Origin of the sequence: Kribbella sp. NPDC048928 (assembly GCF_043197975.1) — a bacterium.
GTDB lineage: Bacteria > Actinomycetota > Actinomycetes > Propionibacteriales > Kribbellaceae > Kribbella.
Window position 1 is genome coordinate 113,996 of record NZ_JBICUC010000006.1, and the last position, 369,613, is coordinate 483,608.

The 369,613-nt window shown below is 68.8% G+C and carries 332 protein-coding genes, 2 tRNA genes, 1 pseudogene and 2 riboswitches (1 of these 337 only partly in view); of the genes and pseudogenes, 208 read left to right on the forward strand and 127 right to left on the reverse strand.

From position 1 onward, the window contains the following. The 3 genes in view from ACGFI6_RS25805 to ACGFI6_RS25815 are tightly spaced (at most 40 nt apart) and all read right to left on the reverse strand, a layout consistent with a single transcriptional unit that may run on beyond the window. On the reverse strand, nucleotides 1-716 hold the 5' portion of the coding sequence (locus tag ACGFI6_RS25805) for a hypothetical protein (protein ID WP_393122743.1). 190 nt of this gene lie to the left of the window's left edge; 716 of the gene's 906 nt are visible here — the first part of the coding sequence; it begins with the start codon at nucleotides 714-716; its stop codon lies beyond the left edge, outside the window. A gap of 40 nt (nucleotides 717-756) precedes the next feature. Further along, on the reverse strand, nucleotides 757-3,564 hold the full coding sequence (locus tag ACGFI6_RS25810; RefSeq protein ID WP_393122745.1) for a BTAD domain-containing putative transcriptional regulator: 2,808 nt from the start codon (nucleotides 3,562-3,564) through the stop codon (nucleotides 757-759). A gap of 17 nt (nucleotides 3,565-3,581) precedes the next feature. Next, on the reverse strand, nucleotides 3,582-4,607 hold the full coding sequence (locus ACGFI6_RS25815; protein WP_393122746.1) for an adenosine deaminase: 1,026 nt from the start codon (nucleotides 4,605-4,607) through the stop codon (nucleotides 3,582-3,584). A 230-nt stretch (nucleotides 4,608-4,837) separates the two neighbouring features. On the opposite strand from ACGFI6_RS25815, the gene ACGFI6_RS25820 reads away from it, so the two are divergent. From ACGFI6_RS25820 to ACGFI6_RS25890, 15 genes are all read left to right on the forward strand, one after another. Continuing rightward, entirely contained in the window at nucleotides 4,838-5,722 is an 885-nt protein-coding gene (locus ACGFI6_RS25820; protein ID WP_393122748.1) for an L-threonylcarbamoyladenylate synthase, read from the forward strand. Next, on the forward strand, nucleotides 5,722-6,840 hold the full coding sequence (locus tag ACGFI6_RS25825) for a glycosyltransferase family 4 protein (RefSeq protein WP_393122750.1): 1,119 nt from the start codon (nucleotides 5,722-5,724) through the stop codon (nucleotides 6,838-6,840). The genes ACGFI6_RS25820 and ACGFI6_RS25825 overlap by 1 nt, the downstream gene beginning before the upstream one ends. A gap of 204 nt (nucleotides 6,841-7,044) precedes the next feature. Beyond that, nucleotides 7,045-7,521 carry a hypothetical protein gene (locus ACGFI6_RS25830; protein WP_393122752.1) on the forward strand — a complete coding sequence of 159 codons (477 nt, stop codon included), beginning with the start codon at nucleotides 7,045-7,047 and terminating at the stop codon, nucleotides 7,519-7,521. A 123-nt stretch (nucleotides 7,522-7,644) separates the two neighbouring features. After that, nucleotides 7,645-7,860, forward strand: coding sequence for a hypothetical protein (locus ACGFI6_RS25835; RefSeq protein WP_393122754.1), 216 nt, complete (start codon nucleotides 7,645-7,647; stop codon nucleotides 7,858-7,860). 118 nt (nucleotides 7,861-7,978) lie between these two features. Next, the gene (atpB, locus tag ACGFI6_RS25840; RefSeq protein WP_393122756.1) at nucleotides 7,979-8,761 is read left to right on the forward strand and encodes a F0F1 ATP synthase subunit A; all 783 of its coding nucleotides are present in this window, start codon (nucleotides 7,979-7,981) and stop codon (nucleotides 8,759-8,761) included. 97 nt (nucleotides 8,762-8,858) lie between these two features. Beyond that, nucleotides 8,859-9,068: an ATP synthase F0 subunit C gene (gene atpE, locus ACGFI6_RS25845; RefSeq protein ID WP_393122758.1), complete on the forward strand. Its 210-nt coding sequence runs from the start codon at nucleotides 8,859-8,861 to the stop codon at nucleotides 9,066-9,068. A gap of 33 nt (nucleotides 9,069-9,101) precedes the next feature. Next, nucleotides 9,102-9,665 (forward strand): F0F1 ATP synthase subunit B, encoded by a 564-nt coding sequence (locus ACGFI6_RS25850; protein ID WP_393122760.1) that lies wholly within the window; start codon nucleotides 9,102-9,104, stop codon nucleotides 9,663-9,665. Next, complete coding sequence (locus ACGFI6_RS25855; protein WP_393122762.1) at nucleotides 9,665-10,462, forward strand: F0F1 ATP synthase subunit delta; 798 nt, start codon at nucleotides 9,665-9,667, stop codon at nucleotides 10,460-10,462. Before ACGFI6_RS25850 ends, ACGFI6_RS25855 begins: the two co-directional genes overlap by 1 nt. A gap of 91 nt (nucleotides 10,463-10,553) precedes the next feature. Beyond that, nucleotides 10,554-12,191: a F0F1 ATP synthase subunit alpha gene (gene atpA, locus ACGFI6_RS25860; protein WP_393122764.1), complete on the forward strand. Its 1,638-nt coding sequence runs from the start codon at nucleotides 10,554-10,556 to the stop codon at nucleotides 12,189-12,191. A 4-nt stretch (nucleotides 12,192-12,195) separates the two neighbouring features. Further along, the gene (locus ACGFI6_RS25865) at nucleotides 12,196-13,107 is read left to right on the forward strand and encodes a F0F1 ATP synthase subunit gamma (protein ID WP_393122766.1); all 912 of its coding nucleotides are present in this window, start codon (nucleotides 12,196-12,198) and stop codon (nucleotides 13,105-13,107) included. Between the two features lie 5 nt (nucleotides 13,108-13,112). Continuing rightward, on the forward strand, nucleotides 13,113-14,567 hold the full coding sequence (atpD, locus tag ACGFI6_RS25870) for a F0F1 ATP synthase subunit beta (protein ID WP_393122768.1): 1,455 nt from the start codon (nucleotides 13,113-13,115) through the stop codon (nucleotides 14,565-14,567). Nucleotide 14,568: 1 nt separating this feature from the next. After that, nucleotides 14,569-14,970 carry a F0F1 ATP synthase subunit epsilon gene (locus tag ACGFI6_RS25875; RefSeq protein ID WP_393122770.1) on the forward strand — a complete coding sequence of 134 codons (402 nt, stop codon included), beginning with the start codon at nucleotides 14,569-14,571 and terminating at the stop codon, nucleotides 14,968-14,970. A 62-nt stretch (nucleotides 14,971-15,032) separates the two neighbouring features. Then, entirely contained in the window at nucleotides 15,033-15,464 is a 432-nt protein-coding gene (locus ACGFI6_RS25880) for a DUF2550 domain-containing protein (protein WP_393122772.1), read from the forward strand. 969 nt (nucleotides 15,465-16,433) lie between these two features. Next, nucleotides 16,434-17,309 carry a TRM11 family SAM-dependent methyltransferase gene (locus ACGFI6_RS25885; RefSeq protein ID WP_393122774.1) on the forward strand — a complete coding sequence of 292 codons (876 nt, stop codon included), beginning with the start codon at nucleotides 16,434-16,436 and terminating at the stop codon, nucleotides 17,307-17,309. Nucleotides 17,310-17,315: 6 nt separating this feature from the next. Then, nucleotides 17,316-19,421, forward strand: a complete 2,106-nt coding sequence (locus ACGFI6_RS25890; RefSeq protein ID WP_393122776.1) for a DUF6351 family protein — start codon at nucleotides 17,316-17,318, stop codon at nucleotides 19,419-19,421. Here the strand turns inward: ACGFI6_RS25890 and ACGFI6_RS25895 are convergent. Both ACGFI6_RS25895 and ACGFI6_RS25900 read right to left on the reverse strand, forming a co-directional pair. After that, complete coding sequence (locus tag ACGFI6_RS25895; protein ID WP_393122778.1) at nucleotides 19,405-22,266, reverse strand: glycoside hydrolase family 2 TIM barrel-domain containing protein; 2,862 nt, start codon at nucleotides 22,264-22,266, stop codon at nucleotides 19,405-19,407. The genes ACGFI6_RS25890 and ACGFI6_RS25895 overlap by 17 nt on opposite strands. Further along, the gene (locus ACGFI6_RS25900) at nucleotides 22,263-24,008 is read right to left on the reverse strand and encodes a glycoside hydrolase family 127 protein (protein ID WP_393122780.1); all 1,746 of its coding nucleotides are present in this window, start codon (nucleotides 24,006-24,008) and stop codon (nucleotides 22,263-22,265) included. Before ACGFI6_RS25900 ends, ACGFI6_RS25895 begins: the two co-directional genes overlap by 4 nt. Before the next feature lie 227 nt (nucleotides 24,009-24,235). Here ACGFI6_RS25900 and ACGFI6_RS25905 point away from each other — a divergent pair, with 227 nt between their 5' ends. From ACGFI6_RS25905 to ACGFI6_RS25965, 13 genes are read left to right on the forward strand one after another with little or no spacing between them, the layout of a single operon-like run. Further along, a complete protein-coding gene (locus tag ACGFI6_RS25905; RefSeq protein WP_393122782.1) occupies nucleotides 24,236-26,611 on the forward strand; it encodes an Ig-like domain-containing protein in 2,376 nt (791 codons plus the stop codon). Nucleotides 26,612-26,631: 20 nt separating this feature from the next. After that, nucleotides 26,632-28,614: an ABC transporter substrate-binding protein gene (locus ACGFI6_RS25910; protein ID WP_393122784.1), complete on the forward strand. Its 1,983-nt coding sequence runs from the start codon at nucleotides 26,632-26,634 to the stop codon at nucleotides 28,612-28,614. Between the two features lie 3 nt (nucleotides 28,615-28,617). After that, nucleotides 28,618-29,616 carry an ABC transporter permease gene (locus tag ACGFI6_RS25915; protein ID WP_393122786.1) on the forward strand — a complete coding sequence of 333 codons (999 nt, stop codon included), beginning with the start codon at nucleotides 28,618-28,620 and terminating at the stop codon, nucleotides 29,614-29,616. Between the two features lie 6 nt (nucleotides 29,617-29,622). After that, nucleotides 29,623-30,768 (forward strand): ABC transporter permease, encoded by a 1,146-nt coding sequence (locus tag ACGFI6_RS25920; RefSeq protein ID WP_393122788.1) that lies wholly within the window; start codon nucleotides 29,623-29,625, stop codon nucleotides 30,766-30,768. 9 nt (nucleotides 30,769-30,777) lie between these two features. Next, nucleotides 30,778-31,773: an ABC transporter ATP-binding protein gene (locus tag ACGFI6_RS25925; protein ID WP_393122790.1), complete on the forward strand. Its 996-nt coding sequence runs from the start codon at nucleotides 30,778-30,780 to the stop codon at nucleotides 31,771-31,773. Continuing rightward, nucleotides 31,773-32,780, forward strand: a complete 1,008-nt coding sequence (locus tag ACGFI6_RS25930; protein WP_393122792.1) for an ABC transporter ATP-binding protein — start codon at nucleotides 31,773-31,775, stop codon at nucleotides 32,778-32,780. Before ACGFI6_RS25925 ends, ACGFI6_RS25930 begins: the two co-directional genes overlap by 1 nt. Nucleotides 32,781-32,794: 14 nt before the next feature. Then, nucleotides 32,795-34,321, forward strand: coding sequence for an ABC transporter substrate-binding protein (locus ACGFI6_RS25935; protein ID WP_393122794.1), 1,527 nt, complete (start codon nucleotides 32,795-32,797; stop codon nucleotides 34,319-34,321). Between the two features lie 7 nt (nucleotides 34,322-34,328). Continuing rightward, entirely contained in the window at nucleotides 34,329-35,396 is a 1,068-nt protein-coding gene (locus tag ACGFI6_RS25940) for an exo-alpha-sialidase (protein WP_393122796.1), read from the forward strand. Continuing rightward, nucleotides 35,393-36,799, forward strand: a complete 1,407-nt coding sequence (locus ACGFI6_RS25945; protein WP_393122798.1) for a DUF5060 domain-containing protein — start codon at nucleotides 35,393-35,395, stop codon at nucleotides 36,797-36,799. Before ACGFI6_RS25940 ends, ACGFI6_RS25945 begins: the two co-directional genes overlap by 4 nt. Then, nucleotides 36,796-37,950, forward strand: a complete 1,155-nt coding sequence (locus ACGFI6_RS25950; RefSeq protein WP_393122800.1) for a DUF5605 domain-containing protein — start codon at nucleotides 36,796-36,798, stop codon at nucleotides 37,948-37,950. The genes ACGFI6_RS25945 and ACGFI6_RS25950 overlap by 4 nt, the downstream gene beginning before the upstream one ends. Further along, nucleotides 37,950-40,016, forward strand: a complete 2,067-nt coding sequence (locus ACGFI6_RS25955; protein ID WP_393122802.1) for a hypothetical protein — start codon at nucleotides 37,950-37,952, stop codon at nucleotides 40,014-40,016. Before ACGFI6_RS25950 ends, ACGFI6_RS25955 begins: the two co-directional genes overlap by 1 nt. Then, complete coding sequence (locus ACGFI6_RS25960; protein ID WP_393122804.1) at nucleotides 40,009-41,175, forward strand: glycoside hydrolase family 28 protein; 1,167 nt, start codon at nucleotides 40,009-40,011, stop codon at nucleotides 41,173-41,175. Before ACGFI6_RS25955 ends, ACGFI6_RS25960 begins: the two co-directional genes overlap by 8 nt. Then, complete coding sequence (locus ACGFI6_RS25965) at nucleotides 41,165-43,888, forward strand: family 78 glycoside hydrolase catalytic domain (protein WP_393122806.1); 2,724 nt, start codon at nucleotides 41,165-41,167, stop codon at nucleotides 43,886-43,888. Before ACGFI6_RS25960 ends, ACGFI6_RS25965 begins: the two co-directional genes overlap by 11 nt. A gap of 79 nt (nucleotides 43,889-43,967) precedes the next feature. Here the strand turns inward: ACGFI6_RS25965 and ACGFI6_RS25970 are convergent, their stop codons facing one another. Continuing rightward, the gene (locus ACGFI6_RS25970; RefSeq protein WP_393122808.1) at nucleotides 43,968-45,026 is read right to left on the reverse strand and encodes a LacI family DNA-binding transcriptional regulator; all 1,059 of its coding nucleotides are present in this window, start codon (nucleotides 45,024-45,026) and stop codon (nucleotides 43,968-43,970) included. Nucleotides 45,027-45,206: 180 nt separating this feature from the next. On the opposite strand from ACGFI6_RS25970, the gene ACGFI6_RS25975 reads away from it, so the two are divergent. Together ACGFI6_RS25975 and ACGFI6_RS25980 are read left to right on the forward strand one after the other, a co-directional pair. Beyond that, nucleotides 45,207-47,651: a pectinesterase family protein gene (locus ACGFI6_RS25975; RefSeq protein WP_393122810.1), complete on the forward strand. Its 2,445-nt coding sequence runs from the start codon at nucleotides 45,207-45,209 to the stop codon at nucleotides 47,649-47,651. A 6-nt stretch (nucleotides 47,652-47,657) separates the two neighbouring features. Beyond that, a complete protein-coding gene (locus tag ACGFI6_RS25980; RefSeq protein ID WP_393122811.1) occupies nucleotides 47,658-48,902 on the forward strand; it encodes a hypothetical protein in 1,245 nt (414 codons plus the stop codon). A gap of 20 nt (nucleotides 48,903-48,922) precedes the next feature. Here the strand turns inward: ACGFI6_RS25980 and ACGFI6_RS25985 are convergent, their stop codons facing one another. From ACGFI6_RS25985 to ACGFI6_RS25995, 3 genes are read right to left on the reverse strand one after another with little or no spacing between them, the layout of a single operon-like run. Then, nucleotides 48,923-50,197: a glycoside hydrolase family 28 protein gene (locus ACGFI6_RS25985; protein WP_393122813.1), complete on the reverse strand. Its 1,275-nt coding sequence runs from the start codon at nucleotides 50,195-50,197 to the stop codon at nucleotides 48,923-48,925. Next, a complete protein-coding gene (locus ACGFI6_RS25990) occupies nucleotides 50,194-51,624 on the reverse strand; it encodes a glycoside hydrolase family 28 protein (RefSeq protein WP_393122815.1) in 1,431 nt (476 codons plus the stop codon). Before ACGFI6_RS25990 ends, ACGFI6_RS25985 begins: the two co-directional genes overlap by 4 nt. A gap of 11 nt (nucleotides 51,625-51,635) precedes the next feature. Continuing rightward, nucleotides 51,636-53,102, reverse strand: coding sequence for a glycoside hydrolase family 28 protein (locus tag ACGFI6_RS25995; RefSeq protein WP_393122817.1), 1,467 nt, complete (start codon nucleotides 53,100-53,102; stop codon nucleotides 51,636-51,638). Between the two features lie 156 nt (nucleotides 53,103-53,258). Here ACGFI6_RS25995 and ACGFI6_RS26000 point away from each other — a divergent pair, with 156 nt between their 5' ends. The 6 genes from ACGFI6_RS26000 (at nucleotide 53,259) to ACGFI6_RS26025 (ending at nucleotide 63,049) form a co-directional block, all read left to right on the forward strand. After that, nucleotides 53,259-54,656, forward strand: a complete 1,398-nt coding sequence (locus ACGFI6_RS26000) for a glycoside hydrolase family 28 protein (RefSeq protein WP_393122819.1) — start codon at nucleotides 53,259-53,261, stop codon at nucleotides 54,654-54,656. A 10-nt stretch (nucleotides 54,657-54,666) separates the two neighbouring features. Then, the gene (locus ACGFI6_RS26005; RefSeq protein ID WP_393122821.1) at nucleotides 54,667-55,674 is read left to right on the forward strand and encodes a LacI family DNA-binding transcriptional regulator; all 1,008 of its coding nucleotides are present in this window, start codon (nucleotides 54,667-54,669) and stop codon (nucleotides 55,672-55,674) included. A gap of 100 nt (nucleotides 55,675-55,774) precedes the next feature. Beyond that, nucleotides 55,775-57,766, forward strand: a complete 1,992-nt coding sequence (locus tag ACGFI6_RS26010) for a beta-galactosidase (RefSeq protein WP_393122822.1) — start codon at nucleotides 55,775-55,777, stop codon at nucleotides 57,764-57,766. Then, nucleotides 57,763-60,624 (forward strand): glycoside hydrolase family 2 TIM barrel-domain containing protein, encoded by a 2,862-nt coding sequence (locus ACGFI6_RS26015; RefSeq protein ID WP_393122823.1) that lies wholly within the window; start codon nucleotides 57,763-57,765, stop codon nucleotides 60,622-60,624. The genes ACGFI6_RS26010 and ACGFI6_RS26015 overlap by 4 nt, the downstream gene beginning before the upstream one ends. An 85-nt stretch (nucleotides 60,625-60,709) precedes the next feature. Then, on the forward strand, nucleotides 60,710-62,428 hold the full coding sequence (locus ACGFI6_RS26020) for a DUF222 domain-containing protein (RefSeq protein ID WP_393122825.1): 1,719 nt from the start codon (nucleotides 60,710-60,712) through the stop codon (nucleotides 62,426-62,428). Between the two features lie 480 nt (nucleotides 62,429-62,908). Continuing rightward, nucleotides 62,909-63,049 carry a hypothetical protein gene (locus tag ACGFI6_RS26025; RefSeq protein ID WP_393122827.1) on the forward strand — a complete coding sequence of 47 codons (141 nt, stop codon included), beginning with the start codon at nucleotides 62,909-62,911 and terminating at the stop codon, nucleotides 63,047-63,049. Between the two features lie 178 nt (nucleotides 63,050-63,227). On the opposite strand, the gene ACGFI6_RS26030 is transcribed toward ACGFI6_RS26025, so the two are convergent. Together ACGFI6_RS26030 and ACGFI6_RS26035 are read right to left on the reverse strand one after the other, a co-directional pair. Next, nucleotides 63,228-63,794: a DinB family protein gene (locus tag ACGFI6_RS26030; protein ID WP_393122829.1), complete on the reverse strand. Its 567-nt coding sequence runs from the start codon at nucleotides 63,792-63,794 to the stop codon at nucleotides 63,228-63,230. A 36-nt stretch (nucleotides 63,795-63,830) separates the two neighbouring features. Further along, on the reverse strand, nucleotides 63,831-64,388 hold the full coding sequence (locus tag ACGFI6_RS26035; RefSeq protein ID WP_393122830.1) for a TetR/AcrR family transcriptional regulator: 558 nt from the start codon (nucleotides 64,386-64,388) through the stop codon (nucleotides 63,831-63,833). A 140-nt stretch (nucleotides 64,389-64,528) separates the two neighbouring features. On the opposite strand from ACGFI6_RS26035, the gene ACGFI6_RS26040 reads away from it, so the two are divergent. The 3 genes from ACGFI6_RS26040 (at nucleotide 64,529) to ACGFI6_RS26050 (ending at nucleotide 66,419) form a co-directional block, all read left to right on the forward strand. Continuing rightward, entirely contained in the window at nucleotides 64,529-65,425 is an 897-nt protein-coding gene (locus ACGFI6_RS26040; RefSeq protein ID WP_393123679.1) for an SDR family oxidoreductase, read from the forward strand. A 257-nt stretch (nucleotides 65,426-65,682) separates the two neighbouring features. Beyond that, nucleotides 65,683-65,976, forward strand: coding sequence for a hypothetical protein (locus ACGFI6_RS26045; protein ID WP_393122832.1), 294 nt, complete (start codon nucleotides 65,683-65,685; stop codon nucleotides 65,974-65,976). Between the two features lie 59 nt (nucleotides 65,977-66,035). Further along, on the forward strand, nucleotides 66,036-66,419 hold the full coding sequence (locus ACGFI6_RS26050) for a hypothetical protein (RefSeq protein ID WP_393122834.1): 384 nt from the start codon (nucleotides 66,036-66,038) through the stop codon (nucleotides 66,417-66,419). 64 nt (nucleotides 66,420-66,483) lie between these two features. On the opposite strand, the gene ACGFI6_RS26055 is transcribed toward ACGFI6_RS26050, so the two are convergent. Genes ACGFI6_RS26055 through ACGFI6_RS26070 form a run of 4 tightly spaced genes read right to left on the reverse strand, consistent with a single transcriptional unit; the run spans nucleotide 66,484 to nucleotide 73,607 of the window. Then, nucleotides 66,484-69,234, reverse strand: coding sequence for a hypothetical protein (locus ACGFI6_RS26055; RefSeq protein ID WP_393122836.1), 2,751 nt, complete (start codon nucleotides 69,232-69,234; stop codon nucleotides 66,484-66,486). Next, on the reverse strand, nucleotides 69,231-71,672 hold the full coding sequence (locus ACGFI6_RS26060; RefSeq protein WP_393122838.1) for a glycoside hydrolase N-terminal domain-containing protein: 2,442 nt from the start codon (nucleotides 71,670-71,672) through the stop codon (nucleotides 69,231-69,233). The genes ACGFI6_RS26055 and ACGFI6_RS26060 overlap by 4 nt, the downstream gene beginning before the upstream one ends. Next, nucleotides 71,633-72,487, reverse strand: a complete 855-nt coding sequence (locus ACGFI6_RS26065; protein ID WP_393122840.1) for an amidohydrolase family protein — start codon at nucleotides 72,485-72,487, stop codon at nucleotides 71,633-71,635. The genes ACGFI6_RS26060 and ACGFI6_RS26065 overlap by 40 nt, the downstream gene beginning before the upstream one ends. Next, the gene (locus tag ACGFI6_RS26070) at nucleotides 72,480-73,607 is read right to left on the reverse strand and encodes an FCD domain-containing protein (RefSeq protein WP_393122842.1); all 1,128 of its coding nucleotides are present in this window, start codon (nucleotides 73,605-73,607) and stop codon (nucleotides 72,480-72,482) included. Before ACGFI6_RS26070 ends, ACGFI6_RS26065 begins: the two co-directional genes overlap by 8 nt. 177 nt (nucleotides 73,608-73,784) lie before the next feature. Here ACGFI6_RS26070 and ACGFI6_RS26075 point away from each other — a divergent pair, with 177 nt between their 5' ends. From ACGFI6_RS26075 to ACGFI6_RS26145, 15 genes are all read left to right on the forward strand, one after another. Continuing rightward, nucleotides 73,785-75,068, forward strand: coding sequence for an ABC transporter substrate-binding protein (locus ACGFI6_RS26075; protein ID WP_393122844.1), 1,284 nt, complete (start codon nucleotides 73,785-73,787; stop codon nucleotides 75,066-75,068). After that, the gene (locus ACGFI6_RS26080; protein WP_393122846.1) at nucleotides 75,065-75,958 is read left to right on the forward strand and encodes a carbohydrate ABC transporter permease; all 894 of its coding nucleotides are present in this window, start codon (nucleotides 75,065-75,067) and stop codon (nucleotides 75,956-75,958) included. Before ACGFI6_RS26075 ends, ACGFI6_RS26080 begins: the two co-directional genes overlap by 4 nt. Continuing rightward, complete coding sequence (locus ACGFI6_RS26085) at nucleotides 75,955-76,833, forward strand: carbohydrate ABC transporter permease (RefSeq protein WP_393122848.1); 879 nt, start codon at nucleotides 75,955-75,957, stop codon at nucleotides 76,831-76,833. Before ACGFI6_RS26080 ends, ACGFI6_RS26085 begins: the two co-directional genes overlap by 4 nt. Further along, nucleotides 76,830-78,764: a hypothetical protein gene (locus tag ACGFI6_RS26090; RefSeq protein WP_393122850.1), complete on the forward strand. Its 1,935-nt coding sequence runs from the start codon at nucleotides 76,830-76,832 to the stop codon at nucleotides 78,762-78,764. Before ACGFI6_RS26085 ends, ACGFI6_RS26090 begins: the two co-directional genes overlap by 4 nt. A gap of 21 nt (nucleotides 78,765-78,785) precedes the next feature. Then, the gene (locus tag ACGFI6_RS26095; protein ID WP_393122852.1) at nucleotides 78,786-79,580 is read left to right on the forward strand and encodes a hypothetical protein; all 795 of its coding nucleotides are present in this window, start codon (nucleotides 78,786-78,788) and stop codon (nucleotides 79,578-79,580) included. 26 nt (nucleotides 79,581-79,606) lie between these two features. Continuing rightward, on the forward strand, nucleotides 79,607-81,466 hold the full coding sequence (locus ACGFI6_RS26100; protein WP_393122854.1) for a right-handed parallel beta-helix repeat-containing protein: 1,860 nt from the start codon (nucleotides 79,607-79,609) through the stop codon (nucleotides 81,464-81,466). Nucleotides 81,467-81,471: 5 nt separating this feature from the next. Then, nucleotides 81,472-83,313 carry a right-handed parallel beta-helix repeat-containing protein gene (locus ACGFI6_RS26105; protein WP_393122856.1) on the forward strand — a complete coding sequence of 614 codons (1,842 nt, stop codon included), beginning with the start codon at nucleotides 81,472-81,474 and terminating at the stop codon, nucleotides 83,311-83,313. Nucleotides 83,314-83,329: 16 nt separating this feature from the next. Then, entirely contained in the window at nucleotides 83,330-84,076 is a 747-nt protein-coding gene (locus ACGFI6_RS26110; RefSeq protein WP_393122858.1) for an SDR family NAD(P)-dependent oxidoreductase, read from the forward strand. After that, nucleotides 84,073-85,260 (forward strand): CaiB/BaiF CoA transferase family protein, encoded by a 1,188-nt coding sequence (locus tag ACGFI6_RS26115; protein WP_393122860.1) that lies wholly within the window; start codon nucleotides 84,073-84,075, stop codon nucleotides 85,258-85,260. The genes ACGFI6_RS26110 and ACGFI6_RS26115 overlap by 4 nt, the downstream gene beginning before the upstream one ends. Then, on the forward strand, nucleotides 85,257-86,348 hold the full coding sequence (locus ACGFI6_RS26120; protein ID WP_393122862.1) for a hypothetical protein: 1,092 nt from the start codon (nucleotides 85,257-85,259) through the stop codon (nucleotides 86,346-86,348). Before ACGFI6_RS26115 ends, ACGFI6_RS26120 begins: the two co-directional genes overlap by 4 nt. Beyond that, the gene (locus ACGFI6_RS26125) at nucleotides 86,341-87,126 is read left to right on the forward strand and encodes an enoyl-CoA hydratase/isomerase family protein (RefSeq protein ID WP_393122864.1); all 786 of its coding nucleotides are present in this window, start codon (nucleotides 86,341-86,343) and stop codon (nucleotides 87,124-87,126) included. The genes ACGFI6_RS26120 and ACGFI6_RS26125 overlap by 8 nt, the downstream gene beginning before the upstream one ends. 5 nt (nucleotides 87,127-87,131) lie before the next feature. Beyond that, entirely contained in the window at nucleotides 87,132-88,079 is a 948-nt protein-coding gene (locus tag ACGFI6_RS26130; RefSeq protein ID WP_393122866.1) for an MBL fold metallo-hydrolase, read from the forward strand. Between the two features lie 122 nt (nucleotides 88,080-88,201). Beyond that, nucleotides 88,202-89,242, forward strand: a complete 1,041-nt coding sequence (locus ACGFI6_RS26135) for an ABC transporter permease (protein WP_393122868.1) — start codon at nucleotides 88,202-88,204, stop codon at nucleotides 89,240-89,242. Then, nucleotides 89,239-90,147, forward strand: coding sequence for a carbohydrate ABC transporter permease (locus tag ACGFI6_RS26140; RefSeq protein WP_393122869.1), 909 nt, complete (start codon nucleotides 89,239-89,241; stop codon nucleotides 90,145-90,147). The genes ACGFI6_RS26135 and ACGFI6_RS26140 overlap by 4 nt, the downstream gene beginning before the upstream one ends. After that, nucleotides 90,144-91,760, forward strand: a complete 1,617-nt coding sequence (locus tag ACGFI6_RS26145) for a hypothetical protein (protein WP_393122871.1) — start codon at nucleotides 90,144-90,146, stop codon at nucleotides 91,758-91,760. Before ACGFI6_RS26140 ends, ACGFI6_RS26145 begins: the two co-directional genes overlap by 4 nt. 45 nt (nucleotides 91,761-91,805) lie before the next feature. Here ACGFI6_RS26145 and ACGFI6_RS26150 read toward each other — a convergent pair whose 3' ends face one another. Beyond that, nucleotides 91,806-92,861 carry an SGNH/GDSL hydrolase family protein gene (locus ACGFI6_RS26150; protein ID WP_393122873.1) on the reverse strand — a complete coding sequence of 352 codons (1,056 nt, stop codon included), beginning with the start codon at nucleotides 92,859-92,861 and terminating at the stop codon, nucleotides 91,806-91,808. Nucleotides 92,862-93,391: 530 nt separating this feature from the next. Here ACGFI6_RS26150 and ACGFI6_RS26155 point away from each other — a divergent pair. Then, a complete protein-coding gene (locus tag ACGFI6_RS26155; RefSeq protein ID WP_393122875.1) occupies nucleotides 93,392-95,893 on the forward strand; it encodes a DEAD/DEAH box helicase in 2,502 nt (833 codons plus the stop codon). On the opposite strand, the gene fabV is transcribed toward ACGFI6_RS26155, so the two are convergent. Both fabV and murA read right to left on the reverse strand, forming a co-directional pair. Beyond that, complete coding sequence (gene fabV / locus ACGFI6_RS26160; protein ID WP_393122877.1) at nucleotides 95,880-97,061, reverse strand: enoyl-[acyl-carrier-protein] reductase FabV; 1,182 nt, start codon at nucleotides 97,059-97,061, stop codon at nucleotides 95,880-95,882. The two genes, ACGFI6_RS26155 and fabV, sit on opposite strands and share 14 nt — an antisense overlap. Nucleotides 97,062-97,074: 13 nt before the next feature. Next, nucleotides 97,075-98,361, reverse strand: a complete 1,287-nt coding sequence (gene murA / locus ACGFI6_RS26165; RefSeq protein WP_393122878.1) for a UDP-N-acetylglucosamine 1-carboxyvinyltransferase — start codon at nucleotides 98,359-98,361, stop codon at nucleotides 97,075-97,077. 49 nt (nucleotides 98,362-98,410) lie between these two features. On the opposite strand from murA, the gene ACGFI6_RS26170 reads away from it, so the two are divergent. Then, nucleotides 98,411-98,992, forward strand: coding sequence for a cob(I)yrinic acid a,c-diamide adenosyltransferase (locus tag ACGFI6_RS26170; protein ID WP_393122880.1), 582 nt, complete (start codon nucleotides 98,411-98,413; stop codon nucleotides 98,990-98,992). A gap of 3 nt (nucleotides 98,993-98,995) precedes the next feature. Here ACGFI6_RS26170 and sppA read toward each other — a convergent pair whose 3' ends face one another. The 4 genes from sppA to ACGFI6_RS26190 are packed head-to-tail and all read right to left on the reverse strand — an operon-like array spanning nucleotide 98,996 to nucleotide 102,604. Next, nucleotides 98,996-100,648, reverse strand: coding sequence for a signal peptide peptidase SppA (gene sppA, locus ACGFI6_RS26175; protein WP_393122882.1), 1,653 nt, complete (start codon nucleotides 100,646-100,648; stop codon nucleotides 98,996-98,998). A 31-nt stretch (nucleotides 100,649-100,679) separates the two neighbouring features. Further along, nucleotides 100,680-101,636 (reverse strand): CU044_5270 family protein, encoded by a 957-nt coding sequence (locus tag ACGFI6_RS26180; protein ID WP_393122884.1) that lies wholly within the window; start codon nucleotides 101,634-101,636, stop codon nucleotides 100,680-100,682. Then, nucleotides 101,633-102,235 carry an RNA polymerase sigma factor gene (locus ACGFI6_RS26185; protein WP_393122886.1) on the reverse strand — a complete coding sequence of 201 codons (603 nt, stop codon included), beginning with the start codon at nucleotides 102,233-102,235 and terminating at the stop codon, nucleotides 101,633-101,635. Before ACGFI6_RS26185 ends, ACGFI6_RS26180 begins: the two co-directional genes overlap by 4 nt. 36 nt (nucleotides 102,236-102,271) lie before the next feature. Continuing rightward, nucleotides 102,272-102,604 (reverse strand): hypothetical protein, encoded by a 333-nt coding sequence (locus tag ACGFI6_RS26190; protein ID WP_393123681.1) that lies wholly within the window; start codon nucleotides 102,602-102,604, stop codon nucleotides 102,272-102,274. 128 nt (nucleotides 102,605-102,732) lie between these two features. On the opposite strand from ACGFI6_RS26190, the gene ACGFI6_RS26195 reads away from it, so the two are divergent. From ACGFI6_RS26195 to ACGFI6_RS26215, 5 genes are all read left to right on the forward strand, one after another. Next, nucleotides 102,733-103,041: an STAS domain-containing protein gene (locus ACGFI6_RS26195; RefSeq protein WP_393122887.1), complete on the forward strand. Its 309-nt coding sequence runs from the start codon at nucleotides 102,733-102,735 to the stop codon at nucleotides 103,039-103,041. A gap of 75 nt (nucleotides 103,042-103,116) precedes the next feature. Next, on the forward strand, nucleotides 103,117-105,096 hold the full coding sequence (locus ACGFI6_RS26200; protein WP_393122888.1) for a protein meaA: 1,980 nt from the start codon (nucleotides 103,117-103,119) through the stop codon (nucleotides 105,094-105,096). Between the two features lie 20 nt (nucleotides 105,097-105,116). Then, on the forward strand, nucleotides 105,117-105,941 hold the full coding sequence (locus ACGFI6_RS26205; protein ID WP_393122890.1) for an aldo/keto reductase: 825 nt from the start codon (nucleotides 105,117-105,119) through the stop codon (nucleotides 105,939-105,941). Between the two features lie 4 nt (nucleotides 105,942-105,945). Continuing rightward, a complete protein-coding gene (locus tag ACGFI6_RS26210) occupies nucleotides 105,946-106,956 on the forward strand; it encodes a Dyp-type peroxidase (protein ID WP_393122892.1) in 1,011 nt (336 codons plus the stop codon). After that, on the forward strand, nucleotides 106,953-107,792 hold the full coding sequence (locus tag ACGFI6_RS26215; protein ID WP_393122894.1) for a family 1 encapsulin nanocompartment shell protein: 840 nt from the start codon (nucleotides 106,953-106,955) through the stop codon (nucleotides 107,790-107,792). The genes ACGFI6_RS26210 and ACGFI6_RS26215 overlap by 4 nt, the downstream gene beginning before the upstream one ends. Here ACGFI6_RS26215 and ACGFI6_RS26220 read toward each other — a convergent pair whose 3' ends face one another. The 5 genes from ACGFI6_RS26220 to ACGFI6_RS26240 are packed head-to-tail and all read right to left on the reverse strand — an operon-like array spanning nucleotide 107,793 to nucleotide 112,562. Then, nucleotides 107,793-109,025, reverse strand: coding sequence for an MFS transporter (locus ACGFI6_RS26220; protein WP_393122896.1), 1,233 nt, complete (start codon nucleotides 109,023-109,025; stop codon nucleotides 107,793-107,795). Further along, nucleotides 109,022-110,224, reverse strand: a complete 1,203-nt coding sequence (locus tag ACGFI6_RS26225) for an amidohydrolase (protein ID WP_393122898.1) — start codon at nucleotides 110,222-110,224, stop codon at nucleotides 109,022-109,024. Before ACGFI6_RS26225 ends, ACGFI6_RS26220 begins: the two co-directional genes overlap by 4 nt. A 43-nt stretch (nucleotides 110,225-110,267) precedes the next feature. After that, nucleotides 110,268-110,906, reverse strand: a complete 639-nt coding sequence (locus ACGFI6_RS26230; protein WP_393122900.1) for a GntR family transcriptional regulator — start codon at nucleotides 110,904-110,906, stop codon at nucleotides 110,268-110,270. 55 nt (nucleotides 110,907-110,961) lie between these two features. Next, nucleotides 110,962-111,606: a response regulator gene (locus ACGFI6_RS26235; protein WP_393122902.1), complete on the reverse strand. Its 645-nt coding sequence runs from the start codon at nucleotides 111,604-111,606 to the stop codon at nucleotides 110,962-110,964. Next, nucleotides 111,603-112,562 (reverse strand): HAMP domain-containing sensor histidine kinase, encoded by a 960-nt coding sequence (locus ACGFI6_RS26240; protein WP_393122904.1) that lies wholly within the window; start codon nucleotides 112,560-112,562, stop codon nucleotides 111,603-111,605. Before ACGFI6_RS26240 ends, ACGFI6_RS26235 begins: the two co-directional genes overlap by 4 nt. Nucleotides 112,563-112,686: 124 nt before the next feature. Here ACGFI6_RS26240 and ACGFI6_RS26245 point away from each other — a divergent pair, with 124 nt between their 5' ends. Genes ACGFI6_RS26245 through ACGFI6_RS26255 form a run of 3 tightly spaced genes read left to right on the forward strand, consistent with a single transcriptional unit; the run spans nucleotide 112,687 to nucleotide 114,087 of the window. Then, nucleotides 112,687-112,968: a TraR/DksA family transcriptional regulator gene (locus ACGFI6_RS26245; RefSeq protein WP_393122906.1), complete on the forward strand. Its 282-nt coding sequence runs from the start codon at nucleotides 112,687-112,689 to the stop codon at nucleotides 112,966-112,968. Nucleotides 112,969-112,972: 4 nt separating this feature from the next. Continuing rightward, nucleotides 112,973-113,338 carry a TraR/DksA family transcriptional regulator gene (locus tag ACGFI6_RS26250; RefSeq protein ID WP_393122908.1) on the forward strand — a complete coding sequence of 122 codons (366 nt, stop codon included), beginning with the start codon at nucleotides 112,973-112,975 and terminating at the stop codon, nucleotides 113,336-113,338. Next, nucleotides 113,335-114,087 (forward strand): rod shape-determining protein, encoded by a 753-nt coding sequence (locus ACGFI6_RS26255; protein WP_393122910.1) that lies wholly within the window; start codon nucleotides 113,335-113,337, stop codon nucleotides 114,085-114,087. The genes ACGFI6_RS26250 and ACGFI6_RS26255 overlap by 4 nt, the downstream gene beginning before the upstream one ends. Before the next feature lie 19 nt (nucleotides 114,088-114,106). Here the strand turns inward: ACGFI6_RS26255 and ACGFI6_RS26260 are convergent, their stop codons facing one another. Continuing rightward, nucleotides 114,107-115,141, reverse strand: coding sequence for a LacI family DNA-binding transcriptional regulator (locus tag ACGFI6_RS26260; RefSeq protein ID WP_393122912.1), 1,035 nt, complete (start codon nucleotides 115,139-115,141; stop codon nucleotides 114,107-114,109). A gap of 250 nt (nucleotides 115,142-115,391) precedes the next feature. Between ACGFI6_RS26260 and ACGFI6_RS26265 the strand changes: the two genes are divergently transcribed. The 7 genes from ACGFI6_RS26265 to ACGFI6_RS26295 all read left to right on the forward strand — a co-directional run bounded on the left by ACGFI6_RS26265 (nucleotide 115,392) and on the right by ACGFI6_RS26295 (nucleotide 124,273). Next, nucleotides 115,392-116,030: a nucleoside/nucleotide kinase family protein gene (locus ACGFI6_RS26265; RefSeq protein WP_393122914.1), complete on the forward strand. Its 639-nt coding sequence runs from the start codon at nucleotides 115,392-115,394 to the stop codon at nucleotides 116,028-116,030. 161 nt (nucleotides 116,031-116,191) lie between these two features. Further along, a complete protein-coding gene (locus ACGFI6_RS26270) occupies nucleotides 116,192-117,883 on the forward strand; it encodes a GH32 C-terminal domain-containing protein (RefSeq protein ID WP_393122916.1) in 1,692 nt (563 codons plus the stop codon). A 91-nt stretch (nucleotides 117,884-117,974) separates the two neighbouring features. Then, nucleotides 117,975-119,951, forward strand: coding sequence for an ABC transporter substrate-binding protein (locus ACGFI6_RS26275; protein WP_393122918.1), 1,977 nt, complete (start codon nucleotides 117,975-117,977; stop codon nucleotides 119,949-119,951). A gap of 48 nt (nucleotides 119,952-119,999) precedes the next feature. Further along, nucleotides 120,000-120,992: an ABC transporter permease gene (locus ACGFI6_RS26280; protein WP_393122919.1), complete on the forward strand. Its 993-nt coding sequence runs from the start codon at nucleotides 120,000-120,002 to the stop codon at nucleotides 120,990-120,992. Nucleotides 120,993-120,995: 3 nt separating this feature from the next. After that, on the forward strand, nucleotides 120,996-122,171 hold the full coding sequence (locus tag ACGFI6_RS26285) for an ABC transporter permease (protein ID WP_393122921.1): 1,176 nt from the start codon (nucleotides 120,996-120,998) through the stop codon (nucleotides 122,169-122,171). After that, on the forward strand, nucleotides 122,146-123,234 hold the full coding sequence (locus ACGFI6_RS26290; RefSeq protein ID WP_393122922.1) for an ABC transporter ATP-binding protein: 1,089 nt from the start codon (nucleotides 122,146-122,148) through the stop codon (nucleotides 123,232-123,234). Before ACGFI6_RS26285 ends, ACGFI6_RS26290 begins: the two co-directional genes overlap by 26 nt. Continuing rightward, entirely contained in the window at nucleotides 123,215-124,273 is a 1,059-nt protein-coding gene (locus tag ACGFI6_RS26295) for an ABC transporter ATP-binding protein (protein ID WP_393122923.1), read from the forward strand. Before ACGFI6_RS26290 ends, ACGFI6_RS26295 begins: the two co-directional genes overlap by 20 nt. Here the strand turns inward: ACGFI6_RS26295 and ACGFI6_RS26300 are convergent. Then, nucleotides 124,270-124,755: a pyridoxamine 5'-phosphate oxidase family protein gene (locus ACGFI6_RS26300; RefSeq protein WP_393122925.1), complete on the reverse strand. Its 486-nt coding sequence runs from the start codon at nucleotides 124,753-124,755 to the stop codon at nucleotides 124,270-124,272. The two genes, ACGFI6_RS26295 and ACGFI6_RS26300, sit on opposite strands and share 4 nt — an antisense overlap. Before the next feature lie 84 nt (nucleotides 124,756-124,839). On the opposite strand from ACGFI6_RS26300, the gene ACGFI6_RS26305 reads away from it, so the two are divergent. Continuing rightward, complete coding sequence (locus tag ACGFI6_RS26305) at nucleotides 124,840-126,711, forward strand: hypothetical protein (RefSeq protein ID WP_393122927.1); 1,872 nt, start codon at nucleotides 124,840-124,842, stop codon at nucleotides 126,709-126,711. A 9-nt stretch (nucleotides 126,712-126,720) separates the two neighbouring features. Here the strand turns inward: ACGFI6_RS26305 and ACGFI6_RS26310 are convergent, their stop codons facing one another. Continuing rightward, nucleotides 126,721-127,236, reverse strand: a complete 516-nt coding sequence (locus ACGFI6_RS26310; RefSeq protein WP_393122929.1) for an SDR family NAD(P)-dependent oxidoreductase — start codon at nucleotides 127,234-127,236, stop codon at nucleotides 126,721-126,723. Nucleotides 127,237-127,371: 135 nt separating this feature from the next. Here ACGFI6_RS26310 and ACGFI6_RS26315 point away from each other — a divergent pair, with 135 nt between their 5' ends. Next, nucleotides 127,372-128,391 carry a sigma-70 family RNA polymerase sigma factor gene (locus tag ACGFI6_RS26315; protein WP_393122931.1) on the forward strand — a complete coding sequence of 340 codons (1,020 nt, stop codon included), beginning with the start codon at nucleotides 127,372-127,374 and terminating at the stop codon, nucleotides 128,389-128,391. On the opposite strand, the gene ACGFI6_RS26320 is transcribed toward ACGFI6_RS26315, so the two are convergent. The 3 genes from ACGFI6_RS26320 to ACGFI6_RS26330 form a co-directional block, all read right to left on the reverse strand. Then, nucleotides 128,368-129,099 (reverse strand): isocitrate lyase/phosphoenolpyruvate mutase family protein, encoded by a 732-nt coding sequence (locus ACGFI6_RS26320; protein WP_393122933.1) that lies wholly within the window; start codon nucleotides 129,097-129,099, stop codon nucleotides 128,368-128,370. The two genes, ACGFI6_RS26315 and ACGFI6_RS26320, sit on opposite strands and share 24 nt — an antisense overlap. Next, nucleotides 129,096-129,557 (reverse strand): carboxymuconolactone decarboxylase family protein, encoded by a 462-nt coding sequence (locus ACGFI6_RS26325; RefSeq protein ID WP_393122935.1) that lies wholly within the window; start codon nucleotides 129,555-129,557, stop codon nucleotides 129,096-129,098. Before ACGFI6_RS26325 ends, ACGFI6_RS26320 begins: the two co-directional genes overlap by 4 nt. A gap of 88 nt (nucleotides 129,558-129,645) precedes the next feature. After that, nucleotides 129,646-130,095 carry a MarR family winged helix-turn-helix transcriptional regulator gene (locus ACGFI6_RS26330; RefSeq protein ID WP_393122937.1) on the reverse strand — a complete coding sequence of 150 codons (450 nt, stop codon included), beginning with the start codon at nucleotides 130,093-130,095 and terminating at the stop codon, nucleotides 129,646-129,648. A 126-nt stretch (nucleotides 130,096-130,221) separates the two neighbouring features. On the opposite strand from ACGFI6_RS26330, the gene ACGFI6_RS26335 reads away from it, so the two are divergent. The 6 genes from ACGFI6_RS26335 to ACGFI6_RS26360 are packed head-to-tail and all read left to right on the forward strand — an operon-like array spanning nucleotide 130,222 to nucleotide 135,594. Next, nucleotides 130,222-131,289: an alkene reductase gene (locus ACGFI6_RS26335; RefSeq protein WP_393122939.1), complete on the forward strand. Its 1,068-nt coding sequence runs from the start codon at nucleotides 130,222-130,224 to the stop codon at nucleotides 131,287-131,289. Nucleotides 131,290-131,291: 2 nt separating this feature from the next. Further along, a complete protein-coding gene (locus tag ACGFI6_RS26340; protein WP_393122941.1) occupies nucleotides 131,292-132,662 on the forward strand; it encodes an MFS transporter in 1,371 nt (456 codons plus the stop codon). A gap of 11 nt (nucleotides 132,663-132,673) precedes the next feature. Then, on the forward strand, nucleotides 132,674-134,041 hold the full coding sequence (locus ACGFI6_RS26345; protein ID WP_393122943.1) for a PLP-dependent aminotransferase family protein: 1,368 nt from the start codon (nucleotides 132,674-132,676) through the stop codon (nucleotides 134,039-134,041). 44 nt (nucleotides 134,042-134,085) lie between these two features. Then, nucleotides 134,086-134,436 carry an ArsR/SmtB family transcription factor gene (locus tag ACGFI6_RS26350; RefSeq protein ID WP_393122945.1) on the forward strand — a complete coding sequence of 117 codons (351 nt, stop codon included), beginning with the start codon at nucleotides 134,086-134,088 and terminating at the stop codon, nucleotides 134,434-134,436. Further along, a complete protein-coding gene (locus ACGFI6_RS26355; protein ID WP_393122946.1) occupies nucleotides 134,423-134,929 on the forward strand; it encodes an SRPBCC family protein in 507 nt (168 codons plus the stop codon). The genes ACGFI6_RS26350 and ACGFI6_RS26355 overlap by 14 nt, the downstream gene beginning before the upstream one ends. Beyond that, a complete protein-coding gene (locus tag ACGFI6_RS26360; protein ID WP_393122948.1) occupies nucleotides 134,929-135,594 on the forward strand; it encodes a dihydrofolate reductase family protein in 666 nt (221 codons plus the stop codon). The genes ACGFI6_RS26355 and ACGFI6_RS26360 overlap by 1 nt, the downstream gene beginning before the upstream one ends. A gap of 1 nt (nucleotide 135,595) precedes the next feature. Here the strand turns inward: ACGFI6_RS26360 and ACGFI6_RS26365 are convergent, their stop codons facing one another. From ACGFI6_RS26365 to ACGFI6_RS26390, 6 genes are all read right to left on the reverse strand, one after another. After that, a complete protein-coding gene (locus tag ACGFI6_RS26365; protein WP_393122950.1) occupies nucleotides 135,596-136,528 on the reverse strand; it encodes an FAD-dependent oxidoreductase in 933 nt (310 codons plus the stop codon). A gap of 33 nt (nucleotides 136,529-136,561) precedes the next feature. After that, complete coding sequence (locus ACGFI6_RS26370; RefSeq protein WP_393122951.1) at nucleotides 136,562-137,656, reverse strand: esterase-like activity of phytase family protein; 1,095 nt, start codon at nucleotides 137,654-137,656, stop codon at nucleotides 136,562-136,564. A gap of 64 nt (nucleotides 137,657-137,720) precedes the next feature. Next, the gene (locus ACGFI6_RS26375) at nucleotides 137,721-138,545 is read right to left on the reverse strand and encodes a M55 family metallopeptidase (protein ID WP_393122953.1); all 825 of its coding nucleotides are present in this window, start codon (nucleotides 138,543-138,545) and stop codon (nucleotides 137,721-137,723) included. Then, nucleotides 138,545-139,864, reverse strand: a complete 1,320-nt coding sequence (locus tag ACGFI6_RS26380; RefSeq protein ID WP_393122955.1) for an enolase C-terminal domain-like protein — start codon at nucleotides 139,862-139,864, stop codon at nucleotides 138,545-138,547. The genes ACGFI6_RS26375 and ACGFI6_RS26380 overlap by 1 nt, the downstream gene beginning before the upstream one ends. After that, nucleotides 139,861-140,775: a 5-dehydro-4-deoxyglucarate dehydratase gene (gene kdgD, locus ACGFI6_RS26385; RefSeq protein ID WP_393122957.1), complete on the reverse strand. Its 915-nt coding sequence runs from the start codon at nucleotides 140,773-140,775 to the stop codon at nucleotides 139,861-139,863. The genes ACGFI6_RS26380 and kdgD overlap by 4 nt, the downstream gene beginning before the upstream one ends. 51 nt (nucleotides 140,776-140,826) lie before the next feature. Beyond that, nucleotides 140,827-141,705, reverse strand: a complete 879-nt coding sequence (locus ACGFI6_RS26390) for a LysR substrate-binding domain-containing protein (RefSeq protein ID WP_393122959.1) — start codon at nucleotides 141,703-141,705, stop codon at nucleotides 140,827-140,829. A 112-nt stretch (nucleotides 141,706-141,817) separates the two neighbouring features. Between ACGFI6_RS26390 and ACGFI6_RS26395 the strand changes: the two genes are divergently transcribed. The 6 genes from ACGFI6_RS26395 (at nucleotide 141,818) to ACGFI6_RS26420 (ending at nucleotide 148,059) form a co-directional block, all read left to right on the forward strand. Continuing rightward, complete coding sequence (locus ACGFI6_RS26395; RefSeq protein WP_393122961.1) at nucleotides 141,818-142,816, forward strand: tripartite tricarboxylate transporter substrate binding protein; 999 nt, start codon at nucleotides 141,818-141,820, stop codon at nucleotides 142,814-142,816. After that, nucleotides 142,813-143,184, forward strand: coding sequence for a tripartite tricarboxylate transporter TctB family protein (locus ACGFI6_RS26400; protein ID WP_393123710.1), 372 nt, complete (start codon nucleotides 142,813-142,815; stop codon nucleotides 143,182-143,184). Before ACGFI6_RS26395 ends, ACGFI6_RS26400 begins: the two co-directional genes overlap by 4 nt. A 38-nt stretch (nucleotides 143,185-143,222) precedes the next feature. After that, nucleotides 143,223-143,315 carry a hypothetical protein gene (locus ACGFI6_RS26405; RefSeq protein ID WP_393123683.1) on the forward strand — a complete coding sequence of 31 codons (93 nt, stop codon included), beginning with the start codon at nucleotides 143,223-143,225 and terminating at the stop codon, nucleotides 143,313-143,315. A gap of 1 nt (nucleotide 143,316) precedes the next feature. Beyond that, a complete protein-coding gene (locus tag ACGFI6_RS26410; protein WP_393122962.1) occupies nucleotides 143,317-144,807 on the forward strand; it encodes a tripartite tricarboxylate transporter permease in 1,491 nt (496 codons plus the stop codon). Next, on the forward strand, nucleotides 144,804-146,051 hold the full coding sequence (locus tag ACGFI6_RS26415) for a glucarate dehydratase family protein (protein WP_393122964.1): 1,248 nt from the start codon (nucleotides 144,804-144,806) through the stop codon (nucleotides 146,049-146,051). Before ACGFI6_RS26410 ends, ACGFI6_RS26415 begins: the two co-directional genes overlap by 4 nt. A 142-nt stretch (nucleotides 146,052-146,193) precedes the next feature. Next, nucleotides 146,194-148,059, forward strand: a complete 1,866-nt coding sequence (locus tag ACGFI6_RS26420) for a DUF222 domain-containing protein (protein ID WP_393122966.1) — start codon at nucleotides 146,194-146,196, stop codon at nucleotides 148,057-148,059. Here ACGFI6_RS26420 and ACGFI6_RS26425 read toward each other — a convergent pair. Both ACGFI6_RS26425 and ACGFI6_RS26430 read right to left on the reverse strand, forming a co-directional pair. Next, nucleotides 148,048-148,749: a FadR/GntR family transcriptional regulator gene (locus ACGFI6_RS26425; RefSeq protein ID WP_393122968.1), complete on the reverse strand. Its 702-nt coding sequence runs from the start codon at nucleotides 148,747-148,749 to the stop codon at nucleotides 148,048-148,050. The genes ACGFI6_RS26420 and ACGFI6_RS26425 overlap by 12 nt on opposite strands. Further along, nucleotides 148,746-149,861, reverse strand: coding sequence for a mandelate racemase/muconate lactonizing enzyme family protein (locus ACGFI6_RS26430; protein ID WP_393122970.1), 1,116 nt, complete (start codon nucleotides 149,859-149,861; stop codon nucleotides 148,746-148,748). The genes ACGFI6_RS26425 and ACGFI6_RS26430 overlap by 4 nt, the downstream gene beginning before the upstream one ends. Nucleotides 149,862-149,967: 106 nt before the next feature. On the opposite strand from ACGFI6_RS26430, the gene glsA reads away from it, so the two are divergent. Further along, nucleotides 149,968-151,299, forward strand: a complete 1,332-nt coding sequence (gene glsA, locus ACGFI6_RS26435) for a glutaminase A (protein WP_393122972.1) — start codon at nucleotides 149,968-149,970, stop codon at nucleotides 151,297-151,299. A 15-nt stretch (nucleotides 151,300-151,314) separates the two neighbouring features. Here the strand turns inward: glsA and glmS are convergent, their stop codons facing one another. The 3 genes from glmS to nucS form a co-directional block, all read right to left on the reverse strand. After that, a complete protein-coding gene (glmS, locus tag ACGFI6_RS26440) occupies nucleotides 151,315-153,135 on the reverse strand; it encodes a glutamine--fructose-6-phosphate transaminase (isomerizing) (RefSeq protein WP_393122974.1) in 1,821 nt (606 codons plus the stop codon). Nucleotides 153,136-153,174: 39 nt separating this feature from the next. Beyond that, nucleotides 153,175-153,456 (reverse strand): hypothetical protein, encoded by a 282-nt coding sequence (locus tag ACGFI6_RS26445; protein ID WP_393123685.1) that lies wholly within the window; start codon nucleotides 153,454-153,456, stop codon nucleotides 153,175-153,177. A gap of 81 nt (nucleotides 153,457-153,537) precedes the next feature. Next, nucleotides 153,538-154,197, reverse strand: a complete 660-nt coding sequence (gene nucS, locus ACGFI6_RS26450) for an endonuclease NucS (RefSeq protein ID WP_393122976.1) — start codon at nucleotides 154,195-154,197, stop codon at nucleotides 153,538-153,540. Between the two features lie 72 nt (nucleotides 154,198-154,269). On the opposite strand from nucS, the gene ACGFI6_RS26455 reads away from it, so the two are divergent. The 4 genes from ACGFI6_RS26455 (at nucleotide 154,270) to ACGFI6_RS26470 (ending at nucleotide 158,273) form a co-directional block, all read left to right on the forward strand. Next, the gene (locus tag ACGFI6_RS26455) at nucleotides 154,270-154,995 is read left to right on the forward strand and encodes a hypothetical protein (RefSeq protein ID WP_393122978.1); all 726 of its coding nucleotides are present in this window, start codon (nucleotides 154,270-154,272) and stop codon (nucleotides 154,993-154,995) included. 123 nt (nucleotides 154,996-155,118) lie between these two features. Further along, the gene (locus ACGFI6_RS26460) at nucleotides 155,119-155,967 is read left to right on the forward strand and encodes a class I SAM-dependent methyltransferase (protein ID WP_393122980.1); all 849 of its coding nucleotides are present in this window, start codon (nucleotides 155,119-155,121) and stop codon (nucleotides 155,965-155,967) included. After that, nucleotides 155,964-156,419: an NUDIX domain-containing protein gene (locus tag ACGFI6_RS26465; protein ID WP_393122982.1), complete on the forward strand. Its 456-nt coding sequence runs from the start codon at nucleotides 155,964-155,966 to the stop codon at nucleotides 156,417-156,419. Before ACGFI6_RS26460 ends, ACGFI6_RS26465 begins: the two co-directional genes overlap by 4 nt. 75 nt (nucleotides 156,420-156,494) lie before the next feature. After that, nucleotides 156,495-158,273 (forward strand): 3-hydroxyacyl-CoA dehydrogenase family protein, encoded by a 1,779-nt coding sequence (locus ACGFI6_RS26470; protein WP_393122984.1) that lies wholly within the window; start codon nucleotides 156,495-156,497, stop codon nucleotides 158,271-158,273. A gap of 4 nt (nucleotides 158,274-158,277) precedes the next feature. Here the strand turns inward: ACGFI6_RS26470 and ACGFI6_RS26475 are convergent, their stop codons facing one another. Further along, nucleotides 158,278-159,057: a phytanoyl-CoA dioxygenase family protein gene (locus tag ACGFI6_RS26475; RefSeq protein ID WP_393122986.1), complete on the reverse strand. Its 780-nt coding sequence runs from the start codon at nucleotides 159,055-159,057 to the stop codon at nucleotides 158,278-158,280. A 50-nt stretch (nucleotides 159,058-159,107) separates the two neighbouring features. Between ACGFI6_RS26475 and ACGFI6_RS26480 the strand changes: the two genes are divergently transcribed. From ACGFI6_RS26480 to ACGFI6_RS26495, 4 genes are read left to right on the forward strand one after another with little or no spacing between them, the layout of a single operon-like run. Next, nucleotides 159,108-159,905, forward strand: coding sequence for a helix-turn-helix domain-containing protein (locus ACGFI6_RS26480; RefSeq protein ID WP_393122988.1), 798 nt, complete (start codon nucleotides 159,108-159,110; stop codon nucleotides 159,903-159,905). A 10-nt stretch (nucleotides 159,906-159,915) separates the two neighbouring features. After that, a complete protein-coding gene (locus ACGFI6_RS26485) occupies nucleotides 159,916-160,776 on the forward strand; it encodes an ABC transporter substrate-binding protein (RefSeq protein ID WP_393122990.1) in 861 nt (286 codons plus the stop codon). Beyond that, the gene (locus tag ACGFI6_RS26490) at nucleotides 160,773-161,624 is read left to right on the forward strand and encodes an amino acid ABC transporter permease (protein WP_393122992.1); all 852 of its coding nucleotides are present in this window, start codon (nucleotides 160,773-160,775) and stop codon (nucleotides 161,622-161,624) included. The genes ACGFI6_RS26485 and ACGFI6_RS26490 overlap by 4 nt, the downstream gene beginning before the upstream one ends. Next, on the forward strand, nucleotides 161,621-162,364 hold the full coding sequence (locus ACGFI6_RS26495) for an amino acid ABC transporter ATP-binding protein (protein WP_393122994.1): 744 nt from the start codon (nucleotides 161,621-161,623) through the stop codon (nucleotides 162,362-162,364). Before ACGFI6_RS26490 ends, ACGFI6_RS26495 begins: the two co-directional genes overlap by 4 nt. On the opposite strand, the gene ACGFI6_RS26500 is transcribed toward ACGFI6_RS26495, so the two are convergent. Next, a complete protein-coding gene (locus ACGFI6_RS26500; protein WP_393122996.1) occupies nucleotides 162,342-162,989 on the reverse strand; it encodes a response regulator in 648 nt (215 codons plus the stop codon). The genes ACGFI6_RS26495 and ACGFI6_RS26500 overlap by 23 nt on opposite strands. Continuing rightward, entirely contained in the window at nucleotides 162,941-164,239 is a 1,299-nt protein-coding gene (locus ACGFI6_RS26505) for a sensor histidine kinase (protein WP_393122998.1), read from the reverse strand. Before ACGFI6_RS26505 ends, ACGFI6_RS26500 begins: the two co-directional genes overlap by 49 nt. A 187-nt stretch (nucleotides 164,240-164,426) precedes the next feature. On the opposite strand from ACGFI6_RS26505, the gene ACGFI6_RS26510 reads away from it, so the two are divergent. The 10 genes from ACGFI6_RS26510 to ACGFI6_RS26555 all read left to right on the forward strand — a co-directional run bounded on the left by ACGFI6_RS26510 (nucleotide 164,427) and on the right by ACGFI6_RS26555 (nucleotide 173,599). After that, nucleotides 164,427-165,449, forward strand: coding sequence for a fatty acid desaturase family protein (locus ACGFI6_RS26510; protein WP_393123000.1), 1,023 nt, complete (start codon nucleotides 164,427-164,429; stop codon nucleotides 165,447-165,449). A 30-nt stretch (nucleotides 165,450-165,479) separates the two neighbouring features. Further along, on the forward strand, nucleotides 165,480-165,773 hold the full coding sequence (locus tag ACGFI6_RS26515) for a hypothetical protein (RefSeq protein WP_393123003.1): 294 nt from the start codon (nucleotides 165,480-165,482) through the stop codon (nucleotides 165,771-165,773). 13 nt (nucleotides 165,774-165,786) lie between these two features. After that, entirely contained in the window at nucleotides 165,787-166,551 is a 765-nt protein-coding gene (locus ACGFI6_RS26520) for an alpha/beta fold hydrolase (protein ID WP_393123005.1), read from the forward strand. Nucleotides 166,552-166,656: 105 nt separating this feature from the next. Next, nucleotides 166,657-167,760: an exo-beta-N-acetylmuramidase NamZ domain-containing protein gene (locus tag ACGFI6_RS26525; protein ID WP_393123007.1), complete on the forward strand. Its 1,104-nt coding sequence runs from the start codon at nucleotides 166,657-166,659 to the stop codon at nucleotides 167,758-167,760. Continuing rightward, nucleotides 167,757-168,734 (forward strand): GNAT family N-acetyltransferase, encoded by a 978-nt coding sequence (locus ACGFI6_RS26530; RefSeq protein WP_393123009.1) that lies wholly within the window; start codon nucleotides 167,757-167,759, stop codon nucleotides 168,732-168,734. The genes ACGFI6_RS26525 and ACGFI6_RS26530 overlap by 4 nt, the downstream gene beginning before the upstream one ends. A gap of 2 nt (nucleotides 168,735-168,736) precedes the next feature. Then, nucleotides 168,737-170,026 carry an extracellular solute-binding protein gene (locus ACGFI6_RS26535; RefSeq protein ID WP_393123011.1) on the forward strand — a complete coding sequence of 430 codons (1,290 nt, stop codon included), beginning with the start codon at nucleotides 168,737-168,739 and terminating at the stop codon, nucleotides 170,024-170,026. Then, the gene (locus ACGFI6_RS26540; RefSeq protein WP_393123013.1) at nucleotides 170,023-170,961 is read left to right on the forward strand and encodes a carbohydrate ABC transporter permease; all 939 of its coding nucleotides are present in this window, start codon (nucleotides 170,023-170,025) and stop codon (nucleotides 170,959-170,961) included. Before ACGFI6_RS26535 ends, ACGFI6_RS26540 begins: the two co-directional genes overlap by 4 nt. Next, nucleotides 170,958-171,836, forward strand: coding sequence for a carbohydrate ABC transporter permease (locus tag ACGFI6_RS26545; protein ID WP_393123015.1), 879 nt, complete (start codon nucleotides 170,958-170,960; stop codon nucleotides 171,834-171,836). The genes ACGFI6_RS26540 and ACGFI6_RS26545 overlap by 4 nt, the downstream gene beginning before the upstream one ends. A gap of 10 nt (nucleotides 171,837-171,846) precedes the next feature. Beyond that, a complete protein-coding gene (locus ACGFI6_RS26550) occupies nucleotides 171,847-172,593 on the forward strand; it encodes a PIG-L deacetylase family protein (protein ID WP_393123017.1) in 747 nt (248 codons plus the stop codon). 247 nt (nucleotides 172,594-172,840) lie between these two features. Continuing rightward, the gene (locus tag ACGFI6_RS26555; RefSeq protein ID WP_393123019.1) at nucleotides 172,841-173,599 is read left to right on the forward strand and encodes a carbohydrate deacetylase; all 759 of its coding nucleotides are present in this window, start codon (nucleotides 172,841-172,843) and stop codon (nucleotides 173,597-173,599) included. Between the two features lie 12 nt (nucleotides 173,600-173,611). Here ACGFI6_RS26555 and ACGFI6_RS26560 read toward each other — a convergent pair whose 3' ends face one another. Then, the gene (locus tag ACGFI6_RS26560) at nucleotides 173,612-174,736 is read right to left on the reverse strand and encodes an epoxide hydrolase family protein (RefSeq protein ID WP_393123021.1); all 1,125 of its coding nucleotides are present in this window, start codon (nucleotides 174,734-174,736) and stop codon (nucleotides 173,612-173,614) included. A gap of 96 nt (nucleotides 174,737-174,832) precedes the next feature. On the opposite strand from ACGFI6_RS26560, the gene ACGFI6_RS26565 reads away from it, so the two are divergent. Beyond that, nucleotides 174,833-175,363: a GNAT family N-acetyltransferase gene (locus tag ACGFI6_RS26565; protein ID WP_393123024.1), complete on the forward strand. Its 531-nt coding sequence runs from the start codon at nucleotides 174,833-174,835 to the stop codon at nucleotides 175,361-175,363. On the opposite strand, the gene ACGFI6_RS26570 is transcribed toward ACGFI6_RS26565, so the two are convergent. Then, nucleotides 175,344-176,084: a helix-turn-helix domain-containing protein gene (locus ACGFI6_RS26570; RefSeq protein ID WP_393123026.1), complete on the reverse strand. Its 741-nt coding sequence runs from the start codon at nucleotides 176,082-176,084 to the stop codon at nucleotides 175,344-175,346. The two genes, ACGFI6_RS26565 and ACGFI6_RS26570, sit on opposite strands and share 20 nt — an antisense overlap. A gap of 84 nt (nucleotides 176,085-176,168) precedes the next feature. Between ACGFI6_RS26570 and ACGFI6_RS26575 the strand changes: the two genes are divergently transcribed. Beyond that, a complete protein-coding gene (locus ACGFI6_RS26575) occupies nucleotides 176,169-176,930 on the forward strand; it encodes a phytanoyl-CoA dioxygenase family protein (RefSeq protein ID WP_393123029.1) in 762 nt (253 codons plus the stop codon). A gap of 67 nt (nucleotides 176,931-176,997) precedes the next feature. On the opposite strand, the gene ACGFI6_RS26580 is transcribed toward ACGFI6_RS26575, so the two are convergent. From ACGFI6_RS26580 to mce, 5 genes are all read right to left on the reverse strand, one after another. After that, nucleotides 176,998-178,293, reverse strand: a complete 1,296-nt coding sequence (locus tag ACGFI6_RS26580; protein ID WP_393123031.1) for an AI-2E family transporter — start codon at nucleotides 178,291-178,293, stop codon at nucleotides 176,998-177,000. Further along, nucleotides 178,290-180,107, reverse strand: a complete 1,818-nt coding sequence (locus ACGFI6_RS26585) for a transposase (protein ID WP_393123034.1) — start codon at nucleotides 180,105-180,107, stop codon at nucleotides 178,290-178,292. The genes ACGFI6_RS26580 and ACGFI6_RS26585 overlap by 4 nt, the downstream gene beginning before the upstream one ends. Nucleotides 180,108-180,187: 80 nt before the next feature. Next, the gene (ccrA, locus tag ACGFI6_RS26590; protein WP_393123036.1) at nucleotides 180,188-181,519 is read right to left on the reverse strand and encodes a crotonyl-CoA carboxylase/reductase; all 1,332 of its coding nucleotides are present in this window, start codon (nucleotides 181,517-181,519) and stop codon (nucleotides 180,188-180,190) included. A 159-nt stretch (nucleotides 181,520-181,678) separates the two neighbouring features. After that, nucleotides 181,679-182,587: an anti-sigma factor RsbA family regulatory protein gene (locus ACGFI6_RS26595; RefSeq protein ID WP_393123037.1), complete on the reverse strand. Its 909-nt coding sequence runs from the start codon at nucleotides 182,585-182,587 to the stop codon at nucleotides 181,679-181,681. Between the two features lie 52 nt (nucleotides 182,588-182,639). Next, nucleotides 182,640-183,071, reverse strand: a complete 432-nt coding sequence (mce, locus tag ACGFI6_RS26600; RefSeq protein ID WP_393123040.1) for a methylmalonyl-CoA epimerase — start codon at nucleotides 183,069-183,071, stop codon at nucleotides 182,640-182,642. 125 nt (nucleotides 183,072-183,196) lie between these two features. Between mce and ACGFI6_RS26605 the strand changes: the two genes are divergently transcribed. The 4 genes from ACGFI6_RS26605 (at nucleotide 183,197) to ACGFI6_RS26620 (ending at nucleotide 186,620) form a co-directional block, all read left to right on the forward strand. Further along, the gene (locus ACGFI6_RS26605) at nucleotides 183,197-184,399 is read left to right on the forward strand and encodes an acetyl-CoA C-acetyltransferase (protein ID WP_393123042.1); all 1,203 of its coding nucleotides are present in this window, start codon (nucleotides 183,197-183,199) and stop codon (nucleotides 184,397-184,399) included. After that, nucleotides 184,399-185,355 carry a methylmalonyl Co-A mutase-associated GTPase MeaB gene (gene meaB / locus ACGFI6_RS26610; protein ID WP_393123044.1) on the forward strand — a complete coding sequence of 319 codons (957 nt, stop codon included), beginning with the start codon at nucleotides 184,399-184,401 and terminating at the stop codon, nucleotides 185,353-185,355. Before ACGFI6_RS26605 ends, meaB begins: the two co-directional genes overlap by 1 nt. 297 nt (nucleotides 185,356-185,652) lie before the next feature. Further along, nucleotides 185,653-185,811, forward strand: a complete 159-nt coding sequence (locus ACGFI6_RS26615) for a hypothetical protein (RefSeq protein WP_165546737.1) — start codon at nucleotides 185,653-185,655, stop codon at nucleotides 185,809-185,811. Between the two features lie 83 nt (nucleotides 185,812-185,894). Further along, nucleotides 185,895-186,620, forward strand: a complete 726-nt coding sequence (locus tag ACGFI6_RS26620) for a PH domain-containing protein (protein ID WP_393123046.1) — start codon at nucleotides 185,895-185,897, stop codon at nucleotides 186,618-186,620. A gap of 90 nt (nucleotides 186,621-186,710) precedes the next feature. Here ACGFI6_RS26620 and ACGFI6_RS26625 read toward each other — a convergent pair whose 3' ends face one another. The 3 genes from ACGFI6_RS26625 to ACGFI6_RS26635 all read right to left on the reverse strand — a co-directional run bounded on the left by ACGFI6_RS26625 (nucleotide 186,711) and on the right by ACGFI6_RS26635 (nucleotide 189,255). Beyond that, nucleotides 186,711-187,991, reverse strand: coding sequence for an RNA polymerase sigma factor (locus ACGFI6_RS26625; protein WP_393123050.1), 1,281 nt, complete (start codon nucleotides 187,989-187,991; stop codon nucleotides 186,711-186,713). A gap of 76 nt (nucleotides 187,992-188,067) precedes the next feature. Further along, nucleotides 188,068-188,415 carry a YciI family protein gene (locus tag ACGFI6_RS26630; RefSeq protein WP_393123052.1) on the reverse strand — a complete coding sequence of 116 codons (348 nt, stop codon included), beginning with the start codon at nucleotides 188,413-188,415 and terminating at the stop codon, nucleotides 188,068-188,070. A 117-nt stretch (nucleotides 188,416-188,532) separates the two neighbouring features. Next, a complete protein-coding gene (locus ACGFI6_RS26635) occupies nucleotides 188,533-189,255 on the reverse strand; it encodes a maleylpyruvate isomerase family mycothiol-dependent enzyme (RefSeq protein WP_393123054.1) in 723 nt (240 codons plus the stop codon). 60 nt (nucleotides 189,256-189,315) lie between these two features. On the opposite strand from ACGFI6_RS26635, the gene ACGFI6_RS26640 reads away from it, so the two are divergent. The 4 genes from ACGFI6_RS26640 to ACGFI6_RS26655 all read left to right on the forward strand — a co-directional run bounded on the left by ACGFI6_RS26640 (nucleotide 189,316) and on the right by ACGFI6_RS26655 (nucleotide 194,336). Next, nucleotides 189,316-189,819 carry a MarR family winged helix-turn-helix transcriptional regulator gene (locus tag ACGFI6_RS26640; protein ID WP_393123056.1) on the forward strand — a complete coding sequence of 168 codons (504 nt, stop codon included), beginning with the start codon at nucleotides 189,316-189,318 and terminating at the stop codon, nucleotides 189,817-189,819. A gap of 151 nt (nucleotides 189,820-189,970) precedes the next feature. After that, nucleotides 189,971-191,644, forward strand: a complete 1,674-nt coding sequence (locus ACGFI6_RS26645; protein WP_393123059.1) for a methylmalonyl-CoA mutase — start codon at nucleotides 189,971-189,973, stop codon at nucleotides 191,642-191,644. Beyond that, nucleotides 191,565-193,355, forward strand: a complete 1,791-nt coding sequence (locus tag ACGFI6_RS26650) for an NAD-binding protein (protein ID WP_393123061.1) — start codon at nucleotides 191,565-191,567, stop codon at nucleotides 193,353-193,355. The genes ACGFI6_RS26645 and ACGFI6_RS26650 overlap by 80 nt, the downstream gene beginning before the upstream one ends. A gap of 54 nt (nucleotides 193,356-193,409) precedes the next feature. After that, entirely contained in the window at nucleotides 193,410-194,336 is a 927-nt protein-coding gene (locus tag ACGFI6_RS26655; RefSeq protein ID WP_393123063.1) for a tetratricopeptide repeat protein, read from the forward strand. A 24-nt stretch (nucleotides 194,337-194,360) separates the two neighbouring features. Here the strand turns inward: ACGFI6_RS26655 and ACGFI6_RS26660 are convergent, their stop codons facing one another. Further along, on the reverse strand, nucleotides 194,361-194,807 hold the full coding sequence (locus ACGFI6_RS26660) for a MarR family winged helix-turn-helix transcriptional regulator (RefSeq protein WP_393123066.1): 447 nt from the start codon (nucleotides 194,805-194,807) through the stop codon (nucleotides 194,361-194,363). A 98-nt stretch (nucleotides 194,808-194,905) separates the two neighbouring features. Here ACGFI6_RS26660 and ACGFI6_RS26665 point away from each other — a divergent pair, with 98 nt between their 5' ends. From ACGFI6_RS26665 to ACGFI6_RS26680, 4 genes are all read left to right on the forward strand, one after another. Next, a complete protein-coding gene (locus ACGFI6_RS26665) occupies nucleotides 194,906-195,985 on the forward strand; it encodes a hypothetical protein (protein ID WP_393123069.1) in 1,080 nt (359 codons plus the stop codon). A gap of 140 nt (nucleotides 195,986-196,125) precedes the next feature. Then, on the forward strand, nucleotides 196,126-197,007 hold the full coding sequence (locus ACGFI6_RS26670; protein ID WP_393123071.1) for a MurR/RpiR family transcriptional regulator: 882 nt from the start codon (nucleotides 196,126-196,128) through the stop codon (nucleotides 197,005-197,007). A 96-nt stretch (nucleotides 197,008-197,103) separates the two neighbouring features. Then, a complete protein-coding gene (locus tag ACGFI6_RS26675) occupies nucleotides 197,104-198,531 on the forward strand; it encodes a hypothetical protein (RefSeq protein ID WP_393123073.1) in 1,428 nt (475 codons plus the stop codon). A 176-nt stretch (nucleotides 198,532-198,707) separates the two neighbouring features. Beyond that, nucleotides 198,708-199,697, forward strand: coding sequence for an acyltransferase domain-containing protein (locus ACGFI6_RS26680; protein WP_393123076.1), 990 nt, complete (start codon nucleotides 198,708-198,710; stop codon nucleotides 199,695-199,697). 59 nt (nucleotides 199,698-199,756) lie between these two features. On the opposite strand, the gene ACGFI6_RS26685 is transcribed toward ACGFI6_RS26680, so the two are convergent. Together ACGFI6_RS26685 and ACGFI6_RS26690 are read right to left on the reverse strand one after the other, a co-directional pair. After that, complete coding sequence (locus ACGFI6_RS26685) at nucleotides 199,757-200,665, reverse strand: NADP-dependent oxidoreductase (RefSeq protein WP_393123078.1); 909 nt, start codon at nucleotides 200,663-200,665, stop codon at nucleotides 199,757-199,759. A 170-nt stretch (nucleotides 200,666-200,835) separates the two neighbouring features. Further along, entirely contained in the window at nucleotides 200,836-202,020 is a 1,185-nt protein-coding gene (locus ACGFI6_RS26690; RefSeq protein WP_393123081.1) for a citrate synthase, read from the reverse strand. A 73-nt stretch (nucleotides 202,021-202,093) separates the two neighbouring features. On the opposite strand from ACGFI6_RS26690, the gene ACGFI6_RS26695 reads away from it, so the two are divergent. Further along, the gene (locus ACGFI6_RS26695; RefSeq protein WP_393123083.1) at nucleotides 202,094-203,236 is read left to right on the forward strand and encodes a citrate/2-methylcitrate synthase; all 1,143 of its coding nucleotides are present in this window, start codon (nucleotides 202,094-202,096) and stop codon (nucleotides 203,234-203,236) included. A 36-nt stretch (nucleotides 203,237-203,272) separates the two neighbouring features. Here ACGFI6_RS26695 and ACGFI6_RS26700 read toward each other — a convergent pair whose 3' ends face one another. Further along, the gene (locus tag ACGFI6_RS26700) at nucleotides 203,273-204,706 is read right to left on the reverse strand and encodes a flavin-containing monooxygenase (protein WP_393123085.1); all 1,434 of its coding nucleotides are present in this window, start codon (nucleotides 204,704-204,706) and stop codon (nucleotides 203,273-203,275) included. Between the two features lie 104 nt (nucleotides 204,707-204,810). On the opposite strand from ACGFI6_RS26700, the gene ACGFI6_RS26705 reads away from it, so the two are divergent. The 3 genes from ACGFI6_RS26705 to ACGFI6_RS26715 are packed head-to-tail and all read left to right on the forward strand — an operon-like array spanning nucleotide 204,811 to nucleotide 206,610. Next, nucleotides 204,811-205,182: a YciI family protein gene (locus ACGFI6_RS26705; RefSeq protein WP_393123087.1), complete on the forward strand. Its 372-nt coding sequence runs from the start codon at nucleotides 204,811-204,813 to the stop codon at nucleotides 205,180-205,182. 10 nt (nucleotides 205,183-205,192) lie between these two features. Beyond that, the gene (locus ACGFI6_RS26710) at nucleotides 205,193-205,342 is read left to right on the forward strand and encodes a hypothetical protein (RefSeq protein ID WP_393123089.1); all 150 of its coding nucleotides are present in this window, start codon (nucleotides 205,193-205,195) and stop codon (nucleotides 205,340-205,342) included. Continuing rightward, entirely contained in the window at nucleotides 205,339-206,610 is a 1,272-nt protein-coding gene (locus ACGFI6_RS26715; RefSeq protein WP_393123091.1) for an RNA polymerase sigma factor, read from the forward strand. Before ACGFI6_RS26710 ends, ACGFI6_RS26715 begins: the two co-directional genes overlap by 4 nt. A gap of 134 nt (nucleotides 206,611-206,744) precedes the next feature. On the opposite strand, the gene ACGFI6_RS26720 is transcribed toward ACGFI6_RS26715, so the two are convergent. After that, the gene (locus ACGFI6_RS26720; protein ID WP_393123093.1) at nucleotides 206,745-207,194 is read right to left on the reverse strand and encodes a MerR family transcriptional regulator; all 450 of its coding nucleotides are present in this window, start codon (nucleotides 207,192-207,194) and stop codon (nucleotides 206,745-206,747) included. Nucleotides 207,195-207,218: 24 nt separating this feature from the next. On the opposite strand from ACGFI6_RS26720, the gene ACGFI6_RS26725 reads away from it, so the two are divergent. Next, nucleotides 207,219-208,634 carry an MFS transporter gene (locus ACGFI6_RS26725; protein ID WP_393123095.1) on the forward strand — a complete coding sequence of 472 codons (1,416 nt, stop codon included), beginning with the start codon at nucleotides 207,219-207,221 and terminating at the stop codon, nucleotides 208,632-208,634. Here ACGFI6_RS26725 and ACGFI6_RS26730 read toward each other — a convergent pair. Both ACGFI6_RS26730 and ACGFI6_RS26735 read right to left on the reverse strand, forming a co-directional pair. Continuing rightward, nucleotides 208,615-209,568, reverse strand: a complete 954-nt coding sequence (locus ACGFI6_RS26730; protein ID WP_393123098.1) for an RNA polymerase subunit sigma-70 — start codon at nucleotides 209,566-209,568, stop codon at nucleotides 208,615-208,617. The genes ACGFI6_RS26725 and ACGFI6_RS26730 overlap by 20 nt on opposite strands. Before the next feature lie 17 nt (nucleotides 209,569-209,585). Beyond that, nucleotides 209,586-210,470, reverse strand: a complete 885-nt coding sequence (locus tag ACGFI6_RS26735; RefSeq protein ID WP_393123100.1) for an alpha/beta hydrolase — start codon at nucleotides 210,468-210,470, stop codon at nucleotides 209,586-209,588. Between the two features lie 66 nt (nucleotides 210,471-210,536). Here ACGFI6_RS26735 and ACGFI6_RS26740 point away from each other — a divergent pair, with 66 nt between their 5' ends. Further along, a complete protein-coding gene (locus ACGFI6_RS26740; RefSeq protein ID WP_393123103.1) occupies nucleotides 210,537-210,926 on the forward strand; it encodes a DUF4870 domain-containing protein in 390 nt (129 codons plus the stop codon). 23 nt (nucleotides 210,927-210,949) lie between these two features. After that, nucleotides 210,950-211,762 carry an aminoglycoside phosphotransferase family protein gene (locus ACGFI6_RS26745; RefSeq protein WP_393123107.1) on the forward strand — a complete coding sequence of 271 codons (813 nt, stop codon included), beginning with the start codon at nucleotides 210,950-210,952 and terminating at the stop codon, nucleotides 211,760-211,762. Here ACGFI6_RS26745 and ACGFI6_RS26750 read toward each other — a convergent pair. From ACGFI6_RS26750 to ACGFI6_RS26790, 9 genes are all read right to left on the reverse strand, one after another. After that, complete coding sequence (locus ACGFI6_RS26750) at nucleotides 211,743-212,642, reverse strand: NUDIX domain-containing protein (RefSeq protein WP_393123109.1); 900 nt, start codon at nucleotides 212,640-212,642, stop codon at nucleotides 211,743-211,745. The two genes, ACGFI6_RS26745 and ACGFI6_RS26750, sit on opposite strands and share 20 nt — an antisense overlap. A gap of 9 nt (nucleotides 212,643-212,651) precedes the next feature. After that, on the reverse strand, nucleotides 212,652-214,880 hold the full coding sequence (gene glgB / locus ACGFI6_RS26755; RefSeq protein WP_393123111.1) for a 1,4-alpha-glucan branching protein GlgB: 2,229 nt from the start codon (nucleotides 214,878-214,880) through the stop codon (nucleotides 212,652-212,654). Nucleotides 214,881-214,892: 12 nt separating this feature from the next. Next, on the reverse strand, nucleotides 214,893-216,308 hold the full coding sequence (locus ACGFI6_RS26760; protein WP_393123114.1) for an aminoglycoside phosphotransferase: 1,416 nt from the start codon (nucleotides 216,306-216,308) through the stop codon (nucleotides 214,893-214,895). Continuing rightward, a complete protein-coding gene (treS, locus tag ACGFI6_RS26765; protein ID WP_393123116.1) occupies nucleotides 216,309-218,039 on the reverse strand; it encodes a maltose alpha-D-glucosyltransferase in 1,731 nt (576 codons plus the stop codon). Nucleotides 218,040-218,261: 222 nt separating this feature from the next. Continuing rightward, nucleotides 218,262-218,531, reverse strand: coding sequence for a hypothetical protein (locus ACGFI6_RS26770; protein ID WP_393123119.1), 270 nt, complete (start codon nucleotides 218,529-218,531; stop codon nucleotides 218,262-218,264). Between the two features lie 94 nt (nucleotides 218,532-218,625). After that, entirely contained in the window at nucleotides 218,626-218,994 is a 369-nt protein-coding gene (locus tag ACGFI6_RS26775; protein ID WP_393123120.1) for a type II toxin-antitoxin system HicA family toxin, read from the reverse strand. Then, entirely contained in the window at nucleotides 218,994-219,206 is a 213-nt protein-coding gene (locus ACGFI6_RS26780; RefSeq protein ID WP_393123122.1) for a hypothetical protein, read from the reverse strand. Before ACGFI6_RS26780 ends, ACGFI6_RS26775 begins: the two co-directional genes overlap by 1 nt. A 136-nt stretch (nucleotides 219,207-219,342) precedes the next feature. Continuing rightward, nucleotides 219,343-219,612: a hypothetical protein gene (locus ACGFI6_RS26785; protein WP_393123124.1), complete on the reverse strand. Its 270-nt coding sequence runs from the start codon at nucleotides 219,610-219,612 to the stop codon at nucleotides 219,343-219,345. Between the two features lie 463 nt (nucleotides 219,613-220,075). Continuing rightward, nucleotides 220,076-221,308, reverse strand: coding sequence for an OmpA family protein (locus ACGFI6_RS26790; protein WP_393123126.1), 1,233 nt, complete (start codon nucleotides 221,306-221,308; stop codon nucleotides 220,076-220,078). A gap of 579 nt (nucleotides 221,309-221,887) precedes the next feature. Here ACGFI6_RS26790 and ACGFI6_RS26795 point away from each other — a divergent pair. After that, nucleotides 221,888-222,439, forward strand: coding sequence for a winged helix-turn-helix domain-containing protein (locus tag ACGFI6_RS26795; RefSeq protein WP_393123128.1), 552 nt, complete (start codon nucleotides 221,888-221,890; stop codon nucleotides 222,437-222,439). Between the two features lie 52 nt (nucleotides 222,440-222,491). Here ACGFI6_RS26795 and ACGFI6_RS26800 read toward each other — a convergent pair whose 3' ends face one another. Next, nucleotides 222,492-226,895 (reverse strand): S8 family serine peptidase, encoded by a 4,404-nt coding sequence (locus ACGFI6_RS26800; RefSeq protein WP_393123130.1) that lies wholly within the window; start codon nucleotides 226,893-226,895, stop codon nucleotides 222,492-222,494. A gap of 255 nt (nucleotides 226,896-227,150) precedes the next feature. Between ACGFI6_RS26800 and ACGFI6_RS26805 the strand changes: the two genes are divergently transcribed. Genes ACGFI6_RS26805 through ACGFI6_RS26815 form a run of 3 tightly spaced genes read left to right on the forward strand, consistent with a single transcriptional unit; the run spans nucleotide 227,151 to nucleotide 229,346 of the window. Then, entirely contained in the window at nucleotides 227,151-227,768 is a 618-nt protein-coding gene (locus ACGFI6_RS26805; protein ID WP_393123132.1) for a winged helix-turn-helix domain-containing protein, read from the forward strand. Nucleotides 227,769-227,779: 11 nt separating this feature from the next. Beyond that, the gene (locus ACGFI6_RS26810; protein ID WP_393123134.1) at nucleotides 227,780-228,931 is read left to right on the forward strand and encodes a threonine synthase; all 1,152 of its coding nucleotides are present in this window, start codon (nucleotides 227,780-227,782) and stop codon (nucleotides 228,929-228,931) included. A gap of 58 nt (nucleotides 228,932-228,989) precedes the next feature. Next, a complete protein-coding gene (locus ACGFI6_RS26815; RefSeq protein ID WP_393123136.1) occupies nucleotides 228,990-229,346 on the forward strand; it encodes an ElyC/SanA/YdcF family protein in 357 nt (118 codons plus the stop codon). Between the two features lie 113 nt (nucleotides 229,347-229,459). Here ACGFI6_RS26815 and ACGFI6_RS26820 read toward each other — a convergent pair whose 3' ends face one another. Next, nucleotides 229,460-231,448: an alpha-1,4-glucan--maltose-1-phosphate maltosyltransferase gene (locus ACGFI6_RS26820; RefSeq protein ID WP_393123139.1), complete on the reverse strand. Its 1,989-nt coding sequence runs from the start codon at nucleotides 231,446-231,448 to the stop codon at nucleotides 229,460-229,462. Nucleotides 231,449-231,611: 163 nt separating this feature from the next. Between ACGFI6_RS26820 and glgP the strand changes: the two genes are divergently transcribed. Further along, the gene (glgP, locus tag ACGFI6_RS26825; RefSeq protein WP_393123141.1) at nucleotides 231,612-234,206 is read left to right on the forward strand and encodes an alpha-glucan family phosphorylase; all 2,595 of its coding nucleotides are present in this window, start codon (nucleotides 231,612-231,614) and stop codon (nucleotides 234,204-234,206) included. Nucleotides 234,207-234,455: 249 nt separating this feature from the next. Here glgP and ACGFI6_RS26830 read toward each other — a convergent pair whose 3' ends face one another. Next, a complete protein-coding gene (locus tag ACGFI6_RS26830; protein WP_393123143.1) occupies nucleotides 234,456-235,898 on the reverse strand; it encodes an MFS transporter in 1,443 nt (480 codons plus the stop codon). A 51-nt stretch (nucleotides 235,899-235,949) separates the two neighbouring features. Between ACGFI6_RS26830 and ACGFI6_RS26835 the strand changes: the two genes are divergently transcribed. After that, on the forward strand, nucleotides 235,950-236,546 hold the full coding sequence (locus tag ACGFI6_RS26835) for a TetR/AcrR family transcriptional regulator (protein WP_393123145.1): 597 nt from the start codon (nucleotides 235,950-235,952) through the stop codon (nucleotides 236,544-236,546). A gap of 13 nt (nucleotides 236,547-236,559) precedes the next feature. Here ACGFI6_RS26835 and ACGFI6_RS26840 read toward each other — a convergent pair whose 3' ends face one another. Next, the gene (locus ACGFI6_RS26840) at nucleotides 236,560-237,429 is read right to left on the reverse strand and encodes a transglutaminase domain-containing protein (protein ID WP_393123147.1); all 870 of its coding nucleotides are present in this window, start codon (nucleotides 237,427-237,429) and stop codon (nucleotides 236,560-236,562) included. Beyond that, nucleotides 237,429-238,253: a MerR family transcriptional regulator gene (locus ACGFI6_RS26845; RefSeq protein WP_393123150.1), complete on the reverse strand. Its 825-nt coding sequence runs from the start codon at nucleotides 238,251-238,253 to the stop codon at nucleotides 237,429-237,431. Before ACGFI6_RS26845 ends, ACGFI6_RS26840 begins: the two co-directional genes overlap by 1 nt. A 91-nt stretch (nucleotides 238,254-238,344) precedes the next feature. On the opposite strand from ACGFI6_RS26845, the gene ACGFI6_RS26850 reads away from it, so the two are divergent. The 4 genes from ACGFI6_RS26850 (at nucleotide 238,345) to ACGFI6_RS26865 (ending at nucleotide 241,370) form a co-directional block, all read left to right on the forward strand. Beyond that, nucleotides 238,345-239,043 (forward strand): PadR family transcriptional regulator, encoded by a 699-nt coding sequence (locus ACGFI6_RS26850; RefSeq protein WP_393123152.1) that lies wholly within the window; start codon nucleotides 238,345-238,347, stop codon nucleotides 239,041-239,043. Between the two features lie 77 nt (nucleotides 239,044-239,120). Continuing rightward, on the forward strand, nucleotides 239,121-240,422 hold the full coding sequence (locus ACGFI6_RS26855; protein WP_393123154.1) for an alpha/beta fold hydrolase: 1,302 nt from the start codon (nucleotides 239,121-239,123) through the stop codon (nucleotides 240,420-240,422). Beyond that, a complete protein-coding gene (locus ACGFI6_RS26860; protein WP_393123157.1) occupies nucleotides 240,419-240,907 on the forward strand; it encodes an RNA polymerase sigma factor in 489 nt (162 codons plus the stop codon). Before ACGFI6_RS26855 ends, ACGFI6_RS26860 begins: the two co-directional genes overlap by 4 nt. 1 nt (nucleotide 240,908) lies before the next feature. Further along, complete coding sequence (locus tag ACGFI6_RS26865; protein ID WP_393123159.1) at nucleotides 240,909-241,370, forward strand: hypothetical protein; 462 nt, start codon at nucleotides 240,909-240,911, stop codon at nucleotides 241,368-241,370. Here ACGFI6_RS26865 and ACGFI6_RS26870 read toward each other — a convergent pair. Both ACGFI6_RS26870 and glgX read right to left on the reverse strand, forming a co-directional pair. After that, nucleotides 241,360-242,100, reverse strand: a complete 741-nt coding sequence (locus ACGFI6_RS26870; RefSeq protein ID WP_393123162.1) for an SGNH/GDSL hydrolase family protein — start codon at nucleotides 242,098-242,100, stop codon at nucleotides 241,360-241,362. The genes ACGFI6_RS26865 and ACGFI6_RS26870 overlap by 11 nt on opposite strands. Before the next feature lie 73 nt (nucleotides 242,101-242,173). Beyond that, nucleotides 242,174-244,216: a glycogen debranching protein GlgX gene (glgX, locus tag ACGFI6_RS26875; RefSeq protein WP_393123687.1), complete on the reverse strand. Its 2,043-nt coding sequence runs from the start codon at nucleotides 244,214-244,216 to the stop codon at nucleotides 242,174-242,176. Nucleotides 244,217-244,402: 186 nt separating this feature from the next. Here glgX and ACGFI6_RS26880 point away from each other — a divergent pair, with 186 nt between their 5' ends. The 6 genes from ACGFI6_RS26880 to ACGFI6_RS26905 all read left to right on the forward strand — a co-directional run bounded on the left by ACGFI6_RS26880 (nucleotide 244,403) and on the right by ACGFI6_RS26905 (nucleotide 250,318). Next, a complete protein-coding gene (locus ACGFI6_RS26880; protein WP_393123165.1) occupies nucleotides 244,403-245,419 on the forward strand; it encodes a Gfo/Idh/MocA family protein in 1,017 nt (338 codons plus the stop codon). Beyond that, a complete protein-coding gene (locus tag ACGFI6_RS26885) occupies nucleotides 245,416-246,459 on the forward strand; it encodes a Gfo/Idh/MocA family protein (RefSeq protein ID WP_393123168.1) in 1,044 nt (347 codons plus the stop codon). Before ACGFI6_RS26880 ends, ACGFI6_RS26885 begins: the two co-directional genes overlap by 4 nt. A 145-nt stretch (nucleotides 246,460-246,604) precedes the next feature. Continuing rightward, nucleotides 246,605-247,384: an enoyl-CoA hydratase/isomerase family protein gene (locus ACGFI6_RS26890; RefSeq protein ID WP_393123170.1), complete on the forward strand. Its 780-nt coding sequence runs from the start codon at nucleotides 246,605-246,607 to the stop codon at nucleotides 247,382-247,384. Continuing rightward, nucleotides 247,384-248,337, forward strand: a complete 954-nt coding sequence (locus tag ACGFI6_RS26895; RefSeq protein ID WP_393123173.1) for a class I SAM-dependent methyltransferase — start codon at nucleotides 247,384-247,386, stop codon at nucleotides 248,335-248,337. Before ACGFI6_RS26890 ends, ACGFI6_RS26895 begins: the two co-directional genes overlap by 1 nt. A gap of 9 nt (nucleotides 248,338-248,346) precedes the next feature. Continuing rightward, on the forward strand, nucleotides 248,347-249,222 hold the full coding sequence (locus ACGFI6_RS26900) for an acyltransferase (RefSeq protein WP_393123176.1): 876 nt from the start codon (nucleotides 248,347-248,349) through the stop codon (nucleotides 249,220-249,222). A 1-nt stretch (nucleotide 249,223) separates the two neighbouring features. Next, nucleotides 249,224-250,318 (forward strand): hypothetical protein, encoded by a 1,095-nt coding sequence (locus tag ACGFI6_RS26905; protein ID WP_393123178.1) that lies wholly within the window; start codon nucleotides 249,224-249,226, stop codon nucleotides 250,316-250,318. Here ACGFI6_RS26905 and ACGFI6_RS26910 read toward each other — a convergent pair. Beyond that, a complete protein-coding gene (locus ACGFI6_RS26910; RefSeq protein WP_393123181.1) occupies nucleotides 250,305-251,033 on the reverse strand; it encodes a class I SAM-dependent methyltransferase in 729 nt (242 codons plus the stop codon). The genes ACGFI6_RS26905 and ACGFI6_RS26910 overlap by 14 nt on opposite strands. 139 nt (nucleotides 251,034-251,172) lie before the next feature. Between ACGFI6_RS26910 and ACGFI6_RS26915 the strand changes: the two genes are divergently transcribed. Both ACGFI6_RS26915 and ACGFI6_RS26920 read left to right on the forward strand, forming a co-directional pair. Beyond that, on the forward strand, nucleotides 251,173-251,964 hold the full coding sequence (locus ACGFI6_RS26915; protein ID WP_393123184.1) for an electron transfer flavoprotein subunit beta/FixA family protein: 792 nt from the start codon (nucleotides 251,173-251,175) through the stop codon (nucleotides 251,962-251,964). Nucleotides 251,965-251,978: 14 nt separating this feature from the next. Next, nucleotides 251,979-252,935, forward strand: a complete 957-nt coding sequence (locus ACGFI6_RS26920; protein ID WP_393123187.1) for an electron transfer flavoprotein subunit alpha/FixB family protein — start codon at nucleotides 251,979-251,981, stop codon at nucleotides 252,933-252,935. A 1,042-nt stretch (nucleotides 252,936-253,977) separates the two neighbouring features. Here the strand turns inward: ACGFI6_RS26920 and ACGFI6_RS26925 are convergent. The 11 genes from ACGFI6_RS26925 to ACGFI6_RS26975 form a co-directional block, all read right to left on the reverse strand. Beyond that, nucleotides 253,978-255,549, reverse strand: a complete 1,572-nt coding sequence (locus ACGFI6_RS26925) for a hypothetical protein (RefSeq protein ID WP_393123190.1) — start codon at nucleotides 255,547-255,549, stop codon at nucleotides 253,978-253,980. A gap of 69 nt (nucleotides 255,550-255,618) precedes the next feature. Next, complete coding sequence (locus ACGFI6_RS26930; protein WP_393123193.1) at nucleotides 255,619-257,289, reverse strand: PucR family transcriptional regulator; 1,671 nt, start codon at nucleotides 257,287-257,289, stop codon at nucleotides 255,619-255,621. A 211-nt stretch (nucleotides 257,290-257,500) separates the two neighbouring features. Further along, nucleotides 257,501-258,598, reverse strand: a complete 1,098-nt coding sequence (menC, locus tag ACGFI6_RS26935; protein ID WP_393123689.1) for an o-succinylbenzoate synthase — start codon at nucleotides 258,596-258,598, stop codon at nucleotides 257,501-257,503. Continuing rightward, the gene (locus ACGFI6_RS26940; RefSeq protein WP_393123196.1) at nucleotides 258,598-259,470 is read right to left on the reverse strand and encodes a GNAT family N-acetyltransferase; all 873 of its coding nucleotides are present in this window, start codon (nucleotides 259,468-259,470) and stop codon (nucleotides 258,598-258,600) included. The genes menC and ACGFI6_RS26940 overlap by 1 nt, the downstream gene beginning before the upstream one ends. Then, nucleotides 259,467-260,588, reverse strand: coding sequence for a M20 family metallopeptidase (locus tag ACGFI6_RS26945; RefSeq protein ID WP_393123199.1), 1,122 nt, complete (start codon nucleotides 260,586-260,588; stop codon nucleotides 259,467-259,469). Before ACGFI6_RS26945 ends, ACGFI6_RS26940 begins: the two co-directional genes overlap by 4 nt. Then, a complete protein-coding gene (locus tag ACGFI6_RS26950) occupies nucleotides 260,585-263,902 on the reverse strand; it encodes a serine hydrolase (RefSeq protein WP_393123201.1) in 3,318 nt (1,105 codons plus the stop codon). Before ACGFI6_RS26950 ends, ACGFI6_RS26945 begins: the two co-directional genes overlap by 4 nt. Continuing rightward, nucleotides 263,899-264,876 carry an ABC transporter ATP-binding protein gene (locus ACGFI6_RS26955; protein WP_393123204.1) on the reverse strand — a complete coding sequence of 326 codons (978 nt, stop codon included), beginning with the start codon at nucleotides 264,874-264,876 and terminating at the stop codon, nucleotides 263,899-263,901. Before ACGFI6_RS26955 ends, ACGFI6_RS26950 begins: the two co-directional genes overlap by 4 nt. Continuing rightward, nucleotides 264,873-266,744 carry a dipeptide/oligopeptide/nickel ABC transporter permease/ATP-binding protein gene (locus ACGFI6_RS26960; protein ID WP_393123207.1) on the reverse strand — a complete coding sequence of 624 codons (1,872 nt, stop codon included), beginning with the start codon at nucleotides 266,742-266,744 and terminating at the stop codon, nucleotides 264,873-264,875. Before ACGFI6_RS26960 ends, ACGFI6_RS26955 begins: the two co-directional genes overlap by 4 nt. Further along, complete coding sequence (locus ACGFI6_RS26965) at nucleotides 266,744-267,724, reverse strand: ABC transporter permease (RefSeq protein WP_393123210.1); 981 nt, start codon at nucleotides 267,722-267,724, stop codon at nucleotides 266,744-266,746. The genes ACGFI6_RS26960 and ACGFI6_RS26965 overlap by 1 nt, the downstream gene beginning before the upstream one ends. A 4-nt stretch (nucleotides 267,725-267,728) precedes the next feature. Then, nucleotides 267,729-269,321: an ABC transporter substrate-binding protein gene (locus ACGFI6_RS26970; protein WP_393123213.1), complete on the reverse strand. Its 1,593-nt coding sequence runs from the start codon at nucleotides 269,319-269,321 to the stop codon at nucleotides 267,729-267,731. A gap of 16 nt (nucleotides 269,322-269,337) precedes the next feature. After that, the gene (locus ACGFI6_RS26975) at nucleotides 269,338-270,711 is read right to left on the reverse strand and encodes a serine hydrolase domain-containing protein (RefSeq protein ID WP_393123216.1); all 1,374 of its coding nucleotides are present in this window, start codon (nucleotides 270,709-270,711) and stop codon (nucleotides 269,338-269,340) included. Between the two features lie 167 nt (nucleotides 270,712-270,878). Between ACGFI6_RS26975 and ACGFI6_RS26980 the strand changes: the two genes are divergently transcribed. The 4 genes from ACGFI6_RS26980 to ligA are packed head-to-tail and all read left to right on the forward strand — an operon-like array spanning nucleotide 270,879 to nucleotide 276,305. Continuing rightward, nucleotides 270,879-272,081, forward strand: a complete 1,203-nt coding sequence (locus ACGFI6_RS26980) for a cysteine desulfurase family protein (protein ID WP_393123219.1) — start codon at nucleotides 270,879-270,881, stop codon at nucleotides 272,079-272,081. Beyond that, nucleotides 272,081-273,172, forward strand: a complete 1,092-nt coding sequence (mnmA, locus tag ACGFI6_RS26985) for a tRNA 2-thiouridine(34) synthase MnmA (RefSeq protein ID WP_393123222.1) — start codon at nucleotides 272,081-272,083, stop codon at nucleotides 273,170-273,172. The genes ACGFI6_RS26980 and mnmA overlap by 1 nt, the downstream gene beginning before the upstream one ends. After that, nucleotides 273,169-274,146 (forward strand): methionine synthase vitamin-B12 independent, encoded by a 978-nt coding sequence (locus ACGFI6_RS26990; RefSeq protein WP_393123225.1) that lies wholly within the window; start codon nucleotides 273,169-273,171, stop codon nucleotides 274,144-274,146. Before mnmA ends, ACGFI6_RS26990 begins: the two co-directional genes overlap by 4 nt. 35 nt (nucleotides 274,147-274,181) lie before the next feature. Further along, nucleotides 274,182-276,305, forward strand: a complete 2,124-nt coding sequence (gene ligA / locus ACGFI6_RS26995) for an NAD-dependent DNA ligase LigA (protein WP_393123228.1) — start codon at nucleotides 274,182-274,184, stop codon at nucleotides 276,303-276,305. On the opposite strand, the gene ACGFI6_RS27000 is transcribed toward ligA, so the two are convergent. Beyond that, nucleotides 276,259-276,993, reverse strand: a complete 735-nt coding sequence (locus tag ACGFI6_RS27000; RefSeq protein WP_393123231.1) for a hypothetical protein — start codon at nucleotides 276,991-276,993, stop codon at nucleotides 276,259-276,261. The genes ligA and ACGFI6_RS27000 overlap by 47 nt on opposite strands. On the opposite strand from ACGFI6_RS27000, the gene ACGFI6_RS27005 reads away from it, so the two are divergent. Both ACGFI6_RS27005 and ACGFI6_RS27010 read left to right on the forward strand, forming a co-directional pair. Beyond that, nucleotides 276,922-277,932 (forward strand): hypothetical protein, encoded by a 1,011-nt coding sequence (locus ACGFI6_RS27005; RefSeq protein WP_393123234.1) that lies wholly within the window; start codon nucleotides 276,922-276,924, stop codon nucleotides 277,930-277,932. The two genes, ACGFI6_RS27000 and ACGFI6_RS27005, sit on opposite strands and share 72 nt — an antisense overlap. A gap of 16 nt (nucleotides 277,933-277,948) precedes the next feature. Further along, nucleotides 277,949-278,173, forward strand: coding sequence for a hypothetical protein (locus ACGFI6_RS27010; RefSeq protein WP_393123237.1), 225 nt, complete (start codon nucleotides 277,949-277,951; stop codon nucleotides 278,171-278,173). A 59-nt stretch (nucleotides 278,174-278,232) separates the two neighbouring features. Here ACGFI6_RS27010 and ACGFI6_RS27015 read toward each other — a convergent pair whose 3' ends face one another. Next, on the reverse strand, nucleotides 278,233-278,877 hold the full coding sequence (locus tag ACGFI6_RS27015) for an ACT domain-containing protein (protein WP_393123240.1): 645 nt from the start codon (nucleotides 278,875-278,877) through the stop codon (nucleotides 278,233-278,235). Nucleotides 278,878-279,078: 201 nt separating this feature from the next. Between ACGFI6_RS27015 and gatC the strand changes: the two genes are divergently transcribed. From gatC to gatB, 3 genes are read left to right on the forward strand one after another with little or no spacing between them, the layout of a single operon-like run. After that, nucleotides 279,079-279,375, forward strand: coding sequence for an Asp-tRNA(Asn)/Glu-tRNA(Gln) amidotransferase subunit GatC (gene gatC / locus ACGFI6_RS27020; RefSeq protein ID WP_393123243.1), 297 nt, complete (start codon nucleotides 279,079-279,081; stop codon nucleotides 279,373-279,375). A 1-nt stretch (nucleotide 279,376) separates the two neighbouring features. After that, nucleotides 279,377-280,882, forward strand: coding sequence for an Asp-tRNA(Asn)/Glu-tRNA(Gln) amidotransferase subunit GatA (gene gatA, locus ACGFI6_RS27025; RefSeq protein ID WP_393123246.1), 1,506 nt, complete (start codon nucleotides 279,377-279,379; stop codon nucleotides 280,880-280,882). After that, the gene (gatB, locus tag ACGFI6_RS27030) at nucleotides 280,879-282,378 is read left to right on the forward strand and encodes an Asp-tRNA(Asn)/Glu-tRNA(Gln) amidotransferase subunit GatB (protein WP_393123249.1); all 1,500 of its coding nucleotides are present in this window, start codon (nucleotides 280,879-280,881) and stop codon (nucleotides 282,376-282,378) included. The genes gatA and gatB overlap by 4 nt, the downstream gene beginning before the upstream one ends. A gap of 180 nt (nucleotides 282,379-282,558) precedes the next feature. Here the strand turns inward: gatB and ACGFI6_RS27035 are convergent, their stop codons facing one another. From ACGFI6_RS27035 to ACGFI6_RS27050, 4 genes are all read right to left on the reverse strand, one after another. Continuing rightward, nucleotides 282,559-283,092, reverse strand: coding sequence for a hypothetical protein (locus ACGFI6_RS27035; protein ID WP_393123252.1), 534 nt, complete (start codon nucleotides 283,090-283,092; stop codon nucleotides 282,559-282,561). A gap of 73 nt (nucleotides 283,093-283,165) precedes the next feature. Next, entirely contained in the window at nucleotides 283,166-284,275 is a 1,110-nt protein-coding gene (locus ACGFI6_RS27040) for a PQQ-dependent sugar dehydrogenase (protein WP_393123254.1), read from the reverse strand. Between the two features lie 54 nt (nucleotides 284,276-284,329). Beyond that, nucleotides 284,330-285,616, reverse strand: a complete 1,287-nt coding sequence (locus ACGFI6_RS27045) for a class I SAM-dependent methyltransferase (protein ID WP_393123257.1) — start codon at nucleotides 285,614-285,616, stop codon at nucleotides 284,330-284,332. After that, nucleotides 285,613-286,992 (reverse strand): FAD-binding oxidoreductase, encoded by a 1,380-nt coding sequence (locus ACGFI6_RS27050; protein ID WP_393123260.1) that lies wholly within the window; start codon nucleotides 286,990-286,992, stop codon nucleotides 285,613-285,615. The genes ACGFI6_RS27045 and ACGFI6_RS27050 overlap by 4 nt, the downstream gene beginning before the upstream one ends. A 77-nt stretch (nucleotides 286,993-287,069) precedes the next feature. On the opposite strand from ACGFI6_RS27050, the gene ACGFI6_RS27055 reads away from it, so the two are divergent. From ACGFI6_RS27055 to ACGFI6_RS27075, 5 genes are all read left to right on the forward strand, one after another. Continuing rightward, nucleotides 287,070-288,002, forward strand: coding sequence for a 2-hydroxyacid dehydrogenase (locus ACGFI6_RS27055; protein WP_393123263.1), 933 nt, complete (start codon nucleotides 287,070-287,072; stop codon nucleotides 288,000-288,002). A 10-nt stretch (nucleotides 288,003-288,012) separates the two neighbouring features. Then, nucleotides 288,013-289,107 carry a WD40/YVTN/BNR-like repeat-containing protein gene (locus tag ACGFI6_RS27060; protein WP_393123266.1) on the forward strand — a complete coding sequence of 365 codons (1,095 nt, stop codon included), beginning with the start codon at nucleotides 288,013-288,015 and terminating at the stop codon, nucleotides 289,105-289,107. Further along, on the forward strand, nucleotides 289,104-289,367 hold the full coding sequence (locus ACGFI6_RS27065) for a MoaD/ThiS family protein (protein WP_393123268.1): 264 nt from the start codon (nucleotides 289,104-289,106) through the stop codon (nucleotides 289,365-289,367). Before ACGFI6_RS27060 ends, ACGFI6_RS27065 begins: the two co-directional genes overlap by 4 nt. Nucleotides 289,368-289,449: 82 nt before the next feature. After that, the gene (locus ACGFI6_RS27070; RefSeq protein WP_393123270.1) at nucleotides 289,450-289,995 is read left to right on the forward strand and encodes an AAA family ATPase; all 546 of its coding nucleotides are present in this window, start codon (nucleotides 289,450-289,452) and stop codon (nucleotides 289,993-289,995) included. A 119-nt stretch (nucleotides 289,996-290,114) separates the two neighbouring features. After that, on the forward strand, nucleotides 290,115-292,370 hold the full coding sequence (locus ACGFI6_RS27075) for an MMPL family transporter (RefSeq protein WP_393123272.1): 2,256 nt from the start codon (nucleotides 290,115-290,117) through the stop codon (nucleotides 292,368-292,370). Here the strand turns inward: ACGFI6_RS27075 and ACGFI6_RS27080 are convergent. Both ACGFI6_RS27080 and ACGFI6_RS27085 read right to left on the reverse strand, forming a co-directional pair. After that, complete coding sequence (locus ACGFI6_RS27080; RefSeq protein ID WP_393123274.1) at nucleotides 292,367-293,245, reverse strand: 5-aminoimidazole-4-carboxamide ribonucleotide transformylase; 879 nt, start codon at nucleotides 293,243-293,245, stop codon at nucleotides 292,367-292,369. The two genes, ACGFI6_RS27075 and ACGFI6_RS27080, sit on opposite strands and share 4 nt — an antisense overlap. A gap of 18 nt (nucleotides 293,246-293,263) precedes the next feature. Then, nucleotides 293,264-293,340, reverse strand: a riboswitch (ZMP/ZTP riboswitch). A gap of 4 nt (nucleotides 293,341-293,344) precedes the next feature. After that, complete coding sequence (locus ACGFI6_RS27085; RefSeq protein WP_393123276.1) at nucleotides 293,345-294,064, reverse strand: class I SAM-dependent methyltransferase; 720 nt, start codon at nucleotides 294,062-294,064, stop codon at nucleotides 293,345-293,347. Between the two features lie 326 nt (nucleotides 294,065-294,390). On the opposite strand from ACGFI6_RS27085, the gene ACGFI6_RS27090 reads away from it, so the two are divergent. The 5 genes and pseudogenes from ACGFI6_RS27090 (at nucleotide 294,391) to serA (ending at nucleotide 300,910) form a co-directional block, all read left to right on the forward strand. Further along, entirely contained in the window at nucleotides 294,391-296,139 is a 1,749-nt protein-coding gene (locus ACGFI6_RS27090) for an acetolactate synthase large subunit (protein WP_393123278.1), read from the forward strand. Then, a pseudogene (gene ilvN, locus ACGFI6_RS27095) lies at nucleotides 296,140-296,643 on the forward strand (acetolactate synthase small subunit); the annotation flags it as partial. It lies immediately after the preceding gene. 165 nt (nucleotides 296,644-296,808) lie between these two features. Beyond that, nucleotides 296,809-297,828: a ketol-acid reductoisomerase gene (ilvC, locus tag ACGFI6_RS27100; protein ID WP_393123691.1), complete on the forward strand. Its 1,020-nt coding sequence runs from the start codon at nucleotides 296,809-296,811 to the stop codon at nucleotides 297,826-297,828. A 136-nt stretch (nucleotides 297,829-297,964) separates the two neighbouring features. Continuing rightward, the gene (locus tag ACGFI6_RS27105; RefSeq protein ID WP_393123280.1) at nucleotides 297,965-299,164 is read left to right on the forward strand and encodes a serine protease; all 1,200 of its coding nucleotides are present in this window, start codon (nucleotides 297,965-297,967) and stop codon (nucleotides 299,162-299,164) included. Nucleotides 299,165-299,302: 138 nt separating this feature from the next. Then, on the forward strand, nucleotides 299,303-300,910 hold the full coding sequence (gene serA / locus ACGFI6_RS27110) for a phosphoglycerate dehydrogenase (RefSeq protein WP_393123282.1): 1,608 nt from the start codon (nucleotides 299,303-299,305) through the stop codon (nucleotides 300,908-300,910). 110 nt (nucleotides 300,911-301,020) lie between these two features. Here the strand turns inward: serA and ACGFI6_RS27115 are convergent, their stop codons facing one another. Beyond that, a complete protein-coding gene (locus tag ACGFI6_RS27115) occupies nucleotides 301,021-301,587 on the reverse strand; it encodes an O-methyltransferase (protein ID WP_393123284.1) in 567 nt (188 codons plus the stop codon). Between the two features lie 146 nt (nucleotides 301,588-301,733). On the opposite strand from ACGFI6_RS27115, the gene ACGFI6_RS27120 reads away from it, so the two are divergent. The 3 genes from ACGFI6_RS27120 (at nucleotide 301,734) to ACGFI6_RS27130 (ending at nucleotide 304,108) form a co-directional block, all read left to right on the forward strand. After that, a complete protein-coding gene (locus ACGFI6_RS27120; protein ID WP_393123286.1) occupies nucleotides 301,734-301,892 on the forward strand; it encodes a hypothetical protein in 159 nt (52 codons plus the stop codon). Further along, on the forward strand, nucleotides 301,889-302,938 hold the full coding sequence (locus ACGFI6_RS27125) for a 3-isopropylmalate dehydrogenase (protein ID WP_393123288.1): 1,050 nt from the start codon (nucleotides 301,889-301,891) through the stop codon (nucleotides 302,936-302,938). Before ACGFI6_RS27120 ends, ACGFI6_RS27125 begins: the two co-directional genes overlap by 4 nt. An 81-nt stretch (nucleotides 302,939-303,019) precedes the next feature. After that, a complete protein-coding gene (locus ACGFI6_RS27130) occupies nucleotides 303,020-304,108 on the forward strand; it encodes a branched-chain amino acid aminotransferase (protein ID WP_393123290.1) in 1,089 nt (362 codons plus the stop codon). A 65-nt stretch (nucleotides 304,109-304,173) separates the two neighbouring features. On the opposite strand, the gene ACGFI6_RS27135 is transcribed toward ACGFI6_RS27130, so the two are convergent. Beyond that, nucleotides 304,174-304,650: a hypothetical protein gene (locus tag ACGFI6_RS27135; RefSeq protein ID WP_393123292.1), complete on the reverse strand. Its 477-nt coding sequence runs from the start codon at nucleotides 304,648-304,650 to the stop codon at nucleotides 304,174-304,176. Nucleotides 304,651-304,754: 104 nt separating this feature from the next. Between ACGFI6_RS27135 and ACGFI6_RS27140 the strand changes: the two genes are divergently transcribed. From ACGFI6_RS27140 to ACGFI6_RS27165, 6 genes are all read left to right on the forward strand, one after another. Next, complete coding sequence (locus ACGFI6_RS27140; protein ID WP_393123294.1) at nucleotides 304,755-305,153, forward strand: hypothetical protein; 399 nt, start codon at nucleotides 304,755-304,757, stop codon at nucleotides 305,151-305,153. 439 nt (nucleotides 305,154-305,592) lie between these two features. After that, nucleotides 305,593-307,182 carry a citramalate synthase gene (cimA, locus tag ACGFI6_RS27145; protein WP_393123296.1) on the forward strand — a complete coding sequence of 530 codons (1,590 nt, stop codon included), beginning with the start codon at nucleotides 305,593-305,595 and terminating at the stop codon, nucleotides 307,180-307,182. Beyond that, complete coding sequence (locus ACGFI6_RS27150) at nucleotides 307,179-307,481, forward strand: hypothetical protein (protein ID WP_393123298.1); 303 nt, start codon at nucleotides 307,179-307,181, stop codon at nucleotides 307,479-307,481. Before cimA ends, ACGFI6_RS27150 begins: the two co-directional genes overlap by 4 nt. A 46-nt stretch (nucleotides 307,482-307,527) precedes the next feature. Further along, a complete protein-coding gene (locus tag ACGFI6_RS27155; RefSeq protein ID WP_393123300.1) occupies nucleotides 307,528-307,971 on the forward strand; it encodes a MarR family winged helix-turn-helix transcriptional regulator in 444 nt (147 codons plus the stop codon). A 2-nt stretch (nucleotides 307,972-307,973) separates the two neighbouring features. Next, nucleotides 307,974-309,296: an MFS transporter gene (locus tag ACGFI6_RS27160; protein WP_393123693.1), complete on the forward strand. Its 1,323-nt coding sequence runs from the start codon at nucleotides 307,974-307,976 to the stop codon at nucleotides 309,294-309,296. Between the two features lie 14 nt (nucleotides 309,297-309,310). Next, the gene (locus ACGFI6_RS27165) at nucleotides 309,311-309,889 is read left to right on the forward strand and encodes an isochorismatase family protein (RefSeq protein WP_393123302.1); all 579 of its coding nucleotides are present in this window, start codon (nucleotides 309,311-309,313) and stop codon (nucleotides 309,887-309,889) included. Between the two features lie 3 nt (nucleotides 309,890-309,892). Here the strand turns inward: ACGFI6_RS27165 and ACGFI6_RS27170 are convergent, their stop codons facing one another. Both ACGFI6_RS27170 and ACGFI6_RS27175 read right to left on the reverse strand, forming a co-directional pair. Then, the gene (locus tag ACGFI6_RS27170; protein ID WP_393123304.1) at nucleotides 309,893-311,545 is read right to left on the reverse strand and encodes an arylsulfatase; all 1,653 of its coding nucleotides are present in this window, start codon (nucleotides 311,543-311,545) and stop codon (nucleotides 309,893-309,895) included. After that, nucleotides 311,538-312,608, reverse strand: a complete 1,071-nt coding sequence (locus ACGFI6_RS27175) for a LacI family DNA-binding transcriptional regulator (RefSeq protein WP_393123306.1) — start codon at nucleotides 312,606-312,608, stop codon at nucleotides 311,538-311,540. The genes ACGFI6_RS27170 and ACGFI6_RS27175 overlap by 8 nt, the downstream gene beginning before the upstream one ends. 107 nt (nucleotides 312,609-312,715) lie before the next feature. On the opposite strand from ACGFI6_RS27175, the gene ACGFI6_RS27180 reads away from it, so the two are divergent. Then, entirely contained in the window at nucleotides 312,716-314,335 is a 1,620-nt protein-coding gene (locus ACGFI6_RS27180) for an extracellular solute-binding protein (protein WP_393123308.1), read from the forward strand. Between the two features lie 108 nt (nucleotides 314,336-314,443). Here the strand turns inward: ACGFI6_RS27180 and ACGFI6_RS27185 are convergent, their stop codons facing one another. The 4 genes from ACGFI6_RS27185 to ACGFI6_RS27200 all read right to left on the reverse strand — a co-directional run bounded on the left by ACGFI6_RS27185 (nucleotide 314,444) and on the right by ACGFI6_RS27200 (nucleotide 320,674). Further along, a complete protein-coding gene (locus ACGFI6_RS27185) occupies nucleotides 314,444-315,532 on the reverse strand; it encodes a ribonucleotide-diphosphate reductase subunit beta (RefSeq protein ID WP_393123695.1) in 1,089 nt (362 codons plus the stop codon). Then, nucleotides 315,493-318,306, reverse strand: coding sequence for a ribonucleoside-diphosphate reductase subunit alpha (locus ACGFI6_RS27190; RefSeq protein WP_393123310.1), 2,814 nt, complete (start codon nucleotides 318,304-318,306; stop codon nucleotides 315,493-315,495). Before ACGFI6_RS27190 ends, ACGFI6_RS27185 begins: the two co-directional genes overlap by 40 nt. A 228-nt stretch (nucleotides 318,307-318,534) precedes the next feature. Further along, nucleotides 318,535-318,703: riboswitch (cobalamin riboswitch) on the reverse strand. A gap of 60 nt (nucleotides 318,704-318,763) precedes the next feature. Beyond that, on the reverse strand, nucleotides 318,764-319,339 hold the full coding sequence (locus ACGFI6_RS27195; protein ID WP_393123312.1) for a DinB family protein: 576 nt from the start codon (nucleotides 319,337-319,339) through the stop codon (nucleotides 318,764-318,766). A 69-nt stretch (nucleotides 319,340-319,408) separates the two neighbouring features. Then, on the reverse strand, nucleotides 319,409-320,674 hold the full coding sequence (locus ACGFI6_RS27200) for a Fic family protein (RefSeq protein ID WP_393123314.1): 1,266 nt from the start codon (nucleotides 320,672-320,674) through the stop codon (nucleotides 319,409-319,411). Nucleotides 320,675-320,764: 90 nt separating this feature from the next. Between ACGFI6_RS27200 and ACGFI6_RS27205 the strand changes: the two genes are divergently transcribed. Beyond that, on the forward strand, nucleotides 320,765-321,580 hold the full coding sequence (locus ACGFI6_RS27205; RefSeq protein WP_393123316.1) for a class I SAM-dependent methyltransferase: 816 nt from the start codon (nucleotides 320,765-320,767) through the stop codon (nucleotides 321,578-321,580). After that, nucleotides 321,577-322,203 carry a class I SAM-dependent methyltransferase gene (locus ACGFI6_RS27210; protein ID WP_393123318.1) on the forward strand — a complete coding sequence of 209 codons (627 nt, stop codon included), beginning with the start codon at nucleotides 321,577-321,579 and terminating at the stop codon, nucleotides 322,201-322,203. The genes ACGFI6_RS27205 and ACGFI6_RS27210 overlap by 4 nt, the downstream gene beginning before the upstream one ends. Here ACGFI6_RS27210 and ACGFI6_RS27215 read toward each other — a convergent pair. From ACGFI6_RS27215 to ACGFI6_RS27225, 3 genes are read right to left on the reverse strand one after another with little or no spacing between them, the layout of a single operon-like run. After that, nucleotides 322,190-322,384 (reverse strand): hypothetical protein, encoded by a 195-nt coding sequence (locus tag ACGFI6_RS27215; protein WP_393123320.1) that lies wholly within the window; start codon nucleotides 322,382-322,384, stop codon nucleotides 322,190-322,192. The genes ACGFI6_RS27210 and ACGFI6_RS27215 overlap by 14 nt on opposite strands. Nucleotides 322,385-322,393: 9 nt before the next feature. Next, on the reverse strand, nucleotides 322,394-323,242 hold the full coding sequence (locus tag ACGFI6_RS27220) for a 3-methyladenine DNA glycosylase (RefSeq protein WP_393123322.1): 849 nt from the start codon (nucleotides 323,240-323,242) through the stop codon (nucleotides 322,394-322,396). Next, nucleotides 323,239-323,721, reverse strand: coding sequence for a GNAT family N-acetyltransferase (locus ACGFI6_RS27225; RefSeq protein ID WP_393123324.1), 483 nt, complete (start codon nucleotides 323,719-323,721; stop codon nucleotides 323,239-323,241). The genes ACGFI6_RS27220 and ACGFI6_RS27225 overlap by 4 nt, the downstream gene beginning before the upstream one ends. Nucleotides 323,722-323,762: 41 nt before the next feature. Here ACGFI6_RS27225 and ACGFI6_RS27230 point away from each other — a divergent pair, with 41 nt between their 5' ends. The 7 genes from ACGFI6_RS27230 (at nucleotide 323,763) to ACGFI6_RS27260 (ending at nucleotide 328,713) form a co-directional block, all read left to right on the forward strand. Continuing rightward, nucleotides 323,763-324,551: a fumarylacetoacetate hydrolase family protein gene (locus tag ACGFI6_RS27230; RefSeq protein WP_393123326.1), complete on the forward strand. Its 789-nt coding sequence runs from the start codon at nucleotides 323,763-323,765 to the stop codon at nucleotides 324,549-324,551. Further along, a complete protein-coding gene (gene gltX / locus ACGFI6_RS27235; protein WP_393123328.1) occupies nucleotides 324,544-326,073 on the forward strand; it encodes a glutamate--tRNA ligase in 1,530 nt (509 codons plus the stop codon). The genes ACGFI6_RS27230 and gltX overlap by 8 nt, the downstream gene beginning before the upstream one ends. Further along, on the forward strand, nucleotides 326,070-326,975 hold the full coding sequence (locus ACGFI6_RS27240) for a CPBP family intramembrane glutamic endopeptidase (protein ID WP_393123330.1): 906 nt from the start codon (nucleotides 326,070-326,072) through the stop codon (nucleotides 326,973-326,975). Before gltX ends, ACGFI6_RS27240 begins: the two co-directional genes overlap by 4 nt. A gap of 119 nt (nucleotides 326,976-327,094) precedes the next feature. Further along, nucleotides 327,095-327,166 (forward strand) — tRNA-Gln (locus ACGFI6_RS27245). A 77-nt stretch (nucleotides 327,167-327,243) separates the two neighbouring features. Further along, nucleotides 327,244-327,319 (forward strand) — tRNA-Glu (locus ACGFI6_RS27250). 65 nt (nucleotides 327,320-327,384) lie between these two features. After that, on the forward strand, nucleotides 327,385-328,260 hold the full coding sequence (locus ACGFI6_RS27255) for a nucleoside hydrolase (protein ID WP_393123332.1): 876 nt from the start codon (nucleotides 327,385-327,387) through the stop codon (nucleotides 328,258-328,260). A gap of 75 nt (nucleotides 328,261-328,335) precedes the next feature. Next, entirely contained in the window at nucleotides 328,336-328,713 is a 378-nt protein-coding gene (locus ACGFI6_RS27260) for a VOC family protein (protein WP_393123334.1), read from the forward strand. 12 nt (nucleotides 328,714-328,725) lie between these two features. On the opposite strand, the gene ACGFI6_RS27265 is transcribed toward ACGFI6_RS27260, so the two are convergent. Together ACGFI6_RS27265 and ACGFI6_RS27270 are read right to left on the reverse strand one after the other, a co-directional pair. Further along, a complete protein-coding gene (locus ACGFI6_RS27265; RefSeq protein WP_393123336.1) occupies nucleotides 328,726-329,298 on the reverse strand; it encodes an HdeD family acid-resistance protein in 573 nt (190 codons plus the stop codon). 81 nt (nucleotides 329,299-329,379) lie between these two features. Next, on the reverse strand, nucleotides 329,380-330,099 hold the full coding sequence (locus ACGFI6_RS27270; RefSeq protein ID WP_393123338.1) for an IclR family transcriptional regulator: 720 nt from the start codon (nucleotides 330,097-330,099) through the stop codon (nucleotides 329,380-329,382). Nucleotides 330,100-330,210: 111 nt separating this feature from the next. On the opposite strand from ACGFI6_RS27270, the gene leuC reads away from it, so the two are divergent. The 4 genes from leuC to ACGFI6_RS27290 all read left to right on the forward strand — a co-directional run bounded on the left by leuC (nucleotide 330,211) and on the right by ACGFI6_RS27290 (nucleotide 334,462). Further along, on the forward strand, nucleotides 330,211-331,635 hold the full coding sequence (gene leuC, locus ACGFI6_RS27275; RefSeq protein WP_393123340.1) for a 3-isopropylmalate dehydratase large subunit: 1,425 nt from the start codon (nucleotides 330,211-330,213) through the stop codon (nucleotides 331,633-331,635). 14 nt (nucleotides 331,636-331,649) lie between these two features. Beyond that, on the forward strand, nucleotides 331,650-332,249 hold the full coding sequence (gene leuD, locus ACGFI6_RS27280; protein WP_393123343.1) for a 3-isopropylmalate dehydratase small subunit: 600 nt from the start codon (nucleotides 331,650-331,652) through the stop codon (nucleotides 332,247-332,249). A gap of 301 nt (nucleotides 332,250-332,550) precedes the next feature. Then, nucleotides 332,551-333,723, forward strand: a complete 1,173-nt coding sequence (gene corA / locus ACGFI6_RS27285; protein WP_393123345.1) for a magnesium/cobalt transporter CorA — start codon at nucleotides 332,551-332,553, stop codon at nucleotides 333,721-333,723. A 169-nt stretch (nucleotides 333,724-333,892) separates the two neighbouring features. Further along, complete coding sequence (locus ACGFI6_RS27290; RefSeq protein ID WP_393123347.1) at nucleotides 333,893-334,462, forward strand: HU family DNA-binding protein; 570 nt, start codon at nucleotides 333,893-333,895, stop codon at nucleotides 334,460-334,462. 96 nt (nucleotides 334,463-334,558) lie between these two features. Here ACGFI6_RS27290 and ACGFI6_RS27295 read toward each other — a convergent pair whose 3' ends face one another. Next, complete coding sequence (locus ACGFI6_RS27295) at nucleotides 334,559-334,765, reverse strand: hypothetical protein (protein ID WP_393123349.1); 207 nt, start codon at nucleotides 334,763-334,765, stop codon at nucleotides 334,559-334,561. Nucleotide 334,766: 1 nt separating this feature from the next. Next, nucleotides 334,767-335,438: a 2-phospho-L-lactate guanylyltransferase gene (gene cofC, locus ACGFI6_RS27300; protein ID WP_393123351.1), complete on the reverse strand. Its 672-nt coding sequence runs from the start codon at nucleotides 335,436-335,438 to the stop codon at nucleotides 334,767-334,769. A 16-nt stretch (nucleotides 335,439-335,454) separates the two neighbouring features. Here cofC and ACGFI6_RS27305 point away from each other — a divergent pair, with 16 nt between their 5' ends. Genes ACGFI6_RS27305 through ACGFI6_RS27315 form a run of 3 tightly spaced genes read left to right on the forward strand, consistent with a single transcriptional unit; the run spans nucleotide 335,455 to nucleotide 338,164 of the window. Next, nucleotides 335,455-336,249 (forward strand): lysophospholipid acyltransferase family protein, encoded by a 795-nt coding sequence (locus ACGFI6_RS27305; RefSeq protein ID WP_393123353.1) that lies wholly within the window; start codon nucleotides 335,455-335,457, stop codon nucleotides 336,247-336,249. Further along, complete coding sequence (locus ACGFI6_RS27310) at nucleotides 336,246-337,247, forward strand: NAD(P)H-dependent glycerol-3-phosphate dehydrogenase (protein WP_393123355.1); 1,002 nt, start codon at nucleotides 336,246-336,248, stop codon at nucleotides 337,245-337,247. Before ACGFI6_RS27305 ends, ACGFI6_RS27310 begins: the two co-directional genes overlap by 4 nt. Then, complete coding sequence (locus ACGFI6_RS27315; RefSeq protein ID WP_393123357.1) at nucleotides 337,244-338,164, forward strand: aminoglycoside phosphotransferase family protein; 921 nt, start codon at nucleotides 337,244-337,246, stop codon at nucleotides 338,162-338,164. Before ACGFI6_RS27310 ends, ACGFI6_RS27315 begins: the two co-directional genes overlap by 4 nt. 94 nt (nucleotides 338,165-338,258) lie before the next feature. On the opposite strand, the gene ACGFI6_RS27320 is transcribed toward ACGFI6_RS27315, so the two are convergent. Then, on the reverse strand, nucleotides 338,259-339,374 hold the full coding sequence (locus tag ACGFI6_RS27320) for an ROK family protein (protein ID WP_393123358.1): 1,116 nt from the start codon (nucleotides 339,372-339,374) through the stop codon (nucleotides 338,259-338,261). Nucleotides 339,375-339,449: 75 nt separating this feature from the next. Between ACGFI6_RS27320 and ACGFI6_RS27325 the strand changes: the two genes are divergently transcribed. Beyond that, nucleotides 339,450-340,580, forward strand: coding sequence for a Gfo/Idh/MocA family protein (locus tag ACGFI6_RS27325; protein WP_393123360.1), 1,131 nt, complete (start codon nucleotides 339,450-339,452; stop codon nucleotides 340,578-340,580). 8 nt (nucleotides 340,581-340,588) lie between these two features. Continuing rightward, complete coding sequence (locus ACGFI6_RS27330) at nucleotides 340,589-341,596, forward strand: sugar phosphate isomerase/epimerase family protein (protein WP_393123362.1); 1,008 nt, start codon at nucleotides 340,589-340,591, stop codon at nucleotides 341,594-341,596. Nucleotides 341,597-341,669: 73 nt separating this feature from the next. On the opposite strand, the gene ACGFI6_RS27335 is transcribed toward ACGFI6_RS27330, so the two are convergent. Next, nucleotides 341,670-342,866, reverse strand: coding sequence for a CynX/NimT family MFS transporter (locus tag ACGFI6_RS27335; protein WP_393123364.1), 1,197 nt, complete (start codon nucleotides 342,864-342,866; stop codon nucleotides 341,670-341,672). A gap of 67 nt (nucleotides 342,867-342,933) precedes the next feature. Between ACGFI6_RS27335 and ACGFI6_RS27340 the strand changes: the two genes are divergently transcribed. Next, entirely contained in the window at nucleotides 342,934-343,623 is a 690-nt protein-coding gene (locus tag ACGFI6_RS27340; protein WP_393123366.1) for a FadR/GntR family transcriptional regulator, read from the forward strand. Here ACGFI6_RS27340 and ACGFI6_RS27345 read toward each other — a convergent pair. Beyond that, the gene (locus tag ACGFI6_RS27345; protein WP_393123368.1) at nucleotides 343,578-344,129 is read right to left on the reverse strand and encodes a GNAT family N-acetyltransferase; all 552 of its coding nucleotides are present in this window, start codon (nucleotides 344,127-344,129) and stop codon (nucleotides 343,578-343,580) included. The genes ACGFI6_RS27340 and ACGFI6_RS27345 overlap by 46 nt on opposite strands. Before the next feature lie 12 nt (nucleotides 344,130-344,141). Beyond that, nucleotides 344,142-345,320: an MFS transporter gene (locus tag ACGFI6_RS27350; protein ID WP_393123370.1), complete on the reverse strand. Its 1,179-nt coding sequence runs from the start codon at nucleotides 345,318-345,320 to the stop codon at nucleotides 344,142-344,144. A gap of 52 nt (nucleotides 345,321-345,372) precedes the next feature. Between ACGFI6_RS27350 and ACGFI6_RS27355 the strand changes: the two genes are divergently transcribed. Next, nucleotides 345,373-346,134 carry a DeoR/GlpR family DNA-binding transcription regulator gene (locus ACGFI6_RS27355; protein ID WP_393123372.1) on the forward strand — a complete coding sequence of 254 codons (762 nt, stop codon included), beginning with the start codon at nucleotides 345,373-345,375 and terminating at the stop codon, nucleotides 346,132-346,134. After that, nucleotides 346,131-347,300, forward strand: coding sequence for an MFS transporter (locus tag ACGFI6_RS27360; RefSeq protein WP_393123374.1), 1,170 nt, complete (start codon nucleotides 346,131-346,133; stop codon nucleotides 347,298-347,300). Before ACGFI6_RS27355 ends, ACGFI6_RS27360 begins: the two co-directional genes overlap by 4 nt. Here the strand turns inward: ACGFI6_RS27360 and ACGFI6_RS27365 are convergent. Beyond that, nucleotides 347,284-348,516 carry a trans-sulfuration enzyme family protein gene (locus ACGFI6_RS27365; RefSeq protein ID WP_393123376.1) on the reverse strand — a complete coding sequence of 411 codons (1,233 nt, stop codon included), beginning with the start codon at nucleotides 348,514-348,516 and terminating at the stop codon, nucleotides 347,284-347,286. The two genes, ACGFI6_RS27360 and ACGFI6_RS27365, sit on opposite strands and share 17 nt — an antisense overlap. Nucleotides 348,517-348,598: 82 nt before the next feature. Further along, entirely contained in the window at nucleotides 348,599-349,342 is a 744-nt protein-coding gene (locus ACGFI6_RS27370) for a TetR/AcrR family transcriptional regulator (RefSeq protein WP_393123378.1), read from the reverse strand. Between the two features lie 67 nt (nucleotides 349,343-349,409). Between ACGFI6_RS27370 and ACGFI6_RS27375 the strand changes: the two genes are divergently transcribed. Genes ACGFI6_RS27375 through ACGFI6_RS27385 form a run of 3 tightly spaced genes read left to right on the forward strand, consistent with a single transcriptional unit; the run spans nucleotide 349,410 to nucleotide 353,315 of the window. After that, nucleotides 349,410-350,615, forward strand: coding sequence for a cytochrome P450 (locus ACGFI6_RS27375; protein WP_393123380.1), 1,206 nt, complete (start codon nucleotides 349,410-349,412; stop codon nucleotides 350,613-350,615). Between the two features lie 58 nt (nucleotides 350,616-350,673). After that, nucleotides 350,674-351,804 (forward strand): D-alanine--D-alanine ligase family protein, encoded by a 1,131-nt coding sequence (locus ACGFI6_RS27380; RefSeq protein ID WP_393123382.1) that lies wholly within the window; start codon nucleotides 350,674-350,676, stop codon nucleotides 351,802-351,804. A gap of 17 nt (nucleotides 351,805-351,821) precedes the next feature. Continuing rightward, the gene (locus ACGFI6_RS27385) at nucleotides 351,822-353,315 is read left to right on the forward strand and encodes a carboxylesterase/lipase family protein (protein WP_393123384.1); all 1,494 of its coding nucleotides are present in this window, start codon (nucleotides 351,822-351,824) and stop codon (nucleotides 353,313-353,315) included. On the opposite strand, the gene ACGFI6_RS27390 is transcribed toward ACGFI6_RS27385, so the two are convergent. The 4 genes from ACGFI6_RS27390 to ACGFI6_RS27405 form a co-directional block, all read right to left on the reverse strand. Beyond that, a complete protein-coding gene (locus ACGFI6_RS27390) occupies nucleotides 353,285-354,484 on the reverse strand; it encodes an RNA polymerase sigma factor (RefSeq protein WP_393123385.1) in 1,200 nt (399 codons plus the stop codon). The two genes, ACGFI6_RS27385 and ACGFI6_RS27390, sit on opposite strands and share 31 nt — an antisense overlap. Nucleotides 354,485-354,550: 66 nt before the next feature. After that, nucleotides 354,551-354,967, reverse strand: a complete 417-nt coding sequence (locus tag ACGFI6_RS27395; protein WP_393123387.1) for a YciI family protein — start codon at nucleotides 354,965-354,967, stop codon at nucleotides 354,551-354,553. A 118-nt stretch (nucleotides 354,968-355,085) separates the two neighbouring features. Continuing rightward, the gene (locus ACGFI6_RS27400; protein WP_393123389.1) at nucleotides 355,086-355,568 is read right to left on the reverse strand and encodes a DUF3515 domain-containing protein; all 483 of its coding nucleotides are present in this window, start codon (nucleotides 355,566-355,568) and stop codon (nucleotides 355,086-355,088) included. A gap of 34 nt (nucleotides 355,569-355,602) precedes the next feature. Continuing rightward, nucleotides 355,603-355,836 (reverse strand): Lrp/AsnC family transcriptional regulator, encoded by a 234-nt coding sequence (locus ACGFI6_RS27405; RefSeq protein WP_198682133.1) that lies wholly within the window; start codon nucleotides 355,834-355,836, stop codon nucleotides 355,603-355,605. A 293-nt stretch (nucleotides 355,837-356,129) separates the two neighbouring features. Here ACGFI6_RS27405 and ACGFI6_RS27410 point away from each other — a divergent pair, with 293 nt between their 5' ends. From ACGFI6_RS27410 to ACGFI6_RS27420, 3 genes are read left to right on the forward strand one after another with little or no spacing between them, the layout of a single operon-like run. Next, nucleotides 356,130-357,092 carry a thiamine-phosphate kinase gene (locus tag ACGFI6_RS27410; RefSeq protein WP_393123390.1) on the forward strand — a complete coding sequence of 321 codons (963 nt, stop codon included), beginning with the start codon at nucleotides 356,130-356,132 and terminating at the stop codon, nucleotides 357,090-357,092. 1 nt (nucleotide 357,093) lies between these two features. Continuing rightward, the gene (gene thiD, locus ACGFI6_RS27415) at nucleotides 357,094-357,900 is read left to right on the forward strand and encodes a bifunctional hydroxymethylpyrimidine kinase/phosphomethylpyrimidine kinase (protein ID WP_393123392.1); all 807 of its coding nucleotides are present in this window, start codon (nucleotides 357,094-357,096) and stop codon (nucleotides 357,898-357,900) included. Next, nucleotides 357,897-358,670 (forward strand): DinB family protein, encoded by a 774-nt coding sequence (locus ACGFI6_RS27420; RefSeq protein ID WP_393123394.1) that lies wholly within the window; start codon nucleotides 357,897-357,899, stop codon nucleotides 358,668-358,670. Before thiD ends, ACGFI6_RS27420 begins: the two co-directional genes overlap by 4 nt. Here the strand turns inward: ACGFI6_RS27420 and ACGFI6_RS27425 are convergent. Further along, nucleotides 358,667-359,824: an ROK family protein gene (locus ACGFI6_RS27425; protein WP_393123396.1), complete on the reverse strand. Its 1,158-nt coding sequence runs from the start codon at nucleotides 359,822-359,824 to the stop codon at nucleotides 358,667-358,669. The genes ACGFI6_RS27420 and ACGFI6_RS27425 overlap by 4 nt on opposite strands. A 52-nt stretch (nucleotides 359,825-359,876) precedes the next feature. On the opposite strand from ACGFI6_RS27425, the gene ACGFI6_RS27430 reads away from it, so the two are divergent. From ACGFI6_RS27430 to ACGFI6_RS27445, 4 genes are all read left to right on the forward strand, one after another. Beyond that, nucleotides 359,877-360,506 carry an HAD-IA family hydrolase gene (locus tag ACGFI6_RS27430; protein ID WP_393123398.1) on the forward strand — a complete coding sequence of 210 codons (630 nt, stop codon included), beginning with the start codon at nucleotides 359,877-359,879 and terminating at the stop codon, nucleotides 360,504-360,506. A 49-nt stretch (nucleotides 360,507-360,555) separates the two neighbouring features. Continuing rightward, nucleotides 360,556-361,782 carry an MFS transporter gene (locus tag ACGFI6_RS27435; protein ID WP_393123400.1) on the forward strand — a complete coding sequence of 409 codons (1,227 nt, stop codon included), beginning with the start codon at nucleotides 360,556-360,558 and terminating at the stop codon, nucleotides 361,780-361,782. Nucleotides 361,783-361,820: 38 nt separating this feature from the next. After that, nucleotides 361,821-362,654 carry an SMP-30/gluconolactonase/LRE family protein gene (locus tag ACGFI6_RS27440; RefSeq protein ID WP_393123402.1) on the forward strand — a complete coding sequence of 278 codons (834 nt, stop codon included), beginning with the start codon at nucleotides 361,821-361,823 and terminating at the stop codon, nucleotides 362,652-362,654. 156 nt (nucleotides 362,655-362,810) lie between these two features. Next, a complete protein-coding gene (locus tag ACGFI6_RS27445; RefSeq protein WP_393123404.1) occupies nucleotides 362,811-363,305 on the forward strand; it encodes a GNAT family N-acetyltransferase in 495 nt (164 codons plus the stop codon). Here the strand turns inward: ACGFI6_RS27445 and ACGFI6_RS27450 are convergent. Next, nucleotides 363,300-363,905: an HAD family hydrolase gene (locus ACGFI6_RS27450; RefSeq protein ID WP_393123405.1), complete on the reverse strand. Its 606-nt coding sequence runs from the start codon at nucleotides 363,903-363,905 to the stop codon at nucleotides 363,300-363,302. The genes ACGFI6_RS27445 and ACGFI6_RS27450 overlap by 6 nt on opposite strands. Nucleotides 363,906-364,028: 123 nt before the next feature. On the opposite strand from ACGFI6_RS27450, the gene ACGFI6_RS27455 reads away from it, so the two are divergent. The 5 genes from ACGFI6_RS27455 (at nucleotide 364,029) to rpmB (ending at nucleotide 369,508) form a co-directional block, all read left to right on the forward strand. Then, entirely contained in the window at nucleotides 364,029-365,306 is a 1,278-nt protein-coding gene (locus ACGFI6_RS27455) for an ABC transporter substrate-binding protein (protein WP_393123407.1), read from the forward strand. Between the two features lies 1 nt (nucleotide 365,307). Continuing rightward, entirely contained in the window at nucleotides 365,308-366,363 is a 1,056-nt protein-coding gene (locus ACGFI6_RS27460; RefSeq protein ID WP_393123409.1) for a carbohydrate ABC transporter permease, read from the forward strand. Beyond that, the gene (locus ACGFI6_RS27465; RefSeq protein WP_393123411.1) at nucleotides 366,353-367,180 is read left to right on the forward strand and encodes a carbohydrate ABC transporter permease; all 828 of its coding nucleotides are present in this window, start codon (nucleotides 366,353-366,355) and stop codon (nucleotides 367,178-367,180) included. The genes ACGFI6_RS27460 and ACGFI6_RS27465 overlap by 11 nt, the downstream gene beginning before the upstream one ends. Nucleotides 367,181-367,213: 33 nt before the next feature. After that, entirely contained in the window at nucleotides 367,214-369,202 is a 1,989-nt protein-coding gene (locus ACGFI6_RS27470; protein ID WP_393123413.1) for an aldo/keto reductase, read from the forward strand. A gap of 84 nt (nucleotides 369,203-369,286) precedes the next feature. Then, nucleotides 369,287-369,508, forward strand: coding sequence for a 50S ribosomal protein L28 (gene rpmB, locus ACGFI6_RS27475; protein ID WP_132153237.1), 222 nt, complete (start codon nucleotides 369,287-369,289; stop codon nucleotides 369,506-369,508). Nucleotides 369,509-369,613 lie beyond the last annotated feature (105 nt).

Sequence of the window (369,613 nt, forward strand, 5' to 3'; positions counted from 1 at the left end):
TTGATCGTCACCACCCCGGGATGTGCCTTCAGCGCGGCCTCGTTGCTGACGATCCGCGTCGACAGTTGGTGGAACACGAACACCTTCTCCGGTAGCCCGTTCGCCTGCACGAGGCCCGAGAGGTACGCAGCGATGCTGTCCAGCTCCTGCCCGGTCGTGTGCCCGAACACCCTGCCCGGCACCTGCGTCGGGCCGACCGCCCATTCGGGGTCGAACGCGAGCCCGATGTCCGGCTCCTTCAGCCACCGTTCCAGCCGCTTCGCCTCGGGCAGGATCTTCGCCCGGCCGGGCTGGATGTCGAGGAGCAGCAGCATCTTGTGCTTCCGCGCGACGGCGACGTACTGCTCGATCTTCGCGTCGTCGAGCCGTCCGCGGTACAGCCCGTCCTTGCCGCGTGAGCCCCTGGCGACGACGGCGATCAGCTCCAGCACCGGTTGCGGCGTCCGCCCGGCGGCATACGCGCGGGACAGCGTCTCCAGCTTGGCCGCCTTCGCGTCCAGATCCTTGTCCAGTGGCCCGAGCGCGGGAGAGCCCGGTAGACCGACGTACGCAACCAGTTGGTACTTCGGGAACAGCACGCGTCCTCCGCGTGGCAGGCCGTTCGGTGCCGGCGGAGGAGTGGGTGTGGGCGTGGTGTGGGCGGTTGTCGGAGCAGGTGGTGCAGGCGGCGTCGCCTTGTCGCTGCAGGCAGTCAGGGCCAGCAGTACGACGGCCACCGCCCCACAGACTCTGCGCACTTCACCAGCCAACCACATCTCACGTCGGCGGGTCGGTGCGCTCCAGGCCCTCGGCCGCGCGCTGGACCATCGACTCAGGGCCCTCAGCCAGTGCCAGCTCCAGTGCACGGGCGAAATGAGGACGTGCCTGGGTGAGATCCCCCTTGTGCAGCAGGGTTTCCGCGAGCCGCAGGTACGCATTCTGCTGCGACTGGTGCGAGTCACTCTCCAGCGCCAGCTCCAACGACCGACGCCCGACCGCGACAGCCTCGTCCCAGTGCTGCTGCCGCGCGTACGCCGTACCAAGGAAGGCGTACGTGTAGATGAGGCTGTAGTCGGCGCCCCGCTCCACGCCGAGGTCCCGTGCGGTCGTGAGAGCAGACACTGCCTCGTCCACGCGCTCCAGCTCGAGCAGGCACTCGCCGATCCCGTTCAGCACCTCTGCCTGTACGGCGGGCTCGCCCAGCTCCAACGACTCCTCGTACGCCGCGAGGGCCCGAGCGAACTCCCTGCGGTCGCCGTAGGTCACCCCGAGGTACGCCAGCACCCGCGCCACGATGCCGACCTCACCTGACTGCCGAGCCACGGTCAGAGCCTCATCGAGTACGGCGATGGCGTCGTCGTCCGGCTTGAGCTTCGCGAGGCTGTAGCCGATCGACGCGAGCAACTGAGCCCGCAGCAGCAGGTCGGCGTCCGCCGGCAAGGTGTCGCGGGCCTCCTGCAGGATGCGCAGACTCGCCTCCGGACCACGCCGGTACCGGCCGAGGCTGCCGATGGACAGCAGCGCCCGTGCCTTCGCCAGCGCGTTCGGTGCGGCCCGCAGCGCGAGCTCCAACGCCTCGTCCATCTCGTCGACCTGGCCGCGCTGGAAGAAGCAGGACGCGACCGCCAGGCCGAGCCGCCACCCCAGCACAGGCAGTCCGTGCGACTCAGCGAACCGGATCGTTGCCAGTACGTTCGCACCCTCGCGGTCGATCCACTCCAGCCCGTCGGCTGCCGACGCGAACTCGGGCAACCGCACAGGCACTGGCTCGGGCAGCGGCTGCAGCTGGCTGCTGAAGATCGCCGTACTCGCTGCCGCCGTCGCGTAGAGGTAGTAGTCGAGCAAGCGCCTTACGGCCTCCGGCTCGGGCTCCAGTGTCCGTGCGTACTGCCGGAGCAGGTCGTGGAACTGGAAACGTCCAGGACGTAGCTGCAGCAGCAGGTTGGCGTCGACGAGCTGCTCCAGCAGGTCCTCGGCCTCAAGAGCGTCCACGTCGGCCAGTGCGGCAACGGCGTACATCTCAATGTCCTGGCCGGTCATGGCACCGAGTAGCCGGAACAGGCGCTGCTGGTCCGCCGGCAGGTGCTCGTACGACAAGGCGAAGGCGGGGGAGACTCCACCGCCGTCCCTGCTGAGCTCAGCCAGCCGCCTGTCCTCCGCGTCGAGTCGTCTGCTGAGGTGCTCGATCGTCCAGCTAGGGCGGTGCCGGAGCCGTGAGCCAGCCACGCGGATCGCGAGCGGCAGGTGACCGCACTGGCTGACCACCTGTGCCGCGGCAGTAGGGTCAGTGGAGCGGTCCGGTCCCACGATCTCGGCCAGTAGCTCCTGTGCGTCTTCTGGCCGCAGTACGTCGAGTGCGAGACGAGCAGTGGCGTCCAGCCCGGATAGCTGCCGCCGGCTGGTCACCAGGACGCCGCACTGTGGACCACCAGCCAGCAACGGCAGCACTGCTGTGGTGTCGGGCGCGTTGTCGAGTACGACGAGCATGCGCCGCCCCGCCAGCTCAGAACGCCACAGTGCGGCCCGTTCCTCGAGGTCAGCGGGGATACGGTCGGCCGGGACGGACAGGGTGCGCAGCAAGCGATCCAGTGCATGCAGTGCCGACACAGGTGCGTTGCCGGGCGTGTAGCCGTGCAGGTCGATGAAGAGCCGCCCGTCCGGGTACACGTCCGCCAGCTGACGTGCTGCGCGTACGGCGAGCGCTGTCTTGCCCACACCGGCCATGCCGTCGATCGCCACGACCGCAGGTCCTGGAGTACGCAGCGCGTCGACCACCTGCTGCAGTACGTCGTCCCGGCCGACGAACGCGGCGCCGTCGTACGGGAGCTCATCACGTACGGCAGGACGGCCCAGCGGCTCGTCGTTGCGCAGGATGCGCTCGTGGATCGCCCGCAACGGCGGACCTGGTTCCACACCGAGCTGATCGATCAGCTCCTGCCGCGTCTGCGTGTAGGTGCCGAGCGCTTCGGAGCTGCGTCCACTCCGCCAGTACGCGAGCATCAGCTGGCCCGCGAACTGCTCCCGCAGCCGGTCCGCCTCGACCAACGCGACCAGCTCCGGGACAAGGTCGCCGTACCGGCCGCGCTCCAGGTCGGCGTCGATCCGCTCGGCCAGGATCTTCAGCCGGCGCTCCGTCAACCGGTGCCGCTCGACGCCGAGGTAGTGCCCCGGCAGCCCGCTCAACGGCTCGCCCTTGAACAGTGCAAGGGCCTGCGCGAGGTGGGCCGCGCGTACATCGAGGTTGTCAGTCGCATGCGCTGCAGAGACGAGCGCCTCGAACCGGGTGAGGTCCAGGGCTTCCGTGGCGAGCCGCAGGCTGTAGCCGTCGCGGGAGCTGATCAGAACGTCTGCGGGCAGCAGCCGCCGCAACCGGTACGCGTACGTCGGTACGATCCGGGACCCGCTCGCAGGCGGTGCGTCGTCCCACACCAGCTCGACCAACTCGTCCGCCGAGACCACCTGATTCGGGCGCAGCGCCAGCACGGCCAGGAAGGCCTGCTGGCGCAACGGACCGAGTTCGAATCCGCGGTCGCCTGCCCAGCCGCGCAGCGGACCGAGCAGGTCGAGCCGCAGGTCGTCGGTCACAAACGACAGTTTGTCAGCTACACCGCGTTCTCGCCGATGTAGGTGTCGATCTCGGACACCAGCGCGGACTTCACCGAATCCTCGGCGAACGACTCCCGGACGGCGGTCTTCGCCAGCTCGCCGACACCGGCCTCGTCCAGGTCGAGCAGGCGGGCCGCGACGGCGTACTCGTTGGTGAGATCGGTGCCGAACATCGGCGGGTCGTCGGAGTTGATCGTGACGACCAGGCCGGCGTCGACCATCGCGCGCAGCGGGTGCACGTCGTACGACTCGACCGCGCGGGTGGCGATGTTGGACGTCGGGCTGACCTCGAGCGGGATCCGGTGCTCACCCAGATAGTCGACCAGCGCCGGGTCCTGCATGGTCGACGTACCGTGGCCGATCCGCTCGGCCTTCAGTACGCGTACGGCGTCCCAGATCGTCTGCGGGCCGGTGGTCTCGCCCGCGTGCGGCAGGCTGTGCAGGCCGGCCGCGACGGCCGCGTCGAAGTGCGGCTGGAACTGCGGCCGCGGTACGCCGATCTCGGGCCCGCCGAGGCCGAACCCGATCAGGCCCTCCGGCCGGATCTTGGTGGCGATCCGCAGCGTCTCGTCGGCGGCCGGGAGGCCCGCCTCGCCGGAGATGTCGAAGATCCAGCGCAGCACCAGGCCGAACTCCTTCTCGGCCGCGACCCGGGCGTCCTCGATCGCCTCGCAGAACGCCTCGGCCGCGATCCCACGGACCACCGAGGTGTACGGCGTGACGGTGAGCTCGGCGTACCGCAGGTTCTGCTGCTCGGACATCTCGCGGGCGATCTCGTACGTGAGCAGCCGGACGTCCTCGGGCGTCTTGATCAGCTCGACGACCGACAGGTAGATGTCGATGAAGTGGGCGAAGTCGCTGAACTTGAAGTACTCCGTCAGCGCCGCCGGGTCGGCAGGCACCGGCGAGGACGGATGCCGCGCGGCGAGCTCGGCGACGATCCGCGGCGACGCGGACCCGACGTGGTGGACATGCAACTCGGCCTTCGGCATTCCGGCGAGGAACTCACGCGTCACGGTCATGGGGCCTCCCAGCCTGGACTGAGGAGCGGAGGGAGCGCAGCGACCGGAGCGACGAGGGAAGGCCGGGAGTTCCAGCCCCATGACCCGTCGCGACGGAGTCGCGACAATTCAATTCAGTCATGACGGGGATCTTAGAGAGAGCGGCGGGGCTTCGGCGCGGAAGTTGACAATCGTTTGTCAGCAACGACCCGGTTAGGGCCGGGGCCCGCGTGAGTGGCACGATTCACTCCGTGAGTGAGCGCTTCGATTTCACCGGGGACGAACTGGCACCGGCGTACCGTGCCGCGGTCGACGCCATCGAGGCCGGTGATCTGGTCGTGCTGCCGACCGACACGGTCTACGGGGTCGCCGCGGACGCCTTCAAGGCCGATGCCGTCCAGCGGCTGCTGGACGCCAAGAGCGCCGGCCGCGACATGCCGCCGCCGGTGCTGATCTCGGTGGTGGAGTCGCTGGACGCGCTCGCCACCGACGTACCGGACGCCGGCCGGAAGCTCTGCGAGGAGTTCTGGCCGGGGCCGTTGACGGTGATCTGCCACGCGCAGAGCTCGTTGATGTGGGACCTGGGTGACACCCAGGGGACGGTGTCGCTGCGGGTGCCGGACCACGAGAACACTCGCGAGCTGCTGTCGCGTACCGGGCCGCTGGCGGTCAGCTCCGCGAACAAGTCCGGTCAGGCGGCGGCGCTGGACGTGTACGACGCCGAGGACCAGCTGGGTGAGTCGGTCGCGGTGTACCTGGACGGCGGCGAGGCGGCCGGGGGAGCGTCGTCGACGATCGTCGACATCACCGGCGACACCCCGCGCGTGGTCCGCGTCGGCGCCATCTCCCTCGACCAGCTCCGGGCCGTCGTCCCCGAAGTAACCACAGACCCCGACGACCCCACCGAGGAATCCCCCGCCGAGTCGTCCACGGAGGACGAACCGGCCGAGGACAAACTGGTCGAGGGGGAACCCGCAGACGAGAAGCCCGCAGACGAGAAGCCGGTCGACGAGAAGCCGGTGGAGGACGGGTCTGCTGAGGAGAAGTCGGCGGGGGAACCAACTGACGGGGTGGTTGCGGCGTCCAAGGAGGACGGGGAGAAGAAACCCGACTCCAACGTGAGGCCTGCCGACTAGTGCGCGAGTACCTGCTGGTCCTGTTCGTGGCGATGGCCACGACCTTTCTGCTGACCGGCGTGGCCCGGCAGATCGCGCTGCGGTACGGCGCAGTCGCCAAGCCCCGGGCGCGGGACGTGCACAAGGTCCCGATCCCGTACTTCGGCGGCCTGTCGATCCTCGGCGGCCTGATCGCCGCGTACGCGGTCGCGTCGAACCTGCCGTTCCTCGGCAACAGCCTGCAGGTCGCGCACGACGCCCGCGCGATCCTGATCGGCGGCGCGGTGATCTGCGCCGTCGGCGTGGTCGACGACCTGTACGAGCTGGACGCGATCACCAAGCTCGCCGGCGAGGTGCTGGCGGTCGGCGTACTCGTTGTCCAAGGCATCCAGTTGTACTGGCTACCGCTGCCCGGCGGCGTGATCTCCCCGTCGCCCGCGCAGCTCGCCGTCCTGACCGCGGGCATCCTGCTCGTCTCCTGCAACGCGGTGAACTTCGTCGACGGCCTCGACGGACTCGCCGCCGGCGTCACCGCGATCGGCGCCACCGCGTTCTTCGCGTACTCGTACCTGCTGAACTTCCACGAGAACCTGGACCGCGCGACCACCTCGACGCTGATCACGGTCGCGCTGGCCGGCGCCTGCCTCGGCTTCCTGCCGCACAACTTCTTCCCAGCCAGGGTTTTCATGGGCGACTCCGGCGCGCTGCTGATCGGCCTGATGCTGGCCGCGTCGACGATCAGCCTCACCGGACAGATGGACCCGAACGCGGTCCCGTACGAGGTCGGCGGCTCCAGCCTGCTGCCCGCGCTCCTGCCGCTCGTACTGCCGATCGCCATCCTCGCGATCCCCGCCTTGGACCTGACGCTCGCCTACATCCGCCGTACGAAGGCCGGCCGCTCGCCGTTCGCGGCCGACAAGCAGCACCTGCACCACCGCCTCATGCAACGCGGCCACTCGCACCGCCGTGCCGTCCTCTTGATGTACCTCTGGACCGCCCTGATCGCATACGGCGTGGTGGTCCTCGGCCTCGTCCTGTACTGGTGGACCGCCCTCGTCGTGCTGGCCGTCGCGGTCACCGCGGTACTGCTCACGACCGGTCTCCCGCGGCGTTCGCGGAAACCGCTCGCCAAAGTCTGAGTACCGGCTGAGAGGGACCAGACCAGCTACCGGTGTGGCCTACCGATAAGGTGTGCCTGTACAGCGGCAGGGGCTTCGTTTTGCTGACCATGCAGACTTTGTGCTAGTTTTCACAAGCACCAGCAAATACCAGCGACACCCCTGACCCCGCCCACCCGACGCGCTGGCCGCGAGACCAGCCCGCCTGCAGGACGGAACCACCAGATGGCTTCCACGGAGCACGCAACGGGCCACAGCCCGAAACCCGCCGGACAAGCGACCAAGCACCCGGCGCTGGCCATGCTGCGCGGCGCTCTGATCGCCGCGCTCGTGGTCGGTGTGAACGCGACCGCTGTCTCGGCGGTCGCGGCCGGTCTGCCGGGCCTGCTCGGCGCGCTCCTGGGCACGCTGATGGTGGTGGTCTTCTCCGGCGCCGGCCTGTTCGCGCTGCACCTGTCCCGGCGGGCCGATCCAACGATGCAACTCGCCGTCGCGATGGCCTCCTACACCGGCCGGATCGCGATCTTCGGCGGTCTGCTGGCGCTGGCGCTGAGCTCCGACAGCCTGGCCGAGCACGTGAATCTGACCGTGCTCGGTGTGGTCGCCGTGGTGGTTGTGATGGGCTGGCTGGCCGGCGAGATCTGGTCCTGGTCCCGGCTCCGGGTGCCGATCTACGACCTCGACCACGAGGTGGCGGCATGAGCACCCTGGGTAACGGCGTGAGCGAGCGGAGCGAGTTCACCATCGAGGTCTTCCCTGCTGTGGTGGAGATTACGGATGCCGGTGTGACCGGGCGTGTCGCCAACTGGTACGTTTCGGTTGCCCATGAGCGAGCATCAGGATCCGAAGCCATCACCGACCAATTCGGGCGAAGGCTGGCGGGTCCTGTCCTACTTGATCGGCGGTGTCCTGCTGTACGGGGGCATCGGGTTCGGGTTGGATCGCCTCTTCGGCACCCAGTTCCTGGTAGTCGTCGGCATCGTCCTCGGTGCCGGGCTCACCATCTTGATGTTGCACTTCCGGTACGGGTCGCGGTCCTGACGAACGCTCCGACAGGTCCGATCCTTACCGGGTCTGACGTTGTTGACCGCCATGCCCTGAGCCGCCCTGCCCTTAGCCACAAGGCGTCCGACTTGAGCACGACGCGAGAGGAGACCCGGTGATTGCCGGCGTTTCGACCGAGTTCACCCCACCCGGTCCAGAAAGCTTCGAACTCCCGCCGATCATCGACGGGGTGCCCTGGCTGACCAAGCCGGTCCTGGTCGCCTTCTTGTCGGTCATCGTGATCGTCTGGTTCTTCTACGGAGCGTCCCGCAAGTCCGCGGTGGTGCCGAGCAAGCTGCAGTTCACCGGCGAGCTCGCCTACAACTTCGTGCGGAACTCGATCGCCCGTGACGCGATCGGCAGCGCCGAGTACATGAAGTACGTGCCGTACCTGTGCGGCCTGTTCTTCTTCGTCCTGCTGAACAACCTGGCCGGCTCGATCCCGTTGATCCAGTTCCCGACCTTCAGCCACGCCGGCTGGGCGTACGTCGCGGCCGTGATGAGCTGGGTGATCTACAACGCCGTCGGCATCAAGCGCCACGGCCTGGTCGGGTACTTCAAGCACCAGACGATGCCGGCCGGGGTGCCGATCTGGCTGATGCCGCTGATGATCCCGATCGAGTTCATCTCGAACATCCTGGTCCGGCCGATCTCGCTGAGCCTGCGGCTGTTCGCGAACATGTTCGCCGGCCACCTGCTCGCGGGCGTGTTCATCCTCGGCGGCGAGTACCTGGTCTTCGAGTCCGGCAAGATCCTGCTCAGCGGCGTCGGCGTCGTGACGCTGATCATGGCCGTTGCGATCGCCGGCCTCGAGGTGTTCGTCCAGGCCATCCAGGCGTACATCTTCGTGGTGCTGACCGCGCAGTACATCGGCAGCGCCATCTCCGACGAGCACTGATCCGCAGTACCCCAGACCTGTAGTAACGGAAATCCCGGATAGCCCCTATCCGTACCGAAAGGAAAACACCGCAATGGTGAGCAACATCGCTCTCGCAATGAGCGGAAACATCGCCGTCCTCGGTTACGGCCTTGCTGCGATCGGCCCGGGCATTGGTGTCGGGTTGATCTTCGCGGCGGTCATCAACGGCACGGCGCGGCAGCCGGAGGCCCAGAGCAAGCTGCAGTCGATCGCGTGGATCGGCTTCGGCGTCACCGAGGTGCTCGCGATCATCGGTATCGCGCTCGCCTTCGTCTTCCGCCAGTGACGACCCTTTTCCTCTGACTGACAGGATTCAGACATGACGACGCTGGTGCTACCGCTCGCGGAAGAGCCGCCGAACCCGCTGCTCCCGCACACGGCGGAGATCATCTTCGGCTTCGTGTTCCTGGTCCTGCTGGCCATCGCCTTTGCCAAGGTGGTCGTTCCGCGCTTCGAGAAGGCGTACGCCGATCGGACCGCGGCGATCGAAGGCGGGATGGACGAGGCCAAGCAGGCCCAGGCCGAGGCGAAGGCCGCACTGGAGAAGTACAACGCGCAGCTGGCCGAGGCACGGCAGGAGGCTGCGAAGATCCGCGAGGACGCCCGCGAGCAGGGTGCGGTCATCATCGCGGAGATGCGCGAGCAGGCGAACACCGAGGCCGAGCGGATCGTCACGCACGCGCGGTCGCAGATCGACGCCGAGCGCGCGCAGGCGGTCGCCTCGCTGCGCAGTGAGGTCGGCTCGATGGCCACCACGCTGGCCGGCCGGATCGTCGGCGAGTCGCTCGAGGACGAGGCCCGGCAGCGCCGGACCGTCGAGCGGTTCCTGACCGAGCTGGAGTCCTCGGAGTCCGCTCGTCAGGCTGTCGGAACGGACGGCTGATGCGCGGCGCGTCGAAGGAGTCACTCGCCCGGGCCGAGCAGGCCCTGGCGGGTGCGGCTCCGGCCGAGGGCCTGGGCAGCGAGCTGTTCTCGATCGCGAAGCTGCTGGACGGCAACGGCGCGCTCCGGCGCGCCCTGACCGACCCGGCCCAGCCGGGCGAGGCGAAGGTCGCCCTGGCCGGGCAGCTGTTCGGCGGCAAGATCTCCGCCCGGACACAGGAGATCCTGTCGGTCGCGGTGGACGGTCGCTGGGTCAGCGGCCGCGACCTCGGTGACGCCCTGGACCAGCTCAGCGTCGAGGCCGATGTGGCCTACGCCGACTCCCGTCGCAAGCTGGACGAGGTCGAGGACGAGCTGTTCCGGCTGGACCGGGTGGTCGCGGTCGAGCGCGCCCTGGCCGACAAGCTGGGCGACCGGAGGATTCCGGTCGCGCACCGCCAGGCGCTGATCCACGGACTGCTGCAGGGCAAGGCCGACGCGACCACGCTGCGGCTCGTGGAGCGGGCCGTCGACGGACGCGGCCGGCACTTCGCGGGCTCGATGCGGGCCTACCAGGTCGCCGCGGCGGCCCGGCGGAACGCCAGCATCGCGACCGTCCGGGTCGCCACCGACCTCAGCGAGGCCGAGCGCACCCGGCTTGCCGCGGCGCTCGGCCGCCAGTACGGCCGGGACATCCAGCTGAACGTCATCGTCGACCCGCAGGTGGTCGGTGGCGTCCGGGTGGACATCGGCGACGAAGTCATCGACGGAACCATCGCGGCCAGGCTCGACGACGCGCAACGGCGGATCGCGGGCTGAACGCCCCTTAACGACATACAGCGGCGCTAAGGGTCGGAACGCCTTTAGAGCCACAACAGGCCAGCAAGGGTCAAAGGAAGCAGGAAGCACAATGGCTGAGCTCACGATCAGGCCGGAGGAGATCCGGGACGCCCTGGATCGGTTCGTCACCGACTACCAACCGGCCGACACCACCGCCGAAGAGGTCGGCACCGTGGTCGACGCCGGTGACGGCATCGCGCACGTCGAGGGCCTGCCCTCGGCGAAGACCAACGAGCTGCTCGAGTTCGCGAACGGCGCCCGCGGCATCGCGCTGAACCTCGACGTCCGCACCATCGGGGTCGTCATCCTCGGTGAGTACGACGGCATCGAGGAGGGCCAGCAGGTCCGCCGGACCGGGCAGATCCTGTCCGTGCCGGTCGGTGAGGGCTACCTCGGCCGCGTGGTCGACCCGCTGGGCACGCCGATCGACGGCCTCGGCGAGATCCAGAACATCGAGGGCCAGCGCGCGCTCGAGCTCCAGGCGGCCGGCGTGATGGACCGCCAGGAGGTCCGCCAGCCGCTGCAGACCGGCATCAAGGCCATCGACGGCATGATCCCGATCGGCCGCGGCCAGCGGCAGCTGATCATCGGCGACCGCAAGACCGGCAAGACGGCGATCGCGGTCGACACGATCATCAACCAGAAGGCGAACTGGGACTCCGGCGACCCGGAAAAGCAGGTCCGCTGCATCTACGTCGCGATCGGCCAGAAGGGCTCGACGATCGCCTCCGTGCGCGGCGCTCTCGAAGAGGCCGGCGCGATGGAGTACACCACCATCGTCGCATCCCCGGCGTCCGACCCGGCCGGCTTCAAGTACGTCGCGCCGTACACCGGCTCGGCCATCGGCCAGCACTGGATGTACCAGGGCAAGCACGTCCTGATCGTCTTCGACGACCTGACCAAGCAGGCCGAGGCGTACCGCGCGATGTCGCTGCTGCTGCGCCGCCCGCCGGGCCGCGAGGCGTACCCGGGTGACGTCTTCTACCTGCACAGCCGGCTGCTCGAGCGTTGTGCGAAGCTGTCCGACCGGCTCGGCGCCGGCTCGATGACCGGCCTGCCGATCATCGAGACCAAGGCGAACGACGTCTCGGCGTTCATCCCGACGAACGTCATCTCGATCACCGACGGTCAGATCTTCCTGCAGTCCGACCTGTTCAACGCCAACATCCGGCCGGCCATCGACGTCGGTATCTCGGTCTCCCGGGTTGGTGGCGCCGCGCAGATCAAGGGCATGAAGAACGTCTCCGGTACGCTGAAGATCGACCTGGCGCAGTTCCGCGCAATGGAGGCCTTCGCGATGTTCGCGTCCGACCTGGATGCCACCTCGCGGCGCCAGCTCGACCGCGGTCAGCGCCTGGTGCAGCTGCTCCGTCAGCCGCAGTACTCGCCGTACCCGGTCGAGGACCAGATCGCCTCCATCTGGGCCGGCACCAAGGGGCACTTCGACGACGTCCCGGTGAACGACGTACTCCGCTTCGAGCGGGACTTCCTGGACTACCTGCGCCGCGAGACCAAGGTGCTCGACGCGATCCGTGAGTCCGGACTGTTCGGCGACGACGAGGCGCAGGCCGTGACCGACGCACTGAAGGCGTTCAAGCCGACGTTCCAGACCTCCGAGGGCACGCTGCTCGGCACCGAGGCCGAGGCCGAGGCGATGGACGAAGACGACGTCGAGCAGGAGCAGATCGTCAAGCAGAAGCGGGGCTGACGCGATGCCGGCCAACCTACGAGAGCTTCGCGATCGCAAGGCTTCGGTCTCCACGATCAAGAAGCTCACCCGGGCGATGGAGCTGATCGCGGCGTCCCGGATCGTCAAGGCGCAGCAACGCGCCCAGGCGGCCGGTCCGTACGCGCGTGAGCTCACTCGCGCCGTGTCGGCGGTGGCGACGTTCTCGAACGTCGACCACCCGCTGACCACCGAGAAGGAGAACCCGCGGCGCGCCGCGGTCCTGCTGATCACCTCCGACCGCGGTCAGGCCGGGGCGTACTCGTCCAACGTGATCCGTGAAGGGGAGCGGCTGAACCAGCTGCTCCGCGAGGACGAGAAGGACATCGTCCCGTTCATCAGCGGCCGCAAGGGCATCGCGTACTACACCTTCCGGCAGCGCGAGGTCGCGCAGTCGTGGGCCGGTGACTCCGACAACCCGAGCTTCGCCCGGGCCCGGGAGATCGCCGACGCGCTGATCGAGGCGTTCCTGACCCCGACCGAGGAGGGCGGCGTGGACGAGATCCACATCGTCTTCACCCGGTTCGTGTCGATGCTGACCCAGCGCGCCGACGTCATCCGGCTGCTGCCGCTGGAGGTCGTGGAAGGCGAAGAGGCGCCGGCGGCGGACGAGGTGCTGCCGCTGTACGAGTTCGAGCCGTCCGCCGAGGACGTGCTCGACGGGTTGCTGCCGAAGTACGTCGCCAGCCGGATCCACTTCTGCATGCTGCAGGCGGCGGCCTCCGAGCTGGCCAACCGGCAGCGCGCGATGAAGTCCGCGACCGACAACGCGCAGGACCTGATCGAAAGCCTCACCCGGGACCTGAACCAGGCCCGGCAGGCCCAAATTACCCAGGAAATCAGCGAGATCGTCGGTGGCGCCAGCGCGCTGGCCGACGCGAACGCCGGGAGCGAGTGAGAGAGATGACTGCCACGGTTACCGAGAAGAACAACGAGGCCGCCGCCCCGGGCGTCGGTCGCGTCGCCCGGGTGATCGGCCCGGTCGTCGACGTCGAGTTCGCGGCCGACGCGATGCCCGACATCTACAACGCCCTCCAGGTCGACATCGACCTCGGCGAGAACAGCCAGACGATCACCCTCGAGGTGGCGCTGCACGTCGGCGACAACATCGTCCGGGCGATCTCGATGAAGCCGACCGACGGTCTGGTCCGCGGCGCCGAGGTGCGCGACACCGGTGCGGCGATCTCCGTGCCCGTCGGCGACGTCACCAAGGGCCGGGTCTGGAGCGTCATCGGCAAGTGCCTGAACCAGGACGAGTCCGAGTTCGAGATCACCGAGCGCTGGCCGATCCACCGCAAGGCGCCGGCCTTCGACCAGCTCGAGTCCAAGACCGAGATGCTGGAGACCGGCATCAAGGTGCTCGACCTGCTCACCCCGTACGTCCAGGGCGGCAAGATCGGCCTGTTCGGCGGTGCGGGCGTCGGCAAGACCGTCATGATCCAGGAAATGATCTACCGGATCGCCCACAACTTCGGTGGTACGTCGGTGTTCGCCGGCGTCGGTGAGCGGACCCGTGAGGGCAACGACCTCATCAACGAGATGGAAGAGGCCGGCGTCTTCAAGGACACCGCGCTGGTGTTCGGCCAGATGGACGAGCCGCCGGGCACCCGGCTGCGCGTCGCCCTGTCGGCCCTCACGATGGCGGAATACTTCCGCGACGTGAAGGAGCAGGACGTGCTGCTCTTCATCGACAACATCTTCCGGTTCACGCAGGCCGGTTCCGAGGTCTCCACGCTGCTCGGCCGGATGCCGAGCGCCGTCGGTTACCAGCCGAACCTGGCCGACGAGATGGGCGTACTGCAGGAGCGGATCACGTCGACCCGCGGTCACTCGATCACCTCGATGCAGGCGATCTACGTGCCCGCCGACGACTACACCGACCCGGCGCCGGCCACCACGTTCGCGCACCTGGACGCGACCACCGAGCTGTCGCGTGACATCGCGTCGCGTGGTCTGTACCCGGCCGTCGACCCGCTGACCTCGACGTCGCGGATCCTCGACCCGCAGTACATCGGCCAGGCGCACTACGACGTGGCCGTCCGGGTGAAGCAGATCCTGCAGAAGAACAAGGAACTGCAGGACATCATCGCGATCCTCGGTGTCGACGAGCTCTCCGAAGAGGACAAGATCACCGTCGCCCGCGCGCGCCGGATCGAGCAGTTCCTCTCGCAGAACACGTACATGGCGGAGAAGTTCACCAACGTCCCGGGTTCGACGGTGCCGCTGAAGGACACCATCGAGTCGTTCCAGAAGATCACCGAGGGCGAGTACGACCACGTCGCCGAGCAGGCCTTCTTCAACGTCGGCTCGCTGGACGACGTCGACCGCAAGTGGGCCGAGCTGCAGAAGGAAAACTGAGATGGCCGACAACTCTGCCAAGCACCTCGAGGTCGCGCTGGTCGCGGCCGAGCGGACCGTGTGGCAGGGCCAGGCCAGGATCGTGATCGCCCGTACGACGGACGGTGACGTCGGTATCTTGCCCGGCCACGCGCCGTTGCTGGGCCTGCTGCAGGGCGGCACCGTCCAGGTGCGGACCGTCGACGACGAGTACTTCGTCGCGGCCGCGCCGGACGGCTTCATCTCGGTGGCGAACGACCGGGTCTCGATCCTGGCCGAGAACGCCGAGATGGGTCACGACATCGATCTCGAGGAGGCTCGGCGCGAGCTCGAGCAGGCGCTGGCGGCCGGCCTGGCCGACGCCGACGCCGACGAGGTGCGACTCGCGGAGGCCAGGGTACGGGCCGCCGAGCAGACATCCTGATCCAACTGCCATAATCAAATATCGTCACTGGCAGCATCCAACATTGGGGAAGGTCGGCAAGTATGGGAACAGTCCTCGATGTTGTCGGGGTCTGTTTGCTTGCCGCCGTGCTGTTCATTGTGCTTGTCGCGTTCCGCCGTCGCTGGTTGACCAGAGACGGCGGAACTTTTGATTGCAGCCTGCAGCTCGCCCAGAAGGAGCACGGCCGCGGCTGGGCCCTCGGCCTGGCCCGGTACGTCGGCGACGACCTGCAGTGGTTCCGCGTCTTCAGCCTCGCCTGGTGGCCCAAGCTGGTCGTCAACCGCCGCCGGCTCGAAGGCATCAGCACCCGTCGCCCGATGGGCAACGAGCCGCTGGTCACATACGCCGGGCACGTCATCGTCGACGCCGACCTCCGGGACCGTACCGTCCACTTCGCCATGACCGAAGAAGCCCTCACCGGCGTCCTGGCCTGGATGGAATCCGCACCCCCCAGCACCCAGACCTACCTCTGACCCACCTCGTCACAGCACCGGATATCCGCTCGGCTGGTGGCTTCTCCACTCGCGTACCGGGTGAGAACCCTCAACGCCGATGAATATCCGGCTCTCCTGTCGGATGTGTGGGTGGACCCGATGGTGGGCGGGCGTGGGATTCCGGGACGAACTGGAGGGTCAGAACAAGTAGCGGGGACCGCGGACAGGCCACGACCTGTACGAACCCTCCACTGCCTGTCCCAACCCACCGACGTCGCGCCGACCGACATGTCCTGTCGAACTGCCCACCCCGCCGGCGCCCGCACCCCTCAACGCGAGTGGATATCCGGCTGTTGTGGTGCAGGAGTGGATGGCCACGTGGCGACGGACGTGCGGCAGTCGAGTGGTTTCGTCGAGTCGTGGATCTTGGTCGTGAAATACGGGGCAAACGCAGCCTCGATCCACGACTCGGTGTTCCGGGGGCCAGCCAGACGCTACGACTCGGCGCGACCCCGGCACAGAGGGCAGGACAAGGGTGTCGTGGCTCGCGTGCTGCACCACCGAACCGAGCCCCACCCCAGCCCGCCGCACGGCTCGGAAGCGGAGTGGTCGGCACCCACACATCGGACACAAGAGCCGGATATCCGCTCGGAGTGCTCGAGCGGTGGGGCGAAAAGGGGTGGGTGGTTCGGGGTGGGTGTGTGAGGGTTGTGGCGTGCAGAGTTTCTTTTTTCGACGCGGCTGACTTCCGTCGGCCCGTCGTGTGGCGTTTGCCCTTGGTCGGCGACGCGGGAGTAGCTGGCTGGTTGCTCCCGGGTGCTTACCGGGAGATTCGGCATGCGCGCATGCGTACTTGTGCGGACTGTTGCAGGGCTGGAATGGATGGCGGCCGAGGAGGTTGCCGCCGCGGGACACCGGGTGGTCGAGGTGTCCAAACGGCAGGTGGTGGTCGAGCCTGCGTCGGGGGTCGCGGAGGTTTCGGGGGTTTCGGGGGTATGGCCGCCGCGGGTGGCTGATGATGTGTTCGAGGTGTACGGGGTTGCGCCTGATCCTGGGCGTACGCGTGCTGGGCTGTTTGCCGCGGTACGTGAAGCGGTGGAGCCGGCGGGGCGCGATGAGGCGTTCGCGGTGTCGGCGTCGTTCGTGGGGACGCGGAACTTCAACCGGTACGACGTAGAGGACCTGGTGGGGGAGCGGCTGGGTGGGCGGTACTTCTCGCGGCGGGGTGGGAGCGTACCGCCGGCTGACCGTACTGAGTGGCGGGTTGTGCTGGACGGGAAGACGTTGTGGATTGCGCGACGGCCGTACGCGGTGCCGCTGCATCGGCGAGCGTGGCGGCGGCGGACGGTGCAGGGCAGTCTGCATCCGCCGGTCGCTGCCGCGATGGCGCAGCTCGCAGAGCTTGAGCCTGGGCATGACGTACTGGACCCGTTCTGTGGCGCGGGGACGATCCTGCTGGAAGCCCACCTGTTCGAGCCCGGAGCCCAGTACGTCGGCGTGGACCGGGATCCCGACGCAATAGCAGCAGCCACAGCAAACGCCACCGCTCTACACAACAGGCGTGAGGTGGGGGACGGGCGCGGGGTGGGGGTTCGGTGGTTGGTGGGGGAGGCTGGGCGGGGTGGGGGGATGGTGGATCGGGTGGTTACCAATCCGCCTTGGGGGGTCCGGTTGGGGGTGGGCGATCTGGCTTCGTGGGCGCGGCGTTGGCGGGAACGGTTGCGGCCGGGTGGGTTGTTGGTTGCGATTTTGATGCCGGAGCAGGTGGAGCAGCTTGGTCGGGGGTGGCGGGTGCAGGCGCGGTACGACGTCGCGGTCGCCGGGCAGCATCCGGTCATCGTGGTCGCCCAGCCATCCGCGACAATTGGCTACGGAGAGACTTGAGGAGGAGTGCTGACTTCGCGACCGCGACGGATCGTTGCTGCATTGATCGCCGGTGCGCTGGTGTTCCCGCTGGTGCCGGCGGTCGCGTCGCGGCCGGTGAAGGTGCAGGTGCTGTCCGGCCGGGCGGACGCGGTGACGGGCGGTGACGCGCTGGTCCACGTCGACGTGTCGGACCCGGACGATCGCGTCCGCGTGACGCTGAACGGCGAGGACGTGTCGTCGGAGTTCACCCCCGACGACACCGGCCGTACGGGTCTGGTCAGGAACCTTCGCCTAGGCGCGAACGAGCTGCGCGCCGAGTCCGGGGGACGGCGAGCGACGCTGCAGGTACGCAACCACCCACGCGAGGGCCCGGTCTTCTCAGGTCCGCACGAGCAGCCGTACGTCTGCCAGACCGCGAAGTTCAAGCTCCCGGTGATCGGCGGCACGCTCGGCGCACCGCTGGACGCGAACTGCACGATCAAACCGCGGGTCGACTACTTCTACCGGACGACCGCGCGGAAGTGGGCGAAATGGCCGACCGGTACGCGAAGATACCCGTCCGACCTGGCCAGGACCGACGCCGGCGATCCGTTCATCGTCCGGATGGAGACCGGCAGCGCCGACCGCGCCGTGGTCCAGACCAGCATGCTGCACGACCCGCTGCACGATCCGGCGCCGACCCCGACGCACCGGTCGGCCAGCTGGAACGGCCGCGCGATCTTCACCCTCGGCGGCGGCTGCTCCGGCGGCTGGTACCGCTCCGGTACGACGACCGGCGGCGTCACCGACCCGTTCCTGCTCGGGCGTGGGTACGCGCTGATGTCGTCCTCGCTGAACGTCTACGCGCAGAACTGCAACGACCTGCTCGCGGCCGAGGCGGCGATGATGACCAAGGAGCTGTTCGTCGAGCACTACGGCCGGCCGGAGTTCACGGTCGGCTTCGGGTGCTCGGGCGGCTCGTACCAGGCGCACCAGATCACCGACAACTACCCGGGCATCTTCGACGGCATCATCGTCGGCTGCTCGTTCCCCGACGTCGGCTTCGGTACGGTGTCGTTCCTCAGCGACTCATGGCTGCTGGACTCGTACTTCACCAAGGCTGCGATCGGCTGGACGCAGGAGCAGAAGCGCAAGGTGGCCGGCTTCCGGATCTACGCGACCCTGCCGAGCATGGCGGTCAGTGCGCGCCGGATGGATCCGCGGAAGAGCTGCGGCATGGTCGCCGCGGCGCAGCGCTACGACCCGGTACGGAACCCGCGTGGCGTCCGCTGTGACGTCTTCGACCACGCGGTCAATGCCTACGGCAAGGATCCCGTGACCGGGTTCGCCCGCCGGCCGCTGGACAACGTCGGCGTGCAGTACGGGCTGCGGGCGCTCAAGTCCGGCGCGATCTCGCCCGCACAGTTCCTGGACCTGAACGACCGGATCGGCGGCTTCGACGCGGACGCGAACCTGGTTCCGCTGCGTACGGTCGCGGATCCGCAGGCGGTACGGACGGCGTACCGGACCGGGCGGCTGACCAACGGCGGTGGCGGACTCAAGGACGTACCGATCATCGACTACCGGGCGTACTCCGACGCGCTCGGCTACGGCGACATCCACGTTCGGTACCACACGTTCTCGATGCGCGCCCGGCTGCAGAAGGCGAACGGCACGGCCGCCAACCAGGTGAGCCTGCTCGAGGACACGCGGTACGGCCTGTTCAGTACGGCGAGCCCGCTGCTGCGGCATGCGGTCGACGCGATGGACGAATGGCTGACGCAACTGACGGCGGACGGCACGGCGCGGCCGCGGATGGACAAGATCATGGCCGCGCGGCCGTCGAGCCTCGAGGAAGGGTGTCGCAGCCCGAACGGTTTCATCGCGCAGCCGCTGGACCGGAACCCGGCGTCGCGCTGCGAGAAGCTGTTCCCGTCGGCGTCGTTCCCCCGCGAGGTGGCCGGCGCGGGGATCGCCGCGGACGTGATCAAGTGCGCGCTGCGACCCCCGGCACGATCGGACTACCGGGGGTTCACGGACGCGCAGTGGCGCAAGCTGCTGGCGATCTTCCCCGGCGGGGTGTGTGACTGGTCGAAGCCGGGGATCGGGCAGGAACCGCTCGAAGGGACCTGGCTCAGCTTCCCAGGCTGAAACCGAACGTGTGCTTCTGCGGCTGCAGATCGTGCGGCGGCAGGATCGGCGCTCCACTGGTCGGACTGCCGAGGCCGTGCTGCAGCGCGTCCAGCGTGATCCACACCTGGTCGCTCGCACACAGATCGGCTGGGTGCTCGGCCGAGGCCAACTGGGCTGTGGTCCAGCGTCGAACGGTCAGGGCAACGTGTGGATCGCCTGCCAGACGGAGGGATCCAGCGGCGCCGCACAGTTCGGCCCAGCGGACGTCGCCACGGGCGCCGTTCTCCTGCGGATACAGGTACGGGACCTGGAGTTCGTCGATCGTGCTGGTATAGCGGCCGATGCGCGCCGCGGAGCGCGAGTCCGGGTACGCCTGCCCCGGCCCGAGACCGAACCAGGTCATCGTGTGGAAACCAGCCGGCACTCCGAAGGTCACCCCGAGCCGCGCCCAGGGCACTGTCCACTCGCCCAGCGGCTCCACCTCGACCGCTGCCGTGAGGCGATCGCCGTCGGTCGTCCAGCGGTACGTCGTCAGCACCCGCATGTCCGTGGCAGCGGCGCCCACCATCGTGGTGACGACCAGCTCGTCGTCGCTGGGTTCGATCGCCACGGTGCGGTACCGCAGCCGGTCCAGCCCGGCGTTGGCCCACCGGCTCTTGCGGTCCAGGGTGGTCGCGTCCCACGTACGGGCATCGTGTTGAGTGGGCGCCCGCCACAGCTCGAGCGGCACATGCGTCACGTCCCACCCGTGCAGCCCGATGAGCCGCCCGGTCTGCCCATCGAACCGCCCCGCCCCAACCCGCAGCTCGCCGCCGTCCCGTTTCGTGGGTTCACCTCTCAACTGGCCCGTTACCCCGGTGGTATGCGGGGCAGGAAGGGGCAACGTCGGAGGTTCACCGCTCAAACGCGCCTGGGTGAAGGCGAGTTCGTGGCCGGCGGGGGACCACGGGGTGCCGGTGGTTTGGACTGCGCGGATCGTCAGCCAGCGTTCCCGGTTCTGGGTGGCCGGGAGGTCAGGCAGTTCGACGGTGGCGGATCCGCCGGAGGGTACGACGGGGGCGATGAGGGTGCCGCGGGCAACGACCTCGCCTTCGTCGGCGGCCTCCCAGTGCAGCGCGACGTGCGCCGTGTCGAGGACGTCGTACCGGTTGGTGACGGTGAGTACGTCGCCGGAGATCGTCAGCCGGACGGGCTCGTAGACCCGGCGCACCTCGGCCAGTACAGGCTGAGGCGTCAGGTCGGGGAAGACCAGACCGTCGAGGACGTACGTACCGTCGTGCAGCTCCTCGCCGAAGTCGCCGCCGTACCCGTACGAGCCGTCGGCGCGCAGGATCCCGTGCTCCATCCACTCCCAGAGGAATCCGCCCTGACAACGCTCGTACCGGTCGAACAGCTCCTCGTACTCCGGAAGGCCGCCGGGACCGTTGCCGCCGGCATGCGAATACTCGCAGAGCACGAACGGCATCGCTCGCCGCCGAGCATCCAGCACCGGATCGTCCAACGGCTTCTCCGCACGCTTGCCGATGGCCTCCACCTCGGCGTGCGACGCGTACATCCGGCTGTAGACATCCACGTCCGCGCAGGTGAGGTCGCCCTCGTAGTGCAGCGGCCGGGACGGATCCCGATCCCGTGTCCAGGCGGCCATCGCGGTCAAGTTCGCCCCGACGCCGGCCTCGTTGCCGAGCGACCACATCACCACGCACGCGTGGTTCTTGTCCCGTTCGACGGTTCGCCGCATCCGGTCGATCGACGCGTCCAGGAACCGCGGGTCGTCGGCCGGGTTCTCGCGCCAGTCGATCAGCATGAACCCGTGCGACTCGTAGTCGCACTCGTCCATCACCCAGAACCCGAGCTCGTCGCACAGCTCCAGCAGCCTCGAGTCCGGCGGGTAATGACTGGTCCGGATCGCATTGATGTTGTGCCGCTTCATCACCAGCAGCTCTTCGCGCATCCGCTCGTACGGTACGGCGCGGCCGAACACCGGGTCGTGCTCATGCCGGTTGACCCCGTGGAACAGCACCCGCCTGCCGTTGACCCGCAGCACGCCGTCGACGATCTCCACGGTCCGGAACCCGATCCGCAGCGACACCACCTGATCCGCCAGCTCCACGAACGCGTCGTACAGCCGAGGCACTTCGGCGGACCACGGCTCGACGTCCGGAATCGTGACCGTCTCCCCGCACGGCGCCTCGACGCCGAGCGCAGGGATCCGTACGATCGCGCCCGGTGCCGATTCGACCCGCAGCACCCCGGCACCGTCCGAATAGTCCGCGTGCACGAAGGCGTCCACCGGGCACGCGACGAGCGTGACGTCGCGGAAGATGCCCGGCAGCCACCACATGTCCTGGTCCTCGAGGTACGACCCGGACGACCACTGGTGCACCCGCACCGCCAGCACGTTGCGCCCGGGCCGTAGTACCTCGTCGACCGCGAACTCGGCCGGCAACCGCGACCCGCGCGTCACCCCGAGCTCGACCCCGTTCAGCCAGACCCGCGCACACGAGTCCACCCCGTCGAACCGCAGCACCGTCGGCCCGCTCCAGTCCGGCGGAAGCTCGAACACCAGCCGATGGTCGCCGGTCGGATTCTCGTCCGGCACATACGGCGGATCAACAGGGAACGGATACTTCTGGTTCGTGTACGCCGGATTCCCGTGCCCGTGCATCGGCCAAGAGGAAGGCACCGGCAACCAGTCCCACTCCGAGTCGTCGAAGTCCACCGCCTCGAAGCCGGTCGCAGGCACGGTCGGGGTGAACCGGAAGCGCCACTGCCCGTTCAGACTCAGCCGCGGTGCATCCGACCGTACGGCAGCCCGCGCCGGCAACATCCCGTACCCGGGCCCGGGATCCTCCCAGTACCTCATGCGTCGTCCCGGATCCACACGGTCATGGGGCCGACCTCACGGTTCGCCCAGGCGTAGTAGGGGATCGCGGTCAGCGTCCCGTCGCGGGTCGGTACGTCGACCGTCGTCACGCCGCCTAGCAGATCGGGCTGTTCGCGCTCGATCAGCTCACCCGCGACGACCGCGGTTGTATCGAGGACGGCAGATGCATCCTGCTGCTCGAAGCAGTACACGAGCGGTCCGCGTTCGATCGCGATGCAGCCGCGGACCGAGTCGATCCGCTCATCCGGTGCCGTACGGCGAGCCGTGATCGGCAGCTCCAGTACGACCTCGTCGCCCACCGACCACACGCGGCGCAGCGGCCCTTCGTGCCCGTTGATCGTCAGCCGATGACTGTCCGCCCACGCCGGGATCCGCAACCCGAGCGTCCACGGTGTGTCCGGCGCCGCCGTGATCCGCACCCGTACGGTGCCGTGCCACGGGTACTCGGTCTCCACCTCGAACCCGATCTCACCCACCCGCACGCTGGCCGGCGCGTAGAGCTGGACCTGGACTCCGTCGTCGTCCGCCGTGGCGACCAACTGGTCGAGCGACGACAGCGTGCGCATCACGTTCGGCGGGCAGCACGCGGTACCGAACCACGGCTGCCGTCCACCGACCGCGGAGCGCTGGTCGTCGGCAAGCGCATTGTCGCGCACCTTCAGCGTGTTCACGTAGAAGAAGCGATCGCCCTCGAGCGAGACGCCGGAGATCACCGCGTTGTAGAGCGTCCGCTCGATCAGGTCGGCGTACTTGCTCTCACCGGTTGCCAGCAGCAGCCGCCAGCTCCACTGCACGCTGGCGATCGCGGCACAGGTCTCGCAGTACGCGGTGTCCGGCGGCAGCTCGAACGGGTCGCCGAACGCCTCGCCGTACCAGCGGGAGCCGACACCGCCGGTGAGGTACGTCTGGCTCTCGACCATCGTCGACCAGGTCGCCTGCAGCGCGTCGAGCAGTTCGGCGTCACCGGTCTCGACGGCGACATCGGTTGCGCCCGAGGCGAGGTACAGCGCCCGGACCGCGTGCCCGGCGAGCGTACGGACGTCCCGTACCGGCAGGTGGTCCTGGAAGTACGCCGGCCCGTGGTGACCCGGGGGAGTGAGCCCCCCGTGCCCGCGCGCCTCGACGAAGTACGACGCCAGCTCGAGGTACGCCGCCGTACCGGTCTCGCGGTACAGCTCGACGAGCGCCATCTCGATCAGCGGGTGCCCGTCGACACCCTCCAGCCGGCCGGGCCCGAATGTCTTGCACAAGTGATCCGCGAACCGGCAGGCGACGTCGAGCAGCGTGCGATCCCCGGTCGCCCGCACCTGCGCGACTGCTGCCTGGAACAGGTGTCCGGCGCAGTAGAGCTCATGGCCCTTCTCCAGGTCGCCGTAGCGCTTGCCGTCGAGCGCGAGCCGCGTGTGGGTGTTCAGGTACCCGTCGGTCTCCTGCGCGGACGCGACCAGCGCACTCGCACTCGTCTGCCACTCGGACAGCTCGGCCGACGGCTCACCGGACTGCTCCCAGGCAACCGCCTCCAGCCACTTGTAGACGTCGGTGTCCGCGAACAGCTTGCCCTCGAAAGGGCCGGTGGAGCGGCGGAAGTTGCCGAGCGTTCCGACCTCCTCGAGCCGCTGCGCCGCGGCCGGAATCGTGGTCTCCCGGTTGATCTGCCGGCGGTTCGACCAGAAGCCGCCGCTGAGTTTTGTACTGCCGAGGGGAAGTGGGCGCAAAGGCATGGGGGCAAGGTAACCATCGTCGCGGACGTCAGGGCAAGAGTTCGTGCAAACGATTGCGGCGGCGAAAATCACTGCATGCAAACGATTGCAATTTTCCGGCGTCACGCCCTTGACATCGGCTCGTAACCTCCGTGACCATGAGGGCCGTCGTTCCATTCGGACTTGACTAGATATTCATTGACTGCGCAACTCAGCAGCCGCCCCCTGCCGAAAGCGAGGCATGGACGATGACCGAAACACCCCCTCCCACTGCACCCGGCTGGTCCCGGCGCGGATTCGTCGGTACGACCGCGGCCGCCATCAGCGTCGCGTCGCTCGGCATCACGCCGGCCGCCCAGGCCGTCCCGGCTGCCCAGGCCACCGCGAACGACGACCAACTGCCGGCCTTCCCCGGCGCCGAGGGCGCCGGCAAGTGGTCCAAGGGTGGCCGTGGTGGCTCCGTCTACGAGGTGACCACCCTGGCCGATTCCGGACCCGGATCGCTGCGCGACGCGGTGTCCGGCTCCGACCGGACGATCGTGTTCCGGGTCTCCGGCACGATCCAGCTGGCGTCCGGGCTGAAGATCCTCGGCAGCAACCTGACGATCGCCGGACAGACCGCGCCTGGTGGCGGGATCTGCGTGGCGGGCTACGGCACCAACGTCGCGGGCGGCGCCCACGACATCGTGCTCCGCTACCTGCGCTTCCGGCTCGGTGACGAGAACGAGATCGCGGACGACTCGTTCAACACCAACGTGCCCGGCTCGGTGAGCCCGGAGATCCGGAACCTGATCATCGACCACTGCTCGTTCAGCTGGGCGGTCGACGAGTGCCTCTCGCCGTACGGCAACTTCGACGTCACCATCCAGTGGTGCATCGTCTCCGAGGGTCTGGCGCTGTCCGCGCACCCGAAGAACCGGCACGGGTACGGCGGGATCTGGGGCGGCGAGCGGAACACGTACCACCACAACCTGATCGCGCACGAGGGTGGCCGGCAGCCGCGGTTCGGCTACACCGAGGGCATCGAGCTCGAGGTCGACCACTACAACAACGTGGTGTACGACCACGGCTACACGTCGGTGTACGGCGGCGAGTGGGCCAACGGCATCAACATCATGAACAACTTCTACAAGCCGGGCCCGACCACGCTGGATGAGGTCGCACCGGTGATCGTGAGCGCGAACCGCGGCGGCCAGTGGTACATCGCCGGCAACCAGGTCGACGGCCACCCGGACGTCACCGCGCACAACCGCAAGGGCATCCGCTACCCGATCGGCGGCATCGTCGAGCTGTCGCAGCCGCAGCCGATCCCGGGCCGCGGCGAGATCCAGGCGGCGAACAAGGCGTACGAGGCCGTGCTGGCGAACGCCGGCGCCATCCTGCCGAAGCGGGACGCGGCCGACGCCCGGGTGATCGCGGAGGTCCGCAACGGCACCGGCCGGCTGATCAACTCGCAGAAGGAGGTCGGCGGCTACCCGGAGCTGGTGCAGACCGAGGCGCCGGTCGACTCCGACCACGACGGCATCCCGGACTGGTGGGAGAAGGCCAACGGCCTCGACCCGAACGACCCGTCGGACGCGCAGAAGATCGCTCCGAACGGCTACACCTACCTGGAGAACTACCTGAACTCGCTGGTTCCGGAGCAGGTCGGCAATCCGACCGTACGGATCACCAGCCCGGCGTACGACCAGACTATCCCGGGGCGCACCGCGCCGACCGTGACGATCAAGGCGGACGCCGCGGCGGCGAAGGGCGGCCAGCTCGCCAAGGTGGAGTTCTTCGTCGGTGACCAGATCGTTGGTACGGCCGACAAGGCGCCGTACCAGGTGCAGTGGAAGAACGTTGCCGACGGCTCCTACTGGCTGACCGCGCGGGCGACCGACAAGAACGGCACGGCAACGCAGTCGAGCTCGACGCAGGTGCACGTCAACCGGCAGACCGGGACTGCGAACTGGACGTCGGCGTCGGTCGGCAAGCCGCCGCTGCCGGGCTCCGGCAACCTGGAGAACGGCATCCTGACGATCAAGGGGTCGGGCCGGATCTACGGGCGGACGAGCAACTTCCACTACGTCTACCGCAAGCTCCAGGTCGGTGGGGCGGGCGCGGTCTCGCAGGTCACCGCGCGGCTGGACAAGATCAGCAAGATCGCGAACGGGCTGACCGCGGGCCTGATGATCCGCGACTCCCTGGACCCGGCGGCGCCGTTCATGTACGGCGGTCTCGGGTTCGGCGTCGCGGGCGGCTACGGCACCGTGAACGACAACGCGAGCGCCGCGCCGACGGCCACCGACGACGGCGGCATGAAGGCGCAGGCGATCCGGATCCAGACCGACGGCACGGTGCCGAGCGTCGGCCCGTGGCCCTGGGACGACAGCTACCTGGACCCGACGAAGGTGTATTGGCTGCGGCTGCTCCGGCGTGAGCGCCCGCAGTACCGGGACGTCGAGTTCGAGGCGTTCATCTCCACGGATCAGGTCAAGTGGGACCGCTTCGGCTACGAGAAGCTCGTGATGCCGAGCCGGACCTTCTACATCGGTTTCGCCATCGACGGCGGCCGGGTCGACAACGACCTGGTCGACTACGGGACGGCGCAGTTCAGCAACATCACGCTCGAGCAGCAGTGAGGTAAATCGCCATGTCGCAAATGTCTGAACGCATGATCAACCGGCGCCGGCTGCTGCAGGGCGGTCTCGGACTGCTGACAGTCGCCACGGTCGGAGGATGCGGGTTCTTCGACACCAAGCCGGCCGGCTCCGGAGCGCAGGCCGCCACGGCCGGCGAGAAGGAGTCGCCGATGCTGAAAGCCCTGGTGGACAAGGGATCCCTGCCCGCGCTCGCGGACCGGCTCCCGAAGAACCCGGTGGTGATCAAGCCGCTCGAGGGCAAGACGCAGTACGGAGGGACCTGGCGGTCGGCGATGCTGACCCAGGAGGACACCCAGTGGCTGTGGTACGCGATGAACTACGAGCCGCTGGTGCGCTGGAAGCCGGACAAGACCGGCAAGCCCGGGTACGACGAGATGGAGTCGAACACGGCCGAGTTCACGGTCGATGCCGACAGCAAGGTGTTCACGTTCAAGCTCCGCGAGGGCCTGAAGTGGTCCGACGGCAAGCCCTGCACCGCCGACGACATGGTGTTCACGATCCTCGAGGTGCAGTGTGACGAGGGTCTGCACCCGGACGGCATCTACGACGCGTTCCTGTCGCCGGACACCAACAAGATCGCGAAGGTCGAGAAGGTCGACGACCGTACGGTGACGATCACCTACACCGCGCCGCAGCCGTCGCTGCTCGGGCAGGTCGCGGACGGCATCTTCCTGCGTGAGGGCGCGTACGGGATGCTGCTGCCGAAGCACTACTTCCAGCAGTTCCACCTGAAGTACAACAAGAACGCGAACGCGCTGGCGAAGAAGGCCGGAGTCGGCAGCTGGGTGGACCTGTTCGCGCAGAAGCAGAACCCGTGGACCAACCCGGAGCAGCCGACCCTCGCGGCCTGGAAGGTGCAGACCCCGCTCGGCAAGGGCTCCGCGGTCACGCTGACCCGGAACCCGTACTACTGGAAGGTCGACGACGCCGGCCGGCAGTTGCCGTACATCGACAACTGCCGCGTCGAGGTCGTCCAGGACGCGCAGGTCGAGCTGCTGAAGGTGATGAACGGCGAGTTCGGCATGCAGTACCGGAACTTCGGCACGCCGCAGAACAAGCCGGTCGTCGCGCAGAACCGGCAGAAGGGCAACTACAAGCTCATCGAGGTGCCCACCCAACTGACCAACACGATGGTCCTCGGCCTCAACCTGACGCACAAGGACCCGGTCAAGCGGGCGCTGTTCGCGAACAAGGAGTTCCGCGCCGGGCTGTCGCACGCGATAAACCGCAAAGAGGTCATCGACGCGGTGTACGCCGGACAGGGCGAGCCCTGGCAGGGCGCCCCGCCGAAGGACTCGCCGTACTACAACGAGCAGCTCGCGACCCAGTTCCTGGAGTTCGATGCCGCCAAGGCGAACCAGCACCTGGACGCCGCGGGCCTGACGAAGAAGTCGGCGGACGGCAAGCGGCTCGGCGCGGACGGCAAGCCGGTCTCGGTCGCCGTACTGATCAGCGAGTCGTTCCCGGACCACGTCGAGGCGGTCGAGTTCCTGAAGAAGCGCTGGGCCGCGGTCGGCATCGAGCTGCGGGCGCAGCCGGTCAGTGAGGACCTCTACAAGGAACGGGTCAAGGGCAACGACCACGACGCCGGCACCTGGACCTGCGGCACCTTCGTGCTGCCGACCGGTACCGGTGGTGACCACTACTGGGTGCCGACCAACGACGGCAGTGCACGCTACGGGATCGCCTGGGCGCAGTGGTACCAGTCGAAGGGCGAGAAGGGCACCAAGCCGCCGGCGGAGGTGCAGAAGCAGATGGAGCTGTTCACCCAGGCACGGCAGGAGCCGGACCCGGGCAAGACGCTGGAGCTCGGCAAGCAGATCCTGCAGATCGCGGCCGACCAGTTCTACTACATCGGCATCAGCTCGGTCCCGAACACCTACGGTGTGGTGAAGAACGACTTCCACAACGTGCCCACGACGATGAGCGAGTCGGTGGCCCCGGGCATCGTGCACCCCGAGCAGTTCTCGATGGAGCAGTAGCCGATGCTGCGCTTCGTCGGCCGGCGGACGGTCTGGATGCTGCTCACGCTGGTGGCGATCTCGTTCGTCACCTTCGTGGTCATCAAGCTGCCGCCGGGCGACTACACGACCACCGTGATCGCGAACGCGGAGGCCCAGGGCCGGGACATCCCGGACTCGCAGATCGCCGAGCTGAAGCGGCACTACGGCCTGGACAAGCCGTTCATGGTGCAGTACCTGACCTGGATCGGGGGCGTCGTCCTGCACGGCGACCTCGGCCAGTCGTTCGCCTGGAACCAATCGGTCTCCAGTCTGATCGGCAGCCGGGTCCTGCTCTCGATCGTGCTGTCACTGGCCAGCCTGCTGTTCGTCTGGGCGATCGCGTTCCCGATCGGCATCTACAGCGCGCTGCGGCAGTACTCCTCCGGCGACTACATCGCGTCGTTCCTGGGCTTCATCGGGATGGCCGTGCCGGAGTTCATGCTCGCGCTGGTGATGATGTACGTCGGGTTCCGGTACTTCGGGCAGAGCGTCGGCGGTTTGTTCTCACCGCAGTACGCCGACGCGGCCTGGAACCTGGGCAAGCTGCTCGACCTGCTCTCGCACCTGTGGATCCCGATCGTGGTGGTCGGCGTCGCGGGCACGGCCGGCCTGATCCGGATCACCCGGGCCAACCTGCTCGACGAGTTGCACAAGCCGTACGTCGCGACCGCGCGGGCGAAGGGTCTGCCGGAGTGGAAGCTGCTGCTCAAGTACCCGGTCCGGATGTCGCTCAGCCCGTTCTTCAGCACGGTCGGCTGGCTGCTGCCGGGCCTGATCAGCGGCGAGACCATCGTCTCGGTCGTGATGAGCCTGCCGACCAGCGGCCCGCTGCTGCTCGGCGCGGTGAAGAGCCAGGACATGTACCTGGTCGGCAGCTTCGTGCTGATCCTCAGCACGCTGACGGTGATCGGCACGATGCTCAGCGACCTCGCACTGGCCTGGTGGGATCCGCGGATCCGCACCCGGTTCCAGAAGGGATAGATCCGTATGGCCCAGCAGACCGAGGAGATCTCCCCGGAGCTCGAGCAGACTCCGCAGGAACAGGAGGTGGTGAAGAGCCTTCGCGACCACGGCGCGCTGCCGCAGTGGCGGCTGATGTGGCGGCAGTTCCGCCGGCACCGGCTGGCGCTGATCGGGCTGATCGTACTGATCCCGATCTACTTCATCGCGATCTTCGCCGGCTTCTTCGCACCGTCGAGCGCCGACACCGCACACACGTCGCTGCCGTACGCCCCGCCACAGCGGGTGCACATCGACAGCGAGCACGGGATGTTCGTGTACGGGTACTCGTCGACGCGCAACACCGAGACGTTCGAGCAGACCTTCACCGTCGACCGGTCGAAGATCGTCGACGTCGGGTGGTTCGTGCACGGCGACGAGTACTCGATCCTGGGTCCGATCAAGTCCGACATCCACCTGATCGGCCCGACCACGGCCGGCGAGCCGTTCTTCCTGGTCGGCGCCGACCAGTCCGGCCGCGACCTTCTGTCCCGGCTGATCCACGGCGCCCGGGTGTCGCTGTCGATCGGCCTGGTCGGGGTGTTCGCGAGCTTCCTGCTCGGCATGCTGATCGGCGGCATCTCCGGCTACCTGGGTGGCACCGTCGACAACATCATCCAGCGGATCATCGAGTTCATCATGTCGATCCCGACGCTGCCGTTGTGGATGGCGTTGTCGGCTGCGCTGCCCGGTGGCTGGGGACCTTTGACCAGGTACTTCGCGATCACGGTGATCCTGTCGCTGATCGGCTGGACCGGGCTGGCCCGGGACGTCCGCGGGCGGTTCCTCAGCCTGCGCGAGGAGGACTTCGTGATGGCCGCCCGCCTGGACGGGGTCGGCCGGACCGGGATCATCTTCGGCCACATGGTGCCGTCGTTCGCCAGCCACATCATCGCGTCGGTGTCGATGGCGGTGCCGCGGATGATCCTCGGCGAGACCAGCCTGTCGTTCCTCGGCCTCGGCCTGCAGCCCCCCGCGGTCAGCTGGGGTGTGCTGCTCGAGGGCGCGCAGAACGTCCGTGCGGTCGCCACCGCGCCGTGGCTGCTGACCCCGGGGCTCGCGGTCGTGGTCGTCGTACTCGCCATGAACTTCGTCGGAGACGGTCTCCGCGACGCTGCCGACCCGTACAAGTGAGGACCTGACATGCAACCTCTTCTGGAAGTGCGCGAGCTCAGGACCCACTTCGAGCTCGGCGACGGCGTCGTGAAGGCCGTCGACGGTGTCAGCCTGACGGTCCAGCGCGGCCGGACGCTGGCCGTGGTCGGCGAGTCCGGGTGTGGCAAGAGCGTCACCGCCCGGTCGATCCTGCGGCTGGTCGAGAAGCCGGCCCGGATCGTCGGCGGCGAGGTGCTGCTGTACGACGACGGTACTGACAAGGACCCGCTCGACCTGCTCGCGGCGAAGGACAAGCGGCTGCGGCAGGTGCGCTGGGCCGACATCGCGATGGTGTTCCAGGAGCCGATGGCGTCGCTTAGCCTGGTGCACACGATCGGCGACCAGATCATCGAGGCGGTCCGGCTGCACGAGAACCTCGGCAAGCAGGCCGCCCGGGAGCGCGCGATCGAGATGCTCGACCGGGTCGGTATCCCGGACCCGAAGCGCCGCGTCGACTCGTACCCGTTCCAGCTCAGCGGTGGCATGCGGCAACGCGCGATGATCGCGATGGCGCTGTCCTGCCGGCCGCGGCTGCTGATCGCGGACGAGCCGACGACGGCGCTGGACGTCACGACGCAGGCGCAGATCCTGGACCTGCTGCAGGACCTCCAGCAGGAGCTGGGGATGGCGATCATGCTGATCACCCACGACCTCGGCGTTGCGGCGCAGGTCGCCGACGAGGTTGCGGTGATGTACCTCGGCGAGGTCGTCGAGCAGGGCCCGGCGTCCGCCGTGCTGAGCAAGCCCAAACACCCTTATACGCAAGCACTTGTGCGTTCGGTGCCGCGGCTGGGCCAGAACACCCAGGACCGCCTGGTCGCGGTTCGGGGGACTGTGCCGCCCCCGTACGAACGGCCGTCGGGCTGCCGGTTCCACCCGCGCTGCGACGCGTTCATGGCCGGCAAGTGCGACACGACCGTGCCGCCCCGGGTGCGCAGCGACGAGATCGACGTGGCCTGCCTGCTGTACGGCGAGGAGAAGTGATGAACCTGCTCGAGACGAAAGACCTGACGATGCACTTCCCGCTCAGCGGGGGGCTGCTCGGGCGCAACCACGGCTACGTCAAGGCCGTCGACGGGGTCGACCTGTCGATCCGGGCCGGCCGGACGCTCGGGCTCGTCGGGGAGTCGGGCTGCGGCAAGACGACGCTCGGCCGCTGCATCGTCCGCGCGTACGAGCCGACGTCGGGCAGCATCATGTTCGACGGCGTCGACCTGGCGTCGCTGAGCGAGAAGCAGCTGAAGCCGTACCGGGCGCAGGTCCGGCTGATCTTCCAGGACCCGCACTCCTCGCTCGACCCGCGCAAGACGCTGCGCGACATCATCGCCGAGCCGCTGAAGGTCCAGGGCGCCGGTTCGCGCGACGAGATCGACGACAAGGTCGCCGCGCTGCTGCGCCGCGTCGGGCTGCGGGCCGAGTACGCGCACCGTTACCCGCACGCGTTCAGCGGCGGTGAGCGGCAGCGCGTCGTGATTGCCCGGGCGCTCGCGACCGAGCCGCGGCTGGTGGTCGCGGACGAGGCGGTCAGCGCGCTCGACGTGTCGGTCCGGGCCCAGATCCTGAACCTGCTGAAGGACCTGCAGGAGGAGTCCGGTCTCACCTATCTGTTCGTCTCCCACGACCTCGGCATCATCGAGCACGTCGCCGACGACGTCGCGGTGATGTACGTCGGCAAGCTCGTCGAGAGCGCGTCGACCGAAGAGCTCTACAGCAAACCCCTGCACCCGTACACCGAGGCGCTGCTCAGCGCCGTACCGGATCCCGATCCCGCGTCGCGCGGTCAGCGAGAGCGGATCAAGCTGCGCGGCGAGATCGCGGATCCCTCGAAGGTGCCGGCCGGCTGCCCGTTCCATCCGCGGTGCGGGTACGCCGAGGACCGGTGTGCGACCGAAGTGCCACAGCTGCGCGAGATCAGGGGCCGCAAGGTGGCCTGTCATTTCGCCGAACAGCTGGATCTGAAGGGTGTCCTCACGGCCACCACCGCCCCGTAAGAGAGGTCTAAGTCATGTCTGAATCGAACATGTCCCGTCGTGGCCTGTTACGCAACGGCGCACTGATCGGCGGCCTGGCCGCGTTCGGCGGCGCATTGCAGGCGGCCCCGGCGGCGGCAGCCGGTACGAGTTCCACCAGCGCGGTGCCCCGGGCCGGCGCGCAAGCTGCGTCATCCGGGTCAGCCGACGGCGTTGTCGACATCCCGAACAAGTACAACGTGCCGTTCTCGGTCGCGGACGACGAACTGTTCGTCTTCGCCGCGAACTTCAAGCCCTTCGAGCTCGGCGGCAACGACGACGGCCGGGAGGCGCACCGGTACTTCGACGCCGTGTTCGGCGATGCGATCCGGGCGAAGTTCCCGGACATCAAGGTGAAGTACGCGACCTGGGACTACCCGATCCGCTACGAGGACATCGCCAAGACCACCCGGGTGCCGGACCTGATCCTGGAGGACCCGCGGCTGCGGATCGACCGGGACCTCGAGCCGCTCGGCTGGACCCAGGACATCACGGCCGCCGTGCAGACGGCCGGCATCGACCTGAGCACGCTGAACGTCGGCTCGGTGGAGCAGATCAAGTCCCGCTCCGACGGCGGCCTGTACGGCGTCCCGCTGTGGATCGACGAGAGCCTGCTGTTCTACAACAAGAAGATTTTCGACAAGTTCAGGGTGAAGTACCCGACCACCGGGTCGACGTACGACGACATCTACCGGATCGCGCAGAAGCTGACCCGGCAGGACGGCCTGGACCACTACAAGGGGTACATGCAGCACCCCGACAACTACCTGGCGATGAACCAGCTCGGCCTGTACCCGTTCGTCCCGGGTTCGAGCGAGCAGCCGGCGCCGGAAGACGTCAAGGTCAGCCTGACGAGCGCGGAGTGGAAGTCCGTCGCGAACAACCTGTACCGGTTCCTGATGATCCCGCGGAACAACTTCACCACCGTGGACGACTTCTTCAAGGGCGACATGAGCTTCCCGGGCCACCTGGCGATGGCCGTGAACAGCCTGTCGAAGCTGAACGCGTACGCCCTCAGCCCGTACTACGTCGAGGAGGACGACGCCGCGGAGTTCGCGGAGTGGGCCAAGAGCGTGGACATCGGGGTCACGTCGATGCCGGTGCTGTCCCGCGGCTCGAACGCGATCTACCAGCCGGACACCCGGGCCGCGTTCATCCCGCCACAGTCCAAGCACCAGGACCAGGCGCTCGACGTGGTCAAGTACCTGGTGTCGGAGGAGATGCAGACCCGGATCTCGTCGTACGGCATGAAGGGTGTGCTGAAGACCGACGCCGTCGTGAACGCCTTCGGTACGGCGATCCCGGAGCTGGCCAAGATCGACACCTCGGCCGTGTACTGGGGCGAGAACGCGGTGATCAAGAACTACCAGAACACCGAGTACTGGGACATCCCGCTGTACAAGGTGTTCCGCCAGCATGTGCTCACCGACGGCATGGACGTCGACTCGTCGCTGCAGGTCACCGAGCAGACCGACATTCCGGACTACATCAAGGCGCAGGTCGCCCGCGGGCTCACGTGGTGATGGCACGGTGACGACAGATCCCAGGTTCGACGGCCGCATCCGTGAGGGTGCGGCCCTCCTGCCGACCATCCATCCCGGCGACAGCCACGCCGCCACGCTCGTCGAGGCGGCGAACGGCGACCTGCTCTGCGCCTGGTTCAACGGCCCGGGGGAGGGCGAACCGGACACCAACATCGTCCTGTCCCGCCTCCCCGCGGGCGCGGACACCTGGCTGGAGCCGGTGCAGCTGTCGTCGGACCCGGAACGCTCGGAACAGAACCCGCTCCTGTTCGTCACGCCCGACGGCCAGGTGTGGTTGCTGCACACGTCCAACGAACCACACGATCAGTCGACCTCGCGGGTGATCCGCCGGCGGTCGGTCGACAACGGGCAGTCGTGGGGCGAGGCCGACGTGTTGTTCGACCACCTCGGGTCGTTCATCCGCAACCCGGTTGTGGTCCTGAGCAACGGTGATTGGTTGCTACCGGCGTACGACTGCGACAAGAGCGCGGAGCGGACAGTGCTGAAGCTGAGCACCGACCGCGGCGCGACCTGGTCGACCGTCGAGGTTCCGGACGCGATCGGTCAGGTGCAGATGACCGTCGTCGAGCTGTCGCCCGGCGAACTCCTCGGGTACTTCCGCAGCCGCGCCGCCGACCGCATCCACCGGTCGGTGTCGAAAGACAACGGCCGGACCTGGACCTCGCCGGAGCGGACCTCGCTGCCGAACAACAACTCGGCTGTGCAGGTCCTGCGGCTGGACGACGGGCGGCTCGTCATGGTGTTCAACGACTCGTCCGCGGAGCGCGACCAGTTCCGCTGGGTCGACGACGGCAAGGGCGGGCTGCGGCGCAAGACGCTGCGGACCCCGTTGACGCTCGCGCTGTCCGAGGACGACGGCGCCACCTGGCCGTACTGGCGGAACCTGCAGGTGCAGGACGAGGAGTACCACAGCAACGAGCTCGGGTACTCGTACCCGACGCTGCTGCAGACCCGCGACGGGCGGCTGCACGTCGCGTATTCGTTCCTGCGGAAGACCATCAAGCACGTGACCCTGGCACCCGAGTGGATCCAGGCAGGAGATCGATTGCCATGAGTGTTGAGAAGTGGGGCCTGCACGAGCTCACCCTGTCCGGACCCGCGGAGCTGACCGGGGGCAACCCGTTCGCGGACGTGGAGTTCCAGGTCACCTACCAGTTCCGGAACCGGATGGTGACCGTCGACGGTTTCTACGACGGCGACGGCACGTACCGCGCGCGCTTCTCGCCGGACCGCGAGGGGGAGTGGTCGTACATCACGTCGAGCTCCGCCGCCGAACTCGACGGGCACCGCGGCAGCTTCACGTGTACGCCGCCGGCGGCCGGGAACCACGGTCCGGTCGAGGTGCTCGGCAGGCACCACTTCTCCTACACCGACGGCACGCGCTACGACTGCATCGGTACGACCTGTTATCACTGGACGTACGAGTCGAAGGACCTCCAGGAGCTCACGCTCGCATCGTTGCGCGAGGCCCCCTTCGACAAGGTGCGGATGTGCGTGCTGCCGACCGACGGGATGCGGCCGGAGCGGACGCCGTTCGTGGGTTCGACGCCCGGTGAGGTGGACGTCGAGCGCTACGACCCGGAGTTCTTCCGGCACTTCGAGGGCCGGGTGGCCGATCTGCTGGCGCTCGGCATCCAGGCCGACCTGATCCTGTTCCATCCCTACGACAAGGGCGTCTGGGGCTTCGGCCGGATGACTCCCGCGCAGGACGCCGCGTTCCTGCGGTACGTCGTCGCGCGGCTGGCGGCGTACCGGAACGTCTGGTGGTCGCTGTCGAACGAGTACGACTTCAACCACGACAAGACGATCGGCGACTGGGACCGGCTGCTGCAGCTGGTGCAGCGCTACGACCCGTACCAGCGGCTGCGGTCGATCCACAACGGCACGAAGATGTACGAGGTCTTCACGCCGTACGACTTCTCCAAGCCGTGGATCACGCACCAGAGCGTGCAGCACTGGGACGGCGCCGAGACCGCCACCTGGCGGGACTGCCCGAAGCCGGTGGTGATCGACGAGATCGGCTACGAAGGCAACGCCGGTCGCCGCTGGGGCAACCTGACCGCGGACGAGATGGTGCACCGGTTCTGGCAGGGCATGGCGCTCGGCGGGTACGTCGGGCACGGCGAGTCGTTCGTCGACCGCGAGACCCGCGCGTGGATCTCGGTCGGCGGCCGGCTGTACGGCGAGAGCCCGGAGCGGATCGACTTCCTGCGCGGGGTGTTCGCGGGTCTGCCGCGGCAGTCCGACGGTGACGTCGACGGCGACCGCTGCGTCCTGCACTACCTCGGTGACCGGCAGCCGGCCGCCGTCGAGCTCGACCTGCCGGACGGCACGCCGTTCCATTTCGACCTGATCGACACGCGCGCAATGACGATCACCCCCCTGGCCGAGTACTCCGGCTCCAGCCGCATCCCACTGCCCGCCACCCCGTACCTCGCCCTGAGAGGGACCCGATGACGTCAGTTGCACGCTGGGACGTGCTCGAACTACCGCTACCCGGACCGACCGGCGTGGTCTTCCAGCACGCGTCCGGTGCGAGCGCCTACGCGGAGCCCTTCCAGCAGGGAGACGGCTGGTTGGTGCGCTTCAGCCCTGAGCTGGAGGGCTCCTGGACGTACGACGGCGGTGCGGTGGAGTGCACTCCGGCGACCTCGCGAGGAGCTGTCCGTAGGGTCGGCACGACCGTGCGGTGGGCCGACGGGACGCCGTACCACCCGTTGACGACCGAGTGGTTCGGGCAGCCCGAGCAGTGGGCTGCAGCGCGTCCGGCGCTGGCCGCTTCACCGTTCAATCGCGTACGGCTGCGAGTCTCCGCGGCGCTCGAGGAGCAGGTCCGCGATCTCCTGGCGGCTGACGTGATCGCCGATGTCGTGCTGCCTGCGGACGAGGAGGTCGTGCGGGATCTGGTCAATCGGCTGGGGGCGTACCGGAATGTGACGTGGTGCCTTGAGGCGGCCGGCAACTCACGGCAGTTGGCGGAGCTGATCGCGGAGCTCGACTCGAGCCGGCACCTGATCTCGATGCACGAGGCAACCGATCCTGGGCCGCCGTGGCTCACGCACCTGAGCGTCCGGCTCGAGAACCTCCGGACGGTCTCGCCGCTGCGCCGGGACTACGCGAAGCCGGTCTTCGTCGACGCCTGCGGTCATGAAGGCGACGGGATCACTCCGGACACCAGCCTGCGTCCCGAGGAGCTGCTCACCCGCATCTGGGAGGGGACGGTACGCGGCGCGTACGTGACCCACGGCGAGTCGTACGGCGATGCACCCTGGTCGGATGGCGGCCCCAGGCCGACCGGTGTTGTCGCGCAGCGGTTGCGGCTGCTGCGGGAGGTGCTGGACGAGTTGCCCGACGGCGCCGAACCGATCGACGACTACCGCGATGCGCCGACGCTAGCGGTGCCGGGGTCGTACTACCTGCAGTACCTCGGCGAGCACCAGTTCCCGGACCGTACGTTCACCCTGCCCGCGGGCGAGTACGACGTCGACGTACTGGACGTGTGGAACCACTCGGTCCGCAGTACGAAGGAAACAGTCACCTCGGACGCGCTGATCGTCCGGTTGCCCGGCACGCAGTACCAGGCGATCCAGATCCGCCGGACGTCCTGATGCCTGTGAACAGCTCCGCGCTCACGTCGGGTCCCCGTCAGGCCGAGCTGCGTCGTACGCCGGACGGCGTTGTCCTGCAGTTCGGCCTGGTGGACGGCCCGGTGTACCTGGAGCGCCCGGTCGGGAACCTGCTCACGTACTCGGCCGGCCGCCCGTGGCAGGTGGACCCGCCGCAGCCCGACGGCTGGTGGATCTCGCGGCGAGCCGGGGAGCATCGCGCCGGGTGCCGGACCGGGCCGCTTGCCGTCGAGCTGCGGCTGGCGTTCGACGATGCGGACCGGCTGAATCTCGAGGTCCGCTGGCGCAACACCGGCCAGCGCCGGCTCGCGGACCTCGCGGTCGGGCTGCTGCTCGACCTCGGCCGCGTGCACGACAGCCAGCTGACCGTTCCGGGCCTGATCTACAACGACAACCCGTCCGCGGACCCGGCCCGCGCCGTGCCGCGCGTCGGTCACACGCCCGGCGGCGGCTTCGTCGCCGAGGAGGACCGGCTCCCCATCCCCGGTATCAACCTGGAATGGCGCACCGGGCGCGACCGCCGCTGGCTGTCAGTGCTGTCCCGCCCGCAGGCCCGGCGCGCGGCCGACAGCCAGGTCCGGTACGGCTCGCTCGGCGTGCTCCGGCAGGACGGCCCGGTGATCGCGGCGCTCAGCGGCGTACTGATGTTCGACGGCAAGCAGGACGTCCGGTACGTCAGCAAGGCCGAGACCGAGGCGACCGACGACGGGTACCTCACGCTGCTGCCCGGGGAGGTGTACACGCAGCGTCTGGTCCTGGAGTGGGGACCGCAGGAGACGCGCGGCCATGCGTTCCGTGAGCTCGTCCGTACGGGCCGCGCGCTGTTCAACTCGGCCGGTGCTCAGGCCCTGACGGTCGACGAGATGATCACGCTGAAGACGGTTGCCCTGGACAACAGGTGGTACCAGGCCAGGACCGTTGCCGGGTACACCAAGTTCAGCGACATCCCCGGCAACGGACCACGGAAGCCGACGCACTTCATGTACGGCTGGACCGGGCAGGCGCTCAAGCTCGCGTGGTGCGACGCGCAGCTCGGGTTCGGCGCGCGCGACCGGTTGCGCATCGACCGCTGCCGGGCGGCCGTCGAGTTCTATCTCTCCGGCAGCCCGACGCCGACGCCTGGTCTGCGGCACAACGCCTATCAGGTCCCGAGCCGGCGGTGGACCAGCTTCCGGACCGGCAGCAAGCCGATGGTCTCCAGCCGTGCGTACGGCGAGACGATCAGCGATCTGGCCGACATCATCATGCTCTTCCGCGACCAGGGAGAGCCTGTGCCGCCGTCCTGGCCGGCCGCGCTCGAGGAAGCCATGGCGTTCCTCCGGGGCGCGCAGCTGCCGGACGGTACGTTCCCGATCGGTTGGCGGCTCGACGGCGCCCCGGCAGCGACCACCGTGTCCGCAGCAGGGATCCCGTGTGTGCTCGCGGCCTTGAAGGCGTCCGAGATCCTCGACGACCCGGAGCTGTTGTCAGAAGCAACCACCTGGCTCTCCCGGTACTACGACCAGCACGCCCGGACGTTCGACCGCCCGTTCGCGCGCTCCACGCTGGATGCGGCCTGCGAGGACAAGGAGGCCGGCATGTACTACTTCATGGCGGCCTACGAGCTCTATCGCCGTACCAAAGACCCGCGCTACGCGGACTGGTGCGAGGTGGCGGCGGACTGGCTGCTCACCTGGGTGTACGTGTGGTCGCCGGAGCAGGACGCGGACGCGCCGCTGCACACCTCGGGGTTCAACACGATCGGCTGGCCGTCGGTCAGCGTCCAGAACCACCACCTCGACGTGTTCTTCCCGACGTACGAGCTGCTGGCCTTCGGCCTCGCGGCCGACCGCCCGGAGTACGTCGCCGCCGCCTGGACCACGCTGTACGCGATGACGCAGGGCGTTGCGGCCAACCCGGACGACTGGAACTTCCCGCTGCCCGGCGAGCAGGGCGAGGCGGTCTTCCAGACGCACTGGCAGCGGCGTGGGCACACGAACACGTGGAACCCCAGTTGGGTGATCGCTGTCCCACTGGCCAACGCGCTCCGGATCCGGGCGCATGGCTGACCGGCTGATCACGGAGTACGGCGCCGAGCCCGGCGTGGACTGCTCCGCGGCGATCGCCAAGGCGATCGATGCGGGCGGACGGGTCGTGGTACCGGCGGGGGAGTTCCTGACCGGGCCGATCCGGTTGCGCAGCAACGTCGAGCTGCACGTGTCCGCCGGCGCGACGCTCCGGTTCCGTACGGACCCGGCGGCGTTCCCGATCGTTCGTACTCGTTGGCAGGGGATCGAGTGCTTCAGCCACTCACCGTTGATCTACGCGTACGACGAGACGGACGTCGCGATCACCGGCACAGGAACGCTCGACGGCGGTGCGAGTACCACGAACTGGTGGAGCAGCACGCGTCCGCGGACCGACTGGGAGCGCCTGCTGCGGATGGTCGACGAAGACGTACCGGTGGAGCAACGGGTGTTCGAACCCGGGCACGGGTTCCGCCCGAGCTTCGTGCAGCCGTACGAGTGCCGGCGGGTCCGGATCGAGGACGTCCGGATCGTCAACGCGCCGATGTGGGTGGTGCATCCGGTGTTCTGCCGCGACGTTCTGGTGCGCGGTGTCACCGTCGACTCGCTCGGCCCGAACAACGACGGCTGCAACCCGGACTCCTGCGAGGACGTGACGATCACTGGCTGCTCGTTCACGACCGGCGACGACTGCATCGCGATCAAGTCCGGCCGGGATGCCGACGGGCGCCGGGTGGCGCGGCCGTCGCGGAACATCCTGATCGAGTCCTGCCGGTTCACCTCCGGGCACGGCGCGCTGACCATCGGCAGCGAGGCCTCCGGAGGGGTCAGCGACGTCCGCGCCCGGGACCTGCACATCACCGGAAACGGGGTTGGCAGCATCGACCACGCGATCAGAATCAAGACGAATTCGGAGCGTGGCGGTGTGATCGAACGGGTGACGGCCTCGGACATCACGGTGGACGCGGTGACGACGTCCGCCGTACTGATCACGACCCGGCATGCGGAGCCGGAACAGTTCGGCGGGTATGCGCCCGTCGTCCGCGACATCCGGATCTCCAACCTGACGGTCTACTCCGCACCGCGGACCGTCGAGATCGTCGACACCCCCCAGGCGCCGGTCGAGGGCTTCACGCTGACCTCCGACCGGACGGCCACGAGTTCTATCGACCCGAGACGGAGTGTTCCTGGTGACCACTGACTGGGTGCTGTCTGAAGCGCCGGCGGCCGCAGAGCTGAGCGGGCTGACGGCGTACGACCTGCGCTGCGAGCATCGTTCCGAACCGCTCGGCATCGGTACAGCGCGGCCGCGGCTGAGCTGGCGGCTGGCATCGCCGACCCGTGGTGATCGGCAGGACGCGTTCCGCGTGCAGGTGCTGCGGGACGGCGTACAGGTGTGGGACAGCGGGTGGCTGGTTGGGCAGGAGACGTACGTCGACCACGATGGCGCGCCGCTGACGTCGCAGACCGACTACGTGTGGCAGCTGTCGGTGCGGGACGTCGCCGGTGCGGTGTCGACAGCGGACGCAACGTTCGCGACCGGGCTCTTCCACTCCGACGAATGGGAGGCGCACTGGATCGAGCACGACTACGACACCGACCCGTACTTCGAGCCGCCGGTGGATCGCAAGGAGCCGCGAACGGTGCGGCAGGCAACGATCGCACCGCCGCGGCACTATCGACGTACGTTCGAGCTGACGCAACCGGTGCACCGGGCGCGGGTCTATGTCACGGCCCACGGGCTGTACCAGTTCAGCGCCAACGGGCAGCGGATCGGGAACGACGAGCTGACGCCGGGCTGGACCGACTATCGCGAGCGGGTTGCGTACCAGACGTACGACGTGACCGACCTGCTGCGCGAAGGCGAGAACGTGATCGGCGCCGTCCTCGGCGAGGGCTGGTGGTCCGGGTACGTCGGGTGGGACACCCGCAGCCACGCGCACCACTACGGCAAGAAGCCGCAGCTCCTGGCGCAGCTCGTGGTCGACCACCCGGACGGCTCGCGCACCGTGGTCGCGACCGACGGGCGGTGGGTCGAGCACGTCGGGCCGATCCGGTTCGCGGACCTGCTGATGGGGGAGTCGTACGACGCCCGCAACGAGCTGGGCGACTGGTCGAGTCCTGGGTACGACGCGAGCGGGTGGGCGGCCGCGGGCGATCTCGGCGGTGACGTGTCGACGGTGATCGCCGCGACGACCGAGCCGGTACGGGTGACGTCCGAGCTGCCTGCAATCGCGGTCACGGCGCTCGAACCGGGACGCTTCGTCGTCGATCTCGGGCAGAACTTTGCCGGCCGGGTGCGGTTGCGGGTCCGTGGTGCGGAGGCCGGTGACCGGATCCGGTTGCGGCACGGCGAGATGCTGGAGGCGGACGGTTCGCTCTACACCGCGAACCTGCGGACCGCCGACGCGACCGACTACTTCGTCAGTGCTGGTGCGGACGAGGAGTTCTTCGAGCCGATCTTCACCGTGCACGGCTTCCGGTACGTCGAGATCGACGGGTACCCGGGTGAGCTGACGCGTGACGATGTCGTCGGGCGGGCCCTGCATTCGGACACCCCGGTCGCGGGCCGGTTCGAGTGCTCGGATGCGGGCGTGAACCAGCTGCTCAGCAACATCCGCTGGGGTCAGCGTGGCAACTTCGTGAGCGTCCCGACGGACTGCCCGCAGCGCGACGAGCGGCTCGGATGGACGGCGGACGCGCAGATCTTCCTGCCGACCGCGGCGTACCAGGCCGACGTACTGACGTTCTTCGAGAACTGGTTCGCCGATCTCGCGGTCGCGCAGACCGCCGAGGGCGCGATCCCGGACGTCATCCCGCACGTGATCACCGGCCGGCACGGCACGCCGGCGTGGGCGGACGCGGCGACGATCGTGCCGTGGACGCTGTACCGGATCTACGGCGACGAGCGGGTGCTGCGGGCCGCGTGGCCCGTGATGCAGCGCTGGGTCGAGTACGTGCATCGCGCGAACCCGGATCTGATCTGGCGGAAGCGGACGAGCGGGCACTACGGCGACTGGCTGCAGGTCGGGGTTGTGACGGACCGGGACGTGCTCGCGACGGCGTACTTCGCGCGGAGCGTGGAGTTCACGGCTGCAGCGGCCCGGGTGCTGGGCCTCGCCGACGAGGCTGCGGCGTACGGAGAGTTGTGGGAGCGGATCCGGGACGCGTTCGTGGCGGAGTTCGTCGATGCCGAGGGCAAGGTGCGCGGCGACACCCAGACCGGGTACCTCCTGCCGCTGGCGTTCGGTCTGTTGCCGTCGTCGGCCGAACAGGTGGCGGTGAAGCATCTCGTTGCGGATCTCGAGCGCCGCGACCGGTCGCTGACGACCGGGTTCGCGGGGGTCGCGTTGTTGTGCCCGATCCTGACGAAGTACGGGTACGCCGAGCTCGCGTACGAGCTGTTGCACGACGACCGGTACCCGTCCTGGGGCTACTCGATCAAGCATGGCGCCACGACGATCTGGGAGCGCTGGGACGGCTGGACCGAGGAGAACGGGTTCGGTCCGGTGGCGATGAACTCGTTCAACCACTACTCGCTCGGCTCGGTCGGCGAGTGGCTGTACGCCGATGTCGCCGGCATCAGCCAGTCGGCCGACTCGATCGGCTTCCGCGACCTGGTGATCAAACCCCAGCCCGGCGGCCGCCTCACCTGGGCCAAGGCCTCGTACGACACCCCCACCGGCCGCGTCTCAACGTCCTGGACCCTTGCCAACGGCAACTTCACCCTGGACGTCACGATCCCACCCGGCACCACAGCCGCCATCCACATCCCCACCACAGACCCCAACTCAGTCCAAGAAGCCGGCCAAGCCCCACCCGAAGCAGCCGGCCTGACCGTCCTTGCCCCCACCCCAACCACAGCAATCCTCCGAGCCCACCCCGGCACCTACCACTTCACAGCCCGCGCATGAGCCGCCGGTGGCGGGTTGTTTCACGGATGGCCTGCTGCAACCCACCAGCCGTGACACAACCCGCCAGCGCGCGGGGAGATCAGCGGGTTCGGTGGGGGCGGCTCGTCGAGGCGCGGAGGGTTAGGGTGCCTTGGACGTGGGTGGTGGGCTGTTTGGCGCCGGGGGAGAAGCGGGCCCAGGCTTGGCGGCCGAGCTCGACCGTGGAGACTGCATACGTCGTGAGGCCGGGGTCGGTGTGCGCACTCATCGGCGCATCGTCGATGCCGGCCACCGACAGGTCGCCAGGGACCGACAGGCCGAGCTCGCGCAGGCGACTGAGGACGCCGACCGCGACGTGGTCGTTGAAGCAGATCATCGCGGTCGGGCGGTAGGTCAATGCCTCGTCCACCGCCTCCCGCCCGTCCGCGAGCGTCGACCCGCACGGCACCCGGATCACGGTCAGACCGGACGCCTCAGGAGAACGAAACCCCCGCTGACGTTGCTGATCGGACCACGCGGCCGGAGGCCCTTGCAGGTAAGCGATCCGCTTGTGCCCGAGCGACGCAAGATGCTCGCACAGCGCCCGCACGCCAAGGTGATAGTCGACAACGACCGAGCCAACCGCAGGATGCCGCAGGACCCGGTTGATCAGCACCAGCCGGCGCGCCGCCTCGGCAACCTCCCGCAGCCGCGGCGTACTCATCCGAGGTGCACACAACAACAACCCGTCGACCCACCGCGCGAGCTCGAGAGCAGATCGGTACTCCTGCTCCGGATCCTCCTCGGTCCCCGCCACGAGCGTGTGGTGCTCGTCGGCCGCTGCCTCACCGGCAACACCCTTGAGGATCTCCGCGAAGTACGGATTGCCGAGATCCGGTACGACGACGCCGACCGTACGGCTGCTCCCGCGCAGCAGCGTCTGCGCCGCCGGGTTCGGCCGGTAGCCGACGTCCTGTGCGGCGGCACGCACCCGGTCGGCGACCTCCGGCGAGACCGGCTTGCCGCCGCTCAGCACCCGCGAGACGGTCGCCGTCGACACCTCGGCCAGCCGTGCCACGTCGTGGATCGTGGCGCGGGCAGCCGTGCCGGTCCCAGCGGCCTGGGCAGTTCGGGCGGCTCTGGCGGCTCTGGCAGCATGGTCCGCAGAAGGCGTTCGCACGCGCCCATTGGACCATGACGGCGGCGCAGATCGCTGCTCCGCGGGCGATGTAAACCTTTTCCCGATTTCTCGCGACAACCTCTTGACGCAGCGGGACCGCGCTGCGATGTTAACCAGGAAAAGGATTACCTGCCCACCGCCCCGGGCTTCTGTGCGGCGGTCTGCGCGAGGAGAACCACCGTGCGAAATCGTCTCCTGAGTCTCTGTCTGGTCGTGCTCGCCGGCGCCGGCCTGCTGACCGTGTCGGCGGGCCCGGCCGCGGCCGCGAACCCGGCGACGTACGGGCCGTTCGATCCGCGGATCGAGCTCGACGGCCACTGGGGCCGCGACGACGACGTCGCGATCACGGTGAACTCGGGCTCGTCGGTCCGCCTCCGGTTCACCGGCTCGCACCTCGGCGCGTTGTTCGACACGTCGTCGATCACGGTCCCGGCCCAGCTGTACGTCTCGATCGACGGTCAGGCACCGACGCTGCAGAAGGTCGACGCGGATCACAAGGTGTTCGCCGACGACCTCGACCCGAGCGTCGCGCACACCGCGGAGATCCTGGTCAAGGACGTCGACGAGTACGAGAACCGCTGGAACGTCCCGCTGCAGACCGGTGTCGTCCTGAACAAGATCGAGCTCGCCCCGGACGCGAAGCTGATCCCGTTGCAGACCACGGCCGACCGGCGGATCGAGTTCTACGGCGACTCGATCACGCAGGGCGTGATGGCGCTCTGCCCCGAGCTCGGCACGGACTGCGCGGACGGCACCAAGGCGTACCCGCATCTGATCGGAGACGCGTTCGGCGCCGACACCAACCAGGTCGGCTTCGGCAAGCAGGGCATCCTGCAGCCGGGACACGGCAACGTCGGCACGGCCGCGGAGTCCTTCGGCTGGAACCTGGCCGGCTTCCCCGCGACGGGCTTCGACCCGGGCGCGGTCGTCGTCAACTTCGGTACGAACGACGCGGCGTACGGCAGCGCCGAGTTCACCCCGGCGTACCTGGCCTATCTGCGCCAGATCCGGACGGCGGACCCGCACGCACTGATCGTTGCCCTGCGCCCCTTCAACGGCACCCACGCGGCCGACATCAAGGCCGCGGTCGCCGCCGCCAAGGATCGCCGGATCGTGTACGTCGACACGACGGGCTGGCTCGGGCCGGACGACTTCAACGGCACCACCCACCCGAACGTGCAGGGTCATCAGGTCGCGGCCGCCAAGCTGACCGCGGTCCTCGAACACCTCACCGGCTGGCGGGCCTCCCGCGCCGGCGACACCGCCGAGCCGAGACTCGCGCCCGCCGGTCCCGCGGACGCGACCTGCTCGGACACGCCGCTCACGATGACCTTCCGCGGACCGGTCCGCCTCGGCGTCACCGGGAAGCTGCAGATCCACCGCGCGAACGGCGACGTCGTGGACACGATCAGCCTTGCGGACCTCGCGTCGTACCAGCGCACGGTCGGCGGCGCCCGGACCGACTTCGATCAGCTGCACATTTGGGCGTACCAGGCGGTCGTCGTGAACGGGCGGACCGTCACCGTCTATCCGCATCAGCGACTGGCTCCCGGGCAGGTGTACTACGTGACCGTCGACGCCGGCTTCGTGGTCGGCAACCCCGGGATCAGCAACTGGCGTTTCCGGACGCAGCGCGATCCGGGCTCCGATGGGCAGCTGACCGTGGACGGGCGTGGTGGCGCGGACTTCTGCACCGTGCAGGCGGCGATCGACTTCGTCGGCGACGGGCACAAGTCGACCATCGACGTAGGGCCCGGGCTCTACCGTGAGCTGGTCTGGGTGCCGCCGACCAAGCCAGGGCTGACGATCAGCGGCGCAGGCGCCGGCAAGACCGTCATCGGCTACCCGAACAACAACCTGCTGAACGGCGACTCCGCGATGGGGAGCGTCCCGCAGGAGCAGTCGTACTGCCAGCGGCGCGTGATCCCGCAGTCCGACCGCTTCAACTGCTGGCGCGCCGCGATGGGTGCGTTCGCGGACGACTTCACGATGACGGATCTGACCGTGCAGAACCTGACGCCGTACCGCGGGTCCCAGGCCGAGGCGTTCTTCGGGAACGGCGAGCGGATGGTGCTCGCCCGAGTCCGGATCCTCGGGTACCAGGACAGCCTGCGGCTGCAGGGCAAGGCGTTCGTGACGAACAGCTACATCGAAGGTGATGTGGACTTCGTCTGGGGGACCGGTGGCGTGTTCATGCAGGACTCGGAGCTGAAGGCGCTGCACGAGGGCTACTACAACCAGGTCCGCAACATCGACAACGGTCCCGGCAACATCTTCGTCCGGGTCCGGCTGACCCGGGCACCCGGGCTCGCCGACGACAGTGTGTTCCTCGCCCGCGCCGAGCTCGCCCGGTTCCCGACGAGTCAGGTCGTCTTCATCGACTCGGCGATGGACAGCCACGTGAAGAAGACCGGCTGGCAGATCACCAGCCCCAACGACTGCGCGGCCGCCGGCCAGATCCGGTTCTGGGAGTACCACAGCACCGACTTGGCCGGCCGCCCGCTCGACACCACCGCGCGACTGGCGTGCTCCCGGCAGCTCGGCGACGAGGAGGCCGCGCAGCTGCGCGACCCGGCCTTCGTCTTCGGCGGCTGGCACCCGGTCGTTCCCCGCCTCGAAAGGTGAACCACAATGAAGAACGTCAACCGTCGGGCCATTCTCGGAGGTGCTCTCGCCGTGACTGCCGGCAGCGCAACCGGCTGGCCGCTGAACGCGTCCGCCACCGAGGTACCTGGGCAGGTACCGGCCGGTGGTGTGCAGCCGCATCCGGTGCCCCGGCCCGTTGCGCCGGTGAACGCTGAGATCGCGGCGGCCCACGCGGCGACGTACCGGACGCTGCCGGAGGTTGTCGTCGGCGTGGACGTCGAGGATCTGATGAAGATCCACACCGCCGCCGACGCGGACGCGCTCCGTCCACAGCTTGTTGCACAGGTGTGGAAGGACACCGGCGTCCTGCCGAAGGGGCTGCCGACGGTCCAGCGGGACATCGCCGCACCGGACGCGCTGCCGGAGTTCACCGGCGTACGGCGCTACGACAAGCTCGATGTGGCGATGGAGTTCGGGTACGTCTCCACGGTCTTCCTGCTCGTACCGGAGCAGAGCACGCACCGGCGGATCGCGTACTACCACAACGGCCACGGTGAGGGGCCGGAGACGATGCAGCCGGTCACGCAGGCGCTGCTCGACCACGGGTACACCGTGCTGCTGTTCGCGATGCCGTTCTACCACTGGAACCCGAAGACCCTGCAGGACCCGGCCGATCCGACCAAGCAGCTGCAGCCGTCGCACAACGACCTGCCGCAATGGGCCTCGGACAACTACTCGCCGCTCGCCCTGTTCCTGACGCCGCTGGCCGTCGCGACGAACTACGTGCAGGCGACGTACCACCCGTCGTCCGTGCAGATGATCGGGCTCTCCGGCGGTGGCTGGGCGACCACGGTGTACCCGGCGCTGGACACGCGCATCACCCGCTCGTACCCGACTGCCGGCTCGCTGCCGTTCTTCGTCCGGCCCGGATCACCGAAGCCGAGTCCGACCCGCGGCGACTGGGAGCAGCGGCTGGACATGCAGCCCGGTTTCTACGGGCTGGCGGACTTCCCGGACTTCTACGCGCTGGCGTCCGTCGGGCGGAACCGCCGGCAGATCCAGATCCTGAACCGGTTCGACGACTGCTGCTTCAACGGCGTCGGCCACCGCTCCTACGAGGCCGCCGTCCGGCAGCGGATCGCGGTGATCGGCACCGATGCCGTCAGCAACGAGTCGAACGGCCACTGGGAGCTCCTCGAGGACGCCACCCACCAACTGCACGCCATCAGCCCGTACGCCCTGTCGGTCATCCTCTGGGACCTCGACGTCCACTGCGCCCACCTGCCGTAACTGGTCACCAGGGACGTCCATCACCTGATCTGATGGACGTCCCGGACCGGCTGGTTGTTGATGGTGACGTTGGTGAGGGTCAGGCCGGCGTGGTGGACGGTGCTGGGGGCGTCGACGGTGAAGGTGCTGTCGACGACGCGGAAGTCCTCGATGGGTGAGTGGCGGTAGCCGCGGAGCAGCAGGGCGTTGCGGGCGTGCTCCACCTGGAGCCCGCGCAGCTCGACGTTGCGGACGTACGGTGTGAGCGGGCCGGCCTCACCTTCGCCACGGAAGAAGTTGCACTGGACAACTTCCTTGGTGACGTTGGTGACCGTGACGTCGCGCAGGTAGACGTTCTCCACGAACCCGCCGCGGACCGCGTTCGTCTTGATATACAGCGCGAAGTACGGTCCGTCGATCCGGCAGTCGCGGACGTAGACGTTCCGGATGCCGCCGGTGAGGTCCGAGCCGAGCGTGATCGCGCCGTACTTGACCCGCAGCTCGCAGTCCTCGATCAGCACGTCCTCGGTCGGTACTCCGACCTGCAGCCCGTCGGCCTCGCGCCCGGACTTGAGCGCGAGGCAGTCGTCGCCGGCCGCGATCACGCACCGCTGGACGACGACCGAACGGCAGGACTCGAGGTCGATGCCGTCGTTGTTGGGGCCCTGCGAGTCGATCACCAGATCGCGGATCGTCACGTTCGTGCACAGCACCGGATGGATCTGCCAGAACGGCGAGCGGACGACGGTGACGCCTTCGATCAGTACGTTCGTGCAGTCGTAGGGCTGTACGAAGCTGGATCGCAGCCGGCGGCCGCCGACCCGATCCGCGAGCGGCACCCCGTACCAGCTCTGCTCCCGGAGCTGCTTGAACTCGTCGTCGCACTCGTGGAACCACTGCCACCAGCTGTCCCACGAGCCCTGCCCGTCGAGCGTGCCGGTGCCGGTGATCGCGATGTCCGTGCAGCCGTTGGCGTAGATCATCGGCGCGTGGTTGAGCACCTCGAGACCCTCGTACCGCGTCTCCACCAGCGGGAGGTAGTCGGCCGGGTCGGTGCTGAAGCGCAACGTGGCGCCTGCGCTGACGTGCAGTTCGACGTACGAGAGCAGCCGGATCCCGGTGGTGTGCCAGACGCCGGGCGGTACGACGACGCGCCCGCCGCCGGACTCGTGGCAGGCCTCGATGGCGGCCGCGATTCCGGGCCCGGCATTCGCCTCGACCGCGCCGTACGACGTGATCGGGAAGTCGACGGCGGGAAACGCCGGCGGCCGGACGCCGGCCCGGATCCGGTCGGCGTCCGCCCAGCCGGCGATCACAGCAGCTGCGCCGGATCCGTGATGGGCTGCCCGTTGACGGTGAAGTTGCGGAACGTCAGCTGGGTGTCCTGGATCGAGCTCGCGGCATCGATGCTCGTGTACGTGCAGTCGATCAGCCGGAAGTCCTGGATCGGCGAGCGCGGGTAACCGAAGATCGAGAACGCGTTCCGGGCGTGGCCGACGTTCACGTTCCGCAGCTCGACGTTGCGGACGTACGGCGTCAGCGGGCCGACGTCGCCCTCGCTGCGGTAGAAGTTGCAGGAGACGACTTCCTTGGTCAGGTTCGAGATCTCCAGGTCGCGCAGGTAGAGGTTCTCGGCGAAGCCGCCGCGCACCGAGTTGGTCTTGATGTACAGGCCGAAGTACAGGTTCGGGCTGCCGATCGTGCAGTTCCGGACGAACACGTTCCGGACGCCGCCGGTCATCTCGCTGCCGATCGTGATCGCGCCGTACCGGATGTTCAGCGTGCAGTCCTCGATCAGGATGTTCTCCGACGGCACGTTGATCCGCAGGCCGTCGGCGCCCTTGCCGGACTTGATCGCGATGCAGTCGTCGCCGCAGTCGAGCGTGCAGTCCTGGATGTGGACGTACTGCGAGCTCTCCGGGTCGATGCCGTCGTTGTTCGGGCCGCGGCTGTCGATGTGGACGCCGCGGATGGTGACGTAGCGGGACAGTACGGGGTGGATCTCCCAGAACGGCGAGCGGAGGATCGTCACACCCTCGATCAGTACGTTCTTGCAGGACTGGGTCTCGATGAACGCGGCGCGCAGGTGGTGCCCGTCGCCGAACACCCGCTGCTCGACCGGCACGCCGTCCTCGGTCATCTGCGTCAGCGCCTGCGCGTCAGGGCCGGACGGGGTGACCCAGGACCACCAGTCGTCCCAGGTCGCGCCGCCGTCGAGCGTGCCGCCGCCGGTGACGGCGATGTTCTCGCAGTCACGCGCGTAGATGAGCGGGGAGTAGTTCATGCACTCCTGGCCCTCGAAACGGGTCAGGACGACCGGGAGGTAGTTGGCCGGGTCGGTGCTGAACAGCAGCGTGGCGCCGGTGGAGACGTACAGGTTGACGTTCGACTTGAGGTGGATCGCGCCGGTGAGGAACGTTCCCGCCGGTACGACGACGCGACCACCACCGGAGCGGTGGCACGCGTCGATCGCCTTGGTGATCGCCTCGGTCGCGAGCGTGGTGCCGTCGGGGATCGCCCCGAACGTGGTGATGGAGAAGTCGCGCGGCTGGAAGCGCGGCGGACGGGTGTGAGCAAGAATGTCGCCCACCTTCCCCCACCCCGGCCCAGGATCGTGAACAGCCGAGCCGGCCGGTGCCTGGGTTGCGGCCGCCGCGTTGCCGGCGGTCAAGCCTCCGGCTGCACCCGCTGCGGCAGTCGCTGCACCGAGGCGGAGGAAGTTCTTGCGGCTCAGGTCATCCATGTGATGCTCCTTCAGTTGTCGACGCGGGCGCCGTTGATCCAGACCTGGTTCAGGCGCAGTCCCTCGACGTTCTCGACCACGTTCTCGTCGGTGATCGCGTCGAAGCGGCACTGGTGCAGGTGGATGTCGCGCAGCGGGTCGTCGGTGAGGCCGAGCAGGTTCAGGGCGCGTGGCGCGGACGCCACAGTGAGCTGGCTGATCGTGATGCCGTGCACGTCCGGCGGGTAGTCGCCGGTGATCACGTTCGCGTAGTTGAGCACGATCTCGACCACCGAGTCCGCGGCCTGGCCGACCTCGACCCGGCGGACGTCGATGTTGCGGATCGTCCCGCCGCGGTCCGGGTTGCTCTTGATCCGGATCGCGCGTTCGAGATGCGGGCTGCTCATCGTGCAGTCCCGGACGAAGATGTCCATCACGCCGCCGCTGGTCTCACTGCCGGCCGTGACGCCGCCGTTCCCGTCGGCCATCTCGCAGTTCCGGACCACGGCGTACCGCGACGGCACGTTCACCCGGCGGCCGTCGGCGTCCTTGCCGGACTTGAACGCGATGCAGTCGTCACCGGTGGAGATCGTGCAGTTCTCGATCAGCACGTCGGTGCAGGACTCCGCGTCGATGCCGTCGTTGTTCGGGCCGTCCGGGCTGTCGACCGTGACGCCGCGGATCGTGACGTTGCGGCAGAGCACCGGGTGGATGTTCCACATCGGCGAGTCCTTGACGGTGATGCCGTCGAGCAGGACGTTCTCGCAGCGGTTCAGCTGCAGCAGGTTCGGGCGGAGGTAGTGGCCGGCGCCGAAGACCCGCTGCTCGACCGGGACGCCGTCCGCGGCCATCTGGATCAGTACGGTCTTGTCCGGGCCCTCGTTCGGCGGTGGGCCGCCGGTCCAGTCCCACCAGTGCGTGGCGTCGGCGCGCCCGTCAAGCACGCCCTGCCCGGTGATCGCGACGTCGCGCTGGCCGTACGCGTACACGAAGGCGGAGTAGTTGTAGCACTCCGTCCCCTCGTAGCGCGTCGGCACGACCGGCAGGTACGCCGCCGGGTCCTGGCTGAACGCGAGCCGCGCGCCCTTCGCCAGGTGCAGGTCGACGCGGCTCAGCAGGTGGACAGCACCGGTGCGGTAGTCACCGGCCGGAACCAGGACGTGCCCGCCGCCTGCGCGGTGGCAGGCCTCGATCGCGGCCCGGATCGCCGTCGTGCAGTCGGTGGCGTCGTCGCCGACCGCGCCGAAGCGGGTCACGTCGAACCAGCGATCGGGGAACCGCGGCGGCCGGATCCGGCGCAGGATCGCGGCCACCTGCGCGTCCGCAGCGGGACCGCCCGGGCCGGACGAGGGGGTCGTGCCGGACGGGGCGCCCGGGTCCGGCAGGACAGGGCCGGCGGCGGCCGGGGCGGTACCGCCGCCGAGTATGGCGAGAGCTCCACCGGCGAACAGGGCTCCACCAGCGGACAGAACAGTACGGCGACGAACGGGGGCGGGCATCCGCGTCCTCCTAGCGTGCAAACGATTGCAATGATCGTGCCCGGAGAGCGTTGGTGTGTCAACGCCTGGTGGTGGGGAACTCTTGACCGGCTCGAAATCTCTTGGATACTTGCGGGCAAAGCTTTACCTCACTCGTCCCTGGAAGGGGCCTCGCCCATGCGTCCCACCCGTCGTCAACTGCTCGGCGCAAGTCTGGGCGGAGTCGTTGCTGCAGGCATCGGCCTGCCCGCGGCCGCCGACCTGAGCACCGAAGGACTGGTCAGGTCCAGAATCCGGCCGCCGAAGTTCCGCGATGCCTGGTTCCCGATCACCCGGTACGGCGCGGCGCCCGGCGGCGCGACCGACTGCACCGCGGCGATCGCGGCCGCCGTCACTGCCTGCCACGAGGCCGGCGGCGGGCACGTCGTCGTCCCGCCCGGTGTCTGGCAGACCGGTGCGATCAATCTGCTGAGCCACGTCGACCTGCACCTGGAGGAGGGTGCGACGCTGCGGTTCAGTACGGATCCGGCCGCGTACCTGCCGGTCGTCCGGACGCGTTGGCAGAGCGTCGAGGTCTACAACTACTCGTCGCTGATCCGTGCCGAGGGGCAGACCGACATCGGCATCACCGGCAAGGGGGTCCTCGACGGCGCCGGCGACAACGAGCACTGGTGGTACCTGATCGGCAGCGGCCAGTACGGCTGGCACACCGGCCTGCCCAACCAGCGCGAGGACTGGGCCGAGCTCGAACGGATGAACAACGAGCAGGTCCCGGTCGATCAGCGGGTGTTCGGCGCGGGGCACTACCTGCGCCCGAGCTTCATCCAGCCGTTCCGGTGCACCAATGTCCTGATCGAGGGCGTCACGGTGAAGGACTCGCCGATGTGGACCATCCACCCGCTCGAGTGCCGCAACGTGACCATCCAGGGCGTGACGGTGAACAACCTCGGGCCGAACGGTGACGGCTGCGACCCGGAGTCCTGTACGGACGTCCTGATCCGGGGCTGCACGTTCGCGACCCACGACGACTGCATCGCGATCAAGTCCGGCCGGGACGCCGACGGCCGCCGGCTCGGGCTGCCGTCCCGCGGCATCATCGTCGAGGACTGTACGTTCCTCAGCGGTGGCGCCGCGGTCGCTGTCGGTAGCGAGATGAGCGGCGGCATCGAGGACGTGTTCGTCCGCCGGCTGCACGCGCCGGCCGACCCGGCGGCCGACGAGGCGTACCTGCAATGGCTGCTGTGTGTGAAGTCCACGTCGACCCGCGGCGGCTATGTGCACAATGTCGATGTCCGGGACGTGGATTCGCGGGCCTGGATGTATCGTCCTTTGGAGATCACTTTCAGCTACCAGGGAGGTGGCGACCAGTCGCTGTTCCCGGACGTGCGCGGCATCCGGTTCGACGATGTCCGGGTGGCCCGGGCCGAGCGTGCGTACCGGATCGTGGGGGCGGAGACACAGCACATCCGGTCGGTGGCGATCACCAACAGCCGGTTCGACGAGGTGGCGGCGGAGGCTGTCGTACAGTACGCCGACGACGTGACGGTCCGGAACGTCCGGATCGGTACTTCTTAGGGGATTCAGAGTGGCGGAACGGATTCGGCTGATCGACGTGGCGCGCGAGGCCGGCACGTCGGTCTCGACGGTGTCGCGGGCGCTGAACGGGTCCGACCTGATCTCGCCCGAGGTGGTCGCGCACGTGCGTGCCGTGGCCGGCCAGCTCGGGTATCGCGCGGACAAGCGGGCCCAGGAGTTCAAGCTCGGCCGCCCGCTGACCGTCGGCGTCACGGTGCCCGACCTGACGAACCCGTTCTTCTCCGAGGTGCTGAAGGGCCTGAACGGCGCGGCACGCGCCGGCGGCTACCGGTTGCTGATCGGTGAGAGCAGCGAGGACCCGGCGGAGGAGCTGCGCCTGGTCGACGAGTTGGTCGACTACTCGGGTGCGCTGGTGCTGTGTAGCTCGCGCCTCACACGCGCCGGTCTGGAGAAGGCGCTCGCGCAGCCGGTTCCGGTGGTCTGCATCAACCGGAACGTGAAGAACGCGGGCGTCGTCGCGATCGACTACCGCGCAGCCTCGCGACTCCTGCTCGAGCACCTCACGGGTCTCGGCCATCGGCGCGTGCTGTACGTCGGTGGCCCGGCCACGTCCTGGTCCGACGGCGAGCGGCGCCGGACCTTGCGGCGTACGGCGCGCGCGCTGGACGTGACGCTGGACGAGATCGACGGCGGCTGGTCGGGGAACCACGGGTACGACGCCGGGCCGACCGTGCTGCACAGCCGGGCGACTGCGGTGATCACGTTCAACGACCTGGTCGGGATCGGGCTGCTCAGCTGGATGTACGACAACGACGTCGAGGTCCCGTCCGAGCTGTCCGTCGCGTCGTACGACGACATCCCGATCGCGGCGTACTCGCGGCCGCCGCTGACCTCCCTGCGCAACGAGCGGGCCAAGCTCGGCGAGCTCGCCTGGGACCAGCTGACCAAGCGCCTCGCCGGCGCGCCGTGGCCGGCCCCGGACCTGCTCGCGCCCGAGCTCATCACCCGCTCCAGCACCGGCCCCGCCCGCCGCAAGTCGCGGATCCACGCCGGCTGACACCTGCGCTCCTGCTTCCCGGCCGTTCGGGGTGCCGGTCTGCGAAATCCCCGCATGCAAACGATTGCACGGGCCGGTCGGCGTCGGTTACGGTTGCTGCATGAAGCCGCCACGTGTCGTGCTCGGGACGGCCTACTACCCGGAGTACCTGCCGCGCTCGGCCGGGGACCGGACCGCCGTCGACCTGGACCTGATGGTTGCCGCCGGCATCACCGCGATCCGCGTCGGTGAGTCGGTCTGGTCGACCTGGGAGCCGCGGGACGGCGTCTTCGACCTGGAGTGGATCCGCCCGGTGCTCGACGGCGCCCACGAGCGCGGGCTGAGCGTGATCCTCGGGACGCCGACGTACGCAGTGCCGCCCTGGCTGCAGCGGGCGCATCCGGAGATTGCCGCCGAACGGCAGACCGGCGTCAAGGTCCCGTGGGGGATCCGGCAGGAGGTGGACACCGGGCAGCCGGCGTTCCGGTTCCACGCCGAGCGTGTGGTGCGGCAGATCGTCGAGCGGTACCGGGACCACCCGGCGGTGATCGGGTACCAGGTCGACAACGAGCCTGGCGTGCTGCTTGCGCACAACTCGGCAGCGTTCGAGGCGTTCGTCGCCCGGCTGCGGCGCGAGTACGGCGATGTCGAGACGCTCAACGAGGAGTGGGGCCTGACGTACTGGTCGCACCGGTTGAGCGACTGGTCCGACCTGTGGCGCCCGGACGGCAACAGCACGCCGTCGTACGACCTGGCCTGGCGACGGTTCCAGGCGGAACGTACAACCGAGTTCATCGGCTGGCAGGCGGACCTGGTGCGGTCGCTGCGGCGGCCGGGGCAGTTCGTGACCACCTGCCTGGCATACGACCGGCCGGCGGTCGCCGACGTACCGGTCACGTCGCGGCTGGATGTTGCGGCGAGCAACATTTACCTCGACGTCCAGGACGGGCTCGCGCGACCGGCCGTTCCGTCACGGCTCGCGCCGGGGTGGATCGGGCGTAGTGTCGCGGAGCTGTTCCTGGCGGCGGATCGTGGGTACGGGTCGCGGGGCGAGCCGTTCCTGGTGACCGAGACGAACGCGGCGTCGGTCGGCGGCTCGCACCAGAACCGGCCGCCGTACGCGGGGCAGCTCCGGCAACTGGCCTGGGCGCTGGTGTCTCGCGGGGCCCGGATGGTCGAGTACTGGCACTGGCATTCGATCCATCACGGCGCGGAGACGTTCTGGGGCGGGATCCTCGGGCATGCGCTGGAGCCGGGCCGGATCTACCGCGAGATTGCGGCGATCGGGGCGGAGCTGACCGCGGCCGGATCATCGGTGGCGGAGCTGACGCCGGACGTCGATGTTGCGGTGCTGTGGTCGAACGAGAGTGACTGGGCGCTGCAGTTCCAGCCGCCGTTGGCTGCCGCCGGCGGGGCGCCGGACAAGGCCTCGTACCGGACGATCGTGGAGACGTTCTACGCCGGGATCCTGGACGCCGGGTTGCGGCCGGGAGTGGTGCCGGTCGAGCGGCTCGACGCCGCGTTGACGGCGCCTGTTGTGGTCGCGGCTGGGCTTTATGTTGCGTCGGATGCGGTGCTGGATCGGCTGGTCGAGTACGCGCGGGGCGGCGGTCATCTGATCGTTGGGCCGCGGACCGGGTATGCGGACCTTGAGGCTCGGCCGCGGGCGTTGACGGCGCCGCCGCGGCTGGCGGAGGCGGCGGGCCTCTCGTACCAGGAGTTCGAGAATCTGGAGTCGGCGATGCCGGTCGGTGGGCTGGCCGGGTGCGCGACGCGTTGGGCGGAGACGTTGATCGTCGACGACGCCGAGGTGCTCGCGACGTACCGGCATCCGAGCGGCGAGGAGCGACCGATCGTCACGACGAAACGGTGTGGGCGCGGCCGGATCACGTACGTCGGGACCGTACCGGACCCGTCGCTCGCTGCGGCGCTGTACGGGGAGTCGCAGTTGTGGGCGCCGTCGGTGACTGCGTTGTCGGCGGTGAACGGTGCGGGGGAGCGGATGTGGTTCGTACACAACTGGTCGGCGACGGCGGTGACCGTAGAGCCGGATGTGCTGGGGCGGATCGAGCTGGGACCGTGGGACGTCCGGGTACTCAAGGAGAGCCGATGAAGTACTTCGAGGACCTGACGCCGAGCACCGGGACGCGCGAGCCGCGGGCGTGGTTGCGGTCGCCGCGCCCGCGGATCAGCCTGAACGGGCTGTGGAGCTTCAAGCTCTGGGACAGTGCTCCTGCTGACGTCGTTCCTGTTGCTGACGACTGGGGTTCGATCGAGGTGCCGGGGCACTGGGTGCTGCAGGGACATGATCGGCCGCGGTACACCAACACGGCGTTCCCGTTCCCGATCGATCCGCCGTACGCGCCGGACGCGAACCCTACGGGCGATCATGTTCGTACGTTCGACGTACCGGGTGACTGGCCGCTCGAGGGCGCCGTGCTGCGGTTCGAGGGTGTGGACTCGTGCTTCAAGCTGTGGGTGAACGGGGTTGAGGTCGGCACGGCGAAGGGGAGCCGGCTGCCGAGTGAGTTCACGGTTGGGCAGTTGTTGCGGCCGGGGCGGAACACGGTGGCGGTACGGGTACACCAGTGGTCGTCGGGGTCGTACCTCGAGGACCAGGACATGTGGTGGCTCCCGGGGATCTTCCGGGACGTGACGCTGCTCGCGCGGCCGTTGATCGAGGACGTGTATGTACACGCGTCGTACGACCATCTCAGCGGTGCGGGGACGCTGCGGGTGGATACGGTGCCTGGCGCGGTGATCCGGGTGCCGGAGTTGGGGATCGTGACTGAGCCCGGTACGTCGTTGGAGGTCCCGACGGTCGAGCCGTGGTCGGCCGAGGCGCCGCGGCTGTACGACGCCACGGTCGAGGTACCGGGCGAGACCGTCGAGTTGCGGATCGGGTTCCGGACCGTGGTGATGGTGGACGGGACGTTCACCGCGAACGGGCGGCCGCTGTTCTTCCGCGGCGTGAACCGGCACGAGCATGACGAGCGGCGCGGCCGGGCTCTCTCGGTGGAGGCGATGCGGCGGGATCTCGTGTTGATGAAGCAGCACAACATCAACGCCGTACGGACCGCGCACTACCCGCCGCATCCGGCGTTCCTGGACCTGTGTGACGAGCTCGGGCTGTGGGTGATCGACGAGTGCGACATCGAGACGCACGGCTTCATCTACACCGACTGGCGCGACAATCCTGCCGACGATCCGGCGTGGGCGCCGATGATGCTGGACCGGATGCGGCGGATGGTCGAACGCGACAAGAACCACCCGAGCATCGTGATCTGGTCGCTGGCCAACGAGAGCGACCGCGGGCGGAACTTCGGCTCGTTGGCGGCGTGGGTACGGGAGCGGGACCCGTCGCGGGCGATCTTCTACGAGCGCGACCGGACGTACGAGTTCTCGGACTTCTACAGCCTGATGTACCCGCCGCTGGAGGACCTGCAGGCGATCGGCACCCGTACCGAGGACGTGCCGGCTGAGACAGAAGACGAACCTGCATTGGAGGCGCGGCGGCGGGCGTTGCCGTTCATCCTGGCCGAGTACGCGCATGCCATGGGCAACGGGCCGGGTGGGCTGGCTGACTATCAGCGGGTGCTGGAGCACTACCCGCGGCTGCAGGGCGGGTTCGTGTGGGAGTGGATCGACCACGGGCTGCTGTTGCCCGGTGCAACGGACCACGTGTACGGCGGGGACTTCGGTGAGCGGCTGCACGGTACGAACTTCTGCATCGACGGCCTGCTGTTCCCGGACCGTACGCCATCGCCCGGACTGACCGAGTACAAGAAGGTCCTGGAGCCGGTCCGCATCACCGGCCCCCTGACCATCGAAAACCACCGAACCTTCACCGGCCTAGACGACCTGGAATTCCTCTGGTCCGTAGCCGTCGACGGTCTCGAGGTGGACAGCGGCCGCCTCGAAGTGCCAGAACTTCCCCCAGGCAAGTCAACGCAGCTCCCCCTACCCACCACCACGTCATCCTCACCTGTTGAGCGGGTGCTGACTGTGCGGGCAGTGTTGGCGAAGGACGAGGCCTGGGCTCCTGCTGGGCACGAGGTCGCGTGGGCGCAGTTTGTCTTGGAAGAGGCTGCTGTAGAACCTGCTGGGGTTTCTCAGGGCGTTGTTGAGACCGGGGATGTCCTGCGTCTCGGTGGAGGTGAGTTCGACCGGCGTACTGGCCGTCTGACTCGGCTGTACGGGCAGGAGGTCGACGGACCTCAGCTGGACCTCTGGCGTGCACCCACCGACAACGACAACGGCCAGGGCGGCCGCAACGGCGTCACCCAGGAATGGCGCGCCGCCGGCCTCGACCGCCTCCTCCACCGCGTTGAGAGCGTCGACGTACTGGACGACGCCCTGCTCGTACGCACCAGAGTGGCCCCAGAGGGCCTCGGTCTCGCCGTACGCGCGACGTACCGCTGGACGGCCTGCAACGACAACCTCCAGTTGACTGTCGACGTACAGCCAGAGGGGGAGTGGGCCGGCACCGCAGTCACACCACGCTGTGGCAGTTGGCCGCGCGTCGGCGTACGGATGACGCTCCCGCAGGCGCTGGAGAACGTGCACTGGTACGGAGCCGGACCAGGCGAGGCGTACGCCGACAGCCGCGAGGCCGCGCGCATCGGGCGCTACGAACGTACGGTCGACGAACTGCAGACACCGTACGTGGTGCCCCAGGAGAACGGCTCTCGCGTTGACGTCCGCTGGGCCGAACTGAGCGATGCCGACGGCAACGGTCTCCGCGTGACCGGCGCGCCACACTTCCAACTGACGGCGCGCCGCTGGACCACCGAGGACCTGGAAGCCGCCCGCCACCGCTCGGACCTGACCCCGCGCGACCACATCTACCTGAACCTCGACCTCGCACAGAACGGCCTCGGCTCGGCATCGTGCGGCCCGCCGACGCGCGACAGCCTGCAGGTGGCCCCGTACAAGTACACCCTAAACTTCGGTCCCGTCAAACCGCGATGAGCCGAACCTGTGGATAACCAGATCCCTTGAAAACAAGGGGTTCTGGCTTTGAAAACTGTCGGAGGGTGTGGGTACCGTTGGGGGCATGGATGTTCTCGACGGACGACCGGTGTGGTCGCTGACCGATGGAGAGGTGCTGCCTGCCTTCGACTCGGTGGATGCCGAGATCATCCGGCTGCAGGGCATCCGTCTGCAGCTGATCGCACGCATCGAGGAGACCGGCTACGCCCAAGAGCTAGGCGCCCGAGACAGCGTCGAGCTACTGTCGCTCCGCTACCGCCAGGACGGCGCCGAAGCCTGGCGAGACGTCCGCCTGGCCCGCGCCCTCCCAAAGTACAACGCCGTCGGCACAGCCCTCACCGACGGCATCGAGCTCCCGGCGCAAGCCCCTGATGATCCCGAAGCCGCTGACGAGCCTGAGGGTGCCGATGTGCCGGTTGTCCGGCCGATGCGGGCCGCGCAGGCAGCGGTGATCGTGTCGGAGCTCGAGCGCGTACGTTCCCGGGTGCCGGTGGAGGACCTGGACATCGCCGAGGCGCAGCTCGTCCAACTGGCCGCCCATCTCTCACCGTCAGAGCTGAGAGCCGCAGCCAAGGAGATCTGCAACCTCCTCGACTCCGATGGCCCCGAACCCGAAGAAAACAAGGCCTACGAGCGAGAGTCGCTGACCCTCACCAACGCCGACCTGGGCGTGAAATTCAAAGGCTACCTGGCGAACGAGAACGCCGAGCTCCTCCGCGCCGTGATCCACGCCGGCGCCCGTCCCCACAAAACCACCGACGGCGAGCAAGACCCCCGCCCCCGCGAAAAGCGCCAAGCCGACGCCCTCACCACCGCCCTGACCCTAGCCGCCAACGCCTGGGACACGACGTCCGCTGGGCCAACTGCCAGCACCGAAGCAGAAGCCCAGGGAACTGGCGCGAACACCGCATCGGCCACCGAGAAGAAGCCCACCCTCGTGCCAGGCCACGGCGCCAAGGCCTGCATCACCGTCACCATCGACCTACAAGACCTCAAGGCCGCCACCGCAACCGCGACAGGCCAAACCGTCTACAGCGACGGCCTCTCCGCCGCAGCCATCAGACGCCTGGCCTGCGACGCGAAAATCATCCCCATCGTCCTCGGCTCGAACTCTGAACCCCTGGACGTAGGCCGCCAAGAACGCCTCGTCACCCGAGCAATGCGTCGCGCCCTGAACTCCCGAGACCGAGGCTGCGTAGTCTGCGGAGCCCCGCCGATAATGTGCGACGCCCACCACCTGATCTCCTGGATCGACGGCGGCGAAACGAAGCTCGACAACCTCGCCCTCCTCTGCCGCCACCACGTCGACCTACACAACGGTCGCTGGACCATAACCATCACCAACGCCAAGGTCCACGTCACCCGCCCCACCTGGGCCGACCCATCACCCCACCACCGCCCCAAACCCCCACCCCACCACCGCTCCAAGCCCCCACCCCACCCATCACCAACCGCCCCCACCACACCACCTGCCGCTCCGGCACGCCCACGCCCGCCTACCCCGACACCAGCAGACCGCCCTGCGCCGCCTGACGATCCAGCATGCCCAGCTCCCGCCGCGGACCCGCAGCCACCTTCATCGCTCCCGCCAACCGACCCGTGCGGAGGAACAATCTTGCCCACAGCAACGACATCCGATGACGTTGATCTACGCACGACAACCACCGCACGCACCTCCCGCTGGAAGGCCGACGCCGCCACGTACGCAGAAGCCGCCCGCTTCGCCGTCTGGCACCCTGCACCCACAGACATCTCCGACCCACCCTCCTTCGCAACCATCTGACTCAGTTGGGTGGGTTCAGGTGGTTTGGGGAGAAGCGTGGCTGGCATGCGGGTGTCACTGGAAGGTCTGGGCAGACTAGGTCCGCGACGGTGCGGGTGGGTTGACTACTGCCTGGGCACAGTCTGTAGCCTCGGCGCAGTCGGCGGTCTAGGCCGGCATGCCGTCATGTCGCTCTGCTGGCCCGCGTGGGCCGTCCCGAGCATTCCTCCGCCGACCCGTGCAGCACTTTCCAATCCGGGTCGCCGCGTCGGGGCCGCACTCGACCTTCCCTGCTGCACCCTCCCGTGCCGCGTGGTCCGTGTCGCGTGGTCCGTGCAGCCGCATGGGATGCTGCGCGGATGGTGCTTGAGTGTCGACGATGTCGCCGACCGGTCACGGTCTCCGCAGCACAGTTCGAGGTGTTCGAGCGAATGCACTACGTGTGCTTTCACTACGAGTTCGAACATGGTGCGTTCGACGTGGACGAGGAGTGCACAGCTGGTGGACCACGAGTACCTCGAGGCTCTTGCGGCTTGGCTCGCCGATTCGGACGGCTACTACCTCAATCGACGAACCGTACCGCCTGGCAACGGCTGGGAAGTCGTCAACGATGCTCTGAGGGCCGCGACAGTCTACGAGTGATGGTGCCTGCCACGAGGAGCGAGACGTGGCGTGCCGGAAGCCAAGCGTGCTGTCCATGACGACGGTTCCCGTCGAATGTGTGCGGATCCTGGGCCTGCTCCAGGTGCCACTGGGCGGCGCCGACCAGTCTCTTCGCCTGCCGGATCCTCAGTCTGACCGTCGCCGTCTGTTGGAGGGTTCAGGCGGTGACGTGGTGGCGGAGGTAGAGGTCGCGGAGGAGGGCTATTTCTGCGCCGTGGTGGATGACTTCTGCGGTTGTGAAGAGGATGAGCTTGGCCATCGGAGCGTCGGCGAACTCGGGAGGCTGGAGCGGGCCTTGTGGCTGGGTGAGCCCTTTGGTGCCTAGGCTGCGTACGCCCTCGATCCAGGTGTCGTGGGCGTCGTCTAGTTGGCGTAGGGCGGCGTCGGCCGTGCCTGCATATTCGTAGGTGCTGACGTCGGTCGGGCGGGCGCCGAAGTGGGTGCCGTTGGTTTCGGCGAAGCCCTCGGTGATGTGTCCTAGCCGCCAGGCGATCGTGGTGACCGGCGCCGGAACGGGCGGCGGATCGGCGTAGTCCAGCGTGAACTCACCGGCCCCGAAGGAGATCGGCGCCGCGCTGTGACCTCGGCGGCTGATCGTCCAGCAGTCGGGGACCGGCTGCCAGTAGTACTCGTCGTCTGTCAGCCCGCGGAGTCTTGGCCGCAGTTGATGCTGCCAGTGCGACTCCAGTTGATCGATGACCTCGGCGTTCCAGTCGATGTCCATCTGCGGACCGTAGCCGGAATCAGGGTGCCTGTGGGCTCACTGGTTGTGGAGGGTTTTCAGGGCTTTGAAGGTTTGGCGGAGATGGGTGTCGAGGGTTGCTTCGCCTGCGAGCCAGGATTCGGCTGCGTGGTGGAAGGCGGCCCAGCCGGTTTGGGCGGCCAGGTCGGCCAGGCGGTCTGGTACGCCGCGAGTGCGGAGTGCTTCGGCCAGGGCTTCGCTGAGGTAGGCCGCTTTGGCCAGGTCGCGTTCGCGGAGCGCTGGTGTTTTCGCGATCAGGTCCAGGCGGGGTTCGGCGTACGCGCGGTTGTCTTCCAGTACGCGGGCTGACTTCCGGAAGGCGTGCAGCAGGACCTCGTACGGGGCGAGGCCAGCGGGCGCGGTCGTGACCTCGTGGACTAGAGCGGCGCGCAGGTCCTCTTCGCCGCCGAACAGGACCTCGCGCTTGTCCGGGAAGTGGCGGAAGAAGGTGCGCTCGTTCACGCCGGCGCGGGCTGCGATCTCGGCTGTTGTGGTGCGGTCGAAACCGCGCTCCCGGTACAGGTCGAGCGCCGCCTGCTGCAGACGCCGCCGCGCTTCCGCTCCGCTCCGTGGCACGCCTGGACGATAGCACGTTACGCCAGTCCCTGGCGCTACTTGACGCCAGTAACTGGCGCTACGTAGTGTCAGTCACTGGCGCTACACGGCTCGATCATCGGAGAAGCGCCGGCTATGGCTGGAAGTGGAGAGGGTTGGTTATGCGCGTCTTTGTTACTGGCGGATCTGGGCAGACCGGGCCTGCAGTTGTCCGTGGATTGATTGCCGCCGGGCACAGCGTCACGGCGTTGGCTCGGTCGCATGCTTCGGCTGCGAAGGTCGCCAGTCTGGGGGCTGTGCCGTACCGCGGATCGCTTGATGAGTTTGACCGTTTGCGCGCGGCGGCTGAGGCGGCGGATGGCGTGTTGCATCTGGCGTACGGGGGTGACTTCTCGGATCTTGACGACATGATGCGCCGGGATGTCAATGCGATCGAAGCTCTCGGGGAGCCGCTCGAGCAGACGGGGAAGCCGCTGATCGTCACGTCCGGGACGCTGGTGATGCCGGCCGGCCGCTTGAGTACTGAGCTGGACGAGCCTGAGCTGTCGGGGCTTGCTGCGTTTCGGGTCGCGGGGGAGCGGGCTGGTTTGGCGTTTGCCGGGCGCGGGGTGCGGGCCGCTGTGGTACGTCTCGCGCCGACGGTGCACGGGCCGGACGACCACGGGTTCATCCCGATGCTCATCGCCACTGCGCGGGCGAGCGGCGTCTCGGCGTACGTCGGGGCCGGTGGCAACCGTTGGCCTGCGGTGCATCGTGCGGATGCTGCGACGTTGTTCCGGTTGGCGCTCGAGAAGGCGCCGGCGGGCAGCGTTCTGCATGGCGTGGGCGAGTCCGCCGTCACCATGCGGAGTATTGCCGAGGTCATCGCTGCCGGTCTTGGGCTTCCGACTGTTTCGCTGACCCGCGAGGAGGCCGCAGGGCATTTCGTCAGCCCGTTCATGGCGACCGTGTACGGGCATGATGCGCCGGTCTCCAGCGCTCACACTCAGGCGCTGCTCGGCTGGGCGCCCGGCAACCCTGGCCTGCTCGACGATCTCAAGAACGGCGACTATCTGTAGCCGCAGCGATCGGTTGCGTTAGCGATCTGTAAGTGGACGGTAAGTGACGCTCCTTACTGTCGGTGATCACCGCGATGCCAGCGGAGAACATCGATTGAGGAGCGACATCATGCGAATGCACAGGCTGGTCTGGTCCGCAGCGCTGATCTGCGCCGCGGTCTTCGTACCAACGGGCGCTGCGGTCGCGGCGCCGCCCGATGCTGCGGCGCCGCCGGGCGCCGCCGGGCGCTGCCGGGACGGCGGCTTCCTTTACGGCGATGAGTGCCGACTGGAAGAGCGGGTGCAACTTCAAGGTCTGCGTTCATGCGCGGTTCACGGGGCAGGGGTGGGAGGCGTACGCGGATCTGTACTCGGGCATCAGCTACGGCCACCTGGATGTCTTCGGGCCGGATCACATCACGCATCACTCCGGTAAGGACCAGCCGTGGGGGTCGACGGACCGGACGCTGACCTATCGCGGCACCGGTACGGGGCAGGTCTGTGCCGAAGGCTGGTATCGCCGGCCGGACGGCAGCTATCTCGGCCAGGGCGAGCCCTGCGTGACGTTGTGAGTCCCCGGCGGTTCTGAACCATCCCAGCGCGACCATCCACGACAGACGGAGAAAACATCATGCGTATCCGGAACATTGTTGCCATCGGCGCCACGCTGTGCGCGGCCGCCTCGGTATCGACCGGCCTGGCAGCCACCACCGCAGTTGCTCGGGTGGCGGGGTTTGAGCGGGGGTGCACGGTCGACATCTGTGTGTATGCCCGCTACAACGGTCACGGCTGGGACGCGTACGGCGCTCCCCAAGGGCGGCTGCTCAACGGCCATCTGGACATCTTCGGCCCCGACCACGTGACCCACCACTCCGGCGCCGACCGCCCGTGGGAGGCGATGGACGCGTCCCGGACCTTCCAAGGCACCGGCAGCGGCAACGTCTGCGCCGAAGCCTGGCTGAGCCACCCGGACGGCCATTACACGTCCAAGGGCCTCGCCTGCATCCGCATGTGAGCAAGGGCGCAGCACCCCGACGAAGACGCAGCACCCCAATAAAGGGGTGCTGCGCCTTCAACAATCAGCGGGGAACGGCGAAGGTTATATAGGTCGAGTTGCCCTTGTCCGGCACCCCGGAGTTCGGCCCCAGCGCCAGGGCTCCAGCAGGTACGTCGCGTTTGAAGAGGATCAAGCGCTGGTCCGTCGTCCCCACCGTCTCGCCAGTACGGGTGAACGAGGACAGCCACCCTGGCCACCACACGTTCTCACCACGTGGATCAAAGGCAACGTAGATCGTCGCAGGCCGCGTCAGCTTCAACTGCAGGTAGTCCGCCGGCGTGGTCGCCTTCGAGTCGTCGTTGGCGCCCTGGATCAGCGCCTGCCCGTTCAACTGATCAGGTAGGTCGGTGACCGTGTAGCTGCGGTCCACGTACGTCGGCGCACCGACCTGTGCCTTCACAAGGTTGTCCAGCTTGGTCGGTGCCGTGACGGAGACCAGGTCGCTCTCCAGCGGCGGCTCGCTCTTCTTGATCCCCAGCACCCGGTTCCCGACGGTCTTGACCGTAGTAGCCGGCTGCCCGGTCAGGGGAGCGTAGGTGAACGACGACAGCGGCGCAGAGACCCGCTCCAGCGTGTACGAAGTGTTCGGCGCGGTCCGCAGCGACAGCACGTCAGCTGAGCTCGGCGCAACAACCACCCGTCCGTGAGAGTCGACCACTCGCACCTCCTGCCCCGGCCAGGGGTTGCTGAGCTTCAGCGTGTCCCGGCTACCGGCCTGGATGCCGACAACGTTCGGTACGCCGTCGTGCACCTCAGTGCTGATCCGGTGCCCGCCCTCGATCTGCACCGACCCGGACACGTCCCAGTCGTGCGGCCAGGCGGCCGCGACCCGGACAACGCCGCCGGTCGACTGCACCAGGGCCTCCTGGAGACCCATGCTCAGCACCCCGCCCCACTCGTTGTAGAAGCTGTGGTTGCGGGCCGGCTCCTGGCCGGTGCGGTGCACGGTGAAGCCGTTCGGGTAGATCTGGAAGTCGGCGATGCCCTTCAGCAGCAGGTTCTTCACCTCGTCCGACAGCCCGAGGCGTGCGGCCCAGGTGCTGTCCATGCCCCAGTCCTTGTCCTGCGGGTACACACGCTCCCGGAACGTTGCCTGCATCAACGAGGAGGATGCGTCGAACACGCCCCACGGCCAGAGCGCCTCCATCTCCGGGTTCTGCGTGTTGTGTGCCTCTTCGTCGGTACCGGACCACGCCAGCACCTCCGCACCGTTGCGCTGTACGGTCCGGAACGGCGGCAGCTTGCCGACAGCAGCCCGCAACTGAGCCGCCAACGCAGTATCGCCATGCGACACAGCAAGATCAGCAACCATCGGGAAGATCACCTGCATCGCAGCCAGGTCCGGTACGGGGTCACTGGTGTCCCACTGCACCTCGAGCGCGTTGACGTGCTCCAGGTGCAAGTAGCCGTCAGCACCAGGCGTCAGCGCAGACAGGTAGAACCGCGCCACGTCCCGCATCAACGGGTAGCTCCGATTCAGCAACGCCTTGTCGCCGGTGTACCGGTACTGCTCCCAGATGTTGTTCACCAGCTCCGGCCCGCTCGTCAGGATCCGCCGTGTCCAGCTCGGCTCCTGCTTGTTGTCGCAGCCGTCACCCGTCCCGTCGTACCGCATGAACTCCGGCAGGCACAGCCCCTCGCCACCCGTCCAGTGCGTACGGGTCCACTCGCGCATCAGCTCGGCGCGGTCCAGATAGAACTTGAAGTACGGCGCGTTGAACTCGGCAATGTCCGCGCCGCGGTTGGCGGCCACGAATTCGCGCAGGTTGAAGTGCCAGTACGAGTCCTGGGCCCAGTCCGCCTGGTCCTCCGACGACGAGAACATCCGTACGACGGCACCATGTGTGCTCGGTGTGTCGCCACGCATCGATGCAGCCATCGTGTACAGCTGCAGCGTCCGCATGTTCTCGACGTACTCACCGGTCCCGTCGGCGGACGTGATCCGCATCGGAGCGGCCTTCGCCCAGAACGCGTGCCACCAGGCCAGATGCTTGCTCGGCGACTCGACCACAGCGCGCCGGGCCGCGGTGCGCAGCTCGCCACCGCGGTACGACGGCACACCGACCACGAGCCGGAAGCTGCCGTCAGCGTTCGGACGGAACGTCAGCCGCACCGTCAGCGGATCCACCACGGTCGCCGTCACGCCCTGCGCGTGGGCGGTCATGGCAGCAACCGCACCGGTGATGCTGCCGGATGCTGCGTCATGGAACGTCTCCGCCAGCGCAGCAACACCACCCGCCGCGCTCGTCGCCGGCGTACGACCGGTCCACAACTTCAGATCAGCCGTCTGCGGCTTCGACGGATCGGCTCCGGTGACCTCCAGAACGAACTGGTCGGCGTCGGCACGCACGTACGAGCGCGCCGTCATCCCACCGCCGCGCTGCACGAGCTGACCGTCGTACATCGCCAACCGACCGCTGTAGTCGTCAGCACGCATCAGCGAGTTCAGACCGGGGACAACAAGCTGCCCGGCGGACTTGAGGTCCGGGTACGTGTCGACCCGGTTCAGCTGGGCGGTGTAGCCCTTCTCGGCCCAGACGGCCGCGCCCAGTACGCCGTTGCCGACCGGCATCGCCTCGTACGGACGCCACGCCGGACCTTCCTGCACGAGGTCGGAGCGTGACACCAACCCAGCCGTGTCGCCCTGCAGCGCACCGTCGTGCCAGGCGGTCGTCTGCTCCGCGTCCGGCGTACTGCTGACGGCCGGCAGGGAGGTGGCGCCGACAGTCAGCAGCGCCGCCAGCAAGGGAATCGTCAACCGGAACGTGTTCATCCGCGCACCTCGATCAGGTAGTCGACACCGGCGCGGGTGCGGAACTCCACCACGCCGTCCTCCGGCCGGGCGAACGCCACCGGACCGGCCGACGACTTCACGTCGACCTGCACACCGGTCCGCAGCCGCAGCCGGTTGCCGAGCAGCGACCGGATCTTTGCCTTCGACAACTTCCCGTCGGCCCACGAGAATTCGAGCTCGAACCCGCCGCGGGCCCGCATGCCCCGGATCCCGCCGGTCGCAAAGGCCGTCGGCAGGGTCGGCAGCAACGCGACCTCGCCGGAGTGGCTCTGCATGAGCATCTCGGTGATGCCGGAGACGCCGCCGAAGTTCCCGTCGATCTGGAACGGCGGGTGCAGGTCGAACATGTTCGGCGCCGTCCGCCCCGGACCGATCAACTGGGTCAGGTGCGTGTACGCGTTCTCCGCCTCGAGCAGCCGCGCCTGGATATTCAGTTTCCACGCCAGCGACCAGCCGGCCGTGACAGCCGGCCCACGGAGCTCCAGGAACTTGCGGGCCGCGTCGGCGAATTCCGGCGTGCGGCGCGGAGTGATCTGATCGCTCGGGAACACCGCCCACAGCGGTGACACGTGACGGCTGCTCTCCAGCGCAGCGTCCTCCCAGTCGATCAGCCACTCCTGGAGCTGGCCGAGGTACCCGATCTGCAGCGGCGCCAGCTTGGAGCTTGCCTCCGCGGCGGCAGCCGCCATCGCCGAATCCTTGCCCAGCAGGGAAGCCGCCTGCCCGAACACCTTGAACAGGTCGCGCAGGATCTCCATGTCCATCGTCGGACCGGCGCACAGGCTCACGCCGTCACCGTCGTAGTCGTGGTGCTTGACCTCGGGGGACAGGGACGGGCTGGTCACCAGCCATCCCGTCTTCGCGTCGGTCTGCAACTGGTCGAGGAAGTACTCCACCGAACCGCGCAGCACGGGGTAGTACTTGCGCAGCATCGCCAGGTCGCCGGTGTACTCGTACCGCTCCCAGAACAGCAGCGACAGCCACGCACCGCCGGTCGGCCACAGCCCGTAGAACGCGAAGTCCACCACTGCACTGCCACGCCAGCCGTCGGTGTTGTGGTGCGCCACCCAGCCCGGAGCGTCGTACATGGCGGCCGCGGTCCGCGCACCTGACTCCGCCAGCTCGCCGATCATCTGGAACAGCGGGTCCCAGCATTCGGCCAGGTTGGCGGGGCCGGCCGGCCAGTAGTTCATCTCGGTGTTGATGTTGATCGTGAACTTCGACTGCCACTCGGGCAGCATCTTGTAGCTCCAGATGCCCTGCAGGTTCGCGGGCTGTCCGGGCGTACGGGAGCTGGAGATCAGCAGGTACCGCCCGAACTGGTAGTACAGCGCGGCCAGCTGCGGGTCGCCACCGTTGCGGAACGCCGCGATCCGCTGGTCCGTCGGCAGTGCGATCGAGTCCGACGTCCCGAGATCGACGTCGAGACGGCCGAACAGGTGCTGGTAGTCGGTCACATGTTCGTGCCGGAGTTTCCCGTACGCCGGCCGCCCGATCGCGGTCAGCGGAGCCACCGCGCGAGCAACCTGGTCTGCGCCGACATCGAGGTAGTTGCGGTAACTCGTACCGGCCGAGAAGAGCAGCGTGACCTCGTTCGCACCGGCGACCGACAGCTTGCCGTCAGCAACAGTCGTCGTGCCACCCTCGGCGAACGCCCGCAGCAGCGCCGTGAACTTCACCGAGCCGGTCAGCCCTTCGGCGTCCCCGCTGATTCCGTTGAGTGCCAGCGTGTTCTCGTCGTACGCGGCCGGTGTGGCGGCCTGTTCGGTGCTGTACGTCGCGTCGAACGTCAGCGCACCACGCTGGCTCGCCGTCAGTCGCATCACCAAGACCTGCGCCGGGTGGCTGATGAACACCTCCCGCGTGTAGCGCACCCCGGCGTGCTCGTAGCTGACCGAGCTGATCGCGGTGGTGAGGTCGAGCTCCCGTCGGTACGCCGTGACCGCGGCCGCGTCGATGCCGGGGAACGCCAGGTTCAGGTAGCCGATCGGCTGGTACTGCATCTCCTCGCTGGGACGGCCCATGAAGTGCGCGTCGGCGAGGTTCTGCGCGTCGAGGTACTGCTCCTCGGCGATCAGCCGGCGGATCTCGGGCAGCACCTCCTTGCCGCCCGGATCGGCGTAGTCGTGCGGGCCGCCGGCCCAGATCGAATCCTCGTTCAGCTGCAGTTGTTCGGTGGCGGTCCCGCCGTACACCATCGCACCGAGCCGTCCGTTGCCGAGGGCAAGCGCCTGCAGCCATTCGGTGGCGGGGGAGGTGTACCAGAGCTTCAGCGGGTTGGTGGCGCTGCCCGGTGGGGGCGCAGCGGCGGTCGCGGTCAGGTTGTCGGTGAGTGAGCCGGCGACAACTGCTGTGCCGGCGACAGCGCCGGCGGTTCTCAGAACCTGGCGCCGGGTGTATCCAGAGCTTTCGGACATGGGGCGGTCTCCCTGGGGCGGTAGATGCGCTGGGCGGTGCCACGGAACACGTCGTTGTGCGTGGCGGGTGGCAGCAGTGCGGTGGTCCGTCGGATCACCTCGGCGCGGGTACTGGCCAGCGTGCACACGGGCCAGTCCGAGCCGAACAGCAACCGTTCACTGCCGAAAAGTTCGAGGGCGACGTCGACCAGTGCGCGCAGGTCGTCGGTCGCGAGGTGGGCGGTGCCGGAGAGCTTGACGAACACGCTCGGGCACTCGGCAAGTGCCTGCATCCCGGTGCGCCACTCGTCGTCGGCGGTCGTCGGATTACCGAGATGGTCCAGGACCAGACGGGCCTCCGGTACGGCGTTGGCCAGCCGGGCGGCACCGATCAAGGCGGAAGGGCGGAGCAGCAGGTCGATTGCAAGGCCGGCGTCGGTGGCGGCCCGCACACCCTGCACGTGCGCGGGATCAGTCATCGCAGCAGGATCGGCCTGATCCACCGGCGGACTGCGCACCCCGACCAGGCGCGGATCATCAGGCACCTGGTCGGGAAAGTCGAGCAGATCGAACCACCCGACCACGCCCACCACAGCGGCGTGCCGCCGAGCCACCTCCAGCAGGTCGCCCACCTCAGCCGGATCAGCGTCCGCCTGCACCAGCACGACCCCGTCGAACGGTTCCGCAGGTAGTTCGCTCAGGGTGAAGGTGCGGCGCAGTGGGTGGCCGGGTGGGAGCCAGGGGAGGGTCCGGCGGGACAGGTCCCAGATGTGCACGTGGGCGTCGAGCAGCGCTGCGTGGGCCGGCCGCGCCTCCTCCGCGTGGGCGTCAATCATGGTGGACGGCTGGTCTGGTGATGGAGCTCTCGCCGCGGGCGTGGGCGGCGAAGAGCCGGGCCGAGTCCTCCGGATCGGTGCCGGCCAGAACCTCGATCAGGTCGACGTGGCGGCGGGCCATCAGGCCCCAGTCGCCCGCGTACATCGCGTTCGACACCACCTGCAGGCTCCACAGCGCCGGCTCCAGCGTCCGCCACACCTTCAGCAGCATGGAGTTCCCACTGGTCGCCAGTACCTGCCGGTGGAACCGCAGGTCGGACTCACGGAACGCACCGATGTCGTGGTGCTCGGCCGCCTCACTCATCCGCTGTACTTCGATCCGCAGTAGATCCAGCTCCTCAGGCGGCGCGTGCCCGGTCGCCCGGCGCGCTGCCGCCGACTCGAGCAGCACCCGGACTTCGCGGGCCTCCCGGGCCTCGACCTGCGAGATCTCCGTGACGAAGTTCCCCAGCCGCGGCCGGTACGTGACCAGGCCCTCGTGCGCCAGCCGCCGGACGGCCTCGCGGGCCGGGGTCTGGCTGGTGCCCAGCACCCGGGCGATCTCGGACTCCACCACGCGCATCCCCGGTGCCAGCTCGCCGGACAGTATCCACCCGCGGATCGCCTCGTACACGCGGTCGGACAGCAACTCCGTGTCACCGGAGAACGGCGGAGCGGCGTGGCTGGAGCCGAGCGCGATCCCGGAGCCCGAGCGATAGTGCTGAACCTCTTCCCGGCGACGGCGCGCGACCGTCGACTGCGAGACGCCGTACGCGGCCGCCAGCTCGCGCGTCGACGCCCGATGTCCGGAATCGGCCATCGATGTTCCGGCCCCGATCGCCGAGATCGCGCCGAGCTGCACCCGGTCCACCATCCGCGGCCGGCCGCTGCGCATCCCGTCGTCGAGTCCGGCCATCCCCATCCGGAGGAACCGCCGGCGCCATTTGCCGACCGTGCCGGGGGTGACCTCGAGCAGGTCCGCGACCGCCTTGTTCGAGCGTCCCTCCGCGCTGGCCAGCACGATCCGGGCCCGCAGGCGCATCGCGGGACTGGTCCGCGGCGCCCCGGCGAGCTGGCTGAGCGCGGTCCGCTCAGCCACCGACAGGGTCAGCGGCGACTTCGGTCTTCCGGCATCGGGCATGGCTGCATAGTGACCCCGTTCACAGGATTCTGCCAACCCTATCTGGTACGGACTTCTGACTCGCAGCGCCCACTATGCCGCGTAAACGTTGACACTTCGCCGTCTCGCTCTGCATTGTCACTCGATAACGACGCCCGGCCGCCCCTGAAGCCGGGACGATCCGAGGAGGACCCGGAAATGGCTCGTTCGGTACGGCTCTCACCAGCACGGCGCACACTCGGCCTGCTGACATCCGTTGTGATCCTGGTGGGCGCGGCGGGCTGCGGTGGCGGCTTCAGCGACGACAAGGGTGCTGCCGGCGGCAGCACCGGCGAAGTACGCATGCTGGTCAACATCACCCCCAACCTCACCAAGAGCTACTGGGAGGGTCTGGTCAAGCCCTTCGAGGACGCCAACCCGGGTGTCGAAGTGAAGATCGAGGCGCCGACCGGATCGGGTGTGAAGGACACGCTGCCGCAGTTGCTCGCGGCCGGCAACGCGCCGGATGTCGTCGAGACGCTGATGGCCGACAAGGTGCTGGCGCCGCAGATGATGGACCTCACCGACCAGGCCTGGACCAAGGACACTCCGCTGGTGGAGCAGGCGTCCCTGGACGGCAAGGTGTACACGGTCGGTGTCGGCCAGCAGGCGCAGTCGCTGGTGTTCTACAACAAGGACGCCTTCGCCAAGGCCGGGATCAGCGCCCCGCCGAAGGACCTCGACGAGCTGACCGCCGCCATGGGCAAGCTGAAGGCGGCCGGGTACCTGCCGCTGCAGACTGCCGGCGACTACGTGACCGGCCTGCAGTTGCTGCAACTGAGCGACCCGTCGATCGCCACCAAGTACCCGGACTGGTTCCAGCAGGTCAACTCCAAGCAGGCGAAGATCGGCGACACGATGCTGCCGCTGCTGGAGCGCTACGAGTCCTGGATCAAGAGCGGGTACGTCGACAAGAACGCGCTCGGCCTGAAGGACGTCGGCGCGCAGACCAACTTCCTGACCGGCAAGGCCGGCATGTACATCATGGGCAGCTGGTTCGTCCGGACCGCCGACGACGCGAAGCCGAAGTTCGACCTCGGCGTGTTCGCGGCGCCGACCGAGGCCGGCCAGCCGGCACCCGGTCCGCAGGGCGTCACGATGGCCGCGCCGTACATGGTGCTGAAGTCGACCAAGCAGCGTGACCTGTCGATCAAGCTGGTGCAGTTCCTGGTCAGCGACAAGACCGCCGTCCAGAGCCAGCTCTCGCAGGACGGCAACTTCCGCAAGGGCTTCACCGACAAGCTGTCGCCGCTCGGCAAGCAGGTGCAGGACATCCTCGACCAGGCGCCGAAGCAGGTTGCCCAGGGCGAGGGGTACGGCGCCAACACGCTGCCGTCCGGCTTCAACGGCGAGTGGAACAAGGCGGTCCAGAGCCTCTACACCGGCAAGAACGCGAAGGACGTCGCCACCCGCATCGACAGCTGGATGGGCTCGAAATCGTGAGAGCCCGCCAGACGACAAAGCTGACGACCAAGCTGACGACCCTCAGCATGGTCGGCCCCGCCCTGGTGCTGTTCGTGGTCATGCTGGTCGTCCCGGTCTGTCTGTCGCTCTACCTCAGCCTGACCGACTGGGACGGGTACAGCGCGAACCCGGCGTTCATCGGGCTGAAGAACTTCGTCAACCTGACGCACAGCGCTGAAGCGATCAGGGCGGGCTGGGTGACGTTGCTGATCGCCGCCGTCGGCACCGTACTGCTCAGCGTGCTCGGCCTCGGCTTCGCCCTGCTGGTGAACGGCGCCTCCCGGCTGAACGCGTTCTTCCGGATCGTGCTGTTCTACCCGCACGTGCTCAGCGCACTGGTCGTCGGCTTCCTGTGGAGCGCGGTCCTCGGTACGTCAGGTGTCGTCAACGGCTGGCTGACCTCGAAGGGTTCCGACGTACTGCCCTTCTTGTCGGACCCGAATTGGGCCCTGGTCAGTCTGATCGCCGTACTGGTGTGGGCCGGGTTCGGTGTGAACGTGGTGCTGTACCTCGCCGGCCTCCAGACGGTGTCGAAGGACCTGCTCGAGGCGGCGCGCATCGACGGCGCTTCCAAGCGTCAGACGTTCTTCAGCGTCACGCTGCCGTCGCTGGCGCCGGTCGTCACGGTGAACCTGGTGCTGTCGCTCGTGACGCTGCTGAAGACGTACGACCTGGTGGTGTCGCTGACCGGCGGTGGTCCGGCCGGCTCCACGCAGACGGCGGCGTACCTGATCCTGTGGGACTCGTTCCACAACAATGCGCTCGGCTTCGGCTCGGCGCAGAGCGTCGTACTGATGGTCGTCACCGCCGGCCTCGCACTGACGGTGGCGCGCCTGCGCGCCCGTGCTGACCAAGGAGTGAGCGCATGAGCGCTCTACGGATGCCTCGGGTGGTGACGATGCCGCTGAAACCCCTGCGGACCAAGGGCTGGGGACGGATCGCGTTCATGGTGGTGACCAGCATCCTGATGCTGGTGCCGATGTACCTGCTGATCGTGAGTGCGTTCAAGTCCCAGCAGGACATCCTGGCGCACCCGTTCTCGCTGTCGCCCGACCAGCTGACCACCGAGTACCTGCGCAAGGCCGCGACCAACCCCGACTTCAACATCCTCAAGGGGTACGCCGTCACGATCCTGTTCGTGGTGTCGGTCAACCTGCTGTCCGTGGCGCTGGCCGGTCCGGTGTCGTACGTGATCGCGCGTCGCAGTGAGCGCCGGTACCGGATGCTCCTGCTGCTGTTCGTGGCCGGCACGTTCATCCCCAGCCAGGTGCTGGTGATCCCGGTCGTCTACACGCTGAAGTTCCTCGGGCTGATGGGGACCATCCCCGGGTTCGTGCTGTTCGAGACCACGCTGACGCTGCCGTTCTCGATCTTCCTGTACGCCGGTTACATCATGACGATCCCGGCCTCACTGGACGAGGCGGCCGCGGTCGACGGCGCCGGCAAGCACCGGGTGTTCTGGTCGATCGTGTTCCCGCTGATGAAGCCGGCCGTGGTGACGATGGTCATCCTGAACACCTTCTCGGTGTGGAACGACTTCGTGAACCCACAGATCATCCTCGGCCCGGGCAGTGGTCTCTACACCGTGACGACCGGTGTGTACGCCGCGGTGAGCCAGTACTCCACCGACTACACGGTGGTGTTCCCGACGCTGCTGCTCGCAGTGGCTCCGTTGCTGGTGCTCTTCGTGCTGCTCCAGAAGCACGTGATCTCCGGCCTGACCGCGGGAGCGACCAAGGGATGACCCAGACCAATTCAGCACCGGAACCGATCATTGCCGAGACGCCCGTCGGCACGCCGCCGGCCTGGGCGATCATGCAGCGCCGGCTGTTCGACGTGATGGACGAGGGCTGGTGGCTGTTCCGCGAGCGTTACTGCCTGCCCGACGGCGGCCTGCGTTACGCCGGCCCGATGCAGAGCCGCGACGGTGCCGACGACTTCTACGAGGCGTTCGTCAACTGGCCGGTGCTGTACCAGCTGGGCGGCGCGGACGACCTGATCGACGTCTCGAAATGGCACTGGGAAGGTGTCACCCGGCAGCTCACCGACCTGGGCTTCCTGGTCGACGAGTTCGAGCGCGGGTACGACTGGTTCCACATCGGCGAGTCGATGATCTTCTTCTACTCGCTGTGCGCGGCAGACCCGACCGACGACGTGTTCCGCGAACGTGCGTACCGGTTCGCCGAGCTGTACCTGCCGAACTCGCCGACCGGCAACTACGACCCGAACACCCGTACGATCCGCGCGCCGCACAACGGTGCCGGCGGGCCGCGCTGGGGCATCAACGACGAGTGGCGCACGTTCGGCGCGAACCAGGCGAAGATGTCGGTGTTCGGCCTGCCGCTGTCCGGCGTACCGGGGATCGAGGCCTGGGACGACCTCAAGGACCCGGCGAACGCGGACCTGATGGGTGCGGAGATGATCCGCCGACTCGGTGCTGGTGACACCGCAGTCAACCTGGCCGCGACGACCCTGACCGCGAACGCGTGGCTCTACGACCACAGCGACCGGTTCTCCGCGTGGACCCTGGAGTACCTGGACGCGTGGGAGGAACGGGCCAAGGCGAACGACGGCCTGCTGCCCGACAACGTCGGCCCGAACGGCATCGTCGGCGAGCTCCATGACGGCCGCTGGTACGGCGGAAACTACGGCTGGAACTGGCCGCACGGCGTGTACAGCGTCGGTTCGGCCGCCTGCGTCGCCGCGCTGAACGGTGTCGTACTGACCGGAGACCCGAAGCGGCTGGACTTCGCCCGGAACCTGCTGGACCACCTCTACGAGCGGGGGATCAGCGGCGCCGTCGACGACACCGCGATGAGCATCCGGGACCGTTGGCAGGCGGAGCTCGGCGAGGACTGCGCCGACCCGACCCTGCTGATCCCGAACCGGCACAACGACGACGGGTGGTTCGACTACCAGCCGCCGCAGCTCGGACTGCCGATGTGGTTGTGGCAGGCCGCGTTCGAGACGACCGACCGCGACCGGCTGACCAAGCTCCGGGAGCGCAGCGGCTACGACTGGCGTACGGTCCGCGACTTCCGCAACAAGGAGGACGCCGGCCACGAGGCGCCGTGGCTCGCCTACCTGGCCGGAGACAACCCCGGCTACCCGGAGGCGATGCTCGGCGTCGCGCTGTCGCAGGTGCAACGCCGGATGGATCTGATGGCCGTCGACACCGTCGACCCGGCCGACCTGAACATCCACCACTGGCAGCGGCACAACCCGGTCGCCACCGAGGCGCTGCTGCAGCTGACCACCGGTACGCCGCAACTGCTCTACAACGGCGGCCTGCTGCCGATGCGGATCCTGTACCTCGACGCGGACCGCGGACGCCCCGGACTGCCTCCGGACGTGGCCGCCCTGGTCGACACGGTCGAACCGGACCGTACAGGCCTGCAGTTGGTGAACCTGTCCGCGACGCAGACCCGCCGGGTGATCGTGCAGGCCGGGAGCTTCGGCACCGACCGCATCGACGAGGCGACCGTGTCCACGGCGTCGGGCGAGTACCCGGGCCCGTCGCCGGCGTACACCTCGACTCCGCGCACTCCCGGCAGCCGGACGGTCGTTGTCGGCAGCAACAGACTCGAAGTGACGATGCCGCCGGGCCGGACCATCCGGCTCGACCTGCGGCTGACTCCGAACACCTACCGCGCCGCCCATCTGGCGCCGGCCTGATTCAATTTCCCGAGGAGATATATGAGCAGCACGGAACAAGCTCCGGTGACACCGGTCTGGGATCTGCCGGTGCGCGGCGAGAACCCGCCGCCATCGAACCCGGACCTGGTGTCGCGGTTGTCCGAGATCGGGTCGGCCACCGCCTGCGCCCGCTTGCACAACCAGGGCATCCGCCGGACCTTCGTGGACGGTCCGACCAGCATGTTCCCCGGCAAGAAGATCGTCGGCCGCGCGCTGACACTGCAGTTCATGCCGCAACGTGAAGACATCGCCGACGGCCAGAGCCAGGAGTACATCGAGCGCAGTACGGCGCTGTGGGCCGTGCTCGACGAGGTCCAGCCCGGCGACGTCCTGGTGGTCCAGGCCTACGGCAGCCACACCACCGGCTGCTTCGGCGACATGCTGGTCCGCTACTTCAAGCTCCGCGGCGGCGCCGGCATCGTCGTCGACGGCCGGATCCGTGACGTACCTCGAGTGGCAGAGCTCGACGTACCGATCTGGTCGACCGGAGCCACCCCCCACTACGCCTCCCAGTCCGAGCTGTTCCCGTGGGCGTACAACGTCCCGGTCGCGGTCGGCGGCGTGCTGGCGCTGCCCGGTGACCTGGTGCTCGCCGACGACGACGGTGCGGTGGTCGTACCGCAGCGGCGCGCCGAGTCGGTCATCGCGGCGGCCGCGGAGCACGACGAGTGGGAGAAGTTCAGTCGGCGCCGCATCGACGAGGGCGCCCCGCTGCGTGACTACTACCCCCTGAATCAGAAGACCCGCCTCGAGTACGAGCGCTGGCGTAGCCAGAACGGCCACGCCGGCGACTGACCTCCCGAGAGAGGACCCCGCCCAACATGTCCAGAAGAACCAGGCGAACGACGTTCAGCGTCGTCGCCGGGGTGGTCGCTGCTGCCCTGGTGACGGTCGCGGCCGTCCAGTTCAACGCCCAGCCCGCCGGTGCCGCCGATTGCAAGACCTTCTGGGTCGCGACCGACGGCGACGACGCGGCCAAGGGAACCGAGAACAGCCCGTGGAAGACAGTCACCCGGGCCCGTGACGAGATCCGCAACAAGCACCTCAACGACCATCAGAACTGCGACATCACCGTCAACCTGAAGGCCGGCAACTACCCGGTCACGTCGAGCATCGACCTCGACCAGCAGGACTCCGGCAAGAACGGCCACCGGGTCGTCTACCGCAGCGTCGACGGCCCCGGCAAGGCGAACCTGCAGGGCGCCGAGGAGCTCACCGGCTGGACGCCGTACAAGGACGGCATCTACAAGACGAGCTTCGACAAGTCCAAGCCGTTCTACACGCTGTTCGAGGACGGCAAGCGCGCCACCAATGCCCGCTACCCGAACCGCGCCACCCCCGACACCTGGGCGCCGTACATGACGTCGATCCTCTACGAAGAGGACAAGATGGACGTCCACAACTGGCTGTGGGGCAAGCCGGGCGACTGGGACCCGACCTGGGACATGAGCCAGGCCTCGGTGACGATCTGGTCCGGCGGCTCGTGGTCGTGGTTCACCGACACGATTCCGCTGCTCGACACCAACTTCAAGAAGACCCAGACCACGCTGAAGTACTTCACCCGGTTCGCGATGGTGAACAGCCGCGGCGGTTCCCGGTACTACTTCCAGAACTCGCTGAGCTTCCTCGACCAGCCGGGGGAGTACTACGTCGACTTCAAGGGCGGCGAGGTCTACTACAAGCCGATGAACGGCACCATGGACGGCGTCAAGGTGCTGCGGCCGACCGTGAAGACCGTCCTCAACCTGGCCGGCAAGTCGCCGCAGGACCGGCTGCACGACGTCACGTTCGACGGCCTCGGCGTGCAGTACTCCGACTTCGTCAGCTGGTACCGGGTCGGCTGGAACGCTCCTGGTGACTCGGGCTACGAGCACAAGTACCCGGAGTACGACCGGCAGATCGAGTTGCCCCGGGATCAGTTCGGTGCGATCACGCTGACCAACACCAGCAACATCGACCTGAGCCGAATGCACATCTCCGACACCGGCTACACAGGTGTCTTCATGCTGTACGCGAACGACCACACGAAGATCACCGACAGCCTGCTGGAGAACATCGGCAACGACGGGATCAAGGTCGAGGGCGGCTGGCCCGGCGAGGGCGATCTGACCAACCACCACACGTTCTCGAACCTGTTCATCGACCACGTCGGTGAGCTGGTCCCGGGTGACGCGGCCGGCATCGAGTTGATGACCACGGGCAGCAACACGGTGACCAACGTCGAGGTGAAGCACAGCGCCCGGTACGGGATCAGCCTGGAGTCGCGGCCGGAGGTCACGGACCCGGACCAGTACTCGTCCGGCAACACCTTCAAGTACATCAAGCTCGAAGAGATGGGCCTGGACAGCGGCGACATGGGTGCGTTCTACACCTACGGCGTCGACAACCAGGAGCCGCACCCGATCCAGAACAGCATCGACCAGATGGTGATCGGGGACGTCATCCCGGACCCGTCGATGCCGGACGCGGGCGGTACCCGCGGCGTGCACATGGACGCCGGCGGCTGCGGCTTCGCGATCAGCAACATCCAGGTCGGCAAGGTGACCGACCAGAAGTACCAGTCCTACCAGTGCAACACGGTCAGCAACGTCGACTGGGAGACCGGTTTCGACACCTCGAAGATGGAGTACGACAAGATCGGCGTACTGCCGAGCTTCCCGTACGACGTGGCCGGGCGGTAAGGCCGATGCGTGGATTCATCGGTGGTGTGGTCGCCGGCCTGGCGCTGCCCGCGCTGGTGATCGGCGGCGGGGTGGCGGCGCGAGCCGCCGCCCCGGCGGGGCAGGACAACTGCACGTCGTTCTGGGTGTCGCCGAGTGGGAGTGACGCGGCGCCCGGCACGGAGCGGAAGCCCTTCCAGTCCGTCGAGCATGCCCGCGATGTGCTGCGGGTGCGTGGACATGCCGGCTGTACGCCCGTGGTGAACCTGCGGGCCGGTACGTACCAGGTGGACAAGACGATCACGTTCGACGACCGCGATTCGAACGTGACGTACCGCAGCGTGGACGGGCCGGGCAAGGCCTTCCTCGAGGCGGGGCAGGAAGTCACCGGCTGGACGCCGTACAAGGACGGCATCTTCAAGGCGCCGGTCGACGTCAGCCAGCCGTTCTACAGCCTGTACGCGGAAGGCAAGCGCGCCACGACGGCGCGCTATCCGAACAAGGAGTCCGACGACAAATGGGCGCCGTACCTGAGGTCGACGTTGTTCGACTCGACCAAGGAGGCGGTGCACGACCAGCTCGGGTTCAACACCGGCGACATCGACCCGTCCTGGGACCTCCGGCTCGGCACCGACTGGCCGGCGCAGGTGACGGTCTGGTCGGGCGGCTCCTGGTCGTGGTTCACCGACACGATCCCGATGTTCGACATCAACTTCACCAAGAAGCGGACCACGCTGGTCTACCCGGCGCGGTACGGCTTCATCAACTCCGGCGGCGGCTCCCGGTACTACGTACAGAACTCGCTGAGCCTGCTCGACCAGGCCGGTGAGTACTACCTGGACTACCCGGCGAAGACCCTGTACTACAAGCCGTCCGGCGGCACGATGGACGGTCTGAAGGTCTATCGGCCGACGCAGACCCAGGTGGTCTCGATCGAGGGCCCGTCCGCGAACCGGCGGGTGGAGAACCTGACCCTCGACGGCCTGACGATCCAGCACACCGACTTCATGGACTGGTACCGGTACGGCTGGAACGGCACGGGCGACTCGGGCATCAAGCACAAGTACCCGAAGTACGACACCCAGATGGAGATGCCGCGCAACCAATGGGGGGCGATCACGCTCACCAACACCCGCGGCGTGAAGCTGACCAGGCTGCATCTGCAGCAGACCGGCTTCACCGCGATCGAGCTGCTGTTCGCGAACGAGAAGACCACGGTCTCGGACAGCCTGCTCGAGCACATCGGCAACGACGGCATCAAGGTCGAGGGTGGCTATCCCGGTGAGGGCGACGTTGCTCATGGCAACACCTTCACCAACAACTACATCCATCACATCGGGGAGCTGGTGCCCGGTGACTCGGCCGGTGTCGAGATCATGAACAGCGGCCACAACGAGATCAGCCACACCGTCGTCGAACACGGCGCCCGGTACGGCATCAGCATCGAGTCCCGCCCGGAGATCCCGAACGCGGACAACTACACCAGCGGCAACACGGTCTCGTACGTCCGGCTGTCGCATCTCGCACAGGACAGCGGCGACACCGGTCCGTTCTACGCGTACGGCGTCCGCAACCAGCCGCCGTACACGCCGGATGCGAAGGTCTCGCAGATGATCATCGACGACGCGAACGCCGACCCGTCGATGCCGGACTCCAAGCCGTACGGAGTGCACATGGACTTCGGCGGCTGCGCGTTCGCCTTCTCGGACATCAAGGTCACCAACACCGAGAGCGACCCGTACCACGGGCCGTCGGCCGGGCCCTGCGACACGTTCTCGAACGTGAGCTGGGAGGCCGGGTTCGACGACTCCAAGCTGCAGTACGACCAGATCGGCGTACTGCCGTCCTTCCCCTACGAGAAGCCCTGAGGGTTCTGAGAGTTCCATGGATACAGAGAGGTTCAAGGGCAGGGTCGCGCTGATCACCGGAGGTGCCTCCGGGATCGGCGCGGCCACCGCCCGCCGGATCGCCGCCGAGGGCGGCACCGTGGTGGTGACCGACCGGGACGGCGACGCCGCCGGGAAGGTTGCCGCCGGCATCGGTGGTCGTTCCTTCGAGCTGGACGTCACCGACCTGGACCGGACGCTGGCGGTGGTCGGCGCGCTGGAGCGGGTCGACGTGCTGGTCAGCGCCGCCGGGGTCGACGTGTGCGACACGGTGCCGAACACGACCCCGGAGCAGTGGCGGACGATCCTGGACGTCGACCTGACCGGCGTCTACAACTCCTGCCGGGCCGTCCTGCCGCGGTTCGCCGCGCAGGGCGGCGGCGCGATCGTGACGATCTCGTCGGCGATCGGCACGGTGGGGGAGCGGAACAGGTCGGCGTACTGCGCGGCGAAGGCCGGCGTGGAGAACCTGACCCGGGCGATGGCGCTCGACCACGGTCCGGACGGGGTCCGCGCGAACTGCGTGGCCCCCGGCCTGATCGACACGCCGCTGATCCGCAACGGCAAAGTCAGCGGCGCGGACGACCCGGGCGCGATGCAGGCGATGGTGGACCGGCACCACGCGCTCGGCCGGATCGGTCAGCCGTCCGAGGTGGCGGCCGCGATCGCGTTCCTGGCCAGCGACGACGCGTCGTTCATCACCGGTGCGATCCTGCCGGTCGACGCGGGCTGGACGGCGCAATGAACATCCTGGGCGGTTACCGGGTCCTGGACCTGTCGGTGGCGATGGCAGGCCCGCTGGCCGCGATGCGGCTCGGCGACCTCGGCGCGGACGTGGTCAAGGTCGAACCGGTGACCGGCGAATGGCAGCGGCACACGTCCGCGGGCGGTGCCGTCGGCAACGAGGTCAACGCGTCGTTCCTGTCGCTGAACCGCAACAAGCGCAGCCTGGCCGTGAACCTCAAGTCCGACGAGGGCCGCGAGCTCCTGTACGAGCTGATGCGGACAGCCGACGTGTTCCTGCAGAACTACCGCCCTGGCGTGGCTGCACGGCTGGGTGTCGACTACGAGACGCTGCGCGCCTTGAAGCCCTCGCTGGTCTACGTGTCGATTTCTGGATACGGAGAGAGTGGTCCGTACGCCGACTGGCCCGGTCAGGACCTGCTGGTGCAGGCGATGAGCGGTGCGCTGTTCAGCTCCGGTCGTCCGGACGAGCCGCCGGTCGCGGCGCCGTACTTCCTGGCTGATGCGGTGACGGCATACAGCGCGTTCGAAGGCGTACTGGCCGCTCTGCTGCACCGGGAGCGGACAGGTGAGGGGCAGCTCGTCGAGGTGAACATGCTGGACGCGGTGATCGCCCTGCAGATGCAGGAGCTGTCGGTGCACACCGTTGGCGGCGTACCGCAGACGCGTTCGGAGGAGGTCCACGCGCACAGCTACATCCGCGCGCCGTACGGCATCTTCACCACCGCGGACGGCTACATCTCACTGGCCTTTGCGAACCTGCCCGTGCTGGCGGAGGTGCTGGACGCTCCACAGTTGGCCGGGCTGGACGCCGAGCGGGACGGGTTCGCCCGCCGCGACGAGATCGCCGCGGCGGTGTCGGCGGCGCTGCGGCGCGAGTCCACCGAGCACTGGATGGTCAAGCTCCGTGAGCGCGGCGTGTGGTGCGGCCCGGTGCTGTCGTACGACGACCTGCGGACCGATCCGCAGGTGCTGCACAACGAGTCCTTCGTGACGTACGAGCACCCCACCGAGGGAACGGTCACGACGCCTGGCTTCCCGTACCGCTTCAGCCGGACACCTGCTGAGGTGTCTCGCCCTGCACCACTGGTCGGTGAGCACACCAACGAGCTGCTGGAGGAGCTCGGTCTGTCGCAGGCGAAGCAGCAGGCCCTGTTCGAGCAGGGTGCCGTGGTCGCGCCATGAAGGTGCGGTTACGCGGACTGACGTGGGACCACCCGCGGGGCTACCGGCCGTTGGAGTCGTACTCACACCCGGACGTCGAGGTGGATTGGGACCGGCAGCCGCTGTCCGGGTTCGAGTCGACGCCCCTGGCGGACCTGGCCGGTCGGTACGACCTGCTGGTGATCGACCACCCGGGGCTGGGCGCCGCGATCGAGGCTGGTGCGGTACTGCCGGTTGAGGACGTGTTCTCGGCGGACGACCTGGCGGTGTGGGAGTCCCGTGCGGTCCAGCCGACGTGGGAGAGCTACCGGGTGGAGGGGCACGGGTGGGCGGTGCCGTTGGACGCGGCTACGCAGACCTGTGCGTACCGGCCGGATCAGCTGGCCACGCCACCGGCCGCCTGGTCCGACGTACTGGACCTGTCTGGTGTGGTGCTGTGCGTAGCTGGTCCGCATGCGGGGCTGATGCTGCTCGGGCTCGCGGGAGACCGCACTGGGCAGCTCCTGCTCGACAAACAGCGTGCTGTGGAGGCGCTGGGGCTGCTGCGTGCGGTGTGGAAGCACAGCGCGCAGGAGTTCGCCGAGCTCGATCCGATCGGGATCCACGAGCTGCTGGTTGCTGGTGAAGCAGTGTGCTGTCCGTTGGTTTACAGCTACGCGTCCTACGGGCAGGCGGACGCCGGGCGACCCCGGCTGGCGTGGGCGGCGGCACCGCGGCTGCGGCCGGAGGACGTGCTCGGCTGCGGGACGCTGGGCGGGACCGGCCTTGCGGTCACACCACGCTCGTACGCCAAGGTGCTCGCGGTGACGAAGTACGTGCGTGGGCTACTCGACGTACGGACGCAACTGGACGTGGTGTCGCAGGTTGGCGGCCAGTCCGCGACTGCGGCGGTGTGGGAGTCGGCGGAGGTCGACCGTGCGTGGAGCGGGCACTACTCCGCCACCCTGGAGACCTTGCGTACGTCGTTCGTGCGGCCGCGGTTCGACGGCTGGATCGGGTTCCAGGACGAGCTGTCGGAGCGGGTGGGGGAGCTGCTCGGCAACGACGAGGACGCGGCGGCGGCGGTCGACCGGATCGAGGACGACTTTCGAAAGGTGTGCCATGGCTGACGGGATGGATGACGGCCGGATCCGCTTCGAGCAAGACGGGCACGTCGGGGTACTCACGCTGGATCGTCCCGCCAAGCTGAACTCCGCGACGCGGGCGATGAGTGCCGAGCTGCTCGAGCTCATTCCCCGCATCGACGAGGACCCGTCGATCCGTGCGGTCGTGGTGACCGGCGCGGGCGAGCGCGCATTCTCGGTTGGCAGCGACATCGGCGAGCTCGACCGGTACGACGGTCCGTGGCACTTCCGGAACCGGCGCGACTACTGCGACGCGCTGCGTTCGCTGCGGACCCCGGTGATCGCGGCCGTCAACGGTTACGCGTACGGCGGCGGGCTGGAGCTGGCGCTGTCCTGCGACATCCGGCTCGCGGCCACCACGGCGAGCTTCGCGGCGGCCGAGATCAAGCTCGGCTGGATCGGTGGCGGGGGAGTGACCGCGCTCCTGGCCGCGTCGGTGCCGGCCGGCGACGCAGCGATGATGCTGCTCACCGGCGACCCGATCGACGCCGTCGAGGCGCTCCGGATCGGCCTGGTCAGCAAGATCGTTGCTGCCGACGAGTTGTTGCCAGCCGCAACCGAGCTGGCGCGGCGGATCGCGTCCCGGCCGCCGGTCGCGGCGGCCGCCGCCAAGGCGAACCTCCGCGCCGCCTGGTCGATGGGCCTGGAGGCCGCGATCCAGTACGAGCGTGAGCTGCAGGCGGTTGCCCTGGGCACCCAGGACGCTGCCGAAGGACGCGCGGCGTTCGCGGAACGACGGACCGGAAACTTCGAGGGACGGTGAGAGACATGCCTGCTGAGATCGCACCGGGAATCCATCGGCTGGCGACCGATTACCCGCACGTGTGTGGGCTGCCGCTCTGGCTGCATGTGATTGATGCGGGCAACGAACTCGTGCTGCTCGACGCCGGCATCGCCTCCACACCGGAGTCGTCGACCGCGCCTGAGCTTTCTGCTTTGGGACTTGGGCTCTCGGACCTGACGCTGATCGTCAACAGCCACGCGCATCCCGACCACATGGGCGGCAACGCCGTACTGCGTAAACACAGTGCTGCGGCCCGGTTCGCGGCGCCGGCATTGGAGGCCGGCTGGCTCGAGGACAACGAGCGGCTGATCGACGAGCTGTGGGGCTCGGACCCGGACGCGATGGACCTGTCCGAGGACGAGCGGTCCGAGCTGTTCGGAATGCTCGACGAGCGGGTGCGGATCGACGTACTGCTCCGCGACGGCGACCGGCTGCCGGGCGAGCGGCCGCTGCAGGTGATCACGACCAGCGGCCACAGTCCCGGCCACATCGCCGTACTCGACGAGACCTCGCGGACGCTGTTCACGTTCGACGACGTGCAGGGCCGCGGGCGTCCGTACCTCGAGAGCGAGCTGTGGCTGGCGCCGCTCTACACCGACGTCACGCGATACACGACCGGACTGACCCGGCTCCTCGAGTTGGACTTCGACGTTCTGGTCCCGTCACACGGCGACGCGATGGACGCGACCGCCGGGCGCAGGCTCATCGAGGAGAGCCTCGAGTGGGTGACCGCGGTCGATGCCCTCAGCACCCGCCTGCTCCGGAACCGCGGTTCGCTGACTGTCCGTGACCTCGCCGACGCCATCGGTACCGACCTCGGGAGGTACGGCGGGATCAATCTGCAGACCGTCCGGATGGCCCGTGCACACCTCGAGCACCTGGCCCGCACCGGAGGCGCCGAAACCCGCTGGCACCACCCAGCCGGCCAGTAGCAGCCGGTTTCGGCGAGACACTCCGACCGAAGCTGCAGGACTCCCCAAGACACGACACAGTCGAACAAAGGAGAACGGAAAGCGCTCTCCGGTCGTGGGGGGCATCACCCTGGGAGTGTCCTGTGGCTCAAACAGACCAGATCCCCGGCCGGCAGTCCCCGGCTGGGAAACCGACAGGCTCCGGACCACCGGGCACGGCTACGGACAGTACGGGGAACAGTACTGGGAATGGCGCGGCCGGCCGCAGCAAGGCGCTGTCGTGGTGGGGCCGCGCCCGCCGGGACAAGATCCTGCTGCTGATGGCCCTGCCGGGGCTCCTGCTGCTCCTGCTGTTCCACTACCTGCCGCTGCTCGGGAACCTGATCGCGTTCCAGGAATACCTGCCGTTCGTCCCGCTCGGCCGCAGCGCCTGGGTCGGCTGGGACAACTTCACCGTGATCTTCAACGGCGACACGGAGTTCCTGAACGCGCTGAAGAACACGCTGCTGATCACGATCGTCCAGGTGGTCTTCGTGTTCCCGGCGCCGATCGCGCTGGCCCTGCTGCTGAACAGCCTGCTGTCCGAGCGGATCAAGCGGATCGTCCAGTCGGTGCTGTACCTGCCGCACTTCCTGTCCTGGGTGATCGTGGTCGCGATCTTCCAGCAGATGCTCGGCGGCAGCGGACTGATCAACAACTTCCTGCGTTCGCACGGCATGGGGACGATCGATTTCCTCGGCAACCCGGACGGCTTCATCGCGCTGCTCACCAGTCAGGTGATCTGGAAGGACACCGGGTGGGCCACGATCCTGTTCCTGGCCGCGCTGAGCCAGATCGATCCCGGGTTGTATGAAGCGGCCCGCGTCGACGGTGCGTCGAGATGGCGGCAACTGTGGCACGTCACCGTGCCCGGTATCCGCAGCCTGATCATCCTGCTGCTGATCCTGCGGCTCGGTGACTCGCTGAGCGTCGGGTTCGAGCAGATCATCCTGCAGCAGAACCTGGTCGGCCGGCCCGCGAGCGAGGTCCTCGACACCTACGTCTACAACAACGGCGTACTGGCCGGCCAATGGGGCGTCTCCGCCGCCGTCGGCCTGGTGAAGGGCCTGGTCGGCGTCGCCCTGGTGATCGGCGCCAACAAGGTCGCACACATCTTCGGCGAGCCGGGAGTGTACAAGAAATGAGTACAACCAACCTGAATGTGCAGCAAGGGATCGACGACGGTCCGGCGACCTCGGCGCGGGTCCTCAAAGGTGTTGTGCTGCTGGTCTGCTGCGCGGTGGTGATCATCCCGTTCCTTGGGGTGATCTCCACGAGCATTGCCAGTCAGGCGCACGTGACGAACTCCGGTGGGTTCGTGCTCTGGCCGGACGGGCTGAATCTGGACGCGTACAAGGCGATCTTCAACGGTGGTGTCGTGCAGCGCGCCTTGGTGGTCAGCGTGGTGATCGCCACCGGCGGCACGCTGATCAGCCTGGCCGGCTCCACGATGCTGGCGTACGCGCTCAGCCGGCCCGGATCGTTCGGGCAGCGGCCGATGCTGATGCTCGTGCTGTTCAGCCTGCTGTTCAGTCCGGGCCTGATCCCCAACTACCTGGTGGTGAAGGAGTTCGGGCTGCTCGACTCGCTGTTCGCGCTGATCCTGCCGACGGCGATCAGCGGCTTCAACGTGATCGTGCTGCGCTCGTTCTTCATGAGCATCCCGGACTCGGTGCTGGACTCCGCGCGGGTCGACGGCGCCGGCGACTTCCGGATCTTCTGGTCGGTCGTCCTGCCGCTGTCGAAGGCGGTGCTCGCGGTCGTCGGGCTGTTCTACGCGGTCGGGTACTGGAACGCGTTCTTCAACGCGATGCTCTACATCAACGACACCGCGAAATGGCCGTTGCAGCTGGTTCTGCGGACGTACGTCATCAACAACACCGAGCTCAGCAGCGGTGACCTCGGCGGCGCGGGATCCGATCAGCTGCCGCCGCAGGAATCGATCCAGATGGCGATCCTGGTGGTATCGCTCGTCCCGATCCTGATCGTGTACCCGTTCCTGCAACGGCACTTCGCCAAGGGCATGCTGACCGGGGCGGTGAAGGGATGACCATCAGCCGCAGAAGGCTCTTGGGCGGATCCATCGCCGCGGCCGCGACCGCCGCCGGGTTCAGCGGGTGCTCGACGGTGACCCGCTCGACCGACATCGCCGCGTTGAACAAGCCGGTCGCGCTGCCGACGTACAAACGCTTCGACGGACCGAAGCCGGACCTGCCGCGCAGCCATCCACTGATGCCGGACTGCTTCTACCGGTTCCCGGAGCATCCGACGAAGGTGACCAACGGGACCCCCGGCGACGGCCATCCGGTGACCGGGTCGACGCCGACTTCGAACCCGATCCCGCCGTCCGCGGACCGCAACCCGTACTGGCAGGAGCTGAACCGGCGGATCGGTGCGCCGCTCGAGCTGAACATCACCTCCGCGGCGGACTACCCGAACAAGTTCGCCACCGCGGTCGCCGGTGACACGCTGGGCGACCTGTTCAACGTCGACGGCGGGTTCGCGTACCTGCCGCAGTTCCTGGAGGCGCGGGCGCAGGACCTGACCGAGTTCCTGTCCGGGGACGCGATCCTGGAGTACCCGTTCCTGGCGAACGCGCCGCAGGCGTCCTGGCGGGGTTGTGTGTACTCCGGCGGGATCCGGGCCGTGCCGATCCAGCGCGGTGTGATGTCGTCGAACACGCTGCTGGCGCGGCAGGACCTGCTCGACAAGCTCGGCGTCGGGCTCGAGAACCCGACCGTCGCGGACCTGCAGAAGGTGGCGAAGGCGGTCACCGACGGGAAGAAGAACCGGTGGGGCTTCGCGGTGCCACCGACCGCCGTGGTGAGCGCGATGCTCGGCCTGCCGAACGGGTGGGAGGTGCGCGACGGCAAGCTCGTGCACAGCCGGGAGACGCCGGAGCACAAGGAGATGCTGGCGATCACCCGGCAGATGCAGAAGGACGGGGTGATCCACCCGGACGGGATCGCGAAGGCCAACCAGAAGGTCTGGTTCACGCAGGGCTCCGCGGTGATGACGCAGGACACGTACTCGTCGGTGCAGAGCTTCTACCGGCGGGCCACGGACCAGGCGTTCGACATCTCGATCCCGATCCCGATCGCCGACGGCGGCAAGGTCGGGCGGGTGCTGCTCGGGTCGCCGAACAACTCGATCGCCGCGATCCGGCCGAGTTCGCCGGAGCGGACGAAGGCGCTGCTGCGGGTGCTGAACTGGTTCGCGGCGCCGTTCGGGACCGAGGAGTACCTGTTCCGGAAGTTCGGTCTGCCCGGGCGGCACTACACACTGAACGGGACGGATCCGCAGCTGACCAAGGACGGCAGCAGCGAGGTGTGCCTCGGGGAGTTCCCGATCCAGTACCTCGCGGACGGGCCGTACCCGGCGTACTTCCCGGGGCATCCGGATGCTGTCGACACGGCGTACAACCACTTCAAGGCGGTGCTGCCGACGGCGATCCTGTCGCCGACGTACGGTCTGTACTCGCCGACCCAGTCCACCAAGGGCAAGGTCCTCGACACCCGGATGGACGCCCTCACCAAGGACATCCAACTGGGCCGCAAACCCCTGGACGCCTGGGACGAAGCCGTAGCCGACTACCGAAAGTCCGGCGCCGACGCCATCCGCAACGAACTAGAACAAGCCCTAGCAATCAAAGGCGAAAACTAACCCACCCGTGCGCACCGCCTCCCAAGGCGGTGCGCACGGCAACCGCTACTTACATCTGAGGGAATCGAGGTTGGGGGCTTTGCCCATGGCGGCGTTGCCGGCGTCGTTGGGGTGTAGGCCGTCTCCGCCGTCGTAGGCCGCCGCGAGCCGTGCGGGATCAGCCGGATCGCGGGTTGCTGCGTCGAAGTCGGCGACCCCGTCGAACTCGCGGCTCGACCGGATGAACGTGTTGACCGCCTGCCGCACCGCCTCCTTCTCCGGCGTGTAGACGAACGAGCTCCCCATCGGCGTCAACGTCCCACCCACGATGCACCGCCCGGCCGCATGCACCCGAGCGATCAGCTGCCGGTACCCGGCGGTCAACTCCTCGGTCGTAGCACCGGCATAGATGTCGTTGATCCCCTCCAGTACGAGCACAGTCCGTACGCCCGGCTTGGTCAGCACGTCCTTGTCCAGCCGAGCCAGCGCACTCGCGCCCGCACTGCCGGCCTTCGCGACTCCACCGAGCACCCGGTTCCCCGAGATCCCCTCGTTGGAGATCGCCAGCCGCCGCGGCTCCGGCAGCTGCGCGTACCGGTCGGCGAGCACGTCCGGCCACCGCCGGTTCGTGTCGATCGTCGTCCCGACCGACGACGTGATCGAATCGCCCAGCGTCGCGACCGTCTCCACCTGCTCCGGCGCATCGACGATCGCCGCGTTGACGAAGTACCACGCCGACGATTCCGTCTGGTACGTCGTACTCGACTCGTCGGCCGCGTGATCACCCGATGTCGACTTGTAGCTGTGCTGCATCGCGCGGTTGTGCGCGGTGATCACACCCGTCGTCCCGACCACATGCAGGCTCACGGTCAGACTCGTCAGCGCCGGCACCGGACCCGGCAACGGATCGCTGATCGCCATCGCGCCCGGCGGGATCGTCACCGCCGTACTCCCACCGAACGTCAACCGCCGGCTCGACCCCGGCACCACACTCGCGCCACTGTCCTGCCGCCCGACGTACACCGAGTCCGTCACCAGCGGCTGATCACCGTTGGCGTTCGAGACCCGGATCCGCAGATCCTTCCCGCCGACACTCGTCCGCAGAATGTTCCGCACGGTCATGTCGTGCAACGTCCCGCCGGCAATGTCGTCCGCCGCCCCCCACGTCGTAACCGGCCCACCACCTCCCGTCTGTTCTCCTTGAGTGGAAGCTCCGTCTTGAGTGGCAGCGCCCACCAAGCCCGCCGCACTCATGCCCGCCACACTCATCGCTGTCACCAGCAAACTCGCGCCGACCCGGCGCCCTGTCAGTCTCATGAGAATCAACTCACCTCCGAATACCCATGCATGCAATCGTTTGCAAAGATTCTGTCGCCCAACGGCCCACACCGCGAGCCGAACGGCACGTCGGTGTCTGGGCGAAGGTTGTGGCGGGTTGGACAGTTCGACAGGACGTGTCGGTCGGTGTCTGGCCGGTGGGCAGTGCACCTGAGCGTGGAACTGTGCTGCGCGTACGGTGTCCCGCGGTGCACTACCTGTCGAGATGTCGGCTGCCGGCCCGGTGGGTGTTGGTGGGCGGGAGGGTTGGGTGCAGGCCCGGCTAGTGGGGTGGGGTGGCCCGGTGGGTTGGTTGTTCGGGGACAATGGTGGGGATGACGCTTACCGAGAAGTTGCCGGGGACCACCGAGGCCGACGACCTGTTCGACGCCTTTCAGAGGTGGGTGGGGGAGCAGGGGATCTCGCTCTACCGGGCTCAGGAAGAGGCGTTGATCGAGGTGATGACAGGGTCGAATGTGATCCTGTCGACGCCGACCGGCTCCGGGAAGAGCCTGGTGGCGACCGGCGCGCACTTCGCCGCGCTGGCGAACGGGCAGCGAACGTTCTACACCGCGCCGATCAAGGCGCTGGTGTCGGAGAAGTTCTTCGCGCTCTGCGACGTGTTCGGCGCGGACAAGGTCGGCATGCTGACCGGCGACGCGGCCGTCAACCCCGGCGCCCCGATCATCTGCTGCACGGCGGAGGTGCTCGCGAACATCGCGCTCCGCGAAGGCACCGACGCCGACGTCGGTCAGGTGGTGATGGACGAGTTCCACTTCTACTCCGAGCCGGACCGCGGCTGGGCCTGGCAGGTGCCGCTGCTCGAGCTGCCGAAGGCGCAGTTCATCTTGATGTCCGCGACTCTCGGCGATGTCGAGCGCTTCAAGATCGACCTGTCCCGCAGGACCGGCCGTCCGACCGCGATCGTCGCGTCCGGCGAACGCCCGGTGCCGTTGCTGTACAAGTACGTCACCACGCCACTGCACGAGACGCTCACCGAGCTGCTGGTGACCCACCAGGCCCCGGTCTACGTCGTGCACTTCACGCAGGCGGCAGCCCTGGAGCGCGCCCAGGCGCTGACCAGCATCAACGTCTGTACGAAGGAAGAGAAAGACAAGATCAAGGAGCTGATCGGGCACTTCCGTTTCAGCCCCGGCTTCGGCAAGACGCTGCAGCGCCTGATCATGCACGGGATCGGCGTCCACCACGCCGGCATGCTGCCGAAGTACCGGCGGCTGGTCGAGCAGCTCGCCCAGGCCGGCCTCCTGAAGGTGATCTGCGGTACGGACACGCTCGGCGTCGGTATCAACGTGCCGATCCGTACTGTCCTGCTGACTGCGCTGAGCAAGTACGACGGACGCCGGCAGCGCATCCTGAAGGCCCGCGAGTTCCACCAGATCGCGGGCCGCGCCGGCCGCGCCGGGTACGACACGTCCGGCACGGTCGTGGTGCAGGCGCCGGACCACGTCGTGGAGAACGTCAAGCTGCTCGCGAAGGCCGGTGACGACCCGAAGAAGCAGCGCCGCGTCCAGCGGAAGAAGCCGCCGGAGGGTTTCGTCACCTGGGGCGAGGACACCTTCGACCGGCTGGTCGCGGCCGAGCCGGAGGCGCTGCAGTCCCGGATGCGGGTCAGCCACGCCATGCTGCTGAACGTGATCGCCCGCGACGGCGACGCGTTCACGAGCATGCGGCATCTGCTCCAGGACAACCACGAGGACTCCCGCGCCCAGCTCCGGCTGATCCGCCGCGCGATCCAGATCTACCGCACGCTGCTGACCGCGGGTGTGGTCGAGCGGCTCGACGAGCCCGACGAGAACGGCCGGACCCTGCGGCTGACCGTCGACCTGCAGAAGGACTTCTCGCTGAACCAGCCGCTGTCCACGTTCGCGCTGGCCGCGCTGGATCTGCTCGACCCCGCCGACCCGGTGTACGCGCTCGACGTGGTGTCGGTGGTCGAGGCGACGCTGGAGGACCCGCGCGCGATCCTGCTGGCGCAACTGCACCACGCCAAGGGCGAGGCCGTGCAGGGCATGAAGGCCGACGGCATCGAGTACGAGGAACGGATGGAGCTGCTCGACGAGATCAGCTGGCCGAAGCCGCTCGAAGAGTTGCTGGAGGCAACGTTCGAGATGTACCGGCAGACGCATCCGTGGATCGCCGAGGCCGGCCTGTCACCGAAGTCCGTGGTCCGGGACCTGTTCGAGCGGGCGATGACGTTCGGCGAGTACATCCAGTACTACGGGCTCGCGCGTTCGGAAGGCATCGTCCTGCGCTACCTGAGCGACGTCTACAAGGCGCTCCGGCAGACCGTGCCGCCGGACAAGGTGAACGAGGATCTCACCGACCTGATCGAGTGGCTCGGCGAGATCGTCCGGCAGACCGACTCCAGCCTGCTCGACGAGTGGGAGGAGCTCACCAATCCGAGCACCGACGAGGTGGTCGCGCCGGTGCCGGCCGGTCCGCGCCGGATCACCTTGAACAGCAGGGCCTTCCGCGTCCTGGTCCGGAACGCGATGTTCCGCCGCGTCGAGCTGCTCGCGCTGCACCGATGGGCCGAGCTCGGCCAGCTCGACAGCGAGGCCGGCTGGGATGCGGGCCGCTGGGCCGAGGCCGGTACGGCCTACTACGCCGAGCACGACGTGGTCGGTACCGGCCCCGCGGCGCGCGGGCCCGCGCTGTTCATGGTCGAGGAGCACCCGGGCTACTGGGAGGTCCAGCAGATCATCGACGACCCCGAGGGCAACCACGACTGGCGCATCACCGCATCCGTCGACCTCAACGCCTCCGACGAAGCCGCCGACCTGGTCCTGGAGCTGGCCTCCTTCAAGCCCCTGTAGTTGCCGTGGGCCAGGCGACGTCGACCTCGGTCTCGGCGGTGTAGTCCACCTCGGGTACGTCGAAGCCGTACAGCCGGCGTACCTCCGCGAGGAACCAGGCGGCGTCGGCGACCTCGCCGATGTTCTCCGCGGTGGCCGACTCCCACTGCGAGCGGACGGCGGTTTGTACTTCGTCGTTGAGCTCCCAGCGGTCGAGGCGGATGCGGCCCTCGTCGTCCAGATCGAGCGGGGCCTCGCCGGTGAGCTGGTCCCAGAGCGCTATCGACTGCTGTACCGGAGTCTGCAGACCGGCCACCTTGTGCAGGATGCTGACGTACAGACCGATGCCCGGGATCGCGGACGACGCCTGGGTGACAGCGGCGCCGTTCACCGACGTCATAGCGGTCACCCCGTCCGCGGCCAGCTTCAGCGCGGTCTGCTCGAGGTCCACCTTCGCCGCGCCGATCGAACCCTGACGGTAGAGCGGTCCGGTGAGCTCGGAGCCGATGTAGGTGAGTGCGGCCGTGCTGAAGCCCCGCTTGAGCAGCTCGCGCTCCTGCAGCGCGGTGATCCACCGGGCCCAGTCCTCGCCGCCCATCACCTTCACGGTCTGCGCGATCTCGTCGTCGGTCGCGACCTCGATCCCGACGTCCTGCAGCACCGGCGCGCCGTCGTCGAACGCGAGGCTCTTCGTGGTGTGCTCGGCACCGATCGCCTTCAGCACGGACTGGTACGTCTCGCCGTTGCTCGGGTCCGTACGGCGCGGCGCGGCGACGCTGTAGATCAGGTGGTCGATCCCGCCGAGCTGCTCCGCGACCAGGGCGAGCACCTCGTCCTTGGTGGTGTCGGCGAAGGCATCCGCGTTCACGAAGCTCCACGAGCGGCCGAGCTCGGCGGCCAGCGCGGCCGTCTCCGCGGTGCGGTACCACCCGGCAGTCGCCGTACGACGAGCCGTGGCCGCCTTCTCGAAGCAGACGCCGATGCCGTCGATCCCGTACCGCGCGAGCCCCGCGATCGTGGTCGCGAGCCCGTAGCCGGAGCTCGATCCGATCACCAGCGCCGTACGCCGCTCGGCCGACCGCGACGGGACCTCCGCCGCCATCTCCCGCACCACCCGCGCACACCCCGCCGGATGCGAATCAAGAAACAGGAACCCACGGCCGACAGGCTTCACCACGCGCTCACTCATGCGGATGACCCTATTAGCTCCAGTACATCTCCGCATCGTCCGGTTCCACCACGACGTTGGCGCCGAGGCGGCGGAGGTTGCCGGCGAAGTCGGTGTAGCCGCGGTGCACGTGGTGCGCGGCCGAGACCAGCGTCTCGCCTTCGGCGGCGAGACCGGCGAGTACGAGCGCGGCGCCGGCGCGGATATCGGAGGCGACGACCGGTGCGCCGGACAGCCGCGGTACGCCGCGGACGACCGCGTGGTGCCCGTCGGTCTGGATCTGCGCGCCCAGCCGGGTCAGCTCCTGGGCGAACGTGAAGCGGCCCTCGAACAGGTTCTCGGTCACCATCGCCGCGCCGTCGCTGAGCGCGTTCAGCGCGATCACGAACGCCTGCAGATCGGTCGCGAACCCGGGGTACGGCAGCGTCACCACATCCACCGGCTTCGGGCGGTCGTGCATCCGGACCCGGAAGCCCGGGTTCAGTACGGTGATCTCCGCGCCCGCCTTGTGCAGCTTGTCGAGCGGCAGCTCGAGATGCTCGGCGTGACCGTTTGTGATGGTGATGTCGCCCTTGGTGATGGCGGCCGCGAACGCCCAGCTGCCGGACACGATCCGGTCCGGCACCACGACGTGGTCGACCGGGTTCAGCAGGCCGTCGACGCCGGTGATCTCGATCCGCGGCGAGCCGGCGCCGTCGATCATCGCGCCCATCTCGACGAGCATCTTGGCGATGTCCTGGATCTCCGGCTCGCGGGCGGCGTTCTCGATGATCGTGGTGCCCTTCGCGAGCACCGCCGCCATCATGATCGTCTCGGTCGCGCCGACGCTCGGGAAGTCCAGCCAGACCTCGGCGCCGTGCAGACCCTGCGGGGCCTCGGCGATCACGAACCCGTGCTCGATGTGCACCTTCGCGCCCATCGACTCCAGGCCGGCGACGTGCATGTTCAGCCCGCGGGAGCCGATGTTGTCGCCGCCCGGCAGCGCCACCTCCGCCTGACCGCAGCGGGCCAGCAGCGGGCCGAGCACCGAGATCGAGGCCCGCAGCTTGCGGACCAGGTCGTAGTCGCACTGGTGCCCGATCGTGCCCGGTACGGCGATCGTCGCCAGCCGCCCCTCCGGATCCACCTTCACCGAGCAGCCGAGCGTGTCCAGCAGTTGCGCCATGAACGTGACGTCGAGAATGCCCGGCACCTGCCGCAGCGTCGTCGTACCCTCCGCCAGCAGCGCTGCCGCCATCAGCTTGAGCACACTGTTCTTCGCCCCGGCCACCTCGACAGCGCCGTCGAGCCGTGCCTCACCTGCGATCCGAAACCGTTCCACCGGTCGACTGTAGCGTTTGACGCTCCGCGGCTTTGCGTAGAGTCCTGGCATGGCTGTGAACTTGACGCGGATCTACACGCGTACCGGTGATGCCGGCGAGACCCGCCTCGGCGACAACTCCACCACCTCGAAGACCGACCCGCGGCTGGCGGCGTACGGGGAGGTCGACGAGGCGAACTCCACGATCGGCGTGGCGATCGCGGCCGGGCACCTGAACAGTGCGATCGCGGTGCTGCTGACCCGGATCCAGAACGACCTGTTCGACGTGGGCGCCGACCTGTGCAATCCGATCGCGCCCGATCCGGAGTACCCACCGCTGCGGATCACGCAGGAGTACGTCGACCGGCTCGAGGGCTGGTGCGACGAGTACAACGGCCGTTTGACCAAGCTCCGCTCGTTCATCCTGCCCGGCGGCACCGAGGGCGCCGCCTACCTGAACGTCGCCCGCACCGTCGTCCGCCGCGCCGAGCGGGCCGGCTGGGCCGCCGTCGAGGCGCACGGCCCGTCCATCAACCTGCTCGCGCTCACGTACCTGAACCGCCTGTCCGACCTGCTGTTCATCCTCGGCCGCGTCGCCAACCTGTCCTCCGGCGGCGACGTCCTCTGGGTCCCCGGCGGCGAACGCGACTAGCCGCTAGCTGATCTCCCAGTTGAAGGGCATCCGCAGCACGCCGGCCGCCGGAAGCCCCAGCGCGCTGTAGAGACCGGTGGTCAGGCCGTCGAGCGTCAACGGCGCCGCAGTGACCGCCAAATCATCGGTGGTCGTCGGGGCCTTCAGCTGACTGAGCAGGTTGCGGTGCGGTACGGCGGTCACGCCGATCTCGTCGCGGTCCAGACCGGCCCGGTTGCACGCCAGCGTCAGCGCGTGCTGGAACCCGCCCAGCTCGTCGACCAGTTTGTGGCCGTGGGCGTCGGCGCCGGTCCACACCCGCCCGCGCGCCAGCGACTCGAGCCGCTCCTCCGGCAGCCCGCGGTCCTGGGCGGCCTTGGCGACGAAGTCCTTGTAGATCCGGTCGAGCGTCTCCTCCAGCTGCGCCCACTGCTCGTCGGTGAACTCCTCCTGCGCCGAGTACATCCGCGCGTTCGTGCCCTCGGACACGGCCTCCTGCGAGATCCCGATCCGGCCGAGCGCATCCCGTACGACACCCTTGCCGGTCAGTACGCCGATCGAGCCGGTGATCGTGCCCGGCTGCGCGACGATCACGTCGGCCGGCATCGCGACGAAGTACCCACCGGAGGCGGCCACGCCCCCCATCGATGCGATCACGGGCCGCCCGGTGGAGCGCAACCGCAGCACCTCGTTGCGGATCGCGTCGGATGCGACGTACGAACCACCTGGGCTGTCGACACGCAGTACGACGGCCTTCACGCGCTCGTTGTCCGCCACAGCACGCAGTGCGGCGCCCACGGTGTCGGAGCCGGAGCCCGGACCGCCCATGGGGCTGTTGGAGTTGCGGCCGACCGAGATACCGCCGGTCACGCGTACAACCGCGACCAGCGGCTTCTGCGGCCGGGGGAGGGTCTTGCGTACCTCGTCCAGCGTCCGCGGACCACGCCGGATGTACCGCTCGGCCAGCAGTCTGTCGTCGTACTGCAGCTGCTTCTCGAGCTCGTCGTACACGTCCGACCGGTAGCCGAGCCGATCGACCAGCCCGGCGTCCAGGCCGGTCTGCGCGGGCAGCGGAGCGGTATCGACCAGCTCACGGACCCGGGTCGTGTCGAGCCGCCGGCGTACGGCTATGCCCTCGACGATCTGCTCGTACGCCGATGCCGCCAGCCGGGACGCCATCTCGCGCGCGGGTGCGGTCATCTCCCGCTCGGTGAACGTGTCGGCAGCCGTCTTGTACTCACGCCGCTTGCCGAACTGCGGGATCACCCCGGCCTTGTCGAGCGCGCCGCGGATGAACACCGCCCGTACGGAGACGCCGGTGATCGCCAGGTCGCCCGACGGCTGCACCCAGATCTCGTCGAACGCCGTCGCCAGGTAGTAGGAAACGGTGCCCTGGCCGGATTCGCCGAACGACTCGGTCCACGCGACGGCGGCCTTCCCCGACGTACGGAAGTCCGCGACCGCCTCACGCAGCTCCTGCACCTGTGCGAGGGACAGGTGCTGTCCGCCGAGGTGTGCGACCACGCCGACCACGCCGTCGTCCCGCGCTCCCTTCCGGAGGGCGCCCACCAGCTCGCGCAACGTGGGCAGGTGCCGCATGCGGAACGCCGCCACCGGCGACGCGGGCGGCGTCTCGAGCACGCCGCGGGTCAGATCCAACTCAAGCAGTGTCCCCATACCCCGACCCTAGACCCGAACCGAAGCACAGCTACTTGACGGCAGTCGAAGGTGGGACCGGTTTGTGGTCGGTCCAGCCGGACTCGAGGACGACCGTGGCCGCTGACTTCGGTCCGCTGATCGTCGAGCTCAGCAGCCGTCCGGTCGCCGGATCGATGATGTACGTGACGCCGGTGCCGGCGAGCGTGGTGCTGATGGACCCGGGCTTGGCGGTGGTGATGCTGACCTCGGTACCGGTCCGGCCGAGCGCATCCTTGGCGCCCTGCCGGACGTGCGTCCCGGGCAGCGACGCGAGCACCCGGAGCGCGGCGCCGCGGAGCTTGGGCGGTGACGGCATCTCGAACAGCAGCCGGCCGGCCGCCTCGAACACGGCGAAGTCCCGGTACGCAGGCTCGACGTCCAGCGGGGTGAGGGCAGTGTGGAGCGCCCCGGGGTGTGTCGGCAGCGCAGCGATCTGTTGCGCGCTCAGCGGCCGGTTGCCGGTCAGGTAGTACCCGGGCGGCACCTCGTCGAACGACATCTTGTTCACCACCGGTGCGGAGTCCTTGTCGCTCAGGTTCACCCATCCGAACCAGGACTCGACACCCGGCTTCATCGGCATCCAGCTCTCGGTGATGGTCCGTCGGGTGCCGTTCAGCTGCAGGCTCCGGACCCGGAAGTACTTCCCGGACACCTTCTCGTTCTTCTCCTGCCGTACCGCGGTCGCGATGAGCATCTCGGCAGCCGTCGTCAGCCGCGGCGCCGTTGTCGTCGTCGGTCCACTCGGCACAGCGCTGTCGTCACCGTCCCGCCCCACCAGCAACGCACCACCCAGCCCGGCAACGGCGACCAGCGCGGTTGCCGCGGTGATCGCAGTCCCCAGCCACCCGGTCCTTGCAAAGGAATCGCGTGGCGGCTGCGACATCCGGCGGTGCGCGTCGCGCGTCACCTCGGCCGTCGGTGGCTCCTGCTCCGGGAACGCCTTCCGCAGTACGTCGAACTCGTTCATGACGCGTCCTCCGACGGGTTGGTCACTGCGGCGCGGACAGCCCGACGGGCCCGCGACAGGCGTGAGCATACGGTCCCGTACGCGATGCCGAGCGCTGCCGCGACCTCGTCGTACGTCAACTGGCCGAGGGCGACCAGCAGCAGGACTTCACGGTCCTTCGCGTTCAGCTTCGCCAGCGCTTTGGCCAGCTCGCCGGACGCGCTCTGAGCGGTCACCTGCGCCGCGACGCGGTCGTCGTGCGATCCGGTCGGTACGGGTTCAGGCAGCTTGGCGGCGGCCCGCCACGCGCGTACTTCGTCCCGCCGATGCCGCCGGATCAGATTGGTCGCGATCCCGTACAGCCACGCTCGCACCACCCCGCTGCGCCGGTCGAACCGGTCCCGCTGCCGGAACGCGATCAGGAACGTCTCCGCGGCCAGGTCGTCCGCGACGTCCGTCCCGAGCCGCCGGGCGACGTACCCGTGCACCTGCGGGAAGTACCGGTCGAAGATCTCCGAGAACCGCTCCGGCTCCCGCAGCGACGCCTCCAGCGCGCGCGCATCGTCGCCGACGGGGACGGGGACTCGCCACGGAAAGGCGACACCGGCTTCTGACGTCATGGTGGGATGACGCCTGAGACCGCTCTCAGGTGTACATCAGGACCGGTCGAGCAGACCGCGGGCGGCCGGTTCGTCGCGCGGCCAGACGTAGATCGTCCAGCCGTCGGTGGTGCGGGCGGCGGTGGCCTTGATACCGAAGTCCTTCAGCCGGGAGACGAGCACCCGGGCCTCGTTGTGGCTCGGCACCGTCCGGATGTCGGTGAGCAGGCCGAACGAGTCCCGCTGGGCGGGGGACTGATCGACCCGGCGCACCAGGGACCCGCCCTTGGCCTTCGAGAACGCCCAGCGGCACAGCAGCACCATCACACCCGCCAGGGCGATGGCCACCACCGGGAACAGGAAGTAATCCTCGGCGAACACGCTCACCATTGTCTCGCGAATCAAAAGATCGCGAACTGTTGGCAACCTTCCGTGTCTTCGGGGAGTCTTTACGAACAACAAGCGCTGTCACGCGGCCGAAGACCTCGGGGGCCGCCGGAAGAGCGGAGGGCACGCACATGCTCGAGCCTGACAACGTGGTGCATCTGACCGGAATCCTGGACGTGCGCTCGGTGGGCGACGTCCGCCAAACGCTCAACTATGTGATCGACTCCTGCGTCGGGGACGTGATCGTCGACCTGGAAGCGGTCGATGCCGTCGACGCGACCGGCCTCGGGCTGCTCGTCGCGACCCACCGCCGGACCAGGTCCCTCGGCCGCCAACTGGTCCTCTGGCACCCGATGCCGTCGGTGGTCCGGATCCTCGCGGTCACCCGCCTGCACCGAGTCCTCAACGTCGAGAGAACCCCCCTTCCGATCAGCGCCTGACTGTGACCTAAGCCCCTGGTGACACCAGTCACGAGGAGAGGACTCACAAGGGCACACAGTCCTACTCTCGGGTACATGGCGACCGAGAAGGATCGACCCTGGGTGATGCGGACCTACGCCGGCCACTCGTCGGCGGCCGAGTCCAACGCGCTGTTCCGGCGGAACCTCGCGAAGGGCCAGACCGGGCTCTCGGTCGCCTTCGACCTGCCGACCCAGACCGGGTACGACGCGGACCATCCGTTGGCCAAGGGCGAGGTCGGGAAGGTCGGCGTACCGGTCGCGCATCTGGGTGACGTCCGCGCCCTGTTCGACCAGATCCCGCTGGCGCAGATGAACACGTCGATGACGATCAACGCGCCCGCGATGTGGCTGCTCGCGCTATACCAGGTCGCCGCGCAGGAGCAGGGCGCCCTGCCCGCCGAGCTCACCGGCACCACGCAGAACGACATCGTCAAGGAGTACCTGTCCCGCGGGACGTACGCCTTCCCGCCGGATGCGTCGCTGCGGCTGACCACCGACGTGATCGCGTACACGGTCGCGAACATGCCGAAGTGGAACCCGATCAACATCTGCAGCTATCACCTGCAGGAGGCCGGCGCGACGCCCGTGCAGGAGCTGGCGTTCGCGCTGTCGACCGCGATCGCCGTCCTGGACCGGGTGCGCGACGGCGGCCAGGTGCCCCCGGAGCGGTTCGGCGACGTGGTGCAGCGGATGTCCTTCTTCGTGAACGCCGGCGTGCGTTTCGTCGAGGAGACCTGCAAGATGCGCGCGTTCGTCCGGCTGTGGGACTCGCTGACGCTGCAGCGGTACGGCGTCACGGATGCCAAGGCGCGCCGGCTGCGGTACGGCGTCCAGGTGAACTCGCTCGGCCTGACCGAGGCGCAGCCGGAGAACAACGTGCAGCGGATCGTGCTCGAGATGCTCGGCGTGACCCTGTCCAAGAACGCGCGGGCGCGCGCGGTGCAGCTGCCCGCCTGGAACGAGGCGCTCGGGTTGCCGCGGCCGTGGGACCAGCAGTGGTCGTTGCGGATGCAGCAGGTACTGGCGTACGAGTCCGACCTGCTCGAGTACGACGACATCTTCGACGGCTCGCATGTGATCGAGGCCAAGGTCGACGAGCTGGTTGCCGGTGCGCAGGAGGAGATCGACCGCGTCCAGGCGATGGGTGGTGCGGTCGCCGCGGTCGAGAGCGGTTACCTGAAGCAGGCGCTGGTCGCGTCCCATGCCGAACGCCGGCAGCGGATCGAGTCCGGCGAGCAAGTCGTCGTCGGCGTCAACAAGTTCGAGAACACCGAGCCGTCGCCGCTGACCGCCGACCTCGACACCGCCATCCAGACGGTCGACCCGGCCGCCGAGGCCGCTGCGCTGAAGTCCCTGGAGGCCTGGCGCCGTGAGCGTGACGAGCCGGCCGTCGACGCGGCCCTGACGAAGCTGCGCGCAGCTTCGAAGACGACCGGCAACCTGATGCCTGTCACGCTCGAGTGCGCGCGGGCCGGCGTGACGACAGGGGAGTGGGCCGGCGTGCTGCGGGAGATGTACGGCGAGTACCGCGCACCGACGGGGGTCTCCGGATCGGTCGGCGTGTCCGCGGGCGGCTCGGAGATTGCTGCCGTACGGGAGAAGGTCGGCGCGACGTCAGCGGAGCTGGGCGGACGGCTGCGCCTGCTGGTCGGCAAGCCCGGTCTGGACGGGCACTCGAACGGCGCCGAGCAGGTCGCGGTCCGCGCCCGGGACGTCGGCTTCGAGGTCGTCTACCAGGGCATCCGCCTGACGCCCGAGCAGATCGTCGCGGCCGCGGTCGCCGAGGACGTGCACTGCGTCGGCCTGTCGATCCTGTCCGGCTCACACATGGAGCTCGTCCCGCAGGTGGTCGAGGGGCTGCGTGAGGCCGGCCTCGAGGACGTTCCGGTCGTCGTCGGCGGCATCGTCCCCGAGGCCGACGCGAGCGCGCTGCGCGCGGCCGGGGTGGCCGCGATCTACACCCCGAAGGACTACGACCTCACCGGCATGATGTCCGACGTCGTCGATGTCATCCGGCACGCCAACAAGTTGTAGCCCGTGGTAGAACCTGGAGCATGACGGCGAAGCAGCAGACGCGGACGCTTTCGAACGGAACCGAGCTCCCGGTGTTCGGGCTCGGGGTCTGGCAGGCCAGGGACGGCCGCGAGACCGAGCAGGCGGTGCACTGGGCGCTCGAGGCCGGGTACCGGCTGATCGACACCGCGCAGGACTACCGCAACGAGGCGAGTGTCGGGAAGGCGATCCGCGAGAGCGGTGTCCCGCGGGACGAGATCTTCCTGACCACCAAGTTCCGCCCCGACGGCAAGGACGCCCGGGTCGAGGCCGAGAAGAGCCTCGAGCGGCTCGGCGCCGACTACCTCGACCTGTACCTGGTGCACTGGCCGCAGAGCGGGCCGACCTGGGCGTGGCCGGGGATGGAGGCGGCCGTCGACGCGGGCCTCACCAAGGGCATCGGCATCTCGAACTTCAGCGCCGCCGAGCTCGCCGAGCTCGGCAAGGTCGCCCGGATCCAGCCGGTCGTGAACCAGGTGCTGTTCAGCCCGTTCGACTACCGCGCGGGGCTCGTCGAGGCCTGCGAGGCGGCGAACGTCGTCGTGCAGGCGTACAGCCCGCTCGGCACCGGCCGGCATCTCGACGGGCCGGTCGTCACCCGGATCGCGGACGCCACCGGCCACACTCCGGCGCAGGTGCTGATCCGGTGGGCGCTCCAGAAGGGCCTGTCGGTGATCCCGAAGTCGGTCCACCAGAACCGCATCGTCGAGAACGCCGGCGTCTTCGACTTCGAGCTGGACGACGCCGCGATGGCCGAGCTGGACGCGCTCGACACCACCGGCCGGACCGCGGACGCCATGTCCCGGAGCAGCAAGTGGTGGTCGTAACAGCATGATCCAGGACGTACTGCGGGAGCCCGCGAAGGCCGCGATCTTCCTGGTCGTCGACGTACGTCCCGGATCCGAGGACACCGCGCGGGACCTGCTGGCCGACCTGGCCGGACTGACCCGCGCGGTCGGCTTCCGCGCGCCCGACGACCAGCTGAGCTGTGTCGCGGGCGTCGGCGCGAGCATGTGGCGCCGGCTCTATCAGGCCCCGCCGCCGCGCGGCCTGCACCCGTTCCGCGGGCTGTCCGGCGCGCGGCACACCGCACCGGCCACGCACGGCGACCTGCTGTTCCACTTCCGCGCCCGCCGCCTCGACCTGTGCTTCGAGCTCGCCCGCCAGATCATGCGGCGGCTCGCCGGGCAGGTGGACGTGCTGGACGAGGTCCAGGGCTTCAAGTACTTCGACGAGCGGGACCTGCTCGGCTTCGTCGACGGCACTGAGAACCCGTCGGGTCCCGCCGCGGTGGCCGCGATCACGATCGGCGACGAGGACCCGGCGTACGCGGGCGGCAGCTACGTGATCGTCCAGAAGTACCTGCACGACCTCGACGCCTGGCAGGCGCTGCCGGTCGCCGAGCAGGAGCGCGTGATCGGCCGGCGGAAGCTCGACGACATCGAGCTGGCCGACGCCGACCAGCCGGCGAACTCGCACGTCGCGGTGAACACGATCGTCGACGCCGACGGCACCGAGCGGCAGATCGTCCGCGAGAACATGGCTTTCGGCTCACCGGGCGCCGCCGAGTTCGGGACGTACTTCATCGGGTACGCGGCGACGCCGGACGTGATCGAGCGGATGCTGCGCCGGATGTTCGTCGGCGAGCCGCCCGGCAACCACGACCGGATCCTCGACTTCTCGACCGCGGTCACCGGCAGCTTGTTCTTCGTGCCGCCCGCGGCCTTCCTGGAAGCACCAACCAGCAACCCGGCACCAACCAGCAACCCGGGACCGGCCGGCAGTCCGGACGGGTCCCTCGGGATCGGCAGCCTGCGAAGGGCTCAGAAGGAGTTGCCATGACGAACAACCTGCATCGCGAGCTGGCCCCGGTCTCGGACGCGGCCTGGGGCGAGATCGAGGAGGAGGCGCGGCGGACCTTCACCCGCGACATCGCCGGCCGCCGCGTCGTCGACCTGGTCGGCCCCGCCGGACCCGGCCTGTCCTCGGTCGGCACCGGCCACACCGAGCCGGTCGACGTCCTGGCCGAGGCATCGGGCCAACCGCACGATGGGACACCGGCCGGGAGCGTCCGGGCGCTCCGCCGCCAGTCGCAGCCGATCATCGAGCTGCGCGTCCCGTTCACCGTGTCCCGGCAGGCCGTCGACGACGTCGAACGTGGCGCGAAGGACTCGGACTGGCAGCCGGTGAAGGACGCCGCGAAGCAGATCGCGTACGCCGAGGACCACCTGGTCTTCCACGGCTCCGACGCGGCCGGCATCCTCGGCCTCGCCCCGAGCACCTCCAACGACGTACTGGCGCTGCCGGCCGACCCGCGCGAACTGCCGGACACCCTCGCGCAGGCACTCCGGGCGCTGCGCCTGGCCGGCGTCAACGGACCGTACAGCCTGCTGCTCTCCGCCGACCTCTACACCGCAGTCGCGGAGACCACCGACCACGGGTACCCGATCCGTGACCACTTGGCCCGGCTGATCGGCGACGGCGAGATCATCTGGGCACCCGCACTCGAGGGCGCCCTGCTGGTGTCGACGCGCGGCGGCGACTACGAGCTGCACCTCGGCCAGGACCTCTCCATCGGATACCTGTCCCACGACGCCGACACGATCCAGCTCTACCTGCAGGAGTCCCTGACGTTCCTCGCACTCACCGCAGAGGCAGGCGTGGTCCTGCGTCCCTGATCAGTCCCAGCCGTAGCGGAGCAGCGCCGGGGTCCAGAGCGTCAGGACGAGCAGAGCGACGATCAGGAGGACAGCGCTGACGAAGGTTGTGCCGCCGACGCCGTAGTGCTCGGCGAAGGCGCCGAGGGCCAGCGAGGCGAGCGGCATGATGCCGATGGCGAGCTCCTGGACGCCGAGCGCCCGGCCGTGCAGGGACTCGTCGGTGGTCATGATCAGCAGCGTCGTCTGCAGGACGCCGAACGCCGCGCTCATCACGCCGATCCCGGCCATCAGTACGAACGACACCGCGACCGTGTGCGACAACCCGAACAGCGCCCAGAGCGTGGCCCACAGCGCCGTACCGACGACGAACATGCCGCCCTTGAAGCGGAAGTCGCCGAGCCACGCGATCACCAGCGAACCCGCCAGGCCGCCGACCCCGGCGCAGGTCAGCATCCAGCCGAGACCGGCCGCGTCGAGTCCGAGCGACTCCTTCGCGAACACCGGCATGAACGACTGCGCGATCGGCCACAGCAGCGTGTTCGCCGCCAGGGTGACCAGCAGGACGGTCGACGCGAGGCGGTTCCGCGCGATCTCGCGCAGCCCGCTGGTGACCATCCGTACCGCCGAGGTGGTGTGCCCGCCGGCCACGCGGCCGTACTCGCGCAACGGCAGCAGTGCTACCAGCGAAATGGCGTACCAGATCGTCGAGACCCAGAGTGCGGCCGGCGCACCGAGGCCGGTGATCATCAGCCCGCCGAGCGCGGGCCCGATCACCTGCGTCATGTTGAGCGCCATCGAGTTCAGGGCGTTCGCGTTGCTGAGGTTCTGGCGGCCGACGAGGTCCATCACCAGGGACGCGCGGGCCGGCTGCGACGGCGACTGCGCGAGCCCGATCGCCAGCCCGCCGACGACCAGCACCCAGTACGAAGCCTTGCCGAGCGACGCCAGCGTGGCCACGGCGCTGACCGCGACCAGCGCCCACGAGGCCGCGATGATCAGCAGCCGGACCCGGTTGTGCCGGTCCGCGAACGCACCCGCGAACGGCCCGAGCAGCAACGGCGCCAGCCGTACGGCGGTGAACACCGCGACCAGGAAGTCCGAGTGCGTGGTCTCGTATGCGAGCCACCCGAGGACGAGCGTCTGCGTCCACACACCGCCGAAGAAGAACAGGTTCGAGAACCAGAACAGACGGAACGCGCGGTTGTCGCGCAGCGAGCTCAGGGTCCGCCCAGCGACTGTCGTGGTACTCAAATCTGGAGCTCGCCGTCGCGGACAACGACCTGGCCGCCGGTGATGACGACCTCGCGGCGCGGCGCGCGGACCAGTACGTCCGGTGCGTTCTCGGCGTCCAGCAGCACGATGTCCGCGCGGGCGCCCGGCGTGAGGCCGTGGTTCTCCCGGTGGACGAAGCCCGCGCCGTGCGTCGTGGCCAGCTCGACCGCGTAGGTCAGGTCCTCGTCCGTCCGCAGCCCGTGCAGCCGGGCGAATCCGCGCGCGACCTGCAGCAGGTCACCATCGCCGTACGGTGACCAGAGGTCGCGGATGCCGTCGGTACCAAGGCCGATCGGTACGCCCGCGGCCCGCATCTCGCGGAACGGCAGCGGAGCCGAGGTCGGCGGTGCGACCGTCGTCCAAGAGATGCCGGCCGCACCGAGCTGATCGACCAGTTCGGTACGCCGGGCCGGGGACAGCTCGCCGAGCGCGAACCCGTGCGACACGTTCACCTTGCCCTGCAGGCCTTCCTGCAGCGTGCGCTCGGCGATCAGCTCGTACTGGAACGCGCCCAGATCGCCGCGGTCGTGCAGGTGGATGTCGATGCCGACCCCGCGCCGGGCCGCGATCTCGAACAGCGCGTCCAGCTGGCCGACCGGGTCGCGGTCGATCGACGCCGGGTCCAGGCCGCCGATGCTGGTCGCACCCTCGGCCGCAGCCTTGTCGAGCAGGTCGAGGACGCCGGGACGGCGCAGGACGCCGTCCTGCGGGAAGGCGACGATCTCCACCTCGACCGCGCCGTTCAGGTCGGCGGCGGCCTCGAGCACACCGGCGATGCCGCGCAGTCCGACGCCGAGGTCCACGTCGACATGGGTACGGGTGGCCGTCGTACCGTGCCGGAGGAACTCGCGCAGCACGGCCTTCGCACCGGCGGCACTCGGGATGCCGTACTTGTCCCGCTCGGCGCGCTCGTGCGCGATCCGGCCCTGCGTGGCCGGCTGCCCGCCGTACGAGACCCACGGCTGCCCCCACCAGCTCTTGTCGACGTGGGCATGCGCGTTCACGAACCCGGGCAGCGCCAGCAGACCCCGCCCGTCGACCCGCTGCCCGTCGACCCGCTGCCCGTCCGTCCGGCCGGTCCCGGCGGGAGTCAGGTCCGAGATCACGCCGTCGACGATCGTGACGTCGACCGCGGCGCCGCCCCAAGGACGGACGTCAGCCAGCAGCAAGGAGGTCATGATCCAGAATGGTATACCAAAATCGGGAGCGTCCCAATCCGTCTCAGTCGGCCGCGCGAGCGGTCCGGAAGAGCTCGTGGGACCGGGCCAGATGCGCGCCGGCCAGCCGCTCGGCCAGCTCGACGTCGCGGTTGGCGATCGCGCTGAACAACTCGCTGTGCTGATCGGCGACGGCAACCAGGTCGTCGTGCTGGGTCAGCAGCCATCGCATCCGGCTGCGCAGCGGCCGCTCGACCTCGATCAGCAGCTCGTTCGACGCGAGCTCGGTGACGAGTTCGTGGAAGTCGGCCGCCTTCCGTCGCGCCACCACGGCGTTGCCGGCGCGGGCCGCGGCGAGATGCTCGTCGAGCGTTGCCCGCAGTCGATCCAGCCCTTCCCGGGTCCGCCGCTCGGCGGCCAGGCGGAAGGTCAGCGGCTCGAACGCGGTCCGTACCTCGGTCAGGTCGGCGATGTCGGAGTCGGTGAACGTCCGGACCACCGCCCACGACCGCGGCCGGAGCGTCACGAGCCCCTCGCCGACCAGCGCCTTGAGCGCCTCGCGGACGGGCACGCGGCTGACGTCCAGGGCGGCGGCCAGCTCACGCTCGACCAGTCGCTCGCCGGGCGCGCGGACGCCGTCGAGGATCTCGTCGCGTAGCTGCCGCGTGACCCGCTCGGTCTCGGACTCCCGACTCTGCACCATCGACCTCTCCGCCGTTTGGCATACCATTCTGCCGTATCGCGGGCGCAGACCGCCGTCAGGGTTCGAGCAGGCCGGCGCGGATCGCGTACCGGGTCAGGTCCAGGCGGTCCCGGAGGCCGAGCTTGGCGAGGATGTTCGAGCGGTGCCGTTCGACCGTCTTCACGCTGATCACGAGCAGCTCGGCGATCTCCTTCGAGGAGTTGCCCTCGGCAACCAGCTTGAGGATCTCCTCCTCGCGGACGGTGAGGATCTGCTGGGGGAGGTCCGCGCCCTGCCGGATGCGGTCCAGGTAGGTGCGCACCAGGCGGGTCATCGCGCCCGGGTACAGGAACGGCTCGCCGCGCATCGTCGCCCGGCAGGCCTCGACCAGGTCGCGGTCGAGCACCGACTTCAGGACGTACCCCGAGGCGCCGGCCTTGAGCGCCTGGAAGAAGTACTGCTCGTTGTCGTACATGGTCAGCATCAGCACCCGGACGTCGGGCGCGACCGCCGACAGCTCGCGGGCCGCCTGCAGCCCGGTCATCCGCGGCATCGCGATGTCGAGGATCGCCAGGTCGACCTGTTCCCGCCGGCAGATCGCGACCGCCTCGCTCCCGTCCGAGGCTTCGGCCACCACCTGCAGATCGGGCTCGCTCTCCAGGATCAGCCGCACGCCACGCCGTACCAATGCATGATCGTCAGCCAGCAAGATCCGCGTCACAGCCCTTCACCCACTCCCGTGCCGGGGATCCTGAGCGTGATCTGTGCACCGGCCTGTGGAGCGTCTCCGACGTCCAGCTGGGCGCCGATCAGCAGTGCGCGTTCACGCATGCCGCGAATGCCGGCGCCTTCGTGGGCCGGTCCCACGCCACGCCCGTCGTCCGCGATCCGCAGTACGACAGCCGCGCCCTCCCGGACCAGCGAGAGGTCGATCCGCGTCGCCCCGGCATGCCGCGCGACATTCGTCAGACTCTCCTGCGCCACCCGGTACAGCACCAGCTCGGTCTGCTCGTCCAGCACCAGCCCGCCGTCGAACCGCCGCCGGATCTCCAGCCCGGTGTGATCCGCGACCTCGTCCGCCAGCGCCGTCAGCGCACTCGTCAGCCCGAGATCCTCCAGGACGCCCGGCCGCAACCGGTGCGCGAGTCGCCGTACCTCGTCGAGACTCGCCCGCGCGGTCTCCTGCGCCTGCGCCAGCTCGTCGCGCAGCTCCGGATCCGGTGCGCGATCGCCGGCCCGCTTGAGATCCATCAGTACGGCGGTCAGCGTCTGCCCGACCTCGTCGTGCAGTTCCCGCGCGATCCGCCGCCGCTCGGACTCCTGCGCCGACAACGCCCGCGCCGCGCTGGTCGCCCGCTCCTGCTCCAACCGGTCGAGCATGTCGTTGAACGCCCGCAGCAGATCCGGTACGCCGCCGTGCCCGCGCACCGGCAGCCGTTGCCCGGGCCGCAGTACGTCGACCGTCGACATCCGCCGGTTCAAGCGCGCCAGCGGTGCGAGGCCGACCCGCAACAGCACCGCGTTCGCGACGAGCATCACGGCGAGACCGCCGATCAGTACGGCCGCCTCGGTGAACAGCACCGGCACTGACACGGTCACCGGCGCCCACAGCAGCAGCGCGGTCGCGGCCCCCAGAACGACGGCGTTGAGCGCGAAGATCCGCCAGAACAACGACACCGGTTGCACGCTCCTCTCGAGATCGACGATCCCGCCACTATGGCAGTCCGGGCGCCTTCGTACCCGCGCAAGATGGGTGTTGGTCCCGATAGGAAACCGGTGTGGCAGCGGCCATGGTGGGGGCATGAACACGCAGATCCTGCAGCAACTGGACCACGAGCGGAGCACCCGGCTGGCGCAGCTGAACGCGATGGAGGCCGACAAGCCGAACTCCAACGAGGACCTGGTGACCGCGCAGACCACCGCGATCCGCCTGGTCCTCAAAGAGATCGACGCCGCCGTCGCGCGCGTCTCGGACGGAACGTACGGCGTCTGCAGCGGCTGCAACGCCCACATCCCACGCGGCCGGCTGGAGATCCTCCCGTACGTCCGGTACTGCGTCCGCTGCCAGCAGCAGTCGATGTAGTCCCATGGCCACGAAGCGGCTCGCACCGCGCCGCGAACTCTCCCCGCTACAGCTCGCCACCCTACGAGCAGCCCTGCTCGAACAACGCAGCTTCCGCAGGCAACAACTGGTCACCCTCCACCGCCCGCCGGCACAGGCGGCACTGGATGCGGAAGTGGATGCGGAGGTGCACGTGGAGGTGCGGGATCACCTGGCGACGGCTGCGCGGGCGGTGCTGGCCGATGTCGAGGCCGCGCTGGATCGGATGCATACCGGCCACTACGGCCAGTGCCGCGCCTGCCGGCGGCCGATCGCGCTGTCCCGCCTGCGGATCTGCCCGCAGTGCCTGTACTGCGCGGAGTGCCACCGCCTCCAGGAGACGGACCGATGAAGCAGCCGCGCGGTGTGGCGATCGATCTCGGCAGCGCCCGCACCCGCGTGTGGACGCCGACCGGCCGGTTGGTGGTCGACACCAGGACCAGGCGTGGCCTGGTGTCACGAGGGAAGGTGCTCGATCGGGAGGGAGTGAGCACGCTCGTCGGCGCTGCCGTCGCGAGCCGTGAGCCGGAGCTGGCACGCGGTCCGCGGCCGATTGGTGCGCGGCCGGTTGGTGCGCGCACCGCGGTGGTGACCACGCCGGTGCTGTGCGACGACGCGCACCGGGACGACCTCCGCGCGGTGCTGCACGCGCTCGGAGTGACGACGGTCGTCCTGATCGACGCCGTGAAGGCGGCCGCGTTCGGTGCCCGGGCAGACGTCACCGAACCGCTGCTCGTCGTCGACCTCGGCGCTCAACTGACAGAGATCGCGCTGCTCGGCGGAGGCTGCGTCGTCGAGGCCCGCCGGATCCCGCTCGGCCTGGACGACGCGCGTACCGTCGTGCCGATCGTCGAGGTGGTCGCCGACACGATCCTCGAACTGTTGCGCGGTCCGTACGGCCCGCAGCTGGTCGACGCCTTGGATCGCGGCGTCCTGCTGGTCGGCGGCGGCGCACTCCGACCGGAGATCACGTACAAACTCAGCTATCGCCTGGGTGCCTCCGCCCGCCCCGCTCCGGCTCCTCACACCGCCGCAGTCCGAGGCGCCGCGACCGCCCTGCAAGCCACGCACCGCCACCCGAGCACCCCAACTCCTCACTGACGCAGCGCGCGTCGCCTGGCTACTCCACCCCGAGAGGCGTGCCAGGCAGGCAGCCGCAGGAGGTTCGGTGCATGATCGTCGGCTCGAGTTGCACGCGCCTGATGCCGGTCTGGTCGTCGGCGATTCTGGTGAGCAGGAGGTCGACCGTGGTCTCCGCGAGCGCGCGGATCGGCTGCGCGACGGCGGTCAGGCCGGGCTCGAACAGGTCGGCCCACTCGAAGTCGTCGAAGCAGACGAACGCGACGTCGGCCGGCACCCGAACGCCACGCTCCTTCAGCAGCCGGAGCGTGCCGATCGTCATCGCGTTGTTGCCGCTCACCAGCGCGGTCGGCCGGCTGCGGCGGCGTAACAGTTGGTCGGCCGCTGCGTACCCGCCGGCTCGCGTGCTCTGGCCGGAGATCATCAGCTTCTCGTCGACCTCGAGACCCGCCTGCCGATGCGCGGCGACGAAGCCCTCGATCCGTTCCTCCGTGGTCGGCAGCCCGCGCTCACCGGTGATCATGCCGATCCGGGTGTGACCGAGCTCGAGCAGATGACCGGTCAGCACGGCCAGCGCGTCGGAGCTCTTCACCGCCGCCTGGTCGCACTCGTGCTCGGGCTCGAACCGGTCGACGAGGGTCAGTGGGATCTGGTACCGCTCCGCGAGGCGGACAGCCTGGTCGGCCGACGCGCTCGGGGCGAGCACCAGCCCGTCGACCCGGCGCGCGATGAGCTCCTGAACCACCTGCTGCTCGCGCTGCGTGTTGTCGTGGGTGTCCATCAGCAGGATCGACTTGCCGTGCTCGCTCAGCAGGCTCTCGAGCTCCTGCGCGAGGGCGGAGAAGTACGGGTTCGACACCGCGGACATCGCCAGCCCGATGACGTTGCTGGAGCCGGCGCGCAGCGTCCTCGCGGCCGGGTCGAGGATGTAGTCGAGCTCCTCGATCGCGTCCCGGACCCGGTTCTCGGTGTCGGGCAGCAGCCGGCGGGTCTTGTTCAGATAGTGCGACACGGTGGCGGTGGACACCCTCGCGATCCGCGCGACGTCGGCCATCGTCGCCGGGGCGTGGACCACGTCCCCGCGGGCCCCGATCGCTCCCGTCGAGCCCTGGCGCCGGTCGCCCGGCTGAGCCGCTCTGCGCGTGATGGTGAAACCCCCTGAAGATCGTTGCCCACGTCAGGACCCCATGCTACAGTCCCCGCAATCGATTACGTAATCGATTGACCACGCGCTTTCGATCGGTCGCCGCGCCCATTCCCCGGCCCCAAGGGACGCCCCTGTGCAGACTTCCACGCCAGACTCCAGTCCCACTCAGGTGCCGGAGGTGCTCAGTTGGGGAGCTGCAGTTGCCCGGCTGGTGGAGTTTGCGGAGACCGGACGGCGGGTTGTGGTCGGTATTGCCGGCCAGCCCGGTGCCGGTAAGTCGACGTTCGCGGACTGGCTGGTCGAGCAGGCGACGGTGCCGGTAGCGCTGGTGCCGATGGACGGGTTTCATCGGACGAACGCTGAACTTGAACGGCTCGGACTGCTGTCGCGCAAGGGCGCGCCGGAGACGTTCGACCTGCCGGGCTACCTGAACCTGTTGCGGCGGCTTCGAGACGATGACGGTACGGCGGTGGTTGCGCCGGTCTTCGACCGCGTCGTCGACGAGCCGATCGAGGATGGGATCACGATCGCCCCGGCGGCCCGCGTGGTAGTTACCGAAGGCAACTACCTGCTGCACGACCAGGACGGCTGGCACCAGGTCGCCGAGCACCTGGACGAGATCTGGTGGCTCTCCTGCGCCGACGACGAACGCGGTCGCCGCCTCGTCGAACGGCACCAAGCCTTCGGACGCAGCGCCGCAGACGCAGCCGAGTTCGTCGCCCGATCCGATCAGGCCAACGCCACCCTGATAGCCGGCAACCACCACCACGCCAACTTCATCCTGCACTCCCAAACCCCCCACCCCACCCCCACCTAGCACCCCACCCCACCCCACGTCCCGCGCTCCCGCTTCGCGGCATCGAGTGGTTGGGGAGGATCTTGTGCCGAATCGGGGGGAATATCCTCCCCAACCTCGATGGGAGGGGAGGTGCCCGGCGGGGGATGGTGTGGTTGTACGAGACTGACTAGGAGACTGTTGTGTCTGAGTTGCTTGCTTCCTCGGCGGACGATGTCGCCGTCACCGGCCTCACCTCATCCGGGCCGGGGCGGTTGGTGTCGGGGCCGTTCGTCGTCTCCCGGCCGTACCTGAACTTCCGGATCCACGGCGGGGACTTCGAGTACAAGACGTGTCTGAACGTTGTGGTGGACGGGCGGATCGTTCGGATCGAGACCGGGCGGGGGACCGAGCAGCCACACGCCGCCTCGCTGGACCTGACCGAGTGGCTGGGGCAACAGGCGTACGTAGAGATTGTCGACGATGCCGGCGATCTGGGTTCGGTGTCCGTGAGCGACATCGTGCTGAGCTCGGCCCCGGCGGTCACCGGCCCGGAACTGGCTCCGCTGTACCGGGAGGCGCTCCGCCCGCAGTTCCACTTCACCGCGCGTCAGTGGGCCATGCGGCGGCTGAACCCGGCCGAGCGTGAGGAGGGCTGGCTGAACGACCTCAACGGCCTGGTCTTCCACGACGGCGAGTACCACCTGTTCGCCCAGCGCTGGAACAAGTGCTGGATCCATGCCGTCAGCAACGACCTCGTGCGCTGGACCGAACTCGAGCCCGCGTTCTTCGAGGAGTCGCTCGAGACCGGCGTCCAGTCCGGCAGCTGTGTCGTGGACGTCGACAACACCTCCGGTCTCGGCGAGCCTGGTGGTACGGCGCCGATGGTCGCCTTCTGGTCGCGCAACGACAACCGCTCGCAGTGCGTCTCGTACAGCCTCGACCGCGGCCGCACCTGGACGCACTATGCCGGCAACCCGATCATGGACCTGCCGGAGCGCGACCCGATGGTGTTCCGCGACCACCGGCGTTCGCAGTGGGTGATGGTGCTGTACGGCGACGAGCGCTACCAACTGCTGCGCTCGGACGACCTGCTGGACTGGGAGTCGCTGGGCAGCTCGATCTCGGACTCCTTCGAGTGCCCGGACTTCTTCGAGCTGACCATCGACGGCACCGACAGCACCGACGGCACCGACGAGTCGCGCTGGGTGCTCGTCCGTGGCGACGGCCGATACTCGATCGGCAGCTTCGACGGGCAGAACTTCGTCGAGGAGACGTCGCAACTGCAGGTCGACGGCGGTCCGCACTTCTATGCGACGCAGAGCTGGGCGGCCGGCACCGGCATTGCACCACGCCGCGTCCAGGTGGCGTGGATGCGCGGCGGCCGCTACCCGAACATGCCGTTCAACCAGCAGGTGAGCATCCCCTGCGACCTGACTCTGCATCGCACCGCGGACGGCCTCCGGATGTACCGCAAGCCGGTGCCCGAACTCGACAGTCTGGAACGGAACCGGCACAGCTGGCCGGCCCGCACACTGTCCCCGAGCAGCCCCTGGCGGATCGGTACGGCATGGCCGTTGCTCCGCATAACCTGCGACGTGAGCATCCCCGCGGACGGCGAACTGACGCTGGACATCTGTGGTACGCGCGTCACGGCAACCTCGGGCGACATCGCTGTGCTGGAAGGGAAACAGCCCACAATCACCACTGTCCGCAAGCTCGACATCATCGTCGACACGACCTCCGTCGAGGTCTTCGCGAACGACGGCGAGGCCGCGCTGACGGCCTGCGTACGGCCGGGTCGCTTCGAGCTGACCCTCACCGCAGCCGGCGCCGAGTGCACCGTCGACCACCTCGACGTGATCGAACTCGAATCCAGCTGGCCGCAGGCCTGACCAAGGTCTTGTAGGCCCCCGAAAGCCCGTGCTACGTTCCGGTAAATCGATTACGTAATCGATTGACTAGCCTCTGAGAGAGGTTCTGAGCATGTCTCTGACACGACGCGAGTTCGGTCTCGGTGTCCTTGCACTCGGGGGAGTGACGCTGGGCGGACTCCCGCTGGCGGGCTGCAGCCCGGCGCCGACCAATGCCGCCAAACGCCCACGTCCGGTGGAGAAGCGGACGAAGCGAGGATTCGTCGAGCCGCCGTACCTCGCCGAGCGGGTCGCCTCCGGCGCCCTCCCGCCGATCGACGAACGCCTGCCCGAGCAGTGTTTCGTCGTCGGCGCCGGCACCCTGCTGCGCGCCGCCAACGGCAGCTGGCAGGACGGGATCTACGGCGGTTCGATCGACAACTCGCCGACGTCGCCGACCGGCAACCTGAACATCGCGGCCGGCAGCACGATCCTGCGCTCGCCCGGCCAGGAGTCCGACGTCTCGGTGCCGAACGTGGTCAGCAAGTTCGCCGCGGCGAAGGACCTGCGCAGCTTCCGCTTCACGATCCGCCGCGGCCTGCGCTGGTCCGACGGCGTCAAGGTGACCACCGAGGACGTCCGTTTCCTGTTCGAGGATCTCTACCAGAATCCGCAGGCGAACGTCGCGCTGCCCACCGACCTTTACACGCAACGCAATACAACGTTGGAACCTGCCGTCCTGACGGTGGTCGACACCGAGACGTTCGTGCTGACCTTCAGCCGTCCGTACGGCCAGTTCGTCGCCGCGCTGAACAGCTGGGTCGCCGGGATCAACCTGCTCTTCGTCCCGGCGCACCACCTGAAGCAGTTCCATCCGAAGTACGCCGAGAAGGCCGCGCTGGACGCCTTGCTGAAGAAGAACAACTACAAGACCTGGCCGCAGCTGATGGCCGCGAAGAACCTGTCCGAATGGTCCGCGGGCGAGGCCGACGCGCTCGGCCTGCCGGTGCTGAACGCCTGGGTGCTGACCAAGGTCGACGGCCAGCAACGCGTCTTCGAACGCAACCCGTACTTCTGGCACGTCGACCGCAGCGGCCACCAACTCCCGTACGCCGACACCGTGGTGAACAACATCGTCGTGGACGACGACGCGCTGACCACCGCCGTGATGGACGGTCAGGTCAGTGTCGCCGCCGGGGACAACGTCACGCTGAACAAGATCCCGATCTACAAGCAGAGCGAGCGGCACGCGGGGACGCACGTGTTCACGACGGGCTCGTTCAACAACCCGGTGCTGCTGTTCCTCAACCACGACTTCAACTACGACAAGCCGCACGACCCGTGGCAGGCGCTGGTAGCCGATCCGCAGCACCGGTTCGGGCAGGCGATCGCCGCGGCGATGGACGCGAACGAGATCAACAACTCGGTGTACTTCGGGTTGCACGGGCCGCCGATGCTGAACAGCAAGCACCACGATCCCGACCTGGCCCGCCGGCTGCTCGACCAGGCCGGGATGAACCGCACCGACTCCGACGGCTTCCGCCTCGCCCCGGACGGATCACCGTTCACGTTCGCGATCACGTTCCCGGCCAGCCTCGCCCCGGACTTCGCGCCGGTCGCCGAGTTGCTGAAGGCACAGATCGGCGCCGTCGGCCTCCGGGTCGCGATCAAGGGCATCGACGGCTCGCTGTTCGGCCAGAAGGCCAACGGAAACCAGTTGATGGCCTCCCTGCACTGGAACGACGGACCCGCCTGGGCGGCCGGCATCTCGAACGACTACATGCCGGCCGACAAGGGCCCGTGGTCACCGGCGACCTGGGCGTACGTCTCCTCGCAGGGCAAGCAGGGCCGCAAACCACCGCCGTACCTGCAGCAGTTCTACGACCTGGCCAGCGCACGCACGCAGTACGTGCCCAGCTCGCCGCAAGGAAAGCTCGCCTTCCAGCGGCTGCTCGACTGGCTGACCGGCAACTACGCCTTCATCCCGACCACGGGCCCGAAGGTGAAACCCAACGTGGTGAAGACCAGCGTGCGCAACGTGCCGAAGCAGGGCGCGCCGTTCGAGCTCGACACCGTGATCAACCTCGAAGGCGTGTGGTTCGACGAATGAGCACGCCAGGTCCGCCATCGGCCACAGCCTCCCGAAAGTAGGATCCACATGCTGCGTTATCTGCTGCGCCGTGCCGCCATCATGATTCCGCTCCTGCTGCTGGTGTCGTTCCTGGCGTTCGTCGTGATCCAGTTGCCGCCCGGCGACTACGTCGACACCTACGTCCAGAACCTCAGCAACAAGGGCGGCAGCATCAACCAGGCACAGCTCGAGGCCCTCCGGGCGCAGTACGGCCTGAATCAGTCGCTGCCCGACCAGTACCTGATCTGGATCAAGGGCATCGTGCTGCACGGGAACTTCGGCAACTCGTTCGTCTACAAGCGTCCGGTCGCCGAGATCCTGATGGAACGGGTGCCGCGGACGGTCGCGATCTCGGTCGCGTCGATCCTGCTCACCTGGCTGATCGCGGTACCGATCGGGCTGCTCTCGGCCGTCCGGCAGTACTCGATCTGGGACCACCTGTTCACGCTGCTGAGCTTCATCGGGCTGGCCGTCCCGGGCTTCCTGCTGGCGCTCGTCCTGATGCTTGCCGTCTACCACCAGACCGGCTTCCTCATCACGGGGTTGTTCTCACCCGGGTACAGAGCCGCGCCCTGGTCCTGGGACAAGGTGCTCGACCTGTTGCGGAACGTCTGGCTGCCGTTGTTGGTACTGGTGATCACCAACACCGCAGGCATCGTTCGCGTACTGCGCGCGTCGCTGCTGGACGAGCTCGGCAAGCAGTACGTCGTGACCGCCCGCGCCAAGGGCCTGACCGAGTGGCGGATCCTGTTGCGCTACCCCGTACGCATCGCCATCAATCCGTTGCTGAGCACGATCGGCTGGATGCTGCCGGCCACCGTCGGCGGCGAGGTCGTGGTGTCGAAGGTGCTGAACCTGCCGACCACCGGCCCGATCCTGTTGCAGTCGATCCTGTCGCAGGACATGTACCTGACCGGCGCCCTGATCCTGATCCTGAGCGCGTTGACGGTGATCGGCACGCTGCTCTCGGACGTCGCGCTGGCGTGGGCCGACCCACGGATCCGGTATGGGAGGAGCTGACCGATGACCGCTCAAACACTTGGCTACACGACCCGTCGAGGTCAGCGTCTGCTCGAGCAACACACCTCCCGGCGGCGCCGTCGGCACGAAGCCAACGAGAAGCTGTACGAGGCGTCGCAGAGCCGGCTGGTGATCAACCGGTTCGCCCGTCATCGGCTGGCGATGGTCAGCCTGGTACTGCTCGTGTGCGTCTACCTGATCGCGCTGTTCGCCGAGTTCATCGCGCCGTACGACAAGCTGGAGCGGTTCGCCGACCAGCCGTACGCCGGCCCGACGCGGGTCCACGTGATCGATGCCGAGGGCAACTGGCATGCACCGTTCGTGTACAAGTCGTCGATCCGGATCGACCCGACGTCGTTCACCTACAAGTCAGTGCAGGACACCACGCAGCGCTACCCGGTGGAGCTGTTCAGCAAGACGGAGCCGTACAAGCTCGCCGGGCTGATCCCGCTGCACCACCGGCTGTTCGGCATCGACGGCGCGCAGCCGATCTTCCTGTTCGGGGCCGACCATCTCGGGCGGGACTCGTTCTCGCGGGCGATCTACGGCTCCCGGATCTCCTTGCTGGTCGGCTTCGGCGGCGTCCTGATCAGCTTCCTGCTCGGGATCGTCATCGGCGGCATCTCCGGGTACTTCGGCGGGGTCATCGACACGGTCTGCCAACGGCTGATCGAGCTGATCATCAGCATTCCGCTGATCCCGTTGTGGATGGCGTTGTCGGCGGCGGTTCCGCAGAGCTGGAGCGGTATCCAGACGTACTTCGCGATCACGCTGATCTTGTCGCTGGTCGGCTGGACCGGGCTGGCGCGGGTGGTCCGCGGCAAGGTGATCGCGCTCCGCGAGGAGGACTACGTCACCGCCGCCCGGGTGTCCGCGGCCGGTACCGCGTCCATCATCGGCAAGCACCTGATCCCCGGTCTGACCAGTTACCTGATCGTGCACATCACGATCGCGGTGCCGGCGATGATCCTCGGCGAGACCACGCTGAGCTTCCTCGGTCTCGGGATCTCCGCGCCGGACGTCAGCTGGGGATCGCTGCTGCAGGAGAGCCAGGACGTGACGGTCGTGTCGAACTATCCGTGGCTGCTGATGCCCGCAGCGTTCCTGGTGGTCGCAGTGATCCTGTTCAACTTCGTCGGCGATGGGATGCGAGATGCCGCAGATCCGTACCAGCACTGAGCAGCCGGGGACCGAGGCTGCGAGCACCGAAGCGAGCACCGACGTGCCGCGCCTGGCCGTTCGCGACCTGCGCTCGTACTTCTTCACCCGGGAAGGGGTCGTCAAGGCGGTCGACGGGGTCGATCTCGTGGTCGGCGATCGCGAGACCGTCGGCGTGATCGGGGAGTCGGGGTGCGGCAAGAGCATCATGGCGCACTCGCTGATGCGGCTGCTGCGGCCGCCGGGCGAGATCGTCGCGGGGGAGGTGCTGCTCAAGCGGGACGACGAGCAGACCGTCGACGTCCTCGCGCTGGAGCCGCGGTCCCCGCAGTTGCGGTCGATCCGTGGCGGCGAGATCACGATGGTCTTCCAGGAGCCGATGACCAGCTTCTCGCCGGTGCACTCGGTCGGCCGGCAGGTCGCCGAGATGATCACCACGCACAGCGCGGTCAGCCGGGCCGAGGCGCGGACCCGGGTGGTCGACCTGTTCACACGGGTCGGGATCTCGAACCCGCAGCACCGGTACGACGAGTACCCGCACCAGATGTCCGGCGGTATGCGGCAGCGCGCGATGATCGCGATGGCGCTGGCGAACTCGCCGCGGGTGATCGTCGCGGACGAGCCGACCACGGCGCTCGACGTCACGATCCAGGCGCAGATCCTGGAGCTGATGAAGGAGCTCCAGGAGGAGCGGGACATGTCGACGATCTTCATCACCCACAACATGGGACTGATCGCCGAACAGGTCGACCGCGTCTACGTGATGTACCTCGGCCGCGTGGTCGAGTCGGCCACCACCGAGCAACTGTTCGCCAACCCGCTGCACCCGTACACGCAGAAGCTGCTGCGGGCGGTTCCGCGGCCGGGGCAGACGGTGGATCGACTGGAGACGATCGAGGGTACGGTCCCGACGCCGATCGACCTGCCTCGGCAGTGCGGGTTCGCATCGCGGTGCCAGGTCGCGATCGAGGGCCGCTGCGAGTCCCACGTACCGGCGATGCAAGAGATCGAGGACGGTCATTTCGTCCGCTGCTTCCAGCACAGTGACGTCGAGGAGGACGCCCATGCCTGGGTCAACGTCTGAGTCCACCGGGCCGGAGCTTGCCACGGTCGGCAAACAGGGTGAGGGGCTGCTCGAGCTGCGCGGGCTGACCAAGGAGTTCGACGTCACCAGCACGTTCTTCCGCAAGTCCGCCGGCCGGCTGACCGCGGTGAACGAGGTCGCGCTGGAGCTCGGCCGCGGGGAGACGCTCGCACTGGTCGGCGAGTCCGGTTCGGGCAAGACCACGCTCGGCCGGATGGTGGTCCGCGCGATCGAGCCGACCCGCGGTGAGATCAAGCTTCGTACCGGGTCCGGCTGGGTCGATCTGGCGAAGTTGCGCGGCGCCGAGTTGCGCCGTACCCGCCGGCACTTCCACATGATCTTCCAGGATCCGTACTCGTCCCTCGATCCGCGGATGACCGTGTACGAGGCGGTCCGCGAACCGCTCGTCCACAACAAGGTCGCCTCCGGTCCGGAGGCCAAGGACCTGGTCGTACGGGCGTTGGAACGGGTCGGGCTGAGTGCGCAGCACCTCTCGCGGTACCCGCACGCGTTCAGTGGTGGCCAGCGGCAACGAATAGGCTTCGCGCGGTCGCTGGTGTGCGATCCGCAGCTGATCGTCTGCGACGAGCCCGTCTCGGCGCTCGACGTCTCGGTGCAGGCCCAGATCCTGAACCTGCTCAAGGATCTGCAGGCGAGCCTCGGCCTGTCCTACCTGTTCATCGCCCACGACCTGTCGGTGGTCCAGCACCTGGCCCACCGGGTGGCGGTGATGTACGCCGGCCAGCTGGTCGAGGTGGCGCCGAAGGACTCGTTGTTCGACCGGCCGCGGCACCCGTACACCGAGGCGTTGCTGTCCGCGATGCCGGTCCCCGAGCCGCACCGGGCCCGGGAGCGGATCGTCCTGCGCGGCGAGCCGGCGAACCCGGCCGACCTGCCGACGGGCTGCGTGTTCCACCCGCGCTGCCGCTACGCGACGGACATCTGCCGGGTCGAGATCCCCGTCCGCCGCGAGCTCACCCCCGGCCATACGACCGCCTGCCACCACGCCGACGAACTCCATCTCAAGGGCGTGATCTAGCGAGCCTTCGCGGCGACCAGGTCCTCGACGGCCTTCGGGATTGTGGTCTCGAAGTCGAGGAGCTTGGCCCAGGTCAGCGTGACCTTGATCAGGACCATCTCGTCGTACAGCGCCTTCACTCCCTCGACCCAGGCGGGGTACTGCTCGTCGGCCACGTTCTTGTGGCCGGCGTTCAGATAGCCCTCGGGCACGCCGGGGACGAGCTCGAGTTCGGCGGTGCCGCGGAGCAGCAGCACCTTGGGCGGGAACGCGGCGGTGTCGATGGTCAGCGCGACCTTCGGGTTCTGCTTCAGTGCGGCGACCTTGGCGGCCTTCGGGGCCGTCGCGATCACGATCTGCTCGCCCTCGATCCAGAACCCGATCGGGATCACCCGCGGGTCCCCGTCCAGGCCGTTGTAGGCGAACCGGGCCGGCTCGGAGCCGTTCAGCAACTGCTGCGCGTACGGCTTGGCGAGAATCTCGGCGATCTGCTGCTGGTTCATCTCGGTTTCCCATCTCAGGAGGTGTGTTCTCATCAGGGGGACGGAGCTGCCGCCGGGTTCTCGACATCGATAGGTTGGCCGATCGTGGAGAGTTTTGCGTTCAGCCGTGGCACGGTCGAGGTCGCCGACGACGGCGCGGTCACACAAGTCCTGCATCCGGACGGCCGCAGGGTGCTCCTTGACGACGGCGTGGTGCACGACAGCCTGCACGCTTGGGGCAAGGGGTTCGTGATCACCGACCGTGGCGCGTTCCGGTTCGACGCCCCGGCGTTCACGCGCTGGCGGAGCAGCGGGATCGACCTGATGTACCAGTTCGGTGATCTCGAGCTGCGCGTCGGCCGCCGGTTCGGCGAGCAGTGGACGGAGACATACGAGCTGCGCAACACCGGCGACACGCCCGTCGAGCTGGGGTCGGTCGCGATCAGTACGCCGTACCGCGACGTCTACACGTCCAGCCGCGAGAGCCTGACCGGGGCGGTGCACGCGCACGTGTGGACCGGCGGCGCGGACGCGTGGGTCTGGGCGACGCCGATGGACGGCAGCGGTCCGGGCCTCGGCCTGCAGTTGAAAGAGGGCGAGCTCTGGGCGTACTCCGTCGAGTCCCGCGAGCCCGGCACCAGCAGCAACATCCGCGGGCACATCTACCTGCACGTCACCGACCACGCGCGCTCGCCGCACGCGATGGGAGGTCAGCCGGCGATCACGCTCGCGCCCGGTGCGACGTACCGCTGGACCTGGCAGCTGGCCTGGTACGACGACCTGCCCGCGTTCCACGCCGACCGCGAACCCCTGATCGACGCGCCACGGCTGGCAGCGGAGGTGGGGGAGACCCTGGAGTTGATCGGCGCAGCCGCACCGAGCGAGATACGAAGCGACGTGCCGGGTGTTCGACATGTCGACTCAACCGACGGCAGGTCCCGGATCGCTGTGCTGTTCCACGAGCCGTTGCGAGTGATCGCGGAGCGCCGGGTGCGGTTCGTCCTCGATCACCAGCGACGGCCGGAGCTGGCCGATAGCCGCAAGTACGCCTTCGTGCCGTACGACAACGACAGCGGTCTGACCGTCCTCTCGAGCGCGTGGCGCGACTGGTCGGACGCCCGTGAGCGCGTCGGGATGGCGCTGCTCCTGCAGGAGGTTCGTGATCGCGGCTGGGGTGACCGCGCGGAGCTGGACGAGGCGCTGTCCGGGTACGAGCAGTTCGTCCGCGAGCACCTGCTCGACGCCGAGGGCACGATCCAGGACGACAGCGTCCACCAGAACGCCGTACGCCTCTACAACTTCCCGTGGTTCGCGCGCTTCCTGCTCGGTCAGGGCGACCGCGCCGGCGCGACCCGCATCCTGAACCGTTACTACGAGCTCGGTGGCGACCACTTCCTCGCCTTCGACCTCGGCCCGCTGCTGAGCGAGCTCGGCCTGCACGACCAGCTCGTACGGCACGCGCAGACCTTCATCGCGTACGGGGATGAGCTGCCGCCGCACGAGGTGAACTACGAGCAGTCGATGGTTGCGCCGCTGCTCGAACTGCTGGCGGCGGCGTACCAGACCGGGGAGATCGATGGCGCCGAGCTGACGCGACGCCTGCCGTGGTTGACCGCGTTCGCTGCCGATCAACCTGACGTACGGCTGCGGCATGTTCCGATCCGGCACTGGGACGGGTACTGGTTCGGCCGGTTGCGGCTGTGGGGCGACGTGTTCCCGCACTACTGGTCGGCGTTGAGCGCCGTCGTATACGCCGCGTGGCCGCGAGAACTGGTCAGCGCCGAGCAGGCCGACTGGCTCGACCGCGCCGATGAGGCGATCCTGCGGGCGAACCTGGTCAGCTTCGCGTCCGACGGGTCGGCGACGTGTGCGTTCGTGTACCCGAGCTGCGTCAACGGGCAGCCCGCCCACCTCGCCGACCCCCTCGCGAACGACCAGGACTGGGCCCTCGTCTACGCGCTCCGCCGACTCAGCTGACCCACAAGGTCAGCTGACGAAGGCGGCGTTCTGGCGTTCCATCGCCTTGACTGCGCCCTCCCGCCATGCCGGGCCCAGGGCCGCCGACATCGGATCCGGGAAGATCTCCTCGTCCCCGGCCACGACCCCGTCGAAGATCGCCTGCGCGACCGACTCCGGGGGCGCCTTCTCCACCGGAAGGTCGCGGGACATCTCGGTGTCGACCGGCCCGGTCAGGACCGCGTGCACCTGGACACCCTGCGGCGCGAGCAAGGCCCGCTGCGACTGCGTGAGCGAGAACGCGGCCGCCTTCGAGATCGAGTACGCCGGAATCATCGGCAGCGCGGCGAGCGCCGCCACGGACAGCACGTTCACGATGCTGCCCTTCGCGGCGATCAGCTGCGGCAGGAGCGCCGTACTGACGGCGTACGACCCGAAGAGGTTGACAGCCAGGTGCTGCTCGAGCACCGTCCGGTCGCCGAGGGTGTCGTAGGCGGCCAGCCCGGCGTTGTTCACCAGGACGTCCAGGGACTCGACGGGTTGCATGATGTTCTCCGTTCGTGTGGTTGCACAGAGAACAGACCGTGGACAGCCCCGGAACTGGTCGTCCGCGGACCGATCAGTTCGCGCCTGCGGCGGTGTCACAACCAGTGCGAGGAGAATCGACGACGGAGGTGAGCCATGCCGGACGAACTGCTGCAGCGTGCGCGCGAGGGTGACCGCGAGGCGTTCGCGGCGCTGGTCGAGCCGTACCGCGGGGAGCTGCAACTGCACTGCTACCGGATGCTCGGGTCGCTGCAGGACGCCGAGGACGCACTGCAGGAAACGTTGCTCTCGGCATGGATCGGGCTGAGCGGGTTCGAGGGTAGATCGTCGGTGCGGACCTGGCTGTACCGGATCACCACCAACCGCTGCCTGAACGTCCTGCGCTCCTCGTCGCGGCGCCCGGTGCCGGCCGTACCGCTGCCGGTCCCGGCGCCGGAGCCGACCCGGTCGGGCGAGGTGCTGTGGCTACAGCCGTACCCAGACGTACTGCTCGACGGCCTGCCGGATCAGCTCCCCGGACCGGAGTCGCGGTACGAGTCACGTGAGGCGATCTCGCTCGCCTTCGTGACCGCCGTACAACTGCTCCCGCCGAATCAGCGCGCGGTCCTGCTGCTCCGCGACGTACTGGGCTATCGGGCGAGCGAGACCGCCGAGCTGCTCGGACTCACCGAGGCAGCGGTCAACAGTGCGCTGGCGCGCGCCCGGGTCACGATGGACACTAAGGCGCCCGACCGGCCGGTGGCGGCCGACGCCGAGGAGCGGGCGCTGACCGACCGGTTCGTCGAGGCGTTCACCTCCCAGGACGTGGAGGCGCTGGTGGCGTTGATGACCAGCGACGCGTGGGTACGGATGCCGCCGCTGCCGTTCGAGTACCACGGGACCGAGGCCGCGCACCGGTTCTTCAGCGCGCTCTTCTTCAAGGACCTCGGTGCGCAGCACCGGGAGATCGCGGCGCTGGTGCCGGTCCGCGCGAACCGGCAGCCCGCCTGGGGCGAGTACGTGCGCGACCCGGTCACCGGCGGCCTGCACCTGATCGGGGTGCTGGTGATCGGCATCGCCGGCGACCGGATCCACGAGATCACCCACTTCGAGACCACGGTCGCGTCGTACTTCGGTCTGCCCCGGACCCTCTCAGGCGGTGAGCTTGGGAAGTAGGTCGCGCAGCTGGTCCATCAGGTAGGCGTGCACGCTGGTCCCGTACGAGATCCGCGTCGCACCTGCCGCGGCCAGCTCGGCCGCTGCCGGACCGGCGACCATCGCGTGCCCGTTGATCGGCCCGCCGACGGCCTCGGCCACCAGCTTGAGCTGGTCGAGCGGGGCGAGGATCGGGTACACGCAGTCCGCCCCGGCGCGCCGGTACTCGCGTCCCCGCCGTACGGCTTCGTCGACCGCCCCGTCCATCGTCTCGTCGAGCTGGAGGACGAACGTGTCGACGCGTGCGTTGATGACCAGCTCGGCACCTGCCGCCGCGCGTACCTCGGCCAGGTAGTCGGCCTGCTGCGCGACGTCGATCAGCTCGCCGCCGACCGAGTCCTCCAGGTTGCAGCCGACCACGCCGGCCTCCAGCAACCGCTCGGCGAACTCCTTCGGCGCCAGGCCGTACCCCGCCTCCATGTCGGCCGTGACCGGTACGTCGACCGCGCGGGCGATCCGCCCGACCGCGGCGAACATCGTCGCCGGCGGGGTCAGCTGCCCGTCGTCGTACCCGAGGACGCGGGCGACCGCCCCGCTGCTGGTGGCAACCGCCGCGAAGCCCGCATCGGCGACCAGCCGTGCACTCACCGGGTCCCAGGCGTTCGGAAGGACCAGGGGAGTGCCGCCGGGACGGACGTGGTGCAGTGCCCGGAAGAGTTCGGCCGTCATGGCTTGTAGTGGCCAGGCTCCATGTGCCCGGTGACGCCGACCCGGGTCCACATGTTGATCGTGATGATCAGCGCGATCAGCTGCGCGAGTTCCTTCTCGTCGAACGCCTGCGCCGCGACCTCGTACACGTCGTCCGGGACGTGGTCGACGCTGATCAGCGTGATCGCCTCGGTCAGCTGCAGCGCGGCCTTCTCCTGGTCGGTGTAGAACTTCTGCGCCTCGCGCCACACCGGCAGCAGGGCGATCCGCTGCTGCTGCTCCTCGCCGAACTGCCGCAGGTCGAGGGAGTGCATGTCGGTGCAGTACGCACAGCCGTTGATCTGTGAGGCCCGGATCCGCACCAGGTGCGCGAGCTTCTCGTCGATCCCTTCGGCGGACACCCGGTCGAGCTCGATCATCGCCTTGTAGAAGTCCGGCACCACACTGGCGAGCTTGACCCGCCGCGTCGTCGTTGTCATACCCTCAACCTAGGACGGGATCGGCCCAGACACATGGTCCACTTCGACCACGATCCCGGGGGCCATTTCGGTCTTGAGAGATGTCAGGCTAGGCGTCCGGCCGGTTCGCCGCGGCGAGGTTGGCCTCGATGTGCCCGAGGACCTCGAGTGCGTCGGACTGCTGGGCCGCGGTGAGGTCGCCGGTCGCGTTCGTCTCCAGCTGTGCCCAGATCCGCTCGACCTCCCGCCGAACCGCCTGGCTCGCCGGCGTCGCCTCGATGATCGTGGCGCGCTTGTCGGTCGGGCTCGGCCGGCTGCGGACGAACCCGGCGGCCTCCAGGCGGCGGACCGTGCGGGTCATCGTCGCGGAGTCGGAGTCGAGCATGCGGACCAGGGCGGTCTGCGTCTGCGGCCCGTGCTCCCACAGCTGCATCATCACCAGCTCCTGGCCGAGGTGCAGGCCGACGCCGCGCAGCATCTGCTGCGCCAGCGCCCGGTGCAGCCGCGCCACCCGGACGATCGCGTTGGTCAACGGCTCCGCCGGCATCGAAGGCTTCATGGTTCCTCGCTTCACTGTTCGAACAGCTGAACCCTAGCAGTTCTCTCCAAAATAGCTTGCGGGAATGGATCTCTGTGATTACCTGTTCGAACAGGTAATCATCGTCCGATCGAAGAGAGAGCCACCATGTCAACGGCCTTCGAGCCCTACCAGCTCGGTCCTGTACGCCTGGCGAATCGCCTCGTGATGTCCCCGATGACCCGCAGCCGCGCCCGCCGGACACTCCCGTCCGAGCTCGCCGCGGAGTACTACGCACAGCGCGCCGGCGCCGGCCTGATCGTCACCGAAGGGACCCAGCCGTCGCCGGTCGGCCAGGGGTATCCCGACACACCCGGACTGCACTCGGCCGAGCAGATCGCGGCCTGGCAACCGGTCACGGACGCCGTGCACCGGGCCGGCGGCGTGATCTACGCACAGCTGCTGCACACCGGGCGGATCGGGCATCCGAGCCTGCTGCCCGACGGCCTGCATCCGGTTGCGCCGTCCGCAACGGCCGCCACGGGTCAGGTCTTCACCCACAACGGCCCGCAGGACTTCGTCGTACCGGAGGAGTTGACCGCTGCCGGCATCCGGCAGACCGTCCGGGACTTCGCCGGCGCCGCCCGGAACGCGATGACGGCGGGCTTCGACGGCGTCGAGCTGCACGGCGCCAACGGCTATCTGATCCACCAGTTCCTGGCGCCGAACACGAACCGCCGTGCCGACGAGTGGGGTGGCTCGCCCGCGGCCCGGGCCCGGTTCGGCGTCGAGGTGGCGACGGCCGTGGTCGCCGCGATCGGCCGCGGCAAGGTCGGCCTCCGGATCTCGCCCGGGAGCCCGGTCAACGACATCGTCGAGGACGATCCGCAGGAGACCTACCTCGAGCTGCTGGCCGGCCTGGAGCCGCTCGGGCTCAGCTACCTGCACGTGATGGAAGCGCCGGCCGGCCGTGACCTGACCCAGCGGCTGCGCAAGGAGTGGGCGGGCACGCTGATCCTCAACCCGCACACCGCGCCCGAGCCGACCGGTCCGGACGACCTCGGCCTGGTCGACGACGGTACGGCGGATCTCGTCGCGTTCGGTCAGCTGTTCCTGGCCAATCCCGATCTGCCGGCCCGACTTGCCGCCGGTGGTCCGTACAACCTGCCGGACCGCACCACCTTCTTCGGCGGCGACCACCGCGGCTACACCGACTACCCGAGCCTGGAGGCCTGACCATGTCCGTGCAGACGCAACATCGGGCGCGCACGCTCGTGCTCGCGCTGGCGTCCGTGAGTCAGTTCATGGTGATCCTGGACGCCTCGATCGTGAACGTCGCCCTGCCGTCGATCCAGCGGGACCTCGACTTCGGCGGCACCGGGCCGGCCTGGGTCGTCAACGGCTACCTGCTGTCGTTCGCCGGATTCCTCCTGCTCGGCGGCCGTGCCGCTGACCTGATCGGGCGTCGCCGGTTGCTGGTGGCCGGGTTGGCGACCTTCGCTGCGGCGAGCCTCGTGGCGGGTCTGGCGACCACGCCGGAGGTCCTGGTCGGGGCGCGCGTGGTTCAGGGCGTCGGTGCGGCGATGCTCGCGCCGGCGACGCTCGCCGTACTCAACACCACCTTCACCGACCCACAGGAGCGCGCGCGGGCGTTCGGCGCCTGGTCGGCCGCGGGTGGCGTCGGCGGGGTGTCCGGCGCGCTGGCCGGCGGCGCCATCACGACCGGATTGTCCTGGCGCTGGGTCTTCCTGATCAACGTGCCGATCGGCGCGGCCCTGATCGCGGTGGCGCTGGTGTCGCTGCCGGGCATCCGGCCGGTACGCCGTACGTCGCTCGATGCTGCTGGTGCCGTCACGGCGACCGTGGGACTCGCGGCGGCGATCTACGGCGTCATGCAGAGCGCCGACCACGGCTGGACGTCGCCACGGGTCGTCGGACCGCTGGTCGGAGGACTCGTTCTGCTGGTCGCGTTCGTGGTGATCGAGGCGCGGGTCGCCGCCCAGCCGATGCTGCCGCTGCGGTTGTTCGGCAGCCGGCGGGTGGCGGTCGGCGCCGTCATGCTGCTGCTGTTCGGCGGCATCGCGATCGCTCTGTGGTACTTCTCGTCGCTGTTCCTGCAGGACGTGCTCGGGTACAGCGCGCTCCGGGCCGGTCTCGCGCAGACGCCGGCGGCAGTGGCGTTCGTGATGGTCGCGCGACTCGCAGCGGGTCTGCTGCCACGGGTCGGCGTCCGTCCGCTCATCCTCGCCGGGGCCGTCCTGTTCCTGGCCGGGTTCGGCTGGCTCTCCCAGGCCGGTGACGGTTCCAGCGGTGGGTACGTCGGTGCTGTGCTGGCTCCGATGCTGCTGATCGCGGGCGGGATCGGGCTGACGTTCCCGACGCTGATGGCGAACGCGACCGCCGGCGCGCCGGACGCCGACGCCGGCATCGTCGGTGGACTCGCGAACACGGCCAGTCAGGTCGGCGGCGCGGTCGGCCTGGCGGTGCTCACCACCGTGGCCGGGAGCCCGGCCGACTACGGCCGGGTGTTCCTGGTCGCGGCGGCCCTGGGGTCGGCGATCGCGCTGGTCAGTGCGTTCCTGCCGAGGTCGCCGGAGGAGGAGTTGTAGGGTCCCGTTGCATGGAGGATTCGGGGGCTGATCTGCACCTCGAGCTGACGGCGGCGCGCGGGCGCGGTGAGCTGGTGCGGGCGTTGCACGAGTCGATCCGGAGCGGGCGGCTGGCGGCGGGGACGCGGTTGCCGTCGTCACGGTCGCTCGCGAAGGATCTCGGGATCGCGCGGAACACGGTCGCGGACGCGTACGGGCAACTGGTCGCCGAGGGCTGGCTGACCGCCCGCCAAGGCTCCGGGACGGTGGTGGCGAACCGCGCCGCGGTCCCGGCGGCGCCCGCGGTTTCGTTGCCGGAGGCCCGGAGTTTCCGGTACGACCTGACGCCCGGCGCGCCGGACGTCGCGACCTTCCCGCGGACCGAGTGGCTGGCCGCGACCCGGAAGGCGCTGACCGCCGCGCCGAACGAGGCCTTCGGGCTGAGCGATCCGCGGGGGCGGATCGAGCTGCGGCGGGTGCTCGCCGACTACCTCGCGCGGGCGCGCGGCGTGCGGGCCGATCCGGAGCGGATCCTGATCTGCTCCGGATACGTGCAGGCGCTCAGTCTGCTCAGCGAGGCGGTGAAGACGCTCGGCGGTACGACGATGGCGGTCGAGGAGTTCGGGTACGGGCTGCACCGGGACGTGATCCGCGCCCGCGGGCTGGACGTGGCTGCCGTACCGGTCGACGAACTGGGGGCGCAGACGTCAGCGCTGACTGGGCAGGGCGTGCTGCTGACGCCGGCGCACCAGATGCCCACGGGCGTTCCGCTGGCGCCCGACCGTCGGATGGCCGCTGTCGAGTGGGCGCGGGCGACCGGGGCGGTGCTGATCGAGGACGACTACGACGGCGAGTTCCGGTACGACCGGCAGGCCGTCGGAGCGCTGCAGGCACTCGATCCGGAGCGGGTCGTCTACACCGGTACGGCGAGCAAGAGCCTCGCGCCGGGGCTGCGACTCGCGTGGATGGTGCTGCCGCAACGGCTGCTCGAGCCGGTCGTCGCCGCGAAACGTACGGCGGACTTCCAGACCGCGACACTCGAGCAGCTCGTCCTCGCGGAATTCATTGCCTCCGGCCACTACGACCGGCACGTACGGCGGTCCCGCCAGCACTACCGGCGCCGCCGCGACCGCCTGGTCGAGCTGCTCGCCGTCCGTGCGCCCGAGGTCGAGGTGGCCGGCATCTCTGCCGGCCTGCACGTACTGCTCGACGTTCCCGGCGACGCCGAGGACATCGTCACCCGAGCCGCGCGCCAGAGCCTCGGCCTGGCCACGCTCACCAGCTACCACTTCGACCCGACCCCGGCCACCCGCCGGGCGGTGATCGTCGGCTACGGCACCCCACCTGACCATGCCTACCCCGGCGCCCTCGACCTCCTCTGCCAGGTTCTCGGGGTCTAGAACGCTCTGGTTGACGTATGCCGATATAGGCATATGATCGTCGCATGGCACGAGCGGCGACGACCTCGGACGCGTTCAACGCGATCGCCGAACCCCGGCGGCGCGACATTCTGGTGCTGCTGCGCGGCGGTGAACGGCCGGTGACCGAGCTTGCGGAGGACCTGGGGATGACCCAGCCGCAGGCGTCCAAGCACCTGCGCGTCCTGCGTGAGGTCGGCCTGGTGAAGGTCCGCGGCGCGAGCAAGCAGCGGCTGTACGGCTTGGACGCCCGCGCGCTGCGCCCGGTCCACGAGTGGCTGGGCGGTTTCGAGCAGTTCTGGAACGAGAGCTTCGACCGGCTGGACGAGTACGTACAGGAACTGAAACAGGAGGAGCTCCACGATGACGACCAGTAGCGGTGGTGCAGCCGCGGCGGAGGTCGCGGATCGGGAGATCGTGATCTCCCGGACGATCGACGCCCGCCGGGAGTTGGTGTTCGAGGTCTTCACGCAGGTCCGGCACCTGTCGCGGTGGTGGGGGCCGAAGGGGTTCAGCACCACGACCCGGTCGTTCGCGTTCCACGCGGGCGGCGAGTGGGACTTTGTGATGCACGGGCCGGACGGGACCGACTACCAGGAGTGGATCACCTGGCAGCAGATCGAGCCGCCGGAGCGGATCGCCTTGCTGCACGGGGAATCCCGTGACGACCCGAACGCCTTCGAGTCGGTCCTGACCTTCGATCCGGCCGGCGAGCAGACCCGGATCACGATGCGCACGGTGTTCCCGAGCAAGGCGTTGCGCGACGAGGCCGTAGCGAAGTACCACGCGATCGAGGGCGGCGAGCAGACCCTCGGCAACCTGGCGGCGTACGTCGCCGAGCTCATCAAGGGCGGAGAGAGGCGGGACTGATGGCAGGCAAGGTGTTCTTCGCGGTGACGATGTCGCTGGACGGCTTCATCGCGCCGGTCCCGGACGTGACGGTCGGGGAAGTGTTCGCGCCCGGTGGCCAGGACGATCCGAGGGTGCAGCGGTGGATGCGGAAGTGGTCGGAGCTGCAGTCCTGGGTGTTCCCGCAGCGGTTCTTCCGCGAGAACCTCAAGCTCGGCGAAGGCGGTGCGGAAGGGCTCGACAACGACCTGTCGAAGGCGACGTTCGAGCGGACCGGCGTCAGCGTGATGGGCAAGCGGATGTTCGACGGCGGCGAGCGGGCCTGGCCGGAGGAGGCGCCGTTCCACACCCCGGTGTTCGTCGTCACGCACACCGAGCGCGACCCGTGGGAGCGGCCGGGCGGCACGACGTTCCACTTCGTCAACGACGGCATCGAGAGCGCGTTGCTGCAGGCCCGTGACGCAGCCGGCGACCGCGACGTGCGGATCGCCGGTGGCGCCGACCTGATCCAGCAGTACCTGAACAGCGGCCTGGTCGACGAGTTCTCGATCTCGCTCGCGCCTGTACTGCTCGGCGCCGGCATCCGGCTGTTCGACCAGATCGACGCCGATCGGATCGCGCTGACCCAGGTCCGCTCGGACGCGACCGAGGTGACCCACCTGACCTACACCGCCACCAAGCGCTAGCTCAGTTGGGGGAGATACTGCGGGCGAGCTCGAAGACTTCGTCGGCGCAGCCCCAGGACACGGTGACACCGGAGCCGCCGTGGCCGTAGCAGTGGATGATGGGCTCGCCACTGCCGGTGCGGACGAGTTCGCAGCGGATCGCGGGTCGGGCGGGGCGCAGGCCGACGCGTTGGCGGATGATCTTCGCCTTACGCAGCTGGGGGACGAGCTCGGCCGCGCGGTCGAGGATCGCGGACGTGGTCTGCGGGTCGACGGCCAGGTTCCAGTCGCCGGGCAGGCTGGTGCCACCGACGACGACGTCGTGCTGCCGCGGGACGACGTACGTCAGCTCCTCAGGCGAACGGTCCGCGAGCAGCCACTCGGTCAGTCCGCACGGCTCGACGGTCAGCACCTGCCCGCGTACCGGCGTCACGGTCGGGTCGCTCGCGGTCAGTCGGGCGCCGAGACCGGAGCAGTTCACGACCAGGTCGGCGCCGGTCGGCAGTGCGGACAGGGCGGCGCGGGTCAGCGTGCCGCCCGCAGCCTCGAGCCGCTTCACCAGCGCGGGCAGGTACGCCGGCATGTCGATCACCGGCGCCGTGAACGACCACCCGTCGACGAAGCCGGCAGGCGGTGTGAGGCGGGTGAGATCCGGCAGTACGTCGGCCCACGCCGGGTCCGGCGTACGGTCCACCAGGAACTCCCGCCCGTGCCGTAGCTCCACGGACGGCTCGAGCTCGGCCAGCTTGGCGAATTCCTCGTACGTCGACCGCGACCAGCCGGCCACGCGGTCCTCGGGCGCGGACAGGTACGGATACCAGATCGCGGCCGCCACCGACGAGGTCGTCTCCAGCGGCAGGTCCCGGGCGAACACCGCCACCTCGTACCCGCCCTCGGCGAGCCGGATCGCGCAGCTCAGCCCGATCACGCCCGCACCCACCACGATCACGCGCATTCACACAGTGTTACTTAGTAGCGGGGGATGTTTCTAGTGGAGGTTGACCGCCAGCGAGTACAGGCGGGTGATCTGGGTGGCGCCGTTGTTGTCGTCGGACAGCAGGTAGAGCTGGCGACGGCCGCCGGGCAGGTAGCCGCCGAGGGCGAGCGCCTCGACGTTGTCGAGCAGCGGGTTTGGCTGCGGTTGCTTGGCGACCGCGCCCGACGGCGGGCAGTTCACCAGGTCGAAGAGCAGCTTCTTCTGCAGGAAGACCGACGACGGCGCGCCGGCCAGCGAGGCCCGGGACGTCACGTCGGCCGCGTGCCGCAGCGAGACCGTGAAGACGCGGATCGTGTTGCCGACGTCCGGCGTGTACGTCCGCTCCATCGTGATCAGCTCGGTCGGGCTGACCCACCCCATGTCGTCGAGCGCGAGCCCTGGGTCCGGCTGGTACGCGTACTGCGCGACCGGACGGTACGAGTGCCCCGGCAGACCGGCGTACCGGATGATGCGGTTGCGCGTACGGCCGTCGGCGTCGGTGCCGTCGGGCGCGAGCGGACCCTCCATGCCGGCGAACAGCGTCAGGCCGTCGCGGCTGACCGCCAGCGATTCGAACGTGGCGTTGCTCGTCGCCTCACCGGCCGGCGCGACCTGGAACCGGGAGGGGACCGGCAGCTCACCGATCTGCTTGCCGTCCGACAGCCGGAACCGCCGGATCGACGGCTCCCGCTCGGAGGTCGCGAGGACGGTCCGGTCGCCGCGCTCGACGACGAGTCCCTCACCGTCGAAGTCACCACCGTTGTACGGCGTGCCGTCGGGCCGGCGCAGGATCGTCATCCCGTCTACGCGGACCGAGGTCGGCTTGCTGTTCACCCGCAGGTCGAACAGCCGGGCCGGTGTGGTCCCGACGTTGTCGACCAGCGCGACCGCGCGGTGCGGTCCGGTCAGATTGAGCGCCGACAGCCCCGCGACCGGTTGACCGGCGTACGTGATCTTGTCCAGCGCGTCGCTGAACCCGAGGAACCTGGCATCCGGCGAGCACGCGCCACCACCTCCGCCGTGCCTGGCCGGCGTGGCCGACGCGGTCAGCGTCGTGGTGAGAGCGGTCAGCACAACGGCTGCGGCGAACGGCTTCTGCCAACGCATTCCAGGCTCCTCGAAGAGACGACACCGCCGATCGAAACCGACGCACCCCAACGGCAGGTGAACTCTACTCGCTGACTCCGCGGCTCAGCAGCACCAGTGCGATGAACGTCCGGTACAGCCGCAGCGGATCATCATTGCTCAGGGCAACGACAGTCTCGGCGCGCCGCTCGACGCCGCGCAGTTCGCAGGCCAGTTCGGCGAACGCGCGGTTGTGGAACCGGACGGTCAGCTCGGCCGGCAGCGTGATGCTCGGCAGCCGGATGTCGCTCAGCCGCGCGAGCGCCCGCCGCGCGCCGTCGTGGATCAGCGCCCGCGCCCGCTCCGGGTGCAGCGACAGCGCGGCGTTGTGCGAGACCGACTCCTTCACCACCACCGACTCGATGTCCGGGCAGAATGCCTGCGCCTCGTCGATCGTGATCCGGTCCCCGGAGATCAGTACGACGGGCACCTCGCAGGCGAGCGCCACGAGCGCGTTGATCCCGGCCTCACCGGTGACGGCCCCGTTCAGCCGGACCTCGGCGATCGCGCGCGGGTTGTACGTGTGGTGCAGTACCGACCCGGTCGATCCCGCGGACCCGTGGTACGACACGAAGAACGCCGCGTCGAACGAGTCGTCCAGGCCCTGCATCATGTACAGCGGCTTGTGCTTGCCGGACAGGTAGCTCGCCCGGCCGTGCAGGTCGTCGGGGCGCAGGTTCTGCATCGTGGAGTGCGAGTCGTTGACCAGGAACTCGGTCCCGCCCGCGGCCAGCGCGCCGTCGATCGCGGCGTTCACCTCGGCCTGCAACTGACCGCGATAGTACTCGTACTCGGTGGTGGGCCCGCGCGCCTGGCTCCAGTCGACGACCCCCGCCGTACCCTCCATATCGCTGGAAACGAAGACCTTCATCACCGCACCATACAAGGCTTCTTCGGGTCGAACGCCCAGTCCTCGATCAGGTACTGCATCGCGATCGCGTCGTTGCGCGCGCCGAGACCGTGCTCCAGGTACAGCTCGTGCGCCGCGGCGAGCGCGTCGCGGTCGAGTTCGATGCCGAGTCCGGGCGCGGTGGGTACGGCGATCTCGCCGCCCGTGATCTGCAACGGCGCCGTGGTCAGCGCCTGCCCGTCCTGCCAGATCCAGTGCGTGTCGAGCGCCGTGATCTCACCGGGCGCCGCTGCGCCGACGTGCGTGAACATCGCCAGCGAGATGTCGAAGTGGTTGTTCGAGTGCGAACCCCAGGTCAGCCCGAAGTCGTTGCACAGCTGCGCGACCCGGACCGATCCGGCCATCGTCCAGAAGTGCGGGTCGGCGAGCGGGATGTCGACCGCGTCCGTACGGATCGCCTGCGCGAGCTCGCGCCAGTCGGTCGCGATCATGTTGGTCGCGGTGCGTAGCCCGGTACGCCGCTTGAACTCCGCCATCGTCTCCCGCCCGGAGTACCCGCCCTCGGCACCGCACGGATCCTCGACGTAGGCGACCACGTCATCGAGCCCTTCGCAGACAGCAACGGCTTCCCGCAGCAACCAGGCACCGTTCGGATCCACCGTGATCCGCGCTGCCGGGAACCGCTCGTGCAACGCCCGCACGGCATCGACCTCGACGTGCGGATCGAACACTCCACCCTTCAACTTGAAGTCCACAAACCCGTACCGCTCAGCTGCCGTCTCGGCCAGCCCCACAACGTCCTCAGTCGTCAGCACAGGCTCCCGCCGCCGTCGCACCCAGCCGTCGCCAGTCGGCTCCGTGCTGTAGGGCAGGTCTGTCTGAGTCAGATCTCCGACGTAGAACAGGTAGCCCAGTACGGGGACCGCGGTGCGTTGCTGTCCTTCGCCGAGCAATTCGGCAACCGGTACGCCGAGGTCCTTGCCGAAGAGGTCGAGCAGCGCGGACTCGAGGCCGGTCACCGCATGCACCGCCGTACGAAGGTCGAAGGTCTGCAGCCCGCGGCCCCCGCTGTCGAGGCCCTCGAATCGCCTGGAGATGGTGTGCAGCAGGCTCCGGTAGCGGGGGAGCGGTTGGCCGACGAGTACGTCCGCGGCGGAGCGAATCGTGCTTGCGATCTTCTCCCCGCCAGGCACTTCGCCGAGCCCGACGTTCCCCGTGCTGTCCGTGACGATCACGACGTTCCGGGTGAAGAACGGACCATGCGCCCCACTGAGATTCAGCAGCATGCTGTCGTACCCAGCCACGGGCACGACCTCCACCGAGACAACCGTCGGCGTCACTTGACCCTCCCGATCAGCTCGGTCAGCAACGACACCTCGTCCGCCGTCAGATCCTGCAGCGGCGGACGTACCGGTCCGGCATTCCGGCCGATCGCGTTCACCCCCGCCTTCACGATCGACACCGCGTACCCCTTCGTCCGGTCCCGGATATCCAGGTACGGCAGGACGAACTCGTTCAGCTTCCGGTAGACCGTCGCCCGATCCTGCGCAACCACAGCGGCGTAGAACCCCAGCGCGAACTCCGGCACGAAGTTGAAGATCGCCGACGAGTACGTGCTGTACCCGAGCTGCAGCAACGGCAGCGCGAACGTCTCCGCCGTGGGCAGCCCGCCGACGTACGTGAGCCGCTCGCCGACCCGCGCGTACGTCCGCGTCATCATCTCGACGTTCCCGACCCCGTCCTTGAGGCAGACCAGGTTCGGATTCCGGTCCGCGAGCTCCGCGACCGTCACGTCGTCGAGAATCGCGTTCGCCCGGCTGTAGACCGTCACCCCGAGGCTCGTCCCGCGGCAGACCGTCGACACATGCTCGATCAGACCACGCTGGGCGGCCTCGGTCAGGTACGGCGGGAACAGTAGGACCCCGTCGGCGCCGGCCGCCTCTGCCGCCTGGGCGCCCGCCACCGCAGATGCGGTCCCACCGGTCGCCGGCGCGATCACCGGCACCCGCCCGTTCACCTCCGAAACAGCCGTCCGGACGACGAGGTCGATCTCCGCCGGCGTCAGCGAGAAGCCCTCGCCGGTCCCGCCCGCGGCGAACAGCCCCGCGACGTCGTACTGGCTGAGCCACGACAGGTGCTCGCGGTACGCGGCCTCGTTGAAGCTGAGATCCGTGTGGAAATGCGTCACGGGGAACGAGAGCAGCCCGGTCTTGAGCTGGGCAGCGAGTTCTGCGGGAGAGTAATGGGTCACGCCGTCAGCCTAAGAAGCCCGGTGGATGCCTGTCCAAGATCGATTGTGGATCTAATGATGCTCTGGGAGCATCGTGAGCACCCGCTGCAGCACCGTACTGGTGGCATCGCGCCGCCAGATCGCGTGCAGTTCCACGGGATCGCCGGGTCCGTCGAGATCGCAGTACGTCACTCCTTCGACGCCGAGGCTGCGGGCCGACGCGGGCACCAGCGCGACCCCGCGCCCGGCGGCGACGAGCAGGATCACGGTCAGGATCTGCTGCACCCGCTGCTCGATCCGCGGGTGCGACTCGGCGAGGAACCGGACGGTCAGCTCGTGGAAGTAGCGCGCCTGGGTCGGCGAGTAGCTGATCACCTGCTCGCCGGCGAAGTCGGCCGCGCCGAGCGGCCGGCCGAGCGTCCCGAGCCGATGGTTGCCCGGGACAACAGCACACAACGGCTCCCGGTGCACCACCCGCGAGTCCAGTACGTCGGTGTCGAACGGCGGCCGCCCGAGCCCGAGGTCCAGCTCGCCGCGCAGCAACCCGTCGACCTGCGCCGGGGTCACCCGCTCGTGCAGGATCACATCCACGTCCGGCAGCTCCTCGGACATCCGGCGCAGCAACGGTCCGAGGGTACGGATCGCCGACGTGGCGGTGAACCCGAGCCGCAACGTCCCCGCCGCGCCCTGGTCGACCCGCCGCGCGAGGTCGCCCGCGGTCTCGACCAGCGCGAGCAAGCGCCGCGCCTCGGTCAGAAAGGCCTGGCCGGCCGCGGTCAGCTCGACCTTGCGGTTGTCGCGCTCGAGCAGCCGCGCGCCGACGGCCCGTTCGAGCTTCTGCACCTGCCGGCTCAACGGCGGCTGCGTCATGTTCAACCGCTCAGCAGCCCGCCCGAAGTGCAACTCCTCCGCAACCGCGACAAACGCACCCAACTGCTCGAGCGAGAACATGATTCCCGAAAGGTATCACTCGATGCCACATCGGCCTTGGACACGCATGATCAAGCCTTTCTACGCTCACGCAATCGAGTCGGGGGACCACTCTGAGCAGAGGAGGATTCCGATGCTGTGCAAGCTCAACCGCCGCGTCCTGGTGCTGGCGGTCAGCGCTTCCGTCCTGTTGGCCGGCTGCAGTGGGGTCAAGACGACCTCCACCGGCGGCAAGGGCAACTATCCGACCGGCAACATCCAGATGAGCGTCGGCGCCTCGCCCGGCGGCAGTACCGACCTCATCACCCGCGCGATCGCGGAGGGCGTCGGCAAGGAGCTCGGCGTCTCGGTGCCGGTGGTCAACAAGCCGGGCGCAAACGGTGCGCTGAACGCCAAGGAGCTGCAGTCCGCGAAACCGGACGGCTACAAGATCGCGGTCCAGAACGCCTCGCTGTTCACCATCACCCCGCTCGCGGTGTCGGCCAACGAGGTGGTGAAGCTCGATGACTTCGACCTGCTCGGCGGCATCTCGCAGGACGACTACGTGCTGATCGCGCCGGTCGGCTCGCCGTACAAGTCGATCGCGGATCTGAAGAAGGCCGGCAAGAACATCAAGTTCGGCACCACCGGCGTCGGCACCGGTGCGCAACTGGCGGCGACGCTGACGTTCAAGCAGGCCGGCATCCCGGCGACCGACGTACCGTTCGACGGCGGGGCCCCGGCGCTCACCGCGCTGCTCGGCAGTCAGGTCGACGTGGCAACGATCCAGGTCGGCGACGGGATCGAGCAGGTGAAGGCCAAGAAGGTGGTCCCGCTCGCGGTGTTCTCGAAGGACCGGATCAAGTTCCTGCCCGACGTACCGACCGCCAAGGAGCAGGGGTACGACGTCGTGGTGTCGCAGTACCGCTTCCTCACGGCGCCCAAGGGCACGCCGGACGACGTGAAGACGAAACTCGCCGACGCCGCGAAGAAGACGTACGCGACGGACACGTACAAGAAGTTCAACGACGCGCACTGCCTGACGCCGATCGAGGTGTCGCCGGACGAGGTGCGCAAGATCCTGGACGAGTACACGTCGAAGTACAAGGCACAGCTCGACCAGTTCGGGATCTCGTTGGCGGCCAGGAAATGAGCCCAGGAGCGAGCCTGGATGCGGAGACGTTGCGGGCCGAGCTGGCGGAGGACCGGCCGCCGCATGCCGGGCCCTGGTCCCAGTCGGGGGTCGCGATCGTGGCCGGCCTGGTCGGGCTCGCCGGGCTGATCGGATCGCTCGCGCTCGGACTCGGCCGGTTGACCCAGCCGGGACCGGGCCTGTGGCCGTTCGTGGTCAGCGTCGTCGTGACGGTGCTGTCGGCGGTGCTCGCGGTCGTCGGCCGGCCCGGGACAGATACGGAGAAGTTCTCGCGGGCGAGCGTACTGACGGCGGTCGCGATCGGGACGCTGGTGGTGTTCGCGGGCCTGCTGCCGGTGATCGGTTCGAGATCCCGTCGCTGCTGCTGACGTTTGTCTGGCTGCGGTTCCTCGGCAAGGAGTCCTGGATCTCGTCGGTCGCGATCAGCGTGGGCACGGTCGCCGCGTTCTACGTCCTCTTTGTCGTGTTGCTCCAGATCCCACTGCCAAGGCTCATCTGAGATGGACTTCTTCAACCCGGTGATCGACGGCTTCGGCGTCGTACTGCAGCCGGCGAATCTGCTCTACTGCCTGGCCGGGGTCGTGATCGGCATGCTGATCGGCGTGCTGCCAGGGCTCGGCCCGGCCGCGACGATCGCGATCCTGCTGCCGATCACGTACGGGGTGGAACCGGTGTCGGCGATCATCATGCTGGCCGGCATCTTCTACGGCGCGCAGTACGGTGGCACGATCACGTCGGTGCTGTTGCGGCTGCCGGGCGAGGCGTCGTCGGTCGTGACGGTGTTCGACGGGTTCGCACTCGCCAAACAAGGACGTGCCGGTACGGCGCTCGGCGTCGCGGCGATCGGGTCGTTCATCGGCGGTACGGTCTCGATCATCGGGCTGACGCTGCTCGCTCCGCTGGTGGCCGGCGTCGCGCTCGACTTCGGGCCGCCGGAGTACGCCGCGCTGTCGTTGTTCGGCGTTCTGCTGGTGGCGACGGTCGGGAACGGCGGGCGGCTGAAGGCCGTCATCGCCGCCGGGCTGGGGTTGCTGCTGGCAACGGTCGGGCGGGACACCTTCACCGGGGCGAGCCGGTTCACCTTCGACAGCCTGAACCTTGCCGACGGCATCGACTTCGTACCGATCGCGATGGGCCTGTTCGGCCTCGGCGAGATCCTCTACAACCTGGAGGAACGGCATCACAAGGTGCAGGCACCGGCCGTGGTGGCCAACGCCTGGCCGTCCCGCGCGGACCTGCGGCAGTCCCGTGGCGCGATCGGTCGCGGCTCGGTGATCGGGTTCGTGCTCGGCGTCCTGCCGGGTGGTGGCGCGACCCTGTCGTCGTTGGTCGCGTACGCGGTGGAGAAGCGCCGCGCGAAGGAGCCGGAGCGGTTCGGCCGCGGTGCGGTCGAGGGCGTCGCGGCACCGGAGACCGCGAACAACGCGGCGGCCACCTCGTCGTTCATCCCGTTGCTGACATTGGGGATCCCCGCGAACGCGACGATGGCGTTGATGTTCGGCGCGCTGCTGATCCAGGGGATCCCGCCCGGTCCGCAACTGGTGTCCGAGCATCCGGATCTGTTCTGGGGGGTGGTCAACTCGATGTACCTCGGCAACGTCCTGCTGCTGATCATGAGCATCCCGTTGGTCGGGCTGTTCGTGAAGATCCTCAAGGTACGGCCGGCGGTGCTCGCGCCGATCACGGTGCTGATCACGCTGCTCGGCGTGTACACGGTGGCGAATCAGGTGTTCGACATCTTCCTGGTGATCGTGTTCGGCGTTCTCGGGTACCTGATGAAGAAGTTCGGGTTCGAGCCCGGGCCGCTGGTGCTGGCGTTCGTGCTGGGCAGCGTGATGGAGACCGCGGTCCGGCAGTCGCTGCTGATCTTCGGTGGCAACCCGACCGGGTTCTTCACCCGCCCGATCTCCGGCACGGTCCTCGGGGCGCTGATCGTCGTCCTCGCACTGCCAGGCATACGACGGCTGACTCGTCGGAAGGAAACCGTATGACGCGCGTCTCCCGGATCGAACTCACCCCGGTCGCCTTCGCGGACCCGCCGCTGCTGAACGTCGCCGGCGTCCACGAGCCGTACGCGCTGCGCACCATCATCCAGGTGTGGACGGACGACGGCCTGGTGGGCCTGGGCGAGACCTATGCGGCGAACGATCAGCTGGAGCGGTTGCGGGCGGTCGCCGACGTACTGCCCGGGCTGGATGCTTTCGACCTCAACGGGTTGCGCCGGCGGGTGAGTGGCGTCCTGACGTCGGGTGCTGCGCAGGTCGGTGGCATGCTGAGTTTGCAGGACCCGGTTGATGTGGTGCTGTCGCCGTACGAGGTCGCCCTGCTCGACATCCAGGGCAAGGCCGTTGGGCGCCCTGTAGTGGAGCTGCTCGGCGGTGCGGTGCGTGACGAGGTGCCGTTCAGTGCCTATCTGTTCTACAAGTGGGCTGCGCATCCGGGTGGCGAGCCGGACGCGTGGGGCGAGGCGCTCGATCCGGAGGGGATCGTGCGGCAGGCGCGGACGATGATCGACGACTACGGCTTCACGGCGATCAAGTTGAAGGGCGGCGTGTTCGCGCCGGCTCAGGAAGCCGAGGCCGTCCGGGCGCTGGCGGAGGCCTTTCCTGAGCACAAGCTGCGGATCGATCCGAACTGCGCCTGGACCGTGGACACGTCGGTACGCGTGGCGCGGGAGCTGACCGGCGTGCTGGAGTACCTGGAGGATCCGACGCCGGGGATCGACGCGATGGCGGCCGTCGCGGCGCAGACCGAGATCCCGCTGGCGACAAACATGTGCGTGATCGCGTTCGCGCACCTCAAGCCGGCCGTGCTCGCCGACGCCGTACAGGTGGTGCTGTCTGACCACCACTACTGGGGCGGTCTGCGGCATTCGCAGCTGCTGGCGGGGATCTGCGACACGTTCGGCCTGGGCCTGTCGATGCATTCCAACTCACACCTCGGCATCAGCCTCGCCGCCATGACCCACCTGGCCGCTGCCACCCCGAACCTCACCTACGCCTGCGACACGCACTACCCCTGGAAGACCGAGGACGTCATCAAGCCCGGTGTCCTGTCGTTCAGTCACGGCAGCGTCCGGGTGCCTCGTGGCCCGGGTCTCGGCGTCGAGTTGGACGCCGAGGCGTTGGGTACGTTGCACGAGCAATACCTGTCGAGTGGTATCCGCAGGCGCGACGACAGCACGTACATGCGAACTGTCATCCCCGACTTCACGCCCAACACGGGCCGTTGGTAGTGCCAACGTTCTCCATGGCGGACGGCGGCCGTGTATACACGCTTTCCCTGGTTGATCGCAGGTGATGTTTCCCCTTGTGGATAACGGGTTTCGGCCTCCGGTCAATTTGCAAGAGGATCGCGGACTGCGTAGACTCGAATGCATGTTCGAGAATGATGTGAGTGTGCTGTCGACGGCGGACCTGTTGGAGTCCGCGGCCGAGTACCGTGCGCTCGCGACCCGGTGTGAGGCGCGGGTGCTCGAGCATGCCCAGGTTTATGCCGACCGGTTCCATCCCGATGCCTGTCCGGTGCGGCCGGGCGTGCGGCCGGGCCGGCGGTCGTGTGATGGCCGGGAGCGGGCGGTGGTGCTGGGTGGTGAGGGCTGTCCGGAGATTGCCGAGTTCGCGATCGCGGAGTTCGGTGTCTTGCTGGGTGTCTCGTCGGGTGTGGCGGCCCGGTTGCTCGGTGAGGCGTTGGCGTTGCGGCACCGGTTCCCGTTGACGTGGGCGCGGGTCCTGGCGGGTGAGGCGACGCCGTGGAAGGCGCAGCAGATCGTGGCTGCCTGTGTGGCGTTGTCGCAGGAGGCTGCGGCGCGGGTGGATCGGCGGGTCGCGGGTTTGGTGGATTCGATCACGCCGTATCGGCTGGAGAGAATCGTGAAGGCCGCCAAGGCGCATGCGGATCCTGACCAGGCGCGTGCCGAGGCCGCTGAGAAGGCTCGTGAGCGTGGCGTGTTCGTGGGTGCGTCGGATGAGCACGGTACGAAGTCGGTGTTCGTCAAGGCGTCGTCGGGTGCCGTGATCCGCTTCGACGCGAGGATCGATGCGATCGCGGATGCCCTGAAGGTCTTCGGGGACGCGCGCAGGTTGCAGCAGCGTCGCGCGGAGGCCGTCGGCATCATCGCCGATTCCCGCTACACCGAAGAACTCCTCGCCCAGGCCCGCGAGTTCCAGCACGCCCCAAAGCCACCCCCGAACCCCAAGCCCGCCACCGGCACCGGCACTGAGCCGGCCACGGCGCCCGCCACTGAGCCCGCCCGAGGCCCAGCCACCGAGCCCGTCGCTGAGCCGGTCACCGCGCCAGCTCCCGCATCTGCGGGTGATCCGACGACGGAGTCTGCTACCGGGTCTGGGGCTGAGTCCGTGACGGAGCCTGCTAGCGCGTCTGCGGCTGACCCCGCTACCGCGACGGCCTGGGACGACCTGGTCCGTGGTGATGTGCCCGGGGCGTTCGACGTTCGCTACCCCGAATCGCTGGATCTCACCGACCCCTTCGGTCCCTTTGACCGCGAGCCACGAACCGGCGCCGACGCACGCTCAGGCTCAAACGCGGCCGGCAAGGGCGACCCCGACGGCAAGGGCGACGGCGGCGGTGACGGCGAGCGGTTGGACGCGGCGGCCCGGCGGGTCTTGGATGCGCGGCTCGCGCAGATCAAGCGTGATGCCTACGCCGGCTCCCGCTCCGGTTCCGGCTCTGGGTCTGGGTCTGGGTCTGGTAGTGGGGGACAGGTGCGTCCGGGGCAGACCGAGATCTACGTGCACCTGACCGACCACACCCTGGCCACCGGCACCGGCGTGCTGCGCGTGGAGGGCCTCGGCCCGCTGCTCGCCTCCCAGCTCGGCGAGCTGATCGGACATGGGCCCTACACCGTCAAGCCTGTCATCGACCTCAACGACGCGGTCAGCGTCAACGCCTACGAGATCCCCACCAGGATCCGGGAACGCGTCAAACTCCTCCACCCCGTGGAGCTGTTCCCGTACGGCACCCGCGAAACCAGTCGCACCATCGACCTCGACCATATCGAGCCGTACGACCCGCTGGGACCGCCAAATCAAACGAGCACCACGAACCTCGCACCGCTGAGCCGCTTCGGCCACCGGGTCAAGACCCACGCCCGCGGCTGGAACGTGCGCCACCTCGACCACAAAACCCTCGAGTGGACCACCCCTCACGGCTTCGTCTTCGAAGTCGGACCAGCCGGCACCCACCGCGTGCCCGGCCACGGCGGTCCGCAGTCATTGACGTAGCCCGCTGCTGTGGGGAAGCGAATCGCTGAGCCGGTGCCGCGTACTCGACAGGTGGACGCGCATGGCAGCGCGGGCTGCCTCGGGCTCGGCGCGGGCGATCGCGGCTTGGATGTTCTCGTGCTCGTGGATGACGCGCAGCAAATGGTCCGGATTGGACATCTCGTACGCCGGGTCCAGTTGCGTTCGCGGCAGCATGATCATCATCGGACCGAGTTCGCTGATCAGGTCGCTGTAGAAACGGTTGCCCGAAGCAACGGCAACTTTCAGGTGGAACGCGAAGTCGGCCTCCACCGAACGTGCCGGGTCGTCGCCGACCCGCCGGAAGTCGGCGAGCGCGCGCTCGATGCCCTTCAGCTGATGAGCGGTACGCCGACCCGCTGCCAGTCCGGCCGCCTCGCTCTCGACACCGATCCGGAAGTCCATCAGGTCGAGTACGTCACGGTGCGAGCGGACCGCGCGCAGACCCGGCGTACGCTCCGGCACCTCGAGCACGTACGAACCACGCCCCTGGAATGTCTCCACCAACCCGGCCGCCTGCAGCCGGGAGACCGCCTCGCGGACGACCGTTCGGCTGACCCCGAACTCCTCGACCAGGCCGTTCTCACCCGGCAGCTTCTCGCCCGGCGCGATCCGGCCGCTCAGGATCCGCTGCTTCAGGTCCTCGACGATCTCAGCGGCCAGGCCGGTCACGAGAACTCGCAGCTGTCGACCGTCCAACGATCGCACTGCTCGGTCGTCGTGAACCCCAGGCCAGGACGATCGGGGACCAGCATCCGCCCGTCGACGGTCTCCAAACGCTCGTTGAACAAGGGATTCAGCCACTCGAAGTGCTCGACCCACGGCTCCCGCGGGTAGGCCGCCGCCAGATGCAGATGGATCTCCATCGCGAAGTGCGGTGCCAGTTGGAGACCGTTGTGGTCGGCCAGCGTCGCGAGCTTCAGGAACGGGGTGATGCCGCCGATCCGCGGCGCGTCCGGCTGGATGATGTCGGCCGCCCGCGCCTCGATCAGCCGGACGTGCTCGCCGACGCTCGACAGCATCTCGCCGGTCGCGATCGGCGTGTCCAGCGCGGCCGCGAGCTCCGCATGCCCGAGCGCGTCGTACGCGTCCAGCGGCTCCTCGATCCACACCAGGCCGAACTGCTCCAGCACCCGCCCGATCCGCAGCGCGGTCGGCCGATCCCACTGCTGGTTCGCGTCCACCATCAGTGGGACGTCGTCGCCAAGGTGCTCGCGGACGGCGCGGACGCGCTCGAGGTCGATCCGGGTGTCGGGCTGGCCGACCTTGATCTTGATCCCGCCGATCCCGTCCGCGAGCGACTTCGACGCACGCTCCTTGACCTCCTCGATCGGCGCGTGCAGGAAGCCGCCGGACGTGTTGTACGCGCGGACCGAGTCGCGATGTGCGCCGAGCAGTTTGGCGAGCGGGAGGTCCGCGCGCTTCGCCTTCAGGTCCCAAAGGGCGATGTCGATCGCCGCGATCGCCTGCGTCGCGACGCCGGACCGGCCGACCGAGGCGCCGGCCCAGAGCAGCTTGTCGTACACCTTGCCGATGTCGGACGGATCCTCGCCGATCAGGTTGGCCGCGATCTCTTTCGCGTGCGCGTACTGCGCCGGGCCGCCGGCGCGCTTGGAGTAGCTGAACCCGATCCCGTGCCGATCCTGCTCGGTCGCGATCCGCGCGAACAGGAACACCACCTTGGTCATCGGCCGCTGCCGCCCGGTCAGCACCTTGGCATCACTGATCGGCTGCTCCAGTGGGAGGACGACGGACGAGAGCTGCACATGGCGGATGCGGTCCATAGCCAGTGATCGTACAAGTGCCGTACTTGTCCGACAAGGCCAGGTTTGACCCGGCCGTAACAGCAGATGACCGCCGCGGAAACACCCGCCGTACAGGCTCGCGCCCATGCCCGAATTCGACGAATTGTTCCGTGCGCTGGACACCGACCGCGCCAACGTGGTCTGGAAGTGGAAGCTCCTCGAGGAGTTGAAGCAAGCGGGCCTGCGGGCCGACGATCCGCGCGTGGAACGGGCGCTGGCCGTCGACGTCGGTACGCCGTTCGAGGCGGGGCAGCCGGAGTGGCTGGATCGGGAGCAGTTCGCCGGGGTAATGCAGGAGCCGGTGGTGGGCCGGGCGCTGCAAGGGCAGCTTGCGATGCCGGCGGACGAGTTCAGCGCCTTCACCAGTGGGGTTGCGCGGATCTACGACGAGTTGCAAGACGAGCGGTCCGGTGCGGTCGCGCAGTACATCCCGACGTTGCGGAACGCGGACCCGGAGCGGTTCGGGATCGCTGTGTGTACAGGAGACGGGCAGGTGTTCCAGGTGGGGGACGCCGAGGCCGGGTTCAGCGTGCAGTCGACCTCGAAGCCGTTCAGCTACGCGATGGCGCTGGAGCAGTTCGGCGCCGGCGAGGTGCATCGCTGGGTCGGGCAGGAGCAGAGCGGCGGTACGTTCAACGACCCACGGCTGTCGCTCGACGCGGCCGGCCGGCCGCAGAACCCGATGATCAACGCCGGTGCGATCGCAACCCTCGCGCTCGTCGAGCCGGACCAGGACGTCTCCGAACGATTCGCGAAGGTCGAGCAGACCTGGACGCGGATGATGGGCGCCGCCCCCGGCTTCGACCACCGGACGTTCCTCGCCGAGCGCGACACCGGCCACGGCAACCGGGGACTCGCGAACCTGATGGCCGCCCAGGAGATGCTGAACGTCGACCCGAAGGATCGCGACGCCCCGCAGAAGGCGGCCGAGTTCTACTTCGCGGTGTGCTCGCTGGAGGTGGACGCGAAACGACTGGCCGCGGCCGGCGCGACGCTGGCCAACGGCGGCGCGTCGCCGTACACCGGTGAGCAGGTGTTCTCGCCGCAGACGACCGCGCGGGCGCTGGCCGTGATGGGCCACAGCGGGATGTACAACGACTCGGGCCAGTTCGCCGCCCAGGTCGGGCTGCCGGCCAAGTCGGGTGTCTCGGGCAACGTGCTGATGGTCGTCCCGGACAGGCGCCTGGCGGTCGTCACGTTCTCGCCGCGACTGGATGCTGCCGGCAACTCCGTCCGCGGCGTCGAGGTCTGCAAGCGCCTGTCCGCCGAGTTCAACCTGCACCCGTACGCCGAGCTCGGGCCGGCGCGGCACGCGTTCGCGGGGGTCACGCGGGCGGGTGCCGGATCGCCAGGCCATCACAATGTCGCGGCCCCCGCCACGTCGAGCGTGACGAGGGCCGGCGGACTGCAGTTGTGATGGCCTGGCGGTCCGCTACTCGACGGTGACCGACTTCGCCAGGTTCCGCGGCTTGTCGACATCGTGGCCGAGGGCAACGGCCGCGTAGTACGCGATGATCTGCAGCGGGATGGTCAGCAGGATCGGGTCCAGCTCCGCCTCGTTCTTCGGGACCACGATCTTCGCGGCGACGCCGTCCGGGATCGCTACCCCCGGGTGCGTGACGACGTACAGCGGGCCGGAGCGGGCGCCGATCTCGTGCAGCGCGCCGATGTTGCGGTCCACCAGCTCGTCGTCGGGAACGATCGCGACGCTCGGCACGTCCGGCGAGATCAGTGCCAGCGGGCCGTGCTTCAGCTCCGAGGTCTGGTACGCCTCGGCGTGCCGGTACGAGATCTCCTTGAGCTTCTGCGCACCCTCGCGCGCGACCGGGTAACCGCGGGTACGGCCAACGAAGAAGAGCGACTCGTGCTGCGCGAGCCGGCCGGCGATCTTGGCCAGCTCCTCTTCCTGCGCGACGATCGCGGCGATGTCCTCGGGCAGCTTCTTCAGCCCGTCGATCAGCCGCCGGCCGTCGGCGGGGGAGACGTCCCGGATCCGGCCGAGGTGGATGCCGAGCATCGCGAACCCGACCGCCATGTTCGTCAGCGCCTTCGTCGACGCCACCGAGACCTCCGGGCCGGCGTGCAGGTAGACGCCGCCGTCGACCTCGCGGGCGATGCTCGAACCGACCGCGTTCACGAGGCCGATCACGCGACCGCCCTTGCGCTTCAGCTCCTGCACCGCGACCAGCGTGTCGAGGGTTTCACCCGACTGCGACACCGCGACGTACAGGGTGTCCCGCTCGACGACCGGGTTCCGGTAGCGGAACTCCGAGGCCGGCTCGGCGTCGGCGGGGATCCGCGCGACCTCCTCGATGAACTGCGCGCCCATCTGACCGGCGTAGTACGCCGAGCCGCAGCCGAGGATCTTGACCCGCTTGATCTCCCGCGCCTCGCGGGCATCCATGTTCAGGCCGCCGAGGTGCACGGTGTGGAAGCGCTCGTCCAGACGGCCGCGGATCACCCGTCCGACGGCGTCCGGCTGCTCGTGGATCTCCTTCATCATGAAGTGCTCGTGCAGGCCGCGCTCGAACTCCTCGGCCTCCCACTCCACGGTCTTCGCGGTCTTGTTCGTCGGCGAGGCGTCCTGGGTGAAGGTCCGGTAGCCGTCGGCCCGTACGGTCGCCAGCTCGCCGTCGTCCAGGTACACGACCTGGCGGGTGTAGCGGATCAGCGCGGCCGCGTCGGACGCGACGTGCATCTCGCCGTCGCCGATGCCGAGGATCAGCGGGCTGCCGTTGCGGGCGACCACGATCCGGTCCGGGAAGTCCAGGTCGACCACGGCGATGCCGTACGTGCCCTCGATCCGGCGCAGCGCGGCGAGCACCTTCTCCTCGAGCGTGTCGCCCTCGGCCTGCTCGATCAGGTGCGCGAGCACCTCGGTGTCGGTCTCCGAACGGAGCTTGACGCCGGCGTCCTCGAGCTGCGCGCGGATCACCCCGGCGTTGTCGAAGATGCCGTTGTGCACGACCGCGATCCGCTCGTTGCCGCTGGCGTGCGGGTGCGCGTTGTCCTTGCTCGGGCCGCCGTGCGTGGCCCACCGGGTGTGGCCGATGCCGAGCTTGCCGCCGAACCGCTTGGGCAGCGACGCCTCCAGCTCACGGACCCGGCCGGCGTCCTTGTGCACCTTCAGCTCGCTGGATCCGAGCACGGCGACCCCCGCCGAGTCGTACCCGCGGTACTCGAGGCGGGCCAGGCCGTCCACCAGGATGGGCGCGGCCGGCTTGGTGCCGACGTACCCGACGATTCCGCACATGTAGTGGTGCCCCTTCGTAGGTTCGGTTGAGCGGGCCCGTCAGCCGTAGACGATCCGTCGCAGCTGCCGGGCCGAGAGATCGGGTGAGCGAACCGGCCAGTGCCGGAGCTCGGTGCCGAGCCGCGCGAAGATCTCGTCGTTGCGGGCGCCGTAGGTCTGCAACTCACGGTGCCGGCGCCGGACGTACTCCTCGGTCGTCTCGGTGAAATAGGCCAGGACGTCGGCGACCACCCGTCGCGCGACATCGGTCGGCAGTCCGGTCGTCCGGCTGACCTGATCGGCCAGCTCGTCCACCGGCTCGACTGCGGCCGCCTCACTGATCACCCGTCAACCATGCAGTCTTTCCCGGTCCACAGCAAAGCATCTGCCCGAAATCGGGCAGATTTCCTGATTTGTCAGGAGCTAGAACAGGCGGAGGACGTCGGATTCCATGCCGCGGAGGAGGTCGTAGTCGACCGTCAGGCATTCGAGGCCTCGGTCGGTGGCCAGGAACTGGGCCTGGGGCTTGATCAGCTGGGCGGCGAAGATGCCGCGGACCGGGGCGAGCAGCGGGTCGCGGTTCAGCAGCTCGAGGTACCGGGTGAGCTGCTCGACGCCGTCGATTTCGCCGCGGCGCTTGATCTCGACCGCGACGTGCTTGCCGTCGGCGTCGCGGAGCAGCAGGTCGACCGGGCCGATCGCCGTCGGGTACTCGCGGCGGACCAGCGTCCAGCCCTCACCGAACGTCTGGACGTGCTCGGCGAGCAGCTCCTGCAGGTGCGCCTCGACGCCGTCCTTGATCAGGCCGGGGTCCGTCCCGAGCTCGTACGAGGTGTCGCTGTGCACCTCCTCGAGGGTGATCCGGAGCTCCTCACCAGCCTTGTTGGTGACGCTCCAGACGTTCTCCTCCTCGGAGAGCTTGCACGGCGGCGACATCCAGTTCAGCGGTTTGTACGACCCGCCGTCGGCGTGGATCAGCACCGATCCGTCCGCCTTCACCATCAGCAACCGCGGGGCCATCGGCAAATGAGCCGTCAGCCGCCCCGAATAATCCACAGAACACGTTGCAATCACCAAGCGCACGACAAAGCACCCTACCGGGCCCCCGCATTGCTTCGGCAGGCGACGAACAATTCGGCGCCTACGGTCGTGGGCATGCCGGAACAGTTCGTCACCGGGCGCGCGGCGTACGACGCCTTGCACGACCCGAACCTCATCCCGCCACCCGCCGCCGGCGGTCCGCCTGGAAGCCTGGCGTGGCTGCGAAGTGCGGTCCCGCGGTTCGCAGCCGGAGCCGTCCACGCGGCGCGGCGCGGGCTCGTTCTGGATGCACTGGAGGAGGTGGATACGAAGGTGCTCCGACGGCGCGCCCGGGAGCGGACGTCGGAGCTTGCCCGGTGCGCTGACGTCGATCGGGTGGTGGTCGTCGGCGTGCTTGCCGAAGCGCTCGGCGTACGGGATCTGGAGGTCGCGCCTGTACGAACCGTCGCGGCGGTCTACCTGTCCGGAGCAGACGACCCGGCTGCGGATGTGGCGGTCGCACAACTGGTTACGGCGTTCGGGGGTGTCGCGGATGAACGTACGGCGGCGCGCATCAGCGTGCTCGTGCAGGCCTGCGAAGCCACTGCTGCGTTGATCGGCAAGGCCCGCCCGGCCTTGCGTACGTCAGTGGAGGTCGATGCGCTGCTCAGGTCGATCGTGCACTCCGATCCACCGGTCCGCTCGACGATCCGCCAGACCGTCACCGCGCCGGACGTTCTGCGGATCGACCTGGCTGGTAGCGAGTTGCCGTTCGGGGCTGGGACGCATGCGTGCCCTGGCCGGGAGCAGGCGTTTGCGCTCGCGGCCGGTGTCTGCGAGGCACTGCTCGCGGACTGCTGATGGTGGCAAGCTGTCAACATGATGCCGAAGGTGAGTGACGAGGCCGTTGCCGGACACGACGTGATGGTGGCAGGACCGGAGTAGGTCGCCATGAATCTCATGTGTCCTGCGCGGATTTTGCTGTTGCCTGGTGATGTCCAGGAGGCGGTGGTTGGTGAGCGGGTTGCGGTGGTGTACGCCGGGCCGTTCGAGGCGGCGGCGGGTTCGCGGCTGGCCGAGCGTCTTGGCGTCCGGCTGACCGTCGTACCGGAGCTCACCCAGCACCCGGACGCCGAGCTGCAGTCGATCGCGGACCTGCACCGCGGCGAGACCGTCGTCGTGCTCGGGCTGGACCTCGGCCTCAAGCTGCCCGCCGTAGTCGAGCACACGGGCGACGGCTGGACGCGGATCGCGTCCGACAACGAGACCACGCTGGCCGCGTACGAGCACGCACCGGACAAGTTCCGCGACACGATCCCGAAGGATCCCAACAACGACCTGATCGACCTCCTGGCCGGCCGCGTCACGCCCGGCGGCCGCGTGCTCGAGCTGGGCAGCGGCACTGGCCGGGACGCGATCGAGCTGGAGCGCCGCGGGTACGTCGTACGCCGTACCGACGCGGCCCAGGCCTTCGTCGAGATGATGCGCGCCGACGGGTACGCCGCCGACGGGCTGAACGCGCTCACCGACGAGTACGGCGGCCCGTACGACGCGGTCTACTCGAGCGCCGTGTTCCTGCACTTCGATCGGGCCCAGCTGGCGGGCGTACTGCGGAAGGCTGCACGGACCGCCCCGCTGCTCGCGTTCGCGACCCGGGAGGGCAAGGGCGAAGAGTGGTCGAGCCGGCACCTGGACCTGCCCCGACACTTCGTGCTCTGGCAGGAGGCGCCGCTGCGGGAGTTGCTGAACGCGTCCGGGTGGACGGTCGAGCAGCTCGAACGGACGGAGTCCAAGATCGGCACCTGGTTCCAGGTCCTGGCGGTGCGGACGTGATCCGGGCGGGCGTCGTACTGCTCACGCCGGACGGGGTCGCCGCGATCGAGCGGGTCCGTGAGGGGCGGACGTACCACGTCCTCCCAGGTGGACAGGTGGAGGACGGGGAGAGCCCGGCCGAGGCGGCGCGGCGGGAGGTGTACGAGGAGCTCGGGCTGCTCGTGAAGATCCGGAACGCGGTCGCTGTTGTGCACTTCGGCGACAGCACCCAGCACTACTTCACCGCTGAGGTGATCGGAGGCGAGTTCGGGACCGGCGACGGTCCGGAGTTCGCCAGTACGGCCGACTCCGAGCGCGGGAGCTACCGAGCGGTGTGGCTGCCGCTGCCCGAGCTGTGCGCGCACGACCTGCGCCCGCGGCCGATCGCGGTGGCGCTGGAGGGCGCACCGGACCCGTGGTGGCTGCTTGACGGCTGGACCGTCACGCCAGTGGTCATCGACGAGCCTGTGTGAGCCGTATGTGAGGTTGACCTCCCCGGTGACGCAACTCATGGGCGGACCAGTACCTGGACTGGCATAGTGCACAGCATGGCTCGGGAATTGACGACGGTCGGTGTGGTGGGTCTCGGCACGATGGGCGCCGGGATCGCCGAGGTGTTCGCGCGCAACGGCCTGACGGTGGTCGGTGTCGAGCGTGACGAGGAGGCCGCCAGCCGCGGCCGCGGTCACATCCAGCACTCCACCGACCGGGCCGTGAAGCGCGGCAAGCTGTCGGTCGAGGACCAGCAGGCGCTGTTCGACCGGGTCACGTTCGCCACCTCGATGGAGGCGCTCGCGGACTGCGACCTGGTGATCGAGGCGGTCGTCGAGCGGCTCGAGCTGAAGCGCGAGATCTTCTCCGCGCTGGACAAGATCGTCCGCGAGGACGCGATCCTCGCCACCAACACCTCGTCGTTGTCGGTCACCGAGATCTCGGTCGCCACCCAGCGCCCGCGGCGCGTGGTCGGCATGCACTTCTTCAACCCGGCGCCGGTGCAGGAATTCGTCGAGGTGATCAAGACCGTCGTCACCGAGCCCGACGTGGTGGACGACGTCCAGGCGTTGGCCCGCCGGCTCGACAAGGTCCCCGTGGTCGCGGCGGACCGGGCCGGCTTCATCGCGAACGCACTCCTGTTCGGGTACCTGAACCACGCGGTGTCGATGGTCGAGTCGCGGTACGCCACCCGCGAGGACGTCGACGCGGCGATGCGGCTCGGCTGCGGATACCCGATGGGACCGCTGGCGCTGCTCGACCTGATCGGCCTCGACACGGCGTACGAGATCCTCGACACCATGTACAAGCAGGGCCGGAACCGGCTGCACGCGCCGGCCCCGATCCTCAAGCAGATGGTCACCGCCGGGCTGCTCGGCCGGAAGACCGGCCGCGGCTTCTACACCTACGAGTCGGCGGACTCGCCGGTCGTGGTCGACGACGAGAACACCCCCGCGGCCACCGGCGACGGCTCGGCGAACCGCCCGGTCCGGCAGGTCGGCGTGGTCGGCTCCGGCACGATGGCGGTCGGCATCGTCGAGGTGCTCGCCAAGGCCGGGTACGACGTGCTGTACGTCGCCCGCGGAACCGAGAAGGTCGACAAGGTCCGCGCGGTGCTGGAACGCTCGCTGGAGAAGGGCGTCCAGCGCGGCAAGCTCTCGTCGGACGAGCGGGACGCGGCGCTGCGCCGGGTGACCGGTACGGCGAAGCTCGACGACCTGGCACCGGTCGACCTGGTGATCGAGGCCGTGGTCGAGGAGCTCAGCGTCAAGCAGGCGCTGTTCGAGACGTTCGACGAGATCTGCAAGCCGGGCGCGATCCTGGCCACCACGACCTCGTCGCTGCCGGTGATCGACCTGGCGATGGCGACCAAGCGGCCGGCCGACGTGGTCGGGCTGCACTTCTTCAACCCGGCGCCGGTGATGCAACTGGTCGAGGTCGTCAGTACGGTCAGCACCGCGCCGGAGGTGGCCGACACGGTCGCCGCCGTGGCCGTTGCCGCTGGCAAGCACCCGGTCCGCTGCGGCGACCGCGCCGGCTTCATCGTGAACGCGCTGCTGTTCCCGTACCTGAACGACGCGGTCCGGATGCTCGAGGCCCACTACGCCGGCGTCGACGACATCGACGCCGCGATGAAACTCGGCTGCCGCCTCCCGATGGGCCCCTTCGCGCTCCTCGACGTCGTCGGCCTGGACGTCTCGCTGGCGATCCAGCGCACCCTCTACCTGGAGTTCCGCGAACCGGGCTTCGCTCCCGCCCCGCTCCTGGAGCACCTGGTCACCGCCGGCTACCTCGGCCGCAAGACCGGCCGCGGCTTCCGCGACTACTCCAACTGATTGCTCACGGCTCCATCTCGGCGTAGTCGCCGCAGGGGCCGCCGCCGATCGCTTCGGGGAGGACAGTCTCGCGGCGGTCGGGACGGATGAGGGGGTTGTAGAAGGACGCGATCTCGACGCTGTCCTCGGGGATGTAATGGAAGATCAGGGCGCGGCGGAAGCGGTCCTCGGTGGAGTTCGGGCGGGAGCCGTGCACGACGCTGCCGTGGAAGAACAGCACGTCGCCGGCGGTCATCTTGGTCTGCACCTGGCTCAGGCCCTCGGGGACCACGACCTGCGCGGAGCTGAACGACTCGGTCATGTCGGCCGCCTCCGGGCAGAGCAGCTCGCTGCGGTGCGAGCCGGGGACGACCTTCAGCCCGCCGTTCGCCGAGTCGACGTCGTCGATCGCGATCCAGGCCGCGAGGCAGGTCTCCGGGTCGGCGCGCAGGAACGTGTTGTCCTGGTGCAGCGCCTGCCCGCGGGCGCCCGGCGGCTTGAAGTAGAACATCGACTGGGCTCCGAGCGCCGGCCCGATCAGCGCCTGGACGACATCGAGGATCCGGTCGTCGAGCATCAGTTCCAGCGCGATCTGCCCGGCCGCGGTGTCCGTACGGTGCGGGTGCACGAACCGCGGGTACTTCTTCAGCGGGTCGTCGTCCGGCACGCCGTCGTCGTGGCCGAGCGAGAGATCCGCCTCGACCTGCTCCATGTAGACCTTCTTGATCCGCTCGACCTCGGCGGGTTCGAGCAACTGAGGGACCTGGACGATGCCGTCCCGCTGGTAGATCTCAGCAACTGTCATAGCACCAGAATGCGGCCGTCCGGGCGCTGGCAGCGATAGCCTATTGAGCTATGAACCTTCGATATCCTGCTGAGTCGCCGCACCCGGCCGTCCGCCGGCTGGTGACCGGTGAGTTCGACGAAGGCCCTGAGTACGCCACGTTTCGGCGGCGCGGCACGACGGACTGGCTGCTCGTACAGACCCTCGGCGGACAGGGACGATTCGCCTCGGTCCCGACTCCGCCGGGCAGCGTGACGCTGGTCCGCCCCGGCACCCTGCACGACTACGCGACGGTCGGCGAGCGCTGGCATTTCCTGTACGCGCACGTGAACCCGAAACCCGACTGGCTACCACTGCTCGACTGGCCGGAAGTTGCCCCCGGCATCGTCCAGCTGCACCCGGCGCGCGCCACCTTCGACCGGATCGCCGAGCACCTGCGCGACGCCGTACGGCACCAGAGCAGCGTCCTCCCGCAGGCCGAACAGCTCGGTGCGAACTCGCTCGAGGCCGCGCTGCTGTGGTGCGACACCCAGAACCCGAAGGCGGTCCAGATCGACGACCGCCTGCTGAGCGCGATCACGCTGATCGACCAGGACCTGACCGCCACCCTCGACGTACCGCGGCTGGCGAGAGCGGTGAACCTGTCCGTCTCCCGCTTCGCGCACCTGTTCCGCGCCCAGCTCGGCGTCACCCCGCAACAGTTCGTCGAACGCCGCCGCCTCGACGCGGCCGCCCGCCTCCTCGAACTCACCAGCCGCTCGGTCGCCTCGATCGCAACCCAGGTCGGATACGCCGACCCCCTCTACTTCTCCACCCGCTTCCGTCTACACACTGGATCAAGCCCCACGGTGTACCGCCGAAGGTCTTAGGCTTCTGCGCATGAGAATTGTGGTGGGGCTGGCCGTACTGGCTGCGTTGACAACGGTGGGGCTGGCGGCGTGTGCGCCCGAGGACAACAACTCGTCCGGTTCGTCGACGCCGTCCGGAGCGGATGCCTGTGCGAAGGACAAGCTGGCGGTGAAGACGGCCGGCACACTGACGGTCGGCACCGACAAGCCTGCGTATGAGCCGTGGTTCACCGACAACGACCCGAGCAACGGCAAGGGGTACGAGTCCGCGGTCACCTACGCGGTGGCGAAGAAGCTCGGGTTCGACCAGGCCGGTGTGAAGTGGCAGACGGTGCAGTTCAACAATGCGTTCGCCCCGGGCCCGAAGGCGTTCGACCTGGACGTCAACCAGGTGTCGATCTCCGAGGACCGGCGCAAGGCAGTCGACTTCTCCTCCGGGTACTACGACGTCCGGCAGACCGTGATCACCACCGCGGGCAGCAAGATCGCGAACGCCAAGTCGATCGCCGAGCTCGCCGACGCGAAGCTCGGGGCCCAGGTCGGTACGACGAGCTACACAGCGCTGCGTGATGTCGTGAAGCCGAAGCAGGCCCCGGCGGTGTACGACTCGAACGACCTGGCCGTACAGGCGCTGAAGAACAAGCAGCTGGACGGCATCGTGGTGGACCTGCCGACCGCGTTCTACATGACCGGCGCGCAGCTCGACAACGGCAAGATCGTCGGGCAGTTGCCGGCCGGCGGGCAGGCCGAACAGTTCGGGTTCGTGCTCGCGAAGAACTCGAAGCTGACCGCCTGCGTCACCCAGGCCGTCGACGCGCTCAAGGCCGACGGCACCCTGGCCAACCTGCAGAAGCAGTACCTGACCGAGTCCGGCGCACCCGAACTCTCGTGAGCACCTGGCAACCGTCGGAGCTGCAGCGGGAGCGGATCGCGTACCGGCGCAGGCAGGCGCGCCGGTCCACGCTGATCGCGCTGGTCAGCTCGGTGATCCTGCTCGTACTGGTTGTCGTGGGCATCGGTTCCACGCCGGGCTGGCCGCGGGTCCGGGCGACGTTCTTCGACCTGCATCGCGGCTGGGAAGCGCTGCCGATCGTTGCCCAGGGCCTCTGGCTGAACGTTCGCGTGATGCTGATCTGCGGCGTACTGATCGTGGTCTTCGGGCTGACGCTGGCGATCATGCGGACGCTGCGCGGACCGATCTTCTTCCCGCTGCGCGTGTTCGCGGCCGCCTACACGGACGTGTTCCGCGGCCTTCCCCTGCTGCTCGTGATCTTCCTGCTTGGCTTCGGTGTACCGGCGTTGCAGTTGCGCGGCCTGCCCAACCAGGCGGTGATCTGGGGCGGCGCGGCGCTCGTGCTGACCTACTCGTCGTACGTCGCCGAGGTGTTTCGCGCCGGCATCGAGTCGGTGCATCCGTCGCAGCGGGCGGCGGCGCGCTCACTTGGGCTGACGTACCGCCAGACGCTGCGCTTCGTCGTTCTCCCGCAGGCGGTACGCCGGGTGCTGCCGCCGCTGCTGAACGATTTCGTCAGCCTGCAGAAGGACTCCGGGCTGATCGCGGTCCTCGGCGTCATCGACGCGATCCGGGCCGCGCAGCTGGAGACGGCCGAGGACTTCAACTTCACGCCGTACGTGGTGGCCGGGCTGCTGTTCGTCGCGTTGACGATTCCGTTGACACGACTGACCGACTACGTCGCCCGCAGACAGGGCTGGTACGGCGGGGGAGGCGGGCCGGTATGAGTCTGTTGAAGCTGAGCGGAGTCCGGAAGGCGTACGGCGACAATGTCGTACTGGATGGGTTCGACCTGGAGGTCGCGGCGGGGGAGTGCGTCGTCCTGATCGGGGCGTCCGGCTCCGGGAAGTCGACGCTGCTGCGCTGCGTGAACCTGCTTGAGACCGTCGACGACGGCGTGATCGAGCTGGCCGGCCAGGACATCACCGATCCGCGCGTCGACGCGGACAGGGTACGCGCGGGCATCGGCATCGTGTTCCAGTCGTACAACCTGTTCCCGCACCTGAGCGTGCTCGACAACATCACGCTGGCGCCGATCCGCGTGCACCGCCTGCCGCGGGACGTCGCGCGGACCCGGGCGCTGGAGATGCTCGACCGCGTAGGCCTGGCGGACAAGGCATCGGCCAAGCCGGACGAGTTGTCCGGCGGTCAGCAGCAACGGGCCGCGATCGCCCGCGCGATGGTGAACTCGCCGCAGCTGATGCTGCTCGACGAGGTCACCTCGGCGCTCGACCCGGAGCTCGTCGGCGAGGTGCTCGACCTGCTCCGCGAGCTCAAGTCCGAGGGCATGACGATGCTCGTCTGCACCCACGAGATGGCGTTCGCGCGCGACGTCGCCGACCAGGTCTGCTTCCTGCACCAGGGCCGCCTGCTCGAGGCGGGTCCGCCGGCTCAGGTCCTCGACAGTCCGCGCGAGCCGCGGACCCGGGAGTTCCTCGGCCGGATCAGCGGGCCGAGAGGTAAGTGAGGACGGCCATCACGCGGCGGTTGTCGTCCTCGGACGGCGGCAGGTCGAGCTTGGCGAAGATGTTGTTCGTGTGCTTGCTGACCGCCTTCTCGGTGACGAACAGCGCGCTGGCGATCGCGGCGTTCGAGCGGCCTTCGGCCATCAGGCCGAGGACCTCGGACTCGCGGGGCGTCAGCCGGCTGACCGGCGAGTCCTTGGTGTTGCGGGCCAGCAGCTGACTGATCACGTCCGGGTCCATTGCGGTGCCTCCGCCGGCCACCCGGCGTACCGCGTCCAGGAACTCGGCGACGTTCGAGACGCGGTCCTTCAGCAGGTACCCGACGCCGCCTCCGCCGCCGGTGAGCAGCTCGCGGGCGTACAGCTGCTCGACGTACTGCGAGAGCACCAGGATCGGCAGGCCCGGGACCTGGCTGCGGGCCTCGATCGCGGCCCGCAGGCCCTCGTCGGTGAACGTCGGTGGCAACCGGACGTCACACACGGCGACGTCCGGCCGGTGCTCCACCAGGGCCGGCACCAGCCGCGGGCCGTTGTCGACCGCCTCGACGACCTCGAAGTCGTGCGCCTCCAGCAGGCGGATCAGGCCGTCCCGGAGGAGGGCGTGGTCTTCAGCGATGAGGACTCGCAAGGCAGCTCCATGATCACGGTGGTCGGCCCGGCGCTCGGGCTCACCACGGTCAACGTACCGTCGAAGGCGGCCAGCCGCCGCTCGATACCGTACAGACCTCCGCCGGGCGTGACCGTGGCACCTCCCACGCCGTCGTCGCCGACGATCATGTGCAGCTTCTCTTCCTCGTGGGTGATCTGGATCCAGGCGTTCGTGGCAGCCGAGTACTTGACCGCGTTCGCCAGGCACTCGGCGATCGCGAAGTACGCCGCGGACTCGACCGGCGCCGGCGGGCGGCCCGGCACGTCGAAGGTGACGTCGACCTTGAACGGGCAGGTCAGCGCGAGCGCCTTCACGGCTCCCTCCAGGCCGCGGTCGGCGAGCACCGGCGGGTGGATGCCGCGGACCAGGTCGCGCAGCTCGGACAGCGCCGTACTTGCCGACTCACGGGCCTCGGTGAGCAGCGCGGCGGCCTGAGCCGGGTCGCGGGCCACCATCTCCTCGGCCATACCGAGGTTCATGCTGAGCGCGGCCAGCCGGGCCTGGGCGCCGTCGTGCAGGTCGCGCTCGATCCGGCGCAGCTCCGCCGCCTGGGTGTCGACGGTCTCGGCGCGGGACTCGGACAGCTCCCGGACCCGCATGGCCAGCTTCGCGCTCTCGGTCGGGCCGAGCAGCGAGCGGGCCAGGAACGCGTTTGCCTTCAGCAGTCGCTCGCCGGCCGCCTGCCAGATCAGGAACGCCACCAGCGCGACCGGCATCACCAGGAAGCTGGTCCAGAAGTTCACCGTGACCAGCCCGCCGAACGGCTCGGTGAACACGCCCTCGGGAGTGACCCCGACGAGCAGCGGGTAGACGAGGTAGAAGAGCCCGGCCAGGAACAGCACAGCGCTCAGCAGGCAGAGCGTGAAGCCGAACACCGCGTTCACCAGCAGCCAGGCGATGTCGCGCCAGGTCTGCGGGTCGGTGAGGATCGTCCGCAGCCGCATCAGCATGCCGGGCAGCGGCGGCGTCTTGTACGGGCGCGGGATCCGCTCACCGAGGAAGCCCGCCATGATCGTGCGGTGGCAGTTGGCGAACCAGCGCGCGGTCGGCACCACCACGAGCAGCAGCGGGATACCGACCCAGACCGCGATCAGCGGCACCGATACCACGCTCAGCACGAACAGCGCGATGCCCAGCTCGGCCAGGATCGCGAGGAACAGCGCGATCCACGGCTGCGCAAGCTTCGGGTACCGCATCGGCGGCGCTTCGGTGGTGGCAACGGTGGTCATGGTTCCCATTCTGACTCAGCGGGTACTCAGAGGCGGTGGTGTTAAGTCCCCTGTCATTGGAGGGCTGTCACCCCCCGCTATTTGGGTAGTAACTCTCATGTTTTCGGCCGTTAGGGCGCAGAGGGTTGATGCCGTACGCTGGCCGCGGCTGAACGCCTAGGCCCCCACCTAACGAGACGAGGACCTGATGGCTCAGCCACCTGTGTTAGCTGCCCCTACCCGCGGTAGCGACTTCTCGCCCCTGTTGCGCGAGATCAAGACCGCCGGACTGCTGGAGCGGCGCACCGCGGCGTACGCGATGGCCATCGGGATCAACGTCGCGTTGATGGGCATCACCTGGGCCGGGATCGCCGTGATCGGCGCCTCCTGGTGGGTGCTGCTGCTCGCGCTCCCGCTGGGGGTCCTGACCACCCGGGCCGCGTTCTTCGGGCACGACGCCGGGCACCAGCAGATCGCCGGCTCGCGCAAGCTGCACGACTGGATCGGGATGCTGCACGGCAACCTGCTGCTCGGCATGAGCTACGCCTGGTGGAACGACAAGCACAACCGGCACCATGCGAACCCGAACCACACCGACAAGGACCCGGACGTCGGCGAGGGCGTACTGGTCTGGACCCTCGAGCAGGCCGAGGGCCGTAAGGGCCTCGAGGGCTGGCTGACCCGCAACCAGGCCCGGATCTTCTTCCCGCTGCTCACGCTGGAGGGCTTCAACCTCAAGGTGTCGAGCATCCGCTTCCTGCTCGCCCGCCGCCGCACCGAGCAGGTCGAGATCGGCCTGATGGCCGCGCACCTGGTGCTGTACTTCAGCGCCCTGTTCCTGATCATGTCGCCCGGCCAGGCGGTGCTGTTCGCGCTCATCCACCACATGGTCTTCGGGCTGCACCTCGGCAGCGTGTTCGCGCCGAACCACAAGGGCATGGAGATGCCCGACGACGACACCAACTGGGGCCACCTGGAGAAGCAGGTCCTGACGTCCCGGAACGTGAACGGCAGCCTGGTCACGGACTGGATGATGGGCGGCCTGAACTACCAGATCGAGCACCATCTGTTCCCGAGCATGCCGCGGGCCAACCTCCGGTTCGCCCAGCCGATCGTGCGCCGGTACTGCGAGCGCATCGGGATGCCCTACATTTCAACGACTCTGCTGGAGTCGTACCGGATCGGCCTGCGCCACATGCACTCCGTGGGCGCCGAACTCCGGGCCGCGTGACCTAGGTCATACGGCTAGCCTTGAGGGGCTATGTCGCGCCGGAAGCCTTCCAAGTGGCAGCGGCCGGTCGGGGACCGTCCGCTGCTCGGTGGTACCCAGTCCCGTGAGGTGAAGGCGGGCGAGGAGTGGAACGTCCGGCGGGTGTCGGGTTCCGCGTCGGCGAAGTCGTACCGCTGCCCGGGCTGCGACCAGCAGATCCTGCCGGCCACCCCGCACGTCGTCGTGTGGCCGGACAACCCCAGCCTGCTCGGCGCCATCGGTGGCGTCCAGTCGCTGGACGAGCGGCGGCACTGGCACACGGCCTGCTGGCAGCGCAGCAGGTGAGAAGGGTGAGCGCATGAAGCTTCCGGTCACTTCGTACGGCGAGGCCGGTTCGCCGGTCGTGGTGATGCACGGGCTGTTCGGCTCCGGGCGGAACTGGATGACCGCGGCCCGGAGGCTCGCGGACCGGCACCGGGTGTTCGCGTTCGACCTGCGCAACCACGGCAGTTCGCCGCACGTGCCGACGATGAGCTACCCGGAGATGGCCGACGACGTCCGCGAGACGATCGAGTCGCTCGGGGTCGGGCCGGTCGCGCTCGTCGGGCACTCGATGGGCGGAAAGACCGCGATGCTCACCGCCCTGCAGTACCCGGCCGCGGTGGAGCGGCTCGTGGTTGTGGATGCGGCACCGGTCGCGTACCCACCGGCCTTCGTCGAGTACGCCCAGGCGATGCGCAACGCCGACCTGTCCTCGATCAGCCGCCGCGCCGAGGTCGACGCGCAACTGGTCGATGCCGTACCGACGCCGGGCACCCGCGCGTTCCTGCTGCAGAACCTGATCCTCGACGCGGACGGCGCCCGCTGGCGCCCGAACCTGCCGGTGATCGAGGCCGCGCTCCCGGACATCTCCGGCTGGCCGGCCGTCGACGGACTGCGCTACGACGGCCCGACCCTGTTCATCTACGGCGGCAAGTCCGACTACGTCCAGCAGGACCACCGCGCCGCGATCGCCACCTACTTCCCGCACGTCCAGTACGCCGAGGTCCCCGAGGCCGGCCACTGGGTGCACGCCGAGCGCCTCGACGACTTCCTGGCCGCCCTGACGCCGTTCATCGATTGACCTTGGTAAACGTTTGTCCGTAATCCATTGACCTTCGCCCGAAATCATCGGTAAGTTTTCAACCCAGTTCCTGCAGGGATCCACGAACTGGGTTGGTGGTGGCGAATGGTGGTCCGGACCGGCGCGCAGCGTCTGGCCGAGGACCCGGAGTTGGTGCCCGACGGGCGCCTGGGACTGATCACGAACTTCACCGGCGTGCTGCCGGACCTGACGCCGACCTCGGTCGCGTTGCGTGCGGCCGGGTTGCCGCTGACGGCGTTGTTCGGTCCCGAACACGGACTCCGCGGTACGGCACAAGCGGGCGCGAGCGAGGGCGAAGGCGTTGATCCCGACACCGGGCTGCCCGTCTTCGACACGTACCGGCGCAAGGGCCGGGAGCTCGACGACCTGTTCTCCGGCGTCGACGTGCTGCTGTTCGACATCCAGGACATCGGGACGCGGTTCTACACCTACGTCTGGACGATGTACGACTGCCAGCAGGCGGCCGCGCGGCTCGGGAAGCCGTTCGTCGTCCTGGACCGGCCGAACCCGCTCGGCGGCGTCCGGGTCGAGGGGCCGATGCTGCAGCCCGGTTTCGAGAGCTTCGTCGGGCGGGCGCCGATCCCGCTGCGGCACGGGCTGACGGTCGGCGAGCTGGCGCGTCAGTTGGGTACGGCAACGGTCGTCGAGGTCGAGGGCTGGTCGCGCTCGTCGACGGGTACCGGCCTGCCCTGGGTGCCGCCGTCGCCGAACATGCCGACGCCGGACACCGCGCTGGTGTATCCCGGCACCGGGTTGTTCGAGGGCACCAACCTCAGCGAGGGGCGCGGTACGACGCGACCGTTCGAGACGATCGGGGCGCCGTACGTCGATGATCGGCTGGTGCCGGCGCTGCGCGCGGAGGAGCTGCCGGGCGTGATCTTCCGGCGGACGTGGTTCGAGCCGGTGTTCAGCAAGTACGCGGGCCAGGCGGTGTCCGGCGTACAGCTGCATGTTGTCGACCGGGATGAATTCGAGCCCGTACGGACCGCGCTGGTGATGCTCCGGGTGCTCAACGAGCTGTACGCCGACTTCGCGCTGCTGCCCTCGCTGGACAAACTGTGGGGCTCGGACTCGCTGCGCAAGGCGCTCGAAGCCGGCGACGATCCGGTAGAACTGTTGCCAGCAGCAACCACACCCGCCGGGTGGACGCGCCCGGACGTACTGCTCTACGAGGGGACAGGCAGATGACCGACGTGACGATTCGTTCGTTCCAGGTCGGTGACGGGCCGGCGATCGCGGCCGCATGGACCGCGGCGGCGCCGGCCGATCCGATCAGCTACCAGCGGTTCCGGGACCTGTTCCTGCTCGATCGCAACTTCGACGCGGCCGGTCTGCAGGTTGCCGTGATCAATGATCAGATCGTCGGCGCCGCGTACGCCGTCCGGCGGCTGATCGCGGTCGACGCCGACGACTTGGAGCTTGACTCCGGCTGGATCCCGTTCTTCTTCGTGCATCCCGATCACCGTGGCGCTGGGCTCGGCCGCGCGTTGCTGACCGCGGCCACCGACTGGCTCCGGTCCCACGGGCGGACCGAGGTCTTCTTCTCGTCGTACACGCCGAACTACTTTCTCCCCGGCCTGGACGCGGCGCGCTACCCGGAGGCGTCGAGGTTGCTGGCCGGGCTGGGCTTCCAGCGCGGGTACGACGCCGTCGCGATGGACCGCACGCTCGTCGGGTACGCGATCCCGGACGAGGTCCGCAAGCGGATCGACGCGCTGACCGCCGACGGCTACAGCTTCGGTACACCGACCAGCGACGAGCTGACCGCGCTGATCGCGATCGCCGGCGCGGAGTTCAACCCGGACTGGGCTCGCGCGATCCGCGAGGGTGCCGTGTCCGGCCTGCCACTGGACCGCATCGTGGTGGCGCGCGCCCCGGGCCGGGAGATCCTCGGCTGGGCGATGCACGGGACGTACGAAGGCGTGATCGACCGCTTCGGGCCGTTCGGCGTGCTGCCGTCCTCCCGCGGCACCGGCCTCGGCAAGGTGCTGTTGCACCTGACGCTGGAGCGGATGGTCGCGGCCGGCGCACACGGCGCCTGGTTCCTGTGGACCGGCGAGAAGTCCGCGGCCGGGCAGCTGTACCTCAAGACGGGGTTCGACATCACGCGCACGTTCACCATCCTCCGGGCGCCGTTGCTCCCGGCCGGCGAGAAGGAATGATCATGAGGATTGCCAAGAGTTTGCGGCTGGCCGTCGCGGTGGGCCTGCTCGCCACCGGCGCCGCCGCGTGTGGTGGCGGCAGTGGCTCCGGCAGCGGTTCGGGCGGCAAGGTCGAGCTGACGCTGCTGAGCCACTACAGCGACGGGCCGTCGAAGGAAGGCCTGGACAAGATGATCCAGGAGTGGAACAAGGAGAACCCGAAGATCCAGGTCAAGGCGCAGGTGGTCAAGTTCGACGACCTGCTGACCACGATGACGGTCCGGCAGACCGGCGGCCGCGGCGCGGACATCGTCAGCGCGTACGGGCTGTGGGGCGGCCAGCTGATGAAGGCGAACGTCGTGGCGAAGGTGCCGGACGAGATCGCCACCAAGATCAAGGCGGAGTACAGTCCGGCGGCGCTCGGCGCGGTCACCACCGGCGGCACGCTGCTCGGCTACCCGACCGAGCTGAACACGTACGTCCTGTTCTACAACAAGAAGATCCTCGCCGCGGCCGGCATCACGAAACCGCCGACGACCTGGGCCGAGCTGGCCGACGACGCGAAGAAGACGGTCAAGCGTGATGCCAAGGGCAACATCCAGGTCGAGGGCCTGAGCCTGATCCAGGACGGCGACAACAAGTCGGTGCACCCGTTCCTGTCGCTGCTGGACTCCGCCGGCGGGAAGTTCCTGGCGCCGGACGGATCGGCCCAGTTCGACGACGCCGCGGGCAAGTCGGCGCTGAAGTTCGAGGCCGACCTGGCCGCCGCGAAGGCAACCAACCCGTCGATCATGCCGACCAAGCAGTTCCGCAGCGGCGGCGTCGCGATGGCGATCCAGGCCGGCTGGTGGATCGGCAGCCTGAAGAACCAGATGAAGGACAAGTACGGCACCGACGTCGGCGTGGCCGCGATCCCGGGCCCGACGCCGGGCAGCAAGGGATCGCTCGCGTACGGGTTCTTCATGGGCGTGAACCAGCGCAGCAAGCACGCCGACGAGGCGTGGAAGTTCCTGACCTGGATGAACGAGCACAAGGCTGCCGACGGAAAGGTTACCGAGACCGGTAAGTGGCTGGCCGACCAGGGGCTGATCCCGCCGCGGACGGCCGACCAGGCCGAGTACAAGAAGTCGCTGTCCGACCCGAACCTGGCGCCGATCTACGACGCGGCGACGTACGCGATGGCCGAGCCCAACCAGCCGGGTGCGTACGAGGCGAAGACCGCACTGCACAACGCGATCATGGGCGTGCTTGCCAACGGCAAGAGTTCCGACGACGCACTGGCCCAGGCCGCGAAGGCGGTCAAGCCGCAATGACGGCCGCGGTCGGGAGGGTCGGCGCTGTCGCGGCGCCGGCCTCACGGCCCGGCAAACTGCACCGGGAAGGGCGCGCGGCGTACCTCTTCCTGTCGCCGGCGCTGCTGTTCTTCTGCGTGTTCCTGATCCTGCCGTTCATCTTCGCGATCGTGCTCGCGTTCTCGGACTGGGGCGGCTTCGATCTCGGTACGCTGAAATGGGCCGGCTTCAAGAACTTCGGCGACGTGCTGAACTTCGACGGCACCTTCGTGAAGCCGATCCTGGTGAACACGCTGCTGTTCGCGTTCGGATCGGTGTTCCTGGCCACCTTCGGGTCGGTACTCGTTGCCTACTGCATCGACCGGCTGTCGTTCCAGGGCTTCTGGCGGGTGCTGTACTTCCTGCCGGTGGTCGCGACGGTGGTGGCCATCGGCAATGTGTGGAAGATGATGTACCAGCCGGCCGGCCTGATCAACGGCGTCCTCAACAAGCTCGGCGTGAACAGCATCGGCTTCCTGTCCGATGCCTCGTACGCGCTGCCGTCGGTCACGGTCGTCCAGGCCTGGGCGTCGATCGGCGGTGCCGTACTCATCCTGACCGCCGGCCTGAAGGCGATCCCGGAGATGTACTACGAGGCCGCCGAGGTCGACGGCGCGAACTCGTGGCACATGTTCTGGTCGATCACGCTGCCACTGCTGCGGCCGGCGCTGCTGTTCGTACTGATCACGCAGTTCATCGGCGGACTGCAGTCGTTCGCGCTGATCATCGTGATGACCGGTGACGGTGGACCGGTGAACGCGACCAACGTCGCCGCGTTCGAGATGTACCAGCGGGCGTTCAAGTACGGCGCCTGGGGAACGGCGAGCGCGATGGCGATGGTGCTGTTCGTGATCATCCTCGCGATCACGCTGCTGCAGTTGTGGGTCGCGCGGCGGCGTGGGGAGGAGACCTCGTGAGGCGGCGTGGCGGCAAGTTCCCGTGGATCGCGTACCTGGTCGTGATCGTCGGCGCGGTGGCGATGGTGATGCCGTTCCTCGACATGGTGATGAGCTCGTTCAAGGGCGCGGGGGAGTACGGCGTGATCCCGTACAAGCTGCTGCCGCAGTCGTTCAACCTGGACAACTACCGGGAGGCGTTCTCCCAGCTGGAGCTGCCACGGTTGTTCAAGAACAGCGTGATCGTCACCGTGTCCGTGACGGTGTCGGTGCTGATCACGTCGTCGCTGGCGGGCTATGCGCTGGCCAAGCTGCGGTTCCGCGGGCGAGCGGTGATCTTCCGGTTCATCCTCGCGACGATGATGCTGCCGCCGTTCCTGCTGCTGATCCCGACGTTCCTGATCATGCTCAACTGGCCGCTTGCCGGCGGCAACGACATCCTCGGGCGCGGCGGCGACGGCGGGCTGACCACCAGTCTGATCGCGCTGATCCTGCCGTTCACGGTGTCCGGGTTCGGGATCTTCCTGATGCGGCAGTTCATGGTGTCGCTGCCGGACGAGATGCTCGAGGCGGCCAAGATCGACGGCGCGAACCAGTGGCAGACCTGGCGGCTGATCGTGCTGCCGCAGACCAAGCCGGTGGCGATCACGCTCGGCCTGATCACGTTCATCGGCACCTGGAACGAGTACATCTGGACGCTGCTGATCTCGTCGTCCGACCCCGATCTGCAGACCCTGCCGGTCGGCATCCAGCTGCTGCAGAGCTTCCTCGATCCGGATCGCACGATGCCGATCGTGATGGCCGGCCTGGTGATCAGCACACTGCCGGTGCTCGTCGTGTTCCTGCTGTTCCAGAAGTACTACGTCCGTGGCGTCGTACTCAGTGGCCTGAAATGAGGAGCGATCTATGAGTGGGAACGTACTGGCGATCGGTGCGCACATCGGCGACATGGACCTGACCGCCGGGCCGACGCTCGCGAAGCTCGTGCTCGAAGGGGCGTCCGCGACCATCGTCGCGTTGACGCCCGGCGAGCGCGGGCACCCGCGGATGACGGTGCCGGCGTACAAGAAGCAGAAGATCGCCGAGGGTACGGCGTTCGCGGAGGCGATCGGCGCGGACTTCCAGGTGCTCGACCACAGCGACGGGTTCCTCCCGGACACCGACGACGTGGCCCTGCAGCTGGCCCGGATCATCCGCGAGAAGAAGCCCGACACGATCATCACGCACTGGAAGCACTCGATCCACCGCGATCACGAGCACACCGCCGTACTGGCCGAACGAGCTCGCTTCCTGGCCGGTCTGCCGATCGAGTCGGACGACGACTTCCCGGCGATGACCGCCTACCCCGAGCTGGCCGAGAAGCTGGCCGAGCTGCCGCGGCACGGCGTCCGTACGTTCATGCACGCGGAGAACTGGGAGGACATGGAGGGCTTCGTTCCGACCCGGTACATCCCGATCTCCGACGAGGCCTTCTACCGCTGGGTCTCCGCCATCCGCCACCAGGCCTTCGCCCGCGGCGAGACGTACGGCTTCCGCTACATCGACTACTACACCGCCCTGATGACCACCCGCGGCTGCCTCGCCTCCTACCCCCGAGCCTGCGCCTTCCACCTCAACCCAACCCCGGAGGTCACCAAGCTGGCAGGCCCGTAAGGCGACGAGCACGTCGACGTGGATCTGCGTCGGACGCGCAGGGTCGCGCCAGCGTGGCGGACGCATCGCCCCCCTCGCCAGGCCCGACAGTTCGACAGGACATGTCGGTCGGTGCCTGGCCGGTGGGTAGTACACCTGAGCGTGAAAGCGGGCTGCGCGTACGGTGTATCGGGGTGCACTACCTGTCGAAATGTCCATCGCCGGTCCGCATAGGGTGGTTCCAGTCGGTGAGCGATGGGAGTGCGGCGTGGCTGAGGTTCAGTTGGTGGTGCAGGGTGATGATTTCGGGATGTGTCATGCGGTGAACGTGGGGACGGTGCAGGCGTTTCGCGAGGGGATCGTGACGCAGGCGGCGACGATGGCGGCGTGCCCGTGGTTCACCGAGGCGGCGGCGCTGGCGCGGGAGTTCGGGATTCCGGTCGGCGTGCATCAGACGCTGACATGCGAGTGGGACTTCCTGCGGTGGCGGCCGTTGACCGATGGGACGTCGCTGGTGGGGGAGGACGGCACGTTCCGGCGTACGGTCGCGGAGGCGTCGGCGGCGGTGTCGCACGAGGACGCGGTACGGGAGTTGTCCGCACAGGCCGCGAAGTTCGGGGCCGAGGGGCTGACCGTCGAGTACCTCGATCTGCACATGGGGTCGTCCGTACCCTCGGCGTACGACGAGGTGTCCGCGGCGATCGGGAAGCCCTTCATCTACGGGCCCGAGTGGTCGCAGCGGTTCGCGTCGATCCAGACGCTGAGCGATCGGGACGCGGCGGACAAGAAGGCGTGGGTGCTGGCGTACCTGGACGCGCTCACACCCGGCGTACATCTGCTCGTGACGCACTGCGCCGCAGCGGAGCCCGAGCTCGGCGCACTGCACCGGCCCGGGTCGGACACGTACCGCTGGGCGGAGGAGTACCGGCTGTCGGACCAGGCAATCGTCACCGACCCAGAGATCCGCCAAGCAATCGACGACCGCGCCATCACACTCACAACAGTCCAGGCCGCATTCTCCGCCTGATCGACGGCGACCTCAGTGCCCGCGCAGGTGCTTGAAGAAGGTCTGGATATCGGTGATCAGAAGGTCCGGCGACTGCGTCGCGGCGAAATGGCCGGGGCGGTCGAAGACGTGCCAGGAGACAAGGTTCGTGTGGTCGCGACGGACGAACCGGCGGACCGGCTTGGTGTCAGCGCTGAACTGCGCGAGCGCCAGTGGTACGGTCGTCGGCTCGGCGCGCCCGTCCTGCTGGGCGAATTCACGGTAGATGCGCATCGCGGAGGCGACGGTCCCGCTGAGCCAGTGGATCATCACATTGGTCAGAATGAAATCGGGGTCCAGTCCGCCGCGATAAATCAGGCAATGCCATCCGAGCAGCCCGACCGGCGAATCCGTCAGAGCGTGTGCGAGTGATTGCGGTTGCTGAGTCTGGAGTACGCCGTACGCACTCATCGTCTCCTCGAACTGCCGCTCGTTGTCCAGCGCGGCCCGCTCGTCCTCGGTGAGGTTGTCCAGTTCGCCCGGCTCGCCGGCCGGACCGGTGAAGATCTGCGTCACGTGCACACCGACGACGTGCTCCGGAGCGATCCTGCCGAGGTCCAAGGAAACGAAGGTTCCCCAGTCGTTGCCTGCGACGCAGTAGCGGTCGTACCCGAGCCGGGCCATCAACTCCGCCCAGGCCGCGGCGATCCGGCGCGGCCCCCAGCCGCGCTCCGTCGTCGGTCCGGAGAATCCGAATCCCGGCAGGGACGGGATGACCAGGTGAAATGCGATCCCCGGGTTACCACCGTGCGCGCGGGGATCGGTCAACGGCCCGATCACGTCAAGGAACTCGGCGATCGAACCGGGCCAGCCGTGCGTAAGGATCAGCGGCACCGCGTCCGCCTCCGGTGAAGGCACGTGCAGGAAGTGGACGCGCTGCCCGTCGATCTGCGTCGTGAACTGCGGGTACCGGTTGAGCTTGGCCTCCCATGCGCGCCAGTCATAGGCCGTGCGCCAGTGGGCGACGAGGTCCCGTACATAGGTCACCGGAACGCCGTAGTCCCAGCCGGCATCCGGCAGTTCCTCCGTGAACCGCGCCCGGTCCAGCCGCTCCCGCAGATCGTCGAGCTCGGTCTGCGGAATCTCAATACGAAACGAAGTCATGGATTGCTCGGTCATCGGATCTCCTCGTCGTTCGGCGCATTCACGACGACGTCGGAGCCGCGTAGGCGTCCTTGACATTCCGCGCAACCGGACGCCTGACATCATCGGCGGATGGACAAGATCTCGGCGGGGTGGCTGGTGCTGCGGCCGTTCACGAGTATGGACGTCGAGTGGGTGTACGAGGTTTCGCAGGATGCGGCGCTGCAGCAGTACGTGCAGATTCCTTCGCCGTACCTGATCGAGCATGCGCGGTACTTCGTCGAGCACATCGCTCTCGAACTGGGGGTGCGCGGCGAGCGGGCCGAGTTCGTCGTCGAGGATGCGCAGACGGGGGAGCGGCTGGGGCGGGTCGGGCTCGGGATGCGTGGTGACGGTACGGCCGAGGTCGGGTACTGGACTGTGCCGGCGGCTCGTGGTCGCGGGGTCGCGCCCGCGGCGGTGCAGGCGATCTGCCGGTGGGCGTTCTCGGAGCTCGGGCTGGAGCTGATCGAGTGGCGGGCGGAGATCGGCAACGAGGCGTCGCGCCGGGTGGCGGAGAAGGCCGGGTTCGTACTGGAGGGCTCGCTGCGCAAGCGGCTGGTGCATCGCGGTGTGCGCGTCGACGCGTGGGTCGGATCGCTGGTCAGGGGCGAGCTTCCGTAGTTCGCAGCGCGCCGGGTGGTGAGCCGGTGGCGGCCTTGATGTGGCGGGTCAGGTGGCTGACCGAGTGGTACCCGGTCAGGTCCGCGACGACCTGCAGCGGGAGCGTCGAGTTGCGGATGTGCGCGAGCGCGTGGCGCAGGCGGACCGACTGCAGCGCGGCCTGCGGGCTGGTACGGCGTACGCGCGTGAACGCGGCGCGGAGACCGGACGGCGAGATGCCCAGCTCGCCCGCGACCTGTGCGATCCGCAACCCGCTCGCGAAGCGTTCCTCGAACAGCTGCTCCGCCTGGATGACGAGCTGCTCTGCCGGTGTCGCGGGCGGAGTCGCGGCGGCGCGGCGGAGGCGGAGGTCGAGCTCGGCGAGCAGGATCCCGCGGAGCTCGTCGCTCTCGGTCTCGCGAACCAGTGCGTCGAACACCCGGCGCAAGGTGTGGTCGGCGTCGTCGTAGCACAGCCGCGGCCACGGATGGGTCGCCGCGGCATCGACCTGCAGGAAGCGGTTCGCGTACCCGGTGCGGCTCTGCTCGGCGTGCCAGGTGTGCGGCGGCGTGAGCAGGACGGTCCCCGGCGTGGCGTCGTACGTGTCGTTGCCGACGGGGCAGGTGATGCGGCCGCGTACGTAATAAACGAGCTCCCACGAGGTGTGGGCGTGTGTCGGGTAGTCCTTCCCTGGCGCGGCCGTGTGCATCCCGGCGCCGAGGAGTTGTGGCGATTTGTGCATAAGCCCTGTCGCCTTCTGCATTGTTTCGCGGTTACGTCGGAACGATGCTTGCATCGATTCGTGCATCTTGGAAGGAGCACCTCGATGGACATGGCGACTGCGCTACGCGAGCTCGGCGTCCACGACGACGTACTCACACAGGCCGAGAAGGACCAACTGGACCGCGACGGATTCCTGCCGCTGGAGGGGATCCTGTCCGCGGAGGACGTGTCCGCGATCACCAAGCGGCTGGCCGAGCTGACCGCGGCCGAGGGCGACCGAGCCGGCCTCGAAGTACATCAGGAGAAAGGTACGGACCGGCTGGCGGACCTGGTGAACAAGGACCCGCTGTTCGAGGTGTGCTTCAGCCATCCGCGGGTGCTGGCCGCGATGCAGCACGTGCTGGGCGAGTTCCGGTTGTCGTCGCTGAACAGTCGCGCCGCACTACCCGGCGAGGGACACCAGGCGCTGCACGCCGACTTCGGCCATCCGGTCGAGCCGGGAGCGTACGAGGTCTGCAACTCGATCTGGCTGCTCGACGACTTCACCCCCGAGAACGGCGCGACCCGTGTGGTCCCCGGCTCGCACCGCCGCGGCACCATGCCCGCCGACGAGATGCCCGACCCCGCAGCCCCGCACCCCGACCAGATCCAGCTCACCGGCCCCGCCGGCACCGTCGTCATCTTCAACAGCCACCTCTGGCACGGCGGCACCCAGAACCGAACCACCGCCCCCCGCCGAGCCCTCCACTCCTACTTCACCCACCGCCACCTACCCCAGCAACTCGACCAGCAGACCTACCTCCGCGTGAACACCCACAACCGCCTGACCCCCGCCCAACACTTCATCCTCGACGTAACCGCCTGACCCCACTGACAACCTGCCCGGCTGAGGTAGAGGTCGGCCGGTCAGGCCCCCCTCGGGGGGGGTAGGTCTAGGAGGCGTCGGCTTTGCGGACCCAGACTTCTCGGATGATGAGGAGGAGGGCGGCGGCGGTGGGGATGGCCAGGAGGGCGCCGACGACGCCGAGGAGGGCGCCACCGAGGAGAGCGGCGATGACGGTGACGGCGCCGGGGATGTCGACGGCGCGACGCATGATGCGCGGCGCGACGACGTAGTTCTCGACCTGCTGGTAGATGATGCCGTAGATCAGGCAGGCGAGACCGGTCCAGAGGCCGCCGGTGAAGCCGATCAGCGACACCACCACGACGCCGATGAACCCACCGACCATCGGGATGAAGTCGCAGAACATCACCACGATCGCCAGCGCCACGGCGTACTCCCGCAGGCCGATGATCTCCAGGAAGATGAACATCGTGACGCCCGCGCAGAGCGCCACCATGAACTGCCCGCTGACGTAACCACCGACGCGGCCGAGCACCTCGTCACCGAGGATCGAGACGCGGTTCCGCCGGGTCCGCGGGACCAGGCTGTACGCGGCCCGCTTGACCGTCGGCAGCGACGCCAGGAAGTACAGGGTCAGTACGAGGATGGTGAACGTGTTGAACAGCGCGCCGGCGACCACCTTGCCGACGCCGAGGATGCCGCCGAACGCCCGTTGCGCCAGCGCCGGATCCTGGATGTAGTCCTGCGCCTTCTGGATGAAGTGGTACTTGTCGTCCAGATTGTTCAGGGTCTTCGACTTGGTCAGCAGGTCGAGCCACTCGGGCGCGTTCTTGATCAGACTGCTGATCTGGTCGCTCACGACCGGGACGATCGCGACGCCGACGCCGGCGACCGCGAGGATCATCAGCAGGAACACCACGCCGACCGACAGCCCGCGCCTCAGGCCGCGGCGCATGAACCACTCGACCAGCGGGTTCAGGCCGACGGCGATGAAGATCGACACCAGCAGCAGGATCAGCACCGAGCGCGCCTGACCGAGCGCGTTCCACAGCCCCCAGGCGACCAGGACGCCGAGCGCCGCGAAGAACCCGAACGTGAACGGGTTACCGCGGCGGATCGGCGGACCGGGCGTACCCATCCCCTCGGACGGGTGCCGCTGGTCGATCAGCAACTCGTCCGCGAGGTTGGTGTCGTCGTCGGTCTCGGTCGGTCTGCCTGCGTTGTGCTCGGCTTCCTCGGCGGAGGCGGCCGCGTCGGCGGCTGCCTGCCGGCTCTTTCCGGCGGCGGCTTCGGCTCTGGCGGCTGCAGATCTCGCGGTGTGGGTCGCGTTCGCGAGGTCTGCTTCGGAGGTCGTCGTGGAGCTGTCGTCGCCGGATGGCGTCACATCTTGTCCTTCGGGGATCGCGCGCTCGCGGTGGCCGCATCGGTCGAGTCGGCGGCCGCCGCACCCCCGCTGGACTTCCTGGAGGCGGACCGCCGCGTCTGGCCCCGAGTCTCCCCGCTCGCCAGGTCACTCAGCCGGAACTCGTCCACCATCGTCGAATCCTTCGGCTCCTCGTCACCCGCCGAGCTGGACGCGTCGTCAGCAGGGCCGCCGGCCGTGCGGCTGGTCTTGTCGGCCAGGTCGCCGGCGTCCTTCGCGTCCACGCGCAGGCCGGTGTCGATCCGGGTCTCGTCGACCCGTGCGTCGCCGGCACTCGAACCCACGAACGGGCTGGCACCCGTGAACGGTCCGTCGTCGTCGCCAAACGCCGAATCACCCGAACCGGCAGCACCCGAGCTCGCCGCGCCCGAATCCGCCGCGCCCGAACCGGCAGTGCCCGAACCCGCGGCGATCGGACCCGGCGTTGCACCCGCGAACGGGTTGTCGTCCGCCGTCGCCGCCGGGAAGCTGGCCTCATCCGACGCCAAGTCAGAAGAAGCATCCGATCCAGAAGCCGACCCAGAAGAAGCAGACCCAGAAGGCGACTCGGAGACCGGGGGAGCGGTCAGCCCGGACGCCGGCGCGGCCGACTCCGGTCCACCGAACCCACCATCCAAGCTCGAAGCCTCGCCTGCGAACGGGCTACCGGCACCGGTCCCCGGAGCGCCGGCGGGGGTTCGCGACTCGGAGGGCCGGGCGTACGGGTTCACGTAGGGCGTGGCGGTCTCGGAGTCGAGCTCCGCGGCCTGCCGCGCGATGTTGCTGGCGATCTCGTTCAGCCCGGCGATCTGCGTCAGGATCCCGTCCCGGCGCTTCGCTAGCCGCTCGGTCTCCCGGGCCACGACGGTCCGGGACCGCTCGGCCTCGTCGGCCGCGTTCGCCAGCTCGGCCTCGGACCGGGTCCGTGCCGTGGTGAGCAGCTGCTCGGCCTCCCGGCGGGCGCGCGACAGCGTCCGCTCGGCCGACTCCTCGGCCTCGGCGCGGATCTTCCGGGCCTGCTCGGTCGCCTCGGCCACCCGGCGCTCGGACGCCTCGGCGGCCTCCTTCATCTGGGTGGTCAGGCTGTCGGTGTCGGCCGCGATCTGCTGGTGCTTGTCGGCGAGCTCCTTGGCCTGCTGCTCGCGCTCGTCCGCCAGCCGCGCCCGCAGGGCCGCCGACTCGCGCTGGATCGCGGTGCGGATCTTCTCGGCCTCGTGCAGGGCGCCGTTCTTCAGCGTGCTGGCCTGCGACTCGGCGGTCAGCGTCAGCTGGTCGCCCTTACGCTGCGCGGCCTGGAGCACCTCGGCCGCCTCGGTCTCCGCCGTCCGTCGCAGCTCGGCCGCGTCGCCCTCGGCGGTGCGCCGCATGCTGTCGGCCTCGTTGAGCGCGACGGTCCGGATGTCCTCGGCCTCGCGCTCACCGGTCGCCCGCGCGGCGGTGGCCTCCTTGGCGGCGTTCGTGCGGAGCTCGTCGGCCTCGCGCTTGGCCTCCTCGAGCGCCTCGGACGCCTGGTCCTGGGCGAGCCGGAGGATCTGCGCGGCCCGGTCGCCGAGCCCGGCGTACGACGGGTTGGCGCTGGCGTCGAGCTGCCGCTGGGTCTCGTCGAGCTGGTGCTGCAGCGGTGCGACGCTCTGCTGCAGCTGCTCGGCTCGATGCCGTGCCTCGACGAGCTGCATCTCCAGGGCGCGGACGTAATCGTCCACCGCCTGCTTGTCGTACCCGCGACGGCTGACCGGGAAGCCCCCGGCCGCGGTCGCCGTACGGTCGAAAAACGGCAGGCTCGACTCGTCAGGCATTCCCGAGATTCCCTTCTGGCGGCTCAGCGTGAATCCTTCACAATAAGCCTGTCAGAAACCCGCTCAAACGCCTAAACCATCTACCTGTCGCGGAAGCGATTGATCTGGGCCTCGTGACGGGCGCGGAGTTCGGCGTCGCGGACGCCGAGTCCCTCGGTCGGGGCGAGGGTGAGGACGCCGACCTTTCCCTGGTGCAGGTTGCGGTGCACGTCGTACGCGGCCTGCGCTGTCTCCTCGAGCGAATAGACCCGGCTGACCGTCGGGTGCACCATCCCGCGGGCGATCAGCCGGTTCGCCTCCCAGGCCTCGCGGTAGTTGGCGAAGTGCGAGCCGATGATCCGCTTCAGGTTCATCCACAGGTACCGGTTGTCGTACTCGTGCATGAACCCGGACGTCGACGCGCACGTCACGATCGTCCCGCCCTTCCGGGCGACGAAGACCGAGGCGCCGAACGTCTCCCGGCCCGGATGCTCGAACACGATGTCCGGGTCGTCCCCACCGGTCAGCTCGCGGATCCGGGCCCCGAACCGCTTCCACTCCTTCGGGTCCTGGGTCGACTCGTCCTTCCAGAACTTGTACCCCTCGGCCGTACGGTCGATGATCAGCGACGCCCCCATCGCGCGGCAGATCTCCGCCTTCTCCGGCGACGACACCACGCAGACCGGGATCGCCCCGCCGTTCAGCGCGAACTGCGTCGCGTACGAACCCAGTCCGCCCGACGCGCCCCAGATCAGCACGACGTCGCCCTGCTTCATGTTGGCGCCGTTCGCCGACACCAGCTGCCGGTACGCCGTGCTGTTCACCAGCCCGGGCGACGCCGCCTCCTCCCACGTGAGGTGCGCCGGCTTCGGCATCAGCTGGTTCGACTTCACCAGTGCGAGCTCTGCCAGGCCGCCGAAGTTCGTCTCGAAGCCCCAGATCCGCTGCTCGGAGTCGAGCATCGTGTCGTTGTGCCCGTCCGGCGACTCGAGCTCGACCGACAGGCAGTGCGCGACCACCTCGTCGCCGGGCTTCCAGGCGTTCACGCCGGGCCCGGTCCGCAGTACGACGCCGGCCAGGTCGGATCCGACCACGTGGTACGGCAGGTCGTGGCGGGCGGTCAGCGGCGACAACTTCCCGTACCGCTTGAGGAAGGAGAACGTCGACACCGGCTCGAAGATCGACGTCCACACGGTGTTGTAGTTGATCGCGCTCGCCATCACCGCGACCAGCGCCTCGCCCGGCCCGAGCTCGGGCGTCGGTACGTCGTCCAGGTGCAGGCTCTTGCGCGGATCCTTCTCCTTCGCGTCCAGGCCCTCGAACATCGACGCCTCGTCGGCGTGCACGGTGATCCCGCGATAGTGGTCCGGTACGTCGAGCTCACCGACGGCGGCATTGTCGCCGGAGAGGATCGCCTCGAGGATCTGCTTCACGGAAGTACCTCCTGCAACGGGGGTCTGGTGAGCGGTGAACTTACCGCCGAGTATGCGCCTCTGGCTGTGCCGTGTAACACAGGGAACGGTCGTTGAGACGACCGTCACGCGATGAGTCCACCGTTGTCAGTGGTCTTACCGGCGCTCAGCGCTGTGAGATCACCGCAGCCGCGTGTGCAGCCGTACCTGGGTGAAGTCGTCGCCGGACCGCAGTTGCGCCAGATCGCACAACTGGTTCGCCAGCCAGACGCCCCGTCCGCCGAGCCCGTCGAGCGGCGGCAGCACCCGTCCGACGAGCAGATCGTCGATCCGCCCGCGGTCGGTCACGTCGCAGATCAGCGCGCCGTCGGCGATCCACACCGCCAGCAGTCCGCGGCCGCCGCCGAACCGGATGCTGTTCGTGCAGATCTCGTGCAGCGCCAGCGACAGGTCCTCGAGCCGGTCGCGGGAAACACCGTGCGAGGCGGCCTGCCCGCCCAGCCACTGCCGTACCTCACCGAGCTCGTCCGGGCCGAACTCCCACCGCTCGGCCCGATCCGGTACGCCGTCCAGTGCCGTCCGGAACGCCTTCTCTGCAAGGGCTCCGGCGCCGGACGGACCAGCGTGCGTCACGGTCGGGTCGATACCGACGGAGGCCTCGTACGCGCAGTACAGCCGGAACGACCGGTCGTCGGCGAAAGCGATGTCGGACAGCGCCTCGTGCAGCAGCACCTCGTCGTACGCGGCCGCGCTCCGGCCCGGGTACGCCGCCTCGCTGACCGCGCGCACCGGTCCGGGATGCTGCTCGATGATGCTGCGCCAGAACGGGATCAGCCGCGCTGGGTTGCCACCGGCAACGGTCATGTCGCTGAACCGGACCTTGTGCCGATCCGGGCCGAGGGCGTCGCGCAGTACCGCGACCCGCTCCGGTGGAAGCGCCGCCACGATGGTTTCCCCCGCCGCCAGTCCCTCGGACACGAAGGCCGCCGCGCGCGCCACGAAGTCCGCGTCGGTGGCATGCACGACGGCATCGTGGGTGAACCCGGTCGGCGCACCGTGCAAGGAATCGGTGGCGCTGTCCTTCAGCACCCGAACAGAGTAGTCGGCGGGACCCAACTCGGGCGGATGTTTTTGCGCGCCGTCACGCCTGGTGCGAGGCCGGTGGCTCCACGAGTTCGACCAGTACGCCGCCGGCCGACTTCGGGTGCACGAAGTTCACCCGCGAGCCGGCCGTACCGCGCCGCGGCTCGTCGTAGAGCAGCCGCGCGCCACGTTCCCGCAGTACGGCGCTGACCGCGTCGAGGTCGTGCACCCGGTACGCGAGCTGCTGGATGCCGGGACCGCGCTGATCGAGGAACTTCGCGATCGGCGACGCGTCGGACAGTGGCGCCAGCAGCTGGATCGAGGACCCCGAGTCGCCAACCGCGAGCATCGCCTCCCGGACGCCCTGCTCCTCGTTGATCTCCTCGTGCGTCACGGTCATGCCGAACACCTCGGCGTAGTGCCGGACGGCCTCGTCGAAGTCGGCCACCGCGACGCCGACATGGTCGATCGCATCGAACAGCTGATCCATCCACCAAGCCTGGCGCAGACCGGCCGCCGCCACCATCGAAAGTGGTCCAGGTGACACCATCCGTGTGACCCGTCTGACGTGCGTGACCAGCGGCGTACCAGTGCCGTCGCAGGTATCGTGACAGCATGTCTGAGACCCGGAACTCAAGCGTCATCGTCGCCGGTGCACGAACCCCGATCGGGCGGTTGCTGGGCGGCCTCAAGGGCTTCACCGGCGCCGATCTCGGCGGGTTCGCGATCAAGGGTGCGCTGCAGAAGGCCGGCGTCGCGCCGGAGCAGGTCGAGTACGTGATCATGGGCCAGGTGCTGCAGGCCGGCGGCGGCCAGATCACCGCCCGCCAGGCCGCGGTCAAGGGCGGCGTCCCGATGGACGTACCGGCGATCACGATCAACAAGGTCTGCCTGTCCGGGCTGAACGCGATCGCGCTCGCCGACCAGCTGATCCGGGCCGGCGAGTACGAGATTGTCGTGGCCGGCGGCATGGAGTCGATGACGAACGCGCCGCACCTGCTGCCGAAGTCCCGCGAGGGCTTCAAGTACGGCGACACCACGCTGGTCGACTCGATGGCCTACGACGGTCTCTGGGACGCGTTCACCGATCAGGCCATGGGTGCGCTCACCGACCAGCAGAACAACGCGGTCGAGAAGCTGACCCGCGCGGAGCAGGACGAGTTCAGCGCTCGTTCGCACCAGCGCGCCGCCGAGGCCTGGAAGAACGGCCTGTTCGCGGACGAGGTTGTTCCGGTCGAGGTGCCGCAGCGCAAGGGCGACCCGATCGTGGTGGACAGCGACGAGGGCGTTCGCGGTGACACGTCGGCCGAGGTGCTGGCCAAGCTGCGGCCCGCGTTCGGCAAGGACGGCACGATCACCGCGGGTTCGGCGTCGCAGATCTCCGACGGTGGCTGCGCCGTCGTCGTGATGAGCAAGGCGAAGGCCGAGGAGCTCGGGCTCAGCTGGATCGCCGAGATCGGTGCGCACGGCTCGGTCGCCGGCCCCGACTCGACGCTGCAGAGCCAGCCGGCCAACGCGATCACCAAGGCCTGCTCGAAGGAAGGCGTTCAGCCCGCCGACCTCGACCTGATCGAGATCAACGAGGCGTTCGCCGCGGTCGGCATCGCGTCCGCCCGCGAGCTGCAGGTCAGCGAGGACAAGGTCAACGTGAACGGCGGCGCGATCGCGCTCGGCCACCCGATCGGGATGTCCGGTGCCCGCCTCGTACTGCACCTCGCGCTCGAGCTCGGTCGCCGGGGCGGCGGCCTCGGCGCAGCCGCGCTGTGCGGTGGCGGCGGTCAAGGCGACGCCCTGATCATCCGAGTACCGAAGCACTGATGCCGCGACGGACGCCGCCGGTCGGTGAGTTGGTCGCGCAGGCCCGGGACGGTGAGTCCCGGGCCGTCGCCCGGCTGATCTCGCTGGTCGAGGACGAGTCGCCGTTGCTGCGCGACGTGATGGCCGCCCTCGCGCCGTACGCCGGGAACGCCCACATCGTCGGCATCACCGGCTCGCCCGGGGTCGGAAAGTCGACGTCGACGTCGGCGCTCGTCTCGGCGTACCGCGAGACCGGCAAGCGGGTCGGCGTACTGGCGGTTGATCCGTCCTCGCCGTTCTCCGGCGGTGCATTGCTCGGCGACCGCGTACGGATGCAGGACCACGCGACCGACCGCGGCGTGTTCATCCGGTCGATGGCATCCCGCGGACATCTCGGCGGACTGGCGTGGTCGACGCCGCAGGCGCTGCGGGTGCTGGACGCGGCCGGGTTCGACGTGGTGCTGGTGGAAACGGTCGGGGTCGGGCAGTCCGAGGTGGAGATCGCCGGGATGGCGGACACCACGCTGGTCTTACTGGCGCCCGGGATGGGCGACGGGATCCAGGCAGCCAAGGCCGGGATCCTCGAGGTCGGCGACATCTACGTCGTGAACAAGGCCGACCGGGACGGCGTGCAGTCGGTCACCCGGGACCTGCGGTCGATGCTCGCGCTGGCCGAGCGCTCCGAGGGTTCCTGGACGCCGCCGATCCTGAAGACCGTGGCCGCCCGCAACGAAGGCATCGACGACGTCGTCCAGGCGATCGAGGACCGGCTCGCCTGGATGCAGGGGAACGGCGTACTCACCGACCGCCGGCGTAGCCGCGCGCGGGACGAGATCGAGGCGATCGCGACCACCGCGCTGCGGGCCCGGTTCGCGCACCTGCACGGCGACGCGCGGCTCGACGTCCTGGCCGCCAAGGTCGCGGACGGCGGCCTGGACCCGTATTCGGCGGCGGACGAGTTGATCGCGGCTTTGTGACTCTTGTCTCGCCGTGGAACAATCAACCACGCAGTGTCACTGTGTGTCTTTCACTTTCGTTCACCGAGAGTTGTGCCGAATTCGGGCAAATGCCGCAGGATTTCCGGCGGGTACGCCGATCCGCGTCTCACGGCGGCGCGCCGGTGGCTGCCGTGCCCCCGAATCCGTTACAGAATGGACCTTGTAGCTGGTGAGCATTGTGCGGTGGGCTGTGTTCAGTCAGTGACAATTGGTGACGGTCCGTGATACAAACTCAAACACAGTCGACCGAGTGGGTTAGGAACAAGGAGTGGCGACATGCCGAAGAAGCTGTTGATCTGGTCGCTCATCGCCTTTGCCGGCTTCTATCTGTTCACTCAGCCGGCCAACGCCGCGGGAGCGGTAGGAGGCGCGTTCTCCGCCGTTGGTGATGCGTTCGGGAGTGTCATCACCTTCCTGACCGCGCTGTTCAGCTGATCTCGGGTGTCCCGTTACGCGTAATCGTGCGGGACACTGAGGTTGTACGGGGTCACACAACAGCGTGACAGGGGAGTGAGTGGATGGCCGGAATAGGCCTGTTCCGGATCTTCGACCCGAAGGTCCGGCGCCACCTGATCTCGGACGAGGGCGAAGTCGTCATCGACGAGGTCCGGCAGCACTGGGTGGTTTATTCGCCCCCGATGCTGGAGGTTGCGTTGGCGGCGGCCCTGCTGCTGACGATGGCAGCCACCGCGATCGGTGGGCAGCCGGTGCTGCTGGCGATCGTGCTGGTGTTGCTGACCCATGCCTTCTGGCAGTTCCTCACCCACCATCGGGACCGCTTCGTGGTCACCAACATGCGGGTGATGCGGATCCGCGGCGTCTTCTCCCAGACCGTCGCGACCACCCCGATCGCCCGGGTCCTCGACATCACCCTGCAGAAGCCGATCATCGGCCGGATGCTGGGCTACGGCCACTTCGTCTTCGAGTCGGCCGCGCAGGACCAGGGCTTCCGGGAGATCAAGTGGGTCAGTCGTCCCGACGACCGCGACCTGACCATCCAGCGCGTCATCCAGCGCACCGGCCTGCGTGCGTCGGCCAGCGTCGACGTACTCGAAGGTGACGAGGACTCCGACGACGACGGCACCGGCCCGATCGGCATGGACTCCGCGCAGGAGGTCGCCGCGAGCACCGCCCCGGCCCCCGCCAGCGCGCAACCGTCCCGCCCGTCCTCAGCACCCCCCACAGGCCCCGCCTCCAAGTCGATCTTCAACAGCGAACGCGGCAACTGGATCGACAACGACTAACCCGCCCCGCCCACCGCGGCTGGTCCTTGTCCTGCATCACAACAGATCGGCGCCGGGCGGACAGTTACGACAGGAGAGCCGGTTAACCGCTCAGGAGGGTTGTGGAGCGGGGGTGTCCGACGGGTTGCTGGGGTGGGTGTTGGCGAGTTGTTGGAAGTGGGCGCGGCGGCGTTCTCGGTGGGCTCGTTCGGGGTGGGTTGGTGGTGCTGTGTCGAGTGCTGCCTGGAGTTCGGTGACTGCTTCGGTGTAGCGCGATCGGCGGGCTAGGAGTTCGCCGCGTACGGCGTGCCGGCGCGAGCTGGGCGGGATGGTGTCGAGCAGCGCGAGCGCGGTGTCGACGTCGCCGGTTTCCGCGATGGCCACGACGCGGGCGAGCTCGGCGGCCGGGCTGGGGGAGACGCCGATCAGCAGGTCATACAGCCGGACGATCTCGTGCCAGTCGGTAGCGTTGTAGCTCGGGACGCGGGCATGTTCGGCCGCGATCGCCGCCTGCAGTTGGTACGCATCCGCCTGCTGCTCGGACCGTTCCAGCGACTCGTTGAGCAGCGCGATGCCGCGGGCAACCATCGCTTGGTCCCACAGCATGCGGTCCTGCAGATCGAGCGTCACCACCTGACCGGCGTCGTCGAGGCGAGCCGGCCGCCGGGCCTCGGTGAGGAGCAACAGGGCTAGAACCGCGGTCGGGGTCGGCTGCTCGGGCAGGAGCGAGTGCAGGAGCTCCGCCAGCCGGATCGCCTCCGTGCACAGATCCACGTCGTACGTCGCGTCGCCCTCTGACGGCGCGTGCCCCGCGGTGTAGAGGCTGTGGACGACCGCGCACACGGCGGGCAACCGGTCGGGCAGTTCCGCCTCGGACGGCACCCGGTACGGGATCCGCGCCGCCGCGATCTTCTGCCGCGCGCGGACCAGTCGTTTCTGCGTGGCGACCTCGGTCGTCAGCAGGACGCCGGCGATCTGGGCGGGGGACAGGCCACAGAGCGTGCGGAGCGCGAGCGCGACGCGGGTCGGCGGCGACAGCGACGGGTGGCAACAGGTGAAGATCAGTCGCAGCAGGTCGTCCTGCACCACCTCCTCGGGCTCGACCTCGTGCTTGGTCAGCTCGATCAGGTCCGCGCCGTCGCGCTCCTTCGCGCCGCGGGCCCGCTCCCGACGGATGGCGTCGATCGCCTTGCGCCGCGCGGTGAGAGTCAGCCAGGCGCGCGGTTCCGGCGGTACGCCCGTCACCGGCCAAGCCCCGAGCGCCGCCAACGCCGCCTCCTGAACAGCATCCTCAGCCAACTGCACATCACCGACAACCCGAATCAAACTCGCAAGAATCCGCGCCCCCTCCCCCCGAACCACCTCCCCCACCAACTCGCCCCGCCTCCCCATCAGGGCGGGCTGGGGGTCGGCCGGCGGTGTTCGGGTGGGGCGTTTTTGGTTCATTGGGGGTTGGCTGGTGGGTGGGTTACTTGGCGATGATTACTGGGCGGACTTCGACTGCGCCGGCCCAGGCGGCGGGGATCTCGGCGGCGATCTTGATTGCCTCTTCGAGGTTCTCCGCGTCGATCAGGTAGTAGCCGGTGAGCGCTTCCTTCGTCTCGGCGTACGGTCCGTCGGTGGTGACGATCGGTCCGCCGCGCGCGCCCTCGACCCGGACGACGGTCGCCGTCGCGGTCGGATGCAGCACGGCGCTCGCCTTGACCTGCCCGGCGTACTCGACGCCGAACCGGCGGTACTCGGCCAACTCCTCGGCCTGCTCGGGCGCCCACCAGTCGACGTCCGCGGTGTAAGTCAGTGCAAGGTATTGCGCCATCGGAATCCTCCTTCTCGCTGAGCTTTCTCGAGAAGGGAACGAACAGCAACCCCCGCAGAGGACATCCTCACCACGATCTCACCGCAACTTCCCCCACGACCTCACGCGACCTCATCCTCACTGCGACGCCTCGGAGAGCCGTCCGCGGAACGCGCGCACGACGTCCGCGTCACCGGCAATCTCGATCGCGTGCTCGCCTGCGCGTCCCCACAGCCACAGGTACACATCCCCAGGATCGCCCGTCACCTCCGCCGACACCTCCCCGTCGGCCCCTTGCCGTACGTCGACACTCGTCGCGTCGGCGACCACGGTCCACGACCGCCCCGCCGCGGTCAGCCGGATCGCGGAGTCGAGCGGGAACTCCGTGTCGCCCTCCTCCCACCACGGCCCGCCGAGGGTCGGATAGAGCACCTCGTCGATCCCGTCCAGCGCGAGCTCCGGGTCGATCGGTGTCACGACGTCGTGCGCCTGCTCGACGTCGATGCGGTGCACCACGGTCTCGTGCGCCATCCGCCGGTACCAGAACGCGGAGGTGGAGTCGCGCGGGTTGAACGTCCAGCTCGGCCTGGTGGTCCCGGCGCTCTCCAAGGCGTCGACGATCGCGTGCCGCGCATCGTCGTACCACTGCAGGGAGTCGAGCCCCGAGAAGTCCGGCGGCCACGGGTCGGGGAGGGCGCCGAGCTTCAGCACCTCGACCTTGTGCACGTACACCTGCGCCACGTGGCGCAGGACGTCGTCCACCGTCCAGCCGGGGCAGTTGGGCACCGCGGCGCCCAGGCCCGCCCGCGCGACCTCGCCCAGTCGCGCACTGTCGGCACGCAGGTGCTCCAGATATCTCATGCCTCGCACCATCTCAGAGCCCACCGACAGTTTCCCGGCTCTCGGGCTAAGGTTCCGCCCATGGCCAGAAAGAGGGCTTTGGCGTTCGATCCGATCGACGAGGCGTCCCGGCAGTGGGGGCGGCGCTGGGGCGCGGTCGAGCAGATGCGGGCCGTCACGTCCCTGATGCGCGCCCAGCAGATCGTGATCAACGAGCTGGACGACATCCTCCGCAAGCACGGGCTGACGTTCGCGCGGTTCGAGGCGCTGGTGCTGCTGACGTTCTCCCGGCGCGGGTCGCTGCCGCTCGGCAAGATGGGCGAGCGGCTGCAGGTGCACCCGACGTCCGTCACGTCGATCGTGCGCCGGCTGGAGGCGGCCGGCCTGGTCACGCGGACGCCGCACCCGGACGACGGCCGCGCGGTGCTGTGCGAGATCACCACCGAGGGCCGCGAGCTGGTCGAGCGCGCCACGGACGACCTGGTTAAGGCCGACTTCGCCCTCTCGGGCCTCACCGACGACCAGCTCAAGATGCTCTGGTCGGTCCTCGAACCCCTTCGCCACAACGCCGGCGACTTCACCTGACCCACGCTGTCTGTACCGCCACGCAGGCAGAACCGGGGTTTTCGTCGCTGGTAATCGTTTGCCCGGCGACTTCTGCCTGCGTGGCGGTCCAGCTTGGAAATTAGTAGGACATCCTAGTATTTTGGAACCAGTCCCCTAGGAGGTCTGACTGATGGATGCCGAGCAGATCGCAGCCGGCCGGAACCGGTGGCAGCAGCGCTACGACAGCGCGCGCAAGCGGGAGGCCGACTTCACGACGCTGTCCGGCACCGAGGTCCAGCCCGCGTACGGACCGCCCGAGGGGGTGGCCGACCCGCGGATGGAGCGGATCGGCTGGCCGGGGGAGTTCCCGTTCACCCGCGGCCTCTACGCGACCGGCTACCGCGGCCGGACCTGGACGATCCGCCAGTTCGCCGGGTTCGGGAACGCCGAGCAGACCAACGAGCGCTACAAGATGATCCTGAACGGCGGTGGCGGCGGCCTGTCCGTCGCGTTCGACATGCCGACGTTGATGGGCCGCGACTCCGACGAGCCGAAGTCGCTCGGCGAGGTCGGCCACTGCGGCGTCGCGATCGACTCGGCCGCCGACATGGACCGATTGTTCAAGGACATCCCGCTGCAGGACGTCACCACGTCGATGACGATCTCCGGGCCCGCCGTCCCGGCGTTCTGCATGTACCTGGTCGCCGCCGAGCGTCAGGGCGCCGACATCAGCAAGCTCAACGGCACGCTGCAGACCGACATCTTCAAGGAGTACATCGCCCAGAAGGAGTGGCTCTTCCCACCGGAGCCGCATCTGCGCCTGATCGGCGACCTGATGGAGTACTGCGCGACCACCATCCCGGCGTACAAACCGCTGAGCGTCTCCGGCTATCACATCCGGGAGGCCGGCTCGACCGCCGCGCAGGAGCTCGCCTACACGCTCGCCGACGGCTTCGGCTACGTCGAGCTCGGGCTCAGCAGGGGCCTCGACGTCGACGTGTTCGCGCCCGGTCTGTCGTTCTTCTTCGACAGCCACCTGGACTTCTTCGAGGAGATCGCGAAGTTCCGCGCCGCCCGGCGGATCTGGGCGCGCTGGCTGCGCGACGTGTACGGGGCGAAGACCGACAAGGCGCAGTGGCTGCGCTTCCACACCCAGACCGCGGGCGTGTCGCTGACCGCGCAGCAGCCGTACAACAACGTCGTACGGACGGCCGTCGAGGCACTGGCCGCCATCCTCGGCGGGACGAACTCGCTGCACACCAACGCGCTCGACGAGACGCTCGCGCTGCCGAGCGAGGAGTCCGCCGAGATCGCGCTGCGCACCCAGTCGGTGCTGATGGAGGAGGTCGGCGTCACGAACGTGGCCGACCCGCTCGGCGGTTCCTGGTACGTCGAGGCGCTGACCGATGCCATCGAGGCCGAGGCCGAGCAGATCTTCGCGCGGATCAAGGAAATGAGCCCGGACGAGACGATGACCGGCGGGATCCTGCGCGGGATCGAGGACGGCTGGTTCATGGCCGAGATCGCGGACGCCGCGTTCGAGTACCAGCAGAAGCTCGAGAAGGGTGAGAAGAAGATCGTCGGCGTCAACACGCTCACCGACACCGTCTCCGGCGAACTGGAGATCCTCCGGGTGTCGCACGAGGTCGAGGTCGAGCAGTGCCGGGCGCTCGCGGAACGCAAGGCGCACCGCGACGAGGACCGGGTACGTCGTACGCTGTCGGCTCTGGTGGAGGCGGCCAGCGGCACTGGCAACCTGATCGAGCCCATGCTGGAGGCAGTGCGTGCGGAGGCCACGATGGGGGAAATCTGTCACGTTCTTCGGGAACAGTGGGGCGAGTACCGAGAGCCCGCCCGATTCTGAGGAACCGCCGGCGTCCGGTCGCAGCGCTGCGACCGGTACGGCCGACGAGCGTCCGGTCGTGGTCTGTGGCTCGGACCGTACGATGCTGCGGGTCGTCACCGAGTTGGTGAGTTCGGGCGAGCGGGTGATCGCGATCGTCAACCCTGGGTCGCGGCACCGCGGCCGGATCGGCGAACTGGGCGCGAAGGTGATCGACGCCCCGGTGATCAGCGAGTCGCTGCTGCGCGAGGCCGGCATCGACGCCGAGGACGACGGTACGCCGTCGACCGCGCGCGCCCTGGTCCTGCTCGACACCGACGACGTCCACAACGTGCACACGGCGCTGACCGCGCGCGACATGGATCGCGACCTGCGAATCATCCTGCAGATGGTGAACCCGCGGCTGGGGCGGCAGCTGAACAGTCTGCTCGGCGACTGTGTGGTCATCAACGGTCCGTCGCTGGCGGCGCCGGCGTTCGTGTCCGACGCCCTCGACGACGACGAACTGACCTGGGCGGAGCTCGGCGGCCGGATGGTCGTCGTGGGGCAGGCCGACCTGATCCGGGAGCCGCACCTGACCGTGCTCGCCGACACGACCTCGTCGGCGACGCCGCAGCTGCTGCCGCACTCGAGCGTCGACCCGGAGGGCGACATCGTGCTCGGGTCCGGCATCCGGCCGATCTGGCGGAGTCGCGGCGTCCGTCCGGCGGGCTGGGTGATGGCGGTCCGCGACATCCTGGACAGCCGGGTCCGCAAGATCGCGGCGCTGATGGCGATGCTGATCATGATCGGTACGGCGGTGGTGCACTTCTTCGGCCACATCGAGTGGTGGCGCGCGCTGTACCTGGCGGCCGGTGTCGTCACGTCGGCGGGGATCGACGACGACAAGTTCAACGACGCGCAGCCGTGGGTGAAGGCCAGCGCGGTCGTCGTGCAGCTGACCGGCATCGTACTGATGGCGCTGCTGACCGCGGTCGTGGTCGACTCGCTGATCGGTGCGCGACTGTCGCGGATCATCGGCGGGGTGCGCGGGCGGCCGCGGAACCATGTGGTGGTCTGCGGCCTCGGTACGGTCGGCGCGCGGGTGCTGGAGATCCTCGTCGATCGTGGTGTCGCGGTGGTCGGCGTCGACCAGGACGACGACGCACCCGGCGTACAGGTCGCTCATCGGCTGAAGATCCCGGTGGTGGTCGGGGACAGCAGCAACGAGGAGACGCTGCGTTCGGCCGGTGTGCAGCACTGCCAGGCGATGCTGGCGATCACCGACGGAGACATCACCAACCTGGAATCGGCCATGGTGGCCCAGGGCCTGAACCCGGACGCGCGGATCACGATGCGGATGTTCGACCACGACCTGGCGGAGCGCGTCGAGCGGCAGCTGGGGCTCGGCAACAGCCGGTCGGTGTCGATGCTGGTCGCGCCGGCGGTCGCGGCCGCGGTCGGCAACCAACGCCGCCAGGTCATCGTGCCGGCCGGACGTCGCGTGCTGCTGCTGACCGAGGTGACGGTCGAGGCCGGCTCGCGAGCCGCCGGCCGTCCTCTCGGCGAGCGGAACGAGGCGGAGGGCCTGCGGATCCTCGCCCTGCAGGACGAGCACGGGACCTGGGACTGGAAACCGGTGCTCACCAAGCCGCTCAAGGTCGGCGACCGGCTGGCCGTCGCCGGCACCCGCGCCGGCCTCGCCCGTCTGCTGATGGTGACCCGGGCACAACGCCGATCCGCCGCGTCATAGAAGATAGGTTTGGTTTGTGAACGTACGGAGTACGCACCGAATGCGAGGCCAGTGGTGACTCAGTCCAACTTCTCCCGTCCTGGGGCGGTCGACCTGTCGTCCCTCCGCAACCCCGCACCCGGTGCTCCTGCCGCGGGCGGCGCCCCGGCCGGCGGCGCCGGTGGTGCCTATGTGCTGGAGGTCTCGGAGGCCAACTTCCAGGCCGACGTGATCGACCGCTCGATCCAGGCGCCGGTCGTCGTCGAGCTGTGGTCCCCGCGCTCGCAGGGCGCCAACGCGCTCGGCGCGGTGCTGATCAAGCTGTCGAGCGAGTACGCGGGCAAGTTCCTGCTCGCCCGGATCGACGTCGACGCGAACCCGCAGGTCGCGCAGGCGTTCGGCGTCCAGGCGGTGCCGGTCGTGATCGCGATCCTGCGCGGGCAGCCGGTCCCGCTGTTCCAGGGCGTGCTCGCCGAGCCGGAGGTCCGGCAGTACCTCGACCAGTTGCTCACCGTCGCCGTCGCGAACGGCATCACCGGGCGGGCCGAGCCGGTCGGTCCGGTGGCCGAGGACGCCGAGGAGGAGGACGCGCCGAACCCGCGGTACGAGAAGGCCGAGAACGCGCTCGGCACGGGCGATCTGGACGGCGCGATCGCGGCGTACGAGGAGCTGCTCAAGGAGACGCCGAACGACGCCGAGGCGAAGTCTGGGCTCGCGCGGGTGCAGCTGGTGAAGCGTACGCAGGATGTGCCGGCTGATGTCCGGACGCGGGCCGCCGACAACCCGACCGACGTCGAGGCTCAGCTGCTGGTCGCGGATGTGGATCTGATGGGCGGTCACGTGGACGATGCGTTCGCGCGGCTGATCACCACGATCCAGGCGACTGCGGGGGATGAGCGCAACGCCGTACGCCTGCACCTGCTCGAGCTCTTCGAGGTGGTCGGTGCGGACGACGAGCGGGTGGTCAAGGCGCGTCGCCGGCTGATGGCTGCGCTGTTCTGACGCCTGCTCGTTGCAGACCCGGTCCTAGCTCTTGAGGATCGGGTCTGTGGTGAGGGTCTGCGAGACCCTGGCGAGGAGTGAGCGGAGGGTTTCCGCTTCCTCCTCGGTGAAGGCGGCGGCCAGCCGGCGTTCGACGCCGGCGGCTCGTTCGTCCGCCTGATCGAGCGCCTTCCGGCCCGCGGGGGTCGGCCGGGTCTCGATGACGTGCTTGTGCAGTGGGTGCGGCGTGCGCTCGATCAGGCCGGCCGACTCCAGGTTGCGCAGGATCGTCGTCATCGTCTGCGGCGTGACCAGGCACCGGCGCGCCAGCTCCGCGGCCGAGATCCCCGGCTGCTCGTCGAGCACGAACAGGGCGGCGTACTGCGGCACCGTCAGCCCGGCAGGCTTCACCGCGGCCGATTTCACCGCCTGTAGCTCCTGCTCGACCCGCTTGAGGTGACTCCCGAGCCGCTTGTCGAAGGACATCCGCATAGGAACCATCGTACGAACGACGTCGGTGATATACGCATTGACGAGCATCAGAGCTCTGATTAGTCTCTGTGTTCGTATCCGAATCGAGAGAGGTTCTCATGAGGTCTCGCGTGCTGGCCGCAGCCCTACTGGCCCTGACCACCACAGCAACAATCACCACCCCCACCGCCCTTGCAACCCCCGCTCCTGCCCTGCCCGCTCCCGCCGCCCGCGCCACTGGGGCATTCCCCGCAGCAGCCGGCGCCTCCACCGCTGGACTTTTCCGGAAGCCGGTGGGGAAGTCCTGGCCGGGGGAGATCGATGGGCGGACGGGGAATCGGTATCCGGAGGGGATCGCTTGGGATCCGACCCGGCGGGCGTTCCTGGTCGGTTCGATGGCGACCGGGCGGATCTCCGTCATCGGCCGCGACGGCGTACCGCATCCGTTCGGCGTCGCGCCCGGTGTGTCCACCTTCGGGTTGCATGTCGATGCCGTCCGCAACCGACTTCTCGTTACGTACGCCGACATCGGCAACGGCGAGCGTTCCTCGGAATCCACCACCTACAAGCAATCCGGCCTCGCGATCTACAACCTGCGCACCGGCCGCCTCGAACGCCGCGTCAACCTGAACACGCCGCGCCTGAACCCAGTCGGCGGTCACCACGGCGTCAACGACCTGGCGATCGATGCCGCGGGCAACGCCTACGTCACCGACCCGGCGTCCGATGCCATCTACAAGGTCACCCCGGCCGGCGCTACGAGAGTGCTGGTCCGCGACGAACGTCTGCGCGGCGACACGATCGGCGCCAACGGCATCGTCTGGCTCCCGTCCGGCGACCTGCTGACCGTCCGGTACGACACCGGCACCCTCTTCCGCATCTCCCCGCGAGGTGAACTCAGTACTACTGGTCTGACCAGTGCACTGGTCGGCGGAGACGGCTTGGCGCTCACGAAGGACGGCCGGCTGATCGCGATCACCAACAAGCTCGGGGCTCCCGGCATCGAGCAGGCGACCGTGCTCACCAGCCGCGACAACTTCCGTACCGCGCAGGTCCGCTCGGTCGAGCCGTGGCCGGTTGCCGGTCCGACCACCGCCGCGGTCACCCCGCACGGCACGTACGTACTGAGCGGCCGCGTCGACGTTCTGATCGGAGGCGGCTGGTCCGACCAGTTCACCATCCGCCGAATCGCCCACTGAGCTGGGCGGCGGTGTGGCCCGGATGGAGGACTGAGCTGCCTGCGTGGTGGCTCGTACTCCGGCTGCGAGAGGTGTGGTGGCCGGAATCGGACAGTGTGAATTCTTGTAATTGTTCCTGAACTGCTCTGAGAATTCTTTACATGAGCGCAGTCGAGTCACCGCCGCCGAGTCTGGAGGCCCGGATCCACGGTCTGCTGCCGGCGCTCAGCCCGGCGCAGACGCGGATCGCGGCCGAGGTGCTCCGGGATCCGGCGGCGGTGGCGTCGTCGACGATCGGTCAGCTGGCCGCGCGCTGCGGTACGTCGCTGCCGAGCGTGACGCGGTTCTGCCTCGCGCTCGGCCTGTCCGGGTACGCCGAGCTGCGGCTGACGCTGGCGGCCGAGAGTGGTCGGACCAGTCTCAGCTGGGAGCGCGGTACCGGGTCCGAGGTCGGCCCGGACGATTCGCTGGACGACGTACTCCGGACGCTGCTCCGCGCCGACACCCGCGCCCTCGAGGACACGGTTGCGGCTCTCGACGTCGACGCACTCGGCCGCGCCGCCCGGGCGATCTCCGACGCCCGGCGGATCGACCTGTATGCCGTCGCCGGCTCCGCGGCGGTCGCCGAGGACCTGCGGCTGCGGCTGCACCGGATCGGGCGCGGCGCGAGCACCTGGAGCGACGTACACACCGCGCTTGCCAGCTCCGCGTTGCTCGGCAGCGGCGACGTCGCGGTCGGGATCTCGCACAGCGGCGAGACCCTCGAGGTGCTCGAGCCGCTCACCAGGTCCGGCCGGCAGGGCGCCACGACTGTTGCCATCACCAACTATCCGCGGTCGCCGCTCGCGCAGGTGGCCGACATCGTGCTCGTCACCGCGGCCCGCGACGTCACGTTCCGTACCGGCGGACTGGCCGGACGGCACGCCCAGATGCTCGTCCTCGACGCCCTCTATCTGGGCGTCGCCCAACGCGACTATCCACTCGCCGAGCAAGCCTTCGACGCCACCGCCGACGCCGTCTCCCACCACCGCCACCGCCCCTGACCACACCGCCGGGGCAGCTGTTGTCCGACTGCCCCTCCGTCCGACTGCCTTTCCGTTCGACTGCCTTTCCGTTCGACCGCCTTCCGAAGGAGAGCCATGCAGAGCCCGCACCAGATTCTCGGACCCAGCCGCCGCAGCTTGCTGCTCGGCGCCGGGGCCACCGCCCTCACCGCAGCAGCCGCCACCACCTCCGCTTCTACCGCAGCCGCATCCACTGCATCCACGGCAAGCGCCGGGGCCGCCGGTTCAAGCGCCGCCACTGCAGCTGGAGTGGTGCCCGCGGACGTTGCCGTACCGGCGCCGGACACCTTGCCGCTGACCGGTGGGCCGGACTTCCCGATCGGGCTGTTCTGGCCGCCGCATCCGTTCGCCAGTACGGCGGAACGGTTCGCGGAGATCAAGAGCGCCGGGTTCGACTTCGTCATCTCCGGCAACTACGCGGGCGACGGCAACATCTTCCAGTACCAGCTCGGGCTGGCCCGGGATGCCGGACTGAAGATGCTGATCTCCGACGACATCCAGATCCGGAACATGTCGCGCTGGTTCTCGATCTCCGACACCACGACAGACTTCCTCAGCGTCACACCGGCCGAGGCGAGCGAGCTTTTCACCCGGGCGCGCAACGCGTACGGCCCGTACTCCTCGCTCGCCGGCTTCAACTTCTACGACGAACCCGGCGCCGGCTGGTTCGCGACGCTCGCGAAGGCGCTGTCGATCTCGCGTGAACTCGCACCGCAACTCCTGCCGTACATCAACCTGCTGCCCTCCGACGACGCGACGTACTACCGCAACTTCGTCGACGTGGTGAAACCGTCGCTGATCTCGTTCGACCGGTACCCGCTGCTGTCCGAGGGTCGCGAGGACGCGAACTACTTCCACAACTGGGCGATCGTCCGCGACGCCGCGCTGCACGGCGACATCCCGTCGTGGGTGTTCATCCAGACGCTTGCCTACAACAACCATCGCGAGCCGACCGCGGCCGAGCTGCTCTGGCAGGTGAACATCAGCCTCGCGTACGGCGCCAAAGGTATTCAGTACTTCACGTACTGGACGCCCGAGGCTGCGCGCGGTGAAGGATTCGGGCCGGCGCTGATCACCGTCGACGGGCAGCGGACCTCGCGGTACTACGCCGCGCGGCAGATCAACACCACCTGGCTGCACCAGGTCGGACGCGAGCTCAAGCCGCTCGTGTCCGAAACCGTTGAGCACGCAGGAGAAACTCCGCTGCCGAACGGCGCCTCCGGATTCACCCCGACGAACCTCGTCTCGGGCGTCACGGGGAACGCTGTCGTGATCGGTACGTTCCGCTCCCGCGACACGACGTCGACCGATCGCTGGCTGCTCGTCAGCAACCGCTCCCACAGCGCCCGCGCCAAGGCGGTCGTCGCCCTGAATGATCAGACAGTGGGGTCGGTCGCGGTGTTCCAGCCGGCACACCAGAGGTACGTCCCACAACGCGTCGGCCCGATCCAGATCTCGCTCGCCCCGGGCGCCGCAACCCTCCTCAAACTCACCACCAAGTAGGCCCAGCACGCACCCGGGGCCGTTGACAGTTTTGCCCGCGGCTCCGGGCGTACGTGCGTCTCGCAGCTCGGTGGGTTCGCGTCAGGTCTCGGTTCTGTCTTCGGCAGGGCGGGTTCGAGCTGTGGCGTCGGTAGGGTGATGGGGCCGGTGGCGCGGGGTGTGAGCGGAGGTGCGTGATGGGTGTTGGGGTCGAGGAGGTGGCTGGCCTCCTCGGGGACGATCCGGCTCTGGTGGAGTGGCTGGGGGAGTTGGAGCGGGCGGGGGAGCCTCCCGACGAGCTCGTCATCCCGACGGCCGAGACCGCGCTGACACTCCTGCTTCGCTTGCGGGTGCCGCCGCAGGACGCGGCCGAGATCGCGGCCGGGTTGCCTGACCTGCAGCGCAATCCAGTCCTCGTCTGGCTGGTACGGCGTTGTGCGCACCGTACTGCCGCAGACGTCGGCGGGTTCCGGCCCGGTGGTTCATGGCCGGACCTGCCGGACGACTGGGGTCGCTATTTCTATGTATACGTATTCCTCACGGTTCTACCGTCGGTCCGCGCGTACCACGAGCAACGGGACATCCCCGACGACATCTCCTGGGTGACGCTTGCTGCGCTCGGCAGCGCGGTCGAGTCTCACCGGCAACGACTCGGTACGGGCGGGATGGATGCGCCGTTCTGGATCGATCTGCACTTCCGCGGTGGGATCTATCTGCTCGGCCGGTTGGGGTTCAATCGCGGCGACCTGGGGTTCCTCGCTCCGGCGGTGCAGGCCGCGGGTCTTCCGTACGGCGAGTCCGAGCCTGCGCTAGGCGTGCATGCCGCTCCGACCGGCGCGTTGGACCCGGCCGCCTGCGATGCGTCCTTCGACCTCGCCCGGGAGTTCTTCGGCCGGCATTTCCCCGAGGAGCCGTACCGGATCGCGCGGTGTGGATCGTGGATCCTCGACGAACAACTCGCCGAATACCTGCCGGCCGATTCCAACATCATTCGTTTTCAGCGCCGGTTCCGGTTGGCGGCCGAGACGCGGGACGGTGACGCCGACGTGCTGTCCCGCATCTTCGGGGCCGCACCCGGCACCGACCTTGCGACGCTGCCCCGCCGGACGACCCTCCAGCGGGGTCTGATCGATCACCTGCGTGCCGGCCGCCACTGGAAGATCGGCTTCGGCTGGCTCGAACTCTGACCCCACCAAACTCGACCGCCGGACCTGAGCGCCGGAGTCGGACGTGTTGGTAGGACGGGTTACTTCAGGGTGCTGATGATTCTGCCGCGCATGTGCTCCGCGAAGACGGCGGGGATTTCCGCCAGGTCGCGGACGGCGGTGACCTGCGGTGTGAGCCGGCCGTCCCGGAGGCGAGCTGCCAGCTCGATCGACTGCTCGCGGTTGGGCTCGACGACGAAGAAGATGGCCCGGCCGCCGCTGGGCTGGACCCTCGTCGGTTCCGCGACGGTGACGAGCGTTCCGCCGGGGCGCAGCAGCGCGGTGGAGCGGTCGAGGATCTCGCCGCCGATGACATCGAAGACCACGTCGACCTCACCCACGTCCTCGAGGCGGTCACTGCCCAGGTCGAGGAACTCGTTCACGCCCTGGCTTGCGGCCAGGTCCTTGTCGGCAGCGCGGCCGGTGCCGATGATGTGCGCTCCGGTCTCGCGGGCGAGCTGTACGCCGACCGAGCCGACGGAGCCGCCGACCCCGTGGATGAGGACGGACTGGCCCGCTTGCAGGTGGGCGTGGTCGAACAAGGCTTGCCAAGCTGTCAGACCCGGCATCGGCAGAGCGGCCGCGGCGATGTGGTCGACGCTGGCCGGGAGCGGAGCCAGGTTGCGGGCCTCCACGGCGGTGTACTCGGCGAGTGAACCGTTGCGCGCCCAATCGGTCAGCCCGAAGACCCGCTGGCCGATCGTGAGACCGGTGGTGCCGTAGCCGAGCTCGACGACGACGCCGGACAGTTCATGGCCGAGGACGCTCGGCGTACGGTCACGTCCGGCGCGATCGGTCCACGTACTCGGCCAGTCCGGCTCGCCGCGGAGGAAGCCTGCGGCGTGGACCTCCACGACGACGTCGTTCTCGGCGGGGCTCGGACTCGGCAGCTCGGTCAGGGACAGCCCGAAGTCGTCGGCCTCGCGGTCCCGGACGGTGATGGCACGCATGAAAGTCCCTTTCCAAGGGTCGTTGTGCTCGTTCGCCTTCGACGCTACGCAGTGATGGCCCGCGATCGGTGGGCCATTCGCAGGTGGGTTCATTGGGCCATTCGCGGGTGGTTTCACTCCGCCATTGGCGGGTGGGGTGGCAGATCCACTCGCACGTGGGGTGGCTGGGGCTAGGTGGGTTGGCCGGTGTAGATGCCCATGGCCCGGAAGCGGAGGGGTGGGGCGGCGTACTCCTCGAGGGCGTGGGCGGTCCAGCCGATCATCCGGGCGAGGGCGAACAAGGCGTCGCCGGCGTCGGGGCGGAAGTTGTACGCGTGCATGATCGCGGCGATCGCGAGGTCGCTGTTCGGGAAGGTGGGCGTGCGTTCGGCGATCGCGCGGACGGTGGCGATGATCGGGTGGTCGCCGAGGAGGCCGAGCAGTACCTCGGCGCGGGGGTCGTGATGCTGATAGATCCTGTGGCCGAAGCCTGGGACCTGTTTGCCCGACCGCAACTGGTCCGACAGGGCGGTGAGTGGGTCGTGCTTGGCGCGTTCGAGGAATTCGTACGCCAGCGTCGGGGCGGCGCCGTGGTACTGCCCGTCGAGAGCGCCGAGGCCGGCGGAGATCACGGCGTACAGGTTCGCGCGGGCACTCGCGGCGACGCGGGCTGCCACCGTGGAGACCGCGAGGCCGTGGTCCGCGAGGAGGATGAGTGCCGCGTCGAGGAGTTCCGGGCGTGGATCGTCGTCGGAGAGCTTGGGCCACAGACGCGCGCCCAGCGTCGCCTCGCCGTACACGGTCTCACCAGGGAGCGCCGTCACCAACGTGCCGATCAATCGCCCGGCCGCAGCCGTCACCGACGCCGGCGACAGATCGAACCGCAACGGGTCCGCGGCCCCCAGCACAGCCACCGCCACCCGCAATTGATCCGTCAACCGAGCCCCCTCCGGCACCACCCCCATCCCCGCCCGAGCCAACTCCACCCCACCCCGAACCACCCCAAAAACCTCACTCTCGTCAACCTTCGTGAGCTGCGGGTCGGGAGAGGTGGGGGTCCAGAGGAGTGTGGCTACTTGGGCGGGGGTGGCAGTGGTGGCGAGGGTGCGGGCTGAGTGGGCTCGGTAGTAGAGCTCGTCGTCCTTGAGGAGGGTCAGTTCGGACTCGATGCGTTCGACGACGCCGGAGTGTTCGACCGAGCGGGCGGCGACGCGATCGACCTCGTCGGCGGCGAACAGGCTCCCGCGGCGTCCGCGGGCGCGGACGCTGGTGAGCAGGCCGCGACTGACGTACGCGTAGATCGTGGCCGGCTTGACCTGCAGCCGACGTGCGACCTCCGCAGTCGTCAGGTAATTCTCGTCACCTTCGGCCGACATCCCCGCTCCCAACCTCTCTCATGTTGACTCGATCAATATTGACAATAGTTGATTGGCTGTCAACTCTGAAGATATGTCAACAACGATCAATGTTCCGCCCGGTCTGCGCAACGTCGTCGTCACCGAGACGACCCTCGGCGATGTCCGTGGTGACGAGGGTTTCTACCACTACCGGCAGTACTCGGCGATCGACCTCGCCAAGTCCAAGACTCTCGAAGACGTCTGGTACCTGATGTTCGAGGGCCACCTTCCGACCGACGCCGAGCGCGCCGGCTTCATCGCCGAGCTCGCACCACTGCGCGTCCTCCCCGAGGAGGTGCGCGCGGTCCTTCCCGCCATCGCGACCGCCGGCGCCAAGTTCAACCCGCTCGCCGGCCTCCGTACGGCGCTGTCACTGCTCGCCGCTGTCCGCGGCCTACCGCCGCTCTGGGACGCCGACCCGGCCCGTCGCAAGGCTGACGCGATGCTCGTCTGCGCCGTGACACCGACGATCCTCGCGGCGCTCTACCGCCTGCGCGAAGGGCAGCAACCGCTGGAGCCGCGCGCCGACCTCACCGCCGCCGAGAACTGGCTGTACCTGGTCACCGGCACCGAGCCCACCGCCGTGCAGGCAACCGCGGTCGAGCACTACCTGGTCTCCACCGTCGATCACGGATTCAACGCCTCCACCTTCACCGCGCGCGTGATCGCATCCACCGGCGCGGACGTGGTCGCGGCGGTCGCCGGCGCGATCGGCGCCTTCTCCGGACCGCTGCACGGCGGTGCCCCGGACCGGGCGCTGGCGAGCCTCGACGAGATCGGGACGCCGGATCGCATCGACGCCTGGGTCCGCGCGAAGGTGTCCGCGGGCGACCGGATCATGGGGTTCGGGCATGCGGTGTACCGGACCGAGGACCCGCGGTCGCTGATGCTCCGTGACATCGCCCGCGGCATCGGCGGCGACCTGGTCGACTTCGCGACGACGGTCGAGCAGCGCATCGTCGACGTACTCGCGGAGCTGAAGCCGGGCCGCAACCTCTACGCGAACGTCGAGTTCTACGCCGGGGTCGTGATGGAGCTGTGCGGGATCCCGCGGGCGATGTTCACGCCGACGTTCGCGGTCAGCCGGATCATCGGCTGGTCCGCCAACATCCTCGAACAGGCCGAAGACCCGAAGATCATCCGCCCGATCGCAACCTACGTCGGCCCCCAACCCCCGGCCCCTATCCCCAACTGACCAGCCGATGCCAGGTTGCCGGACTCAGCTCACACCTCAGCTGAATTGCATGACGCCGTCGGTTACGGGGGCGAAGCGGAGTCTTAGGAGGTCGCGGGGGTAGTTCTGGCGTAGGCGCCAGGGGCCCTGGGTGCCTTGCCGGGGGAGGATGCCGGCGGCTCGGCTGATGTAGCCGGAGGTCAGGTCGACGACGGGACGGGCCGGCGCGTCGTACTCGGCCGGGTCGACCTCGGGGAGGCAGATCCGGGTCCCGGTCGCGGTCAGGTGGTTGAGGAGCCGGCAGACGTACTGCGAGGTGAGGTCGGAGCGGAGCGTCCAGGAGTTGTTGGTGTACCCGATGCACCAGGCGAGGTTCGGTACCCCGCTGAGCATCATCCCCTGGTAGACAAAGGTGTCGTGCGGCTCGACGGCCCGCCCGTCGACGGTCACCTTGATGTTGCCGAGCGCAACCATGCGGAGGCCGGTCGCGGTGACCACCAGATCGGCCTCCAGTTCACGTCCCGACCGCAACAGCAGCCCGGACGGGGTGAACCGCTCGATCTCGTCGGTCACCACCGAGGCCGTCCCGTCCCGCAACGCCTTGAACAGGTCGGCGTCCGGCACCAGGCACAGCCGCTGGTCCCACGGCTTGTACCGCGGTGTGAAATGCGGATCCATCGGGATCGACGAAGGCAACTGCTTGGCGACGCCGGTGTTCAGCACCCACGCCGCATGCGCCGGCCAGCGCCGGAACGCGCTGTACAACATGGTGCTCAGAGCAACGTTCTTCCCCCGGATCACCCGGTGCGCGAGGTTTTCGGGCAGTACGGCGCGGAGCCGATCGGACACGGCATCCCGCGCCGGCCGGGACGCGACGTAGCTCGGCGACCGCTGCAGCATCGTCACGTGCTCCGCCGTGCCGGCCATCGCAGGCACCAGCGTCACCGCGGTCGCACCGCTCCCGATCACCACCACCCGCTGACCCGTGTAGTCGAGGTCGGCCGGCCAGTGCTGCGGGTGCACGATCCGCCCACCGAACTCGTCCTGCCCGTCGAAGTCGACCACATACCCAGCGTCGTAGTTGTAGTACCCGCTGCACACATACAGGAACGAGCATGTGTACAACGAGCCGCCGGTCTCCACGGTCCACAGCGCATCCTCCGACGACCATGCCGCGCGGACGACCCGTTCGCCGTACCGGATGTGCTTGTCGATGCCGTACGCGGCCGCGGTCTCGTGCAGGTACGAGAGGATCGACGGTCCGTCGGCGATCGCCTTCGCCGCCTTCCACGGGCGGAACGGGAAGCCGAGCGTGAACATGTCCGAGTCCGAGCGCACCCCTGGGTACCGGAAGAGGTCCCAGGTGCCGCCGAGCGCCTCGCGGGCCTCGAGGACGGCGTACGTCCGGTCCGGGCAGCGCGTCTGGATCCGGTACGCCGCGCCGATGCCGGACAGGCCCGCGCCGACGATCAGAACGTCGAAATGATCCATGTACTTCACAGTAATGAGAAATCTTTCCGGGCGCTGTCGATTCCGTGTGGCGATGTTCGTCAGCAAGATGTCCCAGTAGGAAGCACTAGACGAGGGAGCCTGAGATGGCGCAGTACATGTTCCTGCTTTACGACAGCGAGGACTGGTACGACAACGTCACCGCGGAGAGCTGGCAGCAGGAGATGAAGCTGCACACCGCGTTCGCGGAGGCGGTGGAGAAGGCCGGGGCGCAGATCCTCGGCGGCGCGGCGCTGGAGCGGTCCAGCACCGCGAGCACGGTGCGGCAGAAGGGCGGCGCGGAGCCGATGGTCACCGACGGGCCGTTCATCGAGACCAAGGAGGCGCTCGGTGGTTTCTACCTGGTGGAGGCCCGCGACCTCGACCAGGCGCTCGAGCTGGCGAAGCTCTGCCCGTCCGGCAACATCGAGCTCCGCCCGGTGATGGACACCTCCGAGGACGCCGCTCCGAAGTCCTGAACGGACCGGCGTGCAGCACGAAGCGAGGTCTGATGGGGGAGAGCGGTTCGGTACGGCGGCGGCGCGCGACGCCGGCGTACCGGACCGGCGGGCATGCGCCGGCGTACCGGACCGGCGGCAGGCGACGGCGTGCCGGGTGGTGCGGGAGGTGAGTAGGTGAGCGAGGCGGTTGAGGTTGCTCGGGTGGTCGACCGGGCGCATCGGGAGAGTTGGTCGACCGTGCTCGCGTCGGTCGTGCGGCTGACGCGGGACCTCGACCTGGCCGAGGACTGTACGCAGGACGCGTTCGTTCAGGCGTTGCGGACCTGGCCCGACGGGATCCCGGAGAACCCGGGCGGCTGGCTGACCACGGTCGCGCGCCGGCTCGCCCTGGACCGGCTGCGGCGCGAGACGAACCTGCGCCGCAAACTGCCCCTCCTGGTGGAGGAGCCCGGCGAGATCGAGCAGCCGACGGACCCGTTGCGACTCGTCTTCACGTGCTGCCACCCGGCACTCGCGCAGGAGTCGCAGGCAGCGCTGACCCTGCGCCTGATCTGCGGTCTGACCACCCGCGAGGTCGCGGCCGTGCTGCTGATCGGTGAGGCGACGGCCGCGGCGCGGATCACGCGCGCCAAGAAGAAGATCGCGGCGGCAGCCATCCCGTACCGGATCCCGGCGGATCATGAGCTCCCGGCGCGGCTGGATGTCGTACTGACTGTCGTCCACTTGGTCTACACGGCCGGACATGTGGCGGCCGGGCCGGAGCTGACCCGGACCGACCTGACCGGTCGAGCGGTCGAGCTGGCGCGGTTGCTGGTACGGCTGATGCCGGACGAGCCGGAGCCGCAAGCGCTGCTCGGACTGTTGCTGATGACCGAGGCGCGTGGCGGTGCGCGGGTCAGCGCGGACGGTGAGCTGGTACTGCTGGCGGACCAGGACCGCTCGCGATGGGACCAGCAGCTACTGGCCGAGGGAGTGTCGCGCGCGACGACGGCGCTGCGGCAAGGGCACGGACGGTTCGCGCTCCAGGCTGCGGTCGCAGGGCTGCACATGACCTCGCCGAGCTGGGAGCGGACCGATTGGCGTCAGGTGGTCCGGATGTACGACGCGATGCTGGTGAGCTGGCCGACGCCGATCGTCGCGCTCAACCGGGCCGCCGCGCACAGCCTCGTGCCGGGTGCGGATCTGGCCGCCGTACTGTCCGAGCTGGATGCCTTGAGCAACGAACCGGCGCTGGCGTTGTACGCCTACCTGCCCGCGGCGCGCGCCGACGTACTGACCCGCCTCGGTCGTGAGGCCGAGGCGATCAAGGCCTACGAGCAGGCGATACACCTGACCGCCAACGAAACCGAACGCCGCTTCCTGACCACCCGCCTGAACGACCTGGCTCACCCGCCCCAGCACCCGCCCCAGCACCCGCCCGATTGGTCGCCGCCCTCCGCTACCTGACCCACCGCGAACCCACCGGCTCGGCGGTTGGCCTCTCAGATGGTGGGTTGGTGGATCGGTATGCCGGAGGGCAACCGATCAGGTCAGAGGTCAACCGCCGAGCTGGTGCGTTCGCGGTGGGGCAGGGCGGTGGGTCAGGAAGTTGGGGGGTCGGGAGCGTTGTGGTTCGGTGCTGTCGGCGCCCACAGCCGGTCGGCGTCGCCGGCTTCGAGGCGGCCGCGGTAGACGTCGATCTTGTGGTCGATCAGCGTCAGGCACTCGCTCAGGTCGGCGAGCTGGGTGAGAATGTCGGACCGGTGGGTCTCGAGGAGCTCCAGGCGGTCCTTCTCGTTGCCGCGGCCGGCGATGACCAGCTCGGCGTACTGGCGGATGGTGCGGATCGGCATCCCGGTGGCACGGAACCTGGTGCAGATCTTGATCCAGTCGAGGTCGAGCTTGCGGTAGCGCCGCCGCCCGCCCGCGGTGCGGTCGACCGTGGTCACGACCAGGCCGGCGCGTTCGTAGTAGCGCAGCGTGTGGACGCTGACGCCGGTACGTTCGGCGGCTTCGGCGATGCTGATCCCGCGTTCATTGACTTCGAGCACGCTCTAAATCCTAACGTCGTAGGCATGACCCTCTCAACGGCTGAGGCCGCTGGTCTGACCAGTACACGCAGATACCTGGTCCTCACGATCTGCTGCGCGAGCCTGCTCGTCTCGGTGATGGACATCTCGATCGTCAACATGGCGCTGCCCGCGATCCGGGACGACCTCGGCGCCTCGACGTCCGGCCTGCAGTGGACCGTCGACGCCTACACGCTGGTGCTGGCGAGCTTCCTGATGCTGGCCGGCTCGACCGCCGACCGGTTCGGCCGGAAGCGGATGTTCCGCCTCGGCCTGACGATCTTCGGACTCGGATCGCTGCTGTGCAGCCTCGCTCCCGGCATCGACGCGCTGATCGCGGCCCGCGCCCTGCAGGCGGTCGGCGGCACGATGATGAACCCGGTCGCGATGGCGATTGTGGTCACGGTCTTCCCGGACCGCGCCGAGCGGGCCCGCGCGATCGGCATCTTCGGCGCCACCGCCGGCCTGTCGCTGGTGCTCGGCCCGATCCTCGGCGGTGCGCTCGTCGACGGCCTCGGCTGGCGCTCGATCTTCTGGGTGAACCTGCCGATCGTCGTGCTCGTGGTGATCTTCACCAGCCTGTACGTGCCCGAGTCGCGGGCCGCCCGCGGCCGCCGCTTCGACCCGATCGGCCAGGTGCTCGTCGTGCTGCTGCTCGGCGGCGTGGTGACCGCGATCATCGAGTCCGAGAAGCACGGCTGGGCTGCGCCGCCGATCATCGCGCTTCTCGTGGTCTCGGCGGCCGCGGCCGCCGTCCTGATCCTGTACGAACGCCGCCGTACGGAACCCATGCTCGAGCTCCGGTTGTTCCGCAGCGTCCCGTTCAGCTCGGCCGTGGTCGTCGCGCTCTTCGCGTACAGCGGGTTCGGGGCGTTCCTGTTCATCACCACGCTCTACCTGCAGAGCGTTCGGCACCTGTCCGCGCTGCACGCCGGCCTGAGCCTGCTGCCGCTCGGCCTGCTGATCTGCGTGCTGTCACCACTCACCGGCCGGGTGGTCGGTGCGCGCGGCCCCCGCCTGCCGCTCGTGGTCGCCGGCTCCGGGCTCGCGCTCGGAGCGGCCGCTTCGTTGACGATCGGATTGTCGACACCGCTCCCGGTCGTGCTCGCGATCTTCCTGCCGTTCGGGGTGTTCCTCGGCATGGTCAACCCGCCGATCGCGAACGCCGCGGTGTCCGGCATGCCCGGCTCGATGGCCGGTCTGGCGGGCTCCGTCGCCTCGGTCGGCCGCCAGACCGGCAGTTCGCTGGGCGTCGCGGCGGCCGGCTCGATCGTCGGAGCGACCGCCACCACCGATCCGCAACGGTTCGTCCGCGCAGAACACCTCGTCTGGTGGCCGATGATCGCGGTCGGTCTCGTCGTCGTGGCGCTCGCCCTGATCAGCACGAGCCGGCGCGCCCGCCTCACGGTGCAGGAGCTGTAGCCGGCATTCCGAAGTGCGTGACGAGGTCAGGCGTACTGAAGACGTGGATGTGGGTGAGACCGGTGGGCGTCGGCGTGAGTACGGCGATCCCGTACGGCTCGCCCTTGAAGTACGCGCCGACCGCGGGCTGGCCGTTCGCGACGATCGGGATCATCCGCCAGTCGCCCGGCTCGCCGACCGCGGACGCCAGCAACGCCATACACAGCACACGTCCGTCGAACCAGGTCGTCGTACCGACCATTTCGATCGCAGCGTCCGCACGCAGGGCGCGCTCGAGGGCCACGGTGTCGGCGTTCTCGAAGCCGGCGATGTAGTCGTCGAGCAGCGCCTTGGCCGCGGCGTCGGTGGGTTCCGAGACCTCGCCGCGGGTCGGCGCCGTCTCGTCGATCCGTGCGCGTGCACGTTGCAGCGTGCTCTTCACCGCCGCAACCGAGGTGTCCAACATGGTCGCGACCTCAGCGGCCGGGAACGCGAGCACCTCCCGCAGGATCAGTACGGCGCGTTGCTTCGGCGGCAGGTACTGCAGCGCAGCGATCAGTGCGAGCCGCAGACTCTCCCGGAGCGTGACGATCGCCGCCGGGTCGGAGGCCGCCGGATCGGGCGCCACCAACGACTCCGCGATCGGTTCGATCCAGCCGGACCCGTCCGGCACCGGCGGCGGAGCGGCGGCCAGATCGGTGCTCGCGGCAACGATCCCGGACGGCAGCGCCCGCCGGCCGCGCTGCTCGAGCGCGGTCAGGCAGACGTTCGTCGCGATCCGGTACAGCCAGACCCGTACCGACGAGCGGCCCTCGAAGGCGGCCCACCCACGCCACGCGCGCAAGTACGTCTCCTGGACCGCATCCTCGGCCTCGTGCACCGCCGCGAGCATCCGGTAGCAGTGCGCCAGCAGCTCCTTGCGGAACGGCTCGGTCAGCTCGCCGAAATCGCTCATCACCAGTCCTTGGGTCGTCACAGCCCCACCACGGGCCGGGCCCACTCTGCCATCCGCGCGATCGCGTCGTCGGCCTCCGGCGCGCGACCCGCCGCCATCTGGAACGTGTGCTGCATCTGCGGGAACACGTCCAGCCGTACCTCGACCCCGGCCTTCTCGGCGGCCTCTGCGAGCAGCCGCGCGTCGTCGAGCAGCACCTCGTCCCCGCCGACCTGGATGTAGATCGGCCCGAGGCCGGTGAGGTCGCCGTATGTCGGGTTCACGAACGGGTCGCGGGGCGAGCCGTCCGACCCGAGGAAGACCCAGGCGAGGCCGCGGACCAGATCCCGGTGGAAGAACGCATCGGTGTCCCGGTTGCTGTCGTACGTCGCACCGCTCGCCTCGAAGTCCACCCACGGCGAGAACGGCATCGCGCCGGCCGGAAGCGGCAGGCCTGCGGCGCGGGCCCGAAGTTGCGTGGTGATCGCCATCCCACCTCCGGCCGAGTCGCCGGTGAACACGATGTGCTCGGGTGCGATGCCCTGGTCCAGTACCCAGCGATACATGGCAACCGCCTCGTCGACCTGAACGGGGTGGATCTGCTCAGGAGCCAGCGAGTAGTCGAACACGAGCGCCCGGGCTCCGACCGCGCGAGCCAGGTGCGCGAACAGCTTCCGGTGCGAGTACCTCGACCCGCTGACGTAGCCGCCGCCGTGCAGGCAGAACAGCACCCGGTCCGTGGCCGCACCGTGCGGCACGATCCACAGCGCAGGGCGTCCCGGTACGGCCAGGTAGTCCACGTCCTCGGGCTCAGCGGTCAGCTCGGCCCATTGATGGTCCGCCACCTCCCGGTCCACGCTCTCCGGCCTGGTACTCGCCGCCTCCCAGTGCCTCCGTACCGCATCCGACTGCTCGCTTGCCATCGCCCATCCCTTTCGTTGCTGGTCTGTCACAGGTACTGACCGGCGAACCCGTGCAAAGGAATCGGCGTGCTTGACTGCAGTATGAGTACGTCTTCGGCCCGGCCGATGTCCGCCACGGAGGAGCGCACCTGGGCGATGGTCGCGCACGCCGGAGTGGTCGTCGCGGCCTGGATCGCGATGGGCTTCCTGTGCCCGCTGATCGTCTGGCTGGTGTTCCGGAACCGTTCCGTTCGCGGGCACGCGGTGGAGTCGCTGAACTTCCAGATCTCGCTGCTGATCTATTCGGCGGTCGCGAGCGTGCTGATCTACATCACGTTCGGCTTCGGCACGGTGATCGTCGTACCTGTACTCGTCGTCGGAGGGATCATCGCGCTGGTGCTGGTGATCCTGGCGGCGGTCGCCGCGTTCGGCGGCAAGGGGTACGTCTATCCGCTGACGATCCGGCTGGTCCGTTAGCTTCCTGCACTAAGGTCGGCGGGGTGGAGCTGATCGGGCAGGGGATGGAAGGGGCCGTGTACGACCTGGGTGACGGGTCGGTGCGGAAGGTCTGGTTCGAGCGGCGGCCGGAGGACGTGCTGCCGTTGAAGGCGTTCCTGGACGCGTTGCCCGAGCTGCCGTTCCGGACGCCGCGGATCCGCGAGGTCGGCGCGGGCGAGAACGGGTTCGCGGTCAGCGTCGAGGACAAGCTCACCGGTGCGCCCCTGCACGAGGCGGGGCTGCCCGAGCAGGTGGCGCTGGACGCGTTCGTCGCAGTGGTGGAGGCGCTGCGCGGGGTCCGGCCGGGGCCCGCAAACAAGGCGATGCCGGTGATCGGGCAGCCATTCTGGACCGGGTCGTGGGGCGAGAGTCTGGCTTCCCTGGTACGGCGACGTGCTGCGGTGTCGAAGGTGCATCTCGAGCGGGACGTCCCCGGTTTCCCTGAACTGTTGGAAGACGTGCTGACCGCGCTGACCGAGCTCAAGGGTGAGCTGAGTGTGGTGCACGGGGACATCTGTCGGCCGAACGTGCTGATGCGGGGGAGTGAAGTTGCCGCGGTCCTCGACTGGGGATTCTTGTCGACCGCCGGAGACAGCACGTTCGAGGCGTCGCTGGCGGCCGGCTTCTTCGACATGTACTCGCCCGATGCGCGCCGCCTCGACGACCTCCTGACCGCACGGTTCGCGGACCTCGGCCACGACCGCGAACGGATGCGGCTCTACCGGCGCGCGTACGCGATCATCACCGCCACGATCTACGACGAGAACGCCGGCGACGGTCACTACACCTGGTGCATCAACCAGCTGACCCGTTGATCGGCTCGCCGTTGCTCAGGTTGTGCAGGTGGTCGGGGGCGGCGAGAAGCATCGGGAGGCGGCGGGCGTTCAGCGGGGAGACGAGGCCGGCCAGCTCATCCGGTGTACGCCACGAGAGGCTCTTGATCTCGAAGCCGTCCGGTTGCAGGCGGTCGATCAGCGAAGGGTCGTGGACCCCACCGTCGTACAGGATCTCGACCGCGTCGCCCCAGCCCTCCCAGCGCGGCAGCCAGTCGATGGCCAGGACGCCGAGCAGCGGCAGCGCCGTGCCGAGCTCCTCCTCCATCTCCCGCAACGCACCGGTCGCCGGGTCCTCGTCGGGCTCGACCACACCACCCGGCAGCTCCAGGTCGTTCTTGTAGCTGACCTGGCACAACAGCACCCGACCACCCGTGTCCCGTACGACCACGTGGGCGATCACGCGCTTCTTCGGCAGCGTCGAGTCCATCAACGCCGTCCAGCCGGTCACCGTGTCCGGACGCGGATCGTCGACGCGCATGCCGTAGATCGCGACATCGCGGCGCTCACCCTCGACCAGCGCGGCCCCGCGCAGTACGCCCTCGCGCCGGAACCCGGACCGAATCGCGACCCGCGCGGACGCACGCAGCTGCACGTCCACCTCGACCTGGAGCCGCTCGAACCCGAGCTCGCCGAATGCGTACTCAGCCACCAACGGCAGCGCTTGCTCCGCCACCCCGGGACCGCCTTCGAGTGCCCAGACGACCAGGGCGACCCCCGGAGTGGTCGGACGCACCTCGACGGTGCCGAGCGGGTCGCGCGCACCGCTCGGCGCGCTACGCGAGACGGCGAAGCTCGTCAGTTGCCCGTTCGGCTGTGACGGGTGCAGCGTCAGGTCACCATCGGTCAGCGGAGCGGTCACACGTGAACGCTACCCCGTGAAGCGCAGGTACACGGTAGCCAGGGGTGGTACGGACAGCTCCGCGCTCGTGGACATCCCGTGCCACTCCGGCCCGTCCGCCTGCACGGCGCCGTAGTTGCCGACACCGGAACCACCGTACGAGTTGGCGTCGGTGTTCACGACCTCGTCCCAGCGACCCGCGTACGGCAGGCCGAGCCGGTAGCCGTGATGCGGTAGGGCCGAGAAGTTCGTGATGCACGCGACGGCCGGCTCGCCCTCCGCGCCGTACCGGACGAAGGAGAACACGTTGTTGCTGGCGTCGTTCGCGTCGATCCAGCTGAACTTGTCCTCGGCGTGATCGGTCCGCCAGAGCGCCGGGGAGTCCTGGTACGCCCGGTTGAGGTCGCGTACCAGGTCCTGCAGGCCCTTGTGGTCAGTGTGCTCCAGCAGCCACCAGTCCAGCTCGCCCTTCTCCGACCACTCCGACTCCTGGCCGAACTCACAACCCATGAACAGCAGCTGCTTGCCCGGGTGCGCCCACATCATCGCCAGGTAGGCGCGCAGGTTCGCCAGCTGCTGCCAACGGTCGCCGGGCATCTTGCGCAGCAGCGAACCCTTGCCGTGCACGACCTCGTCGTGGGACAGCGGAAGGACGAAGTTCTCCGAGTAGGCGTACATCATCGAGAACGTCAGCTCGTGGTGGTGGTACTGCCGGTGCACCGGCTCGTGCTCCAGATAGCGGAGCGAGTCGTTCATCCAGCCCATGTTCCACTTGAAGCCGAACCCGAGCCCGCCGAGGTGCGTCGCGCGGGTGACGCCCGGCCAGGACGTCGACTCCTCGGCGACCGTGATCACGCCCGGAACCCGCTTGTAGAGCGTCGCGTTCATCTCCTGCAGGAACGACACCGCCTCGAGGTTCTCGCGGCCGCCGTACTGGTTCGGGACCCATTGGCCCTCTTGGCGCGAGTAATCCAGGTACAGCATCGAGGCGACCGCGTCGACGCGCAGGCCGTCGATGTGGAACTCCTCGGCCCAGTAGAGCGCGTTCGCGACCAGGAAGTTCCGTACCTGGGGACGGCCGAAGTCGAACACCAGCGTGCCCCAGTCGGGCTGCTCGCCGCGACGCGGGTCCGGGTGCTCGTACAGCGGCGTACCGTCGAAGCGGGCCAGCGCCCACGCGTCCTTCGGGAAATGCGCCGGCACCCAGTCGACGAGCACGCCGATCCCGGCCTGGTGCAGCCGGTCGACCAGGAACCGGAAGTCGTCCGGGTCGCCGAACCGCGAGGTCGGCGCGAAGTACGACGTCACCTGGTAGCCCCAGGAGCCGCCGAACGGGTGCTCCATCACCGGCATCAGCTCGACATGGGTGAAGCCCATGTCGTTGACATAGGCAACGAGCTCGTCGGCCAGGTCGCGGTACGACTTGCCCTTCCGCCAGGAGCCGAGATGCACCTCGTACACACTCATCGGCTCGGCGTACGCCTGCGCGTCGGCGCGCTTGGTGATCCAGTCCGTGTCGTTCCACTCGTACGTCGACTCGTGCACGACGGACGCGTTCGCCGGGGGAGTCTCGGCGAGGTTCGCCATCGGGTCGGCCTTCTGCCGCCAGACGCCGTCGCGGCCGCAGATGTCGAACTTGTACCGGGTGCCGGGCCCGACGCCCGGGACGAACAGCTCCCACACACCGGAGCCGCCGAGCGACCGCATCGGATGCGCGCGGCCGTCCCAGAAGTTGAAGTCGGCGGTCAGCCGGATGCCCTGCGCGTTCGGAGCCCAGACCGCGAACGACGTGCCGGTGATCTGACCGCCCGGCCCGTCGTAGCGTCGCACGTGCGCGCCGAGCACCGTCCACAGCTGCTCGTGGCGACCCTCGCCGATCAGGTGCAGGTCGACCTCACCGAGCGACGGCAGATACCGGTACGGGTCGTCGATCTCGGTCAGCGGACCGTCGGTGTAGCTGACCTCGAGGCGGTAGTCCGGCACCTTGTCGAGGTCCAGTACGCCGACCCACACGCCGTCGTACTCGTGCCGCAGCTCGAGCCGCTGGTCGTCGTACAGCACGGTGACGCTCTGCGCGAACGGACGCAGCACCCGCACGGTCACACCGTGCTCACCCAGATGCGGCCCGAGCACCTGATGGGGATCATGAAAAGTACCGCCGACCAGCCGCTCGAGCCCCACCCGATCCACCGGAACCGCAGTCACCACAGGAACGTCAGCCGGGATCACCGGCGCTTCGAAAGCTTCACGGTCGCCCATCGGAACCTCCTGCTACTGCTCGGCGAGTTGGGCTGCGGCGGAGAGGGGGATCTGTAGCCAGGTGGGGCGGTTGCGGGCCTCGTACAGGACCTCGTAGATGAGTTTGTCGGCGAGGAACGCGTTGAGGAGGACGCTCTGGTCGCGGGGGTCCGCGCCGGCCGCTTCGGCGTAGCCGTCGCAGAAGGCCTTCTGGTTACGGCTCGCCCACTCGGCGGCGCGGTACGCGATCTGCTGGTCGCCCTGGTGGTCGGCGAGCAGCAGCGAACGGGCCGCATAGTCGAACGAACGCAGCATCCCGGCGATGTCCTTCACCGGGGTGTCCAGCGCGCGCCGCTCGATCAGCGACTTGGCCGGCTCGCCCTCGAAGTCGATCAGCTTCCAGCCGTCGATGGTCCGCAGCACCTGCCCGAGATGGAAGTCGCCGTGGATCCGCTGCACCGTGACCGGCTGGCCGTACGCCGCCAGCGCGTCGAACGCCCGCGTCAGACCCTCGGCGTACGGAACGAGCTCGGGGATCGCGGCCGCCGCGGTGTCGAGGCGGCGGCGCATCGCGGCCGCATGCTCGACGAGCTTGTCCGGCTCCCAGATGTCGGTACCGAGCGCCTTCGCCAGCTCCGAGTGCACCTGGGCCGTACTCGCGCCGAGCCGGTACGACTCGGCGGCGAAGTCACCGCCGACCTCGTCGGCGTGCAGATCCCCCTCCGCGTACAGGTCACGCACCGACGACGTCGCGAACGCCCAGCCGTCGGTCGCGTTCCGCTGGAACGCGGTCATCATCGCCAGCTCGCCGGAGTCGGTACCGCCGCCCGCGCGCGGCCACCGTCCGCGCGCCGACCCCAGCACCTCCGGGACCAGCTCGGACCCGGCCTCGGTGAGCGCCGACTCGATCTCGACGCCCGGGTTGCTCCCGGGCTCAAGCCGGCGGAACACCTTCAGCAGCGCCACGTCACCGAACACCAGCGACGTGTTGCTCTGCTCGACGGTCAGCACCAGCGACTGCGCATCCTCCGGCACCTCGACCGAACGGTCCGGAGCCTGGACGGGCTGGAACTCCAGTCCGTCCAGCTGCCGGCCGTTGGTGAGCCCGTCCAGCCAGTACGGCGTTGCCTCCTTGTCGTGCAACGCGTCGTACACCCAGACGTCGGTGTCGCCGAGGTCCGGTTCGCTCCACTCGCCGATCAGTGCGTGGCCGAGGTTCTCGACCGGGGCGCGGTGGTAGCTGAGCGGCAGCTGGTACACCCGGATCGGGGACTCCGCCCCGGGCGGGCCCGAACAGTAGACGAACCCGATCCGAACCGCCGGCCAGGCGTCCGCGTCCGAGAGCCAGACCGAGCCGGCCAGCGCTTCGACGTGAACGTCGTGTCCCTTCTCGCCGAACCATCGCTGGCTCGCGCAGAAGGACTGGACCTGGTCCAGATGGGAAGTCACTTAAATGCTCTCCTTCTTGTCCGGCTGGTCTTCCGGCTTCGCTACCGGCAGCCGGAACCAGTAGAAACCGTGCGCACCGAGGGTCAGAAGGTAAGGCAACTCACCGATCGTCGGGAAGTGCACGCCGCCGAGCAACTCGACCGGCTCCACGCCCTCCCACTGCCGCAGGTCCAGCTCGATCGGCTGCGGGAAGCGGGACAGGTTGTTGACGCAGAGCACGACGTCGTCGCCGAACTCCCGGATGTAGGACAGGACGCTCGGGTTCGACCCGCCCAGATCGGTGAAGGTACCCATCCCGAAGCTCGGGTGCTGCTTGCGGGTCTGGATCATCCGCCGGGTCCAGTGCAGCAGCGACGAGGCGTTCTCCATCTCGGCCTCGACGTTCACCGCCTGGAAGCCGTACACCGGGTCCATGATCACCGGGAGGGTGAGCTTGCCCGGGGTGGCCGTGGAGAACGATGCGTTCCGGTCCGGGGACCACTGCATCGGCGTCCGGACACCGTCGCGGTCGCCGAGCCAGATGTTGTCGCCCATCCCGATCTCGTCGCCGTAGTACAGGATCGGTGAGCCCGGCAGGCTCAGCAGCATCGCGGTGAACAACTCCATCTTGTTGACGTCGTTGTCCAGCAGCGGTGCCAGCCGGCGGCGGATGCCGATGTTCGCCTTCATCCGCGGGTCCTGGGCGTACTCGCCCCACATGTAGTCGCGGTCCTCGTCGCTGACCATCTCGAGCGTCAGCTCGTCGTGGTTGCGCAGGAAGATGCCCCACTGGCAGGTGCCCGGGATCTCCGGGGTCTGCGCGAGGATCTCCGAGATCGGGAACCGCGACTCCCGGCGGACACCCATGAAGATCCGCGGCATCACCGGGAAGTGGAACGCCATCTGGCACTCGTCGCCACCGGAGTCCCGGTCGCCGAAGTACTCCACGACGTCGGCCGGCCACTGGTTCGCCTCGCAGAGCAGGACGCGGTCCTCGTAGTTCGCGTCCACCTCCTTGCGGACCCGCTTCAGGAACTCGTGGGTCCGCGGCAGGTTCTCGCAGTTGGTGCCGTCGGTCTCGAACAGGTACGGCACCGCGTCCAGGCGGAAGCCGTCGACACCCAGGTCCAGCCAGAACTTCAGCGCCTCGATCATCGCGTCGCCGACGGCCGGGTTCTCGAAGTTCAGGTCCGGCTGGTTGGAGTAGAAGCGATGCCAGAAGTACTGCCCGCGGACCGGGTCCCAGGTCCAGTTCGAGGTCTCGGTGTCGACGAAGATGATCCGCGCGTCGGCGTACTTGTCGTCGGTGTCGGACCACACGTAGAAGTCGCCGTACGGACCCTCGGGATCCTCGCGCGACGCCTGGAACCAGGGGTGCTGGTCGGAGGTGTGGTTCATCACGAAGTCGACGATCACCCGGATGCCGCGGGCGTGTGCCTGGTTCAGGAACGCGGCGAAGTCACCGACCGTGCCGATCTCCGGCATCACCTCGGTGTAGTGCGAGATGTCGTAGCCGCCGTCGCGCAGCGGTGACGGGTAGAAGGGGGGTAACCAGAGACAGTCGACGCCGAGCCACTCGAGATAGTCGAGTTTCTCGGTCAGGCCCTGCAGGTCGCCGATGCCGTCGGCGTTCGAGTCCTTGAAGGACCGCACGAGGACCTCGTAAAAGACGGCCCGCTTGAACCACAGCGGGTCACTCTTCGTCAGTCCGTGGTGCTGCTCCGGCAGCATGTCGGTCACGCTCACCTCCATCGGGTGTCTCCAAACCTAGGTTCCCGTACCCCGTTCGGGCGCGCCTAAAAGGGGGAGGGCACTGCGTTGATCCCGGAAGACTCCGGGAGTACTGCGATGACGTGGTGACGCCGGCGGTCGGACGGTCCCGCAAGGCGTTCCGCTAAGTCTGGCGGGCGTTTGCCAGTACAAGCAAATAGGGCTCGCGCTCAGGCTGTACTGCGATTCGATGACGGTGCGCGTTCAGCGGTTGCGGTCGCGCTCTCCACGTTCCTTCGAGGCCTGCTGAGCAGCGCCCCCACGACCGCCGCCGCGCAGGTACCGGCGCATCAGCCGACGGACGTTCACCGACCCCAGTCCCGGGTACGCCTTGTCGGCGTTCACGTTGCGCCCTTCCTGCCCTTCCCCCGGCAGCAGGACCGCATCGGGCTCCAACGGCTCCCCGCGGCTCATGGCGTTGTCAGCTGTGAACGCCTGATCCGGTTTCGACGGTTCCTGCGCATCGGGTTCCATCGGGGTCTCCTCCCACCGGATCAGGTACGTTCACCGCGGTCCTGCGTCGTACAGGGTCTTACTGCGTGCTGTGCTGGTTCTCCGCTGCGACGGCTCAGCGGCCGAAGAACCTCTTCTTCTTCGAACCCTGCTGGTTGCTCTGCTGATTTCCTTGCTGCCCGCCGCGCTGCCCTTGACCACCGGACCCGCGACCGCTGCCGGGCGCCGCCTGTCCGCCGGCCAGTCGCTGCGCTTCCGCGGCCTCGGCCTGAGCCTTGGCGGCCGCTGCCGCAGCATCGGCAACCTTCTCGATCGACCGCCAGGTGCCGGCGGCGATCTCCTTGCCGTGGGTCGGGACGGTGACCGTCTTGCCGTTCTTGTCCTGCCAGACCTGGTGGCTGCCCTTGCCGCGGCCCTTGACCTCCGAGAAGCCCTGCTGCTTGAGCTTCTTCTCGGCGGCCTTGCGGTCCTTCGGTGCTGCCATCAGCCCTCGACCTCGACGGTCACCGTTACCTGCTCGGGCACGCCGACCACGTCCGCGAGCGCGGCGATGGCCTCCTTCAGGTCCTCGATGGCCGCTTCCCGGGTCTCGCCCTCACCGTTGGCGAAGGAATCCGGGTTCAGCGCGGCCGCGGCGCACCAGGCGCCGTTCTCGTCCTGCTCGATGGTGAAGGGAACTGTGATTTCGCGCTGCAACTCCGCCTCCTGGGCTGTGTGGATTTGTCGCGATCGTAAGTCGGTTCCGGGGTCAGAATCGCGGATTCGGTCGCGTGCTGTAACCAACATCCGGCGGGCGGAACGGGTGCGGGCCTTCGGACGTCGCGACGGGTAGTCAATCGCGGGGGTCTGTGGATTTGCGGGGGCGGCGGGCGTACTTGGTGAAGCCGGCGCGTTCGGCGTCGGACTCGGTGCGGAACCAGACCTCGGGCTTGGTACGGCCGTAGTACGGCGAGTCGGGGGTGTGGAAGAGCATCGACTGGGCGTTGCCCTTGATGGTGAACCCGTCCGGCGGTCCCTGGTGCGGCACCGCGTCGGCGGATCCTTCGCCGTACCGTCCGGGCGGGACGGCGGCACTCTCCTCGGGCTCCGGCTCCGCCTGCATGTGATCAAAGAGCGTCGGCTCCCCACCCATCAACTGCGAAAACGCCTCCTGCTCCGAGGCCGTCGGAATCTGCTCCGCGGGGGACGGGGGAGCGGTCGGAGCAACTGAAGGCGCGGCTGGAGCAACTGGAGGCGCGGCTGGAGCGGGAGGACTGGGTGCAGCGGGTGGCGCGGAGCTGGTTGGAGTAGCTGAGGTGACGCGCGCGGCCGTCGCGGTGGGGGACGGTGCGTTGTCCGCTGGAGCTGTCGCAGTGGCCGGGCGGCGGCGGTCCAGGAGGAGCCAGGTGATGGCTGCACCCAGGACGAAGGCGAGGAGGGAGCCGAGCCAGGTGTCTCGGAGCAGCCAGCTCATCAGCGCGCTCCTCGGGTCGACGTACGCACCCAGCGGCGCACGAGCCACGCGGCCGCGCTGCCCAGGACGAACGCGATCAGTAGCAGAATCCAGGTCTCGGCAATCAGCCAGCTCATTCGTTCCCCTGTACTACTCGGATCTCGGCGCGGCGGTTGGCGATCCGGCCGGCGCCGGTGGCGTTGGACTCGAGCGGGAAGGACTCGCCGTACCCGGTCGCGACGATGCGGCTCGCGGTCACGCCGAGCCGGACGAGCTCGGCCCGTACGGCGGCGGCGCGGCGTTCGGACAGCGGCAGGCTGCTCGCGGTGGAGCCGAGGTTGTCGGTGTGCCCGGCGACCTCGACGCGCACCGTCGTACACGACCTCAGCACCGCGGCCGCCTGTACGACGGCGGGCTTCGACGCGTCGTTCACGATCGACGTACCGGACAGGAAGTTGATCGGGTGCTGCCGGGTGAACTCGGCCAGCCGGGTCGGCAGCGTCCGGCACGGCTCACTCACCGCGCTCTTCGGCGCCGCCGGAAGCACGAGCTGGTCCGCGACGACCGCGCCGGGCACAGCCTTCGCGGCGGCCCGTCCGATGGTCGCCTTGGTCGCCTGGTCCGGTACCTGGCCGGACAGCGTCACCGTGTTGCCGTCGTACCGTACGGACGCGTCGCCGGTCCCGATCGCGAGCGCCCGAAGCAGTGCGGACACCGCGCTCGCGTCGGCGATCCCGTTCGTGGCGTCGATCGTCGTCCGGTCGTCGTACTCACGGTTCTCGCCGAGCACCTGCTCCACCTCGGCGGCGATCGCGTCCTTCACTGCCTGGCTCCGCACGGGCGCCTGCACCCGGATCGAGCGGTCCGTACGCCCGACCTCGAACGCCGATACGTCGCCCTGTCCATCACTGCTAGCCGAAGGAGCATTGCTAGCGGAAGGAGCACTGCTAGCTGAGGGAGCGGTGCTAGCAGAAGGAGCAGTGCTAGCAGAAGGAGCAGTGCTAGCAGATGGAGCAGTGCTAGCAGATGGAGCAGTGCTCGCGGAGGGAGCGGTGCTCGGCGACGCTGTCGGCGTACCGGTGGCACTCTCGATCCGGACCGAACGGACTCCGTCGACGCCGCTGACCACGTCCCGGACCACAATCGCGTCCGCGCCCGCGGGCACCGTGATGTGCGCGTCCCGTCCGTCGAAGTCGACGAGACTGCTCTCGATCCCGCGCGCCTTCAGGGCCGCTTCGGTGCGTTCGCGGAGGTCGTCCTCGGTGGTGCCGGCGCGGGCCGGAACGAGCACAGCCGTCAGCAGCACAGGGACTGCGAGGGCCGCGAGCAACCAGATCACGAGCGGCCGCCGAACCAGACCGGACACTGTTCCTCCGTTGGTGCGGTCAGAGTGACCGTGCGCGAGGAGACTACTCCGCCTGCCTTGCCCGTCGCACACCCGGCGGCGGAGCGTCGCAGGTTTTCCGGTTCGTCTGACGTATCCGTGGGTGCTGTTATCCACTGCTCTTGAGGGTTCTTCGTTCGCACACCAGCAGAGAACCCTCAACACGAGTGGTTAACCGCTCCAGCTGAGCGGGGCTCTCAGCTGTCATACGAGCAGAGAACCCCAACAAGCGCGGACAACCGCCCAAGCCGCGTGGGCAGGTGCGTAGGGAGGTGTGGGGAAGGCTTGGGGAGGATTTCCTGCCCGATTCGGGAAGTTTTCCTCCCCAACCTCGGCTCCGGGTGCTGACTCGGCGGGGGGCAGGCTTGGACTCGCGACCACCTGTCGGACCGCCGGGGACCTGGGTAATCAGTACCCACGGATCGGTCAGAAGAGCAGGTTTTCCTGTCCTTTCTCGGACAGGACGCATATGTGCCAGCCCGCTGCGCAAGGAATCCCTTGACTTAGTTCGTGCCGTGAATCGTACTTAGGGCGGGCCGGTTCGACTGGGAGGGGCTTGCTGTGTTGTCGATCGAGAGGCAGTCCGATTCGTCACTGATCATCGGCGTGGCTGCGTCCACGGCCGAACGAGTGCATCTGGCCCGCCTGCTCGGTGAGGCCGACGCCCTGCTGCTGGTGTCGAGCGCCGACCAGGCCCGTGCGTTCCTCGAACTGACCGGTGTGGCAGTCGCGCCCAGCGCGGCCCAGTCGGTGCCGGCAGCCGTGGCGACCGCGGAGCGACCCACGCAGATCAAGGCCGTACGGGAGCTCGCCCCCGAGCCGGTCGCCGAGTTGCGCCTCGACGTCGATCGCCGCGTGGTCCGCTGGAAGGATCGCGAGATGCCGCTGACCCGGCTGGAGCACGACTTCCTGCACTGCCTGGTCACGGAACCGGGCCGCGTGTGGACGTACCAGCGCCTGCACCACGCGGTCTGGGGCAACGAACACCTCGGCCACGGCTCGCACATCCACTCGGTCGTCAAACGCCTCCGCCAGAAACTCGCCAACCTCGGCGCAACCGTCACCATCCACGCCGTCCGCGGCGTCGGCTTCCATCTACTGCCAACGGCCTGAAAAGGGCTCGGCCCCCGGACATCGTCCGGGGGCCGAGTTTGTTACCGGGTGCTTACTTGATCGACTTCAGGGCGAAGTCTTCGACGACGGGTGTGCCGTTGACCAGCCTGGTGGTGCGGGTCTGGGGCTTGTAGCCGTCCTTCGCGGCGATCAGGGTGAGCGGGTTGTTGCGGCGGTCCAGCCAGTACGCGTACCCACCGTCCTTGTCGGTGATGAACGTGTACGACTGGGCCCAGGAGTCCACCTCGACGATCGCGCCCGGCAGTGCGGCGGTGCCGGACGAGGTGACGCCCGTGACCGTACCCATCAGCTTGCTCCAGGTGTTCGGCGGAGTGACGTTCATCGTCACGCCGACGGCCGGGACCGAGTACGGGGTGTTCTCGCCGATCGTCACGGCGCCCGAGTAGGCACCGGGCTGGTCGACACTCGCGGAGAGCGTGACCTTGACGGTCGTCGACTGTCCCGGGGCCAGGGTGGTCTCGGTCTGGTCGATCGACAGCCAGCTCACGTCCGCCGACGACTCGGAGCAGTCCTCGAGACCCGGCAAGGCCTCACTGTCCGCGGTCGCCGTGAAGCCGCCGGACGAGCCGCCGACCTTGTAGAAGCCACACGCCGCGCCACCGCGGTACCGCGGCAGGTTGGAGTTCGGCAGGGCGGACCAGGTGCCCGCGGCCGGGTCGTACGAGAACCCGGCGTTGGTGACTGCACCGGCCTGGACGCCGCCGACGATCAGCAGCTTCCCGCCGGCGACGGCGTACGACGCCGCCCAGTGGTCGGCCGGTGCGTCCGCGATCGCAGTCCAGGAGTCTGCTGACGGGTCGTAGACGTACGCCGACTTGAGGGAGTTCACGCCGTCGTTACCGCCGGCGCAGTACAGCATGCCGTCGATGGCGCCGCAGGATGCGAACGCGACCGACTGCGGGTAGTTCGCCAGCGTCTGCCAGCTGTCCGTCGCCGCGTCGTAGCGCACCACGGTGTTGCTCATCGGGGTGCATCCGGCGGTGGTGCAGCCACCGACGGCGTACAGCTTGCCGTCGAGGACAGCCTGACCGGCAGCGGCCCGCGGGGCCGGGTTGGCGGCGACTGCGGTCCAGGCGTTGGCGGCCGGGTCGTACGACCAGGTCTCCGGCGCCGGGCCGGCATCCGCCCAGCCGGAGCTGGCGATGATCTTGCCACCGACGACACCGACGGTGATCGCGTTGCGGGCGCCCGGGAGCGGGGCGATCGCGGTCCACGCGAGCGAGGCCGGGTCGTACACGTAGCTGTTCGCCGTCGACGCACTACCGTTGCCACCGGCAATCGAGTAGACCTTGCCGTCGAGGTTCACGACCCGGTTGTCCATCACGGTGGCCGGGTAGTCGGCGATGTCGGCCCACGGAGCCGCCATCGGCTTCGCGACGGCCGGCTTGGTGCCGGTCTTGCCGGACAGCATCCGGGCGAACGAGGTGTTCACGGCGAGCCGCTGCAGCGGAGCGCCGACCCCGTTCTCCACCTGGGCCTTGGTGGTCTTGCTGCCGTTCGCGTTCTCCAGGACGAAGCCGCTGTCCTTCTCACCGAACTTGACGTCGACGTCCGCGCCACCGGTGTTGGTGACCTTGAACGACTTGGTCACCTTGCCGCCCGGCAGCCTCAGGTTGCCGGTGATGCTGCCCGGCGTGACGGCCAGCTGGCCGGCCTTCAGCGTGTAGTCGGCGGTGGTGGCCCAGTCCGCCTCGACCCCGACGGTCGCGGTCGAGCTGACGTAGTTGCCGGCCTTGGCGGTGAATCCCTGGTCGCCGTCCGCGGACGAGTACAGCCAGTAGAAGCCGTCGTTCAGGCCGGTGTCCTCCGGCGTCGCCGCCGTCGTCGCGGACTCGGTGCTGCCGTCACGAGTGACGACCGCGCCGTTCACGAACGCGTTCGTGTTGGCGTCCTTGACGTTGCCGACGACGATGCCGCCGCCGGTCGGTACGCAGGTGACCTGGCTGCCGACCAGTACGTTGTCGAGCTCCCACCACCATTCGTACGAGGCGTCGTAGTAGTGGAACCGGACCTGCACGGCGGACTGTCCGGCCGCCTGCGGGATCGCGATCTCCTTCTGACCCGTCACGTCCGCCGCCTGGGCGAGCACGTTGGACCAGGTGGCGCCGCCGTCGATCGACAGGTCGACGTCGGCCTTCTCACCACCGAGCCAGTTCAGGTCCTGGTTGAACCGGATCACCGGAGCGGTGACCGCGCTCAGGTCCACGACCGGGCTGACCAGCGAGGTGTCCTGCGCACCGCCCGGACCGTACTTGTCGCTGTCGACGATCGCGAAGTTGCCGCTGCCGCCGGCGGTGTTGCCCCGGCTGCCCGGGTTGTCGAACTTCCAGACCTGACCGTTGCCCTTGCCGTCGACGACCGTCCACCCGTTCGGCGTGGAGGTGCCGTCGAAGGTCTCGTAGACGCCGTCCGAGCCCCACTTGTAACCGGGCGCGGTCGTGCAGGACTCGGAGTCGGTCGGGACCGCGATGTTCTGCGTCAGGTTGCCGCTGCCGACCGTGATCGGCTGGCTGACGGTCTGGTACCCCGGGTACTTCGCCTCGACCTTGAGCGAGTACGCCGCACCCGACGGGACCTTCAGGCTGTACCGGCCGTTGCTCGGGGTCGTGTAGTCGAACACGCCACCCGGACCCTCGACCGACACCTTCGCGTACAGCGGCCAGCCGTGGCCGGAGCCGTCCGTGACCGTACCGCCGACACTCACCTGCGGAGTGCTCTCCAGGGCGAAGTCCTTGGTGGTGGTCTGACCAGTCGTCACCGAGGCGGTCGTCCTCTGGCTCTTGTAGCCGAAGGACGCGACCGTCAGGTTGTAGTCGCCGGCCGGCAGTACGGACGAGAACGTTCCGTTGCTGCTGGTGGTCAGCGTCTTGTCGGGCTGGCCATCGGCGGTGACGGTGACGCTGGCACCGGCCAGCGGCGCACCACCGGTGGCGGCGGTGACCGTACCGGCGAGCGTGCCGGTGTCACCGATCGGCGCGGCGTTCAGCAGCGCCAGCGCGTCCAGCCGGCCTTGGCCGAACACGTTGTTGTTCGCGTCGGTGCCGCCGCACTGGCTGTTCGGCGCGTCGACCGCGGTCTGGTTCAGGAGTGCCCGGGTGGCAGCCACGTCACCCTTGAGGGACGGCGAGGCGGACCACAGCAGGGCCACGGTGGCCGTCAGGTGTGGCGTAGCCATCGACGTACCGTTGAAGGCGCCGTAGGTGTTGCCCGGCAGGCTGGACCGGACGTTCACACCCGGAGCCGAGATGTTCGGCTTGATGGTGCCGTCCTGGCCGACACCGCGGCCGGAGAAGGACGCGATGGTGTTGTTGATGTCGTAGGCACCCGCGGAGTAGTTGCTGGTCAGGCTGCCCGGTGAACCGGAGGTGTTGCAGCCGCCCTCACCGCTGTTGCCGTTGGCGAACGCACCGAAGATCCCGGACGCGGTCCAGGCCAGGGTGATGTCCTCCATGAACGGGTCGTTCGACGGCAGCGTGGAGCCCCACGAGTTGTTGATGACGTTCGGCCGCTTGCTCGCGTCCGGGTTCTGCCCGGCGAGGTCGGTCGGCTCGAGCATCCACTGGCCGGACGAGATCAGCGCGGCGTCGCTCGGGCAGCAGCCGTTCGCGGCGATCCACTTCACGCCCGGGGCGACACCGATCTGGTTGCCCGCGCCGTCGTCGCCGACCATGGTGCCCATCGTGTGGGTGCCGTGGCCGTTGCCGTCGGACGGTGCGTTCGGCGAGGTGCCGGCCGCGTCGAACCAGTTGTAGTTGTGGTCGAAGGTGCCGTCACCGTTGTTGCCGCGGTACTGGTTCACCAGCGCCGGATGGTCGTACTGCACCCCGGTGTCGATGCTGGCGACGACGATGCCCTCACCCTTGTCGCCGTACTGCGACCAGACGTCGTTCGCCTTGATGTTCGCGACGCCCCACTCGACCGACTGGATCGCCTTCTCCTGCTGGCCGGGCGTGACCTTCGGTACCTCGATCTGGACCGGTGCGTACAGGCCCTCGACCTCGGTGTGGGTGGCCAGGTTCTGGGCGAGCGCGAGCGAACCGCTCTCGACGCGGATCGCGTTCGTACCCCAGAACGACTGGTACTTGATGTGCTGGGCGTCCAGCTCGGCGCGGATCTTCGCCTGGCTGTCCGCGGCGGCCTTCTTCAGCGCGGCGGCGACCGCCGTACCGCGCTCGTTCCAGTTGGTGATCTTGCTCGCGGCACCCAGGTCCGCCTTCGCGCCGAACCGGACCCAGTAGTCCGTCGCGGCCTTGGCGTCCTTGCCGTCGAGCTTCGCCATCAGCTCCGGCTTGATCTTGGCGGCCGGATCGGCCGTCGGTTTGGTCGGTGGTGACGCCTGGGCCTGGCCGGCGGCGGCCATCCCGGTCGCTACGACGGCCACCGCCGCCAGGGTGCTCACCAGTGATCTGGCGAGCCCCTTCCGTTGATGTGACATCTCTGCAGCCCCTCACTTGAAAGACCCCGAGTCGACTCCCCCGAGTCATCTGCTGCAGGAGGACTCACGCTGCGTGCCCCCCGGGCTGCGGCATGTGACACCGCTAGCTTGACGTGGACCTTATGTGTCAGATCAACGTGGTAACAAGCACACATGGTGAGCAAGTTGTGACTAGCTGTCGCGCCGATCGAGGCAACCTGGGCAAACGTTGGCAGTCCGTTGACGATCCCGGGCAGGGGTTGACATCGTGATCAGATGGTCACCGCCCGTGTCCCCGCCCCCATGGACGCAGATCTGACCGCGGAAGCGTTTCCGCTGCTGATCGCGGTCTCGGCTTCTGCTGAGCAACGCGTCCGGCTCGCCGAGCTCGTCGACGACGTCGCGCCGCTGCTGCTGGTCTCCAATCTCGAAGAGCTCCGCCGGCTGCTCGTCCCGGCGCAGCATCCGCCGCCGGCCGCGTCCGCCACGCCCGTACGGTCCGAGCCGCCCGAACCGCCGGAGCCCGATGCGGTCGGTGCCACCGCCGTCCAGGCGTCCGGCGCCGATCCGGACGCGGACGTACTCACCATCGACCGGGCCCGCTCGGTCGCCCGCTGGCGCGATCGTGAGATCCAGCTGACCGATCTCGAGCAGGAGCTGCTCGGCCGGCTGATGTCCAGCCCGCTGCGCGTCTGGTCGTACGACGCGCTGCACCAGACCGTGTGGCGGGACCGGAACGTCCGCGGCACCGGCGACGTGCATTCGGTGGTCAAGCGGCTGCGGCGCAAGCTCGACGACCTCGGCACCACGGTCACCATCGATTCGGTGCGCGGGATCGGGTTCCGGCTCACCGATCACCAACGTCCGATGATCACCGATCTGCGGGCGGGGTAACGTCGCCGGATGTGACGTTCTCTGCGCTGAGCCACCTCGAATGCCCCCGGTGCGGGGCCACCCACGACGCCGACCAGATCATCGGCCTCTGCCCCTGCGGATCGCCGCTGCTCGCGCGGTACGGCGTACCGGATCTGAAGAAGGAGGATCTGGCGACCCGCCCGGCGGACCTGTGGCGCTACCACGAGCTCCTGCCCGTACGGTCGCCGGACAACGTGGTGACGCTGGGGGAGGGGATGACCCCGCTGCTGCCGTTGCCGCGGTACGGCGCCGAGCTCGGCGTGGACCGCCTCCTGATGAAGGACGAGGGGCTGATCCCGACCGGCTCCTTCAAGGCCCGGGGCGCCGCCGTCGGCGTGTCCCGCGCGTACGAGGTCGGCGTCCGGAAGATCGCGATGCCGACGAACGGGAACGCCGGATCGGCCTGGGCCGCGTACGCCGCCCGCGCCGGGATGGAGGCGCTGATCGCGATGCCGATCGCGGCACCAGAGATCTGCCGCCGCGAGGTCAGCGTGGTCGGCGCCCGGCTGCAGCTCATCGACGGGCTGATCGGCGACGCGGCCGCGTACGTCCGCGAGCAGACCGGGTACTTCGACGCCTCGACGCTGAAGGAGCCGTACCGGATCGAGGGCAAGAAGACGATGGGCCTGGAGATCGCTGAGCAGCTCGGCTGGTCGTTGCCGGACGTGATCGTCTACCCGACCGGCGGCGGTGTCGGCATCATCGGCATCTGGAAAGCCCTGAACGAACTCCGCGACCTCGGCTGGATCGACGGCCCACTGCCGCGCCTGGTCGCCGTCCAGTCCACCGGCTGCGCACCGATCGTCCGCGCCTGGGAGCAGGGCCTGACCGAGAGCGAGCCGTGGGAGGATGCCAAAACCGTTGCCTTCGGCATCACTGTCCCCAAGGCCCTCGGTGATTTCCTCGTCCTGCAAGCGATCGCGGAGACCGGCGGCTGCGCCGTCGCCGTCACCGACGAAGAAATCCTCACCGAACAACACACCGTCGCCCGCCTCGAAGGCACCTTCATCTGCCCCGAAGGCGCCGCCGACTTCGCCGCCATCCGCCAACTGCGTACCACTGGCTGGATCCACCCTGGTGAGCAGGTAGTAGCGCTCAACACCGGAGCGGGCCTCAAATACCCCGAAACCGTCCCACTGTAAGAAACCCACCGCGCACTTCGCAGCCTCCCACCCAACCTCGGGCTAGCGCCCGGAACCAATGCTCCGGCTGGCGCCGGCGGGCTGCTCGCTGGCGCTCACTTGTGAGTGGCTGGCCAACGCGCTCGGCAGACTCCTGTGGCGGAGCGGGCCTGCTGGCGACGACCGCGATCCAACGAACACGGGTCAGAACGTCGCGTACACACAGGAGTTGCTGACGGATCCGATCGAGTCGGTGCTGCTCATCTCCAAGCCGTACATGGAGCGGCGCGCGTACGCCACCTGCCGGAAGGTGTGGCCGGCCGTCGACATCGGCTTCGCGGTCGAGCAGGATGTTCCGGAGGACGTCCTTGCTGCCTACGAGCGCCTCGTCGCATGCGGATTCACGACGCGGATCAGAGCCGTTCCGCTGGGGTGATGCCGTACCGAAGAACGGGCAGTGACCGACCGCCGCTCACCGTCCCAGGCTCACCCGCCTCGTCTCAACGCCTCCGTGCCCGGACCACTACCCGTTCTTCGGTACACCCGCCGCTAGGCCTGGCCGCGGCGGACGGCGAGGATGTGGGCTGGTTCGGCGTTGGGGTCGAGTTTGATGTAGTTGCTCTGGCCCCAGCGCCAGGTGGCGCCGGTGATCTCGTCGTAGACCGTGAAGGTGTCTTCGGGGCGCATGCCGAGGGCGGCCATGTCGAGGTGGACCATGGACTCGCGGACCGAGTGCGGGTCGGTGTTCACGACGACGATCACCGTGTCGGTGTGCCCGTCGGGTGCGGTCGAGCGCTTCGAGAAGCACATGATCGCTTCGTCGTCGACCGAGTGCAGCGACAGGTTGCGCAGTTGCTGCAGCGACGGGTGCCGGCGGCGGATGTTGTTCAGCAGGGTCAGGTAAGGCGCGAGCGTGCGGCCTTCACGCTCCGCCGCCTCCCAGTCCCGCGGCCGGAGCTGGAACTTCTCGGTGTCCAGGTACTCCTCCGAGCCCGGCCGCAGCGCGACGTGCTCGAACAGCTCGTACCCGGCGTACACGCCCCAGGCCGGCGACGACGTGGACGCGATCGCCGCGCGGATCTTGAACGCACCGGGCCCGCCGTACTGCAGATAAGCGGTCAGGATGTCCGGGGTGTTGACGAAGAAGTTCGGCCGCAGGAAGTGGCCGGTCTCCTGGGTGAGCTCGGTGAGGTACTCCTCGAGCTCCCACTTCTCGTTGCGCCAGGTGAAGTACGTGTACGACTGGTGGAACCCGACCTTCGCCAGCTCCTGCATCATCGGCCGCCGGGTGAACGCCTCGGACAGGAACACCACGTCCGGGTCGGTCTTGCGGATCTCGCCGAGCAGGTACTCCCAGAAGTTCACCGGCTTGGTGTGCGGGTTGTCGACCCGGAAGACCGTGACGCCCTTGTCGATCCAGAGCTTCACGATCCGCAGCACCTCGGCGTACAGGCCTTCGGGATCGTGGTCGAAGTTGATCGGGTAGATGTCCTGGTACTTCTTCGGCGGGTTCTCGGCGTACGCGATCGAGCCGTCGGCGCGGACCGAGAACCACTTCGGGTGCTCCTTGACCCACGGGTGGTCCGGCGACGCCTGCAGCGCCAGGTCGATCGCGACCTCGAGGCCGACCTCGCGGGCCCGGCCGACGAAGTACTCGAAGTCTTCGAACGTACCGAGCTCGGGGTGGATCGCGTCGTGGCCGCCGTCCTCGGAACCGATCGCCCACGGCGAACCGGGGTCGCCCGGCTTCGGGTCGAGGGTGTTGTTCGGGCCCTTGCGGAACGAGTGCCCGACCGGGTGGATCGGCGGCACGTAGAGGATGTCGAAGCCCATCTTCGCGACCGCCTCGAGCCGCCGCGCCGCGGTCCGGAACGTGCCGGACACCCACCTGTCGTTCGCCTCGTCGTACTCCGCACCCTCCGAGCGCGGGAAGAACTCGTACCAGCTGCCGTACAGCGCGCGGGTCCGGTCGACCCACACCGGGTACGTCTCCGACGACGTGATCAGCTCGCGCACCGGGTACCGGCCGAGGGCCGCGCGGACCTGCGGCGAGATGCCCGCGGCCAGTCGCGCCTCCGGCGGCAGCGCGCCGTTCGCCAGCGCGTGCGCGGCGTCGCTGAGCGTCCCGCGGTCCGCCCGTACGGCGGGAGGTACGCCGGCCGCGGCGCGATCGAAGAACGCGGCGCCCTCGGCGAACATCAGGTCGACGTCCAGCCCGGCGGGGATCTTGATCTCGGCGTTGTGCCGCCACGTCCCGTACGGGTCGCTCCAGCCCTCGACCGCGAACGTCCACGCGCCCTGCTCCTGAAGCGTGACGTCGACGGTCCAGCGGTCACTGCCCTGGCCGGCCGGCGTCATCAGCATCCGTCTGGTCTGTCCCGACGGCGAGGTGAGCACGACGTTCGCGTTCACCGCGTCATGGCCCTCGCGGAAGACCGTTGCCGCGATGGTGAACGTCTCGCCGACGGCCGCCTTGGCCGGATACGCTCCGGCGTCGACGGTCGGGGTGACGTCGGTGATCGGGATGCGCCCAGTCATGGCGTGGATGAACTCCCTGTGTCTGAATGTCGGAACTACAAGTCTGACGTTATCTGTTCCCAGTGGTCGTCCGTGACACACCGGCCTGCAAAATCTTGCTCGCGTTGCAAGATCGATGCATGCCGGGGGTGTTTTGGGCACCCCGGCCTTGTACGGTGTCCCGGTGCGAGCGATACGACGATTCTCCGTCCGCCCTGTCCTGCCCGAGCCGCTGACCGGCCTGGGAACCCTGGTGAACAACCTCCGCTGGGCCTGGCACCCGGAGACGCAGGACGTCTTCGAGGCCGTCGACCCACAGCTGTGGCGGAGCACCGGCGGTGACCCGGTCAAGCTGCTCGGCGAGGTCCCGGCGGCCCGGCTCGACGAGCTGGCCAACGACCACGCTTTCCTGCGCCGGCTGGAACTGGCGGTAGCCGACCTGGACAGCTACGTGACCGACGACCGGTGGTTCCAGACCGGCGGCGGCTCCCCGCTCGACGCGGTTGCGTACTTCTCGCCGGAGTTCGGCATCACCCACGTCCTCCCGCAGTACTCCGGCGGTCTCGGCATCCTGGCCGGCGACCACCTGAAGGCGGCCAGCGACCTCGGCGTGCCGCTGATCGGTGTCGGCCTGCTGTACCGGCACGGCTACTTCACGCAGTCGCTGAACGCCGAGGGCTGGCAGCAGGAGCGTTACCCCCTGGTGGACCCGGACGGGCTTCCGATCAGCCTGCTCCGGGATGGTGACGCACCCGCGACCATCACCCTCACGCTTCCGGGCAACCGTGAGCTGCACGCGCAGATCTGGGTCGCCCAGGTCGGCCGGGTGCCGCTGCTGATGCTCGACTCCGACATCGAGGAGAACGAGCCCTCCGAGCGCGAGGTGACCGACCGGCTGTACGGCGGTTCGACCGAGCACCGGCTGCTCCAGGAGCTGCTCCTCGGCGTCGGCGGTGTCCGCGCGGTCCGTACGTACTGCCGGATCACCGGTCACGCGGCGCCCGAGGTGTTCCACACCAACGAGGGCCACGCCGGCTTCCTCGGCGTCGAGCGGATCCGCGAACTGGCCGCCGAGAAGGACCTCGACTTCGACACCGCGCTCGAGGTGAACCGCGGCGGCACCGTGTTCACCACCCACACGCCGGTCCCGGCCGGTATCGACCGGTTCCCGGTCGAGCTGATCCAGCAGCACTTCTCGCCGGATGTGTTCGGTCCCGAGGTCCCGATCGAGCGGATCCTCGAGCTCGGCGCGGAGGACTTCGAGGGCGGCGACCCGGCGCTGTTCAACATGGCGATCATGGGGCTGCGGCTGGCACAGCGCGCGAACGGCGTCTCGAAGCTGCACGGTGTGGTCAGCCGCGGGATGTTCGCGGGACTGTGGCCGAGCTTCGACTCCGTCGACGTGCCGATCACCTCGATCACCAACGGTGTGCACGCGCCGACCTGGGTGGCGCGCGAGGTCCACGACCTGACGTACGCGAACTACACCGCCGACGGTGACGAGGTGTTCGCGGGTCTGGACAAGACCACGGACGCGCAGATCTGGGAGACCAAGCGGCTGCTCCGGCAGCGGTTCATCGACGACACCCGGTCGCGGGTCCGGCAGTCCTGGATCAACCGCGGCGCGAGCGACGCCGAGCTCGGCTGGGTCGACTCGATCCTGGACCCTGACGTGCTGACGATGGGCTTCGCGCGCCGCGTCCCGTCGTACAAGCGGCTGACCCTGATGCTGCGCGACCCGGAGCGGCTGAAGTCGATGCTCCTGCACCCGCAGCGTCCGGTGCAGATCGTGATCGCCGGCAAGGCGCACCCGCACGACGAGGGCGGCAAGAAGCTCATCCAGGAGATGGTCCGGTTCGCCGACGACCCGGAGGTACGGCACCGGATCGTGTTCGTACCCGATTACGACATCGCGCTCGCGCAGCCGATGTACCCGGGCTGCGACGTCTGGCTGAACAACCCGCTGCGTCCGTACGAGGCGTGCGGTACGTCCGGGATGAAGGCGGCGCTGAACGGTGCGCTCAACCTGTCCATCCGTGACGGCTGGTGGGACGAGTGGTACGACGACGAGTTCGGCTGGGCGATCCCGTCCGCCGAGGGGATCGAGGACACCGACCGCCGCGACGACCTCGAGGCGCACGCGTTGTACGACCTGATCGAGAAGCAGGTCGCGCCGCGGTTCTACGACGGTGACGTACCGGGCCGCTGGATCGAGATGCTCCGGCACACGATCAAGGAGCTCGGCCCGAAGGTGCTCGCGACCCGGATGGTCCGCGACTACGTCGAGCAGTTGTACGCGCCGGCCGCGCAGTCGTCGCGCGCTCTCAACTCGACGTACGAGGGTGCTCGCGAGCTGGCCGCGTGGAAGAAGAAGGTCCGCGCGGCGTGGCCGCAGATCCGTGTCGACCACGTGGAGCTCCAGGGCCTCGGCGACGTACCGCAGCTCGGTACGACGGTCGGGATCCGTGCGTTCGCGGCGATCGGTGATCTGGAGCCGTCCGACATCTGTGTCGAGGTGCTGCACGGCCGGGTCGACGCAGGAGACGAGATCACGGACCCGGTCCGCGCGTCGCTGGAGCTCGCCGAGACGTACGAGGGCAACCGGCACCGCTACGAGGGCGAGCTGAAGCTGGACCGTACGGGCCCGTTCGGCTACACGGTCCGCGTCGTCCCGAACCATCAGGGCCTCGCCTCCGTCGCCGAGCTCGGCCTGGCCGCCGGCCCGTCCGACCCCGACGACCCCACCACCCCCGACCTCCCCGCCGGCTCAGAATTCTGAGCCACCCAAAAGACACGCCCCCGCCTGCCTCACCAGGCGGGGGCGTACTTGTGCCACCCACCCACCCCCACCCGCCCGCATTTGCCTGGCAGACCCACCAATTTGCCTGGCAGACCCAGCAAAGTGGGGGTTCTACACCGTTAACCACGGTGTAGAACCCAGTACTTGCTGGGTCTGCCAGGCAAATTGGTCGGGGTGGGGCGGCGGGACTGGCGATAGGCAATTGCTTGTCGCCGGTCGCCGGGAGGGCTAGTTGGTCGGGGTGCGGTGGATGCGGAGGATGCCGTAGAGGACCAGGGCGGCGGCGAGCGCGGTGAGGGTCAGGGCTGCTGTGGTGGTGGCGGTGTGGAACTGGGTGGTTTGGTGTGCGGTCCAGTTCGGGCTGGTGATGGTGCCGGCGAAGATCGTGGCGAGGATGGTGCCGGTGATGGCGATGCCGGCGCCGGAGGTGACCTCGGTGGCGGTGTCGGTGAGGGCCGCGCCGATCGTGGTGCGGTTCTTCGGCAGACCGCGCAGAACGTTGACCCCGGCAACGACCCCGACGACGCGCATCCCCGCGGCGACCAGGACCAGCGCGATCGCGACCCACACGTACCCGTGCCGACTGAACACGCCGTACACAGCCAGTCCCGCGACGACCGCCGACGCGCTGATCCACGCGGCACCCCCGAGCCCGACACGCTCGACGAACGGCCGAATCAGCGCACCGCCCGCGACGAGCACCACGACCTGCGGCAGCATCCCGAGCGCAGCGAGCCCCGGTGTCCAACCCCAGTCGAGCTGGAGCTGCAACGTGACGAGATACCCGAGCCCCGCCGTCGCCAGCCCAGCCGCCGCCTTGAACGCAAGCCCACTGGAAACCAGCGGATGCGCAACGAGCTTCGGATCGAGCAGCGGGTACGTTGCCGTGCGCTCCCGCAGATAGAACAACACAGCCCCGCCCAACGCGCCGCCGGTGAACACCCAAGGACTCCACGACCCAGTGCCCTCGTTGACGAACAGCGTCGGCGCAACAAGCGCGAGCACAATGGTCGCCGTACCGAGAACAGCGCCCGCAACATCGATCGGATCGCGGTGCAACTCGTCCGGTACGTCGGCCGCGACTCCACGCCGTACGCCGATCATCGCGAGCACTGCGATCGGTACGTTGATCAGCAGCAGCACCTGCCACGGCGCGATCGCCAGTACGAATCCGCCCGCCGTCGGACCGACCGCGAGCCCGACCAGCCCCACGGTCGAGATCAACGTGGTGGCACGCACCCGGAGACCGTCGTCCTCGAACAGCCGGAAGCTCAGCGCCATCGACCCAGGTGTCGTCATCGCGGCCGCGACCCCCATCGCGACCCGGACCGCGATCAGCTGCTCGACCGTACCGACGAACGCGGTTGCGAGGCTCGCAATCCCGAGCAGCACCAGGCCGACGAGCATGACCCGCCGTCGCCCGAACCGGTCGGCGATCGCCCCGAAGGCGAGCATCAGCCCGCCGAACACGACGGCGTACGCGCCGGTCACCCACTGGAGCGCGGTTGTGGACGCGTGCAGTTCGCGGCCGATGGTGGGCAGCGCGACGTTCAGGATCGAGTTGTCGAGCATCTCGAACAGGAACACGGCGGACAGGCCGGCCAACGCGACCCAGGCCTCCCGCAGTGAACGTGGGCCGGCTGCTATGACAGTTGTCTGATCGGAGGACATGCCACTAGGTTAAGTGACTAAACTTAGTGACACAAGAGAGTGAGGTCACAGATGCCCAGAACCGCAGCTCGCGGCGGACCGCAGACGCGCGCCCGGATCTCGCAGGTCGCCACCCAGTTGTTCCTGGAGCGCGGCTTCGACGGGGTCACGGTCGCCGAGGTGGCGCGCGAGGCGGGCGTGTCGAGCGTGACCGTCTTCAAGCACTTCCCGCGCAAGGAGGACCTGCTCCTCGACCGCGCCGACGACGCGCTGGAGGTCTTGCGTACGGCGGTCCGCGGCAACGGCGACGTACTGACGGAGCTGCACGAGGCGACGCTGCGGCTGGTCGACGAGCGCCATTCGCTGTCCGGACTCAAGGACGGGTCGGTCCCGTTCTTCGCCACGGTCGCGGCGTCACCGGCGCTGATCGCCCGCGCCCGCGAGATCGCCGACGAACTCCAGCAGGCCCTCGCCGAGGAGCTGGCGGCCGGCATGGATCCGGGCGACGCCGCCCTGCTCGCTGCGTTCTTCGTGGCCGGCTACACCACGGTCCTCACCCGCACCGCAGCCCGCCAACTCGCCGGCGACACCGCCGCCGAGGTGGCCGACGATCACCGCGGCCGCGTCGACCACCTCTTCGCGAAGCTCGCCGACGGCTTCGAAAACTGACGTGGCCGTCCAGCTAAAGCAGCTCCACCCATTCGAACGGCGGTTTCATGGCCGGTGACGTCACGAACGAGCGGCCGGCGAAGGTCAGGTCCGGGTCCGTGCGGTAGAGGTCGTCGACCTCCTTGGTCGCGGCCTCGTCGCCGTTGTCGGAGGCAATCATCAGCCGGGCGATGCGGTCGGTGAGCTCCACGTCGGCGCCGTCGAGCCGGTCCGACATGGTGCCCCAGTTGTCCCAGAGCAGGAGCTCGTCGCCGTTCAGATGGGCGAGCTGGTAGTGCACGTAGTTCCGGATGAACCAGCCGCCGTGCAGCTTCAGCGGGGCGTCCGGGTTGGGATCGGCGCCGTACCTGTCGCCGTCCAGTTCGCCGGACCGGTACCCGAGCCACACCTCAGCCGCGGACCGGAACGGTCCGGCAGGCATGTCCTCGACGTCGAAGGGGTAGGAGGCCTGATCCAGCTCGGTGTCGATCATCACCCAGCGGTCGCCGTTCCAGTACTCCGCGACGACGTGGTCGTGGTTGAACCCCTCGGCGAAGTACTCGGCGAACCCGACCCGGCTGCGCGCCGGGATCCCCTTGTGCCGCAGGGCCGACACGAACAGCAGCGTGTGGTCGCGGCAGCAACCCACGACCCGGTCGGCCGGCTCCCGCCGTGCGGCGAGCGGGGTGCCGTTGCGCTGGTGGTCCGTGGCGAGGATCGCCGACACCCAGCGGCTGTCGATCTCGGCCAGCCGTTCGCCGGTGAACTCGATGCCGCCGGCCCGGTAGTGGATCACCAGGTCGCGCGTCACGGCCGCGATCCCGGGGATGTCGTCCGGCAACGCGTCGAAAAGTCCTGCATGTACGCCCGGGTCGCTCCACCGGGTCTGGATCGCGTAGTCCATCAGGGGTTCCTTTCGAGAATGGGCAGGGCGATGTCGACGGCCGGCTCGTCGCGGGGGAGCAGGTGACAGTCCTGGCGGTACATCTCGCGCGGCGGACCTGCTTCGGGCAGGCCGGCCGCGCGGACGTGATCGGTGACGAGGTCGTACGCGAGCATGATCCGCGGGTACGCGCACTCGTTCATCGTGATCGTGCAGTACGCCTCGCGGTGTGCCGGCTCGACCCGGATCGCGATCCGCCCGGACGGGTCGACGAGCCCCTCGAACGGCACACACACCTCGACGGTCGCCTCGCCCTCGGGTGTGACGGCGCCGTGGAAGATCACCCATGAACCGGTGGTGGCGGTCGCACCCGCGGCCCGCAGGTAGGTCGTGATCTCGTCGGTGCACGTCACGATCACCCCGACCAGCAATTGCTGGTTGGTGTCCTCCCGGATCGAGGCGATCTTGGTCGCCGGTACGTCGCGGGTCAGCACCGGTCGTGGTGCGAGGCCTGTCGTACCGGAGCGGGAGAGCCGGTCGCGGAGGTACTGCAGCGTCGCCTGGCGCGCCGCGGTGGTCGCCTGTTCGGCGGCCCACCAGCGATCGAGCCGGATCAACGCGTTCTCGTCGGTGCCGGCGAGGACCTCGGCGATGGTGGTCAGCGGCATGTCCAACTGGCGCAGCACACTGATCCGCCGCGCCCGCTCCAGTTGCTCCTCGTCGTACAGGCGGTAGCCGTTGGCCGGATCCACCTGTGCCGGAGCGAGCAGGCCCGACACGTCGTACAGCCGCAAGGCCTTCAACGACAGCCCGGCCCGCCGTCCGAACTCACTGATCGTCAACACCCGCTCATCAAACCCCCTGCCCCAGGGGCCGGGTAAAGAAATGTTCTGGGCGGGGTTGCCATGAAGACACTAACGATATATCGTTAGTGTCATGAAGAATATCGAGGAGGAACCCATGAACACCCCCAACGAACTCAGAGGCCGCCGAGGCGGTCACCATCACCCCCGTCGCGGCGGACCGCAGATGGGCGAAGGCATGCCGATGCACCGCGGACGCGGTGAGCGAGGCGAACGCGGCGAACGTCGTGACCGCGGAGAGCGCGGAGAGCGTGGCGAGCGTGGCTCGCGACGTGGTGGTCCGGGCCGGGGCTCCGGTCGCGGCCGGGCGCCGCGCGGCGACGTCCGTACGGCCGTCCTGATGCTGCTCGCCGACGAGCCGATGCACGGCTACCAGCTGATGCAGGCCATCGCCGACCGCAGCGGCGGGCGCTGGACCCCCAGCCCCGGCGCGATCTACCCGACCATCAACCAGCTCGAGGACGAGGGCCTGGTCACCGTGACTGCGGAGGCCGGACGCAAGCTCGTCACCCTGACCGATGCCGGTCGCGAGTACGTCGAAGGGCGCACGGCGATCGACCCGTTCGCAGCGTTCGCGAGCGCCGGCCCGGCCTCCGACCTGCGCGGACTGCTCGAGGAGCTGCACTCCGCGACTCGACAGGTCGCCCGCAGCGGCTCCGAGGAGCAGCGCGTCGCGGCTGCCAAGATCCTGACCGACGCCCGCCGCTCGCTCTACCTGCTGCTGGCCGACGGCCCAACCACCCCAGAGACCCCGACGGCACCCGAGGCCTGAGACCTGCGTCACGCAGGGAACGTCTCGGCCGAACGACTCCTCTTCCTCAGGTCACCACTTGCTGAGGAGGGGTCGGGATGGAGTCTCGAAGGATCGTCGCGGGCGTGCATGTCCTGCTGGCGGCGCTACACATCTACTGGGCGACAGGGCTCGTCTGGCCCGCGTCCGACGCGCGATCGCTGTCTCGAGCGGTCCTCGGCGTGCAGGTCTCGTTCGCACCACAGGTCGTACTGCCACTGGCTGTGCTGCATCTGCTGCTGGCCTTCGCGGTCCTGCGGTCCGACCGATCCGCCGTCTGCCGTGTAGTGGTGGCAGGCCTCGCAACCGGGTTGGCCTTTCGCGCCGCCCTTGGTATCGCCTGGATCTTCACTGGCGCAGGTACTGCGTTCTACTGGCTCAACCTGCTGCTCTACACACCGGCTTGCATCGCGCTGTGCGTTGCTGACCTGAGGATGCTGCGTATGCGGTGGCTGAAGGCAGCTGTGGTCGCAGGACCAGTCGCTGTGGTCACGGCGGTCGCGTTGATCGCGTACGTGTACCAGCCGGCTGAACGTCCGCATCCGAGCGACTCCGCCGACTCGAAGTACGTCGATACGCCGGTGGCCCGGGTGCACTACCTGCAACGCGGTACCGGTGCGCCTGTGGTGTTGCTGGCGCCAGGAGCTTCACCTGCTGCGGCGTGGGACGCCGAGCTGACTGTGTTGGCGCGTGACCACACCGTCTATGCCGTGGACCTTCCCGGCCAAGGGGAGACCCGGTTGCACGACGAGGGCTTCGCGTTCGACCTCGACGGCATGACTGGTGCGCTCGATCAGTTCCTGGACGCACTGCACCTGCAGAGCGTCGTACTCGGCGGCAACTCGTGGAGCGGCGGCTGGGGACTCGCGTACGCGCAACGCCACCCGGAACGGGTCAGCAAGCTCCTGCTGCTCGCCCCGTCCGGTCTCGACGAGCCGGACGTCCTGAGCTGGGAGGTCCTCAAGCAGCCGCTCGTCGGTGAGGCGTTCGCCAAGCTGGCAGCGAATCGCAACATGGTGAAGTCGGCGGTCAGTGGCCTGTTCGTCCACAAGGACCGGGTCACGCCGCAGGTGGTCGACGAGATGTGGGTCCCCGGAACGTATCGTGACAACGTGCGATCCATGTACGCGCTCGAACGCGGCCTCGACTGGAGCGTCACCGAGCGGGCGCTGCCGTCGACGCGTCAGCCGGCGCTGGTGCTCTGGGGAGACCACGACACCGTACTGCCGGTCGCGCAGGCGGCCCGCTTCGGAAAACTGTTGCCAAACGCAACAGTGCACGTGCTGCCCGGCTGCGGCCATGCCCTGACCGTCGACTGCCCGGAGCAGGTCACACCGTTGCTGGTCGCGTTCCTGAAATGATCGAGACGCACCGGGTCCGTGCGGCGCAACGCGGCGACACCGTCGCGATGAACGAGATCCTCGACGCGCTGACGCCGTACGTCGGGAGGATCTGCGGACCGATCGCGCTCACCGACGGGCCGGACGCCGCGCAGGAGGCGCTGATCGCGATCTTCCGCGGTCTGCGTGCGCTCGAGACGCCGGAGGCACTGTTCGGCTGGGCGCGGGCGATCGCCGTCCGCGAGGCGGTCCGGGTCGCGCGTCGCGGTCAGCGGCAGCCGGCCGAGCTCGCGGACCTCCCGGCCGCGGACGACCCACAGCTCGCGGTCGACGTACGTGACGTGCTCCGGCGATTGTCGCCGGAGCATCGCGCGGTACTGGTCCTGCGGGATCTCGAGGGGATGGACGAACAGACAGCGGCTGCGGTGCTCGAGGTTCCGGCCGGTACGGCGAAGTCGCGGCTGCACCGGGCACGCGCGAGCTTTCGGAAGGCATGGAGGTCATGAAATGGAGATCATGAACTGGCCACAGGCCGAGTTGACCGATGTCGAACGGTTCCGCGCCCTCGCGGCCGGCGTACCGGGTGCAGCCGTCACGGAGCGCGTGCTGCCGTACGAAGCCGACCAGGTGAAGGCCGCGGTCGCCGACCTGGACACGTTCGCGCGCGTCCACGCGGACCTCGTCTCGGCGACCCTGGTGGAGCAGGAAGGCGACCACGTCGTCGTACTGGCCAAGGGTGCGAGAGGACAGCGGGCGCGACTTGTGGGGCAGCTCCGGCCCGGGTGGTGCTGGCTGCAGAGCCGCTTCCTGATCATCGGGATGGCGGTAGCAGCCGAGCCAGCCGGTGGTACGCGGGTCGCTCTGACCGGCGGGATCCGGGTGCCGGGCCGTGCGGCCATCGTGCCGATCAGGGTGCGTCAGGAGAGCGGCAAGACGTTGGACCGGCTGGAGGAGTTGCTCAGGGCGTGAGTACGCCGGTTGGCAGCGCGGCCAGCAGTGCGTCCGCGTGCCGTCGGTACCCGAGGTTGTTCGGGTGGAACGCGTCCGGTGCGAGCATGCCGCGCCACGGCGGCCGTGCGTACCGCGACACCTCGGCGACGGGCAGTCCGCGGGACGTGGCGGTGTTGCTGATCAGCTGGTTGATGCCGGACACGTACGGGCTGACGGCGCCACCCACGCGCCAGAGCCGGTCCGGAACAGTCAGGTCCATGACGACGGAGGACGTGGGTAGCCGGTCGATCACCTGACGCAGGTGGTCGCGGAACCGCTTCGGTGGCGTGGCCAGGATGTCGTTGTTGCCGATCCCGCAGGTGACGAGTGCGGGCGTGAGACCGTCCAGCAACGGCAGTTGGTCCTCCAGCACGTGCTTTGTCTGCGCACCGGAGCGGGAGAGGTTCAGGACTCGCCAGGGCGTTCCTTTGCGGCGTAGCGCGTTCAGCACCTGTCCGACGTACCCGTGGAGTGGTGAGGACGCACCCAGCCCCTGTGCGGTCGAGTCACCCAGCACGACCCACAGCGGCCCGTCGCCGGACAGTGCGGTCTGGTTCTGCCGGGTCCAGTAGTCCGCGTACGTGCGTGCCTGGACGTCGACGTACGCGACGCCGTCCACCCAGCGCTGGATGGCGAGCCGGGAGCTCGTCCGCTCGGCCTCGCCCCAGCGCATGATCGCGCGGTGCAACGCCCCGATAGGTGTGGTCAACGTCGGCCCCCAGAGATGAACAGCAGGTGACCGACGAATGTACAAGCGGAAGGTTAACAACCCCCTTGATGATTCAGAGCGCGCGGAGCAGCACCAGACAGCGGGGTCCGAGCGGCACCGTCGCGCCCGCCTCCACCTCGGTCACCATGCTGTTGCTGGTGTCCAGCACCACCTCGTACGCCGGGGCCCAGGACGCGTCCGGTACGACGACGTTGCGGGTCTCCGGGGTCGCGTTGAGCGCGAGCAGGAACGAGCTGTCGGTCAGCGCATTGCCCTCCGCGTCGGTGGCGCGCAACGCGTCGCCGCGCAGGAACATGCCGATCGTCCGCAGGTTCCCGTCGAACCAGTCCGCGTCGGTCATCTCGCCACCGTGCGGCGCGATCCACGACAGGTCCTTACGACCACCCGGAATGACCGGCTGCCCGGAGAAGTAGTGCCACTGCCGCAGGGCAGGATGTGCGGCCCGCAAGGCCAGGAGCTTCTTCGTGAGCTCGAGGTGATCGGACCACACAGCCGGCAACGACCAGTCGAACCACGAGATCTCGCTGTCCTGGCAGTACGCGTTGTTGTTGCCGTCCTGCGTCCGGCCGCACTCGTCCCCGGCGGTGAGCATCGGGACGCCGGTGGACAGGATCAGCGTCGACATCAGGTTCGCCATCTGGCGCTTGCGCAGGGCAACCACTCCGGCGTCGCCGGTCTCGCCCTCGGCGCCGCAGTTCCAGGAGCGGTTGTCGTCGGTACCGTCGCGGTTGTCCTCGTGGTTCGCCTCGTTGTGCTTGTGGTCGTAGCTGACGAGATCGCGCAGCGTGAACCCGTCGTGCGCGGTGATGAAGTTGATCGACGCGTACGGGTAGCGCCCGTCGTCGCCGTACAGGTCGCTGGACCCCGACAGCCGGTACGCGAGGTCCTTCACGCCGTCGGACGTGTTCCGCCAGACGTCGCGAACGCTGTCGCGGAACTTCCCGTTCCACTCCGACCACGGCGTGCCGAAGTTGCCGACCTGGTAGCCGAACGGCCCCACGTCCCACGGCTCGGCGATCAGCTTCACCCGGCCGAGCACCGGGTCCGCCGCGACCTCGGCGAGGAACGGGTGGTCCGGGATGTCCACCTCGTGCCGCTCGTTGCGGACCAGCGTCACCGCCAGGTCGAACCGGAACCCGTCGACGCCCATCTCCTCGACCCAGTACCGCAGCGAGTCCATCACCAGCCGCCGGACCTGCGGGTGCGAGGTGTCGATCGAGTTGCCCGTGCCGGTCACGTCATACATCGCGGCGCCCTGACTCAGGCGGTAGTAGGCCCGGTTGTCGATCCCGCGGAAGCTCAGCGTCGGCCCGTCGAACCCGCCCTCGGCGGTGTGGTTGTAGACGACGTCCAGGATCACCTCGATGCCGGCGGCATGGAACGCGGCGACCATCTGTTTGAACTCGGTCACCTGCTCGCCTCGCGACCCGGAGGCCGAGTACGGCGCGTGCGGCGCGAAGAACCCGAGCGTGTTGTAGCCCCAGTAGTTCGGCAGGCCGCGCGCCGCGATCGCCGGCTCGGTGAGGAAATGGTGGATCGGCAACAACTCCACCGACGTCACGCCGAGCTCGGTGAGGTACTGGATCACCGACGGGTGCGCGAGTCCGGCGTACGTCCCGCGCTGGTGCTCGGGTACGTCGGGATGCTGCTTGGTGAAGCCCTTCGTGTGCAGTTCGTAGATGACCGTCTCGCCCCAGTGCACCGGCTCGCTGATCGGCGGCGGCGGGGGAGAGTCCGCGACCACCACGCCGACCGGCACGTGCCCGGCCGAGTCGCCGTCGGAGGAGTCGTAGATCAGCGGGCTCGCGTAGTCCAGCGCGCCGTCGACGGCCCGCGCGTACGGGTCCAGGACGAGCTTCGACGGGTCGAAGCGCAGCCCGTGCGACGGGTCGAACGGTCCGTGCACGCGGTATCCGTACCGCTGACCGGCGCCGACCCCCGGGACGAACCCGGTCCAGAACTCGCCGGTGTGCGTGAGGTCCAGATTCCGCTGGGCACCGTCGTCGGCGATCAGCGCCAACTCGACCCGTTCGGCCGCCGGAGCCCAGAGCGTGAACGTCGTCCCATCGGTCTGGACCACTGCCCCTGGACGCAGGCCGGTCGCGACGGACGGGCCTGGAGCGCTCGGGGCAGCGGTCGCTTCTTTCACCGGGACATTCTGCACAGGTCGTTGCGAGTTCACGATAGTGAGGTGGTTGTGTTCGTGAGACGGTGGTTGCGAACGCCTCTGCGCAGTGATACGCAAGGACCGTTACTAATTTACCCACCCCCAGGGGAACACATGTCGGAAGAGTTGGCCGGTCTGACCGTCGGTCTGATCGGCGCGGGCAACATCTCGCACATCCATGCCGAGTCCTGGAAGGCCGTCGGCGCCCGGGTCCTGGTGTACTCGCTCGAGGGCGCCGAGGAACTGGCCGAGCAGTACGGGCTGGAGGTCTCGCCGTCGCTCGACGCGGTGCTGGCCGAGGCAGAGTTCGTCGACATCGTCACGCCGTCGGCGACCCACAAGGAGATCACGCTGGCCGCGATCAAGGCCGGCAAGAACGTGATCTGCGAGAAGCCGCTGACGCTCACGGCGGCCGACTCGCACGAGGTGATCGACGCGGCCACGGCGGCCGGCGTCCGGTTGTACCCCGCCCACGTGGTGCGGTTCTTCCCGGCGTACAAGGCCGCGTACGACGCGATCCAGGCCGGGCGGATCGGTGACGTCGCGGTGGCGCGGTTCTACCGCCAGGCGTCCTCCCCGGCGGGTGCGGGCTGGTACCGCGAGGTGGCCCGGTCCGGTGGCGTGATCATGGACCTGATGGTCCACGACCTCGACCAGGCCCGTTGGCTGTGCGGCGACGTCACCACGGTGTACGCCGTACAGAACCCGCCGACCGTGGACGGCATCAGCCCTGTCAACGTTGCTGCGCACGTGACGCTCACGCACGAGAGCGGCGCGATCAGCCACTGCCGCGCGACGTGGGGAGCGACCGGGACGACGTTCCAGACAGGCTTCCAGGTGGCGGGTTCGAAGGGCGTACTGAAGTTCAAGTCCGACGCTGACACCGGGTACAAGGACGAGCTGCAGGATGCTGCCGGTGGCGACCTGCTGATCCCGTCGTCGCTGGGCGAGAGCCCGTACCTGGTCCAGTTGCGTGAGCTCGCGATCGGTCTGCGCGGTGGCCCTGAGCCGCGCGTACTCGCACCCGATGGCGCGACCGCGGTCTACCTGGCCGAGGCGGCGCGCGCGTCGATGGAGTCCGGTCAGCCGATCGACATGAAGACGTTCGTCTCGACGGGAGCAGTGGCATGAGCCTCAAAATTGCGATCGCGTCGTTCGCGCATGTCCACGCCGGTTCGTACGCGCACCTGCTCGGGTCGATGCCGGACATCGACGTACTGTCCGCCGACCCCGACGGTGCCGCCGCACCGGACGCCGGACCGCGCGGCGCGGCGTTCGCCGAGCAGTTCGGCATCCCGTACGTCGACACGTACGACGAGCTGTTCGCCTGGGGGCCCGACGCGGTGGTGGTGACGTCGGAGAACGCCGGCCACCGCGACCTCGTCGAGCGCGCGGCAGCCGTCGGCGCGCACGTACTGTGCGAGAAGCCGCTGGCCACCGAGGTCGCCGACGGCGAGGCGATGCTGGCCGCGTCCGAGGCGGCCGGGACGATCCTGATGGTCGCGTACCCGGTCCGGTTCGCGCCGTCGTACCTGCAGTTGCGGGCGAACGTCGAGGCCGGGCGGCTCGGGGACGTGTTCGCGATCCTGGGCACCAACAACGGGAAGATCCCGTACGACGCGCGGCAGTGGTTCACCGACGCGAAGCTGGCCGGCGGGGGAGCGCTCGTCGACCACACCGTGCACTGTGCGGACCTGATCGACGGCCTCACCGGTGGCGCCTCGGCGACCCGCGTGTACGCCGCCGCGAACCGGATCCTGCACCAGGACAAGAACGTCGAGGTCGAGACCGGCGGTCTGGTCACGATCAACTACGACAACGGGCTGCTGGCAACGATCGACTGCTCGTGGAGCGTCCCGGACAACGGCGCGACCTGGGGCGGCGTCTCGCTGCAGGTCACCGGCACCAACGGCTCGGTCGAGATCGAGCCGTTCCTGCCGCACGTCGGCGGCACCGACCCGGCCGGCGAGGTCTTCCTCGGCATCGGCGGCAACCTGGACGAGACGATGCTCGACACCTTCCTGGACGCCGTCCGTACCGCCGGTCCCGCTGTGGCCGGAAAGGCGCCGGCCGTAGTACCCCAACCGGACGGCGCCGTGGGCCTCCGCACCCTGAAGATCGTCGACGCCGCCCGCCGCTCCGCCGCCTCCGGCCAAGCGGTGGACCTGTAACACTCACCAACTCACCCGGACGGCCCTCGCCCACGCTCGGCGAGGGCCGTCCGGCCCGGGCGGCCGGGGTTTGGTGAGTGCTGCACGTCCGCATCCGGTACCGTTCCGAGGGTTGTGACCCGTGGGTAGCCGAAGGAGCGACGTGATGGGCGAGTTCGTCAACCTGACCGTGAGTGATGGAGTTGGCACGATCCGGCTGGATCGGCCGAAGATGAACGCGCTGAACGTGCAGGTCCAGGAGGAGATCCGGGCCGCGGCGCTCGCGGCAACCGCCGACGACGACGTCCGCGCGGTGGTGATCTACGGCGGTGAGCGGGTGTTCGCGGCGGGTGCGGACATCAAGGAGATGGCCGACATGTCGTACGCCGACATGGCCAAGCGCTCCGGCCCGTTGCAGTCGTCGCTGTCCGCGGTGGCCGCGATCCCGAAGCCGACCGTGGCCGCGATCACCGGGTACGCGCTCGGTGGTGGTTGCGAGCTCGCGCTCTGCGCCGACTACCGGATCGCCGCCGAGGACGCGAAGCTCGGCCAGCCGGAGATCCTGCTCGGCATCATCCCGGGCGCCGGCGGTACGCAGCGACTGTCCCGGCTGGTCGGGCCGTCGAAGGCCAAGGATCTGATCTACACCGGCCGCTTCGTCGACGCGGCCGAATCACTGCGGATCGGTCTGGTCGACAAGGTCGTACCGGCCGACGCCGTCTACACCGAAGCCGCTGCCTGGGCCTCGCAGTTCGCCCGTGGCGCCGCGATGGCGCTGCGCGCGGCCAAGGAGTCGATCGACTCCGGGCTCGGCGTCGACCTGACCACCGGGCTGGAGATCGAGCGGCAGCAGTTCGCCGCGCTGTTCGCGACCGAGGACCGCACGATCGGCATGAAGTCCTTCGTCGAGAACGGTCCTGGCAAAGCCGAGTTCAAGGGAATCTGATGTCTGCTACTTCGAAGCCGGCTGCCTCCGCCGAGGAAGTCGAGGCGGCCTGGAACGACAACAAGCTCGCCCAGGTGCTGTACCACGACTGGGAAGCGTCGACGTACGACGAGAAGTGGTCGATCTCGTACGACGAACGCTGCGTCGACTATGCACGCGACCGCTTCACCGACGTCGCCGGCACCCGCGGCTGGCCGTACGGCAAGACGCTCGAGATCGGCGCCGGTACGGGCTTCTTCACGCTGAACCTCAAGCTGGCGGGCGTTCTCGACGAGGCGCACGTCACCGACCTGTCGCCGGGCATGGTCGAGGCCGCGAAGAAGAACGCGAAGACGCTCGGGTTCGCGATCGAGGGCAAGGTCGCGGACGCCGAGAAGCTGCCGTACGACGACGACACGTTCGACCTCGTCATCGGGCACGCGGTGATCCACCACATCCCCGACGTCGAGCTGGCGTTCCGCGAGATGCTCCGGGTGCTGAAGCCGGGCGGCCGGTTCGTGATCTGCGGCGAGCCGACCCGGTACGGCGACTTCGTGGCCCGGCGGCTGTCCCGCTTCACCTGGTGGGCGACCACCAACGTGACCAAGCTGCCCGCGCTCGCGCACTGGCGGCGGCCGCAGTCCGAGCTGGACGAGTCGTCGCGGGCGGCCGCGCTCGAGGCGGTCGTGGACCTGCACACGTTCGACCCGGACACCCTGGCGCGGATGGCTTCGCGCGCCGGTGCCACCAACGTCCACACCGTCACGGAGGAGCTGCTGGCGGCGTGGGTCGGGTGGCCGATCCGTACGTTCGAGGCCGCCGTTCCGGAGCAGAAGCTCGGGTTCGGCTGGCGGATGTTCGCCTACAAGTCGTGGCTGCAGCTGTCGAAGGTCGACAAGGCGCTGTCGTCGGTCGTACCGGACGAGCTGTACTACAACGTCTCGATCACTGGTGTCGCCCCAACACAGCAGTAGGGTGTGTCGATGCGGTTGCTGTCCGTGGCGAGTCTGCGCTGGGTGGTGCGCCACCGGGCGTGGACGCCGTACTACCTGAAGCGCTACTGGCGGTTCGCCTGGTTCCGGCTGCGTCATCCGCAGGTGATCACCGAGGGTTTCGTGTTCCTCGGCAAGCACCTGGAGATCCAGGCGCGCCGCGGGCACGGGCGGATCATCCTCGGCCGCTGGGTGCATCTCGGCGACGAGACCCGGCTGCGTGCGCACGAGGGCACGCTGCGGATCGGCGACAAGGTCGTGTTCGCCCGCGACGTCACGGTGAACTGCTACCTGGACGTGGAGATCGGCGCGTCGACGCTGATCGCGGACTGGACCTACATCTGCGACTTCGACCACAAGACCGATGATCTGAACCTGCCGATCAAGGACCAGGGGCTGGTGAAGTCGCCGGTACGGATCGGTCCCGACTGCTGGCTGGCCACGAAGGTCACGGTCACCCGCGGCACCGACATCGGCCGCGGCGCGGTGATCGGCGCCAACAGCGTTGCCCGAGGCAACATTCCGGCGTACGCCGTGGCGGCCGGCGTACCGGCGAAGGTGCTCGCCGACCGCAGCAGCCGGTACGCCGAGGATGCCGAGCGGCGCAAGTACCTGGCCGGTCTGGCTGACGCCAACGACCGGACCGCGGCGCTGCTGCAGGCCGGTGTACTGCCGGTCGAGAAGCCCGCGGTGCCGTCGGCGAGCGTGGCGCCGGAGGATGCGGGTAGTGATGCGGTAGAAGCAGATGGTGAAAAAGAGAGCCCTGAGGGGTTCTCAAGTTACTCACCAGTCGGGCACTATGGCCCCCACGTCCGGTCGGACGCCGGCGACGGCAGGGACCGGATGCGCATCGGAGAGGAGAAGTAGCGTGGCTGACCAGGCGATCGATCCGGCCGATCCGGCCGCGCGGTCGTCGCTGGACCAGGCCGCGGCCGACGGCTCGATCACGCGGGCCCGGACGCGGGCGGTCGACCCGGTGCCGATCGTTGTGGACGGTGGGTCCGGCAGCGCTACGTTGGAACCAGTGCTTGAAACGAACGAACCAGACATGGGCGTGAACGGAACTATGACCCCGGACGCACAGGCAACGGACGGCAGTACAGCGGCGGCGCCCTTGGCGGGCTCCCGTCGCCGGTTGTCGCCGCGCCCGGTCCCGGTCAGCCGGCGGAGGAGAGCGCAGGCTGCGACGGACGAGGAACGGACCCCGGCTGAGGAGATGGACGACGTGGGTACGCAGGACGACAAGGGCGAATCGGCCCGGACCGCCGGCTCGACGCCGGATGTGAGCCCGCAGGCCGGTCAGGAGGCGGGCGCTTCGGGGATGACGACCGCGACCAAGACCGTCCGGCCGAAGACCGCGGCGGAGATCGTCGCGGAGCAGCGGGCCCGTGAACAGGCGGCTGCGAAGCCGGCCGATCAGCCAGGCGCCGATGAGGCGGGTGCTGAGCGGACCGGTTCGGAGCAGGCGGATGCGGCGGTCTCGGAGGATGCCGCAGCCGGGAACGACGCTCCGAATGCGAATCCGGCGGCTGCCGCTGCGGGTACCGGAGCCGCAAGCGCGGTGGCCGCGAAGAAGCCGTCCGGTGCCTCGGGCAACAAACCGCCGACCGGGAAGGGCGGGTCCTCTGGCTCGTCGGGTTCCGGTCGGGGCAAGCAGGCGCTGACGTCGGTCGGCTCCGGCGTACGGAAGCTGCGGAACCTGATCGCCTCGCTGATCTGGCTGATCGCGGTGCTCGCGGCCGCCGTACTGGCGCTCGGTGCGCTGTTCACGGCGCTCGACCAGACCAACCAGAGCAACGAGATCGTGCGCTGGATCCTGGAGCGCGGGCACGACCTGGTCGGTCCGTTCAAGGACCTGTTCCGGCTCGAGACCGCGAAGAACACCCTCCTGGTGAACTGGGGGATCGCGGCGCTGGTCTATCTGATCGCCGGCAAGATCGTCGAGAAGATCATCCGGCCGTAGCGACGAGGACGAGGTCGAGAGATTCGTCCAGCCGACCTGGGCGGATCTCGAAGTCCTCGTACGTCGTACTCCGCACGAGCGCGGCCAGGTTCTCGTCCCACTGGTCGTGCTCGGCGGCGAGCTGTGCGTCGACACAGGAGCCGTACTGGGCCTCCCATTCCAGGACCCGTGCACCGTGGTGCAGCCCGAGCGCCTGGGTGATGCCGAAGTGCGGCTCGAGGAGCTCGGCGAACTCGGCGGCGGTGAGTTCGCGGGTGTGGTACCAGTTCCCGCTCGGGAAGGTCAGGCGGTTCGGCGTACTGAGGACCAGGGTGCCTTGTGGTGCGAGGATCCGGGCACATTCGGCGACGAACCGCGGCTGATCCCAGAGGTGCTCGATCGTCTGCAGCGAGGTGACGGTCTGGAAGGCGTTGTCCGCAAAGGGCGTCTGGACCAGATTGCCGCGCGCGAGATTGACCTGTGGATAAACCCGGCGGACGTGCCGCAGCGTCGTATCTTCATAGTCGAGCCCGGTCACGGAGCTCGCGCCGGCGTCGCGGAGCAGCTCGGCGCCGTAGCCCTCGCCGCAGCCGGCGTCGAGGACGTGACCGCCCTCGTCGATCGGCAGATTGGCCGTGATCCAGCGGTAGGCAGCCTCGTGGCGCGCGAACCAGTAGTTCTCGTGCCAGATCCCGGGCGCGGTCCTCTCGCCGGTGAGCGGTAACGTCTCGGTCACCTGCGTCAGACTAGTCACGTCCCTGGTCGGCTGCTGGTGCCGGTGATTGTGATGGGACTCGCACGCAGCTTATGTTTCTCGCGAGTAACATCCGTGGCAGGGTTGGAGAGACCGTAAACCAGAAGGGGTCCCACACGCTATGAAGATCGTCGTCTGCGCGAAGTTCGTGCCGGATGCCACGGCGGACCGCCGCTTCCGCTCGGAGGACAACACGGTGGACCGTGCCGGTGTCGACGGGCTGCTGTCCGAGCTGGACGAGTACGCCGTCGAGACCGCCCTGACCGTCAAGGAGGCCGGAGACCAGGGCGACACTGGGGTGACCGTGCTGACGGTCGGCCCGGAGCAGGCCGCCGACGCGGTGAAGAAGGGCCTGCAGATGGGCGCCGACGCCGGCGTGCACGTGGTCGACGACGCGATCCACGGTTCGGACGCGGTGGCTACCTCGCTGATCCTGTCCAAGGCGCTGGCCAAGCTCGAGGCCGACCTGGTCGTGTTCGGCATGGGGTCGACCGACGGCGGCATGGGTGTCGTCCCGGCGATGGTGTCGGAGCGGCTCGGCCTGCCGGCCGTGACGCTCGGCTCGGAGGTGACCGTCGACGGGCAGACCGTCCGGATCCGCCGGGACGGCGACACCGCGAGCGAGACCATCGAGGGCACGCTGCCGCTGGTGCTCTCGGTCTCCGACCAGGCGAACGAGCCGCGCTACCCGTCGTTCAAGGGGATCATGGCCGCGAAGAAGAAGCCGGTCGAGACCTGGTCGCTGGCCGACCTCGAGCTGACCGCCGATCAGGTGGGTGGCTCGGGTGCCTGGACCGAGGTGGTCGAGGTGACCGCCCGTCCGGCGCGTACGGCCGGCACGATCGTCACCGACGAGGACGGCAGCGGTGCTGCCGAGCTGGTCGAGTTCCTGTCCACCAACAAGTTCCTCTGAGGGGCGGTCCACTGATGTCCAACATTCTGGTTCTCGTCGACCACACCGCGGGTGCGGTCCGCAAGACGACCTCCGAGCTCCTCACCATCGCCCGGCGCCTCGGCGAGCCGGTCGCCGTCTTCATCGGCGAGGGTGTTCAGGACGCCCTTCCGGCCCTGGGGAAGTACGGCGCGACCAAGGTGATCGCGCTGTCCGACCCGGACCTCACGCAGTACCTGGTCACCCCGAAGGCCGAAGCCCTGCAGCAGGTCGCGGCGAAGGTCGAGCCGGCGGCGATCCTGATCTCCTCGAGTGCGGAGGGCAAGGAGATCGCGGCGCGGCTCGCGGTCAAGCTGGACTCCGGCCTGATCACCGACGCCGTCGACGTGCAGGCGCTCGACGGTGCTCCGGTGACCACGCAGTCGGTGTTCGCGGGCAACTTCACCGTGCAGTCGAAGGTCAGCCACGGCACGCCGATCATCACCGTCAAGCCGAACGCCGCGACCCCGGAAGCCGCGGAGACCTCGCCGGAGGTGGAGGAGTTCGACGTGACGATCTCCGACGCCGCCAAGACCGCGCGGATCACCGACTCCAAGCCGCGGGAGGCGACCGGTCGTCCGGAGCTGACCGAGGCCGCGATCATCGTGTCCGGTGGTCGCGGGACCGGCGGCGACTTCGGTCCGGTCGAGGCGTTCGCCGACTCGCTCGGTGCCGCGGTCGGTGCGTCCCGCGCCGCGGTCGACTCCGGCTGGTACCCGCACGCGTATCAGGTCGGTCAGACCGGCAAGACCGTGTCCCCGCAGCTGTACGTCGCGGCCGGCATCTCCGGTGCGATCCAGCACCGCGCCGGCATGCAGACCTCGAAGACCATCGTCGCGGTCAACAAGGACCCCGAGGCCCCGATCTTCGAACTCGTCGACTTCGGCGTAGTAGGCGACCTCCACAAGGTCCTCCCCACCGCCACCGAAGAAGTAACCAACCGCAAGTCCTAACCCCCAGCACCCCCGCAGCACCCCGCAGCACCCCGCGAAACCTCCGCAGCACCCCCGCGCGGAACCTCCGTAGCACCTCCGGCAGCCCGGCTCGACCTACCGAGCCGGGCTGCCACATTTCCCCCCGGCCCAGCCACCACCCGCCAACCCCAAACCCACTCTCCACACCCCGCACCCGCGCCCGTCTGGGTCGGGGCTCGCCTGCGCGGTCGGCCGGCAGTGGTCAGGTCCTCCGGTGGCGGCCTGCGTTCGTCCGTGGTCGCCCTCGGCCGTCCGTGGAGACCTGGTAGTGCGGCCGGACTTTGTCAGGTTGGCGTTTTGGGTTCGTCGAGTCGTGGATTTTGGCAGCGTACGGAAGCCACTTTCCACGACTCGGCGAACCGGCCCGGAACCTTTCGCCACGACTCGACGACCACGCGCGGAAGCGGGCTGGGTTGGGGAGTTTCTTCCACCCGAACAGGGAAGAAATCCTCCCCAACCTGGGCATTGTGTGGCCTGGTGCGCGATCGCCCGTTCGCCGCAGCCACGAAGTCCAGCGGTACCAGTCGTCCCGGACGCCCTCGTTCGGCCAGCGAACTTGCTGGGTCAGCCCGCGAACTTGCTGGGTCTGCCAGCGAATTTGGTGGGTCTGCCAGCGAATTTGGTGGGTCTGCCAGCGAATTTGGTGGGTCTGCCAGTCAAGTGCGGGGTTGCCCACCTTGGTGACGAGTGCAGAACCCATCATTTCGCTGGCAGACCCACCAAATATCCCGCGCTCGCCAGCCGGTGGCCGCGGCGATGGGCGCTGGGGTGGGTGCTGGGGCTGGGAGTTCGGGCCGGGGTGGGCGCAGAGGGCGGGCGCCTGGGAGCTGGCGTTGGGCGCTGACGTTGGTGCTGGCGCTGGGGCCCCGGCGCTGGGCGCATAGGTCGGGCGCTGGGCGCTGATGCTGGCGCTGGGCGCTGGGCGCTGGGCGCTGGGCGCGGGCGCTGATGCTGAGGCGGGGGCCGGGGGCTGGGGTCTGGGGTCTGGGCTGGGGTTTTCGCGGCTGGGGGCGGGGCTGGGTTAGGGGGTTAGTTGTTGGCGGAGGGTGGTTTGGTCTTTGGTGATGGAGGCTCGGCGGGTTTCGGTGTTCTGGGTGTAGTCGGCGAGGGCGGTGACGGCTGTGGCGCAGCGGTCGTTCAGGTTGGTGACTTCGCCGGCGGCCCGGTCGCGGTCGGCTTGCAGGCCGGCCCGGAGTTTGCGGTAGCTGTTCAGGCCGAAGGCGATGACGACCAGGCCGACCACGATCCAGAACCAGTGCAGCAGCAGCCCGAGTCCGACCGCGATCGCCACCCCCGCGACCATCAGCCCGATCGGGACGGCACGCTCCTGGCCGGTCGCGACCCCGGCGCCCGAGGTGATCGAGGACGCGGCGGTGCCCAGTTCGAGCTGGTCGGGTCCGTCCGGGCGGATGGTGACGGAGCGGCCGGCGTCGTCGACGGTTACCTGGGTGGGGGCCGGTTGGTCGGCGGTCTGGGCGAGGGTCTCGACGGCCGGCAGTACCAGCGGGCCGATCACGCGCAGCGCGGTTGCCGACAGGTGCGCGTCGGCGGCGAGGGCGAGGTCGTCCGCGAGCAGAGCGTCGACCTTGCCGGCGGCGTCCTCGAGCGTGTCCGTCGACTCGGCGCCTCCGGTGACGCGGGATCGCAGTACGGCGATCCGCGCGAGCGTCTCGCGCTCGGGCTCGCTGCCTTCGGAGATCAGCAGCCGCAGCAGAGTGGCGACGCTGTTCTTGGCCGGGGCGTCGGTCTCGCGGTTCTTGGGGGAGTCCGGCGTCCGGTCGGTCTTGCGGGCTTCCGGCAGGTTCAGGCTGGGGTCGGGCTCGCGTGCCTCGGTGTTGCCGAGGATCGATTCGACCGCGTCCCGGACCCGGCTCAGCCGTACCCAGGCAGCGTCCTGATCCTCGGTCGCCTTCAGCCGCGGGTTGGTCAGCCGGACGGTTGCGCTGCCGCGCGTCTCCAGTCGTGTGAGCCAGGCGCCGTCGGGCGATGCGACCGACTGCAGTCGCTTCACGACAAGGTCCAGCGCATCCGCCCCGAATCCGCCACGCGCAGCGGTCGTCCACAGCACGCGCTGTACGCGAGTCAGCGTCCCGTCCGCGGCCGGTACACCGAACGCCGCGTCCAGCCACTCGGTCCGGACCTGGTGCCGCCTGCCGAGCGCCGCCAGCGCCAGCGCGAGGAACGTTGACGTACGGCGCTGGTCGAGCTTCATCGCCGTACTGACAGCGTCGTCGGCCGGTGCGTCACCGTGCAGGGCGATCAACGCGGCGACCGCCGGCTCCAGCCAGTACTGGGGAACGCTGTCGCCGATCGGCGGAAGCTCGGTGTCGGACGCCATCGCGCTGAGGACCCGGGTGGCGTACCGCCGGAGCTCGGCGGCGTCGATGAACCCGACGGTCTCGTGCCGCAGGTCGGACAGCTCGACGAACGCGTCGAACGCCCGCGACATGCTCTCCACCCGGGTCTGCAGGCTGCCCTGGATCCGGGACAGCTGTGACCGCAGGCTGGAGGTCTCCTGCCGCGCGTAGGACATCTCGCTCTCGAGATCCGAGAGCTGCTGGTTCTGCCGCCGCTCTGTCCACCAGTCGTTCATTCCGCCGCCTTCCTCGTACTGCAGCTCGGTACCGAAGCTCGCTCTCCGGAAGGATGTCGCGCCGACGGGTCACCGCGTGCTGGTGGGAACCACGCGGAGCTGGAGCATCGCGGCGAACCGGGAGTCGGGATCGTCGAGGTCCAGGTCGCCGACGTCGGCCAGGCGGCGGAGACGGTACCGGAAGGTGTTCGGGTGGACGTAGACGGCGGCGGCCGCGGCGGCGACATCGCCGAAGGCGTCGAGCCAGGCGCGCAGGGTCTCGACCAGATCGGTGTGGTGCAGGCGGTCGTACGCGACGAGGCGGGCGATCGGTCCGGTCGGCTCGTCGCCGCGTGCTTCGATCAGGTCGCGGAGCTCGAGCAGCAGCGTGTCGACGTGGACGTCGGCCAGTCGAGCGACGCGGGAGGATCCGTGGCCGGTACGCAGTACGCGAAGCGCCCGGTCGGCGCCGGCGCGGGCGTTCGGGAGGTGAGCGGCGTCGGCGACGACCGGACCGACGCCGATGCTGGCCGTGACCCGGTCACCGATCCGTTCGAGGAAATGCTTGCCGATCCGGACGGCACGCTCCTCGCCGTCGGACCGGTCGGCGCGCACCGGCACCAGTCCGTACGCGACGTCACCGACCAGCGCTGCCGCGGCCCGCGGGTGCACGGCGCCGAGATGCATCGCGAACGCATCGGCCAGGCGTTGCCGTTCGCCGGCGAGCCCGGCCTGGCTGACGAGTGACTCGCCGGCCGGTCCGGTCAGGGGCTCGCCGACGTCGAGCGGGTCGGCGGCGATGATGCCGAGCGCGAGGACGACGAGCGGCTGATCGGCCAGCCGGAGCCGGTCCAAAGCTGCTCGCGCTCCGGCGCCGCCTTCCAGGGCGGTGCTGACGAGGTCGGCGCGCAGTCGGCGTTCGACGTCGGCTCCGGCGCGGATGCGCAGCATGTGCAGGGCGACCAGTTTGGCGGCGTCGTAGAGCGCCTGCGAACGTTCGGCGGTCAGCGGGTCGCGGACGGCCGCCCAGATCGAGCCGAGGATCTCGTCGCCGGCGCGGACCGCGACCGCGACCCGAGGGATGGTGAAGTCCTCCTCGGTGGAGGGCAGCGGGGGAACGAGCACCGGGCGGTCGGTGCGGTACAGCTCGCGGAAGATGCCGTACTGCGTCAGCAGCCGGAAGTACCGCTGGGGGACCTGACGGCCGAGGACCGTCTCCACGCGCGCGGTGTCGGCCTCGTCCTGGCGGCCGGAGAACGCGAGGACCCGCGAGCTGCGGTCCTCGATCGTGACCGGCGCGTCGAGCAGGGCGGCGGTCGCGTTGGCGAGCGCGAAGAGGTCACCGGACGGCATCCCGCCGAGCGTCTCCGGCTCGCCGACGTCGCCGTCGGCGAGCAACGATCGCAGCAGTACGGCGAGTTGGTCCCAGGACGCACCGCGGGTCAGCCCCAGCAGTGCGACCCCGGACGAGGCGACGGCGTCGGCGAGTTGCTCGCGGTCCACGATCGGCGCGCGGACGACCAGCCCGGCGGCCCGTTGACGTCCGAGATCACGCAGTACGTCGGCGATCCGTTCCGGCTCGTGCAGGCCGACGCCGAGGACGAGGGCGTGCGAGGGCAGTACGGGTTCGTCGAGCGGATCGTGGATGACGATCCCGCCGATCTCGGCCGGCCGGTCCGGATCACCGTGGACGAGCTCGAGCAGGGTCGCGCCGAGGTCGTCCAGCACCCGGCCAAGACTGGCCCGCGGTCGATTCGTCACCAGATCACCTCCCGGTCCCTCACCCTAAGTCGTCCGGCCCGCCGGCCTCGTCGAGTCGTGTGGATTGGTTCGACCCTTGTTCGCCGAGTCGTGGATACGGGTCGAGAAGTCGAACAATTCACGACCGCGATCCACGACTCGACAGCAGGCGAGCTGGGGGTGAGGGGCGGCGGGGGAGTTGGGCATGAGGGCGGTGGGGGTGTTGGGCGGGTCAGAGTGGGAGCCACTCGGTCGATGTGGTGACGGCCTCTAGTTCGGCGTTGAGGGGGTCTACGCCTATGCCGGGGGTGATGGGGACTTCGAGGTGGCCGTTGTCGAGGGTGAACGGCTTGGTGATGTCGGTTCGGAAGTAGCGGTCGGACGCCGAGGTGTCGCCGGGGAGGGTGCAGCCGGGGAGGGCGGCCAGCGCGATGTTGGCGGCCCGGCCGATGCCGGTCTCGAGCATGCCGCCGCACCAGACCGGGATGTCGTTGGCCAGGCAGACGTCGTGGATGCGCCGCGCCTCGAGATAGCCGCCGACCCGGCCGGGCTTGATGTTGACGACGGCGCAGGCGCCGAGCCGGATCGCGGCGGCCGCGGCACGGGCCGAGGTGATCGACTCGTCGAGACAGACGGGCGTGCTGATCTGCCGCGCCAGGTCCGCGTGCCCCAGTACGTCCTCCTCGTCCAGCGGCTGCTCGATCAGCAGCAGCCCGAACGGATCGAGCCGGGCCAGGTGCCGGGCGTCGGCCTGCGTGTACGCGGTGTTGGCGTCGACCTGCAGCAGGATGTCGCCGAACCGCTCCCGGACCGCACGGACCGGTTCGAGGTCCCATCCGGGCTGGATCTTGAGCTTGATCCGCAGGTAGCCCTGATCGAGGTAGCCGCCGACGGCGTCCAGCAGTTCGCCGATCGAGTCCATGATCCCGACCGAAACGCCGCACGGCACCCGATCTCGCACGGCACCCAGCTCGCGCGCCAGTGTCCGGTTCTCGGCCCGCAGTTCCGCGTCGAGTACGGCAGTCTCCACCGCGGCCTTCGCCATCCGATGCCCGTGGAACCGGCTCAACGCCGGCCCGACGCCCACCGCGGAGTCCACCGCGGCCAGCGCCGGTACGAAGAACCGGCGCACTACGTCGGCCGCGGCATCGACGTACTCCGACGAGTACAGCGGCCCGCTCATCGCGACGCATTCGCCCCACCCCTCCGCGTCGGTACTGACGGCGCGTACGAGCAGCACGTCGCGCGTCGTCTCCGTACCGAACGAGGTCCGGAACGGGGACACCAACGGCATCGAGATCCGCCGCAGCTCGAATCCGGTCAGCTTCATCACGACAATTCCTTCCCAGCGTCCAGTACGTACCATCCGGCCCGGTCGAACCCGGTCACCACCGCTCCGTCGGCCAGCAACCCGCCCAGCACCTCCCGTAACGCGGCCCGCCACGCCTTCGCGGCCGCCGGATCGGTATGCCGCAACCCCTCGACATCGGCCGGTACGGCAACCAGGACCGTCCCCTCAGCGCTGTCAGCACCGGCCTCCGGCCCTCCGTCCGCACCACACGCCAGAGCAACCGTTGCTCCAGGCATCATTCGTACGTCGACGGCCGGAGCGCGCCGGACCGCAGCCGCACCGACGGCCGGAGCGTCCAACTCCCAGCGGACGAGCAGCCGATCGGTGTCGTCGCCGCTGTTGATCCCGTCCTGCATGTCGCCGTAGAAGTTCGTCAGGTACTCCGTCGGCTGCGCGGCGAGCTTGGCCACGTTGAAGTACGAGTTCCTCCGGATCAACGGATCGAACGTCCACGCGATCGTCGAGACACCACGACGCAGGGCCCAGGCGCGCTGGTGCAGCTTCAGCGCGAAGCCGATGTTCCGCCCACGTGCCGACTGCGATACCCCGGCGACGTGGCTGTGCATCGCGACCTCGGCCGGCGCCGAGAAGAACCCGACACAAGCGCCGATGAGTTCGTCGCCGTCGTACGCTCCGCCGACGTAGTTGCCGGCTTTGGTCAACGCCCGCAACAGTTCGGTCGTCACCGGTGGATTCTTCGGATCCGGTCGCCAGATCGCGTCGTACAGGCGGTAGACCTCCTCGAGCTCCGCCAGTTCACGCAGTTCACGCACGCGAACGCCGGCCGCGGTTGCTGCGTCCGCTGCGGCGGCGATCGACGGGCTCAGGCTGGCCGAGCCGAGGGTTGTCATGGCGTGTCCAACAGGTCGGCGATCAGCGCGGCCAGCAACGCGGTCCGCGGTGCTAGCTCGTCGACCAGGACATGCTCGTCCTCGGCATGCGCGCCTCCGCCGACGGCGCCGAGTCCGTCGAGGGTCGGCGTGCCGATCCCGGCGGTGAAGTTGCCGTCCGAACCGCCGCCGACAGCGACCGAGCGCCGCGGCGGCAGGCCGAGCGCGACAGCCAGCCGAGACGCCCGTACGTAGAGGTCCTCGGACAGTTTGCGTTCCAGCGGTGGCCGGTTCGGCCCGCCGAGCACCTCCAGGGAACTGCCGGGCAGCACCGGTCGCAACGCCTGCATCGCTTTGTCGACTCGCAGTTGCTCCTCGACGTCCCAGGCCCGCGCATCGACGAAGAAGGTGGCGGCGGCCGGCACCGTGTTCCGGGTGGTGCCCGAGGTCAGCGCGGACGGCGTCACCGTCGTCCCCTTGTTGGCGTCACCAAGGTTGCTCACAGCAAGAACCTGGTGCGCGGCCTCGATCGAGGCGTTGATTCCGAGCTCCGGCTCCAGCCCCGCGTGGGCGGCCCGGCCGGTGATCCGTACCTCGTACATCGAGACGCCCTTGCGTTCCAGCTTGAGCGCGCCGGCGTCCGCCGAGGCCTCCAGTACCAAGGCCGCTACGCACTCCGCGGCCTCGTCCTCGATCAGGGCGCGCGACGACGTCGAGCCGAGCTCCTCGTCGCCGGTGACGAGCAGGGTCACGGTCGCTGACGGCGTTGCGGCGATCGCATGCAGCGCCATCACCAGCCCGGCCTTCATATCGAAGGATCCGGGACCCCGCAGTACGCCGTTCTCGTTCCGGAACGGATGCGTGGCCAGCGAGCCGATCGGCCAGACCGTGTCGTGGTGTGCGAGCACCAGGACGCGCTGCGGTCCGTCACCGAGCCGCCAGCGCAGATGTGTGCAGCCGTCGACAACGACGTACTCCGGCTCGGCCCCGAACCGCTCCGCGCCCAGCTTGGCCACCAGGTCCGCACTGCGCGCCACCGCCGCGAGATCCGCCGACGGCGACTCGCACGTGACCAGTGTTTCGAGATCCGCGAGCATCAGCGGCAACCGCGCCGCGTACTGCTCGACCAGCTCGCTCATCCGCCGACCTTCGGTGTGGCGCGGACCCCGAAGTGCAGGTACTTCTCGCCGGTCGGGAGCGAGTAGAACGTCACCGGGGTCCAGGTGAGCGAGCCCGGCTGCCGGACCACGAACAGGTCGCCGGTCTCGTCGACCGGGGTCATCCGCAGCTCCTCGGTCGGATCCGGAAGGAGCTCGGCGAGCGGCCCGGTGATCGTCATCCGCAGCAGCGGGCCCTCGTCGTCGACCAGGACCTCCTGGATCGTGCTCGCGCGCTCGTACCGGCCGACGTGCCGCCGTACATCGACCGTAGGAGGCTCCGCGGGTGCGGCCAACGGTGCGGGCATGGAGACGCCGGCCAGCTCGTCGAAGATCTCCCGGTAGAGGTCCTGGTACAGGTCGCGGGTGTGGCCGCCGTTCGTCAGCAGGACCACGGCCAGCCCCTCCTCGGGCAGCACCCGCAGGAACGCGGCCTGGCCGATCGTGTTGCCGTCGTGCCCGATCAGCCGGCGGCCGTTCCAGCCGAACCGGATCCAGCCGAGGCCCCACGAGTCGCCCAGCGAGTACTTGTCCGGCAGCTCGGCGTGCTGCTCCGCCATCGCCGTCACCGAGGCCTCGCTGAGCAGTCGGGTACCGTCCGGTGCGACGCCGCCGTTCAGGTGCAGTCGTGCGAACGCCAGCGCGTCCGCGACGGTCGACGTGATCAGCCCGGCCGGTCCCAGCGAGCGGGGGAGGCCCCAGACCGGTGCGCGTGCCGGCTCCTCCTCACCTTCGCTGACATGCCCGACGGCGGCCGAACGCAGCAGCGCCTCCTCGGGCAGGGTGACGGTGTTCCGCAGGCCGAGCGGCGTGATGATCCGGTCCCGCAGTGCCTGGTCCCAGGTCGAACCGGTGAGCTTCTCGATCACCCGCCCGGCCAGCGAGAAGCCGGAGTTGCAGTACGACCAGGTGGCCCCGAGTGGATGATTCTGTACGACATTCGCCAACAGGTCGACGTACTTCTCCAAGCAGTCGTCGCCGCGACCTGTGTCGGTGAAGACGTCACCGTCGATACCACTGGTGTGGGTGAGCAGGTGCCGCATCGTCACCTGCTTGGCGACATCGGGATCGCCCAGCTGCAGCTCGGGAAGCACCTGGACGATCGGTGCGTCCAGATCGAGCAGCCCCTCGTCGACGAGCTGGAGCGCCAGCGTCGCCGTCCAGACCTTCGACATCGAGCCGATCTGGAAGACCGAGTCGGTCGTGGTCGCGACCCCGGTGTCCTTGTTCAGTACGCCGGTTGCAGCCTCCACCAGCTCGTCCTCCGCACCCGGCTGCATCCGGAGGATGCCGAGCGTCGCACCCGGAACGCCGTGCCGCGCGGCCAGTGTGGTGAGTCGGCGCTGCCAGTGCGCCGCGTCGATCTTGGCCCGCCGCGGACCGCCGGCCGTACCGGCGTACTGCTCGACCCAGTCGAGGATGCGCCGGTTGAAGTCGAGCCGGTGCGACGGAAGCCCTTCGACGATGAACAGGTGACTGGCCTCCGGGTAGAGCACCAGCCTGGTCGGTACGCCGTTCTTGCGGAGCCCCGTGTGCCACTGCTGCGCCTGCCCGACCGGGCAGCGGACGTCAGCATCACCCTGCAGGATCAGCGTCGGCGTCGCCACGTTGCCGACCTCGCTGAACGGCGACATGGCGCTGTGATCGCCCGGGCCGTTCAGCTCGTACACGTCGAGAAAGTGCCCCAGGTCCGACGTACCGGTCATGCTGGTCAGGTCGCTGACGACACCGCCGGTGACCGCTGCGGCGAACCGGTTGTCGCGGCTGGTCAGGTAGCACGTCATGAACCCGCCGTAGCTGTAACCGGCCACGGCCAGCCGCTCGGGGTCAACGAGGCCCTCGGCAACGAGTTCGTCGATCGGCTCGAGGAAGTCGCGTGCGTCCGCCGTACCCCACGCTCCGAGTGCGGCGTTGAAGAACTCCTCACCGTACCCGTCGCTGGCACGGGGGTTCATCAGCAGCACGGTCCAGCCACGTGCCACCAGCTCCTGGTGGTACAGATGCACCTCGTCTGCCGCGGCGTTCCACGCGTTGTGCGGACCACCGTGGATGTCGAGCAGCAGCGGCTGCGGCCCGGTGGCTGCCGGGTCGCGCATCAGCAGGCCGGGCACGACAGTCCCGTCGGAGACGGTGAAGTCGCGTTCGGCCCGTACGAAGGGCTCTGCGTCCTTCTCGCCGTACGACGTCCGGGTTGTCGCCGTGCCGGTCGCCAGGTCGAGCGTCACGACCTCACCGAACGAGGTGGGTGTGCTGAGGGCCGTCGTGGCCACGCCGGCAGCGACGGACAGCCCCGACACGACCTGTCCTGGTTCGCCCAGTACGTGCTGCGGGGTGCCGCCCTCGACGGGGACGGAGTACAGGTGGGTGCAACCGCGGTCCCGGACGCAGAACAGGACCGTACGGCCCTCGTCGATCAGCGTCGGTACGGCTCCCGGGTACGCCGGCCCGCCTGCCATCACGTTGCGGTCGAGCGGTGCCGCCAGGTTCACGACTGCCCCGCCGTCCAGGGGGAGCCGCAGCAGTCCGGCGTGGCCGACCGGGCCGGAGGGCATACCAACGATCAGCAGTGCGGCGCCATCCGCAGTCCACGTCACCGAGCCGGTCAGCCCTTCGGCCAGACCGGCCAGCTGCGGCGTCGCCTTCGGATCCGATGCGTCGAGCAGGTACGCGGGCGCTGTCGGGTTCAGATCGGCGTCAGGTGCCGTTGCGGCGCCGAAGGCCAGCTTGGCGCCGTCCGGGGACCAGGCCGGGTCGCCGGCGTGCCAGTCGCCCTCGGTGGCCTGGCGGCACTCCTTGGATGCGACGTCGAGTACGTGCAGGTGCTTACGGATGCTCCGCAGCCAGCCCGCGCCGTCGGCCTGGTAGTCCAGCCGCTCCGTCGCGATCGGCCCGTGCTCACTCATGCTTTCAGTGTCGACAGGAGCGGAGAAGGCGATGCGCGTCCCGTCAGGACTCCACTTCGGTGCTCCTGCGCCCAGTGGGAGTGTGGTGAGCTGCTCCGGCTCGCCCCCTCCGGCCGGCAGCGACCACAGCTGCGCCGGGCCGTCCTTGGCGCGCAGGAAGGCCAGCTGCGACCCGTCCGGCGACCAGACAGGTGTTGAGTCGGCGTCGCCGCGGGTGAGCTGCTGCGGTGTCCCACCGGAGGCCGGGACCCGCCATAGACTCCGCAGCGTGCGGTCGGCCTCCGCGTCGGTGGTTCGGAGGACGTACGCGAGTTGGGTGCCGTCCGGTGAGAGAACCGGCTGCTCCGGTACGGCCAGCTCGGTCAGGTCGTCGATGCGCAGACGTCGGGTCACTGGGAGTCCTCCTTCAGAAGGGACTGGTTCTGGCCGACCGCCCGCAAGGCGCCGCCGGCGTGGTGGCAGGCAGCGTGGTGCAGACGACGGTCGGCGTCGGTTGTGGGATCGAGAGTCAGGCAGTGCTCGCGGTCGGTACGGATCAGCGGACCGACCGGACAGCGCGGGTGGAACCGGCAGCCGGCCGGTGGATGATGCGGATCGGCCGGCTCGGCGTCGGCGACGAGTCGCAGCGACTCGTCCAGCGGCGGCAGCGCGGTCGATCCGCGGCGTGGCGCCGCGGCGAGCAGCTCCTTGGTGTACGGGTGTTGCGGGTTGGCGAGTACGTCCGGGGCCGGCCCGACCTCGACGATCCGGCCCAGGTACATGACCGCCACGATGTCGCTGACGTAGCGCACCACGGCCAGGTTGTGCGAGATGAACAGCATCGACAACCGCAGTTCGCGTTGCAGCGTACGGACCAGGTTCAGCACGGTGCCCTGGATCGACACGTCGAGGGCCGAGGTGATCTCGTCGGCGATCAGCACCTCGGGCCGGCCGGCCAGCGCCCGCGCGATCGCGACCCGCTGGCGCTGCCCGCCGGACAGCGCGCCCGGGTACGCCGAGGCCCGGTCGGCGTCCAGTTCGACCAGCTCGAGCAGCCGGGCCACCTCGCCCCGCCGACGATCCGCTCTCGGCATTGCCTCCGCGATCGAGTCACCGATGGTCATCCGTGGATCCAGTGAGGAGTACGGGTCCTGGAACACCATCTGCAGCGGGCGTCGGTCGGTCAGCGGCACACCGTCGAGCAGGATCCGCCCACCCGCGATATCGGCCAGACCGACGGCCGCTCGCGCCAGGGTCGACTTGCCGGATCCCGACTCGCCGACCAGTCCGACCACCTGGCCAGACGGCACGAGCAGGTCGGCCCCATCGACGGCCGTCAGCGTGCGGCCGTACCGGACCGTCACGTCCTCGAAACGCAGTTCGCTCATGGCTGCCCCGTCCGGACACTCGAGTACTCGGTCTGTGACTGCGGATGCCAGCACGCCACCTGATCGACGAGCACCGGATCCTCGGTCCGGCAACGCTCCGACGCGAACGCACATCGCGCGGCGAAGGCACACCCGACCGGCCAGTGCGCAGGATCCACCGGACGTCCGGGGATGACTGCCAGCGGTTCGCCGAGCGGCGTGTCCAGATCCGGTACGGCGGCCAGCAACGCCCGCGTGTACGGGTGCCGCGCCGCGGTCGCCAGGTCAGCGGCCGGGAGGTCCTCGACGATGCGGCCGGCGTACATCACCAGGACGCGGTCACAGATCTGGGCGACGACGCTGATGTCGTGGCTGATCAGCAGGACGGCGACGTCGTCCTCGGTACGGATCGTCTCCAGCAGCCGCAGGACCTGCCGTTGCACGGTGACGTCCAGCGCGGTGGTCGGCTCGTCGGCGACGATCAGCGCCGGAGCGCCCATCAGGCCCATGCCGATCATCGCCCGCTGCCGCATACCGCCGGAGAACTCGTGCGGGTACTGCCGCGCGCGGCGTTCCGCGGCCGGCACCCGTACCGCCCGCAGCCGATCGATCGCACGGCTCGCCGCGGCCCGGCGGCTGAGTCCTTGATGCTCCCGTGCGCCCTCGGCGAGCTGGACGCCGATCCGCTTGGCCGGATTGAACGAGGTCATCGGATCCTGGAACACCATCGCGAACGACGACCCCAGCAGCCGCCGGCGGGCCGCGGCCGTGCTGCGGTCCGCAATGCTGCCGAGCAACGGCGCGCCCAGGAACGAGAGCTCCGTGGCCTGGACCAGCCCCGGCGGCTCGATCAGCTGTGCGACCGCGAGCGCGGTGAGGCTCTTCCCGGAGCCGGACTCGCCGACGACGCCGACGATCTCGCCCTTGTGGATCGTGAAGCTGACGCCACGTACCGGTGTGACCGGTCCTGGGAAGCTGACCTCGAGGTCTTGCACCACAAGCACCTCGTCAGGGTCGGTGTCCCGCGCCGGTGCTGCCTCCGGCGTCGGACGGGACCACGTTGCCCGTGGCACCTGGACGCCGAGGCCCTTGGCTACCGCCTCGCCGAAGAGGTTGAACGCGAGCCCAGCCACGACCACGGCGACACCGGGGGCGAGCGCTGCAGCCGGATGCACGTAGATGCCGCTGAGGCTTTCGCCCAGCATCCGGCCCCAGTCGTACGCGGGTGGCTGCACACCCAGACCGATGAACGACAGCCCCGCAAAGGCGAGCAGTGTGCCGCCGGCGCCGATCGTCGCGTTCACGACCAGCGGCTCGGCGACGTTCGGGAGGATGTGCCGTACGAGCATCCGGAACCGGCCGACACCGGCGATCCGCGCCGCGGCGACGAAGTCCCGCGCCGCGATGCCGGCGATCAACGTCTGCGTCAGCCGCGCGAACGACGGCGCACCCGCGAAGCCGATGGCCAGTACGGCGCCCTTCGCGCCGACACCGAACACGACGGCGAAGAACAGCGCGAGCAGCAGCCCCGGAAAGGAGACTGCGATGTTCACGACAGTCGTTGCGACCCGGCCACCGCGCTTGCCGAGGATCGCCGGGGCGCTGCCCAGGGCGAGCCCGGTGACCACGGCGATCGCGGTCGCGAGCAGTGCGAGCAGGATCGACGTACGGGACGCGACGAGGACCCGGTAGAAGATGTCGCGGCCGAGGTTGTCCGTACCGAGCCAGTGCTTCGCCGACGACCCCTGCAGCAGGTGGTCGGTGTCGATGGCATTCGCCTGGTGCGACCAAAGGACCGGAGCGAGCAGGGCGAGCAGCAGGACCCCTAGAAGGAGCAGGCCGGCACCTAGGCCTACCGGAGTCCGCAGTACGGCTGTCCAACGGCGCATCAGCTCTCCCGGATGGTCGATCGGGGATCGAGCAGGGCAAGCGTCACGTCGACGGCCAGGTTCACCAGGAGGACGCCGACGCCGTACACCAGCACTACACCCTGCACCAGCGGGTAGTCCTTGGCGAGGATCGAGGACACGATCGTGCTGCCGAGACCGGGCCAGCCGAAGACGTTCTCGACCAGTACAGTCCCGGCGACCATGCCACCGAGCAGCAGACCGCCCAGGGTGATCGTGGCCGTCACCGCGTTCGGCAGGGCGTGCCGCAGGTACACGGCTGCGGCGGGCAACCGCTTCGCGCGCGCCGTACGCAGATAGTCCGTCTGCAGTACGGCGAGCAGCTCGACGCGACAGATCCGGGCCAGCACCGCCGCAGGGCCGACCGCCAGCGACAGCACGGGCAGCACGTACGACGCCACGCTGCCACGACCCGCCACCGGGAACCAGTGCAGTGTGACTGCGAAGACGTAGACGAGTCCCACGGCCAGCAGGAACTCCGGGATCGCGGCCAGCACCACGGCGATCGACGTGAAGCCCAGCTCGGTATGCGGCCGCCGCCCGGCGCGGGTGAGGACCGCCATCACCAGGCCGAGCGGTACAGCGATCAGGACCGCCAGGAGGAACGCTGCGACGGCCAGTTCGACCGTTGCCGGCAGTCGGTCCCGGATCACGTCGGAGACCGGTAGACCGGTTGTTATCGACGTACCGAGGTTGCCGGTGAGCAGGTGGTGCAGGAAGTTCAGGTACTGCTGCCAGAGCGGGTCGTCGAGGCCCAGCGAGGCGCGCTGGGCATCGACGAGGCTCTGCGCAGCTGCTGGTCCCAGTGCGCCCCGTACCGGATCACCTGGGATCAGGTGGATCATCAGGAACGCGGCGCTGACCAGTACGAGGACGGAGCCCGCCAGCCGGCCCAACCGTCGTACGGCGAAGCCGAGCCACGGATGAGCTGTCAGGGGCGGAATGCTGACGGTGGTCGTCACCGGCTCAACCCAGCATCTTGATCGACGACGGCAGCACGCTTCCTTCGCTCAGGTCGAACGTGGCGCCCTTGCCGAAGATCGGCACGGTCGCGTTGACGAACGGCACCAGGTTGACCTGCTTGAACAGCGTCCGCTCACCGGTCGCCCAATCGGCGCAGCCGTCGGCTCCCGGGACGGCGGCGGCCTTGCGGACGGCGGCGTCGTACTGCGGGTTCTTGATCCCGGAGAAGTTGCTGCCGTTCGGCGGAGTCGTACCGGACAGGAAGCTGACCAGCTGACTGGGCAAGGAGACGGTCAGCGGGATCAGGCCGGCGTGCCAAGTGCCTTGACCGGCCAGGACGACCGTACTGATCTCAGCAGTGGACACGGGCTTGAGCGAGACCTTCACACCGAGCTCGGTCCACGCCTTCTGGAACAGCTCGGCACCTGACTGCATGGTGGGGCCCAGGCTGGTCGGGTAGTAGAAGACCAGGGCGAGCTTTGTGCCGGCCTTTTCCCGGATGCCGTCGGAGCCGGCCTTCCAGCCGGCAGCGTCCAGCCCGGCCTTGGCAGCGTCCAGGTCGTGCGCGGGCAGGTTGCCGGTGACGGTGTCCTCCGAACACGGACCCATGCCGGGGGCAACCAACCGTGTGGTCGGCGTACCGGTCCCGCTGGTGAGCACCTTGCCGAGCTGGGTGAGGTCGAGGGCCTGCGTGAGTGCTGTGCGGACGGCGAGATCCGCCGTGGGCAGACCCGCCTTCTGATTGAACCAGAGCTCACCCAGTGGCGTGCCGGCCTCGCGCTGGAAGGTCTTCTGGGCCTGCAGCCGCTGCTTGTCCGGTCCGGCGATCGCGACGATGTTGACCTGACCGGAGAGCAGCAGGTTCGCCGCGGTGGTCTCGTTGCTGACCACTTTGAGTACGACCTTGTCCGGCAGACCGGCCTGGCCCTGCTTGAAGTCGCCCGGGCCCCAGGCGTACTCCTTGCGCCGGGTGAGCGTGTAGTGATCGCCCGGGACGGCCTCCGCGACCTTGTACATGCCGGTGCCGTCGGAACTCTGTTTGAGGATGGTGCGGTCCTTCATCCCCTTGTCGCAGACGATGTGCAGGCCGCCGACATTGCGGACCAGGAACGCGTCCGGAGCAGCGGCCGTCACGGTGACCGTACCGGTCGCGTCGTCCGCGGTGGCCTTGGCGCCGGCCGGGACGAAGACGCCGATCCGGGTGGACTTGCTGGCCGGGTTGCCGACGAAGTTGATGTTCTCCGCGACCGTACTGGCCGTCAGCGGGCTGCCGTCCGCACAGGTGACGCCCTTGCGCAGCGTGTACTTCGCGGTGGTGCTGTTGCCCTCGAACGTCGCCGCGAGACCGGGCACCTGCTTGCCGTCCGGGCTGATGCCGACCAGCGAGTCGTACAGGAACCAGTCGACCTGCATGGTGACCGACAACGAGGTGAACTGCGGATCGAGGTTGCCGGGGTCGGCGCTGATCGCCATGGTCAGGGTCTTGCCTTCGGCGGCCTGCGCGGTGCCGGCGGTCTGATCGCCGGAGCTGCAGGCGGACAGGGCCAGCCCGGTGACCAGGACTCCGGCCGCGAGGGCGGTGCGTACCGATCTCATGAGTGCCTCCGAGGGCTCAGGCGGATGCGCGGCGCAGTGCCCGGCCGCTGTGCAGGTACAGGGCACGACCGGAGCCGTCGTCGCCGACGAAGACGTGCGGCTGGTGCATGCCGTTCTCGGCCTCGACCGCGATCAGGCTCTGCTCGTCGCGGCCGACCAGTTCGACCGGCTCGGGTGTCGGCCCGAGCTCGGTGAAGATGCCCTTGGGGACCTGGTCGAGCCAGAGCTTGCCGTCCTCGTCCTGCCGGACGGTGATGTCGGCGACCTCGCAGCTGTAGGTGCCGAGGAACCGGGTCACGTCGACCGGGACCGGCTCGGCGGGTGGGGTCGGCATGGCGGGGAGCGTGACGCCGGCAAGCTCGTCGAGGAGGTGTTCGAAGACGGCCCGGTAGACCTCGATGGTGCCGCCGCCGTTGGTCAGCAGCGCGATCGCGAGACCGTGCTCAGGGAGTACGCGGAGGAAGGCGTTCTGGCCGATCGTGCCGCCGTCGTGGCCGAACACGCGGGTGCCGTCGAAGTCGAACAGCTCCCAGCCGAGTCCCCACGACTCACCCATCATGCCGAGCGCCGGCAGCTTCACCTGTGCTTCCTGCATCGCTGTGACACTCGCCGCGCTGAGGACGTCAGCGCCCTGGTCCAGGTGCAGCTTGGCGAACGTCAGCAGATCGCGGGCGCTCATCGCGAGCATCGCACCGGCCGGAGCCATGCCTCGGGTCATCGCCCACATCGGCGCGGGCACGGGGTCGGCGTCGGGCTCCGGCCGGATGTGCCCGACGGCGGCCCGGTGCAGGATCGCCTCGTACGGATCGCCTGCGGCGTGGGCCAGCCCGAGCGGCGTGAACAGGTGCTCGCGCAGCGCGGCGTCGTACGAAGTGCCCCGCAACACCTCGACCAGGCGGCCGAGGACGGCGAAGCCTGCGTTGTTGTACGAGAACATCTCGCCGGGCGGGAAGAGCTGCGTGGTCGTGGCCAGCGAGGCGACGAACTTCTCGACGGCGTCGTCACCCTTGCCGGTCTCGTTGAAGATGTCGCCCTCGAACCCGGCCGTGTGGCAGAGCAGCTGCCGGGTGGTGATCACGGCCGCCGCGGAGTCGTCCGCGATCACGAACTCGGGCAGGTACGAGCGGATCGGCCGATCCAGGTCGACCTTGCCCTCGTCGACGAGCTGCATGACCAGCGTCGTCGTCCAGACCTTGGTGATCGACCCGATCTGGAACACCGAGTCGGCGGTCGCCTCGACGCCGGTCGATCTGCTCAGCACGCCGGCAGCGTGGTCGATCACCTCGTCGCCCAGCAGTACGCCGACCGCCGCCCCGGGGACCTGATGCTCGGCGAGCAGCGTCGCCAGCCTGTCTTGTAGCCACGTCTCGATCTCGCTCAGAGTCGCCATGCGCCGACGCTAGGCGCGCCGGAGTGCCGCGGTATTCGTCGCACCGGACAACCGCCACCCCCGATTTCGTCCGGCCGGACGAAGCCGCGTCCGGGGGCCGGCCGCCGCGGCCACGGGCGGTCCCGGGGAGCGGGAACATCCGTGCCGGACATACTCTTGAAACCGACATGACTTCCTCCGACCGCCGAACGGTGTACCTGGACCACGCGGCGACGACCCCGATGCTCCCGGCCGCGATCGAGGCGATGACCCATCACCTCGCCCGCACCGGTAACGCGTCGTCCCTGCACGGCTCCGGACGGTGCGCACGGCGGACGGTCGAGGAGGCCCGCGAGTCGATCGCCGCCGCGCTCGGCGCACAGCCGAGTGAGGTCGTCTTCACCTCGGGCGGTACGGAGGCGGACAACCTCGCGCTCAAGGGCCTGTGGTGGTCCCGCCTGGCCGCAGACCCGCGCCGGCGCCGGATCCTGCTCAGCGGCATCGAGCACCACGCCGTCCTGGACCCGGCCGTCTGGCTGGGACAGCACGAGCAGGCCGAGATCGAGTGGCTGCCGGTCGACGACCTCGGCCGGGTCCGCCCGGACGACGTCCGGCGGGCCGTGGAACGGGACCCGCAGTCCGTGTCGTTCGTCACGCTGATGATGGCGAACAACGAGGTCGGGACGCTCCAGCCGATCCAGGACGTGGCCGCGGTCGCACAGGAGTACGGCATCCCCGTGCACACCGACGCCGTGCAGGCGATCGGGCAGGTGCCGGTGGACTTCAGCGCGCTCGGTGTGGACGCAATGACGGTGTCCGCGCACAAGATCGGCGGTCCGTACGGGATCGGGGCGCTCGTCGTCCACAAGGAGACGCAACTGACGCCGATCCTGCACGGCGGGGGACAGGAGCGGGACGTCCGGTCCGGCACTCTTGACGTCCCGGCGACCGCCGGGTTCGCGGTGGCCGCGGAGCACGCGATCAAGCACCAGGTGGACGAGGCGGCGCGGCTGACCGGGCTGCGCGACACGCTGATCCACGGCATCACCAGCACCGTCGAGGGCGCCAAGCTCTCCGGGGACCCGGTCGGCCGCTTGCCCGGTAACGCACACTTGTCCTTCAGCGACTGCGAGGGCGACTCGCTGTTGCTGCTGCTCGACGCACGGGGGATCGAGGTGTCCACCGGGTCCGCGTGCAACGCAGGGGTGGCGGAGCCGAGCCACGTGCTGCTCGCCATGGGGTACGACGACCAGCGGGCCCGCGGGTCACTCCGGTTCACCCTGGGGCACACGTCGACCCAGGCGGATATCGACGCCGTACTTGAGAACATCGGACCGGTGGTGGAGCGCGCGAAATCCGCCGGTCTGCAGAACGTAGGAAGGAACAGCTGATGCGGGTACTCGCAGCCATGTCCGGCGGGGTCGACTCCGCCGTCGCGGCCGCGCGGATGGCCGAGGCCGGGCACGACGTGACCGGTGTGCACCTGGCGCTCAGCCGCAACCCGCAGTCGTACCGCAGCGGGGCGCGGGGCTGCTGCACCATCGAGGACTCCCGCGACGCCCGCCGGGCCGCGGACGTGATCGGCATCCCGTTCTACATCTGGGACCTGGCTGAGCGCTTCCACGCCGACGTGGTCGAGGACTTCGTCAGCGAGTACGCCGCCGGCCGTACGCCGAACCCGTGCCTGCGGTGCAACGAGAAGGTCAAGTTCAGCGCCGTCCTGGAGCGGGCGCTCGCGCTCGGCTTCGACGCGGTCGCCACCGGGCACTACGCTCGGATCGTCGACACTGCCGACGGCGCTCGCGAGTTGCACCGCGCGGTGGACCCGGCCAAGGACCAGTCGTACGTTCTCGGCGTACTCACCCAGGCGCAGCTCGCGCACGCGTTCTTCCCGCTCGGTGACACGGTGAAGACCGAGGTCCGCGAGGAGGCCGAGCGGCGCGGGCTGTCGGTGGCCGCCAAGCCGGACAGCCACGACATCTGCTTCATTGCCGACGGCAACACCGCCGGGTTCCTCGGGGCGCAGCTCGGCGAGGCGCCCGGCGACATCGTCGATGCACAGGGCAACAAGCTCGGCGAGCACTCCGGGACGCACGGCTTCACGATCGGGCAGCGCAAGGGCCTCAAGATCGGTACTCCAGCCGCCGACGGCAAGCCCCGGTTCGTGCTGGACATCAGCCCGGTGGACCGTACGGTCACCGTCGGCTCCCGCGCGGAGCTGGCCGTCTCTGAGCTCACAGCCTCCAAGCCGCGCTGGTGCGGCCCTGCTCCGGCCAGCCAGTTGCAGGCGTTGGCCCAGCTCCGGGCTCACGGCGAGCAGGTCCCGGTGGTCGCGACAGTTGAGGGCGATCGCGTACAGGTCTCCTTCGACGAGCCCACCTCCGCTGTCGCACCGGGACAGGCCGTCGTGCTGTACGACGGGACGCGAGTGATCGGTTCAGCAACGATCGACACCGTCCAGCGAGTCACGGCGACCGTATGACCACCACGGGACTCGGCTCGGTCCCGGGTGAGGACATCCGCGAGTGGATGCGCGCAGTACTCGAGTTGGTCGACCTCCCGTTCCTGCCAGAGCTTCCGGCGCGTCCGTACGGCGACATGATCAGCCGGTCCATCGCCGTACTGACCGAGCTGGCAGCTGACCTGCAGCCGGTGGGGTGGCGACTGACTGGTGGCGGGGACGCACGGGCCAGCCTGGACCAGCGACGCGCGCGGGCATTGCTGCAGGAAGACCTGGACGTGCTGGAGGAGCACGCCTACGGGTACGAGGGTCGGCTGAAGGTGCAGGTCACCGGGCCGTGGACGCTGGCTGCCGCGGTGGAGCGGCCGCGTGGTGACAAGGTGCTGGCGGACCACGGTGCACGTCGGGATCTGGCACAGGCGCTCGCGTACGGCGTGGAGCAGCACGTGGCCGAGGTGCGCAAGCGGGTGCCAGGTGCTGACGTGGTGCTGCAGTTGGACGAGCCCGGGCTCCCTGCCGTACTGGCTGGAGCTGTGCCGACAGCGTCCGGTTGGAGCAAGCACCGGTCTGTTGACGGGCCTGGTGCGGTGGAACTGTTGACCCCGTTCACCACCGTGGCGCCTACCGTTGTGCACTGCTGCGCGGCGCGACCGCCTATCGAGGTGTTCACCAAGGCCGGCGCTGCCGGGATCGCTGTGGACGTGTCGTTGCTCAACAACGCGGCCTGGGACCAGGTCGCGACTGCGGCCGAGGCCGGCACCGCCGTGTACGCGGGTGTCGTGGCGACCACAGGTGCGCTGCCCAAGGCCGAGCAGGGCGCCCAGTTGCTGATCCGGCGCTGGCGGGAGCTCGGTCTGGACCCGGAGCTGCTGAAACAGGTCGTCATCACCCCGGCCTGCGGGCTCGCGGCCGCCCCGTCACCCTCCGACGCCAGAGCACGACTCAAACTCCTCCGGGACATCGCCGACGTCGTAGCCGAAGCCGCCGACGAATAGCCAAAACTGTCGGTGTACCCCTGTAACTTCTTCTTATGAGCGAGAACATGGGGGCGCCTGCGGAGGTTCGGACTCGGCATGCCGAGTTGAGCCAGGAGATCGAGGACCACCGCGCGCGGTACTACCTGGCCAGCCCGATCATCTCGGACGCCGACTTCGACGCGCTGATGCACGAGCTGCAGGGCCTCGAGGAGCAGTATCCGGAGCTCCGCACGCCGGACTCGCCCACCCAGAAGGTCGGCGCGCCGATCTCGACCCTGTTCACGGCGGTCCAGCACCCGATGCGGATGGAGAGCCTGGGCAACGCGTTCTCCGCGGAGCAGATGGAGGCCTGGGCGAAGCGGCTGGAGCGTGAGGTCACCGTCCGGCAGATCCACGACAGCGGGTTCCTCTGCGAGCTCAAGGTGGACGGCCTCGCCCTCGACCTGATCTACGAGAACGGCAAGCTGGTCACCGGCGCGACCCGCGGCGACGGCCGTACCGGCGAGGACGTCACGCCGAACGTGCGGACCATCAAGAGCATCCCGGAGCAGCTCCGCGGCGACGACCTGCCGGCCTTCCTGGAGGTCCGCGGCGAGGTGTACTTCCGCGTCGAGGACTTCGAGGAGCTGAACGCGCAGCTCGTCGAGGCCGGCAAGGACGTGTTCTCCAACCCGCGGAACAGCGCGGCCGGATCGCTGCGGCAGAAGGATCCCCGGGTGTCGGCCGGGCGCCCGCTGCGGTTCGTCGTGCACGGCCTCGGCAAGGTCGACGGGCATCGCTTCGACCGGCTCTCCACGGCGTACGACCAGCTGAAGGCGTGGGGCCTGCCGGTCAGCGACCGCGCCCGCCGGGTCGGCACGCTCGACGAGGTCAATGAATTCATCGCGTACTACGGCGAGAACCGGCACTCGGTGGACCACGAGATCGACGGCGTCGTGGTGAAGATCGACGAGCTCGACCTGCAGCGCGCGCTCGGGTCGACGTCGAGCGCCCCACGCTGGGCGATCGCGTACAAGTACCCGCCCGAAGAGGTGAACACCAAGCTCATCGAGATCGAGGTGAACGTCGGGCGCACCGGCCGGGTCACCCCGTTCGCGCACATGGAGCCGGTCCGGGTCGCCGGCTCGACCGTCGAGTACGCGACCCTCCACAACGCCAAGGAGGTCGCCCGCAAGGACGTCCGCCCGGGCGACACCGTCGTACTGCGGAAGGCCGGCGACGTGATCCCCGAGGTGCTCGGACCGGTGGTCGACCTGCGCCCGAAGGGCCTGCCGGCCTGGGTGATGCCGACGCACTGCCCGTGGTGCAACACGGTGCTGGCGCCGGCCAAGGAGTCGGACGTCGACATCCGCTGCCCCAACTCGCAGTACTGCCAGGGGCAGCTGCGGGAGCGGCTGTTCTACCTGGCCGGGCGGTCCGCGTTCGACATCGAGGGGCTCGGGTTCAAAGCGGCCGACGCGTTGATCCGCGGCGAACTGATCGTCGACGAGGGCGACCTGTTCGCGCTGACCGAGGAGCAGTTGACCGAGAGCGAGTTCTTCACCACCAAGGCCGGCGCCCTGTCGGCGAACGCCCGCAAGCTGCTCGCCAACCTCGAGGAAGCCAAGGCCAAGCCGCTGTCGCGGGTGCTGGTCGCGCTGTCGATCCGGCACGTCGGACCGACCGCGGCCGCCGCGCTGACCGAGGTCTTCAGCACCATGGACGACGTCCGCTCCGCGAGCGAGGAGCAACTGGCCGACATCGAGGGCGTCGGGCCGACCATCGCGCAGGCGATGATCGAGTGGTTCCAGGTGCCGTGGCACCAGGCGATCGTGGACAAGTGGCAGGCGTCCGGCGTGGTGATGCGCGAGGAGCGCACCGGCCCGACGCTGCCGCAGATCCTGACCGGGCTGTCGGTCGTGGTGACCGGGACCGTCGAGGGGTTCAGCCGCGACGAGGCGACCGAGGCGATCGTCGGGCGCGGCGGGAAGGCTGCGAGCTCGGTCTCGAAGAAGACGTCGTTCGTGGTGGTCGGTGACTCACCGGGCTCGAAGTACGACAAGGCGGTCCAACTCGGCGTACCGATCCTGGATGCGGCCGGCTTCCAGGTGCTTCTCGACGACGGCGCCGAGGCGGCTGCCGCGGTCGCGGTCACCGGGGCAGGCACTCCATCGGCTGAGACTTCGCCGGAGGCGTAGGCCGTTCGAGGTTTTTCGAGGTTTTTCGCAGCGAGCGGATCCGGCAACGGGGCTGAGCCGTCCGACTGTTAGTTTTGCACGTCGAGATCTGGGCCAGAAGGAGCGACATATGACGACGCCGCCGCAGGGACCATGGGGTCCTGGGCAGCCGGGGGGCCAGCCAGGCGGGCACGGGGGACAGGGCGGCCAGCAGCCGCCTCAGAACCAGCCGCCGCAACAGGGCGGTTGGGGACAGCAACCACCTGCTCAGGGTGGTGGATGGGGACAGCCCCCACAGCATCCTCAGCAACCACAACAGCCGCAGCAGCCGCAGCAGCACGGCCAGCCGCAGCAGGGCCAACCCCAGCACGGGCAGCCGCCGCAGCAGGACCGGCCGCAGCAGGGCGGCTGGGGACAGCAGCCCAACCAGCAGGGCCAGCCTGGTCAGCATGGGCAGCCGGGTGGCGGTTGGGGCCAGCAGCCGCAGCAGCAGGGCGGCGGTGCCTACCAGCAGCAGTCGTGGGGCAAGCAGCAGCAGGGCGGTTGGCACCAGCAGCAGGGTGGTCAGCCGGGCCAGTGGCAGCCGGGCGGTCCGGGCGACGGTCCCAAGGGGCCAGGTGGCATCAGCAAGGAGAAGATGCCGCTGATCATCGGCGGCGGCGTGGTCGGCATCGTGCTGATCGGCCTGCTGGTCTTCCTCGGCATCCACGCGTTCGGTGGTGACGACACCCCGGAGAGCCAGCCGACGAGCAGCCAGCCGACCGAGGGCGGCGACCCGAAGACCTCGTCGTCCCCGTCCACGGGCACCAGCCCGGGTTCCGGCACCGAGCTCGGCAACGCCACCGGTCAGGCCAAGGCCGTCACCGACAAGCTGCAGGGCATGGGCTTCGGCTGCAGCGACCTGTTCAACACCGGGCAGGGCGCCCACCGCGGCTGCTTCAAGTACGAGGGCAGCAAGCAGGCCGAGGCGATCTTCCAGTTCAAGTCCGACGGCGGCATCGTCGCGGTCCGGGTCGAGACCCAGGACGACGACAACAACAACAACGCCCAGGTCGCGTTCGGCCAGGTGCTGCAGGCGGTCGGCAACGACACCTTCGGCGCCGACGCGGTGACCAAGGTCCAGGAAGCGGTGAAGACCGGTCAGCGGTCGGAAGAGGTCAGCACCAACTGGGGCCAGTTCCAGATGAGCAACTCCGGGTCGAGCCTGCGGCTGTCCGGCCACAAGTCCGGCGAGGAGTCGCTGGACGTTCCGGACCAGACCTTCGACACCACGGCGGCGCAGATGACCGCGGCGCTGAAGGCGAAGTCGTACGTCTGCACCAGCTCCTGCCGCAAGGAGGTCGGTGAGTACGGCTCCCAGCGCGTGTTCTTCTACGCCAGCGGCACCAAGGGCATCAAGGACATCGAGCTGAGTGTCTCCGCCGACGGCAACCAGGTGAAGTCCAGCATGAAGACCGTCATGGCCGACGCGTTCGGTGTCCTCAAGGGCGGTAACGCGGCGGCGGTGAAGGCGTACATCGAGGCGCACAACGACGGCAAGCAGTACGCTGCTTATGTCGGCGGCTGGATGGTCCAGATCGACGGCGACACCTCGGGCAACTACGGGTCGCAGCGGGTGTCGATCGAGTACGAGACCTTCTACGCCTGAGGTTCGGAGGCCGGATGTGAAGTTCCCCCGGGAGAAGCGGGAGTCCCGGACGGTGGCACAGCCGCCGCCCGAGGCGCTCCAGCGGGTCGACGGCGGCGGGCCCTGGGGCCCCACCCAGTTCGACCTCCCGGACCGGAACGGCAGCAACACGCAGGCGATTCTGATCGTGTCGCTGATCGGAGTGGTCGTGCTGCTGGTCATCGCCGGCCTGTGGGCGCTCGCCTACTTCCAGTTCACCTGAGGCAGACGCAACGAAACCCCCGCTCGGCCGAGCGGGGGTTTTTCGTTGCCGAACCAGCGTCAGGCGGTGGCGCGGATGGTGACGGCGAGTGAGGCCAGGTAGGACAGGCGGGCCACCTCGGAGCCGAGGAACTCGGGACCGCCACGGCGGCCGATGACGAGGATCCGGCGGTCGGACTCCAGCGGCGCCGCGACCAGTACAGACTCCGAGAGACCCTTGTGGTCCGGGGCTTCCAGGGTGGTCGCCTTCTCCATCGGGAGCCACTGACCCGCCATGTCGCCGAACTCCGGCGTTGCGCTGGTCTCCAGCGCCACCTTCACCTCACTGCCGGTGCCGTCGAGCAGCGCGGCCCAGTCGGCGTGCAGGACCGCGGGCGACTGCTCGACCAGGATGTCGATCGCCTCGGCGGGCGCGGACGTCATCTGCTCGACGGCCTCGAGGTCCATGTGCAGGCCGCCGCCGGCGCCGTACCGGGAGAACCAGATCACCTCGACGTCGTCGACGCTGTTGCACGCCGACACCAGGCGGTCCGGGAGCACGCCCGGCGGCAGGTCGACCACGATGTCGTCGACCGCGGTGCCGTTCTCGCGGCGGTGCTCGACGATCTCGATCGCGTGGATGTCGGCGTTCACCTCACCAAGGGCGGTCGCGACCGTGCCCAGCGAACCCGGGCGGTCGGGGATGATCAAGCGCAGCAGGAACACCGAACGATCATCTCCCAGCCGATCACCTTGCGCGTAACGCCTTGTCGCCGCCCATGTTACAGAGCGGTAGGAACAGACACGCCGACCCATCTCATCCACACCCCCTGGGGCGCGGAAACCTAGCCGTCACAGGCGCCCACTAGGATGAGCGATGTGCGGCGGAACACGTCGCGGAAGTCCTGCGAACCATTGGATCAGTTCATGCCATCGATTACCCGCGAAGAGGTCGCGCACCTGGCGCGACTGGCGCGGATCGAGCTCTCCGACGACGAGCTCGACCACCTCGCCCCCCAGCTCGACCAGATCATCACCTTGGTCGGGCAGGTCAGCCAGGTGGCGGCGGACGACATCCCGCCGACCTCGCACGCCCTGCCGCTGACCAACGTGATGCGCGCCGACGAGAACATCCCGTGCCTCACCCCCGAGCAGGCGCTGTCCGGCGCGCCGGCCGCGGAGGAGCAGCGTTTCCGGGTCCCGCGGATCCTGGAGGAGGACTGACATGACCGACCTCACCAGGAAGACCGCCGCCGAGCTCGCGGACCTCATGGGTTCGGGACAGGCCAGCTCGGTCGAGATCACCCAGGCCCACCTGGATCGGATCGCCGCCGTCGACGGTGACGTGCACGCGTTCCTGCACGTCGACACCGAGGGCGCGCTGGCGCAGGCGAAGGCAGTCGACAGCAAGCGCGCCGCGGGCGAGCAGCTGGCTCCGCTGGCCGGTGTGCCGCTGGCGCTGAAGGACGTGCTCACCCAGGAGGGTGTGCCGACCACGGCCGGCTCGAAGATGCTCGAGGGCTGGAAGCCGCCGTACGACTCGACGATGGTGAAGCGGCTCAAGGCGGCCGGCATCGTCATCCTCGGCAAGACCAACATGGACGAGTTCGCGATGGGCTCCTCCACGGAGAACTCGGCGTACGGCACCACGCACAACCCGTGGGACCTGGGCCGGATCCCGGGCGGCTCCGGCGGCGGTTCGTCCGCGGCCATCGCGGCGTACGAGGCACCGCTCGCGATCGGCACCGACACCGGCGGCTCGATCCGCCAGCCGGGTGCGTTCACCGGTACGGTCGGCGTCAAGCCGACGTACGGCGGCACCTCGCGGTACGGGCTGATCGCGCTGGCGTCCTCGCTGGACACGCCCGGTCCGTGTGCGCGGACGACGCTCGACGCGGCGCTGCTGCACGAGGCGATCGCCGGGTACGACCCGATGGACTCGACGTCCATCGACCAGCCGGTCCCGCCGGTGGTCGCGGCGGCCCGCAACGGCGACGTCGCCGGGCTGCGGATCGGTGTCGTCAAAGAGCTCGGCGGCGAGGGTTACCAGCCGGGCGTCGAGGCCCGCTTCCACGAGGCGGTCGAGCTGCTCACCAAGCTCGGCGCCGAGGTGGTCGAGGTCTCCTGCCCGCACTTCCAGTACGCCCTCCCGGCGTACTACCTGATCCTGCCGAGCGAGGCCTCGTCCAACCTGGCCAAGTTCGACGCGATGCGGTACGGGCTGCGGGTCGGTGACGACGGCGAGAACAGCGCGGAGAAGGTGACCGCGCTGAGCCGCGAGGCCGGCTTCGGTGCCGAGGTGAAGCGCCGCATCATCCTCGGTACGCACGCGCTGTCCAGCGGGTACTACGACGCCTACTACGGGCAGGCGCAGAAGGTGCGGACGCTGATCGCCCGCGACTTCGCGAACGCCTACGAGCAGGTCGACGTACTGGTCTCGCCCGCGACGCCGACGACGGCGTTCGCGATCGGCGACCGGATCAACGACCCGATCGCGATGTACAAGAACGACCTCTGCACGATCCCGTCCAACCTGGCGGGCAACGCGGCCGCGTCGTTCCCGTGCGGCCTCGCCGACGAGGACGGCCTGCCGGTCGGATTCCACGTGATGGCGCCGGTGCTGCGCGACGACCTGTGCTACCAGGTCGGCGCCGCGCTCGAGACCGCACTGGCCGAGCAGTGGGGCGGCGTGCTGATGACCAAGGCTCCGGAGCTGGAGGTGACCCGATGACCGTTGCAGACGTTCTCGAGATCGACGACGCGCTGGCCCAGTACGACCCGGTGATGGGCCTCGAGGTCCACGTCGAGCTGAACACCCGGTCGAAGATGTTCTGCGGCTGCCCGACCGAGTTCGGCGCCCCGCCGAACACCCACACCTGCCCGGTCTGCCTCGGCCTGCCGGGCGCGCTGCCGGTGGTGAACGCCAAGGCGGTCGAGGCGGCGATCCGGATCGGTCTGGCGCTGAACTGCCAGATCGCCGAGTGGTGCCGGTTCGCCCGGAAGAACTACTTCTACCCGGACATGCCGAAGAACTTCCAGACCTCGCAGTACGACGAGCCGATCGCGTTCGACGGCTGGACCGAGGTCGTCGTGGACGGCGAGACGTACCGGATCGACATCGAGCGCGCGCACATGGAGGAGGACACCGGCAAGGCGACGCACGTCGGTGGCGCCACCGGCCGGATCCACGGCGCGACGCACTCGCTGGTCGACTACAACCGGGCCGGCATCCCGCTGATCGAGATCGTCACCAAGACGATCGAGGTGCCGGGGGAGAAGGCGGCCGCGGTCGCGCGGGCGTACGTGTCGATGCTCCGCGACCTGCTGTTCTCGCTGGGCGTCTCCGACGTCCGGATGGACCAGGGTTCGCTGCGCGCCGACGTCAACGTGTCGCTGAAGCCGTCCGGCTCCACGACGCTCGGCACCCGCACCGAGACCAAGAACGTGAACTCGTTCCGCTCGGTCGAGCGCGCGGTGACGTACGAGATCACCCGGCAGTCGGCGGTGCTCGTGGCGGGCGGCAAGATCCTGCAGGAGACCCGGCACTGGCACGAGGACACCGGCATCACCACCTCCGGCCGGGAGAAGTCCGACGCCGACGACTACCGGTACTTCCCGGAGCCCGACCTGGTCCCGGTCGCGCCGTCGCGCGAGTGGGTCGAGGAACTGCGGGCCACACTGGGCGAGCCGCCGTCGGTACGTCGCGCGCGGCTGCAGAAGGAGTGGGGCTTCACGGACCTCGAGATGCGCGACGTCGTGAACGGCAACGCGCTCGAGCTGATCGTCACCACGATCGACCTGGGCGTACCGCCGGCTGCCGCGAAGAAGTGGTGGCTCGGTGAGCTCGCTCGCGCCGCGAACGAGAATGGTCAGGAGCTCGACGCGCTCGAGGTCGGTCCGGCCGAGGTCGCCCAGGTGCAGAAGCTGGTCGACGACGGCACGCTGAACGACAAGCTCGCCCGGCAGGTCTTCGAGGGGCTGCTGGCCGGTGAAGGTACGCCGGCCGAGATCATCGAGAAGCGCGGGCTGGCGCTGGTCTCGGACGACTCGGCGCTGCTCGAGGCGATCGACCGCGCGATCGCGGCGAACCCGGCCGTGGTCGAGAAGGTCAACTCCGGCAAGCCGGCCGCCGCCGGCGCGCTGATCGGCGCCGTCATGAAGGACATGCGCGGCCAAGCCGACGCCGCCAAGGTCCGCGAACTCCTCAACGAAAAACTCGGCATCTAACCCCACCCGACCCACCACCTCAGAGGCCAACCTCCGAGGTGGTGGGTCGGCAGGCTGCACACCCCGTGCACAACCCACCGGCTGAGCGGTCAACCTGCGAGTTGGTGGGTTGGGTGGCTGCACGCCTCGTGCACAACCCACCGGCTGAGAGGTCAACCTGCGAGGTGGTGGGTTGGGTGGTCAGGCTGCGTGTTTGTGCTCTTGGGCCGGCTGGGGTGCGTCGGCGATGGTGTCGCGTTCGACGCGGTTGTCGTCGACGTCTGCAGCGTCCGCGAGCAGGGTCTGCGCAACCGATAGTTCGTCAGTCGGGCAGCGGACCTCCCAGCGGGTCGGGACGATCTCGGTGCGGACCACGTCCGGCCGGTTGCGGACGAGTCCGCGGAACAACCCCCACAGGGCGCCGACGAGCACGCCGTACACAAAGCCCCAGAGCACGACCGCAAAGGCGGTCAGCGTCGTCGCGGCGACCAGCGTGACAAAGACGGCCGCGAGTACGCCGAGCAGCGCGCCCTGCAAGGCACTCACCCCGGTCATCCGTACGACCGGAACCACCTTGCGTCTACTGGCCTGCCGGAGTCCGGCGCCGACGATTTCCAGGCTCCCCGCGTCCATCCCGTAGCTTCTCAAGTACCCGACTGTTCGCTGAGCATCGTCGTACCTGCTCACGGACGCGATCACACTGCTGGGGACGCCAGACGCCTGGCCGGTCGGCATACCGATCTCCTCCTCGGGTCGTTTCCTTCAACAAGTACCAGACGGCCTCAAGGCTGAAACGGTTGGCGAGTCCTCAGGTGGTGAGCGTCACGCGCAGGATCCGGTCGTCGCCGTCGCGCGCCTGCCCGCGGCCGTCGGTGTTGGACGTGGTGACCCACAACGAGCCGTCCGGCGCGAGCTCGACGGTCCGCAACCGCCCGTACTGCTGGGTGAAGAACGCCTGCGGCTCGCCCGTTCGCTTGCCATTGGCAACGGGTATCGCCCAGAGCCGCTCGCCACGCAGCGACGCCATGAACACGTACCCCTTGGCGAACGCGATGCCCGACGGCGACGCGTCGGCGGTGTGCCACTGCGCGATCGGGTCGGTCATGCCGTCGAGCTGACTGATCCCCTCCGCGGCCGGCCAGCCGTAGTTCGCGCCCGGGGTGATGACGTTGAGCTCGTCCCAGGTGTTCTGGCCGAACTCGGCGGCGTACAACTGGTCCCCGTCGAACGCCAGGCCCTGGACGTTTCGGTGCCCCTTGGTGATCCAGACCCGCCCGTCCGGGTTGCCCGGTGCGGCCTTGCCGTCGGTGGTGATGCGCAGGATCTTCCCGCCGAGCGAGTCGTCGTTCTGCGAGTTCGGCCGGTCCGACCCGTCGCCGGTACCGGCGTACAGGAACCCGTCCGGCCCGAACCGCAACCGCCCACCGTTGTGGATCGCCGCCTGCGGGATCCCGTCAAGGATCACCTGCTGATCCGACAGCTTCCCGTCCTGGTAGGTGATCCGCGCGATCCGGTTGTCGCCGTCCCCGGAGAAGTACGCATAAACGTACGGCTTGCCCGGATACCCCGGATCCACCGCCAGCCCGAGCAAACCACCCTCCGCCGACGACTTCACCCCCTCAACCGCCCCGACCTCACTGACCCGCCCGCCGACAACCCGCACAACCTTCCCCGAGTCCCGCTCCGCCACCAACGCACTCGCATCCGGCAAAAACGCCAGCCCCCAAGGCACCTCCACACCACTGGCAACGGTCGACGCCACCGTCAACTTCAGCGTCTTGGCAGGCGCCATCGTGCTCGTGGTTGCCGGCGCGGAAGTAGGCCCAGTGGATGATCCGGAACTGCTGGGCGTCGCCTCGGAGCATCCCGCGGAGAAGGCCAGCGCGGCCACCACAACCGCCGCTTGCCGCCTGACCATACGCACTCCTTCGTTGGTTCCTGCCTGGTACTACACCGCTGAGACGGCTGTGGTTCAGCTGGCCCAGGTGGGGCGGAGGGGGAAGTGGGAGTTGCCTCGGGCGTCTGGTTTTGTGGCCAGGACCTGGTGGAGTTGGATGGTGTTGTGTTCGAAGCCGGCTCGGCTGGCGGCCAGGTAGAGGCCCCAGATCTTGGCGGTGGCGTGGCCGACCTCGGCGACGGCCTCGTCCCAGTGGGCGACCAGGTTGTCGTTCCAGGCGGCGAGGGTGAGGGCGTAGTGCTCGCGGAGGTTCTCTTCGTGGCGGACCTCGAAGCCGGCGTCCTGGGCCTCGGCGATGATCCGGCCGGAGCCGATCAGCTCGCCGTCGGGGAAGATGTAGCGGTCGATGAACGCGCCGGTGTTGCGGAACTTGTTGTCCGGCCGCGTGATGCAGTGATTGAGCAGCCGGCCGCCGGGCTTCAGCCGGTCGAGCAGGAAGCCGAAGTACGACGGGTAGTTGCGGACGCCGATGTGTTCGGTGAGGCCGATCGAGCTGATCGCGTCGAAGTCCCGTTCGGGGACGTCGCGATAGTCCAGGTAGCGGACCTCGGCGAGGCCCTCGAGCCCCTCGCGCTTGATCGCGTCCGAGGCCCACTCGGCCTGCGCCGCCGACAACGTGACGCCCAGCGCCTGCACCCCGTACTCGCGGGCCGCGTGCCGGACCATCCCGCCCCAACCACAGCCGACATCGAGCAGCCGCTGACCGGGCTTCAGGTCGAGCTTGCGTGCGACCAGGTCGTACTTCTCGAACTGCGCCTCCTCCAAAGACGCATCAGCCGTCGGATAGACCGCGCACGTGTACGTCATCGACGGCCCGAGCACCCACTCGTAGAACGTGTTCGACACGTCGTAGTGGTGGTGGATCGCCGACTTGTCCCGCGCCTTCGAGTGCCGCAGCCCTTCGAACGTACGGCGCCACTTCGGCAGGTGCTCCTGCGGCGGGGGCGGCGGCGGCTTCAGGTGGCTCCAGCCCAGACCGCGCAGGATCCGCAGCGCCTCCGCCGTCTTCGGCCGCTGGAAGTGGAACCGGTCCAGGATCAGCCGCATCAGCTCGTACGGGTTGCCCGGGTGCACTCCGGTGATCTCGAGATCACCCATCACGTACGCGCGAACCATCCCGAGGTCGCCCGGCGCGGTCATGATGTAGGACAACCCACGCTCGGAAGCCAGGTGCATGTGGATCGTCGAGTCCTCAGGCCCGGCCGCACTCCCGTCGTACGCCGTGAACCGGAACGGCAACCCATCCGGAAGCACAGTCGTCAGAGCATCAGCAATCAAAACCTGTGTAGCAAGCGTCGTCATCGGCGCGTCACCGCCTTTTCGTAGAGCCCGGTCAGTCGGGCTTCTGGGTCGTAGCGTTTCTTCACTTCGGTCAGTGCGGGGACGTTGTAGAGGCGGTCGAACGTCTCCCGGTCGTAGTACGCGTCGGAGTACAGGGACTTGTGGCCGCCGAAGTCGCTGACTGCCTGCTCGATGCGCCGGTTGACGTCGCCGTCGGCGGCGCCGGGGGCGATCGGCACCGTGCCCCAGAAACCGACGTTCACGTACGTCTCGTCCGGCTTCAGCGGGTAGAGCGGCCAGGCGTCCGAGCCGCGCAGCCGCAGCGGGCACAGCCAGACCGGCCGCATCCCGACGTCGGAGTCGAACCAGCGCAGGAAGTCGGCGAGCCGGGCGACCGGGATCTCCACGTCCTGGACAACGCGTTCGCGGTCGGGGTTGCCGCGCCGGCGGTTCAGCCGTTCCGCCACGTGGTGCCGGTTCTCGAAGCCGACGATCTTGTGGAACACGTCGCTGCGTCGCCACCGACGAGGCCACAGCCGCCGTACGACAGGTTGCTGGGCGCCGAACGCCGCGGAACACCAGAACCAGTCGGTGTCCCAGCGCCACAGGTAGTCGTGCGCGGTGAGGAAATCCGTCGGCCGCTGCTGGATCGAGCGGTAGTAGATCTGCTGGCCGGTGTAGTCGCTGGTCCGGACGGCGGCGTCGCTGTTCCGGCCGAGCGTGAGGTACGCCTCGGACGGGCTGAACGCGACGCCGTCGACGAACTGCACCGGCTCGCCGTCGTACGTGCCGGAGGCAACGATCGTGGAGATCGCCGGCGCCAGCTCGTCCAGGCCGACCCGGACGTGCCGGAGCGCGACGTACGGCGAGATCCGGTCGAGCTCGATCCGCAGCCGGGTCGCGTACCCGAGCGTGCCGTAGGAGTTCGGGAACATCCGGAACAGGTCGGCGTGCTCGCCGTCGGGGCGGGCGGTGACCAGTTCGCCGGCGCCGGTCAGGATGTCGAGCTCGAGTACGGACTCGTGCGGCAGGCCGGCCCGGAACGACGACGACTCGATGCCGAGGCCGGTGACCGCGCCGCCGAGCGTGATCGTCTTCAGCTGCGGCACGACCATCGGCGTCAGTCCGTACGGGAGCGTGGCCGCGACCAGGTCCTCGTACGTGCACATGCCCTGCACGTCCGCGGTCCGCGCGGCCGGGTCGACGCTGATCACGCCGGTCAGCTTCGAGACGTCCAGCCCCGGGCGGTCGAGCTCCGCGCGCGGCCGGAACAGGTTCGAACTGCGCTTCGCGAGCCGGACCGGAACGCCTTCCGGGATCCGCTCGTACGACTCGCGCAGCCGCCCCACGGCCTGATCGTGCGCAACCACCGCCGCCACATCCGATGTCGAAGGCACCGATCCAGAGTACGACGATGCCCGCCTGCTGGCACGGGTGTTCAAAACTGTCCGGGTGGCCGAGTAAGTTCTGTCACATGGGTGATGTGGTGAAGGCATGGCTTCCGTGGGAGGACCCCGAGGCGTTCCTCGGCGGGGTGCCTGCGGGGTTCGACGTGGATGTGTACGCCGGTGCCGAGCGGCCGAAGTCGCTCGACGAGGTGGAGTTCTACGTGCCGAGCTACATGGGCGGCGGTGACGTGTTCGACGTCGTGCGGGAGATGCCCGCGCTGAAGGTCGTCCAGCTGCAGACCGCGGGGTACGAGCACGTCCAGTCGCGGCTCGCCGAGGGCGTGACCTTGTGCAACGCCCGCGGCGTGCACGACGCGTCGACGGCCGAGCTGGCGGTCGCGCTCATCCTCGCCTCGTACCGGAATCTTCCGCGCGCCGTCCGCGATGCGGATCAGCAGGTCTGGCCGCGGGGCTACAGCCAGTTCGACGACTCGCTTGCGGACCGCACCGTGCTGATCCTCGGGTACGGCGCCATCGGCGAGGCGCTCGAGCGACGCCTGGCCGGCTTCGAGTGCGACGTGATCCGGGTCGCGCGCCGGGCCCGGGACGGCGTCCATCCGACGAGCGAGTTGCCGGAGCTGCTCCCGCGCGCGGACGTCGTCGTACTGCTGACGCCGGCCACGCCGGAGACCAAACACCTGGTCGACGCGAAGTTCCTCGCGCGCATGAAGGACGGCGCGCTGCTGGTGAATGTCGCGCGCGGTGTCGTCGTGGATACGGACGCGTTGCTCGCCGAGCTCACCGCGGGCCGGATCCGCGCCGGGCTGGACGTGACCGACCCCGAGCCGTTGCCCGCCGGACATCCGCTGTGGTCTGCTCCGAACGTGCTGATCACTCCGCACCGTGGGGGCGCCTCGACGGCGTTCGCGCCCCGGGTCGCCAGGCTGGTGCGGGCGCAGCTGGAGCGTTACGCGTCGGGGGAACCGTTGATCAATGTGGTGGCAGGCCCACCACGGTAGGAGGACAAAGATGTCCGAGGCCGTACTGCTGATCGGAACCAAGAAAGGGCTCTGGATCGGCCGCAGCGACGCTGCCCGCAAGGACTGGCGGCTGGACGGACCGGTGCCGGAGTTCGAGATGCAGGGCGTGTACGCCGTGGGCATCGACACCCGCGGCGACGGGCCACGGCTGTTCGTCGGCGGCACCAGCGAGCACTGGGGCCCCGCGGTCTTCCACTCCGACGACCTCGGCGCGACCTGGGCCGAGCCGCCGGAGGGTTCGATCGGTTTCCCGAAGGACGCCGACGCCTCGCTGGAGCGGGTGTGGCAGATCCAGGCCGCACCGGCCGACCAGCCCGGCGTGGTGTACGCCGGGTCCCAGCCGTCCGCGCTCTGGAAGTCGACCGACGGCGGGGTGACGTTCGAGCTGGTCAGGGGCCTGTGGGACCACCCGCACCGCAAGGACTGGGGCGCCGGGTTCGGCGGCCAGGCGGTGCACACGGTGCTGCCGCACGCCACCGATCCGCTGCAGCTGAGCGTCGCGATGTCGACCGGCGGTGTCTACCGGACCCGCGACGGCGGCGAGTCGTGGTCTCCCGCGAACCACGGCATCAAGGCGTACTTCATGCCGGATCCCGATCCGGAGTTCGGCCAGTGCGTGCACAAGCTGGCGGCGCACCCCGACGTACCGGAGCGGATGTTCGCGCAGAACCATCACGGCGTGTACCGCTCGGACGACGGCGGCGCGATCTGGAAGTCGATCGCGGACGGCCTGCCGTCGGACTTCGGCTTCCCGATCGTGGTGCACCCGCACGAGCCCAGCACCGTCTATGTGTTCCCGCTGGTCGCCGACGGGAACCGGATCCCGACCGAGGCGCGCTGCCGGGTCTACCGCTCGCGCGATGCCGGCGCCACCTGGGAGGCGCTGTCCGCCGGGCTGCCCGACGTCTCGTACGTTCCCGTCCTGCGGGACGCGATGACCACCGACACCGCCGACCCCGCGGGGGTGTACGTCGGCACACGGGACGGCTGCGTCTACGCGAGCGCCGACGCCGGCGACACCTGGTCGCAGGTCGCGAGCCACCTGCCCGACATCCTCACGGTGCGGGCCGCGGTGCTGGGATGATCGCGGTTCGGCTGCCGACGGTGCTCCGGCCGTTCGCGGGCGGCGCGGACCGGGTCGAGGTCGACGCCGGCACCGTGGCCGAGGCCTTCGCCGCGCTCGACCCACCGCTGCGCCGGCGGCTGACCGACGAGCAGGGCGCGGTGCGCCGGCACGTGAATATCTACCTGGGCGACGACAACATCCGCGACCTCGGCGGCCTCGAAACCGAGCTGGCCGACGGTGACGAGCTGCTGATCCTGCCCAGCGTCGCCGGCGGCTGACCACAACAGAAAACAAAAGACTGCGGTGACCGCCTCGCTTCGCTCGGCGGGCTGGGGGTGTTCCGCGCTAGCGTCGGGCGGCATGAGCAATGTTCTCCTCCTGACCGGCCCGTCCGGCTCGGGCAAGACGACCGTCGCCCGGCTCGTCGCCACCGATGCGCCGGGCCCGACGATGCACCTGACGACCGACGAGTTCTACCGCGGCATCCGGACCGGCTTCGTCGCGCCGTACCTGCCGGGCGCCGAGCATCAGAACGAGGTTGTCGTCGACGCGATCGTCGCGGCCGTGGCGGCCTACGCCCGCGGTGGGTACGACGTGGTCGTCGACGGGGTCATCGGGCCCTGGTTCCTCCCGCCGTTCCGCGCCGCCGCCGCGGAGGGGAAGTGGTCGATGTCGTACGTTGTCCTGCGCCCGGATCTCGGGACCACGTTGCGGCGCGGACAGGCGCGCCCGGAGCCGGAGCTGACCGACGTCGACGCGCTCACCGGACTGCACGGGGCGTTTGCCGAGCTGGGGGCGCTCGAGCCGCACGCCCTGGACAGCACCCGGCTCGATGTCACTCAAACGGCTGTCCAGGTTCGGGAAGCTGTTGCCTCCGGCTCCTATCTGCTCACTGCCAGCGGCTGAGGACAGCCCGTCACCGACGCGTTCGAGGGCTTGTGGCCCGGACCGTGCCGACCTACATTTCCCGAAGGGGGCCGACGGCGGTGCCGTCGCCTGGGGGGTGCCCAGGGGAGGGGGCACCCGTGCACGCATTCCTGCAGCGGCTCGGCCGCGACGCCGCACGTTTTCACTGGTTCGTGATCGCCGGCTGGCTGGTGGTCGTGGTCGGGCTGTTCGTTCTGCGGGCGGCGTTCGGCGGTACGTACGTCAACAACTACACGGTTCCGGGCAGCGAATCGTCCGCTGGTTTGAACATCCTGAACAAGGACTTCGCGCAGGCCGGCGGCTACTCGGGCTCGATCGTGTTCCACGCGACGTCCGGCACCGTCGCGGAGCACGCCGACGTGGTCAAGACGTCGATGGAGTCGGTCGGCAAGCTGCCCGACGTGGTCAGCGCGGTCGACCCGCTCGCGACGTCACAGCAGGCGTACATCTCCAAGGACGGCAGCATCGTCAACGCACCGGTCTCGTTCTCGGTGGTGCCGGCGTCGCTCGACAGGGCGTACGTCGGCAAGCTCGACGCGGCCGTTCAGCCGGCCCGGGCCGCGGGGCTCCAGGTGGAGTACGGCGGCGGCGCCGGGCAGATCGGGAAGCAGGCCGACGACGGACCGTCGGAGGCGATCGGCCTGGTGCTCGCGTTGTTGCTGCTGTTCTTGATGTTCCGGTCGATCGTCGCGTCCGGACTGCCGCTGGTGGCGGCGGTCTTCAGCGTCGGCGGCGGTCTCGCGATCCTCGGGCTGCTGGCCGCGGTCAAGGACTTCCCGGTCTCCGCACCGACCGTCGCGACCCTGCTCGGCCTCGGCGTCGCGATCGACTACGGGCTCTTCCTGGTCTCGCGACATCGTGAGCAGCTCGACGACGGCATGGGCGTCGAGGAGTCGGTCGGGCGCGCCGAATCCACCTCGGGCGCGGCGATCCTGGTCGCCGGCGGGACGGTCGTGATCGCGATCCTCGGCCTGTACGTGTCCGGCGTCCCGTTCGTCGGCGCGCTCGGCCTGTCGTCCGCGATCGTCGTCGCGGTCACCGTATTGGCGGCTCTCACCCTCATCCCGGCGCTCCTCGGGCTCGCGAAGTTCACCGTACTGAACCGCAAGGACCGGCATCACCTGGTCGAGGAGCGTGAACTGGAGGCTGAGCTTCCCGACCGGACCGCCGTCGAACTGCACCGCGCGGAGGAACGTGAACGCCGCGACGCGAAGCACGAGCAGAGCGCGTTCGCCCGCTGGGGCCGCAAGGTGAGCGATCGCCCGTGGCCGTACGGCATCGCCGCCACCCTGGTCCTGCTCGTGCTCGCGATCCCGCTGCTGTCGATGAACCTCGGCCAGCTCGACGCCGGCACCGATCCGGCCCAGGACTCCAGCCGGAAGGCGTACGACCTGATCGCGAAAGGATTCGGCCCGGGCGCCAACGGTCCGCTGACCGTCGTCGTACAGCTGCCGTCGGAGAGCTCGACCGACAAGCAGACGCTGCTCAGCGGCCTGCAGTCCACGCTACAGAAGACCGACGGCGTGGCCGCGGTTCAGCCGCCGAGCACCAACAGTGCGGGGACGACAGCGATCATCAACGTCATCCCCACGACGGCGCCGTCCGCGGCGGAGACCCAGGACCTGGTCAACCGGATCCGTGACGACGTGCTGCCCAACCAGAAGGAGCCGACGTACCTCGTCGGCACCACGGCCGGGTACGTCGACTTCACCGAGAAGGTGGGCAGCCGGATGCCGTGGCTGATCGGGGCAGTGGTGCTGCTCGCGTTCCTGCTGCTGACGGTCGCGTTCCGCTCGTTGCTGATCGGGGTGAAGGCCGCGATCCTCAACCTGTTGTCGGTCGGCGCCGCGTACGGCGTGATCGTCGCGGTCTTCCAGTGGGGCTGGGGATCGTCGCTGGTCGGGATCGACGAGTTGGTGCCGATTCCGTCGTTCGTGCCGATGCTGATGTTCGCGATCGTGTTCGGGCTGTCGATGGACTACGAGGTGTTCCTGCTGTCCCGGGTGCACGAGGCGTGGATCGCGACCCGGGACAGTCACCGCGCGGTGGCGATCGGGATCGGCGCGACCGCGCGGGTGATCACGACCGCGGCCGCGATCATGATCGTGGTGTTCCTCAGCTTCGTGCTCGACGACGACCCGACGGTGAAGATGCTGGCGGTCGGCATGGCGGTGGCCGTACTGATCGACGCCAGCATCGTCCGGATGATCCTGGTCCCGTCGGTGATGACGCTGCTCGGCGCCCGCGCCTGGTGGCTGCCGCGCTGGCTGGACCGCATCGTCCCCGACATCCAGCTCGAAGGCGGCCCGCCCCCAGCACCACCGGAACGGGAGAAGGCCGCCGCGATCACCTAATGACGGAACAGTCGTACGCCGGTCGCGGACCACTTGATGCCGCGATCGGCGCACGCCGCCGCGACCTCGGCCGACCGGATCGACCCACCTGGCTCGACGATGTGCGTCACGCCGTACCGCTCAGCTTCCTCGACATTGTCGGCGAAGGGCAGTGCTCCGTCGGAGACCATCGTGACGCCGGTCAACGGCTCGTCCGAATGCTGTGACCACCACAACGCGGCCTTCGCGCCGGCCAGCCGCGTGCAGTCGACCCGGGACTGCTGCCCGGCGCCGACGCCGATCGTCATCCCGTCCTTCACCATCACCACGGTGTTGGATTGGGTGTACCGGGCAACGATCATGCCGAGCACCGCGTCGTCCGGCAGGTCGCGGGGCACCGGCAGCGCGTCCCGGTCCTGCGTCAGCCGGACACCGAACACGTCTCGGACCTCCTGCGCCGCCGGCTCGTACGACGCGTCCATCGCGAGCACCAGATAGGTCCCGCGCTTCTTCGCCGCGAGGATCTCGAGCACGCCGTCGTCGTACCCGGGCGCGATGATCCCGTCCGAGACCACCCGCTTCAGCACCGTGGCCAGCTCCAGGTCGACCGGATGCGAGACCGCCACGAAGTCGCCGTACGACGACTTGGGATCCGCGTCCCGCGCCCGCGTGTACGCCGCCGCGACCGTCGCGCCGAGCGCAGCACCGGCGGGGGAGACGTGCTTGTACGACGCCGCAGCCGGCACGCCGAACGCCTGCGCCGCCTCCCGCACCAGCTGCCAGCCGGTGAGCGCGTCGAGCAGGTTGATGTACGACGGTTCGCCCGCGAGAACCGCGAACGGTGGATCGTCGGCAGTGGCCGTCTGGTGAGGATTCATGCCGTACCGCAGACGCATCGGAACCTCCGAGTCGATCGGAGGCGCCCAGGCGGACGACGCCTTGCAGTTCGCTCCCTGGTGGTGACCCACCTTCGCCAGTCGCGGTGTGCCGTCAGCCTACTTGGTTGCGCGAACCACCAGCAGCGGCGCCTTGTCGGTGAGCGGCTCGCCGTGCCAGCCGCCGTCGATCACCACGTCGGTGAACCCCGCCGCCCGGAGATCGGCGGTGATCTCCTCGGCGGAGCGGAAGTACAGGACGTTGCGGTAGATTCGGTCGTGGCCGTCCGGGAACACGTTGTGCGCGTCGAACACCACCCGGCCGTCGCCGACCTCGGTCAGCTCGAGCCATTCCTTCAGGTGGCCGGCCGCGGTGTCCCGTTCGCCGTACGTCGCCTCGCTCGTCCATTGCAGCCAGGCCCGCCCCGCCGGGTTGCGCGACTCGAACGCGAGCATCCCGCCCGGACGCAGCGCCGCGGCCAACGCGGTGACGGCAGCCGCCTGCTCCGCGACATGCATCATCGTGTTGCCGCTGCTGACCACGAGATCCAGATCGCCGGTCGGCTCGACGGCACGGTGGTCCCCGTCGATCCAGGTGACCGCGTCGGCGCCGGGCTGCCGGCGCGCGTACCCGAGCATGGTCGTACTCGGATCGACGCCGATCACCACCCGACCCGGCACCGCGAGGGACCGCGTGAGCAGGCCTGTCCCGCACCCGAAGTCCACGACCTTGTGGGTGCCTTCGGCCAGCCCCAGGTAGTACTTGTGGTCCTCACCGGCCGGGTTGTCCAAGTCGTAGAGCTCTACCAGTTGCTCGTCGCCGTACGGGTCCTCAGTCACCACTGTGATGCTAGCGCCCTGCCGTTGGACCGCACGCCACGTCCGTAAGACGACTGTCTCAGTAAATGAGATGTAGGCGGGGTGAACTTGACCCGGTCGGCGGTTGTCGGCGAATAATGCCTACATGCGATCGATTCTCCTCGTACTTGTGCGGCGCGCCGACTGACGCGACCACTGAGTCGAGCGCGCCCCTTCAGCCAACCCGGCGGAAGGGGTTTTTTGTTGCCAGGGCGACTATCTGAGACCCAGTAGTGCCAAGACGACAGCCACAAGCGAGGATGGATCGGTCGCGACCCCAGCGAAACCAGGACATAGGGAAGGCACTCATGAGTGAGCAGCTGACCGGGGCACAGGCTCTGATCCGCGCACTGGAACATGCCGGAGTGGACACGGTCTTCGGCATCCCGGGCGGCGCGATCCTCCCGGCGTACGACCCGATGCTCGACTCGACCCAGATCCGCCACATCCTGGTACGTCACGAGCAGGGCGCCGGCCACGCCGCCCAGGGCTACGCCGCGGCCTCCGGCAAGGTCGGTGTCTGCATGGCGACCTCCGGCCCGGGCGCGACGAACCTGGTGACCCCGATCGCGGACGCCTACATGGACTCGGTCCCGATGGTGGCGATCACCGGCCAGGTCGCGAGTGCCGCGATCGGCACCGACGCCTTCCAGGAGGCGGACATCCGCGGCATCACGATGCCGATCACCAAGCACAACTTCCTGGTGAACGACGCGAACGACATCGCCACCACGATCGCCGAGGCGTTCCACATCGCCGCCACCGGCCGGCCCGGTCCGGTGCTCGTCGACGTCACCAAGGACGCGATGCAGGCCATGGTCGACTTCCAGTGGCCGACCGAGCTCTCGCTGCCCGGCTACCGGCCGGTGACCCGCCCGCACCCGAAGCAGGTGCGCGAGGCGGCCCGCCTGATCGTCGCGGCCGAGAAGCCGGTGCTGTACGTCGGCGGCGGCGTGATCCGCGCGCAGGCCAGCGCCGAGCTGAAGGAGCTCGCGGAGATGCTCGGCATCCCCGTCGTCACCACGCTGATGGCCCGCGGCGCGCTGCCCGACACCCACGAGCTGCACTTCGGCATGCCGGGGATGCACGGCTCGGTCTCGGCCGTCGGTGCGCTGCAGCGGTCCGACCTGCTGATCACCCTGGGCGCCCGCTTCGACGACCGGGTCACCGGCCGGCTGGACTCGTTCGCCCCGGACGCGAAGGTCATCCACGCCGACATCGACCCGGCCGAGATCGGCAAGAACCGCGCCGCCGACGTCCCGATCGTTGGTGACTGCAAGGAGGTCATCACCGACCTGATCGCGGCGCTCCAGACCGAGATCGCGGCGGCCGGACGCACCCCGTCGTACGACACCTGGCGTACGCAGCTGGAAGGTGTCCGCTCCCGCTACCCGGTCGGGTACGACGAGCCCGAGGACGGCACGCTGTCGCCGCAGCACGTGATCCAGCGGATCGGCCAGATCGCCGGCCCGGACGCCGTCTACACCGCGGGTGTCGGCCAGCACCAGATGTGGTCCGCGCACTTCCTCCCGTTCGAGAAGCCCGGCCACTGGCTGAACTCCGGCGGCCTCGGCACCATGGGGTATTCGGTGCCGGCCGCGATGGGCGCGAAGGTCGCCCGGCCGGACAAGACCGTCTGGGCGATCGACGGCGACGGCTGTTTCCAGATGACCAACCAGGAGCTCGTCACCTGTGCGCTGGAGGGCATCCCGATCAAGGTTGCCGTGATCAACAACCAGTCGCTCGGCATGGTCCGGCAGTGGCAGACGCTGTTCTACGACAAGCGCTACTCGAACACCGACCTGCACTCGACCCGGATCCCGGACTTCGCGAAGCTGGCCGAGGCGATGGGCGGGGTCGGGCTGCGCTGCACCGACAACGACTCGCTGGACGCCACCATCGAGAAGGCGATGGCCGTCACCGACGCGCCGGTCGTGGTCGACTTCGTCGTGCACCGGGACGCGATGGTGTGGCCGATGGTCGCCGCCGGCGTCAGCAACGACGAGATCCAGATCGCCCGCGACATGGCCCCGAACTGGGAAGGCGAGGAGCTGTAGATGTCCAAGCACACGCTGAGCATCCTGGTCGAGAACAAGCACGGTGTGCTGGCCCGGGTGGCCGCACTCATCTCGCGCCGCGGGTTCAACATCGACTCGCTCGCGGTCGGTCCGACCGAGCACCCCGAGGTGTCCCGGATGACGATCGCGGTGACCGTCGACGAGCAGCCGCTGGAGCAGATCACCAAGCAGCTCAACAAGCTGGTGAACGTGATCAAGATCGTCGAGCTCGAGCCGACCCAGACCGTGCAGCGCGAGCTGCTGCTGGTGAAGGTGAAGGCCGACACCCTGACCCGCGGACAGGTGCTGGAGACCGTCCAGCTGTTCCGCGCCAAGGTGGTCGACGTCGCACCGGACGCGATCACGATCGAGGCGACCGGTAATCCCGAGAAGCTCGAGGCCATGCTCCGGGTGCTGGAACCCTTCGGCGTCCGCGAGCTGGTGCAGTCCGGCATGGTGGCGATCGGCCGCGGAAGCCGCTCGATCTCCGACCGCACGCTACGACCGGTGCCGGTGCCGCCGCCGCACGTCCAGACCGGACCCCCGACCGTGCAGGCACGACCGGTCGACCGACAGTCCTCGCATCCGGTACCGGGCCCGCCGCCGGGCCGTACCGCTGCCGCCGTACCGAATCAACACTAAGGAGAAGTGCCCGAAGTGGCTGCTGAAATGTTCTACGACGACAACGCCGACCTGTCGGTGATCCAGGGCCGGCACGTGGCTGTCCTCGGCTACGGCTCCCAGGGCCACGCCCACGCGCTCTCGCTGCGCGACTCCGGCGTCGACGTCCGGGTCGGCCTGCCGGAAGGCTCGAAGAGCCGCGCCAAGGCCGAGGCACAGGGCCTGCGGGTCGTCACCCCGGCCGAGGCGGTGGAGGAGGCCGACGTGATCGTCGTGCTCGCTCCGGACCCGGCGCAGCGCAAGCTCTACAAGGAGGCCATCGAGCCGAACCTGGTCGACGGCGACGCGCTGGTCTTCGGGCACGGCTTCAACATCCGGTTCGGCTACATCAAGCCGCCCGCGGGCGTCGACGTGTTCATGGTCGCGCCGAAGGGCCCGGGACACCTGGTCCGTCGCGAGTACTCCGAGGGCCGCGGCGTCCCCGTACTGGTAGCGGTCGAGCAGGACGCGACCGGCAAGGCGTGGGACCTGGCGCTCTCGTACGCGAAGGGCATCGGCGGCCTGCGGGCCGGCGGTATCAAGACCACCTTCACCGAGGAGACCGAGACCGACCTGTTCGGTGAGCAGGCGGTCCTCTGCGGTGGCGTCTCGGCCCTGATCCAGAACGGCTTCGAGGTGCTCACCGAGGCCGGCTACCAGCCCGAGGTCGCGTACTTCGAGTGCCTGCACGAGCTCAAGCTGATCGTCGACCTGATCTACGAAGGCGGCATCGCCAAGCAGCGCTGGTCGGTCTCCGACACCGCCGAGTACGGCGACTACGTGTCCGGCCCGCGGATCATCGACGCGTCGGTGAAGGCCCGGATGCAGGAGGTGCTCGCGGACATCAAGGACGGCACCTTCGCGGCCCGCTTCATCGCCGACCAGGACGCCGGCGCGCCGGAGTTCGCGGAGTTCCGGAAGAAGAGCGAGACGCACCCGATCGAGGCCGTCGGCAAGGACCTGCGCGGCCTGATGGCGTGGGTCAAGTCCCACGACGAGGACTACGTCGAGGGCTCCGCGGCCCGCTGACGCGACGACCCGAGAGGGCCCGGACCATCCAGGTGGGTGGACCGGGCCCTTTTGTTTGCGACAATGTGTGACGGTTGTGGTCCGGTGCGGTGATCTTGTGGTGATCTTGCGGTGATGTGGGGGAGGTGAACGGGTGGTGGAGGACGGCAGGAACGCGCTGCCGCGCCCGCCCCGGCGGATCCCGGCCGGCGCCGGGTCACTCACCCAACTCGAGGCCCCGAGCCGGCCCGCTCGCGGCCCGGCAGCGCGCGGGCCGTGGATCTTCGGCCGCTTCCTGGTCGGGCTGATCGTGCTGCTCGTGATCGTCGCGGGCGGTGCCGGCGCCGGCTGGTACGTCCGCGCGCAGAGCGTCGGGATCGACACCACGAAGGTGCAGGACGCCGTCGGCCCGGCGGTGGTCCGGGTGCTGTCGACGACCTGCGCGGGCACCGGCGAGGCGTCCGGCGTGCTTGTCGACGGCGGTTTGATCCTGACCGCAGCCTCCGCTGTGGAGCAGCCGCTGTCGACGGTCGTCGTCACCTCGAAGGGCCTGGTCCGGCGCGCCAACGTGATCGGTACCAGCCAGGACGGCGTCGCCGTACTCCAACTGATCGGCCAGCTCGCGGTCACGCCCGCGGAGATCGCTCCCTCCGACCCGGATGCGAAGGCCGAGCGGGCGCTGATCGGCTACACCGCGGCCGGGACGCAGAGCATCAACGCGGTCGGATCGGCCGCGGAGCCGCGGGCGCTCGGCGAGGTCATGAACGCCGCCAAGCTCGGCGGCCCGGTGGTCGACGGCTCCAACCGGATCGTCGGCCTGGTCGTCGGCGACACGGTGCAGGCGAGCACGATCGTCCCGCGCGCCACCCTTCGCGGGTACGCCACTCCGAACGCGGCGGGCATCACCGCGGACGCGAACGCCTGCGACGCCACGTCCCGAGGACCGCAAGCCCCGATCGCCCCGGTCCTGCAGGTCGCCCGCACGCCGCTCGCGGTGGAGGCGCTGAAGCTCTTCGCCAACTACCTCACCCTGGAGAACAAGCGCGCTTTCCCCGCGCTGCAGGGGCTGTACTCGAAGCAGCTGGCCAAGACCCTGACCGAGGCGCGGGATGCCCGCAGCCATCAGACGACGTACTTCTTCGCCCCCAAGATCACCGAGGTCAGCGCCTCGGGCGACGGCGGGGCGTACGCGCGGATCACCTTCAACGCGCTGTTCTCGCCGACGGCGAGCGGCGCCGAGGGCCGCAACTGCAACCGGCTGGACTACCGCTACCGCTTGGTGCGCGAGGGCGGGAAGCTCGTCATCGACACGGTGAAGTCGATGACCAACCCGCCGGTCAGCTGCGACACCGACTGACACCGATTGAAGCCCGGCCTGACCGGCATTCGGGTCCCCGCGTCCGCCGGCCGGCGGACGCGGTACCATCGAGGCAGCGGGCACAGCGCGGTGCTCTGTTCTTGATGAGCCCCTACCGCTTCTGCAGGAGATTCCTCCATGTCTTCACTGACTGACGTAACCCGGCCCGTCGTCCTGATCGCCGAAGAGCTCAGCCCGGCCACCGTCGAGGCCCTCGGCCCCGACTTCGAGATCCGCCACGTCAACGGCGCCGACCGCGCCGAACTGCTCCCGGCCATCGCCGACGTCGACGCCATCCTGATCCGCAGCGCCACCAAGGTGGACGCCGAGGCGCTCGCCGCCGCCAAGAAGCTGAAGGTCGTCGCCCGCGCCGGCGTCGGCCTCGACAACGTGGACGTGAAGGCCGCCACCCAGGCGGGCGTGATGGTCGTGAACGCACCGACCTCCAACATCGTCAGCGCCGCGGAGCTCGCGGTCGCGCTGCTGCTCGCCTCCGCGCGGCGGGTCCCGGCAGCCAACGAGTCGCTGAAGAAGGGTGAGTGGAAGCGCAGCAAGTACTCCGGCGTCGAGCTGTTCGAGAAGACCGTCGGCATCGTCGGGCTCGGCAAGATCGGCGTCCTGGTCGCGCAGCGGCTGGCCGCCTTCGGCATGAACGTGATCGCCTACGACCCGTACGTGCAGGCCGGCCGGGCCGCGCAGATGGGCGTCCGGCTCGCCACGCTGGACGAGCTGCTGGCGGCCAGTGACTTCATCTCGGTGCACCTGCCGAAGACCCCGGAGACCATCGGCCTGATCGGCGACGAGCAGCTGCACAAGGTCAAGCCCGAGGTCATCATCGTGAACGCGGCCCGTGGCGGCATCGTCGACGAGCAGGCGCTCTACTCTGCTCTGAAGGAAGGGCGCGTGGCCGGCGCCGGGCTGGACGTGTTCGCGTCCGAGCCGTGCACCGACTCTCCGCTGTTCGAGTTCGAGAACGTCGTCGTCACGCCGCACCTCGGCGCATCCACCGACGAGGCGCAGGAGAAGGCCGGCATCGCGGTCGCGAAGTCGGTACGGCTGGCGCTGTCGGGCGAGCTGGTCCCGGACGCGGTGAACGTCCAGGGCGGTGTGATCGCCGAAGAGGTTCGCCCGGGGATCGCGCTGACCGAGAAGCTCGGCCGGATCTTCACCGCGCTCGCCGGTGGCGTCGCGCAGCAGCTCGACGTCGAGGTCCGCGGCGAGATCACGCAGTACGACGTCAAGGTGCTCGAGCTCGCGGCGCTGAAGGGCGTCTTCGCGGACGTCGTCGAGGACAACGTCTCGTACGTGAACGCGCCGCTGCTGGCCGCCGAGCGGGGCCTCGAGGTCCGGCTCGTCACCGACCACGACAGCCCCGAGCACCGGAACCTGATCACCCTGCGCGGCACCCTCGCCGACGGTGTGCAGGTGTCGGTCGCCGGCACGCTGGTCGGCGTCCGGCAGTCGGAGCGGCTGGTCGAGATCGACGGGTTCGACGTCGAGATCGAGCTCGCCGCGCACCTGGCGTTCCTGACCTACGAGGACCGGCCGGGCGCGGTCGGCCAGATCGGCCGGATCCTCGGCGACGCCGACGTGAACATTGCCGGCATGCAGGTCAGCCGGGACCGCAAGGGCGGCAAGGCGCTGGTCGCACTGTCGGTCGACTCGAAGATCGCCACCCCGGTGCTCGACGAGATCACCGCCGCGGTGCAGGCCGCGACCGCCCGTTCCGTGGACGTCGAAGCCTGAGTCAGTCGTTCGACTGATTTACTGGAGGCGGCCGGCCGCCCGCAGGCGCATGGCGGCAGGCAAGGGCCCGAGCTCCATAGCTCGGGCCCGCTCCATTTCCAGCGACAGTTTCAGCGCCGAGTTGCGAGCAGTACGGCGGCGTCCGGGGCGACCATCACCTCGACGGTGGTGAACCGGCTGTCCATCAGCCACTCCTGACGGAGCGTGTCGACCCGGCCCTCGTACATCGGCGGCCAGACCGCGGACGGCGTGAAGTCGTCCAGGACGACGAAGCCGCCGGGCTCCACCACGTCCGCGATCACGTCCCGGGCGGACAGCTTCGCCTCGCGGGCGTCCACGAACAGCAGCGCGAACGGGCCGCGCTCGATCAACGCGGTCCAGTCGGCCGAGACGACCTCGATCCGCTCGTCGGCGGCGAACAGCTCGCCGACCACCTGCGCGAGCTGCGGATCGCTCTCCGCGGTGACGATGTTGGTGCCCTCGCCGGCGCCGCTGCGCAGCCACGCCGAGCCGACGCCGCAGCCGGTGCCGAGCTCGCCGAGGAGCCCGGACTTCGAGGCCGCGAGCGTGGCCAGCAAGCGGCCGGTCTCGTTGCGGGTGGAGCTGACGAATCCGCGTCGGCCGGACAGGCTGAGGGCCGCCGACACCAGCGGCGGCAGTTCTGGAGGAGCACTCACGGGCTGAGAGTGGCACAGGTCCGGTCCAGCGACCGCACTCGGATCTCATATTTCGGGACAGACTGCCCGCATAGTGGCGAATTAGTCGGACGTGCGAGTAAATTCGTGCGCACCCTGCCGCCCACGCCATCTTTGGGAGGAGCAGCATGTACGACATGTATCCAGCCAACTGGCCGGCCGTCGACGGCCGCGAGCGGAAGGCGGCGCGCCGTCGCCGTCCGGCCCGCCGGACGCCCACGGCCGAGGTGAAGGCTGTCCAAGAGGCCATGAACCGCCGTGACAATGGGGGAGAACCCAACAAGTGAGCGAGAAAAAGAACTTCACGCTGGCCGTCGTCCCGGGTGACGGGATCGGACCCGAGGTCACCGCGGAGGCCCTCAAGGTCCTCGACGCGGTCGCCGCGCAGCACGGCGTGACGTTCGAGCGGACCGAGTACGACCTCGGCGCGAAGCGCTGGCACGCCACCGGCGAGACGCTGCCGGACGCCGAACTGGAGGAGATCCGCAAGCACGACGCGATCCTGCTCGGCGCGGTCGGCGACCCGAGCGTCCCGTCCGGCGTCCTCGAGCGCGGTCTGCTGCTCAAGCTCCGGTTCACCCTCGACCACTACGTCAACCTGCGCCCGTCGAAGATCTACCCGTCGGTCGGCTCCCCGCTGGCGGACCCGGGCGTCGTCGACTTCGTCGTCGTCCGCGAGGGCACCGAGGGTCCGTACGTCGGCAACGGCGGCGCGCTCCGGGTCGGCACACCGGCCGAGATCGCCACCGAGGTGTCGGTCAACACCGCGTACGGGGTCGAGCGGGTCGTCCGGGACGCGTTCGCCCGTGCGCAGGCCCGGCCGCGCAAGAAGCTCACCCTCGTACACAAGAACAACGTGCTCGTGCACGCCGGCCACCTGTGGAAGCGGACTGTCGACAAGGTCGCCGCGGACTTCGGTGAGATCACGGTCGACTACCTGCACGTGGACGCGGCCACCATCTTCATGGTCACCGACCCGGCCCGGTTCGACGTGATCGTCACCGACAACCTGTTCGGCGACATCATCACCGACCTGGCGGCCGCGATCAGCGGCGGGATCGGGCTGGCCGCGAGCGGCAACATCAACCCGGACCGGACCGCGCCGAGCATGTTCGAACCGGTGCACGGCTCCGCGCCGGACATCGCCGGCCAGCAGAAGGCCGACCCGACCGCGGCGATCCTGTCCGCGGCGCTGCTCTGCGAGCACCTCGGCCTGGTCGAGGCGGCCCGCGCGATCGAGACGGCCGTCGAGGCCGACATCGAGGAGCGTACCGGCGCGGCCCGCAGCACCGGCGAGATCGGCGACGCGATCGCCAAGCGCGCGGCAGGCTGACCCGATGACGATCCGTGAGGCTCCCGCCGCGGCAGGGGGCGATGCTCGCCTGACCAGTGTGACGAGAGGTACGGTGCGGCTATGAGCGCCTTAGAGTTCACCGTTGAGCCGAGCACCCATTTGGCCGGCGACGACCAGCGCGCCCAGATCCTGGCGAACCCGGGATTCGGGCAGTACTTCTCCGACCACATGGCGACCGCCACGTGGACCCGCGAGTTGGGCTGGCACGACGCACGGATCACCGCCTTCGGACCGCTGGAGCTGTCTCCCGCGACCGCGGTGTTCCACTACGCCCAAACCATCTTCGAGGGGATGAAGGCCTACCGGCATCCCGACGACTCGATCCACCTGTTCCGCCCCGAGGCGAACGCGGCCCGGTTCCAGCGGTCCGCCCAGCGGCTCGCGCTGCCGGAGCTGCCGGTCGCGACGTTCCTCGACTCGCTGCACAAGCTGGTCGAGCTGGACAAGGCCTGGGTGCCGGGCGGTGGCGAGACCTCGCTGTACCTGCGGCCGTTCATGTTCGGCTCCGACCCGTTCCTCGGCGTCCGGCCGTCCAGCCACGTCACGTACTGCCTGATCGCCTCGCCCGCCGGCTCGTACTTCTCCGGTGGCGTGAAGCCGGTCCGGATCTGGCTGAGCGAGGAGTACACCCGCGCGGCCCCCGGTGGTACCGGCGCGGCGAAGACCGGCGGCAACTACGCGTCGTCGCTGCTCGCCCAGGCCGAGGCCATCGAGCAGGGCTGCGACCAGGTCGCCTTCCTCGACGCGGTCGAGAAGAAGTGGGTCGAAGAGCTCGGCGGCATGAACCTGTACTTCGTCCTGGACGACAACTCGGTGGTCACCCCGGAGCTGTCCGGCACCATCCTCGAGGGTGTCACCCGGGACTCGATCCTGAAGCTGGTCACCGACCTCGGCTACACGGTCACCGAGCGGAAGATCTCGGTCGACGAGTGGCGTGAAGGCGCGGCCTCCGGCAAGGTGCGCGAGGTGTTCGCCTGCGGCACGGCCGCGGTCGTCACCCCGGTCGCCTCGCTGAAGTGGAAGGACGGCGAGACCGTGATCGGCGACGGCAACGGCGGCCCGGTCACCGCAGCCGTCCGCTCGGCCCTCCTCGACGTCCAGTACGGCCGCGCCGCCGACCCGCACGGCTGGATGACCCGCATCTCCTGACCTGACCTGCATCAACGTCCGAAGAATTGTGGCTCCAAGGCCGCGGTTCTTCGGACGTTGTGGGTTCAGGGGCGGCGCTTCGTCTCGTACCAGCCGACGTGGTTGATGACGGCCAGCAGGAGCCACAGGCCGATCGCGAGGAACGGCGCTCCGGTCCAGCTGATGTCCTCTTCGCGGCCGGCGTCCGGCTTCAGCAGGACGATCACGATCGTGTCCACGAGTCCGGCGTACGCGCAGGCGAACGCGGCGATCTTCGTGGGTGTGGCGAGGGCCACCACGGCGAGGACGATGCAGAGGATGAACAGCCAGTTGGCGGCGCTGCCGAGGATCTTGGCGTCCCGCGCCATGCCGAAGCCGCTGTGGATCTGCAGGGCGCTGCGGCCGTACTCACGGGTCAGCCAGGTCGGCGTCAGCGTGATCAGCACCGCGAGCGCTGTGACGTAGCCCAGGAGCTGGAAGCGCAGCTCCTGGAGACCGTCCGTACCGCGCGGCGGCAGCGGAGCCTTCAGTACGTTCAGGTCAGCGTCGTCGGACTCACTCACCGGTCGTTCCTGTTCTGCAGTAGTTGTTTCACAGGATCTTTTCAGGTCTGAGGGTCGGACTGTTGGTCGCTGCGGCGCCGGGCGGTTCGGTAGGGTCGGGCGCTATGAGCAGCTTCCCGGACGAGGTCGAGGGCTACTACGCGGAGCTGGCCGAGCGGCGCGGCTGGCCCGAGGCGACCGTCGCTGCGATCCGATCGACGGTGGAGCTGATCCGGGACCTCGACCGCGGGACGGCACCGCGGACGTACGGGGCCGCCGTGGACGACTACGGGACCGACTGGTTGTTCGAGGCCGTCTGGCACGAGCAGGAGTGGGTCGTCGTCCGGCAGCTCGGCGCCGGCGAGGACGGCGAGGTCACCCGGTACTGGTGGCAGCGCCTCGAGGACGACGAGGGCATGCTCACCGAGCAGGCGCTCGACCGCGAGGAGTGGGGCCTGCGTCCGCTGTCCCGCGAGGACTTCTACACCGCCTGGGACGACCCGGGCTGGTCCCTCACCGCCTAAACCCCGCCCCACCCGCACGCTCTGCCCTCCCCACCATCGCCCCCGCCCCAGCCCGGCCCCGCACCCCGCACCACCGGCCAGTCCGGCGCCTCTTTCGCGGGTGGATATCCGCTGGTGTTGGGGGTTCTCCGCCCGTGTAACAGCAGAGAACCCCCAAGTGGAGCGGATATCCGCTCCACTTGGGGGGAGCCGGGGATGGGACTGGGGTGGGCGCTGGAGTACTGGTTTGCGTACTGAATGGTCGGGATGCGAGACACCGGCGTCATGGTCCGGACATTGTGTGGCAGACTGCAAAACGTCATGAAGCACTATCGGGTGATTATTCCCTAGGCGCGCTCAGCCAGCTGTACCTGAGCGCGCAGACCTCTCGCACCTTGCGGGAGGTTTTTTGTTTGCCTCGCCAACGAACAGCCACACCCCCTCCGGAAGGCCGACCCGAATGACTATCTCGGACGATTTCCACGTGTACGACACCACTCTGCGCGACGGCGCGCAGCAGGAGGGTCTGGCGCTGTCCGTGGCCGACAAGATCGCCATTGCGCAGCACCTGGACGAGCTGGGGGTCGGCTTCATCGAGGGCGGCTGGCCGGGCGCCGTACCGAAGGACACCGAGTTCTTCGAGCGGGCGCGTACCGAGCTGCACCTGCGGAACGCGACGTTCGCCGCGTTCGGGGCGACCCGCAAGCCCGAGACCGCGGCCGCCGACGACCCGCAGGTCGCCGCGCTACGGGACTCCGGCGCCGACGTCGTCACACTCGTTGCCAAGAGCCACGACGCACACGTCGAGCGGGCGCTCCGGACGACGCTCGACGAGAACCTCCGGATGGTTGCCGACACGGTCGCGCACCTGCGCGAGCACGGGCAACGGGTCTTCCTCGACACCGAGCACTTCTTCGACGGCTACCGCGCCAACCGTGCGTACGCACTGGAAGTGGTACGGGTCGCCGCGGAGGCGGGCGCCGATGTGGTGGCGTTGTGCGACACCAACGGCGGCACCCTGCCCCGGGAGTTGCAGGACGTCGTCCGGGACGTCCTCGAATCGACCGGGGCCCGGCTCGGCATCCACTGTCACAACGACGCCGGCTGCGCGGTGGCGAACTCGATCGCCGCTGTCGAGGCCGGCGTCACGCACGTCCAGGGCACGATCAACGGGTACGGCGAGCGCACCGGGAACGCGGACCTGCTCGCGATCGTCGCGAACCTCGAGCTGAAGCGCGACCTGCAACTGCTCCCGGAGGGCAACCTGGCCGAGTCGTTCCGGATCGCGCACGCCATCGCCGAGGTCACCAACGTGCCGCCGTCGAGCCGCGCGCCGTACGTCGGGCTCTCGGCGTTCGCGCACAAGGCCGGACTGCACGCCAGCGCGATCAAGGTGGACCCGGATCTCTACCAGCACACGGATCCGGCGCGGGTCGGCAACGACATGCGGATGCTCGTGTCGGAGATGGCCGGCCGGGCGAGCGTGGAGCTGAAGGGCCGCGAGCTCGGGTTCGACCTCAGCAACGACCGCGACCTGGTGAGCCGGGTGACCGAGCGGGTGAAGGAGCTGGAGGCGCGCGGGTACACGTTCGAGGCGGCCGACGCCTCGTTCTCGCTGCTGCTCACCGAGGAGGTCGACGGCAAGCGGCCGAGCTACTTCGACGTCGAGTCGTGGCGGGTGATCACCGAGTCGCGCGCCGAGGGTGAGGCGGTCTCGGAGTCGACGGTCAAGCTCGTCGCCGGGGGAGAGCGGGAGATCGTGACCGGCGAGGGCAACGGGCCGGTGAACGCGCTCGACCACGCGCTGCGGACCGCGATCGAGCGCGCGTACCCGGCGGTGAACAAGTTCGAGCTGGTCGACTACAAGGTCCGGATCCTCGACCAGGGCCACGGGACGGACGCGGTGATCAGAGTTCTGATCGAGACCGCCGACGGCGAGGGTGCGTGGGTGACGGTCGGCGTCGGGCACAACATCGTCGAGGCGTCCTGGGAGGCCCTGGTCGACGGCTTCACCTTCGGCCTCCTCCGCCACAAGGAGGTAGCGCGATGAGCCTCCTCGAGGCGGATCAGGTCACGGTGGAAGAGGTCACGGAACAGGTCGCGGTGCAGCGTGCGGTCGCGGTGCAGCGTGTGGTCACGGTCTTCACCGCGCGGGTCGTGGAGGTCGACGGGCTGCTGGCGCGGGTCGCCGTACTGCTGAATCCGTACGACGTGCGGGAGCTGGCGTTGTCGCTCGACCAGGGTGAGCTGCGGATCGTCGTCGAGGGCAACGGGTTCGACGCAGGCCGGGTAGCGGCGCGGTTGGACAAGGTGATCGGGGTGCTGGAGGTAGTCGTCAGCTCCAACTGATCAGTTCAAACTGGACAGTTCAGACTGTCTAATCTAGGGTGAAGACGTGATTTCGGCGTCGGCGACCCAGGCTGCTTCAGAGGTGCGTGTCGTCTTCGGCCGGGTGAAGCGGCGGCTGAAGGAGTTGGCGGAGTCCGACGACCTGACGCCGTCGCAGTCGTCGATGCTGAGCCGGCTGGACAAGGACGGCCCGGCGTCGGCGAGTGAGTTGGCCGCGGCGGAGCGGATTCGGCCGCAGTCGGTCGCGGCGATCCTGAGTGCGTTGCGGGCGGCCGACCTGATCCAGCGGCACCCGGATCCTACGGACGGCCGGCGGCAGGTGGTTTCGCTGACGACCGCGGGCCGGCACCGGCTGCAGGGGGATCGCAAGGTTCGGCAGGAGTGGCTCGCTCAGACTTTGCAGGATCAGTGCACCGAGGCTGAGCGGCAGACGATCCTCAAGGCGCTCGCCCTGCTCGACCACGCGATCGAGGCGGCGGCCGACCGTTGACGGTGGAGCGCTTCGACCGGCGCCTGATCGCGCCGATGCTCTTCGGGTCGATCCTGAACCCGATCAACTCGACGATGCTCGCGGTCGCGCTGGTTCCGATCGGCGCCGCGTTCGGCGTACCGCCGTCGCAGACCGCGTGGCTCGTCACCGGGCTCTACATCGCGACCGCGGTCGGTCAGCCCGTCATGGGGCGGCTGGTCGACCTGTTCGGTCCGCGGCCGCTGTATCTGATCGCCACGTCGCTCGTCGGCGTTGCCGGTCTGCTCGGTGCGTTGTCGCCGAACCTGTGGGTGCTGGTCGTTTCGCGGGTGCTTCTCGGTCTCGGTACGTCGGCGGCGTACCCGGCGTCGATGTCCTTGATCCGGCGCGAGGCCGATCGCACCGGGATCGAGACGCCCGCTGTGATCCTCAGCAGCCTGTCGCTCGCGAACCAGGTGATCGCGGTGATCGGCCCGACGCTCGGCGGTCTGCTGATCGGGCTCGGCGGCTGGCACCTGATCTTCACGATCAACGTGCCGCTGTCCCTGATCTGCGTCGTACTCGGGACGCTCTGGCTGCCTCGCAGCAGCCGGTCGCGCGGGGCCGGAGACCTGGACTTCGCGGGGATCGGGTTGTTCACGGCGACGCTCGTGGTGTCGATGCTGTTCCTGATGCAGCCGCGGGTCTCGCGCTGGTACCTGCTGGTGCTCGCGCTCTGTTTGGGTGCGGCGTTCGTGATCACGCAGCTGCGGGTGATGGCGCCGTTCATCGACCTGCGGGTGCTGGGCGGCAACCGGCCGCTGATCATGACGTACATGCGCCAGCTGCTCGCGTACATCGGCGGCTACTCGTTCCTCTACGGCTTCACCCAGTGGCTCGAGGACGCCCGCGGGCTCAGCGCATCGTCGGCCGGACTGCTGCTGTTGTCGCTGTCGCTCGCGGCGGTGCTGACCACCACGCTCACCGGCCGGCATCCGGAGATCCGCGGCAAACTGATTGCCGGAGGCCTCTTCCTCGTGCTGTCCGCGGGCGCGCAGCTGTTCGTCGGATCCCAGACGCCGATCTGGGTCCTGGTCATCGTCGGCGTGCTCGCCGGTGTCCCGCAGGGCGTCAACAATCTCGCCAACCAGACCGCGCTCTACCAGCAGGTCGACCCGGCGCGCATCGGCTCGTCGGCCGGTCTGCTGCGGACCTGCGTGTACGTCGGCGCGCTCGTCTCCGCCGCCGCCAATGCCCATTTCTTCCAGCACGGCGCGACAACGGCCGGCTTGCACGAGATGGCGGTCTTCCTGCTCGTCGTCGCCGGTCTGCTCGTGCTGGTGACGTTCCTGCAACTCCCTGAATAGAGAGGTTCTCTGCTGTGGCTGTCACAACTCTCGACCCGAAGACGGCGCTAGTCGTCATCGATCTGCAGAACGGCGTCGCCGCGCTCCCGGGTGACCCGCACCCGACCCCGGACGTGATCGGCAAGACCGTCGAGCTCGCCGACGCGTTCCGCAAGCACAACCTGCTCGTCGTACTGGTCCGGGTCAGCATCGCCGCCGACGGCGCCGACTGGGTGCCCGGCCGGACCGAGCAGCCGCGTCGCTCGGCCGGCGGCACCCCGCCGCCCGGCGCCGACCAGATCGTCGACCAGCTCGCCGGTCATGCCGAGGACATCATCGTCACCAAGCGGAACTGGGGCGCGTTCCACGGCACCGACCTCGACATCCACCTGCGCCGTCGCGGGATCACCCAGATCGTCCTGACCGGCATCGCCACCAGCATCGGCGTCGAGTCGACCGCGCGGGCCGCCTACGAACACGGCTACCACGTCACGCTCGCCAGCGACGCGATGACCGACATGTCCGCCGACGCCCACCAGAACTCCCTGACCCGCATCTTCCCGCGCCTCGGCGAGTCCGGCACCACCGCCGAAATCCTCGCCCTCCTCGACTGAGCCCTACTCGGCCGAGCCGTTCGGGACCGAGTGGTTCGGGACCGTTGCTCGCCGAGTCGTTCCGCGATTCGCAGCGAGCACGTCCGCGCGCGGTTTGACTCCACAGCGATCCGCCCAGGACTGCCAGGCCGCGGCCAGTGCACCGACCCGGTCCGGATGGGCTGCGGCCAGGTCCGAGGTCTCGGTCCGGTCGGCGTCCAGGTCGTACAGCTCCCAGTCCTGGGCGTACTTCCGTACGAGCTTCCAGCGGCCACGCCGTACCGCGCAGTTCCCCTCGTGCTCGAAGTAGAGGTCGCGCTCGCCGTCGGCATCCGCCCCACGCCAGGTACCGACCATCGACCGGCCCTCCAGCGGCAGGACATCGCGTACGAAACCTTGCCGCGTGGTGGTCGGGCCGACGGGGTACTCGATGCCCGTGACGGCGAGCACGGTTGCCATCACGTCAGGCAGTTGGCAGGGCTCGTGGACGATCCGCTGAGTCAGCCCACCGGCCGGCCAATGGGCGATGAACGGGGTCGCGATGCCTCCCTCGTGCACCCAGTGCTTGTACTCGCGGAACGGGGTGTTGGACACACCCGCCCACGGTTTCCCGTACGAGGCGAAGGATTCCGGTCCCCCCGGATCGATCGACGCGCTGTTGCCTTGCCGCACGCGCTCGCCTGCCGGTGTACGGAGTGGAAGGTTGTAAGGACGCGCTGCCAGCTCGTCCGCCCAGGCAGGCTGGAACTCCTCGGCGCAGCCGCCGTTGTCGGACAGGAACATGATCAGGGTGTTCTCGAGCTGACCGCTGTCCCGCAGGGCGTCGACGACCCGGCCGATCGCGGCGTCCATCAGCTCGACCTGTGCGGCGTACACCTCCATGCGCCGAGCCTGCCAAGCGCGGTCGTCGACCTGTTCCCAGGCCGGGACGTCGTCGGGGCGCGGAGCCGGCGCCCAGTCACCGTTGATGATGCCGAGCTCGACGAGTCGTTCGTACTGCTGCTGCCGCAGTGTGTCCCAGCCGTCGTCGAACACACCACGGTAGCGGTCGGCAACGTCCGCAGGGGCGTGCAGTGGCCAGTGTGGGGCTGTGAACGGCAGGTACAGGAAGAACGGGCGCGGATCACCCTGGCGGGCAGTGAGGAACTCGACCGCCTCCTCGCCGAGCCGGGACGTCAAGTAGAAGTTGTCTCCGGCAACGGCATGCTCCTCGTCGCGGGTCAGAGTGACCGGGTCGTAGTAGCTGCCCGCTCCACCAAGTGTGCCGTAGTACGTGTCGAACCCACGCCGGGTCGGCCAGGCGTCGTTCGGTTCCGACATCCGGCCGGTCAGGTGCCACTTGCCCCGGGCGACGGTTTGATAGCCGGCCGTCTGCAGTAGCTCCGCGATCGTCACGCACCGATCGTTGAGGTGGCCGCGGTACCCGCTCGGCCCGTCGTCGTTGGTCAGGACGCCGATGCCGGTCTGGTGGGGGTGCAGGCCGGTCAGCAGCGATGCTCGCGCCGGGGAGCACCGTGCCGTGTTGTAGAACTGCGTCATCCGCACCCCGGCGCCGGCCAAGGCGTCCAGGTGCGGCGTCCGAATCTTCGATCCGTAACAAGCCAGATCGGAGTAGCCGAGATCGTCGGCGAGGATCAGTACGACATTCGGCGGGTCGCCCACAGGTCGCTCAGACATCGGCACCTGCCTCGGCCGTTTCCGGTACGACAGTTGCCGACTCACCCGCAGGTCGCGTAATGGCCGATGCGCCGGGTGCGGCGGTGGACTCTCGAATGAGCAGTGTGTTCAATGGTGTCTGCCTGGCCTCAGGCGGCGGCAGTTCGCGAATCGCGGCGATCAGTTGCTGCATGGCATGGCGTCCGCGCTCCTCGCGGTCGACCGCAACGGTCGAGAGTGCGGGAATCAGGTACTGGCTCGTCGGTTGGTTGCCCCAGCCGAAGACGCTGAGCCGCTCCGGCACACCCCAGCCGCGCTCGAAGGCGGCCCGAACCGCACCTGCCGCCGAAGCGTCGTGCGATGCGATGACGGCGGTGACGGCCGAGTCGTCCGGAAGCTCGACGACGGCGCGGTAGCCGGCGTCGGCCGCCCAGGAATGTCCGACGATCCCGTGCGAGACGAGCCCCATCCTTTCAATGGCTTCGCTGTAGGCGCGCGCACGGTTCTGCGCCGAGGCGAACGCCTTCTCGCCCGCGATGTGCAGGAAGTTCCGGTGGCCGAGACCTGCCAGGTGCTCGACGATCTCGCCGGCGGTGGAGCCGTCGGCGAGCGCTCCGATGTTGCGCATGTCGTCGTCGAGATCGGCCGAGGCGACGATCCGCCGGTCGGACGTCCCCTCGATCGGGGCCAGGGAGAGTGCACCGTCGACCCGTCCGCTGGCGAGCAGTTGCCGCAGATGGTCGCTCCGGGGGCCGGGACCACCGCCGGAAAGCACGATCTCGGTCCGGTATCCCGCATCGTGTGCAGCCGCGCACGCAGCCGTCAGTTCGCGCTGATGGACCGTGCCGCGGAGCAGGCCGGGCAGCACCACCGCGAGCGTGTCGGAACGGCGGGTACGCATGGATCGGGCCGCCAGATCGGGGTGGTAGTCCAGCTCGGCGATGGCCGCCTCGATCGCGACGACCGTGACGTCACGCAGGCCGCCTTCGTGCCGCAGGTAGCGCGAGACGGTCTGCTGCGAGACACCTGCCAGTGCCGCGACCTGACGCATCGTCGGGCGGTTGGAGGTCGACTTCGATGCCATGCGGACCACCCTACTTGCGAACAGAGTGAACGTACACTTAGGCTGCTCGGCAGTCAGAGTGAACGTACACTTTCGTTCCCGGGTCACGGCGAACAAAGGAGTGGGTAATGCACGGACTCAGCCGCCGGGACCTGATGCGGGCCGGCCTGACGATCGCCGCGGCGGCCGCCGCCGGAACCTCGTTGGGCGCTTGCAGCAACAAGGGGCGAGGCGGGCCCGCGGGTGATCTCAACGCCGGCGTCGCGCTGCCGAAGTACCTTCGTTACAAGGGATTTCGGCCCGACCTGATCGGCAAGGACGGCGTGGACGACGGGACGCTCGCCTACCCGGCGAACCCGCCGAAGGCGACCACCGGCGCACCTGGCGACGGACGTCCGGTGAGTGCGCTCGCGATGACGAACACGCCCGTCCCACCCGCACTGCGGAACAATGTCTACTGGCGGCAGCTGAATCGGCGTCTGGGCTTCGACCTCCAGGTCGAACTCGTACCGAGCGCGGACTTCTCGCAGCGGTTCCAGACCGCCGTTGCGGGCGACAAGCTGCCCGACCTGTTCGCGATGTTCACCGGATCGGTGCCGTCACTGCCGAGCATGCTGGACAAGAAGGCAGTCGACCTCACCCCGCACCTGTCCGGTGACGCGATCGCGAAGTACCCCCTGCTGGCGAATCTGCCGACCGAGAGCTGGAAGCTCACCACCTTCGGAGGGAAGATCTTCGGCGTTCCGGTGCCGCGCGGCGCCCAGAGCAGCACGACGCTGTACGGGCGCCGGGACCTGCTCGAACGCGAGAAGCTCACCGCGGAACCGAAATCGCTCGACGACTTCGCCTCGCTGTGCCGGCAACTCACCGCACCTGCGTCCAACGTGTGGGCGCTCGGCCGCGTCCCGCTCACGTGGATCCAGCAGGCCTTCGGCATTCCGAACAGCTGGTCCGTGCAGGACGGCAAACTGGTGAGCACGCTGGAGCACGAGCACCAGAAGGACGCGTTGAACGCCGCCCGCAAGCTGGTCCAGAGTGGAGTCGTTCACCCGGACTCCTTCGGTGCGCCCACGACGACATGGAAGACCTGGATGGCCAACGACGCTATCTGGCTGGTCGACGACACCTTCAGCGGGTGGCCCGGGTTCTACCTCTATCCGGTCCCGGAGAGTTTCCGCCTCCTGACGTGGTCACCTCCGGCGCTGGACGGTGGCCGCGCGCCGATCTGGCTGGGGAGTCCGACGTACAGCATGACGTCGATCAATGTGCGAGCCGCCGAGCGGGTCGAGGCGCTGCTCTCGGTGCTGAACTACCTCGCGGCACCGTTCGGGACCGAGGAGTACCTGTTCAAGTACTTCGGCGTCAAAGGCGTCGACCACAGGCTCCAGGGGACCGACCCGCAGCTCACCGCCAAAGGTCGCAGCGAGACGCAGCTCAGCATGAAGTACCTCGCCGAAGGGCCCTGGATGATCTATCAGCCGGGTCGTCCGCAGGTGACGAGGGATGCGTTCGAGGCGCAGAGCAGGCTCGTTCCGGGGGCGTTGCAGGATCCGACCCGCGGGCTGTACTCGGAGACCGACATCCGCAGCGGCGCCCAGATCGGACTCGGCGACCTGGTGAACGACATCCTGCAAGGGCGCCAGCCGGTGAACAAGTGGGACTCGGCGGTCGCCGAGTGGAAGAAGAAAGGTGGCGGCAAGATCCGCGACGAGTACCAGGAAGCACTCGACAAGGCCGGCCCCCGCTAAGCGTCTGGCGGCAGGCCGTCGGGGCGGCGGGAGGCCCGCGGGGCGGCGAGTTGCGCCGCGGGCCTCCCTGTCTGTGGCGGTCCTGGCTCTCAGACGCAGCCGCCGGGGTCAGTCCCAGCTCAGGCCGGTCGAGGACTGGTATTCGATGACGCGGGTCTCGAAGAAGTTCTTCTCCTTCTTCAGGTCCATCACCTCTGACATCCATCCGAAGGGGTTCAGCGTTTCACCGAAGATCGGATTCAGGCCGATTTGTTCCGCTCTGCGGTCCGTGACGAAGTGCATGTACTGCTCGCAGAGGTCCGCGGTCAGGCCGAGCATGCCGTTCGGCAGGGTGGCGCGGCCGTACGCGACCTCGAGCTCGCACGCCTCGGTCAGCATCTGCCGGACCTCGGCCTTGAACGCAGCTGTCCACAGGTGCGGGTTCTCGTGCTTGATCTGGTTGATGCAGTCGATGCCGAAGTTCAGGTGGATCGACTCGTCTCGCAGGATGTACTGGTACTGCTCGGCGATGCCGACCATCTTGTTCCGCCGGCCGAGCGACAGGATCTGCGCGAACCCGGTGTAGAACCACATCCCCTCGAAGACCACGTAGAACGCGATCAGGTCGCGCAGGAAGGCGGTGTCGGTCTCGGGCGTGCCGGTCCGGAACTCCGGGTCCTCGAGGTGCTGGGTGTACTTCAGTGCCCAGGCGTCCTTGTCGGAGATCGACGGGACCTCGCGGTACATGTTGAACAGCTCGCCCTCGTCGAGCCCGAGCGAGGTGCAGATGTACTGGAAGGTGTGCGTGTGCACGGCCTCCTCGAACGCCTGGCGGAGCAGGTACTGCCGGCACTCGGGGTTGGTGAGCTGGCGGTAGACCGCGAGGACGATGTTGTTCGCGACCAGGGACTCCGCGGTGGCGAAGAACCCGAGGTTGCGCTTGAGCATCAGCCGCTCGTCGTCGGTCAGGCCGCCCGGCGACTTCCACAGGGAGATGTCGGCCTGCATCGACACCTCGGTCGGCATCCAGTGGTTGTTGCAGGCGGCAAGGTACTTCTCCCAGGCCCAGGTGTACTTCAGCGGCAGCAGCTGGTTGACGTCCGCGCGGGAGTTGATCATCGCCTTGTCGGCGACCTCGACCCGGCCCGCGCCGCCGGTGAGCTCGTTCAGTCCGGTGGTCACTGGCAGGCCTCGCAGTCGGGATCGTCGATGGAGCAGACCGCTCCGATGGGTTCAGGCAGCGTTGGTTCGGGCAGCGTCGGTTCGGGCATGGTTGCCGATACGGCGTTCAGGCGGCCGTCGGTGCCTTTCAGCGTGGACTTCTCGACATGGGTTGCTGACTGGGAACGCAGGTAGTAGGTCGTCTTGAGGCCATAGCGCCAGGCCGACCGGTACAGCTCGTCGAGCGCGCGGCCGGACGGCTTCGCCATGTAGAGGTTGAGCGACTGCGCCTGGTCGATCCACTTCTGCCGGCGCGACGCGGCCTTCACCAGCCAGAGCGGGTCGATCTCGAACGCGGTTGCGTACAGCTCGCGAAGGTCCGCGGGGATCCGCTCGATGCCGGCCAGCACACCGTCGTGGTACTTCAGGTCCGACACCATCACCTGGTCCCACAGCCCGCGGGCCTTCAGATCGGCGACCAGGTACGGGTTGGCGATGGTGAACTCACCGGACATGTTCGACTTCACGAACAGGTTGCTGTAGGTCGGCTCGATGGACTGGCTCACGCCGCAGATGTTCGAGATCGTCGCGGTCGGCGCAATCGCCATCACGTTCGAGTTCCGCATCCCGTCGCGCAGCACCTTCTGACGCAGGGCGTCCCAGTCCAGGCGTGAGCTGTCGTCGACGACCAGGTCGCCGTTGCGCGCCGCTTGCAGCCTGGCGATCGAGTCGATCGGCAGCACGCCCTGACTCCACAGCGATCCGTCGTACGACGAGTACCGGCCGCGCTCGGCCGCGAGGTCAGTGGACGCCTCGATGGCGTGGTAGCTGATCTGCTCCATGGAGCGGTCCGCGAACTCGACCGCCGCGTCGGACGAGTACGGAATGCGGAGCTTGAACAGCGCGTCCGCGAAGCCCATCAGCCCGAGGCCGACCGGGCGGTGCCGCTGGTTCGCGCGCTCTGCCTCCGGGGTGGTGTAGAAGTTCACGTCGATGACGTTGTCGAGCATCCGGACCGCAGTCTTCACGGTGTCCCGGAGCAGGTCGGTGTCGAGTCCGTCCGCGGTCAGGTGCGCGACCAGGTTGACCGATCCGAGGTTGCAGACCGCGGTCTCGTCGACGGTGGTGTTGAGCGTGATCTCGGTGCACAGGTTCGACGAGTGGACGACGCCGTCGTGCTGCTGCGGCGAGCGCAGGTTGCAGGCGTCCTTGAAGGTGATCCACGGATGCCCGGTCTCGAACAGGACGGTCAGCATCCGCCGCCAAAGGTCGACCGCCTTGACCCGCTTGTGCACCCGGATCTCGCCGCGATCGGCCGCTGCCTCGTAGGCGACGTACGCCTCGGCGAAGGCGGCGCCGTACAGGTCGTGCAGGTCCGGCACCTCGTCCGGTGAGAACAGCGTCCAGTCGCCACCCGCCTCGACCCGCTGCAGGAACAGGTCCGGCACCCAGTTGGCGGTGTTCATGTCGTGCGTGCGGCGCCGCTCGTCGCCGGTGTTCTTCCGCAGGTCGAGAAACTCCTCGACATCGATGTGCCACGTCTCCAAATACGCACACACCGCACCCTTGCGACGCCCGCCTTGATTCACAGCTACCGCGGTGTCGTTGGCGACCTTGAGGAAGGGGACGATGCCTTGGGATTCGCCGTTGGTGCCGCGGATCTTGGCGCCGATGCCTCGGATCGGGGTCCAGTCGTTGCCGAGGCCGCCGGAGTACTTGGCGAGCAGGGCGTTGTTACGGATGCTGGTGAAGATGCCGGCGAGGTCGTCGTCGACCGTGGTCAGGAAGCAGGACGACAGCTGTGGGCGGGTGGTGCCGGCATTGAACAGCGTCGGCGTCGAGGACATGAACCGGAACGTACTGAGCAACTCGTAGAACTGGATCGTGCGCGCCTCGCGGTCGTCCTCGCGCAGTGCCATCCCCATCGCGACCCGCAGGAAGAACGCCTGCGGCAACTCGTACCGCACTTTGTCGAGGTGCAGCAGGTAGCGGTCGTACAGCGTCTGCAGGCCGAGGAAGGTGAAGTCCAGGTCCCGCTCGGGGCGGATCGCGGCGGCGATCCGGTCGAGGTCGAAGGTGGCGAGCTCTGGGTCGAGCTGCCCGGCCTCGATGCCGATCTGGAAGTAGCGCGTGAAGTACTCGGAGTAGGCCTCGGTCATGTCCGCCTGGCTGGCCTGGCGGGGCTCGCTGTGCGCGCGTCCGAGCGCCTCCCGGCGGATCTGGTCCAGCAGCAGGCGGGCGGCGGCGAAGCTGTACTGCGGCTCTGTCTCGACGTACGACCGGGCGGCCATCACGAGCGCTTGCTCGACCTCGTGCTGGGCGATGCCGTCGTAACAGGCGCCGAGAGTCTCGTCCAGGATCAGCTCGGGGTCGACCGCGTCGAGTCCGGTGGCGGCCTCCGCGACCACGACGCGCAGCCGGTCGACGTCCAGCGGGGAACGGCTGCCGTCGGCCGCGCGGACGGTAAGTGCCGGCTTGACGGCGACGCCCGAGGCGTCGGCGGGAGTGCGGGCCTTCGTGTGCTCCTCGCGGTACAGCACGTAGGCGCGGGCGACCTGGTGCTCGCCGGCGCGCATCAGCGCCAACTCGACCTGGTCCTGGATGTCCTCGACCTGCACGCTGCGGCGGGCGTCGCCGCGGCTGGTAAGGACCCCCACGACCCGGCCGGTCAGGTCGGCCACCAGGTCGCGGACCCGGTGCGTGGAGCCGGCGTCGGCGCCCTCGACGGCGAGGAACGCCTTCGTCATGGCGACGGAGATCTTGGCGGCGTCGAACGGCGCACTACTGCCGTCGCGGCGGATCACGGTGAGCTCTGTCGAACCGTCCGCCACCGAGCCCGCCAAAGCCGAGGAAGCCAAGGAAGCCGAAGACGCCGGGGGAGCCGAGGACGCCGGGAAAGCTGAGGATGCTGAGGAAGCAATGGTCACAAGTGTGTTCTCCACAAGAGTTCGGGAGTCGGGGAGCACGCGGGCAGGCGCACGACGGGACCGGCAGCACCGGCCGGGAACACTGCCGTCACGCCCTGCGACCCACCCGCGAGATCTCGGACTGCGTGCACCGGCGGCACACGCACCGGTGGCAGGTATCCGGACTCGCGGACGCCGGAGGACAGCACGTCCGCTCACCGTTGCGGGGCAGCTCCGGACTTGCACCGGATTCCCCTGTTGCCTCGGGTCGATCAACATCTTGTGTTGTCGATCGCCCCGAACCACCAGCAGTAGTGATGCTAAGCGGAACGATCTACATCTTGTGGTAGCGCCGCGCTGCGTGTCGCACATCTTGTGGCCCTCACGCCGCGGCCGCGTGCAGGTCCTGGAGCGTCATGATCTCCGAACCGTGATGGATGAGCTCCCTGTTCAGCCGCAGAACGACGTGGCCGAACGGTTCGCTCGCGTCCAGCTCGTTCGCCTGGCTGAGGCCGACGGTCATCGCCTGCTCCTCGTCCAGCGCGGCGATCGCGTCCTGCCAGGCCTCGACCCAGTACGTCAGCCAAGCGACCGCGTCGCGCGCGTTGCCGTGCAGCGTGATGTCCGCGCGGCCTTGCCGGCTCGCCCCGAACGTCCACTCCCAGCGCTCGAAGAAGGTCTCGGTCAGATGCGCGATCAGCCACGCGATCGTGCGCGGCCCCCGATGGTCGGGCTCGTCCGGCCACTGGGCGACCCACTCACCGGACCCGAGCGGTCGGAACCGCCCCGCGTAGTGCCGTCTGACGACGGTCAGGGCCTCGCTGCTCGGACGCCAGAAGTACTGCTCGTCGGTCAGTTGGCCGAGGCGACCGGACAGCACCATCCAGCTGAAGCCCAGCTGGCCGCGCACCATCGCCATCGCCGACGGCCGGTGCAGGATGTCCCAGTCGAACGCCATCACGGCTCCCCTGTACGATCGAACATGTGTTCGAATTCTTGCTCGATCGCTCCAGAAAAGTCAAACCGCCTAGTGTGTTGGTCCTGGCCTTGGTGGTACGGGTCTGCTAGGCGGCTCGATCCGCGTGTCCGCGGCCGGGCTGGCGAACCGGCGCTCGAGCAGCGTGAAGGCGTCGATCAGCTCCGGCGCCTCGTAGATGCGGTTGCGCCGCCCGTCGGTGACCTCGCGCAGGACGCCCGCCTCGACCAGCCTGGCGAGGCCTTGGTTGGCGGCCTGCTGCGAGCGGTCGATCAGCTGGGCCGCGGCCGCGAGCGTCAGGACCGGTGCCGCGGGCAGCGCCTCGATCAGCAGCTCGGCAGCGGAGCCGGCCCGCACCGGTGCGGCGCGCGTCCGCCAATCGGCCTTGAGGTCTGCCGCGGTCTGCTCGAAGCGGGCAGCCTCCGCGGTCGCGTGCGTGCACGCCAGCGCGAACATCCGCAGCCACGGGTTCGCGGCGGCGCGCGCCTTCGGGGTCGTCGCACGTCCGACGTACCGGAAGTCCGTCAGTGCTTCGATGTAGGCCGATGCGTGCGTGGCGAGTGACAGCGAGACCGGTGGCACCGTACGGGTGCTGAGGCCGTCGGCGCGCAGGATCAGGTGGATCAGCGCGCGCCCGGTCCGGCCGTTGCCGTCGGCAAACGGGTGGATGGTCTCGAACTGGGCGTGGGCGATCGCGGTCTTCGCCAGCACCGGCAGCGCGGACTCGCGAACGAAGGTCATCAGGTCCGCGAGCAGTTCCGGGATCAGCTGCGCCGGCGGCGGCACGTAGTACGCCTCGGCAGGGGAGCGGCCGCCGATCCAGTTCTGCAGGTAGCGGATCTTGCCGCCGTACTCCGGGGTCGGTGACTGCGCCATCAACCGGCGATGGGCCTCGAGCAGATGGTCGACCTCGAGCTTGTCGCCGGCCTGCACCGTCTCGGTCACCCAGGTCATCGCGTCGACCGCCCCGAGCACCTCCTCGGCCGTCACGTCGCTGATCCGGTCCCGCAGTACGTCGGCCTTCAGCAGCCGGCGCGCACCGACGACAAGGCCTTCGATGTGTGACGACCCGACCGCCTCCGCTCGCAGCAGCAGCCGCGCGAGGGCCTCGCTGTTCGTCAGTACGGCGGCCGTCGCATCGAGCCGGGCCAGATCACCGGCCGCATCCTCGAGCAGCGCGAGCACGTCGTCGGACAGGTCGAACTCCCGCCCGACCAGGGGGTCGGGCAGATACAGCTCGTATGACCCGCCGAGACGCTCCGCCCGGGTGAACCCGTCCGGATGCCCGGGCCACCGATGCAACTCGACCCTTGCCATGTTCTTATTCAAGCTTATCCACAAACCTTGAACAAGCCTGTGGATTAAAGCGTAGCGGTTGTGGACCGGATTGTGGGAAAACTGCTGTCTATGGATGCGCAGACACAGGAGATGGTGACCGCCAACGAGGCCGACTGGGACGCCCGGGCGCCGCTGCACGCGGCGAGCGCGTTCTACGACCGGCCGGCGGAGTTCTGGTTCGCCGACTACGAGTGGGCGGATCTGGGTCCGCTCGACGGTCGCGACGTCCTGCATCTGCAATGCCATCTCGGGACGGAGACGATCGAGTTCGCGCGCCGGGGTGCGCGGACCAGCGGGCTCGACCTGTCCGAGAAGTCGCTGGACGCGGCGCAGCGGATCGCCACCGAGGCCGGAGCCGACGTCGAGTACCTGCACGCCAACGTGTACGACGCGGTGCAGGCGGTCGGCGGACGGAAGTTCGACATCGTCTACACGGGCAAGGGCGCGCTCTGCTACCTGCCTGATCTGCAGCAGTGGGCCGGGGTGGTCCGTGAGCTGCTGAAGCCTGGCGGGGCCCTCTACATCGTCGAGTTCCACCCGCTGCTCAACTCGTTGCGTGAAGTGTCGCTTCCTGGTGAGTCCGAGGAGCTGATCCTGCGCGCCGACTATCTCGAAGGCCGCGGTCCGATCGCGCACGACTCCACGGTCACCTACACCGGCGACGAGGTGCCCGGCCGGCAGACCAGCTACGAGTGGCGGCACGGCCTCGGCGAGATCGTCACCACGCTCGCCGGCACCGGCTTCCAGATCACCAGCCTGCGCGAGTCCGAAGTACTGCCATGGCCTCGCTGGCCCTCCATGCAGCAAACGCCCGAAGGCTGGTGGCGGCTGCCTGACGACGCTCCGCGGATCCCGCTGTTCTTTGCGCTCAAGGCGACCCGATGAACCGCGAGGAGCGCGAGCAGGACCTGATCGCCTACTACACCGGCGAACTCCAGGCCCGGGTCGACCGCGACCTCCCGGAGCCGCGCATCAGCCGTCGGACCCAGTATCTCGATCAGTTGCACACCGAAGGACGCGAGACGGTTCTGGAGATCGGGTGCGGTCCGGGCCGTGACGGCGGGGCGATCGCTGCGGCCGGGTTCAGCTACACCGGGGTCGATCTGTCGCCGGCGAGCGTCGAGGCCTGCCGGGCGCAGGGACTGCGGGCCGAGGTCGCGTCGGTGCTGGAGCTCCCGTTCGCCGATGCCACGTTCGACGCGGGCTGGACGATGAGCACGCTGCTGCACGTGGCCGACGAGGACCTCGACCAGGCCCTGCGGGAGATCGTCCGGGTGCTGCGGCCCGGTGCGCCTTTGGCGATCGGCTTGTGGGGTGACGTCGCCGCCAGCGAGCATGTCTGGAAGGACGGCAAGGGCTACGGTCCTGGCCGGTTCTTCAGCATCCGCTCCGACGACGGCCTGCAGGCGGTTCTCAAACAGCACGGTGTGCTCGAGGACTGGACCACCTGGGACGACGACCAGGCCATGCACTACCAGTGGGCAGTGCTCCGGGTCAGCGCTTCTTAGGGCCGCGGAACGCCACGAAGATGAGGGCGACACCGAAGGCCGCGACGATCGGGCCGACGGTGGCCCACACGGTGCTGCCGGTCATCGAGCTGCCCTTGAGGTAGCCGAGCCCCTGGAACGTCCAGACGCCACCGATCGCAATGAGCAGTGCGGCGAACGCGATGGCGACAATCTTTCCCATCCACCGAGCCTAGCCGAGCAGTTCGTCGCAGAGGGACACGAGTTGGCGGCGGAGGGGACGGGCGCGGTCGGCGAACGTGCGTTGGGCCGCGATGTACTCGGCTTTGCCGTCGGGCGTCTCGATCCGCACGGGGGAGTAGCCGAGGGCGGCCAGGTCGTACGGTGAGGCGCGCATGTCGAGCGTACGGACGTCGCGGGCCAGCTCGAAACAGTCCAGTACGAGGGAACTCGGCGTGAGCGGCATCAGCTTGCCCGCCCATTTGTAGAGATCCATGTTGGCGTGCAGGCAACCGCCCTGCTCGAGTGCCGGCTGCGACTCGCGGGTCGGCTGCACGACGTTCAGCGGACGCGCGGGCGAGGTGAAGAAGCGGAACGCGTCGAAGTGCGAGCAGCCGATCCGGTGCGACTCGACCACCTGATCGGTGCCCTCGGCCCCCAAGCGAAGCGGCCAGGCGGCATGGCGTACCTCGGGCGTCCGGTAGACCATCGCCCACTCGTGCAGCCCGAAGCACCCGAACTGCGGTTGCCGGTCGAGCGTTGACGACAGCAACGCACGGATCCACTTGACGGTGTCGGAGCGGCGGGTGATCTCAGCCGGGGCCAGGGTCGCTGCGCCGTCGACCACTGTGTAGCCGCGGCGGTCGGCGTAGGCAGGAGCCTCCAGCAGGCCGATGCCGGGGCCGGGGTGCCAGACGCGAAGCTGGCTGGGGCGGACGGAGTAGTACGTGAACAGGAAGTCCTCGACCGGGTGCGGTTCGTTGCGGGACTTGCGGGCCAGGTGATCGGCGAGCAGGTTCTCGACCCGCGCTTCGTGGTCGCGGAGTCGGGCTGTCCACTCGGACGGGGCGAGAGTCTTCACAGCTCGAGGGAGAACGCGTACAGGTCGATCCCTGGGATGGGAGCCCAGTCGCGTTCCGGGAGACGGGTGAAGCCGAGGCGTTCGTACAGGCGGTGGGCGGTTGTCATGTACGTCGCGCTGCTCATCACGATCCGCCGGTGCCCGAGCTCACGGGTACGGTCGATGCAGCGCCGGGTCAGCGCCGTACCGATACCGAGGCCGCGGGCACGACCGGCCACCCCGAGCATCCGGAACTCGCCCTCGTCGGCCTGCCCGATCTCGCGATAGACGGAGCCGACGGGGCAGTACGTGACGGTGCCGAGCAGGCCGTCCGCGTCGGCCGCGATCCACAGCTCCGCCTGCGCGGCACGGTCCGCGGCCGCGCGCAGCGTCGTCGCGTACGAACCCCGGACGAAACCGTCGTGCCGGTACGCCTCCACAGTGAGCTCACCCACGGCCTCGTACTCCGGCGCAACGGCCAAGCGGATCTCGAAAGTCACCGCGCAATTCTCTCATTCCGTGCCGACGGTAGGCTCGGCCCGTGCGTATCGCCAGATTCTCTGTGGACGACGAGCCGAAGTACGGTGTCGTCGAGACCGACGACCCCGAGGGCCTCGTCGGCACTGTCAACGTTCTGGACTCGGACCCGCTCTACCGGTCGGCCCAGTTCACCGGCGAGAAGCTGCAGCTCGCGGACGTCCGGCTGCTCGCGCCGGTGATCCCGCGCAGCAAGGTGGTCTGCGTCGGCCGCAACTACGCGGCGCACGCCGAGGAGCTTGGCAACGACGTACCGGAACAGCCGCTGATCTTCCTGAAGCCGAACACCAGCGTGATCGGCCCGCGGGACGGGATCGTGTACCCGGAGCAGACCAACGACCTGCACTTCGAGGGCGAGCTCGCGATCGTGATCGGCCGGATCGTCCGGGACCTGCCCAAGGAGCGGGTGAACGAAGCGATCTTCGGCTACACGATCGCGAACGACGTGACCGCGCGCGACCTGCAGAAGAGCGACGGGCAGTGGGCCCGGGCCAAGGGGTACGACACGTTCTGCCCGCTCGGCCCGTGGATCAGCACCGAGCTCGACGTGTCCGACCTGCGGGTCAGCACCGAACTGAACGGCGAGCCCAAGCAGGACGGGCGGACGTCGCAGTTCATCTTCGACATCCCGGAGGTGCTGGCCTACATCACCTCGTTCACCACGCTGCTGCCCGGCGACGTGGTGCTCACCGGCACCCCCGCGGGCGTCGGCCCGATGCTGCCCGGTGACGAGGTCTCGGTCAGTGTCGAAGGAATCGGAACTCTGACGAACAGGGTGATTGTGCGTGACTGACCGGGCTCACAGCGATGTGCTGGGCGATCTTGAGCCGGACAAAGTGCGGGTGCGCTTCCCACCGTCGCCGACCGGTCTGCTGACCGTCGGCAACATCCGTAGCGCGCTGTTCAACTGGGCCTTCGCCCGGCACTACGGCGGCAAGCTCATTCTCCGCCTCGAGGACACCGACGCCGCGCGCAACACCGACGAGGGCTACCGCTACACCTACGATGCCCTGCGCTGGCTCGGGCTGAACTGGGACGAGGGCCCCGAGGTCGGCGGCGAGTTCGGGCCGTACCTGCAGTCCGAGCGGATGGAGCTGTACGCCGATGTCGTCGCCAAGCTGCTCGCGGCCGGCAAGGCGTACCACTGCTACTGCTCGCAGGAGGAGCTCGACCAGCGCCGTGAGGCTGCGCGTACCGCCGGCGAGCACAGCGGGTACGACGGGCATTGCCGCGGCCTCACGCCCGAGCAGGTCCAGGCGTACGTCGACGAGGGTCGCCGGCCCGTCGTGCGGCTGCGGATGCCGGACCGCCCGATCGTGTTCGACGACCTGGTCCGCGGCGAGATCACGTTCCTCCCGGAGAACCTCGGCGACTACGTCCTGGTGCGCGCGAACGGTTACCCCCTGTACCCGCTGGTGAACCCGGTCGACGACGCCCTGATGGAGATCACCCACGTGCTGCGCGGCGAGGACCTGCTGCCGTCGACGCCGCGGCAGATCGCGCTCTACGAGGCGCTTGCCGAGATCGGTGTGGGCGGCGGCCGGACGCCTCGCTTCGGGCACCTGCCGTTCGTGATGGGCGAGGGCAACAAGCGGCTGTCGAAGCGCGACAAGGGCTCCGGCCTCGGTGAATACGTCGAGCGAGGCTTCCTGCCCGAGGGCCTGCTGAACTACCTGGCCTTGCTCGGCTGGTCGATCGCCGAGGACCGGGACGTGTTCACGATGGCCGAGATGGTCGAGGCGTTCGACATCCGCAAGGTCAACTCGAACTCGGCCCGTTTCGACCCGAAGAAGTGTGAGGCGATCAACGCGGCGCACATGCGCCTGCTCCCGCAGGACGAGTTCGCGCAGCGGATGGTCCCGTTCCTCGTGCAGGCGGGTGTCCTTCCGGCCGAGCCGACGGATGAGCAGAAGGCAGTCCTGCGGGCTGCGGTGCCGCTGGTGCAGGAGCGGATGAACACGCTCGACGAGTCGGTCGACATGCTTGGGTTCCTGTTCGTCGACGATGCGAACTTCGCGATCGACCCGGACGCTGCCGCAAAGGTGCTGAAGGGTGACGCGGACTCCGTACTGGACGCGGCCGCGAAGGCGCTGTCCGACCTCGCTGACACCGACTGGTCGACCGCGGCGATCGAGGCGGCGCTGCGGGCGTCGCTGATCGACGGCCTCGGGCTGAAGCCGAAGAACGCGTTCGGCCCGGTCCGGGTGGCGATCTCCGGCCGCCGGATCTCGCCGCCGCTGTTCGAGTCCCTCGAGCTGCTCGGCCGGGACAAGTCGCTGCACCGCCTCGCGCACGCCCGCAGTACGGCATCATGACGCGGACGCCGTACCAACGGCTGCTCAAGAACGATGTCACGCCGCGGGCGTACGTCGTCCTCGGTACGCTGACGATCCTGGTCGGCTGGATGGTCGCCGGCGTGATCATCCTGGGGTTCCGGCAGGCGATCCATCCGGACCCGGAGGGGACGCTGTCCTGGTTCGGGCTGCTGATGACGAACCTGACGCTGATCTCGCTGATCCCGATGTCGATGCTGGTCGCGCGGCTGCTGAACCGGCAGACGCCCGGACTGCTCTCCTCGGTGGCCGGCAAGTTGCGGTGGCGGCCGCTGGCCTGGTTCTCGCTGGTCGCGATCGTGCTCGAGTTGGTGGCGTTCGCGATCGTCGAGTTCGCGAACGTACCGCTGGCGACCGGTGAGCGGCACGGCGGTCCGGCGGCGCCGGACGTGGTCGCCGTCATCGTGATCACGCTGCTGACCTCGCCGATCCAGGCCGCGGGGGAGGAGTACTACTTCCGCGGGTACGTTCTGCAGGCGGTCGGCTCGTACGTGCGCGGATCGGTCGTGGCCGTGATCGTGACCGCGGTGCTGTTCACCATTGCCCACGGGATCTGGCCGTGGCAGAGTCCGGCGCTGTTCGTGGACCGGCTCGCGTTCGGGCTGGTGGCCGGCTTCCTGGCCGTACGGACCGGTGGACTGGAGGCCGGGATCGCGTCGCACGCCGCGAACAACGTGGTGACGTTCGTGTTCGCCGGGCTGACGAACACCCTCGGGGCCAGCCTCGGCGTGCAGGATGCGCCGTGGTCGCTGGTGCTGATCGACGTCGTGAAGTTCGTTGCGTTCGGGGCGATCGCGGTCTGGGTGAGCGGGCGCCTGAAGCTCGAATCCGAGTCGGTACTGCCGTTGGCGTCCCTGCCCGAGGGTGCTCCGAGACGGGTGTGACGGGAGTGACAACCCGCCGGTGGGGGGCCGTTTTGGTGTCCGGTCCATGCCTCGGGTAAGCTCTCCGAGCCGGGTTGATGAGGGCGGAAACGGACTCCTCAACTCAGTGAAAATGCCTTTGGGGTATGGGGTAATTGGCAGCCCGTCTGATTCTGGTTCAGTTAGTCCAGGTTCGAGTCCTGGTACCCCAGCGGATTGGACCGCACCGGTGAAAATCGGTAAAGTTCAACCTCGTTGCCGGGTCTTCGGACCCGGATGACAAACCTCTGGCCCCGTTGTGTAGCGGCCTAGCACGCCGCCCTCTCAAGGCGGTAGCGCGGGTTCGAATCCCGTCGGGGCTACCAGAGCAAAAGGCCCTCGTCCGCACGGACGAGGGCCTTCGTCGTTCCGGATGTACCTAAGGAGCTCCATGCGCTCGCTCATTCTCGATAGCGACATCGGGTCCGATGTTGATGACGCGATGGCGCTCGCTCAGCTGCTCGGCAGTCCGGAGGTCGAGCTTGCCGAGGTCCACACCGTGTACGGGGACACCCGGCTGCGCGCGCAGCTCGCGCGGCGGTACGGCGTACTCGCCGGCCGCGAGCTGACCGTCGTACCAGGACTGGCCGAACCGTTGTCCGGCCGGAAGGTCTGGTGGGCCGGGCACGAGGGCACGCTGCACGAGGGGCTCGCTGCGGAGACGATCAGCGCGGACAGTGCCCCGGAGCGGCTGGTCGAGCTGTTGCGTGCGCATCCTGGTGAGCTCGACGTGGCGGCGATCGGTCCGTTGACCAACGTGGCGAAGGCGTTGCAGCTGGAACCGCAGGCGGCATGGTGGATCCGGCATCTGTGGGTGATGGGCGGGTCGTTCGGTGACGACGTCAGCGAGCACAACTTCAAGTCCGACGACGTTGCGGCGCAGCTCGTACTGACCTCCGGGATTCCGACCACGATCACCGGGCTGCAGATCACTCGTCAGGTGACGATCGAGTCCGCGAGGCTGGCGCGAATCCGCGCGGCTGGTCCGTTGGGCACTGCGCTCGGGGCGGACATCGAGCAGTGGTGGGCGTACTGGAACAAGGCGTGGAACGTGCCGCACGACCCGGTGGCCGTGCTCGCACTGAGTTGCCCGGAGCTGTTCACCTTCTCGGAACTGGGGCGGGTAAGCATCGCGGTCGGCGGGGAGCGGGCAGGGCACAGCTCGTTCGCGCCGGGCCCCGACGGCACGGTGCGGATCGTGACCGCAGTCGAGGCGGAGGCAGTAGCCGAGGAGATCACCCAACGGATAGTCGCGGCCGGATCGTGAACCCGGCGTTCTTTCCGGAACAATTGTTGCAACCGCTGCCAGTTATGTTCCGGAAAGCGGCCGTAGGCTGACGGTATGGCTGTCGAGTTCAACCACACGATCGTGAGCAGCAGTGACAAGGAGGCGTCGTCGCGCTTCCTGGCCGAGATCCTCGGACTCGGTGAGCCCGGCAGCTACGGGCCGTTCGCCGTTGTGCAGCTGGCGAACGGCACCTCGCTGGACTTCGCCGATGCGAACGGGCAGGTGCGCACGCAGCATTACGCCTTTCTGGTGAGCGGCGACGAGTTCGACCAGATCCGGGCGCGCATCGTCGAGCGCGGCCTGACCTTCTGGGCGGATCCGTTCCATCGCCAGGAGGGCGAGATCAACACCAACGACGGCGGCCGGGGCCTCTACTGGGACGACCCCGACGGCCACAACCTCGAGATCCTCACGATCCCGTACGGCGGCTGACCTGCAGCCGCACTAGGCCGGTGAAGGGCTCCCGGGTTGTGGAGCGGCGCCCGGGGCGGCGGCTCGTCGTACCGACATGGCGACCGCGATCAGGACCACGCCCCAGATCAGGGCCGTGATGCCCAGCACGACGGCGATGCCGACCGCGCCCGCGCCGGGGTTGGCGGCGAACAGGATGCCGATCAGGATCGACAGCAGGCCACTCAGCACGAGCAGCCAGCGTGGCGTCATCTGCTGGCTGCTGAACGCGCCGGCCAGCTCGAAGATGCCGCGGATGATCAGCCAGATCCCGAGGATCCAGGTGAGCGTCGCCACGGTCATGCCCGGGTGGACGATCGCGAAGAACCCGGCGAGCAGTGCGATCACGCCGAGTACGACCAGCCAGAGCCGGCTGCCCCGGGATTCCGGCTGGAAGGCCTGGGCGATCGAGCCGATGCCGTCGGTGAGTGCCCACAGGCCCCAGAGCAGTGCCAGTGCGATCGCCGTGGAGATCGGCCACGCGATCGCGAAAACGCCGAAAACGATGCCGATGGCACCGCGGACGAGCAACATCTTCCAACCGAGCGTCAGCCAGTCCCGCTCCATGTCGACCTCCCCTAGAGATCACCTTGAGAGCCCTTGACTCTCATGGTGATCTCAGGAAGCGGGGCGTGACAATAACAACTTCTACTCGGAAGCGCGGCGCAATGCTTCCGAGAGCCGCTCCGCGGCGGCCATTACGGCGGGCGCGTGCATGCGGCCAGGCTGCCTGGACAGGCGCTCGATCGGGCCGGAGACCGAGACGGCGGCAATTACTTTGCCGCTGGGGGAGCGGACCGGCGCGGATACCGACGCGACGCCCTGCTCGCGTTCGCCGACCGAGTGCGACCAGCCACGGCGCCGTACGCCGGCCAGTGCCGCGGCGTTGAACGACGAGTTGTGGAGGCCACGGTGCATCCGCTCCGGGTCCTCCCAGGCCAGCAGTATCTGAGCTGCGGAGCCGGCCGCCATCGTCAGCTGACTGCCGACCGGGACGGTGTCACGCAGGCCGGAAGGACGCTCGGCGGCGGCGACGCACACGCGGTACTCACCCTGGCGGCGGAACAACTGCGCCGACTCACCGGTGATGTCCCGCAGTCGTGCGAGCACCGGTCCGGCGGTCGCGAGCAGCCGGTCCTCACCGGCGGCGGAGGCCAACTCGCTCAGTCGCGGCCCGAGCACGAAGCGTCCCTGCATGTCGCGTCCGACCAGCCGGTGGTGCTCGAGAGCGACCGCCAGCCGGTGTGCCGTCGGGCGCGCCAGCCCCGTTGCCGCCACCAGTCCTGCCAGGGTCGCCGGCCCGGACTCGAGGGCGGACAGAACCAGGGCTGCTTTGTCGAGAACGCCGACTCCGCTAGAGTTGTCCATGAGACGATACTGCCGTCTCGAATCGTGGAACGCAAGTGGCTTCCGTGAGCTGTACCGGAGCACTGTGAGCGAGAGCACCCAACCACGTACATTTTCTCAAAGGAGAGTCTGATGGGTAGGACGTTGTCGGAAAAGGTCTGGGATGCGCACGTGGTGCGCCATGCCGACGGAGAACCCGACCTCCTCTACATCGACCTCCATCTGGTGCACGAGGTGACCAGCCCGCAGGCGTTCGACGGCCTCCGGCTGGCCGGTCGCCAGGTGCGGCGTCCCGATCTGACGATCGCCACCGAGGACCACAACGTCCCGACGTACGACGTCGACAAGCCGATCGCCGACCCGGTCTCGCGGACCCAGGTCGACACGCTGCGCAAGAACGCCGAGGAGTTCGGCATCCGGATCCACACCCTCGGCGACCCGGACCAGGGCGTCGTGCACGTGATCGGCCCGCAGCTCGGCCTGACCCAGCCCGGGATGACCGTGGTCTGCGGTGACAGCCACACCTCGACGCACGGTGCCTTCGGGGCGATTGCCTTCGGCATCGGTACGAGCGAGGTCGAGCACGTACTGGCCACCCAGACGCTGATGCAGGCCCGCCCGAAGACGATGGCCGTCACGGTCGACGGCGTCCTGCCGGACGGTGTCTCGGCCAAGGACCTGGTGCTCGCGCTGATCGCGCAGGTCGGCACCGGCGGCGGCCAGGGCTACATCGTCGAGTACCGCGGCGAGGCGATCCGTGCGCTGTCGATGGAAGCCCGGATGACGATCTGCAACATGTCGATCGAGTGGGGTGCCAAGGCCGGCATGATCGCGCCGGACGAGACCACGTTCGCGTACCTGCAGGACAAGCCGCACGCGCCGCAGGGCGTCGACTGGGAAGCCGCCGTCGAGTACTGGAAGAGCCTGGCGACCGACGAGGACGCGACGTTCGACCGCGAGGTCGTGCTGCAGGCCGAGGACATCACCCCCTTCGTCACCTGGGGTACGAACCCGGGCCAGGGCGTGCCGCTGGCGGCCACTGTGCCGTCGCCGGACGACTTCGACAACGAGAACGACAAGGTCGCCGCCGAGCGCGCCCTGGAGTACATGGGCCTGACCGCCGGTACGCCGCTGCGCGACATCCACGTGGACACGGTGTTCCTGGGGTCCTGCACCAACGGCCGGATCGAGGACCTGCGCGCTGCCGCCGGCGTACTCGCCGGACGGAAGGTTGCCGAGGGCACCCGGATGCTCGTGGTTCCGGGCTCCGGCCGGGTCCGGCTGCAGGCCGAGGCCGAGGGCCTGCACACGATCTTCCTGGACGCCGGCGCCGAGTGGCGTGGGGCCGGGTGCTCGATGTGCCTGGGCATGAACCCCGACCAGTTGGCCCCGGGGGAGCGCAGCGCCTCCACCTCGAACCGCAACTTCGAAGGCCGTCAGGGCAAGGGCGGCCGTACGCACCTGGTGTCGCCCCTGGTCGCCGCCGCGACCGCCGTCACCGGGACGCTGGCCGCACCGGCCGACCTGCCGCCCGTCGCCGTACCTGCGAACGCCTGAGGAGCAAGGGAATCATGGACGCCTTCACCCAGCACATCGGTACGGCGGCGCCGCTGCGCCGCAGCAACGTCGACACCGACCAGATCATCCCGGCTGTGTACCTGAAGCGGGTCACCCGGACCGGCTTCGAGGACGGGCTGTTCGCGGCCTGGCGCAACGATCCTTCGTTCGTGCTCAACCAGCCCGAGTACGAGGGTGTCTCGGTGCTCGTCGCCGGACCGGACTTCGGCACCGGATCGTCGCGTGAGCACGCGGTCTGGGCCCTGCTCGACTACGGGTTCCGGGTGGTCGTGTCGTCGCGGTTCGGCGACATCTTCCGCGGCAACTCCGGCAAGGCCGGCCTGCTCGCGGCCCTGGTGACGCAGGATGTCGTCGAGCAGCTGTGGACCGCGATCGAGGCCGACCCGGGCACCAAGGTCACGGTCGACCTGGAGAACAAGACGATCTCGGCCGGCGACGTGTCCGCGCCGTTCGACATCGACGACTACACGCGGTACCGGCTGCTGAACGGCCTGGACGACGTCGGCATCACGCTCTCGCACGCCGACGAGATCTCCGCGTACGAAGCAACCCGCCCCAGCTTCAAGCCCGCAACCCTTCCTGCGAAGGCCTGAGAGCTCCCTCAGAGTTGTCGCCCCGGTCATGGGGCGTAAAAGCCCCATGACCCGCCCGCCGGAAGCGGGCAATATGAACAGTAACGTTCCGGGCGGCGGGGGCGATAACTCTGGTGTTACCCTTGCGTGGTTGTCAGAACAAGGCTTGCGAGACCGAGGAGGTGAGGACGCATGAACAACAGCGATCCCTCCAGACATACGGGTCTCGCTCGGCCTTCGGGGGACTGATTTTCCTCTAGCAGTTGTGGGGTCGGGCAGACGTGCGTCCATCACCGTCTGATCCACCGCACCTGGAGGACTCATGTCCGACCTGCGCCTGCGCACCTTCCGTGCGTTCAGCCGTACTCCGTCACTGCGCGCCGCCGCCCGCAAGCACGCCGCAGCCGCTGCGGTTGCCAAGCCCGGCGTCGAGCCCGAGGGCAAGCAACCGCGCGATGCCCACAAGCCCAAGGGACACAGCGTCGTCGACAGCGCGATCTACTGCGACGGCAACCGGATCGCGTCCCCGCATTCGCTCGCGGACACGTACTCGGCGCTCCATGACGCCCCGCAGAGCCTGGCCTGGATCGGTCTGTACCGGCCGGATCGCCGCGAGCTCGCCTCGCTGGCGCAGGAGTTCGACCTGCACGAGCTCGCGATCGAGGACGCGGGCGAGGCGCATCAGCGGCCGAAGCTGGAGCGGTACGGCGACACGTTGTTCGTCGTACTGAAGGCCGCGCGGTACCGGGACGCGACCGAGGAGGTCGAGTTCGGCGAGGTGCACGTGTTCGTCGGCCCGGACTTCGTGGTGACGGTCCGGCATGCCGAAGCGCCCAACCTGGCGGCCGTCCGGCGCCGCGTCGAACGCGATCCGGAGCTGCTCAGCCGCGGCGCGGAAGCCGTGCTCTACGCGATCATGGACAAGGTCGTCGACGGGTACGCACCGGTGGTCGCCGGCCTCGAGAACGACATCGACGAGATCGAGACCGAGGTGTTCCGCGGCGACCCGAAGGTGTCGCGGCGCATCTACGAACTCTCCCGCGAGGTGATCGAGTTCCAGCGCGCCACCCGGCCGCTGATCGGGATGCTCGACCAGCTCCGCGGCGGCTTCCAGAAGTACGGCGTGGACGAGGAACTGCAACGTTCACTGCGCGACGTCGCCGACCACGTCACCGAGGTGGTGGAGAAGGTCGACGGCTTCCGCGAGCTGCTCCGCGACATCCTGACGGTGAACGCGACCCTGGTCGCCCAGCAGCAGAACGAGGAGATGAAGAGCCTCGCGATCGCCAGCAGCGAGCAGAACGAAGAGGTGAAGCGGATCTCTGCCTGGGCGGCGATCCTGTTCGCCCCGACGCTGATCGGCACCGTCTACGGGATGAACTTCGACAAGATGCCGGAGCTGCACTGGCAGTACGGATACCCCTTCGCGATCGGCCTGATGGCCTTGGTGTGTGGAGGTCTGCACCAGATCTTCAAACGCCGCGGCTGGCTCTGAAACTGCCGCGAAAAGCCCTCTGGAGGCCCGAATCGGGCCAAATTGTGGCACGAATCGCCCAAAACAAGGCCGAATTGCCGCGTTGGTGTTTGTGAACGACCCGTTGAGTCCATAACGTTCCTGTGAGATCGAGCGCTGTGCTCGACGCCTACGTTCACGGAGGGAAGCAGTGAACAAGAGCCAGTTGGTCGAAGCGCTCGCAGTGCACTTCGACGGAAACCGCCGCCAGGCCCAGCACGCGTTGGAGTCGGTGATCGACACCGTCCAGCGTGAGCTGACCAAGAAGGGCGGCAAGGTCGCCATCACCGGTTTCGGTGCCTTCGAGGCCATCGAGCGTGGTGCGCGCATCGTGCGCAACCCGCGGACCGGTGAGACCAAGCGCGCCAAGAAGACCACGGTTCCGAAGTTCCGCGCAGGTGCGGAGCTGAAGGCCGTCGTCTCCGGCGCCAAGAAGCTGCCGAAGCTGGTTGCCCCGAAGGCCACCGCGACCGCCACCAAGGCGGCCGCCCCGGCCAAGAAGGCTGCTCCGGCCAAGGCCGCTGCCACCAAGACCGCCGCAGCGAAGAAGACGGTCGCCAAGAAGGCCCCGGCCAAGACGGTTGCCAAGAAGGCGCCGGCGAAGACCGTTGCCAAGAAGGCCCCGGCGAAGAAGGCCCCGGCCAAGAAGACCGTTGCGAAGAAGGCGCCGGCCAAGAAGGCCCCCGCCAAGAAGACCGCGGCGAAGCGTACCGCTCGCTGAGCTTCACGCACTGCGGCACCTGCACCACAGCGAAGGCCGGTCACCCCACTCCAGGGGATGACCGGCCTTCGCCGTGTCGGGAGATGCTTCGGGCAACTACAGCTTGGTGCCGAACTCGAGCTTGCTGATCGCCAGTCCGGCGCCGGATCCGGTGGTCTCGATCCGCACCCGTTGGCCGACCCGCAGATGCCGCACCGGGGTGTCGGAGACGGCATGCACGGTGAACGGCAGCTCGATCCCGGTGTCGGTCAGCACTGCACCGGAGAACGTCTCGCCGTCGTACTTGCTCACGGTTGCCTGCATGTCAGCAGGCTAGTCCTTCGGTCCCGGTTGCGGCGCCCAGTACGAGCGACAGCACGTCCGCCGTCGCCGGACCCACTCCCAGTTGGACGGCGTGGGCGAGATCGGCCGCGGTGTCGACATCGCGACGAACCGATTCGATCCCGGCGAGCTCGATCGGGATCGCGCCGGACGCCTGGTGGGCCAGGGCAGAGCCGACACCGAAGCGCGGGTCCAGCGGTACGCCGGGCGCCGCCGCGAGCAGAGTCGTACCGCTGCCGGGCTGGTCGACGACGAACGAGCGAGCCGCCGTACAAGCGGCGAGGACCGCGGTCAGCTCAGCCGGACGCAGCGCGGGAAGATCGGCGGACAAGGCCGCGACGCCGTTGCCTGGGAACTCCGCAGCCGCCACAGTGGCTCCATGCAACAGCGCCTCGTTCAGACCCGCGGCGGGCAGATCCGGGACCACCAGCGCGCCGGCCGCGGTCACGTCGGCGGCGACCAGCGGATCGTCGGTGACCACCAGCGCGGTCCGCACCAGGGGAGATCTCAGGGCCGCCGCAGTAGTGTCGACCGCGAACGCGCGGGCCAGCTCGGGACGGTGCTGAGGGTAGGCCGGAGCGAGCCGGCTCTTCGCGATCGCCGTACGCTTCACCGGGATCACCAGGGTCCAGGGAGCGACCTGTAGGTCTGCCATCAGGCAGGATTCTCCCATGACCGACGGCGCATTCGACCACCAGGAGGCAGCAGTGGACAGCAGGGGTGACGATCCACGGCCGCCGCGGGGATTCTGGTTCGGCATCATCGTCGCGATCGTCAAGCCGTTCATGATCGTGTTCACCAAGTGCCGGTTCACCGGGCGGGAGAACATGCCGCGGCACGGCGGCGTCGTGTACGTACCGAACCACCTGTCGCATTTCGACCCGGTGCTGCTCGGGTATTTCATCTGGGAGTGCCGGCGGATCCCGCGCTTCCTCGGGAAGGCGTCGGTCTTCAAGATCCCGGTACTCGGCAGCATCATCAGTGGCGCCGGGCAGATTCCGGTGTACCGCGATTCCGCCCAGGCTGTGGACGCGTTCCGGGATGCGGTGGCGGCCGTCGAACGCGGTGAGTGTGTGGGCGTTTACCCGGAGGGCACGATCACCCGCGACCCGGAGATGTGGCCGATGACCGGCAAGACCGGTGCGGCGCGGATCGCGTTGATGACCGGGTGCCCGGTGATCCCGGTCGCGAACTGGGGCGCGCAGGACATCATCAAGTCGTACACGGGCAAGATCCGGATCCGGCTGCTGCCGCGCAAGACGCTGCTCGTGCACGCCGGTACGCCGGTGGACCTGAGCGCGTTCCAGGGCAAGCCGCTGACCAACCAGCTGTTGCACGAGGCAACCGAGGTGATCATGGCCCGGGTCGCCGAAACCCTCGGCGAACTGCGCGGCGAAACGCCGCCCAAGGAGCTCTACGATCTGCGCAAGGCCCGGCGTGAGGCTGAAGGTGAGGAAAAGGCATGACCAAGGTTGCGGTGTTCGGGGCCGGCTCTTGGGGTACGGCGTTCGCCACGGTGCTGGCGAACGCGGGGAACCAGGTGTCGGTGTGGGCCCGGCGGGAGGCGGTGTGTGCGGCGATCAACAGCACGCACGAGAACGCCGAGTACCTGCCCGGGATCCGCTTGCCGGACGCGATCACCGCGACCCACGACCCTGCTGCGGCAGCCGACGGCGCGGAGGCGATCGTACTTGCGGTGCCGTCGCAGTCGTTGCGGGCCAACCTCGCGGACTGGGCCGGTGTGCTGCCGAACGCCGTACCGTTGGTCAGCCTGATGAAAGGCGTCGAGCTCGGCACGACGAAGCGGATGAGCGAGGTGATCGCTGAGCTCACCGGCGCCGGGCCGGAGCGGATCGCGGTGGTCTCCGGGCCGAACCTGGCGCGTGAGATCGCCGAGGGCCAACCGGCCGCGGCCGTTGTCGCGTGCGCGGACGAGGGGACCGCGGCACGGTTGCAGAAGCTGTGCCATTCGCCCGCGTTCCGTCCGTACACGAACAACGACGTCGTCGGGTGCGAGTTCGGCGGCGCCTGCAAGAACGTGATCGCGCTCGCGGTGGGGATGGCCGTCGGGCTCGGCTTCGGCGACAACGCGCGCGCCTCGGTGATCACCCGCGGGCTGGTCGAGATCGCCCGCCTGGGTACGGCGCTGGGCGCGGAGGAGCACACGTTCTCCGGCCTCGCCGGGCTCGGTGACCTGGTGGCGACCTGCTCGTCACCGCTGTCGCGGAACCGGACGTTCGGCGAGAAGCTCGGTCAGGGCATGACGGTCGCCGAGATCCTGGGCGGCACCCGGCAGGTCGCCGAGGGCGTGAAGTCCTGCGCCTCGATCAGCGAGCTCGCGCACCACCACGACGTCGAGATGCCGATCGCCGAACACGTCACCAAGGTCGTCGCCGGCGAACTCACCCCGAAGGACATGCTGTTCAGCCTGGTCTCCCGCTCCGCGAAGTCCGAGCGCTGGTGAAGGTCCCGGAGGTCTTCGCCAAATGGACCGTCGACCGTGAGGGTGCCGAGGGCCAGGCCTGGCTCGACGAGCTGCCAGGGATCGTCGAGGACCTGCTCGGGCAGTGGGGCCTGCAGCGCGACGGTGACGTACTGCACGGGCAGGTCGGTGTGGTCGTGCCTGTTGCCGGTGACGCCGTACTGAAGGTGTCGTTCCCGCATCCGGGGAACGTGCACGAACCGGACGCCTTCGCGGCTTGGGACGGCCGCGGCGCGGTCAAGCTGTACGAGCGCGACGACGCCCGCTACGCGATGCTCCTCGAACGCGCCCACACGACCACGCTCGTCGAGCACACCGACGGTGTCGCCACGATCGCCGGGGACTTGCTCCGCCAGTTGACGATCCCGGCACCGGACGGCCTGCCGCGGATGTCGGACAAGGCCGACGACTGGGCCGAGGAGCTGCGCAAGGACGCGTCCGAGCTCGACCACCCGCTGCCGGACAGGGTTGTACAGCAGGCGATGGCCGTCGTCGAGGAGCTCTGCCGTACGCAGCCGGAGACCGTGGTGCACGGCGACTTCCACCCCCGCAACATCCTGCGCGCGGACCGCGAGCCCTGGCTGGTGGTCGATCCGAAGGGGTACGTCGGCGACCCGGCGTTCGACGCCGGGATCTTCCTCCGCACCCGCGCGTACCACCTGCTCCTCGGGGACGGTCTCGCCGTGGACGACCTGCTGCGATATCTGCAGACCGAGCTGGAGCAGTTCGCCGAGGCCTCCGGTGTCGACGCCGATCGGATCCGGCGCTGGACCCAGCTGATCGCCGTCCAGGCCTCGTTCTGGGGTCGTCGCAACGGCTTCGGCCGCGCCCGCGGCGGCAGCGAACTCGACCGGGTGATCACCCTGATCGACCAGGTCGCCATCGCCTGGGGCGAGTAGGCGGATCGCCAGGCCATCACAACTGCACCCCGCCGGGCGGTCTGAGCGTGGTGCGCGCCGGAGCCCGCGATTGTGATGGCCTGGCGATCCGGTACTAGCTGAGGGTGTGGTTGAGGACCAGGGTGGCGGCGCCGAGGAGGGCTGCGTCGGGGCCGGTCCGGGACGGGACGACGTGCAGGTGGGTTGTGGCCAGCGGCAACGAGCGGGCGTAGATGGTCTCGCGGAGCCCGGCCAGCAGGCTGTCGCCGGCCTGGGCGAGGGAGCCGCCGACCACGATCACCGATGGGTTGAGCAGGCTCACCGCGGCGGCTAAGACGGTGCCGATCTCGCGACCGGCCTGGCGGATTGCCGCGATCGCCTCGGTGTTGCCGGAGCGGACGAGCTCGACGATGTCCTGGCTGGTGTGCACGCCCAGCCGGGCGGCGAGTGCGGCCGCGGACGCGATCGCTTCCAGGCAGCCGGTGTTGCCGCAGCGGCACAACTCGGTGTGGCCGGGCGCCTGGATGTGGCCGATGTCGCCTGCCGATCCCTGCGCCCCTCGGTGCAGCCGCCCGCCACTGATCACGCCCGCACCAATGCCGGTGGCAACCTTCACGAACAGCAGGTGTTCGACCTCGGGGTACGCCGTCGCGTGTTCGCCGAGCGCCATGATGTTCACGTCGTTGTCGACCAGCACCGGCCCCGGAAGCTCCCGGCTCAGTCGGCTGACGACGTCGTACGAGTCCCAGCCCGGCATGATCGGCGGATGGTTCGGCCGGCCTGTGCTGTGTTCGACCGGACCGGGCAGCCCGACGCCCGTCCCGGCGAGGTCGTCCGGCGACCTTCCCGCCGTACGCAACAGGGCTCGTCCTGCCTTGGCGACGGCCGCGAGCACGACCTCTGGCCCCTCGGCGATCGGCAGCTCGGTCGTCGACCGGTCGAGGATCGTGCCGGTCAGGTCCGTGAGCGCGACCGAGAGATGCGTCGCACCGACGTCTGCGACGAGGACGAGCCGCGCGGTCGGGTTGAACCGGAACTGCGCCGGCGGTCGGCCACCCGTGGACGCGGCCTCGCCCGACGGTACGACGAGCCCCTCCGCGAGCAGTGTCTCGATCCGTCCGGTGACGGTGGAGCGGGCCAGCCCACTGAGCTCGATCAGCTCGGCGCGCGTCCGCGGCTGACCGTCACGGAGCAGCCGCAGCAGCGGGTCTGCCGTACCGAGATCGCTCATGCACCGGGACTTTCGTCGTACTGGCCTGGACTTTTGCTTGACAGGGTTCAAAAGGGTCCCATAACGTCCTTCGACGTGTCCACCAGTGCGAAAAAGCCCAAGGAACGTCTCAGGGTCGGGATCGTCGGCGGCGGGTTCATGGGCCAAGTCCACGGCCGGGCCGCGCTGGTCTCCGGAGCAACGGTGACCGGAGCCGTCGGTTCGTCACCCGAGCGCGCGGAGGCTGCGGCCGAGGCGACCGGCGCCGAACGCGGGTTCGCATTCCTGGACGAGCTGCTGGCCTCGGACATCGACGTCGTGCACGTCTGTACGCCGAACAACACCCACCGCGATGTCACGCTGAAGGCTCTCGACGCGGGCAAGCACGTGGTGTGCGAGAAGCCGCTCACGACCTCGCTGCAGGACGCGACCGGGCTCCAGGCCGCTGCGGCGGACACCGGCCTGGTCGGCGCCGTGCCGTTCGTGTACCGCTACCACCCGATGGTCCGTGAGCTGCGCACCCGGATCGCCGCGGGCGAGGCAGGCGTGATCACCAGCCTGCACGGCTCGTACCTGCAGGACTGGCTCGCGGGCGCCGACGATCAGAACTGGCGCGTCGACGACACCACCGGCGGCCCGTCGCGAACGTTCGCGGACATCGGTTCGCACTGGTGCGATCTGACCGAGTTCGTGACCGGCGACCGGATCGCCGCGATCAGCGCGCAGCTCCGGACGGTACGGACGCAGCGTGGTGGCGTCGATGTGAAGACCGAGGACCTGGCCACCGCTCAGTTCCGTACCGAGGCCGGTGTGGTCGGGACGATCGTGGTCAGCCAGGTCGCCGCCGGCCGCAAGAACCGGCTGTACCTCGAGGTGTCCGGCACCGAGTCGAGCTTCGGCTTCGACCAGGAGGACCCGGACCGGCTGTGGGTCGGCCACCGCGACGCGTCCCAGTTGCTGACCCGCGACCCGGACACGCTCAGCCCCGCCGCGGCGCGGGTGAACCGGCTGCCGGCCGGCCATGCGCAGGGGTACCAAGACGCGTTCGACTCGTTCGTCGCGGACAGCTACAAAGCCGTACTGGGAGACCGTCCGGACGGTCTTCCTGATTTCGCTGCTGGAGCGCGGTCCGCTCGCGTGGTCGACGCAGTACTGCGCTCGGCCGCCGACGACAGCGCCTGGATCACCGTAGACAACGCTGCAGACATCGCTGTCGAGAACGCCTAGGAGCACAGATGCCTCGTCCGATCACACTCTTCACCGGTCAGTGGGCCGACCTGCCGTTCGAGGAGGTCTGCCAGTTCGCGTCCGAGGCCGGGTACGACGGCGTCGAGATCGCCTGCTCCGGTGACCATTTCGACGTCCAGCAGGCGGTCGACGACGACTCGTACGTCCAGGGCCGCAAGGACATCCTGGAGAAGTACAACCTGCAGGTCTTCGCGATCTCCAACCACCTGGTCGGCCAGGCGGTCTGCGACAACCCGATCGACTTCCGGCACCAGGCGATCGTGCCGGCCCGGATCTGGGGCGACGGCGACGGCGAGGGTGTCCGGCAGCGCGCCGCCGAGGACCTCAAGAACACTGCCCGCGCGGCCAAGAAGCTCGGCGTGAAGACCGTCATCGGCTTCACCGGCTCGTCGATCTGGCAGTACGTCGCGATGTTCCCGCCGGTGCCCGCGGACCGGATCGAGGCCGGCTACAAGGACTTCGCCGACCGCTGGAACCCGATCCTCGACGTGTTCGACGAGGAGGGTGTGCGGTTCGCGCACGAGGTGCACCCGTCGGAGATCGCGTACGACTACTGGACCACCACCTTCGCGCTGGAGGCGATCGGCCACCGGGAGGCCTTCGGCCTGAACTGGGACCCGTCGCACATGGTCTGGCAGGACATCGACCCGGTCGCGTTCCTGTGGGACTTCAAGGACCGGATCTATCACGTGGACTGCAAGGACACGAAGATGCGGGTCGGCGGCGGGCGCAACGGCCGGCTCGGCTCCCACCTGCCGTGGGCGGACCCGCGTCGTGGCTGGGACTTCTACTCCACCGGGCACGGCGACGTGAACTGGGAAGACTGCTTCCGCGTACTGAACTCGATCGGCTACGACGGACCGATCTCGGTCGAGTGGGAGGACGCCGGCATGGAGCGCAAGGTCGGCGCGGCGGAGGCGGTCAACGTCATCCGCGCGCTCGCCTTCGACAAGCCCGAAGCGGCCTTCGACGCAGCGTTCTCCACCGACAAGTAGCCCCGACAAGTAGCCCCACACCCCCTCCGTCTGCGCACCGCCATACGCCCCGCAATCGCGGTGGGGTGCGGGATCAGTTCGTGTTGGTTGGGCGGGTGTCGCGGCCGGCTAGGCAGCCGAGGGTGAGTTGGGTGGCTGCGAGTACGGCGAAGACGATGAGCGTCGTACTCCAGCCACCGGTTGCTTGGGTGAGGTAGCCCGCGACGACCGGGCCGGCGGCGGCCAGCGTGTAGCCGACTGCCTGGGCCATCCCGGACAGTTGTGTGGTCTCGTGGTGGCCGCGCCCGCGCAGGCTGATCAGCGTGAGCGCGGCGACCAGGCCGGCACCCTGACCGAGCCCGCCGATGACCGCCCAGACGATCGCCAGGTGCGGCGCCAGCAGCAGACCGAGCAGCGCGATCAGGATCGGCGTACTGGCTGTCATCAGGCCGGCCCGCTGATCGGTCGCGTGCTTCAGCAGCAGCGGAATCGTCAGCCCACCGATCAGACCGAACACCTGGAAGACGAACAGGTGGACGCCGGTGGCACGCTCGGAGACACCTCCGGTGGAGATCTCGATCGTCGGCAGCCAGTTCACGAACAGGTAGAAGCTCGTCGACTGCAGCCCCATGAACGCGGTCACCATCCACGCCATCGGCTGCCGCCACACGCTCACCGGGGGCGGGCCGTCCTCCGCAGTCGCGGCGGGTGCCGGCTCCGGTGCGAGCGTCCGCGGCAGCCAGATCACCGCGACCAGGACCGCGAGACCGCCCCAGACCGCGAGCGACAGCCGCCAGTCGACCGCGTCGGCGATCGGGACGGCGAGGATCGACGCGATCGCGGCGCCACCGGTGATGAAGGCGGTGTAGATGCCGGTCGCGCGCGAGACGTGTGCGGCGTAGTCGCGCTTGATGATCACCGGCACCAGGACGTTGCCGACGGCGATCGCCGCGCCGACCACGCCGGTGCCGATCCAGAGCCCGGCCGAGCCCGTGTACGGACGCAGTGCGCTGGAGACGGCCAGGACCAGGAGCGAGACGAAGACCGCCCGCTCCATCCCGAACCGGCGCGCGGCCAGGTGCACCAGGGGAGAGGCGACCGCGAACGCGAGCAGCGGGAGCGTGCCCAGCAGGCCCTGCGCGGCCTCGCCGAGGTGCAGGTCGACGCCGATCCGCGGCAGCACCGGACCGACGGCGGTCAGCGCCGGCCGGAGGCTCAGCGCGACCACGAAGGCGGTCGCGGTGATCAACGACGACCGCTCCCAAGTCACGCGCTCGGTCGACACGGCCACGACTACCTCACTTCTCCCTTGCAGATGTCCTACATTTACACTGTACGCTACGTGGGAACGGAGGCCGATGACGGTGTCACTCGACGGACCGGTGCGGCAGGTGCCGCTGGTGCTGCAGGTGTCGGAGCGTTTCCGGGCGCAGATCGAGTCCGGGGCGTGGCCGCGCGGCGCGCGGATCCCGGGGGAGAACCAGCTCGCGGCGGAGCTCGGCGTCAGTCGCGGCACGGTGCGCGAGGCGCTGCGTTCGCTGAGTCTGACCGGGCTGCTGGACCCCCGCGTCGGCGACGGGACGTACGTCCGTGCGACCAACGAGATCAGTGGCGTACTGGTCCGCGACGAGCTGTCCGCGTCGTTGACGGATGTCCTGGACGCGCGCGCCGGCATCGAGGCCGCGGCCGCCCGGCTGGCCGCGCGGACCGCGGGACCGGGCGAGGTGCGGGCGTTGTCCGATGCGCTCTACGCCCGGGGCGTGGCGATCGAGGCCGGCGACCTGGACGCGTTCGTTGCCGTCGACACCGACTTCCACCGGGTGGTCGTCGTCGCGAGCGGGAACCCGTTGCTGCTCAGGCTGTACGACGCCTTGGCCGAGGTGCTGGCCGAGTCGATCCAGCAAACCGCGACGATCCCGGAGGACCACCGCATCCTCGATGCGCACGTCGACGTACTCGAAGCGATCCGGGCCGGGGACCCGGAGGCGGCGAGCCAGGCGTCCTACGCGCTGATCGAGACGGTCAAGGTCGCAGGGTCCGGCCAGTAGTACCTGAAACAGGCGGGCCGGCCGTTGAGGCGGCGCGGTTCGCCACCGGGCGGCGGGACCTCCTTGCGGTCGCCCTGGATGCCGCCGCGCGCCTCGTAAAAGCCTTGTGCGGCGGTGTTCTGCTCGAGCACCCACAGGTAGAGACCGGAGCCGGGCGCCGCGTCCTGCAGGGCCTTGGCCGTCAGAGCGAGCAGCTGCGTCCCGATGCCCTGCCGCTTGAGCGGCGCGCGGACATGCAGGTTGTCGACGAGCGCACCGAACTTCGGATCGGCGCCGATGACCAGATGCCCGAGCCCGACAAGTTGCCCGTCGTCCTCGGCGAGCGTCGTCACCGTACCCTCGCGCGCCGCCAGCCGCTTGGCCCACATCGCGCCGAGGTACTCCGGCGATTCGCCGTCCAGGAACGCGTCGGCATACGCGCCGCGGTAGTGCCGCCGCCAACTGTCCCCGTGCAACTCCGCGACCGCAGCCGCATCCTCAGCACCAGCCACCCGAAAAGTCGTCACCCACGATTCGTATCACTGCGGGAGAACGTCCTGAGGGTTTGTCCGCTGGTTGGTTGCGAGCACACGGGCGAACACGGCGAGTCCAGCGGCGAGCACAGTGACGACGATGAACGAGCTGGTCAGGCTGCTGGCCTGGGCGATTCCGCCGATGATCGACGGCGCTACCAGTCCGGAGGCGTACGTGATCGTCGCGACGCCGGCGATCGCCTGGCTCGGGTTCGGGCCGGTGTGGCCGGCGGCGGCGAAGGCCAGCGGTACGACGACCGCGATGCCGATGCCGATCAGTCCGAAGCCGATCATCGCGACGATCGCGTGCGGCGCGACCACCACGAGCAGGCCGCCGAGCGTCGCGATCACGCCGCTGCAGCGCACCGTCGCGACGATGCCGAACCGATCCACGACCGCGTCGCCGGTGAGCCGCGCGATCGCCATCGTCAACGCGAACCCGGTCGTCGCGCCGGCCGCGACCCCGGCCGAGCTGTCCAGGATGTCGCGCAGGTACACCGCCGACCAGTCCAGGCTCGCGCCCTCCGCGAACACTGCGCAGAACCCGACCGCGCCGATCAGCAGCGCCGACTTCGGCGGCAACGCGAATCGGGCCGGCGGCTCCTCGTCGTCCTCGGGATGCAGGTTCAGGACGAACTGGCACACCACAGCGCCGATGATCGTCAGTACGACGGCGGCGATCACGTGATGCGTCTGCGCGCTGAGGTTCGCATGCGCCGCGAGCGTCCCGACCGCGGAGCCGAGCAGGGCGCCCGCACTCCACAGGCCGTGCAGCCCGGACATGATCGACTTCTTCAGTCGCCGTTCGACCTCGACGCCGAGCGCGTTCATCGCGACGTCGGCCATCCCGGCCGTACCGCCGTAGATCAGCAGCGCGGCGCACAAGGTCAGCAGCCCGGGCGCGAACGACGGCAGGATCAGCGCGAGCGTCCAGAGCGCCAGCAGCCCGCGCAACGCAGTACGGGTCCCGAGGCGGTGGCTGACGCGCGCCGCGAGCGGCATCATCAGCGCCGCGCCGAGGGCCGGGAACGCGAGCGCCAGACCGAGTTGGCCCGCAGACACCCCGGCGTGCTCCTGGATCCACGGCACCCGGGTCGCGAACGATCCGGTCACCGATCCATGGACGCAGAAAACCGCGGCCACGGCGTACCGGGAGCGTTTGACGAGCGTGGTGTCTTCAGTCACAAGTAAACATTCTGTCTGTTTGAATGAACAGCCGGATGGTAGATTTTTGCACATGAGGAGTGCGGAACGGCATCAGATGATCGTAGAGCGACTACGAGCCATCGACCGAGTCTCGGTCCAGGAACTGGTCGAGGCGACCGAGGCGTCCGACATGACGGTCCGCCGCGACCTCGACTTCCTGGCCGCGCAGGGGGTGCTGAAGCGCGTCCACGGCGGTGCGGTGTCGGCGATGCCGTCCGGTCTGGAGCCGCCACACTCGCTGCGCGCGCAGGCCGCGCTCGCCGCCAAGCAGGCGATCGCGCGGGCTGCGGTCGAGCATCTCAGCGACGGCGAGACCATCATTCTCGACAGCGGGACGACGGCGCTCGAGACGGCCAAGCTGCTGCACGACCGCGCGCTGACGGTGATGCCGCTCTCGCTGCATGTCGCGCACGAGTTGTCCGATGCGCCGCGGATCCGGCTGCTGATGCCTGGTGGCGAGGCGCGCAAGGGCGAGCTGTCCCTGGTGGGCCCGCTCACGGTCGCGTCGCTGCGTGCGCTCCGCTTCGACGCCGCCGTACTGAGCCCGTGCGCGTTCAGTCTGGACGCCGGGCTGACCGCCTTCGACCTGGGCGATGCGGAGGTCAAGCAGGAGGCGCTCAAGGTCGCGAGCCGCTCGATCGTGCTCGCCGACGGCGCCAAGTGGGACCGCGCCGCGCTCGCGTACGTCTGCCCCGCCGAACGCCCCGACCTGATCATCACCGACGACTCCGCCCCTGAGGACCAGCGAACCGTGCTCACCCAACGCGGCACCCTCGTAGAGGTGGCAGGTTGACCGCCACCGACGTACAGCTTCAGACAGCACCACCCCGAGCCGCCCGCGTCGCAACCTGGCTGTACTTCGGCCTCAACGGGTTCGCGGTCGGCATGTGGGTGGTGCACATTCCGAGCATCGAGCAGACGACCGGGATCACGCACAGCACGCTCGGGCTGCTTCTGTTGGTGCTCGGCGGTGCCGCGTTCACCGGCATGCAGGTCGCCGGTCCGCTCGTCGACAAGCTCGGCCAGCGCCGCCTCGTACCCGCAGCCGGCATCCTGCTCGGTATCGCGCTGGCCGGCCCCGGCCTGGCCACGAACTGGTGGACGCTCGGGCTCTCGCTGATTCTCGTTGGTTTCGGCAACGGTTCGATCGACGTCGGGATGAACGCGCAGGCCGTGGTGGTCGAGCGCGGCTACCCGCGGCCGATCATGGCGGCGTTCCATGCGATGTGGTCGATCGGCGGCGCGATCGCAGCGGTCGTCGGTGCTGCCACGCTGCGGGCCCACGTACCGACTGAGGTCACGCTGGCGTCGGCCGGCGTGCTGTGCATCGTGCTCTCACTGGTGGCCAGTCGGTACTTGCTGGAGGCAACCGAGCCGGCGGAGGACCACAACGAGGCCCCGCGGGCGAAGCCGCCCGCTCGGTTGGTCTGGGCTCTCGGCGGGCTCGCGTTCGGGCTGATGCTGTCCGAGGGTGTGGCCAACGATTGGGCGGCGCTGCACTTCAAGGACGTTCTCGGTACGTCGATCAGTACGGCGGCGTACGCGTACGGCTCGTTCGCGGTCGCGATGACCGTGGGACGCTTCCTCACCGATCGGGTGGCGGCCGTCACCGGTCCGGCCGCAATTGTCCGTTGGGGTGCCGCGCTGGCTGCGGTCGGCCTGACGCTGGTGGTCGTCGTGCCGTGGGTGCCTGTCGCACTCGTCGGCTGGGCCATCTTCGGCCTTGGCCTCGCCGGCGGCGTACCGCAGCTGTTCACCGCGGCCGGCAACCTCGACCCGCGATCCTCCGGTGCGCTGATGGCGCGGGTCGTCGGCCTTGGGTACGTCGGCCTGCTGGCTGGACCGGCGCTGATCGGCGGGCTCGCACACTGGATGCCGCTGAACATCGCGTTCATCCTGCCCGTGGTGCTGTGTGTGCTGACGTTCTTCGGCGGGCCCGTTCTCAAATCGAAGAGCTGAGAGCCTGCTCGAGATCCGCCCACAGGTCCTCGGGATGTTCGATGCCGACCGACAGGCGGATCAGGTCGTCGGGGATCGTGGGGACCTCGATCGGCCAGCGGCGGCGGCGCTCGAGAAGGGATTCGACGCCGCCGAGGCTGGTGGCGTGGACCCAGAGCTCGGTGCTCTCGCAGACCTTCTGGGCGTAGTCGGCGTCGCCGCCGAGTTCGAACGCGAGGATCCCGCCGAAGCCGGACATCTGCGCGGCCGCGCGGGCGTGACCGGGGTCGTCGGGCAGGCCGGGGTAGCGGACCCGGGTTACGCGCGGGTGCTGCAGGAGACGGTCGGCGAGGTACGCGGCGTTCGACTGTGAGCGTTCGAGTCGGAGCGCGAGCGTACGGAGGCCGCGGAGTGCTAGCCAGGCGTCCATCGAGCCGGCAATCGCGCCGAGGCTCCGGCGGCGCAGCTCGATCGCGGACCACAGGTCGTCGTCCGCGGTGATGACGGCGCCGAGGATCACGTCCGAGTGGCCGGCGATGAACTTCGTCGCCGAGTGCATCACCAGGTCCGCCCCGAGCCGCAACGGCTGCTGCAACAGCGGAGTCGCAAACGTGTTGTCGACAACAACCGTGGCCCCCACAGCATGGCCGGCAGCCGCAAGCGCCCCAATATCAGCAACCTCCATAGCCGGATTGGTCGGCGACTCGATCCACAACAGATCTGCGTTCCGCAAGCCGCCGTCCGTGCCACCTCCTGCCCGGCCGTCGGCACCGCCACCTGTTGCATGGCCGTCCGCACCATCGCCTGCGCCACCTCCCGCTCCTCCGGTGCCGCTGCTGGGCGTGTTGGTCAGGGCGTGAGTTACTGCGTTGGTGTCGGCGATGTTGACCCGGTCGACTGTCAGGCGGCCGGTTGCGGCTTGCTGGTCCAGGAGGGCGAGGACGCCGGAGTAGGCGTGCTCGGGTGCGACCACCCGGCCGCCGACCGGGACCAGGTCCGCGATCGCCGCCGCTGCCGCCATGCCGGACGCGAACGTCAGCGCCCGACCACCCTCGAGTCGGCCGAGGGTCTCCTCGAGCGCCGTCCACGCCTCGTTCCCGAACCGTCCGTACCCGCGGTCGCCGCCCGCGACGTACGTCGAACTGAACACCGGCGAGCCACCAACAGGCGCATTCGGCACCCGCTCCGGCCGGCCGGCGTGAACAACAACAGTCGACGGATCGAGATCAGCAGTCATACCCACATCCTCCAGTTACGTCCGAACGTCCGAGCACCAGGGCCCACACATCCTCGGACGTAAGCGCTCGGGAGGCAGGCGGTCAGCGGTGGCTGGGGAGGGGGATGCCGCCGGTGCCGAGGAGGTACATGGCGCGCCGGGCGAGCGCGTCCGCCGTCCCCGAGCCGCCGCCGTCCGCGCCGGAGCCATCCGCGCAGGGGCCGTCCGCGCTGGAGCTGTCTGCGGCGGGTGGGGTGGTGGAGGCGGGGGTTTCGACCCAGGCTCGGACCACTGTTTCTATGACGTTCATGGCGATTCCGGCGGACAGGGCTGCTACGAACTCTCGCGTTTCTGCGCGGTCCGCGGGCAGGCGGCGTGCGAGTTCGTCGGCGAGGTCGTTGCGGAAGCGCCAGATCAGCTCGTTCAGATGAGCGCTGACCGACTCGTTCTGCTTGGCGAGCACGAACACCGCGCGTACGCGGTCCGGATTCGTCTCGAGCTGCTCGAGAACGCGCTGGATGACCGCCCGCAGCCCGTCCGGCAGTTCCAGCGCAGGCTGGGCGTGGAACCACGCGACCGCCTCGGCGAGACAGTCGTCGACGAACTCGAGGACCAGCGTCTCCTTGGTCGGGAAGTACCGGTACAGGGTGCTCGGACCGACCTCGGCCGCGGCCGCGATCTGCTCGACCGTGGTCCGGCCGAATCCGTTGTCCCCGAACAGCTCGAACGCCTTGTCCGCGATCAGCCGGCGGGTCCGCTCCCGCTTCACCTCGCGCAGTCCCATCAGCACCTCCGCGGGCAGGGTACCGCCTCCGGCGCGCCGCACGCCGTACCGAATCGGCAGCATCAGTCATATGGTAGTCACTACCAGAATCTCGTGGCGACGCGAGAACAGGCAGCGAGTGGAGGCAGCGGTGACCGAGAGCTTTCCCGTCGGCAGGCCGTCCGGTTGTCCCTTCGACCCGGCGCCGGAGTACGCCGCGTTCCGCCGTACCGACGCGCCCACGCGGGTGTCCACACCGGCCGGCGTCGACGCGCACGTGATCAGCCGGTACGACGACGTCCGGACCCTGCTGCGCGACACCCGTCTGAGCTCACGGTTCGCGCCCTCGGATCACGTCGTGCCCGATGCGGATCTGGACCGTGAAGTGGAGTCGGGGTCGATCCTGCAGGTCGACGGCGCGGCGCACAAACGTTTGCGCAGGATGCTCGCGACCGAGTTCGCGGTCAAGCGGATGGAGGCGCTCCGGCCGCGGGTTGCGGCGATGATCGACGAGCGGATCGACGCAATGCTGGCGGCCGGCGGCCCGGTCGACCTGGTGCAGGAGTTCGCGCTGCCGATCCCGTCGCTGGTGATCTGCGAGCTGCTCGGCGTCCCGTACGCGGATCGCCGGGAGTTCCAGGAGCGGAGCGCCCTGCTTGTCCGCGTCGACGGGTACACCGACGAGATCGGCCAGGCCAGCGACGAGCTGAACCAGTACATCGTCAACCTCGTACTGGCGAAGCAGGCGCATCGTGAGGACGACCTGCTGTCCCGGCTGATCACCCGCGGCGAGGAGCTCGGTACGCCGTTGAGCATCGAGGAGCTGGTGACGATCGGAGTCACGCTGCTCGTCGCGGGCCACGAGACGACCGCGAACATGATCGCGCTCAGCACCCTTGCACTGCTGCGCAGCCCGGAGCAGCTCGACGTACTGCGATCGGATCCGTCGAAGGCGCCGGCCGCGGTCGAGGAGCTGCTGCGGTACCTCTCGGTGGTGCACTTCGGCCTGTTCCGCTACGTCACCGAAGAGTTGACAGTCGGATCGTCGACAATCCGCACGGGCGACTACCTGATCGCCGCCTTGTCGTCGGCCAACCGCGACGAGACTGTCTTCCCGGATCCCGATCGGCTGGACCTCGAACGGGATGCGGCGGCGCATGTCGCCTTCGGGTTCGGGCCGCACCAGTGCATCGGTCAGCAGCTGGCACGGCTCGAGTTGCAGGAGGTGTACACGCGCCTGTTCAGGCGGATCCCGACGCTGCGACTGGCCGTACCGTTCGAGGAGATCGACTACCGGGAGAACACGCTCGTGTACGGAGTGACAGCGTTGCCAGTCACCTGGGACGCGCCGATCTGAACACTTCTTAACCGAACCCCGGTCGGATCGTCATCGCCGGACCGCTACAGTCGAGCCGGTGAGTGAGTACTCAGAAGGTCAACGCAAGCCCCGGGTCGCGGTCGTCTTCGGCGGCCGTTCGAGCGAGCACGCCATCTCTTGCGTGACCGCGGCGAACGTCCTGCAGGTCATCGACCGGGACAAGTACGACGTGGTCCCGGTCGGCATCAGTACCAGCGGCCACTGGGTGCTGGAGAGCGGCGATCCCGAGCGCCTGTCGATCACCGACGGCAAGCTCCCGGAGGTCGACGTCACCGCGATGCCGGTGCTGTTCGGCGCGAACCGCGAGCTCGTGGTCAGCGAGCCCGAGCAGGTACCGAGCACCCTCGGCCAGGTCGACGTGGTGTTCCCGCTGCTGCACGGCCCGTGGGGCGAGGACGGCACCATCCAGGGCCTGCTCGAGATGTCCGACATCCGGTACGTCGGTTCCGGCGTGCTGTCGAGCGCGGTCGGGATGGACAAGCACTACATGAAGGTCGTGTTCCAGGCGGCCGGGCTCGAGGTCACGCCGTACGTCGTGATCCGCGACCGGGACTGGAAACGCGACCCGGCCGCCTGCCGCGAGGCGGTGGACGCGCTCGGCTACCCGGTGTTCGTGAAGCCGAGCCGTGGCGGGTCCAGTCTCGGAATCACGAAGGTGAACAGCCTGGACGAGCTCGACGGCGCGATCGTCGAGGCCCGGGCACACGACCCGAAGGTGATCGTAGAGGCGTCCGCGAAGGACCCGCGGGAGATCGAGGTCGGCGTGCTCGGCACCCTGGACGGCGGGCAGCCGGACGTCAGCGTCTGCGGCGAGGTCGCGGTGTCCGGCGGCGGGCACGACTTCTACGACTTCGAGACCAAGTACCTGCCCGAGGGCGAGGAGTACCTCGCGCTGTCGGTGCCGGCCGACCTGCCGGCCGAGCTCGCCAACGAGATCCGCGCCAAGGCGCTGACCGCGTTCGACGCGATCGAGGCCGAGGGGCTCGCGCGGGTCGACTTCTTCGTCGACGCCGACAACCGGGTGATCATCAACGAGATCAACACGATGCCCGGGTTCACGCCGACGAGCATGTTCCCGCGGCTGTGGGCGGCCTCCGGCAAGGACTACGCGAGTCTCGTCGAACACCTGCTGAACCTGGCGATGACCCGCCCGACCGGCCTGCGCTGACGAGAGGTCCTAGCCGGATGGCGCTCGTCAGCACCCAGTACGGGCCTGTCCGTGGCACGGACGCGGACGTGCTTTCGTTCAAGGGCATCCCGTACGCAGCGCGGCCGGTCGGTCCGAACCGCTTCGAGCCACCGCAACCTCCCGAACCGTGGACCTCGCCCCGGGACGCGACCGCGTACGGCGCGACGGCACCTCAGACGGAGGCCGGTGAGCTGGGTGCGCTGGTGCCGCGACGCGTCATCCCGGGCGACGACTACCTCAACCTGAACGTCTGGACGCCGAGTCTGGCCGGGCGGGCGCCGGTGATGGTGTTCATCCACGGCGGCTCGTTCACCAGCGGCTCCGGCGCGCTGTCGGTGTACGACGGCAGCCGGTTCGCTCGCGACGGCGTGGTCCTGGTGACGATCAACTACCGGCTCGGCGCCGACGGGTTCCTGTGGTTCGGCGACGGTACGCCGAACCTCGGACTGCTCGACCAGATCGCGGCGCTGAAGTGGGTCCGCGACAACATCGCCGCCTTCGGAGGCGATCCGGGCAACGTGACGGTTTTCGGCGAATCGGCCGGAGCGATGAGCGTCTGTACGTTGCTCGCGATGCCGAGCGCGGAGGGGCTGTTCCACCGGGCGATCGCCGAATCGGGCGCCGCGCACAACACCATCGGCCCGGAGACCGCCCTGATCGTCGGTGCCAAGCTGGCCATCGCGCTCGGTACGGAGCCGACCCGCGAGGCGATCGCCGACGTACCGATCGACCGATTGCTCGCGGTGCAGGACGAGCTCGGCCGGCAGGCGACCAAGGCGCGCGCCAAGAAGTGGGGCGATGTCGCCCGGACGTTGCTGCCGTTCAGTCCGGTCGTCGACGGGGAGTTGCTGCCGGCGCCGCCGATCGACCGGATCCGCTCCGGTGCGGGCGCGGACGTCGACCTGATGATCGGTACGAACAGCGAGGAAGCTCGACTGTTCCTGATCCCGACCGGCGCTGCCGCCAAGATCAGCACTCCGCTGCTGTACGCGGCGGCCGGGCTGCGTTTCGGGTTGCCGATCGGCGGCGTACGTCACTATCGGGCGAACCGCCGCGGGTCCACGCCGGGCGAGGTGCTGGCCGCGATCATGACCGACGCGTACTACCGCATGCCCGCACTCTGGCTCGCCGAGGCGCATCCCGGCACCTACGTCTACGAGTTCGGCTGGCAGTCGCCCGCATGCAACGGCACGCTCGGCGCCTGCCACGTCGTCGAGCTCCCGTTCGTCTTCGACAACCTCGACGACGCATCCACCGCGACGATGCTCGGCTCCGCACCCCCGCAGCACCTGGCCGACCTGGTCCACAAGACCTGGGTCGACTTCGCCAAAACCGGCAACCCCGGCTGGCCCGCCTACACCACGGACAATCGCGTCAGCCGCCACTTCGCCACCGCCTCCGGGACCACCACCGACCCCCACCCCGAAGAACGCACCTCCTGGCCCACCCCGGCTAGGAATCAGAGTCTGTTGGCTCGGGATCTTAGGTAGCGTTGCTGGGGGATGCTGGTGGTGCGGGTGGCTGCCTGCTCGTACGCGGCCTTTGCGCCTGGGGTGTCGCCGGACAGCTCCAGGAGATGGGCCCGGACCGCCGACAGGCGGTGGTCCTTCGTGATGCGCTCGTCGGCTTCGATGGTCGACAACAGTTCGAGGCCCTCGGTCGGACCGCGTGCCATGGCGACCGCGACGACGTGGTTGAGGGCGACCATCGGGTTGTCGGTGAGTTGGAGCAGGACCTCGTACAGGGCGACGATCTGTGGCCAGTCGGTCGCGTCGGCGGATGGTGACTCGTCGTGGACCGCCGCGATGGCTGCCTGCAGTTGGTACGGGCCAACGGGTCCGCGAGGGAGCGTCACGGTGATCAGGTCGATGCCCTCGCGGATCAGTGGCTGGATCCAGAGGGAGCGATCCTGCTCTGCCATCGGCACCAGCTCGCCGAGCTGACCGGTGCGGGCCGGTCGGCGAGCATCGGTCAGCAGGAGCAACGCCAGCAGGCCGGCCACCTCGGGGTCGTCGGGGAGCAAGCGGTACAGCAAGCGCGCTAGGCGGATGCCTTCGGCGGCGAGCTCGACTCGTTGCAGGCTTGGTCCGGTCGTACTCGCATAGCCTTCGTTGAAGATCAGGTACACGACCTTCAGCACCGCGCCGAGCCGCTCCTCCCGATCGGTGGGCATCGTGAACCGCGCGCCGGTCTCCTTCACGCTCGCCTTCGCCCGGGTGATCCGGCGCGTCATGGTCGGCTCCGGGACGAGGAACGCTCGCGCGATCTCGGCCGTGGTCAGACCGCCGACCGCCCGGAGCGTCAGCGCGATCTGGGACGCGGGAGACAGCGAGGGATGACAGCACAGGAACAGCAGCACCAGTGTGTCGTCGGTGTCGCCGACCGGGTCACCTTGCGGGGCCCAGTGCGCGACGCGATCCTCCCGCCGGCGGCGGGACTGCTCACGGCGGAGCAGATCCGTCAGCCGACGGGAGGCGACCGTGATCAACCAGCCGCGCGGACTCTCCGGTACGCCGTCGCTCGGCCATTGCTGCGCCGCCGCGAGCAGCGCCTCCTGCACGGCGTCCTCAGCCGTCGCGAAGTGCCCGTACCGCCGCACCAGCGCCCCGAGCACCTGCGGCGCCAACTCCCGCAACAACTCCTCGACCCGACCAGTCATCCCACCTCACCACCCCACCTCACCGCTCAGCCCGGCAGGCCACCCACGACCACTCGCTACGGCCGCTCACTCCATGAGGGCTTCACGACCGTCGATGATGGGGCGGATGTCGGCATACGCCGTCGCTCGGACGAAGTCGGGCGCAGGGGTGTCCGCGAGTCGGGAGGCGATCTCGGTGGCGCGGTCGAAGGACTCGCACTCGACGATCCAGTAGCCGGCGAGCACCTCTTGGGTTTCGGCGTACGGGCCGTCGGTGACCACGGACTGCCCGTCCTTCGAGCCGAGCCGTCTGGTCAGCACCGGCGCGGCGAGCGCGCGGGTCTCGACCAGCTCACCCGACTCCGCCAGATCGTTGTTGAGCTTCTCCATGAAGGCGCCCATGGCCGCGAAGTCCTCCGGCTGCCAGGCCGGCTTCCCGGTGTCCTTCCCCGCCATGCCGTCGTAGTCCTCCTGCGACGCGTACGTCAGGATCATGTACTTCATCAGCTTCTCCCGTCCTCAGAGCACCCACCGCAGGGCGCTTCCACCCGAGACGTCGCCCCCGAACAGCCAGACCGGACACGCCCCGCCAAAGAAGATCTCGTCAGTGAGTATGCCGAGTTCAGGTACAGGGAGTGACAAGTTTGTCGAACTTGTGGACAGCGTCCGAGACATCGGTCAGGGCGTTGGCTTCGGGGGAGTACTTCGAGGGGACTGCGACCTCGAAGTAGACGGCGCGGCCGATGGTGGTGAAGATGGTGCCGTTCTGGACCTGTTTGGCGAACCAGCCGACGCCGTTGACCTCGAAGCACTGGGACTGCGCCTCGGCCATGCCGGCCGGAGGCGCGACGCCACAGGTCACCTCGATCGGCGGGTCCCCGTACGCCGCGGTCAGCGGGCTCTCAGGGGTCGTCTTGCGGCGTTTTGCGTCCAGGACCTTGTCAGGCAGCGCCTTGACCAGGTCCGTACAGGCTGTGGCGACCTCGGGCGCGGGGGAGGGAACTGAGACCTCAGCCGGCCCGGCGGCGCAACCGGCGATCAGGAGCGCGCCGAGAGCGGCCGCGGCGGACCACATCACGGTGCGGGCGGGTTTGAGCTTGGGCATGCTGAGAGTGAGCGGGTCCCCGTAGGTAGTGGGTTCAGATGTGGACGACGGGGCACGTCAGCGTACGGGTGATGCCGGGGACGTTCTGGACCCGGGCAACCACCAGTTTGCCCAGTTCGTCGACGTTACGGGCCTCGGCGCGGACGATCACGTCGTACGGCCCGGTGACGTCCTCGGCCAGGGTGACGCCCTGGACCTCGGCGATCTGTGCGGCCACGTCGGCCGCCCGGCCGACCTCGGTCTGGATCAGGATGTATGCCTGGACCACCACGTCGTTCTCCACTCAGTCGTCCTCAGCCGGTCCGGACACAGTACTGCCAGGCGCCCGGGCGTACTCGTTGCCACGTCACGGTACCGCCTAGGGCGGTGCCTGGTAATCCCCCGCCTACTGCGGGGCACTCGGCACGGCACCTCGCCGCACGGGTGCAAAGGCCACGATGCTCCGCATCGAGACCTTCGCCCCCCGCACGCCGAGCTACCGCACCGAGCACCTCCTCGCTACGGCGCGGGATCACCAGGCACCGCCTAGACTCCGGCTAGCGATATGGGAGGTCTGCTGACGTGACAGAGACGTTGGGGAGCACGGGTGAGTTCGGCCTGATCGCGGCCGTCACCAAGGGGCTGTCCAAGAGTGAGGACGTCCTGGTCGGTCCCGGTGACGACGCGGCCGTGATGGCGGTGCCGGACGGCCGCATGGTGATCACGACCGATTTGCTGATCGAGGGCCGGCACTTCCGCCAGGACTGGTCGTCGGCGTACGACGTGGGCCGCAAGGCCGCCGCACAGAACCTCGCCGACGTGGTTGCGATGGGCGCCCGGCCGACTGCGCTCGTGGTCGGCTTCGGTGGGCCCGCCGACCTGCCGACCGCCTGGGCGCTGGAGCTGAACCAGGGCCTGGTCGACGAGTGCGAGCTGGTCGAGGCGAGCATCGTCGGCGGCGACACGGTGCAGTCGGACAAGATCGTCGTGTCAGTGACCGCGTTCGGTTCGCTCGACGGGAGGCAGCCGGTGCTGCGGTCCGGCGCCCGCCCGGGGGACGAGGTCGCGTACGTCGGCCGGCTCGGCTGGGCCGAAGCGGGCTGGGCGGTGCTCGCCCGCGGGTTCCGCTCGCCACGGGCCGTCGTCGAGGCGCACCGGCGCCCGCAACCCCCGTACGCCGAGGGTCCGCGGGCCGCGCTCAGCGGAGCCTCGTCGCTCTGCGATGTCAGCGACGGCCTGCTGTCCGACCTCGGGCACATCGCGGCGGCGAGCAAGGTGATCATCGACGTGCACACGAAGGGCCTGACCGTGCCGGAGCCGCTGCAGGCGGTGGCGGCCGCGACCGGCGTGGACGCGTTGAAGTTCGTACTGACCGGTGGCGAGGACCACGCGCTGGTCGGGACCTTCGAGCCGGCCGACGTGCCCGAGGGCTGGACCGTGATCGGGTCGGTTGCTGAGGGCAACGAGGAACGACCGGCCGGGACCGTGACCGTGGACGGCGCGCCGTATGCTGCGGAGACCGGCCACGCCCACTTCAGGAGTTGAGATGCGCCCGCCCAGAGTGCTGACGATCGCGGGGTCCGACTCCGGTGGTGGAGCCGGGATCCAGGCGGATCTGAAGGCGATGCTTGCCAACGGTGTGCACGGCATGAGCGTGCTGACCGCGATCACCGCGCAGAACAGCCTCGGCGTCCAGGGGGCGTGGGAGCTGCCCGAGGAGCAGGTACGCGTCCAGTTCCGCAGTGTGGTCGACGACATCGGCGTCGACGCGGTGAAGACCGGCATGCTGGCCTCCGCGTCGATGGTACGCGTTGTCGCGTCGCTGCTGCGCACGCTGCCGCCGGACGTACCGGTCGTGGTCGACCCGGTGTCGGTGTCCAAGCACGGCGACGCGCTGCTCGCGCCGGACGCCATGGACGCCGTACGCGCCGAGATCGTGCCGCTGGCCACAGTCCTCACCCCGAACCTCACTGAGCTCGGACCGGTCTCCGGCATCGAACTGGCGACGGTGGAGGACCGGGAGCTTGCTGCGAAGGCGCTGCTGGCCGCAGGCGCGACCTGGGTGCTCGTCAAGGGCGGCCACGACGTCGGTACGGCGTCAGTCGACGTTCTGCACGGTCAAGGGGTACGGCGTGTGTACAGCGCGTCCCGTGCCGACAACAGGCACACGCACGGCACCGGCTGCACGCTGGCCAGCACCGTCGCGTCGTACCTTGCTCGCGGCTATGACGTACCGAGTGCTGTCGGTGCCGCCAAGGAGTATGTGACCGGAGCGATCGCAGCCGGCTTCGCCCTGGGCGAAGGCATCGGCCCGGTCGACCATGCGTGGAGATTTCGAGGGAGCACGAGTTGAGCAAGCAGCAGCCCCCGGTCGACGGGTACTGCGAGCAGTGCGGTTTCAACTACGACACAGGTGACCTGCAAGGCACGGTGACGTTGTTGATCCGGCAGGCGGCGGACTGCGCGATGGCGCTGACCAAGGCGGCGGCCGGTCCGGACGCGAGCGTGGTGCGGCTGCGGCCGGAGCCGGAGGTGTGGTCGGCGATCGAGTACGCGTGCCACGTGCGTGACGTGCTCGAGGTGCAACGGCTGCGGATCGCCCAGTGCCTTGCGGAGGACCGGCCTGTGTACGCGCCGATGGACCGGACCGGGCGGGTGAAGCAGCAGAAGTACGAGGACCAGGACCCGATGGAGGTCGCGGCCGCGCTGATGCGGCTGGCGCGCGAGTTCGGCGCGGCGGCACGGGTGCTGCAGCCGCAGCAACTGGGCAAGCTCGGGCTGTACAACTATCCGGTGCGGGCGCCGCGGACGCTGGGCTGGATCATTCGCCACACGGCGCACGAGATCCAGCACCATCGGCACGACGTCCTCGAGATCCTGGCGAAGGTCGAGCCCCCGATCGTGCCGAAGCCCAAGCCGGAGCCGGCGGACGACGACGCCACCGAAGACGCCACCGAAGACGCCACCGAAGACGCCACCGAAGACGCCACCGAAGACGCCACCGAAGACGCCACCGAAGACGCAACCGAGGACGCGACTCAGGATGCGACCGGAGACGCGACTGGCGAGTCGACTGAAGCAGTGTCCGAAGAGGCGATCGAGGAAGTGCGCGTCGCCGACTAGCGTTGGGCGACCCAGGCGGCGATGGATGACTCGCTCGTGACTTGGTCGAGCGCCAGCGCCGCCGCGCCCCGTAGCGGCCCGTCCGGCTGGTGGGTGGCGGCAAGCACCGGCGGGGGAGAGCCGCGGTGGAACGCCATCAGCCCACTCTCGTACGCCGTCCTGAACGTGTCCTCGGCCGCCGCGCGTAGCGGAATCGCCAGCCCGCCGATGGTGACCACATCCGGGTCATGCGCGTTGACGAGACCCGCGATGCCGTAGCCCAGCGCGGTGACCACCCTGAGTACCGCTGCGCGAGCAGGCCGATCGGTGCGCCGCAGTACCTTCTCCGCGTACGCAACAGGGTCGTCCGGAGTCGGCTGCTTCAGGTGGCGCGCCAGCGCGCGTCCGTCGATCTCCAGATCCCAGCAGCCGCGAGCGCCACACGGACAGGTCCGGGAGCGATCACCGAACGGCATATGCCCGTACTCACCACCCGCACCGGACACGCCCTGCGCCGGTACGCCGTCGATGAGCAGCGTCCCGCCGATACCGACCTCAATGATCAGATGCACCGCCGTACCGGCTCCTGCTGCTGCACCGGTGCGGGCCTCGGCCACGCCGCTGAGCGTTGCGTCGTTGCCGGCCAGCAGTGGTACGTCAAGGTTCGCCGTGACTTGTGCGAGGTCCAGCTCGGCCCACTCCAGTGTTGGGGCCTGCATGAGGTGGTTGTCGCGCACAGTGCCCGGTACGGCGAGGCTCACCAGCTGCAGGCGTTCGCCGTACTGCTGGTGTGCCTGCTCGACCTCGCGCCGCAGGTTGTTGAGCACCACCTGTGCGCGCCGACTCCGGTGCCGCTTGTACTGCGGGTGCTGCAGCGACCCATCCAGCGCTACGACTGCACTGCGCCAACTGCTCTGCCGCAGGTCGAGTGTGAGGACCACAGGGCCCTCCGGGTGCGCCTGCAGCACTGTGGTCGGCCGCCCGCGGCCCTGGCTGGGTGCGGGTGCTTCCGTCAGGAGGTGTACGTCGCGTAGCCGGGCAGTCACCTCGGTGGCCGAACCCGTGCTCAGCCGGAGCGTGCGCGCGACCGCGGCCCGGGTGATGCCTGGGTGACGGGCCACCTGGGTCAGGACGTCCGAAGCCGTCTGCCATTGTCCCCGGCGCACTGGAGTCATCGCTGCCCTTCGCCTTATGCTCGGAGAGCGAGTTTATTTGACTGGAGGGGTCATGGGCATCCGCGACATCCGCGACATCAGGGCCGTGCTGTTCGACATGGACGGCACCCTTGTCGATTCCGACGCCGTCGTGGACCGGAGTTGGGGCCGCTGGGCGACCGAGTACGGTCTGTCGCCGGCCGAGGTGCTCGCGGTCGCGCACGGGAACCCTGCCGCGGCGACGGTCGCGCACTTCCTGCCGGAGCTGTCGGCCGAGGAACAGGGCGTGGCGTGGACGCGGGTGTTCGACCTGGAGGTCGCCGATGTCGAGGGCGTGGTGGCGAAGCCAGGTGCGGTGGAGGTGATCGCGACGCTCGAACGGCGTGAGATGCCGTGGGCGGTTTACACCAGCGCGCCGGCGCAGTTGGCGAAGGTGCGGCTGAGCGCGGCGGGGATTGCTCCGTCGGTGCTGGTCACGGTCGACGACGTCAGCCGGGGGAAGCCGGATCCGGAAGGGTACGTGCGGGCGGCGGAGCTGCTCGGCGTACCGGTGACGGAATGTCTGGTGGTCGAGGACACGGTGGTCGGGTTGTCGGCCGGGCGGGCCTCGGGAGCGCTCACAGCGGGGTTGAAGGGCATAGCTGCTGACATCGAGCTCCCCGACCTCCACCACCTCAACAACCTCCTCCAAGCCCGAGAATGAAGCAGCGGGGGATGGGTGTGTGGGGGTGGGAATGACATTGCGTGCTTCGGTGGAGAATCGGCGTCGGGCTGATGAGGTGCGGATCGGGATCGCGCTGTCGGCTATGGGTTTCGTGCTGGCTGGGCTCGGGGCTTGTGTGGCGATCCTTGCGCGTGACCTGGATGAGCCGACCGGGCGGTTGGCGTTGTTGTCGTCCGGGTTCGCGGTCGGGCTGCTGATCGTCGCGGCGATCGGCCCGCGGATGCTCCGGCGCTGGCCGATGCCGACCGTCCTCGCGCTCGGCTCGGTCCTGTGTGCGATCGGTGCGGTGCTGATCGCGGTTGCTCCTGCGTACGTGGTCGCGATCGCCGGCGGCCTGTTCGTCGGGCTGGGCGGCGCGCTGCTGGTCCTGGTCGCGCCGCTGATGCTGAACGGTCCTACGGCGGCATCCCGGCTCAGTCGCGTGAACGCGGTCGCCAGCGGCACCGGCATCCTCGCCCCGCTCGCGATCGGCACCCTGGACGGCCTGGGCCCCACCGGTCGCCTGGCCATGATCGCCGCCGCCCCACCCCTGATCCTGCTGGCATTCCTCACCCACCAACGAACAACACCCCCCAACCAACCAACCACACCGTCCGCCAACGGCGCCGCCCGGCAACCGACTGACTCTGTGCACGAGCAGGAAGTTGTGGCGGTGTTGATTGATTCGGCTCCGGCTGTGGGGCTGGGGCGGAAGTGGCGGCGGGTGGGGCGACGGGTTGTGATGGACGTGGGGGTCGGGTGGCTCCGGGTCGTGCTCGCGGTATCGGTGGAGTTCTGCTTCGTCGTGTGGGCGGTGGCCCGGCTGATCGCGACCGGACTGCCGACGCCGACAGCCGCGCTGCTCGGGAGTGCGTTCCCGATCGGTATGGCGGTCGGCCGCGCGATCGGCCCGATCCAGCTCCGCAGTTGGTCCCCGATCTACCCGTCCAGCCTGCTAGCCGCATGCGGCACTCTCCTTGTCAGCCTGTTCGACGTTCCCGCGGTCGTAGCCCTCGGCCTGGTCGTCGCGGGCCTCGGCGTGGCACCGCTCTACCCAGTCACCCTCGCCTCACTCGTAGCAACCCCGGGCATCAGCTCCGCACGCCTCGCCGCGGTCGGCGCACTCGCCTCCGGTACGGCGATTCTCATCGCCCCCGCAATCCTCGCCGTACTGGCGCGAGTCCTGGACCTGCGAACGGCGTACCTGATCACCCTCCCGCTGCTCGCCGTACTTTTCCTGCTCAGCCGTCGATCTGCCCGCACCGCGTTCGTGTAGGGGATGAACACACCCCCGAGCGAACGAGGTGCCACCCCATGAAGCTCCTGATCGACAACCTGGGTATGCCCGAATCCGCCCGCCGGCACGACGGCCGGCTGTGGTTCTGCAACTGGATCGAGCAGCAGGTCGTCGCGGTCCGCGCTGACGGTACGGCGGAGTACTTCGACGTACCGGTCGAGAATCTGATGGGCTGGTCCATCGACTGGACCCCGGACGGCCGTCTACTGACGACCGGCGACAAACTGCGCCGGTACGAGCCGGACGGATCGATCACCGTCCTGGCGGATCAAGGCGCGAACGAGCTGGTGGTGGATGCCCACGGCAACATCTACCTGGACGGCGCCGACTTCAACTTCTCCGGTGGCGAGGAGCCGAAGCCCGGCTGGATCAAGCTGGTCACGCCGGACGGCACGGTGCGCGAGGTCGCGGACGACATCCAGTTCCCGAACGGCATGGTGCTGACGCCGGACGGCCGCACGCTGGTGATCGCGGAGTCGTTCGCGGGCCGGCTGACCGCGTTCGACGTACAGCCCGACGGCGGCCTGACGAACCGGCGCGTGTTCGCCGAGAACCTCGGCCCGGACGGCATCGTCCTGGACGCCGAGGGCGCGATCTGGGTCCAGACCGGCAGCGAAGGCGTCGTTCGGGTCGCCGACGGCGGCGAGATCCTGCAGTCGGTCGAACTGCCCGAGAACCGGGCGCCGTTCGCGCTGACCCTGGTCGACTTCGACGGACCGACGCTCTGCATCCTCACGTCGGAGTGGCGGATGAACGACTCGATCGCCGACAACCTCGACCGGCTCCGGAACGGCCCGCGCACCGGCCGGATCCACACTCTCCCGGTCGCCGTACCGGCCGCCACGCGCTGAACTCACCCACCAGACCTCACCCGGCACTCGCTAACATCACCTGCATGGAGTGCTTCGCAGCCGGGCGCACCCGGCGCTGACCCCGGCCCGCCGCCGCTCGACCAGGCGATGGGCCGGTCACGCCTGCCCGATTCGCACTCACGAGAGGCACCCTCCATGCATTTCGAAGGCCACATCCGTTCGTACGCCGACGCCGATCTCACGCCGCTGATCAGCCTGACGATCGACACCTTCGGTCCGTTCTACGAGGACTCGTTCCGCCCGTTGGTCGGCGACCTGATCTTCACCCGCCAGCACGGCGACTGGCGCGGCGACTACCGCCGGCAGGTCCCCACGCTGCACGACCCGGACGCTCACAAGTACGTCGCCGTCGCCGAGCAGGACGGCGTACTCAATGGGTACGTCGCCTGGCACGTTGACGAGACCCGTCGCCGGGGCACGGTCGAGATCCTGGCCGTCACCCGCGAGCACCGCCGTTCGAACACAGCAACCATGCTCTGCGAGCACGCGTTCGCGGCGATGCGGGGCGAGGGCGCGCAGTACGTCGAGATCGGCACCGGCGGGGACGATTTCCACGCCCCGGCGCGGGCTTTCTACGAGAGCCTCGGCTGCGTGAAACTCCCGGTCGCGGTCTACTTCAGGCAGCTATAGCGGAAGGTCGTACCGGCGTAGCAGCTCGATCAGGGCTGGTACGCCGGACGACAGGTCGTACAGCTCCGCGTGCAGGCCGACGCTCCGTGCGCCGTCCACGTTCGCCTGGTTGTCGTCGATGAACAGCACGTCGGACGCGGACAGGTCGAGCGCGCCGAGGATCGCCCGGAAGTACGCCGGATCCGGCTTCGCGAGGCCGAGGTCGCAGGAGTAGAACGTCCGGTCGAACCACGCGCCGTACCCGCGCTCGTCCTGCATGACCGCCCGCCGGAACGCCTGCTGGTTGGTCGCCAGGTGGCACCCGACGCCGGCCGCGCGGAGCGTCTGGATCAGCTCGACCACCGCGGGCTCCGCGGCGAACCATGTCCACGGCTCGAGCGCCTCCTCGAGCGGGGCGGTCGAGTTCCAGCGGCGCAGTACGTCGGCCAGCGCGTCGGTGAAGTCGACCTTCCCGACCAGCGCCGGCCGCTCCGCCGCCATCAGCTCGGCCACGAACGCGTCCCCGTCGGCCGGCACCAGCCCGGTCAACCGGCCCCACCAGTCGCGCGTGGGCCGCTGCACGACTCCGTCGGCATCGAAGAGGACAGCGCGTGAGCTCATAGGTTCATCTTGTCATCAGGACCTGGACCTTGACCGGTTCAGTCGGTATGCGCTTACCTATGGCTACGTAAACATATGTGGACACCTTCCGGCGAAATCCAACAGAAAGCGCCAGGTGAGGCTATGACACTGGGCAGAAGGCAGTTCCTCGCGGCCGGCACCGCCCTCGCCGCCGCGAGTCTCACCGGCTGCGGATCCCGCAGCTCGCTGGGCGGAAAGAACGAGCTCAGCATGTGGACCTGGGTCGGATCCGTGAATGACGACCTGATCGGCCAGGCGGAGAAGACGATCCCCGGGTACGACGGCATGAAGTTGTCGATGACCAGAATCGGATCGAACTACAAGACGAAGGTCCTGACCGCGCTGGCCGGCAAGTCCCTGGTCCCGGACATCGTCGCGATCAACGACGACGTCGCGACCTACTTCCCGAACGCCGACCAGTTCCACGACCTGTACGAGCTCGGCGCCAAGGAGCTGGAGAAGGATTTCCTGCCCTGGAAGTGGAAATGGGGCGTCACGCCGGCGGGCAAGATGATGGCGTACCCGATGGACACCGGGCCGACCGCGCTGTTCTACCGGTCCGACATCTTCACCAAGGCCGGCATCGACATCGATCCCGCTGCGGTGGCCCAGCTCGCCCCGGACTGGGACGCCTACATCCAGCTCGGCAAGAAGCTCAAGCAGGCCGTCCCCGGCTCGGCGATCACGAACAACATCAAGAGTGTCTACGACTACCGGATGGCCCAGCAGTCGAAACGCTACATGACCTCCGACGGGCAGTTCATCGGCGACCAGGACCATGTCCGGGAAGCCTTCGACCTCGCGGTCCGGGTGGTCAAGGAGGGACTGTCGGCGAACGCGCAGAACGGCTCCACCGACGAGGACGCGGTCGTCACCAACGGCAAACTAGTCGCCTTCAGCGCTGCGGTCTGGTGGGCGCAGCTCGGGCCCAAGAACGCCGCCCCGAAGACCAAGGGCCTCTGGCGGGTCACCGCACAGCCCGGCGGGCCCGGTAACAAGGGCGGGTCGTTCCTCGGGATCACGAAGTACTGCAAGGATCCGAAGGCCGCCTTCGCCTTCATCAGCTGGCTGGAGTCGGCGAAGAACCAGGCCCAGGCGTTCCTCGACCCGGTGCTGTTCCCGTCGACGCCGGCCAGCTACACCGACTCCCGGCTGAGCGCGCCCGACCCGTTCTTCGGCGGGCAGAAGATCGTGGACGTGTTCGCCGACTCCGCCAAGAAGTACCCTGGCGCATTCTTCTCGCCGTACGACTCGCTGATCGACACGCCGCTCGGCAACGAACTGGTGAACGTCGAGACGGCCGGCAAGAACCCGGACCAGGCCTGGTCCGACGCCCAGCACCAGATCGAGCGCGAACTCACCCGGGCGGGGGCGATCTGAGATGGCCGTCACGAGCAAGGCCGCCCCGGCCTCCGGAGGCGCTGTCGCCGCGAGCGCAGCATCCGACGGCAAGCCGCCGAACAAGTACCGCCAGGCGTTCCCGCAGTACGCCGCGGTGGCGCCGTTCTTCATCCTGTTCGCGATCTTCGGCGCGTTCCCGGTGCTGTTCTCGATCTGGATCTCGTTCCACTCCTGGGACGGCATCGGCCAGATGAAATGGGTCGGGCTGCAGGAGTACAGCTATCTGCTCTCCGACCCGGTGTTCTGGAAGGCGATCGGCAGCACGCTGATCATCTGGGTGCTGTCGACGGTGCCGATGCTGCTGCTGGCCCTGGTGATCGCGAACGCGCTGCACAACGCGACCCGGTTCCGCAGCTTCTACCGGATCGCCTACTTCATCCCGAACGTCACGTCCGTGGTCGCCGTCACCTTGGTGTTCGGCTCGATCTTCAGCAACAACTTCGGTCTGCTGAACGCCTTCCTCGAGTCGATCGGGGTCGGCAAGATCGACTGGCTCACGCAGCCGTGGGGGATCAAGATCGCGATCGCCACCATCGTCACCTGGCGCTGGGTCGGCTACAACGCGATCATCTACCTGGCCGGTCTGCAGGCGATCTCGGCGGACGTGTACGAGGCCGCGAAGGTCGACGGTGCGTCGCCGCGGCAGACGTTCTGGCGGATCACCGTACCGATGATGCGGCCGGTCATCTTGTTCACCGCGGTCACCTCGACGATCGGCGGGTTGCAGATCTTCACCGAGTCCCGGGTGCTGTTCGGTGACACCAGCAGCATCGGCGGACCCGGTGACGCCGGCCTGACGATCGTCTCGTACCTGTACCAGAGCGCGTTCATCAAGAACCAGTTCGGGTACGGCGCTGCCATCGGCTGGGCGTTGTTCATCCTGATCGTGCTGTTCAGCATCGTGAACTGGCGGCTGATCGGCGGCACCGACGACGAACGCCTGACCCGACGCGCCGCTCGGCGGGTGGAACGCCGGATCGCAGCACAGAATGCCAAGAAGACGGCTGTACAGAGGGAGACCGCAGATGTCGATTGAGCGCGTACGTACCGCCGTCGGTCACGTCGTGCTGATGCTCGGCGTGGTCGTCTCGCTGTTCCCGTTCTACTGGATGGTGGTGATGGCCTCCAACACCACCCCGGACATCTTCACGTACCCGCCGAAGCTGCTGATCGGCTCGCACCTGTTCGAGAACATGGGCAAGGTGCTCGACAACATCGACTTCTTCGGCTCGATGCTGCTCACGCTGATCGCCGCCCTCGGCGTCACGATCCTGGTGCTGTTCTTCGACTCGCTGGCGGCGTTCGCGTTCGCGAAGTACGAGTTCCCGGGCCGGAACGTGCTGTTCGGCCTGCTGCTCGCGACGTTCATGATCCCGACCCAGCTGTCGCTGGTGCCGCAGTTCGTGACGCTCGCGCAGTTCGGCTGGATCGGGTCGCTGAAGGCCCTGATCATCCCGGGCGCGGCGAACGCGTTCGGCATCTTCTGGATGCGCCAGTACGCCAAGGGCGCGATCCCCGACGAGCTGATCTCGGCCGCCAAGGTCGACGGTGCCGGCTTCTTCCGGCAGTACCTGACCGTCGGCCTGCCGGTGCTCCGGCCCGGTCTGGCCTTCCTCGGCATCTTCACCTTCATCAACGTCTGGAACGACTACCTCTGGCCGTTGATCGTGATGACCGATCCGAACCGCCTCACCCTCCAGGTCGCCCTGGACCAGCTGAACGGCATCTACGGCACCGACTACTCGATGGTGATGGCCGGGGCCCTGATGAGCGTCATCCCCCTGATCGGCGTCTTCCTGATCGGCGCGCGTTCCTTCATCGCCGATCTCGCGGCGGGCGCCATGAAGTTCTGACCCTGAAACCACACACCAACCACGGGATTTCTTTTGACTGACCACAAGCTCCGCTGGGGCATCATCGGCACCGGCAACATCGCGTCCCGGTTCGCCAGTCAGGTGCCGACGTCGGCGACCAACGAGGTCGTCGCCGTCGGCAGCCGGTCGATCGAGTCGGCGAACACCTTCGCCGACAAGTGGGACATCGCCAACCGGTACGCCTCGTACGAGGACCTGCTCGCCGACGAGAGCGTCGAGGCGGTGTACATCGCCACGCCGCACCCGATGCACGTCGAGTGGGCGATCAAGACCGCCGAGGCCGGCAAGCACGTGCTCTGCGAGAAGCCGCTGGCGATCAACCGCGCGTGGGCCGAGGCGATGATCGAGGCCGCGGTCCGCAACGACGTCTTCCTGATGGAGGCGTACATGTACCGGTGCCTGCCGCAGACCAAGCTGATCACGCAGCTGGTCCGCGACGGCGAGCTCGGCACGGTGCACTCGATCCAGGCCACGTTCGCGTTCGCCGCCGGGTACAACCCGGAGAGCCGGATCTTCGCCGACGAACTGGCCGGCGGCGGCATCCTCGACGTCGGGGGCTACCCGGTGTCGATGGCCCGGCTGATCGCGGGCGTGGCGACCGGGAAGCCGTTCGCGGACCCGGCCGCGGTGAACGCGGTCGGTACGGTCGGCGAGACCGGCGTCGACGAGTGGACGGCGGCGACGCTGTTCTTCGACGGCGGCGTCACCGCGCAGATCACCACCGGAGTCCGGCTGTCGGACGAGAACCAGGTCCGGATCTACGGCAGCAAGGGTTACCTCCAGGTCGACGACCCGTGGTTCGGCGGTGACGGCAAGCCGAACAAGGTCGTCCTGCACAAGGTCGGGGAGGAGGCGCGGGAGCTGTCCGCGGAGCCGGCCCTGATCTACACCGCGGAGGCCGAGGCGGTACAGGCGGCGATCGCCTCCGGCGCGAAGGAGGCGCCGGAGATGAGCTGGGCGGACACGCTCGGCAACCTCACCGTTCAGGACCAGTGGCGCGCGGCGATCGGGCAGCAGTACACGAGCGAGCGGGACGACGCGATCGTCCCGACCGCGACCGGGCGCCCGCTGGCCAAGCGCGCCGACGCCCCGATGACGTACGGCCACGTGCCGGGCGTCGACAAGCAGGTGTCCCGCCTCGTGATGGGCGTGGACAACCAGCAGACGCTGCCGCACGCCGCGGTGATCTTCGACGACTTCGTCGAGCGCGGCGGTACGACGTTCGACACGGCCTACATCTACGGCGGCGGCCGCGGCGAGAAGCTGCTCGGGCAGTGGATGACGTCGCGCGGCAACCGGGACGACGTCGTCCTGATCGGGAAGGGCGCGCACACGCCGTACTGCGATCCGGAGTCGATCACGCGGCAGCTGCACGAGAGCCTCGAGCGGCTGCAGACCGACCACGTCGACCTGTACTTCATGCACCGGGACAACGAGGAGATCCCGGTGTCGGAGTTCGTCGACGTACTGGACGAGCACTTCAAGGCAGGCCGGATCAAGGCGTTCGGTGGGTCGAACTGGTCGCTGGAGCGGTTCGACGAGGCGAACGCGTACGCCGAGGCGAACAGCAAGCAGCCGTTCACGCTGCTGAGCAACCACCTCAGCCTCGCGCGGGCGTACGACGTGCCGTGGGCCGGCTGCCGGCACGTGTCGGACGACGCGTCGCAGGCGTGGCTGCGGGAGCGGCAGGTCGCCCTGTTCCCGTGGTCGAGCCAGGCGCGCGGGTTCTTTACCGGACGGGCCAAGCCGGAGGACAGGTCGGACGCCGAACTGGTCCGCTGTTTCTACTCCGACGACAACTTCCGTAGGCTGGACCGGGCGCGGGAGCTGGCGGCCGCGAAGGGCGTCGAGCCGACGGCCGTCGCGCTGGCCTGGCTGCTGCACCAGCCGTACCCGGTGTTCCCGCTGATCGGGCCGCGGCACGTGAGCGAGACGCGGACCTCGACACCTGGTCTGTCGGTGACGCTGACGGACGAGGAAGTGGCCTATCTCACTGCCTAGGAGGGCCTGGGCAGCCGAATTGGTCGTGTGCTGACACGCATGTAACATGATCTGTCGGAGTCACGACCCTGAACACGGAGAATCATGTCTAAGAAGTGCGATGTCTGCGGCAAGCAGCCGACGTTCGGCAACAGCGTTGCCCGTCTGGGTAAGGGCGCGATGATCCGCCGGGTCAAGGCTCGTACGCCGCGGCGGTTCAACCCCAACATTCAGCCGGTGCGGGCGCTCATCAAGGGCACCCCGACCCGCATGAAGGTCTGCACGTCCTGCATCAAGGCCGGCAAGGTCCAGCGCGTCGTCGGCTGACCCAGCTTTCTCCGTGTAGGGCTTTCGAGTAGGGGGGGGGGGGGGGGGGGGGCGGCGGCGCGCCGCCCCCCCCCCCCCCCCCCCCCCCCCCCCCCCCCCCCCCCT

Excerpts from the sequence above, each read along its gene's own strand:
- ACGFI6_RS25815 (WP_393122746.1), bottom strand. The coding sequence starts at position 4,607 with ATGACCGTGACGCGTGAGTTCCTCGCCGGAATGCCGAAGGCCGAGTTG.
- ACGFI6_RS25830 (WP_393122752.1), top strand. The coding sequence starts at position 7,045 with ATGGCTTCCACGGAGCACGCAACGGGCCACAGCCCGAAACCCGCCGGA.
- ACGFI6_RS25835 (WP_393122754.1), top strand. The coding sequence starts at position 7,645 with ATGAGCGAGCATCAGGATCCGAAGCCATCACCGACCAATTCGGGCGAA.
- atpE (WP_393122758.1), top strand. The coding sequence starts at position 8,859 with ATGAGCGGAAACATCGCCGTCCTCGGTTACGGCCTTGCTGCGATCGGC.
- ACGFI6_RS25850 (WP_393122760.1), top strand. The coding sequence starts at position 9,102 with ATGACGACGCTGGTGCTACCGCTCGCGGAAGAGCCGCCGAACCCGCTG.
- ACGFI6_RS25855 (WP_393122762.1), top strand. The coding sequence starts at position 9,665 with ATGCGCGGCGCGTCGAAGGAGTCACTCGCCCGGGCCGAGCAGGCCCTG.
- atpA (WP_393122764.1), top strand. The coding sequence starts at position 10,554 with ATGGCTGAGCTCACGATCAGGCCGGAGGAGATCCGGGACGCCCTGGAT.
- ACGFI6_RS25865 (WP_393122766.1), top strand. The coding sequence starts at position 12,196 with ATGCCGGCCAACCTACGAGAGCTTCGCGATCGCAAGGCTTCGGTCTCC.
- atpD (WP_393122768.1), top strand. The coding sequence starts at position 13,113 with ATGACTGCCACGGTTACCGAGAAGAACAACGAGGCCGCCGCCCCGGGC.
- ACGFI6_RS25875 (WP_393122770.1), top strand. The coding sequence starts at position 14,569 with ATGGCCGACAACTCTGCCAAGCACCTCGAGGTCGCGCTGGTCGCGGCC.
- ACGFI6_RS25880 (WP_393122772.1), top strand. The coding sequence starts at position 15,033 with ATGGGAACAGTCCTCGATGTTGTCGGGGTCTGTTTGCTTGCCGCCGTG.
- ACGFI6_RS25895 (WP_393122778.1), bottom strand. The coding sequence starts at position 22,266 with ATGAGGTACTGGGAGGATCCCGGGCCCGGGTACGGGATGTTGCCGGCG.
- ACGFI6_RS25900 (WP_393122780.1), bottom strand. The coding sequence starts at position 24,008 with ATGCCTTTGCGCCCACTTCCCCTCGGCAGTACAAAACTCAGCGGCGGC.
- ACGFI6_RS25905 (WP_393122782.1), top strand. The coding sequence starts at position 24,236 with ATGACCGAAACACCCCCTCCCACTGCACCCGGCTGGTCCCGGCGCGGA.
- ACGFI6_RS25910 (WP_393122784.1), top strand. The coding sequence starts at position 26,632 with ATGTCTGAACGCATGATCAACCGGCGCCGGCTGCTGCAGGGCGGTCTC.
- ACGFI6_RS25915 (WP_393122786.1), top strand. The coding sequence starts at position 28,618 with ATGCTGCGCTTCGTCGGCCGGCGGACGGTCTGGATGCTGCTCACGCTG.
- ACGFI6_RS25920 (WP_393122788.1), top strand. The coding sequence starts at position 29,623 with ATGGCCCAGCAGACCGAGGAGATCTCCCCGGAGCTCGAGCAGACTCCG.
- ACGFI6_RS25925 (WP_393122790.1), top strand. The coding sequence starts at position 30,778 with ATGCAACCTCTTCTGGAAGTGCGCGAGCTCAGGACCCACTTCGAGCTC.
- ACGFI6_RS25930 (WP_393122792.1), top strand. The coding sequence starts at position 31,773 with ATGAACCTGCTCGAGACGAAAGACCTGACGATGCACTTCCCGCTCAGC.
- ACGFI6_RS25935 (WP_393122794.1), top strand. The coding sequence starts at position 32,795 with ATGTCTGAATCGAACATGTCCCGTCGTGGCCTGTTACGCAACGGCGCA.
- ACGFI6_RS25945 (WP_393122798.1), top strand. The coding sequence starts at position 35,393 with ATGAGTGTTGAGAAGTGGGGCCTGCACGAGCTCACCCTGTCCGGACCC.
- ACGFI6_RS25950 (WP_393122800.1), top strand. The coding sequence starts at position 36,796 with ATGACGTCAGTTGCACGCTGGGACGTGCTCGAACTACCGCTACCCGGA.
- ACGFI6_RS25955 (WP_393122802.1), top strand. The coding sequence starts at position 37,950 with ATGCCTGTGAACAGCTCCGCGCTCACGTCGGGTCCCCGTCAGGCCGAG.
- ACGFI6_RS25960 (WP_393122804.1), top strand. The coding sequence starts at position 40,009 with ATGGCTGACCGGCTGATCACGGAGTACGGCGCCGAGCCCGGCGTGGAC.
- ACGFI6_RS25980 (WP_393122811.1), top strand. The coding sequence starts at position 47,658 with ATGAAGAACGTCAACCGTCGGGCCATTCTCGGAGGTGCTCTCGCCGTG.
- ACGFI6_RS25990 (WP_393122815.1), bottom strand. The coding sequence starts at position 51,624 with ATGGATGACCTGAGCCGCAAGAACTTCCTCCGCCTCGGTGCAGCGACT.
- ACGFI6_RS25995 (WP_393122817.1), bottom strand. The coding sequence starts at position 53,102 with ATGCCCGCCCCCGTTCGTCGCCGTACTGTTCTGTCCGCTGGTGGAGCC.
- ACGFI6_RS26000 (WP_393122819.1), top strand. The coding sequence starts at position 53,259 with ATGCGTCCCACCCGTCGTCAACTGCTCGGCGCAAGTCTGGGCGGAGTC.
- ACGFI6_RS26010 (WP_393122822.1), top strand. The coding sequence starts at position 55,775 with ATGAAGCCGCCACGTGTCGTGCTCGGGACGGCCTACTACCCGGAGTAC.
- ACGFI6_RS26015 (WP_393122823.1), top strand. The coding sequence starts at position 57,763 with ATGAAGTACTTCGAGGACCTGACGCCGAGCACCGGGACGCGCGAGCCG.
- ACGFI6_RS26020 (WP_393122825.1), top strand. The coding sequence starts at position 60,710 with ATGGATGTTCTCGACGGACGACCGGTGTGGTCGCTGACCGATGGAGAG.
- ACGFI6_RS26030 (WP_393122829.1), bottom strand. The coding sequence starts at position 63,794 with ATGGACATCGACTGGAACGCCGAGGTCATCGATCAACTGGAGTCGCAC.
- ACGFI6_RS26040 (WP_393123679.1), top strand. The coding sequence starts at position 64,529 with ATGCGCGTCTTTGTTACTGGCGGATCTGGGCAGACCGGGCCTGCAGTT.
- ACGFI6_RS26045 (WP_393122832.1), top strand. The coding sequence starts at position 65,683 with ATGAGTGCCGACTGGAAGAGCGGGTGCAACTTCAAGGTCTGCGTTCAT.
- ACGFI6_RS26050 (WP_393122834.1), top strand. The coding sequence starts at position 66,036 with ATGCGTATCCGGAACATTGTTGCCATCGGCGCCACGCTGTGCGCGGCC.
- ACGFI6_RS26055 (WP_393122836.1), bottom strand. The coding sequence starts at position 69,234 with ATGAACACGTTCCGGTTGACGATTCCCTTGCTGGCGGCGCTGCTGACT.
- ACGFI6_RS26060 (WP_393122838.1), bottom strand. The coding sequence starts at position 71,672 with ATGTCCGAAAGCTCTGGATACACCCGGCGCCAGGTTCTGAGAACCGCC.
- ACGFI6_RS26065 (WP_393122840.1), bottom strand. The coding sequence starts at position 72,487 with ATGATTGACGCCCACGCGGAGGAGGCGCGGCCGGCCCACGCAGCGCTG.
- ACGFI6_RS26070 (WP_393122842.1), bottom strand. The coding sequence starts at position 73,607 with ATGCCCGATGCCGGAAGACCGAAGTCGCCGCTGACCCTGTCGGTGGCT.
- ACGFI6_RS26075 (WP_393122844.1), top strand. The coding sequence starts at position 73,785 with ATGGCTCGTTCGGTACGGCTCTCACCAGCACGGCGCACACTCGGCCTG.
- ACGFI6_RS26085 (WP_393122848.1), top strand. The coding sequence starts at position 75,955 with ATGAGCGCTCTACGGATGCCTCGGGTGGTGACGATGCCGCTGAAACCC.
- ACGFI6_RS26090 (WP_393122850.1), top strand. The coding sequence starts at position 76,830 with ATGACCCAGACCAATTCAGCACCGGAACCGATCATTGCCGAGACGCCC.
- ACGFI6_RS26095 (WP_393122852.1), top strand. The coding sequence starts at position 78,786 with ATGAGCAGCACGGAACAAGCTCCGGTGACACCGGTCTGGGATCTGCCG.
- ACGFI6_RS26100 (WP_393122854.1), top strand. The coding sequence starts at position 79,607 with ATGTCCAGAAGAACCAGGCGAACGACGTTCAGCGTCGTCGCCGGGGTG.
- ACGFI6_RS26105 (WP_393122856.1), top strand. The coding sequence starts at position 81,472 with ATGCGTGGATTCATCGGTGGTGTGGTCGCCGGCCTGGCGCTGCCCGCG.
- ACGFI6_RS26110 (WP_393122858.1), top strand. The coding sequence starts at position 83,330 with ATGGATACAGAGAGGTTCAAGGGCAGGGTCGCGCTGATCACCGGAGGT.
- ACGFI6_RS26115 (WP_393122860.1), top strand. The coding sequence starts at position 84,073 with ATGAACATCCTGGGCGGTTACCGGGTCCTGGACCTGTCGGTGGCGATG.
- ACGFI6_RS26120 (WP_393122862.1), top strand. The coding sequence starts at position 85,257 with ATGAAGGTGCGGTTACGCGGACTGACGTGGGACCACCCGCGGGGCTAC.
- ACGFI6_RS26125 (WP_393122864.1), top strand. The coding sequence starts at position 86,341 with ATGGCTGACGGGATGGATGACGGCCGGATCCGCTTCGAGCAAGACGGG.
- ACGFI6_RS26130 (WP_393122866.1), top strand. The coding sequence starts at position 87,132 with ATGCCTGCTGAGATCGCACCGGGAATCCATCGGCTGGCGACCGATTAC.
- ACGFI6_RS26140 (WP_393122869.1), top strand. The coding sequence starts at position 89,239 with ATGAGTACAACCAACCTGAATGTGCAGCAAGGGATCGACGACGGTCCG.
- ACGFI6_RS26145 (WP_393122871.1), top strand. The coding sequence starts at position 90,144 with ATGACCATCAGCCGCAGAAGGCTCTTGGGCGGATCCATCGCCGCGGCC.
- ACGFI6_RS26150 (WP_393122873.1), bottom strand. The coding sequence starts at position 92,861 with ATGACCGTGCGGAACATTCTGCGGACGAGTGTCGGCGGGAAGGATCTG.
- ACGFI6_RS26155 (WP_393122875.1), top strand. The coding sequence starts at position 93,392 with ATGACGCTTACCGAGAAGTTGCCGGGGACCACCGAGGCCGACGACCTG.
- fabV (WP_393122877.1), bottom strand. The coding sequence starts at position 97,061 with ATGAGTGAGCGCGTGGTGAAGCCTGTCGGCCGTGGGTTCCTGTTTCTT.
- ACGFI6_RS26170 (WP_393122880.1), top strand. The coding sequence starts at position 98,411 with ATGGCTGTGAACTTGACGCGGATCTACACGCGTACCGGTGATGCCGGC.
- sppA (WP_393122882.1), bottom strand. The coding sequence starts at position 100,648 with ATGGGGACACTGCTTGAGTTGGATCTGACCCGCGGCGTGCTCGAGACG.
- ACGFI6_RS26180 (WP_393122884.1), bottom strand. The coding sequence starts at position 101,636 with ATGAACGAGTTCGACGTACTGCGGAAGGCGTTCCCGGAGCAGGAGCCA.
- ACGFI6_RS26185 (WP_393122886.1), bottom strand. The coding sequence starts at position 102,235 with ATGACGTCAGAAGCCGGTGTCGCCTTTCCGTGGCGAGTCCCCGTCCCC.
- ACGFI6_RS26190 (WP_393123681.1), bottom strand. The coding sequence starts at position 102,604 with ATGGTGAGCGTGTTCGCCGAGGATTACTTCCTGTTCCCGGTGGTGGCC.
- ACGFI6_RS26195 (WP_393122887.1), top strand. The coding sequence starts at position 102,733 with ATGCTCGAGCCTGACAACGTGGTGCATCTGACCGGAATCCTGGACGTG.
- ACGFI6_RS26200 (WP_393122888.1), top strand. The coding sequence starts at position 103,117 with ATGGCGACCGAGAAGGATCGACCCTGGGTGATGCGGACCTACGCCGGC.
- ACGFI6_RS26205 (WP_393122890.1), top strand. The coding sequence starts at position 105,117 with ATGACGGCGAAGCAGCAGACGCGGACGCTTTCGAACGGAACCGAGCTC.
- ACGFI6_RS26210 (WP_393122892.1), top strand. The coding sequence starts at position 105,946 with ATGATCCAGGACGTACTGCGGGAGCCCGCGAAGGCCGCGATCTTCCTG.
- ACGFI6_RS26215 (WP_393122894.1), top strand. The coding sequence starts at position 106,953 with ATGACGAACAACCTGCATCGCGAGCTGGCCCCGGTCTCGGACGCGGCC.
- ACGFI6_RS26225 (WP_393122898.1), bottom strand. The coding sequence starts at position 110,224 with ATGACCTCCTTGCTGCTGGCTGACGTCCGTCCTTGGGGCGGCGCCGCG.
- ACGFI6_RS26230 (WP_393122900.1), bottom strand. The coding sequence starts at position 110,906 with ATGGTGCAGAGTCGGGAGTCCGAGACCGAGCGGGTCACGCGGCAGCTA.
- ACGFI6_RS26245 (WP_393122906.1), top strand. The coding sequence starts at position 112,687 with ATGAACACGCAGATCCTGCAGCAACTGGACCACGAGCGGAGCACCCGG.
- ACGFI6_RS26250 (WP_393122908.1), top strand. The coding sequence starts at position 112,973 with ATGGCCACGAAGCGGCTCGCACCGCGCCGCGAACTCTCCCCGCTACAG.
- ACGFI6_RS26255 (WP_393122910.1), top strand. The coding sequence starts at position 113,335 with ATGAAGCAGCCGCGCGGTGTGGCGATCGATCTCGGCAGCGCCCGCACC.
- ACGFI6_RS26275 (WP_393122918.1), top strand. The coding sequence starts at position 117,975 with ATGTCTCTGACACGACGCGAGTTCGGTCTCGGTGTCCTTGCACTCGGG.
- ACGFI6_RS26280 (WP_393122919.1), top strand. The coding sequence starts at position 120,000 with ATGCTGCGTTATCTGCTGCGCCGTGCCGCCATCATGATTCCGCTCCTG.
- ACGFI6_RS26285 (WP_393122921.1), top strand. The coding sequence starts at position 120,996 with ATGACCGCTCAAACACTTGGCTACACGACCCGTCGAGGTCAGCGTCTG.
- ACGFI6_RS26290 (WP_393122922.1), top strand. The coding sequence starts at position 122,146 with ATGCCGCAGATCCGTACCAGCACTGAGCAGCCGGGGACCGAGGCTGCG.
- ACGFI6_RS26295 (WP_393122923.1), top strand. The coding sequence starts at position 123,215 with ATGCCTGGGTCAACGTCTGAGTCCACCGGGCCGGAGCTTGCCACGGTC.
- ACGFI6_RS26300 (WP_393122925.1), bottom strand. The coding sequence starts at position 124,755 with ATGAACCAGCAGCAGATCGCCGAGATTCTCGCCAAGCCGTACGCGCAG.
- ACGFI6_RS26310 (WP_393122929.1), bottom strand. The coding sequence starts at position 127,236 with ATGCAACCCGTCGAGTCCCTGGACGTCCTGGTGAACAACGCCGGGCTG.
- ACGFI6_RS26315 (WP_393122931.1), top strand. The coding sequence starts at position 127,372 with ATGCCGGACGAACTGCTGCAGCGTGCGCGCGAGGGTGACCGCGAGGCG.
- ACGFI6_RS26320 (WP_393122933.1), bottom strand. The coding sequence starts at position 129,099 with ATGACGGCCGAACTCTTCCGGGCACTGCACCACGTCCGTCCCGGCGGC.
- ACGFI6_RS26325 (WP_393122935.1), bottom strand. The coding sequence starts at position 129,557 with ATGACAACGACGACGCGGCGGGTCAAGCTCGCCAGTGTGGTGCCGGAC.
- ACGFI6_RS26330 (WP_393122937.1), bottom strand. The coding sequence starts at position 130,095 with ATGAAGCCTTCGATGCCGGCGGAGCCGTTGACCAACGCGATCGTCCGG.
- ACGFI6_RS26335 (WP_393122939.1), top strand. The coding sequence starts at position 130,222 with ATGTCAACGGCCTTCGAGCCCTACCAGCTCGGTCCTGTACGCCTGGCG.
- ACGFI6_RS26340 (WP_393122941.1), top strand. The coding sequence starts at position 131,292 with ATGTCCGTGCAGACGCAACATCGGGCGCGCACGCTCGTGCTCGCGCTG.
- ACGFI6_RS26345 (WP_393122943.1), top strand. The coding sequence starts at position 132,674 with ATGGAGGATTCGGGGGCTGATCTGCACCTCGAGCTGACGGCGGCGCGC.
- ACGFI6_RS26350 (WP_393122945.1), top strand. The coding sequence starts at position 134,086 with ATGGCACGAGCGGCGACGACCTCGGACGCGTTCAACGCGATCGCCGAA.
- ACGFI6_RS26355 (WP_393122946.1), top strand. The coding sequence starts at position 134,423 with ATGACGACCAGTAGCGGTGGTGCAGCCGCGGCGGAGGTCGCGGATCGG.
- ACGFI6_RS26360 (WP_393122948.1), top strand. The coding sequence starts at position 134,929 with ATGGCAGGCAAGGTGTTCTTCGCGGTGACGATGTCGCTGGACGGCTTC.
- ACGFI6_RS26365 (WP_393122950.1), bottom strand. The coding sequence starts at position 136,528 with ATGCGCGTGATCGTGGTGGGTGCGGGCGTGATCGGGCTGAGCTGCGCG.
- ACGFI6_RS26370 (WP_393122951.1), bottom strand. The coding sequence starts at position 137,656 with ATGCGTTGGCAGAAGCCGTTCGCCGCAGCCGTTGTGCTGACCGCTCTC.
- ACGFI6_RS26375 (WP_393122953.1), bottom strand. The coding sequence starts at position 138,545 with ATGAAGGTCTTCGTTTCCAGCGATATGGAGGGTACGGCGGGGGTCGTC.
- ACGFI6_RS26390 (WP_393122959.1), bottom strand. The coding sequence starts at position 141,705 with ATGTTCTCGCTCGAGCAGTTGGGTGCGTTTGTCGCGGTTGCGGAGGAG.
- ACGFI6_RS26395 (WP_393122961.1), top strand. The coding sequence starts at position 141,818 with ATGCTGTGCAAGCTCAACCGCCGCGTCCTGGTGCTGGCGGTCAGCGCT.
- ACGFI6_RS26400 (WP_393123710.1), top strand. The coding sequence starts at position 142,813 with ATGAGCCCAGGAGCGAGCCTGGATGCGGAGACGTTGCGGGCCGAGCTG.
- ACGFI6_RS26410 (WP_393122962.1), top strand. The coding sequence starts at position 143,317 with ATGGACTTCTTCAACCCGGTGATCGACGGCTTCGGCGTCGTACTGCAG.
- ACGFI6_RS26415 (WP_393122964.1), top strand. The coding sequence starts at position 144,804 with ATGACGCGCGTCTCCCGGATCGAACTCACCCCGGTCGCCTTCGCGGAC.
- ACGFI6_RS26420 (WP_393122966.1), top strand. The coding sequence starts at position 146,194 with ATGTTCGAGAATGATGTGAGTGTGCTGTCGACGGCGGACCTGTTGGAG.
- ACGFI6_RS26430 (WP_393122970.1), bottom strand. The coding sequence starts at position 149,861 with ATGGACCGCATCCGCCATGTGCAGCTCTCGTCCGTCGTCCTCCCACTG.
- glsA (WP_393122972.1), top strand. The coding sequence starts at position 149,968 with ATGCCCGAATTCGACGAATTGTTCCGTGCGCTGGACACCGACCGCGCC.
- glmS (WP_393122974.1), bottom strand. The coding sequence starts at position 153,135 with ATGTGCGGAATCGTCGGGTACGTCGGCACCAAGCCGGCCGCGCCCATC.
- ACGFI6_RS26455 (WP_393122978.1), top strand. The coding sequence starts at position 154,270 with ATGCCGGAACAGTTCGTCACCGGGCGCGCGGCGTACGACGCCTTGCAC.
- ACGFI6_RS26470 (WP_393122984.1), top strand. The coding sequence starts at position 156,495 with ATGGCTCGGGAATTGACGACGGTCGGTGTGGTGGGTCTCGGCACGATG.
- ACGFI6_RS26475 (WP_393122986.1), bottom strand. The coding sequence starts at position 159,057 with ATGACAGTTGCTGAGATCTACCAGCGGGACGGCATCGTCCAGGTCCCT.
- ACGFI6_RS26480 (WP_393122988.1), top strand. The coding sequence starts at position 159,108 with ATGAACCTTCGATATCCTGCTGAGTCGCCGCACCCGGCCGTCCGCCGG.
- ACGFI6_RS26485 (WP_393122990.1), top strand. The coding sequence starts at position 159,916 with ATGAGAATTGTGGTGGGGCTGGCCGTACTGGCTGCGTTGACAACGGTG.
- ACGFI6_RS26495 (WP_393122994.1), top strand. The coding sequence starts at position 161,621 with ATGAGTCTGTTGAAGCTGAGCGGAGTCCGGAAGGCGTACGGCGACAAT.
- ACGFI6_RS26505 (WP_393122998.1), bottom strand. The coding sequence starts at position 164,239 with ATGACCACCGTTGCCACCACCGAAGCGCCGCCGATGCGGTACCCGAAG.
- ACGFI6_RS26510 (WP_393123000.1), top strand. The coding sequence starts at position 164,427 with ATGGCTCAGCCACCTGTGTTAGCTGCCCCTACCCGCGGTAGCGACTTC.
- ACGFI6_RS26515 (WP_393123003.1), top strand. The coding sequence starts at position 165,480 with ATGTCGCGCCGGAAGCCTTCCAAGTGGCAGCGGCCGGTCGGGGACCGT.
- ACGFI6_RS26520 (WP_393123005.1), top strand. The coding sequence starts at position 165,787 with ATGAAGCTTCCGGTCACTTCGTACGGCGAGGCCGGTTCGCCGGTCGTG.
- ACGFI6_RS26525 (WP_393123007.1), top strand. The coding sequence starts at position 166,657 with ATGGTGGTCCGGACCGGCGCGCAGCGTCTGGCCGAGGACCCGGAGTTG.
- ACGFI6_RS26530 (WP_393123009.1), top strand. The coding sequence starts at position 167,757 with ATGACCGACGTGACGATTCGTTCGTTCCAGGTCGGTGACGGGCCGGCG.
- ACGFI6_RS26535 (WP_393123011.1), top strand. The coding sequence starts at position 168,737 with ATGAGGATTGCCAAGAGTTTGCGGCTGGCCGTCGCGGTGGGCCTGCTC.
- ACGFI6_RS26540 (WP_393123013.1), top strand. The coding sequence starts at position 170,023 with ATGACGGCCGCGGTCGGGAGGGTCGGCGCTGTCGCGGCGCCGGCCTCA.
- ACGFI6_RS26550 (WP_393123017.1), top strand. The coding sequence starts at position 171,847 with ATGAGTGGGAACGTACTGGCGATCGGTGCGCACATCGGCGACATGGAC.
- ACGFI6_RS26560 (WP_393123021.1), bottom strand. The coding sequence starts at position 174,736 with ATGACCGAGCAATCCATGACTTCGTTTCGTATTGAGATTCCGCAGACC.
- ACGFI6_RS26565 (WP_393123024.1), top strand. The coding sequence starts at position 174,833 with ATGGACAAGATCTCGGCGGGGTGGCTGGTGCTGCGGCCGTTCACGAGT.
- ACGFI6_RS26570 (WP_393123026.1), bottom strand. The coding sequence starts at position 176,084 with ATGCACAAATCGCCACAACTCCTCGGCGCCGGGATGCACACGGCCGCG.
- ACGFI6_RS26575 (WP_393123029.1), top strand. The coding sequence starts at position 176,169 with ATGGACATGGCGACTGCGCTACGCGAGCTCGGCGTCCACGACGACGTA.
- ACGFI6_RS26585 (WP_393123034.1), bottom strand. The coding sequence starts at position 180,107 with ATGCCTGACGAGTCGAGCCTGCCGTTTTTCGACCGTACGGCGACCGCG.
- mce (WP_393123040.1), bottom strand. The coding sequence starts at position 183,071 with ATGGATCAGCTGTTCGATGCGATCGACCATGTCGGCGTCGCGGTGGCC.
- ACGFI6_RS26605 (WP_393123042.1), top strand. The coding sequence starts at position 183,197 with ATGTCTGAGACCCGGAACTCAAGCGTCATCGTCGCCGGTGCACGAACC.
- meaB (WP_393123044.1), top strand. The coding sequence starts at position 184,399 with ATGCCGCGACGGACGCCGCCGGTCGGTGAGTTGGTCGCGCAGGCCCGG.
- ACGFI6_RS26615 (WP_165546737.1), top strand. The coding sequence starts at position 185,653 with ATGCCGAAGAAGCTGTTGATCTGGTCGCTCATCGCCTTTGCCGGCTTC.
- ACGFI6_RS26620 (WP_393123046.1), top strand. The coding sequence starts at position 185,895 with ATGGCCGGAATAGGCCTGTTCCGGATCTTCGACCCGAAGGTCCGGCGC.
- ACGFI6_RS26625 (WP_393123050.1), bottom strand. The coding sequence starts at position 187,991 with ATGGGGAGGCGGGGCGAGTTGGTGGGGGAGGTGGTTCGGGGGGAGGGG.
- ACGFI6_RS26630 (WP_393123052.1), bottom strand. The coding sequence starts at position 188,415 with ATGGCGCAATACCTTGCACTGACTTACACCGCGGACGTCGACTGGTGG.
- ACGFI6_RS26635 (WP_393123054.1), bottom strand. The coding sequence starts at position 189,255 with ATGAGATATCTGGAGCACCTGCGTGCCGACAGTGCGCGACTGGGCGAG.
- ACGFI6_RS26640 (WP_393123056.1), top strand. The coding sequence starts at position 189,316 with ATGGCCAGAAAGAGGGCTTTGGCGTTCGATCCGATCGACGAGGCGTCC.
- ACGFI6_RS26645 (WP_393123059.1), top strand. The coding sequence starts at position 189,971 with ATGGATGCCGAGCAGATCGCAGCCGGCCGGAACCGGTGGCAGCAGCGC.
- ACGFI6_RS26660 (WP_393123066.1), bottom strand. The coding sequence starts at position 194,807 with ATGCGGATGTCCTTCGACAAGCGGCTCGGGAGTCACCTCAAGCGGGTC.
- ACGFI6_RS26665 (WP_393123069.1), top strand. The coding sequence starts at position 194,906 with ATGAGGTCTCGCGTGCTGGCCGCAGCCCTACTGGCCCTGACCACCACA.
- ACGFI6_RS26670 (WP_393123071.1), top strand. The coding sequence starts at position 196,126 with ATGAGCGCAGTCGAGTCACCGCCGCCGAGTCTGGAGGCCCGGATCCAC.
- ACGFI6_RS26675 (WP_393123073.1), top strand. The coding sequence starts at position 197,104 with ATGCAGAGCCCGCACCAGATTCTCGGACCCAGCCGCCGCAGCTTGCTG.
- ACGFI6_RS26680 (WP_393123076.1), top strand. The coding sequence starts at position 198,708 with ATGGGTGTTGGGGTCGAGGAGGTGGCTGGCCTCCTCGGGGACGATCCG.
- ACGFI6_RS26685 (WP_393123078.1), bottom strand. The coding sequence starts at position 200,665 with ATGCGTGCCATCACCGTCCGGGACCGCGAGGCCGACGACTTCGGGCTG.
- ACGFI6_RS26690 (WP_393123081.1), bottom strand. The coding sequence starts at position 202,020 with ATGTCGGCCGAAGGTGACGAGAATTACCTGACGACTGCGGAGGTCGCA.
- ACGFI6_RS26695 (WP_393123083.1), top strand. The coding sequence starts at position 202,094 with ATGTCAACAACGATCAATGTTCCGCCCGGTCTGCGCAACGTCGTCGTC.
- ACGFI6_RS26700 (WP_393123085.1), bottom strand. The coding sequence starts at position 204,706 with ATGGATCATTTCGACGTTCTGATCGTCGGCGCGGGCCTGTCCGGCATC.
- ACGFI6_RS26705 (WP_393123087.1), top strand. The coding sequence starts at position 204,811 with ATGGCGCAGTACATGTTCCTGCTTTACGACAGCGAGGACTGGTACGAC.
- ACGFI6_RS26725 (WP_393123095.1), top strand. The coding sequence starts at position 207,219 with ATGACCCTCTCAACGGCTGAGGCCGCTGGTCTGACCAGTACACGCAGA.
- ACGFI6_RS26730 (WP_393123098.1), bottom strand. The coding sequence starts at position 209,568 with ATGAGCGATTTCGGCGAGCTGACCGAGCCGTTCCGCAAGGAGCTGCTG.
- ACGFI6_RS26735 (WP_393123100.1), bottom strand. The coding sequence starts at position 210,470 with ATGGCAAGCGAGCAGTCGGATGCGGTACGGAGGCACTGGGAGGCGGCG.
- glgB (WP_393123111.1), bottom strand. The coding sequence starts at position 214,880 with ATGGGCGACCGTGAAGCTTTCGAAGCGCCGGTGATCCCGGCTGACGTT.
- treS (WP_393123116.1), bottom strand. The coding sequence starts at position 218,039 with ATGGAGGTGAGCGTGACCGACATGCTGCCGGAGCAGCACCACGGACTG.
- ACGFI6_RS26770 (WP_393123119.1), bottom strand. The coding sequence starts at position 218,531 with ATGGAACCCGATGCGCAGGAACCGTCGAAACCGGATCAGGCGTTCACA.
- ACGFI6_RS26775 (WP_393123120.1), bottom strand. The coding sequence starts at position 218,994 with ATGGCAGCACCGAAGGACCGCAAGGCCGCCGAGAAGAAGCTCAAGCAG.
- ACGFI6_RS26785 (WP_393123124.1), bottom strand. The coding sequence starts at position 219,612 with ATGCAGGCGGAGCCGGAGCCCGAGGAGAGTGCCGCCGTCCCGCCCGGA.
- ACGFI6_RS26800 (WP_393123130.1), bottom strand. The coding sequence starts at position 226,895 with ATGTCACATCAACGGAAGGGGCTCGCCAGATCACTGGTGAGCACCCTG.
- ACGFI6_RS26805 (WP_393123132.1), top strand. The coding sequence starts at position 227,151 with ATGGTCACCGCCCGTGTCCCCGCCCCCATGGACGCAGATCTGACCGCG.
- ACGFI6_RS26815 (WP_393123136.1), top strand. The coding sequence starts at position 228,990 with ATGCTCCGGCTGGCGCCGGCGGGCTGCTCGCTGGCGCTCACTTGTGAG.
- ACGFI6_RS26820 (WP_393123139.1), bottom strand. The coding sequence starts at position 231,448 with ATGACTGGGCGCATCCCGATCACCGACGTCACCCCGACCGTCGACGCC.
- ACGFI6_RS26830 (WP_393123143.1), bottom strand. The coding sequence starts at position 235,898 with ATGTCCTCCGATCAGACAACTGTCATAGCAGCCGGCCCACGTTCACTG.
- ACGFI6_RS26835 (WP_393123145.1), top strand. The coding sequence starts at position 235,950 with ATGCCCAGAACCGCAGCTCGCGGCGGACCGCAGACGCGCGCCCGGATC.
- ACGFI6_RS26840 (WP_393123147.1), bottom strand. The coding sequence starts at position 237,429 with ATGGACTACGCGATCCAGACCCGGTGGAGCGACCCGGGCGTACATGCA.
- ACGFI6_RS26850 (WP_393123152.1), top strand. The coding sequence starts at position 238,345 with ATGAAGAATATCGAGGAGGAACCCATGAACACCCCCAACGAACTCAGA.
- ACGFI6_RS26855 (WP_393123154.1), top strand. The coding sequence starts at position 239,121 with ATGGAGTCTCGAAGGATCGTCGCGGGCGTGCATGTCCTGCTGGCGGCG.
- ACGFI6_RS26860 (WP_393123157.1), top strand. The coding sequence starts at position 240,419 with ATGATCGAGACGCACCGGGTCCGTGCGGCGCAACGCGGCGACACCGTC.
- ACGFI6_RS26865 (WP_393123159.1), top strand. The coding sequence starts at position 240,909 with ATGGAGATCATGAACTGGCCACAGGCCGAGTTGACCGATGTCGAACGG.
- ACGFI6_RS26880 (WP_393123165.1), top strand. The coding sequence starts at position 244,403 with ATGTCGGAAGAGTTGGCCGGTCTGACCGTCGGTCTGATCGGCGCGGGC.
- ACGFI6_RS26885 (WP_393123168.1), top strand. The coding sequence starts at position 245,416 with ATGAGCCTCAAAATTGCGATCGCGTCGTTCGCGCATGTCCACGCCGGT.
- ACGFI6_RS26890 (WP_393123170.1), top strand. The coding sequence starts at position 246,605 with ATGGGCGAGTTCGTCAACCTGACCGTGAGTGATGGAGTTGGCACGATC.
- ACGFI6_RS26895 (WP_393123173.1), top strand. The coding sequence starts at position 247,384 with ATGTCTGCTACTTCGAAGCCGGCTGCCTCCGCCGAGGAAGTCGAGGCG.
- ACGFI6_RS26900 (WP_393123176.1), top strand. The coding sequence starts at position 248,347 with ATGCGGTTGCTGTCCGTGGCGAGTCTGCGCTGGGTGGTGCGCCACCGG.
- ACGFI6_RS26915 (WP_393123184.1), top strand. The coding sequence starts at position 251,173 with ATGAAGATCGTCGTCTGCGCGAAGTTCGTGCCGGATGCCACGGCGGAC.
- ACGFI6_RS26920 (WP_393123187.1), top strand. The coding sequence starts at position 251,979 with ATGTCCAACATTCTGGTTCTCGTCGACCACACCGCGGGTGCGGTCCGC.
- ACGFI6_RS26925 (WP_393123190.1), bottom strand. The coding sequence starts at position 255,549 with ATGAACGACTGGTGGACAGAGCGGCGGCAGAACCAGCAGCTCTCGGAT.
- menC (WP_393123689.1), bottom strand. The coding sequence starts at position 258,598 with ATGAAGCTGACCGGATTCGAGCTGCGGCGGATCTCGATGCCGTTGGTG.
- ACGFI6_RS26940 (WP_393123196.1), bottom strand. The coding sequence starts at position 259,470 with ATGACAACCCTCGGCTCGGCCAGCCTGAGCCCGTCGATCGCCGCCGCA.
- ACGFI6_RS26945 (WP_393123199.1), bottom strand. The coding sequence starts at position 260,588 with ATGAGCGAGCTGGTCGAGCAGTACGCGGCGCGGTTGCCGCTGATGCTC.
- ACGFI6_RS26955 (WP_393123204.1), bottom strand. The coding sequence starts at position 264,876 with ATGAGCGAACTGCGTTTCGAGGACGTGACGGTCCGGTACGGCCGCACG.
- ACGFI6_RS26960 (WP_393123207.1), bottom strand. The coding sequence starts at position 266,744 with ATGCGCCGTTGGACAGCCGTACTGCGGACTCCGGTAGGCCTAGGTGCC.
- ACGFI6_RS26970 (WP_393123213.1), bottom strand. The coding sequence starts at position 269,321 with ATGAGATCGGTACGCACCGCCCTCGCGGCCGGAGTCCTGGTCACCGGG.
- ACGFI6_RS26975 (WP_393123216.1), bottom strand. The coding sequence starts at position 270,711 with ATGGCGACTCTGAGCGAGATCGAGACGTGGCTACAAGACAGGCTGGCG.
- ACGFI6_RS26980 (WP_393123219.1), top strand. The coding sequence starts at position 270,879 with ATGACTTCCTCCGACCGCCGAACGGTGTACCTGGACCACGCGGCGACG.
- mnmA (WP_393123222.1), top strand. The coding sequence starts at position 272,081 with ATGCGGGTACTCGCAGCCATGTCCGGCGGGGTCGACTCCGCCGTCGCG.
- ACGFI6_RS26990 (WP_393123225.1), top strand. The coding sequence starts at position 273,169 with ATGACCACCACGGGACTCGGCTCGGTCCCGGGTGAGGACATCCGCGAG.
- ligA (WP_393123228.1), top strand. The coding sequence starts at position 274,182 with ATGAGCGAGAACATGGGGGCGCCTGCGGAGGTTCGGACTCGGCATGCC.
- ACGFI6_RS27005 (WP_393123234.1), top strand. The coding sequence starts at position 276,922 with ATGCCGCTGATCATCGGCGGCGGCGTGGTCGGCATCGTGCTGATCGGC.
- gatC (WP_393123243.1), top strand. The coding sequence starts at position 279,079 with ATGCCATCGATTACCCGCGAAGAGGTCGCGCACCTGGCGCGACTGGCG.
- gatA (WP_393123246.1), top strand. The coding sequence starts at position 279,377 with ATGACCGACCTCACCAGGAAGACCGCCGCCGAGCTCGCGGACCTCATG.
- gatB (WP_393123249.1), top strand. The coding sequence starts at position 280,879 with ATGACCGTTGCAGACGTTCTCGAGATCGACGACGCGCTGGCCCAGTAC.
- ACGFI6_RS27035 (WP_393123252.1), bottom strand. The coding sequence starts at position 283,092 with ATGCCGACCGGCCAGGCGTCTGGCGTCCCCAGCAGTGTGATCGCGTCC.
- ACGFI6_RS27040 (WP_393123254.1), bottom strand. The coding sequence starts at position 284,275 with ATGGTCAGGCGGCAAGCGGCGGTTGTGGTGGCCGCGCTGGCCTTCTCC.
- ACGFI6_RS27045 (WP_393123257.1), bottom strand. The coding sequence starts at position 285,616 with ATGACGACGCTTGCTACACAGGTTTTGATTGCTGATGCTCTGACGACT.
- ACGFI6_RS27055 (WP_393123263.1), top strand. The coding sequence starts at position 287,070 with ATGGGTGATGTGGTGAAGGCATGGCTTCCGTGGGAGGACCCCGAGGCG.
- ACGFI6_RS27060 (WP_393123266.1), top strand. The coding sequence starts at position 288,013 with ATGTCCGAGGCCGTACTGCTGATCGGAACCAAGAAAGGGCTCTGGATC.
- ACGFI6_RS27065 (WP_393123268.1), top strand. The coding sequence starts at position 289,104 with ATGATCGCGGTTCGGCTGCCGACGGTGCTCCGGCCGTTCGCGGGCGGC.
- ACGFI6_RS27070 (WP_393123270.1), top strand. The coding sequence starts at position 289,450 with ATGAGCAATGTTCTCCTCCTGACCGGCCCGTCCGGCTCGGGCAAGACG.
- ACGFI6_RS27080 (WP_393123274.1), bottom strand. The coding sequence starts at position 293,245 with ATGCGTCTGCGGTACGGCATGAATCCTCACCAGACGGCCACTGCCGAC.
- ACGFI6_RS27090 (WP_393123278.1), top strand. The coding sequence starts at position 294,391 with ATGAGTGAGCAGCTGACCGGGGCACAGGCTCTGATCCGCGCACTGGAA.
- ilvC (WP_393123691.1), top strand. The coding sequence starts at position 296,809 with ATGTTCTACGACGACAACGCCGACCTGTCGGTGATCCAGGGCCGGCAC.
- serA (WP_393123282.1), top strand. The coding sequence starts at position 299,303 with ATGTCTTCACTGACTGACGTAACCCGGCCCGTCGTCCTGATCGCCGAA.
- ACGFI6_RS27120 (WP_393123286.1), top strand. The coding sequence starts at position 301,734 with ATGTACGACATGTATCCAGCCAACTGGCCGGCCGTCGACGGCCGCGAG.
- ACGFI6_RS27130 (WP_393123290.1), top strand. The coding sequence starts at position 303,020 with ATGAGCGCCTTAGAGTTCACCGTTGAGCCGAGCACCCATTTGGCCGGC.
- ACGFI6_RS27140 (WP_393123294.1), top strand. The coding sequence starts at position 304,755 with ATGAGCAGCTTCCCGGACGAGGTCGAGGGCTACTACGCGGAGCTGGCC.
- cimA (WP_393123296.1), top strand. The coding sequence starts at position 305,593 with ATGACTATCTCGGACGATTTCCACGTGTACGACACCACTCTGCGCGAC.
- ACGFI6_RS27150 (WP_393123298.1), top strand. The coding sequence starts at position 307,179 with ATGAGCCTCCTCGAGGCGGATCAGGTCACGGTGGAAGAGGTCACGGAA.
- ACGFI6_RS27170 (WP_393123304.1), bottom strand. The coding sequence starts at position 311,545 with ATGTCTGAGCGACCTGTGGGCGACCCGCCGAATGTCGTACTGATCCTC.
- ACGFI6_RS27175 (WP_393123306.1), bottom strand. The coding sequence starts at position 312,608 with ATGGCATCGAAGTCGACCTCCAACCGCCCGACGATGCGTCAGGTCGCG.
- ACGFI6_RS27180 (WP_393123308.1), top strand. The coding sequence starts at position 312,716 with ATGCACGGACTCAGCCGCCGGGACCTGATGCGGGCCGGCCTGACGATC.
- ACGFI6_RS27195 (WP_393123312.1), bottom strand. The coding sequence starts at position 319,339 with ATGGCGTTCGACTGGGACATCCTGCACCGGCCGTCGGCGATGGCGATG.
- ACGFI6_RS27200 (WP_393123314.1), bottom strand. The coding sequence starts at position 320,674 with ATGGCAAGGGTCGAGTTGCATCGGTGGCCCGGGCATCCGGACGGGTTC.
- ACGFI6_RS27205 (WP_393123316.1), top strand. The coding sequence starts at position 320,765 with ATGGATGCGCAGACACAGGAGATGGTGACCGCCAACGAGGCCGACTGG.
- ACGFI6_RS27210 (WP_393123318.1), top strand. The coding sequence starts at position 321,577 with ATGAACCGCGAGGAGCGCGAGCAGGACCTGATCGCCTACTACACCGGC.
- ACGFI6_RS27215 (WP_393123320.1), bottom strand. The coding sequence starts at position 322,384 with ATGGGAAAGATTGTCGCCATCGCGTTCGCCGCACTGCTCATTGCGATC.
- ACGFI6_RS27240 (WP_393123330.1), top strand. The coding sequence starts at position 326,070 with ATGACGCGGACGCCGTACCAACGGCTGCTCAAGAACGATGTCACGCCG.
- ACGFI6_RS27255 (WP_393123332.1), top strand. The coding sequence starts at position 327,385 with ATGCGCTCGCTCATTCTCGATAGCGACATCGGGTCCGATGTTGATGAC.
- ACGFI6_RS27260 (WP_393123334.1), top strand. The coding sequence starts at position 328,336 with ATGGCTGTCGAGTTCAACCACACGATCGTGAGCAGCAGTGACAAGGAG.
- ACGFI6_RS27265 (WP_393123336.1), bottom strand. The coding sequence starts at position 329,298 with ATGGAGCGGGACTGGCTGACGCTCGGTTGGAAGATGTTGCTCGTCCGC.
- ACGFI6_RS27270 (WP_393123338.1), bottom strand. The coding sequence starts at position 330,099 with ATGGACAACTCTAGCGGAGTCGGCGTTCTCGACAAAGCAGCCCTGGTT.
- leuC (WP_393123340.1), top strand. The coding sequence starts at position 330,211 with ATGGGTAGGACGTTGTCGGAAAAGGTCTGGGATGCGCACGTGGTGCGC.
- leuD (WP_393123343.1), top strand. The coding sequence starts at position 331,650 with ATGGACGCCTTCACCCAGCACATCGGTACGGCGGCGCCGCTGCGCCGC.
- corA (WP_393123345.1), top strand. The coding sequence starts at position 332,551 with ATGTCCGACCTGCGCCTGCGCACCTTCCGTGCGTTCAGCCGTACTCCG.
- ACGFI6_RS27295 (WP_393123349.1), bottom strand. The coding sequence starts at position 334,765 with ATGCAGGCAACCGTGAGCAAGTACGACGGCGAGACGTTCTCCGGTGCA.
- cofC (WP_393123351.1), bottom strand. The coding sequence starts at position 335,438 with ATGGCAGACCTACAGGTCGCTCCCTGGACCCTGGTGATCCCGGTGAAG.
- ACGFI6_RS27305 (WP_393123353.1), top strand. The coding sequence starts at position 335,455 with ATGACCGACGGCGCATTCGACCACCAGGAGGCAGCAGTGGACAGCAGG.
- ACGFI6_RS27310 (WP_393123355.1), top strand. The coding sequence starts at position 336,246 with ATGACCAAGGTTGCGGTGTTCGGGGCCGGCTCTTGGGGTACGGCGTTC.
- ACGFI6_RS27320 (WP_393123358.1), bottom strand. The coding sequence starts at position 339,374 with ATGAGCGATCTCGGTACGGCAGACCCGCTGCTGCGGCTGCTCCGTGAC.
- ACGFI6_RS27330 (WP_393123362.1), top strand. The coding sequence starts at position 340,589 with ATGCCTCGTCCGATCACACTCTTCACCGGTCAGTGGGCCGACCTGCCG.
- ACGFI6_RS27340 (WP_393123366.1), top strand. The coding sequence starts at position 342,934 with ATGACGGTGTCACTCGACGGACCGGTGCGGCAGGTGCCGCTGGTGCTG.
- ACGFI6_RS27355 (WP_393123372.1), top strand. The coding sequence starts at position 345,373 with ATGAGGAGTGCGGAACGGCATCAGATGATCGTAGAGCGACTACGAGCC.
- ACGFI6_RS27365 (WP_393123376.1), bottom strand. The coding sequence starts at position 348,516 with ATGACTGCTGATCTCGATCCGTCGACTGTTGTTGTTCACGCCGGCCGG.
- ACGFI6_RS27370 (WP_393123378.1), bottom strand. The coding sequence starts at position 349,342 with ATGCTGCCGATTCGGTACGGCGTGCGGCGCGCCGGAGGCGGTACCCTG.
- ACGFI6_RS27385 (WP_393123384.1), top strand. The coding sequence starts at position 351,822 with ATGGCGCTCGTCAGCACCCAGTACGGGCCTGTCCGTGGCACGGACGCG.
- ACGFI6_RS27390 (WP_393123385.1), bottom strand. The coding sequence starts at position 354,484 with ATGACTGGTCGGGTCGAGGAGTTGTTGCGGGAGTTGGCGCCGCAGGTG.
- ACGFI6_RS27395 (WP_393123387.1), bottom strand. The coding sequence starts at position 354,967 with ATGAAGTACATGATCCTGACGTACGCGTCGCAGGAGGACTACGACGGC.
- ACGFI6_RS27400 (WP_393123389.1), bottom strand. The coding sequence starts at position 355,568 with ATGCCCAAGCTCAAACCCGCCCGCACCGTGATGTGGTCCGCCGCGGCC.
- thiD (WP_393123392.1), top strand. The coding sequence starts at position 357,094 with ATGCGCCCGCCCAGAGTGCTGACGATCGCGGGGTCCGACTCCGGTGGT.
- ACGFI6_RS27425 (WP_393123396.1), bottom strand. The coding sequence starts at position 359,824 with ATGACTCCAGTGCGCCGGGGACAATGGCAGACGGCTTCGGACGTCCTG.
- ACGFI6_RS27430 (WP_393123398.1), top strand. The coding sequence starts at position 359,877 with ATGGGCATCCGCGACATCCGCGACATCAGGGCCGTGCTGTTCGACATG.
- ACGFI6_RS27440 (WP_393123402.1), top strand. The coding sequence starts at position 361,821 with ATGAAGCTCCTGATCGACAACCTGGGTATGCCCGAATCCGCCCGCCGG.
- ACGFI6_RS27445 (WP_393123404.1), top strand. The coding sequence starts at position 362,811 with ATGCATTTCGAAGGCCACATCCGTTCGTACGCCGACGCCGATCTCACG.
- ACGFI6_RS27450 (WP_393123405.1), bottom strand. The coding sequence starts at position 363,905 with ATGAGCTCACGCGCTGTCCTCTTCGATGCCGACGGAGTCGTGCAGCGG.
- ACGFI6_RS27455 (WP_393123407.1), top strand. The coding sequence starts at position 364,029 with ATGACACTGGGCAGAAGGCAGTTCCTCGCGGCCGGCACCGCCCTCGCC.
- ACGFI6_RS27460 (WP_393123409.1), top strand. The coding sequence starts at position 365,308 with ATGGCCGTCACGAGCAAGGCCGCCCCGGCCTCCGGAGGCGCTGTCGCC.
- ACGFI6_RS27465 (WP_393123411.1), top strand. The coding sequence starts at position 366,353 with ATGTCGATTGAGCGCGTACGTACCGCCGTCGGTCACGTCGTGCTGATG.
- rpmB (WP_132153237.1), top strand. The coding sequence starts at position 369,287 with ATGTCTAAGAAGTGCGATGTCTGCGGCAAGCAGCCGACGTTCGGCAAC.